The 461,373-nt window shown below is 66.0% G+C and carries 417 protein-coding genes, 4 pseudogenes and 1 riboswitch (2 of these 422 running past the window's edge); of the genes and pseudogenes, 245 read left to right on the forward strand and 176 right to left on the reverse strand.

All coding sequences use genetic code 11. The features are described 5' to 3' along the window. Positions 1-864: the 5' portion of an aldo/keto reductase gene (locus DTA15_RS05370; RefSeq protein ID WP_006482302.1), read on the reverse strand. 84 nt of this gene lie to the left of the window's left edge; the window shows 864 of its 948 coding nt (coding positions 1-864); its start codon is at positions 862-864; its stop codon lies off the left edge, out of view. 355 nt (positions 865-1,219) lie between these two features. On the opposite strand from DTA15_RS05370, the gene DTA15_RS05375 reads away from it, so the two are divergent. Genes DTA15_RS05375 through DTA15_RS05390 form a run of 4 tightly spaced genes read left to right on the forward strand, consistent with a single transcriptional unit; the run spans position 1,220 to position 7,144 of the window. Further along, a complete protein-coding gene (locus DTA15_RS05375) occupies positions 1,220-3,724 on the forward strand; it encodes a type VI secretion system Vgr family protein (protein WP_006482337.1) in 2,505 nt (834 codons plus the stop codon). Between the two features lie 13 nt (positions 3,725-3,737). Next, positions 3,738-4,640: a DUF4123 domain-containing protein gene (locus DTA15_RS05380; protein WP_006482326.1), complete on the forward strand. Its 903-nt coding sequence runs from the start codon at positions 3,738-3,740 to the stop codon at positions 4,638-4,640. A gap of 56 nt (positions 4,641-4,696) precedes the next feature. Further along, the gene (locus DTA15_RS05385; protein WP_006482312.1) at positions 4,697-5,374 is read left to right on the forward strand and encodes a DUF3304 domain-containing protein; all 678 of its coding nucleotides are present in this window, start codon (positions 4,697-4,699) and stop codon (positions 5,372-5,374) included. A 36-nt stretch (positions 5,375-5,410) separates the two neighbouring features. Then, positions 5,411-7,144: a T6SS phospholipase effector Tle1-like catalytic domain-containing protein gene (locus tag DTA15_RS05390; protein ID WP_006482310.1), complete on the forward strand. Its 1,734-nt coding sequence runs from the start codon at positions 5,411-5,413 to the stop codon at positions 7,142-7,144. Positions 7,145-7,224: 80 nt separating this feature from the next. On the opposite strand, the gene DTA15_RS05395 is transcribed toward DTA15_RS05390, so the two are convergent. After that, positions 7,225-7,845 (reverse strand): LysE/ArgO family amino acid transporter, encoded by a 621-nt coding sequence (locus tag DTA15_RS05395; protein WP_006482350.1) that lies wholly within the window; start codon positions 7,843-7,845, stop codon positions 7,225-7,227. A 110-nt stretch (positions 7,846-7,955) separates the two neighbouring features. Here DTA15_RS05395 and DTA15_RS05400 point away from each other — a divergent pair, with 110 nt between their 5' ends. Further along, the gene (locus DTA15_RS05400; RefSeq protein WP_006480142.1) at positions 7,956-8,849 is read left to right on the forward strand and encodes a LysR family transcriptional regulator ArgP; all 894 of its coding nucleotides are present in this window, start codon (positions 7,956-7,958) and stop codon (positions 8,847-8,849) included. Positions 8,850-8,897: 48 nt separating this feature from the next. Here the strand turns inward: DTA15_RS05400 and fnr (DTA15_RS05405) are convergent, their stop codons facing one another. From fnr (DTA15_RS05405) to DTA15_RS05425, 3 genes are all read right to left on the reverse strand, one after another. Beyond that, positions 8,898-9,644, reverse strand: a complete 747-nt coding sequence (fnr, locus tag DTA15_RS05405) for a fumarate/nitrate reduction transcriptional regulator Fnr (RefSeq protein ID WP_006482294.1) — start codon at positions 9,642-9,644, stop codon at positions 8,898-8,900. Between the two features lie 103 nt (positions 9,645-9,747). Further along, positions 9,748-10,215, reverse strand: coding sequence for a universal stress protein (locus DTA15_RS05410; RefSeq protein ID WP_006482283.1), 468 nt, complete (start codon positions 10,213-10,215; stop codon positions 9,748-9,750). A gap of 508 nt (positions 10,216-10,723) precedes the next feature. Continuing rightward, the gene (locus DTA15_RS05425) at positions 10,724-11,131 is read right to left on the reverse strand and encodes a DUF3005 domain-containing protein (protein ID WP_006482327.1); all 408 of its coding nucleotides are present in this window, start codon (positions 11,129-11,131) and stop codon (positions 10,724-10,726) included. A 278-nt stretch (positions 11,132-11,409) separates the two neighbouring features. Between DTA15_RS05425 and DTA15_RS05430 the strand changes: the two genes are divergently transcribed. Continuing rightward, the gene (locus DTA15_RS05430) at positions 11,410-11,643 is read left to right on the forward strand and encodes a hypothetical protein (RefSeq protein WP_006480138.1); all 234 of its coding nucleotides are present in this window, start codon (positions 11,410-11,412) and stop codon (positions 11,641-11,643) included. Between the two features lie 137 nt (positions 11,644-11,780). Further along, positions 11,781-12,701, forward strand: a complete 921-nt coding sequence (gene epsC, locus DTA15_RS05435; protein WP_006482285.1) for a serine O-acetyltransferase EpsC — start codon at positions 11,781-11,783, stop codon at positions 12,699-12,701. Between the two features lie 162 nt (positions 12,702-12,863). Here epsC and DTA15_RS05440 read toward each other — a convergent pair whose 3' ends face one another. The 3 genes from DTA15_RS05440 to DTA15_RS05450 all read right to left on the reverse strand — a co-directional run bounded on the left by DTA15_RS05440 (position 12,864) and on the right by DTA15_RS05450 (position 15,324). After that, positions 12,864-13,667 (reverse strand): SDR family oxidoreductase, encoded by an 804-nt coding sequence (locus tag DTA15_RS05440; protein ID WP_006482287.1) that lies wholly within the window; start codon positions 13,665-13,667, stop codon positions 12,864-12,866. Further along, the gene (folE, locus tag DTA15_RS05445; protein ID WP_006482320.1) at positions 13,667-14,302 is read right to left on the reverse strand and encodes a GTP cyclohydrolase I FolE; all 636 of its coding nucleotides are present in this window, start codon (positions 14,300-14,302) and stop codon (positions 13,667-13,669) included. Before folE ends, DTA15_RS05440 begins: the two co-directional genes overlap by 1 nt. A gap of 95 nt (positions 14,303-14,397) precedes the next feature. Next, positions 14,398-15,324, reverse strand: coding sequence for a LysR family transcriptional regulator (locus DTA15_RS05450; protein ID WP_006482291.1), 927 nt, complete (start codon positions 15,322-15,324; stop codon positions 14,398-14,400). A gap of 116 nt (positions 15,325-15,440) precedes the next feature. On the opposite strand from DTA15_RS05450, the gene pobA reads away from it, so the two are divergent. From pobA to DTA15_RS05490, 7 genes are all read left to right on the forward strand, one after another. Continuing rightward, entirely contained in the window at positions 15,441-16,673 is a 1,233-nt protein-coding gene (gene pobA / locus DTA15_RS05455; protein ID WP_006494082.1) for a 4-hydroxybenzoate 3-monooxygenase, read from the forward strand. Between the two features lie 144 nt (positions 16,674-16,817). Further along, positions 16,818-17,534 carry a 3-oxoacid CoA-transferase subunit A gene (locus DTA15_RS05465; protein ID WP_006482282.1) on the forward strand — a complete coding sequence of 239 codons (717 nt, stop codon included), beginning with the start codon at positions 16,818-16,820 and terminating at the stop codon, positions 17,532-17,534. A 19-nt stretch (positions 17,535-17,553) separates the two neighbouring features. Then, positions 17,554-18,210, forward strand: a complete 657-nt coding sequence (locus tag DTA15_RS05470) for a CoA transferase subunit B (protein ID WP_006482308.1) — start codon at positions 17,554-17,556, stop codon at positions 18,208-18,210. Positions 18,211-18,298: 88 nt separating this feature from the next. Beyond that, positions 18,299-19,657: a 3-carboxy-cis,cis-muconate cycloisomerase gene (locus tag DTA15_RS05475; RefSeq protein WP_006482296.1), complete on the forward strand. Its 1,359-nt coding sequence runs from the start codon at positions 18,299-18,301 to the stop codon at positions 19,655-19,657. Between the two features lie 16 nt (positions 19,658-19,673). Continuing rightward, complete coding sequence (gene pcaD / locus DTA15_RS05480; RefSeq protein ID WP_006482306.1) at positions 19,674-20,459, forward strand: 3-oxoadipate enol-lactonase; 786 nt, start codon at positions 19,674-19,676, stop codon at positions 20,457-20,459. Between the two features lie 10 nt (positions 20,460-20,469). Next, entirely contained in the window at positions 20,470-20,856 is a 387-nt protein-coding gene (gene pcaC, locus DTA15_RS05485) for a 4-carboxymuconolactone decarboxylase (protein ID WP_006480129.1), read from the forward strand. Between the two features lie 194 nt (positions 20,857-21,050). Further along, positions 21,051-22,409, forward strand: a complete 1,359-nt coding sequence (locus DTA15_RS05490) for an MFS transporter (RefSeq protein WP_006482278.1) — start codon at positions 21,051-21,053, stop codon at positions 22,407-22,409. A gap of 132 nt (positions 22,410-22,541) precedes the next feature. Here DTA15_RS05490 and DTA15_RS05495 read toward each other — a convergent pair whose 3' ends face one another. Together DTA15_RS05495 and DTA15_RS05500 are read right to left on the reverse strand one after the other, a co-directional pair. Beyond that, positions 22,542-22,790, reverse strand: a complete 249-nt coding sequence (locus tag DTA15_RS05495) for a hypothetical protein (protein ID WP_012492997.1) — start codon at positions 22,788-22,790, stop codon at positions 22,542-22,544. A gap of 108 nt (positions 22,791-22,898) precedes the next feature. After that, on the reverse strand, positions 22,899-23,516 hold the full coding sequence (locus DTA15_RS05500; RefSeq protein WP_006482276.1) for a LysE family translocator: 618 nt from the start codon (positions 23,514-23,516) through the stop codon (positions 22,899-22,901). A gap of 1,182 nt (positions 23,517-24,698) precedes the next feature. Between DTA15_RS05500 and DTA15_RS05505 the strand changes: the two genes are divergently transcribed. The 9 genes from DTA15_RS05505 to DTA15_RS05545 all read left to right on the forward strand — a co-directional run bounded on the left by DTA15_RS05505 (position 24,699) and on the right by DTA15_RS05545 (position 36,568). Continuing rightward, positions 24,699-26,678, forward strand: coding sequence for an FAD/NAD(P)-binding protein (locus DTA15_RS05505; RefSeq protein WP_006482288.1), 1,980 nt, complete (start codon positions 24,699-24,701; stop codon positions 26,676-26,678). Position 26,679: 1 nt separating this feature from the next. After that, positions 26,680-27,393, forward strand: a complete 714-nt coding sequence (locus DTA15_RS05510; RefSeq protein WP_012492998.1) for an SDR family oxidoreductase — start codon at positions 26,680-26,682, stop codon at positions 27,391-27,393. Then, positions 27,386-28,777: an MFS transporter gene (locus tag DTA15_RS05515; RefSeq protein ID WP_006494092.1), complete on the forward strand. Its 1,392-nt coding sequence runs from the start codon at positions 27,386-27,388 to the stop codon at positions 28,775-28,777. The genes DTA15_RS05510 and DTA15_RS05515 overlap by 8 nt, the downstream gene beginning before the upstream one ends. Positions 28,778-28,818: 41 nt before the next feature. Further along, complete coding sequence (locus DTA15_RS05520; protein ID WP_006482332.1) at positions 28,819-30,486, forward strand: GH3 family acyl-acid amido synthetase; 1,668 nt, start codon at positions 28,819-28,821, stop codon at positions 30,484-30,486. A 21-nt stretch (positions 30,487-30,507) separates the two neighbouring features. Beyond that, entirely contained in the window at positions 30,508-31,386 is an 879-nt protein-coding gene (locus DTA15_RS05525) for an alpha/beta hydrolase (RefSeq protein WP_012493000.1), read from the forward strand. Beyond that, positions 31,379-32,557 (forward strand): enolase C-terminal domain-like protein, encoded by a 1,179-nt coding sequence (locus tag DTA15_RS05530; RefSeq protein WP_012493001.1) that lies wholly within the window; start codon positions 31,379-31,381, stop codon positions 32,555-32,557. The genes DTA15_RS05525 and DTA15_RS05530 overlap by 8 nt, the downstream gene beginning before the upstream one ends. An 8-nt stretch (positions 32,558-32,565) precedes the next feature. After that, positions 32,566-34,302, forward strand: a complete 1,737-nt coding sequence (locus DTA15_RS05535) for a thiamine pyrophosphate-binding protein (RefSeq protein WP_227743171.1) — start codon at positions 32,566-32,568, stop codon at positions 34,300-34,302. 48 nt (positions 34,303-34,350) lie between these two features. Further along, entirely contained in the window at positions 34,351-35,232 is an 882-nt protein-coding gene (locus DTA15_RS05540; protein ID WP_012493002.1) for a hypothetical protein, read from the forward strand. A 208-nt stretch (positions 35,233-35,440) separates the two neighbouring features. Further along, positions 35,441-36,568 (forward strand): iron-containing redox enzyme family protein, encoded by a 1,128-nt coding sequence (locus DTA15_RS05545; RefSeq protein ID WP_006482304.1) that lies wholly within the window; start codon positions 35,441-35,443, stop codon positions 36,566-36,568. A gap of 6 nt (positions 36,569-36,574) precedes the next feature. Here DTA15_RS05545 and DTA15_RS05550 read toward each other — a convergent pair whose 3' ends face one another. Both DTA15_RS05550 and DTA15_RS05555 read right to left on the reverse strand, forming a co-directional pair. After that, the gene (locus DTA15_RS05550; protein ID WP_006494084.1) at positions 36,575-37,156 is read right to left on the reverse strand and encodes a TetR/AcrR family transcriptional regulator; all 582 of its coding nucleotides are present in this window, start codon (positions 37,154-37,156) and stop codon (positions 36,575-36,577) included. Positions 37,157-37,589: 433 nt separating this feature from the next. Next, positions 37,590-38,369, reverse strand: a complete 780-nt coding sequence (locus DTA15_RS05555) for a TetR/AcrR family transcriptional regulator (RefSeq protein WP_006482323.1) — start codon at positions 38,367-38,369, stop codon at positions 37,590-37,592. A gap of 100 nt (positions 38,370-38,469) precedes the next feature. On the opposite strand from DTA15_RS05555, the gene DTA15_RS05560 reads away from it, so the two are divergent. The 5 genes from DTA15_RS05560 (at position 38,470) to DTA15_RS05580 (ending at position 45,150) form a co-directional block, all read left to right on the forward strand. Continuing rightward, entirely contained in the window at positions 38,470-40,182 is a 1,713-nt protein-coding gene (locus DTA15_RS05560) for a bifunctional 3-(3-hydroxy-phenyl)propionate/3-hydroxycinnamic acid hydroxylase (protein ID WP_012493004.1), read from the forward strand. A gap of 7 nt (positions 40,183-40,189) precedes the next feature. Then, positions 40,190-41,260 (forward strand): VOC family protein, encoded by a 1,071-nt coding sequence (locus tag DTA15_RS05565; protein ID WP_012493005.1) that lies wholly within the window; start codon positions 40,190-40,192, stop codon positions 41,258-41,260. Positions 41,261-41,296: 36 nt separating this feature from the next. Continuing rightward, entirely contained in the window at positions 41,297-42,253 is a 957-nt protein-coding gene (locus tag DTA15_RS05570; protein ID WP_006482290.1) for a fumarylacetoacetate hydrolase family protein, read from the forward strand. Beyond that, positions 42,250-44,211 (forward strand): acyl-CoA synthetase, encoded by a 1,962-nt coding sequence (locus DTA15_RS05575; protein WP_006482354.1) that lies wholly within the window; start codon positions 42,250-42,252, stop codon positions 44,209-44,211. Before DTA15_RS05570 ends, DTA15_RS05575 begins: the two co-directional genes overlap by 4 nt. 213 nt (positions 44,212-44,424) lie before the next feature. Next, positions 44,425-45,150 (forward strand): OmpW/AlkL family protein, encoded by a 726-nt coding sequence (locus tag DTA15_RS05580; protein WP_006494094.1) that lies wholly within the window; start codon positions 44,425-44,427, stop codon positions 45,148-45,150. Between the two features lie 275 nt (positions 45,151-45,425). Here DTA15_RS05580 and DTA15_RS05585 read toward each other — a convergent pair whose 3' ends face one another. From DTA15_RS05585 to DTA15_RS05595, 3 genes are read right to left on the reverse strand one after another with little or no spacing between them, the layout of a single operon-like run. Then, positions 45,426-46,160 (reverse strand): polysaccharide deacetylase family protein, encoded by a 735-nt coding sequence (locus DTA15_RS05585; protein WP_006482311.1) that lies wholly within the window; start codon positions 46,158-46,160, stop codon positions 45,426-45,428. 23 nt (positions 46,161-46,183) lie between these two features. Then, a complete protein-coding gene (locus DTA15_RS05590; RefSeq protein ID WP_006482314.1) occupies positions 46,184-46,744 on the reverse strand; it encodes a hypothetical protein in 561 nt (186 codons plus the stop codon). Further along, a complete protein-coding gene (locus DTA15_RS05595; protein ID WP_006482301.1) occupies positions 46,741-47,895 on the reverse strand; it encodes a glycosyltransferase in 1,155 nt (384 codons plus the stop codon). The genes DTA15_RS05590 and DTA15_RS05595 overlap by 4 nt, the downstream gene beginning before the upstream one ends. Positions 47,896-48,179: 284 nt before the next feature. Here DTA15_RS05595 and DTA15_RS05600 point away from each other — a divergent pair, with 284 nt between their 5' ends. The 5 genes from DTA15_RS05600 to DTA15_RS05615 all read left to right on the forward strand — a co-directional run bounded on the left by DTA15_RS05600 (position 48,180) and on the right by DTA15_RS05615 (position 53,992). Beyond that, a complete protein-coding gene (locus DTA15_RS05600; RefSeq protein WP_227743172.1) occupies positions 48,180-48,848 on the forward strand; it encodes a TetR/AcrR family transcriptional regulator in 669 nt (222 codons plus the stop codon). Between the two features lie 346 nt (positions 48,849-49,194). Continuing rightward, entirely contained in the window at positions 49,195-50,493 is a 1,299-nt protein-coding gene (locus tag DTA15_RS05605; RefSeq protein WP_006482297.1) for a dicarboxylate/amino acid:cation symporter, read from the forward strand. Next, positions 50,490-50,690 carry a hypothetical protein gene (locus DTA15_RS38210; RefSeq protein ID WP_021033601.1) on the forward strand — a complete coding sequence of 67 codons (201 nt, stop codon included), beginning with the start codon at positions 50,490-50,492 and terminating at the stop codon, positions 50,688-50,690. Before DTA15_RS05605 ends, DTA15_RS38210 begins: the two co-directional genes overlap by 4 nt. Before the next feature lie 256 nt (positions 50,691-50,946). Beyond that, on the forward strand, positions 50,947-52,881 hold the full coding sequence (locus DTA15_RS05610) for an SMP-30/gluconolactonase/LRE family protein (protein WP_006482280.1): 1,935 nt from the start codon (positions 50,947-50,949) through the stop codon (positions 52,879-52,881). Positions 52,882-53,161: 280 nt separating this feature from the next. After that, positions 53,162-53,992 carry a peptidylprolyl isomerase gene (locus DTA15_RS05615; RefSeq protein WP_006482277.1) on the forward strand — a complete coding sequence of 277 codons (831 nt, stop codon included), beginning with the start codon at positions 53,162-53,164 and terminating at the stop codon, positions 53,990-53,992. Positions 53,993-54,022: 30 nt separating this feature from the next. On the opposite strand, the gene DTA15_RS05620 is transcribed toward DTA15_RS05615, so the two are convergent. Next, the gene (locus tag DTA15_RS05620) at positions 54,023-54,460 is read right to left on the reverse strand and encodes a GNAT family N-acetyltransferase (RefSeq protein WP_006482330.1); all 438 of its coding nucleotides are present in this window, start codon (positions 54,458-54,460) and stop codon (positions 54,023-54,025) included. Between the two features lie 42 nt (positions 54,461-54,502). Beyond that, a complete protein-coding gene (locus tag DTA15_RS05625; RefSeq protein ID WP_253192327.1) occupies positions 54,503-55,249 on the reverse strand; it encodes an LAPAL motif-containing putative phage structural protein in 747 nt (248 codons plus the stop codon). Between the two features lie 510 nt (positions 55,250-55,759). Between DTA15_RS05625 and DTA15_RS05630 the strand changes: the two genes are divergently transcribed. Next, a complete protein-coding gene (locus DTA15_RS05630) occupies positions 55,760-57,052 on the forward strand; it encodes an MASE1 domain-containing protein (RefSeq protein WP_006482331.1) in 1,293 nt (430 codons plus the stop codon). Positions 57,053-57,065: 13 nt separating this feature from the next. Continuing rightward, positions 57,066-57,881: an alpha/beta hydrolase gene (locus tag DTA15_RS05635; RefSeq protein WP_006482341.1), complete on the forward strand. Its 816-nt coding sequence runs from the start codon at positions 57,066-57,068 to the stop codon at positions 57,879-57,881. A 7-nt stretch (positions 57,882-57,888) separates the two neighbouring features. On the opposite strand, the gene DTA15_RS05640 is transcribed toward DTA15_RS05635, so the two are convergent. The 14 genes from DTA15_RS05640 to DTA15_RS05705 form a co-directional block, all read right to left on the reverse strand. After that, positions 57,889-58,911, reverse strand: a complete 1,023-nt coding sequence (locus DTA15_RS05640; RefSeq protein WP_006482325.1) for a MerR family transcriptional regulator — start codon at positions 58,909-58,911, stop codon at positions 57,889-57,891. 82 nt (positions 58,912-58,993) lie between these two features. After that, positions 58,994-60,460: a xylulokinase gene (gene xylB, locus DTA15_RS05645; RefSeq protein WP_006482345.1), complete on the reverse strand. Its 1,467-nt coding sequence runs from the start codon at positions 60,458-60,460 to the stop codon at positions 58,994-58,996. Continuing rightward, a complete protein-coding gene (locus DTA15_RS05650) occupies positions 60,457-61,392 on the reverse strand; it encodes an AraC family transcriptional regulator (RefSeq protein WP_006482319.1) in 936 nt (311 codons plus the stop codon). The genes xylB and DTA15_RS05650 overlap by 4 nt, the downstream gene beginning before the upstream one ends. A gap of 29 nt (positions 61,393-61,421) precedes the next feature. Further along, complete coding sequence (locus tag DTA15_RS05655; RefSeq protein ID WP_006482347.1) at positions 61,422-62,615, reverse strand: ABC transporter ATP-binding protein; 1,194 nt, start codon at positions 62,613-62,615, stop codon at positions 61,422-61,424. Between the two features lie 3 nt (positions 62,616-62,618). Then, positions 62,619-63,653 carry an NAD(P)-dependent alcohol dehydrogenase gene (locus DTA15_RS05660; protein ID WP_006482342.1) on the reverse strand — a complete coding sequence of 345 codons (1,035 nt, stop codon included), beginning with the start codon at positions 63,651-63,653 and terminating at the stop codon, positions 62,619-62,621. 10 nt (positions 63,654-63,663) lie between these two features. Beyond that, positions 63,664-64,491, reverse strand: coding sequence for a carbohydrate ABC transporter permease (locus DTA15_RS05665; protein WP_006482351.1), 828 nt, complete (start codon positions 64,489-64,491; stop codon positions 63,664-63,666). Continuing rightward, complete coding sequence (locus DTA15_RS05670) at positions 64,479-65,438, reverse strand: carbohydrate ABC transporter permease (RefSeq protein ID WP_006482286.1); 960 nt, start codon at positions 65,436-65,438, stop codon at positions 64,479-64,481. The genes DTA15_RS05665 and DTA15_RS05670 overlap by 13 nt, the downstream gene beginning before the upstream one ends. Continuing rightward, positions 65,422-66,687, reverse strand: a complete 1,266-nt coding sequence (locus DTA15_RS05675) for an ABC transporter substrate-binding protein (protein ID WP_012493008.1) — start codon at positions 66,685-66,687, stop codon at positions 65,422-65,424. The genes DTA15_RS05670 and DTA15_RS05675 overlap by 17 nt, the downstream gene beginning before the upstream one ends. A 211-nt stretch (positions 66,688-66,898) precedes the next feature. Next, positions 66,899-67,858 carry an amidohydrolase family protein gene (locus DTA15_RS05680; RefSeq protein ID WP_006482317.1) on the reverse strand — a complete coding sequence of 320 codons (960 nt, stop codon included), beginning with the start codon at positions 67,856-67,858 and terminating at the stop codon, positions 66,899-66,901. Position 67,859: 1 nt separating this feature from the next. Beyond that, a complete protein-coding gene (locus DTA15_RS05685) occupies positions 67,860-68,807 on the reverse strand; it encodes a YncE family protein (RefSeq protein ID WP_006482299.1) in 948 nt (315 codons plus the stop codon). 40 nt (positions 68,808-68,847) lie between these two features. Continuing rightward, positions 68,848-70,140 carry an MFS transporter gene (locus tag DTA15_RS05690; protein ID WP_006493155.1) on the reverse strand — a complete coding sequence of 431 codons (1,293 nt, stop codon included), beginning with the start codon at positions 70,138-70,140 and terminating at the stop codon, positions 68,848-68,850. 97 nt (positions 70,141-70,237) lie between these two features. Further along, on the reverse strand, positions 70,238-71,155 hold the full coding sequence (locus tag DTA15_RS05695; RefSeq protein ID WP_006482274.1) for a dihydrodipicolinate synthase family protein: 918 nt from the start codon (positions 71,153-71,155) through the stop codon (positions 70,238-70,240). 8 nt (positions 71,156-71,163) lie between these two features. Continuing rightward, positions 71,164-72,336 carry an L-rhamnonate dehydratase gene (locus tag DTA15_RS05700; RefSeq protein WP_006482298.1) on the reverse strand — a complete coding sequence of 391 codons (1,173 nt, stop codon included), beginning with the start codon at positions 72,334-72,336 and terminating at the stop codon, positions 71,164-71,166. A gap of 49 nt (positions 72,337-72,385) precedes the next feature. Further along, the gene (locus DTA15_RS05705; RefSeq protein WP_006482293.1) at positions 72,386-73,441 is read right to left on the reverse strand and encodes a 4-hydroxythreonine-4-phosphate dehydrogenase PdxA; all 1,056 of its coding nucleotides are present in this window, start codon (positions 73,439-73,441) and stop codon (positions 72,386-72,388) included. Positions 73,442-73,556: 115 nt separating this feature from the next. Between DTA15_RS05705 and DTA15_RS05710 the strand changes: the two genes are divergently transcribed. Continuing rightward, positions 73,557-74,504 (forward strand): LysR family transcriptional regulator, encoded by a 948-nt coding sequence (locus DTA15_RS05710; protein WP_006482322.1) that lies wholly within the window; start codon positions 73,557-73,559, stop codon positions 74,502-74,504. A 55-nt stretch (positions 74,505-74,559) separates the two neighbouring features. Continuing rightward, positions 74,560-74,694 (forward strand): hypothetical protein, encoded by a 135-nt coding sequence (locus DTA15_RS38850; RefSeq protein ID WP_006482348.1) that lies wholly within the window; start codon positions 74,560-74,562, stop codon positions 74,692-74,694. Positions 74,695-74,747: 53 nt separating this feature from the next. Here DTA15_RS38850 and DTA15_RS05715 read toward each other — a convergent pair whose 3' ends face one another. Continuing rightward, entirely contained in the window at positions 74,748-76,019 is a 1,272-nt protein-coding gene (locus tag DTA15_RS05715; RefSeq protein WP_006482292.1) for an MFS transporter, read from the reverse strand. Positions 76,020-76,200: 181 nt separating this feature from the next. Here DTA15_RS05715 and DTA15_RS05720 point away from each other — a divergent pair, with 181 nt between their 5' ends. Then, positions 76,201-76,887 carry a hypothetical protein gene (locus DTA15_RS05720; RefSeq protein WP_006482284.1) on the forward strand — a complete coding sequence of 229 codons (687 nt, stop codon included), beginning with the start codon at positions 76,201-76,203 and terminating at the stop codon, positions 76,885-76,887. Positions 76,888-76,906: 19 nt separating this feature from the next. On the opposite strand, the gene DTA15_RS05725 is transcribed toward DTA15_RS05720, so the two are convergent. Beyond that, positions 76,907-77,992: an ATP-binding protein gene (locus tag DTA15_RS05725; RefSeq protein WP_006482307.1), complete on the reverse strand. Its 1,086-nt coding sequence runs from the start codon at positions 77,990-77,992 to the stop codon at positions 76,907-76,909. Next, positions 77,989-78,726 (reverse strand): response regulator, encoded by a 738-nt coding sequence (locus DTA15_RS05730; RefSeq protein ID WP_006482275.1) that lies wholly within the window; start codon positions 78,724-78,726, stop codon positions 77,989-77,991. The genes DTA15_RS05725 and DTA15_RS05730 overlap by 4 nt, the downstream gene beginning before the upstream one ends. A gap of 428 nt (positions 78,727-79,154) precedes the next feature. On the opposite strand from DTA15_RS05730, the gene DTA15_RS05735 reads away from it, so the two are divergent. The 19 genes from DTA15_RS05735 to DTA15_RS05825 all read left to right on the forward strand — a co-directional run bounded on the left by DTA15_RS05735 (position 79,155) and on the right by DTA15_RS05825 (position 101,607). Next, on the forward strand, positions 79,155-80,639 hold the full coding sequence (locus DTA15_RS05735; protein WP_006493152.1) for a flavin monoamine oxidase family protein: 1,485 nt from the start codon (positions 79,155-79,157) through the stop codon (positions 80,637-80,639). A 10-nt stretch (positions 80,640-80,649) separates the two neighbouring features. Then, positions 80,650-81,309: a c-type cytochrome gene (locus DTA15_RS05740; RefSeq protein ID WP_006493150.1), complete on the forward strand. Its 660-nt coding sequence runs from the start codon at positions 80,650-80,652 to the stop codon at positions 81,307-81,309. 35 nt (positions 81,310-81,344) lie between these two features. After that, complete coding sequence (locus DTA15_RS05745; protein WP_006483093.1) at positions 81,345-82,019, forward strand: hypothetical protein; 675 nt, start codon at positions 81,345-81,347, stop codon at positions 82,017-82,019. A gap of 73 nt (positions 82,020-82,092) precedes the next feature. Beyond that, complete coding sequence (locus DTA15_RS05750) at positions 82,093-82,695, forward strand: TetR/AcrR family transcriptional regulator (RefSeq protein WP_006483112.1); 603 nt, start codon at positions 82,093-82,095, stop codon at positions 82,693-82,695. A 244-nt stretch (positions 82,696-82,939) separates the two neighbouring features. Then, positions 82,940-83,773 (forward strand): phytanoyl-CoA dioxygenase family protein, encoded by an 834-nt coding sequence (locus tag DTA15_RS05755; protein WP_006483085.1) that lies wholly within the window; start codon positions 82,940-82,942, stop codon positions 83,771-83,773. 16 nt (positions 83,774-83,789) lie between these two features. Further along, positions 83,790-84,203 (forward strand): RidA family protein, encoded by a 414-nt coding sequence (locus tag DTA15_RS05760; protein ID WP_006483096.1) that lies wholly within the window; start codon positions 83,790-83,792, stop codon positions 84,201-84,203. A 206-nt stretch (positions 84,204-84,409) separates the two neighbouring features. Beyond that, complete coding sequence (locus tag DTA15_RS05765) at positions 84,410-85,777, forward strand: DUF1329 domain-containing protein (RefSeq protein ID WP_006483079.1); 1,368 nt, start codon at positions 84,410-84,412, stop codon at positions 85,775-85,777. 78 nt (positions 85,778-85,855) lie between these two features. Further along, positions 85,856-87,700, forward strand: coding sequence for a DUF1302 domain-containing protein (locus DTA15_RS05770; RefSeq protein ID WP_006493156.1), 1,845 nt, complete (start codon positions 85,856-85,858; stop codon positions 87,698-87,700). A gap of 68 nt (positions 87,701-87,768) precedes the next feature. Beyond that, positions 87,769-90,129, forward strand: a complete 2,361-nt coding sequence (locus DTA15_RS05775) for an efflux RND transporter permease subunit (protein WP_006483117.1) — start codon at positions 87,769-87,771, stop codon at positions 90,127-90,129. 31 nt (positions 90,130-90,160) lie between these two features. Next, on the forward strand, positions 90,161-90,445 hold the full coding sequence (locus DTA15_RS05780) for a hypothetical protein (protein ID WP_006483100.1): 285 nt from the start codon (positions 90,161-90,163) through the stop codon (positions 90,443-90,445). Positions 90,446-90,475: 30 nt separating this feature from the next. After that, the gene (locus DTA15_RS05785; protein ID WP_006483091.1) at positions 90,476-91,444 is read left to right on the forward strand and encodes a WD40/YVTN/BNR-like repeat-containing protein; all 969 of its coding nucleotides are present in this window, start codon (positions 90,476-90,478) and stop codon (positions 91,442-91,444) included. Positions 91,445-91,487: 43 nt separating this feature from the next. After that, entirely contained in the window at positions 91,488-92,966 is a 1,479-nt protein-coding gene (locus DTA15_RS05790; protein WP_006483082.1) for a flavin monoamine oxidase family protein, read from the forward strand. Continuing rightward, complete coding sequence (locus DTA15_RS05795; protein ID WP_012493013.1) at positions 92,967-93,638, forward strand: c-type cytochrome; 672 nt, start codon at positions 92,967-92,969, stop codon at positions 93,636-93,638. A gap of 173 nt (positions 93,639-93,811) precedes the next feature. Next, positions 93,812-94,942 (forward strand): saccharopine dehydrogenase family protein, encoded by a 1,131-nt coding sequence (locus DTA15_RS05800; protein WP_006483094.1) that lies wholly within the window; start codon positions 93,812-93,814, stop codon positions 94,940-94,942. A 42-nt stretch (positions 94,943-94,984) separates the two neighbouring features. Continuing rightward, positions 94,985-96,538, forward strand: a complete 1,554-nt coding sequence (locus tag DTA15_RS05805) for a class I adenylate-forming enzyme family protein (protein WP_006483114.1) — start codon at positions 94,985-94,987, stop codon at positions 96,536-96,538. A 25-nt stretch (positions 96,539-96,563) separates the two neighbouring features. Further along, complete coding sequence (locus DTA15_RS05810; protein WP_006483108.1) at positions 96,564-97,805, forward strand: thiolase family protein; 1,242 nt, start codon at positions 96,564-96,566, stop codon at positions 97,803-97,805. Between the two features lie 11 nt (positions 97,806-97,816). Beyond that, positions 97,817-99,301 carry an NAD(P)/FAD-dependent oxidoreductase gene (locus tag DTA15_RS05815; RefSeq protein WP_006483078.1) on the forward strand — a complete coding sequence of 495 codons (1,485 nt, stop codon included), beginning with the start codon at positions 97,817-97,819 and terminating at the stop codon, positions 99,299-99,301. A gap of 167 nt (positions 99,302-99,468) precedes the next feature. Then, entirely contained in the window at positions 99,469-100,146 is a 678-nt protein-coding gene (locus DTA15_RS05820) for a TetR/AcrR family transcriptional regulator (RefSeq protein WP_171983951.1), read from the forward strand. Between the two features lie 171 nt (positions 100,147-100,317). Next, a complete protein-coding gene (locus DTA15_RS05825) occupies positions 100,318-101,607 on the forward strand; it encodes an acyl-CoA dehydrogenase family protein (protein WP_006483116.1) in 1,290 nt (429 codons plus the stop codon). A 62-nt stretch (positions 101,608-101,669) separates the two neighbouring features. Here the strand turns inward: DTA15_RS05825 and hchA are convergent, their stop codons facing one another. After that, positions 101,670-102,551, reverse strand: a complete 882-nt coding sequence (hchA, locus tag DTA15_RS05830) for a glyoxalase III HchA (RefSeq protein WP_006483104.1) — start codon at positions 102,549-102,551, stop codon at positions 101,670-101,672. 354 nt (positions 102,552-102,905) lie between these two features. Here hchA and DTA15_RS05835 point away from each other — a divergent pair, with 354 nt between their 5' ends. Together DTA15_RS05835 and DTA15_RS05845 are read left to right on the forward strand one after the other, a co-directional pair. Further along, positions 102,906-104,573 (forward strand): fatty acid--CoA ligase, encoded by a 1,668-nt coding sequence (locus DTA15_RS05835; protein WP_006483105.1) that lies wholly within the window; start codon positions 102,906-102,908, stop codon positions 104,571-104,573. A gap of 290 nt (positions 104,574-104,863) precedes the next feature. Next, a complete protein-coding gene (locus DTA15_RS05845; RefSeq protein WP_006483097.1) occupies positions 104,864-107,629 on the forward strand; it encodes a winged helix-turn-helix domain-containing protein in 2,766 nt (921 codons plus the stop codon). A gap of 25 nt (positions 107,630-107,654) precedes the next feature. On the opposite strand, the gene DTA15_RS05850 is transcribed toward DTA15_RS05845, so the two are convergent. Continuing rightward, on the reverse strand, positions 107,655-108,527 hold the full coding sequence (locus tag DTA15_RS05850) for a LysR family transcriptional regulator (protein WP_012493015.1): 873 nt from the start codon (positions 108,525-108,527) through the stop codon (positions 107,655-107,657). Positions 108,528-108,619: 92 nt separating this feature from the next. Here DTA15_RS05850 and DTA15_RS05855 point away from each other — a divergent pair, with 92 nt between their 5' ends. From DTA15_RS05855 to DTA15_RS05865, 3 genes are all read left to right on the forward strand, one after another. Then, the gene (locus DTA15_RS05855; RefSeq protein WP_006483077.1) at positions 108,620-109,759 is read left to right on the forward strand and encodes an NAD(P)H-quinone oxidoreductase; all 1,140 of its coding nucleotides are present in this window, start codon (positions 108,620-108,622) and stop codon (positions 109,757-109,759) included. A 137-nt stretch (positions 109,760-109,896) separates the two neighbouring features. After that, positions 109,897-110,880 (forward strand): LysR family transcriptional regulator, encoded by a 984-nt coding sequence (locus DTA15_RS05860; RefSeq protein ID WP_006483106.1) that lies wholly within the window; start codon positions 109,897-109,899, stop codon positions 110,878-110,880. Positions 110,881-110,928: 48 nt separating this feature from the next. Then, positions 110,929-111,306 carry a BON domain-containing protein gene (locus DTA15_RS05865; protein ID WP_006483107.1) on the forward strand — a complete coding sequence of 126 codons (378 nt, stop codon included), beginning with the start codon at positions 110,929-110,931 and terminating at the stop codon, positions 111,304-111,306. A 127-nt stretch (positions 111,307-111,433) separates the two neighbouring features. Here DTA15_RS05865 and DTA15_RS05870 read toward each other — a convergent pair whose 3' ends face one another. Next, the gene (locus DTA15_RS05870; RefSeq protein WP_006483086.1) at positions 111,434-111,589 is read right to left on the reverse strand and encodes a DUF3309 family protein; all 156 of its coding nucleotides are present in this window, start codon (positions 111,587-111,589) and stop codon (positions 111,434-111,436) included. A 203-nt stretch (positions 111,590-111,792) separates the two neighbouring features. On the opposite strand from DTA15_RS05870, the gene DTA15_RS05875 reads away from it, so the two are divergent. The 6 genes from DTA15_RS05875 (at position 111,793) to DTA15_RS05900 (ending at position 117,364) form a co-directional block, all read left to right on the forward strand. Beyond that, a complete protein-coding gene (locus DTA15_RS05875; protein WP_006483087.1) occupies positions 111,793-112,467 on the forward strand; it encodes a histidine phosphatase family protein in 675 nt (224 codons plus the stop codon). Positions 112,468-112,486: 19 nt separating this feature from the next. After that, complete coding sequence (locus DTA15_RS05880; protein ID WP_006483113.1) at positions 112,487-113,518, forward strand: phosphotransferase; 1,032 nt, start codon at positions 112,487-112,489, stop codon at positions 113,516-113,518. Between the two features lie 49 nt (positions 113,519-113,567). Beyond that, positions 113,568-114,332: an SDR family oxidoreductase gene (locus tag DTA15_RS05885; RefSeq protein ID WP_034178669.1), complete on the forward strand. Its 765-nt coding sequence runs from the start codon at positions 113,568-113,570 to the stop codon at positions 114,330-114,332. A gap of 7 nt (positions 114,333-114,339) precedes the next feature. After that, positions 114,340-115,098, forward strand: a complete 759-nt coding sequence (locus DTA15_RS05890; protein WP_006483095.1) for an SDR family NAD(P)-dependent oxidoreductase — start codon at positions 114,340-114,342, stop codon at positions 115,096-115,098. Between the two features lie 39 nt (positions 115,099-115,137). Next, positions 115,138-116,382, forward strand: coding sequence for an acyl-CoA dehydrogenase family protein (locus DTA15_RS05895; RefSeq protein WP_006483083.1), 1,245 nt, complete (start codon positions 115,138-115,140; stop codon positions 116,380-116,382). Positions 116,383-116,458: 76 nt separating this feature from the next. Continuing rightward, positions 116,459-117,364, forward strand: coding sequence for a LysR family transcriptional regulator (locus DTA15_RS05900; RefSeq protein ID WP_006483110.1), 906 nt, complete (start codon positions 116,459-116,461; stop codon positions 117,362-117,364). A gap of 16 nt (positions 117,365-117,380) precedes the next feature. Here the strand turns inward: DTA15_RS05900 and DTA15_RS05905 are convergent, their stop codons facing one another. From DTA15_RS05905 to DTA15_RS05920, 4 genes are all read right to left on the reverse strand, one after another. Next, the gene (locus DTA15_RS05905) at positions 117,381-118,508 is read right to left on the reverse strand and encodes a J domain-containing protein (protein WP_006483103.1); all 1,128 of its coding nucleotides are present in this window, start codon (positions 118,506-118,508) and stop codon (positions 117,381-117,383) included. A gap of 107 nt (positions 118,509-118,615) precedes the next feature. After that, on the reverse strand, positions 118,616-118,942 hold the full coding sequence (locus DTA15_RS05910) for a DUF4148 domain-containing protein (RefSeq protein WP_006483102.1): 327 nt from the start codon (positions 118,940-118,942) through the stop codon (positions 118,616-118,618). A 515-nt stretch (positions 118,943-119,457) separates the two neighbouring features. Further along, positions 119,458-121,842 carry a DNA polymerase II gene (locus DTA15_RS05915; RefSeq protein WP_006483081.1) on the reverse strand — a complete coding sequence of 795 codons (2,385 nt, stop codon included), beginning with the start codon at positions 121,840-121,842 and terminating at the stop codon, positions 119,458-119,460. Positions 121,843-121,943: 101 nt separating this feature from the next. Beyond that, on the reverse strand, positions 121,944-122,702 hold the full coding sequence (locus DTA15_RS05920; protein WP_006483080.1) for a hypothetical protein: 759 nt from the start codon (positions 122,700-122,702) through the stop codon (positions 121,944-121,946). Between the two features lie 491 nt (positions 122,703-123,193). Here DTA15_RS05920 and DTA15_RS05925 point away from each other — a divergent pair, with 491 nt between their 5' ends. The 5 genes from DTA15_RS05925 to DTA15_RS05945 all read left to right on the forward strand — a co-directional run bounded on the left by DTA15_RS05925 (position 123,194) and on the right by DTA15_RS05945 (position 131,330). Further along, complete coding sequence (locus DTA15_RS05925) at positions 123,194-126,040, forward strand: type VI secretion system Vgr family protein (RefSeq protein WP_006483118.1); 2,847 nt, start codon at positions 123,194-123,196, stop codon at positions 126,038-126,040. Between the two features lie 3 nt (positions 126,041-126,043). After that, positions 126,044-128,095 carry a phospholipase D-like domain-containing protein gene (locus tag DTA15_RS05930; RefSeq protein WP_006483090.1) on the forward strand — a complete coding sequence of 684 codons (2,052 nt, stop codon included), beginning with the start codon at positions 126,044-126,046 and terminating at the stop codon, positions 128,093-128,095. A 3-nt stretch (positions 128,096-128,098) separates the two neighbouring features. After that, positions 128,099-129,406 (forward strand): SEL1-like repeat protein, encoded by a 1,308-nt coding sequence (locus DTA15_RS05935; protein ID WP_012493017.1) that lies wholly within the window; start codon positions 128,099-128,101, stop codon positions 129,404-129,406. A 307-nt stretch (positions 129,407-129,713) separates the two neighbouring features. Further along, positions 129,714-130,016, forward strand: coding sequence for a phosphatidylserine/phosphatidylglycerophosphate/cardiolipin synthase family protein (locus DTA15_RS05940; RefSeq protein ID WP_006493654.1), 303 nt, complete (start codon positions 129,714-129,716; stop codon positions 130,014-130,016). A 3-nt stretch (positions 130,017-130,019) separates the two neighbouring features. Beyond that, positions 130,020-131,330 carry an SEL1-like repeat protein gene (locus DTA15_RS05945; protein ID WP_012493018.1) on the forward strand — a complete coding sequence of 437 codons (1,311 nt, stop codon included), beginning with the start codon at positions 130,020-130,022 and terminating at the stop codon, positions 131,328-131,330. Between the two features lie 507 nt (positions 131,331-131,837). On the opposite strand, the gene kdgT is transcribed toward DTA15_RS05945, so the two are convergent. Then, positions 131,838-132,857: a 2-keto-3-deoxygluconate transporter gene (gene kdgT, locus DTA15_RS05950; protein ID WP_006483194.1), complete on the reverse strand. Its 1,020-nt coding sequence runs from the start codon at positions 132,855-132,857 to the stop codon at positions 131,838-131,840. A 281-nt stretch (positions 132,858-133,138) separates the two neighbouring features. Here kdgT and kduI point away from each other — a divergent pair, with 281 nt between their 5' ends. From kduI to DTA15_RS05970, 4 genes are all read left to right on the forward strand, one after another. Next, positions 133,139-133,975, forward strand: coding sequence for a 5-dehydro-4-deoxy-D-glucuronate isomerase (gene kduI, locus DTA15_RS05955; RefSeq protein ID WP_006483199.1), 837 nt, complete (start codon positions 133,139-133,141; stop codon positions 133,973-133,975). 4 nt (positions 133,976-133,979) lie between these two features. After that, entirely contained in the window at positions 133,980-134,786 is an 807-nt protein-coding gene (gene kduD / locus DTA15_RS05960) for a 2-dehydro-3-deoxy-D-gluconate 5-dehydrogenase KduD (RefSeq protein ID WP_006483195.1), read from the forward strand. 59 nt (positions 134,787-134,845) lie between these two features. Then, positions 134,846-135,742, forward strand: a complete 897-nt coding sequence (gene kdgR / locus DTA15_RS05965; protein WP_006483201.1) for a DNA-binding transcriptional regulator KdgR — start codon at positions 134,846-134,848, stop codon at positions 135,740-135,742. Positions 135,743-135,807: 65 nt separating this feature from the next. Next, on the forward strand, positions 135,808-136,179 hold the full coding sequence (locus DTA15_RS05970; RefSeq protein ID WP_034178668.1) for an SH3 domain-containing protein: 372 nt from the start codon (positions 135,808-135,810) through the stop codon (positions 136,177-136,179). An 18-nt stretch (positions 136,180-136,197) separates the two neighbouring features. Here the strand turns inward: DTA15_RS05970 and DTA15_RS05975 are convergent, their stop codons facing one another. Further along, positions 136,198-137,802, reverse strand: coding sequence for an EAL domain-containing protein (locus DTA15_RS05975; RefSeq protein ID WP_034178661.1), 1,605 nt, complete (start codon positions 137,800-137,802; stop codon positions 136,198-136,200). Between the two features lie 425 nt (positions 137,803-138,227). Here DTA15_RS05975 and DTA15_RS05980 point away from each other — a divergent pair, with 425 nt between their 5' ends. Beyond that, a complete protein-coding gene (locus DTA15_RS05980; RefSeq protein ID WP_006483205.1) occupies positions 138,228-138,524 on the forward strand; it encodes a hypothetical protein in 297 nt (98 codons plus the stop codon). A 20-nt stretch (positions 138,525-138,544) separates the two neighbouring features. Here the strand turns inward: DTA15_RS05980 and DTA15_RS05985 are convergent, their stop codons facing one another. Continuing rightward, positions 138,545-138,850 (reverse strand): hypothetical protein, encoded by a 306-nt coding sequence (locus DTA15_RS05985; protein WP_006483216.1) that lies wholly within the window; start codon positions 138,848-138,850, stop codon positions 138,545-138,547. A gap of 86 nt (positions 138,851-138,936) precedes the next feature. After that, positions 138,937-139,983, reverse strand: coding sequence for an AraC-like transcriptional regulator QhpR (gene qhpR / locus DTA15_RS05990; protein ID WP_006483212.1), 1,047 nt, complete (start codon positions 139,981-139,983; stop codon positions 138,937-138,939). 94 nt (positions 139,984-140,077) lie between these two features. Between qhpR and DTA15_RS05995 the strand changes: the two genes are divergently transcribed. Beyond that, positions 140,078-141,010, forward strand: a complete 933-nt coding sequence (locus DTA15_RS05995; RefSeq protein ID WP_006493956.1) for a sterol desaturase family protein — start codon at positions 140,078-140,080, stop codon at positions 141,008-141,010. Between the two features lie 50 nt (positions 141,011-141,060). On the opposite strand, the gene DTA15_RS06000 is transcribed toward DTA15_RS05995, so the two are convergent. The 4 genes from DTA15_RS06000 to DTA15_RS06015 all read right to left on the reverse strand — a co-directional run bounded on the left by DTA15_RS06000 (position 141,061) and on the right by DTA15_RS06015 (position 145,549). Beyond that, positions 141,061-141,435: a hypothetical protein gene (locus DTA15_RS06000; protein WP_006483192.1), complete on the reverse strand. Its 375-nt coding sequence runs from the start codon at positions 141,433-141,435 to the stop codon at positions 141,061-141,063. 183 nt (positions 141,436-141,618) lie between these two features. Continuing rightward, positions 141,619-143,247, reverse strand: coding sequence for a histidine-type phosphatase (locus DTA15_RS06005; protein ID WP_012493022.1), 1,629 nt, complete (start codon positions 143,245-143,247; stop codon positions 141,619-141,621). A gap of 182 nt (positions 143,248-143,429) precedes the next feature. After that, entirely contained in the window at positions 143,430-143,864 is a 435-nt protein-coding gene (locus DTA15_RS06010) for an HAD family hydrolase (protein ID WP_006483196.1), read from the reverse strand. Between the two features lie 326 nt (positions 143,865-144,190). After that, positions 144,191-145,549: an NAD(P)/FAD-dependent oxidoreductase gene (locus DTA15_RS06015; protein WP_006483211.1), complete on the reverse strand. Its 1,359-nt coding sequence runs from the start codon at positions 145,547-145,549 to the stop codon at positions 144,191-144,193. Between the two features lie 100 nt (positions 145,550-145,649). Here DTA15_RS06015 and DTA15_RS06020 point away from each other — a divergent pair, with 100 nt between their 5' ends. Then, positions 145,650-146,603 (forward strand): LysR family transcriptional regulator, encoded by a 954-nt coding sequence (locus DTA15_RS06020; protein WP_006483210.1) that lies wholly within the window; start codon positions 145,650-145,652, stop codon positions 146,601-146,603. Positions 146,604-146,616: 13 nt separating this feature from the next. Here DTA15_RS06020 and DTA15_RS06025 read toward each other — a convergent pair whose 3' ends face one another. Further along, positions 146,617-146,811 carry a hypothetical protein gene (locus DTA15_RS06025; RefSeq protein WP_006483197.1) on the reverse strand — a complete coding sequence of 65 codons (195 nt, stop codon included), beginning with the start codon at positions 146,809-146,811 and terminating at the stop codon, positions 146,617-146,619. A 192-nt stretch (positions 146,812-147,003) separates the two neighbouring features. Here DTA15_RS06025 and DTA15_RS06030 point away from each other — a divergent pair, with 192 nt between their 5' ends. Together DTA15_RS06030 and DTA15_RS06035 are read left to right on the forward strand one after the other, a co-directional pair. Then, the gene (locus DTA15_RS06030) at positions 147,004-147,927 is read left to right on the forward strand and encodes an AraC family transcriptional regulator (RefSeq protein WP_006493953.1); all 924 of its coding nucleotides are present in this window, start codon (positions 147,004-147,006) and stop codon (positions 147,925-147,927) included. Positions 147,928-148,061: 134 nt separating this feature from the next. Beyond that, a complete protein-coding gene (locus DTA15_RS06035; protein ID WP_006483204.1) occupies positions 148,062-148,949 on the forward strand; it encodes an NmrA family NAD(P)-binding protein in 888 nt (295 codons plus the stop codon). 25 nt (positions 148,950-148,974) lie between these two features. On the opposite strand, the gene DTA15_RS06040 is transcribed toward DTA15_RS06035, so the two are convergent. Together DTA15_RS06040 and DTA15_RS06045 are read right to left on the reverse strand one after the other, a co-directional pair. Further along, on the reverse strand, positions 148,975-150,177 hold the full coding sequence (locus tag DTA15_RS06040) for a benzoate/H(+) symporter BenE family transporter (protein WP_006483209.1): 1,203 nt from the start codon (positions 150,175-150,177) through the stop codon (positions 148,975-148,977). 175 nt (positions 150,178-150,352) lie between these two features. After that, positions 150,353-151,378: a fatty acid desaturase gene (locus DTA15_RS06045; RefSeq protein ID WP_006483202.1), complete on the reverse strand. Its 1,026-nt coding sequence runs from the start codon at positions 151,376-151,378 to the stop codon at positions 150,353-150,355. Between the two features lie 242 nt (positions 151,379-151,620). Between DTA15_RS06045 and DTA15_RS06055 the strand changes: the two genes are divergently transcribed. Beyond that, complete coding sequence (locus DTA15_RS06055; protein ID WP_006483200.1) at positions 151,621-152,448, forward strand: phosphate/phosphite/phosphonate ABC transporter substrate-binding protein; 828 nt, start codon at positions 151,621-151,623, stop codon at positions 152,446-152,448. Positions 152,449-152,498: 50 nt separating this feature from the next. On the opposite strand, the gene dbpA is transcribed toward DTA15_RS06055, so the two are convergent. From dbpA to DTA15_RS06080, 5 genes are all read right to left on the reverse strand, one after another. Next, positions 152,499-153,896, reverse strand: a complete 1,398-nt coding sequence (gene dbpA, locus DTA15_RS06060) for an ATP-dependent RNA helicase DbpA (protein WP_006483214.1) — start codon at positions 153,894-153,896, stop codon at positions 152,499-152,501. Further along, on the reverse strand, positions 153,893-154,090 hold the full coding sequence (locus DTA15_RS06065) for a hypothetical protein (RefSeq protein WP_006483193.1): 198 nt from the start codon (positions 154,088-154,090) through the stop codon (positions 153,893-153,895). The genes dbpA and DTA15_RS06065 overlap by 4 nt, the downstream gene beginning before the upstream one ends. Positions 154,091-154,377: 287 nt before the next feature. Further along, complete coding sequence (mqo, locus tag DTA15_RS06070; RefSeq protein WP_012493023.1) at positions 154,378-156,021, reverse strand: malate dehydrogenase (quinone); 1,644 nt, start codon at positions 156,019-156,021, stop codon at positions 154,378-154,380. Positions 156,022-156,564: 543 nt separating this feature from the next. Then, on the reverse strand, positions 156,565-156,870 hold the full coding sequence (locus tag DTA15_RS06075) for a hypothetical protein (RefSeq protein ID WP_006483262.1): 306 nt from the start codon (positions 156,868-156,870) through the stop codon (positions 156,565-156,567). A gap of 70 nt (positions 156,871-156,940) precedes the next feature. Continuing rightward, complete coding sequence (locus DTA15_RS06080; RefSeq protein WP_006483264.1) at positions 156,941-157,429, reverse strand: Lrp/AsnC family transcriptional regulator; 489 nt, start codon at positions 157,427-157,429, stop codon at positions 156,941-156,943. Positions 157,430-157,557: 128 nt separating this feature from the next. On the opposite strand from DTA15_RS06080, the gene DTA15_RS06085 reads away from it, so the two are divergent. After that, positions 157,558-158,595 (forward strand): histone deacetylase family protein, encoded by a 1,038-nt coding sequence (locus DTA15_RS06085; protein ID WP_006493206.1) that lies wholly within the window; start codon positions 157,558-157,560, stop codon positions 158,593-158,595. A 68-nt stretch (positions 158,596-158,663) separates the two neighbouring features. Further along, on the forward strand, positions 158,664-159,806 hold the full coding sequence (locus DTA15_RS06090) for a branched-chain amino acid ABC transporter substrate-binding protein (RefSeq protein ID WP_006490823.1): 1,143 nt from the start codon (positions 158,664-158,666) through the stop codon (positions 159,804-159,806). A gap of 33 nt (positions 159,807-159,839) precedes the next feature. Here the strand turns inward: DTA15_RS06090 and DTA15_RS06095 are convergent, their stop codons facing one another. Further along, positions 159,840-160,709: a mechanosensitive ion channel family protein gene (locus DTA15_RS06095; RefSeq protein WP_012493024.1), complete on the reverse strand. Its 870-nt coding sequence runs from the start codon at positions 160,707-160,709 to the stop codon at positions 159,840-159,842. Positions 160,710-160,988: 279 nt separating this feature from the next. Between DTA15_RS06095 and DTA15_RS06100 the strand changes: the two genes are divergently transcribed. The 4 genes from DTA15_RS06100 to DTA15_RS06115 all read left to right on the forward strand — a co-directional run bounded on the left by DTA15_RS06100 (position 160,989) and on the right by DTA15_RS06115 (position 168,200). Further along, positions 160,989-162,362, forward strand: coding sequence for a M23 family metallopeptidase (locus DTA15_RS06100; protein WP_006490838.1), 1,374 nt, complete (start codon positions 160,989-160,991; stop codon positions 162,360-162,362). A gap of 275 nt (positions 162,363-162,637) precedes the next feature. Beyond that, positions 162,638-163,804: a catalase family peroxidase gene (locus tag DTA15_RS06105; RefSeq protein ID WP_227743175.1), complete on the forward strand. Its 1,167-nt coding sequence runs from the start codon at positions 162,638-162,640 to the stop codon at positions 163,802-163,804. Beyond that, the gene (locus DTA15_RS06110; protein ID WP_006490835.1) at positions 163,801-164,367 is read left to right on the forward strand and encodes a cytochrome b; all 567 of its coding nucleotides are present in this window, start codon (positions 163,801-163,803) and stop codon (positions 164,365-164,367) included. The genes DTA15_RS06105 and DTA15_RS06110 overlap by 4 nt, the downstream gene beginning before the upstream one ends. A gap of 533 nt (positions 164,368-164,900) precedes the next feature. Continuing rightward, positions 164,901-168,200, forward strand: a complete 3,300-nt coding sequence (locus tag DTA15_RS06115) for an autotransporter family protein (RefSeq protein ID WP_006490840.1) — start codon at positions 164,901-164,903, stop codon at positions 168,198-168,200. Positions 168,201-168,353: 153 nt separating this feature from the next. On the opposite strand, the gene DTA15_RS06120 is transcribed toward DTA15_RS06115, so the two are convergent. The 3 genes from DTA15_RS06120 to DTA15_RS06130 form a co-directional block, all read right to left on the reverse strand. Continuing rightward, positions 168,354-169,088 (reverse strand): fucose-binding lectin II, encoded by a 735-nt coding sequence (locus DTA15_RS06120; RefSeq protein ID WP_006490839.1) that lies wholly within the window; start codon positions 169,086-169,088, stop codon positions 168,354-168,356. A gap of 162 nt (positions 169,089-169,250) precedes the next feature. Beyond that, positions 169,251-170,069, reverse strand: coding sequence for a fucose-binding lectin II (locus DTA15_RS06125; RefSeq protein WP_006490828.1), 819 nt, complete (start codon positions 170,067-170,069; stop codon positions 169,251-169,253). A 122-nt stretch (positions 170,070-170,191) separates the two neighbouring features. Further along, positions 170,192-170,581: a fucose-binding lectin II gene (locus DTA15_RS06130; protein WP_006479996.1), complete on the reverse strand. Its 390-nt coding sequence runs from the start codon at positions 170,579-170,581 to the stop codon at positions 170,192-170,194. Between the two features lie 944 nt (positions 170,582-171,525). On the opposite strand from DTA15_RS06130, the gene leuA reads away from it, so the two are divergent. After that, positions 171,526-173,235, forward strand: a complete 1,710-nt coding sequence (leuA, locus tag DTA15_RS06135; RefSeq protein WP_171985251.1) for a 2-isopropylmalate synthase — start codon at positions 171,526-171,528, stop codon at positions 173,233-173,235. A 71-nt stretch (positions 173,236-173,306) separates the two neighbouring features. Here leuA and DTA15_RS06140 read toward each other — a convergent pair whose 3' ends face one another. Beyond that, entirely contained in the window at positions 173,307-174,020 is a 714-nt protein-coding gene (locus DTA15_RS06140) for an autoinducer binding domain-containing protein (RefSeq protein ID WP_006490829.1), read from the reverse strand. Positions 174,021-174,216: 196 nt separating this feature from the next. Between DTA15_RS06140 and DTA15_RS06145 the strand changes: the two genes are divergently transcribed. Next, positions 174,217-175,032 (forward strand): AraC family transcriptional regulator, encoded by an 816-nt coding sequence (locus DTA15_RS06145; protein WP_006490827.1) that lies wholly within the window; start codon positions 174,217-174,219, stop codon positions 175,030-175,032. 30 nt (positions 175,033-175,062) lie between these two features. On the opposite strand, the gene DTA15_RS06150 is transcribed toward DTA15_RS06145, so the two are convergent. Both DTA15_RS06150 and DTA15_RS06155 read right to left on the reverse strand, forming a co-directional pair. Next, positions 175,063-176,409 (reverse strand): aspartate aminotransferase family protein, encoded by a 1,347-nt coding sequence (locus DTA15_RS06150; protein ID WP_006490825.1) that lies wholly within the window; start codon positions 176,407-176,409, stop codon positions 175,063-175,065. Between the two features lie 56 nt (positions 176,410-176,465). Beyond that, a complete protein-coding gene (locus DTA15_RS06155; protein ID WP_006490833.1) occupies positions 176,466-177,827 on the reverse strand; it encodes a condensation domain-containing protein in 1,362 nt (453 codons plus the stop codon). Between the two features lie 396 nt (positions 177,828-178,223). Between DTA15_RS06155 and DTA15_RS06165 the strand changes: the two genes are divergently transcribed. Genes DTA15_RS06165 through DTA15_RS06185 form a run of 5 tightly spaced genes read left to right on the forward strand, consistent with a single transcriptional unit; the run spans position 178,224 to position 184,435 of the window. After that, entirely contained in the window at positions 178,224-179,006 is a 783-nt protein-coding gene (locus DTA15_RS06165; protein ID WP_006490832.1) for a DUF3050 domain-containing protein, read from the forward strand. Next, positions 179,003-179,392: a cupin domain-containing protein gene (locus DTA15_RS06170; protein ID WP_006490841.1), complete on the forward strand. Its 390-nt coding sequence runs from the start codon at positions 179,003-179,005 to the stop codon at positions 179,390-179,392. The genes DTA15_RS06165 and DTA15_RS06170 overlap by 4 nt, the downstream gene beginning before the upstream one ends. Then, a complete protein-coding gene (locus DTA15_RS06175) occupies positions 179,389-180,315 on the forward strand; it encodes a diiron oxygenase (protein ID WP_006479989.1) in 927 nt (308 codons plus the stop codon). The genes DTA15_RS06170 and DTA15_RS06175 overlap by 4 nt, the downstream gene beginning before the upstream one ends. 9 nt (positions 180,316-180,324) lie before the next feature. Then, complete coding sequence (locus tag DTA15_RS06180) at positions 180,325-183,891, forward strand: amino acid adenylation domain-containing protein (RefSeq protein WP_006494151.1); 3,567 nt, start codon at positions 180,325-180,327, stop codon at positions 183,889-183,891. Positions 183,892-183,946: 55 nt separating this feature from the next. Beyond that, positions 183,947-184,435: an SRPBCC family protein gene (locus DTA15_RS06185; RefSeq protein ID WP_006491040.1), complete on the forward strand. Its 489-nt coding sequence runs from the start codon at positions 183,947-183,949 to the stop codon at positions 184,433-184,435. Between the two features lie 28 nt (positions 184,436-184,463). Here DTA15_RS06185 and DTA15_RS06190 read toward each other — a convergent pair whose 3' ends face one another. Then, positions 184,464-185,450: a LysR family transcriptional regulator gene (locus tag DTA15_RS06190; RefSeq protein WP_006491038.1), complete on the reverse strand. Its 987-nt coding sequence runs from the start codon at positions 185,448-185,450 to the stop codon at positions 184,464-184,466. A gap of 117 nt (positions 185,451-185,567) precedes the next feature. After that, positions 185,568-186,341: an AraC family transcriptional regulator gene (locus tag DTA15_RS06195; protein WP_006491041.1), complete on the reverse strand. Its 774-nt coding sequence runs from the start codon at positions 186,339-186,341 to the stop codon at positions 185,568-185,570. 176 nt (positions 186,342-186,517) lie between these two features. Here DTA15_RS06195 and DTA15_RS06200 point away from each other — a divergent pair, with 176 nt between their 5' ends. The 4 genes from DTA15_RS06200 (at position 186,518) to DTA15_RS06215 (ending at position 191,908) form a co-directional block, all read left to right on the forward strand. Continuing rightward, positions 186,518-187,945: an efflux transporter outer membrane subunit gene (locus DTA15_RS06200; protein ID WP_227743195.1), complete on the forward strand. Its 1,428-nt coding sequence runs from the start codon at positions 186,518-186,520 to the stop codon at positions 187,943-187,945. A gap of 59 nt (positions 187,946-188,004) precedes the next feature. Continuing rightward, positions 188,005-189,129: an HlyD family secretion protein gene (locus DTA15_RS06205; RefSeq protein ID WP_006484858.1), complete on the forward strand. Its 1,125-nt coding sequence runs from the start codon at positions 188,005-188,007 to the stop codon at positions 189,127-189,129. Continuing rightward, entirely contained in the window at positions 189,126-190,709 is a 1,584-nt protein-coding gene (locus DTA15_RS06210; protein WP_006484861.1) for a DHA2 family efflux MFS transporter permease subunit, read from the forward strand. Before DTA15_RS06205 ends, DTA15_RS06210 begins: the two co-directional genes overlap by 4 nt. Before the next feature lie 200 nt (positions 190,710-190,909). Beyond that, positions 190,910-191,908: a glycoside hydrolase family 5 protein gene (locus tag DTA15_RS06215; RefSeq protein ID WP_006484857.1), complete on the forward strand. Its 999-nt coding sequence runs from the start codon at positions 190,910-190,912 to the stop codon at positions 191,906-191,908. A gap of 7 nt (positions 191,909-191,915) precedes the next feature. On the opposite strand, the gene DTA15_RS06220 is transcribed toward DTA15_RS06215, so the two are convergent. The 10 genes from DTA15_RS06220 to DTA15_RS06265 form a co-directional block, all read right to left on the reverse strand. Then, entirely contained in the window at positions 191,916-192,965 is a 1,050-nt protein-coding gene (locus DTA15_RS06220) for a hypothetical protein (protein WP_006484860.1), read from the reverse strand. After that, positions 192,955-194,250, reverse strand: a complete 1,296-nt coding sequence (locus tag DTA15_RS06225) for a lipopolysaccharide biosynthesis protein (protein ID WP_006484855.1) — start codon at positions 194,248-194,250, stop codon at positions 192,955-192,957. The genes DTA15_RS06220 and DTA15_RS06225 overlap by 11 nt, the downstream gene beginning before the upstream one ends. Further along, positions 194,247-195,410, reverse strand: coding sequence for a polysaccharide pyruvyl transferase family protein (locus tag DTA15_RS06230; protein WP_012493029.1), 1,164 nt, complete (start codon positions 195,408-195,410; stop codon positions 194,247-194,249). The genes DTA15_RS06225 and DTA15_RS06230 overlap by 4 nt, the downstream gene beginning before the upstream one ends. Then, on the reverse strand, positions 195,410-196,633 hold the full coding sequence (locus DTA15_RS06235; protein WP_006483305.1) for a glycosyltransferase family 4 protein: 1,224 nt from the start codon (positions 196,631-196,633) through the stop codon (positions 195,410-195,412). Before DTA15_RS06235 ends, DTA15_RS06230 begins: the two co-directional genes overlap by 1 nt. After that, complete coding sequence (locus tag DTA15_RS06240) at positions 196,630-198,903, reverse strand: polysaccharide biosynthesis tyrosine autokinase (protein WP_006483308.1); 2,274 nt, start codon at positions 198,901-198,903, stop codon at positions 196,630-196,632. The genes DTA15_RS06235 and DTA15_RS06240 overlap by 4 nt, the downstream gene beginning before the upstream one ends. Next, a complete protein-coding gene (locus tag DTA15_RS06245) occupies positions 198,900-199,406 on the reverse strand; it encodes a low molecular weight protein-tyrosine-phosphatase (protein ID WP_012493030.1) in 507 nt (168 codons plus the stop codon). The genes DTA15_RS06240 and DTA15_RS06245 overlap by 4 nt, the downstream gene beginning before the upstream one ends. Beyond that, entirely contained in the window at positions 199,406-200,662 is a 1,257-nt protein-coding gene (locus DTA15_RS06250; RefSeq protein WP_034178443.1) for a polysaccharide biosynthesis/export family protein, read from the reverse strand. The genes DTA15_RS06245 and DTA15_RS06250 overlap by 1 nt, the downstream gene beginning before the upstream one ends. 131 nt (positions 200,663-200,793) lie before the next feature. After that, positions 200,794-202,185 carry an undecaprenyl-phosphate glucose phosphotransferase gene (locus tag DTA15_RS06255; RefSeq protein WP_006489565.1) on the reverse strand — a complete coding sequence of 464 codons (1,392 nt, stop codon included), beginning with the start codon at positions 202,183-202,185 and terminating at the stop codon, positions 200,794-200,796. 234 nt (positions 202,186-202,419) lie between these two features. Beyond that, the gene (locus tag DTA15_RS06260) at positions 202,420-203,322 is read right to left on the reverse strand and encodes a CgeB family protein (RefSeq protein WP_006489557.1); all 903 of its coding nucleotides are present in this window, start codon (positions 203,320-203,322) and stop codon (positions 202,420-202,422) included. 27 nt (positions 203,323-203,349) lie between these two features. Further along, positions 203,350-204,924, reverse strand: a complete 1,575-nt coding sequence (locus DTA15_RS06265) for a tetratricopeptide repeat protein (protein WP_006489547.1) — start codon at positions 204,922-204,924, stop codon at positions 203,350-203,352. 351 nt (positions 204,925-205,275) lie between these two features. On the opposite strand from DTA15_RS06265, the gene DTA15_RS06275 reads away from it, so the two are divergent. From DTA15_RS06275 to DTA15_RS06285, 3 genes are all read left to right on the forward strand, one after another. Next, positions 205,276-205,590: a hypothetical protein gene (locus DTA15_RS06275; protein WP_006489539.1), complete on the forward strand. Its 315-nt coding sequence runs from the start codon at positions 205,276-205,278 to the stop codon at positions 205,588-205,590. A 38-nt stretch (positions 205,591-205,628) separates the two neighbouring features. Then, on the forward strand, positions 205,629-206,393 hold the full coding sequence (locus DTA15_RS06280) for a glycosyltransferase family 25 protein (RefSeq protein WP_227743176.1): 765 nt from the start codon (positions 205,629-205,631) through the stop codon (positions 206,391-206,393). Positions 206,394-206,927: 534 nt separating this feature from the next. Beyond that, entirely contained in the window at positions 206,928-207,770 is an 843-nt protein-coding gene (locus DTA15_RS06285) for a peptidylprolyl isomerase (RefSeq protein WP_006489572.1), read from the forward strand. 520 nt (positions 207,771-208,290) lie between these two features. Here DTA15_RS06285 and DTA15_RS06290 read toward each other — a convergent pair. From DTA15_RS06290 to DTA15_RS06300, 3 genes are all read right to left on the reverse strand, one after another. Further along, positions 208,291-208,611 (reverse strand): helix-turn-helix domain-containing protein, encoded by a 321-nt coding sequence (locus tag DTA15_RS06290; RefSeq protein WP_006489543.1) that lies wholly within the window; start codon positions 208,609-208,611, stop codon positions 208,291-208,293. Next, positions 208,608-208,949 (reverse strand): SymE family type I addiction module toxin, encoded by a 342-nt coding sequence (locus tag DTA15_RS06295; protein ID WP_012493033.1) that lies wholly within the window; start codon positions 208,947-208,949, stop codon positions 208,608-208,610. Before DTA15_RS06295 ends, DTA15_RS06290 begins: the two co-directional genes overlap by 4 nt. A 280-nt stretch (positions 208,950-209,229) precedes the next feature. Then, positions 209,230-212,262, reverse strand: a complete 3,033-nt coding sequence (locus DTA15_RS06300) for an ATP-binding protein (RefSeq protein WP_006489553.1) — start codon at positions 212,260-212,262, stop codon at positions 209,230-209,232. Positions 212,263-212,736: 474 nt separating this feature from the next. Between DTA15_RS06300 and DTA15_RS06305 the strand changes: the two genes are divergently transcribed. Beyond that, the gene (locus DTA15_RS06305; RefSeq protein WP_006492301.1) at positions 212,737-221,598 is read left to right on the forward strand and encodes a YadA-like family protein; all 8,862 of its coding nucleotides are present in this window, start codon (positions 212,737-212,739) and stop codon (positions 221,596-221,598) included. Between the two features lie 101 nt (positions 221,599-221,699). Next, positions 221,700-222,419, forward strand: a complete 720-nt coding sequence (locus DTA15_RS06310; protein WP_012493034.1) for an OmpA family protein — start codon at positions 221,700-221,702, stop codon at positions 222,417-222,419. Between the two features lie 105 nt (positions 222,420-222,524). Here DTA15_RS06310 and DTA15_RS38495 read toward each other — a convergent pair whose 3' ends face one another. Continuing rightward, complete coding sequence (locus DTA15_RS38495) at positions 222,525-222,782, reverse strand: hypothetical protein (protein ID WP_162470860.1); 258 nt, start codon at positions 222,780-222,782, stop codon at positions 222,525-222,527. Here DTA15_RS38495 and DTA15_RS06315 point away from each other — a divergent pair. Continuing rightward, a complete protein-coding gene (locus DTA15_RS06315) occupies positions 222,714-223,433 on the forward strand; it encodes a response regulator (protein WP_006489563.1) in 720 nt (239 codons plus the stop codon). The two genes, DTA15_RS38495 and DTA15_RS06315, sit on opposite strands and share 69 nt — an antisense overlap. 132 nt (positions 223,434-223,565) lie before the next feature. Here the strand turns inward: DTA15_RS06315 and DTA15_RS06320 are convergent, their stop codons facing one another. The 4 genes from DTA15_RS06320 to DTA15_RS39385 form a co-directional block, all read right to left on the reverse strand. After that, positions 223,566-224,258, reverse strand: coding sequence for a response regulator (locus tag DTA15_RS06320; protein ID WP_006489567.1), 693 nt, complete (start codon positions 224,256-224,258; stop codon positions 223,566-223,568). A gap of 236 nt (positions 224,259-224,494) precedes the next feature. Next, complete coding sequence (locus tag DTA15_RS06325) at positions 224,495-229,147, reverse strand: ESPR-type extended signal peptide-containing protein (RefSeq protein ID WP_006489568.1); 4,653 nt, start codon at positions 229,145-229,147, stop codon at positions 224,495-224,497. A 372-nt stretch (positions 229,148-229,519) separates the two neighbouring features. Continuing rightward, the gene (locus DTA15_RS06330; protein WP_006489549.1) at positions 229,520-232,381 is read right to left on the reverse strand and encodes an ESPR-type extended signal peptide-containing protein; all 2,862 of its coding nucleotides are present in this window, start codon (positions 232,379-232,381) and stop codon (positions 229,520-229,522) included. Between the two features lie 325 nt (positions 232,382-232,706). Beyond that, positions 232,707-233,321: a hemagglutinin gene (locus DTA15_RS39385; RefSeq protein WP_269447268.1), complete on the reverse strand. Its 615-nt coding sequence runs from the start codon at positions 233,319-233,321 to the stop codon at positions 232,707-232,709. Between the two features lie 920 nt (positions 233,322-234,241). On the opposite strand from DTA15_RS39385, the gene DTA15_RS38500 reads away from it, so the two are divergent. From DTA15_RS38500 to DTA15_RS39420, 3 genes are all read left to right on the forward strand, one after another. Beyond that, positions 234,242-234,394 (forward strand): hypothetical protein, encoded by a 153-nt coding sequence (locus DTA15_RS38500; protein WP_154317711.1) that lies wholly within the window; start codon positions 234,242-234,244, stop codon positions 234,392-234,394. Between the two features lie 186 nt (positions 234,395-234,580). Next, entirely contained in the window at positions 234,581-234,757 is a 177-nt protein-coding gene (locus tag DTA15_RS39415; protein ID WP_077176148.1) for a hypothetical protein, read from the forward strand. A 60-nt stretch (positions 234,758-234,817) separates the two neighbouring features. After that, a complete protein-coding gene (locus DTA15_RS39420; protein WP_077176150.1) occupies positions 234,818-234,997 on the forward strand; it encodes a hypothetical protein in 180 nt (59 codons plus the stop codon). A 200-nt stretch (positions 234,998-235,197) separates the two neighbouring features. Here DTA15_RS39420 and DTA15_RS06350 read toward each other — a convergent pair whose 3' ends face one another. Both DTA15_RS06350 and DTA15_RS06355 read right to left on the reverse strand, forming a co-directional pair. Further along, positions 235,198-238,233 (reverse strand): ATP-binding protein, encoded by a 3,036-nt coding sequence (locus DTA15_RS06350; RefSeq protein WP_012493035.1) that lies wholly within the window; start codon positions 238,231-238,233, stop codon positions 235,198-235,200. Between the two features lie 143 nt (positions 238,234-238,376). Further along, positions 238,377-239,168, reverse strand: a complete 792-nt coding sequence (locus DTA15_RS06355) for a winged helix-turn-helix transcriptional regulator (protein ID WP_006488405.1) — start codon at positions 239,166-239,168, stop codon at positions 238,377-238,379. A gap of 388 nt (positions 239,169-239,556) precedes the next feature. Between DTA15_RS06355 and DTA15_RS06360 the strand changes: the two genes are divergently transcribed. The 10 genes from DTA15_RS06360 (at position 239,557) to DTA15_RS06405 (ending at position 247,570) form a co-directional block, all read left to right on the forward strand. Next, positions 239,557-240,987 carry an ATP-binding protein gene (locus tag DTA15_RS06360; RefSeq protein ID WP_006488464.1) on the forward strand — a complete coding sequence of 477 codons (1,431 nt, stop codon included), beginning with the start codon at positions 239,557-239,559 and terminating at the stop codon, positions 240,985-240,987. Further along, the gene (locus DTA15_RS06365; RefSeq protein WP_006488322.1) at positions 240,984-241,628 is read left to right on the forward strand and encodes a response regulator transcription factor; all 645 of its coding nucleotides are present in this window, start codon (positions 240,984-240,986) and stop codon (positions 241,626-241,628) included. The genes DTA15_RS06360 and DTA15_RS06365 overlap by 4 nt, the downstream gene beginning before the upstream one ends. Before the next feature lie 107 nt (positions 241,629-241,735). Further along, a complete protein-coding gene (locus tag DTA15_RS06370) occupies positions 241,736-242,452 on the forward strand; it encodes an outer membrane protein (protein WP_006488263.1) in 717 nt (238 codons plus the stop codon). Between the two features lie 27 nt (positions 242,453-242,479). Continuing rightward, entirely contained in the window at positions 242,480-242,557 is a 78-nt protein-coding gene (locus DTA15_RS06375) for a hypothetical protein (RefSeq protein ID WP_373925270.1), read from the forward strand. Positions 242,558-242,794: 237 nt separating this feature from the next. Continuing rightward, on the forward strand, positions 242,795-243,796 hold the full coding sequence (locus DTA15_RS06380; protein WP_227743177.1) for a serine protease: 1,002 nt from the start codon (positions 242,795-242,797) through the stop codon (positions 243,794-243,796). Between the two features lie 105 nt (positions 243,797-243,901). Further along, on the forward strand, positions 243,902-244,249 hold the full coding sequence (locus tag DTA15_RS06385; RefSeq protein WP_006488430.1) for an ArsR/SmtB family transcription factor: 348 nt from the start codon (positions 243,902-243,904) through the stop codon (positions 244,247-244,249). 22 nt (positions 244,250-244,271) lie between these two features. After that, positions 244,272-244,766, forward strand: a complete 495-nt coding sequence (locus DTA15_RS06390; RefSeq protein WP_006488298.1) for an arsenate reductase ArsC — start codon at positions 244,272-244,274, stop codon at positions 244,764-244,766. A 64-nt stretch (positions 244,767-244,830) separates the two neighbouring features. After that, positions 244,831-245,928, forward strand: a complete 1,098-nt coding sequence (gene arsB, locus DTA15_RS06395) for an ACR3 family arsenite efflux transporter (protein ID WP_006488433.1) — start codon at positions 244,831-244,833, stop codon at positions 245,926-245,928. Further along, positions 245,925-246,647, forward strand: coding sequence for an arsenical resistance protein ArsH (gene arsH / locus DTA15_RS06400; RefSeq protein ID WP_006488289.1), 723 nt, complete (start codon positions 245,925-245,927; stop codon positions 246,645-246,647). Before arsB ends, arsH begins: the two co-directional genes overlap by 4 nt. Positions 246,648-246,898: 251 nt before the next feature. Then, positions 246,899-247,570 (forward strand): MarC family protein, encoded by a 672-nt coding sequence (locus DTA15_RS06405; protein ID WP_006488428.1) that lies wholly within the window; start codon positions 246,899-246,901, stop codon positions 247,568-247,570. Positions 247,571-247,685: 115 nt separating this feature from the next. Here the strand turns inward: DTA15_RS06405 and DTA15_RS06410 are convergent, their stop codons facing one another. Both DTA15_RS06410 and DTA15_RS06415 read right to left on the reverse strand, forming a co-directional pair. Next, positions 247,686-248,552 (reverse strand): ion transporter, encoded by an 867-nt coding sequence (locus DTA15_RS06410; protein ID WP_006488468.1) that lies wholly within the window; start codon positions 248,550-248,552, stop codon positions 247,686-247,688. 324 nt (positions 248,553-248,876) lie between these two features. Continuing rightward, positions 248,877-249,173 (reverse strand): H-NS histone family protein, encoded by a 297-nt coding sequence (locus DTA15_RS06415; RefSeq protein WP_006492757.1) that lies wholly within the window; start codon positions 249,171-249,173, stop codon positions 248,877-248,879. Between the two features lie 330 nt (positions 249,174-249,503). Between DTA15_RS06415 and DTA15_RS06420 the strand changes: the two genes are divergently transcribed. Next, positions 249,504-250,064, forward strand: a complete 561-nt coding sequence (locus DTA15_RS06420) for a hypothetical protein (RefSeq protein ID WP_021033319.1) — start codon at positions 249,504-249,506, stop codon at positions 250,062-250,064. A gap of 157 nt (positions 250,065-250,221) precedes the next feature. Here the strand turns inward: DTA15_RS06420 and DTA15_RS06425 are convergent, their stop codons facing one another. From DTA15_RS06425 to DTA15_RS06455, 7 genes are all read right to left on the reverse strand, one after another. Then, the gene (locus DTA15_RS06425) at positions 250,222-250,845 is read right to left on the reverse strand and encodes an acyl-homoserine-lactone synthase (protein ID WP_012493039.1); all 624 of its coding nucleotides are present in this window, start codon (positions 250,843-250,845) and stop codon (positions 250,222-250,224) included. Between the two features lie 253 nt (positions 250,846-251,098). After that, a complete protein-coding gene (locus DTA15_RS06430; RefSeq protein ID WP_171984011.1) occupies positions 251,099-252,142 on the reverse strand; it encodes a LuxR family transcriptional regulator in 1,044 nt (347 codons plus the stop codon). A gap of 37 nt (positions 252,143-252,179) precedes the next feature. Next, a complete protein-coding gene (locus DTA15_RS06435) occupies positions 252,180-253,109 on the reverse strand; it encodes a 3-oxoacyl-ACP synthase (RefSeq protein ID WP_012493041.1) in 930 nt (309 codons plus the stop codon). Then, on the reverse strand, positions 253,103-254,098 hold the full coding sequence (locus tag DTA15_RS38955; protein WP_227743178.1) for a beta-ketoacyl-[acyl-carrier-protein] synthase family protein: 996 nt from the start codon (positions 254,096-254,098) through the stop codon (positions 253,103-253,105). Before DTA15_RS38955 ends, DTA15_RS06435 begins: the two co-directional genes overlap by 7 nt. A gap of 44 nt (positions 254,099-254,142) precedes the next feature. Next, complete coding sequence (locus DTA15_RS06445) at positions 254,143-254,736, reverse strand: GNAT family N-acetyltransferase (RefSeq protein WP_012493043.1); 594 nt, start codon at positions 254,734-254,736, stop codon at positions 254,143-254,145. After that, positions 254,733-255,851 carry an acyl-CoA dehydrogenase family protein gene (locus tag DTA15_RS06450; protein WP_006488283.1) on the reverse strand — a complete coding sequence of 373 codons (1,119 nt, stop codon included), beginning with the start codon at positions 255,849-255,851 and terminating at the stop codon, positions 254,733-254,735. The genes DTA15_RS06445 and DTA15_RS06450 overlap by 4 nt, the downstream gene beginning before the upstream one ends. 33 nt (positions 255,852-255,884) lie before the next feature. Then, positions 255,885-256,724 (reverse strand): type III PLP-dependent enzyme domain-containing protein, encoded by an 840-nt coding sequence (locus tag DTA15_RS06455; RefSeq protein WP_006488402.1) that lies wholly within the window; start codon positions 256,722-256,724, stop codon positions 255,885-255,887. Between DTA15_RS06455 and tnpA the strand changes: the two genes are divergently transcribed. From tnpA to DTA15_RS06470, 3 genes are read left to right on the forward strand one after another with little or no spacing between them, the layout of a single operon-like run. Continuing rightward, positions 256,677-257,063 (forward strand): IS66-like element accessory protein TnpA, encoded by a 387-nt coding sequence (gene tnpA / locus DTA15_RS06460; RefSeq protein ID WP_006481758.1) that lies wholly within the window; start codon positions 256,677-256,679, stop codon positions 257,061-257,063. The genes DTA15_RS06455 and tnpA overlap by 48 nt on opposite strands. Continuing rightward, on the forward strand, positions 257,060-257,407 hold the full coding sequence (gene tnpB / locus DTA15_RS06465; RefSeq protein WP_006481825.1) for an IS66 family insertion sequence element accessory protein TnpB: 348 nt from the start codon (positions 257,060-257,062) through the stop codon (positions 257,405-257,407). Before tnpA ends, tnpB begins: the two co-directional genes overlap by 4 nt. A gap of 51 nt (positions 257,408-257,458) precedes the next feature. Next, positions 257,459-259,030 (forward strand): IS66-like element ISBcen14 family transposase, encoded by a 1,572-nt coding sequence (locus tag DTA15_RS06470; RefSeq protein WP_006482547.1) that lies wholly within the window; start codon positions 257,459-257,461, stop codon positions 259,028-259,030. Here DTA15_RS06470 and DTA15_RS06475 read toward each other — a convergent pair. The 6 genes from DTA15_RS06475 to DTA15_RS06500 all read right to left on the reverse strand — a co-directional run bounded on the left by DTA15_RS06475 (position 258,919) and on the right by DTA15_RS06500 (position 264,776). Then, the gene (locus tag DTA15_RS06475; protein ID WP_227743179.1) at positions 258,919-259,617 is read right to left on the reverse strand and encodes a type III PLP-dependent enzyme domain-containing protein; all 699 of its coding nucleotides are present in this window, start codon (positions 259,615-259,617) and stop codon (positions 258,919-258,921) included. The genes DTA15_RS06470 and DTA15_RS06475 overlap by 112 nt on opposite strands. Continuing rightward, positions 259,614-261,224 (reverse strand): acyl-CoA ligase (AMP-forming), exosortase A system-associated, encoded by a 1,611-nt coding sequence (locus DTA15_RS06480; RefSeq protein ID WP_041494533.1) that lies wholly within the window; start codon positions 261,222-261,224, stop codon positions 259,614-259,616. The genes DTA15_RS06475 and DTA15_RS06480 overlap by 4 nt, the downstream gene beginning before the upstream one ends. A gap of 45 nt (positions 261,225-261,269) precedes the next feature. Further along, positions 261,270-262,205 carry a 3-oxoacyl-[acyl-carrier-protein] synthase III C-terminal domain-containing protein gene (locus tag DTA15_RS06485; protein ID WP_012493045.1) on the reverse strand — a complete coding sequence of 312 codons (936 nt, stop codon included), beginning with the start codon at positions 262,203-262,205 and terminating at the stop codon, positions 261,270-261,272. Next, positions 262,202-263,089: a 3-oxoacyl-[acyl-carrier-protein] synthase III C-terminal domain-containing protein gene (locus tag DTA15_RS06490; protein ID WP_227743180.1), complete on the reverse strand. Its 888-nt coding sequence runs from the start codon at positions 263,087-263,089 to the stop codon at positions 262,202-262,204. Before DTA15_RS06490 ends, DTA15_RS06485 begins: the two co-directional genes overlap by 4 nt. A gap of 121 nt (positions 263,090-263,210) precedes the next feature. Continuing rightward, positions 263,211-263,489 carry an acyl carrier protein gene (locus tag DTA15_RS06495; protein ID WP_006488281.1) on the reverse strand — a complete coding sequence of 93 codons (279 nt, stop codon included), beginning with the start codon at positions 263,487-263,489 and terminating at the stop codon, positions 263,211-263,213. Between the two features lie 30 nt (positions 263,490-263,519). Continuing rightward, on the reverse strand, positions 263,520-264,776 hold the full coding sequence (locus DTA15_RS06500; RefSeq protein ID WP_012493047.1) for an acyl-CoA dehydrogenase family protein: 1,257 nt from the start codon (positions 264,774-264,776) through the stop codon (positions 263,520-263,522). Between the two features lie 239 nt (positions 264,777-265,015). Here DTA15_RS06500 and DTA15_RS06505 point away from each other — a divergent pair, with 239 nt between their 5' ends. Beyond that, positions 265,016-265,849 carry a FadR/GntR family transcriptional regulator gene (locus tag DTA15_RS06505; RefSeq protein WP_006491538.1) on the forward strand — a complete coding sequence of 278 codons (834 nt, stop codon included), beginning with the start codon at positions 265,016-265,018 and terminating at the stop codon, positions 265,847-265,849. A gap of 393 nt (positions 265,850-266,242) precedes the next feature. Here the strand turns inward: DTA15_RS06505 and DTA15_RS06510 are convergent, their stop codons facing one another. The 3 genes from DTA15_RS06510 to DTA15_RS06520 all read right to left on the reverse strand — a co-directional run bounded on the left by DTA15_RS06510 (position 266,243) and on the right by DTA15_RS06520 (position 267,270). After that, the gene (locus DTA15_RS06510; protein WP_012493048.1) at positions 266,243-266,524 is read right to left on the reverse strand and encodes a helix-turn-helix domain-containing protein; all 282 of its coding nucleotides are present in this window, start codon (positions 266,522-266,524) and stop codon (positions 266,243-266,245) included. Between the two features lie 16 nt (positions 266,525-266,540). Next, positions 266,541-266,867: a helix-turn-helix transcriptional regulator gene (locus DTA15_RS06515; protein WP_012338904.1), complete on the reverse strand. Its 327-nt coding sequence runs from the start codon at positions 266,865-266,867 to the stop codon at positions 266,541-266,543. Between the two features lie 67 nt (positions 266,868-266,934). After that, on the reverse strand, positions 266,935-267,270 hold the full coding sequence (locus DTA15_RS06520) for a helix-turn-helix transcriptional regulator (RefSeq protein WP_012493049.1): 336 nt from the start codon (positions 267,268-267,270) through the stop codon (positions 266,935-266,937). A 181-nt stretch (positions 267,271-267,451) separates the two neighbouring features. On the opposite strand from DTA15_RS06520, the pseudogene DTA15_RS06525 reads away from it, so the two are divergent. The 10 genes and pseudogenes from DTA15_RS06525 to DTA15_RS39425 form a co-directional block, all read left to right on the forward strand. Further along, positions 267,452-268,326: pseudogene (locus DTA15_RS06525) on the forward strand (branched-chain amino acid ABC transporter permease). Positions 268,327-268,330: 4 nt separating this feature from the next. After that, positions 268,331-269,404: a branched-chain amino acid ABC transporter permease gene (locus DTA15_RS06530; RefSeq protein ID WP_012493051.1), complete on the forward strand. Its 1,074-nt coding sequence runs from the start codon at positions 268,331-268,333 to the stop codon at positions 269,402-269,404. Next, a complete protein-coding gene (locus tag DTA15_RS06535) occupies positions 269,404-270,138 on the forward strand; it encodes an ABC transporter ATP-binding protein (protein WP_006488423.1) in 735 nt (244 codons plus the stop codon). Before DTA15_RS06530 ends, DTA15_RS06535 begins: the two co-directional genes overlap by 1 nt. Continuing rightward, a complete protein-coding gene (locus tag DTA15_RS06540; protein ID WP_006488332.1) occupies positions 270,125-270,880 on the forward strand; it encodes an ABC transporter ATP-binding protein in 756 nt (251 codons plus the stop codon). Before DTA15_RS06535 ends, DTA15_RS06540 begins: the two co-directional genes overlap by 14 nt. Further along, entirely contained in the window at positions 270,877-272,055 is a 1,179-nt protein-coding gene (locus DTA15_RS06545) for an ABC transporter substrate-binding protein (RefSeq protein WP_006491539.1), read from the forward strand. Before DTA15_RS06540 ends, DTA15_RS06545 begins: the two co-directional genes overlap by 4 nt. 52 nt (positions 272,056-272,107) lie before the next feature. After that, on the forward strand, positions 272,108-273,523 hold the full coding sequence (locus tag DTA15_RS06550) for an amidase family protein (RefSeq protein WP_006491536.1): 1,416 nt from the start codon (positions 272,108-272,110) through the stop codon (positions 273,521-273,523). Then, complete coding sequence (locus DTA15_RS06555; RefSeq protein ID WP_012493052.1) at positions 273,520-274,065, forward strand: amino acid synthesis family protein; 546 nt, start codon at positions 273,520-273,522, stop codon at positions 274,063-274,065. Before DTA15_RS06550 ends, DTA15_RS06555 begins: the two co-directional genes overlap by 4 nt. A 52-nt stretch (positions 274,066-274,117) precedes the next feature. Beyond that, a complete protein-coding gene (locus DTA15_RS06560) occupies positions 274,118-275,152 on the forward strand; it encodes a porin (RefSeq protein WP_012493053.1) in 1,035 nt (344 codons plus the stop codon). 45 nt (positions 275,153-275,197) lie between these two features. Next, positions 275,198-275,383, forward strand: a pseudogene (locus DTA15_RS06565) (antitoxin Xre/MbcA/ParS toxin-binding domain-containing protein); the annotation flags it as partial. Next, positions 275,380-275,454: pseudogene (locus tag DTA15_RS39425) on the forward strand (RES domain-containing protein); the annotation flags it as partial. The pseudogenes DTA15_RS06565 and DTA15_RS39425, both read left to right, overlap by 4 nt. Before the next feature lie 237 nt (positions 275,455-275,691). Here DTA15_RS39425 and DTA15_RS06575 read toward each other — a convergent pair. Next, on the reverse strand, positions 275,692-277,041 hold the full coding sequence (locus DTA15_RS06575) for a M14 family metallopeptidase (protein WP_006488424.1): 1,350 nt from the start codon (positions 277,039-277,041) through the stop codon (positions 275,692-275,694). A gap of 518 nt (positions 277,042-277,559) precedes the next feature. Between DTA15_RS06575 and DTA15_RS06580 the strand changes: the two genes are divergently transcribed. Genes DTA15_RS06580 through DTA15_RS06590 form a run of 3 tightly spaced genes read left to right on the forward strand, consistent with a single transcriptional unit; the run spans position 277,560 to position 279,387 of the window. Further along, on the forward strand, positions 277,560-277,829 hold the full coding sequence (locus DTA15_RS06580; protein WP_012493055.1) for a type II toxin-antitoxin system TacA family antitoxin: 270 nt from the start codon (positions 277,560-277,562) through the stop codon (positions 277,827-277,829). Next, positions 277,826-278,314, forward strand: a complete 489-nt coding sequence (locus tag DTA15_RS06585; RefSeq protein ID WP_011548487.1) for a GNAT family N-acetyltransferase — start codon at positions 277,826-277,828, stop codon at positions 278,312-278,314. Before DTA15_RS06580 ends, DTA15_RS06585 begins: the two co-directional genes overlap by 4 nt. Beyond that, positions 278,296-279,387, forward strand: a complete 1,092-nt coding sequence (locus DTA15_RS06590; protein WP_227743198.1) for a PDDEXK nuclease domain-containing protein — start codon at positions 278,296-278,298, stop codon at positions 279,385-279,387. Before DTA15_RS06585 ends, DTA15_RS06590 begins: the two co-directional genes overlap by 19 nt. A 158-nt stretch (positions 279,388-279,545) precedes the next feature. Here the strand turns inward: DTA15_RS06590 and DTA15_RS06595 are convergent, their stop codons facing one another. Then, positions 279,546-279,881, reverse strand: coding sequence for a hypothetical protein (locus DTA15_RS06595; RefSeq protein WP_034178432.1), 336 nt, complete (start codon positions 279,879-279,881; stop codon positions 279,546-279,548). 321 nt (positions 279,882-280,202) lie between these two features. Here DTA15_RS06595 and DTA15_RS06600 point away from each other — a divergent pair, with 321 nt between their 5' ends. The 5 genes from DTA15_RS06600 to DTA15_RS06620 all read left to right on the forward strand — a co-directional run bounded on the left by DTA15_RS06600 (position 280,203) and on the right by DTA15_RS06620 (position 284,066). After that, a complete protein-coding gene (locus tag DTA15_RS06600; RefSeq protein WP_012493056.1) occupies positions 280,203-281,054 on the forward strand; it encodes an FRG domain-containing protein in 852 nt (283 codons plus the stop codon). 1,072 nt (positions 281,055-282,126) lie between these two features. Then, complete coding sequence (locus tag DTA15_RS38960; RefSeq protein WP_006488265.1) at positions 282,127-282,381, forward strand: hypothetical protein; 255 nt, start codon at positions 282,127-282,129, stop codon at positions 282,379-282,381. Between the two features lie 211 nt (positions 282,382-282,592). Next, a complete protein-coding gene (locus tag DTA15_RS06610; RefSeq protein ID WP_006488364.1) occupies positions 282,593-283,063 on the forward strand; it encodes a universal stress protein in 471 nt (156 codons plus the stop codon). A gap of 117 nt (positions 283,064-283,180) precedes the next feature. Then, on the forward strand, positions 283,181-283,456 hold the full coding sequence (locus tag DTA15_RS06615) for a DUF1488 family protein (RefSeq protein WP_006488456.1): 276 nt from the start codon (positions 283,181-283,183) through the stop codon (positions 283,454-283,456). Between the two features lie 175 nt (positions 283,457-283,631). Further along, positions 283,632-284,066: an Hsp20/alpha crystallin family protein gene (locus DTA15_RS06620; RefSeq protein ID WP_006488380.1), complete on the forward strand. Its 435-nt coding sequence runs from the start codon at positions 283,632-283,634 to the stop codon at positions 284,064-284,066. A 94-nt stretch (positions 284,067-284,160) separates the two neighbouring features. Here DTA15_RS06620 and DTA15_RS06625 read toward each other — a convergent pair whose 3' ends face one another. After that, positions 284,161-284,826, reverse strand: coding sequence for a nitroreductase family protein (locus DTA15_RS06625; protein ID WP_006488441.1), 666 nt, complete (start codon positions 284,824-284,826; stop codon positions 284,161-284,163). Between the two features lie 230 nt (positions 284,827-285,056). Here DTA15_RS06625 and DTA15_RS06630 point away from each other — a divergent pair, with 230 nt between their 5' ends. Together DTA15_RS06630 and DTA15_RS06635 are read left to right on the forward strand one after the other, a co-directional pair. Continuing rightward, entirely contained in the window at positions 285,057-285,707 is a 651-nt protein-coding gene (locus DTA15_RS06630) for a BON domain-containing protein (RefSeq protein WP_006488287.1), read from the forward strand. A 36-nt stretch (positions 285,708-285,743) separates the two neighbouring features. After that, on the forward strand, positions 285,744-285,947 hold the full coding sequence (locus tag DTA15_RS06635; RefSeq protein ID WP_006488400.1) for a hypothetical protein: 204 nt from the start codon (positions 285,744-285,746) through the stop codon (positions 285,945-285,947). Between the two features lie 91 nt (positions 285,948-286,038). On the opposite strand, the gene DTA15_RS06640 is transcribed toward DTA15_RS06635, so the two are convergent. From DTA15_RS06640 to DTA15_RS06660, 5 genes are all read right to left on the reverse strand, one after another. Next, a complete protein-coding gene (locus DTA15_RS06640) occupies positions 286,039-287,796 on the reverse strand; it encodes a SulP family inorganic anion transporter (RefSeq protein ID WP_006488350.1) in 1,758 nt (585 codons plus the stop codon). A gap of 165 nt (positions 287,797-287,961) precedes the next feature. Continuing rightward, entirely contained in the window at positions 287,962-288,162 is a 201-nt protein-coding gene (locus tag DTA15_RS06645; protein ID WP_369718985.1) for a hypothetical protein, read from the reverse strand. Positions 288,163-288,334: 172 nt separating this feature from the next. Next, complete coding sequence (locus tag DTA15_RS06650; RefSeq protein WP_006488440.1) at positions 288,335-289,342, reverse strand: LOG family protein; 1,008 nt, start codon at positions 289,340-289,342, stop codon at positions 288,335-288,337. A gap of 31 nt (positions 289,343-289,373) precedes the next feature. Next, complete coding sequence (locus DTA15_RS06655; RefSeq protein ID WP_006493297.1) at positions 289,374-289,709, reverse strand: c-type cytochrome; 336 nt, start codon at positions 289,707-289,709, stop codon at positions 289,374-289,376. 19 nt (positions 289,710-289,728) lie between these two features. After that, positions 289,729-290,736, reverse strand: coding sequence for an Acg family FMN-binding oxidoreductase (locus tag DTA15_RS06660; RefSeq protein WP_006488462.1), 1,008 nt, complete (start codon positions 290,734-290,736; stop codon positions 289,729-289,731). Positions 290,737-290,914: 178 nt separating this feature from the next. On the opposite strand from DTA15_RS06660, the gene DTA15_RS06665 reads away from it, so the two are divergent. Then, a complete protein-coding gene (locus DTA15_RS06665; RefSeq protein WP_006488306.1) occupies positions 290,915-291,904 on the forward strand; it encodes a zinc-dependent alcohol dehydrogenase family protein in 990 nt (329 codons plus the stop codon). A 25-nt stretch (positions 291,905-291,929) separates the two neighbouring features. On the opposite strand, the gene fnr (DTA15_RS06670) is transcribed toward DTA15_RS06665, so the two are convergent. From fnr (DTA15_RS06670) to DTA15_RS06680, 3 genes are all read right to left on the reverse strand, one after another. Then, on the reverse strand, positions 291,930-292,703 hold the full coding sequence (gene fnr, locus DTA15_RS06670) for a fumarate/nitrate reduction transcriptional regulator Fnr (protein WP_006488370.1): 774 nt from the start codon (positions 292,701-292,703) through the stop codon (positions 291,930-291,932). Positions 292,704-293,010: 307 nt separating this feature from the next. Further along, on the reverse strand, positions 293,011-293,658 hold the full coding sequence (locus DTA15_RS06675) for a response regulator (RefSeq protein WP_006488271.1): 648 nt from the start codon (positions 293,656-293,658) through the stop codon (positions 293,011-293,013). Then, positions 293,655-295,652, reverse strand: a complete 1,998-nt coding sequence (locus tag DTA15_RS06680) for a PAS domain S-box protein (protein ID WP_006488404.1) — start codon at positions 295,650-295,652, stop codon at positions 293,655-293,657. Before DTA15_RS06680 ends, DTA15_RS06675 begins: the two co-directional genes overlap by 4 nt. Before the next feature lie 251 nt (positions 295,653-295,903). Here DTA15_RS06680 and DTA15_RS06685 point away from each other — a divergent pair, with 251 nt between their 5' ends. Further along, positions 295,904-296,374, forward strand: a complete 471-nt coding sequence (locus DTA15_RS06685) for a universal stress protein (RefSeq protein ID WP_006488310.1) — start codon at positions 295,904-295,906, stop codon at positions 296,372-296,374. Between the two features lie 72 nt (positions 296,375-296,446). Here the strand turns inward: DTA15_RS06685 and DTA15_RS06690 are convergent, their stop codons facing one another. The 4 genes from DTA15_RS06690 to DTA15_RS06705 all read right to left on the reverse strand — a co-directional run bounded on the left by DTA15_RS06690 (position 296,447) and on the right by DTA15_RS06705 (position 299,897). Continuing rightward, a complete protein-coding gene (locus DTA15_RS06690; protein WP_006488447.1) occupies positions 296,447-297,280 on the reverse strand; it encodes a universal stress protein in 834 nt (277 codons plus the stop codon). Next, positions 297,277-297,780: a universal stress protein gene (locus tag DTA15_RS06695; protein ID WP_006488363.1), complete on the reverse strand. Its 504-nt coding sequence runs from the start codon at positions 297,778-297,780 to the stop codon at positions 297,277-297,279. Before DTA15_RS06695 ends, DTA15_RS06690 begins: the two co-directional genes overlap by 4 nt. Before the next feature lie 69 nt (positions 297,781-297,849). Continuing rightward, complete coding sequence (locus DTA15_RS06700; RefSeq protein ID WP_006488472.1) at positions 297,850-299,049, reverse strand: acetate/propionate family kinase; 1,200 nt, start codon at positions 299,047-299,049, stop codon at positions 297,850-297,852. Between the two features lie 8 nt (positions 299,050-299,057). Beyond that, positions 299,058-299,897, reverse strand: coding sequence for a universal stress protein (locus DTA15_RS06705; protein ID WP_006488398.1), 840 nt, complete (start codon positions 299,895-299,897; stop codon positions 299,058-299,060). A gap of 189 nt (positions 299,898-300,086) precedes the next feature. On the opposite strand from DTA15_RS06705, the gene DTA15_RS06710 reads away from it, so the two are divergent. The 5 genes from DTA15_RS06710 to DTA15_RS06730 are packed head-to-tail and all read left to right on the forward strand — an operon-like array spanning position 300,087 to position 305,238. Beyond that, entirely contained in the window at positions 300,087-300,620 is a 534-nt protein-coding gene (locus DTA15_RS06710) for a hypothetical protein (RefSeq protein WP_006488373.1), read from the forward strand. Beyond that, positions 300,610-301,356 (forward strand): beta-ketoacyl-ACP reductase, encoded by a 747-nt coding sequence (locus DTA15_RS06715; RefSeq protein ID WP_012493058.1) that lies wholly within the window; start codon positions 300,610-300,612, stop codon positions 301,354-301,356. Before DTA15_RS06710 ends, DTA15_RS06715 begins: the two co-directional genes overlap by 11 nt. Continuing rightward, positions 301,353-303,173 (forward strand): PHA/PHB synthase family protein, encoded by a 1,821-nt coding sequence (locus DTA15_RS06720; protein WP_006488269.1) that lies wholly within the window; start codon positions 301,353-301,355, stop codon positions 303,171-303,173. The genes DTA15_RS06715 and DTA15_RS06720 overlap by 4 nt, the downstream gene beginning before the upstream one ends. After that, positions 303,170-304,201, forward strand: a complete 1,032-nt coding sequence (locus DTA15_RS06725; RefSeq protein WP_006488262.1) for a bifunctional enoyl-CoA hydratase/phosphate acetyltransferase — start codon at positions 303,170-303,172, stop codon at positions 304,199-304,201. Before DTA15_RS06720 ends, DTA15_RS06725 begins: the two co-directional genes overlap by 4 nt. Next, positions 304,198-305,238 (forward strand): zinc-dependent alcohol dehydrogenase family protein, encoded by a 1,041-nt coding sequence (locus tag DTA15_RS06730; protein WP_006488415.1) that lies wholly within the window; start codon positions 304,198-304,200, stop codon positions 305,236-305,238. Before DTA15_RS06725 ends, DTA15_RS06730 begins: the two co-directional genes overlap by 4 nt. Positions 305,239-305,319: 81 nt before the next feature. On the opposite strand, the gene DTA15_RS06735 is transcribed toward DTA15_RS06730, so the two are convergent. The 7 genes from DTA15_RS06735 to DTA15_RS06765 all read right to left on the reverse strand — a co-directional run bounded on the left by DTA15_RS06735 (position 305,320) and on the right by DTA15_RS06765 (position 314,062). Then, complete coding sequence (locus tag DTA15_RS06735) at positions 305,320-306,723, reverse strand: MBL fold metallo-hydrolase RNA specificity domain-containing protein (RefSeq protein WP_006488469.1); 1,404 nt, start codon at positions 306,721-306,723, stop codon at positions 305,320-305,322. A gap of 130 nt (positions 306,724-306,853) precedes the next feature. Then, complete coding sequence (locus DTA15_RS06740) at positions 306,854-307,039, reverse strand: DUF2964 family protein (RefSeq protein ID WP_006488315.1); 186 nt, start codon at positions 307,037-307,039, stop codon at positions 306,854-306,856. 157 nt (positions 307,040-307,196) lie between these two features. Further along, positions 307,197-308,321 carry an ABC transporter permease gene (locus DTA15_RS06745; RefSeq protein WP_006488436.1) on the reverse strand — a complete coding sequence of 375 codons (1,125 nt, stop codon included), beginning with the start codon at positions 308,319-308,321 and terminating at the stop codon, positions 307,197-307,199. Positions 308,322-308,323: 2 nt separating this feature from the next. After that, positions 308,324-311,128, reverse strand: a complete 2,805-nt coding sequence (gene rbbA / locus DTA15_RS06750) for a ribosome-associated ATPase/putative transporter RbbA (RefSeq protein WP_006488291.1) — start codon at positions 311,126-311,128, stop codon at positions 308,324-308,326. Next, positions 311,125-312,198: an HlyD family secretion protein gene (locus tag DTA15_RS06755; protein ID WP_006488388.1), complete on the reverse strand. Its 1,074-nt coding sequence runs from the start codon at positions 312,196-312,198 to the stop codon at positions 311,125-311,127. Before DTA15_RS06755 ends, rbbA begins: the two co-directional genes overlap by 4 nt. Then, the gene (locus tag DTA15_RS06760; protein WP_006488330.1) at positions 312,195-313,691 is read right to left on the reverse strand and encodes an efflux transporter outer membrane subunit; all 1,497 of its coding nucleotides are present in this window, start codon (positions 313,689-313,691) and stop codon (positions 312,195-312,197) included. The genes DTA15_RS06755 and DTA15_RS06760 overlap by 4 nt, the downstream gene beginning before the upstream one ends. Before the next feature lie 182 nt (positions 313,692-313,873). Beyond that, a complete protein-coding gene (locus DTA15_RS06765) occupies positions 313,874-314,062 on the reverse strand; it encodes a DUF2964 family protein (protein WP_006488308.1) in 189 nt (62 codons plus the stop codon). A 282-nt stretch (positions 314,063-314,344) separates the two neighbouring features. Here DTA15_RS06765 and DTA15_RS06770 point away from each other — a divergent pair, with 282 nt between their 5' ends. From DTA15_RS06770 to ftsH, 3 genes are read left to right on the forward strand one after another with little or no spacing between them, the layout of a single operon-like run. Continuing rightward, positions 314,345-314,992 carry a BON domain-containing protein gene (locus DTA15_RS06770; protein ID WP_006488300.1) on the forward strand — a complete coding sequence of 216 codons (648 nt, stop codon included), beginning with the start codon at positions 314,345-314,347 and terminating at the stop codon, positions 314,990-314,992. Positions 314,993-315,032: 40 nt separating this feature from the next. Then, complete coding sequence (locus DTA15_RS06775) at positions 315,033-315,542, forward strand: BCAM0308 family protein (protein WP_006488392.1); 510 nt, start codon at positions 315,033-315,035, stop codon at positions 315,540-315,542. Between the two features lie 33 nt (positions 315,543-315,575). Then, positions 315,576-317,483, forward strand: coding sequence for an ATP-dependent zinc metalloprotease FtsH (gene ftsH, locus DTA15_RS06780; protein WP_006488324.1), 1,908 nt, complete (start codon positions 315,576-315,578; stop codon positions 317,481-317,483). A gap of 52 nt (positions 317,484-317,535) precedes the next feature. On the opposite strand, the gene DTA15_RS06785 is transcribed toward ftsH, so the two are convergent. Further along, positions 317,536-319,332 carry an adenosylcobalamin-dependent ribonucleoside-diphosphate reductase gene (locus DTA15_RS06785; protein ID WP_006488453.1) on the reverse strand — a complete coding sequence of 599 codons (1,797 nt, stop codon included), beginning with the start codon at positions 319,330-319,332 and terminating at the stop codon, positions 317,536-317,538. A gap of 209 nt (positions 319,333-319,541) precedes the next feature. On the opposite strand from DTA15_RS06785, the gene DTA15_RS06790 reads away from it, so the two are divergent. The 3 genes from DTA15_RS06790 (at position 319,542) to DTA15_RS06800 (ending at position 322,637) form a co-directional block, all read left to right on the forward strand. After that, positions 319,542-320,477, forward strand: coding sequence for a 1-phosphofructokinase family hexose kinase (locus DTA15_RS06790; protein WP_006488382.1), 936 nt, complete (start codon positions 319,542-319,544; stop codon positions 320,475-320,477). A gap of 118 nt (positions 320,478-320,595) precedes the next feature. After that, positions 320,596-321,384, forward strand: a complete 789-nt coding sequence (locus DTA15_RS06795; RefSeq protein WP_006488471.1) for a polysaccharide deacetylase family protein — start codon at positions 320,596-320,598, stop codon at positions 321,382-321,384. Then, positions 321,381-322,637: a putative glycoside hydrolase gene (locus DTA15_RS06800; RefSeq protein WP_006488384.1), complete on the forward strand. Its 1,257-nt coding sequence runs from the start codon at positions 321,381-321,383 to the stop codon at positions 322,635-322,637. Before DTA15_RS06795 ends, DTA15_RS06800 begins: the two co-directional genes overlap by 4 nt. A gap of 54 nt (positions 322,638-322,691) precedes the next feature. Here DTA15_RS06800 and DTA15_RS06805 read toward each other — a convergent pair whose 3' ends face one another. Further along, on the reverse strand, positions 322,692-323,189 hold the full coding sequence (locus DTA15_RS06805; RefSeq protein ID WP_006488275.1) for a lecithin retinol acyltransferase family protein: 498 nt from the start codon (positions 323,187-323,189) through the stop codon (positions 322,692-322,694). 463 nt (positions 323,190-323,652) lie between these two features. Here DTA15_RS06805 and DTA15_RS06810 point away from each other — a divergent pair, with 463 nt between their 5' ends. Next, a complete protein-coding gene (locus DTA15_RS06810) occupies positions 323,653-324,129 on the forward strand; it encodes a hypothetical protein (protein WP_006493315.1) in 477 nt (158 codons plus the stop codon). Between the two features lie 129 nt (positions 324,130-324,258). Here the strand turns inward: DTA15_RS06810 and DTA15_RS06815 are convergent, their stop codons facing one another. Both DTA15_RS06815 and DTA15_RS06820 read right to left on the reverse strand, forming a co-directional pair. Further along, positions 324,259-324,873, reverse strand: coding sequence for a hypothetical protein (locus DTA15_RS06815; protein WP_227743181.1), 615 nt, complete (start codon positions 324,871-324,873; stop codon positions 324,259-324,261). Positions 324,874-324,912: 39 nt separating this feature from the next. Beyond that, positions 324,913-325,530, reverse strand: coding sequence for a VTT domain-containing protein (locus DTA15_RS06820; RefSeq protein WP_006488463.1), 618 nt, complete (start codon positions 325,528-325,530; stop codon positions 324,913-324,915). 228 nt (positions 325,531-325,758) lie between these two features. Here DTA15_RS06820 and DTA15_RS06830 point away from each other — a divergent pair, with 228 nt between their 5' ends. Then, positions 325,759-328,044, forward strand: a complete 2,286-nt coding sequence (locus DTA15_RS06830) for a heavy metal translocating P-type ATPase (protein WP_034178429.1) — start codon at positions 325,759-325,761, stop codon at positions 328,042-328,044. A gap of 21 nt (positions 328,045-328,065) precedes the next feature. Here the strand turns inward: DTA15_RS06830 and DTA15_RS06835 are convergent, their stop codons facing one another. The 3 genes from DTA15_RS06835 to DTA15_RS06845 form a co-directional block, all read right to left on the reverse strand. Continuing rightward, the gene (locus DTA15_RS06835; RefSeq protein ID WP_012493061.1) at positions 328,066-329,016 is read right to left on the reverse strand and encodes a universal stress protein; all 951 of its coding nucleotides are present in this window, start codon (positions 329,014-329,016) and stop codon (positions 328,066-328,068) included. A gap of 209 nt (positions 329,017-329,225) precedes the next feature. After that, positions 329,226-329,792 (reverse strand): cytochrome b, encoded by a 567-nt coding sequence (locus tag DTA15_RS06840; protein WP_006488354.1) that lies wholly within the window; start codon positions 329,790-329,792, stop codon positions 329,226-329,228. Positions 329,793-329,835: 43 nt separating this feature from the next. Then, a complete protein-coding gene (locus DTA15_RS06845; RefSeq protein WP_012493062.1) occupies positions 329,836-330,210 on the reverse strand; it encodes a cytochrome b562 in 375 nt (124 codons plus the stop codon). A gap of 163 nt (positions 330,211-330,373) precedes the next feature. On the opposite strand from DTA15_RS06845, the gene DTA15_RS06850 reads away from it, so the two are divergent. The 18 genes from DTA15_RS06850 (at position 330,374) to DTA15_RS06935 (ending at position 349,601) form a co-directional block, all read left to right on the forward strand. Then, entirely contained in the window at positions 330,374-331,036 is a 663-nt protein-coding gene (locus tag DTA15_RS06850) for a response regulator (protein WP_006488386.1), read from the forward strand. Next, entirely contained in the window at positions 331,036-332,385 is a 1,350-nt protein-coding gene (locus DTA15_RS06855) for an ATP-binding protein (RefSeq protein ID WP_006488459.1), read from the forward strand. Before DTA15_RS06850 ends, DTA15_RS06855 begins: the two co-directional genes overlap by 1 nt. Positions 332,386-333,218: 833 nt before the next feature. After that, positions 333,219-333,866 carry a lytic transglycosylase domain-containing protein gene (locus tag DTA15_RS06860; RefSeq protein ID WP_012493063.1) on the forward strand — a complete coding sequence of 216 codons (648 nt, stop codon included), beginning with the start codon at positions 333,219-333,221 and terminating at the stop codon, positions 333,864-333,866. Between the two features lie 24 nt (positions 333,867-333,890). Continuing rightward, complete coding sequence (locus DTA15_RS06865; RefSeq protein WP_012493064.1) at positions 333,891-334,244, forward strand: TrbC/VirB2 family protein; 354 nt, start codon at positions 333,891-333,893, stop codon at positions 334,242-334,244. Positions 334,245-334,263: 19 nt separating this feature from the next. Continuing rightward, positions 334,264-334,584 (forward strand): VirB3 family type IV secretion system protein, encoded by a 321-nt coding sequence (locus DTA15_RS06870; protein ID WP_152332077.1) that lies wholly within the window; start codon positions 334,264-334,266, stop codon positions 334,582-334,584. 1 nt (position 334,585) lies between these two features. After that, a complete protein-coding gene (locus DTA15_RS06875) occupies positions 334,586-337,066 on the forward strand; it encodes a VirB4 family type IV secretion/conjugal transfer ATPase (RefSeq protein ID WP_012493066.1) in 2,481 nt (826 codons plus the stop codon). Next, the gene (locus DTA15_RS06880; RefSeq protein ID WP_006493306.1) at positions 337,063-338,214 is read left to right on the forward strand and encodes a TrbL/VirB6 family protein; all 1,152 of its coding nucleotides are present in this window, start codon (positions 337,063-337,065) and stop codon (positions 338,212-338,214) included. The genes DTA15_RS06875 and DTA15_RS06880 overlap by 4 nt, the downstream gene beginning before the upstream one ends. Before the next feature lie 15 nt (positions 338,215-338,229). Further along, entirely contained in the window at positions 338,230-338,940 is a 711-nt protein-coding gene (gene virB5, locus DTA15_RS06885) for a P-type DNA transfer protein VirB5 (RefSeq protein WP_006488466.1), read from the forward strand. Between the two features lie 181 nt (positions 338,941-339,121). Further along, on the forward strand, positions 339,122-339,826 hold the full coding sequence (locus DTA15_RS06890; protein WP_006488313.1) for a VirB8 family type IV secretion system protein: 705 nt from the start codon (positions 339,122-339,124) through the stop codon (positions 339,824-339,826). Next, the gene (locus tag DTA15_RS06895) at positions 339,823-340,647 is read left to right on the forward strand and encodes a TrbG/VirB9 family P-type conjugative transfer protein (protein WP_006488361.1); all 825 of its coding nucleotides are present in this window, start codon (positions 339,823-339,825) and stop codon (positions 340,645-340,647) included. The genes DTA15_RS06890 and DTA15_RS06895 overlap by 4 nt, the downstream gene beginning before the upstream one ends. Then, entirely contained in the window at positions 340,640-341,863 is a 1,224-nt protein-coding gene (virB10, locus tag DTA15_RS06900) for a type IV secretion system protein VirB10 (protein WP_006488449.1), read from the forward strand. The genes DTA15_RS06895 and virB10 overlap by 8 nt, the downstream gene beginning before the upstream one ends. Then, the gene (gene virB11 / locus DTA15_RS06905; RefSeq protein ID WP_006488371.1) at positions 341,860-343,011 is read left to right on the forward strand and encodes a P-type DNA transfer ATPase VirB11; all 1,152 of its coding nucleotides are present in this window, start codon (positions 341,860-341,862) and stop codon (positions 343,009-343,011) included. The genes virB10 and virB11 overlap by 4 nt, the downstream gene beginning before the upstream one ends. Further along, positions 343,004-343,378 (forward strand): hypothetical protein, encoded by a 375-nt coding sequence (locus DTA15_RS06910; RefSeq protein WP_370448164.1) that lies wholly within the window; start codon positions 343,004-343,006, stop codon positions 343,376-343,378. The genes virB11 and DTA15_RS06910 overlap by 8 nt, the downstream gene beginning before the upstream one ends. Then, entirely contained in the window at positions 343,375-345,087 is a 1,713-nt protein-coding gene (locus DTA15_RS06915; RefSeq protein WP_034178428.1) for a type IV secretory system conjugative DNA transfer family protein, read from the forward strand. The genes DTA15_RS06910 and DTA15_RS06915 overlap by 4 nt, the downstream gene beginning before the upstream one ends. Next, a complete protein-coding gene (locus DTA15_RS06920; RefSeq protein ID WP_012493069.1) occupies positions 345,084-346,931 on the forward strand; it encodes a PriCT-2 domain-containing protein in 1,848 nt (615 codons plus the stop codon). Before DTA15_RS06915 ends, DTA15_RS06920 begins: the two co-directional genes overlap by 4 nt. Before the next feature lie 74 nt (positions 346,932-347,005). Next, positions 347,006-348,019 carry an LPD7 domain-containing protein gene (locus DTA15_RS06925; RefSeq protein ID WP_006488335.1) on the forward strand — a complete coding sequence of 338 codons (1,014 nt, stop codon included), beginning with the start codon at positions 347,006-347,008 and terminating at the stop codon, positions 348,017-348,019. A 6-nt stretch (positions 348,020-348,025) separates the two neighbouring features. Beyond that, positions 348,026-348,544 carry a hypothetical protein gene (locus DTA15_RS06930; protein ID WP_012493071.1) on the forward strand — a complete coding sequence of 173 codons (519 nt, stop codon included), beginning with the start codon at positions 348,026-348,028 and terminating at the stop codon, positions 348,542-348,544. Between the two features lies 1 nt (position 348,545). After that, on the forward strand, positions 348,546-349,601 hold the full coding sequence (locus DTA15_RS06935) for a relaxase/mobilization nuclease domain-containing protein (RefSeq protein WP_012493072.1): 1,056 nt from the start codon (positions 348,546-348,548) through the stop codon (positions 349,599-349,601). 202 nt (positions 349,602-349,803) lie between these two features. Here DTA15_RS06935 and DTA15_RS06940 read toward each other — a convergent pair whose 3' ends face one another. Next, on the reverse strand, positions 349,804-350,403 hold the full coding sequence (locus DTA15_RS06940; protein WP_006488390.1) for an FMN-dependent NADH-azoreductase: 600 nt from the start codon (positions 350,401-350,403) through the stop codon (positions 349,804-349,806). 112 nt (positions 350,404-350,515) lie between these two features. On the opposite strand from DTA15_RS06940, the gene DTA15_RS06945 reads away from it, so the two are divergent. Then, positions 350,516-351,433, forward strand: coding sequence for a LysR family transcriptional regulator (locus DTA15_RS06945; protein WP_006488379.1), 918 nt, complete (start codon positions 350,516-350,518; stop codon positions 351,431-351,433). Positions 351,434-351,472: 39 nt separating this feature from the next. Here DTA15_RS06945 and DTA15_RS06950 read toward each other — a convergent pair whose 3' ends face one another. Both DTA15_RS06950 and DTA15_RS06955 read right to left on the reverse strand, forming a co-directional pair. After that, positions 351,473-352,282: a TlpA family protein disulfide reductase gene (locus DTA15_RS06950; RefSeq protein ID WP_012493073.1), complete on the reverse strand. Its 810-nt coding sequence runs from the start codon at positions 352,280-352,282 to the stop codon at positions 351,473-351,475. Between the two features lie 538 nt (positions 352,283-352,820). Continuing rightward, positions 352,821-353,825, reverse strand: a complete 1,005-nt coding sequence (locus tag DTA15_RS06955; protein ID WP_012493075.1) for a hypothetical protein — start codon at positions 353,823-353,825, stop codon at positions 352,821-352,823. A 183-nt stretch (positions 353,826-354,008) separates the two neighbouring features. Between DTA15_RS06955 and DTA15_RS06960 the strand changes: the two genes are divergently transcribed. The 3 genes from DTA15_RS06960 to DTA15_RS06970 all read left to right on the forward strand — a co-directional run bounded on the left by DTA15_RS06960 (position 354,009) and on the right by DTA15_RS06970 (position 355,524). Next, positions 354,009-354,260: a type II toxin-antitoxin system Phd/YefM family antitoxin gene (locus DTA15_RS06960; RefSeq protein ID WP_006488452.1), complete on the forward strand. Its 252-nt coding sequence runs from the start codon at positions 354,009-354,011 to the stop codon at positions 354,258-354,260. Next, the gene (locus DTA15_RS06965; RefSeq protein WP_006488311.1) at positions 354,260-354,679 is read left to right on the forward strand and encodes a type II toxin-antitoxin system VapC family toxin; all 420 of its coding nucleotides are present in this window, start codon (positions 354,260-354,262) and stop codon (positions 354,677-354,679) included. The genes DTA15_RS06960 and DTA15_RS06965 overlap by 1 nt, the downstream gene beginning before the upstream one ends. Positions 354,680-354,798: 119 nt before the next feature. Further along, entirely contained in the window at positions 354,799-355,524 is a 726-nt protein-coding gene (locus DTA15_RS06970) for a class I SAM-dependent methyltransferase (protein WP_006493299.1), read from the forward strand. A 162-nt stretch (positions 355,525-355,686) separates the two neighbouring features. Here DTA15_RS06970 and DTA15_RS06975 read toward each other — a convergent pair whose 3' ends face one another. Both DTA15_RS06975 and DTA15_RS06980 read right to left on the reverse strand, forming a co-directional pair. Beyond that, the gene (locus DTA15_RS06975; protein ID WP_012493077.1) at positions 355,687-356,151 is read right to left on the reverse strand and encodes a hypothetical protein; all 465 of its coding nucleotides are present in this window, start codon (positions 356,149-356,151) and stop codon (positions 355,687-355,689) included. Between the two features lie 78 nt (positions 356,152-356,229). After that, positions 356,230-356,631, reverse strand: a complete 402-nt coding sequence (locus tag DTA15_RS06980; RefSeq protein ID WP_012493078.1) for a hypothetical protein — start codon at positions 356,629-356,631, stop codon at positions 356,230-356,232. Between the two features lie 167 nt (positions 356,632-356,798). Between DTA15_RS06980 and DTA15_RS06985 the strand changes: the two genes are divergently transcribed. Beyond that, on the forward strand, positions 356,799-357,122 hold the full coding sequence (locus DTA15_RS06985) for a helix-turn-helix domain-containing protein (protein WP_227743184.1): 324 nt from the start codon (positions 356,799-356,801) through the stop codon (positions 357,120-357,122). Positions 357,123-357,395: 273 nt separating this feature from the next. Here the strand turns inward: DTA15_RS06985 and DTA15_RS06995 are convergent. Beyond that, positions 357,396-357,870 (reverse strand): annotated as a pseudogene (locus DTA15_RS06995) (GNAT family N-acetyltransferase). Between the two features lie 234 nt (positions 357,871-358,104). Here DTA15_RS06995 and DTA15_RS07000 point away from each other — a divergent pair. Then, on the forward strand, positions 358,105-359,769 hold the full coding sequence (locus tag DTA15_RS07000; RefSeq protein ID WP_006488277.1) for an ABC transporter ATP-binding protein: 1,665 nt from the start codon (positions 358,105-358,107) through the stop codon (positions 359,767-359,769). A gap of 18 nt (positions 359,770-359,787) precedes the next feature. Here DTA15_RS07000 and DTA15_RS07005 read toward each other — a convergent pair whose 3' ends face one another. Further along, complete coding sequence (locus tag DTA15_RS07005) at positions 359,788-360,825, reverse strand: aldo/keto reductase (RefSeq protein ID WP_006488337.1); 1,038 nt, start codon at positions 360,823-360,825, stop codon at positions 359,788-359,790. A gap of 127 nt (positions 360,826-360,952) precedes the next feature. On the opposite strand from DTA15_RS07005, the gene DTA15_RS07010 reads away from it, so the two are divergent. The 3 genes from DTA15_RS07010 (at position 360,953) to DTA15_RS07020 (ending at position 363,684) form a co-directional block, all read left to right on the forward strand. Next, positions 360,953-361,834 (forward strand): LysR family transcriptional regulator, encoded by an 882-nt coding sequence (locus DTA15_RS07010; protein WP_006488460.1) that lies wholly within the window; start codon positions 360,953-360,955, stop codon positions 361,832-361,834. Positions 361,835-362,011: 177 nt separating this feature from the next. Further along, positions 362,012-362,311, forward strand: coding sequence for an ArsR/SmtB family transcription factor (locus DTA15_RS07015; RefSeq protein WP_006488445.1), 300 nt, complete (start codon positions 362,012-362,014; stop codon positions 362,309-362,311). A gap of 20 nt (positions 362,312-362,331) precedes the next feature. Continuing rightward, on the forward strand, positions 362,332-363,684 hold the full coding sequence (locus tag DTA15_RS07020) for a pyridoxal phosphate-dependent decarboxylase family protein (RefSeq protein ID WP_006488420.1): 1,353 nt from the start codon (positions 362,332-362,334) through the stop codon (positions 363,682-363,684). Positions 363,685-363,687: 3 nt separating this feature from the next. Here DTA15_RS07020 and DTA15_RS07025 read toward each other — a convergent pair whose 3' ends face one another. Then, the gene (locus tag DTA15_RS07025) at positions 363,688-364,605 is read right to left on the reverse strand and encodes a LysR family transcriptional regulator (protein WP_006488454.1); all 918 of its coding nucleotides are present in this window, start codon (positions 364,603-364,605) and stop codon (positions 363,688-363,690) included. 144 nt (positions 364,606-364,749) lie between these two features. Here DTA15_RS07025 and DTA15_RS07030 point away from each other — a divergent pair, with 144 nt between their 5' ends. The 5 genes from DTA15_RS07030 (at position 364,750) to DTA15_RS07050 (ending at position 373,070) form a co-directional block, all read left to right on the forward strand. Beyond that, positions 364,750-365,973: a Zn-dependent hydrolase gene (locus DTA15_RS07030; RefSeq protein WP_006488437.1), complete on the forward strand. Its 1,224-nt coding sequence runs from the start codon at positions 364,750-364,752 to the stop codon at positions 365,971-365,973. Between the two features lie 119 nt (positions 365,974-366,092). Continuing rightward, complete coding sequence (locus tag DTA15_RS07035; protein ID WP_006488377.1) at positions 366,093-366,560, forward strand: cupin domain-containing protein; 468 nt, start codon at positions 366,093-366,095, stop codon at positions 366,558-366,560. Between the two features lie 326 nt (positions 366,561-366,886). Next, complete coding sequence (locus DTA15_RS07040) at positions 366,887-369,352, forward strand: GH92 family glycosyl hydrolase (RefSeq protein ID WP_006493304.1); 2,466 nt, start codon at positions 366,887-366,889, stop codon at positions 369,350-369,352. 65 nt (positions 369,353-369,417) lie between these two features. Next, positions 369,418-372,096: a GH92 family glycosyl hydrolase gene (locus tag DTA15_RS07045; protein WP_012493082.1), complete on the forward strand. Its 2,679-nt coding sequence runs from the start codon at positions 369,418-369,420 to the stop codon at positions 372,094-372,096. A gap of 152 nt (positions 372,097-372,248) precedes the next feature. After that, complete coding sequence (locus DTA15_RS07050; RefSeq protein WP_006493314.1) at positions 372,249-373,070, forward strand: SDR family NAD(P)-dependent oxidoreductase; 822 nt, start codon at positions 372,249-372,251, stop codon at positions 373,068-373,070. Between the two features lie 87 nt (positions 373,071-373,157). On the opposite strand, the gene surE is transcribed toward DTA15_RS07050, so the two are convergent. The 3 genes from surE to DTA15_RS07065 all read right to left on the reverse strand — a co-directional run bounded on the left by surE (position 373,158) and on the right by DTA15_RS07065 (position 375,162). Continuing rightward, positions 373,158-373,937, reverse strand: a complete 780-nt coding sequence (gene surE, locus DTA15_RS07055; RefSeq protein WP_006486298.1) for a 5'/3'-nucleotidase SurE — start codon at positions 373,935-373,937, stop codon at positions 373,158-373,160. Positions 373,938-374,126: 189 nt separating this feature from the next. Further along, the gene (locus tag DTA15_RS07060; RefSeq protein ID WP_006486305.1) at positions 374,127-374,435 is read right to left on the reverse strand and encodes an AzlD family protein; all 309 of its coding nucleotides are present in this window, start codon (positions 374,433-374,435) and stop codon (positions 374,127-374,129) included. Beyond that, entirely contained in the window at positions 374,428-375,162 is a 735-nt protein-coding gene (locus DTA15_RS07065; RefSeq protein WP_006486303.1) for an AzlC family ABC transporter permease, read from the reverse strand. Before DTA15_RS07065 ends, DTA15_RS07060 begins: the two co-directional genes overlap by 8 nt. Positions 375,163-375,287: 125 nt before the next feature. Here DTA15_RS07065 and DTA15_RS07070 point away from each other — a divergent pair, with 125 nt between their 5' ends. From DTA15_RS07070 to DTA15_RS07080, 3 genes are all read left to right on the forward strand, one after another. Next, positions 375,288-375,746 (forward strand): Lrp/AsnC family transcriptional regulator, encoded by a 459-nt coding sequence (locus tag DTA15_RS07070; protein WP_006486309.1) that lies wholly within the window; start codon positions 375,288-375,290, stop codon positions 375,744-375,746. A gap of 214 nt (positions 375,747-375,960) precedes the next feature. Beyond that, complete coding sequence (locus tag DTA15_RS07075; RefSeq protein WP_006486306.1) at positions 375,961-376,530, forward strand: hypothetical protein; 570 nt, start codon at positions 375,961-375,963, stop codon at positions 376,528-376,530. Between the two features lie 148 nt (positions 376,531-376,678). Continuing rightward, positions 376,679-377,356, forward strand: coding sequence for a YebB family permuted papain-like enzyme (locus DTA15_RS07080; RefSeq protein ID WP_006486296.1), 678 nt, complete (start codon positions 376,679-376,681; stop codon positions 377,354-377,356). Positions 377,357-377,410: 54 nt separating this feature from the next. Here DTA15_RS07080 and DTA15_RS07085 read toward each other — a convergent pair whose 3' ends face one another. From DTA15_RS07085 to DTA15_RS07105, 5 genes are all read right to left on the reverse strand, one after another. Next, the gene (locus tag DTA15_RS07085; RefSeq protein ID WP_006486295.1) at positions 377,411-378,043 is read right to left on the reverse strand and encodes a LysE family translocator; all 633 of its coding nucleotides are present in this window, start codon (positions 378,041-378,043) and stop codon (positions 377,411-377,413) included. A 142-nt stretch (positions 378,044-378,185) separates the two neighbouring features. Then, on the reverse strand, positions 378,186-379,055 hold the full coding sequence (locus DTA15_RS07090; protein WP_006486297.1) for a PASTA domain-containing protein: 870 nt from the start codon (positions 379,053-379,055) through the stop codon (positions 378,186-378,188). Between the two features lie 106 nt (positions 379,056-379,161). Next, entirely contained in the window at positions 379,162-379,494 is a 333-nt protein-coding gene (locus DTA15_RS07095; RefSeq protein WP_006493310.1) for a DUF2322 family protein, read from the reverse strand. A gap of 53 nt (positions 379,495-379,547) precedes the next feature. After that, positions 379,548-380,981, reverse strand: a complete 1,434-nt coding sequence (locus DTA15_RS07100; protein ID WP_012493084.1) for an MFS transporter — start codon at positions 380,979-380,981, stop codon at positions 379,548-379,550. 22 nt (positions 380,982-381,003) lie between these two features. After that, complete coding sequence (locus DTA15_RS07105; RefSeq protein ID WP_006485480.1) at positions 381,004-381,705, reverse strand: flavin reductase family protein; 702 nt, start codon at positions 381,703-381,705, stop codon at positions 381,004-381,006. 211 nt (positions 381,706-381,916) lie between these two features. Here DTA15_RS07105 and DTA15_RS07110 point away from each other — a divergent pair, with 211 nt between their 5' ends. Together DTA15_RS07110 and DTA15_RS07115 are read left to right on the forward strand one after the other, a co-directional pair. After that, on the forward strand, positions 381,917-382,243 hold the full coding sequence (locus DTA15_RS07110) for a thioredoxin family protein (protein ID WP_006485487.1): 327 nt from the start codon (positions 381,917-381,919) through the stop codon (positions 382,241-382,243). 10 nt (positions 382,244-382,253) lie between these two features. Then, positions 382,254-382,673, forward strand: a complete 420-nt coding sequence (locus DTA15_RS07115) for a secondary thiamine-phosphate synthase enzyme YjbQ (protein WP_012493085.1) — start codon at positions 382,254-382,256, stop codon at positions 382,671-382,673. Positions 382,674-382,761: 88 nt separating this feature from the next. Here DTA15_RS07115 and atsR read toward each other — a convergent pair whose 3' ends face one another. The 3 genes from atsR to DTA15_RS07130 form a co-directional block, all read right to left on the reverse strand. Next, positions 382,762-384,582, reverse strand: coding sequence for a hybrid sensor histidine kinase/response regulator AtsR (atsR, locus tag DTA15_RS07120; protein WP_006485471.1), 1,821 nt, complete (start codon positions 384,580-384,582; stop codon positions 382,762-382,764). A gap of 1 nt (position 384,583) precedes the next feature. Beyond that, on the reverse strand, positions 384,584-385,087 hold the full coding sequence (locus tag DTA15_RS07125; protein ID WP_006485477.1) for a putative pterin-binding protein: 504 nt from the start codon (positions 385,085-385,087) through the stop codon (positions 384,584-384,586). A 68-nt stretch (positions 385,088-385,155) separates the two neighbouring features. Next, complete coding sequence (locus DTA15_RS07130; RefSeq protein WP_006485493.1) at positions 385,156-386,031, reverse strand: response regulator; 876 nt, start codon at positions 386,029-386,031, stop codon at positions 385,156-385,158. 364 nt (positions 386,032-386,395) lie between these two features. Between DTA15_RS07130 and DTA15_RS07135 the strand changes: the two genes are divergently transcribed. The 3 genes from DTA15_RS07135 to DTA15_RS07145 all read left to right on the forward strand — a co-directional run bounded on the left by DTA15_RS07135 (position 386,396) and on the right by DTA15_RS07145 (position 389,072). Beyond that, a complete protein-coding gene (locus DTA15_RS07135) occupies positions 386,396-386,983 on the forward strand; it encodes a tetratricopeptide repeat protein (protein ID WP_006492057.1) in 588 nt (195 codons plus the stop codon). Positions 386,984-387,105: 122 nt separating this feature from the next. Further along, positions 387,106-387,933: a hypothetical protein gene (locus DTA15_RS07140; protein WP_006485481.1), complete on the forward strand. Its 828-nt coding sequence runs from the start codon at positions 387,106-387,108 to the stop codon at positions 387,931-387,933. A 131-nt stretch (positions 387,934-388,064) separates the two neighbouring features. After that, entirely contained in the window at positions 388,065-389,072 is a 1,008-nt protein-coding gene (locus DTA15_RS07145; protein WP_006492970.1) for a hypothetical protein, read from the forward strand. Between the two features lie 199 nt (positions 389,073-389,271). On the opposite strand, the gene DTA15_RS07150 is transcribed toward DTA15_RS07145, so the two are convergent. Continuing rightward, on the reverse strand, positions 389,272-390,288 hold the full coding sequence (locus DTA15_RS07150; RefSeq protein WP_006485468.1) for a 1-aminocyclopropane-1-carboxylate deaminase: 1,017 nt from the start codon (positions 390,286-390,288) through the stop codon (positions 389,272-389,274). A 194-nt stretch (positions 390,289-390,482) separates the two neighbouring features. Between DTA15_RS07150 and DTA15_RS07155 the strand changes: the two genes are divergently transcribed. The 6 genes from DTA15_RS07155 (at position 390,483) to DTA15_RS07180 (ending at position 397,680) form a co-directional block, all read left to right on the forward strand. Further along, positions 390,483-390,983 (forward strand): Lrp/AsnC family transcriptional regulator, encoded by a 501-nt coding sequence (locus DTA15_RS07155; protein WP_006485484.1) that lies wholly within the window; start codon positions 390,483-390,485, stop codon positions 390,981-390,983. 146 nt (positions 390,984-391,129) lie between these two features. After that, positions 391,130-392,851 (forward strand): ubiquinone-dependent pyruvate dehydrogenase, encoded by a 1,722-nt coding sequence (gene poxB / locus DTA15_RS07160; protein ID WP_034178655.1) that lies wholly within the window; start codon positions 391,130-391,132, stop codon positions 392,849-392,851. Between the two features lie 467 nt (positions 392,852-393,318). After that, positions 393,319-393,909 (forward strand): class I SAM-dependent methyltransferase, encoded by a 591-nt coding sequence (locus tag DTA15_RS07165; protein ID WP_006485473.1) that lies wholly within the window; start codon positions 393,319-393,321, stop codon positions 393,907-393,909. A 153-nt stretch (positions 393,910-394,062) separates the two neighbouring features. Next, positions 394,063-395,496: an alkaline phosphatase gene (locus DTA15_RS07170; RefSeq protein ID WP_006485472.1), complete on the forward strand. Its 1,434-nt coding sequence runs from the start codon at positions 394,063-394,065 to the stop codon at positions 395,494-395,496. A 32-nt stretch (positions 395,497-395,528) separates the two neighbouring features. Next, a complete protein-coding gene (locus tag DTA15_RS07175; RefSeq protein WP_006485488.1) occupies positions 395,529-396,920 on the forward strand; it encodes an alkaline phosphatase in 1,392 nt (463 codons plus the stop codon). A 16-nt stretch (positions 396,921-396,936) separates the two neighbouring features. After that, positions 396,937-397,680, forward strand: a complete 744-nt coding sequence (locus DTA15_RS07180; protein ID WP_006485482.1) for a hypothetical protein — start codon at positions 396,937-396,939, stop codon at positions 397,678-397,680. Positions 397,681-397,785: 105 nt separating this feature from the next. On the opposite strand, the gene DTA15_RS07185 is transcribed toward DTA15_RS07180, so the two are convergent. Continuing rightward, the gene (locus DTA15_RS07185; RefSeq protein ID WP_006485503.1) at positions 397,786-398,925 is read right to left on the reverse strand and encodes an acyltransferase family protein; all 1,140 of its coding nucleotides are present in this window, start codon (positions 398,923-398,925) and stop codon (positions 397,786-397,788) included. Further along, a complete protein-coding gene (gene blaOXA / locus DTA15_RS07190) occupies positions 398,922-399,728 on the reverse strand; it encodes an OXA-1043 family class D beta-lactamase (RefSeq protein WP_006485469.1) in 807 nt (268 codons plus the stop codon). Before blaOXA ends, DTA15_RS07185 begins: the two co-directional genes overlap by 4 nt. 325 nt (positions 399,729-400,053) lie before the next feature. Between blaOXA and DTA15_RS07195 the strand changes: the two genes are divergently transcribed. Beyond that, a complete protein-coding gene (locus DTA15_RS07195; protein ID WP_006485500.1) occupies positions 400,054-400,404 on the forward strand; it encodes a hypothetical protein in 351 nt (116 codons plus the stop codon). Positions 400,405-400,532: 128 nt separating this feature from the next. Further along, positions 400,533-401,099 (forward strand): hypothetical protein, encoded by a 567-nt coding sequence (locus tag DTA15_RS07200; RefSeq protein ID WP_006492966.1) that lies wholly within the window; start codon positions 400,533-400,535, stop codon positions 401,097-401,099. A gap of 27 nt (positions 401,100-401,126) precedes the next feature. Here DTA15_RS07200 and DTA15_RS07205 read toward each other — a convergent pair whose 3' ends face one another. Beyond that, positions 401,127-402,002: a LysR family transcriptional regulator gene (locus DTA15_RS07205; RefSeq protein ID WP_006485479.1), complete on the reverse strand. Its 876-nt coding sequence runs from the start codon at positions 402,000-402,002 to the stop codon at positions 401,127-401,129. A gap of 161 nt (positions 402,003-402,163) precedes the next feature. Here DTA15_RS07205 and DTA15_RS07210 point away from each other — a divergent pair, with 161 nt between their 5' ends. After that, entirely contained in the window at positions 402,164-403,483 is a 1,320-nt protein-coding gene (locus DTA15_RS07210) for a DUF3422 family protein (protein WP_006485474.1), read from the forward strand. A 34-nt stretch (positions 403,484-403,517) separates the two neighbouring features. Further along, positions 403,518-403,718 (forward strand): hypothetical protein, encoded by a 201-nt coding sequence (locus DTA15_RS07215; RefSeq protein WP_006485491.1) that lies wholly within the window; start codon positions 403,518-403,520, stop codon positions 403,716-403,718. A gap of 106 nt (positions 403,719-403,824) precedes the next feature. On the opposite strand, the gene cynR is transcribed toward DTA15_RS07215, so the two are convergent. Beyond that, positions 403,825-404,754, reverse strand: a complete 930-nt coding sequence (gene cynR, locus DTA15_RS07220) for a transcriptional regulator CynR (protein WP_006492969.1) — start codon at positions 404,752-404,754, stop codon at positions 403,825-403,827. A 113-nt stretch (positions 404,755-404,867) separates the two neighbouring features. Between cynR and DTA15_RS07225 the strand changes: the two genes are divergently transcribed. The 4 genes from DTA15_RS07225 (at position 404,868) to DTA15_RS07240 (ending at position 407,191) form a co-directional block, all read left to right on the forward strand. Beyond that, positions 404,868-405,527 (forward strand): carbonic anhydrase, encoded by a 660-nt coding sequence (locus tag DTA15_RS07225; protein ID WP_006485475.1) that lies wholly within the window; start codon positions 404,868-404,870, stop codon positions 405,525-405,527. A 30-nt stretch (positions 405,528-405,557) separates the two neighbouring features. Beyond that, positions 405,558-406,028 (forward strand): cyanase, encoded by a 471-nt coding sequence (gene cynS, locus DTA15_RS07230; protein ID WP_006485483.1) that lies wholly within the window; start codon positions 405,558-405,560, stop codon positions 406,026-406,028. A 97-nt stretch (positions 406,029-406,125) separates the two neighbouring features. Beyond that, positions 406,126-406,593 (forward strand): nucleoside deaminase, encoded by a 468-nt coding sequence (locus DTA15_RS07235; protein ID WP_006485478.1) that lies wholly within the window; start codon positions 406,126-406,128, stop codon positions 406,591-406,593. Positions 406,594-406,756: 163 nt separating this feature from the next. Next, positions 406,757-407,191, forward strand: coding sequence for a GNAT family N-acetyltransferase (locus DTA15_RS07240; protein ID WP_006485489.1), 435 nt, complete (start codon positions 406,757-406,759; stop codon positions 407,189-407,191). Between the two features lie 61 nt (positions 407,192-407,252). On the opposite strand, the gene DTA15_RS07245 is transcribed toward DTA15_RS07240, so the two are convergent. Next, positions 407,253-408,149, reverse strand: coding sequence for a LysR family transcriptional regulator (locus DTA15_RS07245; protein ID WP_006485476.1), 897 nt, complete (start codon positions 408,147-408,149; stop codon positions 407,253-407,255). A gap of 138 nt (positions 408,150-408,287) precedes the next feature. Between DTA15_RS07245 and tam the strand changes: the two genes are divergently transcribed. Next, positions 408,288-409,073, forward strand: a complete 786-nt coding sequence (gene tam / locus DTA15_RS07250; RefSeq protein WP_006495838.1) for a trans-aconitate 2-methyltransferase — start codon at positions 408,288-408,290, stop codon at positions 409,071-409,073. 30 nt (positions 409,074-409,103) lie between these two features. Here the strand turns inward: tam and DTA15_RS07255 are convergent, their stop codons facing one another. Further along, on the reverse strand, positions 409,104-409,694 hold the full coding sequence (locus DTA15_RS07255; protein WP_012493090.1) for a GNAT family N-acetyltransferase: 591 nt from the start codon (positions 409,692-409,694) through the stop codon (positions 409,104-409,106). A gap of 745 nt (positions 409,695-410,439) precedes the next feature. Here DTA15_RS07255 and DTA15_RS07265 point away from each other — a divergent pair. Next, positions 410,440-411,603 (forward strand): porin, encoded by a 1,164-nt coding sequence (locus DTA15_RS07265; protein WP_006485467.1) that lies wholly within the window; start codon positions 410,440-410,442, stop codon positions 411,601-411,603. A 69-nt stretch (positions 411,604-411,672) separates the two neighbouring features. Here the strand turns inward: DTA15_RS07265 and DTA15_RS07270 are convergent, their stop codons facing one another. From DTA15_RS07270 to DTA15_RS07285, 4 genes are all read right to left on the reverse strand, one after another. Further along, the gene (locus tag DTA15_RS07270; protein WP_006492968.1) at positions 411,673-414,120 is read right to left on the reverse strand and encodes a phosphocholine-specific phospholipase C; all 2,448 of its coding nucleotides are present in this window, start codon (positions 414,118-414,120) and stop codon (positions 411,673-411,675) included. A 41-nt stretch (positions 414,121-414,161) separates the two neighbouring features. Continuing rightward, the gene (locus tag DTA15_RS38965; RefSeq protein ID WP_006482227.1) at positions 414,162-414,299 is read right to left on the reverse strand and encodes a hypothetical protein; all 138 of its coding nucleotides are present in this window, start codon (positions 414,297-414,299) and stop codon (positions 414,162-414,164) included. 168 nt (positions 414,300-414,467) lie between these two features. Continuing rightward, positions 414,468-415,145, reverse strand: coding sequence for an HAD family hydrolase (locus tag DTA15_RS07280; protein WP_006482220.1), 678 nt, complete (start codon positions 415,143-415,145; stop codon positions 414,468-414,470). Between the two features lie 23 nt (positions 415,146-415,168). Then, a complete protein-coding gene (locus DTA15_RS07285) occupies positions 415,169-416,113 on the reverse strand; it encodes a choline ABC transporter substrate-binding protein (protein ID WP_006482222.1) in 945 nt (314 codons plus the stop codon). Positions 416,114-416,377: 264 nt separating this feature from the next. Between DTA15_RS07285 and DTA15_RS07290 the strand changes: the two genes are divergently transcribed. The 3 genes from DTA15_RS07290 to DTA15_RS07300 all read left to right on the forward strand — a co-directional run bounded on the left by DTA15_RS07290 (position 416,378) and on the right by DTA15_RS07300 (position 418,354). Continuing rightward, entirely contained in the window at positions 416,378-417,058 is a 681-nt protein-coding gene (locus DTA15_RS07290) for an MgtC/SapB family protein (RefSeq protein ID WP_006482226.1), read from the forward strand. A 44-nt stretch (positions 417,059-417,102) separates the two neighbouring features. After that, positions 417,103-417,870, forward strand: coding sequence for a DeoR/GlpR family DNA-binding transcription regulator (locus DTA15_RS07295; protein WP_006482225.1), 768 nt, complete (start codon positions 417,103-417,105; stop codon positions 417,868-417,870). A 160-nt stretch (positions 417,871-418,030) separates the two neighbouring features. After that, a complete protein-coding gene (locus tag DTA15_RS07300; protein ID WP_006495828.1) occupies positions 418,031-418,354 on the forward strand; it encodes a winged helix-turn-helix domain-containing protein in 324 nt (107 codons plus the stop codon). Positions 418,355-418,384: 30 nt separating this feature from the next. Here DTA15_RS07300 and DTA15_RS07305 read toward each other — a convergent pair whose 3' ends face one another. The 5 genes from DTA15_RS07305 to DTA15_RS07325 all read right to left on the reverse strand — a co-directional run bounded on the left by DTA15_RS07305 (position 418,385) and on the right by DTA15_RS07325 (position 424,015). After that, complete coding sequence (locus tag DTA15_RS07305) at positions 418,385-419,734, reverse strand: DUF2325 domain-containing protein (protein ID WP_006482218.1); 1,350 nt, start codon at positions 419,732-419,734, stop codon at positions 418,385-418,387. A gap of 119 nt (positions 419,735-419,853) precedes the next feature. Next, positions 419,854-420,402 carry a hypothetical protein gene (locus tag DTA15_RS07310; protein ID WP_012493093.1) on the reverse strand — a complete coding sequence of 183 codons (549 nt, stop codon included), beginning with the start codon at positions 420,400-420,402 and terminating at the stop codon, positions 419,854-419,856. 119 nt (positions 420,403-420,521) lie between these two features. Further along, the gene (locus DTA15_RS07315; RefSeq protein WP_034178280.1) at positions 420,522-422,003 is read right to left on the reverse strand and encodes an aldehyde dehydrogenase family protein; all 1,482 of its coding nucleotides are present in this window, start codon (positions 422,001-422,003) and stop codon (positions 420,522-420,524) included. Between the two features lie 22 nt (positions 422,004-422,025). Next, positions 422,026-422,976, reverse strand: coding sequence for an agmatinase (gene speB, locus DTA15_RS07320; protein ID WP_006495824.1), 951 nt, complete (start codon positions 422,974-422,976; stop codon positions 422,026-422,028). A gap of 154 nt (positions 422,977-423,130) precedes the next feature. Continuing rightward, a complete protein-coding gene (locus DTA15_RS07325; RefSeq protein ID WP_006484521.1) occupies positions 423,131-424,015 on the reverse strand; it encodes a helix-turn-helix transcriptional regulator in 885 nt (294 codons plus the stop codon). Between the two features lie 205 nt (positions 424,016-424,220). Between DTA15_RS07325 and DTA15_RS07330 the strand changes: the two genes are divergently transcribed. From DTA15_RS07330 to DTA15_RS07345, 4 genes are all read left to right on the forward strand, one after another. After that, a complete protein-coding gene (locus tag DTA15_RS07330) occupies positions 424,221-424,565 on the forward strand; it encodes a cupin domain-containing protein (protein ID WP_006484551.1) in 345 nt (114 codons plus the stop codon). An 85-nt stretch (positions 424,566-424,650) separates the two neighbouring features. Beyond that, positions 424,651-426,111 carry an NAD(P)/FAD-dependent oxidoreductase gene (locus DTA15_RS07335; RefSeq protein ID WP_006484598.1) on the forward strand — a complete coding sequence of 487 codons (1,461 nt, stop codon included), beginning with the start codon at positions 424,651-424,653 and terminating at the stop codon, positions 426,109-426,111. A gap of 87 nt (positions 426,112-426,198) precedes the next feature. Continuing rightward, positions 426,199-427,389, forward strand: a complete 1,191-nt coding sequence (locus tag DTA15_RS07340; RefSeq protein WP_006492867.1) for an MFS transporter — start codon at positions 426,199-426,201, stop codon at positions 427,387-427,389. Between the two features lie 123 nt (positions 427,390-427,512). Next, positions 427,513-428,433, forward strand: a complete 921-nt coding sequence (locus tag DTA15_RS07345; protein WP_012493096.1) for a LysR family transcriptional regulator — start codon at positions 427,513-427,515, stop codon at positions 428,431-428,433. A 15-nt stretch (positions 428,434-428,448) separates the two neighbouring features. On the opposite strand, the gene DTA15_RS07350 is transcribed toward DTA15_RS07345, so the two are convergent. Beyond that, positions 428,449-429,279, reverse strand: coding sequence for a helix-turn-helix transcriptional regulator (locus tag DTA15_RS07350; protein ID WP_006484603.1), 831 nt, complete (start codon positions 429,277-429,279; stop codon positions 428,449-428,451). 240 nt (positions 429,280-429,519) lie between these two features. On the opposite strand from DTA15_RS07350, the gene DTA15_RS07355 reads away from it, so the two are divergent. The 4 genes from DTA15_RS07355 (at position 429,520) to DTA15_RS07370 (ending at position 435,398) form a co-directional block, all read left to right on the forward strand. Further along, complete coding sequence (locus tag DTA15_RS07355; protein ID WP_006484588.1) at positions 429,520-431,244, forward strand: amidohydrolase; 1,725 nt, start codon at positions 429,520-429,522, stop codon at positions 431,242-431,244. A 178-nt stretch (positions 431,245-431,422) separates the two neighbouring features. Further along, positions 431,423-432,538 (forward strand): polyamine ABC transporter substrate-binding protein, encoded by a 1,116-nt coding sequence (locus tag DTA15_RS07360; protein ID WP_012493097.1) that lies wholly within the window; start codon positions 431,423-431,425, stop codon positions 432,536-432,538. Positions 432,539-432,626: 88 nt separating this feature from the next. Then, positions 432,627-434,225 carry a DUF3138 family protein gene (locus DTA15_RS07365; protein ID WP_012493098.1) on the forward strand — a complete coding sequence of 533 codons (1,599 nt, stop codon included), beginning with the start codon at positions 432,627-432,629 and terminating at the stop codon, positions 434,223-434,225. A gap of 96 nt (positions 434,226-434,321) precedes the next feature. Continuing rightward, positions 434,322-435,398: a C45 family autoproteolytic acyltransferase/hydrolase gene (locus DTA15_RS07370; protein WP_006484507.1), complete on the forward strand. Its 1,077-nt coding sequence runs from the start codon at positions 434,322-434,324 to the stop codon at positions 435,396-435,398. Between the two features lie 64 nt (positions 435,399-435,462). Here the strand turns inward: DTA15_RS07370 and DTA15_RS07375 are convergent, their stop codons facing one another. The 4 genes from DTA15_RS07375 to DTA15_RS07390 form a co-directional block, all read right to left on the reverse strand. After that, positions 435,463-436,854 (reverse strand): MFS transporter, encoded by a 1,392-nt coding sequence (locus tag DTA15_RS07375; RefSeq protein ID WP_006484570.1) that lies wholly within the window; start codon positions 436,852-436,854, stop codon positions 435,463-435,465. Positions 436,855-437,036: 182 nt separating this feature from the next. Continuing rightward, positions 437,037-437,900 (reverse strand): XAC2610-related protein, encoded by an 864-nt coding sequence (locus DTA15_RS07380; protein WP_006484573.1) that lies wholly within the window; start codon positions 437,898-437,900, stop codon positions 437,037-437,039. 40 nt (positions 437,901-437,940) lie between these two features. Continuing rightward, on the reverse strand, positions 437,941-438,315 hold the full coding sequence (locus DTA15_RS07385; RefSeq protein WP_006484639.1) for a hypothetical protein: 375 nt from the start codon (positions 438,313-438,315) through the stop codon (positions 437,941-437,943). 17 nt (positions 438,316-438,332) lie between these two features. Next, positions 438,333-438,713, reverse strand: a complete 381-nt coding sequence (locus tag DTA15_RS07390; protein WP_006484552.1) for a winged helix-turn-helix transcriptional regulator — start codon at positions 438,711-438,713, stop codon at positions 438,333-438,335. 136 nt (positions 438,714-438,849) lie between these two features. Between DTA15_RS07390 and gstA the strand changes: the two genes are divergently transcribed. The 6 genes from gstA (at position 438,850) to DTA15_RS07420 (ending at position 446,455) form a co-directional block, all read left to right on the forward strand. Then, a complete protein-coding gene (gstA, locus tag DTA15_RS07395; RefSeq protein WP_006484634.1) occupies positions 438,850-439,482 on the forward strand; it encodes a glutathione transferase GstA in 633 nt (210 codons plus the stop codon). Between the two features lie 87 nt (positions 439,483-439,569). Further along, positions 439,570-439,956: a hypothetical protein gene (locus DTA15_RS07400; protein WP_006484529.1), complete on the forward strand. Its 387-nt coding sequence runs from the start codon at positions 439,570-439,572 to the stop codon at positions 439,954-439,956. Positions 439,957-440,047: 91 nt separating this feature from the next. Beyond that, on the forward strand, positions 440,048-441,340 hold the full coding sequence (locus DTA15_RS07405; RefSeq protein WP_006484631.1) for a TolC family protein: 1,293 nt from the start codon (positions 440,048-440,050) through the stop codon (positions 441,338-441,340). Positions 441,341-441,351: 11 nt separating this feature from the next. Next, complete coding sequence (locus DTA15_RS07410) at positions 441,352-442,887, forward strand: efflux RND transporter periplasmic adaptor subunit (RefSeq protein ID WP_006484528.1); 1,536 nt, start codon at positions 441,352-441,354, stop codon at positions 442,885-442,887. Beyond that, a complete protein-coding gene (locus DTA15_RS07415) occupies positions 442,884-446,090 on the forward strand; it encodes an efflux RND transporter permease subunit (protein ID WP_006484636.1) in 3,207 nt (1,068 codons plus the stop codon). The genes DTA15_RS07410 and DTA15_RS07415 overlap by 4 nt, the downstream gene beginning before the upstream one ends. Then, a complete protein-coding gene (locus DTA15_RS07420; protein WP_006484513.1) occupies positions 446,087-446,455 on the forward strand; it encodes a copper-binding protein in 369 nt (122 codons plus the stop codon). The genes DTA15_RS07415 and DTA15_RS07420 overlap by 4 nt, the downstream gene beginning before the upstream one ends. 107 nt (positions 446,456-446,562) lie before the next feature. On the opposite strand, the gene DTA15_RS07425 is transcribed toward DTA15_RS07420, so the two are convergent. Beyond that, positions 446,563-447,573, reverse strand: a complete 1,011-nt coding sequence (locus DTA15_RS07425; protein ID WP_006484621.1) for a sodium:calcium antiporter — start codon at positions 447,571-447,573, stop codon at positions 446,563-446,565. Positions 447,574-447,641: 68 nt separating this feature from the next. Then, positions 447,642-447,810, reverse strand: a riboswitch (yybP-ykoY riboswitch). A gap of 117 nt (positions 447,811-447,927) precedes the next feature. Here DTA15_RS07425 and DTA15_RS07430 point away from each other — a divergent pair. The 4 genes from DTA15_RS07430 to DTA15_RS07445 all read left to right on the forward strand — a co-directional run bounded on the left by DTA15_RS07430 (position 447,928) and on the right by DTA15_RS07445 (position 450,722). Continuing rightward, on the forward strand, positions 447,928-448,203 hold the full coding sequence (locus DTA15_RS07430) for a metal/formaldehyde-sensitive transcriptional repressor (protein WP_006479857.1): 276 nt from the start codon (positions 447,928-447,930) through the stop codon (positions 448,201-448,203). A gap of 12 nt (positions 448,204-448,215) precedes the next feature. Beyond that, positions 448,216-449,235 (forward strand): CDF family Co(II)/Ni(II) efflux transporter DmeF, encoded by a 1,020-nt coding sequence (gene dmeF / locus DTA15_RS07435; RefSeq protein WP_006484514.1) that lies wholly within the window; start codon positions 448,216-448,218, stop codon positions 449,233-449,235. 2 nt (positions 449,236-449,237) lie between these two features. Then, positions 449,238-449,423, forward strand: a complete 186-nt coding sequence (locus DTA15_RS07440; RefSeq protein ID WP_006484585.1) for a DUF1289 domain-containing protein — start codon at positions 449,238-449,240, stop codon at positions 449,421-449,423. A 90-nt stretch (positions 449,424-449,513) separates the two neighbouring features. Continuing rightward, a complete protein-coding gene (locus tag DTA15_RS07445; RefSeq protein ID WP_006484587.1) occupies positions 449,514-450,722 on the forward strand; it encodes an MFS transporter in 1,209 nt (402 codons plus the stop codon). Between the two features lie 24 nt (positions 450,723-450,746). Here the strand turns inward: DTA15_RS07445 and DTA15_RS07450 are convergent, their stop codons facing one another. Continuing rightward, on the reverse strand, positions 450,747-452,156 hold the full coding sequence (locus tag DTA15_RS07450) for a heavy metal sensor histidine kinase (protein ID WP_006484515.1): 1,410 nt from the start codon (positions 452,154-452,156) through the stop codon (positions 450,747-450,749). Beyond that, positions 452,153-452,824, reverse strand: coding sequence for a heavy metal response regulator transcription factor (locus tag DTA15_RS07455; RefSeq protein ID WP_006484565.1), 672 nt, complete (start codon positions 452,822-452,824; stop codon positions 452,153-452,155). The genes DTA15_RS07450 and DTA15_RS07455 overlap by 4 nt, the downstream gene beginning before the upstream one ends. Before the next feature lie 233 nt (positions 452,825-453,057). Between DTA15_RS07455 and DTA15_RS07460 the strand changes: the two genes are divergently transcribed. The 9 genes from DTA15_RS07460 to DTA15_RS07510 all read left to right on the forward strand — a co-directional run. Then, on the forward strand, positions 453,058-453,414 hold the full coding sequence (locus DTA15_RS07460; RefSeq protein ID WP_006484579.1) for a hypothetical protein: 357 nt from the start codon (positions 453,058-453,060) through the stop codon (positions 453,412-453,414). Between the two features lie 88 nt (positions 453,415-453,502). Continuing rightward, the gene (locus DTA15_RS07465; RefSeq protein WP_034178278.1) at positions 453,503-453,784 is read left to right on the forward strand and encodes a hypothetical protein; all 282 of its coding nucleotides are present in this window, start codon (positions 453,503-453,505) and stop codon (positions 453,782-453,784) included. Next, entirely contained in the window at positions 453,781-455,295 is a 1,515-nt protein-coding gene (locus tag DTA15_RS07470; RefSeq protein WP_006484512.1) for a TolC family protein, read from the forward strand. The genes DTA15_RS07465 and DTA15_RS07470 overlap by 4 nt, the downstream gene beginning before the upstream one ends. 1 nt (position 455,296) lies before the next feature. After that, complete coding sequence (locus DTA15_RS07475; protein WP_006484567.1) at positions 455,297-456,592, forward strand: multicopper oxidase family protein; 1,296 nt, start codon at positions 455,297-455,299, stop codon at positions 456,590-456,592. 66 nt (positions 456,593-456,658) lie between these two features. Beyond that, positions 456,659-457,015, forward strand: a complete 357-nt coding sequence (locus tag DTA15_RS07480; RefSeq protein WP_006484544.1) for a copper-binding protein — start codon at positions 456,659-456,661, stop codon at positions 457,013-457,015. 14 nt (positions 457,016-457,029) lie between these two features. Further along, a complete protein-coding gene (gene copC / locus DTA15_RS07485) occupies positions 457,030-457,410 on the forward strand; it encodes a copper homeostasis periplasmic binding protein CopC (RefSeq protein ID WP_006484606.1) in 381 nt (126 codons plus the stop codon). Further along, positions 457,407-458,348, forward strand: a complete 942-nt coding sequence (locus DTA15_RS07490; RefSeq protein WP_006484580.1) for a CopD family protein — start codon at positions 457,407-457,409, stop codon at positions 458,346-458,348. Before copC ends, DTA15_RS07490 begins: the two co-directional genes overlap by 4 nt. 169 nt (positions 458,349-458,517) lie before the next feature. Then, positions 458,518-460,332, forward strand: a complete 1,815-nt coding sequence (locus DTA15_RS07495; RefSeq protein WP_006484624.1) for an ExeM/NucH family extracellular endonuclease — start codon at positions 458,518-458,520, stop codon at positions 460,330-460,332. Positions 460,333-461,035: 703 nt separating this feature from the next. Next, positions 461,036-461,373, forward strand: partial view of a S10 family serine carboxypeptidase-like protein gene (locus tag DTA15_RS07510; RefSeq protein WP_006484566.1) — the start only. It continues 1,510 nt past the right edge of the window; 338 of the gene's 1,848 nt are visible here — the first part of the coding sequence; it begins with the start codon at positions 461,036-461,038; its stop codon lies off the right edge, out of view.

The raw sequence follows: 461,373 nt of genomic DNA on the forward strand, positions 1-461,373 counted from the left end.
CGCGAGCGACGTCGCGCTCGCGATCGGCGCGGTGATCGTCGGCCGCGCGATCTGCCACGCGAGCGCGATCGCGGCCGGCTGCGTATTGTGCTTCGCCGACACCGCGTCGAGCGCGGCGAGGATGCGCAGGCCGCGCGCGTTCAGATAGCCGGCGACGCGATCGCCGCGCACGCTCTTCTTCAGGTCGGCTTCGCTGCGGTACTTGCCCGACAGGAACCCGCTCGCGAGCGCGTAGTAGTTGACGACGCCGAGCTTCAGGTCGCGCACGACCGGCTCGAGATCGCGTTCGTAGTCGGCGCGGTCGAGCAGGTTGTATTCGGGCTGGATGACCTGGTAGGCGGGCAGCCCGTCGCGCGCGCTGATCGCGGCGGCCTCGCGCAGGCGTGCGCCGCTGTAGTTCGACGCGCCGATGATGCGCACCTTGCCCGCGTCGATCAGCGTCTGATACGCGCCGAGCGTTTCTTCGAGCGGGGCCGTGTCGACGAGATCGCGGTGCGAGAAATACAGGTCGATGTAGTCGGTCTGCAGGCGGCGCAGCGAATCGTCGACGGCCTTCAGGATGTTGTCTTTCGACAGCCCCGCGCGCGCGTCGAGCAGGCCGACCTTGGTCGCGATCACGACCTGCTCGCGCTTGCCGGAGCGCTTCAGCCACTTGCCGATGATCGTTTCCGATTCGCCGCCGTGATTGCCGGGAACCCAGGCCGAATAGACGTCGGCCGTGTCGATGAAATTGATGCCGGTGTCGGCGAGCGCGTCGAGCAACGCGAACGATGCGTTTTCGTCGACGGTCCAGCCGAAGACGTTGCCGCCGAACGCGAGCGGCGAAACCTGGATGCCGGATGTACCGAGGGTGCGATGTGCCATGTTCTGCTCCGTAAGCTGCGGGTGACGGGAGGGACTGCGGGACGTGAAGCCGGTCGCGTTGAGACGGCGAAGCGCATGGCGAGGTTCCGCCGCCGGCGCAGCAACCGGCGGGTTTCGCGCGCGTGCGTCGGGATGCCGGACGAGGCGACGTCATCATGGCGGCGACGTCCGTTCGAGCACCGGCTCCCACGCGCGCAACGTGCTGTATTTATTACCGATTTTCCGTGCCGGGACAGGGAAATGACGTAGGGCGTCAACGTTGTCGCGCTGCGTTGTCTACGATATCCTTTCATCCCAAAATTAGGGATGGCAGCGGGCCGTTTCCATACGAACGAAAAATCATTCTGAGGCGGTCATGGCTGACCTGGCGGCATTCATTCGAACCCCGTTTTTCCTGCAAGACAAACGCCTGCTCGCGCTGTCTTTTCCGCACGACGACGCACCGTCGGTGACCGACGCGTACGGGCGGCAACGTCCGGCGCGGCTGGTTGCCGAGCGTCTCGTCGCGCACGAAGGGCTGGGGATCGATTTCACGTTCGACGTGACGCTGCTGTCCAGCGAGGCGGGCATCACGCTGGCCGACATGCTGGGCAAGCTGCTCGCGGTGTCGATGGTGCGCCCCGACGGCGGCCTGCGTTATTTCACCGGCTATTGCACCGCGTTTTCGCTGGTCCGCAACGACGATTCGATTGCGGAATACCGCGCGGTGCTGCGCCCGTGGAGCCATTTCCTGCGGACTCGCGTGAACAACCGCCTGTTCCTCGGCCAATCGCTTCAGCAGCAGATCGGCACGCTGCTCGCCGATTACCAGGGGCTCGCGCCGTCGTGGGAGTGGCGCGTGCGCGGCGACGATCCGGCGCGCACGATGAACGTCCAGGGCGGCGGGCTCGGCGAAAGCGACTGGAACTACATCGTCCGCCATCTGGAAGCCGTCGGGTTCCTGTACTGGTGGGAGCACGACGAGAAAGGCCTGAAGCTGATCGTCGGCGACGACAGCACGGTGCAGTGCCCGGCCGTCGACGGCCGCTCGCCGGTGATCCGTTTCCAGACCCACGACGGCCCGATGGCCGCCGACGCCATTTCCCAATGGTCCGCGGTGCGGTCGTTGTCCGCCGGCAGCTACAGCGCGACCGCGTTCGATTTCAAGGCGCCGCATGCGGCCCATGCGCAGATTCCGACGCTGCATCCGCCGGGCGTCGCGCCGCAGGTCGAGCATCACGAGTACGTGGGGCACTACGGTTTCGCGAAGCAGACGCGCGCCGGCGATGCGCTCGCGCGCGTGCGGATGGAAGAGATCGAGGCGGCCGCGACGCGTTTCGACGCGGCCGGCAACCATCACGGCATCCTGCCCGGCCGCTGGTTCCAGCTGTCCGATCACTTCAGCGCGGCGTCGGGTAGCCCGCAGGATCACGAGTACCTGATTCTCGAAGCCCGTCACGAAGCGGCGAACAATTACCTGCAGGCCGACGGCAAGCCCGAGTATCGCAACCGCTTCGTCGCGGGCCATCGACGTACGCCGTGGCGCCCGGGCCGCGGGTTCAACAGCGAACCGGTGCGCGTGCTGGCGCCGCAAACCGCGACCGTCGCCGGCGCGAAAGGGGCCGGCAGCGTCGACGTCGACGAATATGGCCGCGTCTGCATCGTCTATCACTGGGATCGTGCGGCGCAGATCAGCGCGCGGATCCGCGTGGCCGCCGGCTGGGCGGGCGGCGAGAAGGGCATGATCGCGCATCCGCGCGTGGGCAGCGAGGTGCTCGTGATGTGCCTCGACGGCAATCCCGATCGCCCCGTCGTGTCGGGCACCACGTACAACGCGGAACGGATGCCGCCGTGGGCGCTGCCCGACCAGCACGTGCTGACCGGCCTGCGCAGCCGCGAGCTGTCGGGCGACAGCGGCAACGCGGCGGGCGGGCGTTCGAACCACGTGCTGCTCGACGACACGCCGCAGCAGCTCCAGCTGAAGCTGCGCAGCGATACCGACGCGAGCGAGCTGACGCTCGGGCACAACGTCCGCATCGACGCGACCCAGGGGCGCACCGATCAGCGCGCCCGCGGCTTCGAGTTGCGGACCGACGCGCATGGCGCGGTGCGGGCGGCCAAGGGCCTGCTCGTCACCAGCGAGGCGCGCTACGACGCGCGTGCCCACGCAACCGACATCGGCGAGACCGTCGCCCGTCTCGACAAGGCGCACGACCTGCACGAGTCGCTGTCGGGTTCCGCGCACGACGTGAAGGCGCAGGAGTCCGGCGACCAGGATGCCGTCCACCAGGCGCTTCGCACGCAGAACGACGGCCTGAGAGGCAGCGGCGGCAATCCGCAGCAAGGCGAGTTTCCGGAGTTCGCGCAGCCGTTTCTCGCGCTCGCCAGCCCGGCCGGGATCTTGGCCACGACGACGGGGTCGACTCATGTCGCGAGCGATCAGCACGTCGCGTTGACGAGCGGCGCCCACACGAGCATCGGCGCGGGCAAGAGCATGCTGGTCAGCGCGCAGCAGGCGGTGCGCGTCGCCGCGTTCGAGAAGGGCATCCGGCTCGTGGCCGCCGCCGCCGACATCGACATCCAGGCGCTGAAGGACAGCATCAACGTGTTGGCCAAGCTGGACGTGAAGGTCGATGCGAACCGCATCACCATCACCGCGAAGGAAGAAGTCCTGATCAACGGCGGCACCAGCTATACGCGCTGGAACGGCAGCGGCATCGTGCACGGGACCAAGGGCGAATTCACCGCGCATGCCGCGTCGCATACGTTCATCGGGCCGGACAGCCTGCCGGTGCCCGCGCGCGCGTTCCCGGGCACGGCGTGCGCGCCGTGCATGGTCAACGCGGCGTCGATGGCGTCGCCGTTCGCGGCCAAGGCGTGAGGCAGGGCAGCGCATGACGAATGACCCGACAGCCGCGCAGGCGGCCGACGCGCTGCAGGCGGCGCTGTCGTCGCAGGACGGGCTGCGCGCTTACGTCCTGATCGACGGTGCCTTGCTCGATACCTTGCCGGACGATGAGAAGGCGTCGTGGCCCGCGTTCGTCGCGGCTTCGCTGCTCGACGACGCCGACGACGAGGCGAGAATCGTCGGGCCGCTGCTGTTCGAATGGCAGCCGGGCGCCGACGGCGCCGATGCCGCGGACGCGATCGAGGCGCGCAGCATTCCATGGCCGGCGGCGAGCGTGCTCGTGTCGCCGCTGTCGCTCGCACGACTGGCCGCGCATCTGGCGCCGATGGTGGACGTCCAGCTCGAGCAGATGGAGAGCGTGATGCTGATGCGCTTCTTCGATCCGCGCGTGCTGCCGTTCTGGCTCGACATGCTGCCCGCCGCGCATCGCGCGTATCTGGCGCAGGGTGTGCGGCACTGGATTCACCGCGATACCGCGCTGCAGCTTCGCACGGCGGACATCGCCGCGCCCGCCGACGTCAGGCAGGCCGCCGAATTTCCGCTGCAGTTGACCCAGGCGGAGGAGGACGAACTGCTCGCCGCGTGCTATCCGTACACGATGCTCGAGCGGCTGCGCGTCGAAAAGCCCGGGCTGCTGGCGTCGTTGCCGGCCGCGCGGCACTACGACTTCGTGCGCGACCAACTGGCGCGCTGCCGTGCGCACGGCGCCGACAGCGCGGCGTCGCTGCTGATCTATTGCGAACTGGCGTTGCGGTACGGCGCGCGCTTCGACGAGGATCCGGCGATGGCCGCCGTGTTCGACGCGGTGGCGCAGGGGCAGGCGTTTCCGGAGGCGCTGGCGCGGGTGCCGGCGGAAGACTGGCGGCGGATGCAGGAAGCGGCCGCGTGATGGCGCGTGCGCGACGCGACGCGAATGAAATCGACTGAAAGAGAAGGAAGTTCAATATGAACCGCTGCTGGATCACCTTGCTGTCCGTGATGGTTTTCTCCACGGCTGCCTGCAGCAAGAGCGTGAACGATGCCGAAAAGGACAGCTTGGCGCCGGGCGAAGTGAATAAATGGAACGACCCGAACTACGACGTCATCACCGCCGGGTCCTTCAACTATACGGATTACGACATCTACGGCGTCTATCTGCTGCCGCCCGACAAGAACAGCCTCGACGACGCGGCGAGCGCCGACGGCGCGCACGCCACGCCCCGGAATGCGAAGTACTGGTCCGGCGGGGGCGGCTCGCGCCCGAGTCTCGCGTGGGATTTCCGCTGGAAGACCCCGAAGACGTTCAAGGTGTGGTGGGAGCGCGTCGTCGACAAGCGCGCGATGGAAGCGTCGTCCGCGAACTACGACCCGTACACGCACCGGGAAACCCAGCCGGGGATGGCGTGGTGCGAAGGCGAGATCACGGTCACGCGGCCGCCCGTCAAGGACAAGAGCGGCGGCATCGTGCTGCACTTCTTCCCCGATGGCCGGGTGGAAGGCGACATGGATTTCGAAGTCGACGGCCCGGACCCGAAGGTGGCCCTGTCCAAGCGTGACGCGCAGCACAAGCTGGCCGACCGCGCGTGCCTGAAGGAAATTCCCAATCCGTTCTATGGGCGCAAGAAGCCGGCCCAGTGGAATTGACGCCGGACACCTGATCGGAACAGGAGCGTAACCGCCATGAGCAATCCTCCCCTCATTCGACGCATCACCGATATCACGCCGGTCGAGGATTCGATCCGCCACGCGCACCGCGAGGCGCTCGATCCGCTGCGGGTCGAGCAATGCAAGGAGTGTCCGAAGCCCGTGTGGTTCACGGCCTTCTTCGATGGCACGGGCAACAACTACGGCGAGGACGGCAACGGCTCGACGGACGTCGCGAGGACGAAGTACAGCAACATCGCCAAGCTCGCGATGTTCGCCCATGTCCCGTTCAACAAGGCCAATCCGCGCACGATGGGCCGGTACGTCGAGGGCGTCGGTACCCCCTGCAGCAAGGTCGGCGATTCGGGCAAGGGTCTCGACGGCGTGTTGGGCATGGCGGCCGCGAGCAAGGGCGAGGCGCGCATCCGCTGGATGCTCCGCGAGCTCGAAAAACACGTGACGAACCACATGCCGGCCGTGAGCCAGATCAACGTGGCCGCGTTCGGTTTCTCGCGCGGCGCCACCGAGGCGCGCGCGTTCGTCCGCATGCTGACCGAGCAACTGGCCGAGAACATCGGCGGCCGGTTGTGGTGGAACAAGAAGAACATGAAGGGGATGCGTCCCGAAGTGGTCGTCTACTTCATGGGCATCCTCGATACGGTGGCGTCGACGGGCTTCGGCGGCAGCCGCCTGGAGAAGGCGGCGCCCTACATCGTGGGCGCGATCCTCGGGCCGGTCTATGGCGGCGTGCTGCACGGCATCGACAAGGGCGGCCATGCGGAGTGGGCGAACGACATCCGCATTCCCGACTACGTCCGGCAATGCGTGCACTATGTCGCGTCGCATGAGGTCCGGGAGAAATTCCCCGGCGACTCGGTGCGCGAGGATCAGAAGCTTCCCGCGAACTGCCGCGAGGTGTATTACCCCGGCATGCACTCGGACGTGGGCGGCGGCTACGAGCGCAATTACCAGGAAGGGCGAACCAACGAACTGGCCAACGTCGCGCTGAACAATCTCTTCATCGAGGCCTGGAAGGCCGGCGTGCCGTTCCGCGAGCCGAAGGACGTCATGGAAACGGCCGGCGGGCTGTTCGCGATTTCCCGCGAGCTGGAGGCGGCCTGGAACGTGTACATGGGGCAGGGCAACGAGCGTCGCGCGGGCGTGGCGTCGAACAGCGACCGGCTCGAGTCGCAGATCATCTGGCACATGAACCGCTACTACCAGTGGCGCGCCAGCCGCAGCCGGCGCCTGCACGACGGCCGGCTGAAGCCGCCGGGCGGCGTGGACCCCCACATGGCCATCACCGACGGCGAATGGAACGAAGATGCGGATGCCGTGCGTCGGGCCAACGGGGGCATCCTGACGCGGACCATCTCGGAGCAGTACAAGGCGATCGACGCGGCGACGCGGGTCACCGGCAACTGGCTCGGCGGCATCGATCCGGCGGCGCGCGCGACGTTCGACCGGTTCTTCGATCACTACGTGCACGACTCGATTGCGGGCTTCAAGAAGCAGATGGAAGACGGTTACGCCGGCTTCGCCGAAGCGAGCCGCTGGTCGGTCAACCGCCAGTACTTCATGGGCAAGCGCGGCAAGAAGTTCCTGTACTGGCGTTACGAGGGCGACAAGGCCGAGCAGGCCGCCACGCAACTCGCCAAGGCCGATCCGGCGAAGCAGCAGGACCCGATGGCAGCCAACGAGCCGCAGCTCGCCAGCAACCAGCCCGCGGCGGTTGGCGGCACGCTGCCCGACGCGACTTCGACGGCCTGACGCCGAACGCGATACCGGTCGCGACCGCGACCGGCTGACCTCACGTCGCGGCAGACCGCGTCTGCCGCGACGCTCCCGCCCTACCGCAACTGCACGGCCGCGAGAAACAGCACCATGCTGCCGATCGCGCCATCCAGCACGCGCCACGCGACCGCCTTGCGGAACCACGGCGCCAGCAAGCGCGCGCCATAGCCGAGCCCGAGGAACCACACGACGCTGGCCGTCATCGCGCCGATCGCGAACGCGAGCCGCCCGCCTTCCGGCTCGCGCGCGCCGGCCGTGCCGATCAGCAGGAACGTATCGAGATACACGTGCGGGTTGAGCCACGTGAACGCGAGCGTCATCAGCACGATCGCGAGCGCGCTCTGCGGCGGCGGCGCGACCGCGTCGCCGCGCACGTCGAGCGTGTCGTGGCCGGGCTTGAACGCACGGCGCAGCGCATTGATGCCGAACCACGCGAGATATGCGAGGCCGACGTACAGCACCGCGTGGACGAAGGTCGGATAGCGCTCGACGAGCACCGACGCGCCGCCGACGCCCGCGCCGATCAGGATCATGTCGGACACCGCGCACAGCAGCACGATCTTGCCGACATGCGAGCGCATGATGCCCTGGCGCAGGACGAATGCGTTCTGCGCGCCGATGGTGACGATGAGCGACGCGCACAGGGCGGCGCCGTGAGAAAAAGCGAGCCAGTTCATGATGGGGGACAGCCGTGGAAGCAGTAGACGAACGAATCGGGTAGCGCTAGTCTGCGAGCAGCGCGAGAATAAGAGAAGCTAAATCACCTAATGCAGATTAAGGAAATCTAATGCTCGACTACGCGTTGCTCGATGCCCTCGCCGCCGTGATCCGGCACGGTTCGTTCGAGCGGGCGGCCAAGGAGCTGAATGTCACGCCGTCGGCGGTGTCGCAGCGCGTGAAGCTGCTGGAGGAGCGGGTCGGCAGCGTGCTCGTCAAGCGCGGGCAGCCGTGCGTCGCGACCACGTCGGGCGCGCTGCTGTGCCGGCATACCGAACGCGTGCAGTTGCTGGAAGCCGAACTGGGCGGCCGGATGCCCGCGTTGCCGGGCCAGATCGCGAGCGCGTGGCCGACGCTGCGCGTGGCCGTCAACGACGACAGCGTCGCGACGTGGTTCATCGACGCGGTCGGGCCGTTCTGCACCGAGCGCGAGACGCTGCTCGACCTCGTGATCGACGATCAGGATTACACGGCCTCGCGCATCCGCGACGGCAGCGTGCAGGGCGCCGTGACCGCGCAGGCCGAGCCCATCCAGGGATGCCGGTCGGAGCGGCTCGGGCGGATCCGCTATCGCGCGGTGTGTTCGCCGGCGTTTTACGCACGTTATTTCGACGCGGGGATCACGCGCGATGCGCTGCGCCGCGCGCCGTGCGTGATGTTCAATCCGAAGGACGGCTTGCAGGCGCGCTTCATCCGGCGCGTGACGCGCGCGGATCTCGATCCGCCGCAGCACTGGATACCGCACGTCGCGGGCTACCTGCGCGCGTGCGAAACGGGACTGGGATGGGGGATGTGCCCGGACCGGATGGTCGACCGCCAACTGGCGGCGGGCGAGTTGATCGACATGTCGCGCGGGCGAACCATCGACATCGATCTGTACTGGCAGAGCTGGCGTCTGTCGATCGGCTGGCTCGACGATTTCAGCGCGGCGCTGAAAGCGCGTGCCGCGCTGTTTCTCGATTGACCGGCGACGTTGGGCAGGCGGCGCGCGACGGGCGCGCGCCGTGCGGTATCAGAGGTGTTGCAGGCCGTCGAAGTCGATGATCTGCACGTGGCGGCCCTGCATTTCGATCAGGCCGCGCTTCTGGAATTTCGACAGCGTGCGGCTGACCGTTTCGAGCGTCATGCCGAGATAGCTGCCGATGTCCTCGCGTGTCATCCGCAGGTTGAATTCCGACGGCGAGTAGCCGCGCTTCAGGTAGCGCGACGACACGTCGAGCAGGAACGCGGCGACGCGCTCTTCGGCATTCAGCGAACCGAGCAGCATCGTTTGCGACGTTTCGCGCACGATCTGTTCGCTCATCAGCTTGTGCATGCGCAACTGCATCGAGCCGGCTTCCGAGCACAGCGTCTTGAGCGCGCTGTACGGAATCACGCAGACCGAGCTGTCTTCCAGCGCGACCGCGGTGCGCGGGTGCGTATCGTCGCAGATGCCGTCGAGGCCGAGCGCTTCGCCGGCAAGGTGCAGGCCCGTGACCTGTTCGCGGCCGTCGTGACGCGTCGCGACGGTTTTCAGCGAACCCGAGCGCACCGCGTACAGGTTGTCGAATGCGTCGCCTTCGCGGAACAGCGCTTCGCCGCGCTTGACCGGGCGTGCCGCGCAGATGACCGACTCGAGGCGACTGAGCGCTTCGGGCGCCAGGCCCTGCGGCATGCACAGGTGCCGCATCGCGCACGACGAGCAGTGCGCGGCCTGGCGAGGAGCCCAGCTACCGGCATGGGGCGTGGCGGCGGGGCGGGTGGCGACGGGCGTCAGCATGATCGTTTACTCCGGCGTTGAATCGACGAAATCATTGTCCCACCGCAAGTTGCCGCTGTCGGGTGACAAAACGTCGCGACCGGCCGCGCCTGCCGAGCGCCGCTCAGGCGGCCGGCTCGTCCGCGTTGGCGGCCGCCGGGATCAGCAGCACGGGCAGCGTCGCGTGGCGCACGCACTGTTCGGCGATGCTGCCGAGCACGAGGCGGCGGAAGCCGCGACGGCCGTGCGTGCCGAGCACGAGCAGATCGGCGCCGAACGCTTTCGCGCCGTCGAGGATCAGCGACGATACGTCGTTGAGCGACGTCGCTTCGTTCAGCCGCGTTTCGCCTTTCACGCCGGCGGCCTGCATCCGCTTCGCGAAATCCTGCGCGAGCGTGTTGCCCTGCGCGACGAGCTGATCGCGCAGCACGGACGGATCGTAGCCGGGCACGTTGTAGTAGATCGCCGCGTTTTCGACGACGTAGAACGGCTGCAGCTCGGCGCCGTGCGCTTTCGCGAGCGCCAGCGCGGCGTCGAACGCATGGCGGGACGTGTCGCTGCCGTCGACGGCAACCAGAATACGCTTGTACATAGTGTCTCCGAGTGGCGGGTTGAAACGAAGTCGGCCGGATGGCCGAGCGGGCTGGGCAATGCGCGATGCTGCGAGGCAGAGTAAACCAACGGGCAGGATCGTGCAGCGAGATGCCCGCGCTGCCGCACGGTCGCGCGGTTCCGGTCGCGGCCGGGCAGGGCCATGCATGCGACGCATGCTGCACCGCGCGATGCGTGTCGCGTGGTGTGGCCGGATCGTCGGCGAAACCGCATGCGCGCGCATCGACCCGACACGGCAGTCACGCCGATGCGCGGCACGCATCGCCATTCAATCGCAATCGCGCCGCGCCGCCATGACTTCGGTCAATGCATGTGCGTCGATGCGATGCGCGGCAGGCATGACCGTGAACGCCGAGGCCCGTGCGCGGAACCGTTCGCTTCGGCATCGCGCGAACGAGTATCGGCGCGTAGCGCGAATCGTACGCGCCGATCCACCGCCATCGTTCGACGGCGATTCCGAATCGAACGATCGATTCAAACGCCGCGGGCTATCCCGGCACGGCGGTCAACTCGATGACGCGCTCGGGGCGGCGGCCGTGGCCGGGCCAGTACGCGCTGCCGTACATCCGGTGAACGGGACCGAACGGCGCGTCGTCCGCGGGCGGCGTGTCGAAGCCTTTCTCGATCACCCGGTAGCCGGCGCGCAGCGCGAACGCCGGATGATTGCCGTCGGGGCGGCTGTCGAAACCGGCGAAGCCGTCGCCGGCTTCCGGCATCGCATTGACGAGCGACGCGTTGCTGCGCGTGATCTGGTCGGGCGAGATCGGCCCGGCGCCGGCGAGGCGCGACGCTTCGCGGTGCTTGCCGTCGGTATCGACCGTGCTGTCGTGCGTGTCGTCGTTGTCGAGTTCGACGCTGCGCGGATGCGCACGACCTGTTTGAGCGGATGATTCCATCGCGGCTCTCCTGGCGGCGACACGCTCCGGATCGAAGCAAATCCCGTTCCGGGCACGACGGGAAAAGGCGCGCGGGCGATCGCCGCGGTCGCGCGACGCGCACTGATTTGTCATGATTTATTTCAGCTAGAAGACGCGTTTTCTACAGAGTATGATTCTTTTCCTGCGAAGCGGCGACAGGGGATGAAGTCTCGCCGCCTCTGCCCGCGCCGGGGCGCCGCAGCACCCTTAAAGACGGGTAGTGAACAACAAAGCAAGGGACTAGAGGTGGCGGATTCATGCAAGCGACTACTGCCTTCACGCACCGCGGTTATCTGTTGAATTGCGCGCCCGCACGCGCCAGTGACGGTTCATTCAAGCCCTACGTCGTGATCTCCCGATCGAGCGACGGGGAGCTGGTTGCGAACCGTTTTTTTCCGATCGAGCTCCAGTTCAACGACGAAGGCGACGCGATCGCGCACGCGCGCGACTGGGCCGTGCGCTGGATCGACGCGAGCAGCATCTCGATGTGACGCCGTCGCGGTCGAGCAGCGCCGGCCGTCCGGCCGATCCCCGGGGTGCCGCTCCCGGACAAAAAACGCGGTAATCTTGCGGAACCCGTCACTTTATTAGCGGCCGCGCATCCGCGCGCGGCTGCCCGCATTGGCATATGTCGACATCACCCGCCCGTCAGTGGGGCCTCGAAGAAATCGTCGCCGGCTTGCGCGAGTCGCGCGAGGAACTCCATCGCACGCGCCATCCGCGCGGCATCCGCGAACTGCCGTCGCGCGATGCAATCTGCAAGATTGTGACCGGCCTGCGCGCGTCGATGTTTCCGACGCACTACGGCGCGCCCGACCTGACCGACGAAAGCGTCGACTACTACGTCGGCCACACGCTCGAAAGCACGCTGCGCATCCTGTCCGAACAGATCCGCCGCGCGTTGCCGTTCCTGCCCGAGCATGTCGATACGCCGTTCGCCGAACTCGACGAACGCGCGTTCGAGATCGCACGCGAATTCGGCCGGCAGTTGCCGGCGATCCGCGCGCTGCTCGTCAGCGACATCCAGGCCGCGTACGCGGGCGACCCGGCCGCGCAGCACATCACCGAGATCCTGCTGTGCTATCCCGGCGTGCTGGCGATGATGCACCATCGGCTCGCGCATGCGCTGCACCAGCTCGGCGTGCCGCTGCTCGCGCGGTTCATCAATGAAATCGCCCACTCGGCGACCGGCATCGACATCCACCCTGGCGCGCAGATCGGCCCGAGCTTCTTCATCGACCACGGCACCGGCGTCGTGATCGGCGAGACCGCGATCATCGGCGAGCGCGTGCGCGTGTACCAGGCCGTCACGCTCGGCGCGAAGAGTTTCCCGGCCGATGGCGACGGCGCGCTGGTGAAGGGCAATGCACGGCACCCGATCGTCGAGGACGACGTGGTGATCTACGCGGGCGCGACGATTCTCGGCCGCGTGACGATCGGGCGCGGCTCGGTGATCGGCGGCAACGTGTGGCTCACGCACAGCGTGCCGCCCGGCACGAGCGTCGCGCAGGGCAAGGTCCGCGAAGGCGGGAGCGCCGAGAAGCCGTAACGCGGCAGCGAATGCGCGGGCGCCGTTCCGCGCAACGCGGCGGATGACGCGGAATGGATCGGCGGCCGGACCGCCGTCCGGCGTTCGCGGGCGTGAGCGGTGCGAAGCCCGCTCGGCCCGGCGCACGAAGGCGGCGTGCAGCCGCCTTCGTTCATCGAAGCGTCAGTGCTTGCCGTCCGGCGAGCGGTGCTTGTACAGCACGTCCTGGTCCACGCGGATCAGGTTCTGGCCCGCATCGACGACGAAATCCACGCCGTTGTACGCATTGCCCGTCAGCAGCAGGATCGCGCTGGCGACGTCGTCGGGGCCGGCGATGCGCGCGAGCGGCGTCGAGGCGCGGCTCGCGTGTTCGAAGTCGGCCTGCGTCTGGTCGTCGCTCGGCAGCATCAGCCCCGGGAACACCGCATTCACGCGCAGCACCGGCGCGGATGACAGCGCGAGCATCTGCGTCAGGTTGCCGAGCGCGGCCTTCGCGACCGTGTAGCTGAAATGGTCGCGGTGGAAGTTTTCCTTGATCTTCTGGTCGACCACGTTCACGACCACGCCCTGCGTGCCGGCCGCGCGAGCCCGTTCGTAGAACGCGCGCGTGAGCAGGATCGGCGCGCGGCAGTTGACGGCCCACGCCTGATCGAACGCCGCGAGGTCGAAGCTCGGGAAATGGTCCTGCCAGAACACCGACGCGTTGTTGACCAGCACGTCGAGGCGCCCGAAGCGCGCGTACACCTGGTCGATCAGCGTGGTGATCTGCGCGGCATCGGACAGGTCGGCCTGCAGCGCCACCGAATCGTGCCCGCGTTCGGCGATCGCGCGGGCGGCGGCCTGCGCGGCATCGGCCGAACGGTCGTAGTGCACCGCGGTGCGATAGCCGTGCGCCGCGAAATACTCGGCGAACGCGCGCCCGGCCCGGCGCGCGGCGCCGGTCACGAGCACGACGGGCGCGTGCGCCGTTTGCTTCGTCTGCTCCATCAGGTATTCGTCAGGTTGACCGAGGAAGGATTCGCGACGATCGACAGGAATTCGCGACGCGTCGACGGATCGGTGCGGAACGTGCCGAGCATGCGCGACGTGACCATCTCGACGCCCGGCTTGTGCACGCCGCGCGTGGAGATGCACTGGTGCGCGGCTTCGAGGATCACGCCGACGCCCTTCGGCTGCAGCACGTCGAACAGCGTGTCGGCGATCTGCACGGTCATCTTTTCCTGGATCTGCAGGCGCTTCGCGAACGCATCGACGAGGCGCGCGAGCTTCGAGATGCCGACGACGCGATGGTTCGGCAGATACGCGACGTGCGCGCGGCCGATGATCGGCACCATGTGGTGCTCGCAGTAGCTCTCGAAGCGGATGTCCTTCAGTACGATCATCTCGTCGTAGCCGTCGACTTCGCTGAACGTGCGCGCGAGGATGTCGCGCGGGTCGAGCGCATAGCCGGCGAAGAACTGCTCGTACGCGCGCACGACGCGTGCGGGTGTGTCCAGCAGGCCTTCGCGCGCGGGATCGTCGCCGGCCCAGCGCAACAGCACGCGGACGGCGTCTTCGGCTTCTTCACGGCTCGGCCGGGAGGCGACCGCCTCGGGCCGCGCGGATTTCTTTCCCTTACCCATGTAGTGGCTCCATCGAAGGCCGCCTGCGGCGGCCGATATCCGGCCATTGTTTCATGCTTTCGCCGGTCGTGCGTGCGGGCCGCCGCGCCCCTTCGTCACTTCGGCCATTCGTCCTGCTCGTCGTTGAACAGCGACGCGACGACGCCGCGCAGCCACGCGGTGCGCGGGTCGTTGTGATACTTGCGATGCCAATGCTGCTTCAGGTCGAAGCGCGGCAACGCGAGCGGCGGCTCGACGGGCACGATGAACGCGTGCTCTGCCGCATAGGCGTAGCCGATCGCGTGCGGCACCGTCGCGATCAGGTCGGTGCGGCTCAGGATGAACGGCAGGCTCATGAAGTGCGGCGTTTCGAGCACCGCGCGGCGCTGCATGCGCTGCTTCGCCAGATATTTCTCGAGCACCTCCTGGCTGCGGCCTTCGGCGCGCACCACCGCGTGCCCGCACGCGAGGAACTGCTCGACCGTGAACGGCGGCGTCTGCTCGAACGGATGGCCGCGCCGCATCAGGCAGACGAACCGGTGCGTGAACAGCCGCTGCTGGAAGAAGTTGTTGCCGTCGAGGTCGGGGAAGTAGCCGACCGCGAGATCGATCGACCCGGCTTCGAGGCCGCGTCCGACTTCGTCGTGCGCGAGCGAGACCGAACGCAGGTTCGCGTGCGGCGCGTGCGTCGCGAACGCCTGCAGCAGCTTCGGCAGGAACACGATCTCGCCGACGTCCGACAGCGCGATCGAGAACGTATGCGTGCTCGCGGCCGGGTCGAAGTCGTGCGGCGCGACGAGGCCGCGCTCGATCTGCGCGAGCGCGTCGCGGGCGGCCGGCAGCAGCGCGAGCGCGCGCGGCGTCGGCTCCATCCCGCGCGACGTGCGCACGAACAGCGGATCGCCGAAATACTCGCGCAGCCGGCCGAGGGCGGTGCTCACGCGCGGCTGACTCACGCCGAGCAGGTCGCCCGCGCGGCTCACGTTGCGCGCGTCGTCGAGCGCGACGAGGTAGGGAATCAGGTTCAGATCGAGCGCATCCATGGCCGGGCCGGTATCTTCAAAACGTATACAACATATCTCCTGAATCGCGTTGCCGCATAGTCGGGAAAGCGCTCAAATGTGTTCCACGATTCGAATTAATGTTCTGGAGACGAACAATGCGCACCCAAGTCGCGATCATCGGCGCCGGTCCGTCCGGCCTTCTGCTTTCCCACCTGCTGCGCCTGCAAGGCGTCGATTCCATCCTCGTCGAAGCGCGTTCGCGCGAATACTGCGAGAACCGCATCCGCGCCGGCGTGCTCGAGCAGGGCACGGTCGACACGCTGAACGAAGCCGGCCTCGGCGACCGGATGCGTCGCGAAGGGCTCGAACATCACGGCATCGAGCTGCTGTTCGACGGCCAGCGTCACCGCATCGACCTGTCCGAGCTGACCGGTGGGCGCGCGATCACCGTCTACAGCCAGCACGAAGTCGTACGCGACCTGATCGCGGCCGGCGTCGAGCACGGTCATCAGATGCACTTCGAAGTCAGCGACGTCGCGCTGCACGATGTCGAAAGCGAGCGGCCGTTCGTCACGTTCAAGCATGCGGACGGTCGCGCCGACCGCATCGACTGCGACTACATCGCGGGCTGCGACGGCTTCCACGGCATCGCGCGGCAGACGATTCCGGCCGACCGGCTGAACACGTTCGAGCGCGTCTACCCGTTCGCGTGGCTCGGCATCCTCGCCGACGCGGCGCCGTCGCTCGACGAACTCGTGTACGCACACCACGACAACGGCTTCGCGCTGTTCTCGATGCGCTCGCCGACGGTCACGCGGCTGTACCTGCAATGCAAGCCGGATGAAGACCTCGCCGAATGGTCCGACGCGCGGATCTGGGACGAACTGCACACGCGCTTCTCGAACGACACCGGCTGGACGCCGACCGAGGGCCGGATCACGCAGAAGAGCGTGACGCCGATGCGCAGCTTCGTGTCGGAGACGATGCAGCACGGCCGCCTGTTCCTCGCCGGCGACGCCGCGCACATCGTGCCGCCGACCGGCGCGAAGGGCATGAACCTCGCGGTGGCCGACGTCCGCGCGCTGTCCCGCGCGCTCGGCGCACGCTACCGGACGGGCGACGCGACGCCGCTCGAGCGCTATTCGGCGACTTGCCTCGAACGCGTGTGGCGCGCCGAGCACTTCTCGTACTTCATGACGAACATGCTGCATGCGTCGCCGGACGATTCGCCGTTCGTCAATCGCCTGAAGTTCGCCGAGTTGAAATACGTGACGCGCTCGCGGGCCGCCGCGCAGTCGCTCGCTGAAAACTACGTCGGCTTGCCGTTCGACGATGCGACGGCCTCCGAGGCAACCCGCCTTGACAACGCGCTGTGCGCGACTCTATGATCGGCCCATCGTTCGCTAATCGAATCTAGGTTCGAATAGCGAACAAAAGCCGAGGGTCGACGAAGGCCTCCGGCGCGGCACGCGGCACGCGCGTGTCCCCTCGACAGGCCGCGCACGAGCCGCGGGTTCGCATCAGGAAGAGACATGGTCAACAAGATTTTCGAATCGCTTCAGTCGGCGGTTGCCGACGTCCACGATGGCGCGACAATCATGATCGGCGGCTTCGGCACGGCCGGCATGCCGTCCGAGCTGATCGACGCGCTGATCGAACAGGGCGCGCGCGACCTGACGATCGTCAACAACAACGCGGGCAACGGCGAGACGGGCCTCGCGGCGCTGCTGAAGGCGAAGAAGGTGCGCAAGATCATCTGTTCGTTCCCGCGCCAGAGCGACTCGCAGGTGTTCGACGCGCTGTACCGCGCGGGCGAGATCGAACTGGAGCTCGTGCCGCAGGGCAACCTCGCGGAGCGCATCCGCGCGGCGGGCGCCGGCATCGGCGGGTTCTTCACGCCGACGGGCTACGGCACCAAGCTCGCGGAAGGCAAGGAAACGCGCGTGATCGACGGCAAGCCGTACGTGTTCGAGACGCCGATCCACGCCGATTTCGCGCTGGTGAAGGCATACAAGGGCGACCGCTGGGGCAACCTCGTGTACCGCAAGACCGCGCGCAATTTCGGGCCGATCATGGCCAGCGCCGCGAAGGTCGCGATCGTCCAGGTGTCGGAAGTCGTGCCGCTCGGCGCGCTGAACCCGGAACACATCGTGACGCCGGGCATTTTCGTCCAGCGGATCGTCGAGGTGCCGCAGGCCGCGCACGCGGCCGAGCTGGCCGCCGAACACGCTGCGTCGCAAGCCGCCTGACCCGCCTGGAGAAACCGACATGAAACGACTGACCCGCGATGAAATGGCCAAGCGCGTCGCCCAGGACATCCCCGAAGGCGCGTACGTGAACCTCGGCATCGGCGTGCCGACGCTGGTGGCCAACCACCTCGACCCGAGCAAGGAGATCTTCCTGCACAGCGAGAACGGCCTGCTCGGCATGGGCCCGGCGCCCGCGCCCGGCGAGGAAGACGACGAGCTGATCAACGCCGGCAAGCAGCACGTGACGCTGCTAACCGGCGGCGCGTATTTCCACCACTCGGATTCGTTCGCGATGATGCGTGGCGGCCACCTCGACTACTGCGTGCTCGGCGCGTTCCAGGTGTCGGCGAACGGCGATCTCGCGAACTGGCATACGGGCGCGCCCGATGCGATTCCGGCCGTCGGCGGCGCGATGGACCTCGCGATCGGCGCGAAGCAGGTGTTCGTGATGATGGAGCACCTGACGAAGCAGGGCGAGAGCAAGATCGTCGCGCAGTGCTCGTATCCGGTCACCGGCGTGCAATGCGTGAGCCGCATCTATACGGATCTCGCCGTGCTCGACGTGACGGCCGACGGCCTCGCGGTGAGCGAGATCTTCACCGACCTGTCGTTCGACGAGCTGCAGAAGCTGACCGGCGTGCCGCTGATCGACGCGACGCAAAAGGCCGCCGCCTGAACGGCAAGCGTGCCGGGGCGCGCATTCGAGCGCACGCCGGCACGCTTGGGTAGACAATAGGCGCACGCCGTTTCCCCATTCTGATGCCATGCTCGAAGACAGCGCCCGCCTGACCTCCCTGATCTGCGGCACCGAGCCGCTCAACCGGATCTGGTCGCCCCGCGCGACGATCCAGCGCATGCTCGACGTCGAGGCCGCGCTTGCGCGCGCGCTGGCCGCGCAGCAGGTGATTCCCGCCGCCGCGGTCGCGCCGATCGAACGTGCGTGCGACGCCGGCCGGCTCGACGCCGACGCACTCGCGCACGGTGCGGCGCTCGGCGGCAATCTTGCGATTCCGCTCGTCAAGCAGCTCACCGCGCAAGTGAAGGCCGACGACCCCGAGGCCGCGAAGTTCGTGCACTGGGGCGCGACGAGCCAGGACATCATCGATACCGCGACCGTGCTGCAGTTGCGCGACACGCTCGACGTGCTCGATCCGCTGCTCGACGAAGCCTGCGCGTCGCTCGCCGCGCTCGCGCGCACCCATCGCGCGACGCCGATGATCGGCCGCACGTGGCTGCAGCAGGCGCTGCCGATCACGCTCGGCCTCAAATTCGCCCAATGGCTCGATGCGCTGCTGCGCCATCGCGCGCGTTTCGCCGAGTTGCGCGAACGTGCGCTCGTGCTGCAGTTCGGCGGGGCAGCCGGCACACTCGCGAGCCTGCGCGAACACGCAGCCGGCGTGAGCGCTGCGCTCGCGGCCGATCTCAAGCTCGCGGTGCCGGCCGTGCCGTGGCATACGCAGCGCGATCGCATCGCGGAAGCGGCGGCGTGCTTCGGGATGCTGACCGGCACGCTCGGCAAGATCGCGCGCGACGTGTCGCTGCAGATGCAGACCGAAATCGGCGAGCTCGGTGAACCGGCCGCCGCCGGCAAGGGCGGCTCGTCGACGATGCCGCACAAACGCAACCCGGTCGGCTGCGCAGCCGTGCTGACGGCTGCCGTGCGCGCGCCGAACCTCGTCGCGACCGTGTTCGCGGGGATGGTGCAGGAGCACGAGCGCGCCCTCGGCGGCTGGCAGGCCGAATGGGATGCGCTGCCCGACCTCGCCCGCCTGACGGGCGGCGCGCTCGCACAGATCGCGCAGATCGTCGCTGGCCTCGACGTCAACACCGAGCGCCTCGCCGCGAACCTCGAGCTCACGCACGGGCTGATCCTCGGCGAAGCCGTGATGCTCGCGCTCGGCGACCGCATCGGCCGACTCGATGCGCATCACGTCGTCGAGCACGCGTCGAAGGAAGCCGTGCGCACCGGCGCGACGCTGTTCGACGTGCTCGCCGCCGATGCGACCGTGTCGGCCCACCTGTCGCGCGACGCGCTCGCGCGGCTGCTCGATCCCGCACATTACGTCGGCGAGGCGCATGCCTATGTCGACGCCGTGCTCGCGCTGCATGCGGGCGCGCACTAACCAGGAGAACCTTGAGATGCCTTTCGCCACTGTCAACGGCGTGAAACTGCATTACCGGATCGACCGTGCCGCGCGCGACGACGCGCCGTGGCTCGTCTTCTCGAATTCGCTCGGCGCCGACCTGCAGATGTGGGCCCCGCAGATCCGCCCGCTCACGCAGCACTTCAACATCCTGCGCTACGACACGCGCGGCCACGGTCATTCCGACGCACCGGCCGGTTCGTACACGATCGAGCAACTGGCGGGCGACGTGATCGGCCTGCTCGACCACGTCGGCATCGACTGCGCGCATTTCTGCGGCATCTCGATGGGCGGGCTGACGGGCGCCGCGCTCGCCGCGCGCTACCCGTCGCGCATCGTGCGCGCGGTGCTGTCGAATACCGCCGCGAAGATCGGCTCGCCGGAAGTGTGGGGGCCGCGTGCGCAGAAGGCGCGCGCCGAAGGCATGGCCGCGCTCGCCGACGCCGTGCTGCCGCGCTGGTTCACCGACGCATTCGTCGAACGCGAGCCGCGTCTGTTCGATGCGATCCGCGACACTTTCGTGCATACCGACAAGGACGGCTATGCGGCGAACTGCGACGCGCTGAACGCGGCCGACCTGCGCGAGGAAGTGAAGGGCATCGCGTTGCCGGTGCTCGTCGTGACCGGCGCGAAGGACATGTCGACGCCGCCCGACCAGGGCCGCGCGCTGGCCGCCGCGATTCCCGGTGCGCTGCACGTCGAATTCGACGCCGCGCACATATCGAACATCGAGTGCACCGGCGGGTTCAACCGCGCGCTGCTCGATTTCCTGACTGCGTGAGGCACCGGCGATGGATGACCAGGAACGTTATGAAGCAGGGATGAAGGTGCGTCGCGCGGTGCTCGGCGACGCGCACGTCGACCGTTCGATCGAGAACCGCACCGAGGTGACCGACGAATTCCAGAACCTGATCACGCGCTATGCATGGGGCGAGATCTGGACCCGCGACGGGCTGCCGCGCCATACGCGCAGCCTGCTGACCATCGCGATGATGGTCGCGCTGAATCGCGGCGAGGAACTGGCGCTGCACCTGCGCGCCGCGCGCAACAACGGCGTGACGCGCGACGAGATCAAGGAAGTGCTGCTGCAGACCGCGATCTATTGCGGCGTGCCGGCCGCGAATTCCGCGTTCCATCTCGCGGACAAGATCTTCAAGGAACAGGATGCGGCCGGTTAAGTGCCGGCGATGATCTGATCGGGCGGCCCACCGAGGCTGGCGGGCAGTCGTCGATGAAGAGCGCACCGGCAGCGAATCGGTGCGTGAACGAAGGAAAGGCGCGGCCACGAGGCCGCGCTTCTTGCATATATCAATGTTGCATGGGACCGGCGCAAGCGCAGACGCGCCCACGCCGGCCGACAAGGAGACTAGCGATGAATCGCGCACCCGTGGTCGATGTCCAGACCTTCATCAACGAGCAGCCGTTCGGCGGCTTTCAATGGCTCGTGTTCCTCATGTGTTTCGTGATCGTGCTGCTCGACGGCTTCGATACGGCCGCGATCGGCTTCATCGCGCCGTCGCTGCTCGGCGAATGGAACCTCACCAAGCCCGATCTCGCGCCCGTGTTGAGCGCCGCGCTGTTCGGCCTCGCGTGCGGCGCGCTCGTGTCGGGCCCGCTGTCCGACCGGCTCGGCCGCCGCTCGCTGCTGCTCGGCTCGGTGTTCCTGTTCGGCGTCGCGTGCCTGATGTCCGCGTTCTCGAACACGATCGGACACCTGACCATCCTGCGCTTCATCACCGGCGTCGGGCTCGGCGCCGCGATGCCGAACGCGGTCACGATGATGGGCGAATTCTGCCCGGATAAGCGCCGCGCGACCGTGATCAACCTGATGTTCTGCGGCTTTCCGCTCGGCGCCGCGTTCGGCGGCTTCCTGGCCGCGTGGATGATTCCACATTTCGGCTGGCGCAGCGTGCTGGTGCTCGGCGGCGTGACGCCGCTGCTGCTCGGCGTGCTGTTGCTGCTGAAGATGCCGGAATCGGTGCGTTTCATGGTCGCGACCGGTCAGTCCGTCGACAAGATCCGCGCCACGCTCGCACGCATCTCGCGCGACGCGTTGAACGCCGGCTCGTTCGCATTGACCGAAGCCGCACCGCAGACGGGCGGCAAGGGCCTCGGCGTCGTGCTGTCGCGCTCGTACATCGTCGGCTCGGTGATGCTGTGGCTCGCGTACTTCATGGGCCTCGTGATCTTCTACGCGTCGATCAACTGGATGCCGATCCTGCTGAAGGATGCGGGCCTGACGCCGAAGAGCGCGACGCTGATCTCGGCGCTGTTCCCGCTCGGCGGCGTGGGCGCCGTGCTGTGCGGCGTGCTGATGGACCGCTTCAACGCGAACCGCGTGATCGCCGTGTGCTACGCGCTGACGGCGGTGAGCGTGTATGCGATCGGGCAGGCGGCCGGCAACGTCGGGCTGCTGGTGCTGGTCGTGTTCGTGGCCGGCGTGCTGATGAACACTGCGCAGTCGTCGATGCCGGCGCTGGCCGCCGCGTTCTATCCGACCGAAGGGCGCGGCACGGGTGTCGCGTGGATGCTCGGCGTCGGCCGTTTCGGCGGGATCGCGGGGTCGTTCCTCGTCGCCGAGCTGACGCGCCGGCACTTCTCGTTCGCGGGGGTGTTCGCGACGATCGCCGTCGCGGGCGTGCTCGCGTGTGTCGCGCTGCTGATCAAGCAGATGGCGCGCCCGCATGGCGTGGCGCAGCCGGCGGGCAAGATCGAGTCGCTCGGACATTGAGCGGCGCGCGGGCCGGTGCGTTGCATCGGCCCGGCGCGTGATGGATTCGGGCCGGTCGAGAGCAGATCGACCGGCGCACGACGACAGACCGGGCCGCCTTCGCGGCCCGTCGACATTGCGGCCGTCGCACCGTTACTCCTCCGCGTCGTGCTCCTTGACGAAGTTGCGCAGATACGCGCGCAGCGCGGCTTCCCGGCCGCGATGATCGTCATGGTTCGCGGCGCCCATTCCCGCCTCGTCGCCGAACAGCGTCGGCGGCGCGCAGTAGGTGCCGACTTCGATGTTCTCGCGCAGCACGCGGATATCGTGCGTGAGCGGGTGATACTCGGCGATCCAGTGCATACCCTCGATGTGCTCGCCCGCTCTGAGCATTGGCTTCATCGGCAATCTCCATGCAGAGCAGCGGTGCAACCGCCGAAGCGGTTGCACGCGCCCGTACCGAAAGGGTACGCCTGCATCACCTGAAGCTCAACGGGCGCTCGTGAGCGCTTACTGCGGCAGCAGATGGGCGACGAGCGGGTACAGCGACAGGATCAGCAGCACGGCCATCGTCACGTTGAAGATGCGCAGCGCGCGGGGATTCGACAGGAAGCGGCGCAGGCCGAGGCCGAACGCGGCCCACAGGCTGATGCACGGGAAGCCGATCAGGATGAACAGGATGGCCATCCATGCGGCATTCATTCCATAGTCGGCGGACAGGCGGATCGTCGTCGCGGCGGTCAGCACCATCATCCACGCCTTCGGGTTGACCCACTGGAATGCGGCGGCTTCGATGAACGTCATCGGCCGCGATTTGGCTCCGTGCGCCTTCACTTCGCCCGACGTGCCGATGCGCCACGCGAGGTACAGCAGATAGGCGACGCTCGCCACTTCGAGGAGCGTGTACAGCAGCGGCAGGCGCTTGAACGCTTCGCCGAGGCCGAAGCCGACGCAGAGCATCAGGATCGCGACGCCGATGCTGATGCCGAACAGGTGCGGCATCGTACGGCGAAAACCGAAGTTGACGCCGGACGCGAGCAGCATCGTGTTGTTCGGGCCGGGCGTGATCGTCGTGACGAGCGCGAACAGCATGCCGGCGGGCAGCGCGCTGAGGGTGAGGAATTCCATCGCGGATTCTCCATTCGGTTCGAGGCTGGGATGGAGTCAGTGTAGCGACGGTTTTCTGTACAGTACCGGTACAGTTAAATTGACGATTGCCGGTACGGGGCGTGGGAGTGCGTGACCGCGGTCGTCAGCGCTACGTGTTGGCTCTCAGAAAAGATGTCCGTAGTCTCAATAAGTTGTCTTTGAATAAAAGAAACGATTATCGATAAACTTACATGTTATATTCTTGAATTTTATAAATATTCGGTATAAATGCTGTCATTGGTCTGTTATGAGCAATATTCGACCAGAGATGCCGGTCGCGGTCGGCCGCCTTGGTCGGCACTCAACCGATTCGCTCCTGAGGTCCGTCTGCGTTAACTTGCGGCGGAGCTGATGTTTCGTCGGCACACGGAATCCCGAGCAGCATGCAATTACGTTTTGACTGCTTCGCGCAGTGTTTCGCTATTCGAGGAGGTAATTGCCCCGAACCGCTGAATCATTGAGGTTCCGGACACCGTGATGGGAGTGTCGACAATTTTCTGCGTCTAGAACGCTATCCTCTCGCGATCGACAAAAAGGGCCTGCCATTTGTTTAGCCCTAGCGAACATTTCACGCATGGGCATCCAACTTTGGAGGGCGAGTCGAGCCAGCACAGTAGGGTCTCGAATGTGAACACGACGCTAGTCGGCACGAGGCGATTCGAAACAAGCTGGCGCCCTGGGCTTTTCTCACGGCGCAACGTGGCCGGCGTCAGCAGCGGATCGATCGCTGCCCACAATTGCCCCTTGATGAACGACGTGCCCATCTCCCCCGCCCCGCTTGTTCCGATGCCTGCTAACAACTCGCGGCGAAACTTAGCAACCCTATATACCCCCTCTAAAACCGCTTCTCGCCTTGTCTCGATCCATGCGCTCAAGCAATCGCGACCGGTCATACTGCGGAGAAATGCCAGTCGCTTCTGATTAGCCGGGACACTGATCATGCTGACTTTCCCTGTTATTTTTAACAGCTAGTCATTACGTTTTCTAAACAATTATTACTAAAACATTATTTATTCACATTGTTGCGGAGCCGCAAAAACTCCTGTAGATTGCGCAGGTAGACAGATCTGTATATTGCGATGCGAAATCGGGAATGCGTAAATCGCTCGCCAGGCAGTTCAGTATCAGCAAAATCATTCATAATCCTCTGAGAGAAACGTGATGAGTACGGGTCGTGCACCATCCACGCGCAAAGCTGTGCCTTTCACAATTGCAGTGATCGGCTGCGGTCCTCGTGGCATATCCGTTTTGGAGCGGATTGCGGCGAGATTGGCGAATGAACGCAACGCTTCACCGGTTATCGGCGATATTTGCATATACGTGGTTGACGCGCATGAAATCGGTGGCGGTCGCATTTGGCGTCCGGACCAGCCCAGCTGGTTACTCATGAACACCCCAGCAAAGGAAACGACAATATTTTCCGGTCCACCGGACGGCGGCGACGTTCGCCCGATGGCGGGGCCGTCACTGGCTGAATGGTGGGCTGAGGTCGATTCTGGTAATGCCGAGCCAAATGGCCTGGCACCACGATACGTATATGGTAAATATCTTAAATTTGCTTTTGATCGAATAATAAATGACCTGTCACGTCATGCGGATGTCCGTGTGATTAGAGGTGCTGTTATCGATGTACAAAAAAGCGATAGAAGGCGAACTGTCATGCTTTCCGATCGTTCTACATTTGATGCAGACAAAGTTGTACTCGCTACTGGTCATCCTGTTCCGGAATTGAGTGCCTCACAGCTGGAGTTTTCTCTCTTTGCAAGGCAGCATCCCGGGTTGAGGTACATCGAAGGAAATTCGGCCGCGGATATGCAACTTTCTGCGATTCAGCCGGGAGAGAGAGTCGGCGTCATTGGCTGTGGCCTCGCGTTCTACGACGTTATGGCCAGCCTCACCGAGGGGCGTGGCGGTCGGTACGAAACTGCAGCTGATGGCGATCTGGTCTACATTCCGAGCGGCAAGGAGCCGAGAATTCATGCCGGATCGCGTAGCGGAGTTCCGTTTCCGGCTCGCGCCACGAATGAAAAAGCCGCTGACTATCAATACACGCCACGGTTGCTCACCGAGTCGAGAATGCAGCAGATTCGATTGGCTCGAGTGGCAACCAAACTGGATTTCCGTCGGGACGTCCTTCCGTGGCTCGAGGGCGAGATGCAACTGGTCTATTTCGCATGCATTCTCAGGGAGACCCGAGGTCGAGTGTATGCGAGTGGATTTGTCGATGCGGCCGTGAACAACGTCGGCGAGGATATCGATGCACTCCTACCGAAGGACATCATCAGAAAGACAGCCGAATCGTTCGGTGCTCACGGAATCGAAGGAGTAGACCTGGAAAAATGGTCACGGCCTTTTGCTGGTAAATTATTTCGTAATGCGAAAGAGTATTCGGGCGAACTGGAGAAGTGGATTCGAAACGATATCGAGAATGCGGGGAAAGGCAATGTCAGGGGGGCCGTCAAGGCAGCCACTGACGTATTGAGGGACATCCGTCCGATCCTAAAGTATGCAGTCGACTATGCCGGGCTGACCCCTGCTTCCCACCAACACGATTTTCTCGGTTCGTTTGTCGGGATCTATTCGATGCTGTCGGCGGGACCGCCGGCGGTGCGATTGAAGCAAGTCCTCGCACTCATCCACGCGAATATCCTGACTTTTGCAGGGCCGAAGGCAGAATTTTCCGTGTCCGTCGCAGAGAAAGCGTTCGTCGTGTCGTCGCCTCAGGTATCAGGTGATGTGTTTAGGGCGAGCACGTTAGTCGACGCACGGATCCCTCCTCAGAACGTACACGCCGATAGTTCACCTCTATTTCGGAATTTGCTTGCGTCTGGAACCGTGACAAGTTTTACGAATTCGCTTGGTCAAGACACATTCGATACAGGCGGTGTGGCCGTGACGCGCGCACCGTTCAATGCAATGTCGAGAGAAGGACCGGACAGCGCGATCCATGTGATCGGGATTCCAGTCGAGCACACACGTTGGCTCATGCAGTTTGGGTCTGGGCGACCTGGTCCTTGGGGTCAGTTTACGAAGGATGCTGACGCGGTAGCCGAAAGTGTCATTGCTGCGTTTCTGGGCGCATTGGCCGCCACAAATACTCCGGTCGTTGCCGATAATGAAAAGGAGCATGTCGATGTCTGAGATGAAAAGCAGGGCCGAGAAGCAGAAAATTCTGGTTGTCGGTGGAACGTCGGGAATCGGCTTGGCCGCTGCACGGGCATTCGCCACGAGTGGTGCCGACGTTACTGTCATGTCGAGATCGGCTGCGAGTATTGATCGTTCGCTTTCGATCATCGGTGCCAGTGCGTCAGGCGCCGTGGTGGATGTTTGCGATGATGAAAGTGTTGCAGATGCGATCGCGTCGTTGGATGCGTTCGATCATGTAGTAGTTACTACCGCGTCCACCCCGCTTCCTACAGGGAGTATCAAGTCGATTCCTCTCGACCGAGCGTATGGTGCGATGAACTCAAAATTCTGGGGTGCTTATCGAATTGCCAGAGAGGTAAAAATCAATCAGGGCGGGTCGTTGACGTTCGTGTCGGGAATTCTTGCGTCGAGGCCTACGAAGAATACTGCGCTTATCGGAGCAATCAACGCGGCATTGGAGAGCCTGGCAAAAGGGTTGGCGCTCGAGCGGGCTCCTGTTCGTGTGAATGTGGTGTCGCCTGGAATACTTGGCAATGCGTCGATGTTGGTACATCTGAACGAGGAAGAACGAAAAAGTATTGGTGCGCGTCTCCCCGTCGAGAAAATCGGCACTCCAGAGCTTGTAGCGGATGCAATTGTGTTCCTGGCGAATCACAAGCACATCACGGGTACGACATTGGTCGTCGATGGAGGAGGTTCCCTTGTCTGACAATAGTCTCTTTACGTCCGTGATCGAAGAAGCCGATGCGCAATCGCGAGAAATCGTCAAGTCGCGTGCCCTGATCACGGTTTGCATTGGCTTCTTTATGGTCAGCTTGGACGCCACTGTCGTCAATGTTGCATTGAACAGCCTGCGCCTCAGCCTGCACGTTGGTTTGAGCGGATTGCAGTGGACGGTGGACTCTTACACGCTGGCGTTTGCAGCTCTGTTGCTAAGCGCTGGAGCGCTTGGCGATATCTTCGGGCCGAAGAAGGTATTCAATGTCGGTCTGATTGTTTTCTCGTTGGCATCTGCCTTGTGCGGGCTGTCGACAAGTCTGGGTGCACTGCTTGCGTCACGCGTTCTCCAAGGCGTTGGGGCCGCGCTGCTTGTCGCGACGTCGCTGTCGCTTCTTCAGAAAATATTTGTTGAACCGGCTGACCGCGCGCGTGCGTTCGGAGTTTGGGGTGGGGTCGGTGGCGTGGCAGTGGCCGCCGGTCCGGTGCTCGGTGGTTTCCTCATCTCGATGTTCGGATGGCCCTCCGTATTTCTGGTCAACGTGCCTTTCGGCATCCTGGGCGTAATCCTCTCGGCGCGCTATTTGCCGAAGATGCCGGGGGAGGCTCGCCGGATCAACTTTGGGGCACAGGTGCTTTCCGCCGTCGCACTGGGTGCACTCGCGTTTCTGTTCATTTCCGCCGGCGCACACGGATGGTCGAGCCGCGATGTGCAGATCGCGGCAGCCGCGTTCGCAATCGCGACATGCCTGTTCCTTGGGATTGAGCGATTCTCTGCCAATCCGATGTTGCCGCGCGGGATTTTCCGGTCGCGAATCTTTTCGGCGGCGACGACTGTGGGGATGATCATCAATTTCGGGTTCTACGGACAGCTGTTTGTACTGAGCCTGTATTTTCAACAGATCTGCAAATATTCGACGATGGAAACAGGCTTGGCCCTTCTGCCTCAGGCGATTGTTTGCTCACTTACCGCCTTTTATTGCGGACGAGTCACGGCTCGAACCGGGCCAGGTTTCCCGATGAAAGTCGGCCTGCTTGCCGGTGCGCTCGGCCTCTTCGGATTGACCTTCGCAAACGGAAATAGCTCATACGTTTCCGTTCTGATACCGATGCTCGCGGTTGGTTTCGGCATGTCGTTTACTGCGCCGGCGACTGTTGCTGCGGGCATGTCGGCGGCTCCGGCCGGACAGGCCGGTATCGTATCTGGCGTGATCAACGCAGCCCGTCAGAGCGGTAGTGTGATGGGAATCGCTGTCCTTGGTGGCCTGATTGGATTGAGCTCGAATTTCGAATATGGCATGCATCTGGCGTTCTGGGTTGCATCTGTTCTGTTTGCTGGCGCATTGTTGGTTACCGCTTTGAGAATTCGTAAGTAAATTTAACTAATTGTCCATTTTTTTGGATGAGGTTGATTGATATGAATAGCATTCCTAACGAGTGGATGAAGTACTGGGAGAGTCGGAAGGACGCATTTTCTTCAGAATGTCTCGCAGAGTTGCAGCGATTCGAGACGGCCACCCGCGACCCTCAAGGCACCCAACAAGACGTGCTTCGAGACGTGATATCCGTCAGTAAGGGCTCTCTGCATTGGCAAGAGTGCGGATACTCAAGCGTGTCGGGAGTCGATGACTATCGCAGCACGTTGCCGATCATGCGCTACGATGATTTCGTCCCCCTTATCGATCGCGAGATTCGTACAAAAGGTGGAGTGCTGACCTGCAGCCCGGTGATGCGATGGCTCAAAACAAGCGGGACGACTGGTACGCCGAAGCGTGTGCCCTATACGCTGCATTGGGTACTGAACTACCGGATCCCGGCAATGAAAGCGATGTGGGGAACCTACAGTCGGCTCCACCCGGAGCTTTTGTCGAATCCCTATGCGACGCTCGATACGCAGACCGTTCGCGAGAATGCACAGGACTACATCCATGGTGTTCCATTCCAGGCGGTCAGCAATCGTCATCCACGGATGAACAGCATGGATTGGAATCCGCCGTGGTACGAGGCGCCTTGGTTTTGCGAGAACGCGCCGGTTTCCTTCGAAGACAAGATGTATTGCAGGGTTCGGCACCTCGTGGGAAAGGACCTGTATTTCATCAACGCCATTAATCCGAGCACGTTGCTTTCGCTTCGAGACCACATCGGCACCAGTAAGGAGAAGCTGGTTGCCGATGTCAGAAATGGGACGATCGATGGACAGCCATTGTGCAACGCGGATCCGCACGAGGCCGATCGGCTGGAGAAGGTTCTTGCGAACCCAGGCTTCACGTTGAAGGATATTTGGCCGACCTTGGGTTTGTATGCATGCTGGCTGTCGGCATCCGCTGGCTTGTATCAACAAGCACTGGAAGAAATCTTTCCCGGCGTCGCGCGGCTGCCGTTCATGAGCTGCGGAACGGAAGGGGTGGTTACGATTCCGGTCAGCGAAGACGCATATAGCCAGCCGCTCGCGATCAACCAGGCGTTCTTTGAGTTTGTGGAAGACGACGTGCCCTTGGGAGAACTCGTAGAGCGTGGGGAGAAACCGCAGACACTACTGGCACACCAACTGACGGCAGGGAAGAACTATCACGTGATCATGTCTCAGGCCAACGGGCTATATCGTCTTTGGACCGGAGATATCTACCACGTAGATCGCGTCGTGGATGGCACGCCGTGGATCCATTTCCTGCATCGCGACGGAGTATTTCATTCGTTCACTGGTGAAAAGCTGACCGAACACCAAGTCACGGCCGCGTTGAGACGGGGCTTTGCAGCAGCGGACCGGCAGATTGGTCTTTATCTGTGCGGCCCACGTTGGGGGCAGCCGCCGAGCTATGTCGTCGTGGCCGAGGCCCGCGGCGCCGACGTCACACTTGGTGCAACCCTCTCGCGCCATGTCGAAAGTGCGTTACAAGACATCAGCATCGAATACGAATCCAAGCGCGTGTCGAACCGCTTAGGGCCGATCGAGGTTCATGTGGTTCCGGAGAACAGCATTCAGGCGTTTGTCGAGAGAAAGCGCCAGAAAGGAAACGCGAACCAATACAAGTACAAACCGTTCCAGAAAGATACGGAATTTCTTGGCGAACTGTCAGGCCAGTAACGACTACCGGAACATCAAATCATGCTCGAATTGAAGACACATCCCTCCAATCTGCGCAGGGAAATCAGGAAGATTCGTCGTGGCCCGACGGAGCTCGCCATGCACGCGTGGCTGCCTGAAAACCCCAAGGCAGCAGTGTTCTACTTTCATGGGTTGCAGAGCCACGCCGGCTGGCTGTGGGAGGCCGGGCGCCAATTTGCAAACAACGACGTATCAGTATTCGTTCTGGACAGGCGCGGGAGCGGGATAAGCGACGGAGATCGAGGCGACATTCCGCCGGCGGAAGTGGTCGTAGCCGACTATGTTGCTGCCCTGAAATGGGTCCGCGAATTCATCGGCGACGACACGCCTCTTTGCTTGTTTGGCCACTGTCTCGGCGGGTCCTTCATGGCGGCCGTGATGCATCACCCGTCATTCGACGTCCCGTACGATGCAGCGATATTTTGTTCCACTTGGCTTGGGAAGTTGCATGCGAGCTTGCCCGAAAGCGAGCTGGAGAAGATTGCGGCAGAAAGCAGCGATGAAATGTGGGATGCAGGGTTGCGTTCTTCGGATTTCACCGACTCCAGACAATATCAAGCATTCATCGACGAGGATGATCTCGCGATCAGGGAGATCACCAAGAGATCGAGGCGATCGCTGATTGAGATCGAGCGACTGTACGTTGACGCTCAAGGGGATTTGCCTTCGGTTCCGATGGCGTACGTGTCTGGAACATCTGATCCGATTATCGACCTCGAGAGCGCCCACAACGCCTTCCTCAGGATGACGCAATCTCGCGGGTCGGTTCTGAAGTTGCCGACCCACAAGCACTACCTTTTCTACACCGAGGTCAGGCGTGAGCTGATTGACTGGGCGTCAGCGTTCGTTTTACTTCAGGCTCGAGAAGTCTATGCATGATGTCCGCGTCTATCACGTGCAGCAGCCCATGCGGGTTGGGTTCGGCCACCCTGCAGCCACACGTACGACGTCCGAAAGCGTGGTGCTCGAACTGGATATCTCGGGTTGCGTGGGTCTTGGCGAATGCGCGCCGCGAAGTTACGTCACGGGCGAGACGTGCGTGACTGTTTGTGATGCGTTGAGGAGCCTTCCGCTGGCGCGCATCATCGACGAACTGCTGAGCGAGTCGCCGAATGACGTTCTCTATCGCATCAAGCGGCTGGGTATTGAGGCCGCCTTCGATTTCACGGCAGCCAACAACGTTGTATGCATCGTGGAGCTTGCGATTCTTGACTGGATCGGCAAGCGGACCCGGGTTTCATTGGATGCGATGTTGCGTAATGGTGCTTCTTTGGCCGAGAGCAGCGCGCCAATCAAGATATCGCAGGTCCTTGACCAGAATCTGACAGTCGATGATTTCTTGCGGGAGCGAGGTCCGTTTCATTTCGTCAAGATCAAAGCTCATCGTGACAGAGCGAAAGATCTCGAGACCGTGACAGAGATCAGAAGGGCCATCGGGGACGACACACCGATCGTCATCGACGCCAATATGAGCTGGAGTCTTATCGAGGCTGTCGAGCACGTGAGAAAGCTTCGTGAAGCCGGATTGACGATGGTTGAAGAGCCGTTCTCGAAGAGATCTTGGACCGAATTGCATGAGCTGCGCGTTCAGACGGGGATCTCGATCATGCTCGATGAGTCGGTCTCAACGTTAGATGATCTGCGGCGCGCCATAGGTAGCGACAGTTGTGATGCGGTGAATGTACGCGTGTCGAAATGCGGGGGGGTACTCCGGTCCATCGAAATGATCGAGCTCGCCAAGAGCTTCGGTATCCAGTTCCAGATCGGTGTGCAGGTCGCCGAATGCGGACCGCTGATCCAGGCCGGAAGATTGCTTGCTTCCCTGCACCGAGATGCAATTGCGGTGGAGGGAGGGCAAGCCGATCGCTTCTTCGACAGCATGATCGTTTCTCCTGATCTGAGTTTTGACAGGGCAAGAAGCACGGTTCCGCCACCAGCCGGATTCGGGTTGGGACTATCGACTTCGACTGAGATTTCCAAGTATCTGGCTTTCGGCTACAGCCGATCAGCAGATGAATGGACCGCGACATCCCACTATACCGAGGCTTGACATTCGACATGAAACGCTATTTTTCCGATCTGATCGTAGACTTTCTCAAACAACAAGAAATCGAGTACGTAGCCTTCAACCCCGGTGCCTCCTTCCGGGGAATCCACGACTCGTTGGTACATCGAGAGGATTCGCCTGAGATCCTTATGGCATGTCATGAGGAGATCGCGGTAGCCATGGCGCACGGCTATTACAAGGCATGCAATCGACATATGGCAGTGTTCCTGCATGCGAATGTTGGGCTCTTGCACGGGTCAATGGCGATCTTTAATGCATGGTGCGACCGGGTGCCACTGTTGCTGATTGGTGGTAACGGGCCGATTGATGCCGCAAAGCGGCGACCGTGGATTGACTGGATCCATACGTCGCAAAACATTGAGTCCGCCGTGAAGGATTTCGTCAAATGGTGCGATCAACCAACCAGTCAGAGGGCAACAGTCGAATCGCTTTATCGAGCCTTCAAGTTGATGAACACCGAGATGCATGCCCCGTGCTACGTGGCTATCGACTTTGACGTTCAGGAACAAGAAGTCGAAAGTGCGGCGCAACTGCTGCCACCGACCGCGACCACTCCTAGCAGGCTGCCGGCAGCCGATGCACCCTTCATCGAGAATCTGACGGAAAGGCTGCTGTCGGCGCGCATGCCGGTTCTGATCATTGATTTCAGTGGGCGAGATCCGGCAACCGTCGCACCGCTCATCTCGTTGGCGGAACAGGTCGGGATGGCGGTGATCGATCGTGGTAATCGATTCAATTTTCCCAATGTTCACCCGTTGAATGTGTCCAACGCACCACCTGACATGCTCAAGGAGGCCGATCTGGTGTTGGCGATCGAAGTCCAGGACCTTGCCGGTGCTTTGGGGGCGTTTCTTCCCGTAACCGACGGTATGCCTGCTATTGAGGATGTCACCGTGGTTACGTTGAGCACGAGCGACACGTTGCCAAGTAAATGGGCTGCGGACTATCAGCAGTTTGTTCCGGTTAACCTGGGTGCGATTGCCGACACTCGGACAACTGTTGAAGCTTTGGAACGCGCCGTAGCTGATGCCGCCGACAGACACGCTCGTCCTGAACGGGAAGAGAGAGTTCGCGCATTGACGGTACATCATGAGCGGGTGCGGAGGGAATGGGACCTCGACGTGCGGCAACTTCGCGCCGAAGACAACGAGATCCATGTCGCGACGGCAGTGCGAGAAATATTTCAGGTAGTGCAAGACAGAGACTGGATCCTCACGAATACGGGTAGTCTCACCATCGATGGCTGGGTCAAGAAGCTATGGGATATTGAACGACCGGGTTCCTATCTCGGGCTAAACGGTGGTGCTGGATTGGGGTACGGGCTGGGCGCATCCATCGGGGCGGCAATCGCGCATCGTAATGATGATGTCCTATGCATCGACCTGCAGGCGGATGGCGATTTTCTTTATACACCCAGCGCACTCTGGACATTGAGTTCGTACGATGTTCCGTTGCTGGTCATCATTATGAACAATAGGTTGTACTTGAATTCAACGCAGCATGCTGAACGTATCGCGAAGGCCAGGAATCGCGTTGAGGATCTGTCACACGTTGCGACGAGTTTCTTCGAGACACCGGTCGATTTCGTCAAGATTGCCGAAGGGTTCGGAATCAAGTCGTTTCCTCGCATCGATCGAGCAAGCGAAATCGAGCAAATTGTCGGTGAAGCGGCACATTACGTTGTGACTCAGCGCAAGCCTGCACTAGTCGAAATCCTGATGAAGTAAGCCCCGTGGCTGAAATCGAAAAATCACCGTCCAGAAAAAGGCTATGAAATGACTATCAAGTTTATGGAAGGCGTACTCCGCGGAGAGCGTTTTGTGGGATTTGTCGAGTCAGGCGTGACACTGCCGAACGAGCTCTATCGAATCTCGTTGGCAAAACTGTGCGAAGCGACTGGCGGCAAGACTGACGCGGTCGTTGCGAAGGAATATCTGTTGAAAAGCGCGTCGTCGGTGAGATTTTCGGATCAAGACATGATCGACTTTTCGCCGTTGCCGCCGCTCTTCCCCGATGCGGCCGGGGACGCAATGGCCAGCGGATTCATGCAGACCCACAACGTCAAGATCGAATCCGCGCGCGATGACCATGGCGAGATTGTGTTGCCAAATTGGTTTGTCAAGGGACTGGGATCATCCGTGAAACTGTCCGGTCAACCACTGCGCGCACCCAGGCAGGCTCTGGCACTGTGCGAAGAAGCTGAGGTCGTGCTTGTCTACCGCAGCAACGCAGATGGGCGGCCGGAATACTGTGGTTACACATTCGGGAACGACCTGACGGATATCGGCCGCTTCAAACGGCATCCGGGCCATCTCGCATATGCAAAGCTATGTGATGCTGCCGTTTCCAGCTGGTTCCATATCGCGCCACCACCGCAAAGCGTACAGGGTGAAGTTTCGATCGAGCGCGACGGTGCGGTTGCTTGGAAGGGAAATTTCAAGACGGGACTGGATGCTCTCGGCTACCGCTTGGCGGATATGGTCGATCACTTGTTTTCCTATTCGGCGCTGAGCCACCCGGGGCGAATTCATTATGTGTTCATTGGTGCCGATCGGAGCAGCTTTCATGCTGGTTTCAGCATCAAGGAAGGCGATCGAATCGTTCTGAACTTTGCCAGTCACGACGTAGTTATTTCGAATCAGGTTCAGTTCGCCTAGTTGCCATCGAGGCGCCCGTATGGCACAGAAGCCGGGCGGAGTTTTGACCGGCTTTCGTCTGGTTGTTGTCGGTAAGAGGCGATCGAGCACCTGCCTGTGGCGCCCGTATTTGTTTCTCCGTTGATTAACAGGCGCGTGCCTGTCGGTCTCTTTGATTTTCGTTACATCGCGTGACGTAGCGCTTTTTCACAAGTAGAAAGGAAGCAACATGCTCGAAGAGCAATACATCAGGAATGCTTTCCCTGACATAGCGGCCGTGCCGGTACCTCTGCTGACCTCACTGTCGCTCCCGCTGGACCAGGCGGTATCGGGATTGCTCGACAATATGCTGCTCGAGGAACAAGCGGAATTGCACCCGGAATGGGAAGAGGTATTCCTGCAACGTGTGCGCGATGCGCTCGAGCGTGCGCTTATCAAGCGCGACACGGATGCTGCAAATGCAGTTCATCGAACGTTGTTCCTGCTGTATGAACTACACGTCGTCGACGGCGCGTCGCCACGTGCCGCCAATCAGTTCAATCCGTCGCTGACGCGTGTGCGTCGATGTATCGAGCGGGCATGGCTCGACAATGAAATGCGTCGCGTCGGTGATGAATGCCCCGCGCATCTTGACGGCTCGGCGCTTACGCAGAGGCTCAAGCGCTTGTGGGTGCAACATCCGGTCGCGTCGCATCCGTTGTTCGATTTCCTGGAAAGGAGCGCGTCGCTCGAGCAGATCGTCGCATTCTTCAAGAGTGACAGCGCGTTGAATATTCGTTTTTTCGATCTGCTGGTGTATTCAATGATCGGATCGCGTGAAGGCGTGCGGCGCGAGTTGGCGCAGAATTTCTGGGACGAATCGGGACGCGGCGACGCCGCGCGCAGCCATGTGACTCTATTCCGGAGCTTGCTCAGCACGGTCGGAGTGAGTAGCGCGTCCGACGACCATGCCAGCGAACTTGGGTGGCAAGGATTGGCGGGTTACAACCTGTTCATGCTGTCGAGCGTGAATCGGCAGCATTACTTCAAGCTGCTGGGCATCATGGCAATGACCGAATTGCTTGACCCGTCACAGTACGAAAAGCTGGCGCGCGGGTGCCGGCGTGTCGGGTTAGGCCGTGACGCTGAGCTTGACTACTACGACGAGCACGTGACGATTGACGTAATTCATGGGGAAGGATGGCTGTCGAACGTCATTGTTCCAATCGTCAACGAAACGCCAACCGTGGCAAAGGACATCCTGGTTGGCGCGTCGCTGAGAATGGCAACCTGCAATGACTATTACGATGCGTTACTGGCTCGATTGATCGAAATGGGGCAACAACAGGCGGGTGAGCAGATTTCGATGGCTGCCTGATACGTGTCATAGCATGGCGACGGGGGCTTGGACTGCGTGCAACAGACACTCCGTTGCTTGCCATGCTTCGTTGGCTGCATTGGTTTTGTCGCCGATCACGGCGGCTAGTGTGGCGCCGTCGAGCAACATGACGACTTGGCGAGCCGTCGATTCGATCGACGTTGCGGGTACAAGATCACGCAACAGGTTCTGGATGAAGAGACGGAGCTGAACTTTCTGTTTGGTCGAGATGCGAATAATCTCGCCGGGTTCGGCGTGAAACTCCGAGAGTGCACTGGTGAACATGCAGCCCCCAAAGTCGCGTGCATTGAACCAGCGATCGTGCCAGGAAAACACTTCCCTCAACCGTTCAATCGGTGTGTTCCGGGTAGCAACTGCACTGGCCATCGACCCCAGTGCACTGTGCGCGCGCTGAGTCAGAACCTCGGAGATCAAATCGTTCTTGGTCGAGAAGTATCGGAATAGCGTCATCTTCGCCACTCCTGCTTCTTCGATGATTCTGTCGATCCCGACGGCGTGGTAGCCGTATTGCGTAAATAATCGTGTCGCCGTATCGACGATCGCCTGACGTTTTGAACTTGTGGCCATGCGATGCTTTCCCCAACCTGATCGTCTCACGATTATAGCGGCGCGAGACCATCCGATGGGGCGTGGGTTCGGGCTATCCCAAGCGGTTGAGTGGTGTTGTTGTCGCACCGCTTACGGTAGGCCTTCAGCCCGTCGTCGAACCGAAACATGTCAGCCTCCCGAACATCTGGATTACCGAAGGCAAGTCGTCGACAATCGCCTCGCCGAGGTCAAATTCGACTCCATTCGACAGGCGAACATCTAACGAGAGTGCCACCAGCGACCTGTTCGGCGGCAATACAGGGAGAACGACGGGCACGGTCGATGACGAGGGCGACAGGGGAAACGCCCGCCGTTCACTCACCGGAACACGACGTGATGGCCCTTGGATGTCGATCGGTACGCCGTCGGTTACCCGCCAAGGTTCTGCCCATCACAGCCGAACGATGGACCGCTAACGTTCTTGCGATTCGTTGGGCGCAGGCGTCACGGCGGGCGGCAACGGGCGATTCGCGATCTCTATCGCTTCAGTTCGCGGCACACCCAAGGTTTGCAACAGGGATGAAGCTGCCCGTTCGGCAAAGCCGTTCTGACTGTACCCGATCATGTTCAACATGTCGGTAACCGGCTTCTCGTCCGCATCGAATCGGAGCTCGATCGCAATGGCGGTCAGTACCGCGCCCCCGACCGTGATCACGCTCATCAGCGGGTCGCTTGCCGAGAACCTCCCCGCGAGGATGCCTTTCTGAATATCCCTCAACAACCGCGGTCCGAGGCCGCGGCTGAGCGCTCGCATGGACAACCCCTCGCGCAGGAGAAATTGTCCCCAGACCGGCTCGCCTCTGGCTCGCAGCAATGTATGGCGCAGCGACACGGAAATGATCTCGGCCGGGTCGGTGAGGCCGCCTGCGATGCGGTCCAGGGTATCCGCGAACTCCTCGAACACGATTTCCAACACCGCGGCATGAATCGCCTCTTTCGATTCGAAGTGGTTGTAGAACGACCCGAAACCCACGTCCGCGGCTTCCGTAATTTCATTGATCGCGACGCCTTCCATCCCCTTTTGCGCCATGAGTACAAAGGCGGCATCCAGCAGGCGCGCGCGCGTCTCGCGCTTGCGGCGCGCGCCCCGCGGCTCGCGAACCTCGGGGCTCGACGGCGCTTGCCCGTTCGAGACGGCCGGCGACGGTGTTCTGGTGCGACGGGAAGAAGTGTTGGGCATCGGCGTGCGCATGGTTTCGGTGTTCGAGTATACGTTCGAACATCAAAATTGACAAAGTTATCAGTTATGACTTTAATGTCATCAAGGCGGCCAGCAGTGGCCAGTCCCGAGAATGGGAGACGGAACGGTGGTGGAGACAAAACTGACGTGCGAGCCGGGCGTCCATGAAGGCAACGACAACGCGAACTGTGCCGGCGGCCGCGACTTGCCGTCGGAGGTAGACGTGCTCGTGGTGGGCTGCGGTCCCGTCGGCGCGGCGATCGGTGCGCTTCTCGGCCGGGACGGCGTGCGCGTGCTCGTCGTCGACAGGGCGGCGGAGATCTTCATGGCGCCGCGTGCGATCGCGCTCGACAACGACGCGCTTCGCATCCTGCAGTACGTCGGGGTGAACGAAGCCGACCTCGATACGGTGGCGATTCCGTACGTCCGGATGCGCTCGCCCTGGTTCGGCGAGTTCGGGCGCATCAATACGCTGGGGAGCATCGACGGCCATCCGAAGCTCGTGACGTTCTATCAACCGGACCTGGAGCGATGCTTGCGTGCCCGACTGGCCGCGCACCGCACGGCCCGAATGGCGCTCGGTGTGACGCTCGTCTCGCTCGACGAGCACGCGGACCACGTCGCCGCCACGCTCGACAGCGGGCCGGGCGCACGGCACGTCGTGCGCGCCCGCTACGTCGTCGGTGCCGACGGCGCCAGCTCGATCGTGCGCCAGCTGATCGGACAGGATTTCAAGGGCAAGACGTTCGCGGAGGACTGGTTGATCGTCGATGCGCGAAACGTGCGCCGACCCATCGACCACGTCGAATTCATCTGTGACCACCGGCGACCGACGCCTCATATGACCGCACCCGGGGGGCGCGAGCGTTGGGAGTTCATGCTCCATCCCGACGAGACGCGCGAAGAGATGGAATCCGACGAACGCATCCGCGAACTGCTCGCGCCGTGGGGCGGCATCGAGGACATGGTGATCGAACGCAAGGCCGTGTACCGTTTTCATGCCCGAACCGTCACGACGTTCAGCAAAGGGCGCGTTTTTCTCGCGGGCGATGCCGCCCATATCACGCCGCCGTTCGTCGGCCAGGGGCTCGTCGCCGGCCTGCGCGATGCCGCGAATCTCGGCTGGAAACTGGCGTGGGTCGTCAAAGGCCACGCAACCCCGCAAATTCTGGATTCCTACGATCGGGAACGCCGACCGCACGCCAAGGCGATGATCGGCGTCGCGAAATTCATGGGCAAGCTCGTGATGCCGCGAAACGCCGGGATCGCGTTGTTCACGCATGGTCTGATGCGATTGACGCGGCTCGTTCCGCCGCTACGGAATCACTTCGACGAACTCGGGATCAAGCCGAAGAATGCGTTCCGGAGCGGTCTGTTCGTCCCCGGCCATTCGTCCACGCGGCTCGTGCGCGGCGCAGCCCTGCCGCAGGGATGGCTGCGCAGGCACGATGGGACGATCCGCCTGAGCGACGACGTGTTCGGTACTGGTCTCGCGCTGATCGGATTCGGACGGGATCCGGGCGTCGAGCTCGACGCCGGCGCGCGAGCCGCGCTGATCGCGGCGGGCGGCGTCGTGGTGCAGGTGATGCACCGCGGGCAGCGCCTTCATCGCATCGAGGACGACGGATGGGAGGACCTGGACGGTACGTTCATGCCGGGTGTCGTGCGGTTTGGCTGGGCGGCCGTGATTCGGCCGGACAAAACGGTCCTGCACGAAGGCCCGGTCGCCGACTCGACCCGTCTGGTTCTCGAATCCCTGCAATTGCTTGGTGCGCGCACCGCGTTGTCGTCGCTGTCCGATCACATTGCCCAGCCGATTTCCTGAGGCCCCCATGAAGCTCACGACTGCACAACCCGCACGGAGTCCCCAGCCGACGACGAAGGCTCGGGCGCTTTCCTATCTGATGTTCGAGCGTCCCGATCTCGAACGGGCCGAACGATTTCTCAACGACTTCGGCCTGCGGACGGTATCCCGTGACGGCGAACATTTGTTCCTTCGAGGCACGGCCGCCACACCGTTCTGCTACGTCGTCCGGCGGGCTGAAAAAAACCGGTTCGTCGGCTTCGGGCTTGAAGTGGACGGCATCGACGCACTGCGAAAGCTCGCCGGCGTGCCAGGCGCGTCGGACGTGGCGCCGTCGCCGTGGCCCGGTGGCGGCCATCGCGTCACGCTCGTCGATCCGTCGGGTTTTCGTGTCGACGCGGTCGCGGGACAAGCGCGGGCCGGCGCCCTGCCGCACCGGTCGGCGTTACCGTTCAACTCGCCCGATTCCGTCGTTCGCGTGAACGATACCCAGCGTGCGCCGCTGGCGGCGCCGGAAGTGATTCGCCTCGGTCATGTCGTGCTCGAACTCGCCGATTTCCAGGCGACTTGCGCGTGGTACACGTCTCACTTCGGTTTCATCCCGAGCGACGTTCAGGTGTTGCCGGATGGATCGCCCGCCGTCGCGTTCTTGCGGCTCGATCGCGGGGCGACCCCCACGGATCACCATACGCTGGCATTGGCACAGGGGTTCGCAGCGCTTTACAGCCACTCGGCATTCGAGCTGGTGGACGCGGACGCCGTGGGGATCGGGCAGCGTGTGCTGAGCGAAAAAGGATGGACGCACGCATGGGGAATGGGTCGCCACATTCTCGGCAGCCAGGTCTTCGACTATTGGCAGGACCCCTGGGGCGACAAGCACGAACACTATTGCGATGGGGACATGTTCACGGCGGACGTGGCGACGGGCATCCATGAAGTCAGCCGTGAAGCGATGTCGCAGTGGGGCCCGCGGATGCCGCGCAGCTTCACCAAACCGAAGATCACCGCCGCCAGCATCGCATCGCTCATCCGAAACCTCCGGGCCAGTCCGGACGTCACGTTCGCGAAGCTGCGCACGCTCGCGAAGCTGTTTGCGTGACCCCCATCTTCACTCAGACCTGTTCGAGGCATCTTCATGGCATTGCACGTCTTGCACTACCGGCATCAGGGGCGCGCCCAATGGGGCGTGGTGAGGCATCACCGGATCACGCCGATACCGGGCGACTACCCGACGACCGGCGAATTCGTGCGCGCACATCGGATCGATGACCTCGCCGCGCTCGACGGAGAAACGATTCCCGAATCGGACGTCGAATGGCTGTCGCCGGTCACGCGCAATCAACGGTTCGTTTGCCAGGGCGCCAACTATCGCCAGCACATGATCGAGTCCGGCATGAATCCGGATGCGAAGTCATTCAACATGATCTTCACGAAGGCGACGAGCTGCATCGTCGCCGCCGATTCCGACGTCATCCGGCCGCAACATGTGCGGTTTCTGGACTACGAGATCGAACTGGGGCTCGTGCTTCGCCGCGATATCACGTCCCGGCAAGCCATCACGGACAAGAACCTGCACGAGTACGTCGCGGGCCTCGTGATCGTCAACGACTATTCCGCACGCGATATCCAGATTCCCCAAATGCAGTTTTACAAGGGAAAAAGCTATCGGACGTTCGGGCCGGTCGGGCCGTATCTGTGCCTGCTGGAGGCCAGCGATATCGCACGGCTGCACGCGCTGACGCTGACACTGACCGTGAACGGGGACGTGCGGCAGAGCGATTCGACGGGGAATCTCGTGTACGGTCCGGCCGAAACGCTCACGGAACTTTCGGGTGTTCAGGATCTGAACGCCGGTGACTTGCTTGCAACCGGCACGCCTTCCGGGTGCGCGCTCAGCATTCCGTCGCCGGCGAAGCAACGAATTGCCGCGTTGCTGCCGGAGCAGATGAAGTGGCGGATTTTCACGAAGGTTCAGGCCGCGCGCCCGCAGTACCTGAAGGCCGGGGATCTGGTCGAGTCGCGGATCCGGAGCAGGGACGGGGCGATCGACCTCGGTGTGCAACGCAACCGAATCGTGGACGAGCTCGCATGAACGCCATCGCAACCGAAGCGGACGTGCTTCGGATCGAAAACCAGGGGCCGCCCGCCGACCTCCCGGCCAGCACTTACGAGATGATCGGCCGTGGTGCGGCAATCGACCCGAGCGCGCCGGCCTTGTCGTTTTTCCTGCGCGCCGACGATCATCGCAAGCCATTGCGCTGGACCTATGCGGCGCTTCTGCGGGATATCACCCGCGCCGCGAACATGTTTTCGCGCCTCGGTATCGATCGCCACGCGGTGGTCGCCTCCGTGCTGCCGAATTTGCCGGAAACGCATTTCGTCATCTGGGGAGGCGAAGCGGCCGGGATCGTGTGCGCGATCAATCCGTTGCTGGAGGGGCCGGCGATCGCATCGCTGCTCAAGGCCGCAAACGCAAAGGTGCTGGTGACGCTGGCGCCTTTTCCGGGAACGGATATCTGGTCGAAGATCCAGCCCGTCCTGAGCGAGGTGCCGTCGCTGCAAAGCCTCGTCCTGATCGATCTGGCCGAGCGCGTGCAGGGGTGGCGCCGCATTGCCGCACGCGCGATGCAGCGTCGCGAATGCAAACGGTTGCACGGGCGCGCGGGCGTGCGCGGCGCCGTTCCGCGCCATGTCGCGATCCACGATTTCGACAGTGCGATGTCGCGTGAATCCGGCGATTCGCTGCTGATCCCACGGCGTTTCGAAGCCGACGACATATCGTCCTACTTCTGTACGGGCGGCACCACGGGATTGCCGAAAATCGCGATTCGCCGGCACGGCAACGAGGTGGCCAATGCCTGGAGCGTCGGGCAGGTCGTCGGCGCCGGGATGGGCCCGGGGAAGACCGTGTTCTGCGGACTGCCGCTGTTCCATGTCAATGCCGTGCTGGCAACCGGCCTGGTGCCGTTCTCGCGCGGCGCACATGTGGTGCTGGGTACGCCACAGGGCTATCGCGGCGACGGCGTCGTCAAACGATTCTGGGAAATCGTCGAGCACCACAGGATCAATTTCTTCAGCGCGGTGCCGACCTTGTATTCGGCGTTGCTCGACGTGCCCGTCGACGGCCGGAACATTGACTCGCTGGAATATGGACTGTGCGGTGCCGCGCCGATGCCCGTGGAAGTATTCCGCACGTTCCAGGATCGCACCGGGGTCCGGATCCTCGAAGGCTACGGGCTCACCGAGGGCGCCTGCGTCAGCAGCGTCAATCCGCCAGGCGGCGAACGGCGTCTCGGTTCGATCGGCTTGCGCATCCCCGGCCAGATGATGAAGGCGGTGATACTCGACGACGCAGGCCGCTACGTGCGCGATTGCGTCGAGAACGAAGTCGGTGTGCTGACGATTTCCGGGCCGAACGTGTTCGCGGGCTATCTTCAGGAAGATCAGAACAAGAGCCTGTGGCTCGATCTCGGTGACGGCCGGCAGTGGCTCAACACCGGGGACCTCGCGCGACGCGATGCCCAGGGCTACTTCTGGCTCACGGGCCGCCGCAAGGAGCTCATCATCCGGGGCGGGCACAACATCGATCCGGCGACGATCGAAGAACCGCTGCACCGCCACCCGGCCGTGCAGATCGCTGCGGCAATCGGACGTCCCGACGTGCATGCTGGCGAGCTGCCGGTCGCGTACGTGCAGTTGAAAGCCGGCGCAACGGCAACCGAGACGGAGCTCGACACGTTCATACGCGGCATGATCGGCGAGCGCGCCGCGATACCGAAGCGGATCCATATCGTCGATACGATGCCGCTCACGGCGGTCGGCAAGATCTTCAAGCCCGAACTCAAACGATGGGAGACGTTCGACGCGCTGGTCTCCGCGCTGAAGGATGCCGGCGTCGAGGGTGCGCGGGTGAGCATGGTGGACGACCCGTCGCGCGGGCTCACCCTGCATGTGGCGCTGAGCGATCACGCGCAGACAGCGAAGGCCAATACGGTGATGGGCCGCTTCCCGTTCGCCTTTTCGACTTCCGTGGAACCCGAACATCACTGATTGTCGATTCCCGGAACGTTCGGCATTGAATTGAGCAAATAGATTCGGAATCCGAATCTATGGAGCGGGAATTTCGCTTGACGAAGCAGCACCCGACGTTTTTGGCGTCGCGCGTCACACGCGCGGGAACAGCCCGCAAGTCATGCGTGGCGCACGGCGATGAAGACAGGTTTCACGATTCTTGAACACCAACACCAAAATCTGGAGACAATCATGAAACGAATCAGTGCAGGAGCCGTCGTATTGGTCGCGGCCATTTCTGGCGCGCATGCGCAATCAGCCGGTCAGTGGGTGGTCAGTGCCGGTTGGTCCCACTTTGCCCCGCAGGGGGCGGCGGATCCGCTGACCCTCAATGCACTCGGCCAGTCGCAAGTGATGACCGGCAGCGGCGGGGACATCGCAAGCGGCGATACGTTCGGACTGACCGCAACGTACTTCCTGACCGACCATATCGCGGCGACGACGGTCATGGGCTTTCCGCCGACCTGGCACTTGAACGGCGCAGGCACGCTCAGCGGTTTCGGCGAGCTGGGGACCGCGCGGGCCTGGAGTCCGGCGATCATCTTCAACTACTACTTCGGCCAGCCGAATGCACGGTTCAGGCCGTATCTGGGCGCCGGCGTCACCTACACGTGGTTCAGCAACATCAAGCTCAGCAATCCCGTTTCCACCGGCCAGATCTATTTCTCGCCGACCGTCGGGACCGCGCTCGAGGGACCGACATCCGTGTCGCTCAGTCATTCCTTCGCGCCCGTCGTCAACGGCGGCCTGACGTACAACATCGATTCGCACTGGTCGATCAACGCGTCGGTCGCGTATTCGTGGGTATCGACACGCGCCACGCTCACCACCCGGTCCTCCGTCGGCACGGTCACGAGCACCAGCAAATTCCGGGTCAATCCGATCGTGACGTTCCTGTCGGTCGGATACCGCTTCTGAATCGCATTGCCCGGGACACGGCGCACGCACGTTGCAGTCGCCACGCTGCGTGCGACGTGATGATTGCCGCCGAGATTCGGCGGCGCATGGGCCGACCGCGGACGCTTCCTGGTCCCTTGCTCGCGACATGCTTCGAGTGCGGTCGGAGCATGAAGGATTGCTGACCAGAACGATGAATATGGCCTACACAAGGTGCAGACGATGACTGTGACATCGAAGGAGACGGGTATCGGCTCGGCGTGGTACCGGTTCATCCGGACGAACTGCCTGGATACTTATCGGCGCCCCGCTATCCGCCCCTTCCAGCACTTGAACCACAGCCTCGCAGCCCCGACTCCGCCCGCGACCGGAATCCGCGGCAACAGAAACGGATCGTCGGCCGCGCCGGCGCATCCGCGCCGGGTCGTCGTTGCGTTGCCGTAACCGGCAGCGATGACTTGATCGCGCACGCGCGCGTCGAGATTGCCGTACGGATAGCAGAACGATTCGACACATTGCCCGCTCAGCATTTCGAGTTGCCGCTTCGATTCGGTAAGCTGAAAGTCCGAAACAGGCGCCGGCACATATGACAGCGCGACGTGATCGAGCGTATGCGAGCCGATTTCATGGCCGTGATCGCGCCACGCGAGCATGTCCTCGCAGGTCATCAACGGTGAGCGCTTGGTCGGCGCGCCCGCGTCCCAGTCGTTCGCGCCGCCGAACCGGCCGGCGACGAAGTAGCAGGTCGCGGTGAATCCGAGCGCATCCAGCACGGGCATCGCATGCGTCAGCACGTTGAGAAAGCCGTCGTCGAACGAAATACCGAAGACCTTGCCCTGCCGCTCCCCGCGCAGGTACGGCTGCAGTTCGCGCACGCTCAGGCCGCGGTAGCCGAGCTGCCGGAACAGCGTCATCTGGCGGCGGAACGCGTCGGGCGCGACGCTCAGGCTGCGCAGCCGGTCGGTCGGCGGCGGCAGCAGGCGGATCTGGTGATACATCAGGATCGGATAGCGTGGGGTGCGCGCAAGCATCGGCGGGTCGCAGGAAAGCGGGATTACGCGGCCTTGCGGAAAATCCGCAGGGTCTTGAAGTCGCCGACCTCGACGAAATCGGCATTGGCGGCCCACCGCGCGATGATCGGTTCAGCCTTTCGATACGCCGACGATCCCGTGTAGAACAACAGATGGCCGTTGGGCGCGGTATGGCGCGCGAACAGGTCGAGCACCTCTTCGTCGGTCTTCGCGCCGTAGCGGCTGTTCGCTTCGTCGCGGAATTCGCACAGATGGAACAGCGTGACGACGTCGAACGTCGGCAGCAGGCGCGAATGGCTCGTATAGATGTCGCCGAAATACGCGAGGTAGGTCTTGCTCACCTCGGGCTGCCGCGTGACGAGATCGACGTACGACTTGTATTCCTTCGGCGATGCCGTCACGCCGAAGACGGTGTTGTTCAGGTGCGGCCGCGCGCATTCGATGCCGACATGGTGGTGGCCGCCGGTGCCGAAGTGATAGATGCGGATGCCCTTGAGGTGCACGGATTCCAGCCATTCGACGAAGTGCACGTCACACGGACATTCCTGCGTGCGCAGGTCCCAGTACTTCTTCCAGATATTCAATGCCATTTCGTGGATCTCAAGGAAGTCACCCAGCGGTACGGGTTGTGTCGAATCGACTTCTGATAGACGGACAAGGTCGCGTCGACGAACGCGTCGAACGAAAATTCGCGCTTGCCTTTCAGCCGCGCGCTGCGCCCCATCGCGCGGACGCAGCCGGGTTCCTGCACGATCGCGCGCAGGATCGCTTCGATCGCCGCGGGCTCGCGCGGCGGGACGACCCAGCCGTCCACGCCCGGCTCGACGTTCTCGGGCAGCCCGCCCACGCGCGTCACGATCGCCGGGCAGCCGAGCGACATCGCTTCGCGGCACGCATACGACAGGCTCTCGTGGTACGACAGCACGAACGATACGTCGATGATCGAGAACGGCGCCCACACGTCGTCGAGCCGTCCGGTGAACGCGGTGCGCGACGCCATGCCGTGCCGCGCGAGCTGTTCGCGCTGCTCGCCGGACGGCTCCGCGCCGATCAGCAGCACGCGAAACCGCTCGCGCTCGGCTTCCGGCAGGCGGCCCAGCGCCGCGATCAGGTCCATCCAGCCTTTTTCGGGCGTGGTGCCGGCGCTGCTGCCGAGCACGATCGCCTCCGCGCCGGACGCGCCGAACAGTGCGATCTTGCGGCGGCGGATCTCGTCGCCGGCCAGTCGTTCGGCGGCCGGCCGGCGCACGCCGTGCTTGACCACCGTGACGTTGCCGTACGGCGAGCGCAGCGCGAGCATGCTGGCGACGTAGTCGCTGACCGCGATCGTGTGGTCGGTGGCCAGCCGCGCACGCAGCACGTTGCCGAGGCTGTCGGCGCGATAGGTGTTGTGCTTGGTCAGCACGATCGCGGGCCGATACCGGCAGCCGAGCAGCGCCAGCATCACCTGCCTGTGATCGGCGGCCCCGTTCACATGGATCACGTCGAAGCGCTCGGCGGCGATCCGCCGGCGCAGCCGGAGAATCTCCCGGCACAGCCGGTTCCAGCGCGGCTTGAACTCCATGTCGAAGATCGCCACGTCGGGACTGTCCTTCAACAGTCGCGACAGGCGGCTGCCTTCCGGCGACGCCACGGTCACGCGGTGATGGCGGCTCATCGCGACGGCGAGATCGCGGACGTAGGTGTCCTGGCCGCCGCCGTAATCGCCGTGGAAGTTGGTGTACAGAATGTTCATCACGATGCCGCTTTTTTATCGATCCGTCATTTCAGAGGAATGCTAATGAACTGCCGGACTCGACCTGATGGAAGCCATGGCGCGAACGCGGTGCCGCGTTTCCGGCCCGGGATTGCGCATCGACGTCGGCGTACGGCGCCAATGCGAATCATTTCCAAATATTACAGATCGTTTACGTGTCGTAGTGTCGAGGTCTGCGCATCTTTGTGAGAATCTGTCGTGATCGCTGGATCGTGTCGCCCGGTTCGTGACGATCTCCCGCGATCGCGATTTCGATTGCAACGATGGCGCCGGATTTGATTCGGGTCGATGCCTTCCCTATAATGCGACGATTTAGTCCGGTTATTTCGGGAAGCATGGCGCGTACACGGAACGAAAACCTTCATCAGCAGCGCCGCGAGCAGATCCTGACCGCGGCCGCCCGGGTCTTCAAGGCCAAGGGGTTCCACGGCGCGCGCACGGAAGATATCTGTGCGGCGGCCGACATGAGCGCGGGCGCGGTGTTCCGGTATTTCGCCGACAAGCGCGAGATGATCGACGCGATCATCGCGGTCGAGGTCGAGCGTTATACGCAGGACTTCAACCGCATCCTCAGCAGGGACGGCCTGCTTGGGCTGGCCGGCATCACGGCCGACGAGCTGGCCGGGATGATGGCGCAAGGCGATGACGGCCTCGGTGTCGACAGCTGGCTCGAACTGGCGCGCGATGCCGAACGCCGCCCCGATATCGTCGGGCTCGACCGGAAGATGCGCGCGGATCTTGCGGCGCTGCTGGCGCGCGGCCAGGCCGAAGGCTGGGTCCGGCCATCGCTGGATCCTGCCGGTGCGACAAACATCGTCTTCGCGCTGTTCAACGGCCTGTGGCTCGACCGCAGCCTCGGCACGTCCGTCGACATGAAACAGACGGCCGCCGCGCTCGGCGATTTCTTCCGCACCTACGTGCTGGTTGCCTGACGCCCGACGCCACCGGCGCGCATCACGTCGACACGTTCGCCGCGGCCTTCCGGCAAGCCGCGCGCTATCCGATCCGCTGAAATTCCCCGGCATCCGGCCGTGCCGGAAGCGAGCCGGACCGCGACACCTGCCCTTTCCCGACGACATCAGGACGCAAATCAACCCGCGGCGCTTTCAGATTTGAAAGCCGGCTCGCCGTTTGCGTTAGAATGCCCCCCCTTGTCCGCCCGGGCGACCGCCCGAAGCGGACAGGGTCGCCCGCTTGGAGACACAGGTTTCGATTCGCAGCCGGACGCGAATGATGGGCCAGCCGTTAGCAACATACGCTTTGTAATTTGGATCACTAATGAAAAAGAAGCACAACATTACCAGGTACATCGTTGTCGCGATGATTCTTGGCATCGCCGTGGGTTACGCCTGCCATAGCGCGTTTCCCGACCCGAAGATGGCGAAGGAGGTCGCCGGGTACGTGTCGTTGCTGTCCGATGTGTTCCTGCGCCTGATCAAGATGATCATCGCGCCGCTGGTGTTCGCGACGCTGACCGTCGGCATCGCGCAGATGGGCGACGGCAGCGCGGTGGGCCGCGTGGGCGTCAAGGCGTTCGGCTGGTTCTTCATCGCGTCGTTCACGTCGCTGCTGCTCGGCCTGCTGACCGCAACGCTCCTGCAGCCGGGCAGCCACCTGAGCCTGCCGCTGCCGCCGTCCGATGCGGCGCTCAACCTGAAGACGGGCGCGTTCACGCTGAAGGATTTCGTGGTGCACCTGGTGCCGAAGTCGATCGCCGAGGCGATGGCGAACAACGAAATCCTGCAGATCGTCGTGTTCTCGATCTTCTTCGGCACCGCGCTGTCCGCGCTCGGCGACGCAGGCAAGCGCCTGACCGGGGTGATCGAGGATCTCGCGCAGGTGATGCTGAAGGTGACGGGGGCGGTGATGTGGTTCGCGCCGGTCGCGGTGTTCGCGGCGCTCGCGTCGACGATCACGACCGAAGGGCTCGGCATCCTGCTCACGTTCGCGAAGTTCATGGCCAGCTTCTACCTGGCGCTCGCGCTGCTGTGGGCCGTGCTGACGCTGGCCGGCGTGACGTTCCTCGGCAAGCGCGCGTTCACGCTGATCCGGCTGATTCGCGAGCCGTTTCTGCTGTCGTTCGCGACGGCCAGCTCCGAGGCCGCGTATCCGAAGCTGCTGGACGCGCTCGACCGCTTCGGCGTGAACCGCAAGATCTCGAGCTTCGTGCTGCCGATCGGCTATTCGTTCAACCTCGACGGCTCGATGATGTACTGCACGTTCGCGGTGCTGTTCATCGCGCAGGTGTACGGCATCCATCTGCCGCTCGGCACGCAGATCACGATGTTGCTGATGCTGATGGTGACGTCGAAGGGGATGGCGGGCGTGCCGCGCGCGTCGCTGGTCGTGATCGCGGCGACGCTCAACCAGTTCAACATGCCCGAAGCCGGTTTGCTGCTGATCATGGGCGTCGACATGTTCCTCGACATGGGGCGTTCGGCCACCAACGCCGTCGGCAACTCGATCGCGGCGGCCGTGGTCGCGAAGTGGGAAGGGCAGCTCGACGCGCCGCGCGACGACGACGATTCGGACGGTGCGCGCGTAGCCGAGGTGAAGGTGCGGGAAACGTCGGCATGACGCGTGGCAACGCGGCGGCGCAACGCCGCGTTGCCCAACCCGCGGCAAATGACATTCGCCGGCCCGGATTCGATACGGATTCGGGCCGGCGATGTGTTTTGGGGCGGCGGCTTGTCCCGATGTTGCCGAAATGGCATTCGCCGTTTCAATCGATCGACGTCGAATCGGCGGCGATATTCCGACAGGCGCTCGCCTGATTTTCCCCATTCCCGTCCGGCGCGTAAGTGACCATTCACTGACGGGCGGCGGCGCTCGCCGCAAGCAAGGGGAGATTCGCAATTTTTTTCGATTTATATGACGTTATTCTCGCCCTGCGCATGATCGAATGCATGCCGTATGTCATACCGACTGCGCCGGATGATTCGGGGAAGAATTTACATCTCGCGGGCTTCAAGCCATCTGGCCGGCCGATCCCTCATGTGAATGACTACCCTGTTCAGGAGAGCATCCGTCATGGTCGCCAGAAAACGCATCCAGGCCGCGCTCGTTGCCGCGGCGATCGCCGCATGTGCACCCGCTGCTCATGCAGCCAACACCACCGATTGGCTCGCGAATACGTACGGCACGCTCGCCGCGCACGTCGGCAACGTCGCGCGCGCGATGTGGGTCGCGCCCGAAGGCGTGATCTACACGGCGTCGATGTGGGACGAGGATGAGGGCGGCGTCGCGATCTACCAGAACGGCAAGAGCATCGGCTCGATCGGCGCGCATTCGGAATTCCAGGGCAGCGCGATCACCGGCAATGCAACGTCGCTGTTCGTCGCGCTGCAGCCCGGCAAGACGTACGGCAGCGGCGCGGTGGGGCGTTACAGCCGCGCGACGAAGGTTCGCGATCGTGTCATCCAGATCAGCGCGGCGACCAACCAGCCGCGCATCGATGTCGTCACCGGGCTCGCGACGGCCGGCTCGCTGCTCTATGCGAGCGACTTCTACGGCAATCGCGTGCGCGTGTTCACGACCGACGGCGTGTGGCAGCGGGACATCGGCGTGTCGGCGCCGGGCGCGCTCGCGGTGGACGGCGCGGGCAACGTGTGGGTCGCGCAGAAAAGCGCCGGCTCGATCGTCGGCTTCAGTCCGACCGGCGCGCTGCTGAATACGATCCGGATGCCGGCCGGCTCGCATCCGTCGGCGCTGCATGTCGATGCGGCGGCCGGGCAACTGCTGGTGGGCGACGAAGGCCCCGACCAGAACATCAAGCGTTATTCGATATCGGGCCAGCCTGCGCTGGCCGGCACGTTCGGCGTGCGCGGCGGCTATCTCGACACGACGACGGGCATCAAGGGGCAGGTCGGCCCGCAACGCTTCACGCGCATCGTCGGGATCGGCAAGGACACCGGCGGCAACCTCTATGTGCTCAACAATCCGTGGGGCGGTAGCTGGGATCTCGGGCGCAACGGCGCGACCGACATTCATGCGTACGGCAGCAACGGCAACCTGCGCTGGACGCTGCAGTCGCTGAACTTCGAAGGCATCGCCGCGCCGGATCCGGTCACGGACGGTGCGCTGTTCTACGGCGGCACGCATATCTACAGCGGCAGCGCGGGCGGCAAGTTCGTCGCGAATACCGTCGATCCGTTCACGTACCCGTCGGATCCGCGCATCAACATGAGCGACACGCAGCGCGACGAGCACTTCGGGCTGATCACGTCGGTCGGCGCGAACCGGATCCTCGTCGCGGCCGGCCAGAATCCGCCGATTTTCTACTTCTATCACTTCAACGCGGCGAACGGCTACATCGCGATTCCGGACGGCTCGATTCCGGGCCCGGCGTTCAACACGACGCAACGCGTGACGGGCGGCTTCAGCCTCGACAGCCAGGGTGGCGTGTGGGCCGGCCTCGACAAGACCGGCGCGATCACGCATTACCCGCTGACCGGCTTCGACGCGGATGGCAAGCCGTCGTGGGGGCCGGGCGTCACGACCCGCATTCCGGCCAGCATCCAGCCGCTCACGCGCATCGTGTATCTCGCGGACAGCGACACGATGGTGCTCGCGCAGGGCGCGCTCGGCAGCAACGACTGGACGTCGATCGGCACGCGCATCGAGGTGTATCACGGCTGGCGCGCAGGCAATACGACGAAGCCGGACCCGGTGATCACGCTGCCGCACAGCGGCGCGAAATCGATCGACGCGGCGGGCAACCACCTGTTCGTCGGCTACTGGTTCAGCAGCAGCGGGCCGCTGTGGCCGAACGTCGACGCGTTCAACCTCACCACCGGCAAGCTCGACACGACGCTCGTCAACACGAGCCCCGCGACGGTCGACACCAGCAGCGCGATCGATGCGATGTACAGCATCCGCGCGTACCGCCGGTCGAACGGCGAGTACGTGGTGATGAAGAACAACGTGAAGGGGAACAGCATCACCGTGTACCGGTGGACGCCCTGACGGGCTGAACGTGCTGGTGCGGTCGCTTCGGGCCGCGGCTGCGGACGGAAAGTCGTGAAGACCATCGACGCATTCTCTCGGGATGGTTGCGCAACGCGCATGCAATGGACGGTGGGCACACTGCGTGCCGCACCGCGGTGGCCAACCGCCCCAACCTCCCGACGCGCAAACGCGGTTCCGTGCACAATGACAGCGGCACCCGCGGACGCTGCGCGGGCGTGCCCGATGAACGGGCGCGGCTGCCGCTGCCGCGTTTCTTATGCTCGAAGTGACAACCCCGATGAAAATGAAAATGACACCGAACCGCCTGTTGACGATCGTTGCGCTGGCCGGCGCACTGAGCGGCCCTGTCCACGCCCAGACGGCGGCGACCGTCGCGACCGTCAACGGCACGCCGATCACGCAGACCGACGTCGATACGCTGCTGCGCGCGTCCGGTCAGCCCGATTCGCCGCAGATCCGCCAGGCGATCAAGAATCAGCTGATCACGCGCGTGCTGGTTCAGCAGGCGGCCGAAAAGGCGAACTACGCGGACAAGCCCGAGGTCAAGGCGGCGATGCAGCAGGCGAAGGTGACGGCCGAGGTGCAGCTGTACCTGCGCGACCACGTGAAGCCGGAGCCGGTGACCGACGAGCAGGTCAAGGCGCGCTATGACGAACTCGTCGCCGCGCTCGGCAAGAACGAATTCAAGCCGCGTTTGATCGTCGTCAAGGATCCGGTCGCGGCGGCGACCGTGCTGAGCGAGCTGAAAGCGGGCAAGTCGTTCGACGGGCTCGCGCGCCAGTACAGCGTGGCGCCGAGCCGCGATACCGGCGGCGAGCTGCCGTGGGTGAGCTTCAACACGCCGGCGGTGGAAGGCAGGACGGCCGGATTGCCGCTGCCCGTCGCGCAGGCACTCGAGAAGCTGTCGGTCGGCGCGGTGACGAAGGATTCGATTCCGGTCGATGGCGTGCGGGCGATCGTGAAGCTGGATGCGAAGCGGCCGACCCAGGTGCCGGGCTTCGAGACCGCGAAGCCGACGCTTCAGCAGCAACTGCAGGCGATCGCGGCCGAGAAGGCGAGTGCGCAGATGATCGGCAATCTGCTGAAGGACGCGAAGATCACGCAGTAATGGCCATGCGGCGGCGCCGAGCGCCGGCCGTCACGCGTGCCAGATCATGTTCGCGCTCGTGTCGGTGTCCGACGCGACGCGAAAGCCGAGCCGTTCGTAGAGCCGCCGCGCAGGGTTGCCGTGCAGCACGCTGAGCGACACGGGCACGTGCGCGCGTGCCGCGTCGGTCAGCAATGCGTGCAGCACGGCTTCGCCGATTCCGTGCCCCTGCCGCGCGGGGAGGATCTGGATCTGGTGAATGTGCCATTCGCCGGCGGCGCGCGTCACCTTCAGCAGGCCGATCGCGTCGACGCCTTCGCAGACGATCATCGCATCGTCGAAGTTCGCGCGGATGCGCCGGTCGTGCGCTTCATCGTCGGTCGGCGCGCCGACGCGCTGCAGGTGCTCGGTCATCGTGAGTCGACGGAGCGTCAACAGGAACGGGAGGTCTTCCCGGGACGCGGCACGCAGATGGATCGCGGGTTTCATGAGTGGTGAGACGTTGCGTCGGGCGCGAGGCCGCGACGTGGATCACAGGCCCGGCAACGGAATCTGCAGGCCGGCCGGGCGATGTTCGAGGACATCCGTGACCTCGTATTCGGTTTTTGCCCCGTCCGAAGTTTGCCACTGCTGCACACGGACATTGCACAAGAGCAGATCTCCCTTGCTAAAACTGATCTGGCTGTTGTTCACGCGCGACAGGAAGCCGGCATCCGTGATCGTCGCGTGAATCGTCGCCGTGCCGTCGCGCAGCCGCCACTTGTTGTCGTCCTTGAACGCGAGCGACACGATCGAGAACGCCATCTTGCGATGCTCATCGAGCAGGAGTGCATCGGTTGGCTCCGGCGCATGAAACCATGCCATCTCGTTGCGGGCGACCATCTCGTACACCTCGGTATCGGTGCCGACCGCAAAAATCTCGATGCCTTCGCGCGCGAGCGGCGCCAGCACTTGCGCGGTGGCTTGGCGAACGCGGACGTCGCGTAGCAGCGTGAGAACGGGCAGGTCGATTTCGAGTGTGTCGCCGTCGACGTCCAGCACCGCGGTGCGGTCCTGCATCCGCACGTGCGTGATCTCGCGCCCGCGCAGCCATTTGAGGACGGCAAAAAGCCCCTTCCTCGCCTTGGGTGCGGCGATGCCGAGCGCGGTCAGGATCGTGACCGCATTGGCGAGCGCCGTGCCTTCGTTGCCGCTCAGCATGTCGCGCATGCGGCCGAGCAGCGAGGTCGCGAGCGTGAAGTCGATGCCGAAGCTGCCGGTCTTGAAGCTGCCGCGCACGTTGACCTGCGGCCGGACCTGAGCGCCGCATAGGGCGCGCGTCGACGCGTCGAGCAAATCGCAAGGCGAGCAGCGCGGGCGCGAGTTCGCGCACGTCCATCTCGGGCGATTCGAGCGCGGGCCCGTCGTACGTGACGCGAAACCGGCTCATCGCGTCGAAGAGGCCGATATCGGCCGGGTCGGGACTGTTTTCATTTGCGGTCGTATGGAATGCAGATGGGTGAGCTGGACGATACCCGAAACGAATGCTTTCGACTGCCTTTCATCGCAGGGCCGAATGACCGGCCGCGCGCGATTTTGGCCATCCGGACAAGACGGCTTGCAGACGTGTCCCGATAGCGCCCGGCAAGCGGCGAACTTTTCCGATACCTTGCCGGTCACACTCGCCAGCTTGCGGGCGCGCGCCGGTGCCCCGAACGTGCTGCCGCCGTCCGGTATTCCGCCGTTCAACCCGCCCGCCTATCATTCGCACATCGCTCGCACGCACGGCGCAATACACAGGGATTCTCGATGGACACCAAACGATCGCGGCCGGGGCTCGTCGCCGCGCTGCTCTGGGCGGCGCTGTATCTCGCGACCGGCTACATCTCGCACGAATTCAACGGCCCCGTCCGGCTGACGGGCTACATCTGGCTGCCGGCCGGCGTGACGGTCGGCGCATTCATGCTGCGGCCGATGCGCGACTGGCTGACGCTGGCCGGCGCGTTCCTGGTCGGGCAGCTCGCGCTGACCGCCATCGAGCACGGCAGCCTCGTCAACGCGGTGCTGTTCACGGTCGACGAGGTCGGCGCGGCCGCGCTCGCGGTCTGGCTCGTGCAGCGCGTGCGCTTTTCGCTCGAAGGGCTGTATTTCCTGCGCTCGGTGATCCTCGCCGGGATGATCGCGGGCGTCGTCGGCGCGATCGGCGGCGCGGCGTGGTACACGACGCTCAAGGGCGCGCCGTTCTTCGATGTGTGGTCGGTGTGGGCCGCATCCGATTTCGTCGGCGTGCTGCTGGTCACGCCGGTGCTCGCGTCGTGGTCGCGCTTTCGCGCGCACCGTTCGGGCGACCACGAGCGCTTCGACCTGGTGCTCGGCATCGTCGCGTTCGTGCTGCTCGCGGCCGTCGCGCTCGTGATCTTCGACGGCGATACGTCGCGGAAATTCGGCACGGGCGCCGGCTTCGCGCTCACGTATGTCCCGTTGTTCCTGACGGTCGCGGTGACGCTGCTGCTCGGCGGCCGGGCGGGTTCGTCGTCGGTGCTGGTGCTCGCGCTGATCGTGATCGAGCAGACCGCACAAGGCGACGGCCCGTTCGCGTCGCTTCACGCGCATTACGGCAGCGCGCTGCTCGAAGCGCAGCTCTATCTGGCGGTCGCGTCGCTGCTGGTGCTGACGGTCAGCACGCTGAAGACGACGCGCGAGCGCGTGCACGAGCATGCGGCCGTCCTGCAAAACAACATGGAGCTCGCGCTCGCGAGCGCTGGCCAGATCGCGTACGTGCTCGATCCCGAGTCGGGCCGCATCGAGTGGAGCGGCGACGTCGAGCGCGTGTTCGGCGTCGGCGTCGACGCCGCGCAGATCGCGACCGTGCCGCTCGTGCTCGAACGCGTGCAGCCGGGCGATCGCGACGCGCTGCGCGACTACTGGAATGCGGAGATCGCGGGCGAGGACCGCGCGTCGCTGTCGCTGCGCATCGTGCTGCGCGACGGCGGCACGCGGACGATCACCGACCACGGCGCGCCGCTGCTGGATTCGAACGTCGACGTGACGGTGGTGGCGGGCGTGTGGCAGCTCGAGCGCGTGTGGCCGGCGGACGAATGAGCGGGTACGCGTCATGACGGGCCGCACGGGCGTGCTGCTGATCCACGGGCTCGGCGGCACGCAATACGATCTCGGTTCGCTGCACAAGGCGATGCGGCGCGCGGGCGGCGATACGCACATGATCACGCTGCCGGGGCACGGCACGCGCCCGGAGGATCTGGTCGGCGTGCGCGCGGAGGCGTGGCTCGATGCGGTGACCGAACAATACCGCGCGCTGGCGCGCGAGTACGACACGCTGCACGTCGCGGGGATGTGCATGGGCGCGCTCGTCGCGCTGCTGCTGTGTCATCGCGTGCAGCATGCGCGCGGCCGGCTCGCGCTGCTGGCGACGCCGATGTTCATCGACGGCTGGTCGACGCCGTGGTACCGGTCGCTGCGGCACGTGCTGTACCGCGTGCCGGGTGTCGCCGAGCGAATGCGCGTGGAGGAAGGCGATCCGTTCGGCATCAAGAACGCGACGATCCGCGCGATCGTGAAGAAGAAGTTCGAGCGGCAGGACAGTTTCCACTATGCGTGGGTGCCGCTCGCGTGCGTGCGGCAGGTGGACCGGATGCGCGACTGGGCGCTCGACGCCGCGGCCGGCACGCCGTGCCCGACGCTCGTGCTGCATGCGCGCGAGGACGAGCTGACGAGCCTGCGCTCGGCCGATTTCCTGCTGGAGAACATGCCCGATGCGTGCGGGATCGTGCTGGAGAACAGCTATCACATGATCTGCGCGGACAACGATCGCGACGACGTCGCGCGGCACGTGCTCGAATTCTTCGGCTTCGATCCCGTGCATGCGGTAAGCCCGGCGATGGCGCGCAGGATGGGGCGGCTGGAACCTTGACGGCGGCTCACGCCGTCATCGGCCGCCGTGCAATCCGCTCGCGGACCTCAGGCGCCGCCAGGCACGTGGCCACGGCTTCATACCCCGGCGCGCCGGGGTAAGGCGCCACGCGCGCAGGCGGGCTGTGATTGGCCGGGCACAACAGGATGGTTTCGTCGGGACCGACCGCCGCGAGATCGAGGATCGCCGTCGAGCGCGTCAGCAGGAACAGCGGCCGCACGCCGGCGGCCGCGCTGTCGCGCAGATGCGCGATCAGCGCCAGTTGCGTGGCCCGATCGAGGCCCTGCTCGATCAGGTCGACGATCCGCACGCGCGGGCGTTCCGCTTCGAGGCTGACGAGCAGCGCGGTCAGCGCCGCCGAAGGCGTCGCGCCCGTGCCGACGAGCAACGCCGACGTGCGGTCCACACGTGACTTCAGTTCCGGATCGGCGCGCAATGCGTCGGATGCCGCCGCACAATCGTCGTCCAGCCGATCGAGGCCGACGAACACGGCGCCAGGCAGCGCCTCCGCCAGCCGAAGCGCGAGCCGCGTCTTGCCGCTCCCCAGCGAACCGATGATGTAGTTCAGCGGCCGGATATCGCGACACTCGAACCACTCGCCGCCCCACGGCCACGGCAGGCTGAACGCGACGCCGGCGCTGCCGGGGTCGAGCAGCCGCGTGAGTTCGCCGTCCGCCGGCATCCGCCCGCGTGCCAGGCCGGCGCGCATCGCGCGCACGCGGTCGAGCTTGCTGACGAAATCGTGAATCCCGTGATCGAGCGCCGCTTCGTGGGCGGCCAGCGCTGCGTCGAGACCGCGCGCGTCGCCGTCGAGCACGCTCGCGACCTGCGCGAGCGTGAGGCCGAGCTTGCGCAGTGCCGCGATGTCGGCGGCGCGGGCGAGATCGTCCGGGCCGTACGTGCGGTATCCGGCCGGCGTGCGCGCCGGCGTGACGAGGCCGTGCCGCTCGTACAGCCGCAGCGCCTTGATCGAGACGCCGAGCCGCGCGGCGGCGGCCGATGCGTTCAAGCCGGGTGTGGCGGTACCCATCCGTCACCTCTTTGCTGTCGATTCGTTGCGCCCAGCATAAAGGCGATCCCAAGGGCCGGGTCAAGCGCGATCGCGCGGGCGTTCAGTCGGCCGCCGCGAACTCGTCCCGCAGCGCGCGATACAACCGCCGGTAGCGCGCGAGCCGCCCCGCCAGCAGATCGACCGACGCGGCATCGGGCGCGACCGTCTCCGTGACGGGCGGCGCGACGCAGACCTCCTCCAGCGTGTCGTTCGTCGCCGCCAGCCGCGCGAGCCGCGCAGCGCCGAGTGCCGCGCCGACCGCGCCGTCCGCATGGCGCTGCATCGCGAGCCCGGTCGCATTCGCGCACAGTCGCGCCCAGAACGCGCTCTTCGAGCCGCCGCCGATGAAGGACACCGCGTCGAGCGTCGTGCCGGCCGCGCGCAGCGCGTCGTAGCCGTCGGCCATCGCGAACGCGACACCTTCCATCACCGCATACGCGAGATCGTCCGCATCGTGTTCGTTCGACAGCCCGAAGAACACGCCGCGCGCATGCGCGTCGTTGTGCGGCGTGCGCTCGCCGCCGAGATACGGCAGGAACAGCGGCGCGCGGGCCGGATCGGCGCGTTCGGCGCGCGCAGCGAGCGCGCCGGCGGTCGTGCCGTGCGCACGCGCGAGCCAGTCGAGGCTCGCGGCCGCCGACAGGATCACGCTCATCTGGTGCCAGCGTCCTTCGACGCAGTGGCAGAACGCGTGCACGGCGGCGTCCGGGTTCGGCGCGAAGCGGTCGTTGCCGGCGAACAGCACGCCCGACGTGCCGAGCGACAGGAAGCCGCTGCCGGCGCCCGTGACCCCCATGCCGATCGCGGACGCCGCGTTGTCGCCGGCGCCGCCGGCGATCGTCACGGGCCCGTCGATGCCCCATTCGCGCCGCAACGCATCGCGCAACTGCGCGGCGGGCGCGTTGCCTTCGACGAGGCGCGGCATCTGCGCGCGCGACAGCTCGGTTGCGGCGAGCATCCGGTCCGACCAGTCGCGGCGCGCGCAGTCGAGCCACAGCGTGCCCGCCGCGTCGGACATGTCGGACACGAATTCGCCGGACAGGCGCCAGATCAGGTAGTCCTTCGGCAGCAGCACCTTGTGCACCGCGCGAAACACGGCGGGCTCGTATTTCGCGAGCCACAGCAGCTTCGGCGCGGTGAAGCCGGGCATCGCCATGTTGCCGGTGATCGCGCGCGATTCCGGCACCAGCGCTTCCAGCTCGACGCATTCGGTGCCGGCGCGCGTGTCGTTCCACAGGATCGCGGGGCGCAGCACTTGGTCCGCGCGGTCGATCAGCGTCGCGCCGTGCATCTGGCCGGACAGCGCGATGCCGCGCAGCGCGGCGAAGCCGGCCGGATGCGCGGCGCGCACCGACGCGATCGCGTCGAGCATCGCGTGCCACCACGCCTGCGGGCTTTGTTCGGACCAGTGCGGATGCGGCCGGCTGATCGACAGCGCGGCCGAGCCGGTCGCGAGGGGCACCGATCGGGAATCGGTGAGCAGAACCTTGACCTCGGACGTGCCGAGGTCGATGCCGAGATATGTCACGTATGAAGCGTCCTGTCTGGGGCGCGGGGCGGCGCGCGTCGCGGGGGCGGCGCGTCGTCGCGACCGTGCGGTTCGTTGAGCCGGTGCAGCGCGCGGAACTTCGACGGCGGCACCTGCTTCATCGCGAGAAACTGACGGTTGAAGTTCGACAGGTTGTTGAAGCCAACCCGGTAGCAGATGTCGGTCACCGTCAGGTCGGAAAACATCAGCAGCTCGCACGCTTCGTTGATGCGCAGCCGGTTCAGGTAGCGCACGAACGACGAGCCGGTATGACGCCGGAAAAACCGCGTGAAGGTGCTGACGCTCATGCCGGCGAACGCGGCGACGTCGGCTTCGCGCAGCATGCCGGGCAGGTTCTGCTGCAGGTACGACAGCACCTGGTTGATGGTCGACGACATGTAGTGCTGCGCGTCGCTGCGGTAGCCGGGACCAGCGAGCACGCGCCGCTCGCGGCACGAGGACAGCCGGTCGAACAGCGACATCAGGATCTCGACGCGGCGGCAGCCGTGCGCATTCGCGAGTTCGAGCATCAGCGGCGCGACCTCGATGCCCACGCGGTCGGGAAACTGCACGCCGCGTGCCGCATCGTCGATCAGGTCGATCACCGGCTGCAGCTCGCTGAACGCGCCGACCATCTTCTCGATCGCATCGCGCGAGAACTGCAGCACGACGTCGCGCGACGGCACGCGTTCGCCGTCGGCCAGCTCGCTGACCCAGTTGTGCGGCAGGTTCGGCCCGGTGACGATCAGGTTGCCGGGGCCGAAATCGCCGATGTGGTCGCCGACGAACACCTTGCCGTGCGACGCCTGGATCAGATGAATCTCGTACTCGGGATGGAAGTGCCACTTCGCGACCGAATGCGGATAGTCGTGGACCCACGCGCGAAACGATTCGTCGCGGTGGGTGGGAACGATCTCGAGATCCGGGTTCATCGTGTACTCCGTCGGGGCGTGCCGGCGTGCTACGAACGGGACATCGACCAGCCCGTCGCGGCAGGCGGCGTGGTGCGCGTCGCGGCCGCCGGCGGCGCCGCGTGCGCGATCGGGTTCGCGTCCGGCAGCGTGACGTTGCGCTCGGTGCCGGCGTCGAACAGATGCAGGGCTTCTTCGTCGAAGCGGAACGCTACCACGGCGCCCGGCGCCGGGGCCATCGGGGCCGGCACGAGGGCCGCGCACGGCTGGCCGCGCCAGTCCAGCGTGACGAGCGCCTCGGCGCCGAGCAGCTCGACGAGTTCGACCGTGCCGGTCAGCGTGAGCGTGCCCGGGGTCGGATCGCCTTCGGCGACGAGTTGCAGGTGATTCGGGCGGATCGCCGCCTTCACCTGCTGGCCGTCCTGCAGCCGTGCGAAGCGCGAGGACGCGAGCGGCCAGCGCGCGCCGTTGCAGTCGAGCAGCACGTTCGTGCCGACGCGCGCGATCGTGCCGTCCGCGAAGTTCATTGCCGGCGTGCCGACGAACCCGGCCGCGAATACCGTGTGCGGCTGGCCGTACAGCTCGGCCGGCGTGCCGATCTGCTCGATGTGGCCGCCGCGCATCAGCACGACGCGGTCGGCGAGCGTCATCGCCTCGAGCTGATCGTGCGTGACGTACAGCGTGGTCGTCTTCAGTTGCCGGTGCAGCCGTTTGATGTCGCCGCGCAACTGCGTGCGCAGCTTCGCGTCGAGGTTCGACAGCGGCTCGTCGAACAGGAACACGGCGGGCGTCTTGATCATCGCGCGCGCGATCGCCGCGCGCTGCTGCTGGCCGCCCGACATCGCGCGCGGACGGCGGTCGAGCAGCGCGTCGAGGCTCAGGATGCGCGCGACGTCGCGCACGCGGCGGTCGATCTCGTCGGCGGGCACCTTCAGCCGCCGCAGGCCGAACGCGATGTTGTCGTACACCGTCATGTGCGGGTATAGCGCGTAGTTCTGGAACACCATCGCCACATTGCGCTCGCGCGACGGCAGGTCGTTGACGACCGCATCGCCGATCACGAGCTCGCCGCCGGTGATCGCCTCGAGGCCCGCGATCATCCGCAGCATCGTCGACTTGCCGCAGCCGGACGGGCCGAGCAGCACGATGAATTCGCCGTCGGCGATCTCGAGGTCGAGCGGATGCAGCACGGCGGGGCCGCCGTCGTAGTGCTTCGACAAAGCCTTGCAGGTGATCTGGGCCATGGCTCAATCCATTTCGATCTGAATCTTGACGTCGCGCGGGTGTCCGCTCGCCGCTTCCTCGAACGCGCGCACGCCTTCGGAAAACGGGAACGTGCGCGAGATGAACGGCTTCACGTCGATCGCGCCGGACGCGATCAGCGCGAGCGCGCGCGGGAAGATGTTCGCGTAGCGGAACACCGATTCGATGCGGCCCTCCTTCGCCTGCAGCGCGACCACGTCGAGCGGCACCGGCGCGACCGGCATCCCGATCAGCACCGCGCAGCCGCCCGGGCACATCAGGTCGACGAGGCCCGCATACGCATTCGCGCTGCCGCTCGCCTCGAACACGACGTCCGCGCCCCAGCCGCCGGACGCTTCGGCCACCGCGTCGGCCAGCGGCCGCGTACGCACGTCGACGGTCGTGACGGCCGGGTTGCCGGCGAACAGCGCGAGCTTGTCCGGCACGACGTCGGCGAGGATCACGCGCGCGGCGCCGCCGGCGAGCGCGGCGAGCGCCGTCATCGCGCCGATCGTGCCGGCGCCGATCACGACCGCGAGGTCGCCGGGCTTCATCGCCGCCTTCTTCGCGGCCTGCAGGCCGATCGACAGCGGCTCGACGATCGCGCCTTCGGCGAACGACACGTTGTCGGGCAGCCGGTACGTGAACGCGGCCGGATGCACGACGAACGGCGTCAGGCAGCCGTGGATCGGCGGCGTCGCCCAGAAGCGCACGTCGGGATCGAGGTTGTAGAGCCCGCGCAGCGTCGCGGGCGAATCGAGGCGCGGCACGCCGGGCTCCATGCACACGCGGTCGCCGACGCGCAGGTGCGTGACGCCGGCGCCGGTCTCGACGACCGTGCCGGACGCTTCATGGCCGAGCACCATCGGCGCGTCGACGCGGAACGGGCCGATCCCGCCGTGAACGTAGTAATGCACGTCGCTGCCGCAGACGCCGACCGTATGGACCTTGATCCGGACGTCGACGGGGCCGACCGCTTGCGGCAGGTCGATGTCGCGCAGCGCGAGCTCGCGCGTGCGTTCGAGTACGAGCGCTTTCAACGTGTTCTCCTTATTTTCCCTTGACCATCGAATTGAGCAGGCGGCTCAGCATGCCGACGAAGACGAGCGGCGGCAGCGCGAGCAGCACCGTCGACGCGTTGATCACGCCCCACGGCACTTCCTGGCCGAGCGACGTGAACGCGGACGCGACCACCGGCAGCGTCGCGCTGCGCGACGACGTGAGGGCGAGCGCGATCATCAGTTCGTTCCACACCAGCACGAAGCTGAACACGATGCCGCCGAGCAGCGTGCTCGCGCACACCGGCAGCGCGATGTGCCAGAACACCGCGTACGGGCCGTAGCCGTCGAGCGCGGCGGCTTCCTCGATCTCGCGCGGCAGCCGGCGAAACACGGGGATCGACAGCCACGTGATGGTCGACAGCGTGACGAGCAGGTACGTGACGATCATCGACAGCTTGGTGTCGTACAGCCCGAGATCGACCCAGATCGCGATCAGCGGCAATGCGACCGCGACGGGCGGCAGGAACCGCAGCGACAGCAGGAAGAACTGGATGTCGCGCTTGCCGCGCACCGGGTAGCGCGCGATCGCATACGCGGCCGGCACGCCGAGCACGGCGCCGATCAGCACGGCCGCGCCGACGATCGCGATGCTGTTGCCGAGCCCGATCAGCACTTCGGGGCTCGACAGTACCTGTTCGTAGTTCGCGAGCGTCGGCGTGAAGAAGAAGCGCGGCGTCGGCGTGACGATGTCGAGCAGGTGCTTGAGCGAATTGAGCACGGCCCAGAACAGCGGGAACGCGGCGACGAGCAGGATCGCGCCGGCGATCGCGACGGTGGAAACGGCGGCGGGGCCGCGGCGGGCCATCAGTCGTCCCATTTGTTGACCCTCTTCCAGATGAGCGTGAAGACCAGCGTGGTCGCGACCATCATCAGCACGGCCATGCCCGACGCATACGACACCTTGCCGGCGAGGCCGATGCCCTGCTGGTACGCGTAGAGATCGAGCGTTTCGGTCGCGATGCCGGGGCCGCCCTTGGTCATCACGTAGATCAGGTCGAACGAGCGCAGCGACTCGACCATCTTGATGAACACGAGGCTCACGAGCGGCGCCTTCAGCATCGGCAGCGCGATGTACGCATGCACCTGCCAGGTCGTCGCGTAGTCGAGCCGCGCGGCCTCGAGCGGCTCCGGCGGCAGCGTCTCCAGCAGCTTCAGGATCACGACCGCGAAGAACAGCCCCCACTGCCACACATCGACGAGCGCGACCGCGTACAGCGCGAGATGCGGATCGGCGAGAAACGCGGTGTGCTCGACGCCGAGCGTGCCGAGCAGCCAGCTCAGGATGCCGGTGAGCGGCGCGTACATGAACTTCCAGATGAACGCGGCCGACACGCGCGGCAGCAGCACCGGCATGATCAGCACCAGCGACGCGAAGCGGCGCCAGCGGCCGTGCACGCGCTCGAACAGGAACACCGCGAGCGCGATCCCGACCAGCACCGCGCCGGCGACCGTGACGACTTCCCACAGCACCGACACCTCGATCGCGTTCAGGAAGCGCCGGTCCGACGCGAGCCGGACGAAGTTTCGCAGGCCGACGTATTCGCTGTCCGGGTAGCGCAGCACGCGGTTGCGCAGCGCGAGGTTGATCGCGGCGATCGTCGGGACGAGGCTCAGGACCGCAAGCAGCGCGAGCGTCGGCGCGAGGAACACCCACGGCAGGCTTGTGCGGTCGCGGCGCGCGCGGCCGCGCCGGGCCGACGTGGCGGAAGGGGCCGGGCGGACGCCGAGCGTGCGTCCGCCCGTGCCGTCATTTGCGAGCGCCATGTTCGAGCGCGTCCTTCGCATACTGGTCCGCGTCGTCGAGCGTGCCGCGGATGTCCGTCTGCGTGCCGGTGAACACCTGTTCGAGCGCGATGCCGAGGTTGTCGCCGATATCCGGCCACTGCGGCGTCCGCCAGATCGTCACCTGCGTGACGGGGTTGGTGTCGTTCAGCCCGGCCTGGATCTGCGGCGCGACGTGCTGCTTGAAGTACGGGCTGGCGATCGTGCTGGAGCGGTTGTAGTCGCTGAACACACCGTTGCGCAGCCGCGCCTGCTCCTGGTCCTTGCTGGTCGCCCACGCGATGAAGCGGCCGGCGGCCATCCGCGTGCAGTCGTCCTTCGCGCCGACCGCCGAGATCGCGAAGCCGTGCCCGTACGCGGCCGACGGCAGCGGCGCGGGCGGCCGCGTATAGCCGACCTTGCCGGCCACGCTCGACTTGCTCGCGTCTTCCATCCAGTCCGCGAACGGCGTCGATTCGATCATGAACGCGACCTTGCCCGAGCGGAACGCTTCGAGCGCGTTGCTCCAGTCGTAGGTCGCCGAGCCGGGGGGCGCGTACTTGAACAGGTCGCTGTAGAGCTGCGTGGCCTTCACCGCGGCCGGCGAATTGAACGCGGGCTGGCCGCCCTTGTCGGTCCACGCGCCGCCCATCCCGAGCATGAACGGCGACCAGCGCCACACGTTCATTCCCGAGCCGCGCTGGCCGCGCGCGACCCAGCCGTACAGCTTCGGCGGCGCGTTCAGCTTCCTGATCGCGGCGACGAGCTGGTCGAGCGTCTTCGGCACTGGGATGTGCGCGGCGTCGAGCAGGTCGCGGCGGTAGAACAGGAAGTCGCCGCCGCCGATCAGCGGCGCGAAGTACGCGACGCCGTTGTAGCTCGCGACCGCGCGGCGGCCGGGCAGGAAGTCGTCGTAGTCGTAGTCCTTCGGGTAGTACTTCAGGAGCGGCACGATCCAGTTGGCCGACGCGAATTCGGCGACGTTCGCCTCGTCGACGTAGTAGATCTGGTACGAACCCGCGCCGGTCGACGCGTCGAGCCGCGATTTCGCGCGGCGGTCGTTTTCGCCGAAATAGCTGATCTCGACCTTGGTGCCGTTCTTCTTCTCGTAGTCGGCCAGCGATTTCTCCATCACCGACAGGCCGAGGCTCTTCTGCGCGAGCACCCGAAGGGTCGGCACCTTGCAGGTTTGCGCGGCCGCGACGCCCGGCAGACAGGCGCCGAGCAGCAGGCCGGCTGCGACGATTCGCATCTTGTTCACCCGTGTCTCCTTGATTCTGCTTGTTCGAATGCCGCCGATGACGGCAGGGACAATGGTGTGACGGGGGCGATGCGATCACCACATCAAAAGAATTCGCGAACCGATACTTTTTGCTCAGGTTCGGTCGTGCGATGCACAAAATGTGGTGGTCGGGGTGCGGCGCGAGGCCGGCCCGGCGCGGACGAACGGCGGGCGCGCGGCGTTACCCGCGCGCCGGTCGATGCGGCGCGTCGAGCGCGATCCGGTAGACGCGCAGCGCGTTGTCGTGCCAGATCGCGCGGCGCGCGGGGCCGTCGAGGTGCGCGATCGCGCCGGCGAACGTGCGCAGCAGTGCGGGATAGGACACGCGCAGTCCGGCGACCGGGAAATTGCTGGCGAACAGGCAGCGCCGCCAGCCGAAGATCGCGATCGTGTCGCGGATGATCCGCGCGTTGTCCGCGTCGTTCCACGCCGCATCGCGCAAGCCGAGCTCGGAGATTTTCACGGTCACGCGCGGCAACGCGGCGAGCGCCGCCATGCCGCCGCGCCAACGCGCGAGTCCGGCTTCGGAACGGTCCCACGGCAGCCCCGCGTGTTCGAGCACGACATCGACGTCGGGTGCATCGACCAGCATCGCGGCCGCGTCGCCGAGATGCCAGAACGGCACGCGCAGATCCCAGCTCAGGCCGTGCGCGGCGAGGCGTTCGAGCGCGGCCGGCCAGCGCGGATCACGCAGCGCGCCCGGCTCGTCGATCGATGCGTCCGGCGCAGCCGCGGTGCGCGGCTTGAACCGCACGCCGCGCACGTGCGGCCACGCGGCCTGTTCGGCGAGCCGTTCGTCCGCATCGCCGGCCAGCAGGTCGACCCACGCGACGATCGCCGACGGCAGCGCGTGCGCGGCCGCGACTTCATGCAGCCAGCGCGTTTCCGCGAGTGCCTCGTCGCGCGCGCGTTCGGCTTCGACGTGCACGCTGGCGACGAGCGGCGCGCATTGCGCCGCGCGCCGGAAATCGTCGACGTCGAAGTTGCGGCACAGCGCCGCGTAGTCGCCGAACATGAAGCGTGCCGGGTCGTAGTGCGCCTGCAGCCACGGGTAGTGCGCGCCCGCATCGAGCCGCCACAGGTGGTGATGCGCATCGACGAGCGCATCGGGCATGCCGTCGGGCGGCGCTTCGTCGCGCATGTCAGCGCGCGCCGGCGAGCACGTACGACGCATCGGGCTCGCGCAGCGTCGCGAGCGCACCGACGAAGCGCCACGCGTCGAGGTCGAGTTCGCGCACATGGTCGTCCTGGAACGACACGTACGCGACGCGCCGCGACGGATGGAACGACAGCGCGGTCGGATTGGCGGGCAGCGCGATGCGCTCGATCTCCTCGAGCTGCCGCGCGTCGAACACCGAGATCGAGCGCTCGCCCGAATTCGTCAACAACAGCAGGTCGCGGCCGCCGGTCGCGCTGGTCCGGTAGATGCGGTTCGGGTCGCTACGCGTTTTCACGCGGCGGCCGCAGGTCATCGTCTCCGTGTCGATCTCGACCAGCGTGTCGTCGCCGCGATTCGCGACGAACAGCGTGCGCTCGTCGTTCGACAGCGCGTTACCTTCCGGGCGCGGGCCGGGCATCACCGCGCGCGGCGCGACCGTCGCGTCGCGTGGATGAAACTGCGTGACCGTGTTCGACAGCAGGTGCACGCCGTACGCACGGCTCGCATCGCGCGTGAGCGTCACGAGGTGCGTTTTCACGCCGCCGGACGGCACGGCCATGTTCGGCACGGGCTGGCGGGTCGGCTCGTCGAATACGAGCAGCATGTCGTGCGCTTCGCTCATCGCATACAGCCGGCCGTCGCGATCGCTCGCCATCCCGTGCGGCCGGTAGTACGGCCACAGGTCGAGCATGCGCGTGTGCGTGCGCTCGACGAGATCGATCTCGGCGATCCGGTGATCGCCTTCATGGCCGCGCGACCACGCGGTCTCGATTCCGAAGATGCCGACGTACGCGTAGCGGTCGTTCACGTCGACGGTGAATTCGTGCGGGAAGTTCGGCAGCACGATGTGCTTGAGCGGCGCTTTCGTGTCGAGGTCGTAGAAGCTGAAAGTGTGGGCGCATTTCTGTACCAGCAGCAGGATGTCGTTCATGATGGGTCTCCGGTGTGTCGTTCGCTGTCGCGCGGGTTCGTCAGCCCTCGCAGCGCTTCGGCAGCGTCAGCGCGAGCAGCCCGGCTACCGCGAGCGTGGCCGCGAGGCTGTAGACGCCGGCCGCCGCGCTCACGTGCTGCGTCAGCACGCCGACCGCATACGGGCCGCAGAAGCCGCCGAGATTGCCGAGCGCGTTGATCAGGCCGCGGGCGCTGCCGGCCGCCTCGACGCTGCAGAGCTTCGGCGGAATCGCCCAGAACACGCCGGCCGCCGCCTGCAGGAAGAAGCCGCAGCCGATCAGGAACGCGAACGACACGGCCATCGATGCATGCGTGAGCACCGACAGCGCGAGGCACGCGGCGAATCCGACGAGCGGCAGCAGCACGAACAGGCGCCGCTTGCCGGTCCGGTCGGACCAATACGACGTGACGAGCATCCCGATCACCATCGCGACGTACGGCACCATCGCGAGCAGGCCGACCCGGCCCATCCCGCTGTGCGTGAGATTTTTCAGCAGGGTCGGCAACCACATCGTATAGCCGTAGATGCCGGCCTGATAGCAGAAGTTGATCGCGATGAGCAGCCAGATCGTCGGGTGGCGCAGCAGCGCGCCGAACGACGTGGCCGCCGGCGTGCCGGCCGCGCGCTTGCGTTCCTGCTCGTCGCGCAGCGCGTCGAGGATGTACGCCTTCTCGCGCGGCGACACCCAGCGCGCGGTCTCCGGGCCGTCGTCGGCGAACAGCATCCAGACGACGAGGCACAGCAGCGACAGCGCGCCCGCGCAGAAGAACAGGTGATGCCAGTCGTATGCGGCGAGGATGAAGCCGGACAGCGGCGCGGTGATCATGCCGGCGAGCGGCACGAACAGGATGACCATCGCATTCGCGCGGCCGCGTTCGCGGTCGGGAAACCAGTGGCTGACCATCGTCAGCACGACCGGCAGCATCCCGCCCTCGGCCACGCCGAGCAGGAAGCGCAGCGCGAGCAACTGCCACGTGTGCGTGACGAGCCCGGTCAGCACCGACAGCACGGCCCAGCTCACGAGCGACCACGCGATGAAGGCCTTGCCGCTGCCGAGCGCCGCGCGCCGGCCGCCGGGAATCTGCAGGAACAGGTAGCCGAAGAAGAAGATGCCGCCGGCGAGGCCGGCCATCGTCGCATCCATGCCGAGATCGGCGTTCATCCCGCCGGGCATCGCGAACGCGATGTTCACGCGGTCCATGTAGGAAATGATGCACGCGAGCAGCAGCGGCGGAATCACGCGCAGCCAGCGGCGGCGCGGAATGGCTTCGCCGGCGTCGTAGGCCGGGGTGGCGGGGTTCAGCAGGTTCATGGTGTCTCCATCCATCCGATGAGCGGCGGCGGCCTTCTGTCGGGCCGCCGTCACGCCGAGGCGCAACGCACGCGCGTTGCGGGTGCAAAAACGGTCGCTAGCGCCCCCAGCGCAGCACGAGCGGATCGAGCCGCCGCGCCGTGTCGAGCAACCCCGCGCGTACCTGCGGAGGCAGCTCGGGCCACGGCGAACGCGGCCGGTCGCACGCGATCACGCCGCCTTCCTTCATCAGCGCCTTCGCGGTGAGGAAGCCCGACTGCCGGTTCTCGTAGTTGATCAGCGGCAGCCAGCGCGCGTACGCGTCGTAGGCATCGTCGCGGCGGCCGGCGAAATACGCGTCGGTGACCCGGCGAATCCCGTCCGGATAGCCGCCGCCCGTCATCGCGCCGGTCGCGCCGGCGTCGAGATCGGCGAGCAGCGTGATGCCTTCCTCGCCGTCCCACGGCCCCTCGATCGCATCGCCGCCGAGCGCGATCAGCTCGCGCAGCTTCGACGCGGCGCCGGCCGTCTCGATCTTGAAATACGACACGGCGTCGATTTCGCGCGCGAGCGTCGCGAGCAGCGAGGCGGACAACGCGACGCCGCTCGCCGGCGCGTCCTGGATCATCAGCGGAATGTCGAGGCCGTCGGCGACGTCGCGGAAGTACGCGCGCACCTGGGCCTCGGGCACGCGGAACGTCGCGCCGTGGTACGGGGGCATGACCATCACCATCGCGGCACCGAGCGCCTGGGCCTCGCGATTGCGCTGCGCACAGATCCGCGCGCTGAAGTGCGACGTCGTGACGATCACCGGCACGCGGCCCGCGACGTGTTCGAGCGTGGTGCGCGTGATGAGATCGCGTTCGTCGTCGCCGAGCGCGAACTGCTCGGAGTAGTTCGCGTGGATGCAGAGGCCGTGCGAACCGGCATCGATCATGAAATCGACGCAGCGGCGCTGGCCGTCGAGATCGAGCGCGCCGTGCGCGTCGAAGATCGTCGGCACGACGGGAAAGACGCCCTGGTAGCGTGCGTTCATGTCGGCCCTCACTCGACGATGTCGAACTGGTCGAGGAATTCGGTCTTCAGCGTGAGGCCGAGGCCCGGCACGTCGTCGCGCAGTTGCAGGAAGCCGTTCTCGGCCACCGGTTCGCCGTCGAAGATGTAATAGAACAGCTCGTTGCCGACCTCGACGTCGAACATCGGGAAGTACTCGCTCATCGGCGACGCGAGCGTGCTCATCGTCAGGTGGTAGTTGTGCATCTGGCCCGCGTGCGGAATCACCGGCACGCTGTACGCCTCGCACAGCGCGTTGATCTTGTGCGCCATCGTGATCCCGCCGACGCGGTTCGTGTCGTACTGCACGACCGACACGGCCTTGCGGTCGAGCAGCTGCTTGAAGCCGTACAGCGAGAATTCGTGCTCGCCGCCGGAGATCGGGATGCGCGTCAGCCGGTTCAGCTCCGCGTAGCCGTCGAGGTCGTCCGCGATCACCGGTTCTTCCAGCCAGCGCGGCTGGTATTTCTCGAGCTTCGGCAGGATGCGCTTCGCATATTCGAGGGTCCAGCCCATGTAGCACTCGAGCATCAGGTCGTTGTCGTAGCCGATCACCTCGCGGATCGCCGCGACCGATTTCAGGTTCTCGACCACGCCCTGCTGCCCGTGCGCGGGCCCGTAGCCGAAGCGCATCTTGAACGCGCGGAAGCCTTCCTTCAGGTACTGCTGCGCTTCCTCTTGCATCGCCTTCAGGTCGGTGCGATAGAGCTTCGAGTAGTAGCAGGGAATCTTTTCCTTGGTGCGGCCGCCGAGCAGCTTGAAGACCGGCTTGCCGACGCTCTTGCCGAGGATGTCCCAGATCGCGATGTCGACCGCCGAGATCGCCGCCATGCCGATGCCCTTGCGGCCCCAGGCATGGGTCGCGCGGTACATCCGCTGGTTCAGGTACTCGTAGTCCCACGGGTCCTGGCCGATCACGAGCGGCGCGAGGTACTGGTCGATGATGGCCTTCGCGACCTGCGGCGCGAGCGCGACGTTGCCGAGGCCGACGATGCCGTCGTCGGTTCCGACTTCGACGACCGTCCACGCATGGAAGCGGAACGTGCTCATCGTTTCCTGCGGCGCATACAGCAGGTCCATCGCGTTCGAACAGAAGTTGCCCTGCGGCGGGACGGTCTTGCCTTTCCACTGGAATACGCGAGCGCGTACGGAGCGGATCTTCATGATGGTGTCTCCAGAATCGGGGTTGTCGTGTGTAGAAGGCGTGCGAGCGTCACGCCGAAACGGCGGCGGTGCGGCGCGCGGCGCCCATCCGGCACGCGATCTGCAGCGCCTGCCAGGTCGCGCCGACGTCGGCCGTGCCGCGGCCCGCGATGTCGTACGCGGTGCCGTGCGCGGGCGTCGTGATCGGCACGGGCAGCCCGCCCTGCACGGTCACGCCGCGCGAGAAGCCGAGCAGCTTGATCGCGATCTGCCCCTGGTCGTGGTACATCGTGACGATCGCCTGGTAATCGCCGGCCTGCGCCTTCAGGAAGATCGTGTCGGCCGGGAACGGGCCGTGGAACGGCGTGTCGGTCGGCCAGTCGCGCGCCTGCAAGCGGCGCACGGCCGGCTCGATGATGTCGACTTCCTCGCGGCCGCAACTGCCGCCGTCGCCGCCGTGCGGGTTGAACGCGGCGATCGCGACCTTTGGCGCGGCGACGCCGTTCGCGAGCAGCGACCGGTAGATCAGCTCGGACGCCTGTTCGATCCGCTCGATGCTCAGGCAGCCGGCCGCGTCCTTCAGCGGGATATGCGACGAGATCCGCGCGGTCCACAGTTCGCCGAGCGTGTTGAATTCGCAGAAGTAGCCGGTCACGCCGAGCGCCTCGGCGAAGTGGTGCAGCTCGTCGTCGTGGCGCAGCCCGCCGAGCTTCATCGCGTACTTGTTGAGCGGCGCGAAGCAGATCGCGTCGATGTCGCCGGCGAGCGCGGCGTCGAGGCACTGGTCGAGCACGGCCAGCGTCGAGCGGCCGCCGGCAGCATCCGCCTGGCCGACCGTGACCTGCGCGGCGCCGATCGTATCGACCGCGACGAACGCGGCGCGCGCGGTCGACGGCCGGCCGCGCACGGCGGCCAGCGACGCGACGGGTTCGACGTCGATCGTGACGCCGGCGACGCGCTGGCCAGCCTCCCACAGCCAGCGATCGCCGATCAGCACGAGGTTCGCGCGGGCGGTCGCGTCGGGGCGGGCGAGCAGTTTCGCGATCAGTTCGGCGCCGATGCCGGCGGGGTCGCCGAGCGTCAGCGCGACGACGGGCTGCGTGGCGGCGGTCGAGGGGGTGTGCATGCGGTGTCTCCGGTGGCGGCGCGTGGCCGTTGGTCTATGGGGTTGATGCTAGGTAGACGGAATGAGTCGGTAAATTGAAAACTCTTGATGAATCGATAACCTGGAGTAATCAAAAATGGGCTCGATCGACCGACGAGACTCGACCCCGCAACTGCTGAACCGGCTGCGCATGCGCCAGATCGCGCTGCTGCTGGCCGTGGACGAATGCTCGACGCTGCGCGCGGCGGCCGAGCAGATGGGCCTCACGCAACCGGCCGCGACGAAGATGCTGGCCGAACTGGAGAGTGCGCTCGGCCAGCGGCTGTTCGACCGCATCGGGCGCGGGCTCGTGCTGAACCCGGCCGGCGAGCGCGTGCTCGGCTATTTCCGCGGCATCCGCGGCAGCATGGAGGCGCTGAACCGCGAGCTCGGCGAACTGCAGCTCGGCAGCGCGGGGCGGCTCGCGATCGGCAGCATCATGGCGGCGTCGCCGGGGCGGCTGACCGAGGCGCTGGTGCAGTTGAAGGCGCGTTATCCGCTGCTCGCGATCGACATCGCGGTCGATACGAGCGACCGGCTGATGCCGCAGCTTCGCGAAGGCGTGCTCGAAGTGGTGATCGGGCGCCACGTCGGGACCGACTGCGACTTCCGCGTGGTCGACGACGAGGCGCTCGCGATCATCGCGGGCCGCGACCATCCGCTCGCGGGCGCGGGGCCGGTCGAATTCGACGCGCTGCTCGACTATGCGTGGATCGTGCAGCCGACCGGCAGCCCGGCGCGCGAGGTCGTGGAGCGCGAATTCCGCTCGCGTCACCAGCCGATGCCGCGCGGGCTCGTCGAAACGGGCTCGATCCTGACCACGATGAACCTCGTCGACCGTTCGTCGATGCTCGGCGTGATTCCGCTGACGGTCGCGCAGCGCAATGCGGCGCACGGGCTCGTCGCGATCATCGATTACACGCTCGAACAGAAGCTGCCGTCGTACGGCAGCCTCGTGCGGCGCGACCGGCCTTTGAGCATTCCCGCGCAGCAGTTTCTCGCGCTGTTTCACCGGGACGGCGCGGGGGATGACGGCGATGCGTAATGGCGCGGTTTGCCAGCCGAGGCGGCCGAGCCAGCCGCGCCAGCCGATCAGACCGATGAGACCGATCAAGCCGATCAAGCCGATCAAGCCGATCAAGCCGATCAAGCCGATCAAGCCGAACCAGCCGAACCAGCCGAACCAGCCGAACCAGCCGAACCAGCCGAGTCACCGCCACCGCGGAGCGCGGTGAAGCGTGATGGCGACGCCGGCGAGGCGGCCGAGGGCGAACCCGAGCGAACCGCTTCAGTGCGCCGACGGCGCGGCAGGCGCGTCGGCGAGCGCCGGCATCGATTCGGACAGCGCGCGGTCCGGGCGAATCCGCAGCGCGGCGACGATGCCGATCAGCAGCATCGCGACCGAGCCGATGAACGGCACCGTCCAGCTGCCGGTGCGATCGACGAGATAGCCGAACAGGATCGGCGACAGGATTCCCGAGATCGCGGAACCGGCGTTCATCATCCCGCTCGCGATGCCGGCGTGGCTCGGCGCGATGTCGCTCGGCACGGCCCAGATCGGCCCGATCGTCAGTTCGAGGCACAGGAACGACCCGGACAGGCACAGCGCGACGCCGGCCGTCGAGTGCACGAACGCGAGCGGCAGCAGGCAGGCGAGCGCGCCGACGAAGCTCGTCACGATCACGCTCTGCCGCGACAGCGCGAGGTTGCCGGTCTTCCGGTAGATGCGGTCGCAGAGCCAGCCGCCGAGCGTGTCGCCGACCACGCCCGCGAAGAACACGCCGGACGCGAACAACGCGGTCGATTTCAGGTTCAGGCCCTGGCCGTTCAGGAAGAAGGTCGGCAGCCACGTGAAGAACAGCCACGCGGTCCAGCCGTAGCAGAAGTAGACGAAGATGGTCGGCGCCATGCGCCGGAACAGCGGCCCCCACGGCGTCGGGCCGGACGGTGCGACCGGGCGCGCGGCGCGCGGGCGGCCGTCGTCGTCGCCCGCCGGATGCTCGCGGAAGCCGACGATCCACCACGCGAGCCAGACGAGCGTGACCGCGCCGATCACGAAGAACGCCGCGCGCCACGACAGCCACGTCATCAACGCGGCGACGATCGGCGGCGTGACCGCGTTGCCGAGCCGCGAGAACGAATGCGTGAAGCCCTGCACGACGCCGCGCCGCTCGCGCGGAAACCAGTGCGTGATCGCACGGGCCTGGGCCGGCAGCGTCGCGCCTTCGCCGATGCCGAGCAGCAGCCGCGCGGCGAACAGCAGCGTGAGGCTGTGCACGAGCCCGGTCGTGAACGTGGAGACCACCCAGATCAACCCGCAGCCGATCAGCGTGATGCGCGCGCCGAACCGGTCGGCGATCCAGCCGCCGCCGATCTGGCAGATTGCATACGAATACGCGAACGCGGAGAATGCGACGCCAAGCTCGGTATTCGACAGCCCGAGTTCGGCCTTGATCGCGCCGGCGGCGGTCGCGAGATTGACGCGATCGACGTAGAGGATGAACGAAAGCGCGCACAGCAGCCACAGTGTGTGGCGCCGTTGACGGTGGTCGTTGGGCATCTGTCTCACTCCATGTTCGTGCGCGGCGTTGCAATGACGCTGCGTTCACGGGCCGGCCCAGCATCGCGCGGCGGCGGAGACACTGTCCAATGAATCTTTGGGATCAATCGATAACCCCAGGTGTTCATTCCGGTTTCAGCCGCACCGGGCGCATGGGTGCAACGGACACACAGGTGAAGCATTGACCGACGACGACGAACTTTCGCTCCGCCCGGAGAGCCGCTTCTGGCAGCTCGCGCCGGTGAGGTGGTGGATCCGCGGGCACGGCCGCGACGGCTATTCGTTCGGCCTGCTGCTGTGCCCGCTCGCGATCGTGTTCGTGCTCGAATTCGTCTGCGTGATGGCCGGCGCGCTGTACACCAGCATCGCGGTCAGCGCGGTCGCGACGCTGTTCCTCGGTATCGCCGGATTCCACGGGGCGCGGCGCGAATGGCTGATGACGGCCGCGCCCGCCCGCGCGCTCGTGAAGGCCCGCATGAAGAAGGCGGCCGAGCGACTTGCGTCGCTCGGCGTCGGTGCGACCGTGCTCGCGATCTTCGTCGCGGCGACCTCGCTGTCGCTCGTGATGTCGGGCCGGCCGGTGCTGGACAGCGTGTCGAAGGACGCGGTGTCGATCTTCATCGCGCTGGTGTTCCTGCCCGTGTACGTGTCCGGCGCGGTACGCAAGCTGGCGATCGCGCGGATCGAGGAGCTGGAGGCGCTGCGTCACGCGACCGTCGGCACGCAGCTGAAATTCGACCGCGCCGGCGCGGTGCGCGCGGTGGTCGTGCAGGGCGCGGCCGGAACCGGGACGGTATCGGTGATGGAATACACGGTGCTCGGGTTCAGTCCGCCGCTGGACCAGGTCGGGCGCGAACCGCGCGCGTGAAGGGGGGAGCGGCGGCGCGTTACGCCGGGAAGCGCTCGCTGTCGGGCGCCGGCGTGAGATCGTCGGGCCACCGCACCTCGAACCGCGTGCCGCCCGCGCCGGTCGGCACGCACAGCGCTTCGCCGCGATGCGCATGCGCGATCGCCGCGACGACCGCGAGCCCGAGGCCGGTGCCGCCGGGTTGCGTCTCGTCGACGCGCCGGAACGCCTGGAACACGTGCGGCGCGAACTCGGCCGGGATACCGGGGCCGTCGTCCTCGACGCGCAGCCGGCACATCCCGTTCTCGATGCGCGTCTGGATCCGGATCGCACCGGGCACCGCATGGCGGCGCGCATTTTCCAGCAGCGCGAGCAACGCCTGGCGGAGCCGGACCGGGTCGCAGCGCATGCGCCGCGGGTCGAGATCGAATTCCGGATGCTGGCCGGCGGCCTGCAGCGCGTGCGCGAACGCGTCGACCACGGCGCGTACCTCGGCGGCGAGGTCGGTGTCGCGGATCTCGATGCTCAGGTGGCCGCTATCGGCGAGGCTGACCACGCGCAGATCCTCGATCAGCCGCGTCAGCCCTTCGACCTGCGCGAGCAGGCTGCGATACAGCGCGTCGCTCGGCGTGAACACGCCTTCGGCGAGCCCCTGCAGCCGGCCGCGCAGCACGGTCACGGGCGTGCGCAGCTCGTGCGCGATCGCCGCGTTCCAGAAGGTTTGCTCGTCGGTCACACGCTGCAGTTCGCTCGCGAGCGCGTTGAAGTTGTCGGCGAGCAGCGCCGCTTCCTTCAGCGAACGGTCGCCGGCGACCGCGCGTGCGCCGAGATCGCCGCGCGCGACGCGGCGGATGCTGTCCGTCACCGAATTCAACGGCACGAGGATGCGGCGCGACAGGTTGACCGCGACGACGACCGCGATCAGCAGGCCCACCAGCGTGGTCGAAATGATCCACACCCACTCGGGCCCGCTCGGGACCCAGCTCTGCGGCTTGAAGTACTCGGGCGAGTACTGGTACAGCAGGTAGTAGAACACGTAGGCCGTCACGACGATCAGCACCGTGATGCCGAACGCGATCGCGCCCATCGTCAGCGCGATCTGGCGGCTCAGGCCGTCGAGTCTCACTCGCCGCTCCACAGCTTGTAGCCGACGCCGCGCACGCTGGCCGGCACGCCCGCGACGCCGAGATCGTCGAGTTTCTTGCGCAGCTTGCTGACGTGGCTGTCGACCGTGCGCTCCAGCGCGTCGCCTTCCGGCAGGCAGGTGGCCATCAGCTCGGCGCGGCTGAACACGCGGCGCGGCGCGCGCGCGAGCTGCGCGAGCAGCTTGAATTCGGTGAGCGTCAGCACGAGCGTGTGGCGCACGCCGTCGACTTCGACCGTCGCTTCGTGGTGCTCGAGATCGATCTCGAACGGCGCGGCGCGCAGCACGCGCTGCTCTTCCTGGCGCGCGCCGGCCATCGAACGGCGCAGCACGGCCTGGGCGCGCGCGACGACTTCGGCCGGGTTGAACGGCTTGACCACGTAGTCGTCGGCGCCGATGCGCAGCCCGGTCAGCTTGTCGATGTCCTGGTCGAGCGCGGTCAGCATGATGACCGGCGTGTCGCCGCGATGGCGGATCTCGGCAAGCACCTTCCAGCCGTCGACGTGCGGCATCTGCACGTCGAGCAGCACGAGGTCGGGCTTCAGCGACAGGTGGAGTTCGAGCGCGCGGCGGCCGTCGGCGGCGTGCACGGTGCGCAGGCCGTTGCGCGCGAAATACGCGATCAGGATCTCGGCGATCTCGGGTTCGTCCTCGGCGATGAGGACGAGCGCCTGCGCGCCTTGGCCGGCGCCGGGAGATGAAGGAAATTCGGGCATGGCCACTCGTTCGGATTCAGCGGGGTTCCATCGAATCGCCATACTACCGTACGGCCCGCGCAACCGAACGGAGACGGGGAGACTGCACCGGCCGCCATCGTCTACGCGGTCTCTCCGCAACCTTTCAGAAGCGCTGCAATGGGCTATGCGACAGGGGAATACCCTGTCTTTTTTTTCCAATCCTGTTTTATGTATTATGACCTATCTTTTGCAACATGTACTAATTCAGGGCGCCGGAAAATCCTTATCGGTACAAGGCAGTACGGCGCGTGTACAGGCAGGGATGCGAACCGGCTTCGCGCGCCCCCGTGAGGGGCGAGTGAGGCGGAACGAGATCGCATCCCGTCGTCGGATTCCGCGCGAGCGAGGGCCGCACGCCATCGGGGCGTGCCGCCGTTCGCGCCCATTGCAGGCGTCATTCACAGATCATGTCCAGGAAGTCATCCATCAGCGGGTCGGCCGACCTGCAGCGCAGGCAGTGGCTCAAGGTCGCGGGGGCGTCGGTCGCGGCGGGCGGTCTCGCACTCGGCGCCGCGCGGGCGAAGGCCGATGCGGCGCCTGCCGCCGGCCATGAAGGCGACGTGCTCGATGTCGCGATCGTCGGCGCCGGGCTGGCCGGCCTGACGGCCGCGCGCGATCTGCGCTACGCGGGCTGCGAATCCTTCGTCGTGCTCGAGGCGCGCGACCGCGTGGGCGGCCGCACGCTGAACTACGACGTGGGCGGCGGCTATGTGACCGAAGTCGGCGGCCAGTGGATCGGCCCGGGCCAGACGGCGGTCGCCGATCTCGCCCGTGAGCTGGAAGTCGGCACGTTTCCGAGCTACTACACGGGCAAGACGGTGATTCTCGGCGGCGACGGGCGCGCCGAGATCGACCTCGAGGGTACGTTCGGCACCGACGAGGCCGTTGCGGCGAAATTGAGCCGGTTGTCGCGCGACGTGCCTTGCGGTGCACCGTGGACGTCGCCGAAGGCCCGCGAACTCGACCGGTTGTCGGTCGGCGACTGGCTCGCGACGCAGGGCATCAAGGCGGAAGACCGGATGGGCTGGAACGCGTCGATCTCGCTGTCGGGCGGCGTCGCGCCGGCGAAGATGGGGCTGCTGCACTTCCTGTCGATGATCAACTCCGCCGATTGCGATTACGCGCAGCTCGACTCGATCAAGCATAGCGCGCAGGAAACCCGTTTCGTCGGTGGCTCGCAGCTTCTCAGCATCCGGATGGCGCAGCAACTGGGCGACAAGGTGCGGCTGTCGTCGCCGGTGCGGCGGATCGTCGGCTGGGATCGCGACATCGTCACGTTGCAGACCGATCGCGGCACGGTGCGCGCGAAAAAGGTCGTGATGGCGCTGCATCCGGCGCTGTGCCATCAGGTGCGGTTCGATCCACCGCTGCCCGACAAGCGCGTCGCGCTGCAGCGCGCGTGGCCCGCCCACTCGCCGGCGCGCAAGACGGCGATGGTCTACCGCCGCCCGTTCTGGCGCGACAAGGGCTTGAACGGCCACATCTTCCAGACCGACGGGCCGGTGTTCTGGGCGTACGACAATTCGCCGCCGGGGGGCGAGATCGGCGTGATCAACGCGTTCGTCCGGAATGCGCTGATGCCTTCGGACCCGCAGGCCGCGAAGCAGATGCACATGGATCTCTATGCGCAGGCGTGGGGCGACGAAGCGCGTGCGCCGGTGTCGTACCACGATCGCGACTGGGGGCTCGCCGATCCGTGGACGCTCACGTGCGTGTCGGCGATCCCGCCCGGCTTCTGGAGTGCGCACGGCGAAGCGCTGCGCGCGCCGTGCGGCAACCTGATCTGGTCGGGCACCGAGACCGCGAACATCTGGGCCGGCTACATGGACGGCGCCGTGCGCGCCGGTCACCAAAGCGCGCTTCAGGCACTCAATGCGCTGCGTCATGCTTAGGATTACGAAGATGAAGAAACGGGTTTTGCTGCTCACGGCGGCGGTGGCGACCGGCGCGTTGCTGGCGCTCTACGGCCCGACGCTGCTCGGTTTCCATCGCCTGCAGCGTCATATCGATACGGCCGCGCAGGCCGATGACGCCGACGGCGGCCCGTGGCCGCGCGTGACCGACGTGTGCATGGGCTGCCACGGCGTGAAGGGCACGTCGCTCAGCCAGGCGTATCCGAGTCTCGCCGGCCAGCCGGCGCAATACGTGGCCGCCCAGCTCCGTGCGTTTGCGGGCGGGCAACGCGCGAACCCGACGATGGGCCCGCTCGCGATGACGATGAGCGAAGCCGAGATCACCCGTCTGGCCGGCTATTACGCGAAACAGGCGCCGCTGGACAACCGCTATTTCAAGCCGGATGCACGACTGCGCACGAAAGGCGAGCAGTGGGTAACGGGCGGCGCATGCGCGGCCTGCCACGGCGCACGGCTGACCGGGCAGGCGCGATTCCCGCGTCTGGCCGGACAGGGCTACGACTATCTGCTCGCGCAGCTCGACGCATTCGCGACGGGCTCGCGCCGCGAGGCGACCGGCACGATGCAGCGCGTCGCGCAGGCGATGTCGGCGGACGACCGCGCGGCGGTGGCGACCTATCTCGCGAGCCTCAGCCCCGCCACACAGTGAATCAACGGCAGCAATCGACTTCGGGAGTTCGAACCATGGATCACAGATCACTTGTCCTTTGTCTTTCCAGCGCGACGCTCGCGGCGACGACCGGCGTCTACGGCTTCAAGTTCGTGCGCAAGCGCAACTTCCTGCTCGGCTTCGAGTGGTGGATCGTGACGATCTCCGCGTCCAACGCGGTGATCTTCTTCGCGACCGAATCGCCGGTGTCGTACTTCATTTCGCACTTTCTCGACGCGTTCTCGCGCGGGTTCGGGATGCCGGTGATCGCGGTCGCCGGCCTGATGGCCGTCACCCACGGCTACCGGCCGTCGATACGGCAGGACGTGACGTTGTTCGTGCTTGCAACGCTCGGGACGATCGCGCTCGTGGCCGGCGTGTTGCAGCACGCGTTGCCGTACTTCTACGTGGCGATGTGGACGCTGATGTCGATCTATCTCGCCGGTTTCGCGTGGCGGCTCGCGCGTGCCGGCCACGCGCTCCATGCGCTGACGACGACGCTCGCGCTCGTTGCTTCGCAGGCGATCGCGTGCATCTACGATTTCTACCGGATCCCCGGCGAGGATACCAACGTCGTCTTCAACTTCTATGTACTGGCGCTGCTGACCTGGTCGTACCTGACCGTCGCGCTCTATTACGCGTATGGTGCGCTGGAGCGGGAGAAGGGGCGCAGTCGGACCGGTGCCGGCGTGTTGTCGTATCCGAAATGAGTAGCTCTGCTGAGGAGACGGGGGTGGCTCGCACCGCTTGCCGGTCCGGTCGCGCCGATCGCGGAGCGCGCGGATGGACCCGGTTCGCCTGACCCGCGCCGAGCGGCGCGATGCGACGCGCGAACGCCTGCTCGGCGCCGCGCGCGCGATCCTCGCGGAGAAAGGCTATGCGGCCGCCAGCGTGGAAGACATTGCGGCGGCGGCCGGGCATACGCGTGGCGCGTTCTACTCGAACTTCGGCGGCAAGGCCGACGTGCTGTTCGAGCTGCTGCGCCGCGATCGGGACGAGGCTGCCGCGGCATTGCGGCGGATCGTCGGTTCGCCTGACCCGGCCGACGATGCGCAGCGCGCGATGCTCGCGTATTGGCGAAGGGGTGCGACCCAGCGTGCGGTGCACCTGATGTGGCTCGACGCGCAGCTCCAGGCGGCGCGCGATCCGCGGTTCCGTGCGCGCTTCGGCGCGTTGCTGCGAGACCGCCAGGCGCTCGCGGCCGCGTGCATCGACGCGTATGCCGCGCGGGCCGGCGTGTCGCTGCCGTTGCCCACGCGGGTGCTGGCGCTCGGCCTGACCGCGCTGTGCGACGGCATGCAATCGCACGGCGCGGTCGATGCGCTGGCCGACGCGGTACTGGTTGGCTTCATCACGCACACGGTGTTCGACCACCTGCGTCGATGAAGGCGCGCAGAAACGAGGGGCGTGCGTTGTCGTGCGCCAGTATGAAGGCCGAAAGCCGTTTGTCATGACGGACCGGCGGCGGGCAGCGACGCCCGTTCGATCATGCAGACGAAACAGGGAATACCCCGTCTTTTTCTTTTCATTATTTTTGTCATGATGACCTAACATAGTCATCATGTTCTACTGAGGGGCCGGCAGCGAAGACGAACCGCCGGTTGTGGCTGAACGAATCGGGAGATAGACGATGGATGCAATGAAGCGAAAGGCGTTCTTCGAGGACGGAGCCGTGCTCGTCGAAGGGGTCCTCGACGACGAACAACTCGCGCAATGCCGCGCGGTGTACGACTGGGGAATGGAGAACCCGGGCCCGATGGCGACGACGCTGCTCGACGGCACCGAATACAAGTCGCACAACGACAACGCGAACCCATACGCGAAGGAACGGCTCGACGCGCTGGTCGGCACGCTGCCGTTCGGGCCGTTGTTCGCCGACCTGTGGGGCTCGAAGCACGTGTGGTACTTCGCCGAGGAGCTGTTCATGAAGGCCGGCGGCAAGAGCGCGCGCTCGCCGTGGCATCAGGACACGTCGTACCTGCCGTGGCAGGGGATGCATTTCGGCAACGCGTGGATCAGCTTCGAACACGTGCCGAAGCGTAACGCGCTGGAGATCGTGCGCGGCTCGCATCACGGTGTGCGGCATGACGGCACGACGTTCCAGAACGCCGAGGATCCGACCGACCCGCTGCATGGCGGCGACGTGTGGCCACGCCTGCCGGACATCGAGGCCGAGCGTCGCGTGGCGCCCGACGCGTACGACATCCTGTCGTGGGAAACGAAGCCGGGCGACGTGCTGCTGCTCCATCCGGGCGTGCTGCACGGCGGCGGCGCGGTCGATGCCGATTTCCCCGATCGCCACACGCTCGTGCTGCGCTTTTTCGGCGACGACGCGGTGTTCAGCCCGCTGCCCGACGAAAGCCGCTCGGGATTCACGCCGGCCGGCGTGTTGTTCGTCGAGGAGCTCGCCGCGCTGAAGGCCGGCGATCCGTTCCGCGCGCCATGTTTCCGTCAACTCGTCTGAACCGGGAGAACTCGTCATGACAGCAACCCCGAAGCGGCAATCGATCGTGCCGGCTGCGTTCCAGCCGTGGTACGACGCGTACCACTTCTCGCCGGCCACACGCGTCGGCGACACGATCTGGGTGTCGGGCCAGGTCGGCCTCGACGCGCAGATGCAGCCGGCCGACGGCGTGCAGGCGCAGGCGCGGATCGCGTTCGAGTGCCTGAAGGCCATCCTCCAGGAGGCCGGCGCGAGCCTCGCCGACGTCGTCGAACTGACGACCTTCCACACGGATCTGCAACGCGAGACGGAAGCGTTCGCGGCGGTCAAGGACGTGTATTTTCCGAACCGTTATCCGTCGTGGACGGCGGTCGGCGTCACACAACTGGCGCTGCCGGGATTGTGCGTCGAGATTCGTGCGGTGGCGGTGGCCGGGTCCGGCAAGGGCTGACGGAAGGCACGAGGGTTTTTCGCCGGATCTGCGTTCCATTCGAATCGCAGTCCTGACGAAAGATATCGGAATGGCGCTGAGGCGGCTGGCCGGAACCCCGGCCAGCCTCGATCACGGAGCGACGTCATCGTCGGCTGACGGTGACGATCGAAACAAACGCGTTTCGTCCGGGATGGGCGAGCGAAGGCGGAGCAGCAAGGAGAACCATGATGAACAAGCATCGTTTCTGGACCACGTCCGCGATCGCGGCCGCTGCATGTGTCGCGATCGGCACCGCCGTCGCGGCGGACGACCTGACGCCGGCCGGCGCCGACCGCTCGGCGAGCAAGGACGGCGCGGTGCCGGCCTATGCGGGCAAGCAGTCGCCCGACGCCGGCTGGGAGTGGGGCAAGGTGCGCGGCGATTTCTGGAAGCATCGCAACGAGAAGCCGCTCTACTCGATCGACGCGGCGAACGTCGACAAGTATGCGGACAAGCTGTCGCCCGGCCAGGTCGCGCTGATCAAGCAGAAGAAGGGCTACCGGATGGACGTCTACCCGTCCCACCGCGAATGCCAGTTGCCGGATGCCGCCGAGCAGAACTCGAAGGCGAACCTCACGGCCGCGAAGCTCGGCCCGGCCGGCGACACGCTCGCGTCGGCCGTGTTGCCGGGCGTGCCGTTCCCGCAACCGAAGAACGGCGTCGAGGCGATGCTCAACTACGAGATGCGTTATCGCGGCGAAGGCGTCGACTGGGCGCAGATGGTGACGACCGTATCGCCGCGACCGGGCAGCAGCGAATGGATCGACGCGATCGGCCCGCAGACCTTGTACTTCCCGTCCGCCAAGCTCGGCAAGTTTTCGCCGCAGGACGTCGACCAGCTCAGCGCGGCCGTGTATTTCCAGATGAACTCGCCGGCCGCGCTGGCTGGCCAGGCGTTCGTGCAGCGCCAGTACTTCGACAAGGCCTCGGAGACGTACTACTACTTCCCCGGCCAGCGCCGCGTGCGACGCATGCCGGCCTACACGCACGACGCACCTCTGATCGGCTTCGAGAACCAGTATCTGATCGACGAAGGCAACATGATCAACGGCTCGCTCGACCGCTTCAACTGGAAGCTGGTCGGCAAGAAGGAAATGATCGTTCCGTACAACGCGTTCGGCATGTACAGGTTCAAGAGCAAGCTGCACGACGTCGCGACGCCGGACGGCGTCGCGGCCGCGAACCGCCGTTACGAGACGCACCGCGTGTGGGTCGTCGAGGCGGCGCTGAAGCCGAGCGCGCGGCACGTTGCGTCGAAGAAGGTGTTTTATCTCGACGAGGACAGCTGGCTCGCGCTGGTAGGCGAGGACTACGACGCGCAGGGCAAGCTGTGGAAGGTGCGGGAGAGTTATCCGATTCCGGTGTGGGAGCTCGGCGGCACCTGCGACAACGAGCCGCTCGCGCAGTACGACATGAACAACGGCCGCTATGTGCTCGATGCGACGTCGATCGGACAGGGCAAGGACGTGCGCTGGCTCGGGCAGGCCGACGATCCGCGCTTCAAGCAGGATTTCTACACGGCGGAATCGCTGCGCTCGGTCAGCGAACGGTGACGATCACCGGCTGACGGATACAAGGACCGGCGCGCGCAACGATCGTGCGCCGGCATCGAACAGGGGCGGAGGTGGGTCATGGAATCGGCAGGATTGTTCAGGAATACTACGATATTGGTGGCGATGGCGAGCGCCGCGACGTCGAGCGCGTATGCATACGACTTCACGGTGGGCGGCGGCGCCGTGCAGGGTTCGTGGGTGACGAACCTGACGGCGGGCGCCGGCATCCGGACCAAAAACCCGAGTTGCTCGCTCACCGGCGACCCGAACGCCTTCGGCTGCGGCGCGGGCGCGAACACCAACCAGTGGGGCTATGCGGACAACGGCGACCTGAATTACCGCAAGGGCCAGCCGTTCAGCACATACGTCAGCGCGACCAGCGAGCTGCTGCTGAAGATGCCGAGCGAAGGGCTGAAGTTCATGGTGCGCGGCACGGGCATGTACGACTTCATGGCCAAGAACACGAACCGCACGCCGTTGTCGAGCACCGCGGCCGCGCAGGTCGTCTACAACGCGCAGCTGCTCGACCTGTGGGCGCAGAAGGATTTCACGCTCGGCGGGCGCAACGCGCACGTGCGGCTCGGCAACCAGGTGATCAACTGGGGCGAGAGCATGTTCGCGCAGAGCGGCATCAACGCGACCAACTCCATCGACACGCAGAAGCTGCTGATCCCCGGCTCGCAGCTCAAGCAGGCGCTGCTGCCGGCGCCGATGGTGAGCCTCGCGGCCGACCTGTCGCACGGGTTCAGCACCGAGGCCTACTACCAGTTCCAGTGGAACGGCAACCGCTACCCGCCGGTCGGCTCGTACTGGTCGGTGACGAACGGTTTCGGCCGCGGTGCCGAGCCGTTCACGATCAACACGAACAACCTGAACGTGACCGGCCCGAGCGCGGGCACGATCGCGAACGCGATCGGCGGATCGGGCGCGGCCGGCAACCAGGACACGCTCAACGCGATCAGGAACGGGCTCGTGAACGGGGCCTACGCCGGGCCGCCGTTCAACGACATCGGCCTGCCGAGCACGACGACCCTGCCGGCGAAATACCGGCCGCAGTTCGGCGTGAAGTTCAACTATTCGCCGCGCGCGTTCGACGCGAACTTCGCGTTCTACTACCTGAACTACACCGACAAGTCGCCGGTGCTCGCGTCGCTCGCTAACGGCACCGAGCAATGGTCGTATCTCGGCCGACGCCAGTTGTTCGGCGTCAGCGCGAACTTCGGCGTCGGGCCGTGGGCGATCGGCACCGAACTGTCGTACCGGCCGCGCGATGCGGTCGCGCTGTCGAGCTGCTACGGCGCGGGCGGCCCGCTCGACCTGAACACGAACGGCGTGGCCGGCATCGACTGTCAGCAATGGGTCGACAAGAAGAAGTTCCAGTACGACATCAACGGCTTGCTCGCGCTCACGCGCAGCGAGTATCCGTTCCTGAAACTGCTCGGCGCCGATTCGGCCGCGCTGACGTGGGAACTGACGTGGATCTACTACCCGGGGCTGAAGTCGAGCGGCGTGACGCGCACGATCGACGGGCAGACTGTCACGCAGGTGCCGCAGACCGGCTACCTGCCGTGGCTGAACAACGGATCGGCGGCCGGCTATCCGATCGGGATGGCGCAGGGCACGTCGAGCTCGGTTGGCGCGACGATCGACTTCAACTGGACCTACGACGGCTCGCTGATTCCCGGTTGGCAGGTCACGCCGGGCGTGACGTTCTCGACCGGCCTGTACGGCTACACGCCCACCTTCACCGCGAACTACGTGCAGGGTGCGAAGTCGCTGAACGTCTACGTGCTGTTCAACCAGAACCCGCCGAACTGGCAGGCCGGCATCAACTTCACTTCGTTCTGGGGTGGCCACAACACGGTGGGCCAGCCTTATGCGGACCGTAATTTCGTCGGCTTGTTCGTCACGCGGAATTTCTGACGGCGGCGGATGGCAGGTGGCAGGTGGCGGGTGGCGTACGCCACCGGAATACATGAAGGGGTAACGTCGTGCTCAATCGTCTGGTCAGTCGCCTGGAAGGGCTTTTCTTCGGTCACCGCGCGATCGTGCTCGCGGCGATCGCGTTGTTCACCGTCGCGATGGCCGTGTTCGCCGTGCAACTGCGCATGGATGCCGGTTTCGAAAAGCAGATGCCGATCGGGCACGAGTACATCCGCACGTTCCAGCAATACCGGAACGACCTGCTCGGCGCGAACCGGATCACGGTGGTCGTGCGCGCCAAGCACGGCTCGATCTGGTCGAAACAGGGGCTGACGCGGCTGTACGACGTCACGCAGGCCGTCACGTACCTGCCGAACGTCGACCGGATCGGCGTGCGCTCGTTGTGGACGCCGAACGCGTTCGTCAACGAAGTGACCGACGAAGGGTTTCGCGCGGAGCCGATCATTCCGGGCACGGTCACCCCCGACCAGTTGACGCCGGAGCGCGTGCAGAGCATTCGCCGCGCGACGACGCTCGGCGGCTACGTCGGCACGCTCGTGTCGCACGGCGAGGACAGCGCGATGATCACGGCCGAGCTGAACGAACGCGACAGCGCCGGCAAGGTGCTCGACTACGTGGCGTTCAATCATCTGCTCGAAGAGAAGATCCGCAAGCCGTTCGAGGATGCCGGCTACGAGATCCAGATCATCGGCTTCGCGAAACAGATCGGCGACATCGCCGACGGCGCGACGGCCGTGCTCGGCTTCTGCGCGGTCGCGCTGCTGCTGACCACGCTCGCGGTGTACTGGTACTGCCATTCGGTGCGCTTCACGGTGCTGCTGGTCGCGTGCTCGCTCACGTCGCTCGTATGGCAGTTCGGCACGTTGAAGCTGCTCGGCTTCGGCCTCGATCCGCTCGCGGTGCTCGTGCCGTTCCTCGTGTTCGCGATCGGCGTGTCGCATGGCGTGCAGCAGGTGAACTTCATCGTCCGCGAGATCGCGCACGGGCAGAGTTCGTTCGATGCGGCGCGCCACAGCTTCAGCGGCCTGCTGATCCCGGGCGTGCTCGCGCTGATCACCGCGTTCGTGTCGTTCATCACGCTGCTGCTGATCCCGATCCCGATGGTGCGCGAGCTGGCGATCACCGCGTCGCTCGGCGTCGCGTACAAGATCGTGACGAACCTGATCCTGCTGCCGGTCGCGGCATCGTGCTTCAACTTCACGAAAACCTATGCGGACAATTCGCTGAAGCGCGCGCAGCAGCGTGCGAAGCCGCTGCGCGTGCTCGCCCGCGTGGCGCAGCCGAAGTACGCGGGCGTCACCGTCGCGCTGACGGTGGCGATCTTCGCGCTCGCCGCTTGGCAAAGCCGCGATCGCGTGATCGGCACGCTGCAGCCGGGCGCGCCGGAGCTGCGCACGGACGCGCGCTTCAACCGCGACGCGACGTCGATCGCCGGCAACTACGACATGGGCCTCGACTGGCTGACGGTGGCGATCGAGTCGACCGGCAAGGCGTGCGACAACCCGGCGGTCGGCCTGTACGAGGACGACTTCTCGGCCGCGATGAAGACCGAGCCGGGCGTCGTGTCGGTGCAGTCGTACTCGGCGATGCTGCGCGCGTACAACCAGGGCTACAACGAGGACTTCCCGAAGATGAACGTCGTGCCGATCGCGGCCGAGAACTACAGCGCGGTGTCGGTCGACGTGTCCCGCGTGAAGGGCTTCATGAGCCGCGACTGCGGGATGACGGCCGTGCACCTGTTCCTGACCGACCACAAGGCGACGACGATCAACCGCATCCTCGACGACGTGAAGCAATACCGTGCGTCGCATCCGTTCCCCGGCATCACGGTGCGGCTGGCCGCGGGCAACGCGGGCGTGCTCGCCGCGACGAACGACGAAGTCGAGAAGAGCGAGCTGCCGATGATGCTCTACGTGTATGCGGCGATCCTGGTGCTCGTGTTCCTCGCGTATCGCGACTGGCGCGCGATGCTCGCGTGCTGCGTGCCGCTGTCGGTCGCGACCTTCATCGGCTACTGGTTCATGAAAGAACTGCAGATCGGGCTGACGGTCGCGACGTTGCCGGTGATGGTGCTGGCGGTGGGTATCGGCGTCGATTACGCGTTCTACATCTACAACCGGCTGCAGGTGCATCTCGCGGGCGGGCAGGACATCGTGAAGGCGGTGCAGCACGCAATGCTCGAAGTGGGCGTGGCCACGATCTTTACCGCCATCACGCTGGCGATCGGCGTCGCGACGTGGAGTTTCTCGGCGCTCAAGTTCCAGGCGGACATGGGCAAGCTGCTCGCGTTCATGTTCATCGTGAACCTCGTGATGGCGATGACCGCGCTGCCCGCGCTCGCGTCGCTGCTCGAGCGCGGGTTCCCGCGCCGCAAGCCGGCTCGCGCGCCGGGCCTGTTCAGCCACTGACGCAGACGAACATTCCGACGGAGATCCAGTCATGGTCAAGACCTTCGCTGTTTGCGGCGCACTTTGCCTCGTGGCGGCCGCCTTCGCACGCTTTCATGAAACGGTCGCGCAGCAGCCCGCGCCGGCCCACGCGTTCGCGACCGACGTGAAACGCGTCAGTGTGCGCCACACCACGGGTGGCGAACCGGCTGCGGCTCCATCGCCGAACGACACCGACGCCGGGCGTCGGACAGCGGCCGCGCAGGTTGCCGACAAGCCCCCCGCGATCGTGCTCGGCGTCGCGCATGCCGGCTGGTCGGTGCTGTTCAGCCACTGACCGCGTGCCGACCACTACGGAGATTCATCCATGATCAAGACGCTCGTTGCCTGTACCGCGCTCTGCGCCGCCGCGGCGACCTTCGCGCAACCGCAGGACGGAACGGTAGCGGCCTGGGCCGCGCAGCCCGCGCATGCGTGGGCCGCGCCGGCGCACCGGATGCTGATGGACGCGGCGCGCGCCGGAACGCGGATCGTCGCGGTCGGCGAGCACGGCATCGTGCTGCTGTCCGACGACGACGGCAAGACCTGGCGGCAGGCGCGACGCGTGCCGGTAGCGGCGACGCTGTCGGCCGTGTCGTTCGCGGATGCGAAGCACGGCTGGGCCGTCGGCCAGTGGGGCGCGATTCTCGCGACCGACGACGGCGGCGACACGTGGGTCACGCAGCGGCTCGATACGTCGGTCGACCAGCCGCTGTTCTCGGTGCTGTTCACGAGCGCGCGGGACGGCATGGCCGTCGGCCTGTGGTCGCTGATGCTGCAGACGCACGACGGCGGCAGGACGTGGGCGCGCACGACGCTGCCGAAGCCACCGGGCGGCGGCAAGGCCGACCGCAATCTCTATCACGTGTTCGCCGACGCCGCGCAGGCGCTTTACATCGTGTCCGAACAGGGGATGGTGCTCAAGTCGGCCGACGGCGGCGCGAACTGGACCTATCTGCCGACGGGCGGCAAGGGCACGTTGTGGTCGGGCGTCGCGATGCCGGACGGCCGGATCGTGGTCGGCGGGCTGCTCGGCAGCCTGTTCGAGAGCCGCGACGGCGGCGCGACGTGGACGGCGCTGCATACCGGCACGCGCAGCTCGATCACCGATCTCGTCGCGAGCGGCGGCGGGTTGACCGGCGTCGGGCTGGACGGCCTCGTGCTGACGCAGCGCGTGGCCGGCGGCCCGTTCGACGTCGTGCAGCGCGCGGATCGCGCGACCCTCAGCGCCGCGCTGATCGACGCGCGCGGCAAGCCGGTGCTGTTTTCGCAGGACGGCGTGCTGGCCGCGCCGTGAGTTGAATCCATCGAGAAAAACGAGGAAGCATGGAGCACTTGACATGAAGCGCAAGCACAAGCCCGACATGCAGGCCCGGCGGCGGATATTGCGCGCCGCGGCCGCGGGCGCCGCGTCGCTCGCCACCGGCGAGGTGTCGTTCGCCGAAGGCGCGGCGTCGGCATCCGCCGATCGTGGCGTGTTCGACGTCGTCATCATCGGCGCGGGGCTCGCGGGGCTGACCGCCGCGCGCGACCTGAAGCGCGCCGGATGCGAATCGTTCGTCGTGGTCGAGGCGCGCGATCGCGTCGGCGGGCGCACCTACAACCACGATCTCGGCAACGGCGTGGTGTCCGAAGCCGGCGGCCAGTGGATCGGGCCGGGGCAGACGGCGATTGCCGATCTCGCGCGCGAACTCGGCGTCGATACGTTCCCGACGTATTACGCGGGCAAGACCGTCGTGCTGGCCGGCGACGCACGCGTCGCCCAGGATTTCCACGGCGGCTCGGGCGGCGACGACGCGATCGGCGCGAAGCTCGGCGCACTCGCCCGCGGCGTGCCGTCGCGCGAACCGTGGACCGCGCAGCACGCGGCGGAGCTCGACAAGCTCACCTACGGCGACTGGCTGCTCAAGCAGGGCGTGACCTACGAGGACGGCTACTTCCTCGGCCTCGCGGCGAAGCTGTCGCTCGGCGGCGCACCGGCCCAGCTCGGGTTGCTGCACTACCTGTCGGTGATCAACAGCGCCGATTGCGACTACGCGAAGCTCGAATCGACCAAGGGCGGCGCACAGGAAACGCGCTTCGTCGGCGGCTCGCAGGTGTTGAGCCTGCGGATGGCGAGCGAACTCGGCGCGAAGGTGCAACTGTCCTGCCCGGTGCGCAAGATCTCGGGCTGGGATCGCGACGTGGTCGACGTGCAGACCGATCGCGGCGTGCTGCGCGCGCGGCGCGTGATCGTCGCGCTCAATCCGGCGCTGTGCCAGCAGATCGTGTTCGATCCGCCGCTGCCGGACGGCCGCGCGCAGTTGCAGCGGAACTGGCCGGCGAATGCGCCGATGCGCAAGACGGTGCACGTGTACGACCGGCCGTTCTGGCGCGACGACGGCTACAACGGACAGATCTTCGAAGTCGGCGGCCCGGTGTTCATGGCGTACGACAACTCGCCGCCGGACGGCTCGATCGGCGTGCTCGCCGCGTTCGTCGCGCCGGGCGCACTGCCGGCGGAACCGAAGGCGGCCGAACGGACGCTGTCGGCCATCTTCGCGCGCGCGCTCGGCGACAAGGCGCTGCACCCGACGCAGTTTCACGACTACGACTGGGGCCGCGTCGATCCGTGGACGCTGCAGTGCATCCACCCGCTGCCGCCCGGGTTCTGGACGAAATGGGGCAGGTTCCTGCGCCCGGAAGCCGGCCGGCTGATCTGGTCGGGCACCGAGACGGCCGATCTGTGGCCCGGCGCGATGGACGGTGCGGTGCGCTCCGGGCATCGTGCGGCGCTGCAGGCGCTCGGCAAACTGGCCGGCCGCGGCGGGGAGGCCTGAATGAAACGAACCTGGATGATCGGCGCGGCGCTCGTGATCGCGGGCGTGGCGGCAGCCGGCACGCTGTACGGCCCCGACCTCGTCGACGGCATGCGTTACCAGAAGGCGATGACCGCGATCGGCGAAGGCGACAGGGCCAACGGCGGCGCGTGGCCGCAGCCGCAGGAGACGTGCTTCTTCTGCCATGGCGTGCACGGGCAGTCGCAGAACGCGTGGTATCCGTCGCTGTCCGGCCAGCCGGCCACGTATCTCGCCGCGCAACTGCGCGCGTTCGCCACGAACCAGCGCCGCAACGCGTACATGGGGCCGCTTTCGCGCGAACTCGACGACGCGAAGATCGCCGCGCTGGCGACCTACTTCGCGCGACAAGCGCCGGCGCGCAACGAGGCCGTGCCGGCCGACGCGGCGCTCGACAAGCGGGGAATGGCGCTCGTGGAGGCGCGAAGCTGCCGCGCGTGTCACGGCGCGGCGCTGACGGGCAAGGACCCGGCCCCGCGCCTCGCCGGCCAGGGGCAGCTTTACCTCGAAGCGCAACTGGCGGCGTTCCGCTCGGGCGAGCGGCACGATCCGACCGGCGCGATGAATGCGTTGGCCGCGACGTTGTCGGGCGACGATACGCGTGCGGTTGCGCACTATCTGGCCGGCCTGTCGCCGGACGGGGCGGCGAAGTGATGCGCGAAACGCGCCAGGCCCGGGAATACCCTGCCTTTTTCTTTACGCTTTACTTTGTCATAGTGACCTAATATTGGTAATGTGTTCTACAAAAGAACGCGCCGGATACGAAGCAGCAGTACCCGACCTCGAACCGAACCGGTTCCCGACAATTCACGTTTCAGGAGACAACCATGGCTAAGCACCCCGTCGTCGTTTATGGCGCAAGCGGTTACACCGGCATGTTGATCATGGACTGGCTGATCGACCAGAACATCCCGTTCACGGCGGTCGCGCGCAATGCGGCTCGCGCGAAGGAAATGATGGCGCAGCGCGTCGTGCGGCTCGAATCCGCGCAATACGAAATCATCGAGGCGGAGCACGACGTCGATGCGCTCGTGAAGGCTTTCCGCGGGGCGAAGGTGGTGTGCAACACGGTCGGGCCGTTCTCGAGCTTCGGGCTCGTCGGCGTCGAGGCCGCGCTGAAGGCCGGCTGTCACCACCTCGATACGACCGGCGAACAGTCGTATATCCGTGCGGTGCGCGACGAGTTCGGCGAGCAGTATCGCCAGGCCGGCCTGCTGGCGTCGTCGTCGAACGCGTACATGTACACGTTCGCGGAGATCGCCGCCGAGCTCGCGCTCGAAACGCCGGGCATCGACGCGCTGGAGACGGCCACGCTGACGCGCGGCCCGCGCGGCGCGGCCGGCGTGAGCATCGGTTCGACCGCGACGATCTTCGACGGCGCGCGCCACGAGTCCTGCTACCTGTGGGAGAAGGCGCTCGTGCCGCACGCCGCGGACGCGTCGTTCACCGTCGCGACGCCGGAGCTGATGCAGCCGGTGTTCTGCCTGCCGTGGGGCGGCACGTCGCTGCCCGTCTATTTCGAGCACGATGCGCGCGTGCGCAGCTGCATCTCGTGCGTGGGTTTCTACGACAACAACGTGATGAAGCTGGTGCACCAGTTCGGACAGAAGTGGGAAGCCGAATACAAGCACCTGCCGCGCGAGCAGCAGGACGAAGTGCTGAAGCAGGTCGTCGCGTCGACCACGCCGACGATGCCGCCGCGCGAGCGCACGACGATCCAGCGCAGCGTCGATGTCGCGATCGGCCGTGGCCAGCTCGCGGCGGTGCGCGCGACCGTGCACGGCGTCACGCCATACATCTCGACGGGCGCGATTCACGCGGCCGGCGTGCTCAAGCTGCTCGACGGCGAGACCGCGCGCACCGGCTTCGCGTCCGGCTCGAAGGCATTCGGCCATCGCTACCTGCTCGGCTTCCTCGAACAGCGCGGGCTCGCGCGCGCGACGGTCACGCAACTGTGATGGCCGCCGCCGCATCGGACCCGACCCAACGGAACATGTGACATGGCCATTATCGATTTCTACGACCGCGGCTGGCGGCTCAATCCCGACGGCATCGCGTACATCCAGGGCGATCGCAACTACACGTTCCAGGAGATCGGCGAGCTGTCGTGCCGCATCGCCAACGGGCTGCTCGCCGCCGGCTTCGCGAAGGAGGCGAAGGCGGCGGTGTGGGCCGACAACGACGTGATCGGCTGGAGCTGCGCGCTCGGGATGTGGCGCGCCGGGCTCGCGTATATCCCGGTGAACGGCCGTAATGCGGTGGCCGAGAACCAGTACGTGCTCGATGCGTTCGACTGCGAAGTGCTGTTCTTCCATCACGCGTTCGCGGCCGCGATCGATGCGCTGCGGCCGAGCCTGCCGAAGGTCCGGCTGTGGGTGTGCCTCGACGCCGACCTGCCGTGGGCACCGTCGCTGGCTTCGTGGAGCGAGCACCAGCCGGCGACGCCGCCGGTCGTCGATTACGCGATGGACGACGTCGTCGCGCTGTCGGCCACGGGCGGCACGACGGGCGCGCCGAAGGGCGTGATGAACACGCATCGTTCGCTGCAGACGTACTTCGCGCAATTCATGATCGCGATGACGTACGACGATGCGCGCCCGGTCAATCTGGCCGCGGCGCCGATGACGCACACGGCCGGCATGATGTCGCTGCCGTGCACCGCGCGCGGCGGCACGGTGGTCGTGCTGCCGAAGCCCGACCCGGCATTGCTGCTCGGCGCGATCGTCAAGCATCGCGTGACCGAATTCTTCCTGCCGCCGACCGTGATCTACCGGCTGCTCGACATCCCCGGCATCGAGCAGGTCGATTTCTCGTCGCTGCGCTACTTCCTGTATGGGGCCGCGCCGATGTCGGTCGAGAAGCTCAAGCGCGCGATCGACGTGTTCGGCCCGGTGATGACGGGCGGCTACGGGCAGACCGAGGCGCCCGCGTCGATCTCGTACCTGACGCCGGCCGAGCACTTCGTCGACGGCCAGCTCGCATCCGACGCGCGGCTCGCGTCGGTCGGCCGCCCGAATCCGCTGGTGCGCGTCGAGATCGTCGGCGAGCGCGGCGAGCTGCTGAAGCAGGGCGAGACCGGCGAGATCTGCGTACGCGGCGATCTCGTGATGAAGGGCTACTACCGCGCGCCGGACAAGACGGCCGAGACGATCGTCGACGGCTGGCTGCATACCGGCGACATCGGCCATCTCGATCGCGACGGCTATCTGCACATCACCGACCGCAAGAAGGACATGATCATCAGCGGCGGCTTCAACGTCTATCCGAGCGAGATCGAACAGGTGATCTGGGCGCACCCGGCCGTGCAGGACTGCGCGGTGATCGGCGTGCCCGACGACAAATGGGGCGAAGCGGTGAAGGCCGTGGTGGAGCTCAATGCCGGGCAGCAGGTGAGCGCGGAAGAACTCGTCGCGCTGTGCAAGGAGAAGCTCGGCTCGGTGAAGGCGCCCAAGAGCGTCGACTTCGTCGCCGCGCTGCCGCGCAGCACGGCCGGCAAGGTGCTGAAGAAGGACCTGCGCGAACGGTACTGGCAAGGCCAGCAACGCAGGATCTGAAACTGCTTCATACGGATTCCATACGATGAGCAACATCTACATCGCAGGCATCGCGATGACCGTGTTCGGCCGGCATCTCGACCGCAGCCTCGACGATCTGGCGAGAGAGGCGCTGCAGCGCGCATTGCGGGACGCCGGCTGCCACGCCGATGCGATCCGCGCCGCGTTCTATGCGGGCATCACCAACGGCGCGCTGCAGGGGCAGTTGTCGATTCCCGGCCAGGTCGTGTTCAGCAAGATCGGCCTCGAAGGCATTCCGGTGTTCAACGTCGAGAATGCGTGCGCGTCGGGCAGTACGGCCGTGCACCTCGCCGTGCGGCAGTTGCAGTCGGGCGCGTGCGACGTCGCGCTGGCGCTCGGCGCGGAGAAGATGAACGTCGCGGACAAGGCGAAATCGTTCGCGCTGTTCGACGCCGGCTGGGACGTGTCGCGCGTCGACGAGAATTTCGCGATGCTCGCGCGGCTCGGCGAAGGGATCGAGCCACCGCCCGGCTCGGAATCCGACCGCCCGTACAGCCGTTTCATGAAGATCTACGCGGCGCTGTGCCGGCATCACATGCACACGTACGGCACGACGCAGCGGCAGATCGCCGCCGTGTCGGCGAAGAACCACGGGCATTCGGTGCACAACCCGTACTCGCAGTTTCGCCAGCCGTTCACGATCGACGAGGTGCTGGCTGCCGCACCGATCACGTACCCGATCACGCTGCCGATGTGCGCGCCGCTGTCGGACGGCGCGGCGGCCGCGATCCTCTGCACGGAAGAAGGGCTGGAACGCATCGGCGCCGACCGCGGCCGCTGCATCCGGATCGCCGCGAGCGTGATCCGCAGCTTCACGCGGCGGCGCATCGACGAGCCGCACAAGCACATCGGCCGGCTCGCCGCGTTGCAGGCGTACGAGCAGGCCGGCGTGGGGCCGGAGGACATGGACGTGGCCGAAGTGCACGACGCGTCGGCGATGGGCGAAATCATCCAGGCCGAGAACCTCGGCTTCGTGCCGCTCGGCGAAGGCGGTCCGGCCGCCGAGCGCGGCGAGTTCACGCTCGGCGGGCGTATCCCGATCAACACGTCGGGCGGCCTCGAATCGAAGGGTCATCCGCTTGGCGCGACCGGTATCGGTCAGCTGTACGAGCTGGTCACGCAGTTGCGCGGCGAAGCGGGCGCACGCCAGGTGGACGGCGCGCGTCATGCGATCCAGGAGAACGGCGGCGGCTTGCAGGGCGTCGAAGAGGCGGCGCTGGCGATTCACATTCTCAGCAGGGATTGACGGAGGCGAACATGGGCGACGCACACGGCGCAATCGCGCTCGGGCAAGTAGCGCAGGCAGGGCAGACGACGCGACCGGCGTCGGGCGGGGTCGGTGCGGCAGCGGCGATGCAGGCGGCGGGCGCCGATGCGCTCGGGCCGCTCGCGCGCTGGGGCGAGGAAATTCGCGCCGACGCCGCGTTGCGAAAGTATCGCCCCGTCGGCGGCTGGGTCGAGCCGCCCGAGCGTGCGCAACCCGAACTCGAGGGCGACGTGCAGGCGGATGCGATCGTCGTCGGCGCGGGCTTTGCCGGCCTGTCCACCGCGCTGGAACTGGCCGCGCGCGGCGCGAGCGTCGTCGTGCTCGAACGCGAATTCGCGGGCTTTGGCGCGAGCGGGCGCAACGCCGGCTATCTCGCCGGCGGCCAGGGGCTCGAATACGAGCTGTTTCTCAAGCGGGTCGGCCACGAACAGGCCAGGCGGATCGTCGGCTTCTACGACGAAGGCGTCGCGTACGTCGAACGCAAGCTCGCCGAATACGCGATCGACTGCGACTACCGCGCGTCGGGGATCATTCGCGCGGGCGTGCATCCGTCGCAGGAAAAGCGCTTGCGCGAGAGCATGGCCACCGGCATCGAACTCGGCTCGCCCGCGCAGTTTCTCGATGGTGCGGCGATGCGCGAACGCGGCATTCCGCCGGCGTTCCTGTTCGGCGCGTACGTGCCGGGCGGCGGCACGCTCGATCCCGGCAAGTACGTGACGGGCTTGCGACGCGCGGCGCTCGCGGCCGGCGTGAAACTTTACGAGAACACCGCGCTGCTCGATTTCGACGCGGGCGAGACGGTGCGCGTGCGCACCGCGCGCGGCAGCGCGAGTGCGCCGGTGCTGGTGCTCGCGACCAATGCGTACACGCCGCAACTCGGCCTGCTCGGCGACAAGGTGATGCCGCTGCGCGTGTCGGCGCTCGAGACCGAGCCGCTGTCCGGGGCGCAGCTCGCGGCGCTCGGCTGGCCGAATCGCGAGGGCATCGTCACGTCGCACCTGACGATGGAAAGCCACCGCCTGACCGCGCGCAACACGCTGCTGTTGACCACCAAGCGGCTGCACTACGTATACGGCTCGCAGACGCCGAACGTGCCGGACGGCGACACGTATCGCGCGCTGCTGAAGACGCTGCGCGCGCGCTTTCCGCAACTCGGCGACGTGCCGGTTCGTGCGTGCTGGAGCGGCTACATCTCGTTCGCGGGCGATGCGTTGCCGGTGGTCGGCGCGGCCGGCGCGCACGCAAACGTGTTCTACGCGGCCGGGTGTTCGGGGCATGGCGTCGGCACGCAATCGCTGATCGGGCGCGTGCTGGCCGAGCGCATTCACGATGGACGATCGCCGGTGCTCGACGCGTTGACGCACAAGACGCCTTCGATGCCACCCGAGCCGCTGCGATGGTGTGCGATGACCGCGATGCTCGGCGTCGCGAACCTGCTCGACGAACGCGTGAACCGCAGGGTGCGGCCGATGTAGCGGCGCACGCGCTCGTCGCGACGCGCCAACGTGCATCCGGCCGGCCCGCCCGGCGCAAGGGCGGCTCGATGGAAAATGCAGCGCGCATCGGGTATAGTCGTTGGCGCTCCGTAAGGCACGGAGCGTCCATTCGACGAAGCCGAAACGCCATCTTCACGACGAACACGATGACAGTGTCCAACGAGCAGCGCAGCCCCCGAAAGCGGCGCACTTCGACTGCCGCCGCCGCAGCGGGCAATACCGACGGCTTGCGGGCGCAAGGCCTGCGCACGCGCAACACGATCATTCGCGTTGCCCGCAAGCTGCTGCTGGAAGGCGGCCCGCTCGAATTCTCGCAGCGCGCGGTTGCGGCCGCCGCGGGCATCAGCGTCAGCAATCTGCAGTACTACTTCCCGACCCGGATCGCCGTGTTGCGGGCCGTCATCGAGCCGGTCATCGAAGCGTATCTCGACGACATGAAGCGCGCGATCAGCAGCGATGCGTCGCCACGCGACGTGTTCGAAGAGATCATCGTGCGCTCGATCGCCGATGCGAAGGATGCGAAGTACAACGCATTGTTCCGGCATTTCCTGTCGTTCGCGGCGACCGACGCCGAATGCCTGAAGCTGTGCGAAGAATGGTATTCGGCGCTCACGCGCGACCTCGCGCAGCTGGTGCGCGCGGTCACGCCCACCTTCAGCGCGGCCGACAGCCGGCATGCGGCCACGATGCTGATCGCGCTGGCCGATGGTCTCGCGATGCAGTACGGCACCATCGGGCGGCACACGCAGGCGCTCGACGCGTATTTCGCGGCGACGTCGCGCGCGATCGCCTACGGCACGCTGACGGTTCCGGCCGGCAAGTAAGCACACGAGCCTGCAGCGGCCACGCGAACCGAGACAGGGGAATACCCTGTCTTTTTTTTGCTTCCTGCGTTTGTCATGATGACCTATGTTTGGTATGTATTACTAGATGTGGGATGGCCAGGCGCGTCCGCGGCCGGGCCGACATGATTCGAGTCCAGGAGGAGAACGGAGATGATTCGTCTGAACAAGTCCGCGGCGCTGCCCGTGGTCGGCATGACCGGCTTCGAGACGCCGCTGAGCGAAGAGGAAAGCGCAATCCAGCACACGGTTCATCGTTTTGCGCGCGACGTGCTGCGGCCGATCGGCCGGGAGCTCGACCGGATGACGGCGGAGGACGTGATCGCCCCGGGTTCTCCGTACTGGGCCGCGATCGTCGAGAGCGCGAAGCTCGGGCTCGATCCGCAACTGATCGCGCAGTTTCCGCCGGAGACGGCCGTGCGCATCGAGTCGCTGATCGGCGAGGAGCTCGGCTGGGGCGATTCGGGCCTCGCCGTGTCGATCGGCGCGGCCACGATGCCGCTGATGATGGCGCACACGGTCGGCAACGCCGAACTGATCGAGATGTGCGCGGGCAAGGTCGGCTGCTGGATGAACACGCAGCCCGATCGCGGCTCGGATGCGGCGATCCTGTATCGGCAGGAACTCGCCGGGAACGGCCGGCAGCCGGTCGGCAACGTGACCGCGAAGGTCGGCGCCGACGAGATCGTGATCAACGGGCAAAGCTCGGCGTGGATCTCGAACGGCTCGGTCGCGCAGGTCGCGCTCGCGTACATGGCGGCCGATTACGGCGACGGCTTTTACGGCGAAGGCGAGCGCAGCGCGTTCACGAACGGCATCGCGATGATCCTGCCGCTCGATCTGCCCGGCGTGTCGCGCGGCAAGCCGCTCGACAAGATCGGCCAACGCTCGTTGCCGCAGGGCGAGATCTATTTCGACAACGTGAAGGTGCCGAAGCGCTTCGCGGTCGCGCTGAAGGACGACTATCTCGGCAACCTCGCCTCGACGTGGTCGTATGCGGGTACGCACATGTGCCAGGTGTTCGTCGGCGCGGCGCGGGCCGCGTTCGAACTGGCGCTCGCGTATTGCCACGAGCGCAAGCAGGGCGGCGCGCTGCTGATGGATCACCAGATGACGCACCTGCGCATCGGCGAGATGCTGCGCCGGCTCGAGATGGCGCGCGCGATCGCGCGCCGCAGCCTCGCGTTCTCGCGGATGTCGCCGCAGAGTCATCCGTATGCGACCGCGCAGGCGAAGGTGAGCGTGACCGAGGAGGCGATGAAGATCACGCACGAGGCGTTCCAACTGTTCGGCGGCAACGGCACCACGCGCGAATTCCCGATCGAGAAGCTGTTCCGCGACGTGCGCTCGGCGCTGATCGAGGACGGCGAGAATTACGTGCTCGCGTCGCGCCTCGGCGTGCTGGCCGGGCGGCTTTACGAGAACGGGTGGACGCGCGAATAAGCGGCGCCGTGCCGCGCTGCGGCCACGCTCCGGCGAGATGCCGCTGGGGCGTGGCCGTACCGTCAGTGCCCGACCTCCTTCAGCAGCGCGGCGGCCGCGAGCTTGCCGACGCCGTTCGATGCGAGCGGGCTGTCGCCCGTGATCAGTTTGCGGTCCTGATGGCAGCGGCCGGTCATGTCCTTGTTCAGCACGCGCGCGCCGAGCTTTTCGAGGCTTTGCGCAACGAGCCATGGCAGCGGGCCCGGCATGTAGCCGATGTCGAGGTTCGGCCCCGTGTCGAGCGCATCCGGAAACACGCAGATCTCGTAGTCTTTGAACGGGTAGTCCTGAGGATCTTCGTCGACGGCGGCCGACAGCAGGCATGCGGGCCCGTGACACAGCGTGATGATGTGCCGGTCGTGGTCGAGCGCCCAGCGCAGCGTGCGCTTGACGTCCTTGCTGTGCGGAATGCCGGCGAGCACGCCGTGGCCGCCGGGAATGAACACTGCGATATACGGCGAATCGGCGCCGGAATGCCGGTCGAGCACGTCGGACAGCTTGAGCGGCGTCTTCAGCTTCGGCAGGTATTTCCGGTAAGTACTCTGCACGGCCTCGTCATCCTGCGGCATCGCCCAGAGTTCGAGTTTGGCCGGGTTACCCGACAGCGTCGCGATGTCGATCTCGAAGCCGGCCTTGTCCATGTGGTGCATCGGCAGCAGCATCTCCACCGGATGGTTGCCGGTCGAGAACATCTTGCCGTTCGTCATCAGGATGTAGCGCTCGTCGGTCGCGATCATCAGGACCTTCCACTTGCCGCCGGTGTACGGATTCGGGTAATCGGCGCCGTCGAAGTCGGTTTTCGACGACGTGTACTGCGACAGCGAATACGGCGACGGGAAATACGCGTTGTTCTCCGCCGGGTCGGGGGCGGGCGTGCGGTCCACCTGCGTCGTGTCGGAAGTCATGGCTGCTCCTTGCTCAGGGGGGAAGGGGGGCGGGCGGGGCCGGTGAGATGCATGCGTGAGTCGGCGCGCCGATTGCGCGGCGGCCTGGCTTTCCGGTCATGCCCGGTCGGGCGGACGGGGATCTCACAGGAAGAATACGCGCTGCGATGAATCCTACAACGGCATGTCGCGGCGGGCGCCTCCCCGAACGGGTGGATCTCGTGCGCCGATCGCCGTGATACGTGTACGAGCGGCCCGCCGCCGGTGCCGGCCAGGAGGCCCGCTCCCCCCGGACAGGGGGGGGCGCGAAAGCCGGCCGGTCCGGTATCGTGGCCGCACGCCCGACGACCCGACCGGTCGCCCATGGAGACATTCATGAATTCGTCATACCCGTATCCGCAAGACGAGCCGGCATCGTCCGCCCATGCGTATCCGCTGCTGATCAAGCAGCTGCTTCATGCGCCGCTGGCGACGCGGCCCGAGCAGGAGATCGTGTACGGCGACCGGGTCCGGCACGATTACTGGACGTTCCGGCATCGCATCGGGCAACTCGCGAGCGGATTGGCGTCGATCGGCGTCGGCGCGGGCGACGTCGTCGCCGTGCTGGACTGGGACAGCCATCGCTACCTGGAGTGCTACCACGCGATTCCGATGATGGGCGCGGTGCTGATGACGGCCAATGTCCGGCTGTCGCCCGATCAGTTGCTGTATACGCTCAACCATTCGGGCGCGCGCATCGTGCTGGTTCACCGCGACTTCCTGCCGCTGCTGGCGGGGATGCGCGACCGGCTCGATACGGTGCGGCACGTCGTGCTGATCGCCGACGGCGATGAAGCCGTTTTGCCGGACGGTTTCACCGACGAATACGAGGCGCTCGTCGCGGCCGGTTCGCCCGATTTCGCGTTCCCCGATTTCGACGAGCAAACCCGCGCGACGACGTTCTACACGACCGGCACCACCGGCCTGCCGAAGGCCGTTGCATTCACCCATCGGCAGCTCGTGCTGCATACGCTCGCGGGCATGGCGGCGTTGTCGAGCGCGCGCGATCGCGGCCGCGTGCATCGCGACGACGTCTACATGCCGATCACGCCGATGTTTCATGTGCACGCTTGGGGGATGCCGTATATCGCGACCGCGCTCGGGCTCAAGCAGGTCTATCCGGGCCGCTATTCGCCGGACGGATTGGTGGCGCTGATCGCGCGCGAAGCGGTGACGTTCTCGCATTGCGTGCCGACGCTGCTCGCGATGATTCTCGACAGCCCGGCGTCCGCGGCGGTCGACCTGTCGGCGTGGAAGGTGATCGTCGGCGGCTCGCCGTTGTCCGACGGGCTCGCGCGGGCGGCGCTCGCGCGCGGCATCGAGGTCTACACGGGGTACGGGATGTCGGAAACCTGCCCGCTGATGACGATCGCGCAGATCGACCCGCCGCGCGCGGCCGGCGGTGCGTCGGCCGACGACGACATCGCGCGCCGGACCAAGGCGGGGCTGCCGTTGCCGCTCGTCGACCTGCGCATCGTCGATGCGCAGTTTCGCGACGTGCCGCACGACGGCCGGTCGGCGGGCGAGGTCGTCGTGCGGATGCCGTGGGCGACGCAAGGCTATCTCGGCGATGCGCCGGCGTCGGCCGCGCTGTGGGCCGGCGGCTATCTGCATACGAACGACATCGGCGTGATCGATCCCGACGGCCGGCTGCAGATCACCGACCGCATCAAGGACGTGATCAAGACGGGCGGCGAATGGGTCTCGTCGCTCGAACTCGAGAGCATCCTGTCGCGTCATCCGGCCGTGCGCGAATCGGCGGTGATCGGCGTGAAGAATGCGCGCTGGGGCGAGCGTCCGCTCGCGCTAGTCGTGCTGACCGACGAGCAGGCTGGCCGCGTCGAGCCGGAGGAATTGAAAGCGCACGTGAAGCAGGTGGCCGACCGCGGGCTGATCTCGCGCTATGCGGTGCCGGAACGGCTGCTGATCGTCGACGCGATCGAGAAGACGAGCGTCGGGAAGATCAACAAGCGCGCGTTGCGCGAGCGCTACCAGCCCGACTGACGGGCGCCCGGCCGCACAGACGCCGGCGGCCAGGGCCACGCGGCTCCCCGCCCGGGGTAACCCCCCGAATGGGGGGCTGAACATCGCGCGCTGGTTCGAGAACAATGCGGGTCCCGTGTCGCGGACCGATACGCGCTGCGCGCGCCCACGCCGGTACGGACATCACCTACTTTTGACGGCCGGCGTCGAATCGTTATGCTGTTTTCGGCGCACGGCGAGACCGGGCCCGGCCGGCGGCTTCGCCGGCGGGCCGGCGGACACGCGATCAGCGCGAGGAGAACACGAACAGCATGGCGCCGATGGACAGCAGACAACCGGCCCGCCCGCCGGACCCCGATGCGATCGAAGTGCTGGTGCGCACCAAGCTGGCGCCGGCGTCGGCCCGCGGTATCGTGGCGCGCATCGCGCGGCTCGGCCGGCTCAGGCGCGGCCTCGACCGCCGGCTGACGCTCGTGTGCGCGCCGGCCGGATATGGCAAGACCACGCTGCTGGCGGAATGGCGCCACGCGCTGGTGGCGTCGGACGTCAAAGTCGCGTGGGTGAGTCTCGACCAGGACGACGACAACGCGTCGATCTTCGCGTCCTACGTGGTCGCCGCGATCGTCGATGCAACCGGCGGCGTCGGCGCCCGCGCGCAGCAGTTGTTGCGCGATCGTGCGCTGATTCCGCTGAAGACCGTCTTCGACGAACTGCTCAACGAACTGGACAGCGCGGGTGTCGACCTGTTCCTGATGCTCGACGACTTCGATCGCCTCGCGTCGCCGGTCATTCACGACGCGATGTTCGACCTGCTGCGCTACGCGCCGTCGAACCTGCACGTCGTGCTGGCGTGCCGCTCGGTACCCGCGCTGCCGCTCAGCTATTTCGAATCGCGCGACGAACTCGTGCGGGTGGACGAGCACGACCTGCGTTTCGACGACACGGAGACGCGTGCGTTCTTCGAGCGGGTGGCCGGCAAGCCGCTCAATGCGGACAACGTCGCGCGTCTGCGCGCGGCGACCGAAGGCTGGGTGTCGGGCCTGCAACTGGCGGCCCTGGCGCTGCACGACGACAGCGACGCGGCGCGCGTGGCCGAACAGGTCAGCCACGCGCGTGCCGGCATTGCCGCGTACCTGAACGACAACGTGATGACGCAGGTGCCGGACGCGATCCGCCACTTCCTGCTGCATACGGCGGTGCTCGACCGGATGACGCCGGCGCTGTGCGATGCGCTGACCGGCCGCGACGATGCGCTCGATTGCCTCGAATGGCTGAATGCGCACAACCTGTTCATCCGGTCGATCGACGGTGACCGCCGGCGCTACCGCTATCACGCGCTGTTCCTGCAATACCTGCGGGAGGAACTGGCGCTGCGCGAGCCCGGCGCGGTGGCCACGCTGCATCGTCGCGCGAGCGCCTGGTACGCGGCCGAGCGGCAATGGCCGGACGCCGTCAGGCACGCGCTCGCGGCGGGCGACTTCGATGCGGCCGCCGGCTGGGTCGAGGCGTGCGCGATGAAGCTCATCGCGTCGAGCGACGTGCGCACGGTGCTCGACTGGGTGTCGCGCCTGCCCGCGCAGGCGCTGGCGGGCCGCCTGCGGTTGCGGATCGCGCATACGTGGGCGCTCGCGCTGTCGATGCAGATGGTCGAGGCGCGCCGTGCGCTGGAAGCGCTGGAAGCCGACATAGCGACCGGGCGACTCGATACCGATGCCGTCACGGCGACCGAACTGCTGGCCGTGCGCTCGCTGATCGCCGGGCTGTCGGATCACAGCATCGAATCGCTGCAGCTCGGCGAGCGCGTGCTCGCGGCCGCCCCGCCGGCCGGTTCGTGGGTCGAGCAGATCGGGCAGACGACGCTGATCTTCGGGCTCGGCTACGCGGGCCGCCTCGGCGACGTGCGGGATCTCGGCGCGCGCGCGGAACACGCGGCGTCCGGACATGAGCCGCTTTACGCGAACGTGTACCGCCAGAACATGTCGGGCCTGGCCGAGTTCGTCGCCGGACGGCTGCACGACGCGTCGAAGACGTTCGAGACGGCGCTGCATGCCGCCGAACGATCGGCGGGTCGCCTATCGGCGGCGACGGCGCTGTCGGCCGGCTATCTGTCGGCGATCTACTACGAATGGAACGACTGGGCGAAGGTGCGCGACGCGCAGGCCGACCGCTTCGACATCGCGATGCAGGCGTGCTCGCTCGGGCCGTTGCTGCGGTTCATGCAGACGGCCGCGCTGCTGCAATTCCAGTCGGGAAACGATGCGCGCGCGCACGACATGCTCGACGAAGCCGATCGCGTCGCGTGCAGCCGGCAATGGCTGCGGCTGCGCGTCGCGTGCATGGCGACCGGTATCCGGCTGCATCTGGCCGCCGGCAAGCCGACGCAAGCCCATCGCGTGGGGCGGGCGCTGGCGTCGCTGGTGTCGCCCGTGCCGCCGGACGAAGCGTCGAGCCACGTCGAGACGTGGCAGATGGCGCAATCCGCGCAGGCCAGGCTGCTGCTCGCCGATGCGCGCGCGAGCGAGGCGGCGCAGCGCATGGCGACCGTGCACGCGGTGCTGGCCGCACGCGGGTTCGACTGGTTCGCGGCGCAGGCAGCCGTGCTGCTTGCGATCGCGCTCGACCAGGCGGGCGACGAAAGCGCGGCGCTCGCGGCGTTGGCGCGCGCGCTCGAATACGGCCAGGGCAACGGACTCGTCCGAACCTTCGTCGACGAAGGGGCCGCGGCCGAGCGCCTGCTGGCGCGCGTACACAGGCGTGCCGACCGCTTTCCGGCGGTCGGCGCATGGTATCTGCGCGATCTGGCCCGTGCGTTCGACGGGCAGCGGCAATCGAACGCCACGCCCGCCACGCGGCAGGGTGGGCCCGGCAACCTCAGCGCACGGGAAGTCGAGATCCTCGACTACGTCGCGCGCGGCCTGTCGAACAAGGAAATCGCCCGTGCGCTGCGGGTCGCGCCGGAGACGATCAAGTGGCACCTGAAGAACGTCTTCGAGAAGCTCAACGTGACGTCGCGCATCCAGGCGGTGCGCAGCGGGCTGGCGCTCGATCCGTCGCGGGTGCGGCGCGACGACGAATGACCGACCGATACGGTGCCGGCGCGCGTCAGCGGTGCGCGGCGAACGCGGCCACGATCTCGTCGATCGCCGCGCGAATGCGCGCGGTGTGGCGCAGGTCGCGGTGCGTGACGAGCCAGACCTCGTACGGCGACTGCCGCATGCGGTCCGGCCAGATGCGCGTGAGCCCGTCGCGCTCGCCCATGTGGACGGGAATCTCGCCGACGCCGAGGCCCGCGCGCAGCGCCGCGCGCATCATCAGGTTCGAGTTCGTGCGCGTGACGATGCGCCCGCCGTCGATCGGTTCGCCGGCGAGGGTCGGCTTGCGGCTGGCGTCGATGTACGGCTGGTAGACGACGAGGTCGTGGCCCGCGAACGCGCGGCCGCGCTCGGGCTCGCCGTGCCGGCGCAGATAGTCGGGCGACGCGAACAGGCCCATGTCCCAGCACGCCAGCCGGCGCGCGACCAGATCGGGGTTCTCGGGCCGCACGGTGCGGATGGCGATATCGGCTTCGCGCTTCGCGAGATTCAGGATGTGGGTCGACGTGTTCAGCGCGACGGAGACGTCGGGATGTTTCGCGTGCAGCCGCGCGATCGACGGCATCACGAACTCGATCGCGAGCGCGTCGGTCGTCGTGATCTTCACCTCGCCGGCAAGCCGCCGGTCGACCCCGTGCGTCAGCCGCACCAGCTCGTGCGCATGCTGCTCCATCGCCTCGGCGGCGCGTAGCGCCAGTTCGCCGACCGGCGTGGGCAGATAGCCTTTCGACGAGCGCAGGAACAGCGTCGCGCCGAGCATGTGCTCGAGCGTCGCGAGCCGCCGCCCGACCGTCGCCTGATCGACGCCGAGCGTCTGCGCCGCGCGGCGCAGCGTGCGCTCGCGATGGATTGCGAGAAAGACGCGCGCGTCGTCCCAGTTCATCGTGTGTCCCGACTGATGCATTTTTGCATTCCCCGACCGGTAAATCGCTGCGTGCCCGCCAGCGGCATCGCCCATAGACTGGCTTCACACACATGGCGATGCCGCGATTCGAGGATGGCCCGCGAATCGGCCGCGCATCGACGAACGTTGAGGATCATATCGTGATTGATGACGCGAACCCCCTTCCCACCCACATGACCGCGATCGAAATCGTGCGTCCCGGCGGCCCCGACGTGCTCGTGCCGGCGACCCGCGCCGTACCGGTGCCAGGCCCCGACGACGTGCTGATCCGGATTCATGCGGCCGGCGTCAACGGCCCGGACGTGTTCCAGCGCAAGGGGCTGTACGATCCGCCGCCCGGCGCGTCCGACATTCCCGGCCTCGAGATCGCCGGCGAGGTCGTCGCGGTCGGGCGCGACGTCACGCGGTTCGCCGTCGGCGATCGCGTCTGCGCGCTGATTCCCGGCGGCGGCTACGCGGAATACGCGGTGGCGAACGAGAGCAACACGCTCGCGATTCCCGACGGCCTCGGGATGGCCGAGGCGGCGGCGCTGCCGGAGACCTTCATGACGGTCTGGCTCAACCTGTTCCAGCGCGGCCGGTTGTCGCCCGGCGAAAGCGTGCTGATCCACGGCGGCGCGTCGGGCATCGGCACGACGGCGACGATGCTGGCGAAGGCGTTCGGCGCGTCGACGATCATCACGACCGTCGGGTCGGAAGCGCAACGCGACGCGAGCATGCGGCTCGGCGCGGATCTCGCGATCGACTATCGCAGCGAGGATTTCGTCGAGGCGGTCGCGCGCTTCACGGGCGGCAAGGGCGTCGACGTGATCGTCGACATCATCGCGGGCGACTACGTCGCGCGCAATTTCGCGGCCGCCGCGATGAACGGGCGCATCGTGCAGATCGGCGTGATCAATGGCCCCGCGAAGGAGCTCGACCTGTTTCCGATGCTGACGAAGCGGCTCACGCACATCGGCTCGACGCTGCGCTCGCGCACATACGCGGAGAAGGCGCAGATCATTCGCGAGCTCGAGGAGGCCGTGTGGCCGCTGATCCGGCAAGGCACGGTCAAGCCTCGGGTCTATCGGCTGTTCGATCTGCGCGACGCCCGTGCGGCGCACGAGCTGATGGATTCGGGGCGACATATCGGCAAGATCGTGCTGGCGACGCGGGCCGCGGAGGGATTGCTGCGGGCCGCCGTCGACGCAAACGCCAAGCATTCCACATGATCGGCCTACCCTTCAGCCCCCCGGTCGGGGGGCTGAAGCCGCGGCGGGGATGGTCCGACAATCGGGGCACCGAATGCGTCGCCGCGCCCCGTCGGCGCGTCGCGTGGATGCAGCACCGGACTGGACGATGAGTCGAAATGGACATGCTCGAGAACATGCGGACGTTCGTTCGCGTCGTGCAGGCCGGCAGCTTCTCCGCCGTGGCGAAGCAGACCGATGTCGCGACCGCCCAGGTGTCGAGGGCCGTCGCGAGCCTGGAAGCGTATGCGCAGATTCGTCTGTTGAACCGGACCACCCGGAAAATCGCGCTGACCGACAGCGGACGCCGCTATTTCGAGCGCCTGCAATCGATCCTCGGCGATGTCGACCAGGCGAATGCCGAGGCCCGGAACGCGCTGGTCCGCCCGTACGGACGCCTGCGCGTGCATACGATGCCCGGCCTCGGGCAGAGCCATGTCACCGCGTCGGCCGTCGCCTATCGGGCGCGCTTTCCCGACGTCGCCATCGAGATGACCTATTCGCAGCGGATGCCCAATCTCGTCGAGGAGGGCTACGACGTGTCGGTCGTCACGGCCGCGAGCCTGCCGGACTCCGCGTGCATCGCGCATTCGTGCGGCACGTCCTTCAGCGTGCTGGTCGCGTCGCCGGCCTACCTCGCCCGCCACGGCGCGCCGGCCGTGCCCGCCGACCTGGCGCGCCATACCTGCCTGCGCCTCGATACGCCGGCGGAAGCGAACGGCGAATGGCTGCTGCACGGCGCGGGCGGCCAGGCGGTGTCGCATGCGGTCGCGGCGGCGCCGTTCCACGCGAATGCGCCGGAGGCGATGTCGATCGCGCTGCGTGCGGGGCTGGGCATCGGCTCGCTGGCGATCTATTCGGCGATCGACGACCTGCGCAGCGGGCGGCTCGTGCGCGTGCTGCCGGACTACCGGTTGACGATGCTCGACGTGTACGCGATGTATGCGTCGCGCCGCTTCCTGGACGCGAAGGTCCGCACCTTCGTCGATCATCTGCGCGCGACGCTGTCGCCCGCGCTGAAAGCCGACGCGCGCGCGCTGGACGCGCTCGCGGCGCCGCACGGCCGCGACCATGCCCGTGCGTTGTCGGGCGTCACGGCCTGACGGCCGGCCCATCCGTCGTACCCGTTGGTTCCTGTCGAGGAGAATCCGATGAAGTCTCGTTTTGCAATCGTCGTTGCAGGTTTCGTTGCGCTGTCGCCGCTGGCCGCTCACGCGCAGTCCGCCCCGTCCGCTGCGCCCGCCGAGCAGGCGGCGTCGGCAACCGCGTCGCCGCGTGCGGCGAAGAAAGCCGAGCGCGCGGCCGACCGCGCGTTCGCGAAGAAGGTCCGTCGGGCCATCGTGAGGGCGCCCGGCGTCGGCAATGCGCAGGTCACCGTGTTCGCGAAGGCGAAGACGGGCGACGTGACACTGGCCGGGCAGATCGCCGACGAGTCCCAGGACCGGGCCGCGGTGGACGCGGCCCGTCAGGTGCCGGGCGTGACGTCGGTGAAGAGCAAGCTCCAGTTGCGCCTGGAGGGTGGGCAGTAACGGAAAGGGTTGACGGCATCGGGTGCATGTCTTTGCGGGTTTCGTCGTGTAAAGAATCCACGGCGAAGGCTCGGGAAGGCACGCACCCGTGCCGGCTGCGACGCGTCCCGCCGCCGGTGGCGGGGCGTCAGATGCGACCGAGCAGCACCAGTATCACGACAATGACGACGATCAGCCCGACGGTACCCGATGGCCAGTAGCCCCAGCTTCGGCTATGCGGCCATGCAGGAAATGCTCCGATGAGCAGCAGAATCAGAACGATGATGAGGATCGTACCGAGCATCGCATCCCTCCTGGATTTATTCGACACGGTGTCGGCTGTCGCAATTCGCGTGCCGCGACGCGGCGCTGTTGAAAGCCGGCGCAAGCGCGTTGTCTGAATCGCCTGAATTCATGCGATGAATACCGGCTGATTCAGAAAATAAATTTCAAAAATGCGGGCCCGGTCGCTATGCTGGGCCTTCGGTTTTCCCTCAGGCGAGCGCAATGGCTGAACTCTTTCTGGTACGGCACGGGCAGGCGTCGTTCGGCACCGACGACTACGACCGGCTTTCCGCGGCGGGCGACCAGCAGGGCGTCTGGCTCGGCGAATACTTCGCGCGGCAGGGGCTGACGTTCGACCGCGTGATCTGCGGCACGATGAACCGCCATGCGCAGACGGTCGCCGCGATCCTGCGCGGAATGGACCGCGAAGGCGTCGCGGTCGACCGCCATCCCGGCCTGAACGAATACGATTTCCACGGGCTGTTCGCGGCCGCCGCCAGCGACTACCCGGAAATCGCGCGGCTCGCGGCCGGCTCGATGAAGGAACATTTCCGCGCGCTCCGGCAGGTGCTGCAGCTGTGGACCGAGGACAAGCTCGGCGATGCGGCTCCCGAAACCTGGGCCCATTTCCAGCAGCGCGTGGCCGACGCGCGCGCCGCGATCCGCCACGGCGGCGGCCAGCGCGTGCTGGCGGTGAGCTCCGGCGGCCCGATCGCGGTCACCGTGCAGCAGGTGCTCGCGGCGCCGCCGTCCAGCGCGATCGCGCTGAACCTGCAGATCCGCAACAGCAGTCTTTCGCAGTTTTTCTTCAACGCCGAGGCGTTCCACCTCGCGTCGTTCAACGGCATCCCGCATCTGGAGGATCCCGAACGACACGCGCTGCGCACCTACGGCTGACCCACGAACGATCGCGACGATGACGAACCCTTCCCAGCAACTCGACGTAGCCCGCCTCACGCGCTATCTGGAAACGCACGTGCCGGGCTTCGAAGGCCCGGTCGACACGGAGAAGTTTGCCGGCGGCCAGTCGAATCCGACTTTCCTGCTGAATGCGAAGAGCGGCCGCTACGTGCTGCGCCGCCAGCCGCCGGGCGAACTGCTGAAATCCGCGCACGCGGTCGACCGCGAATTCCGCGTGCTGACCGCGCTGTCGGGCACCGCCGTTCCGGTCGCGCACCCGTATCACCTGTGCGAAGACCGCGACGTGATCGGCAGCCTGTTCTACGTGATGAGTTTCGAGGACGGCCGGATCTTCTGGGATCCCGCGCTGCCCGAACTGCCGAAGGCCGAGCGCGCGACCTGTTACGACGCGCTGCTGCAGACGATGGCCGCGCTGCACGACGTCGATGTCGACGCGGTGGGCCTCGCCGACTACGGCCGCCCGGGCAACTACTTCGAACGCCAGATCGGCGTGTGGACGAAGCAGTATCGCGCGGCCGAAACCGGCCGCCTCGACGCGATGGAGACGCTGATCGACTGGCTGCCGAAAGCATGCCCCGAGGACACGGGCCGGCCGGCGCTGGTGCACGGTGATTTCCGGATCGACAACCTGATGTTCGCGCGCGACGGCTATCGCGTGCAGGCCGTGCTCGACTGGGAGCTGTCGACGCTCGGCAACCCGCTCGCCGATCTCGCGTATTTCTGCATGTGCCTGCGGCTGCCGTCGGGCGGCCAGGTGCGCGGGCTCGCGGGCCAGGATCGCGCGGCGCTCGGGATTCCGGACGAAGCGGCGATCGTCGCGCGCTACTGCGAGCTGCGCGGCATCGCGCCGATCCGCGACTGGCATTTCTACCTCGCCTTCAGTTTCTTCCGGCTCGCGGCGATCGCGCAGGGCGTGAAGGCGCGCGCGCTGCAGGGCAACGCATCGAGCGAGCAGGCGCTGCGCGTCGGCGAAATGGCCGGCCGGCTGGCCGAACTGGCCGTCGGCGTGATCGACGCGCATCGCTGATATCGCCGCGCGGCGACACGACAACCAATCAATGGAGGAGCACAGCAACATGGCAACGAACCTGTTCGACCTGACGGGCAAGATCGCACTGGTGACGGGCGCGAGCCGCGGCATCGGCGAAGAAATCGCGAAGCTGCTCGCCGAACAAGGCGCGCACGTGATCGTGTCGAGCCGCAAGATCGACGACTGCCAGGCGGTTGCGGACGCAATCGTCGCGGCGGGCGGCCGCGCCGAGGCGCTCGCGTGCCACGTCGGGCGTCTGGAGGACATCGCCGCGACGTTCGAGCACATCCGCGGCAAGCACGGCCGTCTCGACATCCTCGTGAACAACGCGGCCGCGAACCCGTATTTCGGGCACATCCTCGATACCGATCTCGCCGCGTACGAGAAGACCGTCGACGTGAACATCCGCGGCTACTTCTTCATGTCGGTCGAGGCCGGCAAGCTGATGAAGACGCACGGCGGCGGCGCGATCGTCAACACGGCGTCGGTGAACGCGCTGCAGCCGGGCGACCGGCAAGGCATCTACTCGATCACGAAGGCGGCCGTCGTCAACATGACGAAGGCGTTCGCGAAGGAATGCGGGCCGCTCGGCATCCGCGTGAACGCGCTGCTGCCGGGCCTCACGAAGACGAAGTTCGCGGGCGCGCTGTTCGCCGACAAGGACATCTACGAAACCTGGATGACGAAGATCCCGCTGCGCCGCCACGCGGAGCCGCGCGAAATGGCCGGCACCGTGCTGTATCTCGTGTCGGACGCGGCGAGCTACACGAACGGCGAATGCATCGTCGTCGACGGCGGCCTGACGATCTGAGCGCGCGATGAAACTCGACAGCTACGCCGGCCAGGCCGTGATGATCACCGGCGCCGCGAGCGGCTTCGGCGCGCTGCTCGCGCGCGAGCTCGCCGCGATGGGCGCGCGGCTCGCGCTCGGCGACCTGAACGGCGATGCGCTCGAACGCGTGGCCGCGCCGTTGCGCGCGGGCGGCGCCGACGTCCTCGCGCAGCGCTGCGACGTGCGCATCGAAACGGACGTCGCGTCGCTGGTGCAGGAAGCCGTCGCGCGCTTCGGGCGGCTCGACGTCGGCATCAACAACGCGGGCATCGCGCCGCCGATGAAGGCGCTGATCGACACCGACGAAGCCGATCTCGACCTGAGCTTCGCGGTGAATGCGAAAGGCGTGTTCTTCGGGATGAAGCACCAGATCCGCCAGATGCTCGTGCAGCGCGAAGGCGTGATTCTGAACGTCGCGTCGATGGCCGGGCTCGGCGGCGCGCCGAAGCTGGCCGCGTATGCGGCGTCGAAACATGCGGTGGTCGGGCTCACGAAGACGGCCGCGCTCGAATATGCGCGCCACGGCATCCGCGTGAATGCGGTATGCCCGTTCTACAGCGCGACGCCGATGGTCACCGACAGCGAGATCGGCGAGCGCCAGGAGTTTCTGGCGCAGGGCTCGCCGATGAAGCGGCTCGGCCGGCCCGACGAAATCGTCGCGACGATGCTCACGCTGTGCGCGAAGGAAAACACGTATCTGACCGGGCAGGCCGTCGCCGTCGACGGCGGCGTCTCGGCCTTCTGAACCGAACGAACGGAAACACGGAATCTCGAGGAGTCGATCATGGACTTTGGCTACACCCCGAAAGTGGAAGCACTGCGCGAACGCGTGAGCGCATTCATGGATGCGCACATCGTGCCGCGCATCCGCCAGTGGAACGACGAAGTGCACGCGGGCCAGTATCCGGTGTCGTTCATGGAGGAACTGAAGGAACGCGCGAAGGCGGAAGGGCTGTGGAACCTGTTCCTGCCACACCTGAAGGACGACGAGCCGGGGATGGGCCTGACGAACCTCGAATACGCGCCGCTCGCCGAGATCATGGGCCGCGTGAGCTGGGCGTCGGAAGTGTTCAACTGCAATGCGCCGGACACCGGCAACATGGAGCTGCTGCACATGTTCGCGACGCCCGAGCAGCGCGAACAGTGGCTGCTGCCGCTCTTGCGCGGCGAGATCCGCTCGGCGTTCGCGATGACGGAGCCCGACGTCGCGTCGTCGGATGCGACCAACATCACGACGCGCATCGAGCGTATCGGCGACGAGTACGTGATCAATGGCCGCAAGTGGTTCATCACCAACGCCGCGCATCCGAACTGCAAGATCTTCATCGTGATGGGCAAGACCGATCCCGACGCCGAGTCGCACCAGCAGCAGAGCATGATCCTCGTGCCGCGCGACACGCCGGGCGTGACGGTCGTGCGCAACATCACGGTGGTCAATCACCACGCGCCGGAAGGACACTGCGAGATCACGTTCGACAACGTGCGGGTGCCGGCGCGCAACCTGCTCGGCGAGGAAGGCAGCGGCTTCGCGCTCGCGCAGGCGCGCCTCGGGCCGGGCCGCATCCACCACTGCATGCGCTCGATCGGCGCGGCCGAGCTGGCGCTGGAGCTGATGGTCGACCGCGCGCAGTCGCGCGTCGCGTTCGGCAAGCCGCTGAACCGGCACGGCACGGTCGGCGAATGGATCGCGCGCTCGCGCATCGAGATCGACCAGGCGCGCCTGCTGGTGCTGAAGGCCGCGTGGATGATCGACAAGGTCGGCGCGAAGGCCGCGCGCAAGGAAATCTCGATGATCAAGGCGCTCGTGCCGACCGTCTATACGGACGTGTGCGACCGCGCGATGCAGGTATTCGGCGCGGCGGGCCTGAGCCCCGATACGCCGCTGGCCGACCTGTGGACCTGGGGCCGCGCGCTGCGCTTCGCCGACGGCCCGGACGAGGTGCACCTGCAGGCGATCGCGCGGATGGAGATCAAGGACGGCGAACCCGGCGCGACCGCGCCGTACCTGACGCCGCCGCCGCGCGACTGAGCGGCGCGCCCCGGAGAGCGACGTGGGCGAACGGGAGGCGCACGCCGTATTAAGATGCCGGCAAGGAGATCCGGCGATGCGCCTTTCGAAGATTGATCTGAACCTGTTCGTCGTATTCGAGGCGATCTACAACAAGCGCAACCTGACGCGCGCGGCCGAGGTGCTGAACCTCACGCAGCCGGCCGTCAGCAACGCGCTGGCGCGGCTGCGCAAGACGCTGAACGATCCGCTGTTCGTCAGCACGCCGGCCGGGATGATGCCGACGCCGATGGCCGAGAACATCGTCGGCCGCGTGCGCGAGGCGCTGCAACTGCTCGATTCGAGCGCGCACGAAGGCGACGTGTTCGACCCGGCTTCGTCCGAGCGCGTGTTCCGGCTCAGCATGAGCGACCTGACCGAGGCGCTGCTGCTGCCCGCGCTCGGCGAACTGCTGCAGACGCATGCGCCCGGCATGCACGTGCGCAGCTATACGATGGACCGCCGCGAAGTCGCGACCGCGCTCGCGAACGGTTCGGTCGACATCGCGATCGACGCGCCGCTGATCGGCGATCCGCATCTGCACCAGGCGCTGCTGGTGCAGGACCGCTACGCGTGCATGATCCGCGACGATCACCCGTTCAACGGCGACACGCTGACCATGGACGACTACCTATCGATGGGCCACATCCACGTATCGAGCCGCCGCAAGGGCAGCGGGCACGTCGACGCGGAACTGACGCGGCTCGGGCTGCGCCGCAATATCCAGATGCGCGTGCAGCACTACATGGTCGCGCCGCTGATCGCGATGCGAAGCGATCTCGCGCTGACGGCGCCGCTGCGGCTGCTGCAGCGCTATCCGGCGCGCATTCTGGAACTGCCGTTCGAGATGCCGGGGCTCGACTACTTCTGCTACTGGCATCGCAGCGCCGATCAGGATCAGGGCAGCCAGTGGCTGCGCGAGCAATTGATGACGCTGATGGGCGGGATCGGCGAAGTGCGGTGACGCGCGTGCAGGCGGCTCAATACGATTCGTCGTCGAAGCGTGACGATGCGGGCCGGCGTTTCATGTCCTTCAACCAGTTCCTGACCTGATCCGGATCCTCGAACTCGCGCAGCGTGACGGTCAAATCCTGGTTGCTCCGCTGCATGCCGGCGATGTCGCGCGCAAGCATGCGCAGCACGGTATCGGGTGCGACCTTGGTGGACGGCGCGATCCCGTACGTGCGCCGGAAGTCGTGCTCGACGTGCACGATCTCCTGATCGAGTTCGCGCAGCTGTTCCTCCAGGATGCCGTTGTAGCGAGTGAGCCGCGCTTCGCCGAGACCGTCGATCGCACGCCGGTCGATCTGTTCGATTTCCAGCTGCAGTTCGAGCAGCTGGAGCAGGTTGCCTTTCTCGTAGGCACGGTTGACCCGCTGCATCAGCACGGTCTTGCGTTGCTGCTCCTGCGGATCGGGTTCGCGATCGGGGTGCAGCGCGCTGGCCAGCTTGCGATAGATCTCGCGGATCGATTTGCTCGATTCAGCCTGCTCGGCTTCGATCCGGGCCTGCGCGGCCGATTGCTTCGGTGCCTTCTTGCGCTTGGCGCGCTGCGCCTCGCGGGCCGCATGGGCGGCCATGTCGCGCTCGAACTGGGCGTCGAGTTCAGCCTGCATGCGTGCCGCGAGTTCGTCGGGCGACAGCGTGTCGAGATCTTCTGGCGGTTGCGGCTCGGGTTCCTGTTCCCGTCCCGGTTTGGCGGGCTCGGGAGCGCCTGCCGCGTGGCCGGTGTGCGCGGGTCCGGCATGCCGATCGTAGATGATTTTCAACGTCGCGTCGTCGCTGACGTCGAGCAAGTCGCGCGCCATGTCGACGATCAGGTCCGACAGCGTGCGCTGCTCGGCCTTGCTCAGACCCTTCTGCAGAAATGCGTCGTCGAGCAGATGGATCAGCCGGATGCGCAGCGCAGTCGCTTCCTGTTCGAGCGGCAGCAGAGCGTCGACGAACTTCTTCTGGAACGCCGGCATCACGGCTTCCCACGCGCCGAGCCGCTCGCGCCGCGTCTCGATCTGCTTGACGAGCGTATTGAACGTTTGCTGGGCTTTCGACAGGCTGGCTGTCTCGTGGCCGGGTGCGATGGCGACCGCGGCACCGCGACGTGCGGTCATGATGAGTGTCCTCCGGCCGCGGCGGGACGCGCGGCAGGCCGGTATTTTAGCCGCATGCCCGCGGGGCGGCGCGGAACGGGGGCTTCCTCCCGGTGACCGGCGGCGCGTCAGTGCGCCACGGCCGCCGCTGCCGGCGCGCCGGAATCCGAACCCGGTGCGCCGTTCGGGCCGTAGCCCGCTTCGGCATTCTTGTGTTCGGCGAGGCGCTTCGCGGCCAGGCGTTCCTGCGCGGCGACGATGTCGTCCGGATAGCTGTCGCCGTCGCCGATCGACGGGTTGTAGCCGACCGATTCGAGGTCCAGCAACTCCTGACGCACTTGCGCGCGGGTGAGCGTCGAGTGGGACGACGACTGCGCGTACGACAGGGTCGGTGCGGCAAGCAGCGCGGTGGCGGTAGTGGTGACGGCGGCGATGGTAACGATGAGCGATTTCACGATTTCCTCAGACGGTTTCGTTGCGATTCGGCGTACCTGCGGCAGGCCGCCAGATCGATGGAGCAAGTTTAGGAACCCGGAACGGCCGGATAAACGGCGATTCCTGGCGAGCTGTGTTCCAGAATGCGTGAGAGTGCGCAATGCGCATGCCGGGGCGATCACGCATCGGCGATGGCTGCGGCGGTGCTTGCCGCATGGGCCGTTCCTGACGCGTGTGGTGAGGCAACCCTGATTGCATCAATCGTGTCGCTCGGGACGGCCCGGCTCAGCGGCAGGTGCGTGCATCGGTCGCGAGGCCAATGATCCGGCATGCGGCCGGAGCGACCGGTCGGCGCGGCGTCAAAGCTGGACGCCTGATCGAGGCAATCGGTTTTACTTGTCGTGCGGCAGGTGGGGACGTGCGAATGCCGACCGATGCGGCTTCGGATCGATCCGCAGACTCATGGTCGACGCGCGATGAATGGCCTGCAAGGCTCGGTTGCGTGCGCAACCGGGACGGGCTGGAGGGTGACTCGTCAATCGCCGAACAACTGCCCCTGCCCCGAGATCACGCGTTCGAAATCGTCGCGCAGGAACGGCAGGATCGCATCGGCGACGGGCTGAAGCTGGCGGCTCAGGTAGAACGCATAGTCGATCGGCGAGCGCATCGTTTCGAGCGGCTCGGGGCCGGCCGTCGTCATCACGTAGCTGATCCAGCCGCCGCGCTGATACTGCAGCGGCCGGCCCTGCGCATGATTGAACTCGTCGGCGATGCGCGCCGCGCGCACGTGCGGCGGCACGTTGCGCTCGTATTCGCGAAGCGGCCGGCGCACGCGCTTGCGGTAGACGAGTTGATCGTCGAATTCGCCGGCCAGCGTGCGCCGCACGTAGTCGCGAATGAAATCCTGATACGGTTCGCGCCTGAACACGCGCCGGTACAACTCGCGCTGAAACTGCTGCGCGAGCGGCGTCCAGTCGGTGCGCACCGTTTCGAGCCCCTTGAACACGAGATCCTCGCCGCCGTCGGCCGTCGCCGCGAGGCCCGCATAGCGCTTCTTGCTGCCTTCTTCCGCGCCGCGCACGGTCGGCATCAGGAAGCGCCGGTAATGCCGCTCGTATTGCAGCTCCAGCGCGCTGTCGAGCCCGAACTGCTCGCGCAGGTGCGCTTGCCACCAGCGATTTACATGCTCGACCAGCGCCCGACCCTTCGCGCCGGCTTCGTCGTCGTCATGCGCGCGGCCGAGCCATACGAACGTCGAATCGGTATCGCCGTAAATCACTTCGTAACCCTGAGCTTCGATCAGCTTGCGCGTGCGGTGCATGATCTCGTGGCCGCGCATCGTGATCGACGATGCGAGGCGCGGGTCGAAGAAGCGGCAGCCGGTCGAGCCGAGCACGCCGTAAAACGAATTCATGATGATCTTCAGCGCCTGCGACAGCGGTGCGTTGCGCTGCCGCTTCGCGTCGTCGCGGCCTTCCCACACGCGCCGTACGATGTCGGGCAGGCAGTGCGCGGTGCGCGAGAAACGCGCGCCGAGAAAACCGGGCACCGATGTGTCGTCGGCGGGGTGCGCGAGCCCCTCGATCAGCCCGACCGGATCGATCAGGAACGTGCGGATGATCGACGGATAGAGGCTCTTGTAGTCGAACACGAGCACCGAGTCGTACAGCCCGGGGCGCGAATCCATCACGAAGCCGCCGGGGCTGTTCTGCCCCGTCACGTCGCCGAGGTTCGGCGCGACATAGCCGAGCCGATGCATGCGCGGCAGGTACAGGTGCGTGAACGCCGCGACCGACCCGCCGGTGCGATCGGCCGCGAGACCCGTGACGCTTGCGCGTTCGAGCGCGAAGGACAGCAGGTCGGCCTTGTCGAAGATGCGCGTGACGAGCTCGCAATCCTTCAGGTTGTAGCGCGCGAGCGCGGGCTTGTCGTGATCGAAGCGGCGCTGGATCTCGTCCATCCGCTGATACGGATTGTCGATCGACTTGCCTTCGCCGAGCAGCGACTGCGACACGTATTCGAGGCTGAACGACGGGAAGGTCCACGTCGCGGATTTCAGCATGTCGATGCCGTCGAGGATCAGCCGGCCGGCCGCGCCCGCGAAGAAGTGGTCGGGCTGCTGGCCGTGCGTGCGCCAGTCGAGCACGCTGCCGCCGCGCCCGAGTTTCAGCGGCACGCCGTATTGCTCCGCGTGCGCGTGCAGGATGCGCAGGTCGAACTGCACGAGATTCCAGCCGATCACCGCATCGGGATCGTGCTCGTCGAACCAGTCGTTCAGCCGCGCGAGCATCGCGGGCCGGCTGTCGCAGTAGTCGAGATTGAAATCGAGCGTGCCGGTGCTATCGCGTTCGTCGCCGTTCGGCGGGCCGAGCATGTAGACCTGGCGCTGCCCGCAACCTTCGAGCGCGATCGAGTACAGCTCGCCGTGGACGCTGGTTTCGATGTCGAGCGACACGCAGCGCAGCGCGGGGCGGTAACCGGTCGCCGGCTTCAGCTCGCCGCCGGTCAGCGTGCCGTCGCGGCCGGGCTGGCCGCGAAACTCGACGCAGGCGGTGATGAAGCGCTCCATCGCGTAGCGGTCGGGCGGCTGCACGTCAGCTTCGTAGACGTCGACGCCGGCGGCGGCCAGGCGTTTCTGGAGCCCGGACAGATGGCGGTAGCGCTTGCAATAGAGGCCGACGACCCGGCGCTGCCGGAAGTCGCGCAGCGCGAGCGGCCGCAACTCGGCGTCGCGCTCGCCGGCCAGCGTGCGCTCGGCGAGCGCCTGCTGCTCGGCGGGGATGAACGCGACGGCTTCCTGCGGGCGCAACCGCACGCGGCGCGGGCCGTGTCCGGTTGCCAGCCAGAACTCGATCTCGATGCCGGATGCGGTGTCCCGCCAGTGGCGGGTAAGGATGAAGCCCTGCTCGAACGCCGTCAAAACGCTTGCTCGTCGTGGATGCTCAGGCGGCGGATTTTAGCGCCTGGAAGCGCTTCGCGCCGGCGGTGGTCGATGGCATCAGGTGGCAGGAAGCCGGAGCGTCACGACGGCCGCATCAGCACGCGCATGCCCGGCGCGATCTTCTGCGTGACTTCGCCGAACGCGGTGGTGTCGACGCGCGCGGACGCCTGCCGGTCGGCCGGCGACAACCGGTCGCGCGGCTGGACGACGATCTCGCGCATCTTGTCGGGGATGCCGTCGAATACGTCCCGGGTCGTTTTTTCCCAGTTCTTCGCCATCTTCAACCACGACTGCAGATACCGGATCGGCGTGGCGCCCTTCAGGAAGCTGGTGATCTCTGGATGATTCGGATCGTAAGACGACCGGAAGTACTGCCCGAGTTCGGTCGCGATCTTGTCGAATCGCAGCGACTCGGCCACGCAGAACACGACGAGCGATTGCGCGAGGAAGCGATCATCGGGCGTGAGCATGCGCTTGTCGCCGTCGGGTGTGCGCAGCAGGCCGCGAATCGCGCTATCGAGCGAGAAGCCGCGCACCGCGTCGCTGCCACTGGTGGCGATCGCATCGAACGGCATCCGGTCGAGATTGTGCGAGTAGTTTTCGAACGGATGACCGCCGATCAACTCGACGTACAGGTCGCGCGTACGCATGTTGAGCACGAGCGGTGTGCCGCCGGTGCTGGGAAGCAGGCTGATCGTAAACGAAGGCGGCGCCGCATTCGAACAGATCCGGTAGTACGTGTTGTCGTAGCGGATCAGGTTCGTGTGTTCGGTAACGGCGTCGCGAATGGCATCGATCTGGGTGTCCCAGGTACGCCCGACACGCAAGATGAAATTCATGGAGATGTCTCCTGATGGCGGACCGAAGCCCGCACGGCCGGATCGGAAATCCGCGGCGGGTATGCCAGGGGCGCCCCGTCGCCTCTCTATTGCTCTTTTTAGGCTTTTGCAGCGGCTCGCGTCGGCGTAGCGTTTGTTCCGGCACCTTTTGTGAAAAGGCGGGCAACGGGCGCGAGGCAAACGATCATAGCAGGGCCGCGGGGTGGGTCGGCTCGGGCATCGCGCGGTGGGATCGGTGACGGTGGAACCGTGTCGTCGTGCAAGCCGCGGGTGCTTGCAGTGGGACGTCAGGCGACGCGGAAATGCTCGGCGCACATCGTGCAGGACGAATGGCGTCTGCTTGTCGCAGCATCTCGGTATTACTAAATGCATTCACGTCAATGAATAACCAATTACAGTTTTCAATTATTTGAATTCCACCCAATTGACGTCACAGAATCGTCATTCGTAGAATCGCCGGTCGAGAACAACATAATTCTGAGAGAGGCGCTATGGATGCGCACAGCATGATCGGGGCACTCACGGGAGGGCTGATTCAGCAGGAACGGCTTCTCAAGCTCGATACACCGCTTGGTAGTAACGTCTTGATCCCGCATCGCGTGTTCGGGCAGTCTCGTATCGGTCGGGATTACCTGTTCATGGTCGACTGTGTGTCGACATCGAATGATGTCCAGCTCAAGGCACTGATTTCGCAGCCCATCACGCTGTGGATCCAGCAAACCGACAAGTCCTATCTTCCTCACCACGGCTACATTCATACCGCGAGAAAACTCGGTGTGGATGGCGGACTCGCGTGTTATCAGCTCAGTTTCTCGTCATGGCTGCATTTCCTGAAATTCCGACGGGACCAGCGCCACTGGCAAGACAAGACCGTCGACGCGATCATTGCCGACGTATTCGATGCGCATCCGCAGGCGCGCGGAATGTATCGCTTTGAATTGTCGCAACCGCTGCCCTCGCGTTCCTATTGCCGTCAGGACGAAACCGACTGGAATTTCGTGCATCGGCTGCTCGAATCCGAAGGTCTGTACGGCGTCTGGAGACAAGCGCAGGACGGCAAATCGCACACGCTCGTGATGACCGACCGTCTGCAGACGCTCGAGCCGCTTGCGCCGGCAACGGTCGAGTTTTCGCGGGCGGGCGTTCATGGCGAAGTGGACGCCTTGACGCAGTGGGCCGGTACCCGGACGCTGCAGTCCGTCCTGCTGTCGACGCGAACGTTCGACTACAAGAATCCGTCGACCCCTGCCAACCCGAAGGCGACGTCGGTGCCCACGATGGCGAACCAGGGCGATCTGCCGTCGCAGGCCGAGGTGTATGAATACACGGGCGGCTATACGTACCCGGAACAGGAGCGCGGCGATCATCTCGGCAAGATCCGCATGGAGGAATGGGAGTCGCGAGCCAAGCGCTACGATGGTGTCGGCGGGGTGCGCCGCATCGATGCGGGGCGGCGATTCACGCTGACGGGGCATCCCGAGCACGATCAGGACGCGGCCGATCACCGGGAATTCGCGGTGATCGAGGTCGAGTGGATCATCGTGAACAACGTGCCGCTTTCCGGGCACGAAGCCAACTATCCACACAGCCTCTATTCGGCAGTGAAACAGGCCGATGCGGACGACCCCGACAAGCTGTTCACCGTATCGCATGACGACGGCTCGACTGGCTTCTATCGAGTTGCCATCGAAGCGCAGCGTACGTCCGTGCCATATCGCAGCCCGCTCGAACACCGGAAACCGGAAGCCAAGCTGGAATCGGCCATCGTGGCCGGCCCCAAAGGGCAGCAGGCGTATACCGACAGCCTGAACCGGATCAAGGTGCTGTTCATCTGGGATCGGCACAACGAAGGTGACGAGCGGGCGTCGTGCTGGGTACGTGTCGCGCAATCCGACACCGGCGACGGGTACGGTGGCGTTCACATGCCGCGCGCAGGCGAGGAACTGCTGATCGGCCATATCGGGAACGACATCGACCGTCCGATTGCATTGCACCGCGTCTACAACGGGGCCGCGAAGCCGCGATGGCATTCGAATGCGCTGCTGTCGGGCTACCGGTCCCAGGAGTTTTCGGGAAGCGGTTACAACCAGATGGTCATGGACGACTCCACGGGCCAGAACCGCGTGCATCTGTATAGCAGCAGCACGAATGCCGCGTTGCACCTGGGCTACCTGATCGATCAGAACGACAACGCACGGGGCGGTTATCTGGGCAAAGGCTTCGACTTGAGCTCCGAAGCCTATGGCGCGCTGCGGGCCGGGCGAGGACTGTTCGTGACGACGCACCCGGTGGCCAGCCAGCCACTCGATGCCAGCCTGGCGACGCGTCAATTGAACGGCTCCGCGAATATCCTCGATGGCTTGTCGCAGGCAAGCGAAACGTCGAAGGCGGAAAGCCTGAAGGATGGCCACGACACCTTCAAGGCCTTCGCGGATGCGACGCAGCACAGCGAATCGGGTGCGACGGGCGGTGGCGGTGTGACGGCCGGCGGAGGGACGGGCGACGCCAGTGCGTTCAAGCAGCCGGTGATCCTCATGGCTGCGCCTGCCGGCATCGGCCTGTCGACGCAGAAGTCGACGCACGTTGCGGCGGATCAGCACGTCAATATCGTCAGCGGGCAAAGCACGCACGTGGCGACCGGCAAATCGCTGGTCGCCAGCATTACGGAGAAACTGAGCCTGTTCGTGCAGAATGCCGGGATGAAGCTGTTTGCCGCGAAGGGGAAGATCGAGGTTCAGACTCATGCGGACAATGTCGAAGTGACCGCGCAGAAGTCGTTGTTGCTGGCCTCCGTGACCGAGAAGGTCCAGGCATCGGCGCAGCAGGAAATCCTGTTGACGTCGGGCGGCGCGTACATTCGGCTCAAAGGGGGCGACATCGAGATTCATGCGCCAGGAAAGATCGACATCAAGGGCGCGCAGCATGCGTTCAGCGGCCCTGCGCGGATGGATGTGACCCATCCCGCGTTCAAGGATTTGCCGACGCGTCGGCTGATGCTGAATACCATGGCCTCGCCGTCCGCGACCCGTGTCGTTCCGGTCGGCATGCCGTACAAGCTTTACGCGGACGGGGCGCTGGTCAAGCAAGGGGTGTTCGACAAGACCGGGCAGTTGCCGATCGATCATCAGGTCACCACGCAGAAGTACACGCTGGAGATGGCGAACGGGGTGAAGCACGAGATTCCGGTGCCGGGTGAGTATCGGGATGCCGAGAACGGGAAACTTGCGAATCAGGGGTTTCAGTATCACGAAGGTGCACCGGACGATGGTGCTGCACCAGATCGGGCCACGCATCGGCAAATCTATAATGAACTGCTCAGTCCTTCGTCGGAAGCATAGACTATGGCCAATATAAATAAATCCATTACCACGCCGATTGCGCAGAATCACACTTCATCGGCGATGGCATGTTTGCCATGGTTTGTTTGTAATAGCGAATATAGTCCGTCGGCTGCGGGATTTCGGCCATTGGTCAATGGCCGCGATGCATTTGCCGCTGTTTACAAGGCGATAGCCGATGCAAAACATTCGATTGACATTATTTGTTGGGGATTCCAGCCATCGATGTATTTTCTCCGTGATGGCACGGGGAAGCGAATTGGCGAACTGCTCGAGCAAAAAGGAAAGGAAGGTGTAAAAGTAAGGCTGCTGTGCTGGCGAGATCCGTTTTATATGGCGGAACTCAGTGAAAACAATATGCCGGGCAATGATTTTATAACACCACTTAAACGCGCCCTTCCGAAATGGGTTTACGACCACGTATCGATGCTTGGGCGGGACTATCAGACGGATGAGGAGCGGGTATTTGACATCAATTGGTACCAGCGCGCCAACTTAAATAATGTCACGAATCCCGTGTCTCACTCCGTCACCGATCGAATTATCGAGGACACAGTCAATTTGCCGTTGAATGTGGTAGCTGCCTTGTCGAAGCCCTTTACTTCGGGCTCCAACCCGGTGCTGCACAAGATTGCGGGATTCCCCAACATCGAGTTGGCTACGCGAGGATTCGACCTGTCGGTACGCTCCGAAATCGTGGGAAGAATATCCGGTTACGGGACAATGGATGGGTGGAGTGGCGGCACAAAGGCAACGACCTCGGCTGCAATGGGAGGGGAGCCGTCGCACCACCAGAAAATGGTGCTGGTGGACTACGATGATTCGGATCTGGCTACTGGTTTCGTCATGGGACACAACATGCTCGATCAGTATTGGGACACTGACAAGCACAGCTATCAGGCGATGGCGCCCAGCAAGGGACGCAACGGCCCTTATCCGTGGCAGGACATCTCTAGTCGAGTGACCGGTCCGATACTGCAGTATCTAAACAAGAATTTCTGTGAAGCATGGGATGACGCAACTGGCCAAAAATTGGCGAAGTCGCGAGAACATTTGGCCGGGATACACAAAATTAGAAACGATGCGCCCGATGATGTTTCCGTGATGGCACAGATTGTTCGCACGCAATCGGAGAAAAATAAGCGGGAAATTCAAGTGATGTACTTGAATGCAGTCAATAACGCTACTCAGTGCATTTTCATCCAAAATCAATATTTTCGATGGAATGACCTTGCACTGAAGATAAAAGATGTCGCAAAGGCGCATGCAAAGGCAGGCCGTGATTTCGGCAGGGATGGTTCGATTTATTTGTTCGTCATCACCAACTCCAGCGACGACGCGGTTGGAAATGGAACGGTAAGAACGTATCAAATGCTAGAGTCGCTCGGATGTGGAAATTCGATGCCTGGAGTGGCTCAACTCCAGCGCAGCGATGACTACGCTGCACAGCAAAAGGACCTGGAAGCTCAGCTTGCCGCTCAACAATCGATACAGCACAAATTTGCAGCACAGGGCGTTGATATCAATGCAGCTTCGCTACAGGGTGCCATGAATTTCTATCAGGATAATATGGCGAAGCAACAAGAACTGCAGCAAGCATTGAACGAGTTGAAGAGGAAAAAGCAGCTCAATGCACACATCGACCCGGATGCTCCGCCGTTGGACATCGAGGGCCTAAAGGTACAAGTTTGTACGCTCGTTGCTCCGGATTCACCCGGAGGAAACTGGTTACCTGTCTATGTTCATGCGAAACTGATGACGATTGACGACGCGTTCATGACGATTGGTTCCGCGAATGTGAACCTCCGGAGCATGAATGTCGATAGTGAGCTCAATATTTGCCACGAAAACTCGGTCGTGACAAAGTCGTTGAGGCAAAGGCTGTGGAGCATGCATGCCGGGGACAAAGGCGCACAGGAAGACTTTTTCAAATCTTTTATGGCGTGGCATGACATCGTCGAGCAGAACAAGGTGAACAAAACAAAGAACCTTCCACCGGAAAAGTCACTCGTAAAATTTGTGAGAACGTCGGCCAAACGTACATACGCAGACTAATTGATGAACAGACATATCCTGATCGTTTTTCTATCCGTAAGCTTGTGCGCATGTACCGAAAAGGAGTCGAAAGTGTCTCAATTGCCTGATCTGAGTGCCGTTCGCGCAAATCTGGAGTTTGTCTGCGCTCACGAATCGGATCATTTGCCATCATTGGATCCCAATGCAGATATTCTTTTCAAATATGCCAGATATTTGCAAAAAAATAGTGGGCCTAAGGACTACGATGATATTCTTCGATATTATCGTATTGCAGCGGCCTATGATCACTATAAGGCCAATACGAACGCGCAATTGTTGATTTCGCAGGGACTTGCTAGTTCTCCCGACGCAGAAAAAGAGTCGGTCGATCTTGCCTCGCGGCTTGTCGATAAAGGGATACCCTCGGGATACTATGACATTGGTCATTATCTGGAGGGGGGATATGGATTGAAGAAAAATCCGGAAATGTCGTTGCGTTATTTTCGGAAAGCTGCCGATCTGGGGAGTCCGGAGGCGCAATACTATGTGGCGGACCTCCTGGCGCCGATGGATAAGGCTCCTGAGGTGGCAAAGCAAATGCGCGAATGCGCAACAGCCCAAGGGTTCGGTAAAGCTGCAAGTGCTTTGGGAATTGATCTGAAAACAGATAAGCACTATGCGGAGGCGGTAAAGGCGTTCCAGAAAGGGGTTGAATCGGGGGATGTTCAGTCAGCATCGTTCCTGGAGAACGGGTTTGAAGCACCTCCCGAGAGTGATCGCCTGTATTACCTTGCTCTCTCTAAAGATCCGGAGCGCACTCGACGCTATGATCTGATTGCGAGATTTCTCGACCACAACGACGGCCGCAATCCCAAGGTCCCGGATATCGACAAGATTGTTCCGCTGCCGCCGGCAAAACTGCCGCCGTGGGACGGCACGTTCCAATGGCAAAAGGAACAAGACGCAGCGACGCCACCGCAGAAGCCTTCAGACGAGTTCATCAACGAGATGGCGAAAGCCAAACATCTCGATCCCGCGACAGGATTACCGCTCCCAGGATCCGCGGACAAGACTTCGCAGGCCGAGCAACCGGAAAACGTCGCATCCCGCCTGCCGTTGGGTACGGTTGCTCACACGGGCCAGACCTGCCCGGAAGACGGCGTATGGTGCGCGAAACTCGGTGCGGGTCAGTTTGGCGATACGCAGCGCCGATTCCTCAAGGGCGACGCGCTGCCGTCTGTCGTCGTGCATGAACCGAGAAAGCTGGCGGTGCTCGACAGCATGATGGGGACGCGCCGGCACGTTGAACAAGTTGCATGGGAACTCGTTGCGTACCTTGATCAGGCTTGACCGGTTCATGCATCAAGGCTGCGTGCCCAACCCGCTCGTTCGATTGCGGCCACGCGCAGCAGGCTCGATTGATCATGTGTAGAACGTCTATCGCCTTGCTTGTTTCGTGCCTGCTGGCCGCGTGCTCGAAGAGCGAGAATGCTACGCGCGCGCGGACTGCCAACCCTGCCCGCAAGACGGCGCAGGTTGCACGACACCCGAACCGACCAGATTGACGATACGCAGCACCTTTTCACCAGGACGACGCATCGCCGTCCGTCGACCACCCGCCCGGCCAACCGGCATCGTGCACCTGACGACTGATTTGATGACGATCGACGATGTGTTTACGACGCTGGGGTCGGCCAACATCAACACACGCAGCATGGAGGCGGATAGCGAACTCAATATCTGTCACGAGAATGGTGACGTGACCAAGAGGTTACGGCAGCAGTTGTGGAGTCTGCATACGAACAAGGAGGGGGCGCAGGATGATCCAGGGCAAGCTTTTAATAAATGGGAAATGATTCTTAACAATAACGCCGACCTGCAGGGTGGAGGAAAGCATTCACCCGTCGCTTCGATTATTCGTTTCATGCGCATGTCAAACGAACGCACCTACAAAGACTGAAAAATGAGAAAGTCGCTTGTAATTTATACGGTCGTGTTGCTAGTGTGCGCCTGCACCAACAAGGAAGACTCAGTGGACTCGAATTTACCCGATATGTCGGACGTACGAGCCAATCTCGCACTTACGTGTGTGCACGAGAGTGAACATCTTCCGCCTTTGGATCCGCGGGCAGATCAGTTGTTTCAGTATGGTCGCTATTTGCAGAAAATCGATGGTCCAAAGGATTTCGATGAAATCGTCCGCTACTATCGAATAGCTGCAGCGTATGGTCACTACAAAGCCAACACTAACGCACAGAGGCTGATTTCCCAAGGGTTGGCTAACTCCCCTGACGGGGCAAAGGAAACCATTGCGCTGGCAAAGAAGTTAATTGATGACGGAGTTCCTGGTGGCTATTACGACATCGGGCACTATCTCGAAGCTGGCTATGGGGTAAAGCAGGATGCCGAGATGGCCTTGCGGTATTTCAGGAAGGCTGCGGACATGGGAAGTCCTGAGGCACAAACTTATGTTGCCGAGCAGCTGGCGCCACACGATCGAGCTCCCGAGATTGCACGTCAAATGAGGCAGTGTGCGACCAATCAAGGTTACGGAGATGCTGCCAATTATTTGGGAATTAATTTTAAAAACGACTCAAAATATTCGGATGCCGTTTTATCCTTTCAAAAAGGTGTGAAGGCGGGGAGTGCTCAAGCTGCGTTGGCACTCGAAGAGGGATTCAACGGCCCCGAGGCATCAAATCGTCTTTCGTACCTTGCGCTCGCGCACGATCCAGAACGCTCGCGTCGTTATCGGTTGATCGGCAAATTTCTCGATAGCAACGAGAGCCGTAACCCGAAGGTTCCCGACCTCGACAAGATTGTTCCGCTGCCGCCGGCAAAACTGCCGCCGTGGGACGGCACGTTCCAATGGCAAAAGGAACAAGACGCAGCGACGCCACCGCAGAAGCCTTCAGACGAGTTCATCAACGAGATGGCGAAAGCCAAACATCTCGATCCCGCGACAGGATTACCGCTCCCAGGATCCGCGGACAAGACTTCGCAGGCCGAGCAACCGGAAAACGTCGCATCCCGTCTGCCATTGGGTACGGTTGCTCACACGGGCCAGACCTGCCCGGAAGACGGCGTATGGTGCGCGAAACTCGGTGCGGGTCAGTTTGGCGATACGCAGCGCCGATTCCTCAAGGGCGACGCGCTACCGTCTGTCGTCGTGCATGAACCGAGAAAGCTGGCGGTGCTCGACAGCATGATGGGGACGCGCCAACACGTTGAACAAGTTGCGTGGGAACTCGTTGCGTACCTTGATCAGGCTTGACCGGTTCATGCGTCAAGGCTGCGTGGCCAACCCGCTCGTTCGATTGCGGCCACGCGCAGCAGGCTCGATTGATCATGCGTAGAACGTCTATCGCCTTGCTTGTTTCGTGCCTGCTGGCCGCGTGCTCGAAGAGCGAGAATGCTACGCGCGCACAGACTGCCAACCCTGCCCGCAAGACGACGCAGGTTGTGCGACACCCAAACCGACCAGATTGACGATACGCAGCACCCCTTTCACCAAGACAACGCATTGCCGTCCGTCGACCACCCGCCCGGCCAACCCGGCATCGCGTACCTGACGACTGATTGATCCCGGAGTCCACATCGGCATGCGCGTGTTGCCGATCACGATGGCGATCGTGACCCTCGGCGGCGCCTGTGTGGTTTACCGGGTGTGGTGCCGCGTGTTCTACGCTCCCGTGAGCCGCGATACGGCGGAAACGTCCCACGGAATGCCGTCGTCGTAGAAGCCGAAGGCGGCGAATCACTGGGCGATCGCTGTTCCTCCTCAGACATGCCCCTCATGCTCGATCGCCCCGCCATTCCCGACCCGCGCGGCGGCCCTCACCGGCACCCCAGACACCCTCGCCGCCCGCTTCGCCCACATCGCCGTCAGAATCGGCACGAGGATCGCCGTCACGAGGCACGCGGTCGCGACGATCGCCGTCGCCGCCGGCACCATCGGTTTGAACTTCGGAATCATCTCGCCGATGATCGCCGGGTTCGCGACCGCGGCGCCGGCCGTCGACGACGCGGCAAGTCCGGCCGTCCCGTTGCCGCCGCCCACGAACTTGTCCGCCAGAATCAACGGCACGCCCGTCACGACGATCACCGCGAGCCCGAGTGCGATACCCGGCAGCCCGCTTTTCGCGATCACGTTCAGATCGATGCCGTTGCCGAGCGCGAAGCCGAAGAACGGAATCAGCGGATGCACGCAGCGCCCAAACAACTCGCGCAGGTCTTCATCGAGGTTGCCGAGCGTGAAGCCGATCAGGAACGGCAGCACCGCGCCTACGAAGAGCCGCGTCTCGAACACCGCGACGCCCGCCGCGCCGAGAATCAGCATGCTGACGAGCGGCCCCGATTCGATCGACATCAGCACGAACGCGCCGGCTTCTTCCTTGCTGCCGTACTGCTGCATCACGGCCGCATAGAGGCCGCCGTTGGTCATGTCCATCGACGTCGTGATCGCGAGCAGCGACAGGCCCGCGAACAGGCCCGTGCGGATGCCGTCGTCGGGGATGAACTGCGCGGCGATCAGCGTCGCGAGCCACGCGACCACGATCTTGGTCGCGAGCAGCGTGCCCGATTTGCGCAACACGACACCCGTCGCGCGCAGGTTGATCGTCGCGCCCATGCAGAAGAACCAGACGGCGAGGATCGGCACCGTGCCGGCGATCAGGCCGTTAGTGAACGAACCGAAGTACTTTCCGGCGATCGGGGCGAACGTATGCACGCACGCACCCAGCAGCATCGGGACCAGCATGAGCCCGCCCGGAATGCGGTCGATGGCCTGTTTCAGCTTCACGTCTCCTCCGTGGACGTCGATGCGTCCCGTTGTCGAATGATGTCTGCTGACTGACTATAGGACAGGATTCGGAACGATGGTCCGTTTTTGTGAATTTCATCGGTAGTCGTATACCCGTAAGACGCGATGGCTTTGGCAGCAAAGGAATTGATCGACCGACGAAGCTGGGTCGAAAATCCGGATCGACGTTCCGAATTTGATAAATGTGTGCTTCAATCTTCATCAGGGCGAGCGGCGGCGACGGTGCCGGCGGCCTGCCCATTCCCCAACGGAGAACCGGCATGGACGTGCGACAGGGCATACACAGCGAACACGCGAAGGCGCTCGACACGGCCGGCCTGCGCCGGCATTTCCTGGTGGAGAACGTGTTCGCGCCGGACGCGCTGTCGCTCACCTACAGCCATATCGACCGCATCATCGTCGGCGGCGCGTGGCCGGCCACGCGGCCGGTCGAGGTGCCGGCGTCGCTCGGCGCCGAGATGGGCGTGAGCCATCTGCTGGCGCGGCGCGAACTCGGGGCGATCAACATCGGCGGGCCGGGCTGGGTCGAGGTCGACGGGCAGCGTCATGCGGTGGGCACCGAAGAGGCGATCTATATCGGGCAAGGCGGGCAGGGTGTCGTGTTCGGCAGCGACGATCACGCGCGGCCGGCGAAGTTCTACCTGAACTGCGCGCCCGCGCACACGGCCTATCCGACCCGCACGATCACGCTCGCGCAGGCATCGCCCGAAACGCTCGGCGACGCGGCCACGAGCAACCGTCGCACGATCTACAAGTTCATCGTGCCCGACGTATTGCCGACCTGCCAGTTGTCGATGGGGATGACGAAACTCGAGCCCGGCAGCCTGTGGAACACGATGCCGTGTCACACGCACGAGCGGCGGATGGAGGTGTATTTCTACTTCAATCTCGCCGCCGACGCGGCCGTGTTCCATCTGCTCGGCGAACCGGGGGAGACGCGTCACGTGGTGGTGCACAACGAGCAGGCCGTGATTTCGCCGAGCTGGTCGATTCATTCCGGCGTCGGCACGCAGGCATACACGTTCATCTGGGGGATGGCCGGCGAGAACCAGGTGTTCAAGGACATGGACCACATCGCCGTCGCCGACCTGCGCTGACATCATGAAACGCGAAACGCCCGAACTTCCCGCCGCCGGCGCGCATGCCGCGCTCGCCCGCCTGTTCGACCTCACCGGCAAGGTCGCGATCGTCACCGGCTGCAACACGGGGCTCGGCGCGGCGATGGCCGTCGCGCTCGCGTCGGCCGGGTGCGACATCGTCGGTGCGAATCGTTCGTCACCCGATGCAACGTCGGCGCGCGTCGCGGCCGCCGGGCGGCGCTTCGTCGACGTGCGCGCGGATCTGTCGACGCTCGAGCCGGTCGAGCGGATCGTCGAGGGTGCGGTCGATGCGTTCGGTCACGTCGACATCCTCGTCAACAACGCGGGCATGATCCGCCGCTGCGATGCGCTCGCGTTCACCGAAGCCGACTGGGACGCCGTGATCGACGTGAACCTGAAGAGCGTGTTCTTCCTGTCGCAGGCCGTCGCGCGGCAGATGGTGCGGCAGGGGCGCGGCGGCAAGATCGTGAACGTCGCGTCGATGCTGTCGTTCCAGGGCGGCATTCGCGTGCCGTCGTACACGGCGTCGAAGAGCGGCGTGCTGGGCCTCACGCGGCTGCTCGCGAACGAATGGGCCGCGCGCGGCATCAACGTGAACGCGATCGCGCCCGGCTACATGGAGACCGACAACACCGCGCAGTTGCGCGAGGACAGCCGGCGCAGCGACGAAATCCTTGGCCGCATCCCGGCCGGCCGCTGGGGCGTGCCGGACGATCTCGCGGGCGCGGCGGTGTTCCTCGCGTCGCGCGCGTCGGACTACGTGCACGGCCATACGCTGGCCGTCGACGGCGGTTGGCTCGCGCGCTGACCGGCTCGCGCGATGAACGCGTTATGCTCTCCCGATTCGCATCTCACGGATTCACGGACATGACAGCAACGCCCAGGCAGCGCAAGCGCGATCAGGCGAACCAGGAAACCGGTGGCGGCCAACCGGGGGCCGACCTGTCGGCGGCAGGCAGCGTCGAGAAGCCCGATTCGGTCGCCGCGGTCGGCAAGGTCTTCACGATCCTCGCCGCGCTCGGCGAGCGCCGCGAGATCGGCATCAGCGAACTGTCGCACCAGCTCGGCATGTCGAAGACGACGGTGCATCGCTTCCTGCAGACGCTCAAGACGCTCGGCTACGTCGCGCAGGAAGGCGAGACCGACCGCTACCGGCTGACGATCCGGCTGTTCGAGCTCGGCAGCAAGGCGCTGGAAAGCGTGGACCTCGTGCGCGAGGCCGATCTCGAGATGCGCCGCATCGGGCAACTGACGCGCGAAGCCGTGCATCTCGGCGCGTTCGACGAGGACGCGATCATCTACATCCACAAGATCGACGCCGATTACGGGCTGCGCATGCAGTCGCGGATCGGCCGGCGCAATCCGCTGTACAGCACCGCGATCGGCAAGGTGCTGCTCGCATGGATGACGCCCGGCGACGCGCGTGCGGTGCTGGCCGGCATCGAGTTCAGGAAGTCGACCGCGAAGACGCTGGCGTCGGCGGATGCGGTGATGAGCATCCTGCCGCACGTGCGGCAGCAGGGCTACGGCGAGGACAACGAGGAGCAGGAAGACGGTCTGCTGTGTCTCGCGGTGCCGGTGTTCGACCGTTTCGGTCGCGTGATCGCGGGGTTGTCGCTGTCGTTCCCGACGATGCGGTGCGGCGCGGACACGAAGGCGCATTACGTCGCGTTGCTGAAGGAGGCCGGGCAGGCGATTTCCGCCCGGCTCGGGCATCATCCGGAGGCGGTAGGCGTCGAAGCGACGACCATCGCGCAGGATTGAGCGTGTGCCGGGCGCGAACCGGCACGCCGAAACAACCATACGGCATACAGAACTTGATCATGCAGATGAAAATGACGATGCGCATGGGCATCACGATGCTGGTGCTCGGCGCGAGCCTGGCTGCGAGCGGCGCGCACGCGACGCGCGCGGTCGATTGCGGGCAGCTCGATGCGGCCACGAGCGGCCCGGACGACAACTTCCGGCCGCCGGCGTCGGGTACGGTGATCGGCACGGGGCGCGCGTATTTCTACTCGGCGCCCGACGCGCAATGCATGACGAAGCGGACCTTCATCGTTCCCGGCGATTCGGTGACCGTCTACAAGTCGCACGGGCGCTGGTACAACATCATGTACGTGAACGGCAAGACCGGCGACGACTTCGAAGGATGGGTCGAGCAGGGCCGCGTGCGCCTCGACGGTCGATACGGCGCGCAGTAGTCGCCGTCGGCGGCGCCGCTACACCGGCGCCCATGCGAAATCGCGCTTCAGGTTCTCCGCGCGCAGCGGCCGCTGGTAGAGATATCCCTGCGCATACTGGATCCCGACCGCATGCAGCGCGCGATGCTGCGCTTCCGTCTCCACGCCTTCCGCGATGATCTTCAGGCCGTAGTGATGCGCGACGGCCGCGATCCCCTCGATCAGCCTCGCGCTGCCGCCGTCCAGTTGCGAGATGAACTGCCGATCGATCTTCACGTAGTCGAACGGAAAGCGCGACAGCATGTCGAGATTGCTGTGATGCGTGCCGAAATCGTCGATCGCGAACTTCGCGCCTTTCGAGCGCAGCGTCTGGAAAATCTCGGTGGTTCGCGCGTTCTTCTCCAGCAGGATGCGTTCGGTGACTTCGAGCACCAGCGTGAAGCCGGGCGGCAGCGCGCGGATCGCCTCCTCGACGACGGCCACGAACCGCCCGCGCTCGAGATCCTGCGGCGCAACGTTCACGGCGATGCGCAGCGGCGCGGACGGTGTCAGCGCGGTCAGTTCGGACACGGCCGTGCGCAGCACGAATTCGGTGACCTTCGGCAGCACGGTGCTGGATTCCACCTGCGGGATGAATGCGGCCGGGCTGATGGCCCCCCACTTCGGATGGTGCCAGCGCAGCAACGCTTCGACGCCGACCGTCCTGCGCGTCTGCACGTCGACGATCGGCTGGTACACGACATGGAATTCGTTGCGCCTGAGCGCGTGGCGCACGGCTTTCAGCAACAGCCGCCGCGGGGCCATCGCGAGCAGGTAGGCGGCCATCACGAGGCTGTCGGCCAGCAGCACGATCGTCGCGCAGATCAGCCGGTAGTGGCGCTGCACCTGTGACGCGTAGCGTGCCGAGGCGATGACCGACACCGTGAACGGCCAGCGCTGCGACGCCATCGTGCTGCCGCCGGCGGGGCCGGCCGCCGTTTCCGGCGCGAACTTGCCGTGCTGATCGAGACGGCCCGAACCCGCGATCGACAGCGTGGCCGTTTCCGCGCCATCGCCGGTGCCGTGGTTCAGCGCGTCGGCGACGTAGTCGCCTTCGATCAGGTACAGGACGCCCGCGCCGCGCGCGGTCGCGCGGAACGCGGACAGTACCGGAATGCCATGCTGGAACGGCGTCTGGCGCAGCAGCGTGACGATCATCGATCCCGGTTCGGGTTCGCGCGCATATGCGGCGAGCGGCAGGTCGATCGAGCCGAGCGCCGACGAACACATCACGCGCCCGTCATTTACCAGCGCGACCGCCCGCAGATAGCGCAGGCGAGTGCCCACTTCGGCGAGTGTCCGGAACACCGTCGCGCACGGCCGCCCGACCAGTGCGGTCAGCTCGTCCGCGTGTCGAAGGCGCACGCCGTCCAGAATGCGGTCCACGGAAGCCACGATGTCGTTTGCCACGACGCGCTCATGCGCGGTGACGGCATCGCGCGCGTAGCGGTCGGCCAGCACGATCGCGAACGCGGGCACGAGCACGCAAATGATCACGGCGGCGAAAAACACGACGCGCGGCCACGCGCCGCGGCGATGGAAAAGGGGCTTCGAGCCGGGCGTGAGCGCCCACAGTCCCGCGGTTGCCTTTGGTGTTGTACGCATGGCGTGGCAAGTCGAACCGGTCGATGCGCCAACGGCGCGCATCCCGCATGCCCGATTCGGGCCATGCGGCTCGCGCGCCGGTTTCGGGACGCCGGTCGATTCGGCCGGCGCGACGGCATCGGCTCGGCCTGTCGCGATCGACTCTTCATCTGGCAGCATTCCTCAATAACATGCGCGCATTGAGCATGTATATCGACGCAGCGTACCGAAAAAAGCCCCGGCCGCACAGTGTGTGCAGCCGGGACAAAAAACACCGTCTCTTGGCACGAGGATGGTGCGCGGCAAGTATAAGACGCGGCGCGATATTACGAAATATTGTTGTTTAAATATTGATGTGGTTTTGTGATTGTGTCTCAAAAAGAAACATTTCCATGTGGCGCGGCCGGCGGCAGACTTCTGCCAGGGCGTCAAACCGGAGCGTGACGATGGAAGAAAATGCCGGACCCACGGTCATCGTGACCGATGGCGCCGCCGTGGCGGACGGCGGTTCGCTGTGGATCAGGATTGCAGTGGATGGACAGACGCGCGACTACTCGCTCGATCGCGCACTCGCGTCGCGCGGCACGCCGCGCTACGACAGCATCCGCGGCACGCACGGCGTGCTGTCGAACGAAGAACGACGGGCATTGCGGGTGCTGCTGGAGCGTATTGCCGATCCTGCCATGTGGGCCGGCATCGTCGGCACGTTCATCGAGGTGCTGAAGCGCGCCGACGGGCCATGAACGATGGGGGCGGCTGCGCTTCAGAAATCGTTGCGCATCTTGTGGAGCAGGCCGCTTGGCGACTGATGCGTGTCCACCGCGGTGAGCACGTCGGTCAGGAACCACGGCAGGTTCAGTTGCGTGTCGGCGTCGCCGACGCATACGCGGATCGGCGGTGCGCCGGACGGCGAACGGGCGCCTGGCGCGGCATCCCGCGACGGCACGCAATTTTTCGCGTGGGCCTGAGCCGGAACCGGCGCGACAGCGCCGGAGGATGCACCGGCGATGGCCGGCGCGTTGAAGGCGGCAAACAGGGTCAGGGCGGCGGCAAGGGCGACGCGTTTCATGAGGGTTCTCCGGCGATGCGGGTTCGACCACGCGAGCCGATGCGAGTTCGTCCGCGCGCGATGCGTGCACCCGCCCCAACAGCCGCTCAGCCGCGCGCGACGCTGGCTGCCCGCGCCGGCTGACGGCTGCGCCACTGCTGCGGCGATTCCCCGGTCCAGCGCCGAAAGGCGCGTGTAAACGCGCTGTGTTCGGAATAGCCGAGCAACCAGGCCACTTCGGCGAGCGTGAGCCGCGGATCGTTCAGATGATCGATCGCGAGCCGCCGCCGCGTATCCTCGCGCAGGCGCCGGAAGTTCAGCCCGAGCCCGGCCAGCCGGCGATGCAGCGTGCGGGACGACACATGCAGATCCGACGCGATCTGCTCGATGCTCACTTCACCCTGCGTCAGCAAACGCGCGACGGCCTCGCGCACCGACTGTTCGAGATCGTCCGTCTGCCGCAGTTCCGCGAGCAGCGCGCTCGCCTGGCGCTCCATCATCTGCCGCAGCGCGTCGTCGGGCCGCTGCAGCGGCTGCGTGAGCAAGCGCAACGGGAACGCGAGCCGGTTCACCGGCTGGCCGAACCGAACCGGGCAGCCGAAGTAGTCGCGGTACGGCTGTTCGTCGCCGGGCGACGGATGCACGAAGCCGACTTCGTCGGGCCCGGTGCGCGTGCCGGTGATATTGCGCGCGAATTGCACGATGGCGGTCAGCGCGACTTCGTCGACGAGCGGGCCGAGTGGTTCCGGTGCATCGTGCCATTCGATCGCCACTGACGTTGCCTCGACGCGCACTTCCATGCGCGCGACGTTCGCGATCAGGTGTTCGTATTGCTGCCAGCGCGCGAGCGCCGCGCCGGCGTCGCGGCACGCATGCAGCGCATAGCCGAGCGCGCCGAGATGCGCGGGCGTGATCCGCTGGCCGACGTGCAGGCCGAGCAGCGGATCGTCGAGCGCATCGGCCGCGCGTTCGAGCAGACGCCGCCAATGCGCGCTCGCGTACAGCGTCAGCCCGCGGTCGTCCTCGGGTGGCCGTGCCTCGCCGAGCACGCGCGCCGCATCCTTGCCCTGCCCGGACAGATAGTCGAACAGCAGCCGCACGTACGTGCTCGAGTAATAGATGCGCTGGGTCGCGAGCGGGGAGGCGGCGGGCATGGCGGAAAGTGTCAAGTAATCGTCGGCAAGTGTCAACGCGGGCCGACCCGTGCGCGACCATACTGCGCGGCAGTTCCCGATCGAGGCTGCCGACATGCCGACCGAGTTGATGACGTGGCTCCATGCGTTCCTGGGTAACGACGTGGACTGGAAGCAGGTGCTGCTGATCGGCATGACGCCGGTGTTCCTGATCGCCTTCGCGGTCGAGTACGCGGTAATGACCCGGCGCGGCCGCCGCGAACCGTTTTCCTGGAAGGAGATCGTCGCGAACCTGTCGCTCGGCGCCGGTTATCAGGTGGCCGAGACCGTGACGGGATTGCTGTTGAGCGGTGCGATCTTCGCGTGGGTCTATCGACACCGGCTGTTCGACGTGCCGGTGAACGGCTTCACGATCGTGCCGATCTTCGTCGTCGTCGAGTTCTGCTACTACTGGTTTCATCGCACGTCGCACCGCGTGCGCTGGTTCTGGGCCGCACACGTGCCGCATCACAGCGGCGAGGTGATGAACTTCACGACGGCGATGCGCCAGTCACTGCTGAACGCGTTCGTCGGCGTGTTCCTGTTCTATCTGCCGCCGGTGTGGCTCGGCATTCCGCCCGCCGTCGTGCTGTTCCTGCTTGCCGTCGATCTCACGTACCAGTACTTCGTGCATACCGAAGCGATCGGCCGGCTGCCGCGCTGGTTCGAGTACGTGTTCGACACGCCGTCGAACCATCGCGCGCATCATGGCCGCAATCCGCGGTACATCGACCGCAACTACGGCGGCGTGCTGATCATCTTCGACCGGATGTTCGGCACCTATGTCGAGGAAACGGAGCCGGTCGACTACGGCATCACGCAGCAGATTCGTTCGTACAACTTTCTTGTTCTGAACGTGCACGAATTCGTCGACATGTGGCGCGATGTGCTCGCACCCGGGCCGGTTCTGCAGCGCTTGAAGCATCTGTGGATGCCGCCCGAGTGGGAGCGGCCCGGGCATCGGCCGATCCATACGTGGAGCGTCGAGCGGAAAGGGGGGAAGGGGTGAGTCGGGCGGACATGACCGAGCGCGGTACTTGACCGCGCGGGGCCGGTTTTTCAGTTGGCGCCTGTCGGGCGATGACGGAAGAAAAGGTATGCCAGGCCGAGCGGTGCGATGAAAATGGCTAGATACCAACACAGGAACATGGTCATGAACTTGACAACCAGCATCAATGCTGCATTGACAAAGAACATATTGCGTCCAACGATGTAGTTCACGACGCTTTCGTAGACAAATCGGGAATAAGGGTAGAGGAGGCAACTCACCGCCATGAAAATCAATACAAGCGCGAGCAATCCTCCGGGAAGGCTTTCTTTCCCGAAGCTGGAAATGAAGATGAAAACCGTGGGGAAGATCAAGCTGAAAAGAAAGTTACGAATATAGTAGGGGCGAGTGAGTCCGCCAAACGAGCGCGTAATGATTGAATTCATGCCATCCCTGGTCGAAATTCATAGTAACGACCAGAGATGATAAAACTTGATAGGTCGCAATCAGATATTTTAATTGGCCGCGATATTCGAGATTGTCGACGGTGATTGCGGGCATGAAGGACAAGGGCGGACGTCGTCGACGTGATGCATCGCGCATCCGGCATACGTTGTCGTCACCATGCGTCACTGATACCCGTAACACTGCTTCAGCCCCGCGTAGTCGTAGAAGTGGCTGGTTGGCGCGATCTTCGCGCCGTCGCACGCGGCCTGGAAATCCGTTTCGCGCTCGTTGTACAGCATCTTCACGATGAGCCGCGTCCCGTTGCGATAAACATCCCATTGCATGTTCGCGGCCATCGGCGACACCTGGTCGCCGCGCCACGGGTTGTTCGCGTACGTGTACGTCTGCGCTTGCGGCGTCGGCACAAACACGTTCTTCAGGTTCATGATCGACGCGAACGGAATCACGATCTCCGCGTGCGTGAAGCGCAGCTTCGCGGCATGCGTCAGGTCGCCGCGCGCGATCGCATCGACTTCACCGAAGAAATCGTCCTGCAGCACCTTCGCCATCCGGTACGTCACCGGGTTCGCTTCCTGGATGCCGGGCCCTTTCTGGTAGTAGTCCTCGGCGTCCTGCAGGTACGCGAGATACTGCGCCTGCTCGGCACCGATGTATTTCTCCATCGTGACGCCGCCGGTTTCCGCGGTCATGGCCGGCGCAACCTGCAGCAGGTTGTACAGCACGTTCACCGCATCGACGGCCGTCGCGATCTTCGTCTTGCCGTCGCCCTTCAGCGTGTTGGTGAACTTGCCGTCCGTCGATGTAAACGCATAGGTGCCGGTGTTCGCGAACGTGTAGCCGTCGGTGCCGAGCTTCGCGATGAAGGCCGGCGACACGAGCGCGGTCAGCACCGTTCGCGCGACGTCGGCCGCTTGGGGCGCGGCCTTGATCGCCTTCAGCTTCGCGGCCACCGTCGCGTCGTTTGCATAGGCCTGGTATGCCTGGCTCGCCTGATAGGTCGCGTAGTACGGATCGCTCGTGTCGGTCACGAGATCGGTGGCCGGCTTCAGCGAGTGGAAATACAGCAGGAAGCGATTGGTGCCGGCCGGCTGCGCGACCGGTGCGTTCGCCGGATAGCCGGCCGGTGCGGCCGGCAGCGTGATGGCCGGCGCCAGTGCCGGCTGCGCGGCAACGAGCGCCGCCGAGAAATATGTCGAACTGTCGACCGCGCGATCCTGGCCCGAGTTGACGACGACCACCTGCCGGTTGCCCGCGGCGAACAGCGCAGGCAGCCGCTGCGCGAGACGCGCGGCGAGTTGCTGATGTTCGCGGATGCCGGTTTGCGTGAGGTTGCCGTACCCGGGTGTCGAGATGCCCTGCACGCCGTAGCCGAGCAGCGCATTGGCCTTCATCATCGCGTACGTGTCGGCCTTGAGTTGCGCGCCCAGCGCGGTCAGCGCGCCGTCGGCCTCGGCCTTGACCAGCATCGCGTAGATCGCGCCGTCGTACTTGAAGCCCGACAGCCCGCGCGAGCCGTGCCGTGCGACGAGTTCGGTGTAGACCGGCGCGTAGTCGGCCGGCGGCGCTTCGTAGGTCGCGGCGTCCTGCTGCGGGCGGTACGGCGTCTTCGTCTGGTAGTAGGTCGCGGGCGCAGGGTCAGGCGTGGGCTGAGGTTGCGGTTGCGGTGCGGGCGCCGTGCCGTTGTTGTCGACCGACGTGGCGGGCGGCGTCGGGTCATCATCCCCGCCGCAGGCGGCGAGCAACAGACAGGCGATCGTGAGGGCGGCGGCGGTGCGGGTCGGGCGTGTCATCGTGGCGGGCAACGGACGGCACGATGCGCATGCGCGTCGTACCGTCTCCGGGGCAATGTGGTCGAGCCCCGGAGTGTTGCAAGCGACTTTGACAGCAGAATGTCAGGATGCGGTCGGACAATCGTCGGATTGCCGCCGGATCGACGATGATGGCCGGCTGCGGCCGGCCCGGGGGCGGGCGTTCAGTGCAGCCCGGCCGATGCGATCGAGCGCACCGTATCGGTGATGTTCACGCAGCGCGACAGGCCGAAATGTTCGACTTCGCGGCGTTCCGGTTCGCTGCTCGCGATCCCGACCGCGCGCTCCGGCGGCACGCCGAGCGCTTGCAACGCGACATCGAACGGATGTTGATTTGATCCGGAGTCCTGTTGATCCGAATCCGTGACGACGACCGAGAAGCGGTCGAGGTTCGCGCGGCCGAACTGGCCTTCGAACATGTCGCTGAGCCGTGCGGCCGGCAGCGTCGTGACGAGACCGAGTCGATATCCTTCTTCCGATGCCCGGTCGAGCCACTGGATGATCGCGTCGCGCTGATGGCGCGATTCGCGCGAATCCGGTGTTGCTTCGATCTGGGCGAATGCTGCGTCGAGACGGGTGACGATGGCTTCGATGACCACGGTGATTCCTTTTCAGAAACGTGATGATCCGTTCGCCGACGGGAATGCCACACACCTTAGCGTCGATCCGGAAAATGCGACCAATTAATATTTTTAGCCGACTCATACGATTTGACTAATGAATGGGGTGGCAAGCCAGAGCGGGCGCGGGACACGTGTCGCACGGCATTTTCCGCGCGAATGGCAGCGCATCGACGGCCTTCAATGTGATGCACCAGCATGGCGCACATTCTGGATGCATCACGCATATGCATATAAGGAAACGGCATATCGAGCGATGCCCGCCCGATATGCCGCGTTGCGAGGGTGCGCGCGAACAGGCGCGATCAGTGCAGCTTGATCGACGGCTGGTTACGGCTTTGCAGCCAGTGGCTCAGCGACTGGAACAGCGCGCGCTTCACGCCGACCACGCTGAACAGGTGCTTGCGATACAGGAACTTGTACAGCCCGATCGCCGCCAGCCCGTCGACGATCAGCGAGCGCGAGCGCACGCCGATGTCCGCCTGGTACACCGCACCCGCATGCCCGAGCGACACGACCGTGCCCGCATCGCGGAACGTGAAGCCGGCCACCGGCTTGCCGGCGACGCGGCGCGCGAACGCGTTGACCAGATACACGGCCTGCTGGTGCGCGACCTGCGCGCGTGGCGGCAGGAATCCGCCGGCACCAGTCGACGGGCACGCGGCGCAATCGCCGAACGCATACACGTGCGGATCGTCGGGCGTCTGCAGCGTGTCGGTCACGATCACCTGGTTCGAGCGGTTCAGCGCGATGTCGCCGATGTCCCGCAGCATCGCGGGGCCGGCGACGCCGGCCGCCCAGATCGTGATGTCGCTCGCGAGCCGTTCGCCCGCCGCGGTCGTCACGGCATCCGCGCCGACTTCCGCCACGCGCGTATCGGTCAGCACGTCGACGTTCAGCGCGCGAAGCTGCGCGTGCATCTTGCCGGACAGCCGTTCGTCGAGCGCCGGCAGGATGCGCGGGCCGCCTTCGATCAGCCGGATGTGCACGTCGCGTGCGGACACCAGCGCCTTGAAGCGGTACGTGGTCAGTTGCTGGATCGCGTGCCGCAGCGCGGCGGCCAGCTCGACGCCCGTCGCGCCCGCACCGATCACGTTGATGCAGATCGGCGCGCCCCGCCGCGCGGGCTGCTGCTCGGCCAGGTGATTCGCCTTCGTGCACGCAGCGAGGAACTTGCGGCGGAAATCCTCGGCCTGGTCGAGGTTTTCGAGCGGCAGCGCATGACGCTCGGCGCCCGGCACATTGAAGAAATTCGTCACGCTGCCGACCGCCAGCACGAGATCGTCATAGTCGAGTTCCCGCTGCGGCAGGATTTCCGTGCCGTCCGCATCCCGCACGGCCGCGATCGTCGCCGTGCGGGCCGCGCGGTCGACCCGCCGCAGCGCGCCCTGCACGAAACGGAAGCCGTGACGCTTCGCCTGCGCCGCGTATTCGATCGTGTGGGAGGCCGGATCGCGATGGCCCGATGCGGCTTCGTGCAGCAGCGGCTTCCAGAAGTGCGTCGGATAGCGGTCGACGAGCACGACGTCGGTCTGCCCGCGGCGTCCGACCGTATCGCCGAGACGCGTCGCGAGCTGCAGGCCGCCGGCGCCGCCGCCGACGATCACGATGCGCGGCACGCGCGGTGCGCGGTCCGTTGCAAGGGTGGGCGTGGTGTTGTCCATGTTGGGCTCCCGCTGAATGACGATTCGGATGACATTGCTCAAGAACCGACGATATAGTTTCGAACCCACTCGAACAATTTAATGTTTATAAGCGACTCATATGTATTCACTTATAGGAAAGACCGCAACGTTCCGGCAGCTGAAGGCGCTGGACATGATCGCGCGGCTCGGCAGCGTGTCGCGCGCGGCCGAGGAGCTGAACCTGACGCAGCCGGCCGTGTCGCTGCAGGTTCGCCTGCTCGAGGAGGCCGTGGGCGCCGCGTTGCTGCAGCGGGTGGGGCGTGGCGTGCAGCTGACCGCGGCCGGCGAGATCGTGGCGCGCTACGCGCGCGAGATCCTGCATCTGTGGAGCGAGGCCGGTGACGAAGTGGCCGCGCTGACGGGCGATCTCGGCGGCACACTGCGGATCGGCGCGATCACGACGGCCGAATACCTGATCCCGCCGCTGCTCGTCAAATTCACCGCGACGCGTCCGCACGTGAAGACGTATTTCAAGGTCGGCAACCGCGACGACATCATCCGCATGCTCGCGACGCATGAAATCGATCTCGCGGTGATGGGCAGCGCGCCGAAGGAACTGCGCACGCACGCGGTCGAGTTCGCGAAGCATCCGATGGTGTTCGTCGCGGCGCCCGGCCATCCGCTGATGCAGCGCAAGCGCGTCGCGCTGAAGGATCTCGAATCTGCGCACCTGCTCGTGCGCGAGCGCGGCGCGGGCACGCGCTCGACCGTCGAGAGCCTGTTCAAGAACGCGGGCCATCGCTTTCATGTGGGTTCCGAACTGTCGAGCAACGAGGCGATCAAGCAGATGGCCGAAGCGGGCCTCGGCGTCGCGTTCCTGTCGTTGCACGCGTGTGCGCTCGAACTGCGAACGGGGCTGCTCGGCCAACTGCCGTTTCCCGGCAATCCGATCGAACGCGAATGGTATGTGGTGACGCTCGCCGACCGGCGGATCTCGCAAGTGACGGGGCTGTTCCGCGACTTCCTGATCAAGCAGGGTGCGCCGGTGATCGACGGCGCGACGGTGGCGTCGCACGAGCGGCGACGCAAGTAGGCGCGACCGGCGGTCAGGCGAGCCCGAAATCGTCGTTGCTGTCGGGAATCGATGCGAGCAGCCGTTCGAGCCGGTACCAGCCGACCACGCGCAGGCACCACGCGGCGATGGCGGTGCGTGTATTGCGGACGTCGGGGCCGGATGAAGGGCGAACGGTGGACGGCGAACGCGCGATGAACGCCGCGCGTTGCGGGCAGGAATGGGGCATGACGGGTTCCGTAGGTGTCGGATGAACGGATCGTAAGCGGCGTGGCGCCCGCCGGCGCGCACGCAAGGATCGTCCCGAGCAGAAACGGATGATCTTTTTCTGCTTGATCCGGCGGCGCTCGCGCACGGCCGGCACGCCGGCCCGAAACGCGTCACAATGCGCATTCGGCACCTGATCTGGTGGAGACCATCAATGAGCGATCCGATTCTTGCCGCGCCGACGGACAACGGCGTCCCGGTCAGCCTGCGCTCCAGCCGCGGGCTCGGCTGGCACGGCTTCGGCGCGTCGCTGCTGGAGATTCGCGCGGGCACGTACCGGATTCCGGCGGCCGAGCATCACCGGATCGGCGTGCATATCGGTGCGCCGGTGCGGGCGGACTGCGTATGCGACGGCGAGCGCGTGTCCCGTATCCAGGCGCACGGCGACGTCGACGTGATTCCGGCTGGCCTGCCCGGCCAGTGGACCGACAGCGCCGACTGCCGGATCCTGCACATCGCGCTCAGCGACACCTTCGTGCGGCGCACCGTCGAGCAGCTCGAACTGAAGCCGTCGCACGCGCAGATCCGCCGGCGGCTGCAGGTGCGCGACCCGCGGCTGCAGCACATCGCGTGGGCGATGGCCGCCGAACTCGAAGCGGAAGACGCATCGGATCCGCTCTACGCGGAAAGCCTGTGCACGGCGCTCGTCGCGCGGCTGGTCGACGCCCAGCCCGCGTTCCGCGAACGCCGGCGTACGCTGGCGCCGAAGGCCGCGGCGCGCGTGATCGACTATGTCGAAGCGAATCTCGACCGGCGCATGACGCTGGCCGAGCTCGCGGCGCTCGTGTCGATCAGCGTGCCGCATTTCAAGGTGCTGTTCCGCGAAACGCTCGGGATGCCCGTGCACCAGTACGTCGTGCGGCGCCGGGTGGAGCGCGCGAAGGCGCTGTTGCTCGAAGGCCGGCTCAGCATCAGCCAGATCGCGCTGGAAGCTGGGTTTGCGCATCAGAGCCATATGGCGAACTGGATGAACCGCGTGCTGGGGGCGACGCCGACGGAGATCGCGCGGTCGGGTGTGCGGAGCGGGTTGCGGCTGGCGTATGACGGTAAGGATGGCGCGAAACCTCCGCGTCGCTAGCCCGCCAATGGACGCGCGGGCCGTACCCGCGCTCGCATCCCGTCATCCTTTCCTGCTCGATTCATCCCCCCGTGTGCGCCTTTCGGGCCGCGCTCGCCGACAATCACAGCACTTTCATCCCTCGGGAGCGGACCGTGTTCGTGATCTTCGGAGCATCCGGCAACGTCGGCTTGTCGACCGTGACGGCCTTGCGCAACGCAGGCCATTCCGTGCGCGCGGTGCTGCGCGACGCACGCCATCGTGAACGTTTCGTGCAGCTTGGCTGCGATGTCGCGATCGCGGACCTGACGGACGCGAACGCGATCGCCGCGGCGATCGACGGCGCGCGGGCCGTGCAGATGCTGTGCCCGGTGCCGGCCGCCGACCCCGATCCGGCCGCGACGATGACACGGACGATCGATGCAGCGACCGCCGCGCTCGCCGCGAACCCGCCGCCGGCGTTGCTGGCTTTGTCGGACTACGGCGCGGAGCTTGAAGGCAATACAGGTATCACGCGTCTGTTCCACGACTTCGAGGAACGGCTGAAGCCGATCCCCACCCAACTGACGTTGCTGCGGTCGGCCGAACATTTGCAGAACTGGGCGCGTGTGCTGCCGGTCGCGCTGGGCACCGGCGTGCTGCCGAGCTTTCACCATCCGGTCGGCAAGGTGTTTCCGACGGTCTGGGCACCCGATGTGGGCGTCGTCGCGGCGCGGCTGCTGCTCGATGCGCCGGAAGGCGGCAGCGGGCCGCGCATCGTCAGCGTCGAAGGGCCGCGGCGGGTGAGTGTGACGGCGATCGCGGATACGTTGGGCGCGGCGGCGGGCCGCTCGGTCGTCGCGCACGAGCTGCCGCGCGACACGTGGAATGCGACGCTGCTGCGGGCCGGGCTCAGCGAACGTCATGCGCAGCTGATCGTCGATCTCTACGATGTGCACAACGCGGGGCGCATCGATGTGGAGGCCGGTGTGTCGGAGCGGGTGTACGGGGCGACGACGCTGGAGGAGGTGCTTGCGCAACTGGTGCGCCGGCATGCGCATTGAATGAAGCGGCCGTGCGCGGCGTGCGTCACGCGGGCCGCCGCACCCTGTTCAACACCCCATACGCCACCGACCCGATCACGATCCCCCAGAACGCCGACCCGAGCCCGAGCCAGGTCATCCCCGACGCGGTCGCGAGAAACGTGATCACCGACGCTTCGCGGTGGTTCTCGTCCTCGAAGATCCCGTGCACGTTCGCGCTGATCGCGCCGATCAGCGCGAGTCCCGCCAGAATCGCGACGAACGCTTTCGGCAGCGCGAAGAACAGCGTGACGATCGTGCCCGCGAAGAGCCCGCCGATCAGGTAGATCACGCCGTTCGCGAGCCCGGCGACGTAGCGTCGGTCCGGATCCTCGTGCGCATCCTTGCCGGTGCACAGCGCCGCGGTGATCGCGGCAACGACGATCGTGATCCCGCCGAAGCACGCGACGACCAGCGACATCATGCTGGTCGCCGTGATGATCGGGCGCGCCGGCGTGTGATAGCCGGATACACGCAGGATCGCCATCCCCGGCAGGAACTGGCCGGTGAGGCTGACGACGACGAGCGGCAGCGCGAGGCTGAGCGTCGTGCCCAGCGTCCATTTGGGCGCGATGAAGACCGGACGCGCGAGGCTCGGCGACACGTTGCCGAGATGCGTCATCCCGAGCAGCGTCGCGAGCGCGGCGCCCGTCAACAGCACGAGCACGATGCTGTAGCGCGGCAGCAGGCGCCGGAAGATCACGTAGGCCGCGATCATCCCGAACGCGAGCGCGGGCTGCGCCGACGCGGCGGAGAACGCATGCATGCCGAACGGCAGCAGGATGCCGGCCATCATGCCGCACGCGATGCCCCGCGGGATGTGGCGCACCAGCCGGTCGAAATACCCGGACACGCCGATCGCCAGGATGATCAGCGCGGCCGTGATGTACGCGCCGACGGCCTGGTTGAGCGTCAGTTGCGGAAACAGGCCGACGAGCAGCGCGGTGCCGGGCGCCGACCACGCGGTGACGACGGGCACCTTGAGCTTCCAGCTGGCGAACAGGCCCGACACGCCCGCGCCGATCGAGATCGCCCAGACCCACGACGTCACCATCTCGTTGGACGCATGCGCGGCCTGCGACGCCTGGAAGAAGATCGCGAGCGGGCCCGCGTAGGAAATCAGGACCGCGAGAAAGCCCGCCGTGATCGCGGAAACGGACCAGTCGTTACCGAGCGTGCGGATCGCGCTGGGTGGGGTGTTGGGTTGCATCGTCGTCGGGGAAGGCGGCGCGCGGCCGTGCGGCGGAGCCGGGGCGAATGATTGTTGGAAGCCCCGGATGAGCCGCCATTCTGCGCATTGCCGGCGCAATTGGCAATTCGCGGGCGGCGATCGACGTTGTCGGCTTTTCGTAAGGATGGGCGCCGAAACGCGGAAACGTCTGACGTCAGGTGCTGATCTGCAACACTCTGTCGACCACCGCCACCTTGATCCCGCTGCCCGTCGACAGCGATGCCGTGCCTGCGTCGAACGGATGCACGGGCGGATCGGTCGGCGTCCACGCGTGGCGCGCGAGCAACGCGCGATACCCGCCGCGGATCACGAAGCCGCCGCATTTCTCCGCATACGCAGCGCGCCGCATCCGGTACGCGCGCGGCAGGTCGTACCACGGCAGCTTCGGCATGTCGTGGTGGACGAGGTGATAGTTGTTGTTCAGGTACAGCAGCCGCATCGCGAAGCCGGCTTCGTTGATCGTGATGCGCGCCTTCGGATGCGGCGCGGCGCGATGCTCGTACAGCGAGCGGATCATCGCGAGCGACAGCGCGGGCCACGTGACGGCCAGCAGGTAGTACCACCACGGCACGCCGATCGCCCATTGCAGCCAGGCGAGCAGCGCGACCACGCACGCGGCATGCGTCGCCCACATCGGCAGATAGCGGAAGTCGCCGCGCCGGAACGCGGCGAACGCATCGCGGAACGTCGCGGCGATGGCGAGCGGCGGCCCGACGACGATGCGTCCGAGGAACGTCTTGCGCGCGACCGTCAGCGCCCGGCGCCAGCGCGGCAGCCGCGCCCAGCGTTCTTGCGTCACATAGTTCGTTTCGGGATCGACGCCCGGCACGGTCAGGTCTTCGTCGCGATGATGCTCGAGATGCATGTCGCGATACAGCGTGTACGGATACCAGATCGTCAGCGGCGGATAGCCGAGCAGCTTGTTCACGAAGGCGGAACGCGTCGGATGGCCGTGCAGCAGCTCGTGCTGCAGCGACAGGTGCCACGCGCCGAGCAGGATCAGCGGCGGCGTCGCGGCGCCGAGCGACAGGTGCCCGTCGCGCACGAGCAGCAGCACGGCGAGCCAGCCGCCGTAGATGACGACGACCAGCAGCCAGGTCGGCCACTCGGTCCGGGCGGTGAAGCGGGCGTCGAGCGCGGCGATCGCGCGCGCGTGGTCGACGTCGAAGTATTCGGCCATGGCGTTGAGGCAGGTGGATCGGGCAGTGCGGGGAACGAGCGATGGAACCGGGGCGCTCGGCCCGGGTGCGCTGGTGTCTCGCGGATCACGGTCGGCTTGCCCGGCATCGCGCACAGTGGCGCGCCGGCAGGCCTTCGAACGGTACCGGGGCGGGGCGACTACGCCAACCAATCGATTCGCATTTGCTTATCGTCTGGCGGCCGATAAGCATCCGGGCCGCCGCCGATGCGTAGAATGCCGGCATGAACCCTTGGATCGCAGTCCTGCCGATGTACAACGTGACGCCGCGCCATGCCGTGCTGTGGCGCGCGCTGCTGCGCGACGCGCTCGATGCGTTCGCGAACGCGGGCGGGCCTGCCGACGTCGCGCTGCCCGACGCGCCGTTCGACGACCTGCAGGCGCTGTGGCGGCGCGACGACCTGCTGCTGTCGCAGACCTGCGGCTACCCGTACCGGATGCTCGGCTTGCGCGACGTCGTGCGATTGATTGCGACCCCGATTTTCGAGGCGGAGGGCTGCGATGGGGCGTGCTACAGCAGCGTACTGGTCGTATCGGCGCGCGTGCATGCGGGCGGCGCGACGACGCTCGCCGCCTGCCGCGGGTTGCGGGCCGCCTTCAACGGCGCAGATTCGCACAGCGGGATGAATGCATTCCGGCACGCGGTTGCGCCGCACGCGCACGACGGCCGGTTCTTCGGTTCGGTCACGCCGTTCGGTTCGCACCTGAACGTGCTGCGTGCGCTGGCGTCGGGAGAAGCCGATTGCGCGGCGATCGACTGCGTGACGTTCGCGTATGTGCGCGACGCGCTGCCCGATCTGCTGACGGACATCCGGATCATCGGCACGACGGCGTCCGCGCCGGGATTGCCGTTCGTCGCATCGCGGGCGGCGCTGGCGGATACGCAGGTCGTCGCGTTGCAGGATGCGCTGGACCGCGCGGTCGCCGCCGACGCGGAACGGGCGCGCGTGCTGAGGCTGAAGGGATTCGACCGGCTGTCGCCGGCCGACTACGACACGATTGCGCGGTTCGCGCAGGCAGCCGCGGCGCACGGCTATCCCGAACTCGCGTGACAAACGGGGCGGCGCCCGGCGGTACTGCGACCGCCCACGCCGCGGCCCGCTTACTCCTCGTCCATCAACCGGACCTTGACGCGCTTGCCCTTGATCTTCCCCGCATTGAGCTTGCGCAGCGCGTCGCGCGCGACGCCGCGCTCGATCGCGACATAGGTCGAGAACTCGGTCACGTTGATCTTGCCGATCTGCTTGCCGTCGAACCCGGCGTCGCCGGTCAGCGCGCCGAGCACGTCGCCCGGGCGGATCTTGTCCTTGCGCCCGCCGAGGATCTGCAGCGTTTCCATCGGCGGCAGCAGCACGCTGTCGTCCGCCGGCTTCAGCTCGGCGAGCGGATGCCATTCGACCTCGCGCTTCTGCGCCTGTTCGATCGCGCCGACGCGGCCCATCTCGTCCATGCTCGCGAGGCTCAGCGCCCAGCCGTCCTGATCCGCGCGGCCGGTGCGGCCGATGCGGTGTACGTGCACTTCGGGGTCGGGCGTCACGTCGACGTTGATCACCGCTTCGAGCTGCGCGATGTCGAGCCCGCGCGCGGCGACGTCGGTCGCGACCAGCACCGAGCAGCTGCGGTTCGCGAACTGGATCAGCACCTGGTCGCGTTCGCGCTGGTCGAGTTCGCCGTGCAGCGCGAGCGCATGGAAGCCTTGCGCGTGCAGCACGTCGAGCAGGTCGCGGCACTGCTGCTTGGTGTTGCAGAACGCGATCGTGCTCACTGGCCGATAGTGGTTCAGCAACTGGCCGACCGCGTGCAGCCGCTCGTCCTCGGTCACTTCATAGAAGCGCTGGCGGATCTTGCTGTCGTCGTGGCGTTCCGCGAGCTTGATTTCCTTCGGATTGCGCAGGAACTGCTGGCTCAGCTTCGCGATGCCGTCCGGATAGGTCGCGGAGAACAGCAGCGTCTGGCGCGTCGTCGGACACATCCGCGCAACCTTCGCGATGTCGTCGAAGAAGCCCATGTCGAGCATCCGGTCAGCTTCGTCGAGCACCAGCGTATTCAGCGCGTCGAGCTTCAGGTTGCCGCGATCGAGGTGATCCATGATGCGGCCCGGCGTGCCGACGACGATGTGCGCGCCGTGCTCGAGGCTCTGCGCCTGCGGGCGCATCGGCGTGCCGCCGCACAGCGTCAGCACCTTCACGTTCTCCTCGGCGCGCGCGAGGCGGCGCACTTCCTGCGCGACCTGGTCGGCCAGCTCGCGCGTCGGGCACAGGATCATCGCCTGCACGTCGAAACGGCGCGCATCGAGGCGCGCGAGCAGCGCGAGCGAGAACGCGGCGGTCTTGCCGCTGCCCGTCTTCGCCTGCGCGATCAGGTCCTGGCCGGCCAGCGCGATCGGCAGACTCGCGGCCTGGATCGGCGTCATGTCGACATAGCCGAGCTGCGCGAGGTTCGCGAGCGTGGCGGGCGTCAGCGGCAGCGCGCTGAACGGCGTGGCGGTCGGTTGGGTCAAGACAGGTCTCCGAGGTAGGGTCGGCCTTCCATCTGCTCGTAGACGACGTTGCCTTCGTCGTCCTCGAAGCGTTCGAGATAGTTGCGGGCGCCGCACAGCGGGCAGCGGAACAGCAGCCCCTGGCCTTCGTCCTTGATGACGACGTCGGACTGCTCCCACTGCGTGCCGCAGCTCTGGTTTCGGCAGGTAAACACGGTCTTTCTCCAGCTGAATTCGATTGATGGCGCGCCCGGGCGGGCGCGGCCACGGCGGGCGGCGCTCGCGCGGCTCGGGCGCGGGCCGCACCGGCGGTGGCTCGGGTTGGGTCGATGCGGATGATGGATCGGACGGCGACGGCGTCGCGCGTGCCGCAATTCTAGCGGAAGCCGGTGCTTTCGCCCGGCGCGCACCAGGAAAAACGGCCGCCCCGGAGGGCGGCCGTGTCGGGCGGCATCACGGTGCCGCATGGGTGCCGCGCGGGTGTCGCGCTGCATCGGGCGCGTTACAGCGCCATGTCGGCCGACGCCTTCGCCGGGCGGGCCGGCGCGGCGCCGGTGGCCTGCGACGGCGCGCCGAGGTCGATCTTCGGCGGCGGCGACAGTTGCAGCACGTCGCTCGTGTAGGTCCATTCCTCGACGACCTTCGCCGGGCTGTCGTTCAGCCTGGTGCCGTAGCTCGGCACGATCTGTCGGATCTTCTGCTGCCACTCGGGCGTCGCGACCTTGTCCTTGAACACTTTCTTCATCAGGTTCAGCATGATCGGCGCGGCGGTCGACGCGCCCGGCGATGCGCCGAGCAGACCCGCGATGCTGCCGTCCTGCGACGCGACGATCTCGGTGCCGAGCTTCAGCACACCGCCCTTGACCGGGTCGCGCTTGATGATCTGCACGCGCTGGCCGGCCTGCCACAGGCGCCAGTCTTCCTTCTTCGCGTTCGGGAAGTATTCCTTCAGCGCGTTGAAGCGGTCGTCGTCGGACAGCATCAGCTGGCCGGCGAGGTACTGCACCAGCGGGAATTCGTCGACGCCCACGCGCATCATCGGCGCGACGTTGTGCAGGTTGGTGCTCTTCGCGAGGTCGAAGTACGAGCCGTTCTTCAGGAACTTGGTCGAGAACGTCGCGAACGGCCCGAACAGGATGATCTTCTTGCCGTCGATGATGCGCGTGTCGAGGTGCGGCACCGACATCGGCGGCGAGCCGACCGACGCCTTGCCGTAGGCCTTCGCGAGATGCTGCTTCACGACCTCGGGGTTGTCGGTCACGAGGAACGAGCCGCCGACCGGGAACGCGCCGTAGTCCTTCGCTTCGGGGATGCCCGACGCCTGCAGCAGGTGCAGCGCACCGCCGCCCGCGCCGATGAACACGAATTTCGCGTCGACGGCTTGCGGCGGTTCATCCGAGTGCAGCTTGACCCACGACACGTGCCACGTGCCGTCGGCGTTGCGCGTGATCTCGCGCACTTCGCTCGACAGCGACAGCGTGAAGTTCGGCTGCGTCTTCAGGTAGCCGACGAACTGGCGCGTGATCTCGCCGAAGTTCACGTCGGTGCCGATCGGCGTCCACGTCGCGGCCACCTTCTGGTTGCGGTCGCGACCTTCCATCATCAGCGGCACCCACTGCTTGATCTGGTCGTAGTCTTCCGAATACTGCATCCCGCGGAACAGCGGGCTCGCCTGCAGCGCTTCGTAGCGCTTCTTCAGGAAGCGGACGTTGTCGTCGCCCCAGACGAAGCTCATGTGCGGCGTCGAGTTGATGAACGAGTGCGGGTTCTTCAGCACGCCCTGCTTCACCTGCCACGCCCAGAACTGGCGCGAGATCTGGAACGACTCGTTGATCTCGATGGCCTTCGAGATGTCGACCTTGCCGTCCGCCTTCTCCGGCGTGTAGTTCAGCTCGGCGAGCGCCGAGTGGCCGGTGCCGGCGTTGTTCCAGCCGTTCGAGCTTTCCAGCGCGACGCCGTCGAGGCGCTCGACCATCGTCATCGACCAGTCGGGCTGGAGTTCGTGCAGCCAGACGCCGAGCGTCGAGCTCATGATGCCGCCGCCCACCAGCAGGACGTCGACCTTCTTCGTGTCGGCGGCGTGCGCCGACGATGTCGCGACGCACAGCGCGAGCGCCGACAGTATTACCCGTAACGTTTTGATCACAGCAGATCCCTTTTTCAACTTGGATGCATCGGTTTGCCATGCCGCCCGGCGCGCGGTTCCGTCGTGTCGAAACACGGGTCCGGAGATCCGGACCACGAATCCGGAATTCCGGATCGACGCTGCACGCCGTTGCATTGGCGCATACGAAGCGATTCGGAAGGACACCTTCGGATCGGTTTCCCGCGAACAGGCAAGGGCCTGCGTCGCGACGGTGCGCCACGCGCCCGGCCCGGGTGGCGGGCCTGAGCGGACGGCGCTTCAGGCTGCGTCGAAAGCGGCCGCGCGCGACACGTTTTGCGGGGGCGGGATGGCAAGGGGCGCGTAATATAACCGAACTCGGACAACGTGTCGCAGGCGACGAATATCCCTGTTTTCGTGGGGTTTTTTGCGCGTCCGGGTTTCCGGAATGACGGTGTGCGACGCGGGAAAATCGAGCGGGATCAACGGGGCGGAATGGACGGTCACGCAGACCATGCAACAGACCGGAACGTCACCGGGTCGCGGCGTTGCACCGCGACCCGTTCACGGCTACATCAGTTCACTTCACTTCGCTCCGCCGCTCCGGCAGAACTGCTCATACGCCTGCGCCGAATTCGCGAACCCCTGCGCCTTCGCGAGTTCCCACGGACGCTCGCACTGCCGGGTCCGTTCGCACCATGCGTAGCCGGCCGAGCCGATGCAGCCGTGCGCGTCGCGATCGCCGCCGACCCGCGGCGGGGCCGCTTGCGCGGCAGTGTCGGCCGGCGCGGACGCATTGGCCGGCGTGGACGATGGCGTCGCACAGGCGCTCAATGCGAATGCGCAGGCAATCGCGGCGGCAAACGACGCGGCGGGTGAGTAACGTTTCATCGGGTAGCGCTCCATGGGATGACGATCGGCGGCGGATGCCCGTGTGCGGGCGTCTGCAAAGCATGACCGGTCACGCGTCCGGCACCGGCACGCGCGACGAGAACTTCACCTCGCGCAACGCGAGGCTCGACTGGATCGACGACACGCCGGCCTGTTTCCGCAGCACGCGCTCGACGAATTCCGCATACGCGTCGAGATCGGCCGCGACGACCTGCAGGATGTAGTCGGCCGCGCCGGTGATCTTGTGGCACGACGTCACTTCGTCGTGACGCCGCATCACGTCCTCGAAGTGATCCGAATCCTGGCCCGAATGCATGTTGAACGTCACCTGCACGAACGCGAACACGTTCATGCCGAGCGCGCGCCGGTCGAGGTTCGCCTGATAGCCGGTGATCACGTGCTCGTCCTCGAGCCGCTTGCGGCGGCGCCAGCACGGCGTGACGCTCAGCGACAGCTTCTCGCCGAGCGTGGCGTTCGACAGCGCGCCGTCTTCCTGCAACAGGCGGAGCATCGCGCGGTCGACGCCGTCCAGTTCAACTGAAGCGCGATTTTTGCTCATATCCGGCATTCCGTAGACAGTTTTCTCAAAATTGTACAAAACGAAGCGCTGAAAAGCAAAGCTATTGCCGGGCGGCCTCAATAGACTGTTGCCAACCCCTTTCCCCGTCATCCCTGCAACGGTCAACCATGCTCACGGTCTACAGCAGCGATCACCACCTGCATCGCGGCGTCGAACTGAAGGACGGCGCGATCACCGAGTCGTTCGAACACCCCCTTCGCGCCGAAACGGTGCTCGCGCAGGTCCGCGCGGCCGGCCTCGGCGACGTGATCGCGCCGCGTGCGTTCGACCGGGCGAGCTATGCCGGCGCGCACAGCGCGCGCTACGTCGACTTCCTCGCCGGCGCATGGGACGAATGGACCGCGACCGGCCGCACCTGCCAGGCGCTGCCGCTCGTGTGGCCGGTGCGCGCGATGCCGGCGGCCGCGACGCCGCCCGGCTTCATCGACGGCAAGCTCGGCTTCTTCGCGATGGACGCCGGCGCGCCGATCAACGCCGGCACATGGGACGCGGTGAGCGCGAGCGCGAACTCGGCGCTGACCGGCGCCGACCTGCTGTCGGGCGGCGGCGCGCGCGCCGCGTTCGCGCTGTGCCGCCCGCCCGGCCACCATGCGGGGCGCGAGTACATGGGCGGCTACTGCTACCTGAACAACGCGGCGATCGCCGCGCAGCACGGCATCGCGCGCGGCGCGGCGCGCGTCGCGGTGCTCGACGTCGATTTCCACCACGGCAACGGCACGCAGGACATCTTCTACGAGCGGTCGGACGTGCTGTTCGCGTCGCTGCATGGCGAACCGTCGGTGTCGTATCCGTACTTCTCCGGCTACGCGGACGAGCGCGGCGCGGGCGTCGGCGCGGGCTTCAACCTGAACCTGCCGCTGCCGAAGGGCACGCGGTGGGACACCTACTCGGCAGCGCTCGACCACGCCGCGGCGGCGATCGCGAAGCATGCGCCCGACCTGCTCGTCGTGTCGCTCGGCGTCGACACGTTCGAGCACGACCCGATCAGCCATTTCAAGCTGCGCTCGCCCGACTACCTGCGGATCGGCGAGACGCTCGCGCGCCTGAACCTGCCGACGCTGTTCGTGATGGAAGGCGGCTACATGGTCGACGAGATCGGCATCAACGCGGTGAACGTATTGCTGGGATTCGAAGGGCGTGCGTAAGCGCGGCACGACCTTCGGCGAATGACGGATCCGAACACGAACGAAGCGCGACAAGGAAGGAGACGAGCATGAATCGGCATCACAAGACGGTATTCGCCACCGCGGTTGCGCTGACGTGCGCGCTGCCTGCGGGGGCCGCGCAGGCGGACGACGTCGTGCGCATCGGGCACGTCGCGCCGCTGACCGGCGCGATCGCGCACCTCGGCAAGGACAGCGAGAACGGTGCACGGCTCGCGGTCGAGGAAATCAACGCGAAGGGGCTCGTGATCGGCGGCAGGAAGGTCACGCTGCAGCTCGACGCGCAGGACGACGCGGGCGATCCGCGCACCGCGACACAGGTCGCGCAGCGGCTCGTCGACGACAAGGTCGTCGGCGTCGTCGGCCATCACAACTCGGGCACGTCGATCCCGGCGTCGCGCGTGTATCGCGACGGCGGCGTCGTGCAGATCTCGCAGGCCGCGACCAACCCGACGTATACGCAGCAGGGCTTCAAGACGACCTATCGCGTCGTCGCGACCGACGCGCAGCAGGGACCGGCGCTGGCGATGTATGCGGCGAAGAACATGGGGATCAGGACGGTCGCCGTGGTCGACGATTCGACCGCGTACGGGCAGGGCCTCGCGACCGAATTCGAGAAGGCCGCGAAGGCGGCCGGGATGAAGGTCGTGTCGCGCGACGCGACGAACGACAAGGCGATCGACTTCCGCGCGATCCTCACGAAGATCAAGGGCGCGAGCCCCGACGCAATCATGTATGGCGGGATGGACGCGACGGGCGGGCCGCTCGCGAAGCAGGCGCGCCAGCTCGGCATGCGCGCGAAGATCCTGGCCGGCGACGGCGTGTGCTCGACCGATCTGCCGAAGCTCGCCGGCCCGGCGTCGGACAACGTCGTGTGTTCCGAGGCCGGCATCGCGCTCGAGAAGATGCCGGGCGGCGCGGCGTTCGCGAAACGCTACGAAGCGCGTTATCACCAGCCGATGCAGGTGTATGCGCCGTTCTCGTACGACGCGGTCTACATCATCGTCGACGCGATGAAGCGCGCGAACTCGACGGATCCGGCGAAGGTGCTGGCCGCGATGCCGGCCACCGACTATCGCGGCGTGATCGGCGAAACGAGCTTCACGCCGCAGGGCGACCTGAAGCACGGCGCGATCTCGGTGTTCACGTACAAGAGCGGCAGGAAGGCGCTGCTCGACATCGTCCGGATGTAACGCCGCGGCCGGGGCGCGCCGCGCCCCGCTGCGTCACGAGACCCGCACGCGCGCCTCGTCCGCGCGGCGCGCCGCGTCGTGCACGATGTGCAGCTCCCGCGTGCGGATCGGCAGCGCGCAATCCGCGTCGGCGAGCGTCTTGCGCACCTGGCGCGCGAGACGCCAGCGCATCGCCCAGAACTGGTCGGTATGCGTCCACACGCGCATGTTCGCGACAGCCGTGCTGTCGTCGAAGCGCATCACCATCACGTCCGGCGCGGGGTCCTGCAGCACGTCGGGATCGGCCACGGCCAGCGCACGCAGCGCAGCGAGCGCGCGATCGATATCGTCATGCACGGACACTTCCACTTCGAGATCGAGGCGGCGCGTCGGGTTGCGCGTGTAGTTGCGGATCGAGCTGCCCCACAGCGCGCTGTTCGGCACGTACTCGCAGATGCCGTCCGGCTTCGTCAGGCGCGTCATGAAGAGCCCGACCTCTTCGACGGTGCCCGCGACGCCCGTGCCGCCGTCGATGTAGTCGCCGACCTTGAACGGCCGCAGCAGCAGAAGCATGATGCCGGCCGCGATGTTCTGCATCGTGCCCTGCAGCGCGAAGCCGATGGCCAGGCCGGCTGCGCCGAGCACCGCGACGATGCTCGCGGTTTCGATGCCGAGCTGCGACAGCGCGCCGACGATCGCGACGATGCGGATGCCCCACACCGCGACGTCGCAGAGGATTGGCCGCAGCGTGTCGTCGACGCGCTCCTTGTTCGAGAGCAGCCGGTTCAGCCAGTTGCCGATGCGTTTCGACAGCCACCAGCCGGCGACGAGCAGCGCCAGGGCCGCGGACAGCTTGAGGGAGAGGGTGGACAACGCGTTCCACAGGAACGTCCAGCGTTCCGGATGAAGTTGATCGAGAAACATGACGGGATTCCGGTGTTGAAGACACGATGCGCGGCGCGTGTCGCGCGCCGGTAGCCCTCGACTGTACACGGCACCGCCGGTTTCGCGCGAATGCGTGACGTGCCGGCTGCGCTGATTTAGTACGAGTATTAAGCGGCTTTTTGAACAAATAAGACGAGTCCTATTCAGCCGTTTCGACCACGCCGATACACTCGCTGTCGAGTAGCCGGATCGCGACGATCGTTCCTCCGCGACGCCCGGTTTTTTCCCGATTTTCATTGAATAGCGAGTGACGACGTCATGCGGTCAGACCTGCGTTTCCGTGTCGCACGCGAGCAAGGTCGACCCGCGTCACGCGGCGTTCACCGTTTTCCGATCGGTCGCGCGTTCCTGCGCGGCATCGTCGCGGCGGCCTGCGTGGCCGGCGCACAGGGCGCGGCAGCGCAGGCGTTTCACGACGCCGCGCCGGCCGCGCCCGCGACGGCGGAAACCATCGATCTTGGCGACGTGCCTTTCTTCAATTCCGCGCGCACGACGTGGGGCGGCCTGCGTGCATCGTCCGCCGCGCCGCTCGACGTCGCTTATGCGTCGCATGCGTGGAACGTGTCGACGGGCACCGGGCGCGACGATCCGGTGGCGCGCTTCGGCGCCTGCGTTGCATATCGCGTGCTGTGCGATACCGCGCGCGGTGCGGTCGAACGCGGCTATGCGGCGCGGTTCGATTACGGGCTGGCATCGGCGTTGCCAGCGACGGGTGCGCAGCCGGCGTTCGCGCACGGTCCGGTCGATCTGGCCTCCGCCGAGCCGTTCACGCTCGCGCAACCGGATCGCGGCACGCGCGCCGGCGCGATCGTCGGCAGCCTGCACGCGTCGCTGGCGCGCGCCGATCTGCCGGCCGGCGTCGCCGCGCAGATCGTCCGCATGCTGGCCGGGCGCGTCGATCCGAAGCAGCGCGGCGCGCAGGGCGACACTTTCCGCGTGGCATTCGAGCCCGACCACGACGCCACGCGGCCGGGCCGCGTACGCGTGACGGCGCTCGACGTCCGCTTTCGCGGGCAGCAGGTCGCGGCCGTGTGGTTCGCCGCGCAGGCCGGCTCGCCGGGCGCCTATTACGACCTCGACGGCATGCCACTCGGCGGCGCACGCTTCGCGATGCCGGTCGCCGCGACGCGCATCAGCTCGACATTCGGCGCGCGTGTGCATCCGGTGAGCGGCGCGCGTCACGTGCATTCGGGCGTCGATCTCGCGGCGCCGGCGGGCCGCGCGGTGCATGCGTCGGAGCGCGGCGTCGTGACGTTCATCGGCACCGAGCCGCGCGGCTATGGCAAGTACGTGGTGATTCGCCATGACGGCGGTTACGCGTCGTACTACGCGCACCTGTCGGCGTTCGAGCCGACGTTGCGAACCGGCGCGCGCGTCATGCGCGGTCAACGCGTCGGCGCGGTCGGCAGCACGGGAACGGCGACCGGCCCCCATCTGCACTTCGAGGTGCGCCGGCATGCGCGCCTCGTCGATCCGATCGAACTTGTGCACGCCGCCCAAGCGACGAAACTGAAGGGCGCGCAGCGCGTGGCGTTCAATCGGGTGGCGCGTGATGCGCGCGTGCAGCTCGCGGCGGCCACGTGGGCGCAACCCGTGGCGATGTCCGCGCCTTCGGCGCCGCATGCCGGCTGATTGCCGGCCATCTCGATGACGCCGGGCCGGTATCGCTGGATGGGGCGATACCGGCATGCACGGTTCCATCGTTGTCGCATTCGAGCGCGTGTGACGGCACCGTCCCGCCGGACTGGTCCTACATGCGGCCTGCGATTTCAGCCTGGTCTGATGGCTCCGCTGTTACCCCGTCGCTAAGATTTTCGTATGCAATGCGCGTAGCGACTGCCGCAGTCTGCCGTCGCTGCCCGCGTTCGTACCTCAATCGATTCGATCGTGGGCACCCGACGGCGCCCGTGAGCGCAGCCATGCGCTTCATGCATCGACGGCCGCGCCAGGCAAAACACGGCGCGGCACGCACGACGACCCAACGGGATGAAAAACCATCTATGTCAAAACTGGATTTCACGTCGAAACGCACGTGGGGGGCGCTGGCGGCGATTGCCGCCGTGGCCGGCGTACTGACGTCGACCCTTGCGTGGACGGCCGGCTGGATCGGTTCGCGTACGACCAGCGTATCGCTGGTGTCGGAAACCCCACAGCCGTTTCCGGCAGGCTTTCGCCGCGCGCACGGCAAGGGCGTCTGCTTCGCCGGCACCTTCCGTCCCGACCGCGCGGCGGTGCCGTTGTCGACCGCGCGTGTGTTCACGCAGGCGGATATCCCGGTCGTCGGTCGGCTCTCGATCGGCACCGGCAGCCCGTACGCGGCGGACAGCTCCACGACGACGCTGAGCATGGCTCTGCTGCTGACGACCGATGACAAGCAGCAATGGCGCATGGCGATGAACAACCAGCCGTACTTCGCGACACACGAACCGGAGGGCTTTCTGGCCATGCAGCAGGCGACCGCGCCCGATCCGGCCACCGGCCAACCCGACCCGGCGCGGCTCTCCGCGTTTCTGAAAGCCTACCCGGAGGCGGAGAAGTTCATGAAATGGGCGGCGCAGGAACCGGCTCCGGGCAGTTTCGCGGGCGCGACGTTCTACAGCGTCAATGCCTTCTATCTCGTGGGCGCCGACGGGCACCGGCAGCCGGTGCGCTGGATGATGCGCCCGCATGATCCGTTCATGCCGATGAGCGATGCACAGCGGCAGAAGGCCGACCACGACTTCCTGTTCGAAGGCGTGCGCGAGCGGCTCGCGCGAAAGCCGCTCTATTGGGATTACGTGCTGCAACTGGCGCAGCCGGGCGATCCGGTCGACGATGCGTCGCAGCCGTGGCCGGCCGATCGCAAGCAGCTCGTCGCCGGCACGCTGGAAATGATGCGCGTCGTCGAACAGGCCGAGGGCGCGTGCCGCGACATCAACTTCGATCCGTCGATCGTGCCCGCGGGCGTCGAGGTCTCGAACGATCCGATCCTGAACGCGCGTTCGGGCGCGTACGCGCATTCGTTCAATCGCCGCGAACGCGAAATCGGCTACGGCAAGGCGACCGAAGCGGTCGGCAAGCAGGAGGTCAAATGAATACGCGGAAGATCACGAGCGGCGATGCACCCCGCCATTTCAACGCGCTGGCGCGCGGTCTGCACTGGCTGATGGCCGCAATGATCCTGGCCATGCTGTTCATCGGCGCCGGCATGATGACGTCGTTGCATCACCGGATCTGGCTGATCGACCTGCATCGGCCGCTGGGTATCGCGATCCTCGTGCTGGCGCTGCTGCGCGTCGCGAACCGGTTGCGCAGCCGGCCGCCGGCGTTGCCGCGAAGCTTGCCGCATTGGCAGGTGCTCGCAGCGAAAGCGTCGCACTGGGCACTGTATGCGTTGATGCTGGCATTGCCGCTGATCGGCTGGGCCTTGTTGTCGGCGGGCGGGTTCCCGATCGTGCTGTTCAAGGGCGTCAACCTGCCTGCGATCGTACCGGCCAGTCCGACGCTCTTTGCGTGGTTGCGCGATGCGCATGGTCTATTGGCGCGACTGCTGTTCGTCGTCGTGCTGGCCCATCTGTCGGCCGCTCTGGTTCATGCGTGGATTTACCGGGACGGCGTTTTCTCCAGCATGGCGCGAGGTGGACGGCAGCGCGGCTAGGCCGCCGCGTCGTTCGATCGTCGTCGGGGCCTGTCCAGCGTCGGTTCTGGCGGCCATCGCCAAGCGGTCCGAAATATGGGCTGCCCCGGATCGTCGATCGCATCGGCCAGAACCGGTGGCCGCGCAGTCGTCCGAAAGCGGGCGGCATTGCATCGTGCAAAGCAACATGACCGAATCGTCCATGCTGCTTTGCACGGTCATTCGATGGCGGTATTGCGTCATCTTTTCCGATTCGCCCGAATCTCGTCGTCCCGGCTTTCAGGGGTGACGCGACAACCGGAAAATTAAACCGGCTTCGTGTGGGTGATGGTCGTCGCGCAACGTTTTCTGCGGCGCAGCAACACAGCCGTTTTCTTTATTTCCCGCTCCAAAACAAATCGCCGCGTGATTACCGATATCACGCCCTCGCATCTTGCGATTATTTCAAGACAGGTGATATAACCCGTTTCACGCACCGATTTGCAGCAATAACGTCACCAATAAATGCGAGCGGAAAAATGAAAAGAAAGGCGCGGAACCTGGGTTTGGGTGGAATGGCGATCCTGACCGGCGCGGTGCCGGTCAGTGCGTATGCGGCGTGCTCGGCCACCGCGCCGGGCAGCGGCACGACGGTGACGTGTACCGGCGCGAATGCGCCGTCGGTCGTGGCCACGGCCGGCAGCACCGGCGTGACGATCAACCTCGATTCGACCGTGACGGGCAGCTACGTGCTGACGTCCACGCCGACGCCGTTCTCGGTCGATGCGTCGAGCACGATCACCAACAACGGCAGCCTGTCGATGTCCGGCAACGGCACGGGCGTCGCGAACCGCGGCGCGGTGCTGCTCGGCGTGAACAACGGCAACACGCTCACCAATGCGGCGACCGGCGTGATCGCGACGTCGGGCACCTACAACGACGGGATGGCCGCGAACGGCAACAACAACACGCTCGTCAACAACGGCACGATCACGACCACCGGCAACAATTCGTACGGGATGACGGCCGCGTGGGGGCAGAGCAATCCCGGCGCGTCGGGCAACCAGATCGTCAACACGGGCACCGTGACGACATCCGGCAACAACGCGCGCGCGGCGTCGCTGCTCGGCGGCAACGGGACGATCACCAACGGCGGCACGCTGACATCGAACGGCCGCGATGCACCGGCCGTTTACATGCAGGGCAACAACGACACGCTGGTCAACAGCGGCACGATCCAGACCACCGGCACCGCGACGAGCGGCGGCAGCGTCGACGCGGTCGTATCGAACACGCTCGGCAGCTCGTTCACCGCGACCATCACGAATCAGGCCGGCGGCAGGATCATCAGCAACAACGGGATCGGCGTACGCTCGACCAACGGCGCGACGACGATCACCAACGCGGGGCTGATCCAGGGTGGCGGCGGCACCGCGATTCAGGGTGGCAACGGCAACGTGACGCTGATCCTGCAGACCGGCTCGCAGATCGTCGGCACGGCCAACGGCGGCGCGGGCACCAACACCCTGACGTTGCAGGGCACCGGCACCGCGTCGAATGCGTTCACGAATTTCCAGAGCCTGACGATGGCCGGCACCGACTGGACGTGGGCCGGCACCGGCACGTTCTCGACCGCGCTGGTGCAGAGCGGCACGCTGAACCTCACCGGCACGCTCGGCACGACGACGGCATCGGTCGTCGCGACCGTCAACGCGGGCGCGACGCTGCAGGCGAATGCGTCGAACCTGCCGCTGTCCGTCACCGACAACGGGCTCGTGCGCTTCCAGCAGGACAGTGCCGGCACGTACACGGGTACGATCGGCGGGTCGGGCGCGGTGGAGAAAACCGGCGCGGGCACGTTGACCGTCGCGCCTTCCTCCGCAGGCGGCAACCCGTATTCGGGTGGCACGACGATCACGCAGGGTACGCTGTCGGTCGCGGCCGACAACGCGCTCGGCGCTTCGTCGGGATCGCTGACTTTCAACGGTGGCACGCTACAACTCGGCAGCGCGTTCGATCTCGCGTCGAGCCGCGCGGTGTCGATCACGTCGAACAACGGCACGATCGATACGCAGGGCTTCGATTCCGCGATCGCGCAGAACGTCACCGGCGCGGGCGGGCTCACCAAACTCGGGGCCGGCACGCTGACCATGAACGGCGCGAACACCTATGCCGGCGGCACGGCGCTGAATGCCGGCACGCTCGTCGTCGGTGACGCCGCACATGCGTCCGCCGCGCTGGGCGGCGGCGGGCCGGTGGCGGTGGCAGCAGGCGCGACGCTCGGCGGCTATGGCAGCGTGACGGGCAACGTGACGAACAACGGCACGATTTCGGTCGCGAATGCACTCGCCAGCCTCGCCAGCGGCGCGATCGGCGATTTCCGGATCAACGGCAACCTGACCAACGCGGGGCGCGTGCAGCTCGGTGGTAGCGGCGTGGGCAACACGCTGACGGTCGCGGGCAACTACGTCGGCCAGAACGCGATGCTCACGCTGAACACGACGCTTGCCGGCGATGGCGCGCCGTCGGACAAGCTGGTCGTCAGCGGCGGCACGGCGAGCGGCTCGAGCACGCTGAAGGTGACGAACGTCGGCGGCGCAGGTGCGCAGACGACGGGCGACGGCATCCAGGTCGTGCAGGCGGCGAATGGCGCGACGACGAGTGCGGGTGCGTTTTCGCTGTCCGGCGGGACGGTCAGCGCGGGCGCATATACGTATTTCCTCGCGAAGGGCGGCGAGTCGACTGGCACTGGCGACAACTGGTATCTGCGCAACACGGTGCCGCCGAAACCGCAGCCGCCCGTCGTCGAGCCCGGCCAGCCGACGCCGCCGGCCGAGCCGCCGGTGATCGCCGCCGAAGGCACGCCCGAATCGATCGTCGAAGCGGTCGATCATGCGGGCATCGGCGGCAATCCGGAGCCGATCTATCGTCCCGAAGTGCCGCTATACGCGGAAGCGCCGGCCGTCGCGCGTCAGCTGGGCCTGCTGCAGATCGACACGTTCCACGATCGTCAGGGCGAACAAGGGCTGCTCGCCGAAAACGGGTCGGTGCCCGCGTCGTGGGCCCGCGTGTGGGGCGGCAACAGCAACATCAGACAGAAGGGCGACGCGACACCGTCGTTCGACGGCACGGTGTGGGGGATGCAGGTCGGGCAGGATCTCTACGCCGATACGACCGCCAGTGGCCATCGCAATCACTACGGTTTCTTCCTCGGCTTCTCGCGCGCGGTCGGCGATGTGAACGGCTTCGCGCTCGCGCAGACGGACCTGGGCGTCGGCTCGCTGCAGGTCAATGCATACGACCTCGGCGGCTACTGGACGCATATCGGCCCGGGCGGCTGGTACACGGACGCGGTGCTGATGGCCAGCGCGCTGACGGTGCGCACGCATTCGAACGACAACGTGAACGGCTCGACGAACGGCAACGCATTGACGGGCTCCGTCGAAGCCGGATTGCCGATCGCGCTCGGCAACGGGCTGACGCTCGAGCCGCATGCGCAACTCGTGTGGCAATGGCTGTCGCTCGATCGCTTCAACGACGGGGTGTCGAGCATCGGATGGAACAACGGCAATACGTTCGTCGGCCGGATCGGCGCGCGGCTGCAATACGCGTTCGATGCGAACGGCGTGAGCTGGAAGCCGTATCTGCGTGCGAACGTGCTGCGCTCGTTCGGCGCGGACGACAAGACGACGTTCGGCGGTTCGACGACCATCGGCACGCAGGTCGGGCAGACGGCCGGCCAGATCGGCGCGGGGCTCGTCGCGCAGCTGACGAAGCGCGGCAGCGTGTATGCGACGGTCAGCTACCTGACCAACTTCGGCGGCGAGCACCAGCGCACGATTACCGGCAATGCGGGCGTGCGGTGGGCGTGGTGATGTAACGGCGAAGACCCCGGGGGCGATCGGCCGTGGCGCGCATCGTCATGGCCGATCGTGTTCTTGTGACCCGGGTGGGTTCGCGACTGGCCGACGCGCACCGGCCAGTCGCCACGCCGGGCGGCGTGGCGACGCTCGTCGGGCTAGCGTGCGTCAACCCAGCGGCCAGTTCAGGATCGCGATGCCGTCGTTGTAGTCGCCATCGCCGCCATCTTCCGATCCGACCAGCCCGAAGTAGGTCTTCTTGAAGATGTCGACCTGACGCGAGCCGATCTTCGACGGCTTGCCGTTCGCCGTCACGACCACCCGCACCTTCCCCTTGCCCGAGTTCACGATCTGCGTGTTCAGGTTCGCGTCCTGCGTGCCGGCGCCCTGGAACGTCGCGGCCGGTTTCGGGTTGTCGTCGACGAACACCTCGATCGTCTGCGGTGCGGACGAATTGACCAGCGCGGTCACGCCGAATGCGATGTTCGGCGGCAGGGTGAAGATGCCGTCGCGTTCGCCGCCGCCGGTCGGCACGGGCGCGGGCTGCACGGGTTGCGGTGTCGCTTTCGAGAAGTAATTGACCACCGCGCCGACGCCGAACTTCGCCGCGGCACCGGGCAACACGCCCGGCGCGCCGGCCCACGTCACCGTGCACGCAACGACCTCGCCTGCCGCATCGGTTTTCACCTTGTTCTGCCAGCTGCCGACGTCGAAGCTGTACGGGATCGTCGCGATATCGACGAACACGTCGTATTGCGGCAGTTTCTCGACGAGCTGCGCGGTCATGAACTGACGCATCCGGTCGAGCACGGCCTGATCGCCGTTGGCCTGCACGGCAGTGGCGTCGTTGCCCGCGAGTTGCAGCAGCGCGTAAAGGTCGTCGTGGGTAAAGGGTTGTGACATGTCGTCCTCGTCTGAATGGAAGGTTCCGCATCGCATGACCGGCGAACGGATTTCACCGGACCGCGCGCGGTGTACAGCAGTGGGACTGCAAATGACTGCTCGAACGATGCGCAATGCATGGCGGGCCCCGTCGCCATTGCGATGGTTAGTGATGGCCGTCGATCAACCCAGCGGCCAGTTCAGGAACACGATGCCGTCGTTGTAATCGTCGTCGGCGCCGTCTTCCGAGCCGATGATCCCGAAGTACGACTTCTTGAAAATGTCGACCTGCCGCGAGCCGAGCCGCGACGGCCTGCCGTTCGCCATCACGATCACGCGCACGCGTCCGTTGCCGGAATCGAGCACTTTCGTGCCGAGGTTCTGGTCCTGGGCGCCGGCGCCCTTGAACGTCGCGGCCGGTTTCGGGTCGTCGTCGATGTAGATGTCGATCGTCTGGTCGTTCGCCGCGTGGGTGAGCGCGGTCACGCCGAACTTGATGTGCGGCGGGAGATTGAACGTACCGTCGCGTTCGCCGCCGCCGCCGATGTTGCCGGCCCCGGTGCCGCCGGTTTCGGCGCCCTGATTGCCGCTGCCTTGCGACGACGGCGCGGCCGTGCCCCAGATCGCGGACAGGCTCGCGTACGAATCGATGTGCATCGCGCTGCCGCGCACGCTTTTCCACTGGCCCTTCACGAACGTGACGCCGCTGCCGACGTCGATCGTCGCGACGAGCGTGAAAGGCATGCGGCCGGTGCTTTCGGGCACTTTAGACGAATACGTGAAGCAGCCGTCCGCGACGACGCCCTGGTTCGTCGCGATCGCGAAATAGATGCCGGGGAAGTTGTTGCCGGTCGCATAAGGCGTCGGCACGTTGAGGATGACTTGCAGTTTGCCGTCGCGAATCCCGGCCTTCGCGACGTCGAGGTAGAGGCCGGGGATGTCGACGTAAGTCTCCGACGTCACGACGGGCGCGCTGACGATCGAAGCCGAAAGGAGGGGCATGGGAGTCTCCGGAGGGAGGGCGGGGCCGGCCGGGGGCGAGGCGCCGCCGTACCGGGCGCAAACCGCCGGCCGACGCGGACGCGGCGCGGCCGGCGGCGGTCGGTCGTCGAACGTGCGTCAGGTCAGCCGATCGGCCACTGGAGCACGACGATGCCGTCGTTGTAGTCGCTGTCGTGGCCGTCTTCCGACACGACGATCCCGAAGTTGACCGTGAACGGCGAGCCGTCCGACTTCTTGCCGTTGATCGGCGCGAGACGCGCGTCGGTCGCCGACGGCTTGCCGTTCACCGACACCTCGAAACGGATCTTGCCGTTGCCGGAATTCAGCGTGGCTTCGCGCGGGCCGTCGCGCGTCGTCAGCTTGTGATACGCGGCGGGTTCCTGGCTGTCGCCGATGAACAATTTGATGTGCTGTTGCTCGGCGGCATTCGCGAAGAAAATCGCGCGGAAATCGGTATTCGGCGGAATCGAGAATTCGCCGGCGCGGTTGGATGACGTTTGAGAATCAGCCATGCTTTTCTCCTGTGGATTATTAGGTAAGGCCAGGGGCCTCGTCGCGCAAACGTTTGCCGTCTGAAACGCGACGTACTGAGCATGACGAAAAATAAATAAAAAAATATTCGTACGTGAATGGCTATTGTTCAGTAAATCGAAAATCAATGCCAATCGATTGAGTGAAATGTAATTAATGAAGTGGATTTCGATATATTCGAGAAATTATATCGATGCGTGTATCGTTTTCCTGAACGATGCGCGAGCGGGGCGGGAGAGGCGGAGGGCAATCGGACTTCGGAGCAGACGCTCGGCGTTCGCATATGGCAGCGTTTCGTTTCAACATCAGCATCTCTGTCGTGGCCGCGCCCACCGGCCACCGTCGAACGCCCACACCGAAGCCCGATTGCAAGGAGGGGTGTGCGGCGCCGGCGAAGAGGATGGACCGACTCACTCCGAACATGAATAGGGCCTCACCGGCGCCGCACCCGTGAAGCATATCGATGGGGCCAGCCGCCGCCTATCGGACTGGACTGATTCTGCGCCAACGCGCGTGTCGGGGGACGACGCGGAATGAATGCGCCCGGTTGACAGCCGTGGTCACCCTGTGATTTGATGCCGGTCATGCACGCCGCCCAGTTCCTCTTCTCGCTACGACTACTAGCCCGCTTCTCCGGGCTGGGTCTGCGGCTGCGCGCTTTCCATCTGCTTCTTTCCTGAAGCGCCAGATTTTCCCCGCATCACCGACCTGGCCCCGGTTGTCGACCGGCGCCTGAGTTCGTCTTTCTTCCGTCACCACTCCGCTCCGTCCCGGTCGCCCAACCGCCAAGGCCGTCGTTTGCCGTACCGCTTTGCCGTTGTGCCGCTTTTTTGCCGTTCTTACCGCTGCGCATGGACCCGGCTCATCACGCCGATGGCCGCCGCGCCGCGCTTCACCGACAAACAGACCGAGGACCGACATCATGATGCTGAAGAACCCCGCGACCAAATACCGACCGTTTACGCCCGTCAACCTGCCCGACCGCACGTGGCCGTCGCGCACGATCACGCAGGCGCCGATCTGGATGAGCACCGACCTGCGCGACGGCAACCAGGCGCTGTTCGAGCCGATGGACGCCACGCGCAAGATGCGGATGTTCAAGACGCTGGTGGCGATCGGCTTCAAGGAGATCGAGGTCGCGTTCCCGTCCGCGTCCGAAACCGACTTCAACTTCGTCCGCGAACTGATCGAGGGCGGCCACATTCCCGACGACGTGACGATCGAGGTGCTGACGCAGGCGCGCGACGACCTGATCGAGCGCACCTTCGCGTCGCTGCGCGGCGCGAAGCGCGCGATCGTGCACCTGTACAACGCGACCGCGCCGGAATTCCGCAAGATCGTGTTCAGCCTCGATCGCGACGGCGTGAAGCAGCTCGCGGTGAATGCGGCGCGCACGATCAAGCGATGCGCCGATGCGGCGACCGACACGCAATTTACGCTGCAGTACAGCCCGGAAACGTTTACGGCGACCGAACTCGATTTCGCGAAGGAAGTGTGCGACGCGGTGTTCGACGTGTGGCAGCCGACGCCCGAGCGCAAGTCGATCGTGAACCTGCCGGCCACGGTGGAAATCGGCACGCCGAATTACTATGCGGACCAGATCGAGTGGATGCACCGCAACCTCGCGCGCCGCGATTCGCTGATCCTGTCCGTCCACCCGCACAACGACCGCGGCACCGCGGTCGCGGCGGCCGAGCTCGCGGTGATGGCCGGCGCCGACCGGATCGAGGGCTGCCTGTTCGGCAACGGCGAACGCACGGGTAACGTCGACCTCGTGACGCTCGCGCTGAACCTGTACACGCAGGGCGTCGATCCGGGCCTCGATTTCTCGCAGATCAACGAAGTCGCGCGCACGTCCGAGGAATGCACGCAGTTGCCGGTCCACCCGCGCCATCCGTATGTCGGCGACCTCGTGTTCACCGCGTTCTCGGGCTCGCACCAGGACGCGATCAAGAAGGGCTTCGCGGTTCAGCGCGCGGACACCGTATGGGAAGTCCCGTACCTGTCGATCGATCCGAACGACCTCGGCCGCACGTACGATTCGATCATTCGCGTGAACAGCCAGTCGGGCAAGGGCGGGATCGCGTACCTGCTCGAACAGGGCTACGGCGTCGCGCTGCCGCGCCGCATGCAGGTCGATTTCAGCGCGGCCGTGCAGCGCCTGACCGACGAGAGCGGGCACGAGGTGACGAGCGCGCAGATCTGGGCGCTGTTCCAGCAGGAATACGTCGAAAGCGACACGCCGCTGCGTTATGTCAGCCATGAGTTGACCGAGCGCGACGGCCGCGAGACGATCGTGCTGACCGCCGACGTGCACGGCGAGCGCCGTGTGCTGCGCGGTGAAGGTAATGGCCCGCTCGACGCGCTGATGCATGCGCTGCACACGCCGCTGCGGATCCAGCATTACGAGGAACGCGCGCTGTCGCAGGGCGCCGATGCGAAGGCGATCGCGATCGCCGAGCTGGCCGGTACGGGCGTGCGCGGCAGCGCGTTCGGTGTGGGGGTTGATGCGAACCTGACGACCGCGTCGATTCGTGCGGTGATCAGCGGCGTGAACCGCGCGTATGCGCGCGCGGATGAGGTTGTACAGGCAACCTTCTTTGCCGGACAGCCGGCGGTGCAGGCCGTCGCATAAGCGGGTCGAAACCCGGGCGGCAGGGCCGGCCCGGGTTGTTTTTTCACGTCACGGCGCGCGCGTGCGCGCCGTCAGGGCAGCAGCCCGAGCATCGCGGCCTTGGTGGCCGCATGCGTCTTGTTCATCGCGTCGAGCTTCACGACGGCGTTCTGCAGGTGGAACTTCACCGTCCGCTCCGCGATCCCGAAGATCATCCCGATTTCGTAGGCCGTCTTGCCGTCGGCCGTCCACGCCAGCACCTCGCGCTCGCGCAGCGTCAGCCCGGTGCCGACCGGCGCGATCGGATCGGCGAGGCGCGGCATCAGGTACGCATGCGCCGCATGCGAGAGGCTCGCACAGGGTGCGCGCAACCGCGAGATTTCGTCCGCGTCGAGCGGCGTCGTGTCGCGCACGAGCGTCAGCACGCCGAGGTTGCCGGCCCGGTCGTAGCCGCCGTGCGACCAGCCGTAACGCATCCCGAAGCACGCCGCGTCGTGCCAGAACGCGGTGTCGCCCGGTTCGTCGAACGCATTCCATACGACCGGGCGCGGCTGGCTCGCGACCCGCTTGATGATCGGATCGATGGTGACGTAGCCGAATTTCACATAACGGTGTTCCCATTCGCGTGGATGATTGCCGACGATCTGCATGTCGGGCCGGGCGAGCGGCAGCGTGCGGCGCAAGCCGTACACGCAATACCGGAATCCGAGCGCGGCCGCGGCGGCGGCAATCGGCGGGAACGCGGCTTCCGCGGTGGGTGCGCGCTGTAGTGCGTCGAAACAGTCGTGCAGTATTGTCAGGTCCATCGGTGATCCTCGTCGGTGTGGGCGGGCCGTGCATTGCGGCCCGCGCGTATCCTGTTCAAAAGGACAGTTTTGAGGCGAAGCCGACGCCGGTTTAATGGCGGCTGTTCGCACGACGGGCCCGCTTGTGCGGGCACTGTCCCCCCGTCGTTTCACGTGTTGCGGTACCCCTCCGGTTTCGTATCAGGACTGATCGACCATGACCAGCGTTCAAGACGTGCCTCTCCTCGCGCGCGCCGGTGCGCGCGCGTTCGCCTTCGGCGGGATCCGCGCGATCGAACCGCCCTGCGCGTCGGCCCCCGCCCGCGCGCTTGCTCACGAGTATGCCCCGCACGCGCATCAGGCCGGGCAACTATTGTTTACGACGCGCGGCGTATTAGTACTCGACGTCGAAGGCCAGCGCTGGATCACCCCGCCGCTGCGCGCGATCTGGATTCCGGCGCGCACCGTTCATGCGATGCGCGTGGCCGACGACGTCCAGCTCTGCTCGCTCTATCTCGGCGACGCGCTCGGCGCGCGGCTGCCGGCCACGCTGTGCGCGATGACCGTCTCGCCGCTGCTGCGCGAGCTCGCCACGCGCGTGTCGCATCCGTTCGATTGCAGCGTCGACCACGATCCGCTCGCGCGCCTGTTCGCCGACGAACTGAGCGAACTCGCGCAGACGCCGCTCACGTTGCCGTTGCCGCGCGACCGGCGCCTGCTGAAGCTGTGCGAGCGACTGCAGCGCGAGCCGCACTGCGAACTGCCGCTCGACACGCTCGCACGCGACGCCGCGCTGAGCGCGCGCCATCTGGCGCGCCTGTTTCGCAGCGAGACCGGCATGAGCGTGGCCGCGTGGCGCCAGCAACTGCGGCTGTCGATGTCGCTCGCGCTGCTCGCGAGCGGCATGCCCGTCACGCAGGCCGCGCACCAGGTCGGCTATCGCAGCCCGACCACCTATGCGGCCACCTTCAAGCGCGCGTTCGGCGTCACGCCGAGCCAGTACCTCGCGGCGGCGGAAGCGGCGGCGCGCTGACCGCCGCCACTGCCGCCCTCGCTGCCGCGTTCAGCGGGCGGTCCAGCGCGGCACCGCTTCGAACGCATGCTCGATCGCATGCACGATCCGGTCGACGTCCTCGCGACCGATCACGAGCGGCGGCGCGATCGCGAGCCGGTTGCCGAGCGAGCGGATCAGCACGCCGGCATCGCGCGCCGCGTCGGCCAGTGCGGCCGCATAGCCGTCCGACGGATCGATCGATTCGCGCGTGACCTTGTCCTTCACGAGGTCGATGCCGACCAGCAGGCCCTTGCCGCGCACGTCGCCGACGACCGGATAGCGGTCGACCAGCGGCTGCAGCCGTTCCAGCAGGTACGCGCCTTCGCGCGCCGCATTGCCGGCGAGATCCTCGTCGACGATGATCTGCAGGTTCGCGAGCGCGGCCGCGCAGACGATCGGGTGGCCCGAGTAGGTGTAGCCGTGCATCAGCGTGCCGATGCCGCCCGGGTTGGACGCGAACGCGTTCTCGATGCGACGGTTGACGACGGTCGCGCCGAGCGGCAGATACCCTGACGACACGCCCTTCGCCAAGCACATGATGTCGGGCGCGACGCCCCAGCCGCGGCTGCCGAACGCCGCGCCGGTCCGGCCGAAGCCGGTCACCACCTCGTCGGCGATCAGCAGCACGCCGTGGCGGTCGCACACTTCGCGCACCAGCGGCCAGTAGTTCGCGGGCGGCACGATGATGCCGCCCGTCGCCTGCACCGGTTCGGCGATGAAGGCGGCCACGGTATCGGGGCCCTGGAACAGGATCTCGCGCTCGACGAGCGACGCGCACAGGCGGCCGAGCTCTTCCGGGTCGTGCGTGAACGGGTTGCGATAGATCCACGGCGTCTCGACGTGGAAGCAGCCGGCGAGCGTCGGCTCGTAGTTGCGGCGGTAGACGGTGTTGCCCGTGACGGAGCTGCCGCCGAAGTGCGAGCCGTGATAGGCCTGGCGCAGCGCGATGAACTTGGTGCGCTCGGGCTGCCCGGACACCTTCCAGTACTGCCGCGCGATCATCAGCGCGGCCTCGACCGCGTCCGAGCCACCGGAGCCGAAGATCACGCGGCTCATGTCTTCCGGCTGCAGCATGCCGACCAGCCGCGCCGACAGTTCTTCCGCGCGCGGATGGCTGAACCCGGCAAACACCGGGTGATATTCGAGCTCGTCGAGCTGCCGGATGATCGCTTCCTTGATTTCCCGCCGGCCGTGGCCGACGTACACGTTGAACAGCGACGCGACTGCGTCGAGATACGGCCGGCCGGTGTCGTCGTACAGATAGCAGCCTTCGCCGCGCGTGATGCGGACCGGCGGGCGCGACGCGGCGAGCGGATGTTGCCGGGGATGCCAGAAGCGCGATTCCGAATAGGACATGACAGGACTCCGTAGTGATTCGGTTTGACGGGGCAACACGGTGACGCAGGTGGCGCTCAGCCGGCGAGCGCCGCCGGTTGAAAGTCGAGCCGGCTCTCGAGCGCGCCGAGCGTCGCGAACGGTTCGTCGAGCGCGACACGCATGAAAGTCAGGAACTGGCCGACGTGGGCGTTCAGCGCATCACGGCTGTAGTACTGCGGACTCGCGTCGAAGTCGAAGCGCAGCGGCTCGCCGTTGCGGCGGTCGGTCAGGTTCACCATCAGGTCGTCGGTGGTGCCGACGGACAGGTTGTGCGACGTCGTCACGCAGTCGCCGAACCGCAGGTCGTAGTCGAACGCCATGATGTTGATCTCGGGGCCGAACACGCCCTGGCCGTTGTCGAGCGACGTCAGCTCGCGGTGCAGGTCGCCCATCCGGTAGCGCTGGTGCTGGCGCAGCGCGGTCATCTCGCGGTTCGCCTGGCGGCACAGATCGTCGAGCGTGTGGCCCGGCTCGACGTGCAGGCGCAGCGGCAGCATGTTCGCGCACTGCGCCGGCGTGCGGCGCTCGCGCGCCGACGTGCGCGCCATCGCGGCGACCGACAGCACGATGTCGTGCGCGCCGGTGTTCAGGTACAGGTACGCGGCGGTCAGCGCGGTGACGAGCCGCGGCATCGTCGACGTGAAGAGATCCCTGGCGACCGCCTCGAGGCGTGCGCTTTCGGTTGCGGTGGCGAGGCGCGTCTCGCGCAGGTCGGGCCCGTCGTCGCGCTCGGGAAAGCGTGCGGGGCCGGCGAGCGTGACCGTGCGCGGCTGGTCCGCGAAGCGCTCGAGCCAGTAGCGGCGATCGTGCGCGAACTGTTCGGACGCGCGGTACGCGTCTTCGTCCAGTTGCAGCTCCGCGAGCGACGCGAAGCGCGCGGGCGGCGCCTTGGCGCCCGAGGCGAACGCGTTGTACAGCTCGGCGGCGCGCGTGGCGATCAGGCTGCCCGAATAGCCGTCGACCAGGATGTGCGCGTAGCCGTGATACCAGTAGTAGTGATCCGGCGCGATGCGGTACAGCGTATGGCGGAAGAACGGCCCGCGCGCCAGATCGATCGCGCCCGTGCAGTGTGCGCGCATGCCGGCGAGCGCGATGGCGTGCGCGTCTTTCGTGCCGGCGAGGTCGACGTGTTCGAGCGTCCAGTCGTTGGCGAGCGCAGCATCGAGCACGCGCACGGGCGTGTCGCCATCCAGCACGATCCGCGTCGTGTGCAGCGTCTGCGCCTCGCGGATCACCTGCCGCAGCGCGTGTTCGAATGCGCCGGTGTCGAGCGCGCCGCGAATGTCGAAATACTCGGCCGCGTAGATATGCGTCGACGGGACGGGATACGCGAGCGCGGCCTCCCAGAAATCCCGCTGCGGCGCGGACAGCGGCAATTGAAGCGTCGAATCGGTCACGTCGTTTCTCCTGGAAAGCTTATTCCGGTGGATGAATTAAATGCGCGTATTTGTTTAATAAAAAATACATATTCGCATCGTGCATTTCATTTTTGATGAATCGCAATTCTTATCCTAGACAGCCCGATTTGCGGATGTCAATTCCGTGCGGTTTTGTTGGTAATGCGTCAAAGCCTTTCCAGTAAAGGCTTTGATGGATGGATGAGGAGTCTGGTCCGGAAAGAATATGAGAATGTCCGTTTTGAATAGGCGGCAAATTGGCAGCTTATTTAGCATCGACGCCTGAAATTGCTGCGCAAGCCGAAAACGGCATGCAGGCAATTCGCCGGAAACGGTTTCCGGCGCCGGAAGCCGGCGCAGTGGGCTGGCGCGAGCGGACATTACTAGGAGAGTCCCGTGAATCAACTGGAAGGGCTGGAGCGAAAAATCGGCGAGCAGCACGAGCGGCTCGCGCATCATCCGGTGTTCGGATCGATCCGTACCATCGACGAGCTGCGCGTGTTCATGGAATGGCACGTATTCGCCGTGTGGGATTTCATGTCGCTCGTGAAGCGGCTGCAGCAGGACCTGACCACCGTCGCGGTGCCGTGGGTCGCGCCGCGCAACGCGAACGCGTCGCGCCTGATCAACGAGATCGTGCTCGGCGAGGAATCGGACGAAACGCCGAACGGCCACATGAGCCACTACGACCTGTACCTGCACGCGATGCGCGATGTCGGTGCGTCGACGTCGCGCATCGAGGAAATGGTGTCGCTGGTGCGCTCGGGCTTCTCGGTGTCGGCCGCGCTGAAGGCCGTCGATGCGCCGGAGCCGGTGATCCGCTTCGTCGAGGCGACGATGGCCGCGTGCACGTCGGGCGCGACGCACCAGGTGCTCGGCAACTTCTTCTACGGCCGCGAGAACGTGATTCCCGACATGTTCCGCACGCTGCTCGACGAATGGAAGATCGAGCGCTCGTCGATCCCGCTGCTCGTGTATTACCTCGACCGCCACATCGAAGTGGATTCGGGCGAGCATGGGCCGGCGGCGCGCGCGATGATCCGCGAGGCGGCCGACGGCGACACGGCCAAGCTCGAGGAAGCGCTGCAGGCCGGGCTCGATGCGATCGACGAGCGCATGCGCCTGTGGGACGGGCTGCTCGCGCATCTCGGCCAGACCCGCAACGTGGTGCCGGCATGAACGCGCGCGGGCTGTCGGAGCGCATCGTCGATTTCGCGGCGCTCGAGTGGGAGCACCCGGCGGCGTTCGACGACGGCATCGACCAGGTCGTGCTCGTCGATACGCTGGACGAGCACGCGAAGCGCGGCATCCGGACCCGGATCGTGCGGTTCGATCCCGGCGCGGGCACGCGCGTGCCGTTCCTGCACGACTACCACGAGGAAGTGCACCTGATCGACGGCGACCAGAGCCTGGTCGACGTCGCGACGCGCGAGTATCGCGCGACCTATCGGGAAGGTAGCTACTTCGTGCGTCCGGCCGGCACGCCGCATGGCCCGTTCCGCAGCGATGCGGGCTGCCTGCTGCTCGAAATCCATTACTACGGTTCCCCGGAGGACACGCGATGACGACCGCCGTCACCTACGTGAGCCACGTCGATCGCTGGGAGGCGCGCGCGACCGTGCGATCGCGCCCGCGGCGGATCGTCGAGGACGACGAACTGCGCTATTACCCGCTCGAACGCCAGCCGCTGTGCGCGCACCCGGCGATCGTCGACGCGGGCGATGCGGTGCGCGATTTCGTCCTGCTGCAGAGCTTCTACAAGTACATCCAGGACGTGATCATCTTCGAGACGGAGATCGTCAACGCCACCGCGTTGCGGATCGCGCGCGGCCGCTTCGCGCACCCGTTTCCGTTTGCATGCCGGCAGGATGCGATGACCGTCGTGATCGACGAGGACTACCACGCGTACGTCGCGATGGACTACCTGCGGCAGGTCGAGGAGGCCACCGGCATCGCGCCGCTGCCGCCGAACAGCGAGATCGAGCTGTCGCGGGCGATTCCGCGCGCGGTCGAGCGGGTCGGCGCGCAGTATCGCGACGGCATGGAGCTGCTGTGCGTCGCGATCTCGGAGAACACCGTCACGGCGGAAGTCGCGGCGTTCTCGCGCGACGCGACGCTCAAGCGCTCGGTGAAGGGCGTGATGGCCGATCACCTCGCGGACGAAGGCCGTCACTCGGCGTTCTGGATCAATCTCGTGAAGCTGTACTGGTCGGAGATCGACGAACCCGCGCGGCTCGCGCTCGGCGAAGGGCTGCCGTGCTTCCTGCGCGAATACCTGAGTGCCGACCTGCAACTGCAGTTCGATCGCCGCCTGATCGATGCGCTCGACCTGCCGGCCGCCGAGCGCGCGCGGATCGCCGACGACATGGTCGGCGCGTATCCGATCACGAGCCAGCATCCGATGATCGTCAACATCCGGCAGTTCTTCCGGATGAGCGGCCTGCTCGATCACGCGCCGACCCGCGCGGCCTTGTCCGACTACCTGTGAGTCACGTCGATGAAAGCGATCATCATTGCGATCGGCGGGCAGACCCGTCTCGCCGCACGGCTGGCGTCTGAACTCGAGGCGACCGGTCATACCGTCTGTATCGCCGACGGACGCGACGGCCCGCTGCGCGACGCGGCCGACGCGCTGCTGTTGCCGGCGCCGGCGCCCGAACCGTTGCGCAACGCGGCCGAGTGGTCGATCGTCTGCGGCGCGCCGGACCCCGCCGTGCACTGCGCGCACGCACGGCCGCTGCATTGCGAGATCGTCGCCGATGCGTTTCCGCCGCGCGAGGTACGCGTCGCGTGGCTGACCGACGCGGCGCCGGGCGACACGCGCGTGCTGGCCGACGCGACGCTCGCGTTCGGCGCGGCGCTCAACGGCGCCGATCTCGCGGACGAGATCGCCGCGTGCGCGGTCGATCTGATGCACGAAGTCGCGAGCGGGATCGCCCGCGAGCTGAGCGACCCGAACGACGCGCCGCGCGCGACGCCGCCCGGGCCGGCCGACATCGTGCTCGATCTCGAACGGTTGGCCGGCTGGCACGCGTCGAACGACACGGCGGCCGAATGGCCATGCGAGCCGTCGCTGCCGGAACTCGTGTCGCGTGCGGCGGCCGCCGCGCCGGACGCCTGCGCGCTCGTCGCGGCCGATGGCCAGCTGACCTATCGCGAACTGGTCACGCGCGCCCGCCAGGTTGCCGCGCGCATTGCCGCGCGGCCCGCCGCGCCGCGCGTGGTCGCGGTGCGGCTCGACAAGGGCGTCGCGCTGTATCCGGCGCTCGTCGGTGTGCTGGGCGCCGGCGCGACCTGCGTGCCGCTCGATCCCGCGTTTCCGCCCGAACGGGCCCGTACGATCCTGCGTGAATCGGGGGCGCAGGCGCTCGTCGTCGACGGTGCGGTCGAGCCGGCGCTGCTCGACGGATTCGACCTCGACGTGATCGACTGTGGCGCGCACGAGCAAGTGGACGCGGACGCCTCGCCCGATGCGCTGTCCGGCCAGTGGCCGCTCGAACGCGATGCGGATCGCGCTGCGCGCTGCGCGGTCGCGATCTACACGTCGGGGTCGACCGGCGTGCCGAAGGGCGTGATGCTGTCGCACCGGAACATCGTGCAGTTCTGCCACTGGTATCGCGCGCACGTGTCGCTCGATGCGTCGTCGCGCGTGCTGCAGTTCTCGACGGTCGCGTTCGATGCGTCGCTGCTCGACATGTTCCCGACCTGGCTCGCCGGCGCGACGCTGGTCGCGCCGAGCGAGGCGCAGCGCCGCGAACTCGACGCGCTCGCGGCGCTCGTCGCCGACGCGCGCATCACGCACGGGTTCCTGCCGCCCGCGCTGCTCGCGGCGCTGCCGGATTGCGACTGGCCCGCGCTCGCGCATCTCGTCACCGGCGGCGACGTGTGCGACCCCGACACGATCGCACGCTGGAGCGCGAACCGGCGGCTGCACAACATCTACGGGCCGACCGAATGCACGGTGCTCGCGACGACGGGCGAACTGCGCGCCGGCGACAGCAACCGGCGCATCGGCCGGCCGATCGCGAACGCGCGCTGCCATGTGCTCGCGGCCGACGGCCGTCCGGCGCTCACCGGCGAGGAAGGCGAACTGTGCATCGCCGGCGCGGGCGTCGGGCTCGGCTATCTCGGTCGGCCCGACCTGAGCGCCGAGCGTTTCGTCGCCGATCCGTACGGCACGCCGGGCGCGACGATGTACCGGACCGGCGACATCGCGAGCTGGGAGCCGGACGGCACGCTGCGTTACGTGGGCCGCCGCGACGCGCAACTGAAGATTCGCGGTTTTCGCGTCGAGCCGGGCGAGATCGAGACGGCCGCGCTGGCCGCGGGGCTGTACCGCCAGTGCGCGGTGGTGCCCGACGAGCGCAAGCGCATCCGGCTGTTCGCCGCGAAGCCGGTCGACGCGGCGGCGACGCCCGACGCGCTGCGCGCCGTGCTGGCCGCCACGCTGCCCGACTACATGGTGCCGTACGACATCACGGCGCTCGACGTATTGCCCGCGACGCCGAACGGCAAGATCGACCGCGCCGCACTCGCGCGCCTGCCGGTGTCGCGTGCGGGGAGCGACACGCGCGACGCACCGCGCGGCGCGCTGGAGCTTCGTCTCGCCGCGATGTGGGCGACGCTGCTCGAACTCGCGCCGGACGAGATCGGCCGCGACGCGTCGTTCTTCGAACTGGGCGGCCATTCGTTGCTGGTGTCGCGGCTGATGCTGGCGGTGAAGCGCGAACTGGGCGGCAACGCGGCGCTCGCGCGTTTCATGGAGCGGCCGACGATCGCCGCGCTCGCGGCGCTGCTGACCGACGAAACGGGCGAGCGCGGCGCGAACGTGCCGGCGCGCGTGCACGACGATCGCCGGCTGCCCGACGACGTGCGACTGCCGGCCGGCCAGTCGGCGGGCGACGGCCCCGGCGCGGTGCTGCTGACCGGTGCGAACGGCTTCCTGGGCAGCTTCATCCTCAGCGAGCTGATCAGCCGCACCAATCAGATCGTCTACTGCGTCGTGCGCGGCGACGACGATGCGAGCGCGCGCCGGCGGCTCGACGAAGCGGCGTTCGTCAACGGGCTCGGCCATCTGTGCGGGCATCCGCGCGTGCGGGTGCTGCGCGGCGATCTCGGCGCACCGCGCCTCGGGCTGTCGGATGCGGTGTGGCAGACGCTCGCGGCCGAGGTCGGCGCGATTCATCACAACGGCGCACACGTGAACCACGTGTACGACTACCCGTATCTGCACGCGGAGAACGTCGGCTCGACGCTCGAACTGCTCCGCCTGTGCTGCAGCGGCCGCCGCAAGGCGCTGCATTTCGTATCGACGCTATCCGCGGCGAGCGCGACGGGCCCGACGGGCCGCCTGATCGAGGCGGCCCCGTCGGAGGCCGGCCCTGCCTTCGTCAACAACGGCTACAACCTGACGAAGTGGGTGTCCGAGCATCTCGTTGCCGAAGCGGCTGCGCGCGGGATCGACACGACGATCCTGCGGCCCGGCAACATCACGGGCCATTCGCGCACGGGGCTGTGCCAGCCGGGACGCAACCGGATCCTGCTGCTGCTCAAGGGTGCGGTGCAGCTCGGCTGCGCGCCGCTCGCGAGCGAGGGCGGGCTGTTCGACCTGAGCCCGGTCGACTACCTGGCGCGGGCGATCGTCGCGTGCACGCTCGACGGTGCGCGCACCGAGCGCGTGTTCCATCTGCACAACCCGCGTCCGCTCGACTGGGCCGGCTACCTGCGCGCACTCGCGCGGCGCGGCTATCCGCTGCGATTCGAGGCGCCCGAGGTCTGGCGCGAGCGGCTGTTGTCGATCGACGAATCGAATGCGCTGTTCGACGTCGTCGCGTTCTATCTCGACGACCGGCAGGACGATATCGGCGACATGGCCGTGATCGATCACGCGCGCACCGAGGCGACGCTGCGCCGGCTCGGCGTCACGTATCCGGACAAGGACGACGCGCTGCTCGATGCGCATTTCGGCTATCTCGCCGAATGCGGCTTCATGCCGCCGCCGCCCGAGCCGGCGCCGCGCGCGAACGACGCCCGCCGCGACGCCGAGCCCGAACCCGCGTGGTGAAGACGTACCCCGTTTGATCAATCGCTGTCATCGCATCATTCATCAAGGAGGCATCATGCTGCAACGTACTGCAACGCAACCCCGTCCGTCCACGCTCGTCTACGCGCCGCAAACGCCGATCCTGTCCGGCTCGGCCGATCTCGACGTGCCGGCGCGCGACGCGTGGCGCGTGGTCGGCGACTTCGCCGGCTTCTCGCGCTTCATCACGGGGCTCGACCATACCGACATGATCGGCGAAGGCGTGCGCTCGTTGCGCATCAAGCATTTCGCGGACGGCAACGTCGTCGTCGAACAGCTCAACAGCCACGACGACGAAGCGATGGTGATGACGTGGAGCCTGATCCATACGTCGTTCGACATCGGCAATCTGTGGGCGCTGATGCGCGTCGAACCGCGCGGCGACCACGCCTGCACGGTGACGTGGGACATCGCCGGCGAACCGTCGCACGGCGGCGCCGCACGCCAGCCGGAATTCGACGCGTTCGTCACCGGCTTCCTCGACATGGCGATGACGAACCTGCGCGCGCTGTTCAAGCCGCAGTAACCGTGCATCGCCCGCCGGCGCCGTGCCGCTATGCGGCGGCGCCGGCCCACGCGCCGGCCTTGCCCGGCGCGTGGCTTTTTCTTCCGGCCGGTGATGCGCATGCGTCGTCGTGCACCTGGGCGAACGCGTCGCGCAGCGCGGCCTTCATGAAGTCGACCCATGCACGCGTTTTCGCATCGAGATGCTGGCGCGACGCGTACACCAGAAACACGCCGATTTCTTCTGCCTGGTAGTCGGACAGCACGCGCACCAGCGCGCCCGAACGCAGGTCCGCCGCGGCGACGAAGTCCGGCAGCAAGCCGATCCCCGCGCCTTCGCGCACGGCGATCGCGAGCGACGCGGCGACGTCGGCCGTCATCGACGGATCGACGTCCACGGTCTGCGCTTCCGCACCGTTCCACAGCGTCCAGATGCGCTCGTGATACGCGGGCGCGACCAGTTGCACGCAGCGATGGTGAACCAGCGCGCCCGGCGAATCGGGCATGCCGTGCGCATCGAGATACGCGGGCGACGCGCACAGCACGCTGCGGATCCGGCCGACGTCGATCGCGACCTGCTCGGAACTCGGCAGGCTCGGCATCGCGATCACCGCGACGTCGTAGCTGTCGCGCACCAGTTTCGGCAGGTGCGGCGCGAGCGTCAGGTCGACGCTGACGTCCGGGTAACGCGCCTGGAATTGCCCGATCAGCGGAATCACGAAATGGTTCGCGATGCTGGCGCTGCAATGCGCGCGCAGTCGGCCGTGCGGATGCACGCGCGCGTCGCGCGCCTCGCGCTCGCTCGCATCGACGGCGAGCGTGATGTCGCGGGCGCGCGCCAGATAGCGCTCGCCCGCTTCGGTCAGGCACATCGAACGCGTCGTGCGGTTCAGCAACCGGATGCCGAGACGATGCTCGAGCGACGCGACCAGCCGGCTGACGTGCGCGGTCGTGATGCCGAGCCGTTTGCCGGTCTCGGTGAAGGTGCCCGCGTCCGCGAGCGTGACGAACGCCTGCATGCTTTGAATCAGATCCATCGGGATAACGAAACCTTCGGCTGGCCGTATGGCAATGCCGCTACTGTAGCGACGGCCGTGGCACGCCGCGCGCGCGCATCAGCGATCGATCGTCGCAAAACGGACAATCGACGCGGATCAGCGCCGCCGGAAGTATTCGCTCGGCGCGACGCCGAGCGCCTTGCGGAACATCGCAGCGAACGCGCTGGGGCTGTCGTAGCCGTGTTCGAGCGCGAGTTCGAGGATCGGCGTGCCGGCGGCGAGGCGCGGCAGGCTCAGCAGCAGCCGCGCGTGGCGGCACCATGCGCCGTGCGTCATGCCCGTTTCGCGCTTGAACGCACGGGCGAGCGTGCGCTCGTTCATGTGCGCGTCGCGCGCCCACGCCTGCAGCGTGACGGCCGACGACGGGTCGTTGATGAGCCGCGTGCACAGCGCGACGAGCGCGGGATGGCGCGGCATCGGCACGTGCAGCGACAGCGACGGCGCGATCTCGATCTCGTCAAGGATCAGCGCGAGCACGCGGCCCGGGCGGTGCGACAGGTCGTAGTCGGCGGGCAGGTCGCAGGCCGTCACGATCAGTTCGCGCAGCAGCGTGCCGACCTCGATCACGCGGCATTCGGTCGGCAGGCTCGGCCGCACTTCCGGGCCGACGAACACGGTGCGCATCTGCACGTCGCCGGCCGAGCGGATCTCGTGCTGCGTGCCGCCCGGCACCCACACCGCGCGGCCCGTCGGCACAACCCAGCTGCCCGCGTCCGCGTGCACGATCATCACGCCGGAAATCGCGTGGATCAGCTGGCCCTGGCGGTGCGAATGCGGCGGGTACGCCATGCCCGCCGGCGAGTCGGAGGCGACGACGGCGATCTGCTTGTCGCGCGCCTGGCGCTCGAGTGCGATGAAGAAATTTTCCAATTGATCTGAATTGTCCTTTTCTCGACGACGAATGCGCTTTACGCGCGAGATCGACCGCTCAGGTCGAAATTACCATAAGCCCATCGTTTGTTCGACCTCCTTGCCACCCGATGCGCGTTCCGTCCATTCCGTCCGCTCCGCCCGTTTCTCCCGCCGTCGAGACACGCTTGCCGCACGTGCGGCGCGCCACCTGTGCGGCCGTGCTGCTGGCGTCGGCCGCGCTGGCCGCGTGTTCGGTCGGCGAGCCGTATCGGCCGCCGGTGTCCGACGCGACGCGCACCGGGCCGTTCGACGCGGTGGCCGACGTGCCGGCCGCGGCCGCCGGCGAACCGCCGCAACGCTGGTGGCGCCTGTACGACGATCCAGTGCTCGACGGCCTCGTGCGCGATGCGCTCGCGCAGAACCGCGATCTCGCGGCGGCCGTCGCGCGGGTCGAGCGTGCGCGCGCCGTGTTCGACGAGGCCGGCGCCGCGCGGCTGCCCGATACGACGGCCGGGTTCGGCGTCGATTACGGCAAGCACGCGCCCGACCAGATCGTCGCGGCGGCCAAGGGCACCGAAGCGCGTACGCGCTGGGGTTTCGCGCCGTCGTTCTCGTTGTCGTGGGAAGTCGATCTGTGGGGCCGCGTGCGTCATCTGGTCGACGCCGCGCGGGCCGACGCCGACGCGGTGCAGGCCGCGTCCGATGCGATGCGCGTCGTGGTGGCCGCCGAGACGACGGCCGCCTATGCGCAGGTGTGCGCGTACGGCGAGCGGATCGACGTGGCCGAGCAGTCGGTCGGCATCGCCGACCGGCTGGCCGCGCTGACGGCGAAACAGCGCGCGCACGGGCTCGTGTCCGACCTCGAAGTGGCGCGCTCGCGCGCGTTCGCCGACGACACGCGCGCCGATCTGCCCGCGCTCGTCGGCTCGCGGCGCGCCGCGCTGTACGAACTCGCGGCGCTGACCGGGCGCGCGCCCGGTGCGCTGCCCGACGCCGCCGCGCATTGCCGCACCGCGCCGGTGCTCGCGCGGCCGTTCCCGGTCGGCGACGGCGCGTCGCTGCTGCGACGCCGCCCCGACCTGCGCGAGAGCGAGCGCCAGCTGGCCGCCGCGAATGCGCGGATCGGCGTGGCGACGGCCGAGCTGTATCCGTCGATCTCGCTCGGCGGTTCGGTGAACTGGCTGTCGACCGGCGGCGATCCGTCGACGCTCGGCGACAAGTACGCGATCGCCTGGGGCGTCGGCCCGCTGATCACGTGGCGCTTTCCGAACATGGCGGCGAGCCGCGCGCGGCTCGCGCAGGCCCGCGCCGACGACACGCTCGCCCGCGCGCAATTCGATGCGCAGGTGCTGCGCGCGCTGAAGGAAACCGAGCAGGCGCTGGCCCGCTACGGCGCCGCGTGGCGTCGCCGCGCCGCGCTCGAAACCGCGCGCGCCGAGCATGCGCGCGCCTATCACCTTGCCGAGCTGAACTACGAAGCCGGCGCACTCGATTTCCTCGGCGTGCTCGACGCGCAGCGCAGCCTCGTCGCGGTCGATTCGGCGCTGGCCGAGTCGACGCAGCAGGTCTCGCTCGACCAGGTCGCCGTGTTCAAGGCGCTCGGAGGCGGCTGGCAACCGTAGCCGGCCGCGTTCGCCGCGTCCCTGTCCGTTCTCTTGCACGCCTACACATCATTCCGATCATGAGCACGACTGCCGTACCCGAAAAAGCCAAATCCGCCCGGTTCTCCCGGCGCCAACTGATCGCCGCGGGCGTCGTGCTCGCCGTCATCGCGCTTGCCGTGTTCGGCTGGCACTGGTGGACCGTCGGCCGTTTCATCGAAGGCACCGACGACGCATACGTGCGCGCCGACGTCGTGACCGTGAGCTCGCGTGTATCGGGTTACGTCGCGCAGGTCGCGGTCGACGACAACCAGCCGGTGAAGCGCGGCGACGTGCTCGTACGGCTCGACGATCGCGACTATCGCGCGAAAGTCGACGATGCGCAGGCCGCCGTGGCAGCGGCCGAGGCGACGCTGCAAGCTGAGCAGGCGGCGGCTTCGACGCTCGACGCGCAGATCGGCCAGCAGCGCAGCCAGATCGCGCAGGCTGACGCCGACGCGGCCGCCGCGCGCGCCGAAGCCGCGCGGCGCGACGCCGATGCGACGCGCTACAAGCAACTGCTGGCCGAATCCGCCGCGAGCGGACAGCGCTGGGAGCAGGCCCACGCGGACGCGCTGAAGGCGCGCGCCGAGCTGGCCCGCGCCGGCGCCGCCGTGCGCGTGCAGACCGACCAGCAGACCGTGCTGCAGCGCCGCCGCGAACAGAGTACGGCCGCGATCGCGCAGGCGCGCGCCCGGCTTGCGGCGGCCCAGGCGAAGCTCGCGCTTGCGCAGCTCGATCTTGACCACACGGTGATCCGCGCGACGCGCGACGGCAGCATCGGCCAGCGCGCGGTGCGGGCGGGCCAGTACGTCGAAGTCGGGATGCCGCTACTCGCGGTGGTGCCGCTGAGCGACGTGTACGTGGTCGCGAACTTCAAGGAAACGCAGTTGGGCGCGATGCACGACGGCCAACCCGTCGAGATCGACGTCGACACCTATTCGGGCCACACGCTGCACGGCCGCGTGATCGGCCTCGCGCCGGGTTCCGGCGCGCAGTTCGCGCTGCTGCCGCCTGACAACGCGACCGGCAACTTCACGAAGATCGTGCAGCGCATCCCGGTGAAGATCCGCGTCGATGCGCCGCCGGCCGGCGTCGTGCTGCGGCCTGGGATGTCGGTGATCGCGCGCGTCGACACGCGCGGCACGCAGGAGGCCGGCACGTGAGCACGACGACCGCGCAGGCTGCGCACGAAGACACCGTTTCGCTGCGCGCGTGGGTCGCCGTGCTCGGCGGCGTGTTCGGCTGCTTCATGGCCGGCATGAACGTGCACGTGACCAATGCGTCGCTGCCCGACATCCGCGGCTCGCTCGGCGCGAGCTTCGAGGAAGGCTCGTGGATCACCACCGCGTATCTGGTTGCCGAGATCGTCGTGATTCCGCTCACCGGCTGGCTCGTGCAGGTGTTTTCCGCGCGACGCGTGCTGCTGGTCGGCGCGACCGGCTTTCTCGCGTTTTCGCTCGCGTGCTCGGTCGCGCCGAGCATCTCGACGATGATCATCGCGCGGGCGCTGCAGGGCGCGTTTGGCGGCGTGCTGATTCCGCTGTCGTTCCAACTGATCGTCACCGAATTGCCGCCGTCGAAACATCCGCTCGGGATGGCGCTGTTCGCGATCGCGAACAACGTCGCGCAGGCGGCCGGGCCGTCGGTCGGTGGGTGGCTGACCGATATGTATTCGTGGCGCTGGATCTTCTATCTGCAGATTCCGCCGGCGATCGCGCTGGTCGCGGCGATCGGCTGGGCGATCCGGCCCGTGCCGGTGCAGCTCGGGATGCTCAGGCGGGCCGACTGGTTCGGCATCGCGACGATGGCGGTTGGCTTGAGCGCGCTGCAGATCGTGCTGGAGGAGGGCGGGCGCAAGGACTGGTTCGCGTCGGACCTGATCGTCGAGCTGTCGATCGTCGCGGCGCTCGGGCTGGCCGCGTTCGTCGCGATCGAGCTGCGGCGCAAGGAGCCGTTCATCAACTTGCGCCTGCTCGGCCGGTACAACTTCGGGATCGCGAGCCTGATGCAGTTCCTGTTCGGTGCGGTGGTGTTCGGCGTGGTGTTCCTCGTGCCGAACTACTTTGCCGAGCTGCACGGCTACAGCGCGCGCGACATCGGCCTCGCGATGATTCCGTACGGGCTCGTGCAGTTCGCGATGTCGTTCCTGACGCCGCCGCTGATGCGCCGCACCAGCCCGCGCACGACGATCGTGCTCGGCTTCGTGCTGGTCGCGGCCGGCTGCCTGATGAACATCCACCTCGACGCCGATGCCGCGTCGAACGTGATCGTCCCGTCGCTGATCGTGCGCGGGGTCGGGCAGTCGTTCGTCGTGATCGCGCTGGCCGTGATGGCCGTCGACGGGATCGAGAAGGCGCAGCTCGGCTCCGCGTCGGGCGTGTTCAACATGGTTCGCAACGTCGGCGGCGCGATTGGCATCGCGGTGATGAGCCAGATCGTCGTCGAGCGGCAGAAGCTGCATGCGATGCGCATCGGCGAGGCGGTCACGCCGTTCTCCGAAGCGTTCCAGGAGCGCATGGCGATGCTCGCGCGGCTGCTCGCGCGCGTGCATGCGCCGCGCGCGGACGTGCTGCCCGGCGGGTCGATCTCCGGCGTGCACGAGCTGGCGCTCGGGCTCGTGAACCAGCGGGTGATGCGCGAGGCGCTGCTGATGGCGTACAGCGATACGTTCCTGATCGCGGGAATCGCGATGATCGGGTGTACGGCGGCGGCCTTCGTGCTGAAGGGGAAGAAGAAGGCGTAGCGGCGCAGTGGCTTGCGGCTGGGGTGGGGCGCCGGTAAGGGAGTGAACGCGCTCGGACCGGTCCGATGGTGGCAGGCGCGGGGCTCTGCAACAATGCACGATCGGCCACGACGCGCCGTTTCCGCCGGCCGGCCGTGCGTGTGCGGGCTCGTTCCGGCGCTCGCCACATGCCGCCGGCATTTCCGACCGTTCTCTTGCCCATGCTCCGGATTCCCACGCTGTTCGTCGCCGTCGTACTGAGTTTCGCCGTACTGCCGGCCGCCCATGCCGCCGACCACGCTCGCTGGCCGACCGCTTTCGGCGGCCAGCCGCGTGTGGGCGTCCAGGTGAAGATCCAGTCCTTTACCCCCGACGATGCGCGGCAGATCCGGCAGACCGGCTTCGACTTCGTCCGCTTCGGCGTATGGACCGATCGCCTCGATCGTGCGGACTACCGCCGTCAGATCGACGACGCATTCGCGGCGGCGCGTTCGGCTCGCCTGCCGGTGTTGCTGACCGTGCGCACGCTCACGCGGTTCCGGCGAGTGGACTGGCAGCGCGAAGAAGCGCAGGTGGACCGCGAATCGCTCGCGGCTACCGGTGCCCGCCTCGCCGGCACGGTGACGCGGCTCGCCGCGCAATACAGTCACGCGCTGGTGGCGCTTGAACTCTGGAACGAACCGGACCTGGATCGCTATTGGCCGACCGGCGACGTCGCGCACACCTTCCCGCCGTTTGCCGAAGGGTTGTGCGGCGGGTTGGCCGCGCGCCGGCCGGACGTTCCGGTCGTTGGCTTCGGATTCGCACGGCCGCCGCTGCCCGGCAGCGTGCCCGACCGACTGCTGGCCGACGTGTACGCCGCCTCACCCGCGTGTCTCGACGCGGTGTCGTACCACGCGTATGGCATGACGCCGATGCAGATCCGCGATGCCGCGCGCGATATCCGCGCACGCTACGGTCTGTCGGCGCTCGTGACCGAAGACGGCGCGGCGTCGGCGGGCGTCGACGGCGATGCGCGGCAGGCGCGCCGTGTGCGTACGCTGCTCGACGCGCGCGCGACACTCGGTACGCCGTTGCTGTCGATCTATGAATGGATCGATACGCCGAAAGCGAACGATGCGGTGCAACGCAGCTATGGGCTCGTGCGTGCAGACCGGTCTCCGAAGCTCGCGCTCGATGCCGCCAGCACGTCGCTGCGCGCGACGACGTCGAAGCCGTAGCCGGCTGTCAATTCGGATCGCGCGTGCGGATCGCCCACAGCGCGACGGCGAACGGTGCGACGCTGGACAGGTGGCGCAGGTAGCTGCCCAGATCCGGCTCGAACAGCATCGATACCGCGACATGGCCGAGCAGCAGGCACGCGAGCAGTTCACCATTGCGGCGCAGGCCGGTCGTGCGTTCGCCGCTGCGCTGCGACGGCACGCGTCGCCACGCGGCGCCGAGGAACAGCGCGACCAGCGCCTGCATCGCGAATCCCTTCGGATCGAACGAGAACAGCACCGGCAGGTTGAGCCGCACGAACGAATACGAATAGTTGCCTGCGAAATGGACGAATGAATCGGGCGGGAACGGGTTGTAGAAACTCGTGCGCGCACCGAACGGCGATGCATACATGAGATAGTCGACCGCGAGGTCGCGCGGCTGTTGAAGCAGCGAGTAGGCGGCATTCGGCAGCGCGACGAGCACGGCCACGACCAGCAGCGCGCCGGCCAGCCTCGGCAGCGTCGATACCCGGCGCCATACCCATGCCGCGAGCGCGATCGCGACGATCAACGCGAAGTAACTGCGGATCGTCGCCGCATAGCCGAGATACAGCATGACGGCGATCGGCATCGCGCCGGCCGGCCCGCGTACGCGTGCAACGGCGAGGACGGCGATCGACATCGCAACGACGAGCGTGTCCTTGCTCGCGACGAACAGGTTGAAGAACAGGCACGGCGCAATCAACGCGAGATGCGCGACCAGTGCGCCGAGCCGCCGTGTCGCGCGCAACGCGATCCAGATCGTGGCGATGCCCAGCGCGACGACGAACACGGCCGTGCCGGCGCCGCCGAGCGCCTGGTACAGCTTGCCGACCGCATCGAACGACGAGCCGTCGTAGGTCGAGCCGCCGCCGATCTGCGTCTGGATCTTGTCCGCGTCGCGGAAGATGAATTCCGGCAGCAGCACGCGTGCGTTCGCATAGACGCCGACGTACAGCAGCGCGAGGCACGCGGCGATGGCATCGCGCAAGCCGCGGCTCAGCAGCGGACCGCTCGCGATCAGCTTACGCAGCATCGGCCGCTCCCGGCCGGATGGCGCGGCGCGCCGTCGGGGCGCGCGACGACACGATCCACACGAGCCACGCGGCCACCGCGATACTCGCGACGAGATGCGCGATGGCCGCGCCGATCGCGTGCTGGTCATGCACGAGCGCGATCGTCATCGGGACGCACGCGAGCGTCAGCACGGCCATCACGCCGGCGACCACGCGGCCTGCCCGCAACGCGACGGCGGCGGCCCACAGTACGTCGCACGCGGCGCGCAGCACGAACGACAGCAGCAGGATCGCGAGGATGACAGTCGACGGCAGGTCGTTGCCTTCATGCGCGAGCCGGAACAGCCACGGATGGACCGTGACGATCGCGAGCGCGGCCGCACCGGTCAGGATCACCGACCCGCGCAGCGCGTGCGCCAGTTCGCCGCGAAACGCCTGCGGTGCGCGGCGCGGACAGTCGAGTGCCCGCACGAGCCGCGGCGCGGCGACCGCCGCGACGGTGGCCGACGCGATCGTCTGGATCGCGTTCGCGATCGACCAGACGAACACGTAGCGGCCGAGCTCGCCCGCGTCGAGCATCGCGGACGCGACGAAACGTTCGAGATACTGCAGCACAGACAGCAGCAGCAACGCGACGAAGAACGGCGCGCCGCTGCGCCAAACCGTCGCGAGCGGCAAGCGCGTGGCGGACAGCGCGGGCATCGCCGGTAGCCGGCGCGCCGTGCCCGCTATCAGCAGCCAGCCGAGCGCGACGACGAGCGCGTCGCCGGCAAGCCAGATCGCGAACACGCCGTCGATCGACACGATCGCGCGCGCCGCGAGCGCGGCGAGCGCGACGCCGGCCCACGCGCCGGTCCGCGCGAACAGCACCCACGACGCCGCGCGGACCCGATGCAGCGAGAACAGCCATGTGTTGACCTCGAGCGCTGCATGTTCGGCGCACGCGACGAGCATCACCAGGACGAGCGGCACGTCGGCCAGCGCGCCCGCCCGCGGCAGCCCGATGAATGCGCCGACCGGCAGCGCGGCCGCGCCGCACAGCGCGACATAGACGCCCGCATACAGCACGGACAGCCGCATGCAGGTCCGGATCGCATCGCGCGGATCGGGGCCGGCGAGCCGGCGGTTGATCTCGGTGCTGAAGCCGAGCCCGAGGACCTTCGACGCGACGACCGACACCGCGAGCGCGACCCCATAGACGGCTACCGCATCGAAGCCGAGCGTGCGCGCGACGACGATCGTCAGCACGAATTTCAGGCCGAGCGCGCCGACCCGTAGCGCGAGGCGCGACGAGGCGGCCTTCATCGTGCCGCTCCGTGGTGGAGCGCGGCCCGCAGCGCGGCGACGATCCGGTCGCGCTCGCGGCCGAGCCGCGCGATGCCGGTGTCGGTCTGCGTCCAGAAGCGGCGCAGCGCGTCGGGGGCGAACAGCGTGTCGCATACCGCATTCGCATCGAAATCGGCGGCGTTCGCGACCCAGTGGCCGACGCCGAGATCAGCGTACGCGCCGAACCCCTTGCGCTCGTAGCTCAGGTGATAGGCCGGCACGCCGTGCAGGATCGACTCGAGCGCGCCGTGCAGGCGCACGGAGACGACCGCATCGGGCGTGTCGCCGGCGAGCACGTCCTTCAGCGTGCGCGTGTCGTCGAAGCCGCGTTCGCGGTAGTACGCGGCGTCGTCGTTGCCGCGCCCGGTGCTTTGCACGGCGAACGTGATGCGGCAGAACGCGCCGAGCCGTTCGACCAACGCTTCCGTCTGCGCGTGATAGCGCGCGCATTGCGCGGCGCTCCACGCGGGCGGACGGCGCAGCACCAGCGCGATGTGGCCGGGGTGTGCCGGCGGCACATGCGCGTGCTTCCGCAGGCCGGCCGCACGGCGGCCGAATTCGAGCACCGCGAGATCGGGCGCACGCCGGGTGTTCGGATTGGCGGCAAGCAGCGCCATCGAACGATCGTCGCGCACGAACACGGTGTGGAAACCCGCGAGCAGCGACGTCAGATGGCCGGCGAGCATCGTATTGCCGGCCGCCGGGCCTATGCTCTGCGGCAGGTAGACGGCCGGCTTGCGCGCCGCGCGTGCCGCACGCATCTGCACGAGGTGCCCGGCTTCGAGCTTGAGCGCCTCGACGCTGTTGCGTGCGCGCAGGTAGCCGCCGCCGACGCCGACGATCAGGTCGGCCTGCTTCAGCAGGCCGCGCAGGTCAGCCAGCGCCGGATTGGCGCCGACGGGCAGCGCGGCCATCGCGGCGCCGATCAGCCGCCCGGCGCCGCCGGCGGCGAGCACGGGCGCGGGCCGCACGTCCGGCTGATCCGGGAACGACGCGGGATCGGCCGCGACGACGGACACGCGCGTGTCGGTGCCGAACGCACCGCGCAGCAGCGCGACCGACAGTTCGACGAGCAGCCCGTCGCCGGAGTTGCGCGCGCTGTACGCGTGCAGCAGCGCGACGTGAACGGGGCGGCTCATCATGCGTTCTCCCGGAGCAGGTCGCGATAGACGGCGAGCGTGCGATCGACCATCGCGTCCGCCGAGAAATGGGGGTAGGCGCGTGCGCACTGTTCGCGCATCAGCCGGTGCGAGGCCGGATGCTCGACGAGCCGGCCGACCATCGACGCGAACGCGGCCGGATCGTCGCTGTTCGATACCGTCAGCCCGACGCGATGTCCGGCAATCAGTTCGGTCGCGCCCGACACCTGTGTGGCCACGATGGGCACCTGTGCGGCGACGGCTTCGAGGCACACGTACGGAAACCCTTCGTAGCGGCTCGGCAGCGCGAGCAGGTCGAACGCGGAGAAGTAGCGGCGCGCCGAGTCGACGCGGCCCGCGATGCGCAGGTTTGCCGGCAGGTCGTGCGCTTCGTCGCCCGCGGCCTGATCGAAATCGCCGGAGCCGATCGCGACGACCTGCACGCGGTTGCCGAAGCATTCGTCCAGTACGCGCGCGATCCGCACGAGGCGGTCGACACCCTTCTGGTGATCGAACCGCCCGACGAACCCGACGACGAACGGGTGATCGGCCAGCCCGAGCGCGATGCGTGCCGCCTGGCGCGCGAGCAGCATCGGCGGCGTGACGCCGTTCTCGACGAGCCGGATGCGGTCGCGCGCGATGCCGAGCGTATGCAGGTGATCGGCTTCGTCCTGTGACACGGCGATCACCGCGTCCGAGCACGCATTGCCGAGCACGCGCTCGACGCCGCCGTAGAACGCGCGTTTCGCGGGCGACAGCGTTGGGTTCAGCGTATAGACCGCATGCGGGGTGTAGACCTGCTTCCATGGCCCACGGCACAGGCGCGCGAGCGCGCCGGCCTTCGAGCTGTGGCTGTGCACGATGTCGGGCCGGATCCGGCGCAACAGCCGGCGCAGCGCGATTGCGCCGCGCAGGTCGTGTGCGCCGACCGAGCGCCGCAGCGGCAGCCGGTGAAAGGTCGTGCACTGTGCAGCCGCGCCGGCCAGCATCGCGTCGTCGAAGCGCTCGCCGAGCGGTGCGATCAGGTGGATTTCCGCGTGCCCGCGTGCGTGCAGGCCGGCGATCAGGTCGGTCAGGTGGACGGCGACGCCGCCGCCAGCGGCTTCGACGACGAGCGCGATGCGCAGCGGCGGCGCAGCGGTCGCCGAGGGCGCCGGTGGGTTCGTGTCGGGTTGAAGGGACGCGCGCTCGTCGAGTGAAGGCGCGAATGCGATGTCGCTCATGCGGACCTCCGCAGCAGACGTTGAAGTGCCGCGCGCAGGCGGGCGAGATGCGTACAGCGCCGCGTGTTGCACGTGTAGCGGTAGGCTTCGTAGCGATAGCCGCCGTATTTCGAGCCGAAGGCCGATGCGCCCGTGCGCGGATCGAGGCCGTTCAGCACGACGCCGGGCTGTGCGTCGGGCCGCTGCGGCAGGCGTTTCGCGGCTTCGACGAGTTCGCCGGCCCGCGTCGAGCCCGCGCGTGCGACGAGCAGCGTCGCGTCGGCATGGGCGCCGAGCCAGGTCGAGTCGGTGGCGGCGAGCAGCGGGGCGGAATCGACGATGACGAGGTCGTAGCGCGCGCGCAGCGACGCGAGCAGCGCGCCGAGACCGGCCTGCTGCAGCAGCGCGGTCGGCGCGCTCGGCAGTTCGCCGGTCGGCAGGAAGTCGAGATTCGGCGCGACGTTGCGGCGGATCGCATTGTCGGCATGCGCATGGCCGGCGAGCAGCGCCGCGAAGCCTGCGCCGCGTTCGAGTCCGAAGTACTGATGCAGATAGCCCTTGCGCAGATCGCCGTCGATCAGCAGCACGCGCCGGCCGCTCGCCGCATGCACCGCCGCGAGGTTGACCGACACGAACGACTTGCCGGTGCCGGGCGCGGGGCCCGTGACCAGCACCAGCGGATGCGCACGATCGGCGAGCGCGAAGTGCAGCGCGGTCTGCAGGCTGCGCAGCCCTTCGATTGCCGGTTCATACGGATCGTCGTAGGCGAGCACATGCAGGCCCGCGTCGTGTCGTTCGACCGCGCGCATCAGCTTGCGCTGGCGGGCGGCGGCAGGCAGCACCGCGCGCACCGGCAGCGACGTGTGGCGCTCGATCTCGTCGACGGCGGTCAGGCCGCCGTACAGGAATTCGCGTGCGAACGCGGCGATTAGCCCGAGCGCGAGGCCGGCCAGCGCGGCGGCGGCGATCACGACCGGCCGGTTCGGGCGCACCGGGTCGGCCGGCGCGACGGCCGCATCGACCACGCGCACGCTCGCCGTCCTGCCGGCTTGCACGAGTTCTAGTTGCTGGGTGTTGTTCAGCAGCGCGGTGTACAGGTCCGCGTTCACCTTCACGTCGAGGCGGGCACGCACTTCCTCGCTTTGTTGCGCCGGCAGCCGAGCGATGCGCGCGTCGAGCGCGCCCTGCTGGCGCTTCAACGTCGCGAGTTGCGCGTCGAGTGCGGCCATGTCGGGGTGTGTCGGCAGGAAGCGGCGCGACAGTTCGTCGTGCTTTTGCTGCAATTCGAGCAGGCGCGTCTGCAGGTCGGCGCCTTGTTGCAGGACGACCTTGCCTTCTTCCTCGAGATCGACCGAGCCGGTGCGGCTGCGCAGGCGCGCGTAACGCGTTTCCGCGCGCTCGAGCTGGCCTTTCACGATCGGCAGCTGCGCGTTCAGGAACGCGAGCGATTGCGCGGCCTCGGCCGTGCGGCGCGCGATATTCTGTTCGATGTAACGGTTGGCGATCGCGTTGAGCGTCGCGCTGATGTCGACGGGATCGTCGCCGCGCAGCGACGCGACGAGCACGCCCGATTGCTTCACCTTCTCCTGGACGTCGAGCGCGGTGCGCAGCGTGTCGATCGTTTCCGCGCGCGATTGACGCACCAGCTGGAAGCGCGTGCCGGGCAGCGCATCGAAGCCGATGATGTCGATGTGCAGCGGGCCGTAGCGCGTGTCGAAGGTTTCCGTGCGGCCGATCGTGCCGATCGCATCGGCCTTCATGTCCGCGCCGGTGAGCCGGTAACGCGTATTGTCGAGCCGCACGACCTGGAAGGTGTCGCCTTCCGCGCGCGTCGGTACGTCGAAGCGCACGACGTCGATCCGCTCCTGTCCCCACGCATAGCCGCCGAAACCGAACAGGCCGGGCTTCACCGCGCCGTCGTTGAAGCGCGCGACGAACGCGCCGATCACCGGCACGCGGGCGGGTGTCGCGACGATATAGGCGCGCAGGTCTTCCACTGCGCGCGTGACGACGAGCCGCGACGACAGGATCTGCGCCTCGGCCGACGCGGGCGAGGCGACGTTGAAGAACGATGCGGCGTCGCCGAGCAGGTTCTTCGACGCGGCGTCGGTCGCATCGTCGGTCTGGATCATCAGGTCGGCCTGGTAGGTCGGCGGCGCGACGAACGCATACAGCGCGCCGGCGGCGACGCAGGCCGCCGTGATCGACGCGATGGTCCAGCGTGCCTGGCGCAGGACATCGAGCACGCGGATCAGGTCGATCTCGTGTTCGGGGGAAGCGGAACTCGTCATGACTGGAATCCTGAGAAAGAGGCGGTGATGTGCGGCCAGCGCGCGGCGAGCCGCGGCAGCCAGCTGCCGACCGCGAGATCGATCAGCGCCGCGCAGCGCACGAAGTCGTCGCGCGTGCCGCGGTAGGGGTCGGGGATGTCGAGGCCGAGCGGCGCGCCGTCGGCGATGCGCGCGTATTCGCCGAGACGGAACACACGGCCGCGCAGGAACGGGTGGCGCGCTTCGAGCGCGCGGCGCTGCCCGCCGTCCATCACGAAGATCAGGTCGGCCTGCGCGCATAGCGCGGCCGTCACCGGCCGGGCCGCATGCGCGTCGAGGTTCAGCCCGCGCGCGGCGGCCATGTCGCGGGCCAGCGGGTCGGCCGGCCGGCCGTTCGGCGGCGCGAGGCCGGCCGAGCCGGTTCGCGCGTGCGGGAGCTTCGCCGCGAGCAGCGCGGCCGCGAGCGGGCTGCGGCACACGTTGCCTTCGCAGACGGCGAGCAGGAACGGGGGCGGGGTCGGCATCATTTCGTGGCGATTCCGGCCGCGACGCCCGTGTTCACGCTGGGCAGCAACAGGCTCAGCACGCGGCTGATGCGGACGAGCCCGTTGCCGTCGACGTAGACGATGTCCTTCGGCTCCAACTCGAACTGGTTCGCGAGCACCATCGCGACGGGCGAGCGCGCGTCAAGATGGAACACCGTCGGCGTGCGGCCCTGCGCGCCGCGGATCACGAACATCTGCGCGGCATCGGCGGTATTGGAATTGATGCTGCCGGCCTGCAGCAGCGCGTCGCTCAGCGTCAGGCGGCCGTCGCGCTTCGGCAGCGCGAGCGTCGGGCGGTTGACTTCGCCCATCACGTACACGCCGTTGCTGTCTCGCGCGCCGACGCGCAGCAGGTCGCCGCTGCGCAGCACGATGCGCGACGGATCGCGGTGGCGCTCGATCAGGCGCGCCAGGTCGATGCGCACGGGCGTGCCGTCGCGCACGATCGTCACGTCGCTCTGATCGGCGCCGGGCGTGAAGCCGCCGGCGCGCGCGATCGCGTCGGCGAGCGTCATCGGCACGTCGTTGACGGGCAGCGCGCCCGGCGTGTGGACTTCGCCGTCGACGTACACCTGCTGCGATCGGAACGACGCCACTCGCAACGTGACCTGAGGGTCGCGATAGATCTTGCCGAGCGCCTGCTTCAGGCGTGCCTGTGCTTCAGCGGCGGTCAGGCCGGCGACCTTCAGCGCGCCGGCATACGGGAACGTCAGGTTGCCGAGATCGTCGACGACGAAGCCGGCGACCGGATCGGCCGTACGCGGCGGCGTCTGCTGTGCGCCGCCTTGCGCTGCCGCGAGTTCCGGGTGATCCCACACGGTGATCTGCAGCACGTCGCCCGGGCCGATCCGATAGGCCGACGGAGCACGCGATGCGGCCGGCGTGTCGAACGACGCTGCGGCCGCATCGCGAGCCGCGCGCTGGCGCGCGATCAGCGACGGCTCGATGTCGACGATCGGCGGCGTGGCGGCGGAATCGACGCCCGTGGACTGTGCGCGAACCGGCGTGCCGGCCATGGTCGACGCGGCCGCCGCGCGTGCTTCGGCCGCGCGCGAGTCGGCTGAGGCGGGCGCGGGCGCGCCGTCATCCGGCGTGTCGGCGAGCCAGCCGAGATACGACGTGTTCATCTTCATGCCGGGCGCGAACGCGCATCCGGACAGCGCCATGCAGGCCGCCAGGACGAGCGCGAGCGCACCGCGGCGGCGCGCGGCCGCCGATGCGATCGAGGGTGTCATGAGTTCGTTCCAGTTGCGCCGCGCGTCGGGAGACGGCATCGGCGCAGGAGCGGGCCTGCCGAAACAGGGGCCGCCGGGTCAATCGAAGCAGCCGCGGCGGCGATGCCGCGGTTGCGAACGGCATGCGCCGTTCAGTACGCGTTGGGATGCACGATCCCTTTCAGGACGGTCGCGCCGATGATTCGCAGGTCGAGCGCGAATGACCAGTTGCGCAGGTAGTACAGGTCGTACTCGACGCGCGACTGCATGCTTTCGAGCTGTTCGGTCGCGCCGCGCAGCCCGTTGACCTGCGCCCAGCCGGTAATGCCCGGCTTGATCCGGTAGCGATGGATGTAGCCGTCGACGAGCGTGCGGTACTGCGCGTCGTGTTCCACCGCGTGCGGCCGCGGGCCGACCACCGACATGTCGCCGAACAGCACGTTGACGAACTGCGGCAGTTCGTCGAGGCTCGTACGACGCAGGAACGCACCGACCTTCGTCACGCGCGGGTCGTTACGGGTCGCCTGCTCGACCTTACCTGGTTGCCCAACATGCACGCGCATCGTGCGGAACTTGTAGATGTCGAACGTGCGGCCGTCGCCGCCGCGCCGCTTCTGCGTAAACATCACCGGGCCCGGCGAGCTCAGCTTGATCGCCGCGGCGATCACGAGCAGCAGCGGCATCAACACGATCAGCACGGCCGCCGCGAATGCGCGATCGAATACCGCCTTCACGCACAGCGCGCCGCGCGACAACGGCGGGGCGGCGAGCGAGATCGCCGGTTCGCCGAGGATTTCGTCGACCTGGCTGCCGAACAGCGCGTGCTGGCTCACGTCGGGCATCAGGCGCAGCTCGACGAAATCGCTGCGGAATTTGTCGATCACCCGCGTGATCGACGCGTCTTCCGCGAGTGGCAGCGCGATCCACACTTCGTCCGCGTGCTGGCGGCGCGCACACGCGGCGAACGACGCGAGATCGGTCGTGACGAGCGCGTCGCCGGCGAGCGTCATCGCTCGGCCGCCGGTGCTATACGCGCTGACGAGCCGGTAGCGCGGCGTGCCGGCCGCAGCGAGCGACGCGACGATACGCGCGATGCGCTCGCCGTTGCCGACGACCGCGATGCGGGCGGGCGTCGCCGGCACGCGCAAGCTGCGACGGCGCGCGATGCTCAGCGCGATCCGGAACACGGCCAGCACGATCCCGACTTCGATCGTCCAGTCGAAGAACCACGTCAACATCATCACAGTCGCGGTGGTCAGCGCGATCATCTTCAGGAACACGAAACCCTGTACGACGAGCCACAGCGCGAGCGTGCGAACCGCATAGCGCGTCGCGGGGCGAGGCCGGCCGTCGAGGCCGATGCCCGCCAGGCGGAGTAGGAACGCCCCGAGCAGCGCGCTCACGCCGATCAGCAGCCATTCGATCGCGAGCGCGTCGAGATTCCACAGCGAATCGTGGTGCGTGAGTACCGCGATTGCGACGATCGCCGCGACATCGACCATGCAGACGACGATCTCGCTGCGCGGCCCGTGCTTCTTGTTCATTTCATCTGCCATCCTTGCCGTTGCGCACCGTCCGGAATGGCGGTGCGTCCGCGTTCGTGCAACGCTCCCAGAGCGGTGGGCTGCCCGGCGTGTTGCACGATGCGTTCGGGCAGTACGGCGAGTCTAGGAGCGATGACAGGGCGAGACCATCGGACTGCGGGCGATCCGCAAGGGCACTTCGATCGGACTGCGCCTCATCGGGCTAGGACTCGCTCCCGATGGCGTCAGGGATTGTCAAACTGCCTGTGAACAGGCAGTAAATGCGTGCTCTCGGAACGCTGTGGCGACGGCGTCGGCTTGCGGCGCGAGCAATGGCGCGAGCGACCGGGCTTGCGGATGGCGGCCGATCGTCGCCAGCGCGGCGGCTTCGAGCCGGCGGCGTTGCGCGCTATCGCGGACGAGTTCGATGCACGCATCCACCAGCGCGTCGTACGGCGCCGCGCGGAAGCCGTCGGCGTAGTCCGGATCAACCGACGTCGTCGGCGACACCTCGCCGACGATCGCCTTGCCGTTCGTCATCAGATAGAACGCGCGCACGACCTCGAAGATGTGCGACGCGTAGTGATGCAGATTCAGCACGACCTTCGTACGCGTGATGAAGGCCTCGCGTTCGGCGCCGTAGAGGCCGCCGCTGACGATCCCGACGTTCAGCCCGCGTGCCCGCAGCGCATCGAGAATCGTCGCGCGGCGCGGGCCGATCGTGCCGTAGAACAGCACGTCGATATCCTGCTCGACGTCGGCCGGAATGCGGCGCAGCTTCGGATGGAAACCGAGCTTCAGGTAGCGCGCGTGCCCGATGCCGAGGCTGTGCAGCTTTGCGAGGTTGCGCTCGCTGTAGTCCCAGGTTTCATATCGCGATGCCCAGCGATAGATGTTCCGGTTCCACGGCTGTTCGTCGACATGCAGCTGCTCGGTGTTGACGACGATCGTGTCGTCCGGCACGTGCGCGGTCATGTCCGGATCGGCGAGATGGCAGCCGATCAGGATGTTCCGCACATCCGGCATCATGTTGTTTTCGTTGACGTGCACGAGGTGGCCGAGATCGTCGAGCCCGTACGCGATCACCTCGGCGAGTTCCGTGAAGGCGCCCGAATGCGCGTAGCCCGGCGGGCGGACGATGCAGAGGTTGTAGTCCATGACGAATCTCCTGCGGGATGTCGACCGTCAGCCGGCCAGGCGGCGGAGATCGGCGGCGACGGCGTCCATGACCGGCTGCCACTGCGCGAACGTCTTCTGCCGATACAGCAACGCACTCGGGTAGAAGGGGCTGTCGCGGCGCTCGTGCTGCCAGACCCAGTGCGGGTTCGCATCGAGCAGCACCCACGTGCGCTGGCCGAGCGCGCCGCTCAGGTGCGCGGCCGACGTGCAGACGGTGATCACGAGATCGAGCGCGCCGACGAATGCGGCGGTGTCGTCGATCGTTCGCCAATCGCGCGTGCAGTCGTTCACGACGAAGCCGGCCGAGCGGGCGGCTTCGATGTCGTGCTGCGCGCCCGGTTGCAGCGAGTAGAACGCGACGTCCTGCTGCAGGCCGCCGAACGCTTCGGCGTAACGTTCGAGGCCGACGCGGCGAAAGCGGTTGCGCTGGTGGGAGAGGCTGCCTGTCCACGCGAGGCCGACCTTCAGCCGCTTTTCGGCCGCGAGCGCCGTGCGCCACGCGTCGGTGGCGGATGCATCGGCATGGAGGTATGGCACCGTCGTGGCGAGCGCGTCGCCGTCGAGGCCGAGCATGCCCGGAATGCTCATCAGCGGCAGCTCGACATCGAACGCGGGCAGATCCTCGATCCGCATGCTGGTGTCGAACACGTCGACATGCCGGGCAAGGCTGCGCCCGAACAGGTCGCCCATCACCGGAAACGCGTTCCACACGATCCGGCCGCCTTCGCGATGCACGCGCTCCGCGAGCAGCGGCACGTAGCGGCAGAACTGCAGCGCGTCGCCGAGGCCCTGTTCGCCCCACAGGAGCAGCGTCTTGCCCCTCAGCGATTCGCCGCGCCAGCGTGGCCCGGCAAACGCCGGCAGATTGCCGCGCAGTTCGGCCGAACCGTCCCAGCGCGCTTCGTAGTTGGGCCAGCCCGACGCGAAATCGCCTCGCGCAAGCTGGAGCAGCGACACATTGTGGCGATACGTCGGGTTATGCGGCGCGAGTTCGACGGCGCGTTGCGCGTGCCGTTCGGCCTGGCCCCACCATTGCGCTTCCTTCATGGCCGTCGCCGCGTTGTTCACGGCCAGCGCGCTGTCGGGCGCCAGCGAGACTGCCCGGGTGGCCGCGCGCAATGCGCCGTCGAGATCGAAACGGTCGATGCGTGTGATGACCGCATTGGTCCACGCGCGCGCATCGTCGGGGGCATCGTCGAGCGCGCCTTCGATGAGGGCGAATTCCACCTCGGGATCGCCGCCCGTGAGCCGGATCGCGAGCGCGAGATTGTTCTTCAGCGACGGCCACGCGGGCGCGAGTTCGAGCGTGTGGCGATAGGGCGCGATCGCGTCCGCGTGCCGCCCTGCCATCTGCATCGCATAGCCGCAGTTGAATGCGGCGGCGGGCGAATCCGGACGCAGGTCCCAATGGGCGGCGGCCAGTCGGGCGGCGCGATCGGCCGCACCGCGCTCGATCAGCGTTTGCGTGGCGGTGGCGACGGCGGCGTCGTCGATACCGAGCGAGGCGGCATTGGCCAGCGCGGCGAGCATCGTGTCGTCGGTGTCGGCGAATGCGGGCGTGTCGTGGGACGTGATCTGCATGTCGAGGGCTCCGGAGGGCCGGCCGCGTATCGAGGCAGCGGCCGGTGGCAGGTTTGTCGTTGGGGCGCCGCGGCTTGTACGCATGAGCACAAGCCGCGTGGCGCCGGCTTGACGCCCACTTTATGGATCCGCATCAGGCAACTGAATAGGACCAGTCCGAATCGATCGGGCCGCGCGAATTGTGCCCTGTGACGAACCTACCTTTCCGTCGCGTTTGTAGTCCCAGTCCTATTTTTGGGGTCAGCGTTCGCCAATAGGACCTGTCTGATAGAGATCGCGCCCGGCGATCTTTGTAATACGCGGTGTTCCGGCCGACATCGTTCGGCCACTATCAGACAGGGAGTACTGACGATGAGCGCAGCAGATTTTCTGGTGAAAGGCACCGTGATCGGAATGGTCGCGAGCGCGGCCACGGTCGGGATGGTCCATGTGGTGGTCGAGTTCGGCACGCGCTGGTCGTCGAGCGGCATGGTCGTGACGATGGCGAGCGCATTGCTGATGGCGATGCTGCTGCTCGTGCCGCCGCTCGTTGACGCATGGCGTAACCGCAAGGACGTGGTCGATCCGTTCTACGAGCCGGCGGCGTTGAAACCGATGTTGCAGGGACGGACGATCGGCATCGTCGTCGGCATCGTGTTCGGCGTTTCGATCGTGACGGGGTGGTGACGATGTCGATGCCCGTTACCGACCGAACCGATGCGGACATGGTGCACGTAAACGCGCCCGGGATCGATGCGCCGACCGTCTGCAAAACGCTTTGCGTGATCTCGCTGCGAGGCGAGCGTGGCCGCCGCGACGCGTTCCGTGCGAATAATCCGGCGCTCGCGTTCGAATTCGTCGACGCGATCGACGGCCGGGCGCTATCGGACGACGATATCGCACGAAGCGGCCTGTTCGCGCCGGCGTTGCCATACACGCGCGGCGCGATCGGCATCGCGATGACCACGCATCGCCTGTGGACCGACATCGCCGCAGGCAACGAACTGGTCACGATCGTCGAGGACGACGCGATCTTTCGGCCCGACTTCGACGAGACGGCAATGCAATTCCTTGCCGCACACGCGAACCGTTACGACTTCGTCGCGTGGGGCTACAACTTCGATTCGATCCTGCGCGGTGCGATCTTCAACGGCCGCACGCCGGTGACGATGCGCTTCGATGAAGCGGCGCTCGCGCAGGCCGTCGACGAATTCCGGACCGACCGCGGCCCCGTGCTCGTGATGGATCTGCTCGAGTTCTACGGGATCTGCGCGTACACGATCTCACCGGCCGGTGCGCGCTTCCTGCTCGACCACTGCTTTCCGCTGCAACCGGAGACGCTGTTTTCGCACGGGCTCGGCCGCGCGCTGCCGAACTACGGAATCGACGTCGCGATGAACAAGTTCTATGGCGCGATGCGCAGCGTCGCCGCATTTCCGCCGCTCGCCGTGACGATGAACGCGCGCGCAACATCGACGATTCAACGGTGACGCCGTGCGGAATAGGACCAGACTGATTGTGCGGACGCCGTATGCGCTTCGACAATGCGAAAGTCGGGCGGCTGCATGGTACGCGCCCGATACCTCGTATTCGAAGCCTGGCTTCGTTGGACGCGCTGCCCGTTCGTCGGGCAGCGTATTTTTCTCCGCCTGGGGCCGAAGCAAACGATATTGCTTGTGCGGCCAGGTCCGGATAGCAAGACATGAATGCCTTGCGGCGGCCGGTGGGCTCGGTCGCATCTGCACCATTCGGGGCGCAGGTTGGGAGAACGCTGCCTCATGCGAGCGCAGGGCATTCATCTCTGTCTTTCCCTCCGTCGAACGTCGCTGTGCGACTGGCGACGGCGACGCTGCAAAGCCCTGCGCGGCCGACCCCACCGGTTCGCGCTTCAGGTCTGGCCGTGGCGCAATCGCGCGCGCGGCCTGTCAGGCGCCGACCCGGTCGGTCGCCCGCGGTGAATCTGCCGCACCCCCTCCCGGCCGCCATCGCGTGCGGCATCTCCCTCCATCGATGAAGGAATCGTCATGAAGAAGCATCACATTTCCATTGTTTCCACACTGATCGCACTCGCGTGCGCCTGCGGCGCCCCCGTCGCGCGCGCCGCAGGCACGAAAACCGACACGCCGCTGCCGCCGGGCGTCGAAGCGGTCGTCAACGACACACCCATCGCGCGCAGCGATGTGGACAGCATGATCGAAGCGACCGGACAGACCGTCACGCCCGAATTGCGCGCACAAGCCAAGCGTGAGCTGATCGCCCAGCATCTGGTCGAGCAGGCGGCGGAAAAAGCCAACTACGGCAGCCGTCCCGAAGTGAACCGCGTCGTGATGCGTGCGCGCACGGTCGCGGCGACGGATCTCTACCTGCGTGACAACGTGCACCCGCAAGCGGTGACCGATGCGCAGGTGAAGGCGCGTTACGACGACATCGTCGCGAATGCCGCGCAGTTCGAATATCGCGCCGACGTGATCGCCGTAGCCGATCCTGCCGAAGTGAACGCGCTGGTCGCGGAGCTGAAGCAGGGCGCTGCGTTCGACGCGGTGGCGAAGAAGTACAACACGACGCCGAACGGCGGCGTTGCGCAGTGGGTCGAATTGCGTACGCCGGTGGCCGAGGGGAAGACGGGCGGTTTGCCGTTACCGCTCGCGCAGGCGATTACGTCGCTGCAGCCGGGTGCCGTCGCAGGCCCGATCCGGGTCGGTAACGCGTTCGCGATCGTGAAACTCGACGAGAAGCGCGCGACGGTCGTGCCGACCTTCGAAGCGGCGAAGAACGTGCTGCGTCAGCAGCTGGAAGGGCAGGCGCAGCAGCGTGCGATGACGGCGCTGGTGGACAAGCTGGCCGGGCAGGCGACGATTCAGCAGTAAGCGGGTGTATCAGAAAGACGGCGGATCGGGTGATCCGTCGCGGTAGCCGCTGCCGTGGACCACGGCGGCGGCTATTTTTTTGTACAACGCGCGCGGCAGCTATTGTTTGAACTTCATTCGCACGGCATGGCGGGTATCGTCCGCAGGTAATCGAAGGAGCAAAACAACTCCGACAGATTCTTACGCAGACGAAGATCGGTATGTTCCGGTGCCGCATACCGCGGCCGACATGGCGCGCCGGCTTGCCGATCCGGCCATCAAGGCGGCATACGATGAGATGGCGGATGCGTTCGCTGCGCTCCGCGCACGGCTTGCACAGAATCAGCCTGGTCCGATTGGTTGTGACGTTCGTTCACGTTAGATTGAACGAGTGTGGCGCCGGAGCCGCTTCGGCGGCGGCCGTTGGGCCCGGCCGTCGTCACGCTATGCAATTTGATAGCACCTACTCCTAACGCTGCCTCATGCGAGCGCCGAGGCGCTTCCGGCCGCCACACACTTCATTCCTTTGCTCCAGCAGTCGTCAGACCGAAACCGTGATACCCGCCAAGCGCGAGGATCCCGCTGGCCGCACCACGATTTCCACCTGCTGCCCAAACGACACCAGCGCGCGCATCAGCAGATCCAGCGAAACGTTCCGGAGCCGCTCGCGCTGCTCGGGCGTGACCACGGGTCGAGCCATGTCAGCGAGCGCCGCCGCTTCCTCGTCGCTCAGGCCCTGCGACGCGATCAATGCGTTGAGCTTCAGCACGAGCGCGGATTTGGCCGACAGTTCTCCCGCGTCGTCGAAACCGGAATCGGTGGGCGTGCAATCGGTGTGTTGATACGAGGCGTCGCGATTCATTGTGCGTTTCCCGTCATCGCCGCAAGTTGCCGAAGCGCTTGTCCCGTCGCGGGATCGACATCCGGGCGCTCATCCTTCCCGAAACAGTCGCGGCCCTCTTCAGCGATCGGCGTGATCACCAGCCGCTGGTGCGTCACCTCGATCTGCAAGCGCTGTTCGGGCTCGAATCCCGCTTCCTCGATCCACCGGCCGGACAGCTTCATCCACAGATGGAAAACGGGCGGCGCCGTTTCGGCGAACCGCAGGCGCGGAAAGATGCGGCGAGTCTGGAAAGACTCGTGTGAATGGACAAAACAATCTTGGAAAAACGTCGGTGCGCTATGATTCGCGTTAGCCATGACTAACTCCAGTCGAGAGTTGGTGGTGGTCAGCGGCCCGCAGGTGTTCGTGCACTTGCGGGCCGCGCTCGTTTACGCCGCGGATGTCGATCGCCATCTCGTCACATGCTTCGCATGTCGGAGTGACACGAACAACCATGCGGAAACGCGTCACCACTTTAGCGGAGTTCGGCCGGTGTCGGGTGATGGTTGTGTGCGTTTTGCCGGTATTGGCCATTAGGCCAATGTCGCGCATGCTTGCCCTCCAATGAATTCAGCGCGATCGAGCGGGGCGACGGCATCATCGCTTCATCACCGATGTGTTGGAAAACGTGTCGGCCGCTTGCTTCGCGTCACTTGCCGCACGCCGCGCGAGAATCTCGCTCGCACTTTGCCGATAGCGTTCGAACTCACGCGCGAACGCCGCCGCGTCCCCGGCCAGCGCTAGTGCTTCGATCGACGCGCACAGCCCCGAAATGTCCCGCTCCCCAATCATCGCGAACGCACCGCGCATGCTGTGAATCTCCGAGCGTGCAACCTTCAGATCGCCGTCCTGGAGCGCGCGCGCGATGGCGGCGTTCGAGCGTCGCGTCGCGTCGACGAGCACCGTGTGCAGGTCTTTCGGCAGCGGGCCGGCCGCGCGCGACGGCACGGGCGGATGCACCGGCCGGCGCCACGTCCCCGCATGTTTCGTGATCGCCTGTTCGAGCGACTTCAACGACGTCGGCTTCGTGACGATCTCGTCGATGCCGGCTTCCCATGCCAGCTTCAACTCGTCGGGTTCCGCATGCGCGGTCACCGCCAGAATCGGCTGCACGCGTCCGCGCTCGCGCAGCACGCGCGCGAACGCGTAGCCGTCGAGGCCCGGCATGTTCAGGTCGGTCAACACCACCGCGTAGTCGTGGCGATCCACGAGATCGAGCGCTTCCGCGACGTTCGACGCGACATCGGCCTGATAGCCTAGTACGTCGAGCTGATCGTGGATGAGCGAACGGTTGACCGGGTTGTCGTCGACGAACAGCACGCGTGCATTCGGTGCGTCGCCGTCGGCACGCGAGCGGAGCGCGCCCGGCTGGCGATCGAGCGGCAGCGGCAGCGTGACGACGAAGGTCGAGCCGACGCCCGGCACGCTGTCCGCCTCGATGCGTCCGCCCATCGATTCCGCGAGCTTGTAGCTCAGCGCCAGGCCGATGCCCGTCCCGCCGAAGCGGCGCGCGATCGACTCGTCGGCCTGCGCGAACGGCTCGAATACGTGCGCGAGCTGATCGGCCGTCATGCCGATGCCGGAATCGCTGACGCGGATCGTCACGGGCGTCGCGCCGCCGCCCGATGCCGACACCGACAACGCCACCGCGCCGCGGTCGGTGAACTTGATCGCGTTGCTGACCAGGTTGACGGCGATCTGCCGCACGCGCATCGGATCGCCGAGATACGTATGCGTGACCGCCGGATCGACGTCGATGCGCAGCGCGATACCCCTCGCGCCGGCCACTGGCTCGAACAGGTCCGCGACGTCGCGCATCAGTTCATCGATCCGGAAACCGGTCGCTTCGAGCGTCATCCGGTCGGCCTCGATCTTCGTCATGTCGAGCACGTTGTTCAGCATGTCCAGCAGCATCCGGGCAGCCGACGTGACCGCATGCAGGCGCGGCTTCTGCCGGCTCGGGTCGGGCGCCTTGTCGAGCAGTTCGAGATTGCCGAGCATCGCGTTCAACGGCGTGCGGATTTCATGGCTGATCGTCGCGAGGAACGTCGACTTAGCGCGGTTCGCGCTGTCGAGCGCGCGCTGGGCGTCGGCGCGCGTCGTGATGTCGGAGAAGCTGCACAGCAGCGCGTCCTTGCCCTTGTAGCGCACGCGGACGAAGTTGACGAGCAGGTCGCGCGTGCGCCCATCGTCGAGCGTCACCGGCAGCTCGACGTCGAGCTGGGCCGGCGACGCGTCCGCGTGCTCGCGGTAGCGTGCCAGCAGCCGCTCGTGCAGCGGCGGGGCACCGGCCTCGCGGTCGTACAGCTCGAGCATCCGGTTGCGCAGCAGTACCTGATGCGTGTCGGGCGACACGAGACCGATGCCGAACGGCGCGGTCGCGACGATCGTGCGGCTCATCCGCTCGCTTTCGAACACGCGGCGCGAGCGACGGAACAGCGGCGCGAACACCCGCAGATCGAACGCGATCACGAGCGTCCACAGCACGATCAGGATGGTTGCGATCGTGCCGAATTCGCGCAGCATCGTTGCCCAGATCGCATAGGCGATCGTGTGCCACGAATACGCATAGACGATCGCGTAGCCGGTGTCCGAGATCCGGTCGGTGATCGTGAACACGCCGTGCCGGTAGCTTTCGTCGAAATTCACGAGGCCGCGGCGCCACGTGCCTTCGGCGAGCGCGTGCTTCATCAGCGCGGCGCCGTCCTCCGAGTTGTCGGTGCGATCGACGTCGAGCACCACGCGGCCGTGTTGGTCGACCAGCATCGCAACGGCATCTTCGGGCGCGTGCCTGAGCCGGTCGGCGATCACGTCGACGTCGAAATCGCTGACGAAAGTCATGAAATGCTTCTGCCCGTCGAAGGCGGGTTCGACGAGACGGAACACCGTCTTGCCGGTCAATGGGTCGATCGCCGGTGCTTGCCACGCGATCCGGCGCGACAGGCGCCAGTAGCGCGCGATCGCCGGATTGGACCAGTCGGCCACGTCGAACGCGAGGTGCTGGATCAGCGCATGCGTGTCGGGCACGCCGATGTGCGCAAGCAGGTCCGGATACGGCATCGACGGCGGCGGCGTGATCGCGATCACGTTGCGGTCGGGGCTGTACGCGTAGCCGCGCACCGCGCGCCCGGTCTGGCGCTCGGCGGCCGCGACGGAAATCGTCTGGCGCTCCATCAATTGGACGTAGCGATCGGTTTCGTCGTTGGCCAGCGCGTCGGGCGACGCGGCCAGGAAGATCTCGCTCACGCCGCGCATCGGCGCGAGCAGCACGTGGCCGTCCTTGCGTAGCGCGTCGGAGGCTTCGCGCGCATGCGGCGGATGGCCGTTCCACAGCAACTCCGCATTGATCACTGCGCGGCGCATCGACGCCTGCTTCGCGTCCATTTCGAGTTGCACGAGCGCCTTGTGCGTCAAGAACAGGTCGCGGCGCTCGGTGATGTAGTCGCGCACCGAGCCGACGAGCAGGATGCCGGCCGCGATCAGGATCACGAGCGACAGCACGACCGCGCCGCCGTACAACGTGAAGCGCTGATACCGGTTCAGCAGGCTCAGGTCGCGCGCGTCGTCGTCGATCGACGCGAACGGCTCGCTGGCGTCCGTATGGGACGCGAAGAGATGGCGGATGGGCATGAGACGAAGGCCGGTAAATCAAAGCGAAAATCGGGAGACGCGCACGGCGCGGGCGGCAACAGCCGCGGCGGGGCCGGGACGCGGACGATATCCGCGAGCCATGCTGATGGCAGCGCAATGCGTTGCCGGCTCGGGGAACGGGAAAATTATCGGGATAGCGGACGGGCCTGTATGTAGGGCAGTCCGAAACACTCGCGCGCGATGGATAGGACCAGTCCTATTCATGCAATCGGTTGCGCGCTGCGTATATAAGGCCTGACGCGCGGATGTGTCAAACGGAATCGGTCAGGAGAACGGTGCGTCGGCGCGTGGTTTGCACGACCGATTGTCAAGCATCGTCATGTTAGGACTGGGCCTACGAAATAAGTCGTCGCACGTCCAGCCGTCTGATTATCGAAATGACAGGCGATCAATACATTGGCATCTGTGGACGAGGAGTGTCCTCCTCCCCTTTTTTCTACAGAGGCAATCAACATGAACAAGAGTTATCGCACCGTCTGGAACGCGACGACGGGTACATGGACGGCGGCAGCCGAAACGGCGCGGATGCGCACGAAATCGAAGTCGAATTCCGCGATGCGGTCGTCGGTGACGGCGGCGGTGGCGGTCATGGCCGGCGTGGGCGGCGGTGCGATGTCGGCCGATGCGAATGCCCAGGCGGCGAACGGCAATGGTTCGCTGACGCTTTGCACGCCGGGCGGTAGCGGCGGCTATTACGGGTCGGTTTTCGGTGGCGGATCCATCTCGGGTACGCGATTGACCGGGTGCGGGGCCGCGGTCTCCACGTTCAGACTCAGCGAAGGTCACGTAAGGTCGTTTCAGCTGTATAACAACAGCGCTGCGAACGGCTCCGGCGCAGGTCAGGCAAGTGCCGCGACCGAGGCCGGCATCAGCGGCACCGTCGACGGGCACCTCTTCCTGCTGGGCGGTTCCGGCGTGCATCTCCGTGGCCCGGTGGACGTCGACAGCAACGTCGACATGACGAACCACCGCATCAATAACCTCGCGGCTGGTACGGCCGGCACGGATGCGGTCAACGTCAATCAGCTGAATACGGCGATCGCCAATGCGAAAGCGGCGGACAATCCCTATATCAAGATCATTGGCAGTGCGGCGGGAATTTCCGATACCGCGGCATCCGCCTCCAGCGGCTCGGTTGCAATGGGGCGAGGGGCGGTTGCCGGTGCCGTTTACACCACGGCCATCGGTAACGATTCGCATGCGAACGGCCAATCCTCGACTGCGGTCGGGGTAACGTCGAGCGCGAGCGGATCCCAATCCGTCGTCGTCGGCAATTCAACTTTTGCTGGCAATCAAGGTACTGCCATCGGCTACGGTGCAAATGCGAGAGGCACTAACGCTGCTGCTCTCGGCACTCGAGCTGCAGCGAGCGGCGGAGACTCGTTGGCGCTCGGTACGAACGCCAGCGCAGCAGGCACGGGTGCCGTCGCGCTGGGCTATGGATCGGAAGCGACCCGCAACAATACCGTATCGGTCGGCAAGACAGGCGCTGAACGCCAGATCGCTAACGTCGCTGCAGGTACGCAGGGCACGGATGCGGTCAACCTCAACCAGTTGAACACGGCGATTGCCGGCGTGAAGACGTCGGACAATCCGTACGTCAAAATAGTCGGCAATACGGCCGCTGAGGCGTCGGGGATGGGGTCGGTTTCGATCGGAAGCGGCTCGGTCGCCCGATCGGGGAGCAGCGGCGGCAACATTGCGATCGGGAATGGCGCCACGGCCGACACATCTGGCGGCGGGTACGGCACGATGGCGCTCGGTTACGGCGCAAAAGCCGGTACCTCCGGCTATTCCGGCGGCATGGCGATCGGTTTGGGCGCCAATTCGACTCACGGCAACGTTGCGATCGGCGACGGTGCCCAAGCCTCGGGCAAAGCCGGTGACGCAGCGACCTATCGTGGCGTGACCGCGATCGGTAATAACGCTACCGCGAATGCGGCTTCCAGCGTCGCGCTTGGGTATCTTTCGGTTGCTGATCGAGACAACTCGGTTTCGGTCGGCTCGTCGACCCTTCAGCGGCAGATTACCAACGTGGCCGCTGGCACGGCGGACACCGATGCGGTGAACGTTTCTCAGCTGAAGGGCTCGGGCCTGATCGGAGACGACGGCAAGTCGATCGCCGCGGTGACGTACGACCGTAACGCAGACGGCACGCCGAACTACGGCACGGTGACGCTGGGTAACGGCAATGGCCCGACGCAGATCAAGAACGTCGCGGATGCGAAGGATGATCACGACGCGTTGAACCTCGGTCAGTTGAAGGACGCAGGCCTGGTCGGCGACGACGGTGCAGGCAAGCTGACGTCGGCGGCAGTGACGTACGACAAGAACGCGGACGGCACGATCAACCACGACAAGGCCACGCTGGCCGGCACGAGCGGCACGACGCTGTCGAACGTGAAGGCAGGCGTTGCCGATATGGACGCGGTGAACGTGTCGCAGCTGAAGGGTTCGGGCCTGATCGGAGACGACGGCAAGTCGATCGCCGCGGTGACGTACGACCGTAACGCAGACGGCACGCCGAACTACGGCACGGTGACGCTGGGCAACGGCAATGGCCCGACGCAGATCAAGAACGTCGCGGACGCGAAGGACGATCACGACGCGCTGAACCTCGGCCAGTTGAAGGACACGGGCCTGGTGGGCGAAGACGGTGCGGGCAAGCTGACGTCGCTGGCGGTGACGTACGACGGCGCGGCGAAGGACAGCGTGACGCTGGGCGGCACGGGCGCGACCGCGCCGGTGGCGCTGCACAACGTGGCGGACGGTGTTCTGTCGGCGACGAGCAAGGACGCGGTGAACGGTTCGCAGCTGTTCGCGACGAACACGCGCGTGGGTGATCTGGAAGATTCGCTGTCGAAGGGCGGTGTGATCGACCCGGTGACGGGCGAATCGCTGGCCGTGGTGTACGACAGCAACGCGAAGGACACCGTGACGCTGAAGGGCACGAACGGCACGACGCTGTCGAACGTGAAGGCCGGCGCTGCCGACATGGACGCGGTGAACGTTTCTCAGCTGAAGGGTTCGGGCCTGATCGGAGACGACGGCAAGTCGATCGCCGCGGTCACGTACGACCGTAACGCGGACGGCACGCCGAACTACGGCACGGTGACGCTGGGCAACGGCAATGGTCCGACGCAAGTCAAGAACGTCGCGACGGGCGTCGAGGACACCGACGCGGTCAACGTCAAGCAGCTGACGTCCGGCCTGTCGGATCTGAAGGACGAAATGTCCCGCGCCGACCTGCGCTTCGTCAAGGTCAATGCCGACCCGGTCACGGGCACGCCGGCTATCGCAAGCGGCGCGCTGGCTGTCGCCATCGGTTCCGACGCACGTGCCACCAGCGCCAACTCGCTGGCACTCGGCAGCGGCGCGCGCGTGACGGGCGCGGGCTCGGTCGCGATCGGCTACAACTCGGTTGCCAACCAGAACAACGTCGTGTCGGTGGGCGACGTGGGCCGGGAACGCAAGATCGTCAACGTGGCGGACGGTGACGTCGCATTCCAGAGCACCGACGCGGTCAATGGCGGCCAGCTCTATGCGGCGCTGAACACGTTGTCGACGTCGGTGACTTCGAAGACGCAGCAGGCGATCGATACGTTCTCGACGGAAATCGACAAGAAGACGAAGGCCGCGATCGACGAGGTCAGTTCGCGCTCCATGCAGCCGATGGACGTCAGCGACCCGCTCGTCGCGATCGAAGGCCTGCAGGGCAACAACGTCGCTTCGCTGAACGGTGCGGATCCGGCTACGGCAACGGCAGCCGCGATCGGTTCGTCGACCGCGGCAAGCGGCGCGAACGCGGTGGCAATCGGCCTGCAAAGCGGCGCGGGTTCCAACAACTCGGTCGCGCTCGGCAGCTTTGCGCAAACCGGCGCCGGCCAGGACTACTCGGTCGCGATGGGTTCGAACGTCCAGACGAACGGCACGCAAGCCGTCGCGATGGGTGCGAACACGCAGGCGAACGGCGACTATGCACTGGCGATCGGCAACAACGGCGCACAGGCGGTCGGCGACAGCTCGATCGCGGTCGGTAACGGTGCGAACGTGCGCGCCGGCGCGACCAACGCGATGGCAATCGGTACGGGTGCGAACGTCGCACGCAACGTCGAAGGCGCGATGGCGCTCGGCGCGAACTCGACCTCGGGCGCGGCCAACAGCATCGCACTCGGCTCGAACTCGTTCTCGAATCGTGCGGACACGCTGTCGGTCGGCCGCGCAGGCGCGGAACGCCAGATCGTCAACGTCGCGGCCGGTACGCAGGCGACCGATGCGGTGAACGTCAGCCAGCTGAAGGGCGTGACGGACTCGCTCGGCGGCGGCACGACGATCGGTGCGGACGGCAGCATCACGAAGCCGACGTACAACGTGGGCGGCACGGATTACCACAACGTCGGCGATGCCCTCGATGCGCTGGAAAAGAGCAGCGGCAGCAATCCGCTGGCCGTGGCGTACGACAGCGCGGCGAAGGACACCGTGACGCTGGGCGGCGTGGGCGCCACGACGCCGGTCGCACTGAAGAACGTCGCGGATGCGAAGGACGACCACGACGCGCTGAACCTCGGCCAGCTGAAGAACGCCGGCCTGGTCGGTGACGACGGCGCGGGCAAGCTGACGTCGGCGGCAGTGACGTACGACAAGAACGCGGACGGCACGATCAACCACGACAAGGCCACGCTGGCGGGCACGAGCGGCACGACGCTGTCGAACGTGAAGGCGGGTGTTGCCGATATGGACGCGGTGAACGTGTCGCAACTGAAGGGTTCGGGCCTGATCGGCGACGACGGCAAGTCGATCGCGGCGGTGACGTACGACCGTAACGCGGACGGCACGCCGAACTATGGTTCGGTGACGCTGGGCAACGGCACGGGGCCGACGCAGCTGAAGAACGTCGCGGACGCGAAGGACGACCACGACGCGCTGAACCTCGGCCAGTTGAAGGATACGGGCCTGGTGGGTGAAGACGGCGCAGGCAAGCTGACGTCGGCAGCGGTGACGTACGACAAGAACGCGGACGGCACGATTAACCATGACAAGGCCACGCTGGCCGGCACGAGCGGCACGACGCTGTCGAACGTGAAGGCAGGCGTTGCCGACATGGACGCGGTGAACGTGTCGCAGCTGAAGGACGCGGGCCTGATCGATCCGTCGACGGGTAAGCCGATGGCAGCAGTGACGTACGACAGCGCGGCGAAGGACACGGTGACGCTGGGCGGCGTGGGCGCAACGACGCCGGTCGCACTGAAGAACGTGGCCGACGCGAAGGACGATCACGACGCACTGAACCTCGGCCAGCTGAAGGATACGGGCCTGGTGGGCGAAGACGGCGCGGGCAAGCTGACGTCGCTGGCGGTGACGTACGACGGCGCGTCGAAGGACAGCGTGACGCTGGGCGGCACGGGCGCGACCGCGCCGGTGGCGCTGCACAACATTGCGGACGGTGTTCTGTCGGCGACGAGCAAGGACGCGGTGAACGGTTCGCAGCTGTTCGCGACGAACACGCGCGTGGGTGATCTGGAAGATTCGCTGAAGCAGGGCGGTGTGATCGACCCGACGACGGGCGAATCGCTGGCCGTGGTGTACGACAGCACGGCGAAGAACAGCGTGACGCTGGGCAACGCCGGTACGCCGGTGGGTATCCACAACCTTGCAGCCGGCACGGTGAACGCGACGAGCAATGACGCGATCAACGGTTCGCAGCTGTTCACCGTGTCGAAGAGCGTTGCCGACAAGATCGGCGGCGGCGCGGGTGTCGGCGCGGACGGTTCGATCACGGACCCGACTTACTCGGTCGGCGGCCAGGATTACCACAACGTGGGTGACGCCCTCGATGCGCTCGACAAGAACAGCGGCAACAATCCGCTGGCAGTGGCCTACGACAGCGCGGCGAAGGACACCGTGACGCTGGGCGGCGTGGGCGCCACGACGCCGGTCGCACTGAAGAACGTCGCGGATGCGAAGGACGACCACGACGCGCTGAACCTCGGCCAGCTGAAGAACGCCGGCCTGGTCGGCGACGACGGTGCGGGCAACCTGACGTCGGCGGCAGTGACGTACGACAAGAACGCGGACGGCACGATCAACCACGACAAGGCCACGCTGGCCGGCACGAGCGGCACGACGCTGTCGAACGTGAAGGCGGGTGTTGCCGACATGGACGCGGTGAACGTTTCTCAGCTGAAGGGTTCGGGCCTGATCGGAGACGACGGCAAGTCGATCGCCGCGGTCACGTACGACCGTAACGCGGACGGCACGCCGAACTATGGTTCGGTGACGCTGGGCAACGGCACGGGGCCGACGCAGCTGAAGAACGTCGCGGACGCGACGGACGACGGCGACGCGCTGAACCTCGGCCAGTTGAAGAACGCGGGTCTGGTTGGCGAGGACGGCGCAGGCAAGCTGACGTCGGCGGCAGTGACGTACGACAAGAACGCGGACGGCACGATCAACCATGACAAGGCCACGCTGGCGGGCACGAGCGGCACGACGCTGTCGAACGTGAAGGCGGGTGTTGCCGACATGGACGCGGTGAACGTGAGCCAGCTGAAGGGTTCGGGCCTGATCGGCGATGACGGCAAGTCGATCGCCGCGGTGACGTACGACCGTAACGCGGACGGCACGCCGAACTACGGTTCGGTGACGCTGGGCAACGGCACGGGGCCGACGCAGCTGAAGAACGTGGCCGACGCGAAGGACGACCACGACGCACTGAACCTCGGCCAGATGAAGGATGCGGGCCTGGTCGGCGAGGACGGCGCAGGCAAGCTGACGTCGGCCGCAGTGACGTACGACAAGAACGCGGACGGCACGATCAACCACGACAAGGCCACGCTGGCCGGCACGAGCGGCACGACGCTGTCGAACGTGAAGGCAGGTGTTGCCGACATGGACGCGGTGAACGTGTCGCAGCTGAAGGACGCGGGCCTGATCGATCCGTCGACGGGCAAGTCGCTTGCAGCAGTGACGTATGACGACGCGACGAAGAGCACCGTGACGCTGGGCGGCGTGGGCGCAACGACGCCGGTCGCACTGAAGAACGTGGCCGACGGCACGGATCGTCACGACGCGATCAACCTCGGCCAGTTGCAGGACGCGGGCCTGGTGGCGCCGGTCGATCCGACGGACCCGGGCAAGGGCCTGAAGTCGCTCGCCGTGGCATACGACAGCGCGACGCAGGACGTGGTCACGCTGAAGGGCACGGACGGCACGACGATCACGAACGTGAAGGCGGGCGCGGTCACGGCCACCAGCACGGACGCGATCAACGGTTCGCAACTGCACGCGACGGCGCAAAGCGTGGCCGATTCGCTGGGCGGCGGCTCGACCGTCGACGCGGACGGCAAGGTGACGAACCCGTCGTATTCGCTGGCCGACCCGACGGATGCGTCGAAGAAGGCGGAGTACAGCAACGTGGGTGACGCGCTGGCGAACCTCGACGGCCGTACGTCGACGAACACGGAGAACATCACCGTGATCAACAAGCAGCTCGCCGATTCGGGTCTGGTCGATCCGGCGACGGGCCAGTCGATCGCGGCGGTGACGTACGACCGCAATGCCGACGGCACGCCGAACAAGGGTTCGGTGACGCTCGGCGGCGCGGGCGCGACGGCTCCGGTGGCGTTGAAGAACGTGGCGGACGGTGTGGACGCGCACGATGCAGTGAACCTCGGTCAGCTGCAGGGCGCGGGCCTGGTGGCGCCGGTCGATCCGACGAACCCGGGTGCGGGTCTGACGTCGCTGGCGGTGACGTACGACAAGCACGCGGACGGTTCGGCGAACTTCGACCAGATCACGCTGAAGGGCACGGACGGCTCGACGATCACGAACGTGAAGGCAGGCGCGGTGAACGCGACCAGCACGGACGCCGTGAACGGTTCGCAGCTGTACGGCGCATCGAAGAGCGTGGCGGATTCGCTGGGCGGCGGTTCGACCGTCGACGCGAACGGCAACGTGACGAACCCGACGTACACGGTCAACAACCAGAAGTTCGACAACGTCGGCGATGCGATCGAGAACATCTCGAACAGCCTCGTCCACGGCTCGATCGGCCTGGTCCAGCAGGACGACGTGACGCGCGACATCACGGTCGCGAAGGACACGGACGGCACGACCGTGAACTTTGCGGGCACGGCGGGCGACCGCGTGCTGACCGGCGTGGGTGCGGGTGCGGTGAGCGCGACGAGCAACGACGCGATCAACGGCTCGCAACTGCACGGCACCGCGCAGAGCGTGGCGGACGTGATCGGCGGCGGCACGACCGTCGATGCGGACGGCAAGCTCGCGGACACGTCGATCGAGGTGAACGGCAACAAGTACAAGACCGTGGCCGAAGCAGTCCAGGCCGCGGCGCAGTACGGCGCGACCGATTCGCTCGCGGTGCGTTACGACCTGAATGCGGACGGCACGCCGAACTACGGTTCGGTCACGCTGGGCGGTTCGGGCTCGGCACCGGTGCGCCTGACCAACGTCGCGGACGGCGCGAGCAAGTATGACGCTGTGAACTTCGGCCAGTTGAGTGAGCTGAACGACAAGATCGGCGGCCTCGACGACCGCGTCGGTGCCCTGGAGCAGAACCCGGGCCCTGGCACCCCGAACCCTGGCGGCCCCGGCAACGAGTACTTCGCTGGCACCGACATCGGTTCGGACGGCACGACGCCGGCGAACGCAGGCGACGGCACGGGCAACACGGCCGCCGGCTCGAACGCACGGGTCGGCACGGGCGTGAACAACGGCACGGCGATCGGTTCGGGCGCCGGCGTGTCGAAGGACGGCGGTGTGGCGATTGGCTCCAACGCGGCGAGCGCCGCCGAAGGGGCGGTCGCGATCGGCCGCGGTTCGGACGCATCGGGCAGCAAGTCGACTGCGATCGGCGACGGCGCGAAGGCGTCGGGTGCGAACTCGGTGGCGCTGGGTTCGGGTTCGCAGGCGACTGAAGCGAACACGGTCTCGTTCGGCGATGGCAGCGAGGACGGCAACCGCCGGATCGTCAACATCCGCGACGGTATCAACGAGACCGACGCCGCGACGAAGGGGCAGCTCGACCGCGCCGTGGGCGGCTTGCAAGGCCAGGTCAACGACCTGTCGCGCAACGCCTACTCCGGTATCGCCGCAGCGACCGCGCTGACGATGATTCCGGGCGTCGATCCGGGCAAGACCGTGTCGTTCGGTATCGGCGGCGCGACCTACAAGGGCTATCAGGCGGTGGCGTTCGGCGGCGAAGCCCGCATCACGCAGAACCTGAAGATGAAGGCCGGCGTGGGTCTGTCGAGCGGTGGCAACACCGTCGGCGTGGGCGCTTCGTACCAGTGGTAATGCGCCGGGCGGGGCATGAGCCCCGCCCGCGCCACCCATCCGACTGATTCCGAATCCATTCAACCTTTTTCAGGCGTCCGCCTTCGGGCGGACGTTTCACCATGACCATGAAAACTCTGTTGTTGCGTGCCGCATCGATCGGCGCGATCGCAATGGCGCTCGGTGCGTGCACGACGCAATCGGGCGTCACCTATGACATCCGCGCGGTGTCGATCCCGGGCAAGGCGGACAATGTGTTCCGCGTGAGCTGCGACGGGCTGCTCGGCAGCGCGAATTCCTGCGCCCGCGCGGCGGAAGAATTCTGCCGCGGCCAGGGTTTCACGCCGCTCGAGATGATCGACCGCGTGCGCAGCGGTGCGCCGATGAAGGATCCGCGCGAAATCACGTTCATGTGCGGCAAGCCGCAGCCGGTCGTTCAAGCCACGCCGCCGGCGCCGCCGCCGCCGCCGCAACCGGCCCCGCAGCCGGTTCCGCAGCGCCAGGTGCTGCTGCAGGGCGACGCGAACTTCGCGTTCGACAGCGCGGCGCTGACGCCGGACGCACGCGCGCAGCTCGACCGCTTCGTCGATATCAACAGCGGCATCGAATTCCGCCGCGTGGCGATCACGGGCTTCACCGATTCGACGGGCAGCAACACGCACAACCTCGCACTGTCGGCTTCGCGCGCCCGCAACGTGATGAACTACCTGCGCAGCAACGGCCTGAAGGCACAGTCGTTCGTCTCCGAAGGCCTCGGCGCCGCCGATCCGGTCGCGTCCAACGCGACTGCGGAAGGCCGTGCGCAGAACCGCCGTGTCGAGATCCGGATCGACGCGAAGTAACGCGTAACGGATCGCACGCCACTGGTACGCGCGGGGATCCGGTCGGCGCTGAGCCGATCGAAGGACGCTCCATCCATCCGCCCTGTACCCGGAACCGCCGGCTCGTCACAAGCCGGCGGTTTTTTTACGGGTGCGCACCCTGCGCCGGCCGCCGACGGCCGGGCCGATGGCTGATGCGCCCGTTTTCGTGCGAAGATAGCGCCCAATTACGATCCACGACGCCGCGATGCGCGCCGTCGCCGCCCGCCGGGCGGCGAGCAGGCCGCGACGATTGCCGCGCAAATCTGGACGACTATGGGAAGCTATCTGATACGCGTGGTACTGGCCGACGACCACCCGGCGATGCTCGTCGGTGTCGAGCACGGCCTGTCGTCGGTGCCGACGATCCAGTTGACCGGCAAGGCCGTCAATTCGACCGAGCTGATCCGCCTCGTCGAGGCTGGCGTGTGCGACGTCGTGGTGTCCGACTATGCGATGCCGGGCAGCGCGCACGGCGACGGCATCACGCTGTTCTCCTATCTCCAGCGCAATCATCCGGCCGTGAAGCTGGTCGTGCTGACCATGCTCGACAACCCGGCCGTGATCGGCGCGCTGACGCGGCTCGGCATCGAGTGCATCGTCAGCAAGTCCGACACGATCGATCACCTGATTCCCGCGATTCACGCGGCCGCGACGGGCGGCTCGTATTTCTCGCCGTCGGTCGAGAAGGTCGTGCGCACGCTCACGTCGCATTCGAGCGCGCGGGCCGCCGATCAGAAGCGCGAGCTCAGCGACCGCGAACTCGAAGTCGTGCGGCTCTATGCGTCGGGCCTCACGGTCAACGAGATCGCCGACCAGCTCAGCCGCAGCAAGAAGACGATCAGCACGCAGAAAGCGCGCGCGATGGAAAAGCTCGGGATCGAGAAGGACATCGACCTGCTGCGCTATGCGATCGAGCACGGAATCGTCGCCGCATCGGCCAGCGAAGGGCGGGGCGGCGATGCCAATGAGGAAGGCAGAGTCGATCCGGCCTGACGGCAGGCGTGACGATGCCGGCCGCGCGAGATGGCGGCCATGAAGGACGGTGAGTGCGCCAGCTCGTACCGGTGCACCGATGCCCCGGCGCCGCAAGGTCGCCGGGGCTTTTTGTTTCAGGTCGCGGTGGCGTTATGCGTTCGCTTCGTCGCTGCGCACGGGCGGCGCATAGCCGTAGTCGGTCACGAGCCCGCACGCGATCGCGTAGCGAACCAGGTCGACGTCGCGCTCGATGCCGAGCTTCTGCATCGCCGAGCTTTTCTGCGTGCTGATCGTCTTCTTGCTGCGGTTCAGCTTTTCGGCGATTTCGTTGACCGACAGCCCCGACGCAAAGAGGCGAATCACCTCGACCTCGCGCACCGACAGCGCGGGCGCCTTGCCGCCGACGCTGCCTGTGTTGCGCAGGATCCGGTCCATCGATGGCGACAGGTAGCGGCCGTTCGTATAAGCCGCGTGGATCGCCATCGTCAGGTGATTGGGCATGTCCGACTTGCTGACGATGCACGCGATGCCGATATCCATCAGCGCGCGCAGCGCCACCGCGTTCTCCATCATCGTCATCACGACGATCTTCAGGCCCGGAAACCGCTTGAGCAGGATCGTGAACATCGCGAGGCCGTCGCCGTATTCGGTGCCCGGCATCGCATAGTCGGACACCAGCACATCGCACGGGTGATGCGACAGCGCGTCCATCAGCTCCGTCGAGTTGTGCGCGGTCGCGACGACCGCGACGGTGTTCGTGGCCGACAGCTCGTAGCGGGCGCCGATGACGACAGCCGGATGATCGTCGGCGATCACGATGCGAATGGGGAAGGTTCTGTTCATATTGGTCTCACGCGTCGTGTCGCGCAGGGCGGCACGCGTGTTTCACTCGGTTGAAAGAAAGGGGTTCGGTGCATGCGGGCCACTGCAGAGCGCGCGACGGAAAGCCGCGTGTGGGGCGGACGCGCCGACGGCCGGTGGCGACTCCTGGCGGAATCGGCACCGGCCGTCGGCCGAACGACGGGGGGATCGCTCCCCCCGTTTCGGAGCGATGCGCCGCGCGAGGCGGCGCGATCGGGTCAGAACTCATAGCCGACCTGGGCACGCACACCGGCGTCGCCGACCGACGTGAGCGACGCCGCGCCGTTCACCAGCCACTTGCCGTTGCGCGAGCGGTAGGTCGCGCCGGCGGCGATCGCCGAGCCGCTCTTGAAGTTCGCGGTGCCGACGGCCACCACCGTCTTGCCCGGCGCCGACGGCGTCATGTTCGGCATCGCCATCGCGGCTGCGATACCGGCATACGCATTCTTCGCGACGTCGTTGATCGCGCGGTTCGTGTCGTTGAAGCGTGCGTCGACGGATTCCATCGCGCGGTCGAGCTGGCCCTTCGTCGCGGCGTCGGACGCGTTGATGCCGTCCGCGATGTTGACGAGGCGGCGGTTGCCTTCTTCCGTGCCGTTGCCGAACGACACGGTGTTCGTTTCGGTTGCCACCGAACCCTGGCCGATCGCGACCGAGCCGCTGCCCGTGGCCGACGCGCCCTGGCCGAGCGCCGTGCTGTTCTCGCCCGAGGCGAGCGAACCCTGGCCGATCGCCGTGCCGTTGTTGCCGGATGCGATCGCGCCCTGGCCGACAGCCGAGCCGTTGTTGCCCGATGCGACCGCGCCCTGGCCGATGGCCGAGCTGTTCGCGCCCGATGCGTCCGCACCGTCGCCGACAACGATCGAGCCGGGGCCGCCCGTGCCGGGAGTGCCGCTGCCATCGCCGGGGCCGCCTGGGCCGCTGCCGCCGGCGTTTTGTTCAAGCGAGCCGACGCGACCGTCGAGATCGCTGAACTTGTCATTCAGCGCGCTCAGCTGACCGAAGTTCACGGCGTCGTAGGGATTCACGCCATCGGCGACGTTCGTCAGGATCACCGGTGCTGCGCCGATGCCGCCGAGGGTCACGGAGCCGAAGTTCGGCGTTCCATCGCCGTTAAGGTCGTAACGCACCGACAGCGGATCGCTCGCGCCGAAGGCGGCCGCAGCCTGGATTGCCTGCTCGACGGTCGAGTATTTCGTGCCGTTGATGTCGAACGACACGTTGGTGAGCTTGCCGTCGGCATCGACCGTCGAGGTCCCGCCGAGCGCGGATGCGACGCTTTCCGACACGCCGTGCAGCTGCATACCGTTGATCGCTTCGGTGCTTGCAGCCGAGACGGCGCCAGCGTCGACGCCCGTCAGCTTGCGGTTGCCCGCGGTGCCGGCGAAGTTGACCGCCGCGCCGTCGGTGTTCGCGCCGACCGTCAGGTCGTCTCCGGCGCTGGCCTGCTGGACGAGGCCGAGCGAGCCGCTGCCGATCTGGTCGGCCAGCTTCGTGATTGCTCCTTCGTTCACCGTCACGCGGTTGTCGAGGCTGGTGATCGAGCCTTCGTTGGCTGTCACGCGGTTGTCGATGTTCGTGATCGTGGTTTCGCTGGTCGTCATGCGGCCGTCGAGGTTGGTGATCGACGTTTCGTTGTTCGTGACGCGACCATCGAGACTCGTGATTGAGGCGTTCGTCGTTGAAAGGCCTGCGTTCATCTGGCCGACGTTGACGGCGTCCGAATCGAGCGTGCCTTCGGCGATGCCCGACAGCTTGCGATTGCCCGCCGTGCCGGCGAAATTCACCGCGGCGCCGTCGGCGTTCGCGCCGACCGTCAGGTCGGCACCGGCGTTGGCCTGCCGGACGAGGCCGAGCGACCCGCTGCCGATTTCGTCGGCGAGCTTGGTGATCGCGCCTTCGTTGATCGTCACGCGGTTGTCGATGTTCGTGATCGCGGTTTCGCTGGTCGTCATGCGGCCGTCGAGGTTGGTGATCGACGTTTCGTTGCTCGTGACACGACCGTCGAGGTTAGTGATCGACGTTTCGTTGCTCGTGACGCGGCCGTCGAGATTCGTGATCGCGGTTTCGTTGCTCGTGACGCGGCCGTCGAGATTCGTGATCGCGGTTTCGCTGGTCGTCATGCGGCCGTCGAGGTTGGTGATCGACGTCTCGTTGTTCGTGACGCGGCCGTCGAGATTCGTGATCGCGGTTTCGTTGCTCGTGACGCGGCCGTCGAGATTCGTGATCGCGGTTTCGTTGTTCGTGACGCGACCGTCGAGATTCGTGATCGTGGTTTCGTTGCTCGTGACGCGACCGTCGAGATTCGTGATCGTGGTTTCGTTGCTCGTGACGCGACCATCGAGACTCGTGATCGAGGCGTTCGTCGTTGACAGGCCTGCGTTCATCTGGCCGACGTTCACGGCGTCCGAATCGAGCGTGCCGGTTGCGATGCCCGACAGCTTGCGATCGCCCGCCGTGCCGGCGAAGTTCACCGCGGCGCCATCGGTGTTCGCGCCGACCGTCAGGTCGGCACCGGCTGCCGATTGCTGGACGAGGCCGATGGTGCCGCTCGACAGTTCGCTCAGTTGATCGTTGATCGACTTGATCTCGGTCGTGTGCTGGGTGATGTTGTCCTTCGCGATCGTCATGTCGCTGCCGAGCTCGGCGACTTGCGTGCTGGTCGTCGAAAGCGTGGCGTTCGTCTCGGCGAGGTTGGTGTTGGTGGTCGACAGCGCTGTGTTCGTTGCAGCGAGCGTAGTGTTGGTGGTCGACAGCTCGGCATTCGTCGCGGTGATCGCGGCGTTCGTCGTCGACAGGCCTGCGTTCATCTGGCCGACGTTGACGGCGTCCGAATCCAGCGTGCCGGTTGCGATGCCCGACAGCTTGCGGTCGCCCGCCGTGCCGGCGAAGTTGACCGCCGCGCCGTCGGTGTTCGCGCCGACCGTCAGGTCGGCTCCGGCTGCCGACTGCTGGACGAGGCCGATGGTTCCGCTCGACAGATCGCTCAACTGGTCGTTGATCGACTTGATTTCGGTCGTGTGCGTGGCGATGTTGTCTTTCGCGGTTGTCATGTCGCCGTTCAGCGCGGCAATCTGCGTATTGGCCGTCGACAGCGTCGCGTTGGTGTCGGCGAGCGTGGTGTTGGTCGTCGAGAGGGTCGCGTTCGTCGTCGAAAGCATGGCGTTCGTCGCAGCGATCGCGGCGTTCGTGGTCGACAAGCCTGCGTTCATCTGGCCGACGTTGACGGCGTCCGAATCGAGCGTGCCTTCGGCGATGCCCGACAGCTTGCGGTCGCCCGCCGTGCCGGCGAAGTTCACTGCCGCACCGTCGGTGTTCGCGCCGACCGTCAGGTCGTCACCGGCTGCCGATTGTTGGACGAGGCCTATGGTGCCGCTCGACAGTTCGCTCAGTTGATCGTTGATCGACTTGATCTCGGTCGTGTGCGTGGCGATGTTGTCTTTCGCGATCGTCATGTCGCTGCCGAGCTCGGCGACTTGCGTGCTGGTCGTCGAAAGCGTCGCCTTCGTCTCGGCGAGGTTGGTGTTGGTGGTTGACAGCCCGGCATTCGTCGCGGCGATCGCGGCGTTCGTGGTCGACAAGCCTGCGTTCATCTGGCCGACGTTGACGGCGTCCGAATCGAGCGTGCCTTCGGCGATGCCCGACAGCTTGCGGTCGCCCGCCGTGCCGGCGAAGTTCACTGCCGCGCCGTCGGTGTTTGCGCCGACCGTCAGGTCGTCACCGGCGTTGGCCTGCTGGACGAGGCCGACCGTGCCATTCGACAACTCGCTCAGCTTGTCGTTGAGCTTCGTGATGTCGGACGTGTTCGTCGAGATACCGGTCTTCGCGGTTGTCATGTCGCCGTTCAGCGCGGCAATTTGCGTATTGGCCGTCGACAGCGTCGCGTTGGTGGTGGCGAGCGTGGTGTTGGTCGTCGAGAGGGTCGCGTTCGTCGTCGACAGCGTGGCGTTGGTTGCTGCCAGCGTCGAGTTGGTGGTCGAAAGCGATGCGTTGGTCGTGGACAGGGCCGTGTTCGTCGCGGCGATCGACGCGTTCGTGGTCGACAGGCCGGCGTTCATCTGGCCGACGTTCACCGCGTCGGTGTCGTCTATGCCTCGGTCCATGTTCGTGATACGCCGTTGCAGCATGATGTTGCCGACGGAGACGGTGTTAGCCGCGCTTGCGGTCGAGCCGCGCCCAAGCGCAACGCCATCCGTTGCATTGGTTGCGACACTGGAGTTCCGGCCGATTGCGACGCCGCCGATCTCGGAAACCGACGCAGCCGAACCGATGGAGACGGCCTCGAGGGCCGTGGCACCGACGCCATTGGTTGCGATGGCGCCGGGCCCGATCGCGACGGAGCGTCCGCCGACCGCGCTTGCGCCGTAGCCCACCGCCATCGAATAGTCCGAAACGCCCGATCCGGGCGCGGAACTTGCGTTGGCCAGTGCGCCACGGCCCACGGCGATATCGTTCTGGCCGGTGGTGGTCGCGTTGTATCCGATGGAGATCGCGCCGCTGCTCCCCGCCAGCGAGCCGGAACCGATCGCAATGGCGTTACCGCCGCCGATCGACGCCAAGCCGGTGCCACCTACTTTGATCCGGGCGTCGTCAAGCGTTGCCATCGTGCCGATCGCACCCATCGTACCGATCGCGCCGCCACCTGCCGCCTTGCACACGCCGGCCTCGTCGACCGTGCCGCTCGATCCGTCTTCCGTCGTGCACACTTCCGCTGCAGCCGCGCCGCCGATGGCGGTGCCACCCAGCGCGATCGCGATCAGCGCTTGTCGTGCGATGCGCGACGAGCCCTTCGAATGCGACTTCGCCGTTTCGGCTGCTGCCGTCCACGTGTTCGTCACGGCGTTCCACACGCTGCGATAGGTCTTGTTCATATCCCCACTCCTTTCAATTTGTCAGGCCTTGAGTTCATGGTAGGGATCGGCCTCGTCCTAATCAGTCATCCTTGGCTGATTCGAGATAGGCGTTGCGTAGGCCCAGTCCTACGCGCGCGAAGGCGTGCATGAAAGGGATGGAGAGAGAGAGGGGGGAAGAGGGGCGGCTGGCCATTCGGCCAACCGCAAGCGGGCCGTCGATGCGGCGCCGGCCATGTGCGGCGCGGCGCTTTCGAGGAAGAAGGAAAGCCTCGGCCGGCCGAGGCTTGTGTTGGAGCGACTGGGTGACCGCCCGCTTCCGGCACCGGGAGCGACTGCTCCGGGCGCCGGAAGACAGGCGTTTGGCGGGATTGCCAGGATTGAACCGATGGCTTACCAGTAGAACCCGCCGCCGATCACGCCGCCGACTTCGCCGCGGCTGCTCGTGTTGACCGCAGCCTTGACCGTCCACTTGCCGTCGCGGGTCATGTACGACAGACCCATCGCCGAGCCGTACTCGCCGCCGTACGTGCTGCCGGCCATCGACACGAACGTGCGGCCCGGCTGCGTCGACTGCGGCAGGCCTGCCACCGCCATCGCCGCGGCAACGCCGCCCATTGCGTCCTGACGCGCGCTGCTGACCGTGTTGTTCATCTGCTGCACGTTGACCGCGTCGGTCGGCGCCGTACCGGCCGCGACGTTCGTGATCTGGCGTTCGGCACCGGCGGAGCCGACAGACACTGCGTTATCGCGATCCGCGACCGAGCCCGCGCCGAGTGCGACCGAGTTGTTGCCGGACGCATTCGCGTTCTGACCGATTGCCGTGCTGCTGCCGCCCGAAGCGACCGCACCCTGGCCGAATGCCGAGCTGTTGTCGCCGGAGGCGACTGCACCCTGACCGGTTGCCGTGCCGTTGTTGCCCGAAGCAACCGCACCTTGACCGACCGCCGAACCGTTGTTGCCCGATGCGACCGAACCCTGACCGATGGCCGAGCTGTTCGATCCGGACGCGTCCGCGCCGTCGCCGACGACGATCGAGCCGGGGCCGCCCGTGCCGGTGCCGACACCGCTGCCCGAGCCACCGTCCGAGCCACCGCCTGCCTCGAGGTCGCCGACGCGGCCGGACAGGTCGCCGTACTTCTGCGCGAACTCCTGCTGCAGGGCATAGAGCTGGCTGCCGTTGACCGCGTCCATGCTCGTCGCGCTGATGTCGCCCGCCGCAACCCGGTGCAGGACCGTGCCGTTCGTGCCGGCGAAGGTCACGCTGTCGAACGACAAGCCGCTGTCGTACGTGACCGCGCCGACTTCCTTGCCCGAGTAGTCGATCAGGCCCGTCGCACGAAGCTGCGACACCGTCACGACGTCGTCGTCGGCCACGCCGTTGGCGACGCCGGACAGCACGCGTGCACCGCCGGTGCCGGCGAAGTTCACCATCGAGCCACCGCTGGCCGCGCCGACCGTGATCGCGCCGCTGGCCGGGTCCTGCTGGACGATGCCGAGCGTGCCGCTGCCGATCTGGGCCGCGAGGTTCGTGATCGCACCTTCGTTGATCGTGGTACGACCGTCGAGGTTGGTCACGGCATCGCCGACCGAGTTGACGACCTTCGTGCCGCCACTGCCGTCGCCGACCGTGAAGCTCGGCGCCGAGATCGAGCCGTCCGGGTTGACCGTCGAGCCGCCGCCGATCGCCGATGCGACGCTTTCCGACACGCCATGCAGTTGCGAGCCGTTCACGGCTTCGGTGCTGGCAGCCGACACGTCGCCGGCTGCGATGCCTGTCAGCTTACGGTTACCTGCCGTGCCGGCGAAGTTGACCGCTGCGCCGTCGGTGCTCGCGCCGACCGTGATGTTGTCGCCGGCGTTCGCTTGCTGGACGAGGCCGAGCGTGCCGCTGCCGATCTGGCTGGCGAGATCCGTGATCGCGCCTTCGTTGGTCGTCGTACGGCCGTCGAGGTTGGAGACCGCATCCGCGACCGTGCCGACCGTGGTCGTGCCGCCGTGACCGTCGCCGACCGTGAAGGACGGCGCCGAGATCGAGCCGTCCGGGTTGACCGTCGAGCCGCCGCCGATCGCCGATGCGACGCTTTCCGACACACCGTGCAGTTGCGAGCCGTTCACGGCTTCGGTGCTGGCTGCCGACACGTCGCCGGCTGCGACGCCCGTCAGCTTGCGGTTACCGGCCGTGCCGGCGAAGTTGACCGCCGCGCCATCCGTGTCCTTGCCGACGGTCAGGTTTGCGCCTGCACCGGCTTGCTGCACCAGGCCGACCGAGCCCGAGCCCACTGCGGTCTGCAGGTCGCTGATGTCGGTTTCAGCGGTATCCATGCGGGTGGTGAGGGCAGTCACGTTGCCGTTCGTGGTCGTCAGCGCGCCATCGAGGGCGCCGAGCGCACCGCCAATCGTGGTTTGCGTGCCGCCGTTGGCGAGCGTGTACGTGGGGCCGGTAACGGCGCCCGTCGTCGGATCGATGGCAGCGCCGCCACCGAGCGCGGTCACGACCGGCGCGAGCTGCGAGACGTTCACGACATCCGTATCGGCGATACCGGGCGAAACGTTGACAATTCGCCTCGTGAATGTATGACCGTCGATGTTGGGAACCCCTGCGCCGACGGAGACGGTATTGGATTCATGTGCAACGGAACCCATGCCGAGAGCCACGGCGTTGCTCGTACCGCTGGTGACATGCGAAATCGTGCCGATTGCCACGGAACCGGTGCCTTCCACAACCGCACCTCGACCGCTCCCTGTGGCGCCGCCAATGGCAATGCCGTAGCTTGCCGAAGCGGTGGAATAGGCACCCATCGCGAGCCCGGCGCTGCCGCTAGTTATTGTTGCGTTGGTTCCCAGCGCAACACCGTTTCCGGCGATCGAAGAGGCTCCGTTGCCAATCGCGATGTCGCTGGCATTGGTGGCATTGGCTGCCGTACCGGTACCCGTCCAGATCGAAATTCCATTGCCGCCGCTCCACCCGCCGGCCATGACGCCGATCGAGCTTGTGGTTTCCATCGGGCCGATCAAATTGTGAGTCGTGGTTTGACACACGCCAGCCGTATCGACCGTACCGTTCGCCCCGTCTTCTGCCGTACACACTTCCGCTGCGGCTGCAGCGCCGATTGCCGCTCCGCCCAATGCGATCGCGATCACAGCCTGCCGCGCCACGCGCGACGAACCTCTCGAATGCGACTTTGCCGTTTCGGCTGCCGCCGTCCATGTATTGGTCACGGCGTTCCAGATGCTGCGATAGGTCTTGTTCATTTCCCCACTCCTTACAGTTTGTCAGGTAACAAACTCATGGTAGGGATCGGCTCGGTCCGAATCTGTCGTCCTGGGCCTATTTGAGATAGCGATTGCGTAGGGCAAGTCTTACGATTTTCTTTCGATTGCGTCACCGAAGCTTAAACGTGCTCGGGCAGAAAAACGGGGGCGGGTGTAGGAGGCCCTCGAGCAAAGACCTGTCGCCCCGGCTTTAGGTGGGCGCCGCTGGGTCAGCACAGTCGACGCGTCCGGCATGAGGGTTTCCGTGTCCGGGAGCCGTGTATCGAATGACGTCAAGCTCGCTGGTGCGACGATGGTTTGGCGTTCACCGATCGCGCCGGTCACCGCATGCTCGTGAATCGTCGTGAATCCGCCGCGCAGCGAGTTCATGGCGCTGTGTAAGCGTGCCGTCGACGCCATCCACACGGGAGGACAGGTTCTTCACGCTGACGTTGTTCGCGTTCAGTTGCTTGCCGTTCACCGCGTCGTTGCTGGCGCTCGACACTTCGCCTTCACCCAAGCGCGTCAGCTTTCGGTCGCCGTCCGTGCTCGTGAAATTGACGGCCGCACCATTTTTAGCCTTACCGACGGTCAAATCCGCACCAGGTGACGATTGCTGCACCAGGCCGATGGTGCCGCTGTTCAGGTCGGCGCGGATTGCCGTGATGCCCTGCGTATGGTTCTCCGCTTGGGCACTGATCCCGTCGACCTTGGCGTCGAGTGTCGTGACACGATCGTCGATCGCATTTAGTTGGCGAAGGTTCACGGCGTCGGTGCCAGTTGTCCCGTCAGCCACGTTGACGATCTGGCGCTGCCGCGTGTCGGAGCCGACGGAAACCGTGTTCTCACGGTCGGGCGAGGCCCCGTAACCGAGCGCCACGGCGTTCGAGGCCGTGGCGCTGCTGGTCGGGCCAATGGCCGCTGATTTGCGCGTATGCATGCGTGCGAAGGCCCGTGGCAATGGCGGACTGCGCAGTTCAGCTATCGACAGCCTCCTACCGCACCTCAAGCACCAAACGCCAATGTATGAATACGCCTGCGATCCTCCTGGTCGCAAACCGTAGACCGTGCATGGTCTACGGTTTGCCACGCTTTCATTTGCGACGGTTTGAAGGTTAGAATTGCCGCCATGCACCGGACTTAAATTCCGGCACAAGCCGGCTGTCCTTGATGAGATATGCTGGTGAAGGTCTCACATCGAGTGGTTGAATTCGATGTACAAAGTGGACATATAGGCACTGAGACCATATGCTTTCTCAGAGGCGCGCTGGCCGTTCAAACCCAAAGGGCATAAAATGTTTAATGGGGCGTTATTCATTTTCGAAATATCAATCGTCGTTCTAATTATTGTTGAGTCGATCATCGAGGCCGTCCAGAACAACGGGGTGGGCAGGTGGTACTGGCTGATATGCGTATTTATGTCATTTGCTGGAATCATAGGCGCGACCTACATCCTGATGTTTCCCCTGGACTCTACCGGCAACAGCGAAAATTCTTCATCAGCAATATATCTGGCGCGAATCCCAATACAATTAATTTGCGTCGGGACACTTCTTTCCCTGATCGGCATAATCGTTTCATCAATCAGGCGAGGAGATAAAAATCGCGAATAATTAACTCAAAAAAACATTTCTCCCCTCAAAAAACGACGATTTATAAGAACCCACATTTGCCCTCGGGAGTAACGATAGACCGTGAGGGATAACTGCAACAACGCGCCGGTTTGCCGCTGGCTTGCGCCGAAACGTTGCATCAGGTCCGCGACCAGCTCACGGCACCGAGAAGGCATCAGAGTTAATAGGATGGTCCGCCCTCCCTGAATGGCGGATCCTAAAGCCCCGAAACCGTCGGAGAATGATCATGCGTGTCGTTTCTCACAGCTGCGCCGTCTACGGCGTCGACCTGGGCAAGACGACGTTTCACATCGCCGGAGCCGACCAGCATGGACAACCCGCCCTGAGAATCAAGCTTCGTCGTGATGCGTTGCTACATTCAGTCGATTGGCATCAATGAACCGCTCAAGCATCTCGCAGGATATAACAAACCCGTGAGCACCGGGGGGCTCCACCGCAAGCAGGCAACCCAGATGACAGGGTTTTGCCCCGATGTTACGACGACTGCTGGATCGCCCGGCTGCAGACAAGTCGATGATCATGAAGCCCCTCTTGATCGAGATCTTGTGAGGCTGAGCGGCAAGCCGTGTCTGATCTGCCATGGCGCGCGCTCGACGAGACGCCAAAAAATGGCCGGCGGACGGGGGCAACCCAGCCGGGAACAATTGCGATCGGGTCGAGAGCAAATGCAGCCGCAGAGTATGCTCTCGCGATTGGCCGATATGCAACGGCGGGCGCAGAGCGTAGCATGGCCCTTGGTTAATATTCCGTAGCAGATCGCCCCGATACACTCTCGGTCGGCTCGCCAGCGCAGCAACGTCAAATCGTCAATGTTGCGGATGGAAAGGAATGGACGGATGCGGCCACTGTTGGGCAACTTCAGGTCGAACTTCGCGCCGAATCGGAAAAGGTCATTGCAGAATGGAGAGCCGAATTGGAAAGAGTCAACGCTGCATTGAGAGCTGAGATTCAGGAACTCCGGGTTCGTCTCAACGCGAGTTGATTTTTCTTGACGTATAGGTCCAAAACCGTCCCGCCGCGAACTATTGCGGCGGGCGCTCCAGGTGCACTGCCGTAATCGTGGCGACGATTGAGGCGACGCCGCATTGACTCAGGCGCCCGTTGCGCCACTGGTGAAGTGCGCCCACACTGGTTGCCATCACGAAAATGGGCTCCGGATAACCTGAGGCTGGCAAGCCGTATTCACGCGGACGGCGCTTGCGTCGCGCGCCGTTGAAGCGCGTCCCGCGCGAGCGCTTCCGCATCCGCGAGCCGGGCGTCGAACGATGTCAGGTCGCCGCCATGCACGACGGCTTGCAGCTCGCCGATCGCGTCGGCTACCGCATGTTCGTGGATCGTCGCGAACGCGCCGCGCAGCGAATGGAGTTCATGGCGCAGTGCGGGGAGATCGTCGTGTGCGAGGGCATCGTGCGTGGCGGCCAGCGACTGCGTGAGGCTTGCTTCGAGTAGCGCATGCACGTCCGGCGGCAACGGCCCTTCCGCCAGATCGACGAGCGCGCGCCGGGCCGGCGCCTGCGCGGCGGCCGCATGCGCATGCCGTCGCACGGTGCGATCGATCGTATCGAGCAGCACCGGTTTCACCAGCACCGCGACGATTCCCGCTTCCGCGCACCGCGCATGCTCGGCGGCACTCGCATGCGCGGTGACGGCGACCACCGGCATCTCCGGATACTGCGAGCGCAGCACGCGCGCGAGCGTATAGCCGTCCATGCCCGGCATGTTCAGGTCGGTCATCACGAGGTCGTAGCGCGTATCGGCGCAGCGCCGCAGCGCCGATGCGCCTTCCTCGGCCGAGTCCGCCGCATAGCCGAGCGTGACGAGCTGCCCCTGCAGCAGCGTGCGGTTCACCGGATGATCGTCGACGACGAGCACGCGCGCGGTGACGGCCGGCAGCGTCGTGTCGTCGGCCTGCGCGGCGTCGTGTTCGGCCACCTGCGCGTCGGTGGCCGGACGCAGCGGCAGCGTGACGACGAACGTGCTGCCCTTGCCGGGTTCGCTCTTCACGTCGACCGTGCCGTGCATCATCTGCGTGAGCTGCTTGGTCAGCGCGAGGCCGAGCCCCGTGCCGCCATAGCGGCGCGTGATCGATGTATCGGCCTGCGTGAACGGGCGAAACAGCGCCGCGCGCTGCGCGTCCGTCATCCCGATACCCGTGTCGCTGACGCCGATCGCGATCGGCGAAGCCGGGTCCGTGTCGTCGCGCAGGTAGACCTCGAGCGTGATTTCGCCGTGGTTCGTGAACTTGATCGCGTTGCCGACGAGGTTCGCGGCGATCTGCCGGATCCGCGTCGGGTCGCCGAGATAGCGCGCGGGCAGCGCATCATCGACGAACACGTCGAATTGCAGGCCCTTGGCCGTCGCGAGCGGCTCGAACATCGCGCCGGTCTGCCGGATCGTTTCCGCGAGATCGAACGGGATCGCCTCGATCGTCATCTGGCCGGCCTCGATCTTCGACAGGTCGAGGATGTCGTTGATCAGATCGAGCAGCACCGACGACGCGCCCTCGACCGTCTGCAGCCGCTCGCGCTGCGTCGCGGCCAGCGGCTCGCGGCCGATCAGTTCGAGATTGCCGAGGATCGCGTTCAGCGGCGTGCGGATCTCGTGGCTCATCGTCGCGAGGAACGCGGATTTCGCGTCGTTCGCGGCATCGGCGGCGCGCGCCGCTTCGTCGAGCTGGCGCTCGATGTTCTTCTGCGACGTGATGTCGGAGAAGTTGCACAGCACGACGTCCGTGTCGCGAAAGCGCGTGCGCACGAGATTGACGAGCAGGTCGACGGTTTCGCCGCCGGCGGTGGGCAGCGTCACGTGCAGATCGGGCTGCCACGCGGCGGCGGCGGGCGAGCGGTCGAAGTGTTCGAGCAGCCTAGCCGGCAACGAAGGTTCACCCGCACGGCGCGCATCGTAGTCGCGCATCGTGTCGTTCTGCAGCAGCACCGCGCCGTCGGCGAGCGACAGCAGAGCGATGCCGGACGGCGCGGCTTCGACGATCGTCCGGTTCAGGTTCTCGCTGTCGATCACGCGGCGCGTGCGCGCGTCGTCGGGTTTCAGCACGCGGCGGTCGAAGCGCACCAGCAGCCACCACACGAGCGCGATCACCGCGAGCATGATCGCGACGTACCAGCCCGCGCGCAGGCCGATCGTCGCGAGCAGCGAGCGCAGCGTGAACGTCTGCACGAGGGTCCAGTCGGTTTCGGGAATCGGCTGGCTCAGCGAAAACAGCCCGTCGCCGAACGCCGTGCGCGGGCCGCCGCGGCGCGCGGCCTCTCGCGTACGCGCATCGAGGCGTTCGATCGCGGCGCGCGTGGCGTCGTCGTCGTCCGCGCTGCCCGCGCGCAACAACGTGCGGCCGTGGGCATCGACGATGATCGCCGCGTCGGTCGTGTCGCCCGCGGACAAACGCGTGCGCAGCACGTCGACCGGCAGCGTCGACAGGAACACCGCGCGCGGCGATTGCGCGTCGTACACGGCGCCGGCGATCCGGAACACGTCGCGCCGCTGCACGGGATCGTAGACGGGCGGATGCCATTCGTATTGCCCGGGCGACGGCGTGCCGACGCCGGCGGCGACCTTGGCGACGAGCGTGGCCGCATCGGTGGCGGGCGACGCGGTGAGCGGATCGGGCGGCACCGGTTCGGGAATCACGACCGCGAAGCTGCGGTCGGGGCGATACGCGTAGCCGGCGATCGCGCGGTCGGCGTCGTGCTTCGCGACGTACGCGCCGACGCGATAGCTCATGTCGCTCGCCATCGCGAGATCGTGCGCGTAGCTGTCGGCCGGGTGCGCGGGCGACAGGTCGGCCAGCACGAGTGTCGGCGGGAAAGTCGGGCTGCCCTGGATGATCAATCGGCCGCGGCCGGCCGCGAGGGCGGCCACGCGGGCGGGATCGATCGCGCGCGAATTCCACACGGCCTCGTCGTGCGTGACGAGCGTGTCCATGCCCGTCGTGCGCATCTTGAATTCGATCTGGACGAGGAACTGGCGGACCGCGAAGGTCGTATAGCGCGCCTGGATCGCTTCGCGCGCCATCGTATACAGCATCAGCCCGCTCGCGAGCAGGATCGAGACGGTCACGGCCGCGCCGCCGGCATAGAGCAGCGCGCGTTGGCGGCGGCCGACGCGGGTGGGCGCGGCAGGCGCGTGCGCGGCGGCGGAGCGGGCGGGATCGGGTGCGGCGCGGTGGTCCATCGAGAGCGGGGCGGTCGGCCAGGGTGCCCCCATGATAATGGAGTCCGATCAGCGCGCAATGGGGCCTGTCAGGGTTGCGGGGGGCGGGGCCGCCGCGTCGACCGGGCGACGCACGCGCGATGAAGGCGCGGCGACCGGCGACCGCGCGAGCCGGCAGGATGCCGATGCGCCGCCGGCTATTGCCGCGCCGCGTCTTCCTCCGCGGGCTCCGCACCCGGCTCGCACGTGACAAGCCGATACCCGAACCCGTACATCGTCATCATCTTCACGCCGTGCCGACCGTCGAGTTCGAGCCGGTCGCGCAGATACGCGACGTGCGTGTCGAGCCGCCGGCTGGAGGCGGCGACGAGCGAGCCCCACACGAGCTGGCTCACGTGCGCGCGGTCGAGCGCGCGGCCCATGTTCAGGAAGAACGCGGTCGCGATCTGGAAGTGCTTCTCGGTCAGCACGTGCTCGCGGCCGGCGACGTTCACGCTGCGCGTGGCCGTATCGAATTCGAACGCGCCGATGCGCCAGTGGCGATGATGGGTCGCACGATGATGCGACCAGCGCAGCCAGGTCGCGATGCTGGCGATCAGCGTGTCCGGCGGCACGGTGTACGAATGATGCTCGTTCGCCCCGGCGACGAAACACGCGGAGCGCGCCAGCTCCGCGTCGCGCTGGCTGATCGACACGATCGCCACGGTGCCGGCGAAGCGCGCGCGCAGCGCCTGGATCGCGTCCGTCGTGCGCCGGCAGGCCGTTTCGCACTGGACGATGAAGAGATCGAACGCGCGCGTGTCGCAGGTCGTGAGCAGGTCGGGCAGGTACTCGAAGCGCGACGGCCGGTAGCCGGCACGACGCAGGATATCGTCGATGCGCAGGCGGTCGTAGCCGTAACCGGCGCGACGCAGCCTGTCGTCGAACGTGCCGCGGCTCGGATGGTCGATCGTCAGGATCGCGATGGCGGTGGAAGGGGCGTCGGTCACGATGCGGTCGCACCGGGCGTGCGCGAGTGAGGAGAGGAGAGCGCGATCATGGCCGGACAGGTTCCGGGCAGCTAGCGGCGTGACGCCGTCCAAAAAAGTCCCGCCGGGGGCGGCGGGAAAATATCGACTATGGAGCCTGTACTCCAGGAGGCAACGGAGAACAAGCAAGCCGATTGTGGTGCGTTCGATGCGTGAAGAACATCAGCCCAGTCTGAAACTGCACGCCGCGCCAGCGGTGCCGCCGCGGTTTGGGACTGGGCTGACAGCCGGCATAACCGGATTCGGACCACGGGCCGTGTCGATTTGCCGACAATGACGGCACGCGGCGCCGGGTGCGGCAATCGTTTCGTTGTCGTGCGCCGGCGCGCTTTCCCGCTCGTCCTCGAACATGAAACCGTCTTTCCGAATCGCCGCGTTGGCCGCGTGGCTCTCACTGAGCCTCGCCGGCACCGCGTTCGTCGTCTCGCGCGCCGTGTCCGACGCGTACAACCGCTTCTTCCAGGATTCGAGCATCACGATCCGCCTGCTCGCGCAGAAGGCCGCGCAGCACGAGGCGATCCTCGCGACGCTCGGCGCGTCGTCGCTCGCCGCGCCGCCCGCGCACATGCTCGACAACCTGCGCGAGCGGATGCCGCAGCTCGACGGGCTCGCGTACTGGCGGCCGGGCGCGGGCTGGCAGACCGACGGCGGGCCGTCCCCCGACGCGTTGCCGCAGCAGCGGCCCGGCAAGCCGTTCACGCTCGCGTTCGACGGCCCGGCCGCGTACTGGCTCATCGCGGGAACCGGCTGGGCCGTGCGCGTCGAGCCGGGCCAGATGCTGCAGCCGGGCGACTGGTCGCCGGCGATTTCGTCGGCGGCGCTCGAATTGCGCGACCGCCGCGTCGAGCTGCTGCAGCGCGTGAAAGACGACGCGACGCCGTTGTGGACGATGCATCTCGACAAGCACCTGCCCGTGCAGCCGCAGGCATTCGTGCTGCGCACCACGCGCACGCTGACGGCCGCCGATCTGCCGTGGCTGCCGATCGCGCTGTGGAACGCGGTGGCGGCGCTGCTCGCGGCGGGCGCGCTCGGCGCGTGGCGACTGCGCGAGGCGCGGCGGCGCGAGGATGCGCGTGCGCGCCTCGATCGCTTCGGCCGGCTCGATACCTTCGGCGAAATGGCGGCCGGCCTCGCGCACGAGCTGAACCAGCCGCTGACCGCGATCGTCAGCCATACGCGGGCGGCCGAACGCTTGCTCGATCAACCGGCCGAGCGCGACAGCGTGCGCCGCGCGCTGCAGACGAGCGTCGCGCAGGCCAAACGCGCGGCGGCGATCCTGGAGCGCATGCGCGAAGCCGTGACGACCGCGCATGGCGGCGAGCGCCGCCCGCTCGATCCCGATGCGATCATGCAGACGCTGTTGTTCCTGTATCGCGATGACTGCGCGCGCGAGCAGATCGCGCTCGTCTGGCACAACGCGGCGGTGCGCGCGCGGCCGTTCGCGGAGCCGATCGCGGTCGAGCAGATCCTGCACAACCTGATCCAGAACGCACGCGACGCGCTGGCCGGCACGTCGCGCGGCGAGATTCGCGTCAGCGGCGCGCACGTCGGCAAGCACTACCGCTTCAGCGTGACCGACAACGGCCCCGGCGTGCCGGAAGACGCGCTGCCGCGCCTGTTCGAACCGTTTTTCACGACGCGCTCGCGCGGGCTCGGCCTCGGGCTGCCGCTGTGCGACACGCTCGCGCAGCGTCAGGACGGCACGCTGACGGTGCGGAACCTGCCGTCGGGTGGCGTCGAGGCCGCGTTGCTGCTGCCGCTGGCCGGGGAGGTCGCATGACCGATTCGCTTCGACCCGCAGCAACGTGCGACGCGTCCGTCGTCGCGATCGTCGACGACGACGAAGCCGTGCGCGACGGTCTCGCGTTGCTGCTGCGCACGGTCGGCGTGCCGACGCGCCGCTATCCGGACGCGTCGGCCTTCCTCGCCGACGCCGACGACGCGGCGCTCGGCTGCGTGCTGCTCGATATCCGGATGCCGGGCATGAGCGGCCTCGACGCGCTCGACGAACTGCGCGCGCGGCGCGACCTGCCGGTGATCGTGATGACGGGCCACGGCAACGTCGACGCGTGCCGGCGTGCGTTCAAGCGCGGCGCGCTCGACTTCCTGCGCAAGCCGGTGGACGACGACGAGCTGATCGACACGGTGCAGCAGGCGCTGCGCCGGCAAGCCGCGCAGCGCGGCCAGGACGATGCCGACCAGACCCGCGCGGCCCGCCTCGCGACGCTCAGCACGCGCGAACGCGAAGTGCTGGAAGGGATCGTGCGCGGCGGCAGCAACAAGGCGATCGCCCGCGCGCTCGGGCTGTCGCCGCGCACCGTCGAGACCTATCGCGCCAACGTGTTCGACAAGCTGCAGGCCGCGTCGCTGGTCGAGCTCGTGCGCGATTACGCGGCGCTCGCGGGCGGCTCGCCTCCGTAGCGCTACGGAGGCGCCACCCGTAGCCGAACGGGTTCAACGAGCGCGGCGCGGTTCCTACGATGACGGCTTCTCCGACAAGTCATTCATCGTCAAGGATTCGATTCATCATGATCAAGTGTTTTGCGCTGCCGTCCGCGCTCGCCCTGCTGTTCTCGGGCGCCGCTTTCGCCGATACCGTCGCCGCACCGGAGACGAAGAAAACCGCTGACGCGGGCGACGCCGGCTACTACGCGACAGGCCGCGTCATCGGCGCGTTCGACAACGCGGTGAACATGGAGCTGACGAGCCCGCGCGTCGCGAGCCGCGTCGGCGGCCCCGAGACCGGTTCGAACGTCACCGGCTCGCTCGGCCTCGGCTACCAGTTCGGCAACGGCTGGCGCGCGGAAGGCGAATACGTGTTCAAGCGCACCAACAACTTCACCAGCTATTGGGCGCCGTTCGACGCGAACGCGAACGAATTCCACGTGTCGGCGCAGCGGCTGATGCTGAACGGCTACAAGGATTTCGACCTCGGCCGCGGCTTCTCCGTGTACGGCACGCTCGGCATCGGTGTCGCGATCGTGTCGGCCGACGGCTGGCAGACCAACGATACGCGCCGCTTCGCGTCGAAGACGCAGACGAACCTCGCGTATTCGGCCGGTGCCGGCGTGAGTTACGCGATCAACAAGCGCTTCTCGATCGACCTTGGGTATCGCTATGTCGACATGGGCAACATCGAGACCGGCTTCAACACGTTCGCGAACCGCATCAACGCGCGTGACGAACAGTTGAAGTCGAAGCTGTCTTCGAACGAAGTGTTCATCGGCCTGCGTGGTCGGTTCTGACGGACGAACGGGAGGGTGCGCTTCACGGTGACGGACCCCACGCCGCACGACCACGTGCCGCTGCTGTGTTCGCCGTGGTACGTGTCGACGTATCGCGGCAGTTGAACGGTCGACGGACGGTGCGAGGGCGCGAAGGCTCGAGCCAGGCTCGCGCGGGGAGGCGTCGTCCGTCCGGCCGCCCGGACACGGGTAGGACCAGGCTGACCGCCGTATCGGACTGAAGGTGACGCAGTCCGATTTACCGGAACCGGGGCGACGGCGATACTCGGAGCCATTCGTTCAACTACGGGAGCACGGATTGCCGCGGCGGATGTCGCGCAATGCGTCGTCGACATCATGAGCATGCAGGACATCACCGGGCATTACGCGATTCCGCTCGTGCATCCGTTCTCGGATGTGCCGCCGCCGTACGGCCGGCGACGCCGGCCGTTCGTGGCGAGCCGGCGGGCGCGGCAACTCGTGTTCGATATCCACGGCGCGCCGCGCATGCCGGCGCCCGCGGAGGACGGCGGCGGCGTCGCCAAGGCTGCGCGACCCGCCAAGGTCGTGCGCGCGGCCGACTTCGGCTCCGACAACCGCGCGTGGGTGCGCCCGCATCCGCTGCGGCGCCGCTGGCGGCTCACGCTGATGGCGTGCGCGCTGTTCGGCGCGACGTGCATCCTCGCGACGCATCTGGTCGACGAGCGTCAGCACGCGGCCGAGCACGACGCGGCTTATTCCGCGGCGGTCACGGCTGCACCGACGGCGGCCGTCGCGGCGACGGAAGTTGCGCGGGCGACCGGCCGGCCGGCGGAAGTCGCGATCGTGCGGGCGGATCGTGCGGCACCGACGGATGCGCAGATGAAGGCGGCCGCGACGGTCGTGGCGGAAACCGCGTCGGCGGAAGCGCGCGCGTTGCACGTCGCGGGTAGCGGGTCGGCGGGCGAGCCGGTGGCCGTTGCGATGGCGGTCGCGTCGAATGCCGTCGTCGCGGAAGCTGCGGCGCCGCGTGCCGATCGGGGATCGTCCGCGCGCAAGCCCGTTGCGGTGGCGGGGGCGCGGCCGGCGGCGAAATCCGCGGGGGCGTCGCGCGGCAACGCGGTGCGTCAGGCCGGAGCGAATGCGTCTGCCGCGCAACGTGCGGTGACTGCAGCGCGCGGTGCGACGCCGCATGCGCAGCCGGCGGCCCGCGCGGCCGATACGCCGACGACCGCACCGGTATCGAGTTCGGCCCAGGCCGTCGGCATGACGGCCGCGGAGTTCACGCAATGGCTCGCCGCGACGCGCGATACGTCGCGGTCGACCGCGGGCGGCACCGATCTCACGGTCGAGTTGCCGAGTCATACGCGGTTGATCCCGCGCTGATTGGCGGGCGTTACGCGCGTCGCCTCGTGTCGACGGACGGACCTCCCGCGACGCCGGACATCGGCGTCGCTTCCCCGGTTTCCATATTTCGACTATTATCGAAATATGGAAACGAACGAAACCATTGCCGCGCTCGCGGCGCTCGCGCATGAATCCCGCCTCGCGGTTTTCCGCGCGCTCGTGCAGGCTGGGCCGCAAGGCATGCCGGCCGGCCAGATCGCGACGCTGCTCGACGTGCCGCCGTCGTCGCTGTCCTTTCATTTGAAGGAACTCGCGCATGCGCAGCTCGTGACGAGTCGCCAGGAAGGCCGCTTCGTGTTCTATGGCGCGAACTTCGACACGATGAACGGGCTGCTGGGCTATCTCACGGAAAACTGTTGCGGCGGCAATCCGTGCTCGCCGGTGTCCGTCTGTTCGCCTTCCGGAAAGATCAACCGCACGCGTCGATCCTGACGCGCATTCGCGTGCCCCGCCCATGACCACGAACGTCCTGATCCTCTGTACCCACAACTCCGCGCGCAGCGTCCTATCGGAAGGCATGCTCAATCACTGGGCCGCGAAGCTCGGCAAGGAGGTGCGCGCCTACAGCGCGGGCAGCGCGCCGAGCGGCCGCCTGAATCCGTTCGCGCTGGAAGCCCTGACGAACGCCGGTGTCGACGTCCGCGGCTGTCGCAGCAAAAGCTGGGACGAATTCGTCGGCGACGGCGCGCCGGAAATGCGCGTCGTCATCACGGTGTGCGACAGCGCGGCGTCCGAGGCGTGCCCGTACTGGCCCGGCAGTCCCGTCAAGGTACATTGGGGCTACGCCGATCCGTCGAACGCGACGGGCGGCGACGACGGCAAGCGTCTCGCCTTCGAACTGACACGCCAGGCGATCGGCTATCGGATGCTGCAGTTGCTCGCGCTCCCGCTCGATAGCATGAGCGACGACGCATTGCGGGCGGCGCTGATCGAGATTTCGCGACACTGATCGCGCACCGGGCCGCGCGCAGGAACGCACATCCGCCCACGACTTCAAGACCCACCCTCGTCCGATGAATACGTCCAACGTCACGCCGCCCGGCAACGCGGTCGCGAACCCCGCCATCAATTTCTTCGAACGCTACCTGAGCGTCTGGGTGGCGCTGTGCATCGTTGCGGGCATTGCGCTCGGCCAGGCGCTGCCCGGCCCGTTCCAGGCGGTCGGCCGGATGGCGTACGCGCAGGTCAATCTGCCGGTCGGGCTGCTGATCTGGGTGATGATCGTCCCGATGCTCGTCAAGGTCGACTTCGGCGCGTTGCACGACGTGCGTCGACACGCGAAAGGCATCGGCGTCACGCTCGTCGTGAACTGGCTCGTCAAGCCGTTCTCGATGGCGTTCCTCGGCTGGCTGTTCATCCGCCACCTGTTCGCACCGCTGCTGCCGGCGGACCAGATCGACAGCTATATCGCCGGGCTGATCCTGCTGGCGGCCGCGCCGTGCACGGCGATGGTGTTCGTGTGGAGCCGGCTGACGGGCGGCGATCCGCTGTTCACGTTGTCGCAGGTCGCGCTGAACGATAGCATCATGGTGATCGCGTTCGCGCCGCTGGTCGGCCTGCTGCTGGGGATGTCGGCCATCACGGTGCCGTGGGCGACGCTGCTCACGTCGGTCGTGCTCTACATCGTCATGCCGGTGATCCTCGCGCAGATGCTGCGCAAGCGGTTGCTCGCGAAGGGCCCGACTGCGTTCGATGCCGCGATGACGAGAATCGGCCCGTGGTCGATCGCCGCGCTGCTCGCCACGCTCGTGCTGCTGTTCGCGTTCCAGGGCGAAGCGATCCTGAAGCAGCCGCTGGTGATCGCGCTGCTCGCGGTGCCGATCCTGATCCAGGTGTTCTTCAGTTCCGCGCTCGCGTACGGGCTCAATCGCGCGGTCGGCGAACAGCACGACATCGCTTGCCCGTCGGCGCTGATCGGCGCATCCAATTTTTTCGAACTGGCGGTCGCGGCCGCGATCAGCCTGTTCGGTTTTCATTCCGGCGCGGCGCTGGCCACCGTCGTCGGCGTGCTGATCGAGGTGCCGGTGATGTTGCTGGTCGTGCGCCTCGTCAACCGGTCGAAGGGCTGGTACGAGTGCCGGGCTCGAGATCACGGAAGAACCGACCCATGAACGACTATCTGAACGACCTGCCGCAACTCGACGCCGAACTGTTCCGTGTGCCGGACGGTGCTCGACTGCGGCCTGCGGTGCTATCCACTCATGCGCCGCGGTTCCTGCTGCTGTACGGCTCGCTGCGCGAACGTTCGTTCAGTCGCCTGCTGGTCGAGGAAGCCGCGCGCCTGCTCGCGGCGATGGGCGCCGAAGTGCGCGTGTTCAATCCGAGCGGCCTGCCGCTGCCCGACGACGCGCCCGACAGTCATCCGAAAGTGGTCGAGCTGCGTGAGCTCGTGATGTGGTCGGAAGGGATGGTGTGGTGTTCGCCGGAACGGCACGGCGCGATGACCGGGATCATGAAAGCGCAGATCGACTGGATTCCGTTGTCGGCCGGTGCCGTGCGCCCGACGCAGGGCAAGACGCTCGCGGTGATGCAGGTGAGCGGCGGCTCTCAGTCGTTCAACGCGGTGAACCAGCTCCGCGTGCTCGGGCGCTGGATGCGCATGCTGACCATCCCGAACCAGTCGTCGGTGGCCAAGGCGTTCATGGAATTCGACGAGGCGGGGCGGATGAAGCCGTCCGCGTATTTCGATCGCGTCGTGGACGTGATGGAAGAACTGATGAAGTTCACGCTGCTCACGCGTGACGTCGGCCCCTATCTGGTCGACCGGTATAGCGAGCGCAAGGAAAGCGCGCAGGCGCTGTCGCAGCGGGTCAATCAACGCAGTATCTGAGCGGATGGATGCACCGGGGCGCGATGTCGCTCCGCGGTGCAGGCGGGCGTCGGCGTATCCGGCGATGGGTCCGTGGCGCGTGCAAAATCAGACTCGACTGATTCCCTTCCCGGTTCACATTCCTGACAATTCAGTTTCTGCGGCCCGGCATACCCCCGTGTGCCGGATCATGGAGATATCTCCTCTTCGCGGCCGGTCGTCTCGACTGGCCGCTTTTTTATTCCCGTTCGTTACCGGAGAGCACGATCGCGATGCAGCTCGACCGCCTGATCCCTGAAATCCTGTTCGGCTTCACGGGCCTGATCGGCATCATCAACCCGTTCGGCATGGCGTTCGTGTTTCTCGAACGCACGCAATCGCTGAGCGAAGCAGAGCGCGCGATCCTGTCGAAGCAGTTGGCGGCGAACGTATTCTTCACGCTGCTCGTGATCTTCTTCGTCGGCGCACCGGTGCTGAACTTCTTCGGGATCTCGATGGAGGCACTGCGGATCGGCGGCGGCTTCGCGGTGGCGGTGGCTGGCTGGTCGATGCTGAATGCGCCGGACGTCCCGGCCGGCGGCGACGTGGCCGCGCACGGCGACGACTTGCAGAAGCTGATGTCGCGCGGGTTCTTTCCGCTGACAGTGCCGCTGACGATCGGCCCCGGCTCGATCGCGGCCGGCATCGCGCTGCATGCCAATCGCGCGCATACGGCGAGCGACTATCTGCTGTCGGGCGTCGTGTCGGTGGCGGTCGCGGCGCTTGTCGCGTTCGCGATCTGGCAGATCTACAGCCGCGCGACGACGCTCGCGCGTTATCTCGGCAGCGAAGGGACAAAGGTCGCGATGCGCGTGTCCGCGTTCCTGCTGCTGTGCGTGGGCGTGCAGATCATGCTGACCGGGTTGGCCGCGTTCGTGCAGATGCTGGGCGGGCAGGCGGGGTGAGCGGCGAGCGCGACCGCGGCCTGCGTCGACACGCTGTTGATGAAGCCGCTCGATGCGTCCGGTGTCGGCCAGTGGCGAGGGATGCCGAATAGGACGGCGCTTATTCTTGCCCTGGCTATCGTGCGTCGCGGCCTTTGGCGGGCACGCTGCCGTGCGCATGGGTATCCGGCGCACGTTGCACCGGAAGCGTGACGCCGCAATGCGGACAGCACGGCCTGTCTCCATCGGCCGGTCGCGCGTTTGCCCTATTGCGCTCCATTGCCGAAGCAACCAGCTCCGCGCCCATGATCCCGGTCGGAAACGCGATGATCCCGTAGCCGAGCAGGATCGCGCACGACGTGATCAGCCGGCCGAGCGGTGTGACGGGCGTCAGATCGCCATAGCCGGTCGTGCTCATCGTCACGGCCGCCCAGTAGACGCCCACCGGAATGCTCGTGATCCCGTGCTCCGGCCCTTCGACGAGAAAGATTACCGTGCCGAGAATCACGACGAGCACGAACATCCCGCCGATGAACACGAAGATCTTGCGTCGCGCGCGCGTGAGGGCTCGGATCAGCAACTGCCCCTCCTCGAGATAGATCGACAGCCCGAGGATGCGGAACACGCGCAGCAGCCGCAGCAGCCGCACATCGATCAGCGCGTGCAGGCCGGGGAAGAAGAACGCGAGATAGGTCGGCAGCACCGACACGAGATCGACGATGCCGAAGAAGCTGCGCGCATACGCGGCCGGCTTTCTCGCGGTGCAAAGGCGCAGCAGGTATTCGGCCGAGAACAGCAGCGTGAACGCCCACTCGGCCGCGTAGAGGGCGTGTCCGTATTGCGCGTGCAGCGCCTGCACGCTGTCGGCCATCACGACGAGCACGCTCGCGACAATCAGCGCGAGCACCGCGATGTCGAGCTTGCGCAGGAACGAAGGGCGGCGCGCGACATGCGTGAGGACACCGCGCGCCGTATCGAAGGAGGACTGGATCAGCGAAATCATGCGCCCGAGTGTACGAGCCGCGTATCGCCGGGCCAATCGGACCTGTCCGATATGAGCTGGCCGATCTTCTCTCGTGCCCTGTTTATAGGAATGCGCCGCAAGCCATCAAGGTTGACGCAATGGCGCGTCTCGAGTGGGTGCCGCCCAGCCTATCAGTGCCGTTCTAAGTCTTTAACGCATGTGCTTCGCAAATTTGCAGGGGCCGTATCAATGCGTTGAGCGTTGTCCTGAGACGTTGTGCGCTGTGCCCGCTCAATGGAACTGATGTTGTCCTGCTCGCATGACATGAGGCGGGATGGAAAACCACGCGGTGTCCCTCTAGACCTATTCGATCAGGAATCGCTCGCGTTTTTTTCCCTTGATCCAGCCGGGTTCGCGACCGCGGCCACTCCACGTCGCGCCTGTTTTCGGATCGCGATACCGGGCCGGGATACGACCTTGGGCGACCTGCGTGGCGGATGCGCTGCGCCGACGCCCAAAGATCTGCTCGGGAGTCAGCGCGTATTCGGCCACACGCGCGCGAACTTCCGCGAGAACGATGTCAAGCTCAGCCAGGCGAGCCTGTTCTGCTTGCTGTCTGAGCTGTTCAGCTTGCGCCTTCAATTCGAGATATGTTGGCATCGAATCGACTCCTATCGGATGAGCTCGCGTCGCAATTGAAAAGATCGGCGCGTACGGCCGATTAAACCGGCTTGCGAAAGCGGGGGTGCGTGCATTCGAATGAATTGTCGCGGAAAACCTCATGCTTCTGACCTCCATAGTCTCGTAGTTGACGACGCATCGTTCCGCAGCAAACACTGCATCGGTGCACCGGCGAACGATATGCGGCGACATTGCAATCGATTGCGTAGCGATTGAGTTGGTTTTTGCGCGCGGTGTTACCGCTTTTGAGTAGGTTGATCCCGGCGCGGCTCAGTGCCGAGGTGATCATGGTCGTGAAGAGGTGAACGCATGGAACGCCCCGAGAAGGCTGACTATACGAATGAGCGGTATACGCTGGCGCCCGACGAATGCTCGGCGCTGCAAGCGCGCGTGCGGCGAGCAGAGCAGGAAGTCGGTCGATTGCACAACCGCCTTGAGCTGAAGACCCGGGAATTGGCTAATCTGACCCGTGCAATTGTCAATTCTTCCGTCAGCCATTGCGATGTCGAGATGCGATTGCAACGTGAGCTTCGGGCGGTGTGCACGGGCTTGGGCGGCGCCACAATGCCAATGTCTGGTTTGCCCACGCAAGCTGATTTGCCCGGCAAGCTCGTCACGGTCGAATTGCCTTATACGACCACGATCTTGGGCGTGTTGTTCGAGAACATGTTCACGTTTTGGGCCGATTGCGATCCTCGACGCCTGCCAAAATCGTCGACCGTGGCGCGCGCCATCGACGAGCGCCTTGGGTTTTCTGCTCAGGCCAATGGCGAAGCATCGCGTACTGCTCAGGCGTATGCGTCCGTGATTCGGCCGGACTGGGTGAAAGATGCCGATCGCCGACATCATCGCGCGGGCCCGCGCATGTAGCGGGTTCGCGCAGAGCGGGTGTGTTCAAACGCGGCGCGGCGCGGAATCTCGCCGAGATGCCGCGTCAGTTTCTGCTCCGAAGCGGTGTTTGGCACCGGCCAGCGGCCTGTCAATGGCCGCTGGTATCGGGCGGTGGCACTGACATCGAAAGTGCCGCTCACGTGGCATGGGCGCCGAGCCATGTCACGGCGGCCAACAGCTCGTGCGCGTCGCACCCCAGGTTCGTGAACGTCGATCGGGTGATCTCGATTGCACCGATCAGGTAGGCTGGACGATCTGCGGTTTCGGCAGTGTCGAGGAGTTGGAGCGCCAGACCGCAACGCTGGTAAAGCCGTGCCACGGCGCGCGTCATGGCACCGATGACGCATGTGGCGCCCAGTGACGCGGCGATTGCGAGAATCGCTGGAAACAGCTGCATTCCAGTCGATGCGCGCATGGTCGGGTTCGCCCCACAGCGGGCGGCAAACCGCGACAGCTCCCAGACCGTGGGCGCGCGTGGCAAGTGCAGCGCCGCTGAAGGCGCGCACAGTGTCTGGAGCAAATACGGCTGTGTGGTCGGTATCAATCGTGCACACCCGCAAATGTGCTGAGCTTGATCGACCGAGACAACGTGAATCGTACGACCGCGATCAAATTGATCCCATTCGGTCAGGCTGGTCGCGTCCGCTCCGGGTAACTGCCAACCCAGTCGACCTACAAACACGTCGTATCGGAACACGCCGAGGCGTCGATGCATCGTGGTTGGCATGTCGTCGAAACTGCCAGCGAAGATGGATGGCACGATTTTCCCCTCACACGAAATAGCCGATGCCACGCTATCAAGCGCGTGAGGTGAGGGGAACTAGTTAGGTGGGGAGGTGCGACGCCGATAAAGTTGACAGGACGCCGGTAGCGAGTCGTCCTCGCGATGCATGCGATTGTGCGGGCACGCGCGGATAAGCCCGAATGTGCTGATGGCGCCACGAGTGCACAATGAGGCCCGGCCGATGGTAGGACGGCCGGCAGGAACTGCCGCCGACGGTCCTGCTGGCCGCTTACACGTGGATCAAGCCGGTTGTGACGGCATGCACAGCTGCCGCGGTTCGACTGTTGATGCCTAAAATCTTCATCGCTTCGGCGATGTGGTAGTCAACGGTATGGGGCGATATGCCAACAATGGAGGCGATCGCCCATGACGATTTACCCCGGGCAACCCACGCGAGGCACTCTTGTTGGCGCGGGGAGAGTTCAAGCGCCGGCTCAGGCCGATGGGGCTTCATCAATCGATGGAGCTCTTGATGAAAGAGCGCGCCAATTGAGCTCGCGAGCCGCATGTGGACTTCTGTCTTGATCTCCGGCGACGGACTGGCGAGATTCACCAGCAGGATGTCGCCGTTGGTCTCGCGAAGCGGGATACTCACGCCACTGGTTAATCCCGCGTCGCGTGCCTCACCGAGCACGCGTTGCTCGATGCGATTCAAGCCTCTGATGTCGGCCCATCGATAGGGGGTGGCACGGGCAAACGCCATCCGATGGACCGGATCGACCGGACCGTAGTCTCGTTGCGCGTAATGGGCGACCCAATGATCCGGATAGCGTGCGCAAAGCGTCTCGACTGCCATCGCGCGGCCGTTTCCCGTGTGTCTTCGAGAGACTCGGCTGATGGCAAAGCGTGGGAAGCCCAACGAAGCGGACACGTCACCGAACAACTTCAGCAAAGACGACAGGTCCACGGTATTGAGAAAGGCGGTGGCCAGCGGTGCCCATCGGCCGGCCAGGCTTGATGTTAAAGGCTGCGGTACGGTGGGTGTGTCACCCGCGCCGCGTTGACAGACTCGATCCACTGGAGGCCCTCGGAGGAACTTCGCGCACTGGTGCGCGGCGCGGTGGCCGGACGTGCGTCGTTTGGGATTGAAGCAGCACAATGCGTGGCGATTGCAGGTGGCGCATGTTCTGCTATTGACCAATTGATCGCCATGCAAAAAGCAAGTGTAGTCGCTTGCAGCTGTATCACAGCCATAAAAATGTAATGTTTTGATACATCGACCCGCGCACTCGCGTATATCACGTCGATCCGCGGCTGCATGGCATGAAGCCATGGGCTTCCAGGGGCGGTCGGGTGTGGAGTGCGCGCATCTAATGAATCAGCAATGCGGCAGCTGAAAATCCCCCTACGCCCTGCGCATAGAGCACCAAGGGGGCGCCGGGCGCGAGTGGGCCGCTGTCGGCCAGGTTGATAAATGGATCGCTTACCGTAACGTGTGCGATACGGGAAAAATTGTGCGCGAAAAGGCGTTCGGGTGGCAGCCTCATCGATTGGACGAGACGCCGCCACGCAGGCTGATTCAGATGAGGCGGCAAGATGCGATCGAGCTCGGAGAGCGCAATGTGTGCATCCTGGGCGACTTTCGTGATGAGCTTTCGCGCGACGAGCTGGTACTGCGCAAGGAAACTCGCTTCGGTCTGTCCTAGCATTCCGCGCCAGCCGCGACCGCTCGCATGCGTGGCCAGTGCGACGAGGCGATTGGTGCGCGCGTGGCGCTCGATCAACGCGGCGAATGCGCCATCGCCGAGCAGCCCTGACGTGCCCATCGCGCGTTCGGTCTCCATAGGCATCACGTCCGCCCCGACGAGCAGTACACGATGGATGGCGGGATGTGCGATGAACATTGCACGAATGATGCGCAACGCACCGAGCGAGGACGCACAGTGTTGCTGGGCAAACGAGAACGACGGGACGCCTACAAGGCGGAAATACTCGCATAGCTGCCGCGGCAAAGACACCGGTGGCGGGGCGATGCTGCCCTGCAGCGTGTGAGTGTAGACCAGGCAGTCGATTGACTCGGGCGAGATTGGTGCATTGCGCAGCAGCGAGTCGACCGCTTGAATCGCGAGGCTGAAGGCACTTTGCCCGCGTGCCACGTGAAAATTGCGTACGCCGGCCTGCTCGAGCTTTGCCACCACAGCAGCGGATTGGCCGGTGCGACGTGCCCAGTGGCGAACGCAGTCGACATGTTCCGGAAGGTGGTAGGCGACACACGGGATGCCGATTGAGGTGTCTACCATGAGGAGCGCTCACCCAGGGGGCGCGCGAGCACTGGCGCACTATGTGCGTCGAGCAGCGCGCAACCTACATAGCCGCATGACGCGATATTCCACAGCAAAAGGGTGCCTTGTGACGGGAAGGTATGCGTCTGGGCCATGCTCATCAATTGTTCGATCGAATCCGCTGCACCGAGATTCGCGTCGTGCGTGCGCACGCCTGCAAGCGAGGCGATGCCCAGTTCCTGCTGCAGTGCAGCTGCAAGCGCGTGCATGTGGCGTTGTCCGACGGCGGTGACGTTGCACGGGGCAATCGCGTGTTTTGCGAGCAGCGCGGCGATCAATTGCAGCATCGTTTGAAGGTGAGGTGAGTCAGGATGCGCGTGGCGATGCGGCGAGTCGTGGCTTGGTGCCGGACAAGGATGGGTTTGAGCGTCGATGAGGCGCAAGCCGCGCGTGCTCGTACCAAAGCGTTCCAGAAGGAGGGCGGCGGCTGCGTCCCCTTGCAGTGGTCCCGTTCCAGTGTGGCGAGAAAACGGTGCTACCCACTTCTCTGCGGCAACAATCAGGATCGTATGTAGGTCGCGTTCGGCGACGAACAGGTCCTGCGCCAGTCGTAAGGCCGTGAATGGGGCAGTGCTGCCCTGCTGCGAAATCGAGAACGAAAAACATGGGCTGTCCGGGGCGCCTACGACGCTTGCCAGACGCCCTGCGGTTGTTGTCGAGATATGTTCGTCAACACTGCTGTGGCAAAAAATGACGATGTCAACCGGCGCGGCAGCGCGAGGCCGAGCAGCACAGATCGCCCGCGTGACGTATGCCGCAAGCCCAGACAGATCGGTGGTGTGGGCGACCGGCGCACGCGCAGGCCCATCCCCCGGACCGATACGAGGCATTGCTGTCGGCCCGAGCGGTGTGCATTCGGTGCGCCACAAGGCCATCCATGCATCCCAGCCGGTAAGCGGCCTCGTCGCGGTGGGCTCAATGGCCGATACCTGTTCGTCGAGCTTCATGATGGGCGGCACGTAGGAGCACAGTGCGGTGACGACCGGGGGCATCATATTGGCGTCGGCAAGCTCAGGTCCTGCGGGAGCAGGTCGTAGAGCAGACGCCCCATGCGTTGGCCGTCGATGACATGGCAATCGCGTTGCAAGCCGATGAGGCGAAACCCCAAACGTGCGAGCAGGCACTGTGATCGAATATTGCGTTGCGCCGCCCACGCGCCAATGCAATGCAGTTGATCACACTCGAAACCTTCTCGAAGCACCTGTCTCGAAGCTGCGAGCGTCATGTTCGCGCATGCGGCGCGCGTGGAGTCGCGCAGCACCCAGAAGGAGCCGAGACCAAACCGGTGAGTAACATCGCTGATCGCGACCAGTCCGCTTGGGCGGTCCGTGCCGCGTACGCCAAATACGCGTAGCCGATGTCGATCACTTTGCGCCATCGCTTGGACCGCCAGTAAGGAAAGCGATTGTCGACCGAGCCCGAAGTCAAACCACTGCGCAATGGCCGGACGCACAAGCCAATCGGCGATATCGCGCATATCGTCGCGATTTGCTTCGCGCAGCCAGCACTCATGTGGCGACGTCGCGGATCTGCCCGAATGGGGTTCGCACAAGTGGCGACGGTGGGAGTATTGGTGCGCATTCATGCTGATGCGCCAGTGGTTGAGTCGGACGTATGTCGAGCCGTGAGCTGAGCGAGCGCTGTATCGACACGCATGAGCAACATCGCGAACCAGTGACATGTCGTCAGGCGCGCCGCGGGCGGTAACCCTGAGACATAGCCGTGTGCGCCGCAAAATTGAACAAGCTCATGGGTGAGCTCCATGGATTCGGCTGCAATGTGACGGACCAGCTGGCGCACGAGCGCGGTTGATATGTTCGGCTCGGCAAGCGTGAGCGCACGCAAGAAGAGATGCGTGCCTTGCGTTGCAATGAGCATGTCGGCCAGCCGGGTGGCCACGCGCTGATGCAGCATGATCGGCTTGCGAAATGCGCGTCGCTCGGCTCCGTAGCGCAGTGCAAATGCAACGTCATGCTGCATGGCACCGCTGAGCAAGGCCGACACGTACAGGGCGATGTTGGTGAGCCATGTCTGCGAGGGAGAATCATTTTGCGCGCCACACTGATCGATCGAGGCGAGTGGGGCGGCGCACAGTGTACCGTTGCAGCGCCATTGCTCAAGAGAAAGAGCGCCAAGCACAACGAGGCAGCGGCGGCATGCGTGAGCGTCCCCGTGGGCCGAGTCGATGAGCGCGAGACCGCGGGTGTGCGGTGTGAGCATCAGTGGTGCAACGGGCGCGCAATCTTGATCGTGCAGGTGCCAGAGCGTGGCGGCGTGAAAATCTGGCACCGTAAGCGCGATCGCGCACGTGCCGTTAAAGTAGTCACCGATGGGATGAGGCGCGAGCGCGTCAAGCATGTCGTATGCGCGCAGCGTCATGAGTGCCGGAATGCTCTGAGTGAGTTGTACTGTGCGTTCAATCGGACCACAGGCCAACGTGCTTACAATACCGCACAGATCGTGCTGGCCGATGGCCATACCACCCAGGGACGTCGGTAAGATCATTGTTCCGAAATCCAGCGAGCTTGCATGTGTGACGATATCGCGCCAGCCCGCTTGCGACGGCGGGGCAGCGAGCAAAGGTTCGAGCTGGTCTCGAGCGAAGCGTTGGCAGGCGGCGACGAGTGCGCGCTGATCATCAGATACGATCCATGTGGGCGGCACCAGATCGGACGATGACGGTATAGGGTTGCGCATCATGCCTTTCTCCGTATTGGGTGTGAGTCATCGGTGTCAGACGAGCATCTCGATTGCTTCGGGATGACCGAGGAAATCCCGGGGACTTGCCGAGCGCGCGTAGGCGCCCGATTGCAGAACGACAACGAAGTCGCCAATGTGAGCTTCGGGGAGCAGCACGTCGTCGACGATGCGATCAAGCGGAGTGCACGAGCAGCCGACGATGTGACATCGCTCAGTCGGTGTATCGCCGAGCCGATTGCCGAGTACCACTGGCAAATTGCGGCGCAGTACCTGCCCGAAGTTGCCCGAGGCCGCGAGGTGGTGGTGCAGGCCGCCGTCGGTGACAAGGAAGGTGGTGCCGCGTGAAACTTTTCGATCGATGACGCGGCATACATAGGCGCCGGCCTCGCCGACCAGGTAACGCCCGAATTCGAGCACGGGGCGCACACCGGGCAAAGCGCGGTGCATGCGCGAGAGCCAAGCGTGCATTGGCTGGGCGACGGCATCGAGATCGAGCGGTACTTCGCCTTCGAAATAGGGAATGCCAAAACCGCCGCCCAGATTCACGTATCGGGGCGGCAGTGGCAAATCGGATGCGAGCTTCATGACGAGCTCGGCACTGCGCCGCTGTGCTTCGACGATGGTAGCCGGGTGCAGGCACTGCGAACCCCAGAAGACGTGAAAACCCGCCAGTGTCACGTCACATGTGCCCAGTTCTTGCAGTAGTGCCGGGACTTGTGTAAGCACGAGACCAGTACCGTCTGTGAACGCTCGGTGACGAGTGCCATGATGTCCTGTGAAGGACACGAATGACCGGTCGTGTCCACGATAGGAGTTGTGGACAGAGTGACTCAGACAGTCGAGATCCCGCCGAAACGGCAAACTCGCCGACATCCGACGGAATGGAAGCGGACCATCGTCGCGCTGACATTCGAGCCCGGCGCGTCGGTCGCCCGTGTTGCTCGCGAGAACGGCATCAATGCCAATCAGGTGTGGGCATGGCGCCGCCTCCATGCGCAAGGCCTGCTAACGGACGATGCGATTCCAGACGCAATGCTGCCGGTTGTCGTCAACGAACCGTCTCAGCCGTCGATGGCGCTCGAGGTGCCGACTGAGACCGACAACATACCGTCCGGCTCGATCCAGATTCAGCATGGCAAGACGTCGATTCGCATCGAAGGCGCGCCGGACCCCGACGTGCTGCGTTCTGTTCTCGATCGCATTCTACGATGATCGGTCTGCCTCAAAACACGCGGATCTGGATCGCGGCGGGCGTCACCGATATGCGATGCGGCTTCAATTCGTTGGCCGCGAAGGTACAGACGGTGCTGGAGAAAGATCCGTTCTCTGGACACGTGTTCGTGTTCCGGGGCAAGCGCGGTGACCTGCTGAAGTGCTTGTATTGGAGCGACGGCGGGCTATGTTTATTGGCGAAGCGGCTCGAAAAAGGACGCTTTGCTTGGCCCCGTGCCGACTCTGGTGTGGTCGCGCTGACAACCGCGCAGCTGTCGTTGTTGCTCGAGGGCTTCGATTGGCGACAGCCGGTCGAAGCCGTGCGTCCACGTAGCGCGCTGTAAACCATTGTTAACTGGCGTTCGCGTGATCGCGGGCAGTCGTAAACTGTCCTCATGGAATCAACCTCGACCGCGCTGCCCGACGACATCAACGCTCTGAGAGCGTTGCTGCTTGAGCGTGATGCTCAGGTAGCTGAGCTGCGAAAGCAGCTCTCGTCGCGGGCTCTCGAAATCGAGCATCTGAAGCTCACGATCGCGAAACTGCGCCGAATGCAGTTCGGCCGGAAATCGGAGAAACTAGATCTCCAGATCGAACAGCTCGAATTGCGGCTGGAGGATCTGCAGGCTGACGAAGGCGCCGCCGATGCGTCTGCCGCTCCCGAGGCAAAGCGGCCGCGCCGCGAAGGTGCGAGCCGCAAGCCGCTACCCGGACATCTTGAACGCGAAGAGCGCGTCCATCTGCCCGCCGATGATGACTGCCCCGATTGCGGTGGGCAGCTCAAGCCGTTGGGCGAAGACATCGCGGAGCAACTCGAATACGTGCGTGCGCACTTCCGTGTGATCCGTCATCGCCGCCCGAAGCTGGCCTGCGCGCGCTGTGACCGCATCGTGCAGGCCGCGGCGCCGAGCCGCCCAATCGATCGGGGCATCCCGGGTCCGGCGCTGCTCGCCCACATCGCCGTGTCGAAGTTCGCATACCACCTCCCGCTGCACCGCCAGGCGGTGATGTACGCGCGTGACGGCGTCGAGATCGATCCCGGCGCGATGGGCTACTGGATGGGTAGCATCACGGCGCTGCTCGCACCGTTGGTCGACGCCGTGCGCCGCTACACGTTGGCCTGCGGTAAGGTGCATGCGGACGACACTCCGCTACCGGTGCTGGTGCCGGGCAACGGTCGTACGAAGACAGGACGCCTCTGGGTCTACGTGCGCGATGATCGGCAGAGTGGCTCCGACGAACCGCCGGCGGCCTGGTTCGCCTACACGCCTGATCGCCGTGGTGAGCATCCGCAGCGACATCTCGCTGACTTCGCCGGCGTGCTGCAGGCTGACGCGTTCGCTGGCTATGCCGAGCTGTATCTCGACGGCCGCGTCCAGGAAGCCGCATGTATGGCTCACGCGCGCCGGAAGATCCACGACCTGCATGCGGTGCGCCCCAACGCCGTGACGGAGGAGGCGCTGCGGCGGATCGGTGCGCTCTACAAGATCGAAGAGCAGATCCGCGGCAAGCCGCCCGACGAACGGCGCAGTGTGCGCCAAGCGCGGGCGGTGCCGCTACTCGACGACATGAAGCGCTGGTTCGAAGCGACGCTTGCCACGCTCTCTGCAAAATCTGACACGACCAAGGCGATTCGGTACGCGCTGAATCGCTGGCCGGCGCTCGTCTACTACTGCAGCGATGGGTGTACGGAGATCGACAACCTGATCGCCGAGCGAGCATTGCGAGGCGTCGCTCTCGGACGGCGGAACTATCTGTTCGCCGGCGCCGACTCTGGCGGCGAACGTGCCGCCGCGATGTACAGCCTGATCGGCACGGCACGTCTGAACGGCCTCGATCCCGAGGCGTATCTCGCCTACGTGCTCGAGCGCATCGCCGACCATCCGGCCAACCGGGTCGACGAACTGCTCCCGTGGAACGTCGCACCATCGCTGCCGCCTACTGCTCGCGTCGAGCCCATCCGATAGCGTCGCGGAGCTCCGCGGTCAACAACCTGCACTACGGTACTGCTCGGGCGCTTACGGACTTGTTCGGCGTCGATGCCGAACTGAGTTGCTCCCCCACCCATGCGCATGCCGGCATGCGTAGTCTGAAAATCCGGGTTCACGCGAATTGTCACGTTTGGGCGCAGGCCCAGCTCCCAGCCAAGGGCTGCCACCAGATGCAGTTGAGTGAGCGATTCGATATGCACGTTCACGCCGCTGGCCACTGCACACCGTAGCTCCTCACGTGTTTTGCCCGGACCTGCAAAGCCGATCTGATCAGGCGGCATGCCTGCGTTGAGCGCCAATGCCAACTCGGCGCCGGAGGCCACGTCAAAGCCGTCGATTCGCGTGGCCAGATGGTGTACGACAGCAGGCATTGGGTTGGCCTTGATCGAGTAATGCAACTGTATCGACGCCGGCAGTTTTGCACGCAACTGGCACACGCGGGCGTCGATTGCGGCGCGCGCATAGATGAAAAAGGGTGTGGAACCTGCACGATTGGCAAGCCGCGTGACATCGATACTGTCGGCGAACAGGACGTCATGGCGGCGAGTCAATGATCGATTCATATTGGCCTCGCTTGGTTATTCGGCGCGCTCACGAGTGCGTCTCGCAAGGCCACGCGATCGAATTTGCCGTTGGCGTTGTGCGGGATGTCCGTCTGAACGATGATGCGATGCGGCACCATGTAGCTGGGCAGGCGTTGCTTGCACCACGACAGCAGCGTTTGGGCGAGAAACGGCGTGACTGCCGGCACGACGACCAGCGTGATCGTCTCGCCGAGCGCATCATCGGGTACACCCACGGCGGCGACTTCGGAAACAAGACCACTTTCGTGGATGATTTCCTCGACTTCTTCCGGGCTAATCCGGTAGCCGGAACTCTTGATTTGCGCGTCGTTGCGCGCAATGAAATACAGAAAGCCGTGCGCATCGCGTCGCACAAGGTCTCCAGACCAGACCGCAGTGTCCGGTGCAGCCCCGCCAGGCTTTTGCTCGGGAGAGGGACGATAGCGCTCGGAGGTTCGCGCTGCATCACCCCAGTAGCCCATCGTGACGCACGCGCCGACGTGTACAAGTTCGCCCGGTTCCTCAGGCGCACACCGCGAACCATCGGGGCGCACGACCAAGATGCGTGCATTGGGCACGGCCTTGCCGATCGAGTCAGGACGGTGATCGACTTCGGCGGGGTCGAGGTAGGTCGAGCGGAACGCCTCGGTCAGACCATACATGAGGTAGGGTTTGGCCTGCGGAAACAGCACGCGCAGGCGTTGCAGTACTGCCCTGGGCATGCGGCCACCGGTATTGGCAAAGTAGCGCAGCGTGGCGCACGCTGCATCGGGCCAGCGAGCATGGGCCAGTTGCATCCACAACGGAGGCACGCCTGTGATTGCGGTGATACGCTCGCGCGCGCAGGCCTCTATCACGTCCTGTGGGCCGAGATAATTGACAAGGACAGCGGTGGCGCCGCTTGCCCAGGCCGACGTAAGTTGGCTCAGGCCTGCATCAAAGCTAAGCGGAAGGACGGCCAGGATTCGATCGGCGCACGTATGGTTCAGATAATGAGCGACGCTCCACGCACCTTCGAGCAGGTTGCGGTGGCTGAGCATGACGCCCTTGGGTCGCCCCGTCGAGCCGGATGTATAGAGAATGGCCGCGAGGTCCGTGTCAATGCCAGATGTCGGGACATCGGATGCTTTTGGTTGCGTGTCGATAGCGTCCCGGGCGAAGCACTCACTCCAACGACGGACCCGTGCAGTCCCGTCGTATGTAGGTGCCGTTTCATCGGGGGCATCTGTGAGGATCGTATGGGTGAGGGCGAGCGGCCCGTTCTCGGCCAACAAGCGTGCACGCATTGCGCTGGTAATCAGGCAGATCGCGCCACAGTCGTGCAGGATATGTGCGACCTGTTGCGGTTTGAGCAGCGGATTGATCGGCACAAAAACGCAGCCCGTGGCGGCAATACCGAGCAGCGACACGACGGTTTCGATGCGCTTGTCCAGAAAGATGCCGATACGTGCGCCAGGCGCGATGCCGAGCGAGGCGATCGCGTGGCCAAGTGCACATGCGCGCTCGACAAGTTCCTGGTAGCTCAGGCGGATATCGCCGAATACGATCGCGTGCGAATCGGGTGCCTGATGTGCAGTTGCTTGCACGAGGTCAAGTATGTTTCGCATGGTGTGGAATGGAGTCGTCGGGTTGAGGAAGATGCTCGGTGGTCGTCAATGACGAATCACCAGGGCGCCGAAGCAGCCGGCCAGACCGCTGGAAAAAAGCAACGACCATTCACCGGCCTGCTGGTTGCGACAGGTCTCGAAATTGATGAACGGATCCGCACCGAATGCGTGGCCGACCGTGCCGAAATTCGCGGTGAATAGCCGCGTCTCGGGAATGGTGAGCATTCCCATCAACCGTGCCCAGCCGGGTAGATTGACGTGATGGGGTAGTACGTGCGCGATGTCGTCGGGTGCGATGTTTGCCTGGCGAATAGCTGCGCGCATGGTGGTAAAGGCCGACCAGTAATACCGATCGTCGGGAATCGGCTGCAAGGTGTCGTCCGTACCGCGAAAGAAGCGCGCATCGGTATATAGATGCAAGCTGGCGATGACGTTGTGTTCGGCCCCCCGTTCAAGTAGCAACGCGCATGCGCCGTCGCTATGCAGCGCCAAGTCCCCGATCGCGCGAAGTCGATCGCAGCCCGAACCAATGACATCCGCACACACGACGATGGCGCGCTCGATAGTGGGATATCGCGCCGCAAGCGCGAGCAGCACCCGGATGGCTGCCATCGGAGACACGCACTGCTGCTGCGTGACGGAAAACGTCAATGCCCGGTTCAGTCCGCAATGGCGTTGAATGTAATGGGCCGTACCGGCAGGTGGTGCGAGCACGCCCGTCTGTATCGTATGCGTGTGAATGAGGGCATCGACTGTTGAGCGTGGTGTGGCGGTTTCGCGCAAAAGTGTCGTGATAGCACGTACGGCCAGATTTGCTGGGGACTCGCCCTCGGCGTCGTGGAACTGCCCCACACCGTGATCGCGCAGTGCACGAGCGCTCGCGTCAGACAGACCGCAACGTTCGACCCACTGATTTACGTGTACGGTTCGAGCCGGCAGACTGTGGGCGACCGCGGAAAGCGAGAAGGGACTCGTTATCATGATGGCGCTTCGCAGAATTGAAGAATCGCACAGGCGACTTGGCCGTGAAATCCTGTAGACCATATAAGCAGATGTTGGTCATCGCGCGGCGAGACAGCCCGTGTGAGGCTATCAAGACGCGCAGGTGTGTGTGCTGCGCAAAGATGGCCGGGCGTGTCATCTGCGAGCCAGATGCGCTCGAGCGGCAAGTCACCGTGCGTGCGGATACTGCGCAATAGTCGGTTATCCGTCTTCGCTGGGACAATCCAGTCCATTTGTGTGGCCTGACAGGCAGCTCGTGCCAGCGCCTTGTTGATGGCGCCCATGAGCGTGGCGGAATCGACAGGCGTTGCGATGACGCTGGAGCTGCTGGGCGTGGCCGGCGTACAGATGGTTAGGCCGCGCACGCGCCAGCCAGGTGCCGGATGGCGTGTCACGAGAGCGGCAGCGGCTCCATCGGCGAGGAGCGTGTGTAAGTGAACGTGCCGAGAAAAAGGGGGGAGCCAGCGCTCGGCCGCGACAATCAGGACGGTATTGAGCTCGATGTCCGCATCCATCATGGCTAGCGTGAGATCGAGCGCCGTTGCAAACGAGACGTCCCGAAGCTGCCCGATCGCGAATGGCGGGCGACGCGATGCGAGCTCGTGATGCAAACGTCCCGCACAGGACAATGCCAGATCATGTTCGAAGCTGGTCGAGCAAACGATGATCTGGTCTGGCCGGGGAAGTTGTGAGGCACCGTCATACAACAGGCGTGCCGCGCATAGTGCCATGTCGGACAGTGAGAGATTCGACTCTGCTACGGCGAGTTCGTCTGAAAGCGTAGGCGGCGAAGGCGCCTTCGGAGCGCGTTGGGGCTCACATTCATCACGCCAGCGTAGTGTGTCGCCATAGACCGCTTGCATCACGGAATCAAACGGGCGTTGCCCCAGCGGCGAGCTCACGTCGGTGAGTGTAGGGTGCGCGCTGCGTGCGAATGGAATGTACTGAGCGGTCGCGACGATCCTGGGTGCCGGAACCCTGGACTCAGTTTGAGGGAGCATGGGAGGCGACGAATGCAACCAGGTTGTCGAATCGCAGGAAGAGGTCGCTGCTCAGATCTTCAGGGTCAAGCATAAACTTGAAGCGCTGCTCCACTTGCAGCAGAAGCTCAGTCATGTTCATTGAATCGACACCAAGGTCGAAAAGGTTTGTGTCGCCCTCGATGAGCTCGGCGCTCAGATGCGTGCCGAGCGTTGACAACAGACAGGATTTGAGGGCGGTAGCAATATCGTCAGGACGATTTGATACGGAATCGGATGTCATGAACGTCTCCGGTATGAAGGGCAGGTAAGGTCATGCACGCGGCAAGGCGGCCGAATGTGCAAGCGGGTCTGAAGACTCCCACGGCAATTGCGGCGCGCGTTGGGCAGCGCGGGCGATCATCAGCCGCTGCATGTCGCCGGTGCCCTCCATGATGTCGAACGCCTTGGCGTCTCGGCAGCATTGTTCGAGCGATGGACAATGCGCGATACCGCCAAGCCCAACGAGCGCGAGTGCGGTTCGAGTGACGTGGGCCGTCTCGCGTGCAGCGTATGCCTTGGCCATCGAGGCGTGCATGGCGCTCGGCTGCCCCTGATCTGCGAGCCATGCGGCGTGATGACAGAGCAGGCGCGCGGTCGTGATATGCCGGTCGAGATCCAAAAGATGCACGTCGACGTCGCCGGGAGTGCATCGCGGGTCGGCCGGATGTGAGCCTGATTCGAAATAGGCTGTGAGTTCGTCACGTACCCGCCGACACGTGCCGACCATCACTGCGGAGAGCAGCGGCCGAAAATAGTCCCATGACCGTTGCGCGCCGGAAAACGCATCGCTCAATGGCGCTTGGTCGTCGCGCGTGAGGCAAGCATCGTCAGGAACTTCGCAATCGCTGTACGACAGCACGGCCAGTTGGCTGGCCCGCAGCCCGGCCATATGTTCGACACGCATGACCGAGAACCCCGGCGTGTCATGCTCGACGCGAAATGCCCGGATGCCGAAGCGGCCCGCGTTGCGGTTGATCGTTGCGAACGTGATGATCGTGTTCGCGCGCGCGCCGTTCGTGATGAAACATTTGGTGCCATTAAGCACCCAGCCGTGCGCGGTTTTTCGGGCCGACGTCCGCATGGCTGTTGCGTCGGACCCGCAATCGGGCTCCGTAATCGCAAACGCACCCCAGCGTGGCGCGTCGCTGTGAAAGCCTGCGAAGAATGCTGCCTGCTGCTGTTCGTTGGCGAGCGCGAGAACCGGAGGCATGGCAAGCCCTGGGCCGGGCAGGGCCAGCGCGAGCGCGGCGTCCGCGTAGCCCAGATATTCCATCAACATCACGCGTGAGACGAGCGATTGCACCCCGGGACATCCCCCGAATTGGCTCGGCACGAGATTCAGATTCAAAGCGCGGACCGTATCGCCTTGCCAGAACGTTGCAGGAATTTGTCCGGTACGATCCGCTTCGTCGCGATGTGCGCGTATTTGCGCGCACAGTCGATCGAGATCCAGCCCGGAGGCTGCCAAGGCCACCTTAAGCGTTGCGACCTCATGGCACGGTTGTGATGTTTGCAGAGCGTCTGGCATGTCCGATCGTTCCGAATGGCGCACGCGCGCCGGCCGATGGCGTGGCATGGACGACATGCTTGCGCGGCGTCCATGCCGTGTGACATGCAGCGTAGGCATCTGAGGGAGGGTTGGCTACCTCCCAACCTAGGGAGGGTGGCGTTGGGTGAGGCCGGCCACGGATTTTCGCCAGCGACGACAGGGATGCCCGATAATGCGCCGATATTGGATGACGCTGGCCAACCACGGACGTGACTAACATGGCAGGACGACAACGAGCAACGCGTAAAACGCAATCTATGCCGCCGGACAAACGCGGCCCGCGTACGACCAAGCGGGGCGATCAGGTGGCCGAGCTGATCAAGGGTTGGATTAACGACGGGCGGGTGCGCCCGGGCAAGCGACTGAACAAGGAAGCTGAGCTACAGCAGATGTTCAACGTGAGCCGCGGCTCAATGCGCGATGCGCTCAAGGCACTGGAAGTGCAGGGACTCGTGAGCCTCAGTACAGGCCCCGAGGGAGGCGCCACAATTACGCGTGTGCCGCTTGCGCGGGCATTCCAAGCACTGCAGAACTATTTGTTCTTCGAGAACGTCACGCTCGAGGAGCTCTATGCGGTGCGACGCACGCTCGAGCCGATTGTCGCTGCTGGCGCAGTAGCGCATTTGACTGATGCAGATTTCGAAGCACTCGAGCGCAGCATTTCAGTGTGCGAGCCGTTTGTGGCCGGCCACGAGCAGGCGCTTGATCAGCGCTGCGAGGATATCCATTTTCACGACGTGCTGGCCGCGGCTCATCCGAACGCGTTTTTGCGGTGCCTTTGCCGGATCATCAATCAGATGCTGCACTCGCTGGTGATTGTGGCGGGCAACGTCACGCAGCGTGACTATCAGGCGTTCGGCCGTACGACGCTCGCTGCGCACCGTGCAATTCTCGAGGCTGCACGGCGGCGCGATGCTCAGGCAGTGGAGCGCCTGATGGCCGCGCATATGGACGAGGCCGAGGCACAACTGCGGAAAGTACATGCCGCGTTGAGGCAAAAGCTTGTGCTCGACTCCGAACTCGATACGCAGATGAGCCGCGACGCGTCCTGAGGCGGCATCCACCGACAGCACGGTTCCGCCATCGCATGGTCTGCGGATGCTCGCCGAAATTCACGGCATATCAGTCACAATGGGCTAATTAATTACAATAAATAAAATAAATGAGAGTGGGTATGCGCTTCGTGAGGGTAGTAGGCGAGGAGCTTGGAGGAAATTACCCGGGTAAACGCTGACATTTTGTTGCTTGACCGTGTGAGATATTCGATCGTAAATTTATGATAATAAATAGACGTCAGGATCGAAGCTGCGCACGTGCTGGTCCGAGCGATCTCCGAGGCGGTTCATCGCGTCAGGTCGAGGCCGGCGAGGTTTATTCCAAAGCAGCGGCGATCGTTGGTGAACGGCTTGTAAGTAACGAGTGGTTGATCGCCGCCGGCGAGAGGCTCATGGTTGTTGTTTGTGTGAGGCCGACGGGGTCTGGCGAAGGTCTGTCCGAGTCTCTGCTGCTTTAACCAACTGCGAGAGAGAGGTATCGAGGGCTGCAGCAAGCGCAAGCAGAGCGTCGATCTTGGGGACTATTTGGGCACGCTCAACCAAAGAGATCGTGTTCGGATGGACGTTGGCCCGCGTCGCGAGGCCTACTTGGGTAAGCTTCTTTGTTTGGCGACGTGTGCGAACTTCGTCTCCAAGGGCCCTGATAAAGTGCGCAGTGGTTGGGCTATTCACCGACGGGAGTGACGGGCTATTCTTGCGCGAGCGATTCTGCCGCGGCGACTAGGGCCCGCTTCTTTTCTTTGCTCAGTCGCCCAGCAATTAGGAGAAGGTTGGCCAGCAAGTCGTCCTCCTCGTACAGGAAGCTTGTCGGAATGAGAAGCGCTCGGGCGAGCCGCTGGCTGGTCTGTACGGTTGGAGCATGCTTGCCCTTCTCGTACTGGTTGACGCGAGCGCTGGCGGAAAATTCGTCGATTCCAGCCAGAATGCCAAGCTGTTCCTGGGTGAGGTCGGTACGCAACCGCGCCTGCTTCAGGCGTTTTGAAAACACAGAGGTGACGGTCGAGTCGCTGGACATGCATCAAGTGTCCAGGAATCGATTGCCCGGTTTGCTAAGTAACTCTTAGTTCGGGCGTTGTCGGGAATCAGGAGGCGGCGGTTCGTGACAGTCGCTCAGCGTATTCGAGAAGTGCTTCTAGGCTGTCCTGCGGTAGTGGTGCAGCCGCGACGAGAAGCCGCGCAAGGAGGTCATTGCCTTCGTATAGGAAGCTGGTTGGGACGTGGAGTACTCGGGCGAGACGGTGGGCCGTCTGAAGCTTGGGCGCGTGTTTGCCGGTCTCGTACTGATTCACGCGTGCGCTTGCCGAGAATTCATCAATTCCGGCTTCGATGCCGAGCTGTTCCTGGCTCAGGCCCGAGCGTAGACGTGCCTCTCTGAGACGCTTGGGAAAGATCGAGGATGTCGATAAGGTCCGACGCATCCTAAGAGTTTCTTAATTTTTAATGGACTTTTTGCTAAGTATTTCTTAGTCTGCAGGCTAAGCATTACTTAGTTTGGGTGGCGGCATGCATCATCTCTGTGTCGTCTTGGTGGGCTTCGCTGTCACACGCCTGGCGAGGGCTGGGTGGGTTGGGCGGTCATTGAACACGGGATTTGGAGTAATGGCGACGATCTTAAACATTCTTAGTTACGTTAGCGTGCTTACGCTTGTGGCATTGGGCCTTGCGATCGTGTTCGGCCTGATGGATATCGTGAACCTCGCGCATGCCGAGTGGGTGACGATGGGGGCTTATACATTGGCGGTTGCGCAGTCCGTGGGAGGTCAACACGCATTCTGGGCTGCGTTGCTCGCCGCGCCGATTGTCGGCGCGGGTCTCGGGTGGTGTCTTGAGCGCTTCGTCATCAGACTGCTCTATGCCCGTCCACTGGATACGCTACTGGCGACCTACGCGGTCAGTCTGATCGTTCAGAAGGCGATTGAGCTCGTCTTCGGTACTCAGCCGACGCTGGTCTATGCGCCGTTCAATGCAACCGTTGAAGTGCCGGGCGGCAGCTATCCTGCTTATCGGATGTTCGTGATCGGTGTGGCACTGGCTGTTACCGCTGGATGCTGGGTGCTGTTCACCCGTACGCGTTTTGGTACGAAGCTGCGCGCGGTCATCCAACATCCGGCGATGGCTGAGGCTGTCGGTATCAATACCAGAAGGCTGAATCGGGTGGCCTTTTGTGGTGGCGCCGCACTCGCTTCGCTCGCCGGTGTTCTGGTGGCGCCCATGGTGTCGGTGGAGTCCCATCTCGGGATGTCCTATCTTGCCAAGGCGTTCTTCGTGATCGTGCTGGGTGGGATCGGCTCGGTGGCCGGCAGCATACTCGGCAGCGCGTTTGTCGGCACGATCGAGACCTTGCTGGCTATCGCGTTGATCCGTCGCTCGCGTCGGCGATCGTTCTGATTGTATCCATTGTCCTGATTCGTTTCCGGCCGCAGGGTCTGCTCCCCGGCTTTAGTGCGGCGCATCAGCTTCTCGGAAAGGGGTAAGGAAATGTTCGATCGTCATTTTTCTCGTGCGCGGACTTGGTTGTCACAACCCGCCTTGAGCGGCAGTGATGTGTCTCCGGTTATGACGGGTTTTGCGATCGTTGTGGCCGGCGCGATTCTGCCGCTTGTCGTTGGGGCGTATGAACTCACCGTGATACGCGATGCACTCGTATTGGCGATATTGGCGCTCAGTTATGACCTGCTGTGGGGGCGTGCCGGTGTACTGACGCTGGGTCACACGACCTTCTTCGGCATTGGAGCATACGGCTTCGCCGTGACTACGGTCCAGTTTGGGCAGACGCCGTTAGTCGGATTTCTCGCTGGCCTTGCCTGTGCTGCGGTCGCAGCTGCCGTTCTCGGTTACTTCTTGCTGTATGCAGGGGTGAGGCTGCATTTCTTTGCCATTCTCAGTATGGCGGTGCTGATTATCGCGCAGCAGCTTGCAACGAGCTGGCAGTCGGTAACAGGCGGAGACACGGGCTTGCTCGGTATTCCGGGGCTGTCCTTCCAGCTTGCGGGGCACACACTCGATTTGAGCGGCCCAGTCGCGTCCTGGTATGCCGTCGCGACAATCCTCGTTGCGCTGCTTGGAGTGGTGTGGCTGCTTTGTCGCAGCCGATACGGGAAGGTGCTCGCGGCGATCTCGACGAACGAATGGCGCGCGCTGGCGTGCGGATATCACACATCCTGGCATCTCCTGTTGATGTTTACGGCCTCGGCGGTGTTGGCCGCGGTGGCGGGTTGCTTGATGGCAGCAACCGCGGGCGTTGTTGCGCCCGATGTGTTTTCGCCGGTATTGGCCACCGAAGTCATCCTCTGGGTTGCCATAGGCGGACGTGGCTCATTGGGCGGTCCCGTGCTCGCCGCTGTCGGCCTGACGCTACTCAAGCATGGTGCGTCCAGTCTGAGCACACAGTGGTGGCCGCTTATTCTCGGCGCAGTTTTTCTCGCGTGCGTGCTTTGCCTGCCGAACGGTGTGCGTCTGGGGGGCATGCTCAAGGGACTGCGCCAATTCACTGGAATATCGCTCAAACGCATGCCGCGCTCTTGTGCGCAGCGCGTTGAAGGAGGGTCGTGATGAACGCGCCGATCATCAAAGGTGTTGGACTGTACCGTGCATTCGGTGGCATTAACGCGATCGCGGGCGTTGACGTAGAAATTGGCGCGAGAGACTTGCTTTGCGTCATCGGCCCGAACGGCGCTGGAAAAAGCACGCTGGTTGGGCTGATGTCGGGCGCGATTGTGCCTGGGGCCGGCGAGCTGTATCTGGCGGGCGAGCGAATGACTGGTCGACCGATGTATCAATACTGCAGGCGTGGCGTCGTACGGAAATTCCAGGGAACGAATGTCTTCCAGACGATGAGCGTACGCGAGAACCTCGAAGTGGCCGCGCTCGGTGTGTCGAATCGACAGGCGTTTTCGATGCGGGACCTCGATGGCGTTCTCGAGCAAATCGGCCTTGCCGCGCAAGCCGACATGCTGGCGATGCATCTGCCACACGGCGAGCGCCAGTGGTTGGAAATCGGCATGGCGATGATGTGTCGCCCCGCATTGTTGCTGCTCGACGAGCCCGCTGCGGGTTTATCCGCCACTGATGCTCAGCGGCTTGTGCATCTCATCCACCGCCTGCGTGAGCAGTGTGCGGTACTTGCCATCGAACATGACCTGCATTTCGTGCAGTCGCTTGATTGCGAGACGTGGGTTATGCACCGCGGTCAAATCGTTCGCCAAGGGCGCTACGACGACATCGCGAAGGACGAGGAAGTCCGACGCATTTATCTGGGGCAGGGGGCAAGTCATGCTGCACATTGAAAATCTGTCGGCTGGATACGGCGACATTGCTGTCTTGCACCAGATCACGCTTGCCGTTCAGCCCAACGAAGTGGTCGGAGTGCTCGGATGCAATGGAGCGGGAAAAACGACGCTTGTGAAGGCGATCATGGGCTTTTTGCCGCACGTGAGCGGCGAGGTTCGCTTTGGCGAGCACGTCGTCAACGGCATGCGCGCGCATGAAATCGCTCGACTGGGCATCGGGTTGGTGCCGCAGGGGCGATGGATTTTTCCGAAGCTCACGGTGCGCGAGAACCTCATGATGGGAACCGCAGCGGCTGGCGACGCCGAGATTCTGGATGAGCTGTTCGAGTATTTCCCGGTATTGAAAACCCGGCTGTCGCAACATGGCGGGACGTTGTCGGGCGGCGAGCAACAGGTACTGGCTATCGCGCGTGCCTTGTGTGGTCGACCGAAACTGTTGTTGCTGGACGAGCCTTCTGACGGCGTGCAACCCAATCTTGTCGAGCTGATCGGCGATGTGATCCCGGTGCTGTGCCGTCGTTCGAAGCTGGCGGTGCTGCTTGTCGAACAGAATCTTGACCTCGTCTTGCGCTGCGCGCAGCGATGCATTGTGCTCAAGAACGGGCGGCTCGCCCATGCGGGAAAAATCGAGCCGCACCGCGGAACGGACAGCGCGCACCCGTTGGCCCAATTCTTGTCACCTGCTGCTGAACGAACGGCTGATTCGCAAGCGGCGTTTGTTGAAAGAGAACCTACATGAATCGACGTGACTTTTCGCGATCTGCCCTTTGGGGCGCGCTTGGGGTGTTCAGCGCCGCCGTTTGTCCGAATCTTGTCCGAGCAGCAGCGCCGATCAAGATCGGATTGCTTGCGCCGTTGAGCGGTCCACTCACCCGGGTCGGGGAAACCAATCGGCACTGTGCGATGCTCGCCATTGAGGAAATCAACGCTGCTGGCGGACTGCTTGGGCGACCGCTCGAACTGGCCGTCGAAGATACGCAGATGTCGACGGCAGTGACGCTCGAGAAGGCCAGGCAGCTATTGATGCGTGACGAAGTGGCGATGCTCACAGGCATGGTGCTGCCGTCCGAGCGCGAGGCGGCGCTGCAGGCCGCTAAGACGGCCGCGCGTCTTGTCGTCTATCCGAATTTCGACGAGGGTCGCTGTGATCCGCTGTTGTTAAGTACCGGTCTGAGTGTTGCTCAGCGGGTTGAACCGCTCATTACGTGGCTCATGCGTGGTGGTGGAAAGAGTGTCAGCGCGGTCGTCTCGGACGTCGGCAGCAACCGCAAGGTGCTGGTGCCCGCGCTGGAGGCGGCCGTATCTCGCCACGGTGGCCGCTTGTTGAACGTGTACTGGTTGCCGTTCGGCACGCGCGATTACGGTGCCGTGCTTCAACGAATTGCGGCACAGCAGCCGCAACTGGTATGGCACAGCATCGGCGATGATCCGGTCACGTTTGTCAAACAGTATCGGTCATTTGCGATGAGGCCACAGTTGGTCACGGACATCGCGCACGAATCGCTATCGATTGCAACTGCGGGCGCATCAACGGGCGCCATCGGTGTGTCATCGTACTTTATGAGCATCGATAGTACTGAAAATCATCGCTTTCTTGCGCGCTACACCGCGCGCGTGGCCGACACCCGTGCGCTGCGGTTAGGCCCCTATGCGGTGATGCTGCCTCACGGGGAATGCACGTACGCGGGCATTCGACTCTTTGCGCAGGCCGCACAAGACGCTGGCAGCGTCGAGGTCATGCATGTCAAGACGGCATTGTCGGGCATTTCGCTGAATTTGCCGCGCGGTAAGACGGGCGTGAGCCGAGCGGGCGATCACGTCACATGCATGACGCGCATCGCTCAGGCGCAGGCGGATAACAGCTTTGCGCTTTTGGATTCAGTCGGACCGATTTTGCCGACCTGTCAGGGATAAAGCGGTCACGACATCCCGTCATTAATTTGTCTATATCACTAAGGAGTGCGATATGAATGATATATCCATGATGAGCGCAGAGACGTTGCTTGTCGAGTATCGACGTCATGCACTGTCGCCGCGTGAGTGTATGGAGGCAGTGCTGGAGCGCATCCAGCAGTTTGATCCGCTCGTGAATTGCATGTGCAGCTTCCATGCAGATATGGCGCTGCAGGCAGCGCGCGAATCGGAGCAGCGCTGGATGCGCGGTGAGCCGCTCGGGCTACTCGATGGCGTGCCAGTATCGGTCAAGGATCTCATCGATGTACAAGGATTTCCGACGCGGTATGGCTCATTGACGAGCCCGGACACCCTGCAACGTAGCGATGCGCCTGCGGTTTCGCGCCTGCGCCGTGCCGGAGCATTGTTGTTCGGAAAAACGACGACATCGGAATACGGCAACAAGATTGTGACGGATTCCCCGCTCACCGGCATTACCCGCAATCCTTGGGATCGGCGCGTGACGCCGGGTGGCAGCAGCGGCGGCTCGTCAGTTGCGGTCGCGCTTGGCATGGGTGCGTTGTCGCTGGCCACCGACGGCGGCGGGTCGATTCGTGTGCCGGCGTGCTGGAGCGGCGTCGTAGGTTTTAAGCCAACGTTCGATCTCGTGCCGACCGGCGTAGCCGGCTCCTGGACCCGACTGTCCACGCTCGGGCCAATTGCGCGCAATGTGCGTGACACCGCGTTGATGCTCAGCGTTGCATCGGGAGCGCACGATCCTTTGCAGTCAGAGTCAGATCGCCCGGTGGACTATCGCATTGGACTGGAGCATGGTGTCGCCGGGCTGCGCGTGGCGTATTGCCCTGGCATTGCGGGCGTGACGGTTGATCCCATGGTCGCTGCGAGTGTCGCGCAGGCCGCGGATGTATTCGAGGCCTTGGGTGCGCACGTCGAGCAAGTCGATGTGAAGCCGCTGGCCAATTATCTGGACAGTCGCATGCACGCGATTCAGTGGTCGGTGTTCTTTGCGCAACGTGCATGCGCGATGAGCGAGGCGCAACGTGCACAGCTCGACTCGGACGTACAGGTCCTTGTGGAGGCCGGTCTGCAAGTCACCGCGCCAGAACTTGCCGGTGCGTTGCGTGCACGTCATCTGCTGGGTGTCGAGATGGCTGCGTTCTTCGAGTGCTACGACTTGCTCGTGACACCGGTGTTTCACTGCGGCCCACTGCCGGTGCCCGGGTTGCCGAAGACACTGCTGACGGCACCTCAGCAGACATCGTGGTGCAACCAGACCGGGCTGCCTGCCGCGAGCGTGCCGTGCGGCCTGCCCGGTGGTTTGCCCACGGGCGTGCAGATCGTTGGGCGCCTGCACGCGGATGCACTCGTACTGCGTGCCGCACGGGCCTACGAGTTGGCGCGCGGCGCGTTTCCCACGGCGCCCCTGTTACAGGGCGAGCACGCAGTGGCCACGGAGGTAACCCCGTGAGCGTTCAAGTCGCAAAGATCGTGGTGCATCTGGTTGAGCGGCGCGCCGAGTTGAACACCGCGATCTATCCACCCCACCGCCAGGCCATTGCAGCTGCTGTCCTGTCACGGCAGATCTGGCGATTAGATGATCCTCTTGAGCCTCTGTACGAGCTCGGTGCGGAGCTGGGGACGTCGCTGACCGAGCACGCCCGATGTGCACTGGGTGTGCAACGCGGGGCCATTCAAGTGTACGGCAAGGCCGCCTTGGTGGGCACGGCCGTGCCGCTCGAGTGTGCGGCCGCGCTGTTACATCCACGAATGGGCAAGGCGATACGTGCCTGTCTACCGGGGACTACATCGCTCATTCCGTCGGTCACAAAGCGAGGCGCCGCGGGTGCGTGCCTGGACATCCCGCTGCATGGCGCGGTTGACATGTGGAACTTCGATCACTTCGATACTGCATCGCTGATTGTGCCGGATTCTCCTGCGCCAGATGAACTCGTGGTGGCCATCGCATTGGCCGAGCACGGTCGGCCGCTCGCGCGCGTCGTGTCCGCGTAGACGCGTCGCCCCGGTTGCGCGCGATCGATTCAAACAACGAGGAGGAGAACCTATGCGGAAGATAGTTTGGGGCTTGGCGCGCGCTTGCGCTGTTTCGGTTGGGATGTGGGGCATTCCGGGCGTCGTCCACGCCCACTCTTCGGTATCGCTTTACGGTTTGATCGACGCCTTTGTTGGCGAAACGCATGCGCCAGGCGCGGCCGGTAGTGCCTGGCAGGTAGGCTCAGGCGGGATGACGACGTCATATTGGGGCGTGACGGGATCGGAGGATCTTGGCCACGGCATGAAAGCGGTGTTCACGCTGGAGGGATTTTTCAGAGTCAACGCTGGTCAGCTCGGCTCATTCAATGGCCAGTCGTTCTTCGGTCGCAATGCCTTTGTCGGACTGAGCGGACGCTTTGGGGAGGTGACGATCGGGCGCAATACGGCACCCCTGTTCGTCTCCACGTTGCTCTTCAATCCATTCGGTAACTCGTTCGCGTTTTCGCCGATGATCTCACACGGATACCTGGGCTCAGCCATGGGGGCGGCTTCCGTGCAAAGCGATACGGCGATCGACAGTTCGGTGTTGTATCAGACACCGGAGGTTGGAGGGCTTTCTGGAAGCCTACTCTATAGCAATGCGGGTGTGGCCGGCCACACCGGGCAGGCGAACTATAGTGCCAATGTGCTTTACTTCGCCGGCGCGTTTTCGGCAACGGCCGCGGTGCAAAGTCTGCACACAGCTTCGCTTTTTCTGAATGGTGCAACGGCACAAACGGCATGGCTTGTCGGCGGTGCCTATCGGATCCACGCAACGAAGCTCATGTTCCAGTACGAGCGGGTGAGCAACAATAGCAACGTGACCGACGACACCGTGCAGGTGGGAGCAAGCGCGCGATTCGGAATGGGCAGTATGCTGCTGTCGTGGGCGGGCACGCGGCGGCGTCCTGTCACCGGTTCCGGCCTCCGGTGGTCGACGTTCGCGTTGGGCTACGATTACCCCCTCTCGAAACGCACAGACATTTATGCGGCATGGCGCTATGACACGGTTACGCATGCCTCATCAGGAAATGGCGTCGGAGCGGGCGTGCGGATGCGGTTTTGATTTGCTATGCAAACACGTCAAGTCGAAAGGCTGGTCGGTCCCGGGCGCCTCGCATGGATCGTTGCGACGGCCACCTCTGTCTGGAGCGACGAGGATGACGCACGTGAGTTCTTGTCGACCCCGCATCCGGACCTCGAACGGCGTACCCCGCTTGATCCTGCGCTTACGGAACTCGGCGCGCGGCGCGTTGAGGAGCTGGACTGGAAGCTCTTCTACGGGCTGTCAGCGTGAAATTGTTCCGCATCGCTGATACGCGGCACACGATTTGGAGCGGCACCGGCGCGATGTTGGTCGGTGGCCGCCGCTGGATTCCGATAGTGTCAACGCGAGACTGGCTGAACAATTTTGCCGTAGGTTTAGTGCCGCGCAATTGCGATAAGGTATTCCGAAGAAGGCATTCGAGAGACGGCGTCTAGCGAAATGAAGGGGAACATATTGAGGGCTATATTACCCTTCATTTCGTGACATCGAGCGAACGCCGCAGGCTTGTGGCGCTCCGCGCAACTAAAGTTGTGTCTAAGTTTCAACTAACGATGTGTCTACCCGGCGCGCGGCGCCGCTAGATGCGTCAGCACGCTCAACCCGGCGTGAAGTTGAATCTGAACCAGTGTCCTGAGCGGAATCGGCTGCAGGTGGTCCGAGTGGGTGAGTCGGTCAATTTCACGCGACAGGAAATCCGAACACGCGGCGCTCACGCGAAACCCTTCCCCTCGGTCCAGTGCCAGCATGGAGAGTCGGCGCGCGAGCGCGACGAGCCGCAGCAGGAACAGCCGGCCCGTGACGTGACGGATCGTGTACTCGGCCCACGTCAATGTGCGCTGCTGCTCCGATTCGCTCATCGTGGGCGGAAAATCCTTTTCGTAATTGCCGATGAATTCCCGCAGGCCCCGCCAGATACTGAGGGCCGCTGCGTTCGTCGCCGCGTAGTCCAGGGACAGCGCCCGTCGCGCCAACGGAAAAATATCCATGCTCCACGCCCGGAGGTCCGCCTCAAGTTCGCCGAGGGACCGGTTTGACCGCCCATCGTCATGCAAGCGTGCGTGATCCCAAAACGGCACTTCCGTGACGAACGAAAAGGTGCCGCGACTGGCCGTGTAGCCGGCACTGGAATTGCCAAGTGGACGTTCATCCGGCTGTACGAGGGCCGCGGCCTCTTGCGCTCGCATTCGCTCCTTTTCCATGTCCCGAAACTGAAAGATTCCGTCGGCCCACCGCCCGAGCGCAGCTTCGCCCACGGAATTGAGCGTCAACCCGTACTGGCCACTCACGCCCGCGAGCGTAGCGGCCAGTTCCGCTGGCATCGCCAAGGCGAGGTGGAACACGCCACCGAATTCCGCGTTATGCAGCGAGTACATGAAATCCGGCTTGGCGAGCTCGATCGCGGCGCGCCAGGCAAGATTTTCCGGCAGCGGGTAGCGCGCGAGGCGATCATCCGGCTCGAACGGGAAAGTGTATTCGGCCTGTTCGGCGAACGGTGGACGGTAAAGGTGCTTCAGATAGACACCGAGATCACCATAGGCTGAAAACCGGCCCTCATTGAGTCGAAGAGCGTCCGGTTCGATCGCCTTGATGAAATGCCAGCGATAAGGCAGAGACTGCCGCAGCGCCGGGTCGCGACACAGGCGGTCAATCAAGTAGTCGATCAGAAGGCAGCCGATCGGTTCGTTCGGATGCGGCGCGCCAATGAACAGCGCGGACAGTGGCCCGTCGCCGATCGAAATCAGGTCGATCGGCTCGCCCTGTCCAGACAGGTCCGCGCGGGTCACAGTGACGAGGTCGGGATAGCGGTGTTGAGTCTCCTGTGTCCGCTGCGCCATATGGTTAAACGTAGGAACGGCATGGAAATCCGGGACTTCCTTGACCAGGCTGAGCCAGTGGGGAAACGTCATGACAGTTCTGTATTCCGTGGTGAGGCGGGAAATTTCCCGTTCCAATGTGCGTGCCGATCCGCTGTCGGACAACGAATCCCGGTTCGGTTCGATGGATCGAGAGCAAGAGGGACCGGCGCCGTGCCGACATCTCTTGCGATTTCCGCGCTACGGAGCTTTGCGAGCGGCATCATGCCGCAGTGAAAACAAGGTGTTATCGGCACATGTGATTCCAGCCGCCACGTTGGCGCACCCATTCCACCCACGGCGAATCGCTGGGCGGCCCGCCAAAGCCTTTCTGGTAGCGGATGACCGTCACATAGTGCAATGTAGTTCCGTCACTCCGGAACCCTCGCGGATCAAGGCTTCCGGCCCTAATTTGGCGACTTTATTTTGGTCCATGGGTGCGGGCAGACTTCGCGATGCGTCAAACACGCCGTCCTGCATTTTCACTTTGCGCGATAGTGACCCGGCAATTTTCCGTACACCTTGATCGCCCCGGCAATTTTCCGTACAATGGCGTCAGGAGGTGAATGACCATGGCTACCACACGATTTGAGGCCCGCATCGAAACGGATGTGCACGCGGCGATCCGGCGCGCTGCCGAGATTCAGGGGCGCACGATGTCCGATTTCGTCGTCTCGGCCGCCCGGGAGGCGGCGCAACGCGCGATTGCCGACGCGGAAGTGATCCGCCTGTCGGTCGCGGAATCGGAACGGTTCGCGCACGCGATCCTGACGCCCGCCGAGCCGGTCGAGGCGCTTAAGCGTGCGATCGATCTTCACGACCAACTGCTGCGTAACGCATGAGCGGTGCGCAGTTGGTAGTGGCCGCCCTTGAGGCGGCTCATGATCGATCTCGATTCGCATGCGGCACGCCCGCGCTTGATCGATATCTGCGCGAAGTGGTTACGCAGGACGTACGCCGCAGGGTGGCCGCCTGTTTCGTGATGCTCGACGGCAACGTCGTCGCGGGCTACTACACACTGTCTGCCGCCAGCGTCGCGCTCACGGATTTGCCGCACGCCATCGCGCGCAAGTTGCCCCGTTATCCTGCGATCCCGGTGGTGCGCATGGGGCGCCTGGCCGTCGATCAGGCATATCGCGGCAGGCGACTCGGCGCAGCGCTGCTGGTCAACGCGCTGCAACGTGCCGCAAAGTCCGAAATCGCTGCGGTGGCTCTGACGGTTGACGCAAAGGACGAAACGGCGGCGGCGTTCTACCGGCATTTCGGCTTCGCGCCGCTGACTAGCGACCCGCTGGCATTGTTCATGCCATTGGCAACGGTGAAGTAGCGGAAGCTATCACCGTGCGAGCCGTCGCTTCGCGCGACGATTGGGAGATCGGGCGACGAATCGTTGAGTTCGAGCAGGGCGGGAAGGGACGGGCCGCTTATGGCGAGGCGGTGATCCGCCGTTTGGGCGCCGATCTGTCAGAGCGATTCGGTCGCGGCTTCGGATGGCGCAATCTCGCACAGATGCGCGCCTTTTACTTGATGTGGCCTGCGGATCGGATTGTGCAGACACTGTCTGCACAATCCACGCCCGCCCGGATTGTCCCGACAGCGTCTGCAAAATCAACCAAGGCGGCGGTGAAGGCGCCGCCGGGCGGGGCGTTTGAGCTGAATTCTATCGCTCAGGCTTTTCCGTTGCCCTGGTCCGCCTACGTTCGCCTCCTCGCGGTGAAAGCGCAAGCTGCTCGAGACTTTTACGAGGCTGAAGCGCTGCGTGAGGGCTGGTCTGTGCGGCAGCTTGACCGTCAGATCAGCAGTCAGCTCTATGAACGGCTGGTGCTGTCACGCAACAAGGCGTCCTTGCTCGGAAAGGCGGCCGTAGCGCAACCCGGCGATTTTCTATCGCCTGAGGAAGCGATCCGCGATCCGTTTGTCCTCGAATTTCTTGACATGAAGGACGAATATTCGGAGTCGGATCTCGAAGCGGCTTTGATCCAGCACTTGGCGGATTTTCTCCTCGAGCTCGGCGATGACTTTGCGTTCATAGGCCGGCAGCGGCGTCTACGGATCGATGACACCTGGTTTCGAGTCGATCTCGTGTTTTTTCATCGGCGCTTGCGATGCCTGCTCATTATTGATTTGAAGGTCGGGCGCTTCAGCTATGCGGACGCGGGGCAGATGCATCTCTACCTCAACTACGCACGTGAACATTGGATGAAGCCCGGCGAAAACCCCCCGGTTGGCTTGATTCTGTGTGCTGAAAAAGGCGCGGCCGAGGCGCATTATGCACTCGACAACCTTCCGAACAAGATACTCGCAGCTGAGTATCAGATGATCCTCCCGGATGAGGCCACGTTCGCGCGAGAATTGGAGCGTACCAGGATCGAACTAGAGCGCCGGGGCCACAAGACGTGACTTCTGCACCCGAAGCTTCGAGATGCTTGGATACGCGCGGATTGGCGGCCACGATGAAGCCAGCCATCCAGTAAGTCTTGATGTTGCCTTTACTCGCGATCAAGCTATGCGAAAACACTCTACCCGGCGCCGACCGCCACTGACGAAGGGCGCAACTGCTACCACTTCCGGTTGATCACGCCCGTCGTCTTTCTCTCAAACACCACCTCGCATTTGCACTGCTTTGCGGCGGCAGTGGTGATATTGAGTCGATCGCCACGCTGTCCAATATGCTCGCGCTCGCCTTCTATTTGCGTTCCGACGGCGAAGCGGAACTTTATCGCTCCGTGGACTTCGCACTCAACCAATGCATTGCGCGGGCAGAGCGGGGTGGCAAGTGGACTTTTACAGACGCGGAACGGACTGCACTCGAAGCGTTGCTTCGTGTTCATGATAAGCAACTTGCTTCGGTGCCGGTCCATCGCTATCTTGAAGCGCTGGAGCAGGTGCAGCATGTTGGCACGCCTTCCTTTAACTTGCCGATCGAATCGCACTGATGCTGAACGTTTTCTGCCTGTCGTGGCGAATATGGCGGCGGTTGATGTGCACGCATAAATCTGCGAGTTGGCGCAGCCAATGCGTGATCCGTGTGTGGACCTCGTCGTCGACAGTTTCTACGTAGAAACTCTAGGAAGCGAGTCACGGCGTGTGTAGTTGTATCGTCAAAGGGCACCGCGATGCTCTTTGTCGAAGTGGTTCTATTCCGTGGCGGGATCTAGTGGAATGAAGGGGCATCAGGATGACGGTACCCTGACCCAAGAACAAAGGACTCACCGATGAGCACCTCATCCAGTCTCGATCCCAATCTCCGCGATGTCCAATGTGTCGGGGAAGCGACGGACCTCGTGAGCTTTCTACAACACGTCGACAAGTGGCTTGCCAGCGTCCCCGTGATGGATCTCGATTTCCCGTTGTTTCGCGGTCAGGAAGTCGAGTCGTGGCGGCTTGTGCCCTCCATTGGACGCGCACCGTACCAGATGCGGCTTCGGCCCGGCACCGAGCAACGCATGCTCGACGAGTTCAAGCAGCGTGCCGTGCCTCACGTCGAATCGACCGTGGAGCTGACGAATGCCGACTGGCTCGCGATCGCGCAACACCACGCGATGCCAACCCGCTTGCTGGATTGGTCGGGGAGTGCATTGTCGGCACTCTGGTTCGCTGTGAGAAAGCCGGCCGTCGAGAAACCGTGCGAGAACCGCTCGTGTGAAAGCGAGGAGGGCCGCGGCGTGTGGCCGGGCGCGATCTGGATGTTGCCCGTTACGCTTGGCGATCTGATCTCCTCCGAGGAGAGCAAAGATCCGCTCGGGCTCGGTCAAACACGTTTGTTTAAGCCGCGCCACGTGTCCCGCCGTATCGCTGCGCAGGATGGCTGGTTCACAGTGCATCGCGGCAAGCAGAGTGGGCTCGACACAAAGTATTTCGCGCTCGACACTAACCCTGAGTTTCGCGACCGGCTGCGCTATATTCGCATTCCAGGCGAGAAATTCGGCATCATCCGGGGACAGCTTCAGCGGGCCGGCATCAATCGCGGCATGTTGTTCCCGGACCTCGATGGGGTCGCCGGCCGCATCACCGACACCATCCTGTATCCAGCTGATCAGCCAACGCCCGGCGCTGACAATCTCTGAGGCGTCTCCCGTGGCCAATCGCCCTCAACAGAGACCCACCGCCGCTGCGCACCTATACCAATGACTGCCATCCCGCTGAATCGAGATTTATCACGCCGGCACGATGGCCCACTCAAACTTCGGTTCCGCGGAACGCGTAACCGCGCCTGCCGGCGGTGCGGGTGCGTCCCGGGCGAGTTGACATCTGTCTTCGCAACGCCCGGGGCGGTGACGACTTTATTGCGCGACACTCAAGCCAATGAATTTGCGGCAGTTTTCCGTTTTCCAGTCGATGCCGACCGACGAAGTGACATTTTTACTTCGCAAACGGTGACAACTTTGCTTTGGTCTACGTCTGGCGGCATTGAGTCACCACTGATCAAGAGCACTGTCGTTGAAATTCTTGAGGGTACCGAGCCAGCCTTTAAGAGTCGAAAGCGCAAGTACGGTCTTTGATGGCGATGCGCTGGGGCGCTAAGGCTTTGAAGTCGCCGCGGTGGATGAAGAACCGCCGTCGCGGTCGCGTACCAATCCTGACGCCGGGACGAACGCGCCAGCGAGAAGAGGGTTTATCACGCGCGATTCGTTGGCGTTGATGCCGGTCAATGACGATGATGCCGCGTGTGCGGCTTTCTGCCCAGGCGCATGGGGCCCGGCATCCGCGCGCGATCGATCGCCGCACCGAAGCATGATTGACACAGGTCAATCGTGTCATCCGGAGCGGCAATACATTCGGTTTCAGCGCTCGCACACCATGACGCGTGATTGTGCGCCGGACGCGGCATGTTCGTCGCGGCGCGGCCGTGCCCTACACCAAGCCCAATCATGCCGTTCCATCACGAGCGGGAAATCACGGCTGCGCGAGGCACTTGCGATGAAACGACGGATGTTGATGGCTGTTGTACTGCTTGCGCTCGGCGCATGTGCCGGGTCGCAGCGGGCCGCGACTTTCAGGTCGACGGAGACGCAACTGCTCGAGGGGCGTCAGGCGGCATCACTACGGTGTTCGACTCGATCGGAATGCGATGGCGCGTGGAACCACACACAGCGTTACATCGAAAGTCACTCGGCTACCCGAGTCATCCCATCAGGCATGGATCGGATCGAAACCGCACAACCGTATGTGGCCGGAGAAGTCTATCTGTGGGCTTCTCGCACGGTATCGGACGGTGGCGGCTACGTGATCCGGCTCAAGCCGATGTGCAAGGGCATGTACGACAGCGATGGCGGGCCCGGTTGGCAATACGATACGTGCGCGAAGAAAATTCTCGGGATACAGAGCGGCTTCCTGTCGTACGTGCGTCAGCCGCCTTCGCCGCATATCCCATCGCTGCCGAGTGAGCGTTGAACATGTTGCGCGTCGCGTCAAGGCTCGTGTCGCGCTGGCACACGACCGAACACGTCGATGCGCTCGCCGCTGCGGACCTCGGTCCCGTCCGCTGTCGGCATTCCGCCGATTTCAAACCGTTGACCTCGGTCAACGAGCGCGTCCGGCCAGCGATGATGATGGAAACACATTCGAACGCCGCCAACGCGTCGGGTTATCCAGCGAGGTCCGCATGTATACGAGCATCATGGTCGCAGTAGACGGTAGTCCTTCATCAAAAAAGGCGCTCGACGAAGGGCTGAAAATGGCCAGATCGTGCGGCGCACGGCTGTTCGCGGTTTTCGTCGTCGATAAATCCATTCTGTTTGCTTACGGCGGGCGTATGGAGCCGGCCGCGCTGCTCGACGAAATCCGTCACTATGGCAAGACGATCCTGCGAAGCGCTGACCGGGCGATCTCGCATGCCGGGGTGAACGGCGAGACGGAAATTGTCGAGACGGATATCGGGCAGGATGTCGTGGAGCGGCTACAGCGCTACGTCGACGATCGTTCGATCGATCTGGCCGTGATCGGCACACACGGACGTCGCGGCATTCGGCGGATGCTCCTCGGCAGTGTCGCCGAACGCTTCCTGCGCGAATCCCGTTGCCCGGTTCTGCTCGTGCGCGACGAAGGCCCCACACCCGCCGCCGTGGCGGCCTGATTGCCGTCACGGCACGAAGCTCGGCGGTGGAGCCGAACGTGCGGGCCGGACGACACGGGCAACGTGCCGAGCGTGCCTTCGTCCGCAGTCAATGGACTATCAGGTCAGGTAACCATCATGCAGATATCGTTTCCTTCCGAACCGCCGACGTATTGCGGCGTCGACCCCGCGCTGCGCTTTTTTGCGCTCGTCGACGGACATCGCGTGCGGTGCGCGATCACCGCGGCCGCGCTGGAGGACCACTTCCGCGCGGTGTCACCTCGCGAGCAGGATCTTGTCGACGCGTTTGCGCGCCATCGTCCCGTCATCGAACGTGCGGCGCGTTGCTTGCTCGAGGAAATGGGCGGGCGGCCGGTCCTGCTTCACAGCGGGTACTTCCGGTTCTGTACGTGATCGGCCGCCGCCTTTGACGCGCATCAAGCGTATGCCGAGACGGGCGCGTACGCTGGAATTCGCAAGATCATTCGTCCCTTGCGCGGCACCCGGTGTCGCGCTCGGTTTTCATCGCGGTCGATGCTGTCGGGACGAAAGCGCCGACTGCTTGTCATCTGCATGAGGAGTATGAACCATGAACAACATGACGCGTTACGATCCGTTCTCGCTCGAACCCGTTTCCGACCTGTTCCAGGGCCTGTTCAGGCCGCTGCGCGGGATGACGCTGGCCGACGAGCCGGATCTTGCATCGATGAAGATCGACGTCACCGAAAACGACAACGCATACACGGTCAACGCGGAACTGCCCGGCGTCGCCAAGGACGATATCGACGTCCAGGTGACGGGCAATACCGTATCGATCAACGCGAAGATCGAGCGCAACAACGAACAGAAGGACGGTGAACGCGTGATCCGGCGCGAACGCTACAGCGGTGCGGTCAGTCGTTCGTTCTCGCTGTCGGGCGAGATCGACGACGCGAACGCGACGGCGACGTATCAGGATGGCGTGCTGTCGCTGACACTACCGAAGAAGGCGCCGGTCGGGCAGAAGAAGCTCGCGATCAGCTGATCGTCGGCGGGCGGTGCAGGCGCGCATTGTCCGCCGCGAGAAGCCGGCGCGGAGCGATCCGCGCGCCGTTTTCATTGATGCGGCCGCGGGGCGCTCATGCATGCGACGGCGTGCCGCCGGTTCGATAGCCGACCGTCTGCGCGAGGATCGGCAATTCGTCCTCGTTCAACCGCAGCGCGTCGGCGAGCAGGCGGTGGTCGATCCAGCAGCGCACGACGGTGCCGATGCCGGCCGCCGCACAGTACAGCGAAACATTCTGCGCGATCGCGCCGGCCGCGATCGCCGAGAACATGTCACGTTGTCGCGGCGGCATGTCGAGTATCGCGGACGTTCGCACGACATAGACGAGATCCAGCGGCGCCCGGCCGACGAAGTCCTGATAGCCCGTCAGGTTGCGCGCGTCGACCGCGTGCTTCAGCACGAGCCGGTGTGCGGGTGCATCGTATCGATAGACGCCGGCCGGCAGCGCGACGTAGACGTCGATTTCGTTGAACGCATGCGCGGACGGTGCCGTACGGCCGCCGCTCGCGGGACGGTTGATGCCGTCCGCCGCCCACAGCATCGTGCCGAGCGTCGCGGGTGGCAGCGGCGTGGCGGCGAATTCCCGGGAACTCATGCGGGTCGCGAGCGCTGCCATCAGCGGCACGTCGTTGTCGAGCATCGGGCGCGGCAGGTCGACGGCTTCCCGCGACTCGCCGCGGGGCGGTGCAGGCTGCGCCGCGGGCGCCGGCGAATAGGCCAACAGTTGCGGTTCGGTCATTCGAGTCTCCTTGAAGCGTGACTGCGCGGGCCTGGAAAGTTGCGCATCGGCGATCTCACGATAAGACGGTCGCGCCGCGCCTAGTTGACTTCCGTCAAGCGACGCGTCGGCCGGCCGCGCAGCGTGACGCGGGGCATCCGTTGACATGCGTCAGCGACCCGAGCACGCGCCTGTGCAAATCTGGTCGTATGCGGCGAACAGGCATGCCGTGGCTCACAGGAGAGCAGACGATGAAAACCGACAAGCAGTTGAAGCAGGACGTCGAGGATGAACTGGAGTCCGACCCGTCGATCGACGCGACACGCATCGGTGTCGAGGTGGCCGACCGGATCGTGACGCTTTCGGGGCACCCGCCCAGCTATGCGGAAAAGCTCGCGATCGAGCGCGCTGCGAACCGCGTGGGCGGCGTCAAGGCGCTCGTCGTCGACATGACCGTGCATCTGCCGGACGACGACGTGCGTACCGACGAGGACATCGCGAAGGCGGTTCGTTCCGTGCTGCACTGGACGGTCGGGCTGCATGACGATGCGGTCAAGGTGCAGGTCGAGCGCGGCTGGATCACGTTGTCCGGTAAGGTCGACTGGGCATACCAGAGCCACCTGGCCGTGCGCGCGATCTCGCAGATGCGCAGCGTGACGGGCGTAACCGACCACATCGCGGTGCAGGGGGCGGTGGGCGTGGAGGACATCGGCGGCAACATCAAGCGCGCGATCATGCGCCACGCGGAGCGCGAGGTGAAGCACATCGCGATCGACGTGCACGACGGCACCGTACGGCTGTCCGGCAAGGTCGGCTCGTTTTCCGAGCGCAAGGCCGTGCGCGGCGCCGCGTGGTCGGCGCGTGGCGTGCGTGCCGTCGTCGACGACCTGGTGATCGACTGAATCCGTCGGGATGCGGCAGTCTGGGAGGGAGGTCAGATGATATTGTCTGGTGAGGTTCATGAAACGGACTGGTCGGTCGCGAGCGAGGCGGTCACGGCCGAACCAGACGGCTTTCGTTACCGGATCCATGTCACGCTCGAATCGCCCGATGGCGCATGCGAGCGCGAAGCCGTGATCGACGGGCTGCGTGTCGGGATGACGTGGATCGAGATGAAGAAGGCGAACATCTTTACGCTTTGAACCGGCGGCTGCCGAAGGCCGTGTGCGTCGCGACCGCGTCGATCCCGTCGTGGTATGCGGCAACCGCCGCATCGATTCGTGCGTCGATCGTCTATCGCGTCTCGTGAGAAACACGCCGGCGCGTGGCGCGCTTTCTTTTGCACGGACGCGTCTGTCGGCCCGGTCGCCGAACGTGACGGGCAACCGCATCGGTCACGGTCGGAAAGAAGCTGGCTGCGCCGAACACGTCGAACAGACCGTAAGCGCGCAGGCGATCCTTCACCGGTCCCTTCATCTCGGCGAAATTCATTGCGATGCCGCGTTCCGCCAGTTCGGCGTGCAGCGCCACGAGCCGGTCCGCGGCACTCACGTCGATGTCGGTGACAGGCTCGGCCGCGACGACAATGCGCGTGACCGGCTTCGTCGATCGCGCGATCGCGGCGCGCAAATGTTCGCAGAAGATCTCGACGTTTGCATAGAAGAGCGGCGCATCCCAGCGGAACAGCACGAGCCCGGACGTTTGCGCTGCACCCGGATGCCGCGCGATGTCGTGATAGCCGCGTACGCCCGTTAGCCGGCCCAGCACCGCGTCGTACGGATGCCAGGCCCGCCACACGAACGACAGCAGTGACAGCGCGCTGGCGAGCAGGATGCCGGGCACGACACCCATGCCGATCACGCCGGCGAAGCACAGCATCGAAATCAGGCATTCGCCGCGGCGCATTCGGTACAGCCGCACGACGCTGCGGACGTCGGCGATGCCGAACGCCGCGTAGATTACGACCGCGGCCAGCGCCGTGCGCGGGACGAAGATGAGCAGGGCCGGCGCGGCAACGAGCAGTATTGTGATGCACGCGGCCGCGACGAGGTTCGTGATCTGGCTTTGGGCGCCGGCGGCGATCGCGACCGGTGTGCGCGACGCGCTGCTGCTGACCGCGCACCCCTGCGTCATGCCGGCCAGTAGATTGGCCGCGCCAAGTGCGATCAGCTCCTGGTTGCGGTTCGGCGCATCGCCCGCCCGTGCAGACAGCGCACGCGACAGCATGCTGATGTCGGCGAACGACACCAGCGCCACGGCGACCGCACCGGACGCGAGCGCGCTCAGATCGGCAAGCGAGACGGCCGGAAGACGCGGGGCGGGCAGGCCGGCCGGCAGCGCGCCGACCGTCGGGATCCCGTGCAACGGCGGCAGACGGGCGACGATCGTCGCCGCCAGCACGGCGATCAATACGCCGGGCCAGCGCGGCGCCACCTGTTTGAACAGGATGATGGTCGCCAGCACCGCGACCCCGAGCAGACCGGCAGCGACCGAAAACCGGCCGCCTGCGAGCGCGTGCACGATATGCGGTACGCTGGAAAACACGTCGCCGGCCGATACTGGCATGCCCAACAGTTCGGGCAGTCGCCCAAGCGCGAGCGCGATGGCGATGCCGTTCAGGTAACCATACTGGATCGGACGCGACAGCAGATCGGTGACGAAGCCGAGGTCGAGCACACCGAGCAGAATGCAGATCGTTCCGGCCGACAGCGCCAGCGCGCCGGCAAGCGCGATCGCGCGCGGCGGATCATGGCCGGCGAGCGGGACGATCGCGCCGGCGATCAGCGCCGCTAGCGCGGAATCCGGACCGAGGACGAGAATCCGGCTCGGGCCGAGCAACGCATAGGCGAGCAAGGCCGCGACCGACGCATGAAGCCCCGTGATGGCGGGCAGTCCGGCCGCCTGCGCGTAACTCATGCCGACCGGCACCAGTACTGCGGACAGCGCGATTCCCGCATACAGGTCGCGCGCGAGCCATGCGCGGCGGTAGTTCGCGAGCAGCGCCACGCCCGGCAGCACGCGGGCGATGTATCCAGATAACGGGCGGTTCATCGCGGCTTCATCGGGCGTGCGCCGGCGCGAAAGGGCTGGCTCGCATCGGCAGGCAGGCGTTCATCGGGACGCCGCCATCCTCGAACGGGCGGGCACGACGACGCGACGAGCGAGGGATTCTGACGGCGACGGATGTCGCCGCACGGCGCGCCGCGACGCCGGACATCAGGCCGCCTTGAGCCCCGCAAGCTGCAGCGCCTGTGCGAACCGGGCCAGTGTCGCGATGGATCCCGTCACGCTTTCGTAGCGCTCGCGCCCGATCTGCCCGTCGAGTGTGACCAGCATGCCGGCGTCACGCGCGAGTGCAACGAGCGCCACCGTGTCAAGCGATGCCGTGCCGGACGTGTCGGATGTGGTGGCCCGCATCCCCGGATCGGAACGATAGTCGACGTATGACATGGCATCTCTCCTGGTTGTCTTGCGATCGGGCGCCGTGCAGCCGGTATCCGTGATTTCAGTATCGGTGTCGCGCGCCGCCGCTTCAATCAGCCTGTCCCGAAGTCACGGTAGGAATAATGCTCGTTTCGTCGGCGGATTCCTACACCGCGTGTGACTTCGAAGACACATCGCAGCGTGCCGGCGGGCGTTCCCGACGCCGTGCATACCAGCTTCCGATCGCGTGCCAGATCTGGGCAGCGGATTCGCAATACGTGAACAGCTCCAGGTCGCGGCGGTCGATCATCCCTTCGTCCGCGAGAAACGCCAGGTCGACCGCACGGCGCCAGTACGCCTCGCCGACGAGGATGACGGGCAGCGGCGCGATTTTGCGCGTCTGCAGCAGCGTCAGCACTTCGAACAGCTCGTCGAAGGTGCCGTAGCCGCCAGGGAAGAAGACGGCCGCTTTCGCGCGCTCGAGCAGGTGCAGCTTGCGGATGGCGAAATAGTGAAACCGGAAGCAAAGAGCCGGCGTGATGTACGGATTCGGCGCCTGTTCCCGTGGCAGCTCGATATTGAAGCCGATGCTCGGCGCACCGCGCTCGTAGGCGCCGCGATTGGCGGCCTCCATGATGCCGGGGCCGCCGCCGGTGACGATGGCGAGCCGCGCGGTGCGCGTGCATCGGTCGGCATGGGCGACGATACGCCCAAACTCGCGCGCAACGCGGTAATAGCCGCTGTGTTCGACGAGCCGGCTGGCGATCGTCGCGGCGCGCCGCCGGCTCGCGTCGTGTGGACGCTCCGCGAGCAGGCGATTCGCATCATCGAGCCGCGCGTTAGCGACCGACGGTGCAACGATGCGCGTGCTGCCGTAGATCACGACCGCATGGCCGATACGCTCGTTCTGCAGGCGCTCCTCGGCTTTCCAGTAGTCGAGCTGCAGCCGGATGCCGCGCATGCCGGAACGCCGCAGAAGGGTCGCGTCTTCGTCGATCCAGGCGCTGTTCGGGCTGTTGGCCGTACGCGTCGGACGCGGGACGGGCTGTCTGCCGACGTCGCCGCCGACGACGGCATCGAGTCTTGTGCGCGAGCGCTTGCCGCGCGTCTTCACGATCGTCGCACCGGATGCGGGACGGTGGCGCGCGTTGCTCGCGGGCGCACGTTTGATCATGGTCGACGTGAGTGGAAGGGTCGCGCGTTGGTCACTGGCTCAACACCCATTGTACGAGCCGATGCGAGTCGTCGGAGGACAGCGGGCCGCCACGATCGACGGCGGAAGGCATCGGTGTATTGCCCCAGTGTGCGGGGCCGCCGACGCGCAGCTTGCGTTCCAGCTCCGCCGCCGCACGCGGATCGCCGCGGTACCGTTCCGCAATCTCGTGGAATGACGGCCCGAGGAACGTCATGTCGGGCGTATGGCAGAACATGCAGTGCTGCGCTTCGACGAGTTCCGTCGGCTCGGGCACGGCCGTCTGCGCGGCAGCCGTGCTGGCCGTCACGGCGATCACGCAGAGGGCGGCGCAACGCATGATGTTCATGTTCGTTTCCTCGTCGAGATCAGGAGAAAGAGAGCACTTCGTCGAGCGGACGACGCGGCGAATGCGGCGTATGCGGGCCGCGCCCGACGCGCAGCAGCAACTGCGGCTCGCCGCGCAGCCCGAGCATGTGGCGCAAATGGGCGCGCAATCCGGCCGTCTCGACCGGCTGATTCAGGTACGACGCGGTGTAGCCCGCGCGCGTAGCGACGAGCAGGATCCGCTCCAGCGCCTGGCCGGCGGCGAGCCACGCTTCGCGATCGTCTCGCACGGTCGCGATGCACACGATCAGCGGCGATGCGCCGACGAGCTGGTGATGCAGGGCGGCCAGCCCGTTGCCGAGATCGAAGGTCCGCACTGCCATCGTCACGACGGGCGCGGCGAAGTCCAGCAACGCCGGCACGCCGGCCGCGAATGCCGGCATGCCGTCGACATGCCGGCGCGGATCGATCCAACTCGCCAGTTCGCGCCGGAAGCGCGGGTCCGCGAACTGCTGACGGTCGGCTTCGGCGACCAGCTCGGCGACGCGCGCACGGTGTGCAATCGAGTCGACGCACGCGACATCGGCGCCTTCCGCGATGCCGGCCTCGATCAGCGCCTGCTGGATCGCTTCTGGAACCAAGCTGGATTCGAACGGCGCGCGTGTCGTGACGCGCGCCGGAATCGCATCGAACAGTGTGCCGAGGGCCGCGTCGGAATAGCCATCGTCGCAGATCCGGACCTGCGCCAGCAGATCGGGGTCGACTTCGGACGGAAACGTGCTGATCGTATGGGCGAACCCGGCGTGGTCGAGCGCGACGCGCAGATTTAGCAACGCCGCCCCGCAGCTGATGATCAACTCGCGATCGAACGGATCGACCACGGGTAACGCGCGCGTGCGGTCTGCGCACACCGAGATCGTGTTGCCGTTGACCAGGAAGCGCCACGGCTGGGAATTGTGGCTGGACGGCGCCAGCACCGCGTAGCCGACCAGCGACCTCGGATCATGGTCGGGACGCATGCTTGCGGCAAGCGGGGGAACGGATATCATCGATTATCTCCAGGTCGCCGCGCCGGCGGCGTCATTCACGTCACTTCATCGTGTCAGCAACCGTCTGACGGCCGTTGACGCACATCAAGCGTCAGTCACCGGGCGGTGCATGCGCGAAGTGCAGCGACTAGCCTGTGAAAGCGAAGCGCGAGAAGGCGATCGCGCGGGGAGGGCAAGCATGCTTGCGATGATGTTTGACGGCACGACGCCGCATTTACGCGAAACGCGCGTGCCTGACCCGTCGCCTGCGGCGGGTCAGTTGCTGATCGACGTGCATGCGTGCGGGGTGTGCAGGACTGATCTCCACGTGGTCGACGGCGAACTCGCTCACGCGAAACTGCCGCTGATTCCGGGGCACCAGATCGTCGGCACGGTGCGCGGGCTGGGCGAAGGCGTGATGAGCTTCGCCGTCGGCGACCGGGTGGGCGTCCCGTGGCTGGGCTCGACATGCGGGCATTGCGCATATTGCATATCCGGCCGCGAAAATCTGTGCGACAACCCGGGTTTCACGGGCTATACGATCGACGGCGGCTATGCCGAGTGCGCGGTCGCCGACCACCGGTATTGCGTGCATCTGCCACGGCGCTATTCCGATCTGGAAGCCGCGCCGCTGCTGTGCGCCGGCCTGATCGGTTACCGGACCTTGCGGATGGCGGGCGATGCGCGCCGTATCGGCATCTACGGCTTCGGTGCGGCGGCGCATCTGGTCGCGCAGGTCGCGCAGGGTGAGGGACGCAAGGTGTTCGCATTGACGAAGCCCGGCGACACCGCGGCGCAGCAATTGGCGTTGTCGCTGGGCGCGGCATGGGCCGGCGGCAGCGACGAAGCACCGCCGGAGCGGCTCGATGCCGCGCTGATTTTCGCGCCGGCGGGGGCGCTGGTGCCGGCCGCGCTGCGGGCGCTCGACAAAGGCGGGATCGTCGTATGCGGCGGCATTCACATGAGCGACATCCCGAGCTTTCCGTACGCGTGGCTGTGGGGCGAGCGCCGCATCGCGTCGGTGGCCAACCTGACGCGTGCGGATGCGGTCGCATTCATGCGGATCGCCGCCGCGACGCCGCTGCGGGTCGAGGCAGTGCGCTACGCGCTGACTGACGCGAACAGCGCACTCGACGACCTACGCGGCGGACGCGTGTCAGGTGCCGCCGTGCTGGGCATGCACGATTGATCCGCGCGCCGCCGCCGCGGTGCGATCAGATTTGCCGCAGGCCATCCGAATCGACGATCCGGATCTGCTTGCCCTGCGCCGCGACGAGCCCTTTGTGCTGGAACTTCGACAGCATGCGGCTGACCGTTTCGAGCTTCATCCCGAGATATTCGCCGATCTCGTCGCGCGTCATCCGCAGCACGAATTCCGCGGCCGAGTAGCCGCGCGCCTTGAAGCGGGCGGAAAGATTCAGCAGGAACGCGGCCACGCGCTGTTCGGCGCTCATTGTGCCGAGCAGCAGCATCTGCGAAGATTCGCGCACAATCTCGCCGCTCATCATCTGATATACGTGATGCTGCATCGGCCGCACTTCGCGGCACATCTGTTCGAGCTGGCCGAAGGGAATGATGCAGACCGTGCTGTCTTCGAGCGCGATCGCGTCGCCGTTGTGGTGCCCGGTGTGCACGCCATCGAGCCCGAGCGACTCTCCGACGATCTGGAAGCCGGTGATCTGCTCGTCGCCGTCGCGATGCATCACGATCGTCTTGAACGAGCCGGTTCTCACCGCGTAGATGCTGTTGAACGCATCGCCCGAACGAAACAGCGTTTCGCCGCGCCGCACGTGGCGCGTCGTGCAGATCATCGCGTCGACGCGGACGAAATCGTCGGGCGAAAGATCGGGCGGCATGCAGACGGTACGCAACGCACACGTCGAACAGCGGGACGCGGCGCGCTTGGGCTGGTCCGCCGGTTCGACGGGATGCAGCGGGATGAACGGACGTAACGGCATGGTCGTCGAGACTTCGGCACTGCTCTGCATGATCGGCTCCAGTTCGGGGCAGCGGCGGTTCGCCGTCGGGCGGGATCGCGCTGGCCGTTGTACCGGCGGCCTGTCTCGGCCGCCTTCGTGTCGGGATTGCCTTGCGGACGCGCCAGGAGACCGTCAGGCCGGTCTCGGCGATGACGCTGCCGGTGCGCCGGGAGGCACGCTGAATTGTTTTTCTTGATCTGCAGTATGGATGTTGCGCGCCGTCAGGAAAATCAGCCGGAATTGAAGTTGTGGTAGGTGAGAGGGAAGGCTTGTAGGAGGTTTCCTACACTGGTGCGGCGTCTTGTCGCGACCGCCGTCAGAGCTCGTCTGGGTCCTCGAACAGCTTGTGACGCATCGCGTAGCGCACGAGGGCCGTGTCGTTCGGCATCTGCATCTTTTCGAGGATGCGCGTCTTGTACGTGCTGACGGTCTTGACGCTGACGCACAGCGCCTGCGCGATTTCGGAAATCGACTCGCCGGTGGTTACGCGCCGGAACACATCGAACTCGCGGTCGGACAGGCGCTGGTGCGGCAAGAGATCGGTCGGTTCGTTCAGGCTCTGCGCGAATTGCTCGGCCATGGTCAGGCTCACGTAGACGCCGCCGGCCGCGATCTTAGTCAACGCGGCGACCAGTTCGGCGCTGGCGCTTTCCTTGGTCATGTAGCCTGAGGCTCCCGCGCGGAACGCGCGCACCGCGTATTGCTGCTCGGCGTGCATCGTTAGCACAAGGATATGCAATCCCGGTTTCTCGTCCTTGATCTGCTTGATGAGTTCGACGCCGTTGCGGCCGGGCATCGACAGGTCGAGCACGAGCACGTTAGCGTCCGTGTCGCGCATGAGCGCAATCGTCGAAGCACTGTCCTGCGCTTCGCCGACGACGTCGAAACCGCTCGCGTTCTGGAGGATGTGCCGCAGACCGTCCCTCACAAGCGCGTGGTCGTCGGCGATGAGTACCCTGATCATGACAGCACGTCTCCTTGCTGGATGGCGTGAAGCGGCAGCGCCACGGTGATCGTGAATCCCGAGCCCGGCCGGTTGTCGATCGTCACCGTGCCGTCGAGCATGTGCGCGCGCTCGCGGATGCCGATCAGCCCGAACGACGGGCGATCCTGACTGTCGCGGGGGTGTTTCGGCGCGCCGTGGCCGTTGTCCGCGACGCGCAGCATGCAATAGCCGTCTGCCGTTTTCAAGGTCAGCGTCACATTCGTCGCATCCGAATGTCGCGCGACGTTGGTCAGCGCCTCCTGTACGATGCGGAACAACGCGGTCGCGCCGGCGCCGGTAAACTTGGTGTCGACCGGCCCGATGTCACGGTCGACCGTGATCCGGTAGCGGCGCGTGAAATCGTTTGCAAGCCACTCGATCGCCGGGATGAGACCCAGGTCGTCGAGCATCACCGGCCGCAGATCGGCCGCGATGCGTCGCACCGACGCAACGGTCGAATCGATCAGGCGATGCATGGCACCCAACTGCTCGCGCACGCCGGTGTGGGGCGCGACGACGCCCGCAAGTCCCAGTTCGACGGCGGACAGGTCCATCTTAAGCGCCGTGAGTTGCTGGCCGAGGTCGTCGTGCAATTCGCGCGCAATCCGTGTTTTTTCTTCCTCGCGCACGTTCTGCAGGTTGGCGGACAGGTCGCGCAACTCCTCGCGCGACTGCTTGAGGGCGTTTTCCGCTCGCACCCGCTCGGTGACGTCGCGCAGCATCACCGTGTACAGCTTGCCGGCGCCGTCGCGAATCTGCGAGATCGACGCCTCGATCGGAAACTCGGTGCCGTCACCGCGCAAGCCGAACAGCACGCGTTGTCGCCCCATCTGGCGCTCAGACACACCGGTCACGCCGAATTGCTCGACGTGCCGCGCATGCGCGGCACGAAAGCGTTCGGGGATGAAGCGGGACAGCGGCGCGCCGACCGCCTCCATCGCGGAAACGCCGAACACGTGTTCGGCGGCAGGGTTGAAGATCACGATCGTCTGGTTCTCGTCGACCGTGACGATAGCCTCCATCGACGACCGGATGATGCCCATCATCCGGGCCTCCGTCGGTTGACTGTTGCCGGCGGTCTCGGCGACACGTGTGCGTTGCGAGAGGATCTGCCGCACGAGCGCGGCCAACGTTAGCGAGAGCACGGTGCCGGTCAGCAGCACGGCCATTGCGGTGCGGGCCGTGTCGGCGGACGCCGCGCGATAGTGCAGCGACAGCGGCGTGCCACCGAACACGAGCGAATCAGTTCGCTCGAGCGCTTTGCGGGAATCGGTGGCATCGTCGCCGCTGAAACCGGCGGTGTAGACCGGCGCCGCTGGGGTGTCGGCGACGATTTCCAGATGCAGTCGATCGAGCAGGGACGGATCGACCAGACGGTCTGGATTCAGTGCGGCATAAACGTATCCGGTCGCCGTCGCGTGCCGCGCCTCGAACGATGTGCCGTCTTCCGCTTTTGCACCAATCGGCAGATACAACGTTAGTTCCGTCCGGGCGAACGCCGTATCGATACTGTCCTGTATCGCGTTCGCGGCCAAAGCGACCTTGCCGGTTTCTGCCGCCCGCTGCAGCGCCTGTCGCGTTGCCTGATTGTCCTCGGCGGCGCTCGGCTCGATTCTTCCGAGACTGCGGACCGGCGATTGCAACGCGTCCAGATCGAGACTGGCGAGATAGCGGAGCCATGCGGCGCCGGATGGCTCCGCCGACAGTGCCGATGCAAACGCGCGGGTGCCGCGCAATATAACTGCGGCGTCGAGGAGGCTGCGCCGCAGGCCGGCCGTCGCGCGGGTGGCGGCTTGCTCGAATCTCACCTGGGTAGCGTGCCGGACATTGTTCTCCAGTACCCGGGATGCCGCAAATGTTGCCGTCAGGCCGAGCGCCAGCGTCAGCAGCGCGGCCAGCCCGGCATATCGGGCGGGCGGCCGGATGCGGCGCGGAGCCGGTCCGGTCCGGAAGGGGGGCGCATTCACTGTCATGGCCGTTCATCCTGACGGATTTCGTCGACGGCCGGCTGGCGGCGGGCCGGACGCGGGACACGAAAAGCGGCGGGGCGGGCTGGAATTGCGATATCGCCCTGAATTGTGCGCGTTTTACCGAGGTTCGCCAATCGGGACTGATGCGTACGGACGTCGCCGCGCGCACTTGACCCGCGTCAACGGAAAGGCGTGCGAAGGGATCAGACTGGTTTCACGAACCGATCGAACCGGGACGACAGGAGGCACGCGCCATGTATCGAAGAATCTTTACTGCACTCGACGGCAGCCGCAGCGCGCGGCTTGCGCTCGACGAGGCGATTTCGCTCGCCCGCGATTCGGGCAGTCTGGTCATCGCCACGTGCGTGGTATCGGACGCGCCGCGGTTGGCGGACGTCGACGGCGGCTATATCGATCAGCGCGATCCGGCCGGACTGGACGCGGACAAGGCCGCGATCGCGGTCTCCGACGCGGAAACGGCGTTTCAGCTGTCCGGCGTACGCGGTATCGCGCAAACGATCGACGCATGCGGACAGGATGTCTCGGACGTGCTGGCGCGCGCCGCCGCCGAATGCGACGCGGACCTCATCGTGATGGGCACGCATGGTCGCCGCGGCGTGCGCCGTGCGTTGCTCGGTAGCGTCGCCGAATCGCTGGTGCGCGTCGCGGACCGGCCGGTGCTGGTCGTACGGGAGGGGCCGGGCGCTTGCGCCGGAATGCTGTGACGACTGCGATCGCAGTGACGGTGGCCGTTACCGGAGGCGGGCAGCCGCACGCGGCTGCCCGTTTTCACGCGTTCAGTGAGACAGCAGGACCGGCACCGTCATCGTCTCGAGGATCGTGCGGGTCGCGCCGCCGAGCACGCGTTCGTGCATGCGGGCATGACTGTACAAGCCCATCACCAGCAGATCCGCATGCAGGTCGGTTACGCGGTTCAGCAGCGTCGCCCCCACGCCGACCGACCGCGTGCGCGGCGTGGTTGAGAACGACGCGCGAATGCCGTGCCGTTCGAGATACGCGGCGACATCGACGCCCGGCGGTGTCTTGTCCGGATCAGGATGCCCGCGTGAGACTGTCTCGACGTTGACGAAGCGCGCGCGGGCGAGCAGCGGCAGCGCATCGGCCATCACGCGCGCGGCCTCGCGTCCGCCGTCCCAGCCGATCAGCACGTTCTCGCCGATCGTTCGCACGTCGCCCGCATAGGGCACGACGATAGCCGGGCGTCCGCCGCCCATCACGACGTCCTCGACGAAATGGCGCGCCACGTAGGTCGTGCGGTCGTCGGGATCCTCCTGGCCGAGCACCAGCAGGTCGGCGTGGCGCGCATGCAGGATCGCGGCCTCGGTCGCATTGCCGGTCGGCGCCTGCCATTCGACGCTGCGTCCGGCACGCTCGGCGGCCGTCAGGAACCGTTCTTCGGCTTCCTTGCGGCGCTGGTCGCACAGGCGTTCGTAGACGGCCAGCTTCAGCGGTTCGTCGGGCCGCCGCAGCGGCTCGAAGAGATCCTGGCACACGACGTAGAGTCCGACCAGATGGGCATTCCAGCGTCCCGCGAGTTCGAGTGCGAGGTCGACGCGTGTGGCGCAGCGCGCGCTGTCGTCGAGATGGACGAGCAGGGTCTTGTAGCTCATGACGGTTCCTTTTCGGTGGATGCAGCCGTGGCCTCGGCGGACGCTTTCGCTGCGGCGCTGGCCGGAATCATCAAGACCGGGCACCTGGCTTGGCGCAGCACGCGTTCGGCCACGCTGCCGAGGAACAGGCGCGGAAAGCCGCGCCGGCCATGCGTGCCCATCACGATCAGATCGGCGTCGATCTCGCCCGCGAGACCGACGATCCGGTGCGGGATATCCTCGCCTGCCGGCGCGACGTTGGAAATCCGCGGCGCACCGACCACATCACGCGCTTTCATGCGTCGCGCTGCGTCCTCGGTCACGCGTAATCCTTCTTCACGGAACGAATCGACCAGGATCGACGGGTCGTATCCGTACATGTCGTAGGCCGGCACCAGAAAATCGACGACGTAGACGGGTGTCAGCCGCGCACCCGTTTCCGCCGCGAGATCCAGCGCGGCGTCGAGTGCGCGGGACGACGTGTCGCTGCCGTCGAGCGCAACCAGAATGTTCGAGTACATGGCATGTCCCTTGAACGGATGTGGATGAACACATCATCGGCGCGTGTGCGCCGACGGCGCTGATCTGGATCAAGCGTCCCGGTTGCCGCGCAGCACGCGCACCGCGGCGCGCGCCGCGATCCATGCTTCGTTGGTGGGCTCGACGACCACCGTGACCGCGCTCGACGCGGACGACACGACGTGTGCATTGTCCACATTCGCGCGCGTGTCGAGCTCGATGCCGAGCCAGCCGAGCGATGCGCAGATCCGCTCGCGCAACGGCGCCGAGTGCTCGCCGATGCCGGCCGTGAAGACGAGCATGTCGAGGCCGCCGAGCAGGGCGGTGAGCGCGCCGGTCTCGCGCACGATGCGGTGGACGTACAGCGCCAGCGCATCCCGCGCGAGCGGGTCGCCGGCCGCCTCGCACTCGAGCAGCACACGCGGGTCGCCTGACGCGCCCGACACCCCCTTGAGTCCCGACTCGTGATAGAACAGGTGCCCCAGCGCGTCACCCGACAGGTTGTCGGCCTCGAGCAGGTGCAGCACGACGCCGGGGTCGAGCGTCCCGCAGCGGGTGCTCATCATCAGCCCGTCGAGCGCGGAGAAGCCCATCGTCGTCGCAACGCTACGGCACTCGCGTAGCGCGCACAGGCTCGCCCCGCTGCCGAGATGGGCGGCGATCACGCGACCATGCGCGCGGGCGCCGAACGAATCGTCGAGTGCGACGGAAAGATATTCGTACGACAGGCCATGGAATCCGTAGCGACGCACGCCTCGGTCGAACCATGCGTGCGGCAACGGCAGCAATTGTTCGGTACGCGGCAGCGTGCGATGAAACGCGGTATCGAACACGGCGATCTGCGGCACGTCGGGAAACGCGTTGCGCAGCGCGTCGATCGCATCGAGACTGTGCGGCTGGTGCAACGGCGCGAGGGGTGTCAGCGTGCGTAGTTCATCCAGCACGTCGCCGTCGACGATCACCGGCTCGGTATACCGCGCGCCGCCGTGCACGACGCGATGCGCGATCGCGCCCAGCGTGATGTGCGGCAACCGTACCCGGATCCACATCGCGATCTGCGCGAGCACGGCGCGGTAGGGATCGCCGGCGCCGAGCGGCAGCGAACCGTCCGGATCGGCGTCGAAGCGGATCGAGACGCCGTTGCCGGCGGCGACCGCCTCGCCGTCGTGCAGCGGCCGCTGCACGGGGTCGCCGTGCGGCGGGTACGCGAAGATCGAGAACTTCACGCTCGACGAACCGGCGTTGACGACGAGCAGCGCAAGCGTACGCATCGGCCTGCTCAGTGCGACATCAGTACCGGCAGCGTCATCGACGCCAGCACCGTGCGCGTGGCGCCGCCGATCATCAGCTCGCGCCAGCGCGGATGGCCGTAGGCGCCCATCACGAGCAGGTCGGAACCCGTCTCATAAGCGCGCGACAGGAGCGTGTCGCCGACCGACGCGCCGCTGCCGGTCGCGATGTCGAGCACGTTCACGTCGCGCGCGTGGCGCGCCAGCATCAGCGCGGCATCGGCGGCCGGAATCCGAGTGGTCGCGGATTCCGAATCGCCGTCGACCACGGCAACGACTGTCGTACGCTTCGCATGCTCGAGGAACGGAAGTGCATCGTGCGCGGCGCGGGCGGCTTCGCGGCTGCCGTCCCACGCGACGAACACCCGTTCGCCGACCGACGGGAATTCTCCGGTGTACGGCCAGAACAGCACCGGGCGGCCGGCGGACAACACGAGGTTCTCTGGAAACTGATCGTCGATATAGGTTTCGGGGTCGTTCGGGTCGCTTTGGCCCGCAATCACCAGATCGGCGAGACGCGCGGCGCGCGGCACGGCCACATTCGCGCGCTCGTCGGCGCGAACCCAGGTTGCGGGCACTTTCGCACGGGCAGTCTCCGCATGAAACAGGCGCTCCAGCGCAGCCATCCGTTCGTCGCGCTGTTCGCGGTGCGCGCGGAAATAGTCGGCGGAACCGGCCATCACGTAGAACGAATGCGGCTCGGGTGTGTAGACCGCGAACAGCCCCGTGAGATGTGCACCGAAGCGCCGGGCGAGACGCAACGCGAATTCGAGGCGCGAATGCGCACGAGCGCTCGTATCAAGGTGCACGACCATGCTCTTGTAGCTCATCGGAATCGCTCCATCGACGGGTGATCCGCCAGTGCAATCCAGTCTACGAAGCAGGGTTTCCACGCACTTGACTCAGATCAACGGCAGCGATGCGCGATACCCGCACAGTGAAACGGTCGCGACGCCCAGGCCGGACAGAAGGGACGAGGCGGATGCCAATCCATTGACCCGATCGAAAGGGGAAAGCCGATGAGTACCGATGCATTGACGATACCGAATGACGTTTGCCGCGCGGGCTGCGATCTCGCATTGCGCATGGTTGCGCAGAACCGCGACTGGCAACACGAGTGGCATGCGCTGGCGGGCCGGCGCATCGAGCGGGATCGCATCGCGGTGCGTCGCCTGCAGCAAGCGCTGGCGGAAACAAGGGAGTGGACGGCTTTCGCCGAGGCCAGCCGGCAGGTAATGACCGACTACACGGTCGCGAGCGTCGCGATCTGGCAGGACGCCACCGAACTGTGCATGCGTGCGCAATTCGAGAGCGCCGGGGCGTGGCGTACCTGGTTGCGCGAATACGGCGCAGGCGCGCTGTCGCGTTATCAGACCGACTGGCTGCCCGACCTCGGGCGACTGGCGGTGGTCAACGAAGCCAGCATGCCGTGGGCCGACTGGATGGCGGCCTTGGAGCGCGGGATCGAGGACGTGGCCGGCGCGAAGAACGGGGTCGCCGCCGGTCGACTGAACGGTATCGCTGGCGCGCGGGAGAGCGATCATGTGCGCTGACCGTGTCGCGTTTGTCACCGGCGGAATGGGCGGACTGGGCGCCTCGATCGGCCGTCGTCTACACGATGCCGGCATGACGGTGGCGGTGTCGCACAGGGAGCGCAACGACCATGTGGCGACGTGGCTCACGAAAGAACGGGAGGCGGGCCGGGCGTTCCATGCGTTCGAGGTCGACGTGGCCGACTACGATTCGTGCCAGCATTGCGCGGCGCGAGTGCTGGCCGAATTTGGGCGCGTCGACGTGCTCGTCAACAACGCCGGAATTACGCACGACGCCACCTTCGTGAAGATGACCAAGAGCATGTGGGATGCGGTGTTGCGCACCAATCTCGACGGCATATTCAACATGACGAAGCCGTTCGTGCCGGGCATGATCGAAGGCGGTTTCGGGCGGATCGTGAACATCGGCTCCGTGAACGGTTCGCGCGGCGCCTACGGGCAGACCAACTACGCGGCCGCGAAGGCTGGCATCCACGGCTTCACGAAGGCGCTGGCGCTCGAGCTCGCGCGCCACGGCGTGACAGTCAACACGGTTGCGCCCGGCTACCTGGCGACCGCGATGCTCGAGACGGTGCCTAAGGAGGTGCTCGACACGAAGATCCTCCCGCAGATTCCGGTCGGCCGCCTGGGCAATCCGGACGAAATCGCCGCGCTCGTCGCGTTTCTGTGTTCCGATGCGGCGTCGTTCGCGACGGGAGCGGAATTCGACGTCAACGGCGGGATGCACATGAAATGAAGGCAGCCGTCATCCGCGCGCCGTTCCGGCCGGAGCCGACGCGCCCGCCCGATGCAATCGAAATCGCGACGAGCGCCGCCGGTTGCGCACCCGTTCGAGCGGCGCCCGCCGACGAGTGGAATCGCGCCGCGCATGCGAACGTGGCCGCGATGACCTTCGGGTTGTCACCCGTGTCGCTGGCGCTGGCCATTCTTGACTGGGGCGCGCATCTGGCTGTGGCCCCGGGAAAATGCTTCGTGCTCGCGACGCAGGCGTGGCTGGGCGCCGTGGCGTCAGCGACAAACGGGCGCGACGGCGAGGCCGGCGACGCGGATACGAGCGGCCTTGCCGTGCACGCCGGTCACGCCGATCCGCGCTTTGCCGCGCCGGCGTGGGGCGGCTGGCCGTTTTGCGCGTATCGCGACGGCTTCCTGTCGATCCAGCGCTGGTGGCGCGACGCGACACGCGGCGTGCCGGGTGTCGACCGTCATCACGAGGAACTGGTCGGATTTGTCGCGCGACAGTGGCTCGACGCATGCTCGCCTGGAAATTTCCTCGCGACCAACCCAGTCGTGCTCGACGCGACAATGCGTAGCGGTGGCGCGAACCTCGCGGCAGGCTGGCGACACTGGCTGGACGACGCGAACGCGTTGATCGAGCGCGCGAGCGGCACGCGGGGCGACGATGCGCGCGCCTATCTGCCGGGACGCGACGTGGCGATTACGCCGGGGCGCGTCGTCTGGCGCAACGCGCTGTGCGAGCTGCTGCAGTACGCCCCGACGACGGCCGACGTGGCCCGCGAGCCGATCGTGGTCGTACCGTCGTGGATCATGAAGTACTACATCCTCGATCTGCAGCCGCACGATTCGCTGATTCGCTTCCTGGTCGATGCAGGCTATACGGTGTTCGCCGTGTCATGGCGCAACCCGGGCGCGGAGGCTCGCGACCTCGGGCTCGACGATTATCTGCGCGACGGGTGCATGGCGGCGCTCGACGCCGCGCGGACGATCTGCGGCGAAGCGGTGCATGCGGCCGGCTATTGTCTGGGCGGCACGCTGCTCGCGATCGCCGCGGCAGCGCTGGCGCGCGACGGGCGGCAACACGAAGCGTTGCGCTCGGTCACGTTGCTGGCGGCCCAGACCGATTTCAGCGAACCCGGCGAGCTCGGTCTGTTCATCGATGCAAGCGAGCTGTCCGCGCTCGACGCGCTGATGTGGCGGCAGGGCTACCTGGACGGTGCGCAGATGTCCGCCGCGTTCGAACTGCTGAACGCGCGCGACCTGATCTGGTCGCGGATGATGAGCGAATACCTGCTCGGCACGCGCACGAAGCCCAACGACCTGATGTCGTGGAATGCGGATACCACGCGCATGCCGTATCGCATGCACACCGAATACCTGACGCAGCTCTTTCTCGACAACGATCTTGCGACCGGCCGCTACTGCGTCGACGGGCGGCCTGTCGCGCTGTCGGACATCGACGTGCCGACGTTCGTGGTTGGCACCGAGCGCGATCACGTGTCGCCCTGGCGGTCCGTCTACAAGCTCCATCTGCTCACGCACCATGCGCTGACCTTCGTGCTGACGTCGGGCGGGCACAACGCAGGCATCGTGTCTGAGCCGGGCCATCCGGGCCGGCACTACCGATGCGTGACCCGCGAACCCGGCGCGGCCTACCGCAGCCGGCACGACTTCGTGCGCGATACGCCGGCGGTGGACGGCTCGTGGTGGTTCTGCTGGCGAGACTGGTTGCACACGCGCTCGTCGGGCGACGTACCGGCCCGCACGCCGGCCGCAGGGTTCGCGGCGGCGCCCGGCACTTACGTACTCGAAACATGAACGACAACCTTCATCTGGGTGTCCCCGACGACGCGTGCCTGCCCGGGCTGCTGCCGCAAGCGAACGGCGAACTGCCGTCCCTGATTGCACGCACGCGTCATGCGCGGCCGCTCGTCGTCGCCGTCGTGCATCCGTGTGATGCCGCCAGCGTCGTTGCGCTTGCCGCGTTGAGGGCGTCTCCCTTGGGCGCATCGATCGAGCCGCTGATCGTCGCGCCCCGCACCAAGGTGCTGCGAGCGGCGAACGACGCGGGCGTCGATCTTTCAACGTGGACGATCGAAGACGTGCCGCACAGCCATGCGGCCGCCGCTCGTGCGGTCGAACTCGCGGCGGCCGGCCGCGCCGGCGCACTGATGAAAGGCAGCCTGCACACGGACGAGCTGATGGGTGCGGTCGTCGCCGCGGATTCGGGCCTGCGCACCGACAAGCGCATGTCCCATTGTTTCCTGATCGAGACGCCGGCGTATCCGCGACCATTCATCCTGACCGATGCGGCGGTGAACATCGCACCGGATCTCGCGCAGAAAGCGGCCATCACGCAGAACGCGATCGACGTCGCCCATGCGCTTGGCGTGGCCTGTCCGCGTGTGGCGGTGCTGTGCGCGGTCGAAACCGTCAGTCCGGCGATGCGTTCGACGCTCGACGCGGCGGCGCTCGCCAAGATGGCCGAGCGTGGCCAGCTCGAGGGGGCGATCGTCGACGGTCCGCTCGCATTCGACAACGCGATATCCCAACGGGCGGCCCGCGACAAAGGGATCGATTCGCCTGTGGCCGGCCACGCCGACATCCTGGTCGTCCCCGATATCGAAGCGGGCAACATGCTTGCAAAGCAGCTCGAATACCTGGGCGGCGCCGCCAGCGCGGGCATCGTCGTCGGCGCACGCGTGCCGATCGTGCTGACGAGCCGCGCCGACAGCGTCGCCGTCCGGGTCGCGTCTTGTGCGCTGGCCGCGTTGCTGGCGCAGCAACGGCACGCACCCGCTTCGATCAACGAACCCGCGACTTTTTCGATGGAGGAACAGCGATGAAAGCACTCGTCTACCACGGGTCGGGGCGCAAGGCGCTCGAGGAACGGCCCAAGCCGGAACTGCAGTCGCCCACCGACGCGATCATCCGCGTGACGCGCACGACGATTTGCGGCACCGATCTGCATATCCTCAAGGGCGACGTATCGACGTGCGAATCCGGCCGAATTCTCGGCCATGAGGGCGTCGGCGTCGTCGATCAGATTGGCGCCGCGGTCGAATCGCTGAAGCCGGGCGATCACGTACTCATTTCGTGCATCTCGTCGTGCGGCCGCTGCGAATACTGTCGCCGCGGCCTTTATTCTCACTGCACGACCGGCGGCTGGATTCTCGGTAACCGGATCGACGGCACACAGGCCGAGTATGTGCGCATCCCGCATGCGCAGACGAGCCTGTACCGGATTCCGGCAGGCGCGGACGAGGACGCGCTCGTGATGCTGTCCGATATCCTGCCGACAGGATTCGAATGCGGCGTACTGAACGGCAAGGTGCAACCGGGCTGCACGGTCGCGATCGTCGGCGCAGGCCCGATCGGGCTGGCAGCGTTGCTGACTGCGCAGTTCTATTCGCCCGCGCAGATCATCATGATTGATCCGGACAGCAACCGGCGCGAGATCGCGCGGCACTTCGGCGCGACCGATTGCTTTGACAGCCGTGCCGGCGACCCGGTAGCGGAAGTCATGAAGCTGACCGACGGCATCGGTGTCGATTGCGCGATCGAGGCGGTCGGCATTCCGGCGACGTTCGAGATGTGCACGGCGCTCGTGGCGCCGGGCGGCGTCGTCGCGAACGTGGGTGTGCATGGCGTGAAGGCCGACCTGCACCTCGAGAAGCTGTGGGATCGCAACATCGCGATCACGACGCGGCTCGTCGACACGGTCAGCACGCCGATGCTGCTGAAGACCGTGCGCGCTGGACGTCTCGATCCGAAACGCCTAATCACCCACCGGTTCTCGCTCGACGACGTCGAGCGTGCGTACGACACGTTCGGCCGCGCGGCGCAAACCCATGCGCTGAAGGTCATCATTGAAGCCGGCTGATCGCCGGGTGGCGCGCGACGGGGACCGGTACGCAACGTCCGGATCCCGCCGTGCGTGGCCGGCGTCTCGCCGGCGCCGTAGTCAGGATGAGAGGGCGGCCGGCTCGCGCGCATCGCCCGATTCGACTGCATCGAGATCGACGGTCTGCGCGTAAGTCGGTACTTCGCACGGCCAGTGCAAGCGCTCCGAAATGCGCCGCCGCAATGCGTCGGCCGATGCCGGTTCGCCATGCGTGATGAAGGTACAAACGGGCGCAGACTGCATCGTGCCGAGCCACTGGAGAATCTCCTCGTAGTCGGCATGCGCGGAAAGCGTGGTGATCGACTCGACCTGGGCGCGCACGCGGACGTATTCGCCGTGAATCTTCACGGTCGGTTCGTGTGCGGCCAATGCCGCGCCGCGCGTACCGGCTGCCTGGTAGCCGACCAGCGCGATCGTGTTGCGCACATCGGGTGCATAGCGGCTCAGGTGATGGAGTACACGCCCGCCGGTTGCCATGCCGCTTCCCGCGATGATGACCATCGGGCCGTGGTGTTCTGCAATCGCCTTCGACTGGTCGACCGACTGGATCATCGTCGCGGCATGGCCGAGGGCGTTCGCTTCGGACAGCGTCAGCCGGTGCTCGAGGATGTGGTGGCGATAGATTTCGGTCACGTCCGTCGCCATCGGGCTGTCGAGAAATACCGGGACGCGCGCCATGCGGCCGGATGCCTTCAGCCGTGCGATGTAATGCAGGATTTCCTGCGCACGGCCGACGGTGAAGCAGGGCATCACGACGACCCCGCCCCGCGCGAAGGTTGTGTCGAACAGCATAGCCAGCTCGTTCTCGGGGTCGGACGCCGGGTGCAGCCGGTCGCCGTATGTCGACTCGACGACCAGGTAATCCGCATGTGCGGGCGGCCGCGGCGGTTGCATGATCGGGTCATGGTATCGGCCGAGGTCGCCCGAAAACGCGAGTACCTTGTGATTCCCGTGCATTACCACGCTCGCCGCGCCGAGGATGTGCCCGGCCGGCAGCAGGCGGAACGCCAGGCCACCGCCGAGCGTAGTGCATTCGTCGAGGGCGACGGGCTTCAGCAGGCGCAGCGCGCGCTGCGCATCGTCGAGCGTATAGAGCGGCTGGGCGGGATGATGCTTCGAGTAGCCGTGCCGGTTCGCGAACTCGGCTTCCTCCTCCTGCAGCCGCGCGCTGTCGCGCAGCATGATGTCGCAGAGTTCGGCCGTGGCCGCCGTGCAGTACACCGGCCCGCGATAGCCTTCGCGCACCAGCACCGGCAGATAGCCGGTATGGTCGATATGCGCATGCGTAAGCACGACTGCATCGAGCGTGTCGGGTGCTAGCGGCAACGGGTTCCAGTTGCGCAATCGCAGATTTTTCGTGCCCTGGAACAGGCCGCAATCGATGAGCACGCGCCGGCCGCCGTGCTCGACCAGATACTTCGAGCCGGTCACGGTTTCGGTCGCACCGAGAAAAGTCAGTTTCATCGCTCGCCTCCCTGAAAGTCGAGGGGTTCAGTGCGTCGATTACATCGCGAACCGGCCCGCGGCGATTGACGGAAATCAGGGATTCCCGCATCGAACGATGAGGTCGAATGCGGCGCTTCCAGCTGTTTCGCTATCGCTCTCTCGGCGCGGGCTCGAGCTGCGAGACGAACGCGACGATGCCCGATACCAGCGTGACGATCGCGTACGGCAGCACGTGCGCGTCGACCAGCATCGCGTGCACGACGCCCAGTAGCGACGCGAGTGCAATGAACACGCTCAGCGTAGCAAGCGCGGTCCGGCAAGAATGGTGAATCATGACGTTTCTCCGTGGGGCGGCCGGTGTTCGTCCGCGTTGCCGCAATCGCGACGGCTTGCGATTTCGCAAGACACGACGCCATGATCGCGTGCCGGCCTCCGGCGCGGTTGATCTGTATCAACAGGTGAATCCCGGCTTCGCACGCGCGACCGGGCGATCACGTCATCTGACCGATCGTCTTGCGGAACCGCATCAGCGACAGCAGGAACAGCACGCTCCCGATCGCGGAAAGCGCCGCGAATTGCGGCCACACCGCATCGAGGCCGGCGCCCCGGTACAGGATGCGTTGCGCGAGCTCGACGAAATGGGTGGTGGGCGCGGCCAGCATGATGTCCCGCACGGCCGCCGGCATGCTTTCGCGCGGCGTCAATCCGCCGGACAGCAGTTGCAGCGGCAGCAGCACGAGCACGAGCAACATACCGAACTGCGGCATGCTGCGCACGAGCGTCGCGAGAAAGATCCCCAACGACGTCGTGGCGAACAGATGCAACGCCATCCCGGCCACGAACAGCGGGATGGAGCCGGGAATCGGCACGTGCAGGGCGCCGCCCACGACGCACGTCAGCGACGCGACGGCCGCCACCGTGACGACGAGCCCCATCGACCAGACCTTTGCGAGCATGATTTCCGCGGCGGTCACCGGCATCACGAGCAGATGCTCGATCGTGCCGTGTTCGCGCTCGCGAATCAGCGCGGCGCCGGTGAGGATCATCGACAGCATCGTCACGTTGTTGATCAGTTCCATCAGCGCGCCGAACCAGACTTCGTCGAGATTCGGGTTGAAGCGCATCCGCATCGCGAGATCGACGCCCGGCAACGGCGTGCCGCGATAGCGCCGCACGAATGCGTCGATCTCGCCCGACACGATCTGCTGGATATAGGTGCTGCCAGTGAAGGCTTGCGTCATCCGTGTCGCATCGACGTTGAGCTGGATCGTCGCATGACGGCCGGCAAGCACGTCGCGCTGGAAGTTCGGCGGAATGTCGAGCGAGAACGTGTAGTCGCCGTTGTCGAGGCCGCGATCGGCCGCGCCGGTGTCGATGATCGGGGGCGGTGCGAACTGGGGCGGAAAGAACGCCGCCGCGATCCGTGCCGACAGCGGCGACGCGTCTTCGTCAACGAGCGCGATCGGCACCTTGTGCAGCGTTTCGGGGCGTGCGGTCGCGGCGACGTAGATCGACGCGCTGAACGTATAGACGATGAGCGCGAGCAGGATCGGGTCGCGGGCGAGGCTCCACAGTTCCTTGATCCCGAGCCGGTAAATGGCGAGCAGGCGCGACACGATCAGCGCTCCTGCTTGCGCAGCAGGACGCCGGTCGTCACCATGATGACCGGCACGGCCGCGAGTAGCGGCCAGAACTGGGACGACAGGTCGGCCAGCCCGAGCGCCTTGTTGTAGACGCCTCGGCTGATCGCGAGCATGTAGGTGGCCGGATAGACCGTGCCGATCCACCTGCCGCTGCCTTCGAGCGACGACAGCGGCGTAAGCAGGCCGGAGAACTGCACGACGGGGATCAGCGTGCCGACGATCGTCATGAAGATCGCGGCGATCTGGCTGCGCGTGAACGTCGACGCAAAGAGCCCGATGCCGGTGGCGACGACATTGAAGACCAGCACCGCAGCCGCCAAGGTTGGGAAACTTCCCTTGATCCGCACGCCGAACACGACGTCGGCCAGCACGACCATCAGCAGGAAATTCAGCATGGCCAGCATCACGTACGGCGCCTGCTTGCCGAGCAGGAATTCGGCGCGGGTCACGGGCGTCACGTACAGGTTGACGATCGATCCGAGCTCCCGTTCCCGTACGACGGCCAGCGCCGTCAGCATCGCGGGCAGCATCAGCAGGAGCATCGGCATGATCGCGGGAATCATCGCGGGCAAACTCTTGACGTCCGGGTTGTACCGATAGCGGATCGCGACATCGACGGCCGGGACGAGCGACACGCCGAGCCGGCGCTTCGCCTGATCGCGCAGCCAGTTTTCGTGCATCCCGGCCACATAGCCGCGGATCGTTTCCGCGCGCATCGGCATCGCGCCGTCGACCCACGCGCCGATCTCCACGTGCCGGCCGTGTGCGACGTCGTGGGCGAAACCGGGCGGAATTTCAATCGCGAGCGACAGCTGGCCGTTGCGCATGCGGCGATCGATGTCGCGATCGTCCGCGAGCCGCGCGCGCGGTACGAAGTAGCGGGAACCCGCAAGATTCTGCGCGTAGTCCTGGCTCAGCATCGACTGATCGCGATCCAGCACGGCGAAGGTCAGGTTGTCCACGTCGAGACTGATGCCGATGCTGATCACGCACATCAGGACGAGCGAACCGAACAGCGCCAGCGTGGCGCGCAACGGGTCGCGTCGCAGTTCCAGCACTTCGCGCCACAGGTAGCTGCCGGCGCGCGCCGGGCTGAACCATGCGGCACGGTGGCCCGCGTTGCCGGTCTCGGGCGACGCGGCAAGCCAGCCGGTGCCCGACGACGTATCCGTCGGGGCGCCGTCCACGCGTTGCGCGTCGGTCAGGTAACCGATGAACGCGTCCTCGAGCGTGGCGGCGCCGCGCAGGCGAACCAGTTCGTCCGGCGCGGCGCTTGCCAGCACGCGGCCCGCGTGCATCAGCGAGATGCGGTCGCAGCGGGCGGCCTCGTTCATGAAATGCGTCGAAATGAAAATCGTGACGCGATCGTTGCGCGCGAGCTCGATCATCAGTCGCCAGAAGTCGTCACGCGCAACCGGGTCAACGCCCGACGTCGGTTCGTCGAGGATCAGCAGTTCGGGCTTGTGCACCATCGCCACGGCAAGGGACAGCCGCTGCCGCATGCCGAGCGGCAGGCGCTCGGGCAGCGCATCGAGCACCTCGGCGAGCCCGAAGCGCCCGACCATTTCGTCGATCCGCGCGGGAAGGTCCGGTTCCGGTACGCCGAACAGGCGCGCATGCAGCACGAGGTTCTGCCTGACGGTCAGCTCGCCGTACAGCGAGAACCCTTGCGACATGTAACCGACTCGCCGGCGCGCATCGATGTCGTTCGCGGCGACCGGACGGCCGAACAGCGTCGCCGTGCCTTCGGACGCGGCGAGCAGGCCCGTGAGCATCTTCATGGTCGTCGATTTTCCGCAGCCGTTGGAGCCGAGAAACCCGAAGATTTCGCCGCGACGGATCTTCAGGCTCACGTGGTCGACCGCGACGAAATCGCCGAACCGCATCGTCAGCGCGTCGGCCTCAATCGCGTAGCCGTCGGTCTCATCGGGCTGGAACGGCGTCAGCCGGATCGGCTGGTGCCCGTGCCGTCGCGCTTCCGGCAGCAACGCGATGAACGCGGCTTCCAGCGTGTCGCAACGGGTGCGGGCGAGCAGTTCGCCGGGGCTACCCGTCGCCAGTACGCGGCCGGCGTCCATCGCGATCAGCCAGTCGAAACGCTGGGCCTCGTCCATGTACGCGGTGGCGACGAGTACGCTCATTGCCGGACGGGCGGAGCGAATACGTTCGATCAGCTCCCAGAACTGAGCTCGCGAGAGCGGGTCCACGCCGGTCGTCGGTTCGTCCAGGATCAGCAGGTCGGGGTCGTGAATCAATGCACAGCACAGACCGAGTTTCTGCTTCATGCCGCCGGACAGTTTGCCGGCAGGGCGGTCGAGAAACGCATGCAGCCCGGTGCTGTGCGTGAGCGCGTCGATCCGGCGGCGTCGCTCGGCCGCATCGTGGCCGAACAGTCTGGCGAAGAACTGCAGGTTTTCCTCGACCGACAGCGTCGCGTACAGGTTCCGGCCCAGCCCTTGCGGCATGTAGGCGATGCGCCGGCATACGCGTGCTCGATGGACGCGCGACGACAGATCGCCGCGGAGGACCCGTACACGGCCCTGCTGCATCGCACGCGCGCCGGACACGAGCGCGAGCAGGCTCGACTTGCCGACGCCGTCCGGTCCGATCAACCCGACCATGCGGCCGGCCGGGATATCGAGCGTCACGTCGTCGAGCGCGTACGTCGCGCCGTAGCGCAACGAAACGCCCGACAGTCGGGCGACCGCGCCCGATTCAATGGATGCCGGCGGACCTTCGCCCGCACCGGCACCGGTATCGACGGGCAACGTCGCGTTCATTGCGGCACCTTGATCGCGAGGCGCGCCGGCCAGCCGGCGTTCGGATCGGTCTTCAGCCACGCGACACCCGGCAGGCCGGTCTTGACCAGCTTCAGGTGGCGCTGTAGCAGATCGCGGTCGATGCGCGCCTTGACCCGGAACATCAGTTTCTGCCGTTCGGTGGCCGTCTCGACCGTCTTCGGCGTGAATTGCGCCGTGCTCGACACGTACGACACGCGTGCCGGAATCACGTATTCCGGCGCAGCATCGAGCACGATCCGCACGTCGGCGCCGAGCGGAACGCGGCCGACGACCGTTTCGGGCAGGAAAAACGTCATGTAGACGTCGGACAGGTCGACGACATTGAGCACCTTGCCGCCTGCCGGCAGGACTTCGCCCGATTCGGCAATGCGGTACTGGACCCGCCCGTCGCGCGGCGACGTCAGCTCGCTATCCGAGATATCGGCCTGTACGCGCGCGACGGTCGCTTGCGCGGCCGTCACCGCCGAGCGCGCGGCGACGAGCTGGGCCCGCGTGGCGTCGATCCCGGCCTGGGCGGCTTCCACCTGAGCGCGCGCGGCGTTCACGGTCGCCCGCAGGCTGCCGGCGCGCGCGCGATCGTCGTCGAGTTCCTGCAGCGACGACGCACCGTCCCGCGACAGCGTTTCGGAACGCGCCAGCCGGCGCGTGGCCGCGTCGAGTTCGCTTTCGCGCTGCACGACGAGCGCATCCGCCGCAGCCTTGTCGCTGCGACGCTGGGCCACCTGCGCGTCGATGCTCGCCGCGGTGTTCACTGCCTGTTGTTCCCGGGCCTGCGCCTCGTCGAGCTGCGCCCGCAGGACGACGACGTCCATGCGGGCGAGCGGTTGACCTGCGCTCACGAAATCGCCTTCGTCGACGAGCATGGCGGTGACGCGCCCCGGCAACTTGGTCGCGACGTCGATCTCGATCGCCTCGATGCGGCCATTGCCGCTGACGAGCCCGGCGTCCGTCCGCGCGTCGCGCCAGCGGGTCCAGCCGTAGTAAATCAGGCCAATCGCGAGCACGGCCGCACCGGCACCGATCAGAATAGGGCGCTTGATGGTCTTCATGGTATGGAACCCGAATCGATGGAAAGGTGGTTCGATGCCGCGGCGGCGCTGTAGGTATCGGGCGTCCCGCCGCCGAGCGCGCCGTACAGCGCGACGCGGCTCGATAACAGCGCGCGACGCGTCATCACCCATTGCTGCTCGGCGTTCATCAGGTCCCGTTGCGCATCGAGAACTTCCAGGAAGCGGGTTGCGCCGCTGTCGTAGCGCAGTTTCGCCAGACGTGCGCGCTCGGCCTGGGACGCGAGCGTCGCCCGTTCGATCGCGACCTGGTCGGCGAGCCAGTAGCGCGCGGCGAGTGCATCGGACACGTCGCGAAACGCGCGCTGCATGGTCTTCTCGTACTGGGCGAGCGCCTCGTCGCGCTGCGCGTGCGCGAGCGCGAGATTCGACCGGTTGCGGCCGCCGTCGACGAGCGGCAGCGTGACGTTCGGAATCACCGACCACACGCCCGTTCCGGACGACAGCAGGTCGTGCAGTGCGGTGCTCCCCGAACCGATCGCGCTCGTCAATGCGATACGCGGGAAAAACGCCGCACGCGCTGCGCCGATGTTCGCGCGCGTGGCCTGCAGTTCGTGCTCGGCCGCGATCACGTCCGGACGCCGCGCGAGCAGCGACGACGGCAGGCCCGGCGCGAGCGACGGGGTCACAGCGCCGTCGTCGAGGGTCAGCGGCGCGTCGGCCAGCGCCGGCGTCGCACCGACGAGCAATGCCAGCGCATTGGCCGCCGATGCCCGCGCCTGCTGCAACTGGACGCCGAGCGACTCGGCCTGCTGCAGCAGGATCTCCGATTGCGTCAGGTCCAGCCGCGAGATCGCGCCGGCCGCGTGACGCAGCTGGAAAATCCGCAGCGATTCGTGCCGCGAGTCGATCGTCGCGCGCGTCAGCGCGATCCGTTCATCGAGCTCGCACAGGGTCAGATAGGCGTCCGCCACGCTGGTAATCACGCTCAGCGTCACCGCTTGCCGCGCTGCATCGCTCGCGAGATAGCGCTGCAGCGCCGACGCTTTCAGGTTGCGCACGCGGCCCCAGAAATCGATCTCCCATTGCGTTTCAGCCAGCTGGACCTCGTATACCTGGCCGATGACCGGCGCTGGCGTCAGGAAGCCGCCCGGCGTGCGAAACCGCACATAGGCCGCGCCGGCGCCGATCGTCGGCCATTGATCCGCGCTGCGGATACCGTAGACGGCGCGTGCCTGTTCGACACGTGCAACGGCTGCACGCAGATCCCGATTGTTGGCGAGTGCCTGCCCGATCAACGCGCGCAGACGGACGTCGACAAAGTAGTCGTACCAGGCAGGCGGCGCCTGCGCAATGGAGACGCTGCGGGCGGAAGGATCGGGGAACGCGGCGGCGATCGGCGTGGCGGGAAGTTCGTCGGGGGGCGCGAGCGACAGGCATCCCGACAGCAGGCCCGCGCCGGCCGCCAGCGCAACGAGACGAATGCACCGCGCGATGGCAGGCAAAAACAGCGGAGGAACCGCGACGGCGCGCATGGGATGCCTCATCGGATACGAGAACGCTGGATGGCGCCGCCTGCATGGCGACGCCGCTTCGGGTTCACTTATATCCGACGATTGCCGCGCGCCCCCTTGATCTGTATCACTGCGGCCGTAATGCGTTTCGAGTGAAGCCTCGCTCGACATGCTTACGGCAGATCGTCCAGCCGATGTTCTGTTTATGGGCGGTCGCCCGGCGCGAGATTCAGCAGCACGACGAACGACAGGATGCTCAGGATCAATGTGACGATCGAATACCTGAACACCCGCTCGTCGAACAGCATCCCATGCACGATGCCGGCCAGCGACGCCAGCGCGATGAACACGCTCAGCGTCGCGAGTGCGATGCGGTACTGCTTTCGGTTCATGACGGTCTCCCGGAAAGCGGTTCGGTCATATCGCTGCGCCATGTGCGCGTTGTCGCCTGGTTTGCAGCCTCTGTCGCCATGATCGAGTCGCGCTCCGGCGGGCCGTTGATCTGCATCAACGGACAAACTGGGCGGTTGCGCACCTGGTCGCCGTTGCCGCAAGCCTGCGGATGATTGATCCTCGTCAAGCCGCCAGTGCCGCCATGCGCGATGCTGAATCGGGTACGGCACACATCCGGTCGCACGCTTCGCGACCGGCACACGCCGGGACGGGAGACCGACATGAAGTCCGACGCAGCACTCAAGCAGGATGTCGAGCAAGCACTGTTCTGGAATCCGGCGATCGATTCGCGCCGGATCGACGTCGACGTACGCGACCGGATCGTGACGTTACGCGGCACGGTCGACAGCTGGGCCCAGAAGCTCGAGGCCCAGAAAACCGCGCTGCACGTCGCAGATGCGCGCGCGCTGGTGCTCGAATTGAACGTCGAGCCGCCGGAGGATGCCTGCGCCGACCACGAACTGGCGATCGCGATCACGTTCGCGCTTGGCTGGCAGGAGGCATTGCGCGATCACCGAATTCGCGTCGAAGTCGATCACGGCTGCGTGACGCTCGACGGCGAGGTCGATCATGCGTTCCAGAGCCGTGCAGCGGAAAAAATGGTGAGCCGGATGAAGGGCGTCGTCGGTGTCGCGAACCGCATTCGGGTGCGGGCCGACCATACGGTGCCCGACGTCGGCACACGGATTGCCGAAGCGCTGGCCCGTCGCGCGCAGCGCGAATCAGCCGGAATCTCGATCGATGCGGACGACGGCATCGTCACGCTGACGGGCACGGTCGCGTCGCTGGCGGAAAGGCGTGCCGCGTGCGGCGCGGCGGCATCGGTCCGGGGCGTGCGCGAGGTCGTCGACCGGTTGTCCGTCGCGTGACCGTCGCGCCTGTACCGTCCACTACCACGGAGAAGCAGCCATGAATCGTTCGCATTCCGGCCCCGGCCGCAATTATCTGCGCCGCGACAAGCGCATGCAGCCGCATACGAAGGACAGTTATCGCGATCCGAAACGGCCGTCGGGCGACCGGATCTGCGAAGGATGCGGTGCCGTCTGCGACGCCGGCCGCTGGACCTGGTACGCGACGCCGCTCGACCGGCGCCAGCTCGAATGCCCGGCCTGCAAGCGCATGCGGGAAAACGCGCCGGCCGGCGAACTGGTGCTGCGCGGCGAATACGTGCGCCGGCATCGCTCCGCGATCCTCGAACTGCTCGAGCGACAAGCCGATCTTGAGATGAGCGAGCACGCGCTCGAACGCATCATGGAGATCGAGCAAACCGGCGACGCGCTCGTGATTCGAACCACCGGCGTGCACGTGGTGAGGCGCATGGGCGAGGCGCTGCTGCATGCGCATCACGGCGCGCTGGCATTCAACTATCGCGACAGCGAGGACGTGCTGCGCGCGAACTGGACCCGTGACGCGGCCTGAGCGGTCGCGGGTTCGGCGCACAGCCTCGACGTCATGAAGAAAACATTCGATTACTCCGGGTTGATGATCCCGATCGCGTTCGCGGTCCTGGTCGCCTATCAATTGCTGGCGGCCCAGCCGGCGACGACATCGATTTCGTACAGCGATTTTCATCGGCTGGTCGACGCACGGCTCGTCGACGAGCTCGACATCGGCCAGTCGTCGATCTCGGGCGCGCTGCGCATGCCGCAGGCCGCCACCATGCTGCCGGCTTCCGACGCGGTCGCCGTCAAGAAGGCGGGGTCGCCGTGGCGCTTCACGACGAATCGTGTCGGCGACGATCATCTGGTCGCCGCACTGACGGCCGCCGGCATCCGCTATCGCGGGATGCCGGATTCGGGCTGGATCGCGATGCTCGCGACGTGGCTGCTGCCGATGATCGTGCTCGTGCTGGTCTGGAACTTCATGATGCGGCGGCCGGGCGGGATGCGGGACCTGAGCGGCATGGGCAAGAGCCAGGCCCGCGTGTACGTGCAGCAGGAGACCGGCATCACGTTCGACGACATCGCAGGTATCGACGAGGCGAAGGCCGAGCTGCAGCAGATCGTCGCTTTCCTGCGCAGCCCCGAGCGCTACCAGCGGCTCGGCGGCAAGATTCCGAAGGGCGTGCTGATCGTTGGCGCGCCGGGCACCGGCAAGACGCTGCTTGCGCGTGCCGTCGCCGGCGAGGCGGGCGTGCCGTTCTTCACGATCAGCGGATCGGCATTCGTCGAGATGTTCGTCGGCGTGGGGGCGGCCCGCGTGCGCGACCTATTCGAGCAGGCGCAGCAGAAGGCGCCGTGCATCGTGTTCATTGACGAGCTCGATGCGCTCGGCAAGGCGCGCGGCGTCGGACTGATGTCCGGCAACGACGAACGCGAACAGACGCTCAATCAGTTGCTGGTGGAGATGGACGGCTTTCAGGCGAATTCGGGCGTCATCATCATGGCCGCGACCAACCGGCCGGAAATCCTGGATCCCGCGCTGCTGCGCCCTGGACGGTTCGACCGGCACATCGCGATCGACCGGCCGGACCTGGTCGGACGCAAGCAGATCCTGGCTGTCCATACGAAGCGCGTGAAGCTGGCACCGGAAGTCGACCTCGCGGAACTGGCGCAACGCACGCCGGGCTTCGTCGGCGCCGATCTCGCGAACGTCGTCAACGAAGCCGCGCTGCGTGCGGCCGAACTCGGCAAGCCAGCGATCGCGATGACCGATTTCGACGAAGCGATCGACCGCGCGATGACGGGCATGGAGCGCAAGAGCCGCGTGATGAACGAGCAGGAGAAGCGGACCATCGCGTACCACGAGGCGGGGCACGCGCTCGTCGCGCAAAGCCGTCCGCACTGCGATCCGGTGAAGAAGGTGTCGATCATCCCCCGCGGAATTGCGGCACTCGGCTACACGCAACAAGTCCCGACCGAGGATCGCTACGTGCTGCGCAGGAGCGAACTGCTCGACCGGCTCGATGTGTTGCTCGGTGGGCGGGTGGCCGAGGAAATCGCGTTCGGCGACGTATCGACTGGCGCGCAGAACGATCTCGAACGCGCGACCGCGCTCGCGCGGCACATGGTCATGCAGTATGGGATGAGCGACCGGCTCGGGCTGATGACGCTCGACGATGCGGTATCGCAGGGCGGCGTGCCCGCCGTGTGGACACCGGGCGACGGCCATTGCAGCGAGCACACCGCGCAACTGATCGACGAAGAGGTGCGCGCTCTGCTCGACGATGCGCACGCGCGGGTCGCGGCGACGCTCGGCGAGCACCGCGATGCGCTGGAGCGGATCGCAAGCAGCTTGCTGCAGCACGAATCGATCGATCACGACAGGCTGACGGCGCTCATCACGCCGCCGGACGATACCGGCGACGCGCGCCGGCCCACGCAGGCCGACACGGAAACGACCACGGACGCCTCCGTCTGAAAGAACGGTCGCCGGGGCGCGCCGAGCTCGGCCGCTGGTCTCCGTGCGTCGTTCAACAGCCAATGCAGCCCGGGCGCTTGCGCCGCGCCTGCGCCGCGTCGTCGGTCACGACCGACGCGAGCCGCGGATCGGGCCGGAACACCGTGACTCCCTTGAGTCCGTCACGCCATGCCTGGAAGAACAGCGCGTCGACTTCCGCGAGCGAACATTGCTCCGGCAGCGTCACGGTCTTCGAGATGCCGGCGTCGACGCACGGCTGCAGCGCCGCGAGCATCGCGACCTGATCGGCCGGTGCGATATCCGCCGCCGTGACGAAATAGTCCGGCAGCCCGACGCTGTCGCCATGCAGGTCGCGAAACAGCCGGTAAGCGTGGTTCTCGACACGAAACGGCCGCACCCGTCCGTCCGCGGTGCGCACTAGGCGACGCTGCGTCCAGCCGAGCGCCGGCTCGATTCCGTTCGAACAGTTGTCGCAGAACGCGAGACTCACGCTGCCGGCCGGCGCGAACGACAGCAGATGGCTGTTGCGCAGCCCGTGCCGCGCGATCGCGTGGTGCACCTTCAGCGGCAGCAGCGTGCGGTGCGCGGGGCCGGTCAGATAGGCGGCGGGATCGTACGCGGGAAACACGCCGCGCTCGGCGGCAAGCGCGGCCGATGCGGCAAACGCATGCTCGCGCATCGTCAGCACGATGCTGCGTGCGAACGCCCGCGCTTCCGTGCCGTCGTAGCGCAGCCGCAGCATCGTCAGCGCGTCGCCCAGGCCCGTTATGCCGACCCCGATGCGGCGCGTGCGCCGCGCTTCGTGTTCGTGCGCGGCGAGTGGCCACTCGGTCAGGTCGAGCACGTTGTCGAGCATGCGCACCTGGATGCGCACCGCGTCGGCGAGCCCCGGGAAATCGAAGCGCGGCTTGCCGCCGACCCCGAACGGGTGATGGACGAACCGCGACAGGTCAATCGGCCCGAGCACGCAATTGCCGTACGGCGGCAGCGGCTGCTCGCCGCACGGGTTCGTCGCGTCGATCCGCTCGTGTTCGCGCAGCGGATTCGTGTCGCGGATCGTGTCGAGGAACAGCAGCCCCGGCTCGGCGCTGTCCCGCGCCGCGCCGACGATTTCGTGCCAGAGCGTGCGCGCCGGAATCGTCGCATAAAGGTACCGGCCGTCCGGCCGCCGGATCGGTGCGCAGGCCCCGGAACGGGGCCGCGCGTGATGGACGAGCGCCCAAGGCAGGTCCTGCCGGACCGCTTCCATGAACGCATCGGTGACACCGACCGACAGGTTGAACGTCGGCCAGCGCGATCGTCCGCGCTTGGATGCGACGAAGGCCGCGAGATCCGGATGATCGCAGCGCAACACCCCCATTTGCGCGCCCCGGCGCGGCCCGGTGAACGGCAGCGCCCGGCACATCGCGTCGAAGCGGTCGATTGCGACGCATGCGCCTCGTTCGGACGACACGCACCGTTCGTACGCGCCGGCAGGCGGCACCGGCGAGAAGTCGTAGCCGATGCCTCCCCCCATCAATAGCGTGCGCCATGCGTCACTGAGCGCACGAGCAAGCGCTGCGTCGACGGCCGGCCACCGCGCGCCCGGCGGAATCGCGAGCGGATGGACGAAGCAGTTGACCATCGTCCCGCCGGTATCCGCGCCGGCGTTCGCGAGGATGCGGCCCGCGCCGATCGCGCCGTGCTGTAGGTTCCGGAAGAACGCGCGCTCCACCTGCGCACGGAGATCGGCCGGCTCGGCGAGCGACAGTGTATGCGCGACGCGATGGAAGAGGGCCGTACGAGACGTTTCGCCGGGCTGCGCATAGCGTTCGGTGAACACGGTGGTGCAAAGCGGTTGCTCGTCCATGGCGGGGCTCGGCAACGATGAATGACTCACTGTAGGAGTCCGCCCGGACGCGTTGTTGATCGAGCGCAAGCGGGCGCCTTCGCGGCGTGGCTTGACGGCGGTCAACGCGGTGGCCGGTATCGAACGTAATGTGGAGCCACGGCCGGCACGCATCGGTTGCCGGGCATCGCCGCGCCGGCGTCCCAGCCATCGATCGAGAGCCACCCACCATGACCGGCATCGTTACCGTCACATTGAATCCCGCCGTCGATGTTGCTACGTCGGTCGAGCACATCGTCGATACGCACAAGCTGCGCTGCGCGCGGCCGCGGCGCGACCCCGGCGGCGGCGGAATCAACGTCGCCCGGACCGTTCACCGACTCGGAGGCGACTGCGTCGCGCTGTACCTGGCCGGCGGGCCGACCGGCGACGTCCTGACGGCGCTGCTCGAAGCCGAGCATCTGCCGAGTGAGCGAATCCGGATCGCCGGCGAGACCCGCGAGAACGTTTGCGTGACAGAGACCGCGACCGGACGTGAATACCGCTTCCTGATGCCGGGGCCGCTGGTCACGGGTGCGGAGTGGCGCGCCTGCGCGGCGCGCACCGACGCCATGCAACCGTCGCCGCGCTATCTCGTGTTGAGCGGAAGCCTGCCGCCCGGCGCCCCCGACGATCTCTACGCGACGCTTGCGCGGACGGCGAAGGCAAGGGGCAGCCGCGTGGTTGTCGACGCGGCGGGCCGGGCGCTGCAGGCGGCCCTCAAGGCCGGTGTCCATCTCGTCAAGCCCAGTATTGGCGAACTGAGCGCGCTGGCCGGCGAACCGCTCGACGACACGTCGGCATGCCGGAAGGCGAGCGAACTCGTGGCGCGCGGCCAGGCCGACATCGTCGCGTTGACACTCGGCGCACGCGGCGCATGGGTCGTCACGCGCGATCGCACCCTGCGCCTGCCCGGCAGGCCCGCAGCGGTGTGCAGCACGGTCGGCGCCGGAGACAGTTTCGTCGGCGGCATGGTGTGGGCGCTGGCGTGCGGCGTGCCGTTCGACGATGCGTGCCGCTACGCGCTGGCGGCATCGGCGGCGTCTGTCGAACGTCCCGGGACGGCGCTGTGCACGCGCGACGACGTCGAGCGGATTCACGCCGAACTGGTTGCGCAGGCAAGCTGACGGGCGGGCGGCCCGGCACGTGCCCGATCTCGTCGGTGCGCGATCGATCGTTGATCTGGCTCAGCGGCATGCGCGCCGCGATCGCAAAAAATGGGGAACCCATTCCACGAGATCCGCCATGGTCTATCGACTGATCGCCTGCCTACTCCTGCTGTCGTGCATGCGACCGGTTGCGTCCGCCGACGTCGCGACGGTCGTTTCTCCACCGGAGCGCGTGCTGATCCTGGTCTACCATCGGTTCGCCGCCGCGCGGCTCGATTCGATGACGGTGCGCATCGACACGTTCCGCAATCAGTTGCAGGCGATCGATGCGAACGGCTATCGCATCGTGCCACTCGCCGACGTCGTACGCTGGCATGACGGCCAGCGCGATGCCGTGCCGGCGCGGGCGGTCGCGATCACGGTCGATGACGGTCACCGCTCAGTCTACGAGGTGCTGCGCCCGCTGCTGGCCGCGCATCCGGCTCCGGTCACGCTGTTCATCTATCCGTCGGCTATCTCCAACGCCAGCTACGCGATGACGTGGGACCAGTTGCTTGCGCTCGGGCGGGCCGGGTTCGACATCGAGTCCCACACGGTCTGGCATCCGAATTTTCGCGTCGAGCGTGCCCGGCTCGCACCGGACGACTACCAGCGTTTCGTGTCGTTCCAGTTGAGCCGGTCGCGCGCGCGGCTCGAGGCCGAAACCGGCCGTCCGGTCCGGCTGCTGGCCTGGCCGTTCGGCGTCCATGACGCGCTGACCGACCAGCTGGCCGCTCGCGAAGGCTACGTCGCGGCATTCACGCTCGACGCGCGCCCCGTTCGTATCACCGACTCGGCAATGGCGCTGCCACGCTATCTGATGACCGACGCCTGCGACACACGATGCATGAACGGATTGCTGAGAACCGTCGGGGGGAACCCGTGATCGAACGTCTGATCGTCTGTCTGCTCGTGTCGCTCGCGGGATTCGCCGCCCGGGCGGCGCCCGTCACGATCACCGTCGTCGATGCGACGAACGGGCGCGCGCTGGCAGGCGCGATCGGCCACGCGCCGGGCGTGAACCGGACCGCGGATCGCGAGGGATCGTTTTCGCTGGAGATCGACGCCGCCGGAACGCGCCTGAGCGTGCGTGCGCCAGGCTACGCGCGAATCGAGGTCACTCTGGCTCCCGCCGCGGCCGCGTACACGATCCGCATGACGCCGGTGCGTCCGAAGGCGGTCTACCTGTCCGCCTACGGCGTCGCAGACCGCACGCTGCGCGACGCGGCGCTGTCCCTCCAGGACCAGACGGCGATCAATGCGCTCGTCATCGACGTGAAGGGCGACAGCGGCGTGACGCCTTATCGCAGCAAGGCGCGCGAAATCTCCGGCGCCGCGAGCCATGTCGCCGGTGCGATCGTGCATCAGCCCGATTTGCCGGACCTGCTGCGGACGTTTCATGCACGCGGCCTCTACTTGATCGCGCGAATCGTCGTGTTCAAGGACGATCCGCTCGCGCGGGCTCACCCCGAGTGGGCCGTGCGCGACGCGGCCGGCGAGATCTGGCAGGACCGCGAGCATCAGCGCTGGATCGACCCGACGTCGCGCGCGGCGTGGCAACACAATTACGATGTCGCCGAAGAAGCCGCCCGCATGGGTTTCGACGAGATCCAGTTCGACTACCTGCGGTTTCCCGACGCCAACGGCCTGCGATTCGCCGAGCCCAATACCGAGGCAAACCGGGTCACCGCGATCGCCGGATTCCTCACCGGCGCGCGCGAGAGACTGCAGCCGTACAACCTCTACACGTCGGCCGACATCTTCGGCTACGTCTGCTGGAACACCGACGACACCGCGATCGGACAGCGGCTCGATGCGCTCGGGCCGGCCCTGGACTATGTGTCGCCGATGCTGTACCCGTCCGGCTTTACGTGGGGCCTGCCCGGTTGCCGGAAACCGACCGAGCATCCGGGCGAGATCGTTGCGCGGTCACTGGCTGAGGCGAAGCGCCGGACCGGCCTGGACGGTGTCCGGTTCAGGCCGTGGCTCCAGGCTTTTCGCGACTATGCATTCGATCGCCGGCCGTTCGATGCCGACGAGGTCCGCGCACAGGTCGACGCGGCCGACGCCGCGGGCACGGATGGCTGGATGCTGTGGAATCCTCGCAATCGCTACGATCCCGCCATGTTGCCGCACTGACCGGCAGGTTTGGAGAACGTAGCGATCGACAGCACGAAGGCACTGCGGCCGATGCTAGGCCGGATACCCGAGCGGGCATTCGCGCCCGGCCGCCGCCGGATGCCACCGTGCAACCAGGACGCACGCGACCAGCATGACGACGACCGCAACGCCGTGCACCGGATTGCGCAGGCACGACGTGACCTGATCGCTGCGCCCGACACCGAACAGGCACCACAGGCAGAAGTGTTCGCAGTTGTTCGTGAGAAGCCGGTAGCGGCATTCGCCGAGGCGCGATGCCGCGCGGCGCGCGGCCTCTGTTCCGTCGTACGGCGCGCGCGCGTGGCGGATCACCGCGAGCTCGAAACCGGCGCGAAAGCCGTCGAGGGTCACGACCTCGACCGCGCCGCCGCTCAGGTGGCGCGACCATCCGGCGTAGTGGATCACGTTGCCGTCGCCGACATAAATCCCATGATGCAGATAGCCATGGCGGCGGGTCACGAGGTGGGCACCGACCGGCGGTTCGCCGTCCGGTATGGCGTCGTCGGCGTGCACTGCGGTCGGATGACTCATCGCCAGCTCCTCGGCCCCGGCGGCGGCGGGCGAAAACCCCGCGTCGGCCGCGAAACACGTTGCGTCCTGTCACGTCTCCAGTATCGACAGTGACGCCGCGCGGGACAATCAGCGTGGCCTGAGCTTGCTGTCCGATGTCGAGCCACCGTGTCGGAAATTTCCGACGGGCCATGCAATAACGGCTGACAGACGTTACGGACGATAGCGCCGGACGGATGCCGCGCCCTCGTGTTGCCAGGCTTGCGGCCCGCTCGGGAAGACGGACGCGACGACTGCATCGCGGCGCCCGCTGCGGTGTCGGTCTGCTTCGACAGGCGCGCTCTTGACATGAGTCAACGGGAAATCGGCGTTCCGCGCGACGCTGGCAATGTCGTCGAAACGCCTGCGACGTCGCCGCACGCGCCACGTTCCGCGACCGGACAGGGGGCATCGCGACCATGCAGGGCCAACCAGGAGAGTGGAGATGAGGACCGGAACCGTGAAGGCGCTGCTGCTGGCAGCCTGCCTGCTGAACGTCGGCGCGAACGCGCTGGCCGAAACGTCGACCGAACCGGTCGTGCGCAACGGTGTCGCGTACATCACCGGCGGAATCGGCCAGGACGAGGTCGCCGCGTTTCGCGATGTCGCGCCTCGATACAACCTGCGGATCACCTTCGCATCGAATGCCGGCCAGTACCTTGCCGACATCGATGTGACGCTGTCGTCCGGCAAGTCGAAGCTCCTCGACGTACACACGAGCGGACCGTTCCTGTTCGCGCGGGTGCCGCCGGGACGATATACCGTGTCCGCGCACGACAGGGCCGTGCAGGAGGTGCGGCGCGTCGTCGTTCCGGCGCGGGGCGCCGTCGACGTACGCTTTTACTGGCACGACCCCGATCGGCGCGGAACGATGCGTCTGTGCATGGCGTGCCCGGCCTCGCAGCCGCAAGCTGACCGCTAGCCGCGCCGTGCCCGCCGCACGTCGACGGCGGCTTTTGCACCGGCGGCAGGCCGGCCGAAACGCGACGTGCGCCTGTTGTCCGGCCCGGCCGCGCACAGCGGCGCGGATGCGACCACGAAGCTTGAGCGGTCAGAACTGCTGGTCGTAGTTGAGACGGACGTGCTCCGGATGGGCGAGACCGTCTCCCGTGATCGTGAGATCGATGTGATATACGCCTTTCCAACGTGCGTCGAACACGTTCCCGTAGGTGACCGCATTGCCGTCCGGCGTCGGGTCGAGCTGCATTCGCGTCGGCTTCGAATGGAAGGAACTGGCTTCGCTTCGGGGGCCCTGAACAACGGCGGCGACGCGAGCATGTTCAATGCGATTTCCGTTCGACTTGTCGAACAACGCGACCGTGAGCAGGTACAGGTTTACATTGTTCGATGCGTCGCCGGCATGGCCGCCCGGCGTGGCGGCGCGACTCGCCGGAACCACCCCGTAATGGACGACCAGCGTGGGTGTCGTCACGGTGCGCGTCAGATCGTTCGCGCAGGCGGTCGATACCTCGCCGGCGAGCAATGCTAGCCCGGCTAGCAGCACAGGAAAAATTCGCGATCGCATCGAAGCCTCCTCGGCGGTGGTTCTACCGCGTCGACAATGCGCGCGCAGAGCGACCCGGTATCGTGCTTCCATGCTGACGTGGAGCGAAAACGCGGGCTTGACGCAGATCATGCCGCCGCCAGAGGTGCGACGTCGCGTCATTCGGCGAATGCGCCGGTTCCGCTCCGGCGACCTGCCGTGTCATTCTGCGCCGCGCGAAGGATGGCCGCGTCGGAACGTCAACCGGCGCTGTTCGACGAGCGCGCGCCAGTCCAGCTTCATCAACGCGAAGACGACGCCGAGCAACACCAGTTGCGTGACGACGAAGTATCCGCCGAGGTAAGTGCCTTCGAGTTCGGACTCCACGTCCAGCCGGGTCGACGCAAAGCGGCCGAGGTACGCCCAGATCGCATAGGTCGTCGCGCGGCCGACGAAGAACGCCGCCGCGATGATCCTGAGTGGCAACCCGGACAGCCCGTATGCGATGAACAGATAGTTTGACGGAAGCGGACTCAACGCATAGAAGAAGAACGCACCGGCGGTCAGTGTCCGGTGCTTTCGCAGCCAGCGCGTGGCGACCTCGATGTTCGCCCGATCCGATTCGCGCATCCAGCGGGAGCGTACGAGCGATCTTGCGAAGGTCGCCAGAATGACGCGGCCGGTCGTCGCCGCGCCGGCCGCCACGACGGCGAAGACCCACGGATTGCCGTCAGGCAGGTTGAACCCGACCCACGACATGGCCATCCACGTGGGCGGTGCGAACGCCGGTATGAGATTCAGCAGGAGAATCAGCAGAAAGAGTACTGCCAGCGTCAGCACGATATCGACTCCAGGCGCTCCGGTGTCACGCTTCGATTGTGCTGACGAAAGGCGTCGACCACTTGACTCACGTCAAGCAACTGGCCGCGCCAGTCGGTCGCGTCACGCGCATCGCGCTGACTCAGGTCAACCGTCGCAACGCGGCGTTGCCTAGACTGATGCCACGCCGTCCGCAACCGGTACCGGATGCGGCGAATCCCGCCCCGTAAGGCGATCGGAAGAATGGTCATGCCCCGAATCCCTTGGTCGATCGATCTCGCGTTGCTGGTTCTGGCGGCCGTTACGCTCGCCGCGGGGGGCATGTGCGCGGCGTTCGGCGCGCCTTCGCTCGCGCGATTCGCGTGGCTGCTGGGTACGGTGCCGGTCTTGCTCGCGTTGACGGTATCGCTGGCAATGGCGGCGGCGAAACGGCAGGCCGGCATCGACGTGCTCGCATGGCTGGCGATCGGCCTGGCGATCATGCTCGACGAGACGCTGACCGCCGCGGTCATCGGGTTGATGCTGGCTAGCGGCCGGATGCTGGAGCGATATGCGCAAGACCGCGCGCAACGCGAGATGACCGCGCTGCTCGGCCGCGCGCCGCGCCAGGCGACGCGGTTCGAGAACGGTGAGTGGCGTTCCGTTGCACCGGCAACCATCGTTCAGGGAGACCGACTGCTTGTGCGAAGCGGCGAATGCGCGCCGGTCGACGGCACGTTGACCGGCGACGCGGAGCTGGACGAATCGATGCTTACGGGCGAGTCGTCCATCCAGCGGCGACGTTCCGGAGAAAACGCATGCAGCGGCGTGGTCAATGCCGGCGCGCCATTTGAAATGGTCGCCCGCACGACGGCGGCCGACAGCACGTTTGCAGGCATCGTCCGCATGGTCGAGCGCGCACGGCACGAGCGCGGTCCGTCCGTGCGTCTTGCAGATCGCTACGCCGCATTCTTCGTGCTCGCGTCGCTGCTCGTCGCCGGTACCGCGTGGCTGCTGACCGGCGATGTCGCACGTGCGCTTTCCGTGCTCGTCGTCGCCACGCCTTGTCCGCTGATCCTCGCCGTGCCGGTCGCGATCGTCTCGGGCCTGTCGCGTTGTTCGAAACGGGGCATCCTGGTCAAAGGCGGAGGCGTGCTCGAACGGCTTGCGCAGGCGACGATTCTCTTCTTCGACAAGACCGGAACGCTGACGGGCGGGCGCGCACGCATCGTCGCGATCGAATGCGGCGCCAGCGTCGGAAGGGGCGACGTGCTGCGCTTCGCGGCGTCGTTGGCGCAGGCCTCGGGCCATGTCGTCTCGGATGCGCTGACGGTCGCGGCGCGAGAACGCGGGATCCGCCTGTCCCCACCGTCGGCCGTCATGGAGACGGCCGGCGAGGGCGTGACCGGCAGGGTCGACGGCCGTGTCGTTGCGATCGGCAAGTTCGGGTACGTCCGCGCCGGCGCGACGGTTGCCCCCTGGTGCGAAGCCTTCCTGAAGCGGGTAGGCAACGCGGGCGGGGCTGCCGTGTTCGTCGGCATCGATGGCGCCATGGTCGGCGCGATCCAGATGGCCGACCAGGTGCGGCTGGAAACGCCGCGGGCGTTGCGGCTGCTCAAGCGCGAGGGCGTCGAGCGTCTCGTCATGCTGACCGGCGACCGGCTCGACATTGCCCAGGCCGTTGGCGAACTGCTGGGCGTCACCGACGTGCGCGCCGAACAGACGCCCGCGGACAAGCTTGCGGCCGTCCAGGCGGCACGCGCGGAGGGCGTGACGATCATGGTCGGCGACGGCGTGAACGACGCGCCGGCGCTGGCGGCAGCCGACGTCGGCGTCGCGATGGGCGCGCGGGGAGCGGCCGCGTCATCCGAAGCAGCCGACGTGGTACTGCTGGTGGATCGGCTGGATCGACTCGTGGATGCGATGCGCATCGCCCGTCGATCGCGCCGGATCGCGCTCGAGAGCGTGTTGATCGGCATGTCGCTATCGGTCGTCGCGATGACGATTGCCGCGGCAGGATTCCTGCCGCCGATTGCCGGCGCGGTGATCCAGGAAGCCGTCGACGTCGTCGTGATCGTCAATGCGCTGCGCGTGTTGCTGGTGCGGCCGCCGGAAGCCCGGCTGGCCGGTGTCGACGTCGAGCAACTCAGGCGCGAGCATGCGGCATTGTCACCGTTGCTGGACCGGCTCAGGGATCTCGCGGACCGCTTGCCGCAACTGTCCGGAGTCACCGCCGCCAGCGAGCTTGTCGATGCCGTCGACTCGCTGGACCAACGGCTGCTGCCGCACGAGCGCGCCGACGATCTGGAGGTTTACGCGCGGCTTGCACCGCTGCTCGGCGGCGAGGATCCGCTCGCGGCGATGAGCGGCGCACACCGGGAGATCTTCCGGATGGTCCGGTCGCTCAGGGAGATGGTCTCGGACCTGCCGCGCGACGGAACGAACCCCTTGCAGGTTCAGGCGATACAGCGCCTGCTGTACGGGCTGGAGGCGATCGTCCGGCTGCACTGCGCCCAGGAGGAGGAACTGTTCCACGCCGTGGGAGCGGATGCATGACGACACGTCGAAACGCATCATTCATGCGCGCGGCGGGTTCACGAGCAGAACCGGCGTCTTCGTGATGCGCGCCACGCGTGCGGCCACGCTGCCGACGAGCCAGCCCGTGACGCCGTGTCGCCCATGGGTGCCCATCACGATCATGTCCGCGTTCCATTCGACGGCATGGCGCACGATCAGATGAGCGACGTCGGCGCCGGCCCAATCCGTCTGAATGAGTTGCGACTGTACTTGCACGGCCCTGTCGCCGAGCAGAGCCGTGGCCTCCTTCAATGCACGATTGCCTTCGCCGATCAATGCGTTATCCAGCGTCTCGACGGGGACGAAATCACCCAGCGAGACGGGGCGATCGAGCACGCATATCGTACGGAATTCCGTATCCGGTCGCGACCACTTCAACCCCGTTCCCAATGCGTTGAGCGCAATCGTGCTTCCATCGACGGCGAACAGCATCCGCCGCGGCAGATGCTCGGCAACCGACGCGAAGCCCTCCGGAACGATGAGCAGCGGGCAGCCGACGAACTTGCCGAGCGGGCCTGAAATCGTTCCTTCTACCCAGCGGAGCAAGCCGTGATGCTGACGTGCACCAACGATCAGGAGATCGGCCCGCCAGGCTCGCGCGCTGTCGGCCAGCGCATGCACGACATCCCCTCCACGAGTAGCCAGGTCGAAGGTCTCCGTGTCGACGGCGAGGTCGTCGCGCTTCATGACGGATTGGGCGCGCGATAGCGCGTCGGATGCATCCCCGAGCAACTCGTCGCGCGCCGACTCGAGAAATGCCATGGTCTTCGATCCGAGCGGGACGAGCGTTCGCGGGTTTTCCGCGACGCTGACGATATGTACCTCCGTGTTTGTCGGAAGGAACGCCTTGGCATACGCGAGCGCATGCGCGGATGCGCTCGAACCGTCCACGGCGATCAGCACGCGTCGCGGAGCGGGGACGGCCTGGGCGGGTGAAGGGCAGGTGCTCATGAATGTCTCCCGATGGCGACCGACGGTCTTGTACACGGCATTTTTCGCACGGTGCGCTGCCGCGGGGTTGACCTCCGTCAAGCACCTTCGTCGTGGGTGTCCGGGGCGACGGGGCCTCGTCGGTGACCGAAGGCCGACCGTATCGGCGCGCTATTTGTCAGACCTGACGGGATCGACTGCTAACCCGCTGCTCAAGCCCGCGCCCGCGCTCAATTCCGGTCGCCGGGCGGAATCCTCGGCCGGGCGACGCGCGTCGGCAACGGCAGAATGCGCGGCAACACGTTCTCCGACTTGAACAGCCGGTGCGCCACCGCACCAAGCACGTGCAAGCCCACCAGCGCGGCCAGCCCATATGCCGTCAGTGCGTGCAGCTCGCCCAGCCAGTGCGACAGTTCGCGGCTCTCGGGCACCAGCGTCGGCAGCGAGAAGAGTCCGAAGCAGCTGGCGGCGTGCCCGGCCGCATTCGTCTTCATCCACCCGAGCACGGGAATGGCGAGCATCAACACGTAGAGCAGCGCGTGGACGCAGCGTTCCGCAAGCCGATTCAGCGTGCCGACCGGATTGACCGACGGCGGGAGCCGGCGTCGCATGCGCAGCCGATTCGCAACGCGAATCGCCACGAGTACGAGAATGGCGACGCCGATCGACTTGTGCAGGCCGACGAGGTCTTCGTTGTCGTCCAGCAGCAAGCCGACGATCAGGTTGCCGATCAACGCGGCGGCCAGCAGCCAGTGCAGCACACTGATCGACAGTGGGTAACGGGTAACAGTTTTCATGACGGGAATGCCTGTTCAGTGTCGCAAGCGTGTCCGGCCCGGGTTAGCCGAGCAGGTCGTGATAGTGTTTTTTCGAACCGTTGATTCGCCGCAACGCCTGCTTCGCGCCCGGCAGATCATTGGCTTCGATGGCACGGTCGACGGCGGTCAGTTCATCGTGCAGCACGCGCATGCCTTCGTCGTAGGTCGGCTGATCGTTGCGATAGCGCTGGCGGCTCGCCCGTTGCACATCGCTTTCGAGCCGGGTCGCGTAGCTTTTCATTTCCGGAATCGTCCGGCTGCCCAACGCACCCTGCAGCGCGTGCTTCATGTCAGTCATCAGCGTCTTGATTTCGCCTGCGCGGGCCGGTGCGGCAGCCACGGAAAGCAGTACGCCCAGCGTTACGCAGAAACGGAGTCGAAACGGTAGTCTGTTCATGGTCGTCAGTCGATTGCACGTGTCGGTGATCGCGACCTTAGGGCACCGACGTTAACGGATTCTTAAGGGCTGGATTTTTCAGCGCGCCGCTTGATGCCCGCCCGTGCGCGCGGTTATCGTGCGGCAAGGGACGCCATGTCCGAACCCAAAGGAACGCGACGCCATGCGGGTGTTACTCGTGGAAGACGACAAGCTGGTCGGCAGTGGGGTCGAAGATGGCCTGATCGAGGCCGGCATGACGGTCGACTGGGCGCACGACGGCAGGCATGCGCAACTTGCGCTCGAAACAACGCCGTACGACCTCGTCGTGCTCGATCTCGGGCTGCCCCGCATGTCGGGAACCGACTTGCTCGGCTGGATTCGCAAGCGCCGCGATCACACGCCGGTACTGGTAATGACTGCGCGCGACACGGTGGCCGACCGCGTGAGCGGCTTGAGCGCGGGCGCCGACGACTACCTCGGCAAGCCGTTCGACCTGGCCGAGCTGATTGCCCGGTGCCGTGCGCTCGTGCGGCGTTCGCAGGGCCGCGGGACCGATACGATCGAATATGGCGAACTGACGGTCGATCCCGCATTGATGACGGTCGTCCGCGGTGCCGAACGGATCGCGCTGACTTCGCGCGAATGCGCGTTGCTGGTCGAGTTGCTAGCGAACCAGGGGCGTCCGCTGTCGCGCGCGCAGCTACAGGACAGCCTCTATGGCTGGAACGAAGAGATCGAAAGCAACGCGATCGAAGTGCATGTGTCGAACCTGCGCAAGAAACTCGGTGCCGAATTGATCCGCACGATCCGCGGCGTCGGCTACGTGGTGGAGAAGGCGTCGTGATGCGCTCGATTCGGCAACGGCTGGCCTTGCTGGTTCTGTCGGGTGTCGTGGCCGTCTGGGCGTACTCGCTGGTGTCGAGCTACCGCCAGGCGATTCACGAAGCGGAGGAATGGGACGATACGCGCGTCGAACAGATCGCAAGGGCGTTCGTCGCGCTCGACGCGGCCGATCTCCCGGTTTTTGCGGACATCGCCCTCGGGTCGGCCGAAGACAGAGACGGGGATAATGACGCATCACCGCGCATGCTGTATCAGGTCAGCGACACGGGCGGGCGCATCCTGGCCGCCAGCCCGGGACTGGAGTCGCTGGATCTCCCGGTGTTTCCCGCCGCGGCGTCGAGCCCGTCACGGTTCGACAATCCGAAGTGGCACGCGTATGTGCTGACCGATGCCACGCGCGGCCGTTCCGTGCGCATCTTCGAGCAGCGCACGCACCGTTCAGACTTGTCTGCGGAGGTGGCGCGCCGCATCGCCCGGCCACTCGCATTCGCGCTGCCCGTGCTGGCCGTGCTTATCTGGCTGGCGATCGGCCACAGCCTCACGCCGCTGCGTACGTTGTCCGAGGCAATCGACGCCCGTTCCCCCGACAGCCTCGATGCGATTGGCACGAAAGACATTCCCGATGAAGTGCGGCCGCTGGTCGCCGCACTCAATGCGTTGCTGCTGCGCCTGCGCGGCTCGCTCGATCGCGAACGCGCGTTCACGAGCGACGCCGCCCACGAGCTCAAGACCCCGCTTGCCGCGCTCAAGGTTCAGGCGCAGGTGGCGCTTACCGCACGCGATCCCGCTCGCCAGCGGCGCGCGATGCAGCGGGTCGTCGAGGGCGTCGACCGCAGCACGCATCTGGCCGACCAATTGCTCGCGCTGGCGCGACTCGACGAGGCGGTACCGATGCCGGGCGAGGACGTCGATCTCGCGCGCACAGTGCAGACCTGCATCGACGACCATCGAGCGAACGCGGAGCGCAAGGGCGTGTCGCTGGTGTCATGTGTCGATGGTCCGGTCGTCGCACATGCGCCGCCGACGCTGATGCGCGTCCTGCTCGACAACCTGGTCGACAATGCGATCAAGTACGGTCGCGAGCAGGGGTGCATCGAAATCAGGTCGTCGCAGGACGGCGGCGTGATCAGCATCCGGGTACAGGATGACGGCCCCGGCGTCCCAGAAGAAGATCTGTCCCGACTGCAGGATCGCTTCTTTCGCGGCGCGGATCACGACGAGAGTGGCAGCGGCTTGGGGCTGTCCATCGTCGCGCGCATCGTGGTCAAGCTGGGCGGGAATCTGACATACATCGACGGGCTGAACGGCGGCGGTTTCGGCGTGCACGTGACGTTGCCGTTGCCGGCTTGACCGGGGCTGTAGACGCAGGTGCCCAGATCGAACGTGTCGAGCTCGCCGGTTACAGATCGGACCGAAAGGACATTCGCTATCCGATAAGCAGGAAACGCACCGGCACGCGATGGTCAAATCATCTACAAGTCAAAATTTGAAATTATTTGGATTCCAAATTAACTCGACATAATTGTATCTGTCGTCGGAAAGCCTTGTAGTGCCTAGGTCGAAATTTCCGCACTTGAACGCACCGACATACCGAGTATTCGGTTCGCGGCGATATGGAAGTAAATCTCAGCTGGACATTGGGGCTTCAATTACGCCGATGCCGCCACCCGGACAGTCCGCTGGTTAGCCTAGGAAGCGAGCCCTGATAGTGCCGGGGTCGGGCACAGGCCCGCGCATTGTTGTGTCTGTGGACAACGCGACGAGCCGGTTCGGATGCGGTACTTCACGCAAACTGAATCGACCTTCAGCTGCTTCGGAGCGACGTGAGCGGGTATCGAGCGGCGCGGCAAACCGGGGCGCACTGACACGGTTTAATAGACACACACGTTCGAGCCGATTCCGTTTTCAATCGGCGATACAGAGCCAACCCGACGGGAAAACCCGTCGACAAGACGGGTTTGGGTCTGTGCTTGACCGCTGCTTGAATTCCCTCGTGTTCCCGCCATCGTTTGCGCGGGACCAACGGCGAGGGGACAGATCATGCGTGTGAACGATAATATGGACGTGATATCGCTTCGCGGCCGAGCCGAGAGTGCGACTGCCATGCGGATGGCCGGTCCGGCCGTATTGATGATATGTCGATCCGATAATATCAGCGCGGGCTGCGCCAGCGGAGATGGGCGATGACCACGCAGGACTTCGTGGCGTTGGCTCAGCAGTGTGCGCCCGCCGTCGCTCCGCAGACGTTGGCTGCCATTGTGCGCATCGAATCGGGATTCAATCCCTACGCTATCGGCGTCGTCCATGGTCGATTGGCGAGACAGCCTCGGCATGAGAACGAAGCGATCGCCACGGTCGAGGCATTGCAAGCGGCAGGCTGGAACTACAGCGCAGGCCTCGCGCAAATCAATCGAGCAAACTGGTCCCGTTACGGATTGACCGCGAGGACCGTCTTCGACGTCTGTCGGAACCTGAGCGCTGGTGCGGCGATTCTTCGGGCATGTTTTCTGCGCGCTCGCGTCATTCATATCCATCCACAAGAGGCGTTGCGCGCTGCGCTGTCGTGCTATGCGAGCGGGAATTTCGTAACCGGATTTCGCGTCGGATATGTGCGACGGATTACGGAAGCAGCGGCGTCGGGCGACACTTTCGTCCCTGCGCTGACGTCAGTTGCAAAGCCGATTCCGGTGATACCCGACCGTGTGACTGGGTCTCGGGCTGAGAGCCGCGGGCGCTCGACTCCTGTGTCTCCTCCACCCTCGAACCCGAACGACGATACAGCGCAAAGCCAAAATAACGGTGGAGTCGCAGGCAGTGCCGTGATCTTCTGAGCAAGGCAGGCAGAATTCGGCCGGATGGAGTGCATTATGAAATCTGTATTCCTAATTAATATAAGCGTCGTGAAATTGAGAAAAACGTATGTTGCGTGGATCTCGTTGAATTGGCGCCGCATCGCAGTGCTCAGCGTGCTTGTCATGGCAACCCCCACGGCATCTGCGCAACTCAGTCAGGTCAATACCTTGCTGATCACTATCCAGAACACGTTGCTCGGTGTAGGCGGGGTGGTGTGTTCGATTTCCATCATCTGGGCTGGCTTCAAGATGATGTTCCAGCACGCCCGGTTTGGCGATATTGCGCATGTTTTCATCGGCGGCCTTTTCGTTGGGTGTGCAACGGTCATTGCTGGCATGTTGATTCCGACGGCCTAACGTGAACACGGAGCTGATTGTGGACACACTCTCTGATCCCGTATTCAAAGGCTGCACGCGGCCAGCGATGCTATGGGGCGTTCCACTTGTACCGCTGTTGACGGTCGGTGGCGGTATGCTGATCCCGGCAATCTGGGTATTGATGGCGAGTGCGGCTTTGGGCGTCGCAATCGCACTGTTGATCGTTCCCGTGTTCGCGACAATGCGCATGATTACGCGTCAGGACGACCAACGTCTCGCTCAGCGCATGCTACGCGCGAAAATGAGACTGCACCAGCGCAACCGACGCTTCTGGGGCGCGCATGCCTATGCGCCGATCCGATTTAAGGCGCGAGGGTGACATGAGCGCACCGTCGGCACATGCAACCCTCATACCGCGCGAAGTGGTGCTCGCAGATTTCATCCCATTTTCGTCGCACGTCACGGACCGCGTGATTCGCACGCGCGAGGGTGACTATATACAAATCTGGAAGGTCCCCGGGATTGCTTTCGAGACGGCCGATCCTGCCGATATTCTCGCGCGTCATGTGACCTTCAATCAATTGGTGCGTAATTTGCCGGGTGGCCACGTCGCGCTATGGACGCATCGGCTTCGGCGGCGTACTGCGGACAGATTCGAGACGACCTATCTCAACCGATTCTGTCAGGATTTGGCTGAGCGCTACTACGCGAGCTTTGCCGGTTACACGATGATGACCAACGAGCTTTACGTGAGCGCCGTATATCGCCCTCACCGGACGCGATTGGGGCGGCTGTTTAGTCGTGCGGCACGCCGTACACCTGACGATATTCAGCGCGATCAACAAGACGCATTGCGTGCGTTGGCCGATATCGCTGCGCAGATCGAGACTGGTCTCAAACCGTGGTCGCCGTGTGCGCTCAGCGTGTATGAACGCGGCGATCCATTGACCAAGCGGCCCTGTCGCTATTCCGCCGCGCTTGAGATGCTTGGCTACCTGGTTAACGGAACGTGGGAGCTGGTACCGGTTGGATACGGTCGAATTTGCGACACGTTACCAACCTCGCGCCTGTTCTTCCACCGTGAGAAGCTCGAGATCCGCACACCTACGCGTACCCGCTACGCGGCATTGCTCGACCTGAAGGACTATCCGGAGCAAACCGAGCCAGGCATGCTTAATGGATTGCTCTACGGCGATTTCGAGTACATCGAAACGCAAAGCTTTACCGTGCTCGACCGTCCCAGTGCCAAGGAGGCGCTCGAGCGCCAGCGCAACCAACTGATTGCGGGAGATGACGTTGCTGTCTCGCAGATCGAGGCAATGGATCAGGCCGCGAACGATCTCGTCAATGGCGATTTCGTTTTGGGCGAGTACCACTACACGTTGGCCGTGCTGGGAGATACCTTGGATGAGGTAGTGCGGCATGTCGCTCAAGCACGAACGAAGCTTGCAGACGCCGGCTTCCAGAGTGCGCTCATTGATCTGGTCGCCGATGCTGCGTGGTTCGCGCAGTGCCCCGGCAACTGGCGATACCGACCGCGAGAGGCGAAGCTTACATCACGCAACTTTTGCGCCATGGCCAGTTTGCACAACTTCGCGACTGGAAAGCGAGAGGGTAATCCGTGGGGCGAAGCTATCACGATTGTCAAAACGCCCAGCGGGCAACCGCTCTATCTGAACTTTCACGCAACGCCCGAGAAAGTCGACTCAAACGACGAGAAGGCGCTTGCCAACACGCAGATCATCGGCCGAGCCGGTGCAGGCAAGACCGTGCTTGAACTGTTCCTGCTCGCGATGGCAATGAAGTACGGTGTGATGGGCGTGCTCTTCGACAAGGACCGAGGAGCGGAAATCGGGATTCGCGCCATGGGTGGTCAGTACACGGTATTTCACCGTGGTGAGCCCACCGGCATGAACCCGTTCCAGTTGGAAGTGGACGAGGCGACACACAGTTTTTGGATGCGTCTCGTGTGCAAGCTGGTCGACAACGGAGTACCACTGTCCGCGAAGGATGAGCTCGATATCTCTCGCGCGATCCGGGAGGTCGCACGCATGGATCGATCGCTGCGTCGGTTGTCCATGGTCAGGCAACTCTTGCCAAACGTTGGAGATAACAGTCTTCATGCGCGGCTTGCCAAGTGGTGCGCCGGCGGGCGCCTCGGGTGGGTGCTCGATAACCCGGTTGACCGGATTGATCTAGATGCGCACCAATTGTTCGGCTTTGACGATACAGAACTGCTCGACGATCCGGAGGTATGTGCGCCACTGACGATGGTGTTGCTGCATCTGACCGAACGCCTGATCGATGGGCGGCGTTTCATCTATGTGATGACCGAGTTCTGGAAGCGCCTGCGCGATCCGGTGTTCAGCGAGTTTGCCAACGACAAGCAAAAGACCATTCGCAAGCAAAATGGCCTGGGCATCTTCGATACCCAGTCGCCTGCGGACGTGCTGAGCAGTCCGATCTCTCGTGCGCTTGTAGAGCAGACGGCTACATTCTTCTTCCTCCCCAACCCGAGCGCAGACCACGATGATTATGTCCACGGTTTCAAGCTGACCGAAGCAGAATTCAACATTGTGAGACGCATGGGTGAGCACAGCCGGCTGTTCTTGGTCAAGCAGGGTCATCGTTCGGCAGTCGGGCGACTCGATCTCTCGGGATTGGGCGACGTGCTCGATGTCCTGTCGGGCACGTCAGACAATGTAGCGTTGCTCAATACGATCCGGGCCAAGGTCGGGGACGACCCCGATGTGTGGTTGCCGCGCTTTCATGATGCCCTGACTGCTCGCCGGCGCCAGACGAGTGCGTTTCAAACCGCATTGTCGAGCACCGCTACACACGTGCAAGGTGGTGTTCTATGAATGGCCTCTTCAGCGCGGTGGGCGGTACGCTCGAAAATGGTATGCACACGTACGTGAGCGATGCATCTTCTGCGTTGTCGTCCGCGTTAGTACCCGTGGCTACCACGGGAGTGTTGATCTGGGTTCTCGCGTATGGCATGGCAGTGATTCGCGGAGAGGCACACGAGCCGGTGCCGGCATTTGCGTGGCGAGGTATGAAAGTCGTCATCACGCTCGCATTTGCGCTAAGTGCGGGGCTGTACCAGTCGCAGGTCGTCACTGCTGTGAGCGAGACGACAACCGGCGTCGCGCAGGCAATTCAGGCAGCAGCCGTTCGTACCGGCGCGGGAAATGTTGGATGCGGGTCAGTTAAACAAGCGAGCGAGGCAAGCGAGCACGCTGTGGGCATTTATCGGACGCTCGATTGCTATGATCGGCAGCTTAACCTCGTGGTCGACGCCTATTTCGACAAGGCGACCCATGAAGGTCTGAGCATGAGCGGCATCGTCGCAGGTATCGGCGACCTCGCTTGTGGTCTGGTTGCCGCCTTCGGGGGCGCAATCTTTCTGATGGTGCTCGGCGTCGAGGTGATGATGGCGCGCATGCTGCTCGACCTCGTACTTGCGCTGGGTCCTATGTTCATTGCGTGTGGAGCATTTAGTCCTACCGTTCGCTTTTTCGAAGCATGGACTGCCAAGCTCGTGAACTATGCGCTGTTGCAAGTGTTGGTTGCTGCTTTCCTTGGTCTCGCGCTCGCAGCGTTCTCGGCCAACCTCGCACCGTTTCAAGTAACGATTGCTGATCCCGACACTTCTGCCGATGCTTTGGCTGCTGCCGCCCGTCAAGCACTTCAAGCAAGCGCCCCCTGGGCGGCGGCTTTCGGCATGTTTGTTACATCCGTGCTACTGGCGACGATTGGGTGGCAGTTGCCGGCGGTGGCTTCGGGGCTTGCGGGCGGTGCGACGGTCTCAGGCTTTGGAGCGTTTGTCGCCGGCTACGCATCCAGACGGGCGGCCGGTGCGATGGCCTTCGCACTGCGCAGTGCAAACCGAAGCGCGTATTCCGGCGGTCGAATATCGAGGCCTGGCGCATTGGTGAGCACCGTCTCGCCGCATCCTCCCGCCTATCAACGGGCTGCACGCGAGCAGCTTGACCGTGTGCCCGACTAAACAGGAGACGAAGCCATGAAGCGATACCTATTCACGCATATCGTACTGTTGAGCGCCGTTGTCGCGGGCGCGGCCTCTTTTATTGAGCCGGTGAATGCGGAAATCTATTCGGTCTATGACGAAAAGAACGTCGCTCAGGCGATCGCGATGGTCGGGCAGCTCAAACAACAAGTGCAGCAGGAGATGGCGTTGTACCGCTCGTTCAGCGGCGCGCGCGGCTTTGGTGCGTTGCTGGATCGACCGGGGGTGGTCAATGCGCTGCCGGACAATTGGCAGAGCGTGTATGCCGCGATTCGCGAGGGGGGGTATGCCGGGTTGACTGGTCCGGCTCAGGCACTGCGCGCGCAAAGCAAGCTCTACGACTGTGAAGACCAGCAGGGCATCGATCAGCGAATTTGCCAGCGCGCGTTAAACAAGCCATTTCAAGATAAGGCGCTTGGTCTGCAGGCATATCAGACCGAGCTTGCCGAACTTGACCGGATTGAACTTCTGATGCGGCACATCGACACGACACGGGATCCGAAGGGTATCGCGGAACTGCAAGCACGAATCCAGTCGGAGAGCGTGGCAGTTGGCAACGAAATGACGAAGTTGCAGATGTTCAAGATGCTCGCGGAAACCGAGGATCGCTTGATTGCCGAGCAGCAGACTGAACTGCTCCTCAAGCGAGCGGGCAACACGCGTCGACTCCAGGATCAGATGGCGCCGGTCACGTTTGGCCGATAAGGAGAACTGCGATGACCCGCCGTTGGGTGATGTGCATGCTTATCGGGCTGAGCATGTCGATGTCCGGGTGCAACGGTGTGCCGTCGAGTCTCGTGCTACCCGATGGAGCTCACCGCGTACCGGTTAATCAGCAACTGCCGGTGCCGCCGGGGGCGAGCCTGTCGCTGGATGGAGCTTGTCCGTGAACGATCAAAGCGATTATCGACGTGCGCTTGATTTTGAGGCGTCGCTCACCGCGTTGCAGGCATGCTCCGAGCGTCGTGCATGGCAAGTGGCGTTTGCCGCCGTTATTGTTGCGATCGGTTCGGCAGCGGCGCTTGCCGTGATGACGCCGTTCTATCGCGTGGTGCCATTGCCTATCGAGGTGAACAAACTCACCGGCGAGGCGCAACTCATCGAGGTGCTCGACGCAAAACACGTGCCACTGCGTGAGATCGAAGACAAGCACTGGGTCGAAGTCTATGTACGGGCTCGCGAGCGCTACGACTGGGGACTGTTGCAAATGGATTACGACCGTGTCCTGGAGATGAGCGACGAATCGGTCGCGCGCGCGTATCGTCAAATCTACAGTGGTCCGAACGCGTTGGATCAGCAACTGGGCGCGTCAGTTCAATACCGCACCCGAATAGTATCGACGACGCTCGTGCCCGACGAGCCGGGACATGCTGTCGTGCATCTCGAGCGCACGGTGCGCAAGAACGGCATCGATACCGGTGAGCCAGCAAAACGTTTTGTGATTACGCTCGCCTTTACCTACCGCCCCACGGTGCTGGTGCGGGAACGTTCGGCCATCGAAAATCCATTTGGCTTCAAGGTGACGGCGTACAGCCGAGATGCGGAGGATACGCCACCTCCTCCACAGCCCAGTGCAGGAGCGGGCCGATGAATACGCTCGCGACCATGGCGATCCTATTAACGTGCTTTGCGGCGCAAGCGGTCGACGCCCACATCACGCCGGACTGGACGCGCGATGCCAGGGTGCGCAAAGTGCGTTATGTGCCAGACGAAGTCGTGCGCATTATTGCGCAGCGCGGCTTTGCCACCCACGTCGAGCTGGATCCGACCGAGCACATTCTTGTGGTTGCGCCAGGGGACCGCGACGGCTGGTATGTGGTAGCCAATCGGGGAGACCATGACGTCTATCTGAAGCCGAAACTCGCCGCTCATGACACGAATCTCATTGTCCGGACCGATCGGCGCAGCTACAGCTTTGACCTTCTCGTTCTGCCCCTGAAAGCACGCTTTGGCAACGCGCACGAGATGTACCGGGTAAGTTTCGTGTACCCGGACACCGCTGCGTCGGATGCGTCTATTGCCGCGCGCTTGGCGTGTTTGCAGAAACGGCTGTCTCAACCGTCTGTCGTGCGTAACGCCGCGTACTCGATGCAGGTCATGCCACATGCCGAGGATATCGCACCGTCCGCAGTATGGGACGACGGTCGCTTTACGTACATTCGAATCCCCAACAATCGCCGTATACCCGCGATCTTCCGAGTTGAGGACGATGACACCGAACGCGTGGTGGACAAGCACATGGACCGTGATGTGGTGGTCGTCCATGAGCTTGCCCGCCGACTCGTGTTGCGTCTTGGCGATGAGGCGGTTGGTTTGTGGAACGACGCATTCGACATTGATGGTGTCGCGCCGCAGCACGGTGTGACGGTCGACGGCGTGCGCCGCACGCTGCGGAGTCGCGAACATGACTGAGGACACTTCGCCCAACGGCGCAGCGACGGACGACGAGATTCGTCGCACCAGCCCGGCAGATATGGATACAGGTATGGGATCCGAATCGTCTGCCATGCTCGATCGCGGCATGCCCAGCTTGGATGGGTTCGGGCGACGATCGTTCATCAACTGGCTAGTACCGCTCGCGATCATCGTACTTGCGCTAATAGGCGCGGTCTGGACAGTTCATGGTGTGCTCGCTCACCGAGACGAGGCTGCGCGTGCGCGCCGCAGTGCGCTCCATGCGCGAGGCGCACACGAAAAGGTGTTCGACGAGGTGCCGGCACTTGCCGAGTCTGCGTCAGCCGCTGCAATGCCCACACCGACGCCAGCACCGGCCGCGGTACAGCCTGCGCCGTCCAGTGATCGTGCTGCTCCGTTACGAAGCTACTACGACGCACCGTTACTCGCCGTGGGGGCCAGCAATGGGCAAATGGCAGGCGCGAGCGAGAGTGAGTCAGCTTCCCCCAGTATTTTGCCCGTGCAGGCGGACCAGCAGCCGTCGAATGCAACTGCCGGTATGGCCGAGGAGCGGTCGAAATCCTTCTCACATCCGCAGTCTCAGGCGCTCGCGCCGACGCGCGTGCCGAAGGTGATGGCAGCGTTTATCGGCAACCGCAGTTTGCTACTCGCTCAGGGCACGAAGATCGATTGCGCGGGCGACACCGCGTTCGATTCTACCCAGGCAGGTATATCGACTTGCACGGTCGCACGTAATGTCTATTCCGACGACGGGCGCGTGGTGCTGATCGAGCGAGGCTCGCAAATTAATTGCGAATACCGCGCGAATCTTTCACCTGGACAACGCCGTGTATTTGTTCTGTCAGCACGAATTGCTACACCGCACGGTGTCACCGTACAGATCGATTCGCCGGTAGCCGACGCGCTGGGCCGCATGGGTGTGGATGGATCGATCGAGAATCACTGGGGCGCGCGCGTGGGCGCGGCCATGATGCTCGGACTAAGTCACGATGCGATCGGTTATCTGGCCACGCGCGGGGGCAATGGCAACGGCACGATTGTCTACCAGAACACGCAGGCGCAAGGCAACGACATGGCCACACGCGTACTCGATCAGACCATCAATATTGCTCCGACGCTCAGACAACATCAGGGTACCGAGTTCACGATTGTTCTGGCCCGCGATCTGGATTTCAGTTCGGTCTATACGCTGGAGCCGGAGGGGTTGCGATGAAGGCGTTCGAGGCAACACTTCAGCCGCAAACTGATCGCGTAACCGATGCGATGCCGGTGTTACCCGATGATGCATCGGTGACGGAGCTGATGCGTTCATTCGCACCGTTTCTCGCTGACGAAGCCGTAACGGAGCTCGTGATCAACCGACCACAGCGTATTCTGACCGAAACCCATCGGGGGTGGCAGGCACACGATTTACCAGAACTCGATTTCGAACGTCTCATGGCGTTCGCCGTGGCGATTGCCACATTGACGAATCAGGGTGTCTCGACCGAGCATCCGCTGCTTTCCGCACTGTTACCGGACAACGCGCGTCTCCAACTCGTGGTGCCGCCCGTGGTGCCGTCGCGGACGGTATCGGTCACGATCAGGCGCCCGAGCGCGGATGAAAAGACGCTCGAGTGCCATCGCGCCGACGGCATGTTTGAGGATACGGTTTGGCGACACGTAAGCGGTCTAGGCAAGACCGGCCAAGCGTTGCGCGCAGTCGATCGGATGCTCGTTGAGCAGCTTGAAGCGCGTGATTTTGCCGCCTTCTTCGAAGGCGCCGTGCGAGCACACCGCAATATTGTCATTGTCGGCAGCACGGGCTCCGGCAAGACGAGCTTTATGCGCAGCTTGTGCCGATACCTGGGAGCAACCGAGCGCATCGTGACGATCGAAGACGTACGCGAGCTGTTCATTCGGCATGTCGAAAACTGCGTCCATCTTCTCTATAGCAAAGGTTCGCAGGGGCGCGCACACGTAACGCCTGCAGATTTGATTGCCTGCGCCATGCGCATGCGCCCCGATCGGGTGTTGCTTGCCGAGCTCCGAGGGGCGGAAGCGTACGACTTCCTGAAGCTTTTGACCACGGGGCATGCCGGCTCGATGACGAGTTTTCATGCGTCCAGTGCGGGCATTGCCATCGAGCGGTTTGCGCTCATGGCAAAGGAGCATCCCGAGGCAGCCGCTTGGAACATTGCTTCGCTCAAGCGTGTGCTGCGCTTGACCATCGACGTGATCGCTCACATGGAGGCGCAGCCCGTATTGGACTCGCACGGTGTGCAGGTCGGCAAACGCTGGGCGATGACCGAAGTCTGGTTCGACCCGCGCGAGAAGGCCGCTATCGAGTTTGACCCAACCGAGAGGTACTGCGATGGATGACATGTCCGGGACGCTTGCTCCAGTGTGGCGTGTGACGATTCTCACGCTTGCCATCACGATCGGGATATACGCCGAATTGGCTGCTGCCGAATGGTTGGCTTCATGTTTGTTATATGCAAGCGTGCATCTCAACCCACTTCGGGCAGGGTGGTCAACCTGGCTTGATGCGCTAGGGGCATGGTATGACGGCCGTCTTCCGAATATGGGGCGACGTGTGGCCGGTGCGGGCCTCATGGGGTTGCTCGTCGCCTTCGGCGGCCCTGCGCTTGCCGTGTATGCGTGGCTGGAACAAGCAGGCCGCAGACCCTTGTATGGCGACGCGCGCTTCGCGAACGATGCGGAGATTCGTCGGGCGGGGCTGTTATGAGACAGATTGCACCCGCGAAGTCTCAACCGACGCTTGTGGTGGGCCGTTGGCGTGGCCGCTACCTGCGCTTTGCCGGTCAGCAATTCGTGCTACTTGCCGCGCCTGCTCGTTCAGGAAAGGGCGTGGGGATTGTGATCCCGAATCTGCTGACCTATTCCGACTCCGTGGTCGTGCTCGATATCAAACAGGAAAATTTTCGCCTCACGGCGGGCTTCCGGCGCGCGCACGGACAAGCTGTGTACCTGTTCAATCCGTTCGCAGAGGATGGCCGCACGCATCGCTACAACCCGTTGTCGGTCATCGCAGACGGTATGTTTCGCGTCGGCGATATTCTGGCGATCGGTTACGTGTTGTATCCGGCCGGCGGGCATGACGAATTCTGGAAAGACCAGGCACGCAACCTTCTGTTGGGACTGGTCCTGCTGCTGTGGGATTTGCGCGAGGCCCGTCGTGCTGGCGCGAGCGGAGTGCCCGACTATCCGATCACAATGGGCGAGGTACTGCGGCAATCATCGGGAAATGGTCTGCCCGTCAAAACCTACTTAAACCGGATGCTTATACAGTATCGACAGTACTTGAGCCGCGCCTGTATTGATGCACTGAATCGATTCCTCACGAATGACGACAAGGTTCTGGCGAGCATTCTGGCCACTTTTAATGCGCCACTGACGATCTGGGCCAACCCGATTGTTGACGCGGCGACGAGCGCGAACGACTTTGATCTGCGAGACGTCAGACGCCGCAAGATGTCCGTATATCTTGGCGTGACGCCCGATCACTTAAGTGAAGCGGCGATACTGATGAATCTGATGTTCTCGCAGCTCGTGAATCTGAACACGAAGGAGTTGGCAGAGGACAATCCGGCACTGAAATATCAATGCCTGCTGCTGCTCGACGAGATGACGGCGATTGGAAAAATCCAGATTATCGCGCGTGCGGTGGCTTATATGGCGGGCTACAACTTGCGCCTGCTCTCGATCGTGCAGTCCGACTCGCAGCTCGAGTCTGTTTATGGCAGAGCTGACGCGAGGACCATTGTCACGAATCATGCGATGCAGATTCTCTTCGCCCCGCGCGAACAGAAGGACGCCAATGCCTACTCCGAGATGCTCGGCACGCGCACGGAGCGATCGCGCAGCACCAGCCGATCGAATGGCATGTTCGGTGCGCGCGGCGGTGCGAGCGAGAGCTTTTCCGATCAACGTCGTGCGCTGATGTTGCCGCAGGAGATCAAGGAGCTCGCTCGCGACAAGGAAATCATTCTTCTCGAAAATACCAAGCCGATTTTGGCGGACCGGATCTGCTACTGGCGCGATCGTGCATTTACTTCACGGGTAATGGACGCGCCGACTGTGCCTGCGCTCGATCTCATGCGATTTGGTGCACAAATTGAGCAGCGGCTGCGCGAACTGAGCGATGACGACGTCGATGATCAGACGGGCGAGTTGGCGCATGTGCGAGCGGACTATCTGGAACTTGTACACGCCTGGGATCCGCGCGAGCTGCCGCAGGCGCTGGACAATGTCAGTTGCGAGGAGGCAGCCGCATATGTGGATCGGCACTTCACGCTGCTGGGGGTGCCGGCTGACGACGTAGCGCGCGCCGCACGTCGTTTGGCGAGAGACGAAGATGGCATGACTGATACTGAGACGGGCGCGCGCAAGCGCGACCCGAGCCCCGTCGCGCGGGCAAGTGGTGGTGTTCAATGAGCGTTGCATATATCAGTGAGGCCGATCGCGTGCGCGCTGCTTTGGCGGCGATTCCGGCCGGCGACTATTCGACATGGGTCGACATGGCGTTCGCCGTGAAGCATGGGCTTGGCGAGGCAGGTTTTGATCTGTGGGATGCATGGAGCCAGACGGCGCCGAATTACGATGCACGATCGGCGCGTGCGACATGGCGCTCGGCGAGCGAAAGTGGGGCGATCACGCTTGCGTCGTTGTTTTGGCTTGCCCGCGAGCATGGGTTTGATCTGGCCGGCTCGCGCGCGTTTGGCGATCGCGCGGCGCGGTCCGCGTCGGCGCATGCCCCCATTGTGGGCGCCGACGCCTCACTCGAGCGCAAGCGCCGGGCGCGCCGCGCCGCCGTCGCTCGACAGGCGCTAAGTATCTGGAATTGGGCACGACCGGTGGCACCTGACCATCCTTATCTGGCGCGCAAGCAGATTGCGCCGTTGCCTACCTTGCGCGAGCTTGAAGCAGAAGAGTTGCATGTGCTGCTCGGCTACGTCCCGAAATCCAATGACACTGCTCTATTGGGACGTGTGTTGATCGTGCCTGTTCGTATCGGCCACCAGATTTCGACACTCGAGCTGATCGATTGCGAAGGGCGTAAATCATCGCTGGCAGGCGGTGCGAAGGCGGGAGGCTGGTGGTCTGTTACGCCCGAACAGCATCGACGCGACGCGTGCTTGCCGGTGCTGATTGCCGAGGGTGTGGCCACTGCCGTATCCGCATGGCAGGCGACAGGGTGGTACACGCTTGCGGCTTTGTCGAGCGGAAATTTATCCAAAGTGGCTACGGTATGGCGCGCGCAGCACCCAAAGGATGCGCTTGTGATTCTGGCCGATCTCGGTGCTGGATTTACGCATGCGGAGCATGCGGCGCGCAATGCCCATGCACGACTGGTCGTTCCTCGGTTCGCATCGGGGGCGCATATTGCGAATCAGTTGCCGACCGACTTTAACGATATGGCGGTGCTCGACGGAAAGGAGGCGGTCGGCGAGCTGTTGCGGCGTGCGGTACTGGAGACCCCGGCGCCTACATCGACTGACGCCAAGGCGAGCCGGACGCAAACCGAGGGTATGTCGTTTTACTTGACGGGAGACGCAGACATGGGATCGAGGAAGACGGACAAGGGCACGGGGGCGGACGACGTGCGCCGGCACGCCGAGGCCGACCGCTCGGACGGTGATTGTGCGTCGACGCAGCCATCTGGTACTCCGGAGGAAGGGAAACAGGCTTTCACCCACGAACCGGCGGCGAGCTCAGCCACCGAAACCACGGACGACGGGCAGCATTCGAACCAGGGGCCACGTCATGCGACGGGCGAACTCATATACGGGCTCGACGCCGTGCCCACGGAGGTCAAGGTGGCGGCCGAGCGGCGGTTTGGGGCTGTATTGAGGATGTCCACACCACGAGAGAATGGAGGTCCCTATCGCGGGGAGGTGCTCAATACCGAGCATTTCCTTGTTCAAGCGGTGGCACCACGCAGCGTGGTGTTCCATGCGAAGGGAAGGATGACATTCGTGTCGGACCGGTTACGGTGGATGGACGAGCACCATCGCCTAGACGGCGCGGACGTACAGATTGTCTACGAAGGTGAGCGCGCGAAGCTGTACCCGTGGGACCGGGCTCGCGATCAGCTTGAGCGGGCGGTTGCATCACTGAAAAAATCTGCGCGGGAAATGGGGCTCGACGGCATGGACGCGAAGCTCGACGCACTGCATGCAGCGTCATGGGCGCGCGTGAAAGCTGCACGTGCGGACGCGCTCGCGCAAGCCAGGTCACGCGTGGACGGGCGTGGCGATATCGACGACCCGCAGCGGTAGCGATTCGGTCATGCGCAATATGGATGGTGACACCGCGCAGCTGAGCATTGCGCGACGCATAACCGGTGAGGTACATGATGGATGATACCCAGTCGCCGGCGCTTTTCGCACCTAGTGCGGACTTCGCCGTGAACGCCATCGAGCCTGAATGGACTGCGGACGTCGGCATAGCGCGACGTCGTCCGTCGGACCACTTTCCGGCACAACAATTCGGCTATCTCGCAATGCTTGCGCGTCGGCGCAGCGAGTTTAATGCGGCGCGCGCCCTGCTACGAGAGCAGGCTGGTGGCAGCCGCTTCGAGGCGGGGCGTGACGATGCAGGCACGGATGGTGTGTCCGATACCGGCGCGATAAATTCGGTGCCGAAGTTCACGGAAATCGCAGACGCGCCAGAGCGAGTTAGGCGAAGCTACCTGCGCGCCGGCAGTCAATATTTCCTGAAGGAGGCCCCGTACCCTCTGGCATTCGAGGATCGGGGGCGATATCTCGTCACGATGCAAACTCGTACAGACATTGTTGCTTCCATGATGGATATGGTGCAGGCGAAGGCGTGGACGCGCATTCGCGTGTCGGGGCACGACGCCTTTTGCCGCGAAGTATGGCTGCAGGCCGTTTCGATCGGTATTGAGGTAAGCGGGTACACACCGAAGCCTGCCGACCTAGCGCGCCTTTCTGAGTTGAACGCGCCCACGGAACACACACGCGATCGCGACTCCGAGCGTCCTGTGTTGCAGCCGCAAGTAGGGACGACTGCAACGCCTGCGGGTGCCCGCGACGAAAGTCCAGACCGTCGCATGGGCGCACCGATGCGCCACTCGAGATCGCTGGACGATGAGATTCAGCTCGCCGTGATTGTGGCGGCTATGCGCGAGCAGGGTTTCAGTGATCGTTCGGTCGATCGTGTTAAGCGTCGCGCTGTGCGCATGCTCGACGCGCTTCACGCTGAGGGCGTCGAGCTTCCCCGACCTCGCGTGTTCGATCCGACGGCTCCTTCCGCGCGAGCGGAAAAGGACGAACCCCAGCAATCGTCTGCCCCGTCGCGAGAAATCAATCACGCACCCGCCATGCAGTTGCCTGGCCAACGGTAGACGAACATGGGATCGCGAAACCGAGCGCGCATTGCGGTCGAACTGGGTGCGCTAAAGCCTTTGTGGCAGGCACGATGTGCGCAGAACGGGGTGAGCGCCGGTGAGGGCATCAGGCGGCTCGTGGCCGAAGCACTGGATATTGCCCATGACCCGCCGGACACGGCTGCAATACTTTCGGCGCCGAGCGAGCCGTTTGTACGGATCGGTGTGGGTCTGATGCCGGCCGAGTTGCAATGTATCAAAGGGCTGGCCCATGTCCAGGGGTTCACCGCCAATCGATGGATTGCTGCGTTAATTCGCGCCCATCTGACCGGAGAGCCGCAACTGGGAAACCGGGAGATGATGCTGCTTGCGGAATCGAATCGGCAGCTCGCCGCGATTCGTACGCGACTGGGTGAGCTCGCGCGCGACACGGGCGAGGGCCACCACGTACCTGATTGGGAGCACGCGCGCGCCATGATCCTTACACATCTGCGTTTTGTCGCACAGTTGCTGCAAACCAACCTGGACCGATGGAGCCGTTGATATGCCGTTTCCCAGACAGTACGTCGATGCGCTGCTCGTCAACTGGGGCGATCGACTGTTTCACGATCCGCTACGGCATGTGCGCGCCCCGCATCTGCCCGGCGTGGCATTGCCGCGCGATGCGCGGCGTCTGCGCGAACGGCTGGCTTTGACGCTTCGGCGCGCGCCCGAGGTCATGGTCAAGATTACCAACAAAGCATCAGGCGCACAGGGCATGGGTGCGGTGCGTCGACACCTGCAATATATTTCACGCGATGGCCATGTCGAGTTGGAAGACCAGGACGCGCGCGTGTTAATCGGAGACGCTGCCCTGCAGGACCTCTTTGACGAATGGCGATGGGGTGGTTGGGGGATGCCGGAGGAGAGCCGGCGTCGGGAAACCTTTAATCTGATGCTATCAATGCCGGCTGGCACGGACCGCGCGGCCGTCCGAGAGGCGTCAAGGGCGTTCGCGCGCGAGATATTCGGCGACGGACGATTGTACGTGTTCGCACAGCACGATGACCAGCCGCATCCGCACGTACATCTGTGTGTTCGGGTGCGTGGTCCTGACGGGCGGTGTCTGAATCCGCGCAAGCGGGATCTGCGCACATGGCGCGAGGTATTTGCGCGACAGTTGCGCGAACACGGGGTCGATGCGAACGCAACGCCGAGGCTGGCGCGCGGTGAGACACAACGCTTGCCGACGCAGGCCGTGGTACGAATGCAGTCTCGTGGAGTTGCCCCGCGTTTTTACCGATCGGTGCTCGATGAGCGAGCGCAAATGGCGTTATGGGATGCGCATATCGAAACATTGGCAGTCTGGCGTGGGGTCGCGCAAGCATTGGCCCATTCCGGTATCCCTGAAGACCGAACCATGGCAATGGCTATTGTGGATTTTGTGCAGCACATGCCGGCGAGGCAATTGGAGCCCGGCGCTACCCGACTCGACCCTGCTACCACGCGCTCATATCGTGATCGCCCTGTCGAGCACAGGTATATCGCACATTTCGCGGGGAGACAGCGCAGTGTCGATGGCAGGCCAACCGAACCTGATCCGCCATTTGACCGAGACTGAACGCGATTCGGCCAGCCTTGTTTGGGTGTCGGGCACACGATCTTGCGTGCATGACGCTTGTCGCCGCGAACGACGATTGGTGTGCAAACGCAGAGGACTTACGGGCGTCGTGCGACTGTGGTACCGCTGGCGATTGGCGCCGGGTAAGGCGCGGCGTCCATCGATCTGGCTGGCTCACGACGTAGGTTAGTGCCGCCTGTGCTCACGCGTGCAGCGCGTCCATTTGCTTGTGCGCATGTTCCAGCCCGGCGTTGAAACCGTGCGGCTTCATGTCCAGCCCTTCGGCATAGACGAATTCCACATCGGCGATACCCATCAGGCCGAGCACGGCGCGCAGGTACGGCGTGACCGCATCCGTTGCCTGTCCGACGTGGACGCCGCCGCGCGTGCTGAACACGATCGCGCGGACGCCTTCGACGAGCCCCATCGGATAGGTGTCCGTGTAGCGGAACGTCACGCGGGCCCGCGCGACGAGGTCGAACCAGTTCTTCAACTGGGTCGGCACGTTGTGGTTGTACATCGGCGCACCGATCAGCAGCAGGTCGCTGCCCTTGAGTTCGGCGATCAACGCGTCGGACAACGCGATCGCCTGCCGCGCGCGTTCGCTCGGGTGTTCCGCGCCGCGCAGCGCATGGAACAGCTCGCTGTCGAGCACCGGCAGCGCGTCGGCGACGAGATCGCGCACGATCACGTCGTCGGCATGGCCGTTGGCGTTGCGCTGGGCGAGGAACGTATCGATCAGCGTGCCGGTATGCGACTGGCTGCCGTTGATGCTGGATTTGAGGACGAGAATCCGGGCCATGGTGCGTACTCCGTTTGCGAATGTCGAGGACTGGAATCGATCCTATCATTCACTTTTTATCGCCAAAAGCGATAAGATCGACGCATTGTGTAGCGTATTTGTCCCCAATCGGATGCGAAACAACCTGAAAGGCATCGACGTGTTCGTCGCCGCGGTGGAAGCGAGCAGCTTCGCGCAGGCCGCCGAGAAGCTGCACATCACGCGCTCGGCCGTCGGCAAAAGCATCGCGCGCCTCGAGGAACGGCTCGGCGTCGTGCTGTTTCACCGAACGACGCGCAGCCAGAGCCTGACCGACGAGGGTTCGCTGTTCTACGAGCATTGCCTGCGTGCGATGGACGAGATCCAGGCCGGCGAGGCGCTGCTCGAAACCGGCAAGTGGCAGATGAAAGGGCGGCTGCGCGTGTCGATGCCGACGCTGTTCGGCCATCTGTGCGTCGCGCCGATCCTGATCGGCGTCGCGAAGGCGCACCCGGACCTCGATCTGGAGCTGTCCTTCAGCGACCGGTCCGTCGATCTGGCCGAGGAGCGCTTCGATCTCGCGGTGCGCATCGGCACGTTGCCGAACAGCAGCGGACTGGTCGCGCGAGCGCTGGCCGAGCACCGGATGGCGTTCTGCGCGTCGCCGGCTTACCTGAGCCGATACGGCGAACCGCAAACCTGGCGGGAACTGGAGCAGCACAAGGCGCTGGCTTATACGCGCTTTGGCCAGGTGCATCGCTGGCCCGTTCTCGTCGACGGCGAGCGCGTGGAATTGCAGCCCGCCGTCCGGCTGCTGTCCGACGACCTGCGTGCGTTGATGGATGCCGCCCTTGCCGATCTCGGCGTCGCGTGGCTGCCGTACTGGCTGGTGCGCGACGCATTGCGCGGCGGCGCGTTGCGGGAGCTGCTGCCGGCGCAGCCGGGCGTCGTCTACCCGATCCACGCGGTGTGGCCGGCCACGCCGCACCTGCCGCTGAAAGTGCGGGCCGCCGTCGATGCGCTGCGGGAACACTTGCCCGCCCGGCTGGCCGCGGTCGAAGCGCGGATGTGACGAAGCGGCGCGGCGCCGCTGCCGGTCCGTCGCCGCGCGTTACTGCCTGAAGCACTGCGTGACGGTGTCCTTCAGCCGCGCGGCGGTCAGCTCGCCCATGTGCGATTCGACGAGTTCGCCTTTCGCGTTGAAGAACAACGTGGTCGGCAGCCCGCGCGAGCCATACGTGTGCATCGCGTGCAGCGAAGGATCGAGCAGCACGTGATCGAAGCGCAGGCTCTGCTGTTCGAGGAATGCGCGCACGGCTTGCGCGTTTTCCCCCTGGTTGAGCATCAGCACGGTGATGCCCGGATGGTCGCGCTGCGCCTGTTCGAGGATCGGCATCTCGCGTCGGCACGGCGCGCACCACGTCGCCCACAGGTTCACGACGACCGGCTTGCCGACGAAGCCCGCCGGCAACACGGGCGTTGAATCGAGTGCCTGGAGCGGCATCGCGGCAAGCGGCGGCGCGCCGCGCTGCAGCGTCGCCAGCGTGCCTTGCGCGATGCCCCACGCACCGAGGCCGGCGACGATGCCGGCCAGCACCGGCTGACGCAGCGCCGGCAGGCGACGCAAGCGCCACCCGACGAACACCAGCGCGGCCGCGATACCGATGCGCGCATCGAAGCCGCCATCGCCGAGCGCGACGATCGCGCGCGGCGACGCCGCATAGTCTGGCCACCATTGCGCGACATAACCGACGCGCGCGGCGATCAACCCGAGCAGCAGTACGTCGAGGATCAGGCTCGACGCGCTCTTGTGATGCCCGTCGGGCGGACGGCGCTGGATGACGCGCGCGACGAGCCACGCCAGCAGCGCGGCGACGGCTACCGCGACGACGCGGATCGAGAAGGGACCGATGCTCAGCATGAAATAGGAGAATGGACGTGATCGAGCGGGGCAGGTGAGCGGATGGTCCGCCGCGGCATTCAGGCCGTCGGCGGTCGTGCGGCGTTTCGACCGGTTGCCGCGTATGGGGGTTCCCGCCGAGAACGTAACGGCGTGTTGCGGATCGTGATGGGTCCACACGTAGCTCAGGACTGCGTGATGTTCGCGCCGATATGCAGCGAATCAGACCGGTCTGATGGTCAGCGGCATGTCGTTCATCAACAATACGCAGGCCGGTTTGGTGTGGTGTCCGCCGGTATCCCGCATAGGGATCTCTCCTTGACGGCCGCTCCGCTCGCGAGCGGCCGCTTTTTCAGCGTCATGCATGCGTGCGTGAATGCCTTGTGGCGGTCGGTGGGCGCGGCCGCACGCCGCTGCATATCGGCTGATTCAACGGAATAGGAACGCTGCCAGATGCGAGCACAGGGCATTCACTCACGCGTGACATGAATGAGGACGCAGATGGCCGCCGTCGCGCCGTGCGTTCGCGGTTCGTTTCGTTCGCACGCGAGGCTCTGCGTTACGGGGCTTTGCCTGAAGCTGCGCCGCCAAGCCGATACGCGGTAAAGAACTCGTACCACGGCGACCCTTGCGCGACCGGTACGCCAAGCGCCGCCGTCCGCTGTTTCAGCGCGCCGAATACATCGTCGATGAACGCCCTCTGCGCGCCGTCGCGGAACGGAACCGGTTGCGTCCGCCCTGCGGCGAATGCGCCATACGCGATCGCCAGCAGGCGGGCGCGGTCGTCGGTGCCCGCGATCGTCGCGTTGATCGTTTCGACGAAGCGCGACCGGTCTTCCGCGCGCGGCGCGGACAGGCACAGGTACACGATCGCCGAGAGTGCATGCCGGTCCTTCACCCGCAGCAGCGCGGGTAGCCGCGCAATGATCTGTTCCATCGGTTCGTCGCGCAGCGCATCGGCGAAGTCGAGCACGGCAGTCATCGGGTTCGTGTCGGCTTTCAGGCGGTCGAGCGCCGGTTGCGGGGCCGACGACGCGCCGTCCTGCATCCCCGCGGGCGCGGACCGCAACGCATCGGCCACCTGCTGCGTCCATTCCGGAAAGATCATCCGCACGTTGCCGAACTGCTCGCCGCCTTCCGCGGACGGATTCCAACGATAGACGATCGTGCCGCCGCGAATGAACGGCGAATACAGATGCTCGGCCGTTTGCGGTAGCGGCCGCCGGTTGATCGGCAGCCACGCGAGCGTGAGCCAGTCGTAGCGACCCGTCGCGGGCACCGCCGGGCTCGAACTCGCGACGACCTGCCACGTGCCGCGATTCGCATAGCGGCGGCGCGCGTCGGGTACCGGGACGGTCTGACCTTTCGCGGTGTCGAAATATGTACTGCCCGTGACGCGTGCGCCGCTGTCTGCGGCCGGCGTGATGACGGAGATGACCCACGACGCGCCGTCCGCCGAACGGTAGTCGGACGGCCGCAGCGTCGCCACATCGTGCACCATACGTGTTTCCGCCGCGACGGGGCTCGGCGGGGCATCGGCGGGCACGGCATAGATACTCGGCATCGATTTTCCTCGGAATCGGTGCGCATCGTCGAGCGGAGGCGATGCGCGGCGGTGCGGATTGTTTCTCGTAACTGTAGGACGTTGCTACCGGCATCGCGAGGAATCCGCCGCACAGGGCGAGGAATGACACGGAATCATATATTGTAGTAACAAACCTACATATATGGCTTCCAGGAGTTCATTGTGACCATCACCACGCTCTCGAGTCGTGAACTCAACCAGGACGTGACCAAGGCAAAGAAGGCGACAAAGGACGGCCCCGTGTTCATTACCGATCGCGGCAGGCCGGCCCATGTGCTGCTGAGTTTCGAGGAATACCAGCGTCTCACCCGGCAGCGGCGCAACATTGCCGACGCGCTCGCCATGCCGGGTGTCGAGGACATCGAGTTCGACCCGCCGCGCGCAAACGTCAAGATCAAGGAGGTCGATTTCTGATGATGTTCGTTCTCGATACCAATGTGGTTTGGGAACTCCGGAAGGTGCGGGCGGGCAAGGCGGACAGGAACGTGGCGGCCTGGTGTTCGACCGTCGATGCGCCGGTGCTGTTCGTCTCGGCCATCACGATCATGGAGCTGGAGACGGGCGTCTTGCAGGTCGGGCGCAGGGACGCGGAACAGGGGGCGCTTCTCAGGGCATGGCTCGACGGGCACGTCCTGCCCGAGTTCGCCGGGCGCGTGTTACCGGTCGATACTGCTGTCGCCCAACGATGCGCACGGCTTCATGTGCCGGACCGGCGATACGAGCGGGACGCGCTCATTGCTGCGTCGGCGATCGTGCATGGCATGACCGTCGTGACGCGCAACGTTGCCGATTTCGTTGAAACCGGTGTCGCGATTCTGAATCCGTGGGATTGAGTGAACCAATCGACTTGCTCCCGACGGAAAGCGGATTCCGCTTGCACGCAATCGCGTCGATGCGCTTCGGCTTACCATGCGCATCTTGGGCCTACGACGCAGACCGATCGGGAGCACGCATGACCGACACGAAAGCCATTACCGAACACTGGACGCGGGTCGCCGACCAATGGATTGGCTGGGCCGGCAAGCCGGGCCACGATGCGTTCTGGAAATATCGCGCGGGGCTCGCGGCCTACATCGGTCGCGGCACGGGCGTCGCGCTGGAGGTCGGCTGCGGCGAAGGCCGCGTGAGCCGTGAGTTGAAGGCGCTCGGTTACGACGTGACCGCGAGCGACGCGGTGCCCGCGATGCTCGATGCCGCGCGTCATGCGGATTCCGCGCATCGCTATCGACTGGCGGACGCGGCCGCGCTGCCGTTCGACACGGCCAGCTTCGATCTCGTGATGGCGTACAACGTGCTGATGGATCTCGACGACATGCAGGGCGCCTTACACGAGGCGCGCCGCGTGCTGAAGCCGGACGGCACGCTGTTCATCTCGCTCGTGCATCCGTTCCGCGATCGCGGTAGCTTTGCCGGGCCACAGCCCGATGCGCCGTTCGTGCTGACGGGCAGCTATTTCGGGCGCGAGCATTTCGACGGAGTGGAAACACGCGACGGGCTGTCGATGCACTTCGCGGGCTGGTCGCTGCCGCTGCAGGCGTACATGGAGGCGCTGGAAGCGGCCGGGTTCGCGATCGTGTCGTTGCGCGAACCGCCGCCGGATCATGCCGATACGGATCAGTTGAAGCAGTGGGCGCGCGTGCCGCTGTTTCTGTGGATCAAGGCTCGGCCATTGCGTTGAGCGCGTGCGACTGATAGGCGACGCGGATGCTTCGTGCGATTTTCAATTCGAATGTGTGACCGACTCATCGCGCGCACCTATGCTGAACGAGCGCGAGTCGGCACCGTGCTTTCGCACCTCGACATCTTATACTCGCAGCGTGTCTGCAACGCTGAACTTGCGTTATACAACCTGCTGATCGTCGCTGGTCTCGATCGAAACAGACAAGAACTGCTTGCCACGCGCTGGTGCACCTGCGGGTTCCAGTCGCAAGAGAAAATCGAAATATCGTTCCGGGAGCTTTCCAAGTTGTTCCTGGATCGCTGCCAGCTTGATGAGGCACTGGGCGTCCCAGTTCATTCCGACAACAAGCTCGCTCGTCACGCCGTTCCACTCGCTAAGTAGAATAGAGGCCGCACGAGCATGCTCTTCGGCGAAGCGTTCGATGCGTTGTTCGATGTAACGCGCATCGTCACGCATCAACGTACCCGAGATACACAATGAAACGGTATGCGCGACGGCGTCGTGTTTCACGTACACGCTGGCGATACCGCTCAGGTGCCGGGATACCCGATCGAGTTGTTCATCGTCCAAGTCGTCCTGGACGGACAGTGCGCCTGAGAGGCTGTACGGTGCGGGCTCTTCCATTGCGAACCTCCAGAGGTTAGGGGGAAATCAATGTCACGATTGGGCCCAGAATTCCAGCTTTTAGCTAGGCTAAGCGGATTATCCGAGCGGAGCTGCCAGTACCTGAGTGTTTTGAGCATCAGAATGTGGCGGCGTAGACGTGTGATGCCGGACGTATTCTGTCGCCGGACCTTTCAACCGCTCGACATGTCGGCCCGGCGCGAGAGGCATGAGAGATCGTTCCCCGAACCGTATGCGACTGAATACGGCGGCGGTCCGGGCCCACTTCTGGGAGAATTCTTTCAATTTTCCTTCAATGGAGGTGACTTCTTGATCGGTAAGTGCACCGCGAAGGCGGATCATGACCGAATGCGTGACGGCGTCGGTGACGCAGTAGACGGTCGCGGAAGCGGGCAAGCTCTGCGCGAACTGCTGTGCGTGATTGCGTCGGAAGTGACCGACGACGGAGAGTGCGCCGCAGATTTCATAGGTGGAAGTCATAACGCCTCCTGTGAGAGAGCGACGGCATTGTCAGATGCATCTCGCTACCGTCGGTATCCGATCGACCATACCTGCCATGTTATGTATCAAATGAGCATATGTCAATAAAAATGAATCAACCGGATATATTTTCCGTACGCCTGAGGCTGGAGCGAAAGCGACTGGGGATGAACCAGACCGAATTCGCGGCGGCGGGAGGCGTTCAACAACATGCGCAGGTCAACTACGAAAAAGGGGCGAGGCTTCCGGACGTGAGTTATCTGGTGGGGATCGCGGACTTGGGTGTAGATGTCCAGTATTTGCTGACTGGCCGTACGTCCGACCCCGTAACTTTGGCGCTAACCAGCGACGAAGAACTGCTCCTCGCGGGCTTTCGAGAACTGAAGCTGCGAGAAAGGCGCGGGGTGCTGGCGCTCGTGGCTGCGATCAATGGTACGCCGACGGAACGACCGGGGACGGACAAGCCGTCGGATGAGACCGAGGGCGTTTGATTTCGTGGGACATGCGAGGAGCGTATAGCCGAAATTTGAGGCCGCAGAGCAGGGGAATGGCCGATCAACAGGATTAATCTGCCCCCATTATTGGCGACGAAAACTGAGACATCGAAATGGTGTCCCCGAGGATACAAAAATCCGGTGAAAGGACGAATTTGTATCCCGCGGGCTACCCGGGGTTGGGGGCCATGTCCCCCCGACGGTCGGGGTGCACGTGGCGGGTCGTCGATGCGTTGAATGAGAGTGAGTTGAATACCCGATCAACTGTACTCAGCGCGGAAGCATCTTTCTGTAAATCCTGCCGTTCGTGCCGCGCCGGTGTCGTCGGGCGCGCTGCGCTGTGTGATCCGTCGCGTGCGTCTGCCAGCCAGTGCACGTATTCGGCACGATGTCGGCGCGCGGCGTCGTACACCGCTTCGATCAGCGCGCGGCCGACACCTTTGCCGTGTTCGCTGTCGAGCGTGGACAGATCCTGCAGATAGCAGGACGGCCCGACGTGCGTCGTGCTGCGGTGGCGCAGGAATGCGCGAACCCGACCGGCCTGCCGTGACGCTCCGCGACCAGCGCGAACACCGGTTCGTAGCCGTCGAAGGAGCGCGACCACATGAGCTGCGTGATGTGCGGCGGTAGCGTGGCGTCGAAGCGGCTATCGAAGAAGCGGTTGTGATCCCATTGCGGCAGCCATTGATCGTAGTCGTCTACTCCCAACCACGCGTACAGTCAGGCCGGTATCGGCAACGTTCATGTTCGTGAGCCTTTCGAGGAGGGAAGAGCGTTGCCGGCCAGACCGGTCGCGGGGCGCAACGACAAGAGGGCAGGGGCACGATGGGGGGCCGCGGTGCTCGCGTTTTCTGATGTCACAGCGCAACTGCATGCGGCTACCGTCGTGCAGCCCGAACGGTGCGGTGGGCTTTCTTTCAGTCTGCTAGACTTTTTGGCCGCCTGTCGCCATCCGGGCCGCGCCCCGGTCCATTGCGCCATGAACGAACACCACGCACCGAATCCGATCACCGAGGTGCTGCGCGCCTACTGGAAGGCCGATCGCTGGATGTTACTGACGGTTGCGGCCGTCGTCGTGCTGTCGAGTGCCACCGCCGTTGCCGCTCCGTATCTGTTCTCGCGCCTGATCGACGCGCTGTCGCATCGCGGCGCGCTGCACGCGCTCATGGCGGGCTTCGTGGTCTACGCGGTGCTGCTGGGCCTGTCCAGCGCGCTGCAACGCGTCGTGCAGTACCTCGCCTTCATGACGTCCGGGAATCTGGGATTCATCACCAGCACGCGCTTTTTCGAGCGCGTCCTGAAGAAAACCACGGCGTTCTTCGTCGAACACAATCCCACCGAAATCCAGAGCGCGAATACGCGCGGCAGCCGCGCGCTGGCGGTGCTCGTGCAGCTTGCGCTGATGGATTTGATCCCCGGCACGCTCCAGATCGTCTTCACCCTCGTCACGCTGGGCGCAATGATCAACCTCGAAGTGGCGGCCATCACCGCTGCGTATGGCGCGATCGCGGTGACGATCGCGATCGTTTCCGCGCGGCGCTCGCGGGTGTACCTGGATCGCGCGATCGAGGCCGGGCAGGACAATGCGCGGTTCGTCGGCGGCGCGATCAACGCGATGGAGACGCTCCGGCATTTCGGCAGCCACCGCTGGATGAGCGAGCGTTTCGCGGAGAAGGCGCGCGCCGAGCGCGACAACTGGCGCGCCTACGTGATGCAGCACGTAGGTTTTCTTGCGCTGCTGGGGCTCGGCCTCGCAGTCCAGTTCTCGGTAACGTTCTGGCTGCTGTTGCCGCGTCATGCGGCCGGCGCGCTGTCGATCGGCGACATCGTGCTGTTCAACACGCTGCTGCTGCAACTGAACCTGCCGTTCGACATGCTCGCGCGCTCGATCGACGAGAGTGTGCGCTCCCGCGCCGCGCTCGTGCCGTTCACCGCGCTCTGGACGGCGCCCGAGGAGCGGCAGGTGTCGCACGCGTCGGCGTTCGTGCCGCGCGAAGGGCGCATCGTGTTCGAGCGCGTCGGCTATGCATACGGCAACGGGCGCGGCGTGCGCGACGTCGATTTCGTGGCCGAGCGCGGCGGCATCACGTTCATTGTCGGCGAAACCGGCGCGGGGAAGTCCACTGTCTTCAGGCTGGCGTTGAAGTCGATCGAGCCGACCGCCGGGCGCATTCTCGTCGACGGTGTCGATCTCGCGACGATCGACCGTGCCGACTGGTACGGCGCGGTGGCCGTCGTGCCGCAGGACGTCGTGCTGCTGAACGAAAGCCTGGAGGACAACATCCTGCTCGGCCGGCCACGCGATGCGCGGCGCTTGCGTGACGCGGCCGCGAAGGCCACGATCCTGCCGTTCATCGAGGGCTTGCCGGACGGGCTTCGCACGACGGTCGGCGAGCGCGGGCTGAAACTGTCCGGCGGCGAGCGTCAGCGCATCGCAATCGCCCGCGCGCTGTACGGCGATCCGACCGTGCTGTTTCTCGACGAGGCGAGTTCCGCGCTCGACGAAGCCACCGAGCGCGACATCATGGAGCACGTGCGGCTGCTGGCGCGCGACGTCACGGTGATCGCGATCACGCACCGGCGCTCGGTCATCGGACCGACCGACAAGGTCGTGCGGCTTGGCACGGCCCGCGTGCCGGCCTGATGCCCGTACCTCCACGACTTACCCGCGCATCGGCGGATTGAGCCGCGCGAACGCCGCTTGCCGGCGATACGGGAAGTACGGATACGGCGCTTCCACCGCGCTTGCCGCATCGAGTTTCGCGACCTGCGCATCGGTCAGCGCCCAGCCGACCGCGCCGAGGTTCTGCCGCAACTGTTCCTCGTTGCGCGCGCCGACGATCACCGACGACACGGTCGGCCGCTGCAGCAGCCACTTCAATGCGATTTGCGGCACCGTCTTGCCGGTTTCCTCCGCGATCGCATCGAGCGCATCGACCACGTCGTACAGGCGCGCGTCGTCGACCGGCGGCCCGTAGCTGGCCGTTTCATGCAGCCGGCTGCCTTCGGGCAGCGGCGCATTGCGCCGGATCTTGCCGGTGAGCCGCCCCCAGCCGAGCGGGCTCCACACCAGCGCGCCGAGGCCCTGGTCCGCGCCGAGCGGCATCAGGTCCCATTCGTAGTCGCGGCCGACGAGTGAGTAGTACACCTGGTTCGCCACGTAGCGCGACCAGCCATGCCGGTCGGCCGCCGCGAGCGATTTCATGATCTGCCAGCCGGCGAAATTCGACACGCCGATGTAGCGCAGCTTGCCCGCGCGCACGAGATCGTCGAGCGTCGACATCACTTCCTCGACCGGCGTGCCGGCGTCGAATGCATGGAGTTGCAGCAGGTCGATGTAGTCGGTGTCGAGCCGGCGCAGCGCGTCGTCGACGGCGCGCACCAGCCGTGCGCGCGACGTGCCGGCGTCGTTCGGGCCGTCGCCGGTCGGCAGGCCCGTCTTGGTCGAGATTAGCACCTGGTCGCGGCGCCCCTTGAGCGCGGCGCCGAGCACCCGCTCGGACGCGCCGTCGGAATACACGTCGGCCGTGTCGAACAGGTTGACGCCGGCGTCGAGGCAGATGTCGATCAGGCGGCGCGCTTCGTCGACGCCGGTATTGCCCCATGCACTGAACAGCGGGCCGGTGCCGCCGAAGGTGCCGGCGCCGAAGCTCAGCACGGGGACCTGGAGGCCGGAGCGGCCGAGCGTACGGTATTCCATGTGCGTTTCCTTTCGTCGTGTGAGCGCGGCGCGGCCGCGCGTCGATCGTCAGGCGACCAATGTACCGTTTGCGCCTTTCCCGGATAATCCCGAAGATGGCGAAAATATCCTTCGGAAGGAGCGAATAATGCTGCTCGGCAACCTCGCGCTGTTCCTGCGCATCGTGGAGAAGGGCGGGCTGGCCGCGGCGGGCCGCGAGGTCGGCCTGTCGCCGGCCACGGTGTCCGAGCGGCTGACGGCGCTCGAGCGCCACTACGGCGCGGCGCTGCTCACGCGCACGACGCGCGCGATCAGCCTGACCGACGAGGGGCGCACGCTGGTGGACGGTGCGCGGCGCCTGCTGGCCGAGGCCGACGAACTCGAAAGCCGGGTGCGGCTGGGCGTGCGGACGCTGTCGGGGCCGGTGCGGTTGAGCGCACCGGCCGATCTCGGGCGCGAGCGCGTGGTACCGGTCGTCGACGCATTCCTGGCCGACCATCCGGGCGTGACGGTCGACCTGCATCTCGGCGACGGGTATGTCGACCTCGTCGGGCAGGGGCTCGATTTCGCGATCCGTCGCGGCACGCTGGCCGACAGTTCGTTGCGCAGCCGTTCGCTCGGCCGTGCGCGGCGCGTGGTGTGCGCGTCGCCCGCGTATCTCGCTGCGCATGGCACGCCCGCGCATCCGGACGAGCTGGCTTCGCACGACTGCATCGTGATGCGCTTCGGCCAGGAGCTGTACGCCGAATGGCCGTTCAGCATCGACGGCGTCTTGAAGCGCGTGGTGGTGCGCGGCCGGCGCGTCGCCAACGACGGCGCGCTCGTGCGCGCGTGGTGCGTCGCGGGGCATGGCATCGCGCTGAAGTCGCTGGTCGACGTCGAGCGGGATCTGGCGTCGGGCGCGCTCGTCGAGATCCTTCGAGACTTCTCGCCGGACAAAGTCGATCTGCAGATCGTCTATCCGGGGCGTGCGGCGCAGCCGCGGCGTGTGCGGGCGTTGATCGACAGGCTGGCACAGGCACTGGCCTGAAGCACGTTGCCTGCGCGCGCTTCGAGCGGTTGAAGCGGCGATCTCGCTGCGATCACGTCGAATGTGCGCCGGTGCATGCCGGCGAACGTCATCATGCGTCGAAATCCCCCTTCGACTGCATTGCCCACATTTCGTCATTTAGCTAATATTCAAAACGTTAAACGAATCCGCACCCCCATGGACGACGTCACCCGCCTCAGCGCGCTCGCCAACGAAAGCCGTCTGGCCGTGATGCGCTGGCTCAGGCAACCGCGCAAGCATTTCCCGCCGCAGCCGCATGGTGACGTCGACGAGCTCGGCGTGTGCTGCACGTACATCACCGAGAAGCTCGGCATCGCGCCGGCCACGACCACGCGCCACATGCGCATCCTCGCGGATGCCGGGCTCGTGCAGGCGACCCGCGTCGGCAAGTTCACGTATTACAAGCGGATCGACGGCGCGCTGCAGCGGCTCGGCCGCGATCTCTCGCAACTCTGACCCTGACCGAGGCAACCGACATGGACGAACTTTCCCTGCTGGCCGACGCCGACCGGCGCGCGCACGCGTATCTGGCTGCAACGAACGAGCGGCGCGCGTTTCCCGACGCGGCCGCACTCGCCGGCCTCGCCGCATTCGACGAGCCGCTGCCCGATGCAGGCCGCCCGGCGGACGACGTGCTGCGCCTGCTCGACGAGCACGGCACGCCCGCGACGGTCGCATCGAACGGCCCGAACTACTTCGGCTTCGTGATCGGCGCGACGCTGCCGGCCGCGGCGGCGGCCGAGCGGCTGATGCTCGCGTGGGACCAGTGCGCGTCGTCGTATGCGAATTCGCCGGTGGCCGCGACGCTCGAGCGCCAGGCCGCGCGCTGGGTCGTCGATGCGCTCGGGTTGCCCGAAGGCAGCGCGGTCGGCTTCGGCACGAGCGCGACGGCCTGCACGCTCGTCGCGCTGGTGGCCGCGCGGCGCGCGCTGCTCGCGCGCAAGGGCTGGGATATCGACGAGGACGGGCTGATCGGCGCGCCGGAAGTGAAAGTCGTGATCTCCGCGCTCGCGCACATCACGGTGAAGAAGGCGCTGCGCGTGCTCGGCTTCGGGATGAAGCGCATCGTCGTCGCGCCGGTCGATATGCACGGCCGGATCGACCCGGCGCAGTTGCCGCCGCTCGACGACATGACCATTTTCTGCGTGCAGGCGGGCGAAGTGAACACCGGCGAATTCGATCCGTTCGCGGCGTTGATTCCGCCCGCGAAGGCGGCCGGCGCGTGGGTGCACGTCGACGGCGCGTTCGGCCTGTGGGCGCGCGCGTCGTCGAAGCGCGCGCTGACGGACGGCATCGACGGCGCGGACAGCTGGACGACCGACGGTCACAAATGGCTCAACACGCCGTACGACGGCGCGATGGTGATCTGTCGCGACGCGGCCGCGCTCGCCACCGCGATGAACAGCGACGCCGTCTACCTGAGCGGCGCGCACGATGCGCAGAAGAACCTGAACCTCGAATTCTCACGCCGCGCGCGCGGCATTCCCGTGTGGGCCGCACTGCGTTCGCTCGGCCGCGCCGGCGTCGCGACGATGGTCGAGCGGCATTGCGCGCAGGCAGCGCGGGTCGCTGACGGCCTGCGTGCGGCCGGCTACGACGTGCTGAACCGCGTCGTGCTGAACCAGGTGCTCGTGCGCGCCGGTACCGACGAGGAAACGGCGGCGATCCTCGAAGCCGCGCAGGCGTCGGGCGACGTGTGGTTCGGCGCGACCGTGTGGCAAGGGCGGCCGGCGTTCCGGATCAGCGTGTCGTCGTGGCGCACCGAGGACGCGCACATCGATCGTCTCGTTGCGTTGCTGACGAAGCTGCGCGGCGTGCACGTGGGGTGAGCGTCACGCGTCGTCCGCGGCCGACACGGTTGCGGACGCACCCTTCAGGCACTCGATGAAGTGCAGTGCGGCCGGCGTCAGCAACGCATGCCGCCGCATCACGATCGCGACCGTCAGCGCCGGCATCGGCTCGGCGAGATTCAACGCGACGATCCCGCGCGACTGGCGTTCGACCTCGGCGAGCGGTCGCGCGAACACGCCGAGCGCCTCCGTCTGCGACACGAGCCCGAGCGTCGCGGCAAACGATGGGCAGTGCACCACGCGTTTCGGTACGTCGAGGCCGAACGGCATGAAGATCGAGCGGATCAGGTCGTCGCCGCCTTCGCCGTAGCGCGGCACGCACCAGTGCGCATCGACGAGCTCGCGCAACGAGCGGGCCCGCGCGAGCCGATGCCGGCTTCGCGCGACGACCGCGAACGCCGTGCGGAACAACGGAATGCTCGCGAATTCGTCCGGGTCCGGCAGCGCGTTCGACAGTTGGTGCGTGACGATGAAGTCGAGCGAGCCGTCGCGCAGCCGCGCGAGGTCCGTCGCGGTCAGTGCATCGTCGACGTTCAGCGTCGCGCCGGGCAGGTCGCGCGTGAAGGCCGCGAACGCGCGCGGCAGGATCGTCAACGCGACGGTCGGGCTGACCGCGATCGATACCGAGCCGGTCGTGCCAAGCCGCAACTGCTCGATCTCGTCGCGCGTGCGCTGGATCTCCTCGACGATCAGCCGCGCGCGAATCGCGAATGCGCTGCCGTAATCGGTCAGCGCGATCCCCTTGACGCTGCGCACGACGAGCGGCACGCCCAGCTCGTGTTCGAGCTCGCGCACGATGCCGCTGACGGCCGGCTGCGTGACGCCGAGCGCACGCGCCGCACCGCGAATGGTGCGATGCTCGGCGACCGCGAGAAACGCATCGAGTTGCTTGAGCTTCATGGGCGATCGATCCAGTGAGAAAGAAAGCACGGGGGTCCGGGTGGAACGCCGGGTGACAAGTAAAAATTATCGTCCACAACGAAATCTTGGATTTTTCTTATTGGGTCGAGTGTATATGCTCGGTGCTTTTCAGGAGCGGCGACGATGATGCGCGTGAACCAGCAGAGACTGTGGGATTCGCTGATGGAGATGGCGACGATCGGCGCGACCGCGCACGGCGGCAGTTGCCGGCTCGCGCTGAGTGACGACGATGCGCAAGGCCGGCGCCGCTTCATCGCATGGTGCGAGGCCGCGGGCTGCGAAATCCGCATCGATCCGATCGGCAACGTGTTCGCGCGCCGGCCCGGCACGCAGCCCGGCTTGCCGGCCGTGATGTGCGGCAGCCATCTCGACACCCAGCCGCTCGGCGGCCGCTTCGACGGCGTCTATGGCGTGCTCGCGGGCCTCGAGGCGATCCGCACGCTGAACGAGCACGGCATCGCGACGCGGCACCCGATCGACGTCGTCGCGTGGACCAATGAGGAGGGCTCGCGCTTCACGCCGGGCATGATGGGCTCGGCCGTCTATGCAGGCGCGCTCGATCTCGACTACGCCCTGACGCGCCCGTGCATGCAGACGGGCGTGCTGCTGCGCGACGAACTCGAACGCACCGGTTTCGCCGGCACCGCGCGCGAGCGACAGATGCCGAAAGCGTATTTCGAAGCGCATATCGAGCAGGGGCCGGTGCTGGAGCAGGCCGGCTTGCCGATCGGCGTCGTGACGGGGGTGCAGGGCATTTACGAGCTCGACGTCACGGTGACCGGCTTCGAGTCGCATGCGGGCACGACGCCGATGAGCGTGCGCCGCGACGCGATGGGCGTGGCGGCCGCGATGATCGCCGCGATCGTCGAGCACGGCCATGCGTTCGATGCCGATGCGCGCGTGACCGTCGGCCATGTCGCGTGCGAGCCGAATTCACCGAGCACGATACCGGGCAAGGTGCGCTTCAGCGTCGACGTGCGCCACCCGTCGCGGCCGGCGCTGCAGCAACTCGTCGCCGATATCGAGGCGATCTGCATGGAGCGCACCGCGCTGCGTGGCACGCGCGTGCAGGTGCAGACGATCGCCGAATACGCGCCGGTGGTGTTCGATGCGGACTGCGTCGCGCGCGTGCGGCAGGCGACGGCCGCGGCCGGCTATCCATACCTGGAGATGTGCAGCGGCGCGGGGCACGACGCGGTGAACCTGTCATACGTCGCGCCGTCCGCGATGGTGTTCGTGCCGTGCAAGGCCGGGCTCAGCCACAACGAAGCGGAAGATGCCGATCCGGTGCACCTCGCGCACGGCGCGTCGGTGCTGGCGAACCTGCTGGCCGATTGCGCGCGTTGACTGCGTCGCCGGGTGCGGTTCGGCGCGCCCTTGCCAGCGTGAAAATGTCGGACAATGGCCGCTGCGCGCGCCGCGCCGGCGCTGCGTTCAACCGAAGCATTCACGCTTGCGAGATCCCCATGTCGACTCCCTTTCCCCGGGAACTGCTGAAGGCCGCCGATATCGCGAAGATGGAACCGACGCGCGCGGTGCATTCGCTCAATCCCAATGCCGTTCGTCTCAAGCGCCCGCTCAGCGACCTGACCGGGCTGACCCAATTCGGCGTTCACCTGCTCACGCTGATGCCCGGTCACGAATCGGCCGAATATCACCGCCACCTGTACGAAGAGGAATTCGTGTACGTGCTGTCCGGCACCGGCGCGGTGACGATCGGCGAGCACGCCAGCGAAATCGGGCCCGGCGATTTCATCGGCTTTCCGCGCGGCGGTGACGCGCATACGGTGCAGAACACCGGCGATGCGCCGCTGGAGCTGCTCGTCGGCGGCCAGCGGCTCGAGCACGACGTGTGCGAATACCCGCGCATCGGCAAGCGGCTTTATATCGCGGGCGAGCTCGAGGAGTATGTCGAGCTGCCGAAACAGCCGTAATGGCGAATTGCATTCGCCGTGACGGATTCCGTATAAAAATCGAATCAATCGCCTTTTGTTTAGATAAACAAAATAAAAATTCGTAAAAACACGGGGTAGAGAAAACGCGTTTATTTGGGCACGCTGGTGTCCATTGTCCGTTTCTGGGCGCCGGTATTTCGATAGGTCGGCGCAGCTTTTTTCGGATACCAGAATGCGGAAATAAATACGCGCCCGGCATTTTCGACCGATTGCGCGGGTGCGCGACAAGTCACGAAAAGATTCCTGATCGAAAGCTCAGTAGTTCGAACCAACGGCTTGATTCAAGAACGAAACGGAGACAGGCGATGTCGAGGAACTGGGGGTTGGGAACGGCGCTGCTGGCGCTGTGCGTGGCCGTGGCTTCTTGCGGCGGCGATGGCGATTCGCCGTCGGCCGTGGCGGCGAACATGTCGACGTCCGCGCAGTCGCAGGGCAATGAGAACGGCAACGGCGGCAACGACAATAGCAACGGCAACGAAAGCGGCAACGAAGCGGCAAGGAAAAACGCCGACATCCGCGTCGTCCAGTACGTCAACCCGCTGATCGGCACCGACTACGCGACCGACCAGCCGGCCGACCCGGTCGGCTCGGGTCTCGGCGGCGGCACGTTCCCCGGGCCGACGGTGCCGTTCGGGATGATGCAGTGGAGCCCGATGACGCCCACCGCGCAATACGACGGGCGCAAGGGCGACGGCTCCGGTTTCTCCGGCGGCTACTGGTACGGCGACACGTCGATCAACGCATTCAGCATCCTGCATCTGAGCGGCACCGGCTGCTGGGCGAACGGCGGCTACCTGAACGTGATGCCGCAGCTCGCGCCCGGCGACGCCGGCACGCCGGCCACGTTCGATCACGCGAACGAAACCGCGCAGGCCGGCTATTACGGCGTCACGCTCGGCAACGGCATCAAGGCCGAGCTGACGACGACGTTGCGCACCGGCTTCGCGCGCTTCACGTACCCGGCGCTCGCGCAGGGCCAGCAGGCGACGATCGCGATCGATCCGACCGTGCTGAACAACCGCGCGCAAGGCACGACGAGTGACACGGTCAGCCAGGTCGGCGACCGCGCGCTGTCGGGCACGATCGCGGGCGGCGGATTCTGCTGGGCCGGACATGCGGTGCCTGTCTACTACTACGCGGAATTCAGCCAGCCGTTCGCGGCGAAGCCGGCGCTGTCGAACAACCGCCCAGTCACGCTGACCTTCAACGTCGACAGCAAGCATCCGGACGTGATGATGAAGCTCGGCATCTCGTTCGTCAGCGAAGCGAACGCGAAGGCGAACCTGCGTGCGGAGAATCCGGCAACGGATGCGCGAGGCGAACGGAACTGGCGTTTCGACAAGGTGCGCCGCGCCGCGAGCGCCGCATGGAACGCCCGCCTGAACGCGATCCAGGTCGCGGGCGGCAGCGATGCCGACAAGACCAAGTTCTATACCGCGCTGTATCACGCGTCGCTGCATCCGAACGTGTTCAACGACGTGAACGGCCAGTATCCGGATTTCTACGCGTCGAACGGCGCATCGACCGCGCCGACGCGTCGGGTCGAAAACGGCCGCACGATGTACGCGAATTTCTCCGGCTGGGACATCGACCGTTCGTTCATCCAGTTGCAGGCGCTGCTCGATCCGGTGCGCACCAGCGACATCGTGCAGTCGCTCGTGCTCGATGCGAAGGCCTGTGGCGCGTTCCCGCGCTGGGCGTACTTCAATACGGAGACGGCCGTGATGCCCGGCGATGCGGGCTCGATCATCACGGCGAACGCGTATGCGTTCGGCGCTACGCACTTCGATACGCAGGCCGCGCTGTCGATCATGAAGGCCAGCACCGCGCCGGGTGCCGCGTGCGCGGGCACGCCGGTGATGGGCAGCCGCGCGGACTACGACCGGCTCGGCTACGTGCCCGCATCGGGCAGCGGCGACAACCAGAGCGCGTCGAACACGCTCGAATACGCCCTGCGCGATTTCGCGGTGTCGCGCTTCGCGACGGCGCTTGGCGACACGGCGACGGCCGGCGCGCTGCTGAAGTCGAGCGGCAACTGGCAACACCTGTTCGATCGCGGCGCGATCCGGCCGAAGACGTCAGCCGGCGCGTGGGTCACCGACGGATCGGGCTTCATGGAAGGCAATGCCGAGCAATACACGTGGTACGTGCCGCACGATCTCGCCGGCGTGATCGCGCAGGCGGGCGGCGCCGCGCCGGTCGTCAAGCGGCTCGACACGTTCTTCACGCACCTGAACATCGGCACCGAGCAGCCGTATTTCTACGTCGGCAACGAAGTGACGATGGCCGTGCCGTGGGTCTACGCGTGGGCCGGCGCGCCGTCGCATACGCAGCGCGTGCTGCACGCGTCGCTCGCCAACGCATTTGGCCCCGGCGCGGCGGGGCTGCCCGGCAACGACGATCTCGGCGCACTGTCCGGCTGGTACGTGTGGGCCGCGCTCGGTCTCTACCCGGTCGTGCCGGGTGTGAGCGGCGTTGCGCTGTCGAGCCCGCAGTTCGAGGCGATCACGGTGCGCGTCGGGCAGCAGGACGGCAGCTACCGCCTGCTGCACATCGCCGCGCCGGGCGCGGGTTCGGGCGACAGCGCGTCGTTCTACGTGAAGTCGCTGAAGCTGAACGGCACGTCGTGGCCCGCCGCGTGGCTGCCGCTCGAGCACATCGCGAAGGGCGGGAAGCTGACGTATGCGATGACGGCGGATGCGAGCGCCGCGACGTGGGGCGCCGATGCATCCGCGATGCCGTCGTTCCCGCGGGCGGCGGGCGCGCAATAGGGCGGGAGGATCGAAGAGCGGGTCTTGCCGACAGGATCGACGCAGAGAGAGGGAGGGACGAACGGATGAAGCTACGTCACGTGGTGGGTATCGGATGCCTTGCCGTGTTGTCGGGGTGCGGGGGCGATCAGGGGGCGACGGATGCGAGCGTGCTCGCGCAGATGTCGAACGCACCGGGCAACCAGAACGATCAAGGCAACCAGAACGACCAGGGCGATCAGAACGATCAGGGGGAAAACGGCGGCGCGCACAAGCGATCGGTGTTGCGTAGCGTCGATCCGATGATCGGCACGGCCAACCTCGACATCAACGCGGACTGGAGCAGCGGCGTGCGCGGCCACGGCCACGTGTATCCGGGCGCGACCGTGCCGTTCGGCATGGTGCAGCTCGGGCCGGACACGGCCGGCGGCGCGCATACGCTGCCGTGGAACTGGGATCGCACATCCGGCTACCAGTACGACGATCCGTTCATTACCGGCTTCACGCATACGCACCTGTCGGGGACCGGCATCGGCTCGGGCGGCGAAGTGCGGTTCCTGCCGACGCTCGCGCCGGTCGATACCGCGACGCTGGCCAAGGTTGCCGCCGATGCATCGATCACCTACGACGCGTCGTTCAGCCACGACGACGAAACCGCGAGCCCCGGCTACTACCGGGTGAAGCTGGCGCCGGTCGGCAGCGGCAACACGCCGTGGAACGTGCAGGGCGCGAAGATTCTCGCGGAAATGACGGCGACCACGCACGCGGGCGTGCATCGCTACACGTACTTCCCGAGCGCGGCGACGCAGAAACGCAGCCTGATCGTGAGCATCGACAACCCGATCGGCGGCTCGACCGCGAGCGGCAAGATCCAGGTCGTCGACGCGCGGACGATCGCCGGCTGGCAGTTCACCAACAACTGGGCGAACGACAAGCCGACGTATTTCGTCGCGCGGTTCTCGAAGCCGTTCGATACGCAGCACGTCGCGTTCAGCGCGGACGGCTTCAAGGCGTACCTGACGTTCGCCGACGGCGGCGACGGCGGCGCGGTCACGGTGAAGGTCGGCATCTCGCCGTCGAGCATCACGGATGCGCAGGCCAATCTCGCGTCGGAAGTCGGCGCAAAGTCGTTCGACCAGGTGCGCGGCGCGGCGGAGCGCGTGTGGAGCGCCGCGCTCGACCGGGTCCGGATCAAGGGCGGCAGCGCCGACCAGCGGACGATGTTCTACACGTCGCTGTACCGCACGATGCTCGCGCCGACGGTCTACAACAACGCGGACGGCAGCTACGTCGGCATGGATTCGTCGAACGACGGCACGACGTCGCCGCCGACCACCAGCAAGCATGCGAACCCGGGCTTCGACTATTCGTCGACGTTCTCGCTGTGGGACACGTTCCGCGCCGAGGCGCCGCTGATGACGCTGGTGCAGCCCGAGCGCGTCGACGGCTGGGTCAAGTCGCTGCTGACGCAGTTCGCGCAGAACGGCAAGGGCGAGCTGCCGGTGTGGCCGCTGGCGCAAACGGAAACCTTCACGATGGCCGGCCACCCGTCGATTCCGATGATCGCGGATGCGTACCTGAAGCACCTGACGAGTGCGGGCATCGACGACATCTGGACCGCGTTGACGACCACGCAGCGCGCGAGCGCGCACGGCTTCGACCAGTATCGCCAGCGCGGCTACGTCTATGCGGGCGACAACGCGTCGGTGTCGACCACGCAGGACTATGCGTTCGACGACTGGGCGACGGCCGCGGTCGGCAAGGCGGCCGGCAAGAGCACGGCCGACTACCAGCCTTATCTGACGCGCAGCCAGAACTACCGGAACGTGTTCAACCCGGCGCCGAACAACGGCTGGAAGTTCTCGCAGCCGAAGGATGCGCAGGGCAACTGGGTCGCGGGCTTCGATCCGACGGCCGCCGAGAAGACCGACTTCTCCGAATCGAATTCGTGGGTCGACACGTGGAACATCTTCCACGACTTCCCGGGGTTGATCACGCTGCTCGGCGGCACAAGCCAGTTCGTCGCGCAGCTCGACCGCACGTTCGATCCGGCCAACCCGCTGACCTTCCAGTACAACCAGGGCTTCCCGGACCTGACCGGCCGCAGCGGCCAGTACTTCGCGGGCAACGAACCGGCGAACCACCTGCCGTACCTGTACGACGTCGCCGGCATGCCGTCGAAGACGCAGGACCGCGTGCGCATGGTGATGGACGACATGTACTCGCTGACGCTCACGGCCGGCGATCGTGCATTACTGAGCGGCGACAGCCTGAAGGCCGCGCTGAACGATCCGCGGCGCGTGCGCGATGCGGCGATTCCCGGCAACGACGACTGCGGCCAGTTGTCCGCGTGGTACGTGCTGTCCGCGCTCGGCATCTATTCGCTGAATCCGGTGGGCGGCGTGTTCTATTTCGGCACGCCGCTGTTCGAGGAGGCGTCGATCGACATCCCGATGGCATCAGGCAGCGGCGCCGGCGGCGCGTTGACGTTCGGCGGTGCGCGACGCTTCACGATCACCGCGCATACGGCGTCGGGCGCCGCACCGTCGTCGGTCAATCGCTACGTGCAGTCGGTCAGCCTGAACGGCGCGCCGCTGCATCGGCCGTACATCACCTATGACGAGATCAAGGCCGGCGGCAGGCTCGATTTCGTGATGGGCTCGACCCCGAACGATGCGTGGGTCGGCCAGTGGAACGGCCAGGACCCGAACAGCGCGCTGGCGCCGTCGCTGCTGGCGGCCGGCGGCACGACCCGCGCGCAGTAGCAGCGCGCGCCGTCAACGCGCGCCGCCGGCGACGCTGCCCGACTCACCGGGCAGCGCGCGCGGCAGGCACGAAGGGGCCGGATCGATTGCGCCTCGATCCTGTGCCCCGTCGCGCTTATGATGCGGGAACGCCACTGACTGGGTTCCACGCCATGGACGCGCCGCTGCCGCCGATGTCTGCCCCGATTGCCGAAACGGCACCTGAAACCGAAACCGCCGGCGAGCCGCGCGCGGCGCGCCTGCACCGGCCGGTCGCGCTCGTCACCGGCTCGACGTCGGGGATCGGCGCGGCCGTCGCGCGGCGTCTCGCGGCCGACGGCTACGCGGTGATCCTGCATTCGCGTCGCTCGGCCGAGACCGGGCGTGCGATGGCGCGTGAACTCGGCGCGGCTTACGTGCAGGCCGATCTCGCCGACGATGCCGAGCGCGTGAGATTGATTCGCGACGCGCTCGCCGTGCACGGGCGGCTCGACGTGCTCGTCAACAACGCGGGCGTCAGCCGCGTGATCGCGCATGACGACCTCGCGGCCGCCACGCCCGACGTGTGGCGCGAGATGCACGAAATCAACGTGATCGCGCCGTTCCGGCTGGTGGCCGAAGCGGAGGCCGCGCTGCGCGAGTCGGCGTCGCGCGGGCGGGCCGGATGTGTGGTGAACGTCAGCTCGCATGCCGGCGTGCGGCCGAAGGGCGCGTCGATTCCGTATGCGGCCGCGAAGGCCGCGCTCAATCACACGACACGGCTGCTCGCCCGCACGCTCGCGCCGGCGATTCGCGTCAACGCGGTCGCGCCGGGGCTCGTCGATACGCCGCTGACCGCCGACTGGACGGACGCGCAGCAGCTCTGGCGCGAGCGCGCGCCGATGCGTCGCGCGGCGACGCCGGACGATATCGCGCAGACGGTCGCGATGCTCGTCGCGTCCGATTACGTGACGGGCGAGATCGTGATGCTCGACGGCGGGTTGAACCTGACTTGATGGGGTGACGGGCGACGGCTGACGCGGTGAACCGGCGGCGCGCGCATCGTATGCGCCACCGCCGGGTCCGTTCGAACGCGCGATCGATCAGCCGAGGTTCGACCGCAGCCGTGCGAGCGCCTGATCGTGCGTGCGCTCGAACTTCAGCGGCGTGACCGCGATGTACCCTTCGCCCAGCGCGACCGTTTCCGAATCCGCATCGTCGTCGCGCGGCGCGCGCGCGAGCTTCAGCCAGTGATAGCCGATCTCGCGCGGGTCGCGTCCCGACACGATCTCGACGCCCTGCAGCGTGCCGGCGCCCTGGTTCGTCACCTTCAGGCCGCGTACGTCGTCGGCCGGCCGCGGCGGGAAATTCACGTTGAGGCACGCGTCACTGTCCCAGCCGGCGGCGACGAGCCGTCGGATGACGTCCGGCGCATGCGCGAGCGCGGTGCCCCACGGCACCGCATTGCGATCGGTGAAGGCCTGGCTCAGCGCGATGGCCGGCACGCCGACCAGCATGCTCGTCATCGCCGCGCCGACCGTGCCGGAAAACACCGTTTCGGTGCCGAGGTTCGCGCCGCGATTCACGCCGGACAGCACGACGTCGGGTCGCGCGCCCTTCATCAGGTGGCTGACCGCGATCGCGACGCAGTCGCCGGGCGTGCCGCGCACCGCGAAGCGGCGCTCGCCCTTGCGATGCACGCGCAGTGGTTCGTGCAGGCTCAGCGAATGCGACGTGCCGCTCTGGTCTTCGGCTGGAGCGACGATCCACACTTCGCGGGCGAGTTGCGTGGCGACCTGTTCGAGTATGTCGAGGCCGGGCGCGTCGAATCCGTCGTCGTTGGTGAGCAGGACACGGTCGAACAGCGGGCGGGTTGCTTGCATCGGGGCGATCCTCGCGAAGGGCAATCAGACGGGAAGTGCGGCGTGGCGCAAGCCACAAGGCTAGCACTCCCGCGCGAGGATCGTCGTGTCGCGCGCATGACGCCGGCCGGCGTGGACGTGAAAACGGGCGCATCGCGCGCCCGTTCGTCGTGTCGTGGAATGCGGTGCCGGGGTGGCCGGCGGCACCGCTCAGCCGAGCAGGTAGCGCAGCAGGCCGGCCGACACGACGCCGACGATGACGGTCGGCAGGATCGACAGGCGCGTCGCCGCAAGCAGCGTGAGTGCAAGCGCGAGCAGGTCGGCCGGGCGCGTCGACACGAAGGCCGGCGCGATCACCGAGATCAGCACGCAGCCGGGCACGTTCTCCATCACCGACGCCATGCGCGGGCTCAGCGTGCGGTTGCGCAGCAGCACGTAGCCGAGAATGCGCGACAGGTAGGTGGTCGACGCCATCAGCACGATCGTCGCGACCGTGCCGAAATCCGGAAGCTCAGGCATCGCGCGGCTCCCACAGCAGCGCGGCGATCAGCCCCGCGCAGGCGCCGGCCGCGACATACCACGCACCGGGCAGCGCGAGATGGGTGGCCGCCGCGACGACGAGGCTCACGAACCACGGGCGGCTCGCACGCACGCCTTTCCACATGCCGCGCAGCAGCACCAGAAACACGGCCGTGAACGCCATGTCGAAGCCGTACTGCTCGACGTTGCCGATCGTCGGGCCGACCGCCGCGCCGAGCGTCGTCATCGAGATCCACGTCAGGTAGAGCCCCATGCAGATGCCCGCGTAATAGGGCACGCTGATGTGCGTGGCCGAGCGCTCGCGCGCGTCGGCGAGCGACATCGCCCAGCTCTCGTCGCACATGAAGAACAGCGCGACGAACGCGCGGCGGCGCGGCAGGCGCCGGATATACGGCTCGAACGCGGCGCCCATCAGGATGTGGCGCGAATTCACGAGGAACGACATCGCGACGATCAGCGCGATGTGCGGCGGCGACGTCCACAGATGGATCGCCGCGAATTCGGAGCCGCCGCCGAAGTTCAGGCCCGTCATCATCGGCACCTCGAACAGGCTCAGTCCTTTCTGCGCGGCCTGCGCGCCCAGCACCAGCGCGAACGGCACGAAACCGAGCATGACGGGCAGCGCCGCGCGCAAACCGCGACCCATCTCGGCGACATAGGCGGGCTTGTCGCGAAGCCCGGACGACGTTGAAACGCTACTGCTCATCACTCCTCCTTCGGGGGAGGAATTGTCTGCTTTTTTGACTCGAATCGGGTTGCGTTGTCGCCAGATTTTTCTCAGAATTTGGCATTGAACGCGTGATCTGAAAATTTTTTGGAATCGGATGCCAAATGAAACTTGACGCTATCGACCGCCGGATCCTGAGCGCGCTGCAGCGCGACGGCCGTATGCAAAACGTGGAGCTCGCGCACGAGGTGGGGCTGTCGCCGTCGCCGTGCCTGCGGCGCGTGCGGCTGCTCGAGGAAGCCGGCGTGATCGAGAAGTACGTGGCCGTGCTGAACCCGGCGAAGGTCGGCAAGGGGCTGACGATCTTCACGCGCGTGTGGCTGAAGGGGCAGGACGCGGAATCGGTGAACCGTTTCGCCGAGGCCGTCCAGCAGATGCCGGAAGTCGTCGAATGCCACCTGATGGCCGGCGACTGCGATTTCCTGCTGCGCGTCGTCGCGGCCGACATCGACGATTACCGGCGCTTCCAGATGGAATACCTGACGCGCATCCCCGGCGTGCTCAGCGTGAAGACCGACATTCCGATGCAGAAGGTCAAGCTCACGTCGGCGCTACCGACCTAGCGCGAAGCGGGCGCGCGGTGGCGCGTCGACGCGCGGTGACAATCGCCCGATACACTGACGGGGTGAGTCGCGTCGCACGGAGTGCCGGTGCGCTCGCGTACTGTTCGATGTGCAAGCAACTAACGGTCAATGCCGACGCGATCGGCCCAGCGGCGCTGCGTGGCGCGCCGGGCCGCGCGTCGCAGAGGATGCGTTTCTTCCTGTCGAGCCCTACATGCAGCCATTCAATACGCCGTGGAATTCGCTGGAAATCGTCAAGCTCGCGCTCGGTGTGCTGACGCCGTTGTCGGTCGCCTGTCTCGGCTGGCTCGTCGCGCGCCGACTGAAGCGGCTCGAGCTCGTGCAGTGGACCAACCAGCGGCTGATCGAGAAGCGGCTCTCGCTGTACGACACGGTCGCGCCGCAGCTCAATGCGCTGCTGTGCTTCTACACGTGGATCGGTTACTGGAAGGACATCTCGCCGGACGACGTGATCCGCGCGAAGCGTGACCTCGACCGCACGTTCCACATCTACCGCTACCTGTTCGACGACGACGTGTACGACGCGTATCACACGTTCATCCACGCGCTGTTCGAGATGCATACGGGGCCCGGCCGCGACGCGCGGATCCGCTCGCTGATCCAGGCGCCCGACGGCGATCGCAGCGTGCACGGTTCGTATCAATGGAAGCCGGCGTGGTCCGAGCGTTTCTCGACCGCGAATGTCGTGTCGAAGGACGACGTGCTGCGGCATTACACGCGGTTGATGGAGCGGCTGCGCGTGGCGCTGGGTGCGACGCGCTGAAGGGTGCTGGGTTCGGGCGCTTCGCGTGTCACGCCAGTATCGAAATCCGCCACCCGGCGGCGCGGATTCCCGCCCTTGCAGATGAAGCGGATGCGGCGTGCGGCTGCGCCTGCCATGCTCGCGCCATGTCCACTCGCGCGAGGTTCGTATGGTCGTCGACACCGGCCGCCAGCCGCTTCTGATCCGTTCGCCCGGCGCGCGCCGGCGGCTCCTTTTCGCCGGCGCTCCCGACTCGCTTGCCGAGCCGTTGCCGGCCGAACCGGAAATCGGCGACATCGTCTTCATCCGCGTCACCGTGCGGCCGTTTCTCGAAGTGGCGAGCGCGACGCGTTCATGGACGAATCACGTCGGCATCGTCGTCGGCGAGCGTGGCGGCGAGACGCTGATCGCCGAAAGCACGTTTCCGCTGTCGCGCGTCACGACGATGTCGCGGTTTCTCGCGCGCTCCGATCGCGGCGCATGCGTGATCGCGCGGCTCAGGCAGCCGCTCGACGCCGCGCAGCGTCGCGAACTCGTCGCCGCGGCGATGCGCCGGATCGGTGTGGTCTACGACACGGGTTTCAATCTCGCGTCGCGCCGGCAGTTTTGCTCACGTTTCGTGCGCGAGGTCGTGTGCGAGGCGACGCGGATCGTGCTCGGCGACGTCGAGACCTTCTACACGCTGCTGCACCGGAATCCCGATCATCCGCTCGGCTTCTGGAGGATCTGGTATTTCGGCCGGATTCCGTGGCACCGCCGCACGGTGACGCCGGCAAGCATCCTCGATAGCGGTGCGTTGCGCGTGGTGATGGACACGCGTGATTCGGGTACCGGTCGCGACGACTGACGGCCTCGCGTGTCGTCGGGGCGCGCACGGTTCCGTTCGCGCTGCTGGCTGCCCTCAGTGCCGTCCCGCTATCGCGAGCCGCGCCGCCAGCCCCACGAACACCGACCCCAGCAGATACTGCGGTACTTTCGACGGCCGGCGGCGCGCGCCGATCCGCTGGCTCAGCCGGCTCGCGGACAGAATCACCGCGCCGTTCACGACGATCCCGATCAGGTTGAGCACCGTCGCGAGCACGAGAATCTGCACGGCGATCGAGCCGTGCTCGGGCCGCACGAACTGCGGGAACAGCGCGAGCACGAACAGCGCCATCTTCGGGTTCAGCAGGTTCGTCGTCAGCCCTTGGCGAAAGATCGTCGCGGTCGAATGGCGACGTGGCGACGCGACGGGCGACAACGCGGCCGCACTCGAACGGAAGGTTTTCCACGCGAGATACAGCAGATACGCGGCGCCTGCGAAGCGCACCGCGTCATAGGCGAGCGGCACCGCAACGAACAGCTGCGACAGACCGAACGCGGCCGCGAGCGCGTGGCAGTAGGTGCCCGCCTGGATGCCCGCGAGCGTCGCGAAGCCGGCGCGTCGCCCCTGGCTCACACTGCGGGACGCGATCAACAACATGTCGGGGCCCGGCGTAATGGTCAGCGCGAGACACGCGCCGGAGAACAGCGCGAGCGTGGAGAAGTCGATCATGGCAGTCCCTTTTGCGGGTGCGGCGTAAAAGGGAATCCAGTTTAGGAGGGCGGGCGAAGCCGGTCAATCGAGCGAACGGACGATGGCCTGGCGGCACGGATCGCATGACGCATGCATCGCGCATGCGCCGCCTGCACGCCGTTCACTGCTTGCGACAGGCAACCTGATAGTCGATCACGGTGTTCTCGGAAGGCCGGTCCGGCTCGCCGCCCACCGTCGTCACGCCGAGCACGCCGGCCGCATTCCGGTAGCGCAGCGCGCAATACCCGATGCCGGTGCCCGAGCACGCTTCGGCTTCGATAATGCCGTGCTTCGCGAGCGTTGCAGCCCCGTCCATCGCGTCCGGCTTCTCGCGCGGCCGCAGCGGTTGCCAGCCATGCGCGATCAGTATCTTGCGGGCCGCGTCGAGCGGCTTGCCGTATACGTTCGGCACGACCGCGCGGCCGCTGCAGTGCGTGCTTTCGGCGGCGACGCGGGTCAGCCGCAGGCCGCCGTTTTCCTCGTGCAGCTCGCCGACGGGCGCTCCGGGGCCGTCGCCGCCCCAGACGAGCAGTGCACCATTCTCCAGACGATCGACCGAGCCGAGCTGCCAGCCTGCCTTGCGCGCCGTGTAGCCCAGCGCGACGAGCGTCGCGCCCTCGAATACGCCGAGGTTGCCGTTGCGCGCGAAACAGATTGCGCTCGTGCCGGCGTTGAATCCGCTGGCGAAGCTCACGACCGTGTAGCGCCCAAGCGGTGCCTCGGATGTCACGATCCAGTCGCGCTTCGCGACTTCGCGGCCGGCCGCCGTGGTCGGCTTCGCGCGATATTGCGTGCAGAACGGATCGAGCGAACCTCTTTCAGGCGAGTGCGGCAGCGTGCCGAGCGGCACGAGCGACGCTCCGGCGATATCGGAGGCCGTGCGCAGCGGCTCGGCCGATGCCGTGCCGCCGAACGTGGCGCCGGCAAATACCGCGACCGAAACGATCGACGCCAGATGCCGGGTGAGCGGCGAGGCAACGGAAGGAAGCACGCTGGTTGTCTCCGGGGAAAGTGGGACGGGCGCGGCAAGCGCTTTTTCGCCCGTCCGTCACGGTCGCGCGCGCCGCCTGGCGGCACGCGTACGTGTCGCCGCCGACTCAGTCCTTCGCGACGACGTCGATGCGCAGTGCGTCGCCGCCGGCCACGATCGCCAGCAGACGATCGACGTTCGGGTGCGCGCCCGGACGATTGCGCGCGTCGGCCGTATGCTCGGCGAACACCGCGAGGCCGTGCTCGGCCGCTTTCGCGTCGAGCGTGCCGAACGCCTGCTTCAGATAGTGGTACACCGCGAGCGAGCCCTGCTTGCCTGGCTGGTTCTCGATGGTCGCGACCACGTCGCCGTTCGCGCCGACGAGATCGATGCGCGCGATGCCGTCGATGGCCGGCAGTTGCGCGAGGTTGTCCTTGAATACTGGGGTCGGTTGAATCACTGAAAACACTCCGTCGGTTCGGTCATGGGCCAAGGTGCGTGGCCGGCCGTATCTTATCCGATCGGCCTCGGTGCGCCGGCCCGCGTGCCGGTGCTGGCCGTGCGCCACGCGAGCGCCGCGCCCGCGAGCTGCAGCGCGCTGCCCGTCAGCATCGCGACCCGCAGGCCCGACGCGCCGCCGCCGCACGCGTCGTACAGCGCGCCCAGCAGCGCGACGCCGAAGACCGCGCCGATCATCCGCGTCACGTTCATCAACGATGCCGCGGTGCCGGCGCGCGCGGCGTCGACTGCGCCGACCGCCGTCGCGGCCAGCGAGCCGACCGCGAGGCCGAGGCCCGTGCCGGTCAGCGCGAGCCCCGCCTCGGCCCACGCGAGCATCGGCGCGTGCGGATTCGTCGACCCGGCCGCGCCGATGCCGATCGCGGCGAGCCCGAGCCCCATCAGCGCGACGCCGCCCGCGCCGGCCGTGCGTGCGCCGACGCGGGCCGCAACGGCACCGGAGCCGAACGACACGAGCGCGAACGGCACCGACATCGGCAGCAGTGCGAGGCTGGCGCCGCTGGCGTCGAGCACGTGGTGGCTTTGCCATGCGAGCGGGAGCACGAACAGCATCCCGTAGCCGCCGAACGTCATGGCGCCGTTGCCGACCAGCATCCCGCGGAACGCGCGATTCGCGAACAGGTCGAGCGGCACGAGCGCGGCCGTGCCGAGCCGCCGTTCGATCCGCACGAACAGCGCGATCGCGGCCGCGCCGGTCCCGATCAGCAGCGCCGCGCGCTGCGGGTCGTGGCGCGCGTCGATCGTCGCGAATACGACGCAGCCGATCGCGATCGCACCGAGCACCTGCGCGGCCGGATCGAAGCGCCGGCCCCGCGGATCGGCTGATTCCGGCACGACGGCGCTGGTGAGTGCGATCGCGGCGATGCCGAACGGAATCACGACGCCGAAGATGCTGCGCCAGCCGAGCGCGTGGATCAGCACGCCGCCGAGCGTCGGGCCGACGATCATCGCGATGCCGCCGCACGCGGCCCAGATGCCGAGCGCGCGTGCGCGTTCGGCCGGATGGCGCCAGAGCACGCGGACGATCGCGAGCGACGCGGGGATCAGCAGCGCGGCGCCCGCGCCGGCGAGCGCGCGGCCCGCGATCAGCACGCCCAGCGTCGGCGCGAGCGCGCACACGACCGACGCGCCGCTCAACACCGTCGCGCCGAGCACGAATGCACGCCGCCTGCCGTACAGGTCGCCGATCAGGCCGCCCGTGAGCAGCAGCACCGCATACGCGAGGTTGTACGCGTCGATCACCCATTGCAGCGCACCGACGCGGGTGCCGAACGCGGTGCCGATCGGTTCGGTCGCGAGATTGACGATCGCCGTGTCGATCTGCGCGATCAGCACGGCGATGCACAGCGCCGGCAGTGCCAGGCGGTGCCGGGCCGGCGCGGCGACATCGGCCGCACGGGGGGCAGCAGGGCGGCGTATCGGATTCACAGGCGTTCTCCCACGCGCTTCATTACCGTGCGCTACCGGCCAGCATGCCCGCGTCGCGCGAACGCTCGATGTCGGGGCTGCGATACGCGCGTTCGGGAATCTCGGCGAGCCGCGACGGATGCACCTGCTGCGGCGCCAGCCCGTAAAACTTCTGGAAGCTCATGATCAGCGGCGACCACTTGTCCGGATCGATGCGGTCCGGATGACCGTCCATCAGCAGGTCGGGATGCGCGTGCACGCGCTGGATGCGCAGCTCGAACACGCGGATGCGGCCGCGCAGGTCGGGCGTGTCGTCGCCGATTCCGTAGGTGGCCGCGACGATCGCCTCCATGTGCACCGGGCATTCGAGCGCGCGCGGCGGCGTGACGGTTTGCGATGCCGCTTCGGTCAGCCCAGCCGTGCCGAACTTGTCCGGTTCGAATACGTAGCCCTTCGCGCGTTTGCCGTCGGGTACCGGGTACGTGCCCGTCGTGCGCGCGATCCGGTCGACCGCGTCCGCCTGCGCCGACGACGGCAGGTTCAGCACGCATTCGCCGGTGCGCAGCAGGTTGCGGGTGGTCTGCGAACTGGCAGCGATGCCGATCACGCCGCGCCAGCCGAGCCAGAACGCGGACGAGATCGGCGCGAGATTGGCCGTGCCGTTTTCGTTCAGCGTGCTGACCAGCACGACGGGCGTGCCGAAGTAGAGGATGTTCGGTTCGGTGACGCAATGCGGTGCATTCATGGTCGAGGCCTTTGTTGACGGGATCGGTTCCCATGCTGATCCCGTCGCGGCGATGCGGCGCTCCGAATCTTGTCGTGTCATTCCGGACGATGCGCGCGGACCGCGCCGGCAGCGCGCGGGCTTTTCCGCTACAGTAAGAAATCGAAGGCCGCACCCGCCCGCATCGCGCCGGCGCGTGCAGTCACGTTCCGCCAACGCACACGAGGGCCTGATGGACACCGAGCAACGCTACACCGCCAACGCGCCGACCCGCGCGGAAGTCGACGCACTGGGCGGCGCAACCGTCATCGAATTCGGCGCGAACTGGTGCGGGATCTGCGCAGGCGCGCAGCCCGCGATCACGGCGTCGTTCTCCGCGCATCCTGCCGTGCGGCACTTGAAGATCGAGGACGGCCCCGGCCGTCCGCTCGGCCGCTCGTTCGGCGTGAAGCTGTGGCCGACGCTGGTGTTCCTGCGCGACGGGGTCGAAGTCGCACGCGTCGTGCGCCCCGCCGACGCGAAACAGATCGAAGCCGACGGCTTCGCCGCGCTGGCCTGAGGTCATGGCGATGCAACAGGCCATCACGCACGTCGGCGTCGACACGCGCGGCGGCGGCCTCGTCGAAATTACGCCGCAGGTGCGCGCGTTCGTCGACCAGCAGGCGATCCGAACCGGCCTGCTCACAGTGTTCTGCCGCCATACGTCGGCGTCGCTGCTGATCCAGGAGAACGCGGATCCGTCGGTGCAGCGCGATATCGAACGCTATTTCGCGACGCTCGCGCCCGAGGACGACACGCGCTACGAGCACGACACCGAAGGCGCCGACGACATGCCCGCGCATCTGCGCACGGCGCTCACGCAGGTGCAACTATCGATCCCGGTCGAGCACGGACGCATGGTGCTCGGCACGTGGCAGGGGATCTATCTGTTCGAGCATCGTCGCGCGGCGCACCGGCGCGATATCGTGCTGCATCTGCTCGGCGAGTAGGCGAGTAGGCGAGTAGGCGAGTAGGCGAGTAGGCGAGTAGGCGAATCGCCGGGCAACGGGCACGCGTGATGCCGCGCCGGCGCGCGGCTCAGGCGAGCAGTGTCTCGACGAGCGCGCCGAGCTCGCGCAGGTGGACCGGCTTCGGCAGGAACGCGTCGAACACCCGCTGGTTCTCGCGCAGCGCCGCCGATTCATACGCGCTGACGCCGAGGATCGCCGGATGCCGACCGTTGTCGTCGGGTTCCGCCACCGCCCGAATACGCCGCGCCACGTCGAATCCGCTCAGGTCCGGCAGTTCGAGATCGAGCACGACGAGGTCGTAGCGGCCCGTGCCGAAGCGCGCGACGCCTTCCTGCCCGGTGCCGCACAGATCGGCGTCGACGCCGAGCGCCGAGAGCATCGCGCCGAGCGTTTCGCGCGCGTTGTCGTTGTCGTCGACCACCAGCGCGCGCCGGCCGTGGTACGCCAGCGCGGGCGGCGGCGCGGGCGCATCGCCGGCGGCAGTGCCGGCCGTATCGACGCCCGGCACTTCGACCGGCAGCGTCACGACGAACTCGCTGCCTTCGCCGACCACGCTGCGCACGTCCACATGCCCGCGTAGCGTCGTCACGATTTCGCGCACGACCGCGAGCCCCATGCCGATCCCGTCGACGTGCAGCCCGACCGCGTCGTTCGCGCGATAGAACGGCTCGAAGATCTTCGACAGATGTTGTTTCGCGATGCCGGCGCCGGTGTCGCGCACGGCGATCTTCAATTGCTGGCCGGCCGCCGCGTCGGCAAGCGTGATCGCGACCGTGATCGAGCCGCCGACAGTGTACTTGACCGAGTTCTCGATCAGATTCGACAGCACCTGTCGCAGCAGCTTGCGATCGGAGCGGATCGCGAGGCCGGGCGGCTCGACGAGCTGCGTGACCGCGATCCGTTTCGCGACGATCTTCTCGCGTAGCGGTTCGAGCGCTTCGGCGAGCAGCGGCGCGATGCCGACGGTCTCCAGTTCGGCGACGCGCTTCGTCGAGCGCAGCTTGATGTAGTCGGTGAGGTCCTTGACGAGCGCCTCCAGCGACAGCGCGGAGTTCTGCAGCCGCCGAATCGTCTTCAGGTTCGCGTCGGACTGCGAGCGCGCGAGCAGGATCTCGATCGATCCGCAGATCGCCTGCAGCGGCGTGCGCAGTTCGTGGCTGACCATCCCGAGGAACGCATTCTTCGCCTCGATCATCTCGAACGCGCGGTCCGACGCCTTGCGCTCCGCATCGAGCGCGGCGTTTTGCCGTTCGAGCAGGTCGTCGCGCGTGCGCATCGTATAGAGCAGCAGCAGGAACAGCGCGCACAGGAGCACACCGAGCACGATGCCGAGGATCAGGATCGCGCGCTGTTTGTCCTTCAGTTGATGGAACGTGAAATCGCGCTGAGCCATTTCGATCGCGCGGAAGTAGTTCGCGAGGCCGTTAACTTTCGGCCAATACGCATTGACTTCGTCGATCACCTGCCGCGCCTGCATCGGCGACTCGCGCAGCAGCGGCACCTCGCGCTTCAGGCGCGTCATGAATTCGCCCAGCGCGTCGATCTCGTTGCGCGCGCGCGGGATGCGCAGCCAGTATTGGGACACTTCCGACGGCCGCTGCAGGAACCCGAACGACACCGACAGGCTGTCGAGCTGCATCTGCAGGTGATCGAAGTCTTCGTCCTCGCGCGTCGCGTAAAGAATCAGCTGACGATCGAAGCGCGTATACACGTTGCGGTATTGCGCGGCGGTCCAGAACACGCCTTCGCGCGGCCCCTCGAGCACGCCCTCGTTGACCGAGGTGGCGAGGAGATCCCACAGCAGGAACGCCCACGCGGCGAACCCCATGATCCACAGCGAGCCGAGGACCAGGATGATTTTTCTATTCTTCCATCGCCGCCGCGTCATGTCACTTCACGGTCAGACCGATGATCTGCCACGCGAACTTGGCTTCGCCGAGCGGCGTCTTCAGCTCGTCGGGATACTGGTCGCGCGGATACATGATCCACAACGGGCCGTAGTTGTCGTTGCCGAGCACCTTGCCGTTCATCGTCCGCGCGAGGATCACGCCGTACTTGTCGGCGTCCGACACGGGAATCGTGAACGTGTATTCGTCGATGCAGCGAAATTCGATCTGCGTGCCGTGCGCGCCGACCGTCTTCAGCACGTCGGACAGGCGCGGGCCGGTGAAGGTCGCCTTCGGCGTCCAGCTCGTCGACGTGACGATCGTATGCTGCGGCAGCGCCATCAGCGCCTGCTCGGAAAAGACGTAGCTCATCTTTCCCTGCTGGTTGCTCTTGCTGATCTTGCCGTCGACGGTGAACGTGAACGACGACGCGGCCCACGCCGCGGTGGCCATCCCGAGCAGGCAGGTTGTCAGCAGGCTTTTGATCCAGATGGTTGAAATGCGCATGTTTTTCCCTCGGTCTTATGGTGCGTGTAGCGGGTTGTCGCGCCGGTCGCCGTTTCCGTGCTCGGTGCTCAGTTCGTCGCGGCCGCTGCCGCCGGCAGCGTGAGTTTCAGTTCGCGGGCGACTTCCGCGAACAGGATCGGCAGGCGCACGGGCTTTTCTTCGCAGCGCGCGTTGTAGTGCGACACGATGTGCGCAATCTCGTCCTCGCTCGCTTCGCCGGTCGAGATCTTGCCAGTCAGCAGGAAGATCGGCGCGCCGCTGTTCTCGCTCGAGCGGATGCCGCGCACGAGTTCGGCGGCCGTCTGGTCGCCGAGCATCCAGTCGAGGATGTAGCCATCGAAATCCTCGACCTCTAGCGCCTTGCGGAAGCTCGCACCGTCGAAGTACGGAATCGCGTTCACGCCTTTCTCGATGAAGTATTCACAGACCGTTTCGGCGACGTCGTGCGAATCGTCGACCACGGCGATGCGCGCCGCGTACACATTCGGCTGCGCCGAGCGCAGCTCGATCACGTCGACCGGATACGTGCGGCCCTCACGCGCATGCTCGCGTTCGGTGACGATCCATTCGCCCTGCCACTGCAGCGCGACGAAATCCGTTTCGATCTGGCTGGTCGCCTTCGTCGAGATCGCGGCGCGGCAGCGAAAGCGCTTCGACTCGATCACGAACGTCGCGTCGATCATCTCGGCCGCGGCCGGCTGCGTGCCCTTGTCGTCGAGCAGGATCGCGGGCGGCACGCCGAAGTGCGTCGCGATGTCCTGCAACTGCGACAGGTTCCACGGGATCAGGCCTTTCATCTTGCGCGTGACGACCGAGAAGCTCAGGCCGAGCACGTTCGCGATCGTCGTGTTGTGACTGCGCGGCGGAATGCCGTTCCGGTTCAGGAGATCGCGCACCTTGTTGGCGGTGATGAGATCGACGTTGGCCTGCTCGGTGGTGGACATCTCGATGGGGTCTCCAGGGGTTTTGGGCGAGGTAGAGCATATCAAAGCTGACGTGTCACGCAAACTTCAAACACGCTAAGGGCCTTGACATGCCGTTTTTCTCCATTATTATTGCTCACCACGTCACTATTGTTTGTTGCGTCATGTTTGGAGATCGATTCCGGCCCTGGTCGGACAGCGAAAAGCGGCAGCAATGAAGTAGTGATGGAACGATTCGAAGAGAGAACCTGAGAGAGCCTAGGACTGCGTGTCGGCGTTGGCGGATGGAATTGTATCCGCTGCGCCGCGCGCAACCGGGTACGAGCTCGCGGGGTGGGATAGCTCGAAGCATTGCGGCGCCGATAAAAATTTGAGGAAAGTACCCATGTATCGCCGTTTACTCGCACCGGGGCTGCTGTTGCTGTTGGCCGCGTGCGCGCAGGATCCGTCCGTCACCGGGAACACGGTACGGATCTGCGACGACACAGGTTGTTCCGATCGCCCTAAAGATCAGGTCTCCTATCAAAAAAGGGACGAGGCGGAAGACCTCGAAGAGCCGCGCATCGCCGCGCTCAAGCAGACCGCGAAGACCCAGCCGAAGGCCGCCTACGACCTCGGCCTGCGCTATTTCCGCGGCGACGGCGTGCGCCAGGACAGCTACCAGGCGCTCAAGTGGATGCGCGAGGCCGCCGAACGCGGCGACCTGAACGCGCAGAAGGCGCTCGGCAGTTTCTACCTGTTCGGCCTCGAGGAAATGGGCTCGGATGCGCGCGAAGCGGAGAAGTGGCTGTCGATCGCGGCCGGCCGCGGCGACAAGGAATCGAAAAAGCTGCTCGATCTCGCGCGCAAGGCGAAGAAAGAAGACGAAGAAGACTGGAAATGGCGCACGCAATGGCGTGACGTCTATTACGGCTACTGGTACTCGGGCTATCCGTACTACGGCGTCTGGCAGCAGACGTACTGGTACTACTGACCGGGCATCGAGCAACGGGGGCAGCCGCGGGGAGACCACCATCGCGCGCCACGCCGGGGGGCTTATCGAAGTTCGCACGGACACATAAGCCGAACAACGACTCTAATCGATCGACAACGACAATGAAGACCAACCTTCTCCAACGTCTCACTCAAGGTGCGCTGATTGCAGCGCTTGGCGCGTCCGTCGCGGGTTGCGGCGGCGTGGTGACGCCCGGCGGGCAGAACGCCGGCGTGACGGGCGCCGCGGCTGGCGGCGCGAGCGCCGGCGCCGATTCGCAACTGCAGCGCTGCACGTCGCCGCTCGGCACGATCGCGGTCGACGACGGCCGCAATGCCGACTGGTGGGGCCCGTTCGGCAGCGCGACCAAGATGACCACGATCGACCCGCTGCTGCGCCTGGCGGTGCAGCAGTCGAACTGCTTCGTGATCACGTCGATCGGCAACCAGAAGAGCGACGCGCGCCTGTCGCGCATCACGCAGCTGCAGCGCAACTCGGGCGAATACCGCGCGGGCTCGAAGCAGCAGAAGGGCCAGCGTGTCGCGGCCGACTACTACATGGAGCCGCAGATCGTGATCAACGATTCGCCGATCGGCGGGATCGGCAGCATGATCGGCGGGCTGATCGGCAACAGCGCGGTGGCGGCGGTGGCGGGCCACCTGCAGACGAAGGCGTCGGTCGTGACGCTGACGCTGTTCGACGTGCGCTCGGCGGTGCAGATCGCGGCGTCGGAGGGCAGCTCGACGGCGACCAACTACGGCGCGGCGCTGGGTGGGTTCGGCGGCGGCGTGGGCGGCGCGCTGGCGGGCTTCTCGTCGACGCCGGAAGGCAAGGCGACGGTCGTCGCGTTCATCGATGCGTACAACAAGATGGTCGTCGCGCTGCGCAGCTACAAGGCGCAGGACGTCAAGGGCGGGCTGGGCCGCGGTGGCCAGCTGCAGGTCAACTGACGTCGCCGGGCCGGCGAGGGCCGCCGGCCGATTGCCTTGATTCCTGGTGTCCGATTCGTGAGGGGCGGTGCGTGCGGCACGATGCGCGCGTACCGGCTGCGTTCGTCCTGTTCGTTCGGAGGGTGATCCCGATGAAAGCCGTTGCACTGATTGCATTGACCTGTCTGGCGCTGACCGCTTGCGGCGGTGGCGACGACAATTCCTCGCCCGCGGCGTCCGGCGGGTCGGGCACGACCAACAACGGCGGCAGCGGCGGCACGGGCGGCACGGGTTCCGGCGGCAGCGGCGGTTCGGGTGGCTCGGGCGGCGTCACGCTGACGTGGCGCTACGAGGCGCAGCCTGTCGCGGCCGACAAGGCGAGCTTCCTGACGCTGATCAACAACGAAGGCGCGAAGGGCTATCGCTATCTGGGTGACTACTTCTACACTGCGGGCAATGGCGGAACGCAGTCGATCTTCGTGAACGATGGCACCGCGCAGACCTACACATACCAGTTGCAGACGGCACCGGCCGACATGACGTCCTTCGTTAATGCGGCCAACGCGCAGGGGGCGAGCGGCTACCGCTACGAAGGGCCGCTCACGTACGGCGATCTCTATCGCAAGGATGGCGGTTCATCCGCCACCTACACGTACACGACGACTAGCCTGCCGGCCGATGCCAACGCGTTCCTCACGCAGGCGAACGGCCAGGGCCAGTCGGGCTACTGGTTGCTCGGCCCGTTGATGGTGGGCGCCGTGCAGGCGAACGTGTACATGAAGAATAACGCGTCGAACGCGACCTATACGTACGACGCGCTGGCGCCGACGTCGACCGTCAACGACTTCATTGCACAGGCCAACAGCGAAGGGGCGAAGGGTTATCGCGCGAAGGGCGGCATGGCATTCGGTACCGCGATCTCGTGGATCTACGTGAAGGACCAGACGCAGTCGCCGACCTTCACGTACCAGTCGGCCGCGATCCAGTCGACCGGCGCGAGCTTCGTGCAGCAGGCCAACACGTTCGGCGCGCAAGGAGGCGCCTATCTGAGCGATCTGGCTCTGGGCACCCCCACGCCGGTGATGGCATCGTTCTATTTCACGCCGAAGAACTGCACGGGCTTCCTGTGCACGACGCTAAATCCGCTCACGCAGAATTAGGCGGGCGCGTTGCCCGCTGCTGCATTGCGCGAGTCGTTGCAACTAGCACGATCCGAGTACGTCGAATCGAGTGCCTCAGGTGCGCCACGTGATATGCGGCTGCATCTTTCGCCGCCGGCTTGCCGGCGGCATTTCAATTTATACGTGTGTCGGTTTGGGTACCGGGGCCGTTAAGTGCGAACTGTCTCGAAAAGCGACGTCACCCGTTGCGAAAAATCCCGTTATACGCACTCAACGCCGGCGCCCCGCCGAGATGCGCGTACAACACCTTCGACCCCGGCTCGAATTCCCCGAGCCGCACCTTGTCGATCATCCCGTGCATCGATTTCCCTTCATAAACGGGATCGGTCAGCATGCCTTCCAGCCGCGCGCACAGCCGAATCGCTTCCAGCGTGCCGTCGCTCGGCAGCCCATATTCCGGGCCGCCGTAACGCGTGTCGAGCACGACATCCCGTTCGACGATATCGCGGCCGAGCCCGACCAGCTCGGCCGTATGCCGCGCGATGCGCGTGATCTGTTCGCGCGTCTGTTCCGGCTTCGCCGACGCATCGATGCCGATCACGCGGTCCGCGCGCCCGTCGGCCGCGAAGCCGACGACCATCCCTGCCTGCGTGCTGCCCGTCACCGAGCAGACGACGACGTAATCGAACCTGAAGCCGAGCTCGGCTTCCTGCGCGCGCACTTCTTCCGCGAAGCCGACGAATCCGAGCCCGCCGAGCGGATGCTCGGAACAGCCGGCCGGAATCGGATACGGCTTGCCGCCCGCCTGTCGCACGCTCTCCATCGCTTCTTCCCAACTACGGCGAATGCCGATGTCGAAGCCGTCGGCGACGAGCCGCACGTCGGCGCCCATCATCCGCGACAACTGGATGTTGCCGACCCGGTCGTACACCGGATCTTCATAGTTGACCCAGTGCTCCTGCACGAGCACGCACTTCATCCCGAGATGCGCGGCGACGGCCGCGACCTGGCGCGTCTGGTTCGACTGCACGCCGCCGATCGACACGAGCGTATCCGCGCCTTGAGCGAGCGCGTCGGGAACGAGATATTCGAGCTTGCGCGTCTTGTTGCCGCCGAATGCGAGGCCGCTGTTGCAGTCCTCGCGCTTTGCATACAGCTCGACCTTGCCGCCGAGATGCGCGCTCAGGCGCTTGAGCGGCTGGATGGGCGTCGGGCCGAACGTCAGCGGGTAACGGGGGAAGCGTTGCAGATTCATCGGCGGGGCTCCGGAACAAGGACGAGGCGGAAATCGGATCGTTCGGGCGCGGCCGGCAGGCCGTGCTCCGATGACGAAAATGATAGGCGGAAGCACGGGAAATGAGCTTGCGAAATCAATTGCGGCAACCTACGTTATCGACGATATGAGCGGAAGATAAACAATTTCAATTCGTCTAAAACGAGGTTTGCACAATGAAATTAGATCGAAGCAGTGCATCGCCGGCCGACGCCGCACCGGCGCTCGACCGGATCGACCGCGCGATCCTGCGGCAATTGCAGCAGGACGCGTCGATCTCGAACGTGAGCCTCGCGGCGAAAGTGAAGCTGAGCGCGCCGGCGTGCCTAAGGCGCGTCGAGCGGCTGAAGGAAATGGGGCTGATTCGCGGCATCGTCGCGTTGCTCGACCCGAAGCCGCTCGGCGCCGGGATGCTGGTCGTGATCGGCTTCGTGCTCGATCGCTCGACGCCGGAAACGTTCGCCGCGTTCGAGAAGGCCGCGCAGAATGTGTTGGGGTGCGTCGAGTGCCATGTCGTGACCGGCGAGTTCGACTATTTCATGCTCGTGCGCACGCGCGACAACGACAGCTTCAATCGGCTGCACGCGGAACAACTGCTGTACCTGCCGGGCGTACGGCAGGTGCGTTCGTTCATGGTGCTCAAGGAGATCCTGTCGACCCATGCGTTGCCGCTGTAGCGCGGCGGGACGGCCGGTTTCGCGTCGGTCGGCCGCGCGGAACGAATCGCGATTGCACCGTTCATACGTCAGTTCGCGTCCTTGACTATCATGCGCCGATGCAGGGCAGTGGCTGCATGTCGCGACAACCCAACTGTGAGGGCATCATGGCAAGACAGACGATGGCGGAATACCTGGCGAAGACGCTCGCGGCAGCGGGCGTCGAGCGCATCTGGGGCGTGACGGGCGACAGCCTGAACGGCCTGTCGTTCAGCCTGAGCCAGCTCGGCTCGATCCGCTGGATGCACACGCGGCACGAGGAAAGCGCGGCGTTCGCGGCCGGGGCCGACGCCGCGTCGACCGGGCGGCTCGCGGTGTGCGCGGGCAGTTGCGGCCCAGGCAACCTGCACCTGATCAACGGGCTGTACGACTGCCACCGCAATCACCAGCCGGTGCTCGCGATCGCCGCGCACATCCCGTCCACCGAGATCGGTCTCGGCTATTTCCAGGAAACCCATCCGCAGGAGCTGTTCCGCGAATGCAGCCACTTCGCCGAACTCGTGACGAACGCGTCGCAGTTCCCGCGCGTGCTGGCGCGCGCGATGCGCACCGCGATCGACGAGCGCGGCGTGGCGGTGATCGTGCTGCCGGGCGACATCGCGCTCGGCGACGGCCCCGACGAAGCGCCCGCGTGGAGCGACGCGGCGCCGCCGGCGATCCTGCCGGCCGATGCCGACCTCGACCGGCTCGCGGCGCTGCTCAACGGGTCGGACGCGGTCACGCTGCTGTGCGGCAGCGGCACGCAGGGCGCGCACGACGAGGTGGTCGCGCTGGCCGACACGCTCGGCGCGCCGGTCGTGCATGCGCTGCGCGGCAAGCAGTTCGTCGAATGGGACAACCCGTTCGACGTCGGGATGACGGGGCTGATCGGTTTCAGTTCCGGCTATCACGCGATGGAGTCGTGCGACACGTTGCTGATGCTCGGCACGGATTTCCCGTACCGGCCGTTCTATCCGGCTCACGCGAAGATCGCGCAGATCGACTGGAAGGGCTCGCAGCTCGGTCATCGCGCGCCGCTCGCGCTCGGGCTGGTGGGCACCGTGAAGGAAACGATCGCGGCGCTGCTGCCGCGGCTCACGCGCAAGACGCAGCGGCGCTTCCTCGAGAATGCGCTGAAGCACTACGCGGCCGCGCGCAAGGGGCTCGACGATCTCGCGGTGGCCGAGCCGCCGGGCCGCGCGATCCATCCGCAGTACCTGACGAAGATCATCGACGAAGTCGCGGCCGACGATGCGATCTTCACGGCCGACGTCGGCACGCCGACGCTTTGGGCGGCGCGCTACCTGACGATGAACGGCAAGCGGCAACTGCACGGCTCGTTCAACCACGGGTCGATGGCGAATGCGATGCCGCAGGCGCTCGGTGCGCAAGGTGCGCATCCGGGGCGGCAGGTCGTGTCGCTGTCGGGCGACGGCGGGCTGTCGATGCTGCTCGGCGATCTGCTGAGCGCGCGCCAGCTCAAGCTGCCGATCAAGATCGTCGTGTACAACAACAGCCTGCTCGGCTTCGTGTCGATGGAGCTGAAGGCGGCCGGCTATCTCGACACGAACGTCGACCTGAGCCCGACCGACTTCGCGGCGATCGCGAAGGGCGCCGGCATCTTCAGCGTGCGCGTCGAGCATTCGGAGAACGTCGAACACGCATTGCGCACCGCGTTCGAGCATGACGGGCCGGCGGTGGTCGACGTCGTCACGTCGAAGTACGAGCTCGCGATGCCGCCGAAGATCGAGCTCGCGCATGCGAAGGGCTTCAGCCTATTCATGCTGCGCGCGATTCTCAGCGGGCGCGGCGACGAGATCGTCGAACTGGCGAGAACCAACTTGCGGTGACGGTATATCGCGCGTCGTGCGGCGAGCGTGACGCGCGGTTCGCAGGCGGGGCTGTACCGCCCACTTGCGCACGGTTTCGATGAACGGCGGGAACAACGATATGGCGGCCGAAATGCTGACCCCATTTCGGCCGCCGTACCCATGAGGACCGCACTCGCGCCGCGATCGACACGGCGCTGCGGCAGGCCCGGTTGGTCGATGCGCGTTATCCCGCGCACTCGCGGCAGCGCATCGATGAGGGATCGGCAATCGACGGCCGATCCGGCACGAATTGGTCAGGAGAATCAGGGTCAATCTTCACGTCGTCTTAAGTTTGCGTTTCCTAGAATCGATTGATCGTCGCGTGTCCCGCGGCGGACCGATTCGCCCAGGAGGATGCGCATGAACCTTGCCCGTGTCGCCGTAGCCCTGTCCCGCGCAGTCATCGGCCTGTCGCCGCCGCGCGCGCATGCGCCGGAGGCGTGCCTATGACGTGGCCCAATGCGTGGCGTGTCTCGGCACTGTTCGTGCGCGAGTGGGTCGGCCGGCCGGCCGCGGTCGGCGCGTTGTGCCCGAGTTCGCGGCATCTGGCGCGCGAGATGGCCGACGCGGTGCCGGATGGCGACGGGCTGGTCGTCGAACTCGGCGGCGGCACCGGCGCGATCACCGCGGCGCTGCTGGAACGCGGCGTCGCGCCCCGGCGCCTCGTCGTCGTCGAACGCTCGCCGGCGTTCGTGCAGCATCTGCGACGGCGCTTTCCCGGTATCTCGATCGTGTCGGGCGACGCACGGCAGCTCGAGCGGTTGCTGCCGCCGGGCGCGACGGTCGACGCGATCGTGTCGTGCCTGCCGCTGCGCACGCTGCGCCGTGAAGCCGTGGCGGCGATCGTCGGTCAATGCCATCGCGTGCTGTCGGCCGACGGCGTGATGATTCAATTCACCTACGACCTGCGCCCGCCAGGCCGTCATCCGCTCGGCGACTCGGCATTCGTTGCCAGCGGCAGCCGGATCGTCTGGGCCAATCTTCCACCTGCACGAATCGTCACCGTGCGCTGCGCCGCCGCCGCATACGCCGGCTGAGCCCGGTCGCGCGGGGCGCCCGGACGCGGCGCCTCGTTCCATCCTTTCATCAGCCATACCGATCCTTCCAGTTTCCATTCATCTTGCCGTCACATCGGCTTCCTACCATCGCCTTTCATTTCGAAAGCATCAACGGCGGGGGAGATCGGCAACATGAATCGAATCAAAATGGCGGCGCTGCTGTGTGCCGGCGCCTTTGCGCTGGCCGGATGCGGCAGCGACGACGGCCCGACCAGCTCGACACCCGCCCCGGTGAAGACGGCGGCGCGCAACGTGATCTTTTTCCTCGGCGACGGGATGGGGATGACGACGCTGACGGCGGCACGCATCTACGGCGTCGGTGAAGACGGCGCGCTGACGATCGATACGTTGCCGGAATCCGCGTTCGTGAAGACCTATTCGAACGATGCGCAGGTGACGGACAGCGCGCCGTCGATGTCGGCGTACATGACCGGGGTCAAGACCAACAACGAAGTGATCTCGATGTCGCCCGACACGAAGGCGATCGAGCCGAGCGCGGGCCTCACCGGCAACTGCGGCGCGAACAACGGCAAGTCGGTGTCGACGCTGCTCGAAATCGCGAAGGCGAACGGGATGGCGACCGGCGTCGTGACGACCACGCGCGTCACGCACGCGACGCCCGCCGCGACGTATGCGCACGTGTGCCACCGCGATGCCGAGAACGACATCGCCGCGCAGCTCGTGCCGGGCGGCGCGGGCTACAACGGCGCGCTGGGCGACGGCGTCGACGTCGTGCTCGGCGGCGGCGCGCAATTCTTCGTGCCGAAGGACGGCGGCGGCAAGCGCACCGATGGCCGCAACCTGGTCAACGAACTGAAGGCGAAAGGCTACGCGTTCGCGCAGAACCGCGACGACCTGCTGGCCGCCGATGCGACGAAGCGCGGCAAGCTGGTCGGCCTGTTCGCGTCGAGCCACATGAGCTACGACCTCGATCGCGGCGCGACCAGGGAGCCTAGCCTCGCCGACATGGCCACGCGTGCGCTCGACGTGCTGCAGGCCAACCCGAACGGCTATTTCCTGATGGTCGAGGGCGGCCGGATCGATCACGCGCTGCACGACACCAATGCGAAGCGCGCGCTGCAGGACACGATCGCGTTCGACAACGCGATCAAGGCGACGCTCGACAAGGTCCGCAAGACCGATCCCGACCTGACGAACACGCTGATCGTCGTCACGGCCGATCACGATCACACGCTGGTGCTGAACGGCTATGCGGCGCGCACCGGCAAGACGGAAGCGGGCAAGCCCGGCGTGCTGGGCGTGCTGCGCAGCTACCAGACGGGCGCGATCGCGAAGGACGCGGACGGCGCGCCGTACACGATCATCGGCTTCGGCAACGGCGAGAACCGCGTGCAGGGCAGCCGCGCGGGCACCGCGCTGACCGATGCGGTGACGGGCGCCGACGACTATCGCCAGGAGGCGGTCGTGCGAATGGACAAGGGCAACGAGACGCACGGCGGCACCGATGTGTTCCTCGGTGCGATCGGTCGCGGCGCGGATGCGTTCCACGGCGTGATCGAGAACAACAGGGTCTTCGAGCTGGTGCGCAACGCGGTGCAGCTTTGAGCGCCGACAACACGGGTACAGGGGAATACAGGATGTCGACCATCAAGTGCATCGCGGCGGCGCTGGCCGTCGCGGGTTTCGCGTGCGGCGCGGCGCAGGCCGCCGGCCAGGCGAAGAACGTGATCTTCTTTCTCGGCGACGGCATGGGGCCGACGACCGTGACCGCGAGCCGGATCTACAAGGTCGGCGAGTCGGGGCAACTGACGATGGAGAAGCTGGCCCGCACCGCGCGCGTCAAGACCTTCTCGAACGACGCGCAGACGACCGACAGCGCGCCGTCGATGGCCGCGTACATGACCGGCGTGAAGATGAACAACGAAGTGCTGTCGATGTCGTCCGACACGCGCGCGGTCGCGCCGGGCAGCGACGTCAACGGCAACAAGACCGTCAACCATTGCGCACCGGGCAACGGCCAGCCGGTCGCGACGCTGCTGGAACTGGCGAAGGCGCGCGGCAAGGCGGTCGGCGCGATCACGACCACCGAGCTCACGCATGCGACGCCGGCCGCGACCTATTCGCACATCTGCCATCGCGATGCGCAGTACGACATCGCCGCGCAGGCCGCGCCCGGCGGCGCGGGCTACAACGCGGCGCTCGGCGACGGCGTCGACGTGCTGATGGGCGGCGGCCGCAACCACTGGACGCCGTTCGATCCGGTGTCGAACAAGCGCGGCCGTGCCGACGGGCGCAACCTGCTCGACGAGATGAAGGCGAAGGGCTACACGGTCGTCGCGACCCGGGATCAGCTCGCGCAGGCCGGCAACGGCAAGCTGGTCGGTCTCTTCAGCTCGACGAGCCATCTCGAGTACGAACTCGATCGGGTCGCGGGCAAGGGCGAAGGGCCGACGCAGCCGAGCCTGGCCGACATGACGTCGAAGGCGATCGACGTGCTGTCCAAGAATTCGAACGGCTATTTCCTGATGGTCGAAGGCGGCCGGATCGATCACGCGCTGCACGGCACCAACGCGAAGCGCGCGCTCGAAGACACGGCGGCGTTCGACGAAGCGATCCGCGTCGCGCTGTCGAAGGTCGACCTGGCGAATACGCTGATCGTCGTGACGGCCGACCACGACCACACGATGACGATCAACGGCTATTCGAAGCGCGGCAACCCGATTCTCGACATCAGCCGCAACTATCGCGACGGTCAGCCGAGCAAGGATGCCGACGGCAATACCTACACGACGCTGGTGTTCGGCAACGGCGCCAACCGGCCGAACGTGCGTGCGTCGGTCGATTCGGCCACCGCGATGAACGAAGCGTACCTGCAGGAAGTCGGCGTGCGGATGGGCAGCGCGGGATCGGAGACGCACGGCGGCGGCGACGTGATGCTGTTCGCCGACGGCGCGGACGCGAAGGCGTTCAAGGGCACGATCGACAACACGAAGGTGTTCGGTCTCGTGCGCTCGGCGTTCGGCTTCTGAGCCGGGTGACGTCACGATGAAACGTCAGCTTCTCTGCGTGCTCGCTTGCGGGTGGGTGGCACTGCCCGCGGTGGCCGCCGCCGATCTCGACGCCGTGCTGCAGCACGAAAGCCGCACGGTCACGGCCGACGGCGTGACGCGCACGACGCTGTATCGTGAACGGATGGTGCGGCGCGACGGCCACGTGTGGGTCGAGCGCGTGCTGCCCGCGGCAGCGGCCGGTGGCGAGCATGGCGACGATCACGGTCATGACCACGATCACGATGCGGGCCGCCGCGCCGGGGTAAAACCGGCCGCGGCTCACGCCGGCCACAAGCATTTCAACTTCCAGGCCGCCGCGCGGCACGTCACGTACGACGGCAAGTCGGCTCGCATCGAGTACGTGGACGTGGCGAACCGGACGGTCGTCAGCGTGCCGCCGGCCGAGTACGAAACCACAGGCTTCGACGGCTCGTGGGACAACGCGTACTACGTGACGCCGCCGTCGCAGTTGAAGCGGCTCGCGGTCGCCAAGCGCGGCGACGCGCCCGGCACCGTCTGGTACGAGCAGGCCGTGGACACGCCCGGCGCGCGCGGCGCGAACCGGATTCTGTGGAGCGAGCGGTTGCAGGCGCCGCTGTCGGTCGAATACCGCAGCGCGGACGGCCGCGTGACGCGCAAGCTGACGTTGACGCCGGCACCGGCCGCGCGGCGGGACACGTTGCCGTGGCAGACGCTCGCCGGCTATTCGCGCAAGGAATACGCGGACTATCTCGATTGAGCGACGCGGCGCAAGCGGCGCTTGCGGTCGGGCCGGCCGGTATCGTGCAGGCGATACCGCGTGGCCCTGGCCGCTTCCGCCTTGTTCGCCGCGACGTGCGGGAAGCTAGACGCGCGCGCTGTCCGTCACTCGCGCCGCGGGCCGCGACGCGGCACGCTTGATGAAGCGGTCGAGCGGCGTCGCATAGCCGCGCGCGATGACCGCACTCACGCCGGCCGACAGCGCCAGATACGCGACGAGCAGCACCAGCTTGCCGTCGCCATGCGTGGCAGACGGCGGCCAGAACGTGCGCAGCGCGCCGAGCACGATCAGGTGGAACAGATACAGCTCGTAGCTGAGCCGGCCGCTCCAGCGCAGCGGCGCGAGCAGGCGACCGCGAGCGGGGGCGCGTTCCGCATGGGCGCCGATCAGCAGCACGGCCGTGCCGAGCGCCATCGCGGACACGCCGAGTACATGGCTTTCGGCGATCGGCCACGCGAGATAGAGCGCGGTCATCAGTGTCGCGACAAGCCACTGCACGGGCGCGGCTGCAAGCTTGCGCCATTGCGCGCGTTCGGCGAGCAGTGCGGTGCAGCAGCCGATCGCGATGCCGTCGAAGCACGCGAAGTACGCATAGAGGAACCCGCCTTCGTCACCCGGATGCGTGTAGCGGTACACGGGACCGATCGCGGCGATCAGCAGCCAGAACGCGAGCAACCGCGTGTCGCGACGCAGTGCGATGCACAGCAGAGGAAACGACAGGTAGAACACCTCTTCGACCGACAGCGACCACAGCACGCCGAGCGCGTAGTTGACCCATCCGTACGCGCCGATCAGCACGTTCATCCAGAACGTGAGCGACGCCAGATTCACGAGACAGTACGACACGGCGACGCCCTGCGGCGCGTGGTTCGCGAAGATCGGCACGCCGGCCGCCGCGAGGCCGTTGACGAGCGCGAGCAGCAGAAGCAGGCACGGGACGATCCGCGCGATGCGCGACACGTAGAACGCGCGCACGTCGAGCGCGCCGAGGCTGCCCCAGCGGCGGCGCGCGTTCGACGTGATCAGGTAGCCCGAGATCGCGAAGAACATGGTCACGCCGTAGTTGCCGTTGCGCACGATCGCATGGATCGTGTCCCAGCCGGGCACGCGCGCGAGCGCGGTGTCGCGCAGCGAATACGCGATGTTGAAGTGATGCAGCAGCACGAGCAGGATCGAGATGCCGCGCAGCAGGTCGATGCGGGCGTTGCGGGGCGCGGCGCTCATTGCGGCCGGGCCGGTTCGGCGAGCGTCGGCAGCGCCGCGAGGAACGTGTCGCGCGCGCGCAGGCCGGCATTCGGCGTCTGCCGCGCGTCGTCCTGGATCAGGTTCGCGAACACCAGCGTGCGCGCACCCTGCGTCGCCCAGCCGACGAACCAGCCGTATGCGTGTGCGGCGTCGTACTGGATACCGGGCGAGCCGGTGCCGGTCTTGCCGTGTACCGTCCAGCCGCCCGGTTGCGCGTCGATCAGCGTGATGCGCGCGATCATGTCGTACGCGTGCGCGCTGACGGGCAGCGTCCGTTGCGCGATCCTGCGCATGAACGCGACCTGTTCGAGCGGCGAGATGCGTAGCGACGCATTGACCCACGCGCCCATCACGCCGGGCCGTTCGCCCTCGTTGCTGGTGACGTCGGCGTTGCCGTAGCCGAACGCGCTCGTGTACTGCTGGAAGCGCGCTTGCCCCAGCGCCTGCGTGACCTGCTGCGAATACCAGAAGATCGACAGCTTCATCCAGCGTGCCGGGTCGGTCGGCTCGCGCCACGGCGCACCGCCCCAGTCGGGGTAGCCGGCATGGAAATCGAGCGTGGGCGTGTGCGCGTCCTTCAGCACGCCGGCGTCGAAGCCCATCAGGCCGATTGCGACCTTGAACGTCGATGCCGGCGTCACGCGGGTCGTGCAATCGCCCTGCTGCACGAGCACCTTGCCGGTGGCGGCGTCGGCGACGACCGTGCAGACGGGATGGGCGCCGGAAGACGCGGCGGCCAGGAGGCCGGCGAAGGCGAGCAGCGCAGGGCGCCAGGGCTTCAAGTGTAACTCCTTGGAAAGGTGCGGACGGTGCGCGGGCGGGCGGAAGCGGCAGGCCGTGCGCGATCGAAGCCGGCGGCAGGCATCGGTGACATCGATCGAGGTCGTCGGGACGGCTCACAGTGTATCGGCGGATCGCCGGCTGTCGACCTGTCATGGTTGACGGGCACGCGCGACGGCCGAGCGGCCGTATCACGTCGTCAAGACGGGCCAGCGCCCGGCCGGCATGCCGTTTTTTGCACGGGCACACCGTTTTTTTGCACGGCGTTTATATGGTCCCTTCTAAGCTGGGGACGTGTTGACAGCCGGGACGGCTTCCGTCCGCGCCATGACCTTCATTCATCCCTTTCCCGCGTTCGATGTCGCCGGCCGCCGGTTGCGCGCCGGCCCATCCGGCGACGTCGTACCGTTCCCGCCGCCGCGCCCGCGCCTGCAACTGCCGGTCACGCTGACGGCCGGCTCCGCCGCGGCCGCGCACGCCCGGCTTGCCGCATTGCTGCATTCCCCGCTCGGCGTGTACGTCGTCAGCGCCCGCGCGGTGCGCAACGTGATCCACGTGCATTTCGACATCGCCGCGGAAGATCTGGATTTCACGCTGCACGCGCTGATCGCGCAGCAAGTCGATGCGGTAATCGGGCCGATCGCGCGCCGGTTGCGGCTCCCGGCCGACGCTGGCTGAGCCGGGAACGGCGATTGCTTGGCTAATCCGCCGCCGATTCGCCGGCCGCGGTGCTGTTCGCCGGCTGGCGATGGTGGACGTTTGTGCGCTGCGTCGAACGCGGCGCGACCCCTGAACAGGGAGGGCCCATGTACCTTACGGAAGAAGTGCGTGTTGCGCGCCCGGCTGCCCGTCGCGCGCATACCGCGGCGTTGCCGTCGGGCAGGCAGCTTGCCCGGCAGTTGACGGTGACGGTTCGCGCGGCGGACGTGCTGCTGCGCCAGGCGATTCGCGTGCCCGATCGCCATCAGTGGTCGGTCGACGCCGAACGCGTCGACGCGGCCGGCGGGCCGCTCGCCGCGTGGGATTCCCACGTGACGTTCCGCATCGTCAAGGCATTCGCACCGGCGTTCGATGCGGACGCGTGTGCGGCCGACCCCGATCAAGCGGCGGTCGAGATCCGATTGTTTCTTCCCGAACAGGCTTACGTCGCCGAGCGGCGTATCGGCATCTTCGGCCGCCGGCACGGCCAGCGGTTCAGCGCGACGCTGTCGGTCACGGCCGGCTCGCAGTGGGGCGGCCGGCGCAGCGAGCACGTTCCGCCTGCCGGGCGGCACGTGCACGGCGACACGCTGGAAGCGCTCGTCGATACGGTGGCCGGCATCGTCAACGCGGCGTTGCGCGCGGCCGGGCACGGCGCGACCGGCCATCGCTGACCTTGCTGCGAGCCGGCGCCGGCGGGCTCACGCGTCGCCGGTCTGCCCGGTCTGCCGCTGCAGGTCTTCCATCAATTGTTCCGCGAGGAAGTCGCACGGCGGCCGTTTCGACTTGGTGCTGCGCGCGAGGATCAGCTCGAGCGGCGGCAGGTCGGGCAGCCCGTGCGAGCGGCCGAGCATCGACAGTTGCGCGGGAATCGCGCAGCGCGCGAGCGGCGCGACCGCGAGGCCGGCCTCGACCATGCTGAGCAGCCCGAGCAGGCTCGGGCTTTCATACGACGTGCGATAGGGGACTTTCGCGCGTTCGAGGCTGCGGATCGCGTTCTCGCGCGCGACGCTGCCCGGCATGAACACCGCGATCGGCAGCGGCCGTTCCTCCCAGACGCGCGGCCCGTTCGTCATCGCGGCCCACGCCATCGGCTCGTGGCGAATGAAATCGCCCGACAGCCCCTTGATGCGCGTGCCGCACACGAGATCGACGGTGCCTTCCTTGATCAGCGGCGCGAGCGCGCTGCTCGGCAGCCCCATCACCTGGATCTCGACCTTCGGGTAGGTCGCGGAGAATTTCTTCAGCACCGACGGCAGCAGCGACGACGCATAGTCGTCCGGCACGCCGATCACGACCTTGCCGGTCACTTCCGGCCGCACCACGGCCGCCCATGCCTCGTCGCGCAGCGCCAGCATTCGTCTGGCGAATCCCAGCAGCACCTCGCCCTCGCGCGTCAGCACGATGCTGCGCGGCTTGCGCACGAACAGCGGCCGGCCGATCGCGTCCTCCAGGCTCTTGATCTGCATGCTCACGGCCGACTGCGAGCGGTTCACGGCCTCGGCCGCGCGGGTCATGTTGCCGGTTTCCGCGACGGCGACGACGGTGGCCAGCACGTCGTGATCGAGCATCTTCATGGGTATCAGGAAAACTGAACGTAACGATCAGCATTATGCGTTTTTATTGTTGCTGTGTGTCTGCCATAGTGCGATCACGCTGGTGTTTCGCCCCAGGGCGGCGCGGCGTTCAGGCCGGTTGATCCGGCGTGCAGCACCGAACAAGGAAGCGTGGTGTATCGATGATCGACCATCCGTTGCGCGCCGCACTGGCCGCGGAATTGCATGCCCGGCCGTTCCTGCGGCTCGCCGAAGCCGTGTCGCTCACGCATTACGCGATCTATGCGGACGGCCAGCCCGACATCCACGAAACGCTGCTGCACGCGCTGTGCCGCGACACGGGGATCGACGCGCCGCACGAAGGCGCGACGCACCATGCGGTGCAGTCGCCGTGCGGCTGGTACCTGAAGTGGGAGCGCCACACCGAATTCTCGACCTTCACGTTCGTCGCGCCGCGTCGCGACACCGGTTATTTCGACGATCGCGCGATCGCCGGCATTCCGGTCGCGTGGTTCGCGCGGCTGGCCGGCATCCGCTTCGTCGCGGTACGGATGGAACTGCTGTCGGGCGACGCCGCGCGGCGCGTGTGCGGCGACCTGCGGCGCTGGATCGACGGGCCCGCGCTCGTCGGCAGCCACGTGCTCGGCGGCGGCAAGGTGTTCTGCGACTGGCATGTGCGCGACGACGGCTTCATGCGCTTTCTCGTCGTCGACGAGGATTTCCGCGAGGAGCAGGGCGGCCGGCTGTTGCAGCGTCTGTACGAAATCGAGACGTACCGGATGATGGCGCTGCTTGCGCTGCCCGTCGCGCGCGGGATGAGCCGCGAGCTCGACGAAATCCATGCGGCGCTGCATGCACTGATGCAGCGGATGGACGCGAGCGGCGCCGACGGCGACGACGCGGCGTTGCTCGTCAAGCTCACGCATCTCGCGGTGCGGGTCGAATCGTTGTCGGGATCGGGGGCGCGCTTCAGCGCGTCGCGCGCGTACGAAAAGCTCGTGCTCGCGCGTATTCAGGAGTTGCGCGAGGAGCGTATCGAAGGCATGCCGACGCTCGCCGAATTCATGGAGCGGCGTTTCGCGCCGGCGATGGAAACCTGCCGCAGCGTGTGGGCGCGCCACGAACAGATCGCCGCGCGGATCGCGCGGGCGGTCGACCTGCTGCGCACCCGCGTGAATCTCGCGCAGGAAAAGGACGTTACGCGGCTCCTGGCCGGCATGGAGCGCACCGCGCGCAACCAGCTTCATTTGCAGCACGCGGTCGAAGGGCTGTCGGTGGCCGCCATTTCGTACTACGTGCTGTCGCTCGCGACCGCGGCGTTCAAGGCGCTGCACGTGATGAACCTGCCGGTCGATCCCGAACTGGCGGAAGGGCTGTTGATCGCGCCGGTCGTGTTCGCGGTGATCCACATCACGCGGCGCACGCGCGCCCAGCTGGCGCGGTCCGAGGCGGCGCACGACGGCACGCCTGTGCAGGCGGTCGCGTTGAAGCAGGCCAGCTAGACCATCAACGACATATCAAAGCAAAGGAATGGAGATGACTTTCATGCAAACGCAATCCGACTGCCTCAGCGGCATCGATGCCTTCGATCAACCGGTTCGGGACGAAGCCGGCGCGCCGGAAGCGGGGCGCGTCACTTCGTATCAGGCCTTGCTGCAGGAGCCGACGACGTCGCTCGTCGGCGGCGCGATCGACCGGCCGGAGGTCGCGGCGGTGGCGATCCTCGGGTACAACTGACGCGCGTTCCCTGCGCGTCGGATCAACGTCACGCGGGCGTTTCGGTCGAGTGAAACGACGGACGTCCGCGCGGGACGGCGTTGCCTGCCGTCGCGCATGACGGCATTCAGCCGGACGCCTTGTTGCGCGTCGCACGCGCGCTGCCTTCCCGCCTCGATCTTTCCGCCCCGTGCGCGAGCGCCAGCTCGACGAACGCACGCGCGGCCGCACTCCGATACGCGCCCCGGCGCTGCAACAGCACGGCCGTGCGCCGCAGCACCGCCGGATCGAGCGCGACGGCGACGAGATCGTCGTGCTCGACGGCGATCGTCGCCGGCAACAGCGTCGCAAGCGTCGTGCGGCGCACGATCTCGATCACCGCACCGAGCGAATTCGCTTCCATCAGCACGCGCGGCTGCACGTCGTGCGCGCGGAAATAACGGTCGATCTGCGTGCGCGTCGCGAATTCCGCGGTGAGCAGCACGAGCGGTGCGTCGTGCAGCGCGCGCAACCCGGCCTTGCGTTTGCCGCCGAGCGCGTGCCCGCGGTTCACGACGAGTGCGAGCGTTTCGACCAGCAGCGTTTGCGCGTCGATATCCGCCGTCTGCACGTCCTCGAAGGCGATGCCGACATCGAGCTCGTCGTCGACGAGCAGCGCCTCGATCCGCTCCTGCGACATCTCGCGCACCGACAGCGAGACGTCCGGATAGCGGTCGTGAAACGCCTCGACGAGCGGCCCGACGAGATAGCTCGTGAAGGTCGGCGTGACCGCGAGGCGCAGCGAGCCGCGGCTCAGATCCTGCACGTCGTGAATCGCACGCCGGCCTTCCGCGAGATCGTGCAGCGCCTGCCGCGCATAGCGGAAATACACGTCGCCGGCATCGGTCAGCCGCGTGACGCGTCCGGTGCGGTCGAACAGTTGCGCGCCGAGCGTGTCCTCGAGCTGGCGGATCTGCTGCGACAGCGCGGGCTGCGACACGTGCAGCGCGGCGGCCGCGCGCGTGAAGCTGCGATGTTCGGCGACGGCCAGGAAGTAGTGGATGTGACGCAGCAGCATGGCGGTTCCCATAAGTCGTGCTTATCCGGTGGATCATAAATCAGTCTTTTACGTTATCGGAAGTCGGGCGTAACCTGCCCTTCATCGATTCCATCCGCACCGGAGAACACGCGATGAAGGACATCATCGAAGGCTTCCTGAAGTTCCAGCGCGACGCCTACCCGGCGCGCGCCGCGCTGTTTCGCGATCTCGCGCGCAGCCAGAACCCGCGGGCGCTGTTCATCTCGTGCTCGGACAGCCGGCTCGTGCCCGAACTCGTCACGCAGCGCGAGCCGGGCGACCTGTTCGTGATCCGCAACGCGGGCAACATCGTGCCGTCGTACGGCCCGGAGCCGGGCGGCGTGTCGGCGTCGGTCGAATATGCGGTCGCCGCGCTGCGCGTGACGGACGTCGTGATCTGCGGGCATTCCGATTGCGGCGCGATGACCGCGATCGCGACCTGCCAGTGCATGGATCACATGCCGGCCGTCGGCCACTGGCTGCGCTATGCCGATTCGGCGCGGGTCGTGAACGAGGCGCGCACGCACCGCAGCGAGCGCGAGCGGATCGACTCGATGGTGCGCGAGAACGTCGTCGCGCAACTGGCCAACCTGAAGACGCACCCCGCCGTGCGGCTCGCGCTCGAAGAAGGGCGTCTCGCGCTGCACGGCTGGGTCTACGACATCGAATCGGGCTGCATCGACGCCTACGACGGCGCGACCGGCCGGTTCGTGTCCCTCGCGGACCATCCCGGCGTCCGCGCCACCCCCGCGACGCTGCCCGTCGCGGCCTGAATCGCTCCCACTCCACTACGAGGCATTACCATGATCCAGTCCCAGCACAGTCAGACGGCGCGCCACGCGCTGGCGGAAACCGTCGTCCTCGCGAAAGCGCGCAAGAACCTGTCGTTCGCGCAGCTCACCGACGGCACGGGCCTGAGCGAAGCGTTCGTCACGGCCGCGCTGCTCGGCCAGCATGCGTTGCCGGCCGACGCGGCGCGCATCGTCGCCGACAAGCTCGGCCTCGACGACGACGCGGTGCTGCTGCTGCAGACGATCCCGCTGCGCGGCAGCATCGACGATCGCGTGCCGACCGACCCGACCATCTACCGTTTCTACGAAATGTTGCAGGTGTACGGCACGACGCTGAAGGCGCTCGTTCACGAGAAGTTCGGCGACGGCATCATCAGCGCGATCAATTTCCGGCTCGACGTGAAGAAGGTCGACGATCCCGAAGGCGGCTCGCGTGCGGTGATCACGCTCGACGGCAAGTACCTGCCGACCAAGCCGTTCTGACGCCGGTGCGGCGCCGCCACGCGGTGCCGCGCGGTGCCACCCGACGTGCGCCGGCCGGCGCACGTTCCCGCCATGCCGTTTCAACGAGGACGCAACCATGGATTTTGTGAAACGCACGATCGATCTCGCGATGAAGAACGTGGAAGAGGGCGGCCGCCCGTTCGCGACGGTGATCGTCCGCGACGGCGAGATCGTCGCGGAGAGCCCGAACCTCGTCGCGCAGACCAGCGACCCGACCGCGCACGCGGAGATCCTCGCGGTGCGCGACGCGTGCCGCACGCTCGGCACCGAGCACCTGACCGACTGCGAGATCTACATCCTCGCGAGCCCGTGTCCGATGTGCCTCGGATCGCTGTACTACTGCAGCCCGAAACGCGTGATCTACATCACGACGCGCGAGGATTACGCGCCGTTCTATCGGGATGACCGCAAGTATTTCGAGCTCGATACGTTCTATGCCGAATATGCGAAACCGATCGAGGAACGCCGGCTGCCGATGGTGCAGCGAAAGCATGACGGCGCGATCGACGTGTACCGGCGCTGGAAGGAACTGAACGCGAAGTGACTTGCTTCATCGCGGACGCGATACCGGCGTGGCGGGCGTGATCGTCGCGGTCCGACGGCGGCGTTCGCGATGGCGTGAACGCGTGACGACGCGCTATAGTCGTGCGACGTCCGCCGCGGCTGCCGTACACCCGGCGCTCCATTCACGCACGTGTTCGCCTCCGATGACACCGCATCCCGACGTTATCCTTCAACTGACCGACACCGGGCAACCGGCCGCCCGAGACTTCATCAGCCGCAAGCTCGGCGAATTCAACCATGCGATGACGGGGCGCGCCGATGCGGCCGCGCTCGACGTCTACGTGACCGATTCCGCGACCGGCGAGGTATTGGGCGGTCTCACCGGCCGGACGTCGCTCGGCCTGTTCTTCATCGACCTGTTCTATCTGCCCGAATCGCTGCGCGGCGGCGGCTTCGGCAGCCGGCTGTTGCGCGAGGCCGAAGCGGAGGCGAAGCGGCGCGGTTGCGCGCGTGCGGTGCTGTACACGATCTCGTTCCAGGCGCCCGACTTCTACCGGAAGCACGGTTACGAGACGTTCGGCGAAGTGCCGTGCGAGCCGGCAGGCGCGGCGCGCGTGTTTATGGTCAAGGTGCTTTGAGCGGCAACCGGTCGTTGCCTGGCATCCCGTGACACGCGGGTCGTACCGCACCGCTCGCGGATCACCGCCCGGGCGCTGCCCGCTCGACGATCATGTCGTACAGCGCCCGCGCCGCGGGCGACAGTTGCGCGCTCCGGCGGGTGACGAGCACGAGCGTGCGCGACACCGACGGTTCGACGAGCTCGATCGTACGGATCATCGGATACGCGTTCTTCTGGATCGCGAGCTTCGGCACGACGGCCGCGCCGAGCCCTTCCGCGACGAGCCCGAGCGCCGTCGAGCTGCGCTGCACCTCGTAGAACGAATGCAGCGACACGCCGCTCGTCTTCAGCGCGCCTTCGAGCAGCCCGCGATTGCCGCTCACTTCGCCGGCGAAGATCAGTGGATGCGGCTGCAGCGCCGCCCAGCGGATGCGCCGCCGCTTCGCGAGCGGGTGATCGTCGCGGCACACGAGCACATAAGGATCATGTGTGAGCGGCACGCTGACGAGTTCCGGGTGCTGGTCGCCGGCGATGCTGATGCCGAATTCCGCTTCGCGCCGCAGCACGGCCTGCAGCACCGACGCCGACGCATGATCGAGAATCTTCACGCGATCGTGCGGCCGATGCCCGGAGAACGCGCGCAGGATGCGCGGCAGATACTGCACGCCGACCGTCGGCACGCACGCGATCGTGACGTCGCCGCGCTGGCTCAGGCCGGTCTCGCGGATTTCGGTCAGCGCGTCGGACAGCTCGTTCAGCAGCCGGCGGGCCTGCGGCAGGAAACGCCGGCCGATCTCGGTCAGCGTGGTGCGGCGCGTCGTGCGCTCGACGAGCGCGACGCCGAGATACGATTCGAGCTTGCGCAGCCGCTGCGTGATCGCCGTTTGCGTGACGTGCAGCGTGTCGGCTGCCTGCCTGAAGCTGCCGCCGTCGGCGATCGCGACGAAAGCCTGGACACCGAGCGTGTCGATCTTCATCAGAATCTTGAATCAATCACGATATTAAATTCATTTTACTGAAGGTCGGCGGCAGTCGCAGAATGCGCTGAATCGATGGCCCGTTGCATCGCCATGCGCGATGCAACGCGGCCGCTCATGCCGACCAGGAGATCCATCGTGACGACCCCGCTCGATCAATACGCGACCCAGTACGTGCAGTTCGAGGACGAACGGACGCGGCCGGTGCGCGACCTGCTGGCCGCCGTGCCGAAGACGCCGATCCATACCGCGATCGATATCGGCTGCGGGCCGGGCAATTCGACGGAAGCGCTGATCGCGCGCGCACCGGACGCGACGATCCACGGGATCGACGCGTCGGCGGACATGATCGCGGCTGCGCGCAAGCGCCTGCCGGCACTGCGTTTCGACCTTGCCGATGTCGCCGCCTGGGACGATCCGGGCGGCTATGACCTGATCCTGTCGAATGCGGTGCTGCAATGGGTGCCGGCGCACGACACGCTGTTCCCGATGCTCGTCGGCCGCCTCGCGCCGGGCGGCCATCTCGCGGTCCAGATGCCCGACAACCTCGATGAACCGGCGCACCGGCTGATGCGCGAAGTCGCCGCGGACGGGCCGTGGGCCGACAAGCTGAAAGGGGCGGCGCGCACCGAGCGGTTCGACGCACGCTACTATCATGCGCTGCTCGCGCCGCTGTGTTCGCGCGTGGACGTATGGCGCACGACCTATTACCACCCGCTGCGCGGCGGCGCGGATGCGGTCGTCGAATGGTTCAAGGGCAGCGCGCTGCGGCCGTTCCTCGCGGCGCTCGACGCGCCCGAACAGCGCGCGTTCGTCGCACGCTATCGCGATGCGCTGGCCGGGCCGGACGGCTATCCGGCGCAGGACGACGGCACGGTGCTGTTGCCGTTTCCGCGCCTGTTCATCGTGGCGACGCGGAAGTAGCGCGGTATCGACGCGACGGCCGGCCGTGCCTCAGCGCACCGCCGGCACCGATGCCGGGTCGACCGTGCGGCTTCGCGCGGTCTGCCCGTCGCGCAGGTCCTTGTACCAGAACAACGCGACTTCCCCGGCGTTCTCGCCATCGGCGTACAGGAAGCGGTCGTGGCCGCCGAGCGCGAAGCCCGCGCGTGCATAGGTCGAGCAGGCCGCGACGTTGTTCGCCTGCGTTTCGAGCCGCATGAAGCCGAACCCGTGGCTGCGCGCCCACGCTTCGGCGGCTGCCAGCAGGAACTGCCCGATCCCCTGGCGCCGGTACTGGCGGTCGACGGCCAGCTCCGCGATCTCGGCCATGCCGTTCCAGCTTTCCTCGATCGCGACGAAGCCGGCGAGCCGTTCGCCGGCCGTCGCGCGAAACAGCGCCGTGCGGCCCGACGCGCCGCTCGCCCAGCCGGCCGGATCGAAGCCGTAGTCCTTGCGTCGCACCGGCAGCGCGCGAAGATCGAGCAAGTCCTGATACGGCGCGTTCAATTCCCACGCGATGTCGAACGAGAAATCGCATCCGTCCAGTTCGTCGGCGGCAAGCGCGAGCGCCGGTTCGATGCTGATGTGTTCGGCTCGGTCCATATGTCGGTGTCCTGTCTTCGCGGGATGGCGTGGTGTGGTCCGTGATGCGATCGTCGTCACCATGACGGGCGGCGAATCGCATTCTCGTCGTTGCGTGGTTTTTTGCACCTGCACAATTCGTCGCGCGTGGAGCCGGCACAGACCGGCTGCGTGCGCGACGGTCGAATGCATGCGGCCGACGGATCGGGCGACACCGCATACGTTTGCGGCATTCGCGCGCGGGCCGCGGCGCTCGTTCGACCGCCTGATTATGCGGGAATTCGGCGCCGGCCAGCTGCGTCGCGATGCGATGACGCCTGACGTGCATCGCGGCTTCGCGCCGGGCTCGTCGCCGCTTGCCTGTGGATGAATGACGACAGGAACCCGAATAATTGTTTACCGTTCGGTGACAACTCGTTATATTCCGAAAAATATATCGAAGGTCGTGATGCCGTCCGGCGTCACGCCGTCCATCTGCTCCACGACAGCCGGAAGCGCGTCTGACCTGCATCGCCGGAGCAATGCGCCGGCACGCATGCGCCACCGATGCGCACACGTGCCGACGCCGCAACACGAGCGGCCGCCCTGCGGCATGCCGCTTCCGCAAGCCCACACCGGCATCGAAATGGAACATCGTGCACGCGCATGAGGCACGCGCGCGTCTGCCGGTGCGGGCTTGCGTTCGTCCGTCGTACGGTTTCTCGTCAACACGCCGCGCGTCCTGCCGCGACGCAGGCGCGCGCGTCCACAACAAAAAGGAAGCAACATGAAGAAGACCATCGTGGCCGCGGCCACACTCGGGATGTTCGGCACGGCCGCGCACGCGCAAAGCAGCGTCACGCTCTACGGGTTGATCGATGCGGGCGTCACGTATTCGAACAAGGTCGCGACGACGGGCGGGCACGGCAAGCTCGTCAAGTACGGCGACGGCGTCGCGTCGGGCAGCCGCTGGGGCATCCGCGGGACCGAGGATCTCGGCGGCGGGCTGAAGGCGCTGTTCGTGCTGGAAAACGGCTTCAGCAGCGGCGACGGCTCGATCGGCCAGGGCGGGGCGCTGTTCGGCCGGCAGGCGTTCGTCGGGCTGTCGAAGAACGGCATCGGTTCGCTGACGTTCGGCCGTCAATACTCGTTCTCGACCGACTACATCGGCGCGAACTACACGATGGGCAGCCAGACGCCGGCCGGCAACTACGCGTATCACATCAACGATCTCGACCAGCTGACGTCGAGCCGCATCAACAACGCGGTGAAGTTCCAGAGCGCGAACTTCGCGGGCCTCACGTTCGGCGCGATGTACGGGTTCTCGAACTCGACGCAGTTCGCGGGCACGCCCACCACGACCGGCACGAACGGCGCGCAGGGTGCGTCGAGCGCGTACAGCTTCGGTGCGAACTACGCGCAAGGGCCGTTCGGCATCGGCGCCGCGTACACGAACATCCGCTTCCCGAACGGCGCGACGCCGGCGTTCGGCGTGAGCATCGCGAACATCAACACGTTCGGGTTGCGCGACCTCGAGACGGTCGGCGTCGGCGCGCGTTATGCGATCGCGGCGGGCCTCGTGTGGGCGAACTGGACGCATACGAAGTTCACGCCGCTGTCGGGCGAATCGTCGAAGCTGAACAACTACGAAATCGGCGGCCGCTATGCGTTCTCGCCGGCGTTGAGCGGCGGTCTCGGCTATACGTTCTCGAAGCTCGACGGCCGCTACGACGGCAAGTGGCACCAGGTCAACGCCGCGGTCGACTACGCGCTGTCGAAGCGTACCGACGTGTACGTGAGCGCGGCGTACCAGAAGGCGTCGGGCAGCAACACGATCAACGGCCGGGTCGTGCCGGTACAGGCTGAAATCGGCTCGTCGCCGTCGTTCGTCGGCAGCGCGGGCGCGAACACGCAGTTCGTCACGCGGATCGGCCTGCGTCACAAGTTCTGATCGACGCGTAGCCCGGGCGACCCGCCCGGCGGCGCGCATCGTGTTTGCGCGCCGCCGGGACGGGCGACGTCAGATACTGATCGCGACGGGGCCGGCGAGCGGCGTGTAGCCGTCGTCGAACAGGAACCACGCATCGTATTGGCCCGATGCGAGCGCGCTGTTCGCAGTCGACGAGAACAGCAGCGAGCCGGTGCTCTTGGGCAGGTACGCCCACGACTTGTAGCCGCCCTTGGTCGGCTGCGCGCCGCGCGGATAGATGCCGACCCAGTTCTTCGGGCTGTGGCGCCACGGCGGCACGACGTAGTCGAATCGCAGCGTGCCGTACGACGCGCCCTGCGACGACAGTGCCGCGACGAACTTGCCGTTCGTATTGCCGATCGCCGAATCCGTCAGCAACGTGCCCGATTGCGCCTGGACGCAGCCGGCGATGCGGCGCAGGAAGCCAGGGTCGTTCGCATCGCGGATGCTCGCGTCGTACCAGCCGGCGTCGCCGTACCACGTGACGGTCCGCGTCGCGCCGGCCCGCACGCTGACCGACTGCGCGCTGTTCATTCCGTACGCGTTGTCGACGAGCTGGAACGTCGTCGCGCTGGCGCCGGCGGCATTGTCCAGCGTGATCAGCACGTTGCCGTTCTGCACGTCGTAGCAGAGGCTGACTTCGGCCGTCGAACCCGCGCTCCCCGCTGCGCCGATGTTGCCGCGCAACGTCTGCAGGAAGCCGTTCGGGCCGTAGATCGAGTAGTCGTAGCCGCCGCCCGAATTCAGCGCGAGCGCGTCCGTGACGCACGTGCCCGTGCCGGCGCCGATCGTGTAGTGCCGCGGTATCGTGCTCGTGCCGTCGACCCACGCCTGCAGATGCACGGCGGCCGCGCCGGTATTCGTCATCGTCAACCCGAGCGTCTTGCCCGCGCGGTTGACCTTGCCCTGGACGAAGAACTCGTACGGCAGCCGGCACGCGGGAGTGCGGCCGGCCGTTTGTGCCGGCACCGCGGTGGTGGTGGCAGGGGGAATCAGGACCGTCGAGCCGTTCGGGTCCATGTTGCTGGTCGCGGCCGGGATCGCGGGAATCGTCTGGTCCGGATTCGCGAAATCGAATGCCGAAGTGAGATCGCCGCACACGGCACGCCGCCACGGTGTGATGTTGGTTTCCTGCAGCCCGAAGCGTGCTTCGAGGAAGCGGATCACCGACGTATGGTCGAACACCTGAGAGTTGACCTTGCCGCCTTTCGACCACGGCGAGATCACGAACATCGGCACGCGCGGGCCGAGCCCGATCGGCGTGTCGCCGCTCGCCGAGCCGTCCGATGCGGCGCCGCCGCCCGCGACGAATTCAGCGGCGGTCGAGACCGTCGAGCGGCCGGTGCCGGCGGCGGCGCTCGCCGGAACGGCCGGCGGCACGTGATCGAACAGGCCGTCGTTCTCGTCGTACATCACGAGCAGCACGGTGCTGGCCCACACGGCCGGATTCGACGTCAGCGCATCGAGCACGTTGCTCACGTACCATTCGCCGCCGCTCGCGGCCCACGACGGATGCTCGCAATAGGCGTAAGGCGCGGCGATCCACGACACCTGCGGCAGCGTGCCGTTCGCGACGTCGGCCCGCAGCTGGCTGAAGAGATTCGTGTCGTATTCCTTGCCGCCGCCGGTCGGATCGATCTGCGTGCCGTTGAGCGCCGGCGCGAGCGGATCGTTGGCGCCGAGGTTCTGGTACTGCCGGAAGTTCAGGATGACGTTGTCGCCGTAGTTGCCGTTCCACCAGAGATCGCGCTTCGAGCCGTTGTATTCGCCGTAGCCGTGACCGGCGTCGAGCCCGTTGCCCTTGTCCTGGTAGAACTTCCACGTGACGCCGGCCGTGTTCAGGCGTTCCGGCATCGTGGTCCAGCCGGTGCCGGTCATCGTGTTGTTCGTGTAGGGCGAATAGCCGGCGACGTTGCCGCAGCAGCCGGTCCACAGATACAGGCGGTTCGGGTCCGTCGGGCCGAGCATCGAGCAGTGGTACGCGTCGCACACGGTGAAGGCGCTCGCCAGCGCGTGATAGAACGGGATGTCGTTCTGCGTGAAGTAGTACATCGTGCCGCTGGTTTTGGCGCCGACCCAGTTGTCGTAGCGGCCGTTGTTCCATGCGCTGTGCGTGCCATTCCAGCTGTGATCGAGATCGCCGTAGTACGTGTCGCCGTTCGCGACGCCGGAAACGGGTGGCGACGGGTTGAACGGAAACACGTAGGACAACGGCGCCGGCTGGCGCCACACCGGGTAGCCGCTGGAAATCACGACCGGCCGCGGATCACCGAAGCCGCGTGCGCCGCGCAGCGTGCCGAGATAGTGGTCGAACGACCGGTTTTCCTGCATCAGGATGACGACGTGCTTGACGTCCTGCAGGGTGCCAGTGACGCTCGCCGCCGGAATCGACTGCGCGCGCAGGATGCTTTCGGGCAGCATGCCGGTCACCGCGGTGGCGCCGGCGAGTTTCAGCGCGTCGGCAAGGAACCGACGTCGTGTCGTGGGTGTGTTTTGCATGATCGCTCTCTGTCGAGGGTGACGGATGGGGCGTGCGTCGGTCAGTGGCACGCGGTCGCGCAATGCACGACCGGCGCGGACGCCGAGGCCGGCGCCGATGCCCGCGCGGCGGCGATGTTGCCGGCCGGGCTCGAGTCGCCGTCGCCGCAACCGGCCAGCGTGCACAGGAGCGCGATCATGAAAACGCCGCGCCAGTGCGGAATACGGCTTGCCGCAGGGCGAGGCGGGACGGTTCGTGAATGACCCTGATCGAGTCGGATTCCTGAATGATTGGAATGAATGCTGCGTATTCCGTATTTCATTTCCCCTCCAGACATGAAAATGGACAGCAGAGCATATCGCCCGAATCAGAACAACTTCATGACAGGCCAGCCGCGCGTGCCGGCCACCCCGGAAAGCTTCGCGTCGGGATTGGTCGCGACCGGATGCGTGACGTAGTCGAGCAGCGGCACGTCGTTGATCGAATCGCTGTAGAAGTAGGTCCGTTCGAAATCGGAAGCCGCGTAGCCGAGCGAGGCCAGCCACGCGGCCGTGCGCACGATCTTGCCTTCGCGGAAACTCGGCACGCCGATGCTGCGCCCGGTGAACCGCCCGGCCGGCGTGCCGTCGTCGGTGTCGAGCTCGATGCCGAGCAGATGCTCGATCCCGAACTCGGCCGCGATCGGTCGCGTGACGAAGACGTTGGTGGCCGTCACGATACAGCAGAGGTCGCCGTTCTCGCGATGCCGGTCGACCAGCGCGCGCGCCTGCGGCGTGATGGCCGGCCGGATCACTTCGTCCATGAACTGCGCATGCCAGCGTTCGAGCTGCTCGCGCGGGTAGCGCGTGAGCGGCGCGAGCGTCACGGCGAGATACGCGTCCATGTCGAGCGTGCCGGCCGCATAGTGGCCGTAGTGCTCGTCGATCAGCGCCGTGTGCGCGTCGTCCTCCTGCCCGACCCGCGTGATGAAGCGGCTCCAGGCCTGGTCGCTGTCGAGCGGCAGCAGCGTGTGATCGAGGTCGAACAGCGCGAGATTCTTGTGCATGAGTGGTTCCTTGTATCGCGTCGTCACGCGCCGATGAGTTTGTCGATCGCGTCCTTCGCGTTCTTCCCGTCGATGGTCGTGACGCCGTCGAGCCACTTCGACAGCACGCCGGGGTTCTTCTTCGCCCATTCCTTCGCGACCGCGATCGGGTCGGCGTGATTCATGATCGGCACCATCAGCTGGTTCTCCTCGTCGGTCGTGAATGTCAGGTTGGTCAGCAGCCGGCCGACGTTCGGGCAGCGTTCGAGATAGCCGGGCGAGACCAGCGTATAGACCTTCGCGGAGCCGTAGTTCGGGCCGAACACGGTGTCGCCGCCGTCGAGATACGCGATCTTGTATTGGAGGTTCATCGGATGCGGCTCCCACGCGAGGAACACGATCATCCGGTGCTCCTGCACCGCGCGCGTCACCTGCACGAGCATCCCGGCTTCGCTCGATTCGACCAGCTTGAAGCCGCCGAGCCCGAACTCGTTCTTGTCGATCATTCGCTGGATCAGCGCGTTGCCGTTGTTGCCCGCGCCGATCCCGTAGATCTTGCCGTCGAGCTGGTCGCGAAACCGGGCGATGTCGGCAAAGCGCTTGAGGCCCTTGTCCGACGCGTATTGCGGCACGGCCAGCGTGTAGCGCGCGCCGACCAGGTTCGGCTGCGGCAGCAGGTGAACGGCGCCGGCGTCGACGAACGGTTTCACGGTCGGCGTCATGCTCGGATCCCAGTAGCCGAGGAAGGCATCGATCTGCGCCTTCTTCACGCCGGCCAGCACGATCGGCGGCGACGCGATCGTCTTGGTGGCCTCGTAGCCGAGCCCGTCCAGCAGCATCATCGCGACGCCGGTGGTGGCCGCGATGTCGCTCCAGCCGACGTCGCCGAGCGTCACCTTCCTGCACACGTCGCCTTCCGACGCGTGAGCGGGGGCCGTTGCCAGCGCCGTCAGCAACGTTGCAGCCAGCATCCATGCCTTCTTCATCATGTCGGTCTCCTAAGCAGTGTTCCGGATCGTGTTACCTGATTGGTCTGACGATTGATCGTGTGGATCGGATGAAACAAACAAACTTGGGTCTGGCTTTGTCGTTTTGCGTACCGTATATTAGAACGCACAAAATCGCAAGATCACACAAAAATACAAATCGTGGGGTGGCCCGTGCGACGTGGGCGGGACGAGGGCAGGAAAAGTCGGGGCGGCCCGTACGGGCTGCGCGTCATCGAGTGGAACCGCAGGACAAGGAGACTTCGCATGATCAGTCAGCTGGAAATCATTGCCCGCCTGTTGCTGGCGGCCTTGCTCGGCAGCCTCGTCGGCATCGAGCGCGAACGGCTGTCGTGGGCGGCCGGGTTGCGCACGCACATGCTGGTGGCCGTGGGGGCCGCGCTCGTGATGGTCGTGTCGGCGTTCGGCTTCGCCGATATCCAGGACGCGAAGAACGTGTCGCTGGATCCGTCGCGCGTCGCCGCGCAGGTCGTGTCGGGCATCGGCTTTCTGGGCGCGGGGTCGATCATGCTGCGCGGCGAGATCATCCGCGGGCTGACGACCGCCGCGAGCCTGTGGGTCGTCGCGGCGGTCGGGCTCGCCGTGGGCGGCGGGATGTACGTGGCCGCGATCGCCGCGACCGCGATCGTGCTGGCGATCCTGGCCGGGCTGAAGCCGATCGAGAAGCGCTTCTTCGCGACGCGGCAGCGCTGGGGCGTGCGCATTCTCGCGAGCCGCGGCGCGGTGAAGCTCACGTCGCTGCAGGCGATGCCCGGCATCGACCAGGCACGGATCGTCCGGTTCATCATCGAGCAGGACGACGCGACGCCCGACGACGATCGCATCCACGTGGTGTTTTCGAAGATGACGAGCGGCGAGTTCCAGGTGGCGCGTCAATCCCTGCAGACCCTCGCCGGCATCAAAAAATTGGAGGAAAGCGCTGGGTAGACGGTCATTCGAATAATATTGACGAACATTTCCGAGGACATTTCATGTGGCAAGAAGAGCGATACCAGAGGATTCGGCTTCTGTTATCGAAGATGCAGCGCGTTTCCACCGACCGGATCATGGCCGAGCTGAACGTGTCGCGCGAAACCGTGCGCCGCGATCTGGTCGACCTCGAGGCGCTCGGTGAACTGAAGCGCGTGCACGGCGGCGCGGTGCAGGTCGGCGACGAAGCGCCGATCGCCGAGCGTGCGCAGACGCATGTGAAGGCGAAGCTGGCGATCGCCCGCGCGGCCGCGCGGCTGGTGTCGGGCTCGCAGACGCTGTTCATCGACGCGGGCACGACCACGACGCTGCTGGCCGAGGAACTGGCGAAGCTGTCGGGCCTCACGATCGTCACGAATTCGATCGACGTCGCGCTGAAGATGCGCTCGGGTGACCCGGCGCAGGCGAAGAACGAAACGATCCTGCTCGGCGGGATGATCGGCAGCCGCGCGGCGGCGACGGTCGGCGACGGCACGGTCGCCGAAATCTTCCGCTATCGCGCCGATCTCGCGTTGCTGTCGCCGGTCGGCGTCGACCACGTGCGCGGCGCGACGAACTACGACCGGATGGAAACCGAAGTGGCGCGCGCGATGGTCAGCAACGCGGCGGAAGTCGCGATCCTCGCCGATTTCAGCAAGCTCGGCACGAACAGCCGGATCGGCTTCTGCGAACCGGCGCGGATCGGCACGCTGGTCACCGACCAGAAAGCGGAGTCGGTCGACAGCTACAAGAACATCCGGAAGGTCATCAAGAACATCGTGCTGTCCTAGGCGGCTGGCGGGCATCGTCGCGCGCGTGCCCGAGGGCTGAACCAGGCAGGTGGGCCGCCGGCGTTCGCCGTGCCGGCCATCGTGTATGCTTGCCCGCATCGATCTAACGGCGGACAACATGAAGACTCCGGCACACCCCAAGCCTGAGGTGCGGTTCAGGATGCGTATCCAGCAGGCCGACACGATCGCGCTCGGCCCGGGCAAGGTCGCGCTGCTCGAAGCGGTGCGCGAGCACGGCTCGATTTCGGCGGCGGCGCGCAGCCTGAACATGTCGTACCGGCGTGCGTGGCTGCTGATGGACGAGCTGAACCGTTCGCTGAAATCGCCGGCGACGGTGTCCGAGCATGGCGGGCAGAGCGGCGGCGGCAGCGTGCTGACGCCGGTCGGCGAGGAAATCATCCGTCTTTATCGCGGGATCGAGGCGCGCGCGTACGCGGCTTGCGCGGACGAGATCGCCGCGCTCACGAAAATGGTGCGGCGCTGAAGGGTGCGTCGCGCTGACGTGCGCGCCGGCCTACCCGTGCCGCAGGCAGAAGCGTGACGACGTATCGCTCGCGGCGGCATTCGGCATGATGACGTCGCGTGCCTGCGCATCGAGCCGCCCGATCAATTCGACGAAGCTCGCCACGCTGGCGGTCCGCAGCGGGTAGTACGCGATGTGATGCCGCTCGCAGGTGCGCTTGAGCAGGTTCATCGAATCGTGGTCGATGCAGTCGACCGGAAACACGACCATCCGCGCGCCTGGCAGCGCCGCGGCCAGCAAGCCCTTGCGATCCTCGATGCCGCCGTCGTGCAGCGTCACTTCGCCGCCCGCCGTTTCGACGATCCGCCGGATCGCGCGGTTCGAGCCGGGCCGTCCGCCGACATAGACGACGCGCGTGCCCCGCAGTATCGACAGCGAATGCGCCGCGTGCTCGGCCGGGTCGTCCGTCGACGCCTGCACCGCCTGTTCGAGCGCGCTTGCTTCGGCGCGCAGCGTCTTGACCATCGCCATCAGGTCGTCGAGCCGCGCGCGCATCGCACGGGCGCTTGCCTGTTCCGCGGCGATCCGCTGCTCGGCCGCCTCGCGGCGGCTCGTGTGCAGCGCGAGCCGCTCGTCGCGCGCCGCCAGCGCTTCGCGCAACGCGTGTACTTCGTCGCGCAGCACGCTTTCGGCCGCAAGCGGTGGCGCGTGCCGGTGTGCGTGGAGCGCATCCCGCTCCTGCAGCGCCGCGTCGCGCTGCGTGCTCATTTCGTGCAGGCGTGCCTGCTGTCGTTCGAGCTTCGCGTGCAGTTCCGCATTCTCCCGTTCGAGCGCGACCAGCCGCCGGATATCGGCGCGATTGGCCGCGCCGACCAGATGCGACAGCATGTGCACGTCGCCGAACGCGACCTGGCGCACGGCCATCGTCGCGCGCGGATGCGTCATCAGCGCCCAGTACGCCGGGGGAATGTCGCCGCTCGCGAGCGCGTCCTTCCAGCGCGCGACGAGTGCGTCCGCGTCCTTCGCGCCGTCGAATGCGCGGATCGCTCCGGCATAACGCTCGTCGAGCGCCTTGTGCAACGCCTTGGCGCCGGCCGTGCCGCCGATCGCGAGTTCGACGGCCGCGTGATGGATCTCCAGATCGGTCGCGCGCTGACGGTCGACATCGGCGAATTTCGGCACCAGCTTGCGCAGTTCGTGCGTGGTCAGGCACGTGCCGATGATCGAGCAGTGCAGGTTCGCGTCGAGTTCGGACAGGCGCGCGCGGCGCGTCAGTTCGACTTGTTGCGCGCGGGACGGCGCGCAGCAGGCGTCGATCCGCGTGCCGGCTGCCGCGGGCGAATGGCCGCCGGGCGACGAGAGGTCCGCCGTGCGGGCCAGGCGAAAGGGCGGAGCGTGCATGTTGACCTCGATCCGGCACGATCGGGCCGGAGACGGATGCGCGAAAGATGGCTCGAAATATACCACGGAATATAACGAGGCCGATGCCGGGGAAATACCGGGCAGCGGGGATCGCGCGGTCAGCAGAGTGCCGTTGAACGGTCGATCGGCTGCGGCACGACGGCAGGCGCAGCGGGCGGAACCGGGGTCGATGCCGAGGCCGGCGCATGGCGCGCGATCACGGATTCGACGCACAACCCGACGAACAGCACGTCGACGCGCTCCAGCGCGATGACCGCGCGGCGCATCGCGGCCGGGTCGTTGCTGAACGCATCGGAAAACACGTCGTCGCGCGTGCGTTCGAGGCGGCGCGCGTGGCCGATCGCGCGTTCGAGTTCGGGCAGCCGCGTGAAGCGGGCAGTGCGCGCTTCGTGTTCGAGCATCGACAGCAATTCTCGAAGGCCCATGGCCGACAGTGCGTCGTCCGGCATGGCTTCGGCGTGCGCGGCCGAGAACATCCGGATGAAACGTGCGACGCTGCCGCGCAGGCGGCGGAACGCATCGACGACATCGGTGACCTGCTGCGCCCGCGCGTCGCTCGACAGCGGCTTGAGCGCGCTGATCTTGCGCGCGAACGGCTGTTCCCGGGCGTTGTGCAGCGGGGTGCGATCCGTCGCCGTGCGGGTCATGATGATGCTCCGGGTATGCAGGTCTCGATATATTCTACGGAATATATCGAATTCGCAAAAAAAGGCGATACCGTCGCCGCGCGACACGGTATCGCCCACGACCCGAACGACCGCACCGGTCAGTCGATCGCGCGCATCGCGTGGCGCAGTTCCTGATAGCTGCGCAGCCCCGCGACGCCGAGTTCGCGCCCGATCCCGCTGAGCCCGAAGCCGCCCCAGCACACGTGCGGGTAGATCAGCTGCGGCGCATTGATCCACACGAGCCCCGCGCGCACGCGCCGCTGGAACCGCCGTGCGACGGCCGCATCGCGCGTGACGACGGTCGCGACGAGCCCGTAGCGCGTATCGTTCGCGAGCGCGATCGCTTCGTCATCGGTGCGGAACGATTTCACGCACGCGACGGGGCCGAACACTTCGTCGGTCCATAGCGGGTTGTCCGCGGCCGGTTCGGCGATCACGACGGGCGCCATGAAGAAGCCGGCGCCGCCGGCGTCCGCGACGCGGCCGCTGAACGCGATGCGTGCGCCCGCATCGACGCCGTGTTCGAGCATCGCCTCGACTCGCGCGCGGTGCGCGGCGGAGATCAGCGGCCCCATCGCGACCTGGTCGGTGCCCGGCGGCGCGACGACGAGCGCGCGCACGGCCGTCTCGAACGCGGCCATGAAGCTGCGATAGAGGCTGTCGTGCACGAGGATGCGCGCGGTGGCCGAGCACATCTGGCCGGCGTTGGTGAACGCGCCCGCCACGGCGAGCGACACCGCGACATCGAGATCGGCATCGTCGCGCACGATCAGCGACGACTTGCCGCCGAGTTCGAGCGTCACGCGCTTCATGTCGATGGCCGCGGCCTGCATCACCTTGCGGCCGGCCGCCGTGCTGCCCGTAAACGAAATCTTGTCGATCAGCGGATGCGTGGTCAGCGCCGCGCCGACCTCGGCGTCGCCGTTCACGACGTTGACGACGCCGGCCGGCACACCCGCTTCGATGACGATGTCGAGCAGCGCATGCTCGGTCGGCGACGTGAGCTCGGACGGCTTCAGCACGACCGCGCAGCCGGCCGCGAGCGCGGGCGCGAGCTTCCATGCGGTCGTGACCATCGGGAAATTCCACGGCATCACCAGCGCGGCGACGCCGACCGGATCGTGGAAGCGTTCGGCCGTGACGGCGTCGCTCGGCAACGCAACCGGTTCGGCCGCGAACAGCGCCGGGTCTTCGCACAGCTTCGCGTAGTACGCGAAGGTCGCGACGACATCGCCGACGTCCGCGTCGGCCTCGAACGGCGGCTTGCCGCTCACCTGCATCTGCAACGCGGCGAGACGCTCGCGCGCGGCGTCGACCCGCCCGGCGATCGCCGCGAGCACGCGGCCGCGCTCGGCGGGCGGCGTATCGCGCCAGCCGGCGAACGCGTCGCGCGCGGCGCGCACCGCGGCGTCGACGTGCGCGGGCGTCGCGAATTCCTGCCAGCCGATCGTATTGCCGGTCGATGCGTTGAAGACCGGCGCGCCGATCGTGTCGGAATGCGTGCGCACCGGCTGGCCGGCGATGCGCGCGGCGGGCAGCACGAAAGGGTGCGTGGAACGGGAAAGTTCGGCGGTGGACATGACGGTCATCCTGTCGATCGGGTTAGCGGTAGGCGACGCCCGGCATCACGCAGAGCATTTCGAACGCGAGGTTCGCGCCGGTGAGCGCGGTGGTGCCGGCCGGATCGTACGGCGGCGATACTTCGACGAGGTCCGCGCCGACGATGTTCAGGCCCTTCATGCCGCGCACGATCTCCAGGCCCTGTTGCACGGTCAGGCCGCCGATTTCCGGCGTGCCGGTGCCCGGCGCGAACGACGGGTCGAGGCCGTCGATGTCGAAGCTCAGGTACACCGGCGTGTCGCCGACGCGTTCGCGCACCTGCGCCATCAGCGGCGCGAGCGACTTGTTCCAGCAGTCTTCCGCCTGCACGACGGTGAAACCCTGCTGCCGGCACCAGTCGAAATCGTCCGCGTGATAGCCGGTGCCGCGCAGGCCGATCTGCGTGACCTTGTCGCATTGCAGCAGGCCGTCTTCCACCGCGCGGCGGAACGGCGTGCCGTGCGCGATCTTCTCGCCGAACATCGTGTCGTTCACGTCCGCGTGCGCATCGACGTGCACGACCGCGACCTTGCCGTACTTCCGGTGCAATGCGCGCAGGATCGGCCACGCGATCGTGTGATCGCCGCCGAGCGTGATCGGCCGGCAGCCGTTCGCGACGATCGCGTCGTATGCCTCCTCGATGCGGCGCACCGAGTCCTTCAGGTCGTACGGGTTGGTCGCGACGTCGCCGATGTCGGCCACCTGCAGCGAATCGAACGGCGCGGCGCGGGTGGCCATGTTGTACGGGCGCAGCAGCACGGATTCGGTGCGGATCTGGCGCGGGCCGAAGCGCGCGCCCGAGCGGTTCGACGTGCCGAGATCGAGCGGCACGCCGACGAAGCACGCGTCGAGGCCGTCGGTCGTCGTGGCCTGCGGCAGCCGCATCATCGTGGCGATGCCGCCAAAGCGCGGCATCTCGTTGCCGCCCATCGGTTGGTTCAGTTCGCGGGGCATGGGGCCGTCTCCTCTTTCTGGTGTCAAGCGATCGGCCGATGGTAGAGGAGAACGCACGCGCGAAGATCCTGAAGTCGCAACGTTTACATCGACAGGTCTCGATGCAAGTGGCGCCGCCGCATCGACGCGGCGCGACCGAACGCGGCGGCGCGGGTCAGCGCGGGATGGCCGGCGGTGCGTCGTCGTCGTGCGCGCCGGCGGCGGGAAGCGCGGCTGCCGCCGACCCCCATGCGGAGAGTTCGCGCTTGGTGCGCACGCCGAGCTTCGCGAAGGCACGCTTCACGTACGACTCGGCCGACGCGACGCGCACGCCCAGAATCGCGGCGGCTTCGGGCACGGTCTTGCCGGACAGCAGGTGTTTGCAGGTCTCGTATTCGCGTTTCGACAGCTTCACGTCGCCGGCCGCGAGCCGCGCGTCGAATTGCGCGAGCGGATGGACGTCGGGCGTCGGGTGCGCGATGCGCCGCGCGGCGGTGGTCGACGCATGCAGTTCGAGCAGCGGGAACAGCACGTCGCTGATGCTGCGGAAGCGGTTCATCTCGGCGAGCGTGAACGGCGGACGGTCGCGGCCGCGCTCCAGCGCGATCGAATGCTGCGAATAGCGCGTGCCGCGTGCGAGCACGCATTCGTGACCGATATGCACGTCGTCGTAGATCCGCTGGCGGAATTCGCCGGGCGGGATCGCCGCGATGTCGCGCACGACCAGCATCGTGCCGGTCTTGCCGCGCAGCCCCGCGAACAGCGGGTCGCTGTCGAGAAAGCGCTCGTAGTAGAGCGTCATCACGTCGGAGATTTCGGTGGCTTCGGTCCCGATGCCGCTGCTGCCGATCCATTCGCAGCGGTAGCCGGTGGGCATCGTGCCGTCGACGCGCGAGCGTTCGACGTGCGCGACGTCGAGCGGCACGACGTCGTTCAGCAGTTGCGTGAGGCGCGGCACGAAATGCGGCGTGCCGACCGTCTCGATCAGCTCGCCCAGCGCCTTGAACGACACGTTGAAATGGTCGTCGTCGCGGTGGAAGGGGTTCACGTTGAGCAGCATGCGGGTCCCAGGAACCGGCCCTTGAAGCGGCGCGATTGTAGCGATCCGCGCCCGAAAAGGTCATTAGGGGAATTACCGTACGGAGTCCTGCTGCCTCGCGTACCCCCGAAAACGCGGCTTGTCCCCCCCGAAGGGGGGCATACCGGGGCAGTGTAAATGAGTAACTTTGTCTCTGCTTTTTTCAATCGAGAGACGAAAGATTCAGATGACCAAACTGATCAAGGACATCCTGCCGCTGGGCGCAGGCGTGGGCGAATTCACGAAGCTCGACTTCGGGATGGACGAAAGCGACTGGCGCGCGGCCGAAGGCAAGAGCGGCAACTACATCGTCGGCTGGTGGGAGGGCAAGGCCGGCTCGGTGGAGTTTCCGGAAACGGCAGCCGACGAAGCGGTGTGGCTCGTCGAGGGCCGGATCGCGCTGACCGACGTCGAGGGCAACCGCAAGGAATTCACGCCGGGCCAGGGCTATCTGCTGCCGGCCGGTTTCGCGGGCCGCTGGGAGACGATCGAGGACGCGAAGAAGTTCTACGTGCTGCTCGAGCAGTCGTGATGTCGGAAACCGCCGCCGCGTCGTCGTCGTCCCTGTGACGCGAACCCGGCGGCGGTTTCGTTTTTCGCGTGTGATGGCTGGGATCATGGAAATGGAAGTCAACGAAGCAAAACGGACCGCGCCGGTCGACGCGCACGCGCTGCGCGGCGCGCCGGTCGCGCTGGGCGTCGAAGCGGCGCTCGCGAATACGAAACTGTTCCCGTACTGGCTCGACAACCCGGCCGCGCCGGCCGCCGAGCCGGCCCTCGTCGGCGACGTGACGGCCGACCTGCTGATCGTCGGCGGCGGCTTCACGGGGCTGTGGTCGGCCGTGCAGGCGAAAGAACAGATGCCGCACCTGAACGTGGTGCTGATCGAGGCCGGCAAGGTCGCGCACGGCGCATCGGGCCGCGCGGGCGGGATCATCTCGACGTCGGTGATGCACGGGCTGCCGAACGCGGTGCGCGTGTTCCCGAACGATATCGCGCAGCTCGAAGCGTTCGGACACCGCAACCTCGACGGTTTCGAGGAAACGCTGAAGCGTTACGACATCGACGCCGACATCGAATGGAACGGCGAGATGACGGTCGCGGTCGATCCCGAGCACCTCGTGCACCTGAAGGGCGACTACGACCTGCATCGCGAATACGGCCACGACGTCGTGCTGCTGAACCGCGACGAAACACTCGCGCAACTGAATTCGCCGCTGTTCGCGGGCGCGCTGTGGTCGCGCAACCGAAGCGGCATCGTGCATCCGGCGAAGCTCGCATGGGGGCTGAAGCGCGCGGCGCTGCAGCTCGGCGTGACGCTGTACGAGCACACGCCGCTCACGAGCGTGACCGACGAAGGCAGCACGGTGTTCGTGAAGACGCCGAAGGGCAGCGTGCGCGCGCCGCGCGTCGTGTTCGGCAGCGGCACCGCGAAGGTCGGGATTCCCGACATCAACCGGCGCGTGATGCAGGTGCGCGACCACGTGCTCGCGACCGAGCCGCTGACGGACGCGCAACTCGCGCGGATCGGCTGGAAGAATCGCCAGGGCGTGTACGACACGCGCACGCAGCTCAACTACTTCCGGCTGACGAAGAACAACAACATCATCTTCGGCGGCCTGGTCAGCTATCACTTCGACGGCGACCCGGAGCCGCATCAGGACGGCCGGCGCGAAACCTACTACCGGCTCGCGGAAGCGTTCTACCGCACGTTCCCGCAACTGAGCGACGTGCGCTTCTCGCACGCGTGGGGCGGCCCGATCGACTACTGCTCGCGCGGCTCGGTGTTCGCGAAGCGCTATCTCGGCGACAAGGCCGTGTTCGTCGCCGGCTATACGGGCTTCGGCGTCGCGGCGAGCCGGTTCGGCGCGTTCATGGGGCTGAACATCCTGTTCGACCGCGACAGCCCGGAGCGCAAGCTCGACATCGCGAACCAGAGCCCGAGCTACATCCCGCCGGAGCCGATGCGCTGGGTCGCCGCGAAGATCACGTTCCATGCGTTCGACGGCGCGGATGCCGAAGGCGGCTGGAAGCGTGCGTGGATCAGCGGCCTCAAGGCGATGGGCTTCCCGATGTAAGCGACACGGCGGCCCCGCGCGGGCCGCCGCCATGACACGCTCCCCCGAGGAGACGGTCCGCACGGCGGACACGGAGAGAGACACCCCATGAACGTTGTGAACCTGCAGGATGAAGCGCGGCAGGAAAGCGCGCTGTTCGTCGTCGTGATGCTGCTGCTCGGCATGCTCGGGCCGACGGTCTTTCTCGGTCTGCCCGCGATCGTCGGGCAGGTCGAACGCCACTGGGGCTTCGGCGAAGCGGCGCTCGGGCTGTCGAGCTTCATCGAGGTGCTCGGCGAATCGACGGGCACGCTGCTCGTCGCGTTCGTGCTCGGCCGCCAGCCGGTGCGGCTCGTGCTCGCGGGCGCGGTGACGCTCGCGGCCGGCGCGAATCTCGGCACGCTCGCGACGCACGGGCTCGTCGCGTATTCGACGTTGCAGTTCGTCGCGGGCGTCGGGTCGGGCGGGCTGAACGGCATCGCGCTGCGCTACCTGTCGTATTCGCGCGCGCCGGAGCGCAATCTCGGGATCATGCTGATGGGACAGGTGATGTGGAGCATGGTGCTGCTCGCCTATCTCTTCCCGCTGCTGAGCGGCACGTGGGGCGCGTATGGGGTGTTCGGCTTCGTGGCCTGCGTGCTCGGCATGTTCGTGCTCGCGACGCCGCTGTTTCGCCGCGGCGAAACGATGGCCGCGCCGACGCCGGCCGGCGCCGTCGGCGGCATCGACCGCAAGGGCGCGATGCTCGTGCTGTGCGCGCAGCTCGCGCTGTACGGCGGCGTCGGCGTCGTGTGGACCTTCCTCGAGAAGATCGGTACCGATGCGGGCCTGAGCGGCCGGTCGGTCTCGCTCGTGCTCGGCGTCGCGAACGTCGCGAGCCTGGTGATCTGCGCGGCGATGCCGAAGCTCGGCGCCGGCGCGGGCCTGCGCCGCTGGACGCTGATGAACCTCGGCGGCTGCGCGGTCGCGGCGGTGCTGCTCGCGATGCCGGCGTCGGTCGCGACGTTCACGCTCGGCGCGATCGTGTTCATCGGCTGCTGGACCGGCGGCGCGCTGCTGATCTACGCGACGATTCCGCAGTACGACCTGATCGGCAAGTCGGCCGCGCTGTCGCCGGGCTGCGTCGCATTGGGCTATGGCGTCGGCTCGGTCGCGGGCGGCTCGCTGATCGAACGTGCGGGCACGCAGTCGGCGCTGTTCGCGGCGATCGTGCTGTGCGCGGTCGCGTTCCTCTGTTACGGGCGGCTGCGGCCGGCCGTGTTCGGCATGGCGCGCCCGCTCGCGGTGGCGCCCGAGTGACGGTTGCGACGCGCGCCGCTGCCGATGGCGGCGCGCGTCAGGTTCGGTTCATCGGCGAAGGCGGTCAGGCAGCGCACGATTCGCGCCGTGCCGGCCATGCGTACACGGGCAGCGGCTTCCAGCATGTTTTCGAATACCACCGATCTCGATCTCCGGCTCATCCGGGTCTTTCTGGCCGTCGTCGACGCACGCGGCATCACCGCCGCCGAGGCGTCGCTCGGCGTGCGGCAGTCGACCATCAGCACGCAGCTGTCGGCGCTCGAAGCGCGCGTCGGCTTCAAGCTGTGCGATCGCGGGCGCGGCGGCTTTCGCCTGACGTCGAAGGGCGAACGTTTCGCGGCCACCGCGCGCACGCTCGTCGCGGCGACGTCCGAATTCGTCGCGCGCGTGCGCGACATCGACCGCAAGCTGGTCGGCACGCTGTCGATCGGCTTGATCGGCCAGGCGCCGCTCGTCGAGAACGCGCGCGTGGCCGACGCGATCGGCGCGTTCCGCCAGCGCGACCAGGCCGTCACGTTCGCGATGAAGGTCGCGTCGCCGCAGGAGCTCGAGGAAAGCCTCGTCAACAACCAGCTCGATCTCGCGATCGGCTATTTCTGGCATCGCGTGCCGGGCCTGCTCTACACGCCGCTGTTCACCGAGCAGCAGGTGATCTACTGCGGGCGCGGGCATCCGCTGTTCCATGCGTCGCGGCCCGTGACGGCCGACGATCTGCAACTGCACGACTGGGTATGGCGCACGTATCCGGTGCCGGAGGAGCAGTATCCGCTGCCCGAGCGGCGCGTGACCGCGAGCGCGGACAGCATCGAGGCCGCGACGATCCTGATCCTGTCGGGCGGCCATCTCGGCTACCTGCCCGCGCATTACGCGGAGCCGTTCGAGCAGCGCGGGCTCGTGAAGGCGGTCGGCCGCGCGACGTTCAGCTTCGACGTGCCGCTGCATCTCGCGATGAAGCGCAGCACGAGCGACAAGCCGATCGTCGACGCGTTCTGCGAGGACCTGCTGCGCGCGTTCAACATCAAGGCGGCCGCGCTCGCCGCGTAGGTTCGCGCCCCGCGCTCAGCAGTCGACCAGCACCCAGTCGAACAGCTCGCGGCGCGTGCGCACGCCGAGCTTCGCGAACGCGCGCTTCACGTACGACTCGGCCGTCGACAGCTTCACGTCGAGCTGCTGCGCGGCCTCGGGCACCGAGCGCCCGCACAGCATCAGCCGGCAAATCTCATGCTCGCGGCGCGACAACTGCACGTGCTGCCGTTCGAGCCGCGCATCGAAGCTCGCCTGCGACGCGGCATTCACCGACACCGCCGCCACACGCCGCGCCGCACAGGTGCGCGCGTGCAGCTCGAACATCGGAAACAGCAGATCGACCATCTGCCGGAAGTGGAACAGCTCGTCCGTCGTGAACGCGGCCCGCTCGACCGTGCGCGCGAGGCCGAGCGCGTATTGCTGATGCGCATTGCCGTGCACGAGCAGGCATTCCTGAGCGATGCCCGGTTCGTCGAAGATGCGCCGGCGGAATTCGCCTTGCGCGATGCCGGCGACATGGCGCTGCACGAGCAGCGTCCCCGCCTTGCCGCGCAGCGGCGCGACCAGCGGGTCGGTCTGGCAGTAGTCCTGGTAATAGACGTCCATCACGCGCAGCGTATCGGCCGCGAAGCGCAGGCTGCCGCTGCCCAGCCATTCGACGACGAAGCCCGACGTACTGGCCGGGTCCGCGCGCCAGCGTTCGAGATGCACGGCGTCGGCGTCGATGCTGTCGTTGACGAATTCCGTGACCGCATCGACGAAATCCGGCGTGCCGACCGCGCGTAGCGTCGCGCCGAGCGTATCGGGACGCACGCCGATCAGGTAGTGGCCGCGGGCGGCCGGGTCGGGCTGGAGAAGTCGCATGGTCGGGCGAGGCGGTCGGAGGGGACAGCGCGACGTTACGCGAACGCCGCGCACGCGTCAGCCGGGAATTCACCGGATCAACCGCACGAATTTCGTGCGTTGTCCCCAAAACGACGACAAGACCGCGCGGCGGGCGGGCCGGAAATCGCAAAAGCCCCCGCGCCGGGGGGGCATACCGGCGCGAATCGTCTGCCTATAGTGAAAGCGCTTCGAAAACCTGACGACCAGAAAGGACAGGCCATGCAGATTCAACCGACGCCGGCCGCCGCGACGCCGGCGGATTTCGTTTTGACCCACGCGAGGGTTTACACCGTCGATCCGCACCGGCCGTGGGCGCAGGCCGTTGCCGTGCGCGACGGCCGGATCGTGCATGTCGGCGATACCGCGTCCGTGCGCGCGTACGTCGGCGCGAACACGAAAGTCGTCGATGCGGCCCGCCGGCTCGTGCTGCCGGGCTTCGTCGAATCGCACTGGCACTTCGAGACGACCGCGTTCGCGTTCCAGGCGTTCGTCAACTACGAGGATCCGCACCAGGTGCTCGCCGCGTTGCGCACCTACGTCGAATCGCATCCCGATGAGCCGGCGATCACCGGGATGGGCTGGGTGCAGGCGACGATCCCGCCGGCGATGCTGCGCAAGGAGACCCTCGACGCGGTGTGCGCGGATCGCCCCGTGTGCCTGCTGTCGACCGATTTCCATTCGATGTGGGTGAACTCGAAGGCGCTGGAAATCGCCGGCATCGACGCGTCGACGCCACCCGTGCAGGAAGGCGCGAGCTGGTTCGAGAAGGACGCGGCGACGGGCGAGCCGACCGGGCTGATCGTCGACGGCGCCGCGTACTCGCTGCTGCTGCAGCGGATCAGCGCGGCCGGCCTGCTGCCGACCGGCATCGACCTGTATCTGAAATCGATTCCGCCGTGGCAGGAGAAGCTGTGCGCGGCCGGCGTGACGACCGTGTTCGACGCGGGCTTCTTCGATGCGAGCGGCGACCAGTCGCTGCTGTACGAGACGCTGCAGACGATGGAGCGCGCGGGCGACCTGAAGCTGCGCGTGGTCGGCAGCGTCGCGGTGATCGGCGAGATCGACGATCCGGTCGGCACGCTGGTCCGGTATCGCGAGCGGTACGATTCGCCGCTCGTGAAGGCGCGCGCGCTGAAGCTGTTTCTCGACGGCACCGAGGCGAACCACACCGCGTACCTGCTGGAACCGTATGCGGACCGCCCCGATACCTGCGGCGCGCCGACGATGCCGGCCGACACGTTCAATCGCTATCTGGTCGACGCCGATCGCGCGAACGCGAACGTGATGGTGCACTGCGTCGGCGACGCGGCCGTGCGGATGGCGCTCGACGGCTTCGACGCCGTTAACCGCACGAACCCGCCGCGCGATCGCCGTCATGTGATCACGCACGCGTTCCTCACGCATCCGGACGACATTCCGCGCTTTCGTCGCGCGGGCGTGATGGCGAACACGCAGTTGCAATGGGGCGTGGTCGACGCGTACACCGAGCAGTTGCGCGACCACTACGGCCACGAACGCTGGAGCAACATGTACACGTTCCGCACGTTCGTCGACGCAGGCGTGACGGTGTCGATCGGCATGGATGGCCTCGCGTGCCAGTGCCGCTGTCAGCACAAGCCACTCGAACACATCGAGTCGGGCCATACGCGGCAGCTCGCGGGCGAGCCCGATGCGCCGGTGTTCCCGGACATCGCCGAACGCCTGAGCATTCCGCAGCTGATCGCCGCGTACACGATCCACGGTGCGTACCAGCTCGGCATGGAGCACGAGGTCGGCTCGCTGACGCCCGGCAAGCGCGCGGATCTCGTCGTGCTGGAGCGCGACCTGTTCGAGGTCGGGCAATACGACATCGGGCGCATCGACGTCGGGCTGACGATGATGGGCGGCCGCATCACGCACGTGGGCGACGATTTCGGCGCGCGGACGGGCCTGCAGGCGTCGTGAACGGCGGCGGGCCGGCGATGCGGCGACGGAAGCTTTCAAGTCGCTTCCGTTGCCGCCGATTGTGCGGCGTGTCCCCCTGTTGGCAGGGCAGACCGGCCAATTTCCTCTGGCTACATTTTTCCGGACCGAAGCACGCGCCGCTCATCGCGGGCGGATCATGACATCGACGGAGGAAAACATGGCAGGGGACTGGAAACATCGGGTGAAGAACGCATGCGCGGCGCTCGCGCTGGGTGGTTTCGCCGGGGCGGGCGTGCCCGTCGCGCAGGCGGCGGACGTCGTCAACGTGTACAACTGGGGCAATTCGATCGGCAAGGCGACGATCGCGAACTTCGAGAAGGCGACCGGCATCAAGGTCGTCTACCAGGAGTTCGATTCGAACGAGACGCTGCAGGCGAAGCTGCTGTCGGGTACGTCGGGCTACGACGTCGTCGTGCCGTCCGACATCTTCTGGGCGCGGCAGTTGCAGGCCGGCATCTACCGCAAGATCGACCGAAGCCAGGTGCCGAACTACGGGCTGCTCGATCCGGACATCATGAAGGTGCTGTCGAGAGATGATCCGGGCAACCAGTTCGGCATTCCGTGGACGTGGGGCACCGACGGGCTGGGAATGAACGTCGAGAAGGTGAAGGCCGCGCTCGGCGCCGACGCGCCGCTCGACAGCTGGTCGCTGCTGTTCGATCCGAAGTACGCGAAGAAGCTGAAGCGCTGCGGCGTGTCGGTGCTCGATTCGCCGGTCGATGCATTCGGGATGGCGTTCGTGTACCTGAAGAAGGATCCGAACACGACGAACCCGGCCGACTACCAGGCCGCGTACGAGTTGCTGAAGACGGTACGGCCGTACATCACGCAGTTCAATTCGAGCAGCTACATCAACGATCTCGCGGGCGGCGACATCTGCCTCGCGCTCGGCTGGTCGGGTGACGTGAATTCCGCGCGGATCGCGGCCGCCGCCGCGAAGAAACCGTATCGAATCAAGTACGTGATCCCGACCGAAGGCAGCGCGATGTGGTTCGACATGATGGCGATTCCGAAGGATGCGCCGCATCCGGACGCCGCGCTGAAGTTCGTCAACTTCGTGCTGTCGGAGCAGGAGAGCGCCAACCTGACCAACGACACGTCGTATCCGTCGGCCGTGCCGTCGTCGCGGCACCTCGTGCGCGCCGAGGTGACGAGCGATCCGGCCGTGTTCCCGCCCGCCGACGTGATCCGCCGGCTGAGCCTCAGCAAGCCGGTTCCGCCCGAGCTGATGCGGCTGCAGAACCGTCTGTGGACGAAGCTGAAGACCGAGTAAGCCGCCCCGCACACCCGCACCTCTTTCGCGCGCCCCGCCGTCGATCGCGGCGGGCGGGGGCGCGTGCGTCCCGACGACCACCGACACCATGAACATCAAACACATGACGGTGCTGTGCGCGCTCGCGTTCGACACGGCCGCGGCATTCGCCCACACACCGCACGCGACCGACGCGAACCGGATGAAGGCATTGCAGGCGCAGGTCACCGCGCTGCAGCGGCAGGTGAACGCGCTGCGCGCGAGCATGCTGGCGGCGAAGCCGGCCGGCGCGGCCACGACCGCCGCGCCTCCCCCGACCGTCACGACCGCCGCATCGGCCGGCGCGAAGATCGGCACGATCAATACGGCCGCGGCCGCCGCGCAGGCTGCCGAGTCGGCGCCCGCGTTCACGAACGACGACCTGCAGCAGATGCGCGAGCAGATCGCGAACGCGTCGCTGAAGGTCGATGCGTTGCAGGAGGCGGCGACGACCGGCCCGCTCGCGGGCCTGAGCATCACCGGCTACGTCGATCCCGTGTACCTGTTCAACCGCGCGCAGCACACGTCCGGCTTCCAGTTCCTGAACCACGATCCGGGCGCGTACGACTACTTCAACAGCACGATCGGCGACGTCTACCTCGACATCAGGAAGACCTTCGGCGTCGGCCCGATGGCGCCGTCGGCGGAGATCGTGATCCAGCCGAACCGCGGCTTCGGCAACGTGTTCAGCAATGCGCACGGCGGCATCGGCAACAACATCGTCACGCAGGCGCAGGTCAACGTGCCGCTCGGCACGACGCGCACGTTCGAGATCGGGATGATGCCGAGCCTCGCCGGCTACGAGGTGCAGCCGTCCAACCAGATGCTCACGCTCACGCACGGATTGCTGTACGACTTCAGCGAGCCGGGCAATCTGGTCGGTATCGGGCTGAAGGGCTCCAACGCGGCGATGACGCGCTTCTGGCAGGTCGTGATCGGCAACGAGGTGCTGCGCACGGCCGGCGCGATCGCGAATGCGGCGAACAACACAACGAAGCCGAACTGGACGCCGACGATCACCGCGCGCTTCGACAACGCGACGTCGACGGCGTTCGACTTCGGCCTCTCCGGGATGCTCGGCCGGCAGTCGCTGTTCTCGCCGTGCGCGGCGGGCGGCTACGGCTACCAGTGCAACGGCTCGTCGCCGACCGGCCTCTACAAGTACGTGGAAGCCGACATGACCTATACGCACGACAAGACGCAGATCAACGCACAGGTCGACTACGGCGAGCTGCAGAAGGGCGCATGGAACGGCGGCACGGCGCGCTGGTACGGGATGTCGCTGCTCGGCCATACGAAGTGGACGACGTCGTGGCTCGGCCGCATGGGCGCGACGCTGCGCTTCGACTACCTGAACAACGCGTCGAACGGCGGCGGTGGCACGAACATCCAGTACGGGCTCGCGGGCGGCAACCCGTCGGTGAACGGGTCGAGCGGCTTCGGCATCGATCCGTCGTGCTTCCAGGGCTCGGCGACGAACGGCACCGAGTGCAAGGGCGCGCAACGCTATGCGATCACGGCCGACCTGTTGTTCTATCCGACGCAACAGATCACCGTGAAGGTCGAATACCGCCACGACGCGGCGAATCATCCGGTGTTCCTGAAGAGCAACGGCACCTATGCGCGCAGCAACGACCTGGCCGGCATGCAGTTCATCTATTCGTTCTGACCGTTCCGACGGCCGGCGCGCGCCGGTTCGTTCGTGGAACGCATCACATGCCGGGCCGCGCGGGCCCGGCGCTCATTCGACACAGGAGGTTTGATCTTGAAGCTGCACACTTTCGCGACCGACGTCACCGATCCGCGCGAGCGGGGCCGCCTGATCGGCGCGCGCTTCGCGCCGGCGATCCGCGAGACGGTCGCGCTGTATCTCGCGTTCTTCCCGAAGCTCGGCATCGATCCGCAGCGCGCGCGGGCGATCGGCGAGGCGAGCCTCGCGGCGCTCGACGCATGGTGTCCGCGCCTCGCCGCCGAGGTGGAGGCGACCGCCGACGGCGCCGACCTGCCGCGCTGGCAGCTCGCGTGCCTGAACGCGCGCACCGAGATTCTCGCGACCGCGCCCGCGTCGGCCGAAGGCGAGTGCTCGACGACCGTGTACGCGCCGGCCGGCCCGCATGCGCCGCGCACGCTGCAGACGTGGGACTGGCACGACAGTCTCGCGCCGCAGGGGCTGCTGATGCGGTTCGCGACGCCGCAGCGCCGCACCGTCAAGCTGTTCACCGAATTCGGGATGCTCGCGAAGCTCGGCGTGAACGACGCGGGGCTCGGGCTGCACTTCAACATCCTGCATCACGCGAGCGACGCCGATGGTGGCGGCGTGCCGGTGCACGCGATCGCGCGACGGCTGCTCGAGGATGCGACGACGGTGCAGGAGGCGGTCGAGCTGGCGCGCACCGCGCGCGTCAGCGCCTCGACGGTGCTGACCGCGTTCACGCGACACGATGCGAACCCGCGCGCGGCGAGCATCGAGCTGAGCCCGTCCGGCGTCGGCGTGGTCGTGCCGCGCCCGGACGGGTGGCTGCTGCATACGAACCACTTCCTCGATCACGCGTTGAGCGGCGGCGAATGCATGCCCGACAGCTCGACCACGCGCGAGCGCTTCGCGCACCTGAACGCGGTCGTGGCGGGGATGACGGGCGCCGATGTGCGCGAACGCGCGGCGGCGATGTGCGGCGCGGCCGGCGACGCGGCCGTGGTGTGTTTCCACCCGGATCGGTCGATGCCCGACACCGAGCGCTGGGAAACGCTGCTGACCGTCGGCATCGATACCGACGCGTGCGCGCTCGACTACGTGGCCGGCAATCCGCACGACCTTGCGCGCGACGGGTTCATGCGGTTCTGACGCGACGCGCGGGCGACGGTCGGCAGGGTGGCACGGCGGCACGCGTGGGCCGCCGTTGTGGCGCTCAGGCGTCGATGCGCTCGACCTTGCCGACGAGCAGCCCGTACGACAGGCTGCCCGCGAGCGCCATCGCGGCGATGTAGGTGATCGCGTGCGAGAAGTCCGCACCGTCGACCAGCAGCCCGATCACGATCGGTGTCGCGATCGCGGACAGGTTGCCGACCAGGTTGAACACGCCGCCCGTGAGGCCGAGCAGCCGTGCAGGCGCGAGCCCCGACACGAGCGACCACGTGATCGACGCGAAGCCGTTGCCGAAGAATGCGATCGTCATGAACGCGATTACCCAGCCGGTCGAGCTCACGTAGTTCGCGCCGATGATGCAGGTCGAGATCAGCAGCCCCGAGATGATCGGCAGCTTGCGCGCGAAGCCCTGCGATGCGCCGCGCCGCATCAGCCAGTCCGACAGCACGCCCGAGCACAGCACGCCGACGAACGCGGCGAGGAACGGCAACGACGCGAGGAAGCCCGACTTGATGAAATCCATCCCGCGATACTTGACGAGGTAGGTCGGGAACCACGTGAGGAAGAACCACAGCGTCGAGTTCAGCGCGAACTGGCCGAGGTAGATGCCCCACAGCTTGCGCCGGCCGAGCACGACGCCGAGGTCGCGCCACGTCGACGGCGCGCGTTCGCTGCGCGCCGCGACGCGGTCCTCCAGATCGACGAGGCCGCCGCCGTCGCGGATCAGCGCGATTTCGGCCGCGTTGACGCCGCGCAACGCGCGCGGCTCGCGATATACCGCGTACCAGATCGCGGCCCACGCGATGCCGGCGAGGCCGGTCGCGACGAACACCATGTGCCAGCCGAGATGCACCTGCAGCCACGCGAGCACCGGCGTGAGGAACGCGAGGCCGACGAACTGGCCCGACGTGTAGCCGCCGATCGCGCTTGCGCGTTCGCGGGTCGGGAACCACGTCGTCACCACGCGGTTGTTGATCGGGTAGGCCGGCGCTTCGAGCGCGCCCACCGCGAGGCGCAGCACGATCAGCCCGACGAACGAACCGGCGAAGCCGAGCAGCAGCGTCGCGGCTGACCACAGTGCGAGCGCGCCCGCATACAGCACGCGCGGCGATACCTTGTCGACGAGCCAGCCGCCCGGAATCTGCATCAGCGCATAGGTCCAGCCGAACGCGGAGAACACGAGGCCCGCGCGAACCGGATCGATGTTCAGTTCCTTGAACAGCTCGGGCGCCGCGATCGACAGGTTGCTGCGGTCGAGATAGTTGATCACGACGGTGACGAACAGCAGCGCGAGAATCAGCAGCCGCTTGCGGCTCGGCGGCGTGGTGGCGGTCGCTGTCGCGCGGGCGGCGGATCGGGATTCGGGTAAGGCGCCGGGGTGCGCGGATGGCCGCTCCGGCGGGTTGGCATGGGTGCGTGACGCGGATTGGCCCACGGTCGTCTCCTGTGTTCTATGTTCCGCCGGCGCTCGCGAACGAGGCGGCCGAATCGAATGGCGTTGGGGCGAACGTTAGAGCCGTGGCGCGGCGTGCGTCAACATTTGGGCAGGCATCCCTATTAATGGGACGTCTTGCGTTCAGTATGTGGGACAGGGCGACGAAGGCAGCGCATCCTGCATCAGTCGGCCATCGCCTCCTTCGTGCTGACCCAGCCCTGCACGGCGCCGGCGCGCGGGTTGCGATATCGCACCTTCAACCACTGAAAATCGTCGCTCGCATCGATCAGCTCCACCTTGTCGCCCGCGACGACGTAGCGGCGCGTGGGCGCAGCACGCATCGCATCGTGCAGCGGCAGGCGCGCCGGGCGTACCTTGAACGCGACCGTGCCGCCGTCATGACCCTGCGGGCGGCGCGACACGCGCTTGCCGTGCTCGTCATAGGTGAGCAGCATCGACGACGGGCCCGATTCGCCGTCGAGCAGATCGCGCAGGTCGTCGGGGACCGCTTCGCTGGTTTGATACAGATACATCCTGCCGGTGCCGTCGAAACGGTACGCATCGGTGTACCAGATCGGGCCACTGCGACACGAGCTGTACAGCGTGCGCGCTTTCGGCTTCGCTTCGACGTTGATCAGCGCGTCGCAATTGCCGTGGGGCCCGTCGCCCGCCGGCATCTTCAGCGGCTCGAACCGCTGGCGCGCGGCGTCGTACAGGTAGATGCCGTATTGCTCGTTGACCATGCCGAGCATCGCGCGCATCGCGAGATCGCGACGACCGTCGAAGTTGTAGTCGTCGGTCGCGAGGTGATAGCGGCCTTCCTCGTCGGCGGCCGTGACGTCGAGCGTCTGCGTTTTTCCGCTCGGCAGGAAACGGACCGTGACGTGCGCGCCGTCCGCGCGCTCGACGCGGGCCGTGACGGTGTCGTCGACCTTGAACTCGAGCAGCGGCTTGGCCGCGTGCGCGGCGGGTGCGATCGACGCACACGTGGCGAACAGCAGCGCGGCGACACGGGGAAGCGGGCGGAATCGCGGGGAGCGCGTCATGAGCGGGCGTCGTGGCGAAGGAAAACGGGTGGGCGACCGGTCAGCGCGGCGTGCTGTCGTCGCGATAGCCGCTCTTGCCGACGAAGATCTCCTTCAACGCGGCGCGCAGCGTGCCCGGATCGTGCTGACCGGGCGCGAGATGGATCACGTAACGCGTCTGGCCGTCGAGCCGCGCGGCGATGCCCGGTTCGATCTCGACGTCGATCGTGTCGTCGGTCAGACGCACCGACAGATCCTTGACGCGCACGTTGAGCTGGTCGCGCACCATCACTTCGATCAGCGCATCGTCCGGAAAGCGCGACAGCGCGAAGCAATAGTCCTGCTCCGCATCGTGACAGTAGATATTGGCGAAGCTTTCGTCGTCGTCGAGGTCGGACGTGGCCGCGCCGACGGTAGCGTGAAGTTCCTTGAGCATCGATTCCTGCTGAACGGTTATTTGTGGGCGTGCATCGTCGTTTCGATTGCAGCCGCGGTGTCGGGCATTGCGTCGGTGTGCGCGTCGCGCGCCTTCAGCCACAGTCCGAATTCGCGCATCACGTCGACCACCGGCCGCAGCCGCTCGCCGTCCGCGGTGAGATCGTACTCGACGCGCACCGGCACTTCCGGATAGACGGTGCGCCGCACGAGCCCCGCGTCTTCCAGCGCGCGCAGGTCGAGCGTCAGCATGCGCTGCGAGATGCCCGGCATGTCGCGCCGCAGGTCGCTGAAGCGGCGCGGCCCGTCGAGCAGATACGACACCAGCAGCAGCCGCCAGCGGCCGCCGAGCAGGCGCATCGCTTCTTCAACGGAACATCCTGTCGCACTCGTTTTCATCGCGCCAAATCCTGGTCGGTAAATTTTTTGTGACTACGGCACAAACGACTGCCGTCTTCTCAGTCGTGTGCCGATGCGAGATATTAGCGCCCGCGTCGCGGCGAATCGATACATGGACAACCCACGAAGGAACCATATGAAGCTCTATCACGCTCCCGGCAGCTGTTCGCAGGCGATCTGCATCGTGCTGCGCGAAGCCGATATCGACGCAGAGATCGTCAAGGTCGATGCGCGCAAGCATGTCGTCGACGGCGGCCGCGATTACTACGACGTGAATGAACTCGGCTACGTGCCGCTGCTCGAACTCGACGACGGCACGTTGCTGCGCGAAGGGCCGGTGATCGCGCAGTATCTCGCGGACCAGCTCCCGGAAGCCGCGCTCGCGCCCGCTTATGGCACGCTCGCGCGCTACCGGCTGATGGAGTGGCTGAACTTTCTCGGCACCGAGATCCACAAGGGCTTCATCCCGCTGCTGTATGCGGTGCAGGCGGGGAAGTACGTCGAACCCGTGCGCCAGAAGCTCGACGGCCGCTTCGCATGGATCGACCGCCAGCTCGACGGCAGGACGTTCCTGACCGGCGACACGTTCACCGTCGCCGATGCGTACCTGTTCGCGCTGACCGGCTGGGGCAAGGCCGACTGGATGCGCTCGGTGTACAACGCGGATATCGACCTGAGCCGGCATGCGCATCTGCGTGCGTGGTACGAGCGGGTGCGGGAGCGGCCGGCCGTGCAGGCGGTGCTGGCGGCGGACAACCTGTTGCGATGACGCGTGGCCGCCGCAGCGGTGCTGGCGCGTCGTTTCGCCGTAGCGACGCCGCGCCATGCCGCAACAGTGCGCGCTATAATCGCCGCCATGAAACTGCTTCGGACCTTCATCCTGCTGCTGCTGTGCGCGGTGCTGCCCATCACGGGGCTGGCAGCCAGCGGCCTGACCGGTGAATGTCCGATGCAGTACACGATGTCGATGGACGCGGACACGGGCATGAACATGGCCATGTCCGCCGACATGAGCGATTGCGATTCGATGCAGCCGCCATCCGCCGATCACGCGAAGGCCAAAGCCAAGGGCATGGCCTGCAAGGTGACGGCCCAATGCCAGTTCGGCAGTCTCTACCACCCGGCCGCCCGCGCCGACGTCAACCGTCCCGCTGCATTCGCCAGCACGATCGTCTTCCACTACACGCAGTCCGTCCCGGCTCGCGACCCGAACGGGTTGTGGCGCCCGCCACGCATCAGCTGATCCCGATTTGACCGGTTCGCCGCGTATGCGGTGAGGTTCGTCCTGTGCGCAGGACGTGGAATCCCTTTGGGTTCCGATTTGGGGTTACACCATGTCATTCGTTTTCCGCACGCTGCGCATGCCGCGTGCAGGTCGGCGCGCGCCCGTACCGTGGGTCGCGCTGCTGGTGGCGGGCGCCGTTCACGCGCAGCCGTCGCCGCTGACGCTCGACGCCGCGCTGCAGTCCGCCACCGATCGTTCCGCGTCGATGCAGGCCGCGCAGGCGTCCGTGCTCGCGCGTTCCGAAGCGGCCGTCAAGGCCGGCCAGTTGCCGGACCCGATGCTCAAGGCCGGCATCGACAACCTGCCAATCAACGGTGGGCAGCGCTTCACCGTCGGCCAGGACTTCATGACGATGCGCCGCATCGGCATCGAGCAGGAATGGGTGTCCGGCGACAAGCGGCGGCTGCGTACCGCGCTGGCCGACGAACAGGTCGGCCGCGAGCGCGCCGGCTATCTGGTGCAGCTCGCGGCCGTGCGCCGGCAGACCGCGACGGCGTGGCTCGATGCCATCTATGCGAAGCAGGCGCTCGCGCTTCAGCAGGCGCTGCTCGGTCACATGAACCATGAACTCGACGCGACGCAGGCGTCGTATCGCGGCGCGAAAGCGAGCGCGGGCGACGTCGTGCAGGCCCGCGCGATGCTCGCGCAGACGCAGGACCAGGTGCTCAAGGCACAGCAGGCGTATCGCACCGCGCTCATCGCGCTGGCCCGCTGGACGGCGGTGCCCGTGACGGACGTGGCCGGTACGCCGCCCGCGCCCGAATCCTTCGTATCGGCGTTGCCGCCGGACGAACTGCGCCTGTCGCAGCCGGCGCTCGTCGCCGCCGCGGACGATATCGCGGTGGCCGAAGCCGACGCCGCGGTCGCGAACAGCGAGCGCAGCCCCAACTGGACGTGGGAAATCGCGTACCAGCAGCGCGGCGGCGCGTATTCGAACATGGTGTCGATCGGCGTCTCGATCCCGCTGCCGCTCAATCGCAAGAATCGCCAGAACCGCGACGTCGCCGAAAAGGCCGCGCTCGCGACGAAGGCGCGCCTGATGTACGAGGACACGCTGCGCCAGGTACAGGCCGACATCCGCACGCAATCGGACACGCTGGCGAGCGGCCGCGAACGCATCGCGAACCTCAGCGCCGCGCTGTTGCCGGCCGCCGACCAGCACGTGCAGCTTGCGACGGCGGCGTACCGGGCCGGCACGGGGCCGCTCGCCGACACGTTCGCCGCGCGACGTGCGCAACTCGAAGCGCAATTACAGGTGCTCGACCTCAGGCGCGACGTATCGCAGACCTGGGCACAGCTCGAATATCAGGTCGTGCCGTCGGCGATGGCCGCCGCGCAGTGAAGGAGACGCTCATGACAAGGCAATCACTGATGCGTGCGGCGCTGATCGCATCCGCCGGCGCGGTGCTCGTCGGCGCCGGCTATTTCGCGGGCGTTCGCCATGCGACGAACGGCGCGGCGACGGCCGCCATGCCCGCCGCTGCGCCGTCGGGCATACCGTCGGGTGTGCCGGCTCAGCAGGCCGCACGCAAGGTGCTGTACTGGCACGACCCGATGGTGCCGAACCAGCACTTCGACAAACCGGGCAAATCGCCGTTCATGGACATGCAGTTGCAGCCGGTCTACGCGGACGAAAGCGGTGCCGCGGCAGGCATCCGGATCGATCCGGGCCTGCAGCAGAACCTCGGCATCCGCTATGCGACCGTGCGTCGGCAGCAGACGGCGGCCGGCTTCGACGCGGTGGGCACCACGCAGTTCGACGAAGCGCGTGCGGAGGTCGTGCAGTCGCGCGTCACGGGCTACATCGACCATCTGTATGCACGCGCGCCGATGCAGCGCATCGCGAAGGGCGCGCCGGTCGCATCGCTGTTCGTGCCCGACTGGCTCGCACCGCAGGAGGAATATCTCGCGCTGAAGCGCGGCGGCATGGACGGCAACCTGCTCGATGCGGCGCGCGCACGAATGCGCGCGCTGTCGATTCCGGACGGGATGATCGCGACCCTCGATCGCACCGGCCGCGCGCAGACGCACGTCGTGCTGAGCGCGCCGGAGACGGGCGTCGTCAGCGAGCTGAACGTGCGCGACGGCGCGATGGTCGCGCCCGGCCAGACGCTCGCGAAGATCGCCGGACTGGCGACGCTGTGGCTGATCGTCGAGGTGCCGGAAGCGCTCGCTTTGAACGTGCAGCCGGGAATGTCGGTCGACGCGACGTTCGCGGGCGATCCGGCCCGGCATTTCAGCGGCCGTATCCGCGAAGTGCTGCCCGGCATCAGCACGGGCAGCCGCACGCTGCAGGCGCGCGTGGAGATCGACAACGCGTCGCTGAAGCTCACGCCCGGCATGCTGATGCGCGTGCGGGTCGCCGCGAAGGAGACGGTGTCGCGCCTGCTCGTGCCGTCCGAGGCCGTGATCGCGACCGGCCGGCGCACGATCGTCATCGCGAAGCTCGGCGACGGTCGGCTTCAGCCGGTGTCGGTGACGGTCGGCAACGACGTCGGCGGCGACACGGAAGTGCTCGGCGGGCTGAACGAAGGCGACACGGTTGTCGCATCGGGGCAGTTCCTGATCGATTCGGAAGCCAGCCTGAAAAGCGTGTTGCCGCGGCTGGAGCGGGCGGCAGGCGCAAGCTCGGCCGCATCGTCCGCGACGGCAAGCGCGCCGGTCTACGAAACCACCGGCAAGGTGGAGAAGGTCACGTCCGACGACATCACGTTCTCGCATCAGCCGGTGCCGGCGCTCGGCTGGGGCGCGATGACGATGGCGTTCGGCAAGCCGTCGGCGCACGCGTTTCCGGACGTGAAGCCGGGGCAGACCGTGCGTTTCGCGTTCACACAGGCCGACGACGGCTACCGGCTGACGAAGGTCGAGCCGCAGGGAGGTGAGCGATGATCGCGCGCCTCATTCACTGGTCCGTCCATCATCGGTTTCTGGTGCTGCTGGCCACCGTGCTGCTCGCGGCATGGGGCGTGCATTCGCTGCGGCAGACACCGCTCGACGCCTTGCCCGACCTGTCGGACACGCAGGTGATCGTGAAGGCGTCGTATCCGGGCAAGGCGCCGCAGGTCGTCGAGGATCAGGTGACCTATCCGCTGACGACGACGCTGCTCGGCGTGCCCGGCGCGAAAACCGTGCGCGCGTACTCGTCGTTCGGCGACGCGTTCGTCTACGTGCTGTTCGACGACCGCACCGATCCGTACTGGGCGCGCTCGCGCGTGCTCGAATACCTCAGCCAGGTGCAGAGTCGCCTGCCGGCGGGCGCGACCGTGTCGCTTGGGCCCGATGCGACCGGCGTCGGCTGGGTATACGAGTACGCGCTCGTCGATCGCCCCGGCCGTCACGATCTCGGCCAGTTGCGCGCGCTCAACGACTGGTTCCTGAAGTTCGAACTGAAGGCCGTGCCGGACGTCTCCGAAGTCGCGAGCATCGGCGGCATGGTGCGCCAGTACCAGGTCGTGCTGGACCCGGACAAGCTGCGCGCATACGGCATCACGCAGGCGGCGGTCGCGGAGGCGCTCGGCAAGGCCAACCAGGCCTCCGGCGGCTCGGTCGTCGAGCTGGCCGAGTCGGAGTACATGGTGCGGTCGTCCGGCTACCTGCGCACGCTCGACGATTTCCGTCACGTCGTGCTGCGCACCGACGACACCGGCACGCCGGTCCTGCTCGGCGACGTCGCACGCATCCAGGTCGGCCCGGCGATGCGGCGCGGTATCGCGGAACTGAACGGGCAGGGCGAAGTGACGGGCGGTGTCGTCGTGATGCGCTCGGGCAAGAACGCGCTGACGACGATCGACGCGGTGAAGGCGAAGCTCGCCGACCTCAAGCGTTCGCTGCCTGCCGGCGTCGAGATCGTCACGACCTACGACCGATCGCAACTGATCGCGCGCGCGGTCGACAACCTGACGGACAAGCTGATCGAGGAATTCGTCATCGTCGGTGTCGTCTGCGCGGTGTTCCTGTTCCATCTGCGCAGCGCGCTGGTCGCGATCCTGTCGCTGCCGCTCGGCGTATTGGCCGCGTTCATCGTGATGCGCTACCAGGGCGTGAATGCCAACCTGATGTCGCTCGGGGGGATCGCGATCGCGATCGGCGCGATGATCGACGCGGCGATCGTGATGATCGAGAACGCGCACAAGCATCTGGAAGCGTACGACCACGCGCATCCGGGCGAGCCGCTCACGGCCGCGCGCCGCTGGGAACTCGTCGCGGCATCGGCGGCGGAGGTCGGCCCCGCGCTGTTCTTCTCGCTGCTGATCATCACGCTGTCGTTCGTTCCGGTGTTTTCGCTGGAAGGGCAGGAGGGCAAGCTGTTCGCGCCGCTGGCGTTCACGAAGACCTATACGATCGCGGCGGCCGCCGGGTTGTCGGTGACGCTGGTGCCGGTGCTGATGGGCTATCTGGTGCGCGGCCGCATTCCGCACGAGCACGCGAACCCGATCAATCGCGTGCTGATCCGCCTGTACCGGCCGCTGCTCGAAGCGACGTTGCGGCGCCCGTGGGCCGCGATCGGCGTGGCAGTCATCGCGCTCGTGTTGACGGCCGTGCCGTTGTCGCGGCTCGGCGGCGAATTCATGCCGCCGCTCGACGAAGGCGACTTGCTGTACATGCCGACCGCGCTGCCGGGCATCTCGGCGGACAAGGCGAGCGAACTGCTGCAGCAGACCGACCGACTGATCAAGACGGTGCCCGAGGTCGACACGGTGTTCGGCAAGTCGGGTCGCGCCGATACCGCGACCGACCCCGCGCCGCTCGAGATGTTCGAGACGACGATCCGCTTCAAGCCGCGCAGTACATGGCGGCCGGGCATGACGCCGGAGAAGCTCGTCGACGAACTCGACCGGACGGTGAGGGTGCCGGGCCTGTCGAACGTATGGGTGCCGCCGATCCGCAACCGGCTCGACATGCTGTCCACCGGGATCAAGACGCCGGTCGGCGTGAAGATTTCCGGGCCGGACCTGACGGGAATCGACGCGATCGCGACGCAGGTCGAGGCTGCCGTGAAGCGCGTGCCGGGCGTGACGTCCGCGCTCGCGGAGCGGCTGAACGGCGGCCGCTACGTCGACGTCGACATCGATCGGCTTGCCGCCGCGCGTTACGGGCTGTCGGTGGCGGATATCCAGTCGGTCGTGTCGTCGGCGATCGGCGGCGAGGACGTCGGCGAAGTGATCGCCGGGCGCGAACGCTTTCCGATCAACATCCGCTATCCGCGCGAGATCCGCGATTCGCTCGAGAACCTGCGGCAACTGCCGGTCGTCACCGCGCGCGGCGCGCAGATTCGCCTCGGCGACGTCGCGCGTGTCGCGATCGCCGACGGGCCGCCGATGATCCGCAGCGAGAACGCACGGCTGTCCGGCTACGTGTACGTCGATCTCCGCGGTGTCGACCTGAGCACGGCGGTTCGTGCGATGCAGCAGGCCGTCGCGCGGCAGGTCGCGTTGCCGCCCGGCTATTCGATCGCGTGGTCGGGGCAGTTCGAGTATCTCGAACGCGCGGCGGCGACGTTGCGCACCGTCGTGCCCGTCACGCTCGTCGTGATCTTCGTGCTGCTGTTCGTCACGTTCGATTCGGCGGCCGACGCGTTGCTGCTGATGTCGACGGTGCCGTTCGCGCTGGTCGGCGGATTCTGGCTCGTATGGGCGCTCGGCCATGCGGTGTCCGTCGCGACGTCGGTCGGGTTCATCGCGCTGGCGGGCGTGGCGGCCGAATTCGGCGTGGTGATGCTGCTGTACCTGAAGGGCGCGCTGCAGCGCCGGCTCGATGCCGGCGAACCGCCGACCGATGCGTTGCTGCTCGACGCGATTCGCGAAGGCGCGGTGCTGCGCGTGCGGCCGAAGGCGATGACGGTCGCCGTCGTGCTCGCCGGCCTCGTGCCGATCATGATCGGCCACGGCGCCGGGTCCGAAGTCATGCAGCGCATCGCCGCGCCGATGGTCGGCGGCATGGTCACGGCGCCGCTCTTGTCGATGTTCGTCATTCCCGCCGCGTGGCTTCTGCTGCAGCGCCGTCGTGCGCGAAGCGCGGGCCGAGCGCGGCATTCCGATGCAGTTCCTCCCGGCACGAACGTGCCATCCCTTCCCACCGGAGAATCACGATGAAGATGAATCAATTGATCGCTGCTGCAACCGCTGTCGTCGCGCTGAGTGCTTTCGCGGTACCGGCGCTTGCCGCCGGCGAGATGTCGAACATGGACATGTCCGGCATGAAGATGTCGTCGGACGGCGCGGCGGAATCGAACGCTGCGCTGACCGACGCCGAAGTGAAGAAGGTCGATGCCGCGAGCGGTAAGATCACGTTGAAGCACGGCGCGCTGCAGAACGTCGGGATGCCGCCGATGACGATGGCGTTCAAGGCGAAGGATGCGGCGATGCTCGCGCAAGCGCATGCGGGCGACAAGGTCAAGGTGCGGATCGAGAAGGTCGACGGCACGCTGACGATCGTCAAACTCGTCAAGGGTTCCTGATCGTCGGGATGCGGGCGTCGCAGCCGCCGCCCGCATCCGGCGCCGTGAAGCGCGCCATGAAGCGCGCCGCGCCGACGTGTTGGTCGGCCGGCGCGCCCGCCCGGCGTTCAGCGCGCCAGCGTCACCGCCAGATATCCCGCATAACCCGCGCCATTCGCGAGCAATGCCCAGATCGCGAGCCCGCGCGTGCGCGCATTGACGCGCAGCCAGGCCGCCGCCGCGAGCGTGATGATCACGCCGGTCAGCACTTCGGGGCGCGGCTCCCACGGCGTCAGCATGATGCCGATCGCCGGCAGCAGCGTGCCCTGGAACACCATCGCGCCGGTGATGTTGCCGAACGCCAGCGTGTCTTTCCCGCGGCGAATCCACAGCACGCTGTTGACCTTCTCCGGCAGCTCCGTCGCGATCGGCACGATGATCAGCGACAGCAGCAGCGCCGACACGCCGAGCACGTGCGACACGCCTTCCACGCCGTGAATGAAGCCCTTCGCCCCGCCGACCAGCAGCGCGACGCCGATCAGCAGTTGCAGCACGATCGTCGCCAGGTTGGTCGGCAGGCCGATGCGCGACAGCAACATCGCGTGCGGCGCCTCGGTGCCGTGCCCGGCATCGACGAGCCCGGTCGATGCACGGAACGTCATCACGACGTACATCACGTAGAGCCCGACCAGCATCGCGGCGAGCAGCGCGCGTACGGCCCAGTTGTGATGCGGAACGAACATCGCGACGGTCGCCAGCGAGAACGCGGCGAGGAACGTGTTCATGTCGCGCACGAAGCCGGTGCGTTCCGGCGCGATCGTGCCGCGCAGCCCGCGCGTGCGGATCACGGCGAGCGTCATCAGGAACGTGGTGAGCGTCGCGAGCATCAGCGGCGCGCCGAGAATCGCGCCGACGCCGATCTCCTCGTTCACGGCCTGGTTCGACGTGCCGCCGGCCAGCGCGAGCAGCGGCACCATCGTTTCGGGCAGCGCGGTGCCGACGGCCGCGAACAGCGAGCCCGTCACGCCTTCGGAAATCTTCAGGCGTTCGCCGAGATGTTCGAGCGCATTGGTGAAGACTTCGGCCGCGACGAGGATCACGACCAGCATGAACGCCAGTTCGACAAACATGAAGGTCATGCGGCACCTCCGCAGGCAGCGGTGGCGTGGGCAAGGCGAGCAGGGAGGAACATGGGGACTCCGTGGTCGGACGCTGACGAACCATGACACATCCGCCGACGTCCGACCAGGAACGACGCGATGTGCCGATGGTCTCGCCAAGCCGATCAGGCCGAACGCGCCACGGCCGCAAGCCGAGTGTGTTGACGCGTTCGCTTTCCGGGGGCGGAAAGCAGGCTACTCCCCAAAGACGGAGAGCAGTCTAGCCGAGCGGTTTTCTTTCGACAAGCCTTCGTCTCGAAAAAAATATACCCCTCCACCCTATAGGGGCAGCCTTCCGGAGATATACTCCCCTACCCTATACAGGAGCCATCGATGAGTCATACCGTCCGCGAGAAACAGAAGCTGCTGAACCGCGTGCGCCGTATCAAGGGACAGGTGGAAGCGATCGAGCGGGCGCTGGAAGAAGAGCGCGGCTGCAACGACGTGCTGCAACTGATCACGAGCTGCCGCGGCGCGATGAACGGCCTGCTGGCCGTCGTGCTGGAAGACCACATCCGGTCGCATCTCGTCGATGCGGACACGCCCGATGCGCACGAGGGCAGCGCGACCGAGCAGCTGATCGAGGTCGTGCACAGCTATTTCAAGTAACCGGATGCAAACATGAACGAATTCGACGGCGCGGCGGCGGGCGGCGCGCACAGCCACGCATTTCTGGGCGCCGCACATGCGCGCAACGAGCGGAAGACGTGGATGGTCATCGGCTTGTGTACGGCGATGATGATCGCCGAGATCGTCGGCGGCACGCTGTTCGGCTCGCTCGCGCTGGTCGCCGACGGGCTGCACATGTCGACGCACGCGGGCGCGATGCTGATCGCCGCGCTGGCCTATACCTATGCGCGCCGGCATGCCGACGATCCGCGTTTCGTGTTCGGCACCGGCAAGCTCGGCGACCTCGCCGGTTTCACGAGCGCGATCGTGCTGGCGATGATCGCGGTGCTGATCGGCTATGAGGCGATCGCGCGCCTGCTGGCGCCGGTGCCGATTCACTTCGGCGAAGCGATTCCGATTGCGGTGCTGGGGCTTGCCGTGAACCTCGCGAGCGTGTGGCTGCTCAGCGGCGACCACCATCACGGGCATGGTCACGGCCATCACCATGCGCACGGGCACGACCGCCACGATGACCATGATCATGACCACGACGACGCGCACCACGCGCATCATGCTCACGGTTCGCACTCGGCCGCGCATCACGACCACAACATCCGGTCGGCCTACGTTCACGTGATCGCCGACGCGGCCGTATCGGTGCTGGCGATCGTCGGCCTGCTGCTCGCGCGCGCGTTCGGATGGGTCTGGATGGACCCGCTCGCGGGCATCGTCGGCGCGCTGGTGATCGCCAACTGGGCGTACGGGCTGATGCGCGATACGGGCAGGATCCTGCTCGACGTCAACGTCGATCGCAAGCTGACGGACAACGTCCGCCGCGCGATCGAGGCGCTCGGCGACACGGTCAACGATCTTCATGTGTGGCGCGTGGGACCCGGGCACATGAGCGCGATCGTGTCGGTCGAATCGGCCGACACCGCGCGCGATGCACGTTTCTACCATGCGCTGGTCGCGGGCTTCGACGGCGTGTCGCACGTGACCGTCGAAGTGCTGACGCCCGCGAAGGCGGCCTGATCGTGGCCGTGAAATCGCCGTGTATCGAGCTGTGTGCGTTCGACGGCCGCACGGGCTTTTGCGTCGGCTGCCTGCGCACCCGCGACGAGGCGCGCGACTGGAAGAAGCTGACCGACCATCGCCGGCACCAGATCCTCAACGACCGCACGCGCCGGCAGGCGAAACTTCGGCGCGATACGGCGGAATAGCGAGCGCGCACGCACGGCGTGCGGTCGTGTCACGGGACTGCAGTAGCATCACAGGCATTCGACATCTGGATCCCTGAACCGGAGCGACCCATGCAGACCGACTCATCGACCGGCATTCTTCGGCAGATTCCACGCAGCGTGTGGGTGCTCGGCTGTGTCAGCCTGCTGATGGACGTGTCGTCCGAAATCATCCACAGCCTGTTGCCGATGTTCCTGATGGCGGGGCTCGGCGCGAGCGCGACGACGATCGGCCTGATCGAGGGGATCGCCGAGGCGACGTCGCCGGTCGTCAAGGTGTTCTCCGGCACGCTGAGCGACTATCTGCGCAATCGCAAATGGCTCGCGGTGACCGGCTACGCGCTCGGCGCGCTCAGCAAGCCGCTGTTCGCGATCGCGCCGACGATCGGCGTCGTGGTGACCGCACGCATCGTCGATCGCGTCGGCAAGGGGATTCGCGGCGCGCCGCGCGATGCGCTCGTCGCCGACGTCACGCCCGTTCACCTGCGCGGCGCCGCGTACGGGTTGCGCCAGTCGCTCGACACGGTCGGCGCATTCCTCGGGCCGCTGCTGGCCGTCGTCATCATGCTGGTGTGGCGCGACGATTTCCGCCTCGCGTTCTGGCTGGCCGTGATCCCGGGCGTGCTCGCCGTGGCGCTGCTCGCGTTCGGCATCGACGAACCGGCGCGTGCGCCGGGCGAGCCGCGCGTCAATCCGATCCGCCGCGAGGTCGTCGCGCAACTCGGTGCCCGCTACTGGTGGGTCGTGGCCGTCGGCGGCGTGTTCGCGCTCGCGCGTTTCAGCGAGGCGTTCCTGGTGCTGCGCGCGATGGGCAGCGGCGTGCCCGTCGCGCTCGTGCCGCTCGTGATGGTCGCGATGAACGTCGTGTATGCGTTGTCCGCTTACCCGTTCGGCAAGCTCGCCGATACGACGAGCCACACGACACTGATGGTGGTCGGGCTCGTCATGCTGATCGCCGCCGATATCGTGTTGGCGCACGGCGCGCACTGGCCGGCCGTGCTCGTCGGCGTCGCGCTGTGGGGGCTCCATATGGGCATGACGCAAGGGCTGCTCGCGACGATGGTCGCGCATGCCGCGCCGGCCGAATTGAGAGGGACGGCGTTCGGCGTGTTCAACCTGGTCAGCGGCATCGTGACGCTCGTATCGAGCGTCGTCGCGGGCTTCCTGTGGGACCGGGCCGGTGCTGCTGCCACGTTCTACGCGGGGGCGGTGTTCAGCGCGGCGACCATCGCGCTGCTCGTGTGCGTTCGCACGTCGTTCGGCACGGTGCAGGATCGCTAGCCGCACGACGCGGCGGCGCACGCGCTAACGATCGGCGCCGCGCGGAAAATAAAGCGCGAACGTCGTGCGCCCGTCGCGGCTCGCGACCTCCACCTTGCCGCGATGCAGCTCCATGATCGACTTCACGATCGCGAGCCCGAGCCCCGCGTTGCGCGCCGCGCCGTGCCGCGACGAATCGATCCGGTAGAAGCGCTCGAAGATCCGCTCGACCTGTTCGGGCGGAATCGCGGCGCCGCGGTTCGTGACTTCGACGACCGCGTAGCCGCGTTGTACGGACACGGCCAGCTCGATCGTCGACGCGGCGTCCGCGTGTTCGAGCGCATTCGACGCGAGGTTGCTGACCGCGCGCCGGAACAGCGTCGCGTCCGCGACGACCGGCGCTTCGCCATGCACGTCGATGCGCACGCCGGCCTCGTCGGCCAACGCCTGGAAATACGACGCGAGGCGGCGCAGTTCGCTGCCCGCGTCCAGTTCGGCGGTCTTCAGGTGCTGCCGCGCATTGTCGGTGCGCGCGAGAAACAGCATGTTCTCGATCATCCGCTGCAGCCGTTCGCATTCCTCGATGTTCGATTCGATCAGCGCTTCGTATTCGTCGACGGTGCGGGCGCGCGACAGCGTGATCTGCGACGAGCTGATCACGTTCGCGAGCGGCGTGCGCATGTCGTGCGCGAGATCGGACGAGAACTGCGACAGCCGCACGAACGCGCGTTCGAGGCGGTCGAGCATCCGGTTCACCGACGTGGCGAACTCGCGCAATTCGACCGGGCCGCCGCGCGCGTCGAGGCGTGCGTTCAGGTTGTGCGCCTCGATGCGCGACGTCTGCCGGCCGAGGCTTTCGACCGGGCGCAGGCCGCGCGACGCGACCGCGTAGCCGAGCGCGCCGACCAGCAGCGCGCCGACGGCCGCCGCGAGCCAGATGTCGACACGATAGCTTTCGAGCAGCGACTGCCGATCGGTCGCGGTGCGCGCGAGCGCGACCTCGATCGCTTCGCCGGACGGCAGCGTTTCGCGCGCGTACACGCAGCGCGACGTGCCGATGCCGGGCGGCGCGCACGTGAACGGCCCATCGGCGCTGCCAGCCGGATGCGGCGCCGAGATCACCGATGCGAGCGTGTTGCCGGCTTCGTCGGAATGCTCGACGAGCGGCTGGTGTCGCGCATCGTAGATGCCGAGATAGACGCCCGGATGTGACAGCAGCACGTCATGGAACACGGCCGGGTCGGCGCGCAGCGCGGCCGTCGAGCCGCTGGCGCGTGCCAGTTGCAGGAACTGGTTGAGCTTGGCGGAGATCTCGATGTCGTCGCGCCGCGTCAGTTCGGCGGACAGCGAACGATAGAGATACGCGCCGGTCAGCGCGAACACGAGCGCCGCGACGGCGGCGAACGCGAGCGTCAGGCGCCGCAGCAGCGAATACGACGCGGGGCGCGCGGTCACGAACGATCCTCGAGCACGTAGCCCATGCCGCGGATCGTGTGGATCAGCTTCTTCTCGTAAGCGTTGTCGATCTTCGCGCGCAGGCGCTTGATCGCCGCATCGACGACGTTCGTGTCGCTGTCGAAATTCATGTCCCAGATCTGCGACGTGATGAAGGTGCGCGTCAGCACCTCGCCTTCGCGTTCCGCGAGCAGTTGCAGCAGCGCGAATTCCTGTGCGGTCAGGTCGATGCGGGCGTCGGCGCGCCGCACGCGGCGCTTGAGCAGGTCGATTTCCAGATCGGCGACGTGCAGGATGTCGCGCACATTGCGCGGCGCGCGCCGCAGCAGCGAGCGGATACGGGCGAGGAATTCGGCATACGCGAACGGCTTGAGCAGGTAATCGTCGGCGCCGAGTTCGAGCCCGGCGACCTTGTCCTCGATCGCGTCGCGGGCCGTGAGCAGCAGCACGGGCGTCTGCTTCTGCGCGCGCAGCCGCCTGAGCACCTCGAAGCCGTCGAGCTCCGGCAGCATCACGTCGAGCACGACCAGGTCGAAATCCTCGTGCAATGCGAGGAACAGCCCGTCCTTGCCGTTTTCCGCGACGTCGACCGTGTAGCTCGCCTCCGTCAGGCCCTTCCGCAGGTAGGACGCCATCTTGGCTTCGTCTTCGACTATCAGTATCCGCATGGTGAGGCAGGCTGTCCGTGATTCCAGCCGGTCAGTGTAACGCCGGAGCGTACGGTGTCGCGCGTGCGCGAAGGATGACCGGCGGATGACGGAATTGTCATGAAAAGCCGGTCATGTTCCGGCCATGCCGTCGTCACCGCGGCGGCGATAAGCTGCGACCGTCTTGTCCCCGGAGCGCGCCGTCGCGGCGCCGCGATGGCCCGAACGATCGCTGTCTGCCCGATTTCGCATCCATGTCGTACTGGCGCACATTCCTCGTCGTCGTGTCGCTCGCGCTGAGCCTGCCGATCCAGTCGTTCGCGGCTGTTTCGATGCAGTGCGCGAGCGTCGCCGCGCCGCATGAGGAGAAGGTGTCGCACGCGATGCCGGCCGCGCAGGATGGTCATGCCGATCACGGCGACCACGCGCGGCATGCGTCGTCGTGTGTCGCGTGCGTGTCCTGCTGCTTCGGCACGGGCATGTCGGGGGCGCCTGCGGTGCCGGCCGCGGCGAGCGGCGGCGTCACGATCGTCGCGCCGCCGCCTTCGGCTGCGGACGTGTCGTTCCTGACCGGCGGCATCGACCGGCCGCCGCGCCGGATGCCCGCCTAGTCCCTGCCCGTGGCCGACCGGCCGCGATCCGCCCTCTACTCCGGCGGCCGCCTCAGGCGCGCCGGACGACTTACGACGAGACATGTTCATGCGATTGATCATTGCGGCGCTAATGGGCGCGGCGGCCCTCGTGCCGTCGCTCGCGCCCGCGCAAACCCCGTTGCCCGATCCGGCGGACGCCGCCGCGTCGGTGCCGGACGTCACCGTGACGTCCGCGTTCGACGGCTACCGGCCGTATCGGGACGATGCAGGCCCGGGCTGGAAGCAACTGAACCGGGACGTGACGGCGCGGCCCGCGAAAGGGCGTACGACCGGCGGCGCGGCCGGCAACGGCGCGGCCCATTCGATGCACGGAGGGGCCGCGCGATGACGACGTTCGCGATATCGCCGAGGATCGGCCCGGCCGTGGTCGCGCTGGCGTTCCTCGCGGGCTGCACGACGTTTTCGAAGGACGGCGGGTTCGACGCCGTGTCGTCCGCCGCATCGGCGCGCATCGGCAAGGACGCGGTGGTGGTCAGGACCGACGCCGACCGCGAAGCCGTCGACCGGCGGACGAAGGAACTGCTCGGCAAGCCGCTGTCGATGGACGACGCGGTGCAGGTCGCGCTGCTGAACAACCGCGGGCTGCAGGCGTCGTACGCGGAACTCGGGCTGTCGGAGGCCGACCTCGTGCAGGCCGGCCGGTTGCCGAACCCGCGCTTCGCATTCAGCCGCACGCGTGCCGGCGACGGCGAGCTGACGCTCGGCCGCACGTTCTCGGCGAACGTGTTCGCGCTGCTGACGATGCCGCTTGCAACGAAGATCGAGCGCCGCCGTTTCGAGCAGACCAGGCTGGAAACGGCCGATGCGATGCTGAAGGTCGCGGCCGATGCGCGCCGGGCCTACGTGGAAGCGGTCGCCGCCGAGCAGGCCGCGAACTATGCGCAGCAGGTGCGCGACGCCGCCAGCGCGGCCGCCGAACTGGCGCTGCGCATGCGGCAGGCCGGCAACTTCAGCCGGCTCGACTACGCGCGCGAACAGGCGTTTCATGCCGACGCGGTCGCGCAGCACGCGAAGGCGCGCCAGCAGGCCGTCGCCGCACGCGAGAAGCTCACGCGTGCGATGGGGCTGTGGGGCGAACGCACGCGATACGCGCTACCCGAACGCCTGCCGGATTTGCCGAAGGCGCGCCCGGATCTGCCCGATCTCGAACGCTTCGCGATGCGCAACCGCCTCGACATCCAGGCGGCGAAGCTGCGGACGCAGGGCGTCGCGTCGTCGCTCGGCCTGAGCAAGGCCACGCGTTTCGTCAACGCGGTCGAGCTCGGTTACGTGAACGACTACGAGACCGGCAAGGGCCACGAGCACGGCTACGAGATCAGCGTCGAGATTCCGCTGTTCGACTGGGGCGGCGCGAAGGTCGCGCGCGCCGAGGCCGTCTACATGCAATCGGCGAACCTGCTCGCGAAAACGGCCATCGATGCCCGCTCCGAAGTACGCGAATCGTACGCGGCGTACGTGACGAGCTACGACGTCGCGACGCACTATCGCGACGAAGTCGTGCCGCTGCGCAAGACGATTTCCGACGAACTGCTGCTGCGCTACAACGGGATGCTCGCGAGCGTGTTCGAGCTGCTGACCGATGCGCGCGAACAGGTCGGCGCGGTCAACGGCTACATCGACGCGCTGAAAGACTACTGGCTCGCCGAAACCGATCTGCAGATGGCCGTCGGCGGCCGGTTGCCGTCGTCGGGCGCCGCGCCGCGCGCACCGCATGACGCCGAATCGGCACCCGCATCCAGATCCGCATCCACACTCGGCGCCGACGCTGCGCGGCAGCCGGCTTCCACCCCCGCGGCGCCATCGGCGCCCGCCACGCAACCGCATCCGGAAGGTCATTGACATGGTGTCCCGTCGACAATTTCTCAGCGGCTCGGGCGCCGCGCTGCTTGGCGCGGCGATGGTCAGCCGGGCCGGCGCCGCGTCGCTGCCCGACGCGCCGACGATGGCGAAAACCGGCACGCAGCCGCCGCTCGTGCCGCCCAACGGCCGCCCGTACACGCCCGTCGCGACGCTGAACGGCTGGTCGCTGCCGTGGCGGATGAAGAACGGCTGGAAGGAATTCCACCTGACGGCCGAGCCCGTCGTGCGCGAGATGGCGCCCGGCATGAACGCGAACCTGTGGGGTTACAACGGCCAGTCGCCCGGCCCGACGATCGAGGCCGTCGAAGGCGACAAGGTCCGCATCTTCGTGACCAACCGGCTGCCCGAGCACACGACGATCCACTGGCACGGGCTGCGGCTGCCGAACGGGATGGACGGCGTCGGCGGCCTCACGCAGCCGCATATCCCGCCCGGCAAGACCTTCGTCTACGAGTTCCAGCTCGAAGCGCACGGCACGTTCATGTATCACCCGCACGCCGACGAGATGGTGCAGATGGCGATGGGGATGATGGGCATGTTCATCGTGCATCCGAAGGATCGCGGCACGATGCCGGTCGATCGCGATTTCGTGTTCCTGCTCGCCGCGTACGACATCGATCCGGGCAGCTACACGCCGCGCGTGAACGAGATGACCGACTTCAACATGTGGACCTTCAACTCGCGCGTGTTCCCGGGCATCGATCCGCTGCCGGTGCGCGCCGGCGACCGCGTGCGGATTCGTTTCGGCAACCTGACGATGACGAATCACCCGATCCATCTGCACGGCTACCGCTTCGAGATCGCGGGCACCGACGGCGGCTGGATTCCGCCGGCCGCGCGCTGGCCGGAAGTGACGGCCGATGTCGCGGTGGGCCAGATGCGCGCGATCGAGTTCACCGCCGATCGCCCGGGCGACTGGGCGTTTCATTGCCACAAGTCGCATCACACGATGAATGCGATGGGTCACCAGGTGCCGAACCTGATCGGCGTGCCGCAGAAGGATCTCGCGAAGCGGATCGGCAAGCTCGTGCCCGACTACATGGCGATGGGCAGCACGGGCGGCGCGATGGGCGGCATGGAGATGCCGCTGCCCGACAACACGCTGCCGATGATGACCGGCACGGGCCCGTTCGGGCCGCTGGAGATGGGCGGCATGTTCACGGTGCTCAAGGTACGGCAGGGGCTCGGTCGCAACGACTATCGCGATCCGGGCTGGTTCCGGCATCCGAAGGGCACCGTCGCATACGAATACACCGGCGAATTGCCGGATAGCTGAAGCAGCATGCGGCGGCCGCACCGAGGCGGCCGCCGGTTTCCATTCACTCACACGGGAGTCGACACGATGAAGAAGGGACTGGTTTTGATGGCGACGGGGTGGGCGCTGGCGTTGTCGGCCACGTCGCACGCGGCCGGCGACATGACCGGCGACATGGCCGGCATGGACATGAGCGCGGATGCGAAGCAGGGCGCCGCGGCGTCGAGCATGTCGCACGGCGAGATCCGCAAGGTCGACACGGCGGCCGGCAAGCTGACGATCAAGCACGGCCCGCTGGAGAACCTCGGGATGGACGCGATGACGATGGTATTCAAGGTGAAGGACCCGGCGATGCTGTCGCAGGTGAAGGCGGGCGATACGATCGACTTCGTCGCCGAGGACGTGGACGGCACGCTGACCGTCGTCGAACTGAAGAAGCCGTGACGCGGAGCCCGAACATGACGATTTCCACACGCAAGCGGCTGGCCGGCTTCACCGCCGCTGCCGCGCTCTTCGCGATTGCACCGGTCGCGGCGTCGGCGCACGGCAAGCTGGAAAGCGCGGTCCCGGCGGCCGGCAGCACGATCGACGCGGCGCCCGACATGGTGCGGCTCACGTTCAACGAAGCTCTCGAACCGGCGTTCAGCACGGTGAAGGTGTCGGATGCGAGCGGCAACGCCATCACGCAGGACAAGGCGAAGGTCGACGCGTCGAACCCGCGCGTGATGACCGTCGCGATCCCGACGCTCGCGGCGGGCGCGTACACCGTGCAATGGGCGGCGATGACGGCCGACGCGCATCGCACGAAGGGCACTTATACGTTCCGGGTGAAGGGATGAACGACGGCGTCGTCGGCCTGCTGCGGCTCGGGGCGGTGGCGATCCAGAACGCCGGGTTCGCGGTCGTCGTCGGTGCGCTGCTGGGGCGCCACTGGCTCGCGCGCGGCGCATCCGCATGGCAGCACGGTGTCGGACGGCGGCTCGTCGCGACGCTGCGCATCGCGTCCGTCGTATCGCTGCTCGCGAGCGTCACCGCGTTCTGGGCGCACTGCGCGCTGATGAGCGAAGTGTCGCTGCTCGACGCGGGCCCGGCGGTGTGTTCGATGCTCGCGGGCACCGGCTTCGGTCATGCGTGGCTGGCCGGCACGGTGTTCATGCTCGTCGTCGTGCTGCTGTCGTTCGCCGGACGTGCGAACGACACGCGGTTTCCGTTCGCGATGGCGGCCGCGCTTGCCGGTGTCGCGCTGGCGCGCAGCAATGGCGGCCATCCGGTCGACGCCGGGCTGTTCAGCGTGCCGGTGTGGATCGACTGGCTGCATCTGCTGGCGATCAGCGTGTGGATCGGACTCGTGCTCGTGACGGCGTTCGGCGTGATGCCGCGGCTCGCCCGCATGCCGGCGAGCGAACGCATGACGGGCGCGGCGTTCGTGCAGTCGCTGTCCGATGCGTCGACCTGCGCGTTGATCGTGCTGTTCGCGACCGGCGCGTACAACGGCTGGCGCGGCGTCGAGACGCCGGCCAACCTGTTCGCGTCGACGTACGGGCAGATCCTGCTGCTGAAGCTCGCGCTCGTGCTGCTTGCCGCGATGCTCGGCGCATACAACCGCTTCTTCGGGATGCCGACGCTGCTGCGCGCGTTGAAGGACCCGGCCGCCGCGATGCCGGCACACGCGTTGAAGCGGTTCTGCACCGTGCTGCGAGTCGAGGCGGTCGTGCTTGGCGGCGTGCTGATGGCGGCGGCCGTGCTCGTGTCGAGCGCGTTGCCGGGGACGATCTAGCGGCGGGGCTTCGGCGCCGGAAGATGGGGTGCATGGTTGGGGCTTGACCGGAGGACACACGGCGATCGCGGCGTGATGACGACCATTACATCGGCCTGTCTCGCGATTACCAAAAACTGTCACCGAGCGCCGCTAAGCTTTCGCCACCCTCACAACCGGGATTCCCGCCATGCGCTCGACAATCCGCCTGTTTGCCCCGCTATTGCTGCTCCCGACGCTCGCCGCGCCGGTGTGCGCCGCCACCGCCGCACCCGTCAGCCCGAATTGCGGCGGCAGCACGACGCCGATCGCCGATATCCAGGGGCCGGGCGCGCCGTCGCCGCTCGCCGGGCAGAATGCATCGATCGAAGCGGTCGTCACCGCCGATTTCGGCGGCACGGACGGCTTCGGCGGCTTCTTCGTCCAGCAGGCCGACGCGCAGCGCCGCAACCAGCCGGGCGTGTCCGAAGGGCTGTTCGTCTATGCGCCGAAAGCGCGCGCGAAGGCCGGCGATCTCGTGCACGTGACGGGCAAGGTCGAGGAGAAATACGGGCAGACGCAGCTCACGCTGTCGGGCGCGATCGCGGTGTGCGCGAACGGCCAGACGGTCACGCCCGCGACGCTCACGCTGCCGGTCGACAGCCCGAGCGCGTTCGCCGCATACGAAGGGATGCTCGTGCGCCTGCCGCAGACGCTGACTATCACCGACAACTACGAACTCGGCCGCTACGGCAGCGTGATGCTCAGCAACGGCCGCTTGCGGACGCCGACGAGCGTCATGCCGCCCGCGCAGGCGCAGACGCAGATCGACGCGAACGCGCGCAACCGCCTGATCCTCGACGACGGCTCGAACAAGCAGAACCCGGCAACCGTGCCGTATCCGGCGCCGGGCCTGTCGGCCGCGAACACGCTGCGCGCGGGCTACACGGTGCGCGACGTCGAAGGCGTGCTCGAAGTGCGGTACGGCGCCTGGCGCGTGCAGCCGCTGCCCGGCGCGGCCGCGCCGGCGTTCGACGCGCGTTCGAACCCGCGCACCCAAGCACCGGCGCGCGATCCGAAATCGAACCTGCGCGTCGCGTCGTTCAACGTGCTGAACTATTTCAACGGCAACGGTCTCGGCGGCGGCTTCGACGATCCGAACAACCGCGGCGCGAAGACCTTCCAGGAATTCCAGCGTCAGGAAGCGAAGATCGTCAGCGCGCTGAAGGCGATCGACGCCGACGTGATCGGCCTGATGGAAATCCAGAACAACGGCTACGGCGAACTGAGCGCGGTGCGCCAGCTCGCGGCGAAGCTCGGCAACCACTGGCGCGTGGTCGATCCCGGCACGTCGCGGCTGGGCGGCGACGCGATCGCGGTCGCGCTGATCTACGACAGCCGCAAGGTCGAACCGGTCGGCCGCGCGGCGACGCTCGCGATCGACGACAAGAACCGTCAGCCGCTCGCGCAGTCGTTCCGGCTGGTCAACGGCAACAAGCAGGCGCTGACGGTGGCCGTGAATCACCTGAAGTCGAAGAACTGCCCGGATGCGGCGAACGACGATCTCGACCAGGGCGATGGCCAGGGCTGCTGGAACCCGACGCGCACGCGCGCGGCGGCGAAGGTGGCCGACTGGCTGGCCGGCAACCCGACGGGCGTCAAGAGCCAGGGCGTGCTGCTGATCGGCGATTTCAACAGCTACACGTACGAAGACCCGATCCGCGCGCTCGAATCGCGCGGCTACCGCAACCTCGTCGCGCGCTGGATCGGCGCGAATGCGTACAGCTACGTGTACAACGGCGAAGCCGGCTATCTCGACCACGCGCTGGCGACGCTGCCGCTCGCATCGCACGTGAAGGCCGTGCACGAATGGCACATCAACGCGGACGAGCCGCTCGCGCTGCAGTACACGCTCGCGTACAAGTCGGCGGAGCAGCAGAAGACGTTCTATGCGGCCGATGCATATCGTTCGTCGGATCACGATCCGGTGCTGATCGATATCGCGCTGCCGGGCGGCGGGAAGTAATCGCGGTTCGAGTCTCGACGACGGGCGACGTGCGGCAGGCAATACCGTACGTCGTCGCTTGTCCGGGAACACCGTTTGAATGCCGGGTAAATAATGCCGTGAAGAATTAATCGAATCGGTATTTTGTGGATGACGCAGCGCACGGCGATGCTGCGATGGAAGCGTGATTGAAGCGAATCGAATCATCGAATGACGCGCGGCGCACGCCGCGGCATTGCATTAATCGATAGGTGATAATAAAAATGAAAGAATGATCCTGTCGATTTGAAGGCTTTGAATGCGCTTGTCCAAGACGGGATAGGCTTCCGCGTTATGCCGGAAAAGCAAAATATTCGGTGCGACATTACCGATGAAGCACACGCTGCCCGAATAATCCCGATTTCTTTCAGATTCCAGACACTGTCCGCCCTTTGCATCATTGCGGGATTTTTAATATCCGAATGATCTTTGACAACGCGGCGCAGCACCGCCTATTTTTGTGGTGTCGTAAATTTAGTCATATAAAAGTTGGCCAAACTGCAGGGGGCGCGTCCGAGCACCATTCTCGCCAGCAGTTTGCTGTGTCTGTATCAAGTTCAGTCTCTGAGAAGTCCAATCCCCAACCGCCGACTGCCGACCGTGCAACGCGAGTGGCGGGTCGGCCTGCGCGTGTCGCAGGCGTTGGCGGCCTTTGTGACGCGGTATCCGAAGCCAAAGGAAAGAGATGAAACCAGACAGGAGCAGTACCGGCAGCCGCCGTGTTCGTCGCGGCCGGCTGGCCGGGCTCGGTGCGTTGTCGGCCATGACGCTGGCGCTCGCGGCGTGCGGCGGCGACGATTCGTCGTCGGTCGGCGCGTCGAGTCTCGCGCAGGCCACCGCGAGCCAGCAGGCGAGCGCGCAGGCGGCCGGCACCCAGGCGCCGGCGGCCAACCAGCCGTACGTCGACCCGGTCGCGTACTCGATGAACGCGACCGACGGCCTCGCGCCGTCGCAGGTGTCCGAGAAGGCGGCCGTCATGCATTACCAGTGGACCGGCGGCGGCAAGACGATCAACTACACGAC

This window comes from Burkholderia cenocepacia, assembly GCF_900446215.1.
Classification (GTDB): domain Bacteria; phylum Pseudomonadota; class Gammaproteobacteria; order Burkholderiales; family Burkholderiaceae; genus Burkholderia; species Burkholderia cenocepacia.

Coding starts and splice junctions, on each gene's coding strand:
- DTA15_RS05375 (WP_006482337.1), top strand. CDS start 1,220: ATGGCTGACCTGGCGGCATTCATTCGAACCCCGTTTTTCCTGCAAGAC.
- DTA15_RS05380 (WP_006482326.1), top strand. CDS start 3,738: ATGACGAATGACCCGACAGCCGCGCAGGCGGCCGACGCGCTGCAGGCG.
- DTA15_RS05385 (WP_006482312.1), top strand. CDS start 4,697: ATGAACCGCTGCTGGATCACCTTGCTGTCCGTGATGGTTTTCTCCACG.
- DTA15_RS05390 (WP_006482310.1), top strand. CDS start 5,411: ATGAGCAATCCTCCCCTCATTCGACGCATCACCGATATCACGCCGGTC.
- DTA15_RS05395 (WP_006482350.1), bottom strand. CDS start 7,845: ATGAACTGGCTCGCTTTTTCTCACGGCGCCGCCCTGTGCGCGTCGCTC.
- DTA15_RS05400 (WP_006480142.1), top strand. CDS start 7,956: ATGCTCGACTACGCGTTGCTCGATGCCCTCGCCGCCGTGATCCGGCAC.
- fnr (WP_006482294.1), bottom strand. CDS start 9,644: ATGCTGACGCCCGTCGCCACCCGCCCCGCCGCCACGCCCCATGCCGGT.
- DTA15_RS05410 (WP_006482283.1), bottom strand. CDS start 10,215: ATGTACAAGCGTATTCTGGTTGCCGTCGACGGCAGCGACACGTCCCGC.
- DTA15_RS05425 (WP_006482327.1), bottom strand. CDS start 11,131: ATGGAATCATCCGCTCAAACAGGTCGTGCGCATCCGCGCAGCGTCGAA.
- DTA15_RS05430 (WP_006480138.1), top strand. CDS start 11,410: ATGCAAGCGACTACTGCCTTCACGCACCGCGGTTATCTGTTGAATTGC.
- epsC (WP_006482285.1), top strand. CDS start 11,781: ATGTCGACATCACCCGCCCGTCAGTGGGGCCTCGAAGAAATCGTCGCC.
- DTA15_RS05440 (WP_006482287.1), bottom strand. CDS start 13,667: ATGGAGCAGACGAAGCAAACGGCGCACGCGCCCGTCGTGCTCGTGACC.
- folE (WP_006482320.1), bottom strand. CDS start 14,302: ATGGGTAAGGGAAAGAAATCCGCGCGGCCCGAGGCGGTCGCCTCCCGG.
- DTA15_RS05450 (WP_006482291.1), bottom strand. CDS start 15,324: ATGGATGCGCTCGATCTGAACCTGATTCCCTACCTCGTCGCGCTCGAC.
- pobA (WP_006494082.1), top strand. CDS start 15,441: ATGCGCACCCAAGTCGCGATCATCGGCGCCGGTCCGTCCGGCCTTCTG.
- DTA15_RS05465 (WP_006482282.1), top strand. CDS start 16,818: ATGGTCAACAAGATTTTCGAATCGCTTCAGTCGGCGGTTGCCGACGTC.
- DTA15_RS05470 (WP_006482308.1), top strand. CDS start 17,554: ATGAAACGACTGACCCGCGATGAAATGGCCAAGCGCGTCGCCCAGGAC.
- DTA15_RS05475 (WP_006482296.1), top strand. CDS start 18,299: ATGCTCGAAGACAGCGCCCGCCTGACCTCCCTGATCTGCGGCACCGAG.
- pcaD (WP_006482306.1), top strand. CDS start 19,674: ATGCCTTTCGCCACTGTCAACGGCGTGAAACTGCATTACCGGATCGAC.
- pcaC (WP_006480129.1), top strand. CDS start 20,470: ATGGATGACCAGGAACGTTATGAAGCAGGGATGAAGGTGCGTCGCGCG.
- DTA15_RS05490 (WP_006482278.1), top strand. CDS start 21,051: ATGAATCGCGCACCCGTGGTCGATGTCCAGACCTTCATCAACGAGCAG.
- DTA15_RS05495 (WP_012492997.1), bottom strand. CDS start 22,790: ATGAAGCCAATGCTCAGAGCGGGCGAGCACATCGAGGGTATGCACTGG.
- DTA15_RS05500 (WP_006482276.1), bottom strand. CDS start 23,516: ATGGAATTCCTCACCCTCAGCGCGCTGCCCGCCGGCATGCTGTTCGCG.
- DTA15_RS05505 (WP_006482288.1), top strand. CDS start 24,699: ATGAGTACGGGTCGTGCACCATCCACGCGCAAAGCTGTGCCTTTCACA.
- DTA15_RS05510 (WP_012492998.1), top strand. CDS start 26,680: ATGAAAAGCAGGGCCGAGAAGCAGAAAATTCTGGTTGTCGGTGGAACG.
- DTA15_RS05520 (WP_006482332.1), top strand. CDS start 28,819: ATGAATAGCATTCCTAACGAGTGGATGAAGTACTGGGAGAGTCGGAAG.
- DTA15_RS05525 (WP_012493000.1), top strand. CDS start 30,508: ATGCTCGAATTGAAGACACATCCCTCCAATCTGCGCAGGGAAATCAGG.
- DTA15_RS05530 (WP_012493001.1), top strand. CDS start 31,379: ATGCATGATGTCCGCGTCTATCACGTGCAGCAGCCCATGCGGGTTGGG.
- DTA15_RS05535 (WP_227743171.1), top strand. CDS start 32,566: ATGAAACGCTATTTTTCCGATCTGATCGTAGACTTTCTCAAACAACAA.
- DTA15_RS05540 (WP_012493002.1), top strand. CDS start 34,351: ATGACTATCAAGTTTATGGAAGGCGTACTCCGCGGAGAGCGTTTTGTG.
- DTA15_RS05545 (WP_006482304.1), top strand. CDS start 35,441: ATGCTCGAAGAGCAATACATCAGGAATGCTTTCCCTGACATAGCGGCC.
- DTA15_RS05550 (WP_006494084.1), bottom strand. CDS start 37,156: ATGGCCACAAGTTCAAAACGTCAGGCGATCGTCGATACGGCGACACGA.
- DTA15_RS05555 (WP_006482323.1), bottom strand. CDS start 38,369: ATGCGCACGCCGATGCCCAACACTTCTTCCCGTCGCACCAGAACACCG.
- DTA15_RS05560 (WP_012493004.1), top strand. CDS start 38,470: ATGGGAGACGGAACGGTGGTGGAGACAAAACTGACGTGCGAGCCGGGC.
- DTA15_RS05565 (WP_012493005.1), top strand. CDS start 40,190: ATGAAGCTCACGACTGCACAACCCGCACGGAGTCCCCAGCCGACGACG.
- DTA15_RS05570 (WP_006482290.1), top strand. CDS start 41,297: ATGGCATTGCACGTCTTGCACTACCGGCATCAGGGGCGCGCCCAATGG.
- DTA15_RS05575 (WP_006482354.1), top strand. CDS start 42,250: ATGAACGCCATCGCAACCGAAGCGGACGTGCTTCGGATCGAAAACCAG.
- DTA15_RS05580 (WP_006494094.1), top strand. CDS start 44,425: ATGAAACGAATCAGTGCAGGAGCCGTCGTATTGGTCGCGGCCATTTCT.
- DTA15_RS05585 (WP_006482311.1), bottom strand. CDS start 46,160: ATGCTTGCGCGCACCCCACGCTATCCGATCCTGATGTATCACCAGATC.
- DTA15_RS05595 (WP_006482301.1), bottom strand. CDS start 47,895: ATGAACATTCTGTACACCAACTTCCACGGCGATTACGGCGGCGGCCAG.
- DTA15_RS05600 (WP_227743172.1), top strand. CDS start 48,180: ATGGCGCCGGATTTGATTCGGGTCGATGCCTTCCCTATAATGCGACGA.
- DTA15_RS05605 (WP_006482297.1), top strand. CDS start 49,195: ATGAAAAAGAAGCACAACATTACCAGGTACATCGTTGTCGCGATGATT.
- DTA15_RS38210 (WP_021033601.1), top strand. CDS start 50,490: ATGACGCGTGGCAACGCGGCGGCGCAACGCCGCGTTGCCCAACCCGCG.
- DTA15_RS05610 (WP_006482280.1), top strand. CDS start 50,947: ATGGTCGCCAGAAAACGCATCCAGGCCGCGCTCGTTGCCGCGGCGATC.
- DTA15_RS05615 (WP_006482277.1), top strand. CDS start 53,162: ATGAAAATGAAAATGACACCGAACCGCCTGTTGACGATCGTTGCGCTG.
- DTA15_RS05620 (WP_006482330.1), bottom strand. CDS start 54,460: ATGAAACCCGCGATCCATCTGCGTGCCGCGTCCCGGGAAGACCTCCCG.
- DTA15_RS05630 (WP_006482331.1), top strand. CDS start 55,760: ATGGACACCAAACGATCGCGGCCGGGGCTCGTCGCCGCGCTGCTCTGG.
- DTA15_RS05635 (WP_006482341.1), top strand. CDS start 57,066: ATGACGGGCCGCACGGGCGTGCTGCTGATCCACGGGCTCGGCGGCACG.
- DTA15_RS05640 (WP_006482325.1), bottom strand. CDS start 58,911: ATGGGTACCGCCACACCCGGCTTGAACGCATCGGCCGCCGCCGCGCGG.
- DTA15_RS05650 (WP_006482319.1), bottom strand. CDS start 61,392: ATGAACCCGGATCTCGAGATCGTTCCCACCCACCGCGACGAATCGTTT.
- DTA15_RS05655 (WP_006482347.1), bottom strand. CDS start 62,615: ATGGCCCAGATCACCTGCAAGGCTTTGTCGAAGCACTACGACGGCGGC.
- DTA15_RS05665 (WP_006482351.1), bottom strand. CDS start 64,491: ATGGGACGACTGATGGCCCGCCGCGGCCCCGCCGCCGTTTCCACCGTC.
- DTA15_RS05670 (WP_006482286.1), bottom strand. CDS start 65,438: ATGGCGCTCGCAAATGACGGCACGGGCGGACGCACGCTCGGCGTCCGC.
- DTA15_RS05675 (WP_012493008.1), bottom strand. CDS start 66,687: ATGCGAATCGTCGCAGCCGGCCTGCTGCTCGGCGCCTGTCTGCCGGGC.
- DTA15_RS05680 (WP_006482317.1), bottom strand. CDS start 67,858: ATGCGCGACGAAGCGCCGCCCGACGGCATGCCCGATGCGCTCGTCGAT.
- DTA15_RS05685 (WP_006482299.1), bottom strand. CDS start 68,807: ATGAACGACATCCTGCTGCTGGTACAGAAATGCGCCCACACTTTCAGC.
- DTA15_RS05690 (WP_006493155.1), bottom strand. CDS start 70,140: ATGAACCTGCTGAACCCCGCCACCCCGGCCTACGACGCCGGCGAAGCC.
- DTA15_RS05695 (WP_006482274.1), bottom strand. CDS start 71,155: ATGAACGCACGCTACCAGGGCGTCTTTCCCGTCGTGCCGACGATCTTC.
- DTA15_RS05700 (WP_006482298.1), bottom strand. CDS start 72,336: ATGAAGATCCGCTCCGTACGCGCTCGCGTATTCCAGTGGAAAGGCAAG.
- DTA15_RS05705 (WP_006482293.1), bottom strand. CDS start 73,441: ATGCACACCCCCTCGACCGCCGCCACGCAGCCCGTCGTCGCGCTGACG.
- DTA15_RS05710 (WP_006482322.1), top strand. CDS start 73,557: ATGGGCTCGATCGACCGACGAGACTCGACCCCGCAACTGCTGAACCGG.
- DTA15_RS38850 (WP_006482348.1), top strand. CDS start 74,560: ATGAGACCGATCAAGCCGATCAAGCCGATCAAGCCGATCAAGCCGATC.
- DTA15_RS05715 (WP_006482292.1), bottom strand. CDS start 76,019: ATGCCCAACGACCACCGTCAACGGCGCCACACACTGTGGCTGCTGTGC.
- DTA15_RS05730 (WP_006482275.1), bottom strand. CDS start 78,726: ATGCCCGAATTTCCTTCATCTCCCGGCGCCGGCCAAGGCGCGCAGGCG.
- DTA15_RS05735 (WP_006493152.1), top strand. CDS start 79,155: ATGTCCAGGAAGTCATCCATCAGCGGGTCGGCCGACCTGCAGCGCAGG.
- DTA15_RS05740 (WP_006493150.1), top strand. CDS start 80,650: ATGAAGAAACGGGTTTTGCTGCTCACGGCGGCGGTGGCGACCGGCGCG.
- DTA15_RS05745 (WP_006483093.1), top strand. CDS start 81,345: ATGGATCACAGATCACTTGTCCTTTGTCTTTCCAGCGCGACGCTCGCG.
- DTA15_RS05750 (WP_006483112.1), top strand. CDS start 82,093: ATGGACCCGGTTCGCCTGACCCGCGCCGAGCGGCGCGATGCGACGCGC.
- DTA15_RS05755 (WP_006483085.1), top strand. CDS start 82,940: ATGGATGCAATGAAGCGAAAGGCGTTCTTCGAGGACGGAGCCGTGCTC.
- DTA15_RS05760 (WP_006483096.1), top strand. CDS start 83,790: ATGACAGCAACCCCGAAGCGGCAATCGATCGTGCCGGCTGCGTTCCAG.
- DTA15_RS05765 (WP_006483079.1), top strand. CDS start 84,410: ATGATGAACAAGCATCGTTTCTGGACCACGTCCGCGATCGCGGCCGCT.
- DTA15_RS05770 (WP_006493156.1), top strand. CDS start 85,856: ATGGAATCGGCAGGATTGTTCAGGAATACTACGATATTGGTGGCGATG.
- DTA15_RS05780 (WP_006483100.1), top strand. CDS start 90,161: ATGGTCAAGACCTTCGCTGTTTGCGGCGCACTTTGCCTCGTGGCGGCC.
- DTA15_RS05785 (WP_006483091.1), top strand. CDS start 90,476: ATGATCAAGACGCTCGTTGCCTGTACCGCGCTCTGCGCCGCCGCGGCG.
- DTA15_RS05790 (WP_006483082.1), top strand. CDS start 91,488: ATGAAGCGCAAGCACAAGCCCGACATGCAGGCCCGGCGGCGGATATTG.
- DTA15_RS05795 (WP_012493013.1), top strand. CDS start 92,967: ATGAAACGAACCTGGATGATCGGCGCGGCGCTCGTGATCGCGGGCGTG.
- DTA15_RS05800 (WP_006483094.1), top strand. CDS start 93,812: ATGGCTAAGCACCCCGTCGTCGTTTATGGCGCAAGCGGTTACACCGGC.
- DTA15_RS05805 (WP_006483114.1), top strand. CDS start 94,985: ATGGCCATTATCGATTTCTACGACCGCGGCTGGCGGCTCAATCCCGAC.
- DTA15_RS05810 (WP_006483108.1), top strand. CDS start 96,564: ATGAGCAACATCTACATCGCAGGCATCGCGATGACCGTGTTCGGCCGG.
- DTA15_RS05815 (WP_006483078.1), top strand. CDS start 97,817: ATGGGCGACGCACACGGCGCAATCGCGCTCGGGCAAGTAGCGCAGGCA.
- DTA15_RS05820 (WP_171983951.1), top strand. CDS start 99,469: ATGACAGTGTCCAACGAGCAGCGCAGCCCCCGAAAGCGGCGCACTTCG.
- DTA15_RS05825 (WP_006483116.1), top strand. CDS start 100,318: ATGATTCGTCTGAACAAGTCCGCGGCGCTGCCCGTGGTCGGCATGACC.
- hchA (WP_006483104.1), bottom strand. CDS start 102,551: ATGACTTCCGACACGACGCAGGTGGACCGCACGCCCGCCCCCGACCCG.
- DTA15_RS05835 (WP_006483105.1), top strand. CDS start 102,906: ATGAATTCGTCATACCCGTATCCGCAAGACGAGCCGGCATCGTCCGCC.
- DTA15_RS05845 (WP_006483097.1), top strand. CDS start 104,864: ATGGCGCCGATGGACAGCAGACAACCGGCCCGCCCGCCGGACCCCGAT.
- DTA15_RS05850 (WP_012493015.1), bottom strand. CDS start 108,527: ATGAACTGGGACGACGCGCGCGTCTTTCTCGCAATCCATCGCGAGCGC.
- DTA15_RS05855 (WP_006483077.1), top strand. CDS start 108,620: ATGGCGATGCCGCGATTCGAGGATGGCCCGCGAATCGGCCGCGCATCG.
- DTA15_RS05860 (WP_006483106.1), top strand. CDS start 109,897: ATGGACATGCTCGAGAACATGCGGACGTTCGTTCGCGTCGTGCAGGCC.
- DTA15_RS05865 (WP_006483107.1), top strand. CDS start 110,929: ATGAAGTCTCGTTTTGCAATCGTCGTTGCAGGTTTCGTTGCGCTGTCG.
- DTA15_RS05870 (WP_006483086.1), bottom strand. CDS start 111,589: ATGCTCGGTACGATCCTCATCATCGTTCTGATTCTGCTGCTCATCGGA.
- DTA15_RS05875 (WP_006483087.1), top strand. CDS start 111,793: ATGGCTGAACTCTTTCTGGTACGGCACGGGCAGGCGTCGTTCGGCACC.
- DTA15_RS05880 (WP_006483113.1), top strand. CDS start 112,487: ATGACGAACCCTTCCCAGCAACTCGACGTAGCCCGCCTCACGCGCTAT.
- DTA15_RS05885 (WP_034178669.1), top strand. CDS start 113,568: ATGGCAACGAACCTGTTCGACCTGACGGGCAAGATCGCACTGGTGACG.
- DTA15_RS05890 (WP_006483095.1), top strand. CDS start 114,340: ATGAAACTCGACAGCTACGCCGGCCAGGCCGTGATGATCACCGGCGCC.
- DTA15_RS05895 (WP_006483083.1), top strand. CDS start 115,138: ATGGACTTTGGCTACACCCCGAAAGTGGAAGCACTGCGCGAACGCGTG.
- DTA15_RS05900 (WP_006483110.1), top strand. CDS start 116,459: ATGCGCCTTTCGAAGATTGATCTGAACCTGTTCGTCGTATTCGAGGCG.
- DTA15_RS05905 (WP_006483103.1), bottom strand. CDS start 118,508: ATGACCGCACGTCGCGGTGCCGCGGTCGCCATCGCACCCGGCCACGAG.
- DTA15_RS05920 (WP_006483080.1), bottom strand. CDS start 122,702: ATGAATTTCATCTTGCGTGTCGGGCGTACCTGGGACACCCAGATCGAT.
- DTA15_RS05925 (WP_006483118.1), top strand. CDS start 123,194: ATGGATGCGCACAGCATGATCGGGGCACTCACGGGAGGGCTGATTCAG.
- DTA15_RS05930 (WP_006483090.1), top strand. CDS start 126,044: ATGGCCAATATAAATAAATCCATTACCACGCCGATTGCGCAGAATCAC.
- DTA15_RS05935 (WP_012493017.1), top strand. CDS start 128,099: ATGAACAGACATATCCTGATCGTTTTTCTATCCGTAAGCTTGTGCGCA.
- DTA15_RS05940 (WP_006493654.1), top strand. CDS start 129,714: ATGACGATCGACGATGTGTTTACGACGCTGGGGTCGGCCAACATCAAC.
- DTA15_RS05945 (WP_012493018.1), top strand. CDS start 130,020: ATGAGAAAGTCGCTTGTAATTTATACGGTCGTGTTGCTAGTGTGCGCC.
- kduI (WP_006483199.1), top strand. CDS start 133,139: ATGGACGTGCGACAGGGCATACACAGCGAACACGCGAAGGCGCTCGAC.
- kduD (WP_006483195.1), top strand. CDS start 133,980: ATGAAACGCGAAACGCCCGAACTTCCCGCCGCCGGCGCGCATGCCGCG.
- kdgR (WP_006483201.1), top strand. CDS start 134,846: ATGACAGCAACGCCCAGGCAGCGCAAGCGCGATCAGGCGAACCAGGAA.
- DTA15_RS05970 (WP_034178668.1), top strand. CDS start 135,808: ATGAAAATGACGATGCGCATGGGCATCACGATGCTGGTGCTCGGCGCG.
- DTA15_RS05975 (WP_034178661.1), bottom strand. CDS start 137,802: ATGCGTACAACACCAAAGGCAACCGCGGGACTGTGGGCGCTCACGCCC.
- DTA15_RS05980 (WP_006483205.1), top strand. CDS start 138,228: ATGGAAGAAAATGCCGGACCCACGGTCATCGTGACCGATGGCGCCGCC.
- DTA15_RS05985 (WP_006483216.1), bottom strand. CDS start 138,850: ATGAAACGCGTCGCCCTTGCCGCCGCCCTGACCCTGTTTGCCGCCTTC.
- qhpR (WP_006483212.1), bottom strand. CDS start 139,983: ATGCCCGCCGCCTCCCCGCTCGCGACCCAGCGCATCTATTACTCGAGC.
- DTA15_RS05995 (WP_006493956.1), top strand. CDS start 140,078: ATGCCGACCGAGTTGATGACGTGGCTCCATGCGTTCCTGGGTAACGAC.
- DTA15_RS06000 (WP_006483192.1), bottom strand. CDS start 141,435: ATGAATTCAATCATTACGCGCTCGTTTGGCGGACTCACTCGCCCCTAC.
- DTA15_RS06005 (WP_012493022.1), bottom strand. CDS start 143,247: ATGACACGCCCGACCCGCACCGCCGCCGCCCTCACGATCGCCTGTCTG.
- DTA15_RS06015 (WP_006483211.1), bottom strand. CDS start 145,549: ATGGACAACACCACGCCCACCCTTGCAACGGACCGCGCACCGCGCGTG.
- DTA15_RS06020 (WP_006483210.1), top strand. CDS start 145,650: ATGTATTCACTTATAGGAAAGACCGCAACGTTCCGGCAGCTGAAGGCG.
- DTA15_RS06025 (WP_006483197.1), bottom strand. CDS start 146,811: ATGCCCCATTCCTGCCCGCAACGCGCGGCGTTCATCGCGCGTTCGCCG.
- DTA15_RS06030 (WP_006493953.1), top strand. CDS start 147,004: ATGAGCGATCCGATTCTTGCCGCGCCGACGGACAACGGCGTCCCGGTC.
- DTA15_RS06040 (WP_006483209.1), bottom strand. CDS start 150,177: ATGCAACCCAACACCCCACCCAGCGCGATCCGCACGCTCGGTAACGAC.
- DTA15_RS06045 (WP_006483202.1), bottom strand. CDS start 151,378: ATGGCCGAATACTTCGACGTCGACCACGCGCGCGCGATCGCCGCGCTC.
- DTA15_RS06055 (WP_006483200.1), top strand. CDS start 151,621: ATGAACCCTTGGATCGCAGTCCTGCCGATGTACAACGTGACGCCGCGC.
- DTA15_RS06075 (WP_006483262.1), bottom strand. CDS start 156,870: ATGAAACGTTACTCACCCGCCGCGTCGTTTGCCGCCGCGATTGCCTGC.
- DTA15_RS06080 (WP_006483264.1), bottom strand. CDS start 157,429: ATGAGCAAAAATCGCGCTTCAGTTGAACTGGACGGCGTCGACCGCGCG.
- DTA15_RS06085 (WP_006493206.1), top strand. CDS start 157,558: ATGCTCACGGTCTACAGCAGCGATCACCACCTGCATCGCGGCGTCGAA.
- DTA15_RS06090 (WP_006490823.1), top strand. CDS start 158,664: ATGAATCGGCATCACAAGACGGTATTCGCCACCGCGGTTGCGCTGACG.
- DTA15_RS06095 (WP_012493024.1), bottom strand. CDS start 160,709: ATGTTTCTCGATCAACTTCATCCGGAACGCTGGACGTTCCTGTGGAAC.
- DTA15_RS06100 (WP_006490838.1), top strand. CDS start 160,989: ATGCGGTCAGACCTGCGTTTCCGTGTCGCACGCGAGCAAGGTCGACCC.
- DTA15_RS06110 (WP_006490835.1), top strand. CDS start 163,801: ATGAATACGCGGAAGATCACGAGCGGCGATGCACCCCGCCATTTCAAC.
- DTA15_RS06115 (WP_006490840.1), top strand. CDS start 164,901: ATGGCGATCCTGACCGGCGCGGTGCCGGTCAGTGCGTATGCGGCGTGC.
- DTA15_RS06120 (WP_006490839.1), bottom strand. CDS start 169,088: ATGTCACAACCCTTTACCCACGACGACCTTTACGCGCTGCTGCAACTC.
- DTA15_RS06125 (WP_006490828.1), bottom strand. CDS start 170,069: ATGCCCCTCCTTTCGGCTTCGATCGTCAGCGCGCCCGTCGTGACGTCG.
- DTA15_RS06130 (WP_006479996.1), bottom strand. CDS start 170,581: ATGGCTGATTCTCAAACGTCATCCAACCGCGCCGGCGAATTCTCGATT.
- leuA (WP_171985251.1), top strand. CDS start 171,526: ATGCTGAAGAACCCCGCGACCAAATACCGACCGTTTACGCCCGTCAAC.
- DTA15_RS06140 (WP_006490829.1), bottom strand. CDS start 174,020: ATGGACCTGACAATACTGCACGACTGTTTCGACGCACTACAGCGCGCA.
- DTA15_RS06145 (WP_006490827.1), top strand. CDS start 174,217: ATGACCAGCGTTCAAGACGTGCCTCTCCTCGCGCGCGCCGGTGCGCGC.
- DTA15_RS06150 (WP_006490825.1), bottom strand. CDS start 176,409: ATGTCCTATTCGGAATCGCGCTTCTGGCATCCCCGGCAACATCCGCTC.
- DTA15_RS06170 (WP_006490841.1), top strand. CDS start 179,003: ATGAACGCGCGCGGGCTGTCGGAGCGCATCGTCGATTTCGCGGCGCTC.
- DTA15_RS06175 (WP_006479989.1), top strand. CDS start 179,389: ATGACGACCGCCGTCACCTACGTGAGCCACGTCGATCGCTGGGAGGCG.
- DTA15_RS06180 (WP_006494151.1), top strand. CDS start 180,325: ATGAAAGCGATCATCATTGCGATCGGCGGGCAGACCCGTCTCGCCGCA.
- DTA15_RS06185 (WP_006491040.1), top strand. CDS start 183,947: ATGCTGCAACGTACTGCAACGCAACCCCGTCCGTCCACGCTCGTCTAC.
- DTA15_RS06190 (WP_006491038.1), bottom strand. CDS start 185,450: ATGGATCTGATTCAAAGCATGCAGGCGTTCGTCACGCTCGCGGACGCG.
- DTA15_RS06205 (WP_006484858.1), top strand. CDS start 188,005: ATGAGCACGACTGCCGTACCCGAAAAAGCCAAATCCGCCCGGTTCTCC.
- DTA15_RS06215 (WP_006484857.1), top strand. CDS start 190,910: ATGCTCCGGATTCCCACGCTGTTCGTCGCCGTCGTACTGAGTTTCGCC.
- DTA15_RS06220 (WP_006484860.1), bottom strand. CDS start 192,965: ATGCTGCGTAAGCTGATCGCGAGCGGTCCGCTGCTGAGCCGCGGCTTG.
- DTA15_RS06225 (WP_006484855.1), bottom strand. CDS start 194,250: ATGAAGGCCGCCTCGTCGCGCCTCGCGCTACGGGTCGGCGCGCTCGGC.
- DTA15_RS06230 (WP_012493029.1), bottom strand. CDS start 195,410: ATGAGCCGCCCCGTTCACGTCGCGCTGCTGCACGCGTACAGCGCGCGC.
- DTA15_RS06235 (WP_006483305.1), bottom strand. CDS start 196,633: ATGAGCGACATCGCATTCGCGCCTTCACTCGACGAGCGCGCGTCCCTT.
- DTA15_RS06240 (WP_006483308.1), bottom strand. CDS start 198,903: ATGACGAGTTCCGCTTCCCCCGAACACGAGATCGACCTGATCCGCGTG.
- DTA15_RS06245 (WP_012493030.1), bottom strand. CDS start 199,406: ATGCCGACCCCGCCCCCGTTCCTGCTCGCCGTCTGCGAAGGCAACGTG.
- DTA15_RS06250 (WP_034178443.1), bottom strand. CDS start 200,662: ATGACACCCTCGATCGCATCGGCGGCCGCGCGCCGCCGCGGTGCGCTC.
- DTA15_RS06255 (WP_006489565.1), bottom strand. CDS start 202,185: ATGAACAAGAAGCACGGGCCGCGCAGCGAGATCGTCGTCTGCATGGTC.
- DTA15_RS06260 (WP_006489557.1), bottom strand. CDS start 203,322: ATGGACTACAACCTCTGCATCGTCCGCCCGCCGGGCTACGCGCATTCG.
- DTA15_RS06265 (WP_006489547.1), bottom strand. CDS start 204,924: ATGCAGATCACGTCCCACGACACGCCCGCATTCGCCGACACCGACGAC.
- DTA15_RS06275 (WP_006489539.1), top strand. CDS start 205,276: ATGAGCGCAGCAGATTTTCTGGTGAAAGGCACCGTGATCGGAATGGTC.
- DTA15_RS06280 (WP_227743176.1), top strand. CDS start 205,629: ATGGTGCACGTAAACGCGCCCGGGATCGATGCGCCGACCGTCTGCAAA.
- DTA15_RS06285 (WP_006489572.1), top strand. CDS start 206,928: ATGAAGAAGCATCACATTTCCATTGTTTCCACACTGATCGCACTCGCG.
- DTA15_RS06290 (WP_006489543.1), bottom strand. CDS start 208,611: ATGAATCGCGACGCCTCGTATCAACACACCGATTGCACGCCCACCGAT.
- DTA15_RS06295 (WP_012493033.1), bottom strand. CDS start 208,949: ATGGCTAACGCGAATCATAGCGCACCGACGTTTTTCCAAGATTGTTTT.
- DTA15_RS06300 (WP_006489553.1), bottom strand. CDS start 212,262: ATGCCCATCCGCCATCTCTTCGCGTCCCATACGGACGCCAGCGAGCCG.
- DTA15_RS06305 (WP_006492301.1), top strand. CDS start 212,737: ATGAACAAGAGTTATCGCACCGTCTGGAACGCGACGACGGGTACATGG.
- DTA15_RS06310 (WP_012493034.1), top strand. CDS start 221,700: ATGACCATGAAAACTCTGTTGTTGCGTGCCGCATCGATCGGCGCGATC.
- DTA15_RS06315 (WP_006489563.1), top strand. CDS start 222,714: ATGGGAAGCTATCTGATACGCGTGGTACTGGCCGACGACCACCCGGCG.
- DTA15_RS06320 (WP_006489567.1), bottom strand. CDS start 224,258: ATGAACAGAACCTTCCCCATTCGCATCGTGATCGCCGACGATCATCCG.
- DTA15_RS06325 (WP_006489568.1), bottom strand. CDS start 229,147: ATGAACAAGACCTATCGCAGCGTGTGGAACGCCGTGACGAACACGTGG.
- DTA15_RS06330 (WP_006489549.1), bottom strand. CDS start 232,381: ATGAACAAGACCTATCGCAGCATCTGGAACGCCGTGACCAATACATGG.
- DTA15_RS39385 (WP_269447268.1), bottom strand. CDS start 233,321: ATGCATACGCGCAAATCAGCGGCCATTGGCCCGACCAGCAGCGCCACG.
- DTA15_RS38500 (WP_154317711.1), top strand. CDS start 234,242: ATGCGTGTCGTTTCTCACAGCTGCGCCGTCTACGGCGTCGACCTGGGC.
- DTA15_RS06350 (WP_012493035.1), bottom strand. CDS start 238,233: ATGGGGGCACCCTGGCCGACCGCCCCGCTCTCGATGGACCACCGCGCC.
- DTA15_RS06360 (WP_006488464.1), top strand. CDS start 239,557: ATGAAACCGTCTTTCCGAATCGCCGCGTTGGCCGCGTGGCTCTCACTG.
- DTA15_RS06365 (WP_006488322.1), top strand. CDS start 240,984: ATGACCGATTCGCTTCGACCCGCAGCAACGTGCGACGCGTCCGTCGTC.
- DTA15_RS06370 (WP_006488263.1), top strand. CDS start 241,736: ATGATCAAGTGTTTTGCGCTGCCGTCCGCGCTCGCCCTGCTGTTCTCG.
- DTA15_RS06380 (WP_227743177.1), top strand. CDS start 242,795: ATGCAGGACATCACCGGGCATTACGCGATTCCGCTCGTGCATCCGTTC.
- DTA15_RS06385 (WP_006488430.1), top strand. CDS start 243,902: ATGGAAACGAACGAAACCATTGCCGCGCTCGCGGCGCTCGCGCATGAA.
- DTA15_RS06390 (WP_006488298.1), top strand. CDS start 244,272: ATGACCACGAACGTCCTGATCCTCTGTACCCACAACTCCGCGCGCAGC.
- arsB (WP_006488433.1), top strand. CDS start 244,831: ATGAATACGTCCAACGTCACGCCGCCCGGCAACGCGGTCGCGAACCCC.
- arsH (WP_006488289.1), top strand. CDS start 245,925: ATGAACGACTATCTGAACGACCTGCCGCAACTCGACGCCGAACTGTTC.
- DTA15_RS06405 (WP_006488428.1), top strand. CDS start 246,899: ATGCAGCTCGACCGCCTGATCCCTGAAATCCTGTTCGGCTTCACGGGC.
- DTA15_RS06410 (WP_006488468.1), bottom strand. CDS start 248,552: ATGATTTCGCTGATCCAGTCCTCCTTCGATACGGCGCGCGGTGTCCTC.
- DTA15_RS06415 (WP_006492757.1), bottom strand. CDS start 249,173: ATGCCAACATATCTCGAATTGAAGGCGCAAGCTGAACAGCTCAGACAG.
- DTA15_RS06420 (WP_021033319.1), top strand. CDS start 249,504: ATGGAACGCCCCGAGAAGGCTGACTATACGAATGAGCGGTATACGCTG.
- DTA15_RS06430 (WP_171984011.1), bottom strand. CDS start 252,142: ATGGCTTCATGCCATGCAGCCGCGGATCGACGTGATATACGCGAGTGC.
- DTA15_RS06435 (WP_012493041.1), bottom strand. CDS start 253,109: ATGGTAGACACCTCAATCGGCATCCCGTGTGTCGCCTACCACCTTCCG.
- DTA15_RS38955 (WP_227743178.1), bottom strand. CDS start 254,098: ATGAAGCTCGACGAACAGGTATCGGCCATTGAGCCCACCGCGACGAGG.
- DTA15_RS06445 (WP_012493043.1), bottom strand. CDS start 254,736: ATGAATGCGCACCAATACTCCCACCGTCGCCACTTGTGCGAACCCCAT.
- DTA15_RS06450 (WP_006488283.1), bottom strand. CDS start 255,851: ATGATGCGCAACCCTATACCGTCATCGTCCGATCTGGTGCCGCCCACA.
- DTA15_RS06455 (WP_006488402.1), bottom strand. CDS start 256,724: ATGTCGGCGAGTTTGCCGTTTCGGCGGGATCTCGACTGTCTGAGTCAC.
- tnpB (WP_006481825.1), top strand. CDS start 257,060: ATGATCGGTCTGCCTCAAAACACGCGGATCTGGATCGCGGCGGGCGTC.
- DTA15_RS06470 (WP_006482547.1), top strand. CDS start 257,459: ATGGAATCAACCTCGACCGCGCTGCCCGACGACATCAACGCTCTGAGA.
- DTA15_RS06475 (WP_227743179.1), bottom strand. CDS start 259,617: ATGAATCGATCATTGACTCGCCGCCATGACGTCCTGTTCGCCGACAGT.
- DTA15_RS06480 (WP_041494533.1), bottom strand. CDS start 261,224: ATGCGAAACATACTTGACCTCGTGCAAGCAACTGCACATCAGGCACCC.
- DTA15_RS06485 (WP_012493045.1), bottom strand. CDS start 262,205: ATGATAACGAGTCCCTTCTCGCTTTCCGCGGTCGCCCACAGTCTGCCG.
- DTA15_RS06490 (WP_227743180.1), bottom strand. CDS start 263,089: ATGCAAGCGGTCTATGGCGACACACTACGCTGGCGTGATGAATGTGAG.
- DTA15_RS06495 (WP_006488281.1), bottom strand. CDS start 263,489: ATGACATCCGATTCCGTATCAAATCGTCCTGACGATATTGCTACCGCC.
- DTA15_RS06500 (WP_012493047.1), bottom strand. CDS start 264,776: ATGCCAGACGCTCTGCAAACATCACAACCGTGCCATGAGGTCGCAACG.
- DTA15_RS06505 (WP_006491538.1), top strand. CDS start 265,016: ATGGCAGGACGACAACGAGCAACGCGTAAAACGCAATCTATGCCGCCG.
- DTA15_RS06515 (WP_012338904.1), bottom strand. CDS start 266,867: ATGTCCAGCGACTCGACCGTCACCTCTGTGTTTTCAAAACGCCTGAAG.
- DTA15_RS06520 (WP_012493049.1), bottom strand. CDS start 267,270: ATGCGTCGGACCTTATCGACATCCTCGATCTTTCCCAAGCGTCTCAGA.
- DTA15_RS06530 (WP_012493051.1), top strand. CDS start 268,331: ATGTTCGATCGTCATTTTTCTCGTGCGCGGACTTGGTTGTCACAACCC.
- DTA15_RS06535 (WP_006488423.1), top strand. CDS start 269,404: ATGAACGCGCCGATCATCAAAGGTGTTGGACTGTACCGTGCATTCGGT.
- DTA15_RS06540 (WP_006488332.1), top strand. CDS start 270,125: ATGCTGCACATTGAAAATCTGTCGGCTGGATACGGCGACATTGCTGTC.
- DTA15_RS06545 (WP_006491539.1), top strand. CDS start 270,877: ATGAATCGACGTGACTTTTCGCGATCTGCCCTTTGGGGCGCGCTTGGG.
- DTA15_RS06550 (WP_006491536.1), top strand. CDS start 272,108: ATGAATGATATATCCATGATGAGCGCAGAGACGTTGCTTGTCGAGTAT.
- DTA15_RS06560 (WP_012493053.1), top strand. CDS start 274,118: ATGCGGAAGATAGTTTGGGGCTTGGCGCGCGCTTGCGCTGTTTCGGTT.
- DTA15_RS06575 (WP_006488424.1), bottom strand. CDS start 277,041: ATGACGTTTCCCCACTGGCTCAGCCTGGTCAAGGAAGTCCCGGATTTC.
- DTA15_RS06580 (WP_012493055.1), top strand. CDS start 277,560: ATGGCTACCACACGATTTGAGGCCCGCATCGAAACGGATGTGCACGCG.
- DTA15_RS06585 (WP_011548487.1), top strand. CDS start 277,826: ATGAGCGGTGCGCAGTTGGTAGTGGCCGCCCTTGAGGCGGCTCATGAT.
- DTA15_RS06595 (WP_034178432.1), bottom strand. CDS start 279,881: ATGCTGCACCTGCTCCAGCGCTTCAAGATAGCGATGGACCGGCACCGA.
- DTA15_RS06600 (WP_012493056.1), top strand. CDS start 280,203: ATGAGCACCTCATCCAGTCTCGATCCCAATCTCCGCGATGTCCAATGT.
- DTA15_RS38960 (WP_006488265.1), top strand. CDS start 282,127: ATGGATCGGATCGAAACCGCACAACCGTATGTGGCCGGAGAAGTCTAT.
- DTA15_RS06610 (WP_006488364.1), top strand. CDS start 282,593: ATGTATACGAGCATCATGGTCGCAGTAGACGGTAGTCCTTCATCAAAA.
- DTA15_RS06615 (WP_006488456.1), top strand. CDS start 283,181: ATGCAGATATCGTTTCCTTCCGAACCGCCGACGTATTGCGGCGTCGAC.
- DTA15_RS06620 (WP_006488380.1), top strand. CDS start 283,632: ATGAACAACATGACGCGTTACGATCCGTTCTCGCTCGAACCCGTTTCC.
- DTA15_RS06625 (WP_006488441.1), bottom strand. CDS start 284,826: ATGACCGAACCGCAACTGTTGGCCTATTCGCCGGCGCCCGCGGCGCAG.
- DTA15_RS06630 (WP_006488287.1), top strand. CDS start 285,057: ATGAAAACCGACAAGCAGTTGAAGCAGGACGTCGAGGATGAACTGGAG.
- DTA15_RS06635 (WP_006488400.1), top strand. CDS start 285,744: ATGATATTGTCTGGTGAGGTTCATGAAACGGACTGGTCGGTCGCGAGC.
- DTA15_RS06640 (WP_006488350.1), bottom strand. CDS start 287,796: ATGAACCGCCCGTTATCTGGATACATCGCCCGCGTGCTGCCGGGCGTG.
- DTA15_RS06645 (WP_369718985.1), bottom strand. CDS start 288,162: ATGCGGGCCACCACATCCGACACGTCCGGCACGGCATCGCTTGACACG.
- DTA15_RS06650 (WP_006488440.1), bottom strand. CDS start 289,342: ATGATCAAACGTGCGCCCGCGAGCAACGCGCGCCACCGTCCCGCATCC.
- DTA15_RS06655 (WP_006493297.1), bottom strand. CDS start 289,709: ATGAACATCATGCGTTGCGCCGCCCTCTGCGTGATCGCCGTGACGGCC.
- DTA15_RS06660 (WP_006488462.1), bottom strand. CDS start 290,736: ATGATATCCGTTCCCCCGCTTGCCGCAAGCATGCGTCCCGACCATGAT.
- DTA15_RS06665 (WP_006488306.1), top strand. CDS start 290,915: ATGCTTGCGATGATGTTTGACGGCACGACGCCGCATTTACGCGAAACG.
- fnr (WP_006488370.1), bottom strand. CDS start 292,703: ATGCAGAGCAGTGCCGAAGTCTCGACGACCATGCCGTTACGTCCGTTC.
- DTA15_RS06675 (WP_006488271.1), bottom strand. CDS start 293,658: ATGATCAGGGTACTCATCGCCGACGACCACGCGCTTGTGAGGGACGGT.
- DTA15_RS06680 (WP_006488404.1), bottom strand. CDS start 295,652: ATGACAGTGAATGCGCCCCCCTTCCGGACCGGACCGGCTCCGCGCCGC.
- DTA15_RS06685 (WP_006488310.1), top strand. CDS start 295,904: ATGTATCGAAGAATCTTTACTGCACTCGACGGCAGCCGCAGCGCGCGG.
- DTA15_RS06690 (WP_006488447.1), bottom strand. CDS start 297,280: ATGAGCTACAAGACCCTGCTCGTCCATCTCGACGACAGCGCGCGCTGC.
- DTA15_RS06695 (WP_006488363.1), bottom strand. CDS start 297,780: ATGTACTCGAACATTCTGGTTGCGCTCGACGGCAGCGACACGTCGTCC.
- DTA15_RS06700 (WP_006488472.1), bottom strand. CDS start 299,049: ATGCGTACGCTTGCGCTGCTCGTCGTCAACGCCGGTTCGTCGAGCGTG.
- DTA15_RS06705 (WP_006488398.1), bottom strand. CDS start 299,897: ATGAGCTACAAGAGCATGGTCGTGCACCTTGATACGAGCGCTCGTGCG.
- DTA15_RS06710 (WP_006488373.1), top strand. CDS start 300,087: ATGAGTACCGATGCATTGACGATACCGAATGACGTTTGCCGCGCGGGC.
- DTA15_RS06715 (WP_012493058.1), top strand. CDS start 300,610: ATGTGCGCTGACCGTGTCGCGTTTGTCACCGGCGGAATGGGCGGACTG.
- DTA15_RS06720 (WP_006488269.1), top strand. CDS start 301,353: ATGAAGGCAGCCGTCATCCGCGCGCCGTTCCGGCCGGAGCCGACGCGC.
- DTA15_RS06725 (WP_006488262.1), top strand. CDS start 303,170: ATGAACGACAACCTTCATCTGGGTGTCCCCGACGACGCGTGCCTGCCC.
- DTA15_RS06730 (WP_006488415.1), top strand. CDS start 304,198: ATGAAAGCACTCGTCTACCACGGGTCGGGGCGCAAGGCGCTCGAGGAA.
- DTA15_RS06735 (WP_006488469.1), bottom strand. CDS start 306,723: ATGAAACTGACTTTTCTCGGTGCGACCGAAACCGTGACCGGCTCGAAG.
- DTA15_RS06740 (WP_006488315.1), bottom strand. CDS start 307,039: ATGATTCACCATTCTTGCCGGACCGCGCTTGCTACGCTGAGCGTGTTC.
- rbbA (WP_006488291.1), bottom strand. CDS start 311,128: ATGAACGCGACGTTGCCCGTCGATACCGGTGCCGGTGCGGGCGAAGGT.
- DTA15_RS06755 (WP_006488388.1), bottom strand. CDS start 312,198: ATGAAGACCATCAAGCGCCCTATTCTGATCGGTGCCGGTGCGGCCGTG.
- DTA15_RS06760 (WP_006488330.1), bottom strand. CDS start 313,691: ATGCGCGCCGTCGCGGTTCCTCCGCTGTTTTTGCCTGCCATCGCGCGG.
- DTA15_RS06765 (WP_006488308.1), bottom strand. CDS start 314,062: ATGAACCGAAAGCAGTACCGCATCGCACTCGCGACGCTGAGCGTGTTC.
- DTA15_RS06770 (WP_006488300.1), top strand. CDS start 314,345: ATGAAGTCCGACGCAGCACTCAAGCAGGATGTCGAGCAAGCACTGTTC.
- DTA15_RS06775 (WP_006488392.1), top strand. CDS start 315,033: ATGAATCGTTCGCATTCCGGCCCCGGCCGCAATTATCTGCGCCGCGAC.
- ftsH (WP_006488324.1), top strand. CDS start 315,576: ATGAAGAAAACATTCGATTACTCCGGGTTGATGATCCCGATCGCGTTC.
- DTA15_RS06785 (WP_006488453.1), bottom strand. CDS start 319,332: ATGGACGAGCAACCGCTTTGCACCACCGTGTTCACCGAACGCTATGCG.
- DTA15_RS06790 (WP_006488382.1), top strand. CDS start 319,542: ATGACCGGCATCGTTACCGTCACATTGAATCCCGCCGTCGATGTTGCT.
- DTA15_RS06795 (WP_006488471.1), top strand. CDS start 320,596: ATGGTCTATCGACTGATCGCCTGCCTACTCCTGCTGTCGTGCATGCGA.
- DTA15_RS06805 (WP_006488275.1), bottom strand. CDS start 323,189: ATGAGTCATCCGACCGCAGTGCACGCCGACGACGCCATACCGGACGGC.
- DTA15_RS06810 (WP_006493315.1), top strand. CDS start 323,653: ATGAGGACCGGAACCGTGAAGGCGCTGCTGCTGGCAGCCTGCCTGCTG.
- DTA15_RS06815 (WP_227743181.1), bottom strand. CDS start 324,873: ATGACGCGACGTCGCACCTCTGGCGGCGGCATGATCTGCGTCAAGCCC.
- DTA15_RS06830 (WP_034178429.1), top strand. CDS start 325,759: ATGCCCCGAATCCCTTGGTCGATCGATCTCGCGTTGCTGGTTCTGGCG.
- DTA15_RS06835 (WP_012493061.1), bottom strand. CDS start 329,016: ATGAGCACCTGCCCTTCACCCGCCCAGGCCGTCCCCGCTCCGCGACGC.
- DTA15_RS06840 (WP_006488354.1), bottom strand. CDS start 329,792: ATGAAAACTGTTACCCGTTACCCACTGTCGATCAGTGTGCTGCACTGG.
- DTA15_RS06845 (WP_012493062.1), bottom strand. CDS start 330,210: ATGAACAGACTACCGTTTCGACTCCGTTTCTGCGTAACGCTGGGCGTA.
- DTA15_RS06850 (WP_006488386.1), top strand. CDS start 330,374: ATGCGGGTGTTACTCGTGGAAGACGACAAGCTGGTCGGCAGTGGGGTC.
- DTA15_RS06855 (WP_006488459.1), top strand. CDS start 331,036: ATGCGCTCGATTCGGCAACGGCTGGCCTTGCTGGTTCTGTCGGGTGTC.
- DTA15_RS06860 (WP_012493063.1), top strand. CDS start 333,219: ATGACCACGCAGGACTTCGTGGCGTTGGCTCAGCAGTGTGCGCCCGCC.
- DTA15_RS06865 (WP_012493064.1), top strand. CDS start 333,891: ATGGAGTGCATTATGAAATCTGTATTCCTAATTAATATAAGCGTCGTG.
- DTA15_RS06875 (WP_012493066.1), top strand. CDS start 334,586: ATGAGCGCACCGTCGGCACATGCAACCCTCATACCGCGCGAAGTGGTG.
- DTA15_RS06880 (WP_006493306.1), top strand. CDS start 337,063: ATGAATGGCCTCTTCAGCGCGGTGGGCGGTACGCTCGAAAATGGTATG.
- virB5 (WP_006488466.1), top strand. CDS start 338,230: ATGAAGCGATACCTATTCACGCATATCGTACTGTTGAGCGCCGTTGTC.
- DTA15_RS06895 (WP_006488361.1), top strand. CDS start 339,823: ATGAATACGCTCGCGACCATGGCGATCCTATTAACGTGCTTTGCGGCG.
- virB10 (WP_006488449.1), top strand. CDS start 340,640: ATGACTGAGGACACTTCGCCCAACGGCGCAGCGACGGACGACGAGATT.
- virB11 (WP_006488371.1), top strand. CDS start 341,860: ATGAAGGCGTTCGAGGCAACACTTCAGCCGCAAACTGATCGCGTAACC.
- DTA15_RS06910 (WP_370448164.1), top strand. CDS start 343,004: ATGGATGACATGTCCGGGACGCTTGCTCCAGTGTGGCGTGTGACGATT.
- DTA15_RS06915 (WP_034178428.1), top strand. CDS start 343,375: ATGAGACAGATTGCACCCGCGAAGTCTCAACCGACGCTTGTGGTGGGC.
- DTA15_RS06920 (WP_012493069.1), top strand. CDS start 345,084: ATGAGCGTTGCATATATCAGTGAGGCCGATCGCGTGCGCGCTGCTTTG.
- DTA15_RS06925 (WP_006488335.1), top strand. CDS start 347,006: ATGATGGATGATACCCAGTCGCCGGCGCTTTTCGCACCTAGTGCGGAC.
- DTA15_RS06930 (WP_012493071.1), top strand. CDS start 348,026: ATGGGATCGCGAAACCGAGCGCGCATTGCGGTCGAACTGGGTGCGCTA.
- DTA15_RS06935 (WP_012493072.1), top strand. CDS start 348,546: ATGCCGTTTCCCAGACAGTACGTCGATGCGCTGCTCGTCAACTGGGGC.
- DTA15_RS06940 (WP_006488390.1), bottom strand. CDS start 350,403: ATGGCCCGGATTCTCGTCCTCAAATCCAGCATCAACGGCAGCCAGTCG.
- DTA15_RS06945 (WP_006488379.1), top strand. CDS start 350,516: ATGCGAAACAACCTGAAAGGCATCGACGTGTTCGTCGCCGCGGTGGAA.
- DTA15_RS06950 (WP_012493073.1), bottom strand. CDS start 352,282: ATGCTGAGCATCGGTCCCTTCTCGATCCGCGTCGTCGCGGTAGCCGTC.
- DTA15_RS06955 (WP_012493075.1), bottom strand. CDS start 353,825: ATGCCGAGTATCTATGCCGTGCCCGCCGATGCCCCGCCGAGCCCCGTC.
- DTA15_RS06965 (WP_006488311.1), top strand. CDS start 354,260: ATGATGTTCGTTCTCGATACCAATGTGGTTTGGGAACTCCGGAAGGTG.
- DTA15_RS06970 (WP_006493299.1), top strand. CDS start 354,799: ATGACCGACACGAAAGCCATTACCGAACACTGGACGCGGGTCGCCGAC.
- DTA15_RS06975 (WP_012493077.1), bottom strand. CDS start 356,151: ATGGAAGAGCCCGCACCGTACAGCCTCTCAGGCGCACTGTCCGTCCAG.
- DTA15_RS06980 (WP_012493078.1), bottom strand. CDS start 356,631: ATGACTTCCACCTATGAAATCTGCGGCGCACTCTCCGTCGTCGGTCAC.
- DTA15_RS06985 (WP_227743184.1), top strand. CDS start 356,799: ATGAACCAGACCGAATTCGCGGCGGCGGGAGGCGTTCAACAACATGCG.
- DTA15_RS07000 (WP_006488277.1), top strand. CDS start 358,105: ATGAACGAACACCACGCACCGAATCCGATCACCGAGGTGCTGCGCGCC.
- DTA15_RS07005 (WP_006488337.1), bottom strand. CDS start 360,825: ATGGAATACCGTACGCTCGGCCGCTCCGGCCTCCAGGTCCCCGTGCTG.
- DTA15_RS07010 (WP_006488460.1), top strand. CDS start 360,953: ATGCTGCTCGGCAACCTCGCGCTGTTCCTGCGCATCGTGGAGAAGGGC.
- DTA15_RS07015 (WP_006488445.1), top strand. CDS start 362,012: ATGGACGACGTCACCCGCCTCAGCGCGCTCGCCAACGAAAGCCGTCTG.
- DTA15_RS07020 (WP_006488420.1), top strand. CDS start 362,332: ATGGACGAACTTTCCCTGCTGGCCGACGCCGACCGGCGCGCGCACGCG.
- DTA15_RS07025 (WP_006488454.1), bottom strand. CDS start 364,605: ATGAAGCTCAAGCAACTCGATGCGTTTCTCGCGGTCGCCGAGCATCGC.
- DTA15_RS07030 (WP_006488437.1), top strand. CDS start 364,750: ATGATGCGCGTGAACCAGCAGAGACTGTGGGATTCGCTGATGGAGATG.
- DTA15_RS07035 (WP_006488377.1), top strand. CDS start 366,093: ATGTCGACTCCCTTTCCCCGGGAACTGCTGAAGGCCGCCGATATCGCG.
- DTA15_RS07040 (WP_006493304.1), top strand. CDS start 366,887: ATGTCGAGGAACTGGGGGTTGGGAACGGCGCTGCTGGCGCTGTGCGTG.
- DTA15_RS07045 (WP_012493082.1), top strand. CDS start 369,418: ATGAAGCTACGTCACGTGGTGGGTATCGGATGCCTTGCCGTGTTGTCG.
- DTA15_RS07050 (WP_006493314.1), top strand. CDS start 372,249: ATGGACGCGCCGCTGCCGCCGATGTCTGCCCCGATTGCCGAAACGGCA.
- surE (WP_006486298.1), bottom strand. CDS start 373,937: ATGCAAGCAACCCGCCCGCTGTTCGACCGTGTCCTGCTCACCAACGAC.
- DTA15_RS07060 (WP_006486305.1), bottom strand. CDS start 374,435: ATGCCTGAGCTTCCGGATTTCGGCACGGTCGCGACGATCGTGCTGATG.
- DTA15_RS07065 (WP_006486303.1), bottom strand. CDS start 375,162: ATGAGCAGTAGCGTTTCAACGTCGTCCGGGCTTCGCGACAAGCCCGCC.
- DTA15_RS07070 (WP_006486309.1), top strand. CDS start 375,288: ATGAAACTTGACGCTATCGACCGCCGGATCCTGAGCGCGCTGCAGCGC.
- DTA15_RS07075 (WP_006486306.1), top strand. CDS start 375,961: ATGCAGCCATTCAATACGCCGTGGAATTCGCTGGAAATCGTCAAGCTC.
- DTA15_RS07080 (WP_006486296.1), top strand. CDS start 376,679: ATGGTCGTCGACACCGGCCGCCAGCCGCTTCTGATCCGTTCGCCCGGC.
- DTA15_RS07085 (WP_006486295.1), bottom strand. CDS start 378,043: ATGATCGACTTCTCCACGCTCGCGCTGTTCTCCGGCGCGTGTCTCGCG.
- DTA15_RS07105 (WP_006485480.1), bottom strand. CDS start 381,705: ATGAATGCACCGCATTGCGTCACCGAACCGAACATCCTCTACTTCGGC.
- DTA15_RS07110 (WP_006485487.1), top strand. CDS start 381,917: ATGGACACCGAGCAACGCTACACCGCCAACGCGCCGACCCGCGCGGAA.
- DTA15_RS07115 (WP_012493085.1), top strand. CDS start 382,254: ATGCAACAGGCCATCACGCACGTCGGCGTCGACACGCGCGGCGGCGGC.
- atsR (WP_006485471.1), bottom strand. CDS start 384,582: ATGACGCGGCGGCGATGGAAGAATAGAAAAATCATCCTGGTCCTCGGC.
- DTA15_RS07125 (WP_006485477.1), bottom strand. CDS start 385,087: ATGCGCATTTCAACCATCTGGATCAAAAGCCTGCTGACAACCTGCCTG.
- DTA15_RS07130 (WP_006485493.1), bottom strand. CDS start 386,031: ATGTCCACCACCGAGCAGGCCAACGTCGATCTCATCACCGCCAACAAG.
- DTA15_RS07135 (WP_006492057.1), top strand. CDS start 386,396: ATGTATCGCCGTTTACTCGCACCGGGGCTGCTGTTGCTGTTGGCCGCG.
- DTA15_RS07140 (WP_006485481.1), top strand. CDS start 387,106: ATGAAGACCAACCTTCTCCAACGTCTCACTCAAGGTGCGCTGATTGCA.
- DTA15_RS07145 (WP_006492970.1), top strand. CDS start 388,065: ATGAAAGCCGTTGCACTGATTGCATTGACCTGTCTGGCGCTGACCGCT.
- DTA15_RS07150 (WP_006485468.1), bottom strand. CDS start 390,288: ATGAATCTGCAACGCTTCCCCCGTTACCCGCTGACGTTCGGCCCGACG.
- DTA15_RS07155 (WP_006485484.1), top strand. CDS start 390,483: ATGAAATTAGATCGAAGCAGTGCATCGCCGGCCGACGCCGCACCGGCG.
- poxB (WP_034178655.1), top strand. CDS start 391,130: ATGGCAAGACAGACGATGGCGGAATACCTGGCGAAGACGCTCGCGGCA.
- DTA15_RS07165 (WP_006485473.1), top strand. CDS start 393,319: ATGACGTGGCCCAATGCGTGGCGTGTCTCGGCACTGTTCGTGCGCGAG.
- DTA15_RS07170 (WP_006485472.1), top strand. CDS start 394,063: ATGAATCGAATCAAAATGGCGGCGCTGCTGTGTGCCGGCGCCTTTGCG.
- DTA15_RS07175 (WP_006485488.1), top strand. CDS start 395,529: ATGTCGACCATCAAGTGCATCGCGGCGGCGCTGGCCGTCGCGGGTTTC.
- DTA15_RS07180 (WP_006485482.1), top strand. CDS start 396,937: ATGAAACGTCAGCTTCTCTGCGTGCTCGCTTGCGGGTGGGTGGCACTG.
- DTA15_RS07185 (WP_006485503.1), bottom strand. CDS start 398,925: ATGAGCGCCGCGCCCCGCAACGCCCGCATCGACCTGCTGCGCGGCATC.
- DTA15_RS07195 (WP_006485500.1), top strand. CDS start 400,054: ATGACCTTCATTCATCCCTTTCCCGCGTTCGATGTCGCCGGCCGCCGG.
- DTA15_RS07200 (WP_006492966.1), top strand. CDS start 400,533: ATGTACCTTACGGAAGAAGTGCGTGTTGCGCGCCCGGCTGCCCGTCGC.
- DTA15_RS07205 (WP_006485479.1), bottom strand. CDS start 402,002: ATGAAGATGCTCGATCACGACGTGCTGGCCACCGTCGTCGCCGTCGCG.
- DTA15_RS07210 (WP_006485474.1), top strand. CDS start 402,164: ATGATCGACCATCCGTTGCGCGCCGCACTGGCCGCGGAATTGCATGCC.
- DTA15_RS07215 (WP_006485491.1), top strand. CDS start 403,518: ATGACTTTCATGCAAACGCAATCCGACTGCCTCAGCGGCATCGATGCC.
- cynR (WP_006492969.1), bottom strand. CDS start 404,754: ATGCTGCTGCGTCACATCCACTACTTCCTGGCCGTCGCCGAACATCGC.
- DTA15_RS07225 (WP_006485475.1), top strand. CDS start 404,868: ATGAAGGACATCATCGAAGGCTTCCTGAAGTTCCAGCGCGACGCCTAC.
- cynS (WP_006485483.1), top strand. CDS start 405,558: ATGATCCAGTCCCAGCACAGTCAGACGGCGCGCCACGCGCTGGCGGAA.
- DTA15_RS07235 (WP_006485478.1), top strand. CDS start 406,126: ATGGATTTTGTGAAACGCACGATCGATCTCGCGATGAAGAACGTGGAA.
- DTA15_RS07240 (WP_006485489.1), top strand. CDS start 406,757: ATGACACCGCATCCCGACGTTATCCTTCAACTGACCGACACCGGGCAA.
- DTA15_RS07245 (WP_006485476.1), bottom strand. CDS start 408,149: ATGAAGATCGACACGCTCGGTGTCCAGGCTTTCGTCGCGATCGCCGAC.
- DTA15_RS07255 (WP_012493090.1), bottom strand. CDS start 409,694: ATGGACCGAGCCGAACACATCAGCATCGAACCGGCGCTCGCGCTTGCC.
- DTA15_RS07265 (WP_006485467.1), top strand. CDS start 410,440: ATGAAGAAGACCATCGTGGCCGCGGCCACACTCGGGATGTTCGGCACG.
- DTA15_RS07270 (WP_006492968.1), bottom strand. CDS start 414,120: ATGCAAAACACACCCACGACACGACGTCGGTTCCTTGCCGACGCGCTG.
- DTA15_RS38965 (WP_006482227.1), bottom strand. CDS start 414,299: ATGATCGCGCTCCTGTGCACGCTGGCCGGTTGCGGCGACGGCGACTCG.
- DTA15_RS07280 (WP_006482220.1), bottom strand. CDS start 415,145: ATGCACAAGAATCTCGCGCTGTTCGACCTCGATCACACGCTGCTGCCG.
- DTA15_RS07285 (WP_006482222.1), bottom strand. CDS start 416,113: ATGATGAAGAAGGCATGGATGCTGGCTGCAACGTTGCTGACGGCGCTG.
- DTA15_RS07290 (WP_006482226.1), top strand. CDS start 416,378: ATGATCAGTCAGCTGGAAATCATTGCCCGCCTGTTGCTGGCGGCCTTG.
- DTA15_RS07295 (WP_006482225.1), top strand. CDS start 417,103: ATGTGGCAAGAAGAGCGATACCAGAGGATTCGGCTTCTGTTATCGAAG.
- DTA15_RS07300 (WP_006495828.1), top strand. CDS start 418,031: ATGCGTATCCAGCAGGCCGACACGATCGCGCTCGGCCCGGGCAAGGTC.
- DTA15_RS07305 (WP_006482218.1), bottom strand. CDS start 419,734: ATGCACGCTCCGCCCTTTCGCCTGGCCCGCACGGCGGACCTCTCGTCG.
- DTA15_RS07310 (WP_012493093.1), bottom strand. CDS start 420,402: ATGACCCGCACGGCGACGGATCGCACCCCGCTGCACAACGCCCGGGAA.
- DTA15_RS07315 (WP_034178280.1), bottom strand. CDS start 422,003: ATGTCCACCGCCGAACTTTCCCGTTCCACGCACCCTTTCGTGCTGCCC.
- speB (WP_006495824.1), bottom strand. CDS start 422,976: ATGCCCCGCGAACTGAACCAACCGATGGGCGGCAACGAGATGCCGCGC.
- DTA15_RS07325 (WP_006484521.1), bottom strand. CDS start 424,015: ATGCTGCTCAACGTGAACCCCTTCCACCGCGACGACGACCATTTCAAC.
- DTA15_RS07330 (WP_006484551.1), top strand. CDS start 424,221: ATGACCAAACTGATCAAGGACATCCTGCCGCTGGGCGCAGGCGTGGGC.
- DTA15_RS07335 (WP_006484598.1), top strand. CDS start 424,651: ATGGAAATGGAAGTCAACGAAGCAAAACGGACCGCGCCGGTCGACGCG.
- DTA15_RS07340 (WP_006492867.1), top strand. CDS start 426,199: ATGAACGTTGTGAACCTGCAGGATGAAGCGCGGCAGGAAAGCGCGCTG.
- DTA15_RS07345 (WP_012493096.1), top strand. CDS start 427,513: ATGTTTTCGAATACCACCGATCTCGATCTCCGGCTCATCCGGGTCTTT.
- DTA15_RS07350 (WP_006484603.1), bottom strand. CDS start 429,279: ATGCGACTTCTCCAGCCCGACCCGGCCGCCCGCGGCCACTACCTGATC.
- DTA15_RS07355 (WP_006484588.1), top strand. CDS start 429,520: ATGCAGATTCAACCGACGCCGGCCGCCGCGACGCCGGCGGATTTCGTT.
- DTA15_RS07360 (WP_012493097.1), top strand. CDS start 431,423: ATGGCAGGGGACTGGAAACATCGGGTGAAGAACGCATGCGCGGCGCTC.
- DTA15_RS07365 (WP_012493098.1), top strand. CDS start 432,627: ATGAACATCAAACACATGACGGTGCTGTGCGCGCTCGCGTTCGACACG.
- DTA15_RS07380 (WP_006484573.1), bottom strand. CDS start 437,900: ATGACGCGCTCCCCGCGATTCCGCCCGCTTCCCCGTGTCGCCGCGCTG.
- DTA15_RS07385 (WP_006484639.1), bottom strand. CDS start 438,315: ATGCTCAAGGAACTTCACGCTACCGTCGGCGCGGCCACGTCCGACCTC.
- DTA15_RS07390 (WP_006484552.1), bottom strand. CDS start 438,713: ATGAAAACGAGTGCGACAGGATGTTCCGTTGAAGAAGCGATGCGCCTG.
- gstA (WP_006484634.1), top strand. CDS start 438,850: ATGAAGCTCTATCACGCTCCCGGCAGCTGTTCGCAGGCGATCTGCATC.
- DTA15_RS07400 (WP_006484529.1), top strand. CDS start 439,570: ATGAAACTGCTTCGGACCTTCATCCTGCTGCTGCTGTGCGCGGTGCTG.
- DTA15_RS07405 (WP_006484631.1), top strand. CDS start 440,048: ATGTCATTCGTTTTCCGCACGCTGCGCATGCCGCGTGCAGGTCGGCGC.
- DTA15_RS07410 (WP_006484528.1), top strand. CDS start 441,352: ATGACAAGGCAATCACTGATGCGTGCGGCGCTGATCGCATCCGCCGGC.
- DTA15_RS07415 (WP_006484636.1), top strand. CDS start 442,884: ATGATCGCGCGCCTCATTCACTGGTCCGTCCATCATCGGTTTCTGGTG.
- DTA15_RS07420 (WP_006484513.1), top strand. CDS start 446,087: ATGAAGATGAATCAATTGATCGCTGCTGCAACCGCTGTCGTCGCGCTG.
- DTA15_RS07425 (WP_006484621.1), bottom strand. CDS start 447,573: ATGACCTTCATGTTTGTCGAACTGGCGTTCATGCTGGTCGTGATCCTC.
- DTA15_RS07430 (WP_006479857.1), top strand. CDS start 447,928: ATGAGTCATACCGTCCGCGAGAAACAGAAGCTGCTGAACCGCGTGCGC.
- dmeF (WP_006484514.1), top strand. CDS start 448,216: ATGAACGAATTCGACGGCGCGGCGGCGGGCGGCGCGCACAGCCACGCA.
- DTA15_RS07445 (WP_006484587.1), top strand. CDS start 449,514: ATGCAGACCGACTCATCGACCGGCATTCTTCGGCAGATTCCACGCAGC.
- DTA15_RS07455 (WP_006484565.1), bottom strand. CDS start 452,824: ATGCGGATACTGATAGTCGAAGACGAAGCCAAGATGGCGTCCTACCTG.
- DTA15_RS07460 (WP_006484579.1), top strand. CDS start 453,058: ATGTCGTACTGGCGCACATTCCTCGTCGTCGTGTCGCTCGCGCTGAGC.
- DTA15_RS07465 (WP_034178278.1), top strand. CDS start 453,503: ATGCGATTGATCATTGCGGCGCTAATGGGCGCGGCGGCCCTCGTGCCG.
- DTA15_RS07470 (WP_006484512.1), top strand. CDS start 453,781: ATGACGACGTTCGCGATATCGCCGAGGATCGGCCCGGCCGTGGTCGCG.
- DTA15_RS07475 (WP_006484567.1), top strand. CDS start 455,297: ATGGTGTCCCGTCGACAATTTCTCAGCGGCTCGGGCGCCGCGCTGCTT.
- DTA15_RS07480 (WP_006484544.1), top strand. CDS start 456,659: ATGAAGAAGGGACTGGTTTTGATGGCGACGGGGTGGGCGCTGGCGTTG.
- copC (WP_006484606.1), top strand. CDS start 457,030: ATGACGATTTCCACACGCAAGCGGCTGGCCGGCTTCACCGCCGCTGCC.
- DTA15_RS07490 (WP_006484580.1), top strand. CDS start 457,407: ATGAACGACGGCGTCGTCGGCCTGCTGCGGCTCGGGGCGGTGGCGATC.
- DTA15_RS07495 (WP_006484624.1), top strand. CDS start 458,518: ATGCGCTCGACAATCCGCCTGTTTGCCCCGCTATTGCTGCTCCCGACG.